The organism is Telluria sp. ZT3P25, from assembly GCF_059685895.1.
The window spans coordinates 2,281,585-2,742,957 of sequence record NZ_JCASIJ010000001.1 but is presented as its reverse complement, the minus strand read 5'-3'; the positions used below and the strand labels follow the sequence as shown (position 1 = coordinate 2,742,957).

385 protein-coding genes, 13 tRNA genes, 4 pseudogenes and 1 riboswitch (2 of these 403 cut by a window edge) are annotated in these 461,373 nt (G+C 63.7%); of the genes and pseudogenes, 232 read left to right on the top strand and 170 right to left on the bottom strand.

Annotated elements, in window-relative coordinates; genetic code table 11:
• The 3 genes in view from AC56LY_RS12180 to AC56LY_RS12170 are tightly spaced (at most 46 nt apart) and all read left to right on the top strand, a layout consistent with a single transcriptional unit that may run on beyond the window.
• Positions 1-2,351 carry the 3' portion of an efflux RND transporter permease subunit gene (locus tag AC56LY_RS12180; RefSeq protein ID WP_499579740.1) on the top strand. 931 nt of this gene lie to the left of the window's left edge, so only the last 2,351 of its 3,282 coding nucleotides appear in the window; the start codon falls outside the window, past its left edge; the stop codon is at positions 2,349-2,351.
• Positions 2,352-2,356: 5 nt separating this feature from the next.
• On the top strand, positions 2,357-3,823 hold the full coding sequence (locus AC56LY_RS12175) for an efflux transporter outer membrane subunit (RefSeq protein WP_499579736.1): 1,467 nt from the start codon (positions 2,357-2,359) through the stop codon (positions 3,821-3,823).
• A 46-nt stretch (positions 3,824-3,869) separates the two neighbouring features.
• Positions 3,870-4,832, top strand: a complete 963-nt coding sequence (locus AC56LY_RS12170; RefSeq protein ID WP_499579733.1) for an HDOD domain-containing protein — start codon at positions 3,870-3,872, stop codon at positions 4,830-4,832.
• 1 nt (position 4,833) lies between these two features.
• Here AC56LY_RS12170 and AC56LY_RS12165 read toward each other — a convergent pair whose 3' ends face one another.
• Positions 4,834-6,141 carry a GGDEF domain-containing protein gene (locus AC56LY_RS12165; protein WP_499579731.1) on the bottom strand — a complete coding sequence of 436 codons (1,308 nt, stop codon included), beginning with the start codon at positions 6,139-6,141 and terminating at the stop codon, positions 4,834-4,836.
• Between the two features lie 176 nt (positions 6,142-6,317).
• On the opposite strand from AC56LY_RS12165, the gene AC56LY_RS12160 reads away from it, so the two are divergent.
• The 4 genes from AC56LY_RS12160 (at position 6,318) to AC56LY_RS12145 (ending at position 10,755) form a co-directional block, all read left to right on the top strand.
• Positions 6,318-8,456, top strand: coding sequence for a S46 family peptidase (locus AC56LY_RS12160; protein ID WP_499579726.1), 2,139 nt, complete (start codon positions 6,318-6,320; stop codon positions 8,454-8,456).
• Between the two features lie 29 nt (positions 8,457-8,485).
• Entirely contained in the window at positions 8,486-9,079 is a 594-nt protein-coding gene (gene pnuC / locus AC56LY_RS12155) for a nicotinamide riboside transporter PnuC (RefSeq protein ID WP_499579724.1), read from the top strand.
• On the top strand, positions 9,076-9,615 hold the full coding sequence (locus AC56LY_RS12150) for an AAA family ATPase (RefSeq protein ID WP_499579721.1): 540 nt from the start codon (positions 9,076-9,078) through the stop codon (positions 9,613-9,615). The genes pnuC and AC56LY_RS12150 overlap by 4 nt, the downstream gene beginning before the upstream one ends.
• 171 nt (positions 9,616-9,786) lie before the next feature.
• The gene (locus tag AC56LY_RS12145; protein WP_499579719.1) at positions 9,787-10,755 is read left to right on the top strand and encodes an HDOD domain-containing protein; all 969 of its coding nucleotides are present in this window, start codon (positions 9,787-9,789) and stop codon (positions 10,753-10,755) included.
• 210 nt (positions 10,756-10,965) lie between these two features.
• On the opposite strand, the gene AC56LY_RS12140 is transcribed toward AC56LY_RS12145, so the two are convergent.
• Complete coding sequence (locus AC56LY_RS12140) at positions 10,966-11,331, bottom strand: MarR family winged helix-turn-helix transcriptional regulator (protein ID WP_499579717.1); 366 nt, start codon at positions 11,329-11,331, stop codon at positions 10,966-10,968.
• A gap of 361 nt (positions 11,332-11,692) precedes the next feature.
• On the opposite strand from AC56LY_RS12140, the gene AC56LY_RS12135 reads away from it, so the two are divergent.
• Genes AC56LY_RS12135 through AC56LY_RS12125 form a run of 3 tightly spaced genes read left to right on the top strand, consistent with a single transcriptional unit; the run spans position 11,693 to position 13,885 of the window.
• Positions 11,693-12,580 (top strand): NAD(P)H-binding protein, encoded by an 888-nt coding sequence (locus AC56LY_RS12135; protein WP_499579714.1) that lies wholly within the window; start codon positions 11,693-11,695, stop codon positions 12,578-12,580.
• Positions 12,581-12,590: 10 nt separating this feature from the next.
• The gene (locus AC56LY_RS12130) at positions 12,591-13,559 is read left to right on the top strand and encodes a quinone oxidoreductase family protein (protein ID WP_499579712.1); all 969 of its coding nucleotides are present in this window, start codon (positions 12,591-12,593) and stop codon (positions 13,557-13,559) included.
• The gene (locus AC56LY_RS12125; protein WP_499503032.1) at positions 13,559-13,885 is read left to right on the top strand and encodes a TfoX/Sxy family protein; all 327 of its coding nucleotides are present in this window, start codon (positions 13,559-13,561) and stop codon (positions 13,883-13,885) included. Before AC56LY_RS12130 ends, AC56LY_RS12125 begins: the two co-directional genes overlap by 1 nt.
• Before the next feature lie 301 nt (positions 13,886-14,186).
• On the opposite strand, the gene AC56LY_RS12120 is transcribed toward AC56LY_RS12125, so the two are convergent.
• Together AC56LY_RS12120 and AC56LY_RS12115 are read right to left on the bottom strand one after the other, a co-directional pair.
• Positions 14,187-16,316, bottom strand: coding sequence for a TonB-dependent siderophore receptor (locus tag AC56LY_RS12120; RefSeq protein ID WP_499579707.1), 2,130 nt, complete (start codon positions 16,314-16,316; stop codon positions 14,187-14,189).
• 82 nt (positions 16,317-16,398) lie between these two features.
• Positions 16,399-16,496, bottom strand: a riboswitch (TPP riboswitch).
• A 55-nt stretch (positions 16,497-16,551) separates the two neighbouring features.
• Positions 16,552-17,325: a DUF535 family protein gene (locus AC56LY_RS12115; RefSeq protein ID WP_499579705.1), complete on the bottom strand. Its 774-nt coding sequence runs from the start codon at positions 17,323-17,325 to the stop codon at positions 16,552-16,554.
• A 307-nt stretch (positions 17,326-17,632) separates the two neighbouring features.
• Between AC56LY_RS12115 and AC56LY_RS12110 the strand changes: the two genes are divergently transcribed.
• Positions 17,633-17,941 carry a hypothetical protein gene (locus tag AC56LY_RS12110; protein ID WP_499579701.1) on the top strand — a complete coding sequence of 103 codons (309 nt, stop codon included), beginning with the start codon at positions 17,633-17,635 and terminating at the stop codon, positions 17,939-17,941.
• A gap of 93 nt (positions 17,942-18,034) precedes the next feature.
• Positions 18,035-18,748, top strand: a complete 714-nt coding sequence (locus AC56LY_RS12105; RefSeq protein ID WP_499579697.1) for a glutathione S-transferase — start codon at positions 18,035-18,037, stop codon at positions 18,746-18,748.
• A gap of 5 nt (positions 18,749-18,753) precedes the next feature.
• Here AC56LY_RS12105 and AC56LY_RS12100 read toward each other — a convergent pair whose 3' ends face one another.
• The gene (locus AC56LY_RS12100; protein ID WP_499579693.1) at positions 18,754-19,959 is read right to left on the bottom strand and encodes an MFS transporter; all 1,206 of its coding nucleotides are present in this window, start codon (positions 19,957-19,959) and stop codon (positions 18,754-18,756) included.
• 98 nt (positions 19,960-20,057) lie between these two features.
• Between AC56LY_RS12100 and AC56LY_RS12095 the strand changes: the two genes are divergently transcribed.
• Positions 20,058-20,954: a LysR family transcriptional regulator gene (locus AC56LY_RS12095; RefSeq protein WP_499579690.1), complete on the top strand. Its 897-nt coding sequence runs from the start codon at positions 20,058-20,060 to the stop codon at positions 20,952-20,954.
• A gap of 1 nt (position 20,955) precedes the next feature.
• Here AC56LY_RS12095 and AC56LY_RS12090 read toward each other — a convergent pair whose 3' ends face one another.
• Positions 20,956-23,448, bottom strand: coding sequence for a TonB-dependent receptor plug domain-containing protein (locus AC56LY_RS12090; RefSeq protein ID WP_499579686.1), 2,493 nt, complete (start codon positions 23,446-23,448; stop codon positions 20,956-20,958).
• Positions 23,449-23,662: 214 nt separating this feature from the next.
• On the opposite strand from AC56LY_RS12090, the gene AC56LY_RS12085 reads away from it, so the two are divergent.
• Together AC56LY_RS12085 and AC56LY_RS12080 are read left to right on the top strand one after the other, a co-directional pair.
• Positions 23,663-24,319, top strand: a complete 657-nt coding sequence (locus AC56LY_RS12085) for a DUF3592 domain-containing protein (protein ID WP_499579682.1) — start codon at positions 23,663-23,665, stop codon at positions 24,317-24,319.
• A 93-nt stretch (positions 24,320-24,412) separates the two neighbouring features.
• Positions 24,413-25,306, top strand: coding sequence for an alpha/beta fold hydrolase (locus AC56LY_RS12080; protein WP_499579679.1), 894 nt, complete (start codon positions 24,413-24,415; stop codon positions 25,304-25,306).
• Positions 25,307-26,132: 826 nt separating this feature from the next.
• Here the strand turns inward: AC56LY_RS12080 and AC56LY_RS12075 are convergent.
• The 4 genes from AC56LY_RS12075 to AC56LY_RS12060 form a co-directional block, all read right to left on the bottom strand.
• Positions 26,133-26,627, bottom strand: coding sequence for a hypothetical protein (locus AC56LY_RS12075; RefSeq protein WP_499579675.1), 495 nt, complete (start codon positions 26,625-26,627; stop codon positions 26,133-26,135).
• A gap of 2 nt (positions 26,628-26,629) precedes the next feature.
• Positions 26,630-26,812, bottom strand: a complete 183-nt coding sequence (locus AC56LY_RS12070; protein ID WP_499579671.1) for a hypothetical protein — start codon at positions 26,810-26,812, stop codon at positions 26,630-26,632.
• Between the two features lie 355 nt (positions 26,813-27,167).
• Positions 27,168-27,638 (bottom strand): GNAT family N-acetyltransferase, encoded by a 471-nt coding sequence (locus tag AC56LY_RS12065; RefSeq protein WP_499579668.1) that lies wholly within the window; start codon positions 27,636-27,638, stop codon positions 27,168-27,170.
• A gap of 131 nt (positions 27,639-27,769) precedes the next feature.
• Entirely contained in the window at positions 27,770-28,465 is a 696-nt protein-coding gene (locus AC56LY_RS12060) for a hypothetical protein (protein WP_499579665.1), read from the bottom strand.
• A 166-nt stretch (positions 28,466-28,631) separates the two neighbouring features.
• Here AC56LY_RS12060 and AC56LY_RS12055 point away from each other — a divergent pair, with 166 nt between their 5' ends.
• The 3 genes from AC56LY_RS12055 (at position 28,632) to AC56LY_RS12045 (ending at position 32,048) form a co-directional block, all read left to right on the top strand.
• Complete coding sequence (locus tag AC56LY_RS12055) at positions 28,632-29,183, top strand: GNAT family N-acetyltransferase (protein WP_499579663.1); 552 nt, start codon at positions 28,632-28,634, stop codon at positions 29,181-29,183.
• Between the two features lie 160 nt (positions 29,184-29,343).
• On the top strand, positions 29,344-30,918 hold the full coding sequence (locus AC56LY_RS12050; protein WP_499579660.1) for a RimK family ATP-grasp domain-containing protein: 1,575 nt from the start codon (positions 29,344-29,346) through the stop codon (positions 30,916-30,918).
• A gap of 149 nt (positions 30,919-31,067) precedes the next feature.
• A complete protein-coding gene (locus tag AC56LY_RS12045) occupies positions 31,068-32,048 on the top strand; it encodes a magnesium and cobalt transport protein CorA (protein ID WP_499579657.1) in 981 nt (326 codons plus the stop codon).
• A gap of 15 nt (positions 32,049-32,063) precedes the next feature.
• Here the strand turns inward: AC56LY_RS12045 and AC56LY_RS12040 are convergent, their stop codons facing one another.
• Together AC56LY_RS12040 and AC56LY_RS12035 are read right to left on the bottom strand one after the other, a co-directional pair.
• Positions 32,064-33,404: an ATP-binding protein gene (locus AC56LY_RS12040; protein WP_499579655.1), complete on the bottom strand. Its 1,341-nt coding sequence runs from the start codon at positions 33,402-33,404 to the stop codon at positions 32,064-32,066.
• A 25-nt stretch (positions 33,405-33,429) separates the two neighbouring features.
• The gene (locus AC56LY_RS12035; protein WP_499579652.1) at positions 33,430-34,092 is read right to left on the bottom strand and encodes a response regulator; all 663 of its coding nucleotides are present in this window, start codon (positions 34,090-34,092) and stop codon (positions 33,430-33,432) included.
• Between the two features lie 160 nt (positions 34,093-34,252).
• Here AC56LY_RS12035 and AC56LY_RS12030 point away from each other — a divergent pair, with 160 nt between their 5' ends.
• The 5 genes from AC56LY_RS12030 to AC56LY_RS12010 all read left to right on the top strand — a co-directional run bounded on the left by AC56LY_RS12030 (position 34,253) and on the right by AC56LY_RS12010 (position 42,485).
• Entirely contained in the window at positions 34,253-36,295 is a 2,043-nt protein-coding gene (locus AC56LY_RS12030) for a glycoside hydrolase family 97 protein (RefSeq protein WP_499579650.1), read from the top strand.
• A gap of 146 nt (positions 36,296-36,441) precedes the next feature.
• Entirely contained in the window at positions 36,442-37,593 is a 1,152-nt protein-coding gene (locus AC56LY_RS12025) for an MFS transporter (protein WP_499582034.1), read from the top strand.
• A 46-nt stretch (positions 37,594-37,639) separates the two neighbouring features.
• Positions 37,640-38,473 (top strand): PhzF family phenazine biosynthesis protein, encoded by an 834-nt coding sequence (locus tag AC56LY_RS12020; protein ID WP_499579648.1) that lies wholly within the window; start codon positions 37,640-37,642, stop codon positions 38,471-38,473.
• 179 nt (positions 38,474-38,652) lie between these two features.
• Positions 38,653-39,411, top strand: coding sequence for an N-acyl amino acid synthase FeeM domain-containing protein (locus AC56LY_RS12015; RefSeq protein WP_499579645.1), 759 nt, complete (start codon positions 38,653-38,655; stop codon positions 39,409-39,411).
• A 134-nt stretch (positions 39,412-39,545) separates the two neighbouring features.
• A complete protein-coding gene (locus tag AC56LY_RS12010; protein WP_499579642.1) occupies positions 39,546-42,485 on the top strand; it encodes a putative bifunctional diguanylate cyclase/phosphodiesterase in 2,940 nt (979 codons plus the stop codon).
• Positions 42,486-42,515: 30 nt separating this feature from the next.
• On the opposite strand, the gene AC56LY_RS12005 is transcribed toward AC56LY_RS12010, so the two are convergent.
• Positions 42,516-43,103 carry a PEP-CTERM sorting domain-containing protein gene (locus tag AC56LY_RS12005; protein ID WP_499582032.1) on the bottom strand — a complete coding sequence of 196 codons (588 nt, stop codon included), beginning with the start codon at positions 43,101-43,103 and terminating at the stop codon, positions 42,516-42,518.
• A gap of 170 nt (positions 43,104-43,273) precedes the next feature.
• Entirely contained in the window at positions 43,274-43,693 is a 420-nt protein-coding gene (locus AC56LY_RS12000) for a DUF4124 domain-containing protein (RefSeq protein ID WP_499579639.1), read from the bottom strand.
• 192 nt (positions 43,694-43,885) lie between these two features.
• On the opposite strand from AC56LY_RS12000, the gene AC56LY_RS11995 reads away from it, so the two are divergent.
• The 3 genes from AC56LY_RS11995 to AC56LY_RS11985 all read left to right on the top strand — a co-directional run bounded on the left by AC56LY_RS11995 (position 43,886) and on the right by AC56LY_RS11985 (position 46,577).
• Positions 43,886-44,878: a 2-hydroxyacid dehydrogenase gene (locus tag AC56LY_RS11995; RefSeq protein WP_499579636.1), complete on the top strand. Its 993-nt coding sequence runs from the start codon at positions 43,886-43,888 to the stop codon at positions 44,876-44,878.
• An 89-nt stretch (positions 44,879-44,967) separates the two neighbouring features.
• Complete coding sequence (locus AC56LY_RS11990; RefSeq protein WP_499579633.1) at positions 44,968-45,459, top strand: hypothetical protein; 492 nt, start codon at positions 44,968-44,970, stop codon at positions 45,457-45,459.
• Between the two features lie 149 nt (positions 45,460-45,608).
• Complete coding sequence (locus AC56LY_RS11985) at positions 45,609-46,577, top strand: threo-3-hydroxy-L-aspartate ammonia-lyase (protein WP_499579629.1); 969 nt, start codon at positions 45,609-45,611, stop codon at positions 46,575-46,577.
• A gap of 13 nt (positions 46,578-46,590) precedes the next feature.
• Here AC56LY_RS11985 and AC56LY_RS11980 read toward each other — a convergent pair whose 3' ends face one another.
• A complete protein-coding gene (locus AC56LY_RS11980) occupies positions 46,591-47,976 on the bottom strand; it encodes a sensor histidine kinase family protein (RefSeq protein WP_499579627.1) in 1,386 nt (461 codons plus the stop codon).
• Positions 47,976-48,743 (bottom strand): osmolarity response regulator transcription factor OmpR, encoded by a 768-nt coding sequence (gene ompR, locus AC56LY_RS11975; RefSeq protein ID WP_482899376.1) that lies wholly within the window; start codon positions 48,741-48,743, stop codon positions 47,976-47,978. The genes AC56LY_RS11980 and ompR overlap by 1 nt, the downstream gene beginning before the upstream one ends.
• 199 nt (positions 48,744-48,942) lie before the next feature.
• Between ompR and AC56LY_RS11970 the strand changes: the two genes are divergently transcribed.
• From AC56LY_RS11970 to AC56LY_RS11960, 3 genes are all read left to right on the top strand, one after another.
• Positions 48,943-49,308, top strand: coding sequence for a hypothetical protein (locus AC56LY_RS11970; protein WP_499579624.1), 366 nt, complete (start codon positions 48,943-48,945; stop codon positions 49,306-49,308).
• Between the two features lie 232 nt (positions 49,309-49,540).
• Positions 49,541-51,418 (top strand): flagellar assembly protein A, encoded by a 1,878-nt coding sequence (locus tag AC56LY_RS11965; protein WP_499579621.1) that lies wholly within the window; start codon positions 49,541-49,543, stop codon positions 51,416-51,418.
• Between the two features lie 100 nt (positions 51,419-51,518).
• Positions 51,519-52,007 (top strand): chemotaxis protein CheW, encoded by a 489-nt coding sequence (locus AC56LY_RS11960; protein WP_499579619.1) that lies wholly within the window; start codon positions 51,519-51,521, stop codon positions 52,005-52,007.
• A gap of 27 nt (positions 52,008-52,034) precedes the next feature.
• Here AC56LY_RS11960 and AC56LY_RS11955 read toward each other — a convergent pair whose 3' ends face one another.
• The 7 genes from AC56LY_RS11955 to dapC all read right to left on the bottom strand — a co-directional run bounded on the left by AC56LY_RS11955 (position 52,035) and on the right by dapC (position 59,866).
• Entirely contained in the window at positions 52,035-54,008 is a 1,974-nt protein-coding gene (locus AC56LY_RS11955) for an ATP-binding cassette domain-containing protein (protein ID WP_499579617.1), read from the bottom strand.
• Positions 54,009-54,093: 85 nt separating this feature from the next.
• Positions 54,094-54,984: a 50S ribosomal protein L3 N(5)-glutamine methyltransferase gene (prmB, locus tag AC56LY_RS11950; protein WP_499579616.1), complete on the bottom strand. Its 891-nt coding sequence runs from the start codon at positions 54,982-54,984 to the stop codon at positions 54,094-54,096.
• A gap of 25 nt (positions 54,985-55,009) precedes the next feature.
• Positions 55,010-56,146, bottom strand: coding sequence for a succinyl-diaminopimelate desuccinylase (gene dapE, locus AC56LY_RS11945; RefSeq protein ID WP_499579615.1), 1,137 nt, complete (start codon positions 56,144-56,146; stop codon positions 55,010-55,012).
• Positions 56,143-56,502 (bottom strand): ArsC family reductase, encoded by a 360-nt coding sequence (locus AC56LY_RS11940; protein WP_499579613.1) that lies wholly within the window; start codon positions 56,500-56,502, stop codon positions 56,143-56,145. The genes dapE and AC56LY_RS11940 overlap by 4 nt, the downstream gene beginning before the upstream one ends.
• A 41-nt stretch (positions 56,503-56,543) precedes the next feature.
• A complete protein-coding gene (locus AC56LY_RS11935; protein WP_499579611.1) occupies positions 56,544-57,689 on the bottom strand; it encodes a PilT/PilU family type 4a pilus ATPase in 1,146 nt (381 codons plus the stop codon).
• A 95-nt stretch (positions 57,690-57,784) separates the two neighbouring features.
• Positions 57,785-58,609 carry a 2,3,4,5-tetrahydropyridine-2,6-dicarboxylate N-succinyltransferase gene (dapD, locus tag AC56LY_RS11930; RefSeq protein WP_343025451.1) on the bottom strand — a complete coding sequence of 275 codons (825 nt, stop codon included), beginning with the start codon at positions 58,607-58,609 and terminating at the stop codon, positions 57,785-57,787.
• A gap of 42 nt (positions 58,610-58,651) precedes the next feature.
• Positions 58,652-59,866, bottom strand: coding sequence for a succinyldiaminopimelate transaminase (gene dapC / locus AC56LY_RS11925; RefSeq protein ID WP_499579607.1), 1,215 nt, complete (start codon positions 59,864-59,866; stop codon positions 58,652-58,654).
• A gap of 141 nt (positions 59,867-60,007) precedes the next feature.
• Here dapC and AC56LY_RS11920 point away from each other — a divergent pair, with 141 nt between their 5' ends.
• Positions 60,008-60,781 carry a YoaK family protein gene (locus tag AC56LY_RS11920; RefSeq protein WP_499579604.1) on the top strand — a complete coding sequence of 258 codons (774 nt, stop codon included), beginning with the start codon at positions 60,008-60,010 and terminating at the stop codon, positions 60,779-60,781.
• A 4-nt stretch (positions 60,782-60,785) separates the two neighbouring features.
• On the opposite strand, the gene AC56LY_RS11915 is transcribed toward AC56LY_RS11920, so the two are convergent.
• Positions 60,786-61,826, bottom strand: a complete 1,041-nt coding sequence (locus AC56LY_RS11915) for an AraC family transcriptional regulator (protein ID WP_499579600.1) — start codon at positions 61,824-61,826, stop codon at positions 60,786-60,788.
• A 131-nt stretch (positions 61,827-61,957) separates the two neighbouring features.
• Between AC56LY_RS11915 and AC56LY_RS11910 the strand changes: the two genes are divergently transcribed.
• A complete protein-coding gene (locus AC56LY_RS11910; protein ID WP_499579598.1) occupies positions 61,958-63,580 on the top strand; it encodes a glycerol-3-phosphate dehydrogenase/oxidase in 1,623 nt (540 codons plus the stop codon).
• Between the two features lie 9 nt (positions 63,581-63,589).
• Here the strand turns inward: AC56LY_RS11910 and AC56LY_RS11905 are convergent, their stop codons facing one another.
• The 4 genes from AC56LY_RS11905 to AC56LY_RS11890 form a co-directional block, all read right to left on the bottom strand.
• Positions 63,590-64,948, bottom strand: a complete 1,359-nt coding sequence (locus tag AC56LY_RS11905; RefSeq protein ID WP_499579596.1) for a diguanylate cyclase — start codon at positions 64,946-64,948, stop codon at positions 63,590-63,592.
• Positions 64,949-65,106: 158 nt separating this feature from the next.
• Positions 65,107-66,300 (bottom strand): aminotransferase-like domain-containing protein, encoded by a 1,194-nt coding sequence (locus AC56LY_RS11900; RefSeq protein WP_499579593.1) that lies wholly within the window; start codon positions 66,298-66,300, stop codon positions 65,107-65,109.
• Positions 66,301-66,463: 163 nt separating this feature from the next.
• Positions 66,464-66,925 (bottom strand): RidA family protein, encoded by a 462-nt coding sequence (locus AC56LY_RS11895; protein WP_482899360.1) that lies wholly within the window; start codon positions 66,923-66,925, stop codon positions 66,464-66,466.
• 98 nt (positions 66,926-67,023) lie between these two features.
• On the bottom strand, positions 67,024-67,944 hold the full coding sequence (locus AC56LY_RS11890) for a DMT family transporter (RefSeq protein WP_499579590.1): 921 nt from the start codon (positions 67,942-67,944) through the stop codon (positions 67,024-67,026).
• Positions 67,945-68,057: 113 nt separating this feature from the next.
• On the opposite strand from AC56LY_RS11890, the gene AC56LY_RS11885 reads away from it, so the two are divergent.
• Positions 68,058-69,461 carry an aminotransferase-like domain-containing protein gene (locus AC56LY_RS11885; RefSeq protein ID WP_499579588.1) on the top strand — a complete coding sequence of 468 codons (1,404 nt, stop codon included), beginning with the start codon at positions 68,058-68,060 and terminating at the stop codon, positions 69,459-69,461.
• A 111-nt stretch (positions 69,462-69,572) separates the two neighbouring features.
• A complete protein-coding gene (gene htpG / locus AC56LY_RS11880) occupies positions 69,573-71,492 on the top strand; it encodes a molecular chaperone HtpG (protein WP_499579585.1) in 1,920 nt (639 codons plus the stop codon).
• 88 nt (positions 71,493-71,580) lie between these two features.
• On the opposite strand, the gene AC56LY_RS11875 is transcribed toward htpG, so the two are convergent.
• Genes AC56LY_RS11875 through AC56LY_RS11860 form a run of 4 tightly spaced genes read right to left on the bottom strand, consistent with a single transcriptional unit; the run spans position 71,581 to position 74,212 of the window.
• Positions 71,581-71,970 carry a GFA family protein gene (locus tag AC56LY_RS11875; protein ID WP_499579583.1) on the bottom strand — a complete coding sequence of 130 codons (390 nt, stop codon included), beginning with the start codon at positions 71,968-71,970 and terminating at the stop codon, positions 71,581-71,583.
• Positions 71,971-72,513: a GNAT family N-acetyltransferase gene (locus AC56LY_RS11870; protein ID WP_499579580.1), complete on the bottom strand. Its 543-nt coding sequence runs from the start codon at positions 72,511-72,513 to the stop codon at positions 71,971-71,973.
• A 3-nt stretch (positions 72,514-72,516) separates the two neighbouring features.
• Positions 72,517-73,062, bottom strand: coding sequence for an RBBP9/YdeN family alpha/beta hydrolase (locus AC56LY_RS11865; RefSeq protein WP_499579577.1), 546 nt, complete (start codon positions 73,060-73,062; stop codon positions 72,517-72,519).
• The gene (locus AC56LY_RS11860; protein WP_499579575.1) at positions 73,052-74,212 is read right to left on the bottom strand and encodes an acyltransferase family protein; all 1,161 of its coding nucleotides are present in this window, start codon (positions 74,210-74,212) and stop codon (positions 73,052-73,054) included. Before AC56LY_RS11860 ends, AC56LY_RS11865 begins: the two co-directional genes overlap by 11 nt.
• Positions 74,213-74,787: 575 nt before the next feature.
• On the opposite strand from AC56LY_RS11860, the gene flhD reads away from it, so the two are divergent.
• From flhD to AC56LY_RS11780, 16 genes are all read left to right on the top strand, one after another.
• Positions 74,788-75,105: a flagellar transcriptional regulator FlhD gene (gene flhD, locus AC56LY_RS11855; protein ID WP_332531140.1), complete on the top strand. Its 318-nt coding sequence runs from the start codon at positions 74,788-74,790 to the stop codon at positions 75,103-75,105.
• Positions 75,106-75,157: 52 nt separating this feature from the next.
• Entirely contained in the window at positions 75,158-75,766 is a 609-nt protein-coding gene (gene flhC / locus AC56LY_RS11850) for a flagellar transcriptional regulator FlhC (protein WP_499579572.1), read from the top strand.
• A gap of 22 nt (positions 75,767-75,788) precedes the next feature.
• Positions 75,789-76,574, top strand: a complete 786-nt coding sequence (locus tag AC56LY_RS11845; RefSeq protein WP_499579570.1) for a class I SAM-dependent methyltransferase — start codon at positions 75,789-75,791, stop codon at positions 76,572-76,574.
• Between the two features lie 147 nt (positions 76,575-76,721).
• The gene (motA, locus tag AC56LY_RS11840) at positions 76,722-77,576 is read left to right on the top strand and encodes a flagellar motor stator protein MotA (protein ID WP_258834778.1); all 855 of its coding nucleotides are present in this window, start codon (positions 76,722-76,724) and stop codon (positions 77,574-77,576) included.
• Positions 77,577-77,628: 52 nt separating this feature from the next.
• The gene (motB, locus tag AC56LY_RS11835) at positions 77,629-78,561 is read left to right on the top strand and encodes a flagellar motor protein MotB (protein WP_499579568.1); all 933 of its coding nucleotides are present in this window, start codon (positions 77,629-77,631) and stop codon (positions 78,559-78,561) included.
• Between the two features lie 37 nt (positions 78,562-78,598).
• Positions 78,599-79,147, top strand: coding sequence for a chemotaxis protein (locus AC56LY_RS11830; RefSeq protein WP_499579564.1), 549 nt, complete (start codon positions 78,599-78,601; stop codon positions 79,145-79,147).
• Positions 79,148-79,226: 79 nt separating this feature from the next.
• The gene (locus AC56LY_RS11825; RefSeq protein ID WP_332531146.1) at positions 79,227-79,592 is read left to right on the top strand and encodes a response regulator; all 366 of its coding nucleotides are present in this window, start codon (positions 79,227-79,229) and stop codon (positions 79,590-79,592) included.
• Positions 79,593-79,633: 41 nt separating this feature from the next.
• Complete coding sequence (cheA, locus tag AC56LY_RS11820) at positions 79,634-81,793, top strand: chemotaxis protein CheA (protein ID WP_499579560.1); 2,160 nt, start codon at positions 79,634-79,636, stop codon at positions 81,791-81,793.
• A 31-nt stretch (positions 81,794-81,824) separates the two neighbouring features.
• Entirely contained in the window at positions 81,825-82,328 is a 504-nt protein-coding gene (locus AC56LY_RS11815) for a chemotaxis protein CheW (protein WP_183558070.1), read from the top strand.
• Between the two features lie 81 nt (positions 82,329-82,409).
• Positions 82,410-83,264 (top strand): CheR family methyltransferase, encoded by an 855-nt coding sequence (locus tag AC56LY_RS11810; RefSeq protein ID WP_499579557.1) that lies wholly within the window; start codon positions 82,410-82,412, stop codon positions 83,262-83,264.
• Between the two features lie 15 nt (positions 83,265-83,279).
• Positions 83,280-83,876 carry a chemoreceptor glutamine deamidase CheD gene (gene cheD / locus AC56LY_RS11805; protein ID WP_183558077.1) on the top strand — a complete coding sequence of 199 codons (597 nt, stop codon included), beginning with the start codon at positions 83,280-83,282 and terminating at the stop codon, positions 83,874-83,876.
• A 17-nt stretch (positions 83,877-83,893) separates the two neighbouring features.
• The gene (locus tag AC56LY_RS11800; RefSeq protein WP_183558080.1) at positions 83,894-84,958 is read left to right on the top strand and encodes a protein-glutamate methylesterase/protein-glutamine glutaminase; all 1,065 of its coding nucleotides are present in this window, start codon (positions 83,894-83,896) and stop codon (positions 84,956-84,958) included.
• Between the two features lie 129 nt (positions 84,959-85,087).
• Positions 85,088-85,486, top strand: a complete 399-nt coding sequence (cheY, locus tag AC56LY_RS11795; RefSeq protein WP_005666673.1) for a chemotaxis response regulator CheY — start codon at positions 85,088-85,090, stop codon at positions 85,484-85,486.
• A gap of 1 nt (position 85,487) precedes the next feature.
• Complete coding sequence (locus AC56LY_RS11790) at positions 85,488-86,138, top strand: protein phosphatase CheZ (RefSeq protein ID WP_499579552.1); 651 nt, start codon at positions 85,488-85,490, stop codon at positions 86,136-86,138.
• 32 nt (positions 86,139-86,170) lie between these two features.
• The gene (locus tag AC56LY_RS11785; RefSeq protein ID WP_499579549.1) at positions 86,171-87,385 is read left to right on the top strand and encodes an EAL and HDOD domain-containing protein; all 1,215 of its coding nucleotides are present in this window, start codon (positions 86,171-86,173) and stop codon (positions 87,383-87,385) included.
• A 67-nt stretch (positions 87,386-87,452) separates the two neighbouring features.
• Positions 87,453-87,839 carry a response regulator gene (locus tag AC56LY_RS11780; RefSeq protein WP_499579546.1) on the top strand — a complete coding sequence of 129 codons (387 nt, stop codon included), beginning with the start codon at positions 87,453-87,455 and terminating at the stop codon, positions 87,837-87,839.
• Positions 87,840-87,862: 23 nt separating this feature from the next.
• On the opposite strand, the gene panC is transcribed toward AC56LY_RS11780, so the two are convergent.
• The 5 genes from panC to metG all read right to left on the bottom strand — a co-directional run bounded on the left by panC (position 87,863) and on the right by metG (position 93,574).
• Positions 87,863-88,702, bottom strand: coding sequence for a pantoate--beta-alanine ligase (panC, locus tag AC56LY_RS11775; RefSeq protein ID WP_499579544.1), 840 nt, complete (start codon positions 88,700-88,702; stop codon positions 87,863-87,865).
• A 27-nt stretch (positions 88,703-88,729) separates the two neighbouring features.
• Positions 88,730-89,596, bottom strand: coding sequence for a segregation and condensation protein A (locus AC56LY_RS11770; protein ID WP_499579540.1), 867 nt, complete (start codon positions 89,594-89,596; stop codon positions 88,730-88,732).
• Positions 89,597-89,610: 14 nt separating this feature from the next.
• Complete coding sequence (locus tag AC56LY_RS11765; protein WP_183558098.1) at positions 89,611-89,820, bottom strand: DUF3460 family protein; 210 nt, start codon at positions 89,818-89,820, stop codon at positions 89,611-89,613.
• A 101-nt stretch (positions 89,821-89,921) separates the two neighbouring features.
• The gene (locus tag AC56LY_RS11760) at positions 89,922-91,238 is read right to left on the bottom strand and encodes an enoyl ACP reductase FabMG family protein (RefSeq protein ID WP_499579536.1); all 1,317 of its coding nucleotides are present in this window, start codon (positions 91,236-91,238) and stop codon (positions 89,922-89,924) included.
• A 164-nt stretch (positions 91,239-91,402) separates the two neighbouring features.
• Positions 91,403-93,574: a methionine--tRNA ligase gene (metG, locus tag AC56LY_RS11755; protein WP_499579534.1), complete on the bottom strand. Its 2,172-nt coding sequence runs from the start codon at positions 93,572-93,574 to the stop codon at positions 91,403-91,405.
• A 161-nt stretch (positions 93,575-93,735) separates the two neighbouring features.
• On the opposite strand from metG, the gene apbC reads away from it, so the two are divergent.
• The 9 genes from apbC (at position 93,736) to AC56LY_RS11710 (ending at position 98,875) form a co-directional block, all read left to right on the top strand.
• Positions 93,736-94,824, top strand: a complete 1,089-nt coding sequence (apbC, locus tag AC56LY_RS11750; RefSeq protein ID WP_343025479.1) for an iron-sulfur cluster carrier protein ApbC — start codon at positions 93,736-93,738, stop codon at positions 94,822-94,824.
• Between the two features lie 281 nt (positions 94,825-95,105).
• The gene (locus AC56LY_RS11745) at positions 95,106-96,299 is read left to right on the top strand and encodes an aminotransferase class I/II-fold pyridoxal phosphate-dependent enzyme (RefSeq protein ID WP_499579531.1); all 1,194 of its coding nucleotides are present in this window, start codon (positions 95,106-95,108) and stop codon (positions 96,297-96,299) included.
• Positions 96,300-96,384: 85 nt separating this feature from the next.
• Complete coding sequence (gltX, locus tag AC56LY_RS11740; protein WP_499579527.1) at positions 96,385-97,776, top strand: glutamate--tRNA ligase; 1,392 nt, start codon at positions 96,385-96,387, stop codon at positions 97,774-97,776.
• A gap of 91 nt (positions 97,777-97,867) precedes the next feature.
• Positions 97,868-97,943: transfer RNA gene (locus AC56LY_RS11735), tRNA-Ala, on the top strand.
• A gap of 91 nt (positions 97,944-98,034) precedes the next feature.
• A tRNA-Glu gene (locus tag AC56LY_RS11730) sits at positions 98,035-98,110 on the top strand.
• 92 nt (positions 98,111-98,202) lie between these two features.
• Positions 98,203-98,278: transfer RNA gene (locus tag AC56LY_RS11725), tRNA-Ala, on the top strand.
• 68 nt (positions 98,279-98,346) lie between these two features.
• Positions 98,347-98,422, top strand: a tRNA-Glu gene (locus tag AC56LY_RS11720).
• Positions 98,423-98,515: 93 nt separating this feature from the next.
• Positions 98,516-98,591: transfer RNA gene (locus AC56LY_RS11715), tRNA-Glu, on the top strand.
• A gap of 208 nt (positions 98,592-98,799) precedes the next feature.
• A tRNA-Glu gene (locus AC56LY_RS11710) sits at positions 98,800-98,875 on the top strand.
• Positions 98,876-98,956: 81 nt separating this feature from the next.
• On the opposite strand, the gene AC56LY_RS11705 is transcribed toward AC56LY_RS11710, so the two are convergent.
• The 3 genes from AC56LY_RS11705 to AC56LY_RS11695 all read right to left on the bottom strand — a co-directional run bounded on the left by AC56LY_RS11705 (position 98,957) and on the right by AC56LY_RS11695 (position 102,182).
• Positions 98,957-100,891: a S8 family serine peptidase gene (locus tag AC56LY_RS11705; RefSeq protein ID WP_499579525.1), complete on the bottom strand. Its 1,935-nt coding sequence runs from the start codon at positions 100,889-100,891 to the stop codon at positions 98,957-98,959.
• Positions 100,892-100,914: 23 nt separating this feature from the next.
• Positions 100,915-101,172 carry a hypothetical protein gene (locus AC56LY_RS11700; protein ID WP_499579523.1) on the bottom strand — a complete coding sequence of 86 codons (258 nt, stop codon included), beginning with the start codon at positions 101,170-101,172 and terminating at the stop codon, positions 100,915-100,917.
• Between the two features lie 86 nt (positions 101,173-101,258).
• On the bottom strand, positions 101,259-102,182 hold the full coding sequence (locus tag AC56LY_RS11695) for a hypothetical protein (protein ID WP_499579522.1): 924 nt from the start codon (positions 102,180-102,182) through the stop codon (positions 101,259-101,261).
• 421 nt (positions 102,183-102,603) lie between these two features.
• Between AC56LY_RS11695 and earP the strand changes: the two genes are divergently transcribed.
• Complete coding sequence (gene earP / locus AC56LY_RS11690; protein ID WP_499579520.1) at positions 102,604-103,779, top strand: elongation factor P maturation arginine rhamnosyltransferase EarP; 1,176 nt, start codon at positions 102,604-102,606, stop codon at positions 103,777-103,779.
• 107 nt (positions 103,780-103,886) lie between these two features.
• Entirely contained in the window at positions 103,887-104,462 is a 576-nt protein-coding gene (locus tag AC56LY_RS11685; RefSeq protein WP_183558142.1) for an elongation factor P, read from the top strand.
• Between the two features lie 62 nt (positions 104,463-104,524).
• Here AC56LY_RS11685 and ilvD read toward each other — a convergent pair whose 3' ends face one another.
• Positions 104,525-106,390: a dihydroxy-acid dehydratase gene (gene ilvD, locus AC56LY_RS11680; RefSeq protein WP_499579516.1), complete on the bottom strand. Its 1,866-nt coding sequence runs from the start codon at positions 106,388-106,390 to the stop codon at positions 104,525-104,527.
• 174 nt (positions 106,391-106,564) lie between these two features.
• On the opposite strand from ilvD, the gene AC56LY_RS11675 reads away from it, so the two are divergent.
• A complete protein-coding gene (locus tag AC56LY_RS11675) occupies positions 106,565-108,157 on the top strand; it encodes an amidase (RefSeq protein WP_499579512.1) in 1,593 nt (530 codons plus the stop codon).
• A 4-nt stretch (positions 108,158-108,161) separates the two neighbouring features.
• Here AC56LY_RS11675 and AC56LY_RS11670 read toward each other — a convergent pair whose 3' ends face one another.
• The 9 genes from AC56LY_RS11670 to AC56LY_RS11630 all read right to left on the bottom strand — a co-directional run bounded on the left by AC56LY_RS11670 (position 108,162) and on the right by AC56LY_RS11630 (position 118,429).
• On the bottom strand, positions 108,162-108,638 hold the full coding sequence (locus AC56LY_RS11670; RefSeq protein ID WP_499579509.1) for a TssQ family T6SS-associated lipoprotein: 477 nt from the start codon (positions 108,636-108,638) through the stop codon (positions 108,162-108,164).
• Positions 108,639-108,649: 11 nt separating this feature from the next.
• On the bottom strand, positions 108,650-109,939 hold the full coding sequence (locus AC56LY_RS11665; RefSeq protein WP_499579507.1) for a PEGA domain-containing protein: 1,290 nt from the start codon (positions 109,937-109,939) through the stop codon (positions 108,650-108,652).
• Positions 109,940-110,090: 151 nt separating this feature from the next.
• On the bottom strand, positions 110,091-111,500 hold the full coding sequence (dbpA, locus tag AC56LY_RS11660) for an ATP-dependent RNA helicase DbpA (RefSeq protein WP_499579504.1): 1,410 nt from the start codon (positions 111,498-111,500) through the stop codon (positions 110,091-110,093).
• 27 nt (positions 111,501-111,527) lie between these two features.
• Positions 111,528-111,761, bottom strand: a complete 234-nt coding sequence (locus AC56LY_RS11655) for a hypothetical protein (protein WP_183558164.1) — start codon at positions 111,759-111,761, stop codon at positions 111,528-111,530.
• A gap of 77 nt (positions 111,762-111,838) precedes the next feature.
• A tRNA-Met gene (locus AC56LY_RS11650) sits at positions 111,839-111,915 on the bottom strand.
• Positions 111,916-111,977: 62 nt separating this feature from the next.
• Entirely contained in the window at positions 111,978-113,120 is a 1,143-nt protein-coding gene (locus AC56LY_RS11645) for a methyltransferase (protein WP_499579501.1), read from the bottom strand.
• A 25-nt stretch (positions 113,121-113,145) separates the two neighbouring features.
• Positions 113,146-113,355, bottom strand: a complete 210-nt coding sequence (locus tag AC56LY_RS11640) for a hypothetical protein (protein ID WP_499579500.1) — start codon at positions 113,353-113,355, stop codon at positions 113,146-113,148.
• 56 nt (positions 113,356-113,411) lie between these two features.
• Complete coding sequence (locus tag AC56LY_RS11635) at positions 113,412-117,161, bottom strand: AAA family ATPase (RefSeq protein ID WP_499579498.1); 3,750 nt, start codon at positions 117,159-117,161, stop codon at positions 113,412-113,414.
• Entirely contained in the window at positions 117,158-118,429 is a 1,272-nt protein-coding gene (locus AC56LY_RS11630) for an exonuclease SbcCD subunit D C-terminal domain-containing protein (RefSeq protein ID WP_499579494.1), read from the bottom strand. Before AC56LY_RS11630 ends, AC56LY_RS11635 begins: the two co-directional genes overlap by 4 nt.
• A 311-nt stretch (positions 118,430-118,740) precedes the next feature.
• Here AC56LY_RS11630 and AC56LY_RS11625 point away from each other — a divergent pair, with 311 nt between their 5' ends.
• From AC56LY_RS11625 to AC56LY_RS11580, 10 genes are all read left to right on the top strand, one after another.
• Positions 118,741-119,325 (top strand): hypothetical protein, encoded by a 585-nt coding sequence (locus AC56LY_RS11625; RefSeq protein ID WP_499579492.1) that lies wholly within the window; start codon positions 118,741-118,743, stop codon positions 119,323-119,325.
• A gap of 77 nt (positions 119,326-119,402) precedes the next feature.
• Complete coding sequence (locus tag AC56LY_RS11620; protein WP_499579489.1) at positions 119,403-122,117, top strand: DUF349 domain-containing protein; 2,715 nt, start codon at positions 119,403-119,405, stop codon at positions 122,115-122,117.
• Positions 122,114-122,572, top strand: a complete 459-nt coding sequence (gene moaE / locus AC56LY_RS11615) for a molybdopterin synthase catalytic subunit MoaE (protein WP_499579487.1) — start codon at positions 122,114-122,116, stop codon at positions 122,570-122,572. Before AC56LY_RS11620 ends, moaE begins: the two co-directional genes overlap by 4 nt.
• Positions 122,557-122,943: a fluoride efflux transporter CrcB gene (gene crcB, locus AC56LY_RS11610; RefSeq protein WP_499579485.1), complete on the top strand. Its 387-nt coding sequence runs from the start codon at positions 122,557-122,559 to the stop codon at positions 122,941-122,943. Before moaE ends, crcB begins: the two co-directional genes overlap by 16 nt.
• Before the next feature lie 95 nt (positions 122,944-123,038).
• Positions 123,039-123,464 (top strand): inner membrane protein YiaA, encoded by a 426-nt coding sequence (gene yiaA / locus AC56LY_RS11605; protein WP_499579482.1) that lies wholly within the window; start codon positions 123,039-123,041, stop codon positions 123,462-123,464.
• A gap of 113 nt (positions 123,465-123,577) precedes the next feature.
• Complete coding sequence (gene clpB, locus AC56LY_RS11600; protein WP_499579479.1) at positions 123,578-126,187, top strand: ATP-dependent chaperone ClpB; 2,610 nt, start codon at positions 123,578-123,580, stop codon at positions 126,185-126,187.
• 328 nt (positions 126,188-126,515) lie between these two features.
• Positions 126,516-127,814 (top strand): isocitrate lyase, encoded by a 1,299-nt coding sequence (aceA, locus tag AC56LY_RS11595; RefSeq protein WP_183558192.1) that lies wholly within the window; start codon positions 126,516-126,518, stop codon positions 127,812-127,814.
• Positions 127,815-128,032: 218 nt separating this feature from the next.
• On the top strand, positions 128,033-128,932 hold the full coding sequence (locus AC56LY_RS11590) for an IS1595 family transposase (RefSeq protein ID WP_499579476.1): 900 nt from the start codon (positions 128,033-128,035) through the stop codon (positions 128,930-128,932).
• 129 nt (positions 128,933-129,061) lie between these two features.
• Positions 129,062-130,375, top strand: a complete 1,314-nt coding sequence (locus AC56LY_RS11585; protein WP_499579474.1) for a 23S rRNA (adenine(2030)-N(6))-methyltransferase RlmJ — start codon at positions 129,062-129,064, stop codon at positions 130,373-130,375.
• A gap of 125 nt (positions 130,376-130,500) precedes the next feature.
• Positions 130,501-131,769, top strand: a complete 1,269-nt coding sequence (locus AC56LY_RS11580; protein ID WP_499579470.1) for an EAL and HDOD domain-containing protein — start codon at positions 130,501-130,503, stop codon at positions 131,767-131,769.
• A gap of 14 nt (positions 131,770-131,783) precedes the next feature.
• Here the strand turns inward: AC56LY_RS11580 and AC56LY_RS11575 are convergent, their stop codons facing one another.
• Positions 131,784-132,533 carry an SAM-dependent methyltransferase gene (locus tag AC56LY_RS11575; protein ID WP_499579467.1) on the bottom strand — a complete coding sequence of 250 codons (750 nt, stop codon included), beginning with the start codon at positions 132,531-132,533 and terminating at the stop codon, positions 131,784-131,786.
• A 20-nt stretch (positions 132,534-132,553) separates the two neighbouring features.
• Positions 132,554-133,168 (bottom strand): Maf-like protein, encoded by a 615-nt coding sequence (locus tag AC56LY_RS11570; protein WP_499579464.1) that lies wholly within the window; start codon positions 133,166-133,168, stop codon positions 132,554-132,556.
• 96 nt (positions 133,169-133,264) lie between these two features.
• On the opposite strand from AC56LY_RS11570, the gene AC56LY_RS11565 reads away from it, so the two are divergent.
• From AC56LY_RS11565 to AC56LY_RS11410, 32 genes and pseudogenes are all read left to right on the top strand, one after another.
• Entirely contained in the window at positions 133,265-133,762 is a 498-nt protein-coding gene (locus AC56LY_RS11565) for a YceD family protein (RefSeq protein WP_183558204.1), read from the top strand.
• A gap of 250 nt (positions 133,763-134,012) precedes the next feature.
• Positions 134,013-134,195 (top strand): 50S ribosomal protein L32, encoded by a 183-nt coding sequence (gene rpmF / locus AC56LY_RS11560; RefSeq protein ID WP_028104096.1) that lies wholly within the window; start codon positions 134,013-134,015, stop codon positions 134,193-134,195.
• Positions 134,196-134,407: 212 nt separating this feature from the next.
• Positions 134,408-135,478, top strand: coding sequence for a phosphate acyltransferase PlsX (plsX, locus tag AC56LY_RS11555; RefSeq protein ID WP_499579462.1), 1,071 nt, complete (start codon positions 134,408-134,410; stop codon positions 135,476-135,478).
• A gap of 19 nt (positions 135,479-135,497) precedes the next feature.
• The gene (locus AC56LY_RS11550; protein ID WP_499502952.1) at positions 135,498-136,484 is read left to right on the top strand and encodes a beta-ketoacyl-ACP synthase III; all 987 of its coding nucleotides are present in this window, start codon (positions 135,498-135,500) and stop codon (positions 136,482-136,484) included.
• A gap of 67 nt (positions 136,485-136,551) precedes the next feature.
• Positions 136,552-137,487, top strand: coding sequence for an ACP S-malonyltransferase (gene fabD, locus AC56LY_RS11545; protein WP_499579456.1), 936 nt, complete (start codon positions 136,552-136,554; stop codon positions 137,485-137,487).
• Positions 137,488-137,526: 39 nt separating this feature from the next.
• Entirely contained in the window at positions 137,527-138,264 is a 738-nt protein-coding gene (gene fabG / locus AC56LY_RS11540) for a 3-oxoacyl-ACP reductase FabG (protein ID WP_499454611.1), read from the top strand.
• A 212-nt stretch (positions 138,265-138,476) separates the two neighbouring features.
• On the top strand, positions 138,477-138,716 hold the full coding sequence (gene acpP, locus AC56LY_RS11535) for an acyl carrier protein (RefSeq protein WP_020653257.1): 240 nt from the start codon (positions 138,477-138,479) through the stop codon (positions 138,714-138,716).
• A 43-nt stretch (positions 138,717-138,759) separates the two neighbouring features.
• The gene (gene fabF, locus AC56LY_RS11530; protein ID WP_499579451.1) at positions 138,760-140,007 is read left to right on the top strand and encodes a beta-ketoacyl-ACP synthase II; all 1,248 of its coding nucleotides are present in this window, start codon (positions 138,760-138,762) and stop codon (positions 140,005-140,007) included.
• 183 nt (positions 140,008-140,190) lie between these two features.
• Positions 140,191-140,754: a hypothetical protein gene (locus tag AC56LY_RS11525; RefSeq protein WP_499579448.1), complete on the top strand. Its 564-nt coding sequence runs from the start codon at positions 140,191-140,193 to the stop codon at positions 140,752-140,754.
• Positions 140,755-140,807: 53 nt separating this feature from the next.
• Positions 140,808-141,410, top strand: a complete 603-nt coding sequence (rpoE, locus tag AC56LY_RS11520; RefSeq protein ID WP_499579447.1) for an RNA polymerase sigma factor RpoE — start codon at positions 140,808-140,810, stop codon at positions 141,408-141,410.
• A gap of 72 nt (positions 141,411-141,482) precedes the next feature.
• Positions 141,483-141,827, top strand: a complete 345-nt coding sequence (locus AC56LY_RS11515; RefSeq protein WP_499579445.1) for an RseA family anti-sigma factor — start codon at positions 141,483-141,485, stop codon at positions 141,825-141,827.
• Between the two features lie 131 nt (positions 141,828-141,958).
• Entirely contained in the window at positions 141,959-143,422 is a 1,464-nt protein-coding gene (locus tag AC56LY_RS11510) for a Do family serine endopeptidase (protein WP_499579443.1), read from the top strand.
• Entirely contained in the window at positions 143,422-143,727 is a 306-nt protein-coding gene (locus tag AC56LY_RS11505) for a glutaredoxin family protein (RefSeq protein ID WP_499579441.1), read from the top strand. Before AC56LY_RS11510 ends, AC56LY_RS11505 begins: the two co-directional genes overlap by 1 nt.
• 181 nt (positions 143,728-143,908) lie before the next feature.
• Positions 143,909-145,702: a translation elongation factor 4 gene (gene lepA, locus AC56LY_RS11500; RefSeq protein ID WP_499579438.1), complete on the top strand. Its 1,794-nt coding sequence runs from the start codon at positions 143,909-143,911 to the stop codon at positions 145,700-145,702.
• Positions 145,702-146,631, top strand: coding sequence for a signal peptidase I (lepB, locus tag AC56LY_RS11495; RefSeq protein WP_499579435.1), 930 nt, complete (start codon positions 145,702-145,704; stop codon positions 146,629-146,631). Before lepA ends, lepB begins: the two co-directional genes overlap by 1 nt.
• Positions 146,632-146,641: 10 nt before the next feature.
• Positions 146,642-147,028 carry a DUF4845 domain-containing protein gene (locus AC56LY_RS11490; protein WP_258834737.1) on the top strand — a complete coding sequence of 129 codons (387 nt, stop codon included), beginning with the start codon at positions 146,642-146,644 and terminating at the stop codon, positions 147,026-147,028.
• 18 nt (positions 147,029-147,046) lie between these two features.
• Complete coding sequence (gene rnc / locus AC56LY_RS11485) at positions 147,047-147,916, top strand: ribonuclease III (RefSeq protein ID WP_499579432.1); 870 nt, start codon at positions 147,047-147,049, stop codon at positions 147,914-147,916.
• The gene (gene era / locus AC56LY_RS11480; RefSeq protein ID WP_258834735.1) at positions 147,913-148,809 is read left to right on the top strand and encodes a GTPase Era; all 897 of its coding nucleotides are present in this window, start codon (positions 147,913-147,915) and stop codon (positions 148,807-148,809) included. Before rnc ends, era begins: the two co-directional genes overlap by 4 nt.
• Positions 148,810-148,832: 23 nt before the next feature.
• The gene (gene recO / locus AC56LY_RS11475; protein ID WP_499579430.1) at positions 148,833-149,663 is read left to right on the top strand and encodes a DNA repair protein RecO; all 831 of its coding nucleotides are present in this window, start codon (positions 148,833-148,835) and stop codon (positions 149,661-149,663) included.
• Between the two features lie 15 nt (positions 149,664-149,678).
• Entirely contained in the window at positions 149,679-150,461 is a 783-nt protein-coding gene (gene pdxJ, locus AC56LY_RS11470; protein WP_499579428.1) for a pyridoxine 5'-phosphate synthase, read from the top strand.
• On the top strand, positions 150,458-150,865 hold the full coding sequence (acpS, locus tag AC56LY_RS11465; protein ID WP_343025526.1) for a holo-ACP synthase: 408 nt from the start codon (positions 150,458-150,460) through the stop codon (positions 150,863-150,865). Before pdxJ ends, acpS begins: the two co-directional genes overlap by 4 nt.
• Before the next feature lie 18 nt (positions 150,866-150,883).
• Complete coding sequence (gene uvrC / locus AC56LY_RS11460; RefSeq protein ID WP_499579424.1) at positions 150,884-152,884, top strand: excinuclease ABC subunit UvrC; 2,001 nt, start codon at positions 150,884-150,886, stop codon at positions 152,882-152,884.
• 201 nt (positions 152,885-153,085) lie between these two features.
• Positions 153,086-153,664, top strand: coding sequence for a CDP-diacylglycerol--glycerol-3-phosphate 3-phosphatidyltransferase (gene pgsA, locus AC56LY_RS11455; protein WP_499579423.1), 579 nt, complete (start codon positions 153,086-153,088; stop codon positions 153,662-153,664).
• Between the two features lie 87 nt (positions 153,665-153,751).
• Positions 153,752-153,827, top strand: a tRNA-Gly gene (locus tag AC56LY_RS11450).
• 67 nt (positions 153,828-153,894) lie between these two features.
• Positions 153,895-153,970: transfer RNA gene (locus AC56LY_RS11445), tRNA-Gly, on the top strand.
• Between the two features lie 76 nt (positions 153,971-154,046).
• Positions 154,047-154,122: transfer RNA gene (locus tag AC56LY_RS11440), tRNA-Gly, on the top strand.
• A gap of 37 nt (positions 154,123-154,159) precedes the next feature.
• Positions 154,160-154,235 (top strand) — tRNA-Gly (locus AC56LY_RS11435).
• A 76-nt stretch (positions 154,236-154,311) separates the two neighbouring features.
• Positions 154,312-154,385 (top strand) — tRNA-Cys (locus tag AC56LY_RS11430).
• Between the two features lie 300 nt (positions 154,386-154,685).
• Positions 154,686-155,093, top strand: a pseudogene (locus AC56LY_RS11425) (IS3 family transposase); the annotation flags it as partial.
• Positions 155,094-155,338: 245 nt separating this feature from the next.
• The gene (locus AC56LY_RS11420; protein ID WP_499582030.1) at positions 155,339-155,620 is read left to right on the top strand and encodes an Rrf2 family transcriptional regulator; all 282 of its coding nucleotides are present in this window, start codon (positions 155,339-155,341) and stop codon (positions 155,618-155,620) included.
• An 839-nt stretch (positions 155,621-156,459) separates the two neighbouring features.
• The gene (locus AC56LY_RS11415; RefSeq protein WP_499579421.1) at positions 156,460-157,335 is read left to right on the top strand and encodes a hypothetical protein; all 876 of its coding nucleotides are present in this window, start codon (positions 156,460-156,462) and stop codon (positions 157,333-157,335) included.
• Between the two features lie 61 nt (positions 157,336-157,396).
• Positions 157,397-168,904 (top strand): calcium-binding protein, encoded by an 11,508-nt coding sequence (locus tag AC56LY_RS11410; RefSeq protein ID WP_499579420.1) that lies wholly within the window; start codon positions 157,397-157,399, stop codon positions 168,902-168,904.
• A gap of 1,498 nt (positions 168,905-170,402) precedes the next feature.
• On the opposite strand, the gene AC56LY_RS11405 is transcribed toward AC56LY_RS11410, so the two are convergent.
• The 6 genes from AC56LY_RS11405 to AC56LY_RS11380 form a co-directional block, all read right to left on the bottom strand.
• The gene (locus tag AC56LY_RS11405; RefSeq protein ID WP_499579418.1) at positions 170,403-171,245 is read right to left on the bottom strand and encodes a universal stress protein; all 843 of its coding nucleotides are present in this window, start codon (positions 171,243-171,245) and stop codon (positions 170,403-170,405) included.
• A gap of 52 nt (positions 171,246-171,297) precedes the next feature.
• Positions 171,298-172,353: an NAD(P)-dependent alcohol dehydrogenase gene (locus AC56LY_RS11400; RefSeq protein ID WP_499579417.1), complete on the bottom strand. Its 1,056-nt coding sequence runs from the start codon at positions 172,351-172,353 to the stop codon at positions 171,298-171,300.
• A gap of 160 nt (positions 172,354-172,513) precedes the next feature.
• Positions 172,514-173,284: a helix-turn-helix domain-containing protein gene (locus AC56LY_RS11395; protein WP_499579415.1), complete on the bottom strand. Its 771-nt coding sequence runs from the start codon at positions 173,282-173,284 to the stop codon at positions 172,514-172,516.
• Positions 173,281-174,252, bottom strand: a complete 972-nt coding sequence (locus AC56LY_RS11390) for a diguanylate cyclase domain-containing protein (protein ID WP_499579412.1) — start codon at positions 174,250-174,252, stop codon at positions 173,281-173,283. Before AC56LY_RS11390 ends, AC56LY_RS11395 begins: the two co-directional genes overlap by 4 nt.
• A 161-nt stretch (positions 174,253-174,413) precedes the next feature.
• The gene (locus tag AC56LY_RS11385) at positions 174,414-176,888 is read right to left on the bottom strand and encodes a cation-translocating P-type ATPase (RefSeq protein WP_499579410.1); all 2,475 of its coding nucleotides are present in this window, start codon (positions 176,886-176,888) and stop codon (positions 174,414-174,416) included.
• Entirely contained in the window at positions 176,888-177,703 is an 816-nt protein-coding gene (locus AC56LY_RS11380) for a universal stress protein (RefSeq protein ID WP_499579408.1), read from the bottom strand. The genes AC56LY_RS11385 and AC56LY_RS11380 overlap by 1 nt, the downstream gene beginning before the upstream one ends.
• A gap of 251 nt (positions 177,704-177,954) precedes the next feature.
• On the opposite strand from AC56LY_RS11380, the gene AC56LY_RS11375 reads away from it, so the two are divergent.
• The 3 genes from AC56LY_RS11375 (at position 177,955) to AC56LY_RS11365 (ending at position 180,452) form a co-directional block, all read left to right on the top strand.
• Positions 177,955-178,362, top strand: a complete 408-nt coding sequence (locus tag AC56LY_RS11375) for a universal stress protein (RefSeq protein WP_499579405.1) — start codon at positions 177,955-177,957, stop codon at positions 178,360-178,362.
• Positions 178,363-178,434: 72 nt separating this feature from the next.
• Positions 178,435-180,132, top strand: a complete 1,698-nt coding sequence (locus AC56LY_RS11370; RefSeq protein ID WP_499579403.1) for a PHA/PHB synthase family protein — start codon at positions 178,435-178,437, stop codon at positions 180,130-180,132.
• A 149-nt stretch (positions 180,133-180,281) separates the two neighbouring features.
• Positions 180,282-180,452, top strand: coding sequence for a hypothetical protein (locus AC56LY_RS11365; protein ID WP_499579400.1), 171 nt, complete (start codon positions 180,282-180,284; stop codon positions 180,450-180,452).
• Between the two features lie 40 nt (positions 180,453-180,492).
• Here AC56LY_RS11365 and AC56LY_RS11360 read toward each other — a convergent pair whose 3' ends face one another.
• The 11 genes from AC56LY_RS11360 to AC56LY_RS11310 form a co-directional block, all read right to left on the bottom strand.
• Positions 180,493-182,115, bottom strand: coding sequence for a L,D-transpeptidase family protein (locus AC56LY_RS11360; RefSeq protein ID WP_499579398.1), 1,623 nt, complete (start codon positions 182,113-182,115; stop codon positions 180,493-180,495).
• Between the two features lie 146 nt (positions 182,116-182,261).
• Positions 182,262-184,370, bottom strand: a complete 2,109-nt coding sequence (locus AC56LY_RS11355) for a TonB-dependent receptor (RefSeq protein ID WP_499579396.1) — start codon at positions 184,368-184,370, stop codon at positions 182,262-182,264.
• A gap of 47 nt (positions 184,371-184,417) precedes the next feature.
• Positions 184,418-185,920: a DUF3526 domain-containing protein gene (locus AC56LY_RS11350; RefSeq protein ID WP_499579393.1), complete on the bottom strand. Its 1,503-nt coding sequence runs from the start codon at positions 185,918-185,920 to the stop codon at positions 184,418-184,420.
• On the bottom strand, positions 185,917-187,407 hold the full coding sequence (locus AC56LY_RS11345; RefSeq protein WP_499579390.1) for a DUF3526 domain-containing protein: 1,491 nt from the start codon (positions 187,405-187,407) through the stop codon (positions 185,917-185,919). Before AC56LY_RS11345 ends, AC56LY_RS11350 begins: the two co-directional genes overlap by 4 nt.
• Positions 187,355-188,059: an ABC transporter ATP-binding protein gene (locus AC56LY_RS11340; protein WP_499579388.1), complete on the bottom strand. Its 705-nt coding sequence runs from the start codon at positions 188,057-188,059 to the stop codon at positions 187,355-187,357. The genes AC56LY_RS11345 and AC56LY_RS11340 overlap by 53 nt, the downstream gene beginning before the upstream one ends.
• A gap of 268 nt (positions 188,060-188,327) precedes the next feature.
• Positions 188,328-188,816, bottom strand: coding sequence for a YehQ C-terminal OB-fold domain-containing protein (locus AC56LY_RS11335; RefSeq protein WP_499579386.1), 489 nt, complete (start codon positions 188,814-188,816; stop codon positions 188,328-188,330).
• On the bottom strand, positions 188,783-190,360 hold the full coding sequence (locus AC56LY_RS11330) for a YehQ family protein (protein WP_499579383.1): 1,578 nt from the start codon (positions 190,358-190,360) through the stop codon (positions 188,783-188,785). The genes AC56LY_RS11335 and AC56LY_RS11330 overlap by 34 nt, the downstream gene beginning before the upstream one ends.
• Positions 190,357-191,481, bottom strand: coding sequence for a VWA domain-containing protein (locus tag AC56LY_RS11325; RefSeq protein ID WP_499579381.1), 1,125 nt, complete (start codon positions 191,479-191,481; stop codon positions 190,357-190,359). Before AC56LY_RS11325 ends, AC56LY_RS11330 begins: the two co-directional genes overlap by 4 nt.
• Complete coding sequence (locus AC56LY_RS11320; RefSeq protein WP_499579378.1) at positions 191,478-193,889, bottom strand: DUF5682 family protein; 2,412 nt, start codon at positions 193,887-193,889, stop codon at positions 191,478-191,480. The genes AC56LY_RS11325 and AC56LY_RS11320 overlap by 4 nt, the downstream gene beginning before the upstream one ends.
• The gene (locus AC56LY_RS11315; RefSeq protein WP_499579376.1) at positions 193,886-195,019 is read right to left on the bottom strand and encodes an ATP-binding protein; all 1,134 of its coding nucleotides are present in this window, start codon (positions 195,017-195,019) and stop codon (positions 193,886-193,888) included. Before AC56LY_RS11315 ends, AC56LY_RS11320 begins: the two co-directional genes overlap by 4 nt.
• Before the next feature lie 8 nt (positions 195,020-195,027).
• A complete protein-coding gene (locus AC56LY_RS11310; protein WP_499579374.1) occupies positions 195,028-198,954 on the bottom strand; it encodes a DUF4132 domain-containing protein in 3,927 nt (1,308 codons plus the stop codon).
• A gap of 324 nt (positions 198,955-199,278) precedes the next feature.
• Between AC56LY_RS11310 and AC56LY_RS11305 the strand changes: the two genes are divergently transcribed.
• From AC56LY_RS11305 to AC56LY_RS11285, 5 genes are all read left to right on the top strand, one after another.
• Positions 199,279-200,640, top strand: a complete 1,362-nt coding sequence (locus AC56LY_RS11305; RefSeq protein ID WP_499579372.1) for an MmgE/PrpD family protein — start codon at positions 199,279-199,281, stop codon at positions 200,638-200,640.
• Between the two features lie 53 nt (positions 200,641-200,693).
• Entirely contained in the window at positions 200,694-201,629 is a 936-nt protein-coding gene (locus AC56LY_RS11300; RefSeq protein ID WP_499579370.1) for a LysR family transcriptional regulator, read from the top strand.
• 75 nt (positions 201,630-201,704) lie between these two features.
• Positions 201,705-202,916 (top strand): CaiB/BaiF CoA transferase family protein, encoded by a 1,212-nt coding sequence (locus tag AC56LY_RS11295; RefSeq protein WP_499579368.1) that lies wholly within the window; start codon positions 201,705-201,707, stop codon positions 202,914-202,916.
• Positions 202,913-203,890, top strand: a complete 978-nt coding sequence (locus AC56LY_RS11290) for a hydroxymethylglutaryl-CoA lyase (RefSeq protein ID WP_499579365.1) — start codon at positions 202,913-202,915, stop codon at positions 203,888-203,890. The genes AC56LY_RS11295 and AC56LY_RS11290 overlap by 4 nt, the downstream gene beginning before the upstream one ends.
• A 53-nt stretch (positions 203,891-203,943) precedes the next feature.
• A complete protein-coding gene (locus tag AC56LY_RS11285; RefSeq protein WP_499570578.1) occupies positions 203,944-204,930 on the top strand; it encodes a Bug family tripartite tricarboxylate transporter substrate binding protein in 987 nt (328 codons plus the stop codon).
• Positions 204,931-205,025: 95 nt separating this feature from the next.
• Here AC56LY_RS11285 and AC56LY_RS11280 read toward each other — a convergent pair whose 3' ends face one another.
• The 18 genes and pseudogenes from AC56LY_RS11280 to tssK all read right to left on the bottom strand — a co-directional run bounded on the left by AC56LY_RS11280 (position 205,026) and on the right by tssK (position 223,330).
• On the bottom strand, positions 205,026-205,631 hold the full coding sequence (locus AC56LY_RS11280; protein WP_499579363.1) for a hypothetical protein: 606 nt from the start codon (positions 205,629-205,631) through the stop codon (positions 205,026-205,028).
• Between the two features lie 341 nt (positions 205,632-205,972).
• On the bottom strand, positions 205,973-206,464 hold the full coding sequence (locus AC56LY_RS11275) for an SMI1/KNR4 family protein (protein ID WP_499579360.1): 492 nt from the start codon (positions 206,462-206,464) through the stop codon (positions 205,973-205,975).
• A 1-nt stretch (position 206,465) separates the two neighbouring features.
• On the bottom strand, positions 206,466-207,413 hold the full coding sequence (locus AC56LY_RS11270) for an HNH endonuclease (RefSeq protein ID WP_499579356.1): 948 nt from the start codon (positions 207,411-207,413) through the stop codon (positions 206,466-206,468).
• A complete protein-coding gene (locus AC56LY_RS11265) occupies positions 207,413-208,327 on the bottom strand; it encodes a DUF4123 domain-containing protein (protein ID WP_499579354.1) in 915 nt (304 codons plus the stop codon). Before AC56LY_RS11265 ends, AC56LY_RS11270 begins: the two co-directional genes overlap by 1 nt.
• A gap of 12 nt (positions 208,328-208,339) precedes the next feature.
• Positions 208,340-209,833, bottom strand: coding sequence for a DUF2345 domain-containing protein (locus tag AC56LY_RS11260; RefSeq protein ID WP_499579352.1), 1,494 nt, complete (start codon positions 209,831-209,833; stop codon positions 208,340-208,342).
• A gap of 245 nt (positions 209,834-210,078) precedes the next feature.
• Positions 210,079-210,258, bottom strand: a pseudogene (locus tag AC56LY_RS11255) (hypothetical protein); the annotation flags it as partial.
• Between the two features lie 407 nt (positions 210,259-210,665).
• On the bottom strand, positions 210,666-211,523 hold the full coding sequence (locus AC56LY_RS11250) for a hypothetical protein (RefSeq protein WP_499579349.1): 858 nt from the start codon (positions 211,521-211,523) through the stop codon (positions 210,666-210,668).
• A 6-nt stretch (positions 211,524-211,529) separates the two neighbouring features.
• The gene (locus AC56LY_RS11245; RefSeq protein WP_499579345.1) at positions 211,530-212,525 is read right to left on the bottom strand and encodes a DUF2515 family protein; all 996 of its coding nucleotides are present in this window, start codon (positions 212,523-212,525) and stop codon (positions 211,530-211,532) included.
• Positions 212,526-212,548: 23 nt separating this feature from the next.
• Positions 212,549-214,786 carry a DUF2345 domain-containing protein gene (locus AC56LY_RS11240; protein WP_499579344.1) on the bottom strand — a complete coding sequence of 746 codons (2,238 nt, stop codon included), beginning with the start codon at positions 214,784-214,786 and terminating at the stop codon, positions 212,549-212,551.
• A gap of 124 nt (positions 214,787-214,910) precedes the next feature.
• A complete protein-coding gene (locus tag AC56LY_RS11235; RefSeq protein ID WP_499579342.1) occupies positions 214,911-215,366 on the bottom strand; it encodes a hypothetical protein in 456 nt (151 codons plus the stop codon).
• A gap of 12 nt (positions 215,367-215,378) precedes the next feature.
• Positions 215,379-215,540 (bottom strand): hypothetical protein, encoded by a 162-nt coding sequence (locus tag AC56LY_RS11230; protein ID WP_499579340.1) that lies wholly within the window; start codon positions 215,538-215,540, stop codon positions 215,379-215,381.
• Positions 215,541-215,603: 63 nt separating this feature from the next.
• Entirely contained in the window at positions 215,604-215,849 is a 246-nt protein-coding gene (locus tag AC56LY_RS11225; RefSeq protein WP_499579339.1) for a hypothetical protein, read from the bottom strand.
• The gene (locus AC56LY_RS11220; protein ID WP_499582028.1) at positions 215,836-216,102 is read right to left on the bottom strand and encodes a DUF2345 domain-containing protein; all 267 of its coding nucleotides are present in this window, start codon (positions 216,100-216,102) and stop codon (positions 215,836-215,838) included. Before AC56LY_RS11220 ends, AC56LY_RS11225 begins: the two co-directional genes overlap by 14 nt.
• Before the next feature lie 294 nt (positions 216,103-216,396).
• Entirely contained in the window at positions 216,397-217,191 is a 795-nt protein-coding gene (locus tag AC56LY_RS11215; RefSeq protein WP_499579337.1) for a hypothetical protein, read from the bottom strand.
• Between the two features lie 81 nt (positions 217,192-217,272).
• On the bottom strand, positions 217,273-218,316 hold the full coding sequence (locus AC56LY_RS11210) for a DUF2515 family protein (RefSeq protein ID WP_499579335.1): 1,044 nt from the start codon (positions 218,314-218,316) through the stop codon (positions 217,273-217,275).
• Between the two features lie 31 nt (positions 218,317-218,347).
• Positions 218,348-221,197: a type VI secretion system Vgr family protein gene (locus AC56LY_RS11205; RefSeq protein ID WP_499579332.1), complete on the bottom strand. Its 2,850-nt coding sequence runs from the start codon at positions 221,195-221,197 to the stop codon at positions 218,348-218,350.
• Complete coding sequence (gene icmH, locus AC56LY_RS11200) at positions 221,194-221,973, bottom strand: type IVB secretion system protein IcmH/DotU (protein WP_499579330.1); 780 nt, start codon at positions 221,971-221,973, stop codon at positions 221,194-221,196. Before icmH ends, AC56LY_RS11205 begins: the two co-directional genes overlap by 4 nt.
• 10 nt (positions 221,974-221,983) lie before the next feature.
• The gene (tssK, locus tag AC56LY_RS11195; protein ID WP_499454559.1) at positions 221,984-223,330 is read right to left on the bottom strand and encodes a type VI secretion system baseplate subunit TssK; all 1,347 of its coding nucleotides are present in this window, start codon (positions 223,328-223,330) and stop codon (positions 221,984-221,986) included.
• A gap of 238 nt (positions 223,331-223,568) precedes the next feature.
• Here tssK and AC56LY_RS11190 point away from each other — a divergent pair, with 238 nt between their 5' ends.
• The 10 genes from AC56LY_RS11190 (at position 223,569) to AC56LY_RS11145 (ending at position 233,873) form a co-directional block, all read left to right on the top strand.
• Entirely contained in the window at positions 223,569-224,144 is a 576-nt protein-coding gene (locus tag AC56LY_RS11190) for a tetratricopeptide repeat protein (RefSeq protein WP_499579326.1), read from the top strand.
• Between the two features lie 66 nt (positions 224,145-224,210).
• Positions 224,211-224,720, top strand: coding sequence for a type VI secretion system contractile sheath small subunit (gene tssB / locus AC56LY_RS11185; protein ID WP_499454557.1), 510 nt, complete (start codon positions 224,211-224,213; stop codon positions 224,718-224,720).
• Positions 224,721-224,723: 3 nt separating this feature from the next.
• The gene (gene tssC, locus AC56LY_RS11180; RefSeq protein ID WP_499579323.1) at positions 224,724-226,208 is read left to right on the top strand and encodes a type VI secretion system contractile sheath large subunit; all 1,485 of its coding nucleotides are present in this window, start codon (positions 224,724-224,726) and stop codon (positions 226,206-226,208) included.
• A 27-nt stretch (positions 226,209-226,235) separates the two neighbouring features.
• The gene (locus tag AC56LY_RS11175; protein WP_183558457.1) at positions 226,236-226,727 is read left to right on the top strand and encodes an Hcp family type VI secretion system effector; all 492 of its coding nucleotides are present in this window, start codon (positions 226,236-226,238) and stop codon (positions 226,725-226,727) included.
• 102 nt (positions 226,728-226,829) lie between these two features.
• Positions 226,830-227,327, top strand: a complete 498-nt coding sequence (gene tssE, locus AC56LY_RS11170) for a type VI secretion system baseplate subunit TssE (RefSeq protein WP_499579321.1) — start codon at positions 226,830-226,832, stop codon at positions 227,325-227,327.
• Position 227,328: 1 nt separating this feature from the next.
• The gene (gene tssF / locus AC56LY_RS11165; RefSeq protein ID WP_499579320.1) at positions 227,329-229,173 is read left to right on the top strand and encodes a type VI secretion system baseplate subunit TssF; all 1,845 of its coding nucleotides are present in this window, start codon (positions 227,329-227,331) and stop codon (positions 229,171-229,173) included.
• Positions 229,137-230,219: a type VI secretion system baseplate subunit TssG gene (tssG, locus tag AC56LY_RS11160; protein WP_499579318.1), complete on the top strand. Its 1,083-nt coding sequence runs from the start codon at positions 229,137-229,139 to the stop codon at positions 230,217-230,219. The genes tssF and tssG overlap by 37 nt, the downstream gene beginning before the upstream one ends.
• A 59-nt stretch (positions 230,220-230,278) precedes the next feature.
• Positions 230,279-232,942 (top strand): type VI secretion system ATPase TssH, encoded by a 2,664-nt coding sequence (gene tssH / locus AC56LY_RS11155; RefSeq protein ID WP_499579317.1) that lies wholly within the window; start codon positions 230,279-230,281, stop codon positions 232,940-232,942.
• A gap of 129 nt (positions 232,943-233,071) precedes the next feature.
• The gene (locus AC56LY_RS11150; protein WP_499579316.1) at positions 233,072-233,299 is read left to right on the top strand and encodes a hypothetical protein; all 228 of its coding nucleotides are present in this window, start codon (positions 233,072-233,074) and stop codon (positions 233,297-233,299) included.
• A 52-nt stretch (positions 233,300-233,351) separates the two neighbouring features.
• Complete coding sequence (locus AC56LY_RS11145; protein WP_499579315.1) at positions 233,352-233,873, top strand: hypothetical protein; 522 nt, start codon at positions 233,352-233,354, stop codon at positions 233,871-233,873.
• 21 nt (positions 233,874-233,894) lie between these two features.
• Here the strand turns inward: AC56LY_RS11145 and tssA (AC56LY_RS11140) are convergent, their stop codons facing one another.
• From tssA (AC56LY_RS11140) to AC56LY_RS11110, 7 genes are read right to left on the bottom strand one after another with little or no spacing between them, the layout of a single operon-like run.
• Positions 233,895-234,959: a type VI secretion system protein TssA gene (gene tssA / locus AC56LY_RS11140; RefSeq protein WP_499579314.1), complete on the bottom strand. Its 1,065-nt coding sequence runs from the start codon at positions 234,957-234,959 to the stop codon at positions 233,895-233,897.
• A gap of 15 nt (positions 234,960-234,974) precedes the next feature.
• The gene (locus AC56LY_RS11135; protein WP_499579313.1) at positions 234,975-235,763 is read right to left on the bottom strand and encodes an OmpA family protein; all 789 of its coding nucleotides are present in this window, start codon (positions 235,761-235,763) and stop codon (positions 234,975-234,977) included.
• A gap of 2 nt (positions 235,764-235,765) precedes the next feature.
• Positions 235,766-236,749: a type VI secretion system-associated protein TagF gene (gene tagF, locus AC56LY_RS11130; protein WP_499579312.1), complete on the bottom strand. Its 984-nt coding sequence runs from the start codon at positions 236,747-236,749 to the stop codon at positions 235,766-235,768.
• Positions 236,746-240,639, bottom strand: a complete 3,894-nt coding sequence (gene tssM / locus AC56LY_RS11125; protein WP_499582026.1) for a type VI secretion system membrane subunit TssM — start codon at positions 240,637-240,639, stop codon at positions 236,746-236,748. The genes tagF and tssM overlap by 4 nt, the downstream gene beginning before the upstream one ends.
• Positions 240,640-240,688: 49 nt before the next feature.
• On the bottom strand, positions 240,689-242,152 hold the full coding sequence (locus AC56LY_RS11120) for a hypothetical protein (RefSeq protein WP_499579310.1): 1,464 nt from the start codon (positions 242,150-242,152) through the stop codon (positions 240,689-240,691).
• Between the two features lie 34 nt (positions 242,153-242,186).
• Positions 242,187-242,456, bottom strand: coding sequence for a PAAR domain-containing protein (locus AC56LY_RS11115; protein ID WP_499579308.1), 270 nt, complete (start codon positions 242,454-242,456; stop codon positions 242,187-242,189).
• A gap of 9 nt (positions 242,457-242,465) precedes the next feature.
• Positions 242,466-243,299, bottom strand: coding sequence for a M15 family metallopeptidase (locus AC56LY_RS11110; RefSeq protein WP_499579305.1), 834 nt, complete (start codon positions 243,297-243,299; stop codon positions 242,466-242,468).
• A 235-nt stretch (positions 243,300-243,534) separates the two neighbouring features.
• On the opposite strand from AC56LY_RS11110, the gene AC56LY_RS11105 reads away from it, so the two are divergent.
• The 14 genes and pseudogenes from AC56LY_RS11105 to AC56LY_RS11040 all read left to right on the top strand — a co-directional run bounded on the left by AC56LY_RS11105 (position 243,535) and on the right by AC56LY_RS11040 (position 260,825).
• A complete protein-coding gene (locus tag AC56LY_RS11105) occupies positions 243,535-244,407 on the top strand; it encodes a hypothetical protein (protein ID WP_499579304.1) in 873 nt (290 codons plus the stop codon).
• Positions 244,404-247,265 (top strand): type VI secretion system Vgr family protein, encoded by a 2,862-nt coding sequence (locus AC56LY_RS11100; RefSeq protein WP_499582024.1) that lies wholly within the window; start codon positions 244,404-244,406, stop codon positions 247,263-247,265. The genes AC56LY_RS11105 and AC56LY_RS11100 overlap by 4 nt, the downstream gene beginning before the upstream one ends.
• A 9-nt stretch (positions 247,266-247,274) precedes the next feature.
• Positions 247,275-247,457, top strand: a complete 183-nt coding sequence (locus AC56LY_RS11095) for a hypothetical protein (protein ID WP_499579303.1) — start codon at positions 247,275-247,277, stop codon at positions 247,455-247,457.
• A gap of 2 nt (positions 247,458-247,459) precedes the next feature.
• Positions 247,460-248,377 (top strand): DUF4123 domain-containing protein, encoded by a 918-nt coding sequence (locus tag AC56LY_RS11090; protein WP_499579302.1) that lies wholly within the window; start codon positions 247,460-247,462, stop codon positions 248,375-248,377.
• Positions 248,364-248,834: a hypothetical protein gene (locus AC56LY_RS11085; RefSeq protein WP_499579301.1), complete on the top strand. Its 471-nt coding sequence runs from the start codon at positions 248,364-248,366 to the stop codon at positions 248,832-248,834. Before AC56LY_RS11090 ends, AC56LY_RS11085 begins: the two co-directional genes overlap by 14 nt.
• On the top strand, positions 248,827-250,815 hold the full coding sequence (locus AC56LY_RS11080; RefSeq protein ID WP_499579299.1) for a T6SS phospholipase effector Tle1-like catalytic domain-containing protein: 1,989 nt from the start codon (positions 248,827-248,829) through the stop codon (positions 250,813-250,815). Before AC56LY_RS11085 ends, AC56LY_RS11080 begins: the two co-directional genes overlap by 8 nt.
• 124 nt (positions 250,816-250,939) lie before the next feature.
• A pseudogene (locus tag AC56LY_RS11075) lies at positions 250,940-252,505 on the top strand (DUF2345 domain-containing protein); the annotation flags it as partial.
• Between the two features lie 3 nt (positions 252,506-252,508).
• Positions 252,509-253,354 (top strand): DUF4123 domain-containing protein, encoded by an 846-nt coding sequence (locus AC56LY_RS11070; protein WP_499579297.1) that lies wholly within the window; start codon positions 252,509-252,511, stop codon positions 253,352-253,354.
• Complete coding sequence (locus tag AC56LY_RS11065; protein WP_499579294.1) at positions 253,329-254,090, top strand: DUF3304 domain-containing protein; 762 nt, start codon at positions 253,329-253,331, stop codon at positions 254,088-254,090. Before AC56LY_RS11070 ends, AC56LY_RS11065 begins: the two co-directional genes overlap by 26 nt.
• A complete protein-coding gene (locus AC56LY_RS11060; RefSeq protein ID WP_499579293.1) occupies positions 254,087-256,237 on the top strand; it encodes a T6SS phospholipase effector Tle1-like catalytic domain-containing protein in 2,151 nt (716 codons plus the stop codon). Before AC56LY_RS11065 ends, AC56LY_RS11060 begins: the two co-directional genes overlap by 4 nt.
• A 55-nt stretch (positions 256,238-256,292) precedes the next feature.
• Positions 256,293-258,536 carry a type VI secretion system Vgr family protein gene (locus tag AC56LY_RS11055; RefSeq protein WP_499579292.1) on the top strand — a complete coding sequence of 748 codons (2,244 nt, stop codon included), beginning with the start codon at positions 256,293-256,295 and terminating at the stop codon, positions 258,534-258,536.
• A gap of 418 nt (positions 258,537-258,954) precedes the next feature.
• Positions 258,955-259,500, top strand: a complete 546-nt coding sequence (locus AC56LY_RS11050) for a hypothetical protein (protein WP_499579291.1) — start codon at positions 258,955-258,957, stop codon at positions 259,498-259,500.
• 280 nt (positions 259,501-259,780) lie between these two features.
• Positions 259,781-260,263: a hypothetical protein gene (locus tag AC56LY_RS11045; RefSeq protein ID WP_499579289.1), complete on the top strand. Its 483-nt coding sequence runs from the start codon at positions 259,781-259,783 to the stop codon at positions 260,261-260,263.
• 91 nt (positions 260,264-260,354) lie between these two features.
• Positions 260,355-260,825 (top strand): hypothetical protein, encoded by a 471-nt coding sequence (locus tag AC56LY_RS11040; protein WP_499579287.1) that lies wholly within the window; start codon positions 260,355-260,357, stop codon positions 260,823-260,825.
• A gap of 660 nt (positions 260,826-261,485) precedes the next feature.
• Here AC56LY_RS11040 and AC56LY_RS11035 read toward each other — a convergent pair.
• The gene (locus tag AC56LY_RS11035) at positions 261,486-261,731 is read right to left on the bottom strand and encodes a hypothetical protein (RefSeq protein ID WP_499579284.1); all 246 of its coding nucleotides are present in this window, start codon (positions 261,729-261,731) and stop codon (positions 261,486-261,488) included.
• A gap of 44 nt (positions 261,732-261,775) precedes the next feature.
• Between AC56LY_RS11035 and AC56LY_RS11030 the strand changes: the two genes are divergently transcribed.
• Both AC56LY_RS11030 and AC56LY_RS11025 read left to right on the top strand, forming a co-directional pair.
• Positions 261,776-262,156 carry a hypothetical protein gene (locus AC56LY_RS11030; protein ID WP_499579282.1) on the top strand — a complete coding sequence of 127 codons (381 nt, stop codon included), beginning with the start codon at positions 261,776-261,778 and terminating at the stop codon, positions 262,154-262,156.
• Between the two features lie 114 nt (positions 262,157-262,270).
• Positions 262,271-262,645, top strand: coding sequence for a hypothetical protein (locus AC56LY_RS11025; protein WP_499579281.1), 375 nt, complete (start codon positions 262,271-262,273; stop codon positions 262,643-262,645).
• Between the two features lie 66 nt (positions 262,646-262,711).
• Here the strand turns inward: AC56LY_RS11025 and AC56LY_RS11020 are convergent, their stop codons facing one another.
• Positions 262,712-264,916, bottom strand: coding sequence for an EAL domain-containing response regulator (locus AC56LY_RS11020; protein WP_499579279.1), 2,205 nt, complete (start codon positions 264,914-264,916; stop codon positions 262,712-262,714).
• A 399-nt stretch (positions 264,917-265,315) separates the two neighbouring features.
• On the opposite strand from AC56LY_RS11020, the gene AC56LY_RS11015 reads away from it, so the two are divergent.
• Positions 265,316-265,633 carry a hypothetical protein gene (locus AC56LY_RS11015; protein WP_499579278.1) on the top strand — a complete coding sequence of 106 codons (318 nt, stop codon included), beginning with the start codon at positions 265,316-265,318 and terminating at the stop codon, positions 265,631-265,633.
• A 33-nt stretch (positions 265,634-265,666) separates the two neighbouring features.
• Here the strand turns inward: AC56LY_RS11015 and AC56LY_RS11010 are convergent, their stop codons facing one another.
• From AC56LY_RS11010 to AC56LY_RS11000, 3 genes are all read right to left on the bottom strand, one after another.
• Positions 265,667-266,263 (bottom strand): PEP-CTERM sorting domain-containing protein, encoded by a 597-nt coding sequence (locus tag AC56LY_RS11010; protein WP_499579276.1) that lies wholly within the window; start codon positions 266,261-266,263, stop codon positions 265,667-265,669.
• 157 nt (positions 266,264-266,420) lie between these two features.
• Positions 266,421-269,162, bottom strand: a complete 2,742-nt coding sequence (locus tag AC56LY_RS11005; protein WP_499579273.1) for a TonB-dependent receptor — start codon at positions 269,160-269,162, stop codon at positions 266,421-266,423.
• A 169-nt stretch (positions 269,163-269,331) separates the two neighbouring features.
• The gene (locus AC56LY_RS11000; RefSeq protein WP_499579271.1) at positions 269,332-269,778 is read right to left on the bottom strand and encodes an RcnB family protein; all 447 of its coding nucleotides are present in this window, start codon (positions 269,776-269,778) and stop codon (positions 269,332-269,334) included.
• A 194-nt stretch (positions 269,779-269,972) separates the two neighbouring features.
• Here AC56LY_RS11000 and AC56LY_RS10995 point away from each other — a divergent pair, with 194 nt between their 5' ends.
• A complete protein-coding gene (locus AC56LY_RS10995; protein ID WP_499579269.1) occupies positions 269,973-270,941 on the top strand; it encodes a hypothetical protein in 969 nt (322 codons plus the stop codon).
• Here AC56LY_RS10995 and AC56LY_RS10990 read toward each other — a convergent pair.
• Positions 270,916-272,112 carry a sugar diacid recognition domain-containing protein gene (locus AC56LY_RS10990; protein WP_499579267.1) on the bottom strand — a complete coding sequence of 399 codons (1,197 nt, stop codon included), beginning with the start codon at positions 272,110-272,112 and terminating at the stop codon, positions 270,916-270,918. The two genes, AC56LY_RS10995 and AC56LY_RS10990, sit on opposite strands and share 26 nt — an antisense overlap.
• Before the next feature lie 244 nt (positions 272,113-272,356).
• Here AC56LY_RS10990 and AC56LY_RS10985 point away from each other — a divergent pair, with 244 nt between their 5' ends.
• The gene (locus AC56LY_RS10985; RefSeq protein ID WP_499579265.1) at positions 272,357-273,670 is read left to right on the top strand and encodes an MFS transporter; all 1,314 of its coding nucleotides are present in this window, start codon (positions 272,357-272,359) and stop codon (positions 273,668-273,670) included.
• A 12-nt stretch (positions 273,671-273,682) separates the two neighbouring features.
• Positions 273,683-274,840, top strand: a complete 1,158-nt coding sequence (locus AC56LY_RS10980) for a glycerate kinase (protein ID WP_499579263.1) — start codon at positions 273,683-273,685, stop codon at positions 274,838-274,840.
• 255 nt (positions 274,841-275,095) lie between these two features.
• Here AC56LY_RS10980 and AC56LY_RS10975 read toward each other — a convergent pair whose 3' ends face one another.
• A complete protein-coding gene (locus AC56LY_RS10975; RefSeq protein WP_499579260.1) occupies positions 275,096-276,025 on the bottom strand; it encodes a LysR family transcriptional regulator in 930 nt (309 codons plus the stop codon).
• A gap of 179 nt (positions 276,026-276,204) precedes the next feature.
• Here AC56LY_RS10975 and AC56LY_RS10970 point away from each other — a divergent pair, with 179 nt between their 5' ends.
• From AC56LY_RS10970 to AC56LY_RS10955, 4 genes are read left to right on the top strand one after another with little or no spacing between them, the layout of a single operon-like run.
• On the top strand, positions 276,205-277,002 hold the full coding sequence (locus tag AC56LY_RS10970; protein WP_499579258.1) for an HpcH/HpaI aldolase/citrate lyase family protein: 798 nt from the start codon (positions 276,205-276,207) through the stop codon (positions 277,000-277,002).
• 26 nt (positions 277,003-277,028) lie between these two features.
• Positions 277,029-277,871 (top strand): HTD2 family dehydratase, encoded by an 843-nt coding sequence (locus AC56LY_RS10965; protein ID WP_499579255.1) that lies wholly within the window; start codon positions 277,029-277,031, stop codon positions 277,869-277,871.
• Positions 277,872-277,899: 28 nt separating this feature from the next.
• Entirely contained in the window at positions 277,900-279,057 is a 1,158-nt protein-coding gene (locus AC56LY_RS10960; RefSeq protein WP_499579252.1) for an acyl-CoA dehydrogenase family protein, read from the top strand.
• Positions 279,058-279,087: 30 nt separating this feature from the next.
• A complete protein-coding gene (locus AC56LY_RS10955) occupies positions 279,088-280,266 on the top strand; it encodes a CaiB/BaiF CoA transferase family protein (RefSeq protein WP_499582022.1) in 1,179 nt (392 codons plus the stop codon).
• Between the two features lie 64 nt (positions 280,267-280,330).
• Here the strand turns inward: AC56LY_RS10955 and AC56LY_RS10950 are convergent, their stop codons facing one another.
• Complete coding sequence (locus AC56LY_RS10950; RefSeq protein WP_499579250.1) at positions 280,331-281,314, bottom strand: tripartite tricarboxylate transporter substrate-binding protein; 984 nt, start codon at positions 281,312-281,314, stop codon at positions 280,331-280,333.
• 253 nt (positions 281,315-281,567) lie between these two features.
• Between AC56LY_RS10950 and AC56LY_RS10945 the strand changes: the two genes are divergently transcribed.
• From AC56LY_RS10945 to AC56LY_RS10935, 3 genes are all read left to right on the top strand, one after another.
• Entirely contained in the window at positions 281,568-283,673 is a 2,106-nt protein-coding gene (locus tag AC56LY_RS10945; protein WP_499579248.1) for a TonB-dependent siderophore receptor, read from the top strand.
• Complete coding sequence (locus tag AC56LY_RS10940) at positions 283,670-286,240, top strand: PepSY domain-containing protein (protein WP_499579245.1); 2,571 nt, start codon at positions 283,670-283,672, stop codon at positions 286,238-286,240. The genes AC56LY_RS10945 and AC56LY_RS10940 overlap by 4 nt, the downstream gene beginning before the upstream one ends.
• A 72-nt stretch (positions 286,241-286,312) precedes the next feature.
• A complete protein-coding gene (locus AC56LY_RS10935) occupies positions 286,313-286,900 on the top strand; it encodes a nitroreductase family protein (RefSeq protein WP_499579243.1) in 588 nt (195 codons plus the stop codon).
• Between the two features lie 116 nt (positions 286,901-287,016).
• Here the strand turns inward: AC56LY_RS10935 and AC56LY_RS10930 are convergent, their stop codons facing one another.
• Both AC56LY_RS10930 and sugE read right to left on the bottom strand, forming a co-directional pair.
• Positions 287,017-287,226 (bottom strand): cold-shock protein, encoded by a 210-nt coding sequence (locus AC56LY_RS10930; protein WP_499579241.1) that lies wholly within the window; start codon positions 287,224-287,226, stop codon positions 287,017-287,019.
• Between the two features lie 214 nt (positions 287,227-287,440).
• A complete protein-coding gene (gene sugE / locus AC56LY_RS10925) occupies positions 287,441-287,761 on the bottom strand; it encodes a quaternary ammonium compound efflux SMR transporter SugE (protein WP_499579239.1) in 321 nt (106 codons plus the stop codon).
• 78 nt (positions 287,762-287,839) lie between these two features.
• On the opposite strand from sugE, the gene AC56LY_RS10920 reads away from it, so the two are divergent.
• Both AC56LY_RS10920 and AC56LY_RS10915 read left to right on the top strand, forming a co-directional pair.
• Positions 287,840-288,730 (top strand): LysR family transcriptional regulator, encoded by an 891-nt coding sequence (locus AC56LY_RS10920; RefSeq protein WP_499579237.1) that lies wholly within the window; start codon positions 287,840-287,842, stop codon positions 288,728-288,730.
• A gap of 141 nt (positions 288,731-288,871) precedes the next feature.
• Entirely contained in the window at positions 288,872-291,073 is a 2,202-nt protein-coding gene (locus AC56LY_RS10915; RefSeq protein ID WP_499579236.1) for an NADP-dependent malic enzyme, read from the top strand.
• Between the two features lie 84 nt (positions 291,074-291,157).
• Here AC56LY_RS10915 and AC56LY_RS10910 read toward each other — a convergent pair whose 3' ends face one another.
• Entirely contained in the window at positions 291,158-292,051 is an 894-nt protein-coding gene (locus tag AC56LY_RS10910) for a LysR family transcriptional regulator (protein ID WP_499579234.1), read from the bottom strand.
• Between the two features lie 96 nt (positions 292,052-292,147).
• On the opposite strand from AC56LY_RS10910, the gene AC56LY_RS10905 reads away from it, so the two are divergent.
• Entirely contained in the window at positions 292,148-293,314 is a 1,167-nt protein-coding gene (locus AC56LY_RS10905) for a mandelate racemase/muconate lactonizing enzyme family protein (protein ID WP_499579232.1), read from the top strand.
• Here AC56LY_RS10905 and AC56LY_RS10900 read toward each other — a convergent pair whose 3' ends face one another.
• Both AC56LY_RS10900 and AC56LY_RS10895 read right to left on the bottom strand, forming a co-directional pair.
• On the bottom strand, positions 293,315-293,797 hold the full coding sequence (locus tag AC56LY_RS10900; RefSeq protein WP_499579230.1) for an RDD family protein: 483 nt from the start codon (positions 293,795-293,797) through the stop codon (positions 293,315-293,317).
• A gap of 63 nt (positions 293,798-293,860) precedes the next feature.
• Complete coding sequence (locus AC56LY_RS10895) at positions 293,861-294,943, bottom strand: tartrate dehydrogenase (RefSeq protein WP_499579228.1); 1,083 nt, start codon at positions 294,941-294,943, stop codon at positions 293,861-293,863.
• A gap of 94 nt (positions 294,944-295,037) precedes the next feature.
• Here AC56LY_RS10895 and AC56LY_RS10890 point away from each other — a divergent pair, with 94 nt between their 5' ends.
• Both AC56LY_RS10890 and AC56LY_RS10885 read left to right on the top strand, forming a co-directional pair.
• Positions 295,038-295,955, top strand: a complete 918-nt coding sequence (locus AC56LY_RS10890; protein ID WP_499579227.1) for a LysR substrate-binding domain-containing protein — start codon at positions 295,038-295,040, stop codon at positions 295,953-295,955.
• A gap of 351 nt (positions 295,956-296,306) precedes the next feature.
• Complete coding sequence (locus tag AC56LY_RS10885; RefSeq protein ID WP_499579225.1) at positions 296,307-296,960, top strand: YitT family protein; 654 nt, start codon at positions 296,307-296,309, stop codon at positions 296,958-296,960.
• A gap of 431 nt (positions 296,961-297,391) precedes the next feature.
• Here AC56LY_RS10885 and tssA (AC56LY_RS10880) read toward each other — a convergent pair whose 3' ends face one another.
• The 12 genes from tssA (AC56LY_RS10880) to AC56LY_RS10825 all read right to left on the bottom strand — a co-directional run bounded on the left by tssA (AC56LY_RS10880) (position 297,392) and on the right by AC56LY_RS10825 (position 318,219).
• Positions 297,392-298,516, bottom strand: coding sequence for a type VI secretion system protein TssA (tssA, locus tag AC56LY_RS10880; RefSeq protein ID WP_499579223.1), 1,125 nt, complete (start codon positions 298,514-298,516; stop codon positions 297,392-297,394).
• Between the two features lie 111 nt (positions 298,517-298,627).
• On the bottom strand, positions 298,628-300,013 hold the full coding sequence (locus tag AC56LY_RS10875; RefSeq protein WP_499579221.1) for a sensor histidine kinase: 1,386 nt from the start codon (positions 300,011-300,013) through the stop codon (positions 298,628-298,630).
• Between the two features lie 14 nt (positions 300,014-300,027).
• Positions 300,028-300,708, bottom strand: a complete 681-nt coding sequence (locus tag AC56LY_RS10870) for a winged helix-turn-helix domain-containing protein (protein ID WP_499579219.1) — start codon at positions 300,706-300,708, stop codon at positions 300,028-300,030.
• Positions 300,709-300,715: 7 nt separating this feature from the next.
• The gene (locus AC56LY_RS10865; protein ID WP_499579218.1) at positions 300,716-303,895 is read right to left on the bottom strand and encodes an efflux RND transporter permease subunit; all 3,180 of its coding nucleotides are present in this window, start codon (positions 303,893-303,895) and stop codon (positions 300,716-300,718) included.
• Positions 303,896-303,901: 6 nt separating this feature from the next.
• Positions 303,902-305,104 carry an efflux RND transporter periplasmic adaptor subunit gene (locus tag AC56LY_RS10860; RefSeq protein ID WP_499579216.1) on the bottom strand — a complete coding sequence of 401 codons (1,203 nt, stop codon included), beginning with the start codon at positions 305,102-305,104 and terminating at the stop codon, positions 303,902-303,904.
• A gap of 208 nt (positions 305,105-305,312) precedes the next feature.
• Positions 305,313-306,902: a sensor histidine kinase gene (locus AC56LY_RS10855; RefSeq protein ID WP_499579215.1), complete on the bottom strand. Its 1,590-nt coding sequence runs from the start codon at positions 306,900-306,902 to the stop codon at positions 305,313-305,315.
• Positions 306,903-307,109: 207 nt separating this feature from the next.
• The gene (locus AC56LY_RS10850; RefSeq protein WP_499579213.1) at positions 307,110-308,720 is read right to left on the bottom strand and encodes a sensor histidine kinase; all 1,611 of its coding nucleotides are present in this window, start codon (positions 308,718-308,720) and stop codon (positions 307,110-307,112) included.
• Positions 308,721-308,733: 13 nt separating this feature from the next.
• Complete coding sequence (locus AC56LY_RS10845; RefSeq protein WP_499579212.1) at positions 308,734-309,393, bottom strand: response regulator; 660 nt, start codon at positions 309,391-309,393, stop codon at positions 308,734-308,736.
• Positions 309,394-309,623: 230 nt separating this feature from the next.
• A complete protein-coding gene (locus AC56LY_RS10840; protein WP_499579210.1) occupies positions 309,624-311,303 on the bottom strand; it encodes a hypothetical protein in 1,680 nt (559 codons plus the stop codon).
• Positions 311,304-311,317: 14 nt separating this feature from the next.
• A complete protein-coding gene (locus AC56LY_RS10835) occupies positions 311,318-316,105 on the bottom strand; it encodes a hypothetical protein (protein WP_499579208.1) in 4,788 nt (1,595 codons plus the stop codon).
• Between the two features lie 118 nt (positions 316,106-316,223).
• Positions 316,224-317,534: an NEW3 domain-containing protein gene (locus AC56LY_RS10830; RefSeq protein WP_499579207.1), complete on the bottom strand. Its 1,311-nt coding sequence runs from the start codon at positions 317,532-317,534 to the stop codon at positions 316,224-316,226.
• 133 nt (positions 317,535-317,667) lie between these two features.
• Positions 317,668-318,219, bottom strand: coding sequence for a hypothetical protein (locus AC56LY_RS10825; RefSeq protein WP_499579205.1), 552 nt, complete (start codon positions 318,217-318,219; stop codon positions 317,668-317,670).
• A gap of 317 nt (positions 318,220-318,536) precedes the next feature.
• On the opposite strand from AC56LY_RS10825, the gene AC56LY_RS10820 reads away from it, so the two are divergent.
• From AC56LY_RS10820 to AC56LY_RS10780, 9 genes and pseudogenes are all read left to right on the top strand, one after another.
• Positions 318,537-320,234, top strand: a complete 1,698-nt coding sequence (locus tag AC56LY_RS10820) for a methyl-accepting chemotaxis protein (protein ID WP_499579203.1) — start codon at positions 318,537-318,539, stop codon at positions 320,232-320,234.
• A gap of 17 nt (positions 320,235-320,251) precedes the next feature.
• Positions 320,252-321,070 carry a CheR family methyltransferase gene (locus AC56LY_RS10815; protein ID WP_499579202.1) on the top strand — a complete coding sequence of 273 codons (819 nt, stop codon included), beginning with the start codon at positions 320,252-320,254 and terminating at the stop codon, positions 321,068-321,070.
• The gene (locus AC56LY_RS10810) at positions 321,067-321,558 is read left to right on the top strand and encodes a chemotaxis protein CheD (RefSeq protein WP_183553253.1); all 492 of its coding nucleotides are present in this window, start codon (positions 321,067-321,069) and stop codon (positions 321,556-321,558) included. Before AC56LY_RS10815 ends, AC56LY_RS10810 begins: the two co-directional genes overlap by 4 nt.
• Positions 321,559-321,575: 17 nt before the next feature.
• Positions 321,576-323,144, top strand: a complete 1,569-nt coding sequence (locus tag AC56LY_RS10805) for a chemotaxis protein CheW (RefSeq protein WP_499579200.1) — start codon at positions 321,576-321,578, stop codon at positions 323,142-323,144.
• A gap of 267 nt (positions 323,145-323,411) precedes the next feature.
• A pseudogene (locus AC56LY_RS10800) lies at positions 323,412-325,232 on the top strand (type VI secretion system Vgr family protein); the annotation flags it as partial.
• A gap of 69 nt (positions 325,233-325,301) precedes the next feature.
• On the top strand, positions 325,302-326,153 hold the full coding sequence (locus AC56LY_RS10795; protein WP_499582020.1) for a DUF2345 domain-containing protein: 852 nt from the start codon (positions 325,302-325,304) through the stop codon (positions 326,151-326,153).
• A gap of 27 nt (positions 326,154-326,180) precedes the next feature.
• Entirely contained in the window at positions 326,181-328,226 is a 2,046-nt protein-coding gene (locus AC56LY_RS10790; RefSeq protein ID WP_499579198.1) for a phospholipase D-like domain-containing protein, read from the top strand.
• The gene (locus AC56LY_RS10785) at positions 328,202-329,866 is read left to right on the top strand and encodes an SEL1-like repeat protein (protein WP_499579195.1); all 1,665 of its coding nucleotides are present in this window, start codon (positions 328,202-328,204) and stop codon (positions 329,864-329,866) included. The genes AC56LY_RS10790 and AC56LY_RS10785 overlap by 25 nt, the downstream gene beginning before the upstream one ends.
• Positions 329,863-330,117 (top strand): PAAR domain-containing protein, encoded by a 255-nt coding sequence (locus AC56LY_RS10780; protein ID WP_499579192.1) that lies wholly within the window; start codon positions 329,863-329,865, stop codon positions 330,115-330,117. Before AC56LY_RS10785 ends, AC56LY_RS10780 begins: the two co-directional genes overlap by 4 nt.
• A gap of 17 nt (positions 330,118-330,134) precedes the next feature.
• Here the strand turns inward: AC56LY_RS10780 and AC56LY_RS10775 are convergent, their stop codons facing one another.
• Positions 330,135-333,332, bottom strand: a complete 3,198-nt coding sequence (locus AC56LY_RS10775; protein WP_499579188.1) for a hybrid sensor histidine kinase/response regulator — start codon at positions 333,330-333,332, stop codon at positions 330,135-330,137.
• Between the two features lie 98 nt (positions 333,333-333,430).
• On the opposite strand from AC56LY_RS10775, the gene AC56LY_RS10770 reads away from it, so the two are divergent.
• Positions 333,431-334,144 (top strand): SOS response-associated peptidase family protein, encoded by a 714-nt coding sequence (locus AC56LY_RS10770; RefSeq protein WP_499579187.1) that lies wholly within the window; start codon positions 333,431-333,433, stop codon positions 334,142-334,144.
• On the opposite strand, the gene gudD is transcribed toward AC56LY_RS10770, so the two are convergent.
• The 6 genes from gudD to AC56LY_RS10740 all read right to left on the bottom strand — a co-directional run bounded on the left by gudD (position 334,145) and on the right by AC56LY_RS10740 (position 341,098).
• Positions 334,145-335,485, bottom strand: a complete 1,341-nt coding sequence (gene gudD, locus AC56LY_RS10765) for a glucarate dehydratase (protein ID WP_499579185.1) — start codon at positions 335,483-335,485, stop codon at positions 334,145-334,147.
• A gap of 38 nt (positions 335,486-335,523) precedes the next feature.
• Positions 335,524-336,492, bottom strand: coding sequence for a Bug family tripartite tricarboxylate transporter substrate binding protein (locus tag AC56LY_RS10760; RefSeq protein WP_499579183.1), 969 nt, complete (start codon positions 336,490-336,492; stop codon positions 335,524-335,526).
• Positions 336,493-336,522: 30 nt separating this feature from the next.
• Complete coding sequence (locus AC56LY_RS10755) at positions 336,523-337,596, bottom strand: porin (protein ID WP_499579181.1); 1,074 nt, start codon at positions 337,594-337,596, stop codon at positions 336,523-336,525.
• Positions 337,597-337,752: 156 nt separating this feature from the next.
• Entirely contained in the window at positions 337,753-338,637 is an 885-nt protein-coding gene (locus AC56LY_RS10750) for a LysR substrate-binding domain-containing protein (protein WP_499579178.1), read from the bottom strand.
• Between the two features lie 60 nt (positions 338,638-338,697).
• A complete protein-coding gene (alr, locus tag AC56LY_RS10745) occupies positions 338,698-339,801 on the bottom strand; it encodes an alanine racemase (RefSeq protein ID WP_499579176.1) in 1,104 nt (367 codons plus the stop codon).
• Between the two features lie 4 nt (positions 339,802-339,805).
• Positions 339,806-341,098 carry a D-amino acid dehydrogenase gene (locus tag AC56LY_RS10740; RefSeq protein ID WP_499579174.1) on the bottom strand — a complete coding sequence of 431 codons (1,293 nt, stop codon included), beginning with the start codon at positions 341,096-341,098 and terminating at the stop codon, positions 339,806-339,808.
• Positions 341,099-341,210: 112 nt separating this feature from the next.
• Here AC56LY_RS10740 and AC56LY_RS10735 point away from each other — a divergent pair, with 112 nt between their 5' ends.
• The 3 genes from AC56LY_RS10735 (at position 341,211) to AC56LY_RS10725 (ending at position 343,375) form a co-directional block, all read left to right on the top strand.
• Positions 341,211-341,696, top strand: a complete 486-nt coding sequence (locus AC56LY_RS10735) for an Lrp/AsnC ligand binding domain-containing protein (protein ID WP_499579172.1) — start codon at positions 341,211-341,213, stop codon at positions 341,694-341,696.
• A gap of 73 nt (positions 341,697-341,769) precedes the next feature.
• On the top strand, positions 341,770-342,831 hold the full coding sequence (locus AC56LY_RS10730; RefSeq protein WP_499579171.1) for an NAD(P)H-dependent flavin oxidoreductase: 1,062 nt from the start codon (positions 341,770-341,772) through the stop codon (positions 342,829-342,831).
• A gap of 1 nt (position 342,832) precedes the next feature.
• Complete coding sequence (locus tag AC56LY_RS10725; protein WP_499579168.1) at positions 342,833-343,375, top strand: flavin reductase family protein; 543 nt, start codon at positions 342,833-342,835, stop codon at positions 343,373-343,375.
• Here the strand turns inward: AC56LY_RS10725 and AC56LY_RS10720 are convergent.
• From AC56LY_RS10720 to AC56LY_RS10705, 4 genes are all read right to left on the bottom strand, one after another.
• Positions 343,354-343,815, bottom strand: a complete 462-nt coding sequence (locus AC56LY_RS10720) for a hypothetical protein (RefSeq protein ID WP_499579166.1) — start codon at positions 343,813-343,815, stop codon at positions 343,354-343,356. The genes AC56LY_RS10725 and AC56LY_RS10720 overlap by 22 nt on opposite strands.
• Positions 343,816-343,822: 7 nt before the next feature.
• Positions 343,823-344,656, bottom strand: a complete 834-nt coding sequence (locus tag AC56LY_RS10715) for a universal stress protein (RefSeq protein WP_499579164.1) — start codon at positions 344,654-344,656, stop codon at positions 343,823-343,825.
• 93 nt (positions 344,657-344,749) lie between these two features.
• On the bottom strand, positions 344,750-345,145 hold the full coding sequence (locus tag AC56LY_RS10710) for an MAPEG family protein (protein ID WP_499579162.1): 396 nt from the start codon (positions 345,143-345,145) through the stop codon (positions 344,750-344,752).
• Between the two features lie 89 nt (positions 345,146-345,234).
• Positions 345,235-346,464: a metal-dependent hydrolase gene (locus AC56LY_RS10705; RefSeq protein WP_499579160.1), complete on the bottom strand. Its 1,230-nt coding sequence runs from the start codon at positions 346,462-346,464 to the stop codon at positions 345,235-345,237.
• Positions 346,465-346,625: 161 nt separating this feature from the next.
• Between AC56LY_RS10705 and AC56LY_RS10700 the strand changes: the two genes are divergently transcribed.
• Together AC56LY_RS10700 and hemN are read left to right on the top strand one after the other, a co-directional pair.
• A complete protein-coding gene (locus AC56LY_RS10700; protein ID WP_499579157.1) occupies positions 346,626-348,260 on the top strand; it encodes a methyl-accepting chemotaxis protein in 1,635 nt (544 codons plus the stop codon).
• Positions 348,261-348,337: 77 nt separating this feature from the next.
• Complete coding sequence (gene hemN / locus AC56LY_RS10695) at positions 348,338-349,771, top strand: oxygen-independent coproporphyrinogen III oxidase (protein ID WP_499579155.1); 1,434 nt, start codon at positions 348,338-348,340, stop codon at positions 349,769-349,771.
• 9 nt (positions 349,772-349,780) lie between these two features.
• Here the strand turns inward: hemN and AC56LY_RS10690 are convergent, their stop codons facing one another.
• A complete protein-coding gene (locus AC56LY_RS10690) occupies positions 349,781-350,263 on the bottom strand; it encodes a hypothetical protein (protein WP_499579153.1) in 483 nt (160 codons plus the stop codon).
• A 115-nt stretch (positions 350,264-350,378) separates the two neighbouring features.
• Entirely contained in the window at positions 350,379-351,344 is a 966-nt protein-coding gene (locus AC56LY_RS10685) for an arsenic resistance protein (RefSeq protein ID WP_499579151.1), read from the bottom strand.
• An 89-nt stretch (positions 351,345-351,433) separates the two neighbouring features.
• Here AC56LY_RS10685 and AC56LY_RS10680 point away from each other — a divergent pair, with 89 nt between their 5' ends.
• Positions 351,434-351,781 (top strand): hypothetical protein, encoded by a 348-nt coding sequence (locus AC56LY_RS10680; RefSeq protein ID WP_499579149.1) that lies wholly within the window; start codon positions 351,434-351,436, stop codon positions 351,779-351,781.
• A 139-nt stretch (positions 351,782-351,920) separates the two neighbouring features.
• Positions 351,921-353,753, top strand: coding sequence for a DUF885 domain-containing protein (locus AC56LY_RS10675; RefSeq protein WP_499579148.1), 1,833 nt, complete (start codon positions 351,921-351,923; stop codon positions 353,751-353,753).
• 262 nt (positions 353,754-354,015) lie between these two features.
• Here the strand turns inward: AC56LY_RS10675 and AC56LY_RS10670 are convergent, their stop codons facing one another.
• On the bottom strand, positions 354,016-355,275 hold the full coding sequence (locus AC56LY_RS10670; protein WP_499579146.1) for a vanadium-dependent haloperoxidase: 1,260 nt from the start codon (positions 355,273-355,275) through the stop codon (positions 354,016-354,018).
• A gap of 337 nt (positions 355,276-355,612) precedes the next feature.
• On the opposite strand from AC56LY_RS10670, the gene AC56LY_RS10665 reads away from it, so the two are divergent.
• Positions 355,613-356,566, top strand: a complete 954-nt coding sequence (locus AC56LY_RS10665) for a MerR family transcriptional regulator (protein ID WP_499579144.1) — start codon at positions 355,613-355,615, stop codon at positions 356,564-356,566.
• A 192-nt stretch (positions 356,567-356,758) separates the two neighbouring features.
• Positions 356,759-358,444 carry a methyl-accepting chemotaxis protein gene (locus tag AC56LY_RS10660; protein WP_499579141.1) on the top strand — a complete coding sequence of 562 codons (1,686 nt, stop codon included), beginning with the start codon at positions 356,759-356,761 and terminating at the stop codon, positions 358,442-358,444.
• Between the two features lie 517 nt (positions 358,445-358,961).
• On the opposite strand, the gene AC56LY_RS10655 is transcribed toward AC56LY_RS10660, so the two are convergent.
• Positions 358,962-359,459, bottom strand: coding sequence for a hypothetical protein (locus AC56LY_RS10655; RefSeq protein WP_499579138.1), 498 nt, complete (start codon positions 359,457-359,459; stop codon positions 358,962-358,964).
• A gap of 174 nt (positions 359,460-359,633) precedes the next feature.
• On the opposite strand from AC56LY_RS10655, the gene AC56LY_RS10650 reads away from it, so the two are divergent.
• The 3 genes from AC56LY_RS10650 (at position 359,634) to AC56LY_RS10640 (ending at position 363,047) form a co-directional block, all read left to right on the top strand.
• Positions 359,634-359,795, top strand: a complete 162-nt coding sequence (locus tag AC56LY_RS10650) for a hypothetical protein (RefSeq protein WP_499579136.1) — start codon at positions 359,634-359,636, stop codon at positions 359,793-359,795.
• Between the two features lie 95 nt (positions 359,796-359,890).
• Positions 359,891-362,158, top strand: coding sequence for a catecholate siderophore receptor Fiu (locus AC56LY_RS10645; RefSeq protein WP_499579134.1), 2,268 nt, complete (start codon positions 359,891-359,893; stop codon positions 362,156-362,158).
• Positions 362,159-362,210: 52 nt separating this feature from the next.
• Positions 362,211-363,047, top strand: a complete 837-nt coding sequence (locus AC56LY_RS10640) for a metallophosphoesterase (protein WP_499579132.1) — start codon at positions 362,211-362,213, stop codon at positions 363,045-363,047.
• Here the strand turns inward: AC56LY_RS10640 and AC56LY_RS10635 are convergent, their stop codons facing one another.
• The 5 genes from AC56LY_RS10635 to AC56LY_RS10615 form a co-directional block, all read right to left on the bottom strand.
• Positions 363,048-365,315 carry a penicillin-binding protein 1A gene (locus AC56LY_RS10635; protein WP_499579130.1) on the bottom strand — a complete coding sequence of 756 codons (2,268 nt, stop codon included), beginning with the start codon at positions 365,313-365,315 and terminating at the stop codon, positions 363,048-363,050.
• A 160-nt stretch (positions 365,316-365,475) separates the two neighbouring features.
• Positions 365,476-366,237, bottom strand: a complete 762-nt coding sequence (gene fnr / locus AC56LY_RS10630; RefSeq protein ID WP_499579125.1) for a fumarate/nitrate reduction transcriptional regulator Fnr — start codon at positions 366,235-366,237, stop codon at positions 365,476-365,478.
• A gap of 43 nt (positions 366,238-366,280) precedes the next feature.
• Positions 366,281-366,475, bottom strand: coding sequence for a type II toxin-antitoxin system antitoxin (locus tag AC56LY_RS10625; RefSeq protein WP_183553196.1), 195 nt, complete (start codon positions 366,473-366,475; stop codon positions 366,281-366,283).
• Between the two features lie 12 nt (positions 366,476-366,487).
• A complete protein-coding gene (locus tag AC56LY_RS10620; protein ID WP_499579120.1) occupies positions 366,488-367,381 on the bottom strand; it encodes an SPFH domain-containing protein in 894 nt (297 codons plus the stop codon).
• A 107-nt stretch (positions 367,382-367,488) separates the two neighbouring features.
• Positions 367,489-367,755 carry a hypothetical protein gene (locus AC56LY_RS10615; protein ID WP_499579118.1) on the bottom strand — a complete coding sequence of 89 codons (267 nt, stop codon included), beginning with the start codon at positions 367,753-367,755 and terminating at the stop codon, positions 367,489-367,491.
• A 158-nt stretch (positions 367,756-367,913) separates the two neighbouring features.
• Between AC56LY_RS10615 and AC56LY_RS10610 the strand changes: the two genes are divergently transcribed.
• The 3 genes from AC56LY_RS10610 to pncB all read left to right on the top strand — a co-directional run bounded on the left by AC56LY_RS10610 (position 367,914) and on the right by pncB (position 371,457).
• On the top strand, positions 367,914-369,605 hold the full coding sequence (locus AC56LY_RS10610) for an AMP-binding protein (RefSeq protein ID WP_499579115.1): 1,692 nt from the start codon (positions 367,914-367,916) through the stop codon (positions 369,603-369,605).
• 74 nt (positions 369,606-369,679) lie between these two features.
• Positions 369,680-370,210, top strand: coding sequence for an SET domain-containing protein (locus AC56LY_RS10605; RefSeq protein ID WP_499579114.1), 531 nt, complete (start codon positions 369,680-369,682; stop codon positions 370,208-370,210).
• Positions 370,211-370,269: 59 nt separating this feature from the next.
• On the top strand, positions 370,270-371,457 hold the full coding sequence (gene pncB, locus AC56LY_RS10600) for a nicotinate phosphoribosyltransferase (protein ID WP_258834633.1): 1,188 nt from the start codon (positions 370,270-370,272) through the stop codon (positions 371,455-371,457).
• 22 nt (positions 371,458-371,479) lie between these two features.
• Here pncB and AC56LY_RS10595 read toward each other — a convergent pair whose 3' ends face one another.
• The 4 genes from AC56LY_RS10595 to AC56LY_RS10580 all read right to left on the bottom strand — a co-directional run bounded on the left by AC56LY_RS10595 (position 371,480) and on the right by AC56LY_RS10580 (position 379,207).
• The gene (locus AC56LY_RS10595) at positions 371,480-372,670 is read right to left on the bottom strand and encodes a DNA topoisomerase IB (protein WP_499579112.1); all 1,191 of its coding nucleotides are present in this window, start codon (positions 372,668-372,670) and stop codon (positions 371,480-371,482) included.
• A gap of 104 nt (positions 372,671-372,774) precedes the next feature.
• Positions 372,775-374,430, bottom strand: a complete 1,656-nt coding sequence (locus tag AC56LY_RS10590) for a Na+/H+ antiporter (protein WP_499579110.1) — start codon at positions 374,428-374,430, stop codon at positions 372,775-372,777.
• Positions 374,431-374,493: 63 nt separating this feature from the next.
• The gene (locus AC56LY_RS10585) at positions 374,494-376,812 is read right to left on the bottom strand and encodes a putative bifunctional diguanylate cyclase/phosphodiesterase (protein WP_499579108.1); all 2,319 of its coding nucleotides are present in this window, start codon (positions 376,810-376,812) and stop codon (positions 374,494-374,496) included.
• Between the two features lie 166 nt (positions 376,813-376,978).
• The gene (locus tag AC56LY_RS10580; RefSeq protein WP_499579106.1) at positions 376,979-379,207 is read right to left on the bottom strand and encodes a hybrid sensor histidine kinase/response regulator; all 2,229 of its coding nucleotides are present in this window, start codon (positions 379,205-379,207) and stop codon (positions 376,979-376,981) included.
• A gap of 249 nt (positions 379,208-379,456) precedes the next feature.
• Here AC56LY_RS10580 and AC56LY_RS10575 point away from each other — a divergent pair, with 249 nt between their 5' ends.
• The 4 genes from AC56LY_RS10575 to AC56LY_RS10560 are packed head-to-tail and all read left to right on the top strand — an operon-like array spanning position 379,457 to position 384,247.
• Positions 379,457-381,787, top strand: a complete 2,331-nt coding sequence (locus AC56LY_RS10575) for a bifunctional salicylyl-CoA 5-hydroxylase/oxidoreductase (RefSeq protein WP_499579103.1) — start codon at positions 379,457-379,459, stop codon at positions 381,785-381,787.
• A gap of 40 nt (positions 381,788-381,827) precedes the next feature.
• A complete protein-coding gene (locus AC56LY_RS10570; RefSeq protein WP_499579101.1) occupies positions 381,828-382,667 on the top strand; it encodes an enoyl-CoA hydratase family protein in 840 nt (279 codons plus the stop codon).
• Positions 382,667-383,833, top strand: a complete 1,167-nt coding sequence (locus AC56LY_RS10565; RefSeq protein ID WP_499579099.1) for an acyl-CoA dehydrogenase family protein — start codon at positions 382,667-382,669, stop codon at positions 383,831-383,833. The genes AC56LY_RS10570 and AC56LY_RS10565 overlap by 1 nt, the downstream gene beginning before the upstream one ends.
• A 21-nt stretch (positions 383,834-383,854) precedes the next feature.
• Positions 383,855-384,247 (top strand): RidA family protein, encoded by a 393-nt coding sequence (locus tag AC56LY_RS10560; protein WP_499579096.1) that lies wholly within the window; start codon positions 383,855-383,857, stop codon positions 384,245-384,247.
• A 96-nt stretch (positions 384,248-384,343) separates the two neighbouring features.
• Here AC56LY_RS10560 and AC56LY_RS10555 read toward each other — a convergent pair whose 3' ends face one another.
• Positions 384,344-385,768, bottom strand: a complete 1,425-nt coding sequence (locus AC56LY_RS10555) for an SRPBCC family protein (RefSeq protein ID WP_499579094.1) — start codon at positions 385,766-385,768, stop codon at positions 384,344-384,346.
• 529 nt (positions 385,769-386,297) lie between these two features.
• Here AC56LY_RS10555 and AC56LY_RS10550 point away from each other — a divergent pair.
• Positions 386,298-386,639 carry a hypothetical protein gene (locus tag AC56LY_RS10550; RefSeq protein ID WP_499579092.1) on the top strand — a complete coding sequence of 114 codons (342 nt, stop codon included), beginning with the start codon at positions 386,298-386,300 and terminating at the stop codon, positions 386,637-386,639.
• A 64-nt stretch (positions 386,640-386,703) separates the two neighbouring features.
• Here the strand turns inward: AC56LY_RS10550 and AC56LY_RS10545 are convergent, their stop codons facing one another.
• From AC56LY_RS10545 to AC56LY_RS10530, 4 genes are read right to left on the bottom strand one after another with little or no spacing between them, the layout of a single operon-like run.
• Positions 386,704-387,507: an ABC transporter substrate-binding protein gene (locus AC56LY_RS10545; protein ID WP_499502821.1), complete on the bottom strand. Its 804-nt coding sequence runs from the start codon at positions 387,505-387,507 to the stop codon at positions 386,704-386,706.
• Between the two features lie 25 nt (positions 387,508-387,532).
• Positions 387,533-388,186 carry an energy-coupling factor ABC transporter ATP-binding protein gene (locus AC56LY_RS10540; protein ID WP_499579089.1) on the bottom strand — a complete coding sequence of 218 codons (654 nt, stop codon included), beginning with the start codon at positions 388,184-388,186 and terminating at the stop codon, positions 387,533-387,535.
• Positions 388,183-388,890: an ABC transporter permease gene (locus AC56LY_RS10535; protein WP_258834620.1), complete on the bottom strand. Its 708-nt coding sequence runs from the start codon at positions 388,888-388,890 to the stop codon at positions 388,183-388,185. Before AC56LY_RS10535 ends, AC56LY_RS10540 begins: the two co-directional genes overlap by 4 nt.
• Entirely contained in the window at positions 388,891-389,757 is an 867-nt protein-coding gene (locus AC56LY_RS10530) for a formate dehydrogenase accessory sulfurtransferase FdhD (RefSeq protein WP_499582018.1), read from the bottom strand. It lies immediately after the preceding gene.
• Between the two features lie 264 nt (positions 389,758-390,021).
• Here AC56LY_RS10530 and AC56LY_RS10525 point away from each other — a divergent pair, with 264 nt between their 5' ends.
• The 12 genes from AC56LY_RS10525 to AC56LY_RS10470 are packed head-to-tail and all read left to right on the top strand — an operon-like array spanning position 390,022 to position 400,603.
• Positions 390,022-390,693 carry a TorD/DmsD family molecular chaperone gene (locus AC56LY_RS10525; protein WP_499579085.1) on the top strand — a complete coding sequence of 224 codons (672 nt, stop codon included), beginning with the start codon at positions 390,022-390,024 and terminating at the stop codon, positions 390,691-390,693.
• Entirely contained in the window at positions 390,683-390,892 is a 210-nt protein-coding gene (locus AC56LY_RS10520; protein ID WP_258834618.1) for a formate dehydrogenase, read from the top strand. Before AC56LY_RS10525 ends, AC56LY_RS10520 begins: the two co-directional genes overlap by 11 nt.
• A gap of 30 nt (positions 390,893-390,922) precedes the next feature.
• On the top strand, positions 390,923-393,742 hold the full coding sequence (locus AC56LY_RS10515) for a formate dehydrogenase subunit alpha (RefSeq protein WP_499579081.1): 2,820 nt from the start codon (positions 390,923-390,925) through the stop codon (positions 393,740-393,742).
• A gap of 34 nt (positions 393,743-393,776) precedes the next feature.
• On the top strand, positions 393,777-394,448 hold the full coding sequence (fdh3B, locus tag AC56LY_RS10510; RefSeq protein ID WP_499579078.1) for a formate dehydrogenase FDH3 subunit beta: 672 nt from the start codon (positions 393,777-393,779) through the stop codon (positions 394,446-394,448).
• Entirely contained in the window at positions 394,445-394,672 is a 228-nt protein-coding gene (locus tag AC56LY_RS10505) for a hypothetical protein (protein ID WP_499579077.1), read from the top strand. Before fdh3B ends, AC56LY_RS10505 begins: the two co-directional genes overlap by 4 nt.
• A gap of 9 nt (positions 394,673-394,681) precedes the next feature.
• A complete protein-coding gene (locus tag AC56LY_RS10500) occupies positions 394,682-395,809 on the top strand; it encodes a formate dehydrogenase subunit gamma (RefSeq protein WP_499579075.1) in 1,128 nt (375 codons plus the stop codon).
• Between the two features lie 8 nt (positions 395,810-395,817).
• Positions 395,818-396,267, top strand: coding sequence for a hypothetical protein (locus AC56LY_RS10495; protein ID WP_499579073.1), 450 nt, complete (start codon positions 395,818-395,820; stop codon positions 396,265-396,267).
• Entirely contained in the window at positions 396,264-396,821 is a 558-nt protein-coding gene (locus AC56LY_RS10490; protein WP_499579071.1) for a hypothetical protein, read from the top strand. The genes AC56LY_RS10495 and AC56LY_RS10490 overlap by 4 nt, the downstream gene beginning before the upstream one ends.
• A gap of 16 nt (positions 396,822-396,837) precedes the next feature.
• Complete coding sequence (locus AC56LY_RS10485; RefSeq protein ID WP_499579068.1) at positions 396,838-397,281, top strand: DUF3305 domain-containing protein; 444 nt, start codon at positions 396,838-396,840, stop codon at positions 397,279-397,281.
• Positions 397,278-397,904: a DUF3306 domain-containing protein gene (locus tag AC56LY_RS10480; RefSeq protein ID WP_499579066.1), complete on the top strand. Its 627-nt coding sequence runs from the start codon at positions 397,278-397,280 to the stop codon at positions 397,902-397,904. Before AC56LY_RS10485 ends, AC56LY_RS10480 begins: the two co-directional genes overlap by 4 nt.
• Positions 397,901-399,580: a 4Fe-4S binding protein gene (locus tag AC56LY_RS10475; protein WP_499579064.1), complete on the top strand. Its 1,680-nt coding sequence runs from the start codon at positions 397,901-397,903 to the stop codon at positions 399,578-399,580. The genes AC56LY_RS10480 and AC56LY_RS10475 overlap by 4 nt, the downstream gene beginning before the upstream one ends.
• A gap of 33 nt (positions 399,581-399,613) precedes the next feature.
• Positions 399,614-400,603 carry an MBL fold metallo-hydrolase gene (locus tag AC56LY_RS10470; RefSeq protein WP_499579063.1) on the top strand — a complete coding sequence of 330 codons (990 nt, stop codon included), beginning with the start codon at positions 399,614-399,616 and terminating at the stop codon, positions 400,601-400,603.
• 61 nt (positions 400,604-400,664) lie between these two features.
• Here AC56LY_RS10470 and AC56LY_RS10465 read toward each other — a convergent pair whose 3' ends face one another.
• The 4 genes from AC56LY_RS10465 to AC56LY_RS10450 all read right to left on the bottom strand — a co-directional run bounded on the left by AC56LY_RS10465 (position 400,665) and on the right by AC56LY_RS10450 (position 404,723).
• On the bottom strand, positions 400,665-402,269 hold the full coding sequence (locus AC56LY_RS10465) for a methyl-accepting chemotaxis protein (protein ID WP_499579061.1): 1,605 nt from the start codon (positions 402,267-402,269) through the stop codon (positions 400,665-400,667).
• 363 nt (positions 402,270-402,632) lie between these two features.
• Positions 402,633-403,475: an S-formylglutathione hydrolase gene (gene fghA / locus AC56LY_RS10460; protein WP_499579058.1), complete on the bottom strand. Its 843-nt coding sequence runs from the start codon at positions 403,473-403,475 to the stop codon at positions 402,633-402,635.
• 61 nt (positions 403,476-403,536) lie between these two features.
• Complete coding sequence (locus tag AC56LY_RS10455; protein ID WP_499579057.1) at positions 403,537-404,118, bottom strand: chromate transporter; 582 nt, start codon at positions 404,116-404,118, stop codon at positions 403,537-403,539.
• Entirely contained in the window at positions 404,115-404,723 is a 609-nt protein-coding gene (locus AC56LY_RS10450) for a chromate transporter (RefSeq protein ID WP_499579055.1), read from the bottom strand. The genes AC56LY_RS10455 and AC56LY_RS10450 overlap by 4 nt, the downstream gene beginning before the upstream one ends.
• 142 nt (positions 404,724-404,865) lie before the next feature.
• On the opposite strand from AC56LY_RS10450, the gene AC56LY_RS10445 reads away from it, so the two are divergent.
• From AC56LY_RS10445 to AC56LY_RS10435, 3 genes are all read left to right on the top strand, one after another.
• On the top strand, positions 404,866-405,084 hold the full coding sequence (locus tag AC56LY_RS10445) for a hypothetical protein (protein WP_499579053.1): 219 nt from the start codon (positions 404,866-404,868) through the stop codon (positions 405,082-405,084).
• A 328-nt stretch (positions 405,085-405,412) separates the two neighbouring features.
• Positions 405,413-407,506: an ATP-dependent helicase gene (locus tag AC56LY_RS10440; RefSeq protein ID WP_499579051.1), complete on the top strand. Its 2,094-nt coding sequence runs from the start codon at positions 405,413-405,415 to the stop codon at positions 407,504-407,506.
• 524 nt (positions 407,507-408,030) lie between these two features.
• Positions 408,031-409,464 carry a sugar porter family MFS transporter gene (locus tag AC56LY_RS10435; RefSeq protein ID WP_499579049.1) on the top strand — a complete coding sequence of 478 codons (1,434 nt, stop codon included), beginning with the start codon at positions 408,031-408,033 and terminating at the stop codon, positions 409,462-409,464.
• Between the two features lie 24 nt (positions 409,465-409,488).
• Here the strand turns inward: AC56LY_RS10435 and AC56LY_RS10430 are convergent, their stop codons facing one another.
• Positions 409,489-410,121, bottom strand: coding sequence for a phosphohydrolase (locus tag AC56LY_RS10430; RefSeq protein ID WP_499579046.1), 633 nt, complete (start codon positions 410,119-410,121; stop codon positions 409,489-409,491).
• Positions 410,122-410,184: 63 nt separating this feature from the next.
• Here AC56LY_RS10430 and AC56LY_RS10425 point away from each other — a divergent pair, with 63 nt between their 5' ends.
• Both AC56LY_RS10425 and AC56LY_RS10420 read left to right on the top strand, forming a co-directional pair.
• Positions 410,185-410,424: a hypothetical protein gene (locus tag AC56LY_RS10425; RefSeq protein WP_499579043.1), complete on the top strand. Its 240-nt coding sequence runs from the start codon at positions 410,185-410,187 to the stop codon at positions 410,422-410,424.
• Positions 410,425-410,600: 176 nt separating this feature from the next.
• The gene (locus tag AC56LY_RS10420; RefSeq protein ID WP_499579040.1) at positions 410,601-411,353 is read left to right on the top strand and encodes a helix-turn-helix transcriptional regulator; all 753 of its coding nucleotides are present in this window, start codon (positions 410,601-410,603) and stop codon (positions 411,351-411,353) included.
• Here the strand turns inward: AC56LY_RS10420 and AC56LY_RS10415 are convergent.
• Positions 411,328-411,543 (bottom strand): helix-turn-helix domain-containing protein, encoded by a 216-nt coding sequence (locus AC56LY_RS10415; RefSeq protein WP_332530918.1) that lies wholly within the window; start codon positions 411,541-411,543, stop codon positions 411,328-411,330. The genes AC56LY_RS10420 and AC56LY_RS10415 overlap by 26 nt on opposite strands.
• Positions 411,544-411,781: 238 nt before the next feature.
• Between AC56LY_RS10415 and AC56LY_RS10410 the strand changes: the two genes are divergently transcribed.
• From AC56LY_RS10410 to recD, 5 genes are all read left to right on the top strand, one after another.
• Positions 411,782-412,363 (top strand): acyl-homoserine-lactone synthase, encoded by a 582-nt coding sequence (locus AC56LY_RS10410; protein ID WP_499579037.1) that lies wholly within the window; start codon positions 411,782-411,784, stop codon positions 412,361-412,363.
• Between the two features lie 165 nt (positions 412,364-412,528).
• Complete coding sequence (locus AC56LY_RS10405) at positions 412,529-415,582, top strand: CHASE domain-containing protein (RefSeq protein ID WP_499579034.1); 3,054 nt, start codon at positions 412,529-412,531, stop codon at positions 415,580-415,582.
• A gap of 72 nt (positions 415,583-415,654) precedes the next feature.
• Positions 415,655-419,056 carry an exodeoxyribonuclease V subunit gamma gene (gene recC / locus AC56LY_RS10400; RefSeq protein ID WP_499579029.1) on the top strand — a complete coding sequence of 1,134 codons (3,402 nt, stop codon included), beginning with the start codon at positions 415,655-415,657 and terminating at the stop codon, positions 419,054-419,056.
• Positions 419,053-422,700, top strand: coding sequence for an exodeoxyribonuclease V subunit beta (gene recB, locus AC56LY_RS10395; RefSeq protein WP_499579026.1), 3,648 nt, complete (start codon positions 419,053-419,055; stop codon positions 422,698-422,700). The genes recC and recB overlap by 4 nt, the downstream gene beginning before the upstream one ends.
• The gene (recD, locus tag AC56LY_RS10390; protein WP_499579022.1) at positions 422,687-424,612 is read left to right on the top strand and encodes an exodeoxyribonuclease V subunit alpha; all 1,926 of its coding nucleotides are present in this window, start codon (positions 422,687-422,689) and stop codon (positions 424,610-424,612) included. Before recB ends, recD begins: the two co-directional genes overlap by 14 nt.
• Here recD and AC56LY_RS10385 read toward each other — a convergent pair.
• A complete protein-coding gene (locus tag AC56LY_RS10385) occupies positions 424,609-425,187 on the bottom strand; it encodes a hypothetical protein (RefSeq protein ID WP_499579018.1) in 579 nt (192 codons plus the stop codon). The genes recD and AC56LY_RS10385 overlap by 4 nt on opposite strands.
• A gap of 115 nt (positions 425,188-425,302) precedes the next feature.
• Between AC56LY_RS10385 and AC56LY_RS10380 the strand changes: the two genes are divergently transcribed.
• The gene (locus AC56LY_RS10380; RefSeq protein WP_499579016.1) at positions 425,303-425,965 is read left to right on the top strand and encodes a thiol:disulfide interchange protein DsbA/DsbL; all 663 of its coding nucleotides are present in this window, start codon (positions 425,303-425,305) and stop codon (positions 425,963-425,965) included.
• 115 nt (positions 425,966-426,080) lie between these two features.
• Here the strand turns inward: AC56LY_RS10380 and AC56LY_RS10375 are convergent, their stop codons facing one another.
• Positions 426,081-427,046 carry a serine hydrolase gene (locus tag AC56LY_RS10375; protein WP_499579012.1) on the bottom strand — a complete coding sequence of 322 codons (966 nt, stop codon included), beginning with the start codon at positions 427,044-427,046 and terminating at the stop codon, positions 426,081-426,083.
• A 288-nt stretch (positions 427,047-427,334) separates the two neighbouring features.
• Entirely contained in the window at positions 427,335-428,354 is a 1,020-nt protein-coding gene (locus AC56LY_RS10370; RefSeq protein ID WP_499579009.1) for a sulfate ABC transporter substrate-binding protein, read from the bottom strand.
• 220 nt (positions 428,355-428,574) lie between these two features.
• On the opposite strand from AC56LY_RS10370, the gene AC56LY_RS10365 reads away from it, so the two are divergent.
• The 5 genes from AC56LY_RS10365 to AC56LY_RS10345 all read left to right on the top strand — a co-directional run bounded on the left by AC56LY_RS10365 (position 428,575) and on the right by AC56LY_RS10345 (position 431,228).
• A complete protein-coding gene (locus tag AC56LY_RS10365) occupies positions 428,575-429,099 on the top strand; it encodes a GNAT family N-acetyltransferase (RefSeq protein WP_499579006.1) in 525 nt (174 codons plus the stop codon).
• A 101-nt stretch (positions 429,100-429,200) separates the two neighbouring features.
• The gene (locus AC56LY_RS10360; protein WP_499579003.1) at positions 429,201-429,818 is read left to right on the top strand and encodes a YcbK family protein; all 618 of its coding nucleotides are present in this window, start codon (positions 429,201-429,203) and stop codon (positions 429,816-429,818) included.
• A gap of 143 nt (positions 429,819-429,961) precedes the next feature.
• Complete coding sequence (locus AC56LY_RS10355; RefSeq protein WP_499570691.1) at positions 429,962-430,252, top strand: DUF378 domain-containing protein; 291 nt, start codon at positions 429,962-429,964, stop codon at positions 430,250-430,252.
• Positions 430,253-430,258: 6 nt separating this feature from the next.
• The gene (locus AC56LY_RS10350; RefSeq protein WP_499582016.1) at positions 430,259-430,720 is read left to right on the top strand and encodes a metallophosphoesterase family protein; all 462 of its coding nucleotides are present in this window, start codon (positions 430,259-430,261) and stop codon (positions 430,718-430,720) included.
• Positions 430,721-430,823: 103 nt separating this feature from the next.
• Entirely contained in the window at positions 430,824-431,228 is a 405-nt protein-coding gene (locus AC56LY_RS10345) for a hypothetical protein (protein WP_332533729.1), read from the top strand.
• 6 nt (positions 431,229-431,234) lie between these two features.
• Here AC56LY_RS10345 and AC56LY_RS10340 read toward each other — a convergent pair whose 3' ends face one another.
• Positions 431,235-432,218: an SMP-30/gluconolactonase/LRE family protein gene (locus AC56LY_RS10340; protein WP_499578999.1), complete on the bottom strand. Its 984-nt coding sequence runs from the start codon at positions 432,216-432,218 to the stop codon at positions 431,235-431,237.
• Positions 432,219-432,344: 126 nt separating this feature from the next.
• Between AC56LY_RS10340 and AC56LY_RS10335 the strand changes: the two genes are divergently transcribed.
• From AC56LY_RS10335 to AC56LY_RS10325, 3 genes are all read left to right on the top strand, one after another.
• Positions 432,345-433,454 carry a Gfo/Idh/MocA family protein gene (locus tag AC56LY_RS10335; RefSeq protein ID WP_499578997.1) on the top strand — a complete coding sequence of 370 codons (1,110 nt, stop codon included), beginning with the start codon at positions 432,345-432,347 and terminating at the stop codon, positions 433,452-433,454.
• A gap of 62 nt (positions 433,455-433,516) precedes the next feature.
• Positions 433,517-434,374 (top strand): transporter substrate-binding domain-containing protein, encoded by an 858-nt coding sequence (locus tag AC56LY_RS10330; RefSeq protein ID WP_499578994.1) that lies wholly within the window; start codon positions 433,517-433,519, stop codon positions 434,372-434,374.
• A 98-nt stretch (positions 434,375-434,472) separates the two neighbouring features.
• Entirely contained in the window at positions 434,473-435,441 is a 969-nt protein-coding gene (locus AC56LY_RS10325; protein WP_499578990.1) for an IS1595 family transposase, read from the top strand.
• A gap of 69 nt (positions 435,442-435,510) precedes the next feature.
• Here the strand turns inward: AC56LY_RS10325 and AC56LY_RS10320 are convergent, their stop codons facing one another.
• Positions 435,511-435,870 (bottom strand): hypothetical protein, encoded by a 360-nt coding sequence (locus tag AC56LY_RS10320; RefSeq protein ID WP_499578988.1) that lies wholly within the window; start codon positions 435,868-435,870, stop codon positions 435,511-435,513.
• Positions 435,871-436,002: 132 nt separating this feature from the next.
• A complete protein-coding gene (locus AC56LY_RS10315) occupies positions 436,003-437,679 on the bottom strand; it encodes an electron transfer flavoprotein-ubiquinone oxidoreductase (protein WP_499578985.1) in 1,677 nt (558 codons plus the stop codon).
• Between the two features lie 135 nt (positions 437,680-437,814).
• Here AC56LY_RS10315 and AC56LY_RS10310 point away from each other — a divergent pair, with 135 nt between their 5' ends.
• From AC56LY_RS10310 to AC56LY_RS10300, 3 genes are read left to right on the top strand one after another with little or no spacing between them, the layout of a single operon-like run.
• Positions 437,815-438,636, top strand: a complete 822-nt coding sequence (locus AC56LY_RS10310) for an SDR family oxidoreductase (protein WP_499578981.1) — start codon at positions 437,815-437,817, stop codon at positions 438,634-438,636.
• A gap of 17 nt (positions 438,637-438,653) precedes the next feature.
• Positions 438,654-439,085: an acyl-CoA thioesterase gene (locus AC56LY_RS10305; RefSeq protein ID WP_499578979.1), complete on the top strand. Its 432-nt coding sequence runs from the start codon at positions 438,654-438,656 to the stop codon at positions 439,083-439,085.
• Positions 439,082-440,617, top strand: coding sequence for an HAL/PAL/TAL family ammonia-lyase (locus AC56LY_RS10300; protein ID WP_499582014.1), 1,536 nt, complete (start codon positions 439,082-439,084; stop codon positions 440,615-440,617). Before AC56LY_RS10305 ends, AC56LY_RS10300 begins: the two co-directional genes overlap by 4 nt.
• A gap of 33 nt (positions 440,618-440,650) precedes the next feature.
• Here AC56LY_RS10300 and AC56LY_RS10295 read toward each other — a convergent pair whose 3' ends face one another.
• Complete coding sequence (locus AC56LY_RS10295; protein ID WP_499578977.1) at positions 440,651-441,208, bottom strand: LuxR C-terminal-related transcriptional regulator; 558 nt, start codon at positions 441,206-441,208, stop codon at positions 440,651-440,653.
• 129 nt (positions 441,209-441,337) lie between these two features.
• On the opposite strand from AC56LY_RS10295, the gene AC56LY_RS10290 reads away from it, so the two are divergent.
• Entirely contained in the window at positions 441,338-442,051 is a 714-nt protein-coding gene (locus AC56LY_RS10290) for a CoA transferase subunit A (protein WP_499578975.1), read from the top strand.
• A 36-nt stretch (positions 442,052-442,087) separates the two neighbouring features.
• Complete coding sequence (locus AC56LY_RS10285) at positions 442,088-442,738, top strand: 3-oxoacid CoA-transferase subunit B (RefSeq protein WP_499454339.1); 651 nt, start codon at positions 442,088-442,090, stop codon at positions 442,736-442,738.
• Between the two features lie 57 nt (positions 442,739-442,795).
• Here AC56LY_RS10285 and AC56LY_RS10280 read toward each other — a convergent pair whose 3' ends face one another.
• The 7 genes from AC56LY_RS10280 to AC56LY_RS10250 all read right to left on the bottom strand — a co-directional run bounded on the left by AC56LY_RS10280 (position 442,796) and on the right by AC56LY_RS10250 (position 448,229).
• Complete coding sequence (locus AC56LY_RS10280) at positions 442,796-443,176, bottom strand: energy transducer TonB (protein WP_499578973.1); 381 nt, start codon at positions 443,174-443,176, stop codon at positions 442,796-442,798.
• Between the two features lie 9 nt (positions 443,177-443,185).
• Entirely contained in the window at positions 443,186-444,457 is a 1,272-nt protein-coding gene (locus AC56LY_RS10275; RefSeq protein WP_499578972.1) for a M56 family metallopeptidase, read from the bottom strand.
• Positions 444,454-444,840: a BlaI/MecI/CopY family transcriptional regulator gene (locus AC56LY_RS10270; protein WP_499578969.1), complete on the bottom strand. Its 387-nt coding sequence runs from the start codon at positions 444,838-444,840 to the stop codon at positions 444,454-444,456. The genes AC56LY_RS10275 and AC56LY_RS10270 overlap by 4 nt, the downstream gene beginning before the upstream one ends.
• Positions 444,841-444,929: 89 nt before the next feature.
• On the bottom strand, positions 444,930-445,340 hold the full coding sequence (locus AC56LY_RS10265; protein ID WP_499578966.1) for a response regulator: 411 nt from the start codon (positions 445,338-445,340) through the stop codon (positions 444,930-444,932).
• Positions 445,333-445,836 carry a GAF domain-containing protein gene (locus AC56LY_RS10260; RefSeq protein ID WP_499578963.1) on the bottom strand — a complete coding sequence of 168 codons (504 nt, stop codon included), beginning with the start codon at positions 445,834-445,836 and terminating at the stop codon, positions 445,333-445,335. The genes AC56LY_RS10265 and AC56LY_RS10260 overlap by 8 nt, the downstream gene beginning before the upstream one ends.
• A gap of 144 nt (positions 445,837-445,980) precedes the next feature.
• Entirely contained in the window at positions 445,981-447,282 is a 1,302-nt protein-coding gene (locus AC56LY_RS10255) for a dicarboxylate/amino acid:cation symporter (RefSeq protein ID WP_499578961.1), read from the bottom strand.
• A gap of 164 nt (positions 447,283-447,446) precedes the next feature.
• Positions 447,447-448,229 (bottom strand): 3-hydroxybutyrate dehydrogenase, encoded by a 783-nt coding sequence (locus AC56LY_RS10250; protein WP_499578957.1) that lies wholly within the window; start codon positions 448,227-448,229, stop codon positions 447,447-447,449.
• A gap of 149 nt (positions 448,230-448,378) precedes the next feature.
• Here AC56LY_RS10250 and AC56LY_RS10245 point away from each other — a divergent pair, with 149 nt between their 5' ends.
• From AC56LY_RS10245 to AC56LY_RS10220, 6 genes are all read left to right on the top strand, one after another.
• Positions 448,379-449,266: an alpha/beta fold hydrolase gene (locus AC56LY_RS10245; protein WP_499578953.1), complete on the top strand. Its 888-nt coding sequence runs from the start codon at positions 448,379-448,381 to the stop codon at positions 449,264-449,266.
• Between the two features lie 41 nt (positions 449,267-449,307).
• Positions 449,308-449,658, top strand: coding sequence for a RidA family protein (locus tag AC56LY_RS10240; RefSeq protein WP_499578949.1), 351 nt, complete (start codon positions 449,308-449,310; stop codon positions 449,656-449,658).
• A 4-nt stretch (positions 449,659-449,662) separates the two neighbouring features.
• Positions 449,663-451,903, top strand: coding sequence for a RelA/SpoT family protein (locus AC56LY_RS10235; protein WP_499578946.1), 2,241 nt, complete (start codon positions 449,663-449,665; stop codon positions 451,901-451,903).
• An 84-nt stretch (positions 451,904-451,987) separates the two neighbouring features.
• The gene (locus AC56LY_RS10230) at positions 451,988-452,794 is read left to right on the top strand and encodes an MlaE family ABC transporter permease (RefSeq protein WP_499578944.1); all 807 of its coding nucleotides are present in this window, start codon (positions 451,988-451,990) and stop codon (positions 452,792-452,794) included.
• 20 nt (positions 452,795-452,814) lie between these two features.
• Positions 452,815-453,762, top strand: coding sequence for an MlaD family protein (locus AC56LY_RS10225; protein ID WP_499454324.1), 948 nt, complete (start codon positions 452,815-452,817; stop codon positions 453,760-453,762).
• The gene (locus AC56LY_RS10220; protein WP_499578938.1) at positions 453,759-454,388 is read left to right on the top strand and encodes a hypothetical protein; all 630 of its coding nucleotides are present in this window, start codon (positions 453,759-453,761) and stop codon (positions 454,386-454,388) included. Before AC56LY_RS10225 ends, AC56LY_RS10220 begins: the two co-directional genes overlap by 4 nt.
• 11 nt (positions 454,389-454,399) lie before the next feature.
• On the opposite strand, the gene AC56LY_RS10215 is transcribed toward AC56LY_RS10220, so the two are convergent.
• Together AC56LY_RS10215 and AC56LY_RS10210 are read right to left on the bottom strand one after the other, a co-directional pair.
• Complete coding sequence (locus AC56LY_RS10215) at positions 454,400-455,329, bottom strand: NAD(P)/FAD-dependent oxidoreductase (RefSeq protein ID WP_499578935.1); 930 nt, start codon at positions 455,327-455,329, stop codon at positions 454,400-454,402.
• Between the two features lie 106 nt (positions 455,330-455,435).
• Positions 455,436-456,359: a cation diffusion facilitator family transporter gene (locus AC56LY_RS10210; RefSeq protein ID WP_499582012.1), complete on the bottom strand. Its 924-nt coding sequence runs from the start codon at positions 456,357-456,359 to the stop codon at positions 455,436-455,438.
• A 132-nt stretch (positions 456,360-456,491) separates the two neighbouring features.
• On the opposite strand from AC56LY_RS10210, the gene AC56LY_RS10205 reads away from it, so the two are divergent.
• The 7 genes from AC56LY_RS10205 to pheT form a co-directional block, all read left to right on the top strand.
• Positions 456,492-456,568 (top strand) — tRNA-Val (locus AC56LY_RS10205).
• A gap of 205 nt (positions 456,569-456,773) precedes the next feature.
• Positions 456,774-458,684 (top strand): threonine--tRNA ligase, encoded by a 1,911-nt coding sequence (thrS, locus tag AC56LY_RS10200; RefSeq protein ID WP_183553081.1) that lies wholly within the window; start codon positions 456,774-456,776, stop codon positions 458,682-458,684.
• A gap of 36 nt (positions 458,685-458,720) precedes the next feature.
• Positions 458,721-459,242 (top strand): translation initiation factor IF-3, encoded by a 522-nt coding sequence (gene infC, locus AC56LY_RS10195; RefSeq protein WP_183553737.1) that lies wholly within the window; start codon positions 458,721-458,723, stop codon positions 459,240-459,242.
• Between the two features lie 289 nt (positions 459,243-459,531).
• Positions 459,532-459,729, top strand: a complete 198-nt coding sequence (gene rpmI, locus AC56LY_RS10190) for a 50S ribosomal protein L35 (protein WP_183553079.1) — start codon at positions 459,532-459,534, stop codon at positions 459,727-459,729.
• Positions 459,730-459,749: 20 nt separating this feature from the next.
• On the top strand, positions 459,750-460,109 hold the full coding sequence (gene rplT / locus AC56LY_RS10185; protein WP_183553077.1) for a 50S ribosomal protein L20: 360 nt from the start codon (positions 459,750-459,752) through the stop codon (positions 460,107-460,109).
• Between the two features lie 137 nt (positions 460,110-460,246).
• Complete coding sequence (pheS, locus tag AC56LY_RS10180) at positions 460,247-461,260, top strand: phenylalanine--tRNA ligase subunit alpha (RefSeq protein WP_499578932.1); 1,014 nt, start codon at positions 460,247-460,249, stop codon at positions 461,258-461,260.
• 23 nt (positions 461,261-461,283) lie between these two features.
• A protein-coding gene (pheT, locus tag AC56LY_RS10175) for a phenylalanine--tRNA ligase subunit beta (protein ID WP_499578930.1) crosses the window boundary here: on the top strand, positions 461,284-461,373 show its 5' portion. The gene runs 2,337 nt beyond the window's last position; 90 of the gene's 2,427 nt are visible here — the first part of the coding sequence; the start codon lies at positions 461,284-461,286; its stop codon lies beyond the right edge, outside the window.

The following is a 461,373-nucleotide window of genomic DNA, read 5'->3' as shown; positions in this document are numbered from 1 at the left end:
AGGCGCAGCTGCCCGGCGACATCCAGCTGGCGATCGCGTCGGACCGCACCAATTCGATCCGCGCCTCGCTGCACGAAATCGAATTCACGCTCGTGCTGTCGATCGTGCTGGTGGTGGCCGTGGTCAGCGTGTTCCTGCGCAGCCTGCGCGCGACCGTGATTCCCGCAGTGGCCACGGTGGTCTCGCTGCTGGGCACTTTCGGCGTCATGTATGCGCTGGGCTTTTCGCTCAACAACCTGTCGCTGATGGCGCTGACGGTGGCCGCCGGCTTTGTCGTCGACGATGCCATCGTGGTGCTGGAAAATACGGCGCGCCATATCGAGAACGGCATGGACCGCATGGCGGCGGCATTGCTCGGTGCGCGCGAAGTGGGCTTCACGGTGCTGTCGATTTCACTGTCGCTGGTGGCCGTGTTCATCCCGCTGCTGTTCATGGGCGGGCAGGTGGGGCGTCTGTTCCGCGAATTCGCCGTCACGCTGTCAGCGGCGGTCATGATTTCGCTCGTGATTTCGCTGACCACCACGCCGATGATGTGCGCCTGGCTGCTGCGTCCCGAAGACAAGGACAAGAAGCCGGGGCGCCTCGCGCGCTGGTCCGAAGGCGGCTTTGCGCGCGTGCTGCGCGTCTACGAGCATGCGCTGGACTGGGCGCTGGCCAGCAAGGTGCTGGTCATGATCATCCTGTTGTTTACGGTTGGTCTCAACATCTACCTGTTTACCAATGCACCGAAGGGCTTCTTCCCGCAACAGGATTCGGGCCAGATGAATGGCGGCATCCGCGCCGACCAGAGCATTTCGTCGCAGGCCATGCAGAAGAAGATTTATCAGCTGGTCGAGATCATCCGCAAGGATCCGGCGGTTGAAACGGTGGTGGCGTTCACGGGCGGCGGGCGCGCCGGCGGCGGCTTCATGTTCGTCAATCTCAAACCGGTGAGCGAGCGCGATGTCGCAGCGCAGGCCGTAATCGCGCGCCTGCGTCCGCAACTGGCCAAGGTCACGGGCATCTCGATCTTCCTGAACCCAGTGCAGGATTTGCGCATGGGCGGGCGTTCGAGCAACTCCACCTACCAGTACACGCTCAAGAGCGACAATGCCGAAGACCTCAAGCTGTGGGCTGCCAGACTGGCCGAGGCCATGAAAGGGCAGCCCGCGCTGGTCGACGTCGACACCGACCAGGCCGAAAACGGCGTGGAAACCTATGTCACCATCGACAAGGAGAGTGCGGCGCGCATGGGCATCACCACGCGCGACGTCACCAATGCGCTGTACAACGCGTTCGGCCAGCGCCAGGTAGCAAACATCTATGATGAGCTGAACCAGTACCACGTCGTGATGGGTGTGGCGCAGAAGTATGCGCAGTCGCCCGAAGCGCTGAAGGACGTGTACGTGCCGGCGCGGGCCGCTGGCGGGAGCCAGAATGTGGTCTCGTCCAGCACCGGCACGGCTGCCGCCGCCGGCGCTGCAGGCGCGGCGACCTCGGCGACAGCGAGCCTGACGGCGGCGCGCGATCCGTCCGGCGGCCAGGCGCTGGCCGACAGCGCCGCGACGATGGTGCCGCTGTCGGCGATCGCCAGCTTCGCCGAAAGCGCGACCGCCACCTCGGTCAGCCACCAGGATGGCGAACTGGCCACCACGGTGTCGTACAACCTGAACGAAGGCTTCACGCTGACCGACGGTGAAGCCGCCGTGCGCCAGGCCGAAGCCGACATCGGCATGCCGACCAATGTGCGCGGCAGTTCCCAGGGCACCGCTGCGGCGGCGCAGGCATCGAGCCAGGAGCAGCCGCTGCTGATTCTGGCTGCCATTATCGTCATCTACATCGTGCTCGGCATCCTGTACGAAAGCCTGATCCATCCGATCACCGTGCTCTCGACGCTGCCGTCGGCGGGTGTGGGCGCGGTGCTGGCGCTGTTGATGTTCAAGATGGAGTTCTCGATCATCGCGCTGATCGGCGTGTTCCTGTTGATCGGCATCGTGAAGAAAAATGCGATCCTGATCATCGACTTCGCGCTGGAGGCCGAGCGCGCACGGGGCCTTACCGCAATGGAAGCGGTGCGCGAAGCCTGCATGCTGCGCTTCCGCCCGATCCTGATGACGACGCTGGCCGCCGCGCTGGGGGCGTTGCCGCTGGCGATCGGCTTCGGCGAAGGCTCCGAGCTGCGCCGGCCGCTGGGCATCGCCATCATCGGCGGCCTGGTCGCCAGCCAGCTCCTGACACTGCTTACCACGCCGGTCGTGTATGTCCTGCTCGACAAGCTGCGCACCCGCAAACCCGATGAACACGCGCTGACCCGCCACCCGCACGACGTCGACCCGACGCCGGGTACCGGTCCATCGCTCGCCAAACCATGATGCCCATGCAAATCTCTGCTTCCCTGCGCCTGACCGTTCTCGCACTGGCCCTCGGCCTTGGCGGCTGCGCCGTCGGGCCGGCCTATGAACGGCCTGCCGCGCTGCCGGCCGGTCCGGTACCGGCAATCTACAAGGGCGTCAACGCGCCCTTGCCGGGCTGGGCGCCTGCCGCACCCGCCGACGCGCTCGAGCGCGGTCCCTGGTGGCAGCTGTTCAACGATCCGGAACTCGATCGCCTCAGCCGTCAGGTCGAGGTGGCCAACCAGAACATCGCCGTGGCCGTGGCCAACTACGCGCAGGCGCGTGCGATCGTCGCGCAGCAGCGCGCGTCACTGTTCCCGGTGGTGTCGCTTGGCGCCGGGGGCGATCGCGCCGGCGGTGGTCGTAGTAGCGGCAGCGGCGACACTAACCGCGGCGCCGCCAGCGCCTACCGCCTGCAGATCGGCGCGAGCTGGGAGCCGGACGTGTTCGGCCGCCTGCGCACGGCGGTCGATGCGGCCGAAGCCAGCGCCCAGGCCAGCGCCGCCGACCTGGCCAGCGTGCGCCTCGCGGCGCTTGGCGAGCTGGCCATCAACTACTTCTCGCTGCGCCAGACGGATGCCCAGATCGGCATGCTCACGGCCACCATCGAGGGCTATGAACGCGTACTCCAGATCACGTCGAACCGCTTCGCGGCCGGTGTCTCTGCGCGTTCGGACGTGCTGCAGGCCCAGACGCAACTGGCCACGGCGCGCAGCGACGCGCTTGGCCTTGCGCGCTCGCGCGCCGAACTCGAACATGCAATTGCGGTGCTGGTCGGCCAGAGCCCGTCGAGCTTCGCGCTGGCCAGCACGCCGTGGCAGGTGGTGGTGCCGGCCGTACCGGTGGGCGTGCCATCCACGCTGCTGCAGCGCCGGCCCGACATCGCCGCCGCCGAGCGCGATGTGGCTGTGGCCAATGCCGACATCGGCATCGCGCGCTCGGCCTACTTCCCGACCTTCGGGCTGTCGGCTTCGTACGGCAACAACACGAGCCGCGTGGGCGACCTGTTCTCGCTGTCGAACGCGGCCTGGTCGTTCGGCCTGTCGGCGGCGCAGACGCTGTTCAATGCCGGCGCCACGCGTGCCAGCGTCGAAGGCGCCGAGGCGCGCCATCAAGCCACCGTCGCCAGCTACCGTCAGGTGGTCCTGACGGCGTTCGCCGATGTCGAGAATGGCCTGGCCGCCACCCGCGTGCTCGAGCAGCAGCAGCAGTTGCGCGTCGAGGCCGCCGAAGCGGCGGGCCTGGTCGAAGAGCAGATCCTGAACCGCTACAAGTCGGGGCAGGTGAGCTATACCGAGGTGGTGCAGGCGCAGGTCACGGCGCTCAATGCGCGGCGCCAGCTGGTGCAGGTGCAGGCCGACCGCCAGACCGCCGCCGTGTCGCTGATCCAGGCGCTGGGCGGCGGCTGGGTCGAGGGCAGCATCGACAACGCACCGGCAATTGTCAATTGAGCCGCGTCTGGGCTTACAATGACGCATCCGAGGCTCGAGCGACTTTATGAAAAAATGGATTGACCGTATGCTGGGCGCCGACAAGACGCCAGCCGTGGACGCGAGCGAATCGCCGGCCGGTGAACCTGCGGCCGATCTGGCCGTGCAGGTCGACGGTGCGTATTACCGCTGGCTGACCGCATCGGCCGGTTACGAAGCCACGCCTGACGTCGAAGAACACCTGCTGGACCTGGTGCGTACGCTGGCGCTCGATCCGAACGCGGCCAGCGGCCTGGTGCCGCGTATCCCCGAACTGATCCCTGAACTGCTGCGCGACCTGGCCGACGACGCTGTATCGCAGGGCGCGCTCGCGCGCTCGGTCGAACGCGACACAGTGCTGGTGGCCGAAGTGATCCGTGAAGCCAACAGCGCGTATTACCGCCCGCTGCAGCCCATCAAGTCGCTCGATGCCGCGCTGTTGATGCTCGGCCAGAACGGCTTGCGCATGTTGCTGGCGCGGATCGCGTTCCGCCCGCTGTTGCGCATGGCCGACACCGGCTTTGCGCGCCACGCTGCGCCGCTAGTCTGGCATCAGGCCGAGAAGTGCGCGCTGGCGTCGAGCCTGATGGCGCCGGGCATGGCTGCCGGCGTGTTTGAAGCTTACCTGGCCGGCCTGATGCAGAACCTGGGCTTGCTGGTGGCGTTTCGCCTGGCCGAGCGCGCAGCCGAAGCGGGCAAGATTCCCGGCTCGAGCGAATTCGGTGCCCGTTTGTTTGCCGTCAGCCGCGGTCTGTCGGCGTCGATCGCAGCGCATTGGGAGTTCCCGCCGGATGTCGTGCATGCCATCGCCAGTACCGGCACGCCGGCTGCATCGGCGCTGGGCCGGGCGCTGGAGCGGGGCGACCAGATCGCCAAGCTGCACGTGCTGATCGATGCCCACGTCGTGGCGGAGGACGACAATCTCGTCACCGATGGCCTGAACAGCTTCGAACGGCGCTGTCTGGGCAAGCTGGCCGACGTCAGAAGCTAACTCAGGGCGCCGGGCAAATCCGGTTGCGCCCACCCTGTTTGGCCGTGTAGAGCATCGCATCGGCCTGCACGAACAGTTCGTTTTCGCTGCGCTGCGCCGGAAACGCCGCCAGGCCGCCGCTGAACGAAAAGTGCCGTTCATCGCCCGGCGCAACCTGGAACGCGATGGCGCCGAAGGCCGCGCGCAGCGCATCGAGGCGGGCCCAGGCCTGCGCCAGCGTGCAATCCCAGAACACCACCACGAATTCTTCGCCACCAAAGCGACTGAGCAGATCGCGCTCGTCCATCTGTGGCGCCAGGCACAGGCATAGCCGCTTGATGACGATGTCGCCGAAATGGTGGCCCCAGGTGTCGTTGATGGTCTTGAACTTGTCAATGTCGATGACGCCGAATGCCAATGGCTTGTCTTCCAGCGTGGCCTGGCGGATCAGGTCCTGTGTTTTACGCCGCAGCCCGATCTTGTTGAGCAGGCCCGTGGCGCGGTCCTTGCCGATCAAATCCTTGTTGACGCGGATCTTGGCTGCGCGGTTGGCCAGTTGCGCTTCGAGCATGCCCGAGCCGGTGTCGGGCAACACCGCATCGAAGCCATCGCCCAGTGCGCGCCGGGCCAGGGCGTCGTCCGGGCGACGCTGCAGCAGTACGATTTCGCGCACCGGATCGGCCTCGATATTCTTTTGGATCACGCGCGCCAGGGCGTCCACCCGCAGATAGTCGCTGTCGGGGATCAAGACCAGATCCGGTTGCAATTCCTTGACGCGCAGGTGCAGTGTCGATGGCTCGGCGTGGTAACTGATGTCGATGCGCTGATCGCGCAGCGCCGCATCATCGAGGCTGCCGGGCAGGCCGAGCGTGACCAGTGTGACGGCATCGCCCCGTTTGCTCTGGACGAACAGGTTGAACAGTTTGTCGACCAGCACATCGTTGGCGATCGGTTTTTCGGCATACGCCAGGCAATGGCTGTCGACCAGCCGCTGCTGCAGCAGGAAGCGGCTGCCCTGGCGGCTCGATTGCAGGTATACGTAGCTGTGACCGGGCGGCAGGCGCGCCAGCAATTCACCCAGCATCAGCGTCTTGCGCGCATCCTGCAGGTCGGCCTGCATATTGTGCAGGGTATCGAGGTCGATCACGAACAGGCTGGCGCCGCGATCGGCGTCGACGGCCGCGACATATTGCGCCAGCTCGCTGAAGAAGCGGATATCGAAATCGTATTTGTGCGCGTGCAGCAGCAACTCTGCCCGGTTGTCCTTGATGAAGAAACTCTGGCACAGATACAGGACAGTATGTCGGTACAGTGGCGACTCGCTTGTCATGTTTGCATGCCTCCCCTGAATGCCTGTCTTGCAAAACGACAATATTACATCCTGCCAGACCAATATGACGCGGTGTTGACGCGGCCGAACCGGCCGTCGCGTGGCCAACATTCCGACACCGTTTTGACACAACGGCGATATACTCCCGCATTGCATTTTTCATCCAGGGTGTTGTCTTGTTCAAATCGATTTTCCTGCCTGTCGCCCTCCTGGGCGCCGCGACCGCCGCCTTTGCCGACGAAGGCCAGTGGCAACCGCACCAGCTGCCGCAGCTCTCGTCCGAACTGAAACGTATCGGTATCACGATGCCGGCCGCGAAGCTGGCCGATCTGCGCAAGCATCCGATGAGCGCGATGGTGTCGCTCGGTGGCTGCTCGGCCTCGTTCGTGTCGCCCGATGGTCTGGTGGTCACGAACCACCACTGCGCCTACGGCGCGATCCAGCGCAATTCGACCCCGGAACAGAACTACATCGTCAATGGCTTCCTGGCTAGGACCCGCGCTGAAGAACTGCCGGGCGGCCCGAACACGCTGATCTACGTGACCGAAAAGGTCGAGAACGTCACCAAGCGCGTTCTGGATGGCCTGAGCCCCACGCTGTCGGGCAGCGAGCGTCATGCGCTGGTTGCCGCGCGCGTGAAGGCCTTGATCGCCGAATGCGAAACCGACAAATCGACGCGCTGCTCGGTGCCGGCGTTTCACCGCGGCCTGGAGTACTACCGCATCAAGCAGCTGATGATCCGCGACGTGCGCCTGGTGCATTCGCCGTCGGACCGCATCGGCAACTTCGGCGGTGACATCGACAACTACGAGTGGCCGCGCCAGACGGGCGATTACTCGTTCCTGCGCGCTTACGTTGGCAAGGACGGCCGCCCGGCCGATCCGTCGCCGGACAACGTGCCATACCGCTCGAAGGACTTCCTGGTGGTGTCGGCCGAAGGCCTGAAGAACGGCGATCCGATCCTGCTGGCCGGCTACCCGGGCCGCACCAGCCGCTACAAGCTGCCAAGCGAGATCCGCTTCGCGCGCGACGTCGATTTCCCGGCCAAGGCAGCCACGATCACGGCCGACCTGGCCACCATCGCCGCCGCAACCAGGGACAATCCCGCCTGGGACGTGCGCTACGCGAGCGTAGCCAAGAGCCTGAACAACGTGCTGAAAAAGACGCAGGGCCTGATGGACGGCTTCGCGCGCAAGGACATCGCCGCCATCAAGGACGTGCAGGACGCCGAGTTCCGCACCTGGCAGCAAAGTCACGCCGGCGCCAACAAGAACCTGCTGACCGAACTCGATGCCGTGATTGCCCGCGACATGGCGCTGCAACGCCAGGAAGCCGCCTGGAACGAAGCGACCCACAGCGACCTGCTCAAGAGCGCGCGCACGCTGTACCGCCTGGCCCTTGAGCGCCAGAAGCCGGACGCAGAGCGCGAGGGCGGCTACCAGGAACGCGACCTGTCGTTCATCAAGGCGCGCCTGACGCGGCTCGAGCAGTCGTTCGTGCCAGGCGTGGACGAAGCGCGCTACAAGGCGGCGCTGGGCCGCTACGCGCGCATCGATGGCGCCGTGCGCCCGCAAGGCATCGACGCGCTGCTGCCAACCGAAGCGGCGCTGCCGGCGCTGTACCGCAGCAGCGAGCTGGCCGACACCGCCAGGCGCCTGGCCTGGATCGGCAAGGACCCGCAGGCCTTCCGCGCCTCGAACGACCCCTTCATCGCGCTGGCCGTGCGCCTGCACGACGCCGGCATGGCGCTGGAAAATCAGCGCAATGAGATCGACGGCAATCTCGAACGCGTGATCCCACAATACATGGCGGCCGTGATCGCATTCAAGACGTCGCAGGGCAAGCCGGTCTACCCGGACGCCAACTCGACGCTGCGCGTGACCTATGGCACGGTGTCGCCATACGCGCCGCGCGATGGCCTGCTGAAAGGGCCATTCACGACCGTCGAAGGCATTCTTGAAAAAGAAACCGACAAGGACCCGTTCATCGTCCCGGCCGCGCTCAAGCAAGCCATCCAGGGGAAGCGCTACGGCGTGTTCAAGGACAAGGCACTGGGCACCGTGCCGGTCAACTTCCTGTCGAGCGCCGATACCACGGGCGGCAATTCGGGTTCGGCCGTGATGAACGGGCGGGGCGAGCTGGTGGGCCTGAATTTCGATTCGACCTATGAATCGATCACCAAGGACTGGTATTTCGACACCGCCATCACGCGCGCGATCCACGTGGATATCCGCTACATGCTGTGGGTGATGAAAGAGGTCGATCATGCCGACAACCTGCTCAAGGAAATGACGATCAAGTATCCGAAGAAATAAGCGAAGAAGTAAGCCGGATACATCCACGCATGAACGAACCCCTTGTCCTCGCCGGCCTGGTGACGTCACCGCTCGAACTGATCTCGTTCCTGCTGGCTGTCATCACGGTCGTGCTCAACATCCGCCAGAAGCACTGGGCCTGGCTGTTCTCGATCGTATCGTCGGCCACTTACGCGGTGGTGTTCTTCGAGGCGCGGCTGTACGGCGACATGGGGCTGCAGTTCGTGTTCATCGGCGCCTCGATCTGGGGCTGGAGCATGTGGCTGCGCGGCGCCGGCAATGCGCCGCTGGTCGTCACGCGACTGCGGCCCGGTACCCGCGCCTGGGTACTCGTCGCGTGGGTCGCCGGCTTCGTGCTGATTTCGACCTTCCTCGATCATTTCACCGACACCGATGTGCCGCACGCCGATGGCTTCCTGACCGCTGGCAGCCTGCTTGGACAACTGCTCCTGGCGCGCAAGAAGCTCGAGAACTGGCACATCTGGATTGCCGTCGACATCCTGTATGTCGGCCTGTATGTCTACAAGGGCCTGATGCTCACGGCCGTGCTGTATGGCGTGTTCGTATTGCTGGCCATCGCTGGCCTGCGCGCCTGGGCGGCGCATGCGGAGAAGCGGGCATGAAGATGCCCGTTGCCGGTGTGGATGATGTAGCCCGGATTGCGATCCTGGGCGCCGAATCGTCGGGCAAGTCCACGCTGTCCGAAGCGCTGGCGCGCCGCTATGACACGGTCTGGGTGCCGGAATACCTGCGCGAATTCGTCGAGGTTCAGGCCCGCGTGCCGCGCGAGCAGGACCAGTTCGGCATCGCGCGCACGCAACTGGCACGCGAGGATGCAGCAGCTCGCGTCGCACGGCGCTACCTGTTCTGCGACACGACAGCCCTGATGACGGCGTTGTACAGCCAGGTGTACTGGGGCAGGGTGGATGCCCAACTCGCGCACCTCGCCGCGCGCCATGCCTACACCGTCACATTGGTGACGGCGCCCGACGGCCCATGGGAGCCGGACGGCCTGCAGCGCGAATCGGAGGAGGTGCGCCAGATGGTGCACCGGATGCTGCTCGAGACGCTCGCCGCGCGCGGCATCGCCTACACCATCCTGGCAGGCGACCTGCCGCAGCGCATGGCGCAAGTGGAACAGCTGCTCGCTGCGCCCTGAATGATGCTTGCGGCACGCGTGCCGTCCCATTGATTCCCGTCATGCTTACGTTCAGCGCTGCGCCGTTATGCAGAGACACGGCCGATCGGCGGCAAATAGTTCGCTCGACCTGACTATTTGTTTCTTTGTGGCATTACAATATGCCACTTTCTGAACACGGGGCGGAACGCGATGAAAAATTGGATTGGTCGCTTGCTGGGCGGCGCGGAGAAAGAAACCGTCGTGCCCGCAGCCATCGGCGCGGCACTGACAGGCGAAGACAGTCAAGCCATGGCGACCGAGGTTCATGCCACTTATTACCGCTGGCTGACGGCCAGCAGCCGCTGCGCGGCGTCGCCCGAACAGGAGGCGCAGATCCTGGACGAAGTGCGCTCGCTCGCCGCCGATCCTGTCTGCGCCTCCGGCTTGGTGCCACGCATCCCCGAACTGATCTCGCAGCTCCTGACTGCGCTATCGGACGAGAACATCTCGACGGGCGCGCTGTCGGCCCAAGTGGGGCGCGACCTGGTGCTGGTTGCCGAAGTGATCCGCGAAGCGAACAGCGCCTATTACCGCCCGGTGACGCCCATCGAAACGCTCGAAGGCGCCGTCACGATGCTGGGCCTGAACGGCTTGCGCATGCTGCTCGCACGCATCGCGTTTCGCCCGCTGCTGCGCGTGACGACGCAGGGCGTGGCGCGCAAGGTGGCCCCCGTCGTCTGGAAGCATGCCGAACGCTGCGCATTCGCTGCCAGCGTCATGGCGCCGGGGCTCTCGGCCGGCGTGTTCGAGTCCTATCTCGCGGGCCTGATGCACAACCTGGGATTGCAGGTGGCGTTCCAGATCGCCGACCGCGTCTGCGAAGGCAAGGTGCCGGGCTCCGGCGAATTTGGCATTGCGTTCTTTGCCGCCAGCCGCGAGCTGTCGGCCGTGATCGCCAGCCACTGGGATTTTCCGCCGGATGTCGTCAAGGCCATCGCGCATGCGCATGAGCCGGAAGGTTCGCATCCGGCGCAGGCGCTGGCGCTGGGGGACCGCATCGCCACGTTGCGCCTGCTGCTGGATGCAGGTGTGATTGGTGATGATGATCCGCTCGTGATGCAGGGGTTGAATGGGTTTGAGCGGCGGTGTTTGGGCAAATTGCAGGAGTTGTCCGATTAAGTGCGCCTGACAAACCATCTAGTTGGTCAGTAAACTACAGCCGAGTAGATTGAGCTCTGCCAACTGCCTGCAACTGGTCATTAAGGTCCTTTAACCTTGGCCGCGGATGGGTGAGTCCTTCATCAAAGTGTACATGGCCTGGTTCGGCCGGGAGCCGACATTAATCCGTCTCCTAAGCCTTCCACAACCGCCCGTGAAGGTAGATAGCAATTATTTAGTTGTCGGATGCCCAAGCTCATCGAGGTCTGCATGCAGGCGCTCGACATCGTCTTCGGTAAGCCGACAGACCGATTCGATCTTATCTGGAATACCACGAACGTCCGATTCAAGGGCACGCCCTGCTACCGTCAAGTCCACCATTACACGACGCTCGTCGTTTACGTCTCTGGTTCTAGTGACGAAACCAGCTAGCTCGATACGTTTGACCAGCGGTGTAATAGTGCTTGTATCCATTCCCAGCCGGTTTCCCAATTCACCAACAGGAACCGGCGCACTATCCAGCAATTCGAGAATTACTAAGTATTGCGAAAATGTAAGACCCAATGGTTCCAGTAGAGGTCTATGCATACGCACCATGCGATTCGCCGCGCTGTACAGGGCGAACGACAGTTGCTTGCGAAGGCGATTTTGTCTCGTAGTCATACTCTCTATTGTACTAGGGCCTAACTCACAAGAAATTTCGTGTGAAGCCGTTTTGCATTCGTGCGCGCCTTGACACATTTTCTAGACTCATTTACCTTGCTAGCAAGAGACTTGCATGTCAGGTAATATGCTTTTATGAGAAATGCCCTCGCAAATGTCTTGGAATCTGCGTTGTCGCCCGTGGTTATTCAGTCTCTCGTCGATGCGCCACTGTTGGCCTTAGCACTCTAAGCAGCGTTCTGAAGTTCTAATTCTCTCCTCACTAGAATCAGCAATCACAGCAAAAGGATGAACCATGAGCCTGAAAATCGTCATCACCGGAGCGAGCGGCCATATCGGTGCGCGAGTCTGTAATCTAATCGCTAACAAAGCGCATGTCATTGCACTAGTTGGCTCGGAGGAAGGCCGAGAAAAAGCGCAGGGCGCGGCTGAGACGCACGTCGTCGACCTCGACCAGCCTGATGGCCTTGCAGACCTGTTCGTCGGCGCGGACGCGGTGTGTGTCATTACCGCTGGGGACGCTAAGCCCGATCGTGAGCGCAATGCGTTGGAGGCCGCCGCAAAGGCCGGTGTCAGCTATGCAGTGAAGCTGTCCAGTGAGTCAGTGCCGCTGACAGAGGGACGACCTGGCGAACCCGATCCAGTCGCCGCGCGCCATACTGCTAACGAGGCGGATGTACGACGCCTGTTCAACTCCTACGCCATCGTGCGACCAACTTGGTGGGCAAGTCTGGACCAGCTGCCCTCAGTCAAGGCGGGGCTGGCGCAACACGTATTCGCTTGGCCACGCCGGGATACGTCGCTCGCGCCGATCGCGCCCGACGACGTTGCGGCGACGATTGCTGCGCTGCTGCTCAATCCGATGCCCGAAAAGCGCATCCTGTCGCTGACTGGACCGGAGACACTGACCATCGACCAAATCGCAAGCCACTATGCCTCCGCCCTTGACTGCCCGGTCGACGTGCCCGACCTGACACCCGAGAGCTATGCTGACTGGCTGACCGAGCACACACCGATGACGAAGATGGAAGCGGAAGTTACCACGGCAACCTTAATGCCTTTCGCTGACCGCCGCGAGGCGCCTGTCAGTGACGCAGTAGAGACCATTACCGGCCGTGCTCCACAGCGTTTTGCCGATTATTTGGCTGCGAACTTTTCTGCTGATAACCTGAAAGAAGAGTGAGAACACGAATATGAAAGCTGCAGCTTATCACCGCAATGGCGAGCCAGACGTGCTGGCCTACCAGGACGTTACGGACCCTGAAATCAGCCCGAGCACCGTATTGATTCGCGTCGTGCACGCAGCGCTCCAGGGCGGCGACCTGCTCAACCGCCGCAACACGCCTCCGCCAGGCGACGCCCCGCATGTCGTCGGCTATCAGGCAGCAGGTGTAATCGAGAAAGTCGGTGCAGAGGTAACCGACCTACGGCCGGGCGACCGTGTAGCGGGCTTTGCCTTTTCTGGGAGTCATGCTGAACTGTTTGCGGTCGAGCGCGACCATGCCTATGCAGTGCCCGATGGGCTGGATCTCTCGATTGCCGCCGCTGTACCGGTCGAGTTCGGGACCGCACATGACGGGCTATTCGAGTATGGCCGGCTGAAGCCGGGCGAAACGGTGCTGGTGCGAGGTGCTGCAGGCGGTGTCGGCGTCGCTGCAGTGCAGCTCGCACATCAAGCCGGCGCCAAGGTGATCGCGGTCGCAGGAACGCGGGAACGATTGGAACGCATCGCAACGATGGGCGCCGACTACCTGATCGACTATCAGGTCGAGGATGTGGTAGAGCGCGTGAAGGCACTGACCAACGGTCGTGGCGTCGATCTCGTGCTCGATATGGCGGGCGGAATTCCACTATTTGGCGCCTGCGCGTTTAAAGGCCGTTACGGCCTTATTGGAGCATCGGGGGGCACGTCTGCCAAGTTCGGCTTCGAGGAATTGCTACCGAAAAGTCTCACCGTGTTCAGCTTCATGTTCGGCAAAGAAATGGGCACGCCACGTGTGCGTGCCCTGATCGCTGACCTGATGACGCGTGCTGCAGCGGATGAGCTGACCATGCCTATCGAACGATCCTTCAAATTGGCGGATGCAGGTGATGCTCACGCCTACGCCGAAAACGAGCGTCCGGTTGGCCGTGTACTGCTTGACGTAGAAGCGGCGGCGTAATGGACGATACACGTATCTCCGACTTCTTCGTCTCGGTTGGCAAAGTATCGATCAAACCCGTTTTTGGCGGGAAGGGCATCTACCTTCATGGCAAGATCATCGCCTTCCAGCGTAAGGACGAGCTGCTGGTGAAAGGCGACAAAAAGGTCGCTGCGAAGATCGAGAAGGCAGGCGGCACGCGCATGTTCTACCGCAGTCGTAGAGGCCACCGCCAGAAGATTTACTTGCCCTACTGGTCGGTTCCCGACAGCGCCTACCACGATGCTGAAGAGATGGCCCGCTGGGTGAAAATCGGAGTGGAAGCGTCGAAACGATCGGCGAAGTAATCGGTGGGCAGCGGTTACTGGCGTCTATTCAGGCGAGCATAATGGTCGAAACCCTACTGATCGCGGCGAACCCGGATGTAAACGCGATTCGCTGGTGGATCAGCATGGGCTTCACCTAGTGGCCCAGACCTTGGGCGTACAGGTAGATGACTATCGTTTCCTCATTCCGGCAGTGGAATCAATCCCGGCCGTAAAAGAGCCCGCAGCAGTATTGCAGCGGGCCCCGTGCTAGCCAAGGCCATGCAGCTGCTTAGAAAGCAACTATGCTGGCATCAAATAAACGGTGATCGATTCTTTACCATTAAAAATCAATCTGCGCCGACACCCTGAACGTCCTCGGCGCCCCCGGCAGCAAATACCCACCCAGCGACTGCGTCACGTCGCGCCAGTAGAACTTGTCGAACGCATTGTCCATCCGCGCCCGGATAATCGTGTTCAAACCACCCGCGCGCAGCAGGTACGACGCACCGAACCCGGCCACGTGGTACCCCGGCACCTTGACCCGGTTGGCCGGATCGAACACCTTGTTGCCCGAGTACTGCCACTGCGCGTCCAGCTTCAGCCCCGCCACCTGCGGCACCGCATACTCGACCCACGCGGCCGTGCGCAGTTCCGGCACATTGGTCACGCGCTTGCCTTCGGTGCTGGCGTCGCCCGTGTCCTTCTGGTCTGTATCGAGCGCCATCAGCGACAGGTTGTAGTTCAGGCCGGGCAGGGCGCGGCCCTGCGCCGACAGTTCGACGCCACGGTGCGTCTGCTCGCCCGCACGCACGAAGACGTTGGCGGCATTCGTGTATTCGAGGCCCTGGGTGATTTCAAATACGGCGCCGGACAATGCCAGCTGCTCGTTCACATTGCGCTTGACGCCAAACTCGAACTGCTTCGAGCGGCTTGGCAAGAGCACCGTGTTTTGATTGACCGTCTCCATCGGCGCGATGCCGCCGTATTGCAGGCCATGGCTGATCGAGCCGTACACGCGCCAGTCCGGCGCCGGCGCATACACCAGCGCCACGTTCGGCAGTGCGAACGAGTCTTTTGACTTCACGCGAGCCTGGTCGATTTCTTCCAGCGCATCGAGCTTGAGCTGGACGTAGCGCACACCGGCGTGCAGCGTCCAGGCCGGGGCCAGGGTCACGACATCCTGCACGAACAGCGAACGCTCTTCGGTTGCGCGGCGTTCCATCACGGGGCCGGTGACGCGGCTGCTGTCGACCGGCGGCACGATCTGGTTCTGCCAGATATTGCTCGAGCCGACGTAGTCGTAGACGTATTCGCCGAAGCTGTCGTGGCGTTCGGCGTAGGCACTGCCGATCGTCAGCGCGTGGCGCACCGCGCCCGTGTCGAAGCGGCCCTGCAGCATCGCTTGCGCGCCCCACGGCGTCTTGCGCTCGCCGGTGCTCTGGAAGTCATACACGTCATAGTCGCCGTTCGAGCAGTAGCCAGGGTAGTAGCCGTCGCCCTCGTTGCTGCAGCCGTACGGGAAGGCGGTGAAGTCGTCGCGCTTGAACCAGTGCCTGTTGGCGTTGACGGTCGCGGTCCAGGTATCGTTGATGCGGTACTCGAAGCGCAGGCCGAGATTGCTGCTGTCGGTGTCGACGGGGCGCGTCCATGGCTGGTCGTTGAGCAGCGTTTTCGCCGAGATCCCGGTAGGCAGGGTTTCATTGCGCAGCAGCTGGTAGCCGGGGGCGGTGATCTGCTCCTTGTGCTGGTGGTCGACGTCGATCTGGAACAGCGCGTCCGGTGACATTTGCCAGTCGAAGGCGGCCGAAATGAACTGGCGCTTGCCGTCGGCGCCGCGCACGTACGACTTCAGGTCTTCGGCAGCGGCATTGATGCGGTAGCCGAAACGGCGGTCGGTGAAGCGGCCACCCAGGTCGACCGCGCCGTACACGGTGCCGCGTTCGCGCACTTCAACTGTGGCCGAACGCAGCGGCGCATTGGTCGGCCGCTTGGTGACGAAGTTGAGCATGCCGCCGGGCGCTGCGACGCCAGCCTGCAGGCCGGCCAGGCCGCGCAGGATTTCGATACGTTCCTTGTTCTCGAGCGGGATCTGCGTGTCGCCCGAAATCGCGATCATGTCCTTGCGGTAGCTGGTCGCGTTGTCGAGCGTGAAGCCGCGTACCGAAAACTGTTCGGCGTAGCCGATGGCGTTGTAGGCGTCGCCGATCGACGCATCGTAGCGGCTCGCATCGGTGACGCTGCGGATCGACAGGTCCTGCATCTGGCCCTGGCCGATCGACGTGATGGATGCCGGCGCGTCGAGCAGCTGCGTTTCGGCGAAGCCGCCGACGCTGGCGCGGTCGAGCGCGATCCATTTGCTGCTGGTGACGACGACCGAGGGAATGGCGTCCTGCGCGACTGCCGCAGGCGTGACAACGAAGGCCTGCACGATGGCGCAGGCAAGGACTGGGTGCTTCAGAGTGAAGGTCATGGTGTGCTCGTGTTTGCGCGCCACGAGGGCGCGCCGCTTAAATTCAAGCCGGAGCCAACGTGGGGGAAGGGCAAACGAACGGGAGGGCTGCTTTGCGCTTTCCTTCGCTGGCATTATCCAGATCAGGTACGAAGGGTATGTCTCACCCGGAACAACGTCCCAGGACCCCTAGCGAAGGCGCGAGTGTAGCACGGCGCTTGACGGCCGTGGTGAATCTGGCAAGCGTCGAGAAGGTTCAGGCTTGTGCGGTGGTGGGCGCTCTGGCCGCGGCAGCGGTCGTGGCGACAGGGGCCATATAGTGCAGTAGCGTCGTGCGCGCTGCCTCGCCAATTGCGCGCCACTGATCGCGGCGCTGGGCGGCGCGCTTGCGGTGCTTCGATGGCATGTCGGCCAGCGGCTTGAGGTAGAACGGCAGCGTGATCTGGTAGTGGCGCGCATCGTATTCGGCGCCGCCGAGAATGCGCCAGAAACCATCGTAGCCGCTCTCGAAGGTCGCGTGCTGGTCTGGCTGGTAGGCCGGATGCGCGGTGGCGCGCAGCGCGAGCACGCGGTCGATGCCCAGCGCCTGCGCTGCGCCCTGCAGGGCGGCAAACGCGAAGAAGCTGGGCGAGTTGTTCGGGAAGGCGCGCTCGAACGCATCGAAGGCCGGACCGGCATTGCGCCACAGGCCGGCGTTGTGGGTCACCAGCGGTACGCTCGCCACCGGAAGCGCCAGCTGCGCACCGTCGGCCCAGGTCCAGGACAGGCGATGCAGCACCGCGTCATTGGCGAGCAGCGTCAAGGTCAACCCATGCTGCGAATCGTCACGCTGCGCCGTGCGCAGTTGCAGCGCAAAGCGCCCATGCTCGCCATCGTGCTGCCACAGGATCAGGCCGGCGCTGCCATGCACCGCATCGCGGTACGCCCGATTGAAGGTCGTCTCCTCGAAGCGGGCGTGGGAATCGGGGGACTGGTGCGCGCGCCAGCGGCGCAGGGCGTGCCAGCGTTGGGTCAATCGCGCGATGATCATGGGCGCTCCATTGGACAAAGAAGTGGCGGGTGAACTTTATTAAATTAGTTCCTCAGTGAAATTATGTTCCCGATTGCCAACGTGTGCTTGGAGAAAGTGTAATGATTCGTCAGGAACCAACACGATCAGGGGCAGTGGCCCTGCTGGCGGGGTTCGGCCCCTTACAAGGCGTTGCTCAATAGCCACAATCGGTCCATGTCTGTGGCGCGCCACGCTAGTCGCGTCACGTTGACGGCCGCGAATGCCCGCTTGCCATCGGGAGCAGGTCATAATGGCGGCACTTATTTATCAGCACGGAAGAACTTTTATGACGCACAACCAGCCGCCGGAAGGCCCCCTCGCGCAGGGCCCTGTGACCGGGCACGAATCTGTGAATGACACGCAGTCCCGCAGCATGCACCGCACGGCGTCCAGTCGCGTCGTGGGCCAGGCATCGCGCGCTGCGACCGCCAAGTCGGCCAAGGGCAAGGACAAGGACAGCACGGGCATTCCGCAAAGGCCGAATGCCAGCCAGGTCTCGGCATGGAAGAAAGAAAACAAGGCCTCGATTGCAGAAACGGCGAAGCATTTCAACCTGCCTCCGACGATCGCCAAACGGTGGTGCGCAGTCGCCTGAATAACAGGGACGGTCTGCAGGCCCGGCGTACCGTGCTTCCCGGCCTTCCTGTTCGGTCTACCATGACTTTTCTCCATCAACAGGAAAACAATCATGGTGCATCCCTACGAACTGTATTACTGGCCGTCGATCCAGGGCCGCGGCGAATTCGTACGACTGGCGCTGGAAGAAGCGGGCGCCGATTACGTCGATGTAGCGCGGCGCGATGGCGGCGTCGACCTGCTGATGGCCGCGCTCGAAGTCGGCGACCATCCTTCCTTTGCCCCGCCGTTCCTGAAAGCCGGTGAGCAGACCATCGGCCAGGTAGCCAACATCCTGCTGTATCTGGGCGAACAGCATGGCCTGGCGCCACGCACCGAACCTGGCCGGCTCTGGGTCCATCAGCTGCAACTGACGATCGCTGACCTGGTCACCGAGGCGCACGACACGCATCACCCGATCGCTGCGATGCTGTACTACGAAGACCAGAAGCCCGAAGCCAAGCGCCGCGCGGCCGATTTTGTCGAGACGCGCATCCCCAAGTTCATGGCCTATTTTGCGCGGCTGCTGGCCAATCCCGAGCCACGCGACTACCTGCTGGGCGAGCGCGTGAGCTACGCCGACCTGTCGCTGTTCCAGGTGATCGAGGGTCTGCGCTACGCATTCCCCAACGCGATGAAGAAGATCGAGCAGGAGCATCCCGAGCTCACCGGCCTGCGCGACCGGGTGGCGGCGCGGCCGAAGATCGCGGCCTACCTGGCATCGCCGCGCCGCATTCCGTTCAACCAGGACGGCATCTTCCGCCGCTATCCCGAACTGGACGCGTAAGCAGGTCAGTGCAGCGCGACCGTTGTGGTGGTCATATCTTTGACCGGCACGCCGTCGCGGCGATCGAGCCACCCGGCCAGCGTGGTGAGTAGCAGGGCGCCCACGACCACCAGCGCACCGATCCATGGCGTGGCCATCAGGCCGAGGTGCGCGACAATCAGGCCACCGCCCCAGGCGCCCAGCGCGATGCCGACATTGAAGGCGGCGATGTTCAGGCCAGAGGCGACATCGACGGCCTGCGGCGCATCGCGTTCGGCGCGCCGCACCACATACACCTGCAGGCCGGGCACGTTGCCGAAAGCGACCGCGCCCCAGGCCAATACCGTCATCAACACCAGCGGTTTGCTCGGCGCCGTGAAGGCCAGCACCAACAGCACCAGCGCCAGCAACGCGAACACGATCTGCAGCGCGCGCACCGGTCCGAGGCGGTCGGCCAGCTTGCCGCCCCAGATATTCCCGGCCGCGACTGACACGCCGTACACCAGCATCACGAGGCTGACGGTCGACGCGGCGAAGCCGGCCACTTGCTGCAGGATCGGCGCCAGGTAGGTGAAGGCGATGAAGCTGCCGCCGTAGCCAAGCGTCGTGATTGCGTATACCAGCAGCAGGCGCGGCTTCTTCAGCACCGCCAGTTGCATCAAGAGCGGCGCTGGCTTGCTGCCGGCAATATCGGATGGCACCAGGATAGCGCTGCCGATGACGGCAATCACGCCCAGCAGCGACACCGCCAGGAACGTCGCCTGCCAGCCGAAGTGCTGGCCGATGAAGGTCCCGAGTGGCACACCGGTGACCAGCGCCACAGTCAGGCCGGTGAACATCAGCGCGATCGCGCTGGCTGCTTTTTCCTTCGGCACCAGGCTCGTGGCGATGGTGGAGCCGATCGAGAAGAACACGCCGTGCGCCAGGCCCGTGAGCACGCGCGCGGCCATCAATGCCGTGTAGTCCGGCGCCATCCAGGCTACCAGATTCCCGATCGTAAACAGGACCATCAGGCCAAGCAGCAGTTGCTTGCGCGGCATGCGGCCCGTCATGGCCGTGAGCAGGGGCGCGCCGATGGCCACGCCCAGCGCGTACAGGCTGACCAGGAGGCCTGCCGAGGGCACCGACACCTGCAGACTGGCGGCGATGGTGGGAATCAGGCCGACGATGACGAATTCGGTCGTCCCGATGGCAAAAGCGCTCAATGCGAGCGCCCAGAGTGCGAGTGGCATGGTGTTCTTTCTCAGAGATGGCAGACGTGCAGTGTGCCGTCTTTGCCAGCCCGGAAAAACAGGTCCGGCTACAATGGACTTTTGATTCGGAGTCATCAATGATCGACGTGGATGCGCTGATTGTGTTTTCGGCAGTCATGGATACGGGCTCGTTTTCGCGCGCTGCCGAGCGCCTGGGACAGACACCGTCGGGCGTCTCACGCACGATCTCGCGCCTCGAGGGCAGCCTGGGCATGACACTGATCCAGCGCACGACGCGGCGCCTGCAACTGACCGAGGAGGGCACCTGGCTGCTGGGCCGGGCACGGACAATTCTGGCCGACCTGGCCAACACCGAAGCCGAAGCGGCTGCGCGCCGCTCGCAGCCGGCGGGCCTGGTGCGCGTGAATGCCGCCACGCCGGCGCTGGGCCACCTGCTCGCGCCACTGGTCGCCGAATTTCTGGATGCGTATCCGCTAATCGGGCTGGAGCTGGTCAGTGGCGAAACCTATGTCGACCTGATCGAAGAGCGGGCCGACCTGGCGATCCGCATCGGCGCGCTGCCCGATTCGACGCTCAATGCACGCCGCCTGGGCGCGGCGCGGCTGCGCGTGCTGGCCTCACCCGCGTATCTCGAACGCCACGGCGCGCCGCGCGACACTGCGGCGCTGGCAGGGCATCGCACGCTGGGCTTCACGGCGCCGGCGCTGTTGAATACCTGGCCACTGCGTCATGGCGGCGGTGAAGGCTGGACGATCACGCCGCAAGTGGTGGCGTCGAGCGGCGAGACGCTGCGGCAGCTGGCGCTGCATGGCGCGGGGATCGCATCGCTGTCGGATTTTCTGACGCGCGCGGATGTCGCGGCGGGGCGGCTGGTACCGGTGCTGGAAGAACACACCCTGCCGTGGACACAGCCCGTTTGGGCTGTGTTCTACAAGCAGGGTGCGCTCGCGCCGCGGGTGGCGGCGCTGGTGGAGTTCCTCGCCCACAGGCTGGGCGAGGTGCTGGAACGCTAGGTCAGAACGCGTAGGTGGCGCGGCCGTAGATATAGCGGCCCGCACGACCGAACGGCGCGTACGACGAGAACGGCGTGTTGCCGGTGGTGTTGATGGATGGCGGCTGCGTCTCGGGATACTGGTCGAACACGTTGTCCGCGCCCAGCGCCAGGGTCAGCTTCGGCGTGACCGCCAGGCGGCCTTCCAGGTCGACCGTGGTCTTGGCGCCCATCTCGAAGTCGAACGCCGCCGTGGTGCCTGGCGAGAGCACTTCGCCGTAGCGCGTGGCGCGCAGCGTCGCGCCCCACTGGCCCAGGCGCCAGTTCACATTGGCGCTGACCTTGTTTTTCGGCTGGCCTTTTTCAAGCGACAGCACATTGAGGCGATCGAACAGCACCGGCGCCGGGCTCAGGTTCGAGAGCTGCGTCGTCGTCGGCGTCTTGGTCACCTTGGTGTCGGTGAAGTTGGCCGCCAGCGTGAAGTCCAGCTTGCCCGCATCGCCGGCGTTGTACGGCATGCTCAGCACGATGTCGACGCCCTTGGTGGTGGTGTCCACGCCATTGATGAAGAAGCGCCCGCCGCCCACGCCGATGAAGCCCTGGCTCGCGATGTAGTTGCGCACGTTCGTCTGCGTCAGGTTCTCGGACAGGATGATACGGTCGTCGATGTCGATGCGGTAGGCGTCCACCGTCAGGCTCACGGCGCCCAGACGCATCACGGCGCCGAGCGACGCGTTGATCGATTTCTCGGCGTCGAGCGGTTTGGCGCCCAGCGCAACGGCGACCGGATCGTCCGGGCGGAAGGTCGTGATCTCGAACGGCACGCCGTTGATGAAGTTGGTCGAGGTCGCGGTGAAGTTCTGCTGCTGCGGCGAGGGCGCGCGGAAGCCGTTCTGGATCGCGCCGCGCACGGCGAAGTTCGGGTTGAAGTCATAGCGCAGCGCGAGCTTGCCGGCCAGGCTGTTGCCGAAGTCCGAATAGCGCTCGCCGCGCACGGCCACCGATGCCAGCAGCTCGGGCGTCAGGTTCGCTTCCAGATCGACAAAGGCGCCAATGGCGTTGCGGTGCGCGTCGACTTCGTTCGATGGCCGGAAGCCGGGGAACACCTGGGCGCCCGGCGCCGTTGGCGTACCGTTGGGCAGCAGCGCGCCGCCGAAGCTGTACGACTGCTCTTCGCCGGCAAACAGCTCATAGCCTTCGCGGCGCGCTTCAATCCCAACCGCCACGTTCAGCGGCGACGAGAACGACGCCATCTCGACGCTGCGCACACCGGTCAGGTTCAGCACCGCCTGGTCGTACGAATAGCCACCCGCATAGAACGCGGTCTTGCTGGTCGGGCCAAGGGAGCGGTTCAGCGTGTTCTCGATGGTGTACTCCATCTTGTTCTTGCCGTAGCCGAGCGAGGCGTCCATGTCCCATGCGCCGGCAACCCAGGTCACGCCGCCGGTGGCCGAAAAGTCCTTCACGGTCGGCGAGATCTGCGGCAGGAAACCGTCCGGGTAGATCGACTGGATGTTGCGCGCGTCCTGCGGGATGCGGGCGTAGCCGGCCGACGTGGCATCGCGGTCCTGGTAGCTCGCCCAGCCATACACCTTGACGCCGCCGCCCATGTCATTGCCCGCATTGGCAAACAGCGTTGACTGCTTCATGTCGGGCTCGCCCGTCCACGCATTGAAACGGTTGATCGTGTTCTCGCGCGGATCGAATGCGCCGTTGACCAGCGCGTACTGCTGGCGCATGTCGTAGCCGGTACGCTCGGTGCGGTTCTGGTCGCGGAATTCGCCGGCGATCGTCAGGTAGCCGGTCTCGCCCAGGGCCAGGCCTTTCCAGATGCTGACCGTGGCAGTCTGGCCATCGGTGCGCTTGCGCGAGGCCGGGGCGGTCCAGGTGCCGCCGGCCGGTGGCGCTGCGTTATACAGGTCGTATTCGGTCTTGTTGGCGCCATAGTTGACGGTCGCTTCGCCGCCCGTGCGGTCGGTGCGCAGGCGCATGTTGACGACGCCCGAGATCGCGTCCGAGCCGTATTGGGCCGCAGCGCCGTCACGCAGCACCTCGACCGTTTTGACGATCGCGGTCGGGATGGTGTTCAGGTCGACCGCTGCCGAACCGCGGCCAATCGAGCCGTTCACGTTCACCAGCGACGACGCATGGCGGCGCTTGGAGTTCACCAGCACCAGGGTCTGGTCGGGCGACATGCCGCGCAGCGTGGCAGGGCGGATGGTGTCGGTGCCGTCGGTCAGCGCCGGCCGCGGGAAGTTCAGCGAAGGCAGGGCCATCGACAGCGCCTGAGTCAGTTCGGTGCTGCCCGAGTTCTTCAGGGTCTCGGCCGAGATCACGTCGACAGGTGCGGTGGTATCGAGCACGGTGCGATTGGCCACCCGGGTGCCGGTGACGACCACGGTCGCGGACGCTGCGGTGGTCTCGGCTTGCGGCGCCTCCTGGGCGTGGGCAAAGCCTGCGCACAGCGCGGCAATGGCAAGGGCAACTGCTGTCTTTTCCGTCTTGGCTCTCTGCATGGTGCAATCCTTTGATATTCAAACGCGGGTGTTCCACTGGGAAGGGCGAGGCCGGGACCTCGATTCCATACTGCTCAGCGCTTGCCATGGTGTCAATTCGTGCTAATCGCGAATGACGTAATTACAACAATGGCGAGATGTCAGGTTCATGTAAGTGCGGTACGCAACGCGCGAGCGAGCACATGCCGATGCCTGCCGCATAAGGTGATGCACCATGATTGCCAGCGCGCCGGATTCACGGCACGATGGCACCACGATCCAGCCCATCCAAGCAATGAGCCAGCCAACGTCAGCGCCTCGGGCCGAGCCCACCTTTCCACCGGACCCCCAGCTTCATTCACTCCTCGGATGGGGGTTTCTGCTCGTCGGCATGGTGATCAGCGTGTTCATGTGCGTGACCCTGTTCGACAAGTACGCGGCCTGGGACTGGCCAAAGGCGCAGGCGCAGATCACCAGCAGCACGCTCTACAAATCCACAGGCCGCTCGACCCGATGGTGCATACAGCTGCGCTATCGCTACACTGTGGGTGGCCGCGAATTTACCGGCAGGCGCCAGGCCACATCCTGGCTGAGCAACGTACCGTGCGATCGCTCGCACGCCGTCATGCAGGCGCGCTTCGCCCACCAGCAGCCGGGTGATCCGATCACGGTCCGCTATCGGCCCGGCCAGCCCGGACGCGCCGTTGTCTACGCGGATGGGATTAGTCCCGCAGAGTGGATTTTTGTGGCGCTGGCGATCCTGCTGGTTGCAGGAGGCATCGGGACGCTGCGCGCCGCGGCCCGGCTGCGACGCGATGCGCTGGCGCGCGCAGCAGAGCGCACGGCAAGGATGCAGCGTGCCGCCGCACTGCAGGGGCATCGGCTTGTATAGTGGTGGCGCTACGAGACCCATCAAGCCTGCATATCGACACGCCGGCAACGAGACGAATAACGAGACGAATAACGAGACCAATCACGAGACACCATGACAGACCTGTTCCCCCATTTCCGCGCCCTGCAAGTCGAGGTCGATCCGACCGTCACCATCAACGCCATCGTCGGTGGCTCCGGCCCGCCGCTCCTGCTGCTGCACGGTCACCCCCAAACGCACACCATCTGGCACCGCGTCGCACCGCGCCTGGCCGAGCACTTCACGGTCGTGGCCTGCGACCTGCGTGGCTACGGCGATTCATCCAAACCGCAGGGCGCGCCGGACCACGCCAACTACAGCAAGCGTGCGATGGCGGCCGACATGGTGGCAGTGATGCAGTCACTGGGATTTGCCACGTTTCGCGTGCTGGCCCATGACCGCGGCGCGCGCGTTTCGCACCGGCTGGCGCTGGACCATCCGCAGGCCGTCGAGCGCATGGCGCTGCTGGACATCGCGCCCACGCTCGCGATGTACGAGCAAACGTCCGACGCGTTCGCGCGCGCTTACTGGCACTGGTTCTTCCTGATCCAGCCGGCGCCGCTGCCCGAGCGCCTGATCGAGGCCGATCCCGCCGCCTATGTACGGGACGTGATGGGAAAACGCAGTGCAGGCCTGGCGCCGTTCGACCCGCGCGCGCTGGCCGAGTACCAGCGCTGCCTGGCGTTACCGGGCGCCGCGCATGGTATCTGCGAAGACTACCGCGCTGCTGCGACGATCGACCTCGAGCACGATCGGCTCGACCGCGATGCCGGGAACCGCTTGGCGCTGCCGCTGATTGTGTTGTGGGGTGAGCAGGGCGTGGTGGGGCGCTGCTTCGATCCGCTCCAGGAGTGGCAACGGGTGGCGGCTGATGTGCAGGGTGGGGCGCTGCCGTGTGGGCACTATATTGCCGAGGAAGCGCCGGATACGCTGCTTGAACGGGTGCTACCGTTCCTCGCGCAACGCTGAACCGGAGGATAAACAGCATCGAGATAGGCAGTCGATATCTGCGCAGTAGTGACTCTCACCGAATGCGAGGCGGAGCGGCTTGTCGGCGAGCACGAAAAACTTGCGCGATCGCCCTGGCATTTCGCGATCACGAATGGTATTCGCGAAAACACGCTTGCTGTCTGCTTGAATAAAAAACGACAGCTAGCATGCGATTCTGTGCGAGCGCCTTGTTGGCCAGTAGATCCGTCGGTGGAAACCTGACCGGCCAGGCCGCCGTCGACCCCTTGCTTTGCGCGCACCAGGTCGACGTGGCTCAGCTCACCGCCAACGATGACGGTAGCGCTGACGACATAGAGGCCTGCTAAAGTGCACCTACGTGTTCTCCCGAGACCGCATAGTCCGGGTCCGGGTTACGTGGGAGATAACGTTGACCATGTCGGCGTTGTTCTAACAGGGCACGCTAGGAATCCCCTTTCCACTGATTAGATCGACACCGACCCAGCACCGATAGCCCATGCCTGTCTCCGAAGCCTTGAGCGCTGTGAAGGTACACTGAACTGCCCCTTTCGCCCGCTCACGGTCGCCGTTCGACGTGCTGCACATATCTTGCGCGCGTGCGTCGGGACCAATCGAGTCAAAAATTTCCTTGGCTGCCTGCCCCCTGATCAGGATGCTCAATTTGCGATCTTTAGCCGTAGGGGCCTCACTGTACACGACAGTTTCACCGGAAAATATTCGATAATTTGCCCCGGGTATCGGAGTCCACCCGCCTAGCGTATCGGACGCCAGCGCAGACAGCGTGGCCAATCCGCATACGGCGATTGCTGAGATAGCGCGTCGCATATCATCCCCTTAGTCCGACATGAAAGTGGTCGTGATGGCCCCGCATAGGGCGAACGAACGGTATCGACATGTCGTTGAACCAGACCACTTGGACTGGTGTGAACGCACGAAACAACTCGATAATTTTGGTGGTTGCTGCTCGGTCATACTCTGGAGAGAAGCAGCTTACCGGACATTCGACGCCGTCTTTGCGAATAGGCCGCAAGTCAACTTGTAGCCCATCCAAATGAGTAGCATGCTCGCCATCGTCGCGCATGTCGGCTCGGCTGATATTGCCAACACCAACGCGGCGCGGATCTATCTTCTGCCATTCGTGCGCTACACGCAGGATGGCGGTCATCATGATCGGGTGGGCGTATTGGTACCCGCCACGATCAGGTCTTTTATCCATCGTGCCGTAGGTGTAATAACCAGCATCACGAGCCGCTCGCGGCAGCATGAAGAACCCGCGCGAATCTTGGGTGGGCCGCAGCGGATCAGGTTTCGGGTCAGTCATGATCACTCCGGGTAAGCACACGATTTGTTGCAGGACAGACCCCATCCATCAGCGGTTTGGCCAACGACGCCGCCGATTCTCTGCTGCGGGTTTTTCCATTTCACTTTGCTAAATTGCAGGGAGACGTGGTCAATCAGAAGCATCCCCTCGGTCCCCTCGATATGCAAATAGACGTCGATCGCCATGTTGAGCTTTCAAGAAATGGGGAGATAGCCAATTTTGAACTCATCCCTTGCAGCGCAATTTGGCGTGCCACAAGGTAGTCCGCGTTGTTGCTCGGACTCCAGTCCGCCGAGATGCGACGCTTGAAGGTCGGTGTACTTCGCCAGAACGTCTGGATAAGGTACAACTTAATTGCTGAGCTACGCGACCAACTCTCGGTTCGGCGACCGTGCAAAGTCCTCGAAGCGCATTTGAAAGGCTTCCATGTCTGGCGGCTAAACCCTGAACGCAAGCGTGATCTCCGCACATTGATCACGAGTTCGAGCTGCACCAGCGGCTCGACAGCCATTGACGCCAGCGCCGGGCCCGGCAAATCGGTTACAGACCCAGCGTCCTGCGCAGCCGCTGCGCATCCATGCCATCGTGGTAATACGCAGCATGGCTTCCGAACGCAACATAGCCGCGCCCGCGGAATAGCGCGAGCGAGGCGGCGTTGTCGGCCCGCACTTCGAGACGCACTTCCACGCAGCCGTGGGCCGCAGCCCAGCGCTCGGCCGCAGTCAGCAGGCGTGCGGCCACGCCGCAGCCCAAATGGGCCGGATGCGTGGCGATGGAATACACCCGCGCACCCCGCCAGCCAGTCCGTAGCAACAGCAGGATATAGCCCCGCACGGCGGCGCCGTCCACGTCGACGAATGTCACGCTGTTGGCTTCTCTGAGCAGGTAGCGAAAGCGGCGCCGGTCGAGCCGGTCGCCGGGAAAGCTGGCGTTTTCAATGGCAACCAGCGCGGCGATGTCGCCCGGTGTTGCTGGCCTGATGCCGCTGTTCGCGAAGGCGTTCGTGGACACCTCTGCTGCGCGTCGCGCGGTTGGACCATCAGGTGTTGCGTGCCGCACGGTCACTCCCTTCGCGTTGCAGTGTTACGTATAAATGAATTGCAAATAGTGGCGCACCGCGCGTAAAAACGGCGTCAGCAGCTTCAGCGCCAGAGCGCATGCCCCGCGCCCATCTGCGCTTCCATCGAATGCGCCATGGTCGGCAGCGCGGCGTACACCTCGTCGTACAGCGCCTGCATCTCGGCGGCGGCGTCCGGGTCACAGGCCGCCGCATCCGACACGCAGCGCCCCAGGCCGTAGTTGAAGGCTGCCGGCGCATGCAGGACGGTCGAGGCCAGCGTGGCGTTCTGCACCCGGCTCACGTGCGCGAGCACGGCGGCGCGCTCGTTGGCGTCCGGCCCGGCCGGTCCACTGACGGCGACGAACAGCACCCGCAGGCCAGGATTCAATACGCGCGCACCGTTCAACCGGGCCAGCAGGCGGTATTGCAGGTCGAGGTCGAGCGCGCCGCCGCGCACTGGCACCACCACCAGGCGGCTGGCTGCCAGCACGCAGCGGCAACCGTCGGTGTCGCGCGCACCGGCGTCGATCAGGATATCGTTGAACAGCGGGCGCAGCGCGGCCAGGCGCGTTTCGACAGCGCGACTGCCCACGTGGCGCGTGTCGATCCAGGGCCGCACGCCTGCGCTGCTGCGGTCATTGCACCAGTCGCTGTCCGCACCTGCGGCGGTGGTCATCAGGCATACGCGTCTGCCGCTGCGTGCGCGCAGAACCGCCAGGTTGCGCGCCACGACGGTGCGTTCCGGGGTGCCGTGCTGGTTGACGATGGCGATGATCATTGAAACCCTTCCGAAGTTGATGCGATGTTCGCCAGCGTAGCGGGGCGCCCGTAAAAACAGGACAAAAGGGACGGGCGCCTCCGTCAATGCCGTGTAAACGCGCCCTGTCGCGGCCTGCGGGGCAGGGCTAAGCTGCGCACTTTTCCACTGCGAAGCGAGCCACGTCATGACCCCGATCGACCCTGTCAGACTGGTGACCCCACGCCTCTACCTGCGCGTGCCAACGGACGCCGACACCCACGGCTTGCTGGCGCTGTATGGTGACCGCGAGGTGATGCGCCACTGGAGTCACCCGGTGTGGACATGTCCCGCGCAGGCGCGCGCAGCGATCGCCGAAGCGCAGACCGACCGTGCACGGGGAAGCGGGCTGCACCTGGTCATTGTCAGCCGCATCGATGGCGGCCTGGCGGGCAGTTGCGCGCTGTTCGATATCCATCCGCAGCATCGTCGCGCCACGCTCGGCTATCTGTTGGCGCGGCCGTACTGGGGGCAGGGCCTGGCCGGCGAAGCCGTGCGCGCGCTGCTAACGTACGGCTTTGATGCGCTCGACCTGGTCCGCATCGAAGCTGAAGTCATTCCCGGCAACGGCGCATCGACGGCGCTCCTGGCTCGTCTCGGATTTCGCTGCGAAGGGTTGCTGCGCGCGCGCTGGCGTGTCGATGAAAAAGCGATCGACGTTCAGTTGTGGGCCTTGCTGCGCCCCGACCGGTCTGCATGAAACCTGCGCGAGGTGATGAGCGCCTCATTTACGCGGGCTTGCCGCGCTGCGCCGTTTTCTTTACGCGGTTTTTACGGACCAGTCGCTAGAGTCTGGACAGCGCCGGCCATCGTGCCGGGCGCCCGTTTCGATCCACCCCCGATCAACTCCGATACCTCCAATGACCACGCTTCGCATGATTTCCCCCGCCGTCACGGCGACCCAGGCAGCGCCTCCCGAACCCGAGCCTCACGCCCCCGCCTTCCTGATCATCGTCGACCGTGCCGGCGACTGGCGCGCCGCGCGCACTGGTTGCACCGTCATCGAAGCCGACGCCTTCCTGGCCAACCCTGTGCCGGACGCAGACACCCTGGTCATCAACCTGTGCCGCAGCTACAAATACCTGTCGGCCGGCTACTACTGCTCGCTGATGGCACAGGCACGCGGCCAGCAGGTGCTGCCGTCGGTGAAGACGATCAATGACTTGTCGCGCAAGGCGATCTATTCACTCGACACGGCCGAACTCGATCGCGCCCTGAATGATGTGCTGGGCGCCGACGGCAGCGCCCCGATGCCGGTCGAGTTTTCGATGGACATCCGGTTCGGCCGCACCGACTACACGCCGTTGGCAGCGGTGGCACGCAGCATTTTCGAGACCTTTCCGGCGCCGCTGATGCGGGTCGAATTTGCACGCGGCGACGAGCGTGGCGAAGAATGGCATATCGCGGCGATCCGCACCCATGGGCTCAAGGCGCTGAGCGAGCATGGCCGCGCGGCCTGCGAGGCGGCCCTCGGTGCCTTCGCGGGCTTGCCACAGCCGGCGCCCGGCGCGCGGCGCTACCGCTACCGCATCGCGGTGCTGCACGATCCCCATGAAGAGCTGGCGCCAAGTAACACCGGGGCGCTGGCGCGCCTTGGCGCGGTGGGGCGCGAACTAGGCCTGACGGTTGAACTGATCGGGCGCCAGGACTTTGCACGCCTGGCCGAGTTCGACGCGCTGTTCATCCGCGAGACCACGGCCGTCAACCATCACACCTACCTGTTCGCCAAGAAGGCCGAGAGCGAAGGGCTGGTGGTCATCGACGACGCCGGCTCGATCCTGCGCTGCACCAACAAGGTGTACCTGGCCGACCTGCTGCGCCTGCACGGCGTGCCGACACCGCGCACCTTCACGCTGCAGCACGCCGACGCCCAAGCGCTGGCCGCGATCAAGGCGCAGATCGATTATCCGATGGTGGTGAAAATCCCGGATGGCGCGTTTTCGCGCGGCGTGATGAAGGTAAAAGATGCGGCCGAGTTCACCCGCGTGGCCGAAGAACTGCTGCAGCAATCTGCGCTGATCCTGGTGCAGGAATACATGTTCACCGAATTCGACTGGCGCATTGGCGTGCTCAATCGCCAGGTGATCTTCGCCAGCAAGTACTGGATGTCCAAGGGCCACTGGCAGGTCGCCAAGCGCGACGCCAATGGCAAGGCCGAGTTCGGCATGGCAAGCGCCGTGCCGCTGCACGAAGCGCCGGCCGACTTGCTGGCCCACGCACTGCACGCGGCGAACCTGATCGGCGACGGCCTGTACGGCGTGGACATGAAGATGACGTCGCGTGGCCCGGTGGTGATCGAAGTGAACGACAACCCGAATATCGATGCCGGCGCCGAAGACAGCGTACTCGGGGACGAGCTGTACCGGATCGTGCTGCGCGAATTCGTGCGCCGGCTGGACCTGCTGCACCGCGCGGCGCCGGGCGCGCCGTGCTGACAGTTTTGCCGCATTTTTGACAAAATTTTTACGCGGCGCTGCGTAGAATCGCGGCCACGATCAATATTGCACGAGACACCGCATGACTATCCGCCGAGACATCGCCAGGGGCCGCAACCCTGGCCAGCACGCATTGAAGGAGCCCATCCGTGAATGAAGTAGCGGCGCGCATCAACTGCACCGTGTACCGGAAGGGCGTCAAGCTGGAAGAGATCCGGATCGAGGACATCAGCGTTGCGCTGGAAGACGAGGACACCTTTGTCTGGCTCGGCCTGTTCGAGCCGGACAAGGAATTGATGGACATGGTGCAGGACGAATTCGACCTGCACGACCTGGCGGTGGAAGACGCGCGCAAGGCGCACCAGCGGCCCAAGATCGAAGAGTATGGCGAGAACCTGTTCGTCGTGCTGCATACGGTGTCGCTGGTCGAGCAGGCGCTGCACTTTGGCGAGACGCACGTGTTCGTCGGGCCGCGCTTCGTGATGACGATCCGGCATGGCAAGTCGAACGGGTACCGCGCGGTACGCGAACGCGCCGAGAGCGTGCCCGCCAAACTCGCGACCGGCCCCGGGTACGTGCTCTACACGATCATCGATTTCATCGTCGACCATTACCAGCCATGCATGGATATGCTGCAGGACCGGTTCCGCGAAGTGGAGAAGGCGCTGTTTCTGCCGAATCCATCGTCGGATAACCTGGAAGAGTTCTACAACCTGAAAAACGAGCTGCTATCGGTGCATGGAGCGGCGGCGCCGTTGATCGACATCTGCAACGAACTGCTGCGTTTTCACAGCGACATCATCCCGGCCGGAAACCGCATCTATTACCGGGACATTCTCGACCATGTCGCGCGCGTGACGCAGACGGCAGACCGGATCGGCGAGATGATCAATGCCGCCATGCAGGTCTCGCTGGCGCAGGTGACGATTCGCCAGAATGACGTCGTCAAGCGCCTCGCCGGCTGGGGCGCGATCCTGGCGGTGCCGACGATGGTGTTCAGCCTGTACGGCATGAACTTCCAGCACATGCCGGAGCTGGCCTGGCGCTGGAGTTATCCGGCGGTGATGTTCGGGATCGTTGCCGGTTGCGCGCTGCTGCACCGGCGGCTGAAGCGCGTCGGCTGGCTGTAGGCACCGCCCGGAAAGCTACCCAACGGCCCCAGTGAACGTGATGGTCGCGCACACGCCGCGCCCATGCTCGCCAGCCTCCAGCGAGATCGTGCCGCCGTTCCTTGCCGCGCCCCGTTCTGCAATCGCCAGCCCCAGGCCTGAACCCAGTTGCTCCTGCCCCGGCACCCTGTAGAACCGCTCGAAGACCTTGTCGCGCAAATCCGGTGCAATGCCCGGTCCCCCATCGCAGATCGCCAGCCGGTAGCCGTGCGAAGCGCGGGTCAGGTGCACCATGATGCGGCCATCCGTCGGTGAATACTTGATTGCATTGCTGATCAGGTTATCGACCGCCGACGCCATGCTTTCCAGATGCAGCGGCAGCGCGCCACCGGCGTCCGGGGAGGCATCGAATTCAATCTCGATATTGCGCTGCACCGCCAGGTGCGCAGCCGTCGCCACGCGCTCGCGCACGAAGTCAGCCACATCCGTCAGCGGACACGCCTGCGCCACCTGCGGTTCGGCCCGGGCACGTTCGAGCGCCAGCAACTGGTGCACCGTGTGCGTGGCGCGCGCGACGCCGCTGCGCAGACCGGCCGCCGGCTCGGCGCAGCGCTCGGCCATCTCGGCGCCGGCGCGGCTCATCAAGACGTGGGCGTTGATCTGGATGGCCGCCAGCGGCGTCTTGAGCTCGTGCGCGGCGTCGGTCAGGAACTCGTGTTCGTGTTCGATGCGCTGAGAGAGGCGATGCATCAGGCCGTTGATCGCCACCACCAGCGGCGAGAGTTCCTTGTACTTCGAGTCGGGCAGCGGCGTCAGGTCGGCATCCGTGCGCTGGGCGATGCTCGACGCGATCGAGCGCAGCGGGCGCAGGCCGATGCCGACGATCAGCCACGCCGGGATCAACAGCAGCGGCAGGCTGAAAAAGGTCGACGACAGCAGGAAGCTCACGCCCCAGATGGTCAGCATCCACTCGTCGTCGACTTCGTGGCGGCGCTCGACGACGATGCGGTTATCGGCGTCGTGCGCCGTCCAGCCCACCCACGCGTAGGCGCCACGCGCGGCCACTTCTGGCAGCACGTCCGGCAGCTGCGGCATCGAGTTGTAGAGCAGGCGGCCATCGAGCCAGACGCGCACGCGCACGCGCGAGTGGTAATCGAGTTCCCTGAACATGCGCTCGCGGTTCACTTCGACCGCGGCAAGGGCCGGCAGCATGCGCTCGGGCCGGGCGCCGGTGTCCACCAGGTGCGACAGGATGTTGAGCGTATGCGCCTTGTTTTCGCTGAAGGTGCGCGTGCGCTGCGTGACCTTGGCCTCATAAAACATCCACAGCACGCCGATGATCGCGACGCTGACGATCACGCCGGCAAAGCTGAACATCAGGCGCCGAAACAGCGAAGACTGTCTAAACGTCACGCTGCACCATGTAGCCGACGCCGCGCACGGTGCGAATCACGCCTTCGCCCACTTTCTTGCGTAGATTGAAGATGTGGACGTCGAGCGTCTGGCTCTGGCCTTCGCCGGAGGGCAGGGCGCGTCGTTCGAGTTCGACGCGCGTGAGTACGCGGTTGGCCTGTTTCATCAAGGTGAGCAGCAGCGCGAATTCGGTTTTTGAGAGCGTGACGCTCTGGCCGGCGCGCGTGACGAGCATGCGGTTTTCATCCAGTTCGATGTCGCCCGCCACCCACAGATTTTCTTCCAGCGCGCCGTGGCTGCGGCGCACGATCGCGCGCAGGCGCACCAGCAGCTCGGGAATCTCGAAGGGCTTGATCAGGTAGTCGTCCGCACCCAGGTCGAACCCTTTCAGGCGGTCCTGCAGGCTGTCGCGCGCGCTGATGATCAACACCGGCAGGCGCACGCCTTCCTCGCGCAGCGCGCGCAGCACGTCGGTGCCGTCGCCGTCGGGCAGGCCCAGGTCGAGCACCACCGCGTCAAACGATTCGCTGCGCATGCGCGCGGCCGCGCCCTGGGCCAGGCGCAGCCAGACTGCCGTGTGGCCTTCGTCCTGGAACACCGACAACAGTGCCTGGCCGATCGCCAGATCGTCTTCGATCATCAGAATTTTCATGCCGCGAGTGTATCAGTGCGCCGCGCTTCGGGCGCCGCAGCGAATCTTCAGATTCGCTTTAGCCATACGTTGACCGCGCATCCCCGATGCCGGACTATCCGGGGCGACCGCTTTCAGGTTGAAAATGCAACAGAAAACAAGACGAGACAGGAGACGTAGGATGCATACCAGTTTATTGAAGATGAGCCTCGTGGCGCTGGGCATGGTGATCAGTACCGGCGCGTTTGCCGCCGAAGACCTGATGGCCAGCGTCGAGTCGCCCGGCAAGGTGCTCAAGGTGTCGCTGCAGGTCGCGCCGGACGGGCGCCTGTCGTACCAGGTCGAGCGCAATGGCCAGCCGGTGATTGCGCCGTCGCGCCTGGGCTTCGTGCTGGCCAGCGACAAGCCGCTCGATGCCGGCTTTGCGATGGAGCGCCATCTCGTCACGGCCCATGACAGCACCTGGGAGCAGCCGTGGGGCGAGCGCCGCACGGTGCGTAATCACTACAGCCAGCTGCGCGTGGATGTGCACCAGAAGAAGGATGGCCGACGCCTCGCGATCGTGTTTCGCGTGTTCGACGATGGCGTGGGCTTCCGCTACGAATTCCCGAAGCAGGCCAACAACCGCGCCGTGCACATCGCCGACGAGCTGACCGAATTCGTCGTGGCGCAGCCGGCCACCGCCTGGTGGCAGCAGGCCGGCGAAGTCTGGGCACTCGAATATCCGATCCAGAAGACGCCACTGCGTGAAGTGGGCATGGCCAATACGCCGATGACGATCAAGATGGAAAACGGCACGCACATCGCGTTCCACGAAGCGGCGCTGGTCGACTACGCGTCGATGTGGCTGCGCCGGGTCGAAGGCCAGCGCCTGCGCGCGCACCTGACGCCGTCCGCCAATGGCGCGCCGGTTGTGCGCACCGGGAGCTTCACGACGCCGTGGCGCACGATGCAGATCGCGGGTGACGCGGCGGGCCTGTACATGTCGGATCTGGTGCTGAACCTGAATGAACCGAACAAACTGGGCGACGTCTCGTGGGTCAAGCCATCGAAGTATGTCGGCGTCTGGTGGGACATGCACCTGGAAACCAAAACCTGGGCCGCGGGCGACCGGCTCGGTGCAACGACCGACTACACCAAGCGCTACATCGACTTCGCGGCAAAGAACGGCTTCCGGGGCGTGCTGGTCGAAGGCTGGAATCCGGGCTGGGACAGCGACTGGGCCGGTAACGGCGCGGACATGGACTTCACCCGCGCCAATCCGCGTTTCGACCTGCCGGCACTGGCGGCGTACGGCAAGCAGCGGGGCGTGCACATCATCGGCCACCACGAAACCGGTGGCAATATCGCGCACTACGAAAAGCAGCTGGATGCGGCGCTGCGCCTGTACGCAAAGAACGGCGTGGACAGCATCAAGACCGGCTACGTGACCGATGGCGGCGCCGCGCAGTTCATGGGCAAGAACGGCAAGGTCCATTTTGGCTACACCGATTCGCAAGAGGGCGTGCGCCACTACCAGAAGGTGGTCGAGGATGCGGCGCGCTACAAGATCGCGATCAACACGCACGAGCCGGTGAAGGACACGGGCCTGCGCCGCACCTATCCGAACTGGATCTCGCGTGAAGGTGCGCGCGGCGTGGAATACAACGCCTGGGGCAATCCGGTCAACAGCGTCGAGCACGAAGCGAATCTGGTGTTTACCCGCATGCTCAGCGGCCCGCTCGATTACACGCCGGGCATCCTGAGCCTGGAGGGCAAGGACAAGAAGCCGTTCAACTCGACCCAGGCCAAGCAGCTGGCCAACTTCGTCGTGATCTACTCGCCAGTGGTGATGGCGGCTGACCTGATCGAGCATTACGACCGCTATCCGGGCGCGTTCAAGTTCATCCGCGACGTGCCGACCGACTGGGACGATACGCGCGTGCTGCATGGCGCCGTGGGTGAATACGCGACGATTGCACGCAAGGACCGCAACTCGAGCGCCTGGTACGTCGGCTCGGTCACCGATGGCAATGCGCGCACGCTGGATCTGCCATTGTCGTTCCTTGATGCAGGCAAATCGTATGTGGCAGAAATCTACCGCGATGGCGACAAAGCGGATTACCGCAGCGAGCGGCGCTTCGACCTGGTGATCGAGAAGCGCACCGTGAAGAGCACCGACACCATCAAGATGGTGCTGGCGCCGGGCGGCGGGCAGGCCATCCGGCTGGTGCCGGCTGGCTGACCGACCATTAGTAAAAGAACCGGCGCCCGTGGGCGCCGGTTTTCGCATATCCTGTCGGACTGTTCTGTCCACACGCGTCGTCCATGTCCACATCTCCCTCGCCGTCCACCACCGCCCCAGTCACCCCGGCCGCCTCCGGCGCCGTGATGCAGATCCTTCTCTCGGTTGCCTTTGTCCACCTGCTTAACGATTGTGTGCAGGCGGTGCTGCCGTCGATCTACCCGCTCCTGAAGCACGAATTCAACCTGACCTTCACCCAGGTCGGCCTGATCACGCTGACGTTCCAGTGCACCGCCTCGCTGCTGCAGCCGTGGATCGGCCTGTACACCGACAAGCGGCCGATTCCGTTCCTACTGCCGGCCGGGATGTGCGTAACGCTGCTCGGCGTGGGGTTACTGGCGTGGGCCAACAGCTATCCGATGCTGCTGGTTGCTGCCGGCATGATCGGCGTGGGCTCGTCGACCTTCCACCCGGAAGCATCGCGCGTGGCGCGCCTGGCGTCGGGCGGGCGCTTCGGGTTTGCACAGTCGGTGTTCCAGGTCGGCGGCAATGCCGGCTCGGCCCTGGGGCCGCTGCTGGCCGCGGCGATCGTCGTCGGGCGCGGGCAGGCCGAGATTGCCTGGTTCATGCTGCTCGTGCTCGTTGCGGTGGCGGTACTGGTGGGCGTGAGCCGCTGGTACAGCCATCACCTGATGAACATGGTCAAAAAGGCCGCGCTGCATGCCGGTCCGGCGCTGCCGCGCAAGAAGGTGATCCAGGCGCTGGCCGTGCTGGCGCTGCTGGTGTTTTCCAAGTACATCTACATGGCGAGCCTGCAGACCTATTACACCTTCTTCCTGATCGAAAAATTCAAGCTGCCGGTGGGCACCGCGCAGATGTACCTGTTCCTGTTCCTGGCATCGGTCGCGCTGGGCACGTTTGCGGGTGGGCCGATCGGCGACAAGATCGGGCGCAAGCGCGTGATCTGGTTCTCGATCCTGGGCGCGGCGCCATTCACCATCGCGCTGCCGTACGCCGACCTGTTCTGGACCGGCGTGCTGTCGGTCATCATCGGGCTGGTGATGTCGTCGGCGTTCTCGGCCATCGTCGTGTTCGCGCAGGAGCTGGTGCCAGGCAAGGTCGGCCTGATCTCGGGCATCTTCTTCGGCCTGATGTTCGGTATCAGCGGCGTGGGCGCGGCTGCGATGGGCAGCATCGCCGACGTGCACGGCATCGCGCAGGTGTACCAGATCGCCTCGTTCCTGCCGCTGCTGGGCATCTTGGCCGTGCTGCTGCCGCGCATCGACACCCGGCTCTAGCGGCCCGGCGCTATGATGGGTGTTTCCAATCACTGAGGAAGCATCCATGCGCCAGGACATTGAACGTATCGCCGCCTTCGACGACCACGGCGAGGGCGGCAATCCGGCCGGCGTCTGGATCGGCGCGGCCTTGCCGCCAGCGGTCGAGATGGCCGCCATCGCACGCGAGGTCGGGTTCTCGGAAACCGTCTTCGCGGCGCCCGAAGGCGAGGGCTGGCGCGTGCGGTATTTTTCCCCCGCCTCGGAAGTGCCGTTCTGCGGCCATGCGACGATCGCCCTCGGCGCCGCGCTGGCGCGCCGGCAGGGTGACGGCCGTTTTGCGCTGACCCTGAACGCCGCCGCGATCACCGTCGAGGGCCGGCACGATGGCGCGCAGATGCAGGCAGCGCTGCAGTCCCCACCCACCCGCAGCAGCCCCGCACCGGACGCGCTGGTCGATGGGGCGCTTGCGCTGTTCGGATACGGGCGCGCTGACCTCGATGTGCGCATGGCTCCTGCATGCATCCATGCCGGCGCCGACCATCTGCTGCTGGCGTTGACCAGTCGCGCCGCGCTGGCACGGATGGATTATGTGCTCGATGCAGGCCGGGCACTGATGCAGGCGCATGGCCTCGTGACGATCGTGCTGGCCTGGGCCGAACATGATCGGCTGTTTCATGCACGCAACGCTTTTGCATCCGGTGGCGTGCTGGAAGATCCGGCCACGGGTGCTGCCACGGCGGCGCTGGCGGGCTACCTGCGCGATATTCACTGGCCGCACGGCGGCCGGATCGACGTCGTACAGGGTGAGGACATGGGCATGCGCTCGCTCATTTCGGCCCAATTCGGCTCTGAAACAGGCGGCCCGGTGCGGGTCTCGGGCAGCGCGCGGATGCTCTGACAGCGGCGGCCAGAATGCAGGGCGCATGGCGCCTGAAATGCGGCCAGTTGACGCGGTTTTCCGCTCATTGAAACTGAAGGTGAAAAGTAGGTCTACTCAGCAATTAGATTGTCCATACGTCGCTTGATAATTGAATCCAGTCAATTTCTGTTTCAATTAATCAATCAAGGAGTTTCGTCATGGAGCAGTTCGCCGCCGCCGTCATCACCCCAGCCACGCTGTCGCGACCACGTCCCGTGCGTCCTCAGGTCGCCGGCAGCGCGACTGAGCGATTGCCGTTCACCATTCGCCGGGTAGAGACCGAGGCCGACCTGCTCAAGGCCGTGCGGATCCGCCATGCCGCCTATGCGCGCCACGTGCCCGATTTCGCACGGAGCCTGTCACAGCCTGAAGCGGCTGATTACGACGCCGACACCATCGTGCTGCTGGCCGAGTCGAAACTCGATGGCACGGCGATCGGCAGTACGCGTATCCGTACCAACCTGCACCGGCCGCTGGGCGTCGAAGAATCGGTGGTGCTGCCCGACTGGCTGCAGGGCAAGCGGCTGGTCGAAGCGACCCGGCTGGCGGTCGATGAAGGGCGCACCGGTCGCATGGTAAAAATTGCATTGGTCAAGGCCTGTTTCATGTATTGCCAGGACAACGCCATCGACTACTCGGTAGCGACGGGGCGCCCGCCGGTCGACCGTCAGTACGAGCAGATGCTGTTCGTCGATGTGTTCCCGGAAGACGGCCTGGTGCCGCTGCGGCATGTCGGAAATATCCCGCACCGCGTGATGGCATTCGAGATCGCGACCTTCCAGCAGCGCTGGACCGAAGCGCGTCATCCGATGCTCGACTTCTTCTTCAACACGGTGCACCCGGACATCGACATCGGCCCGGTCGTGCGCCCGGCCGTAACGGACTGGTCAGCGCGGGAAGAACTGGCCGTCGCCTGAGACCGATTTCACTGCGCGCGATCGACGTTTGTTCAACTACGAAGGGCATGACGGCGCTACGCTAAAGCTGTATCCTTGCGCTTTAGGAGCCGTCGTTGTCCGCACGGTGGTCACGCGCATTACCAAGGCCGCTCATGCCCAAGCTTTCTCATCAGTTCCGTGCGTCGTTACCAGCCGCGTTGCAAGCGGCTGTCGAACTGGTTCTGAAGACGTTTTCGTATTACCTCATCCCGATCGGGATCGCGGTTGTCTCACTGATCGCGCTCGTTTTCTGGCACGACGAATACCGCACCAGCGGCGACGTGCCACTGACAATGCATGTCATGACCGATGCGGCCGGTACGCTCGATCCGGCCAGCGCACTCGGGCCAACGCGCGAGCGTCCGCTGACCAACACCCATGACACCCATCTGTCCGAAGCGCCGGTCTGGTTCATCGTCGAGCCGATGCCGCGCCCGGGCGACCAGGTGCTCGAATTCCCGTCGCGTCATGCACTCGACATCGCCTGCTGGAACGCCGCTTCGCTGGCGCCCATGGGCAGTGCCAGCCGCAGCGACAGCAGTGGCCTGATGCGCGCTGACAAGGCCGGCTTCGCGCTGAGCGTCGCGCCGCTGCCGCGCCAGTTGCTGTGCCGTGGCACGTTCGCGGGCCCGGCGCGCCTGACGGTCGTGCAATGGCCGCTTGAGCAGTACGCGCTATCGGTCAAGCAATACCATCGCAAGTCAGGGCTGCTCGACGGCGGCATGATCGTGCTGGCGCTGTTTATCCTGATCACGGCGCTGATCAACCGCCAGCCCGTGTACGTGATGTTCGCCGGCTGGCTGATCCTGAACCTGCGCGTGGGCGCGCTGTCGGCCGGCTGGGACATCCAGTGGCTCGGCCAGGCGGTGCCGTCCGACTGGCTGCTGCGCAGCCGCGCCGTCACGTTCACCATGTACGGCATCGCGACGCTGACGCTGTACCAGGCGCTGCTCAAGGACCATCTGGCCGAGATGCGCTACGTGGTGCCGATGCGCGTCATGCAGTGGCTGTGCATGCCGATGCTGGCCGCTGCCATCCTGGTCCCGTACGGCATGTACCTGCCGCTGATGTGGGGCATCCTCGCGTGCTGCTTCTCGTTGATGACGATTGGCCTGTTCAAGATCATCGTCGAATCGCGCACGCGCGTCGCAGGCTGGTTTGCGGCGTCGTTCGCCGTCACCTTCATGGCCTCGCTGGCCGAAGTGGCCTCGGCCGCGTTCGGCATGCGCGAGTTGCTGGGCGTGATCAACAGCGTCACCGCCGCGCTCGCCTCGAGCCTGCTGGCGGCGCTGGCCGTGGCCGAACAGATGCGCATGGAAACCGAGAAGCGCCAGGAAGCCCAGGAGGAACTCGAACACGCGTACAAGGCGATGCCCGTCGGCCTGTTCACGCTCGATCTCTACGGACACTTCCTGAGCGTGAATCCGGCGCTGCAAAAAATGCTCGGCATCACGGACTTCGCGGCAGGCCGTACCGCGTGGCGCCAGTTCTTCACCGAGGCGAGCTGGGTCGCGCTACACGAGCAGGTCCATGCGAAGGTCGAGGCCGAGATGGAACTCACGAGCCGCGACGGCACGCAGCGCTTCCAGGTCAGCGCCACGCTGGCCCGATCCCGCATCGAGGGCGTGCTGCAGGACACCACCGAAAAACACAAGGCCACCGAGCAGTTGCGCTTCATGGCCAACAATGACCCACTGACCAAGGTCTTCAACCGGCGCGGCATCGAGCGCGAGTTCAGCAATGCCATTGCGAGCCTGGCTGCCGGTCGGCCGATGGCCATGGCGTATGTCGATCTCGATCGCTTCAAGCTGATCAACGACCTGTTCGGGCATGCCGCCGGCGACGAAGTGCTCAAGCAGGTCTGCGAACGGATGGGCGCAATGCTGGCCGGCGGCCAGCAGCTGGGCCGGGTAGGGGGTGACGAATTCGTGATCGTGATGCCGGAAACCGCCATTCCGCTGGCCTCGATCATCATCCGCGGCATTGTCGACCGGCTGGGCAGCACACCGTACCGCGTGGGTGACAAGGCCTTCCACGTGCGCGCATCGGTCGGCCTGATCGAGGTGGTGCCGGGCATGCCGATGAAGGATGCCGTGTCCACCGCCGACCGTGCCTGCCGCGAAGCCAAGACCGGCACGGGCGATGGCATGGTCGTGTACGAGCGCGGCGCCGATGCATTCCGCCAGCGCGCCGCCGAACTCGACCTGGTCGAGCGCCTGTCGGGCCCGGCCGCCACCGATGGCCTGCTACTTGAGATGCAGCCGATCATGTCGCTGCGCACGCCGTTCGAATCGCTCAATTTCGAGGTGCTGCTGCGCATGCGCGAGCCCGATGGCCGTGTCGTGCCGGCCGGCGCCGTGATCGCCGCTGCTGAAAAAAGCGGGCGCGCGAGCGTGATCGACCGCTGGGTGCTCACGAGCACCCTGGCCTGGATCGCCGAGCACAACGATGAGCTGGTCAATACGCGCTTCGTCTGCATGAACCTGTCGGGCGCGTCGCTGAACGACGAGCGCTTCGTGCAGGACACGTTCGACATCCTGGGCCGCTACGTGCATGTGGCCAGCCGCCTGTGCCTGGAGATCACCGAGAGCGTGGCCTTGCACGACCTTGACAACACGCGCCGCTTCATTGACCAGGTGCGCAGCTTCGGTGTGAAAGTGGCGCTGGACGACTTCGGCGCCGGCTACACATCGTTCTCGTACCTCAAAGAATTGCCGGCCGACGTGCTCAAGATCGATGGCAACTTCATCGTCAATATCAATGCGCACCCGGCCAACGTGGCGATTGTCGAGGCGATCGTCAGCCTGGCGGTCAATCTGGGCATGAAGACGATCGCGGAATGGGCCGAGGATGCGGCCACGGTCCAGACGCTGCAGGAAATAGGCGTCGATTATGTGCAGGGATTCGTCGTGGCGCGCTCGATGCCGCCCGAGCGCCTGCTGGAAGGGCGCTCCAGCGCCAGCTTTACCCAGGACGCCACCTTGCTGGCAATGCTCGGCGAGTGGGACAAGCCGCCAACGTCCCATCTGGCCAGCGTCACGCGCTTGCATTAGCCGGCAACGACTGTGTCGATGCAGGGCCGCTCAGGCTGCGGACTTGACGGCGTTGCGACGGCGGCGGGTCGTATAGCCCATCAGCGCCAGGCCAGCACCGATCAGTAGGCCAGTTGCGGGCTCCGGCACTTCGCCGCCTGGCGGAACGTCCACATCAGCGGTATTGAACGTGATCGTGCCGAAATTCCAGAAGCCGTCCGGCGAAATCGATTCATCATTGAAATCTTCGAAAAACTCGAGGCGCAGGATGCCGTCGGCATCCACGCTGAAGCTCAAGCCTTCGGCAACCAGATCAACCAGGTCCACGAATGTTTCCGTACCCGGCTCGTCGAGATCATCGCTGGGGTTCAGAATGACGCCATCGGTATTCGCAAAATTGGTAAATGCGAAACCAATCTCCGACAACCAGCTGGGCGTGAATGCGGTCACGTTGAAGTTGTAGCTGACGCTGGTGATGGTCGCATTGGCGCCGACATTGATTTCGTAGACGTCGTTACCCGCGTCGCCGATTTCCCCCGTACTCTGGACACCTGCAACGTTGAACGTAAACGGCGTGGCGAACGCAGAGGTGCAGGCGAGAAGCGACAGACCGACCAATAATTGTTTGAATGAGCGCACTGGCAAGATAACCTCCGATAAGTATATGCTTATCAGTTATGCAATTAGCATGCCAATCTTCCAATAATGAATAGGTTATTGATTTAACTGGCTATTTTGAGCATGCTCAAGCCGGTCAATGATTTAGTGTAAATTGTATCGACAGTTTTCATTGAATGGACAGGGCACACTCAATCAAGGCGGGCCAACGCTGTTGTCGACCGTACGTCACTCAACATGAACTGCGCGCGCGCTGCCTTGAGGGTCGCGATGTCACTGGCCAGGGCCCTGGCCGCGACATGCGTCATCGGCACCCGGATGCGCTGCGATATACGCGGAGACTCGCGCTGCGACTCGCGCTGAGATACGCGCGGCAGCGGCAGTACGTTCGCTTCGGCCGCCAATGGGTGGGCATGAACGCGCGTCACACCATCGTTGGCGAGTTCGCCCGCCATGCGCACGGTGGTGGCGCCGGCTTCGCAAGGGCGATCGGTCAGGGTCACGCGGCCCGCGTCATCCACACACTTGACGATGCTGGTCTCGGAAAATGCGACTGGCGCAGCCATCGTGGTGACGGCCAGCAGGGCCAGTTGGCAAATATGACGCTTCATGATCGACTCCTCGGTTCGGGTATAAATTTAACAACTTAATTGTCTTATTTGCATCATTCCGGTTCTGTGCGCCATTTCACATTCATTTGTAGGTCTGCGCGCCGTTCATTTGCAAGCGTGCGACGGTAAGTCTGTGCTTATCGCGGTCAAGGGCGTATAACGGCTTGACCATCACCCAGCCAGGAGAAACGCTTGAAAACAGCCGTATTCAGTGCACGCCGCTATGACAAGACCATGCTGGCGCAGGCCAACGATGGTGTCGGCCATGCGCTGCTGTTCATCGAAGAGCGGCTCAGCGTCGAGACGGCGAGCCAGGCGGCGGGGTGTGTTGCCGTGTGCGTATTCGTCAATGACACCGTCGACGCGGGCGTGCTGGACATCCTGGCGCGCCAAGGAACACGCCTGGTGGCCACGCGCTCGACCGGTTATAACCACATCGATGCCGCGGCCGCACGCCGGCTCGGCATCGAGGTCGTGCGCGTCACCGACTATTCGCCGAATTCGGTCGCTGAATTTGCGGTTGGCCTGTTGCTGGCTGTGAACCGCAAGATTGCGCGCGCCAGCGTGCGCACGCGTGAAGGCAACTTCGATCTCGACGGCCTGATGGGTTTTGACCTGCACGGCAAGACGGTCGGCGTGATCGGCACCGGCAAGATCGGGCTGATCTTTGCCCGCATCATGGCCGGTTTCGGCTGCACGCTGGTGGGCCATGACCTGTATCCGACGCCGGCATTCGAAGCGCTCGGCGGCCGCTATGCCAGCGTGGACGAGCTGCTCGCCTGCAGCGATGTCGTCTCGCTGCATTGCCCGCTGCTGGAGACGACGCACCACATCGTCGATGCGGCCGCCCTGGCGCGCGTCAAGCGTGGCTGCGTGCTGATCAACACCAGCCGCGGTGGCCTGGTCGATACCGACGCCGTGGTGCAGGCGCTCAAGACCGGCCAGCTGGGCGGGCTGGCCATCGACGTCTATGAACAGGAAGCGAGCCTGTTCTTCCAGGACCTGTCGTCGACGATCATCCTGGACGACGTGATCCAGCGTCTGGTGTCGTTCCCGAACGTGATCGTCACCGGCCATCAGGCCTTCTTCACGGTCGAAGCGATCGGCCAGATCATGCGCACGACCATCGACAGCATCAGCGCATTCGAGCGCGGCGAACCGCTCGTCAACCGGATTCCTGGCTGATGCAGGGTGCATGAATCGCTCCGCTTGCTGGACAGGTCGCCGAGCCTGCGCTACGGTGCAGGGATCAGACCAGCCACGGAGCAGAGCACATGCACATCGAGACGGTCCGTTTCGAGCGGATATTCGACGTCCAGTCCGGGGCATTCAGTTTTGAAGCGGATGGCAAGCGCGAGTTCAGCGTGATCTTCGATCACAAGAGCGTGCCTGATGCAGGCTCGACCTTTGCCGTTGTCCTTGACGAACCGGGCAACTGGCAGACGGTGGCCGGCTGGCGCGATCTTTCCATGCTCTCCGTTGGGCTCAAGCGTAGCGCCTGGGCCATTGCAATCGACCTGCTGTTCGATTTTTATTTCGTACTCCTCCCGATTCCCGTGTTGGCGCTGGTGTTGGGCGGCCCGTGGGCGGCACTGGCGGCGTTTGGTCTGATGGTACTGGGCGCCTGCGCCATGGTCGTGGGCGCGGCCAGGCACAACCGCCAGATCGAGCGGGCGCTGCTGGCCGTTTGCCCATCACCGCCCCGCGCAGTGACAGGGACCGACATGCTGGCGCGGCGCGCCGATCCGACGGCGCCTGCACATTGAGCAGTGCTACCCCCTCTGCGCCAGGCGGCGGATCGAGCACGAAGCGCGCAATGCACAGCAACTGTCCTGTCGGGTTTGACGATCCTGCGGGTCGCCGATAGACTGCGCCAACGTCTCCCTTATCCGTTGCTCCTGAAAGGACCACCCGCATGACCATGCTCCAGCTTCCCACGTATGACGACGTCGTCCAGGCCGCCGAACGCATTGCCGGCGCCGCGCACCGCACGCCGGTGCTGACGTCGCGCACCGTCAACGAGGAGTTCGGTGCCGAGGTGTTCTTCAAGTGCGAAAACATGCAGCGCATGGGCGCTTTCAAGTTCCGGGGCGGCTACAACGCGCTGGCCAGGTTCAGTCCGGAACAGCGGCGTGCCGGTGTCGTGGCGTTCTCGTCAGGCAACCACGCGCAGGCGATCGCGCTGTCGGCGCGGCTGCTCGACATACCCGCCACGATCATCATGCCGGAGGATGCGCCGGCCGCGAAGGTCGCCGCCACGCGCGGCTATGGCGCCACCGTCGTCACCTATGACCGCTATACCGAAGACCGCGAGCAGATCGGCCGCGCGCTGGCCGAGCGCGATGGCTTGACCTTGATCCCGCCATACGACCACGCGGACGTGATTGCAGGGCAGGGCACGGCGGCCAAGGAGTTGTTCGACGAGGTCGGCCCGCTCGACGCGTTCTTCGTCTGCCTGGGCGGCGGCGGTCTGCTGTCAGGCTCGGCACTGGCAACGCGCGCATTGTCGCCGGGGTGCCTGCTGTACGGCGTCGAGCCGGAAGCGGGCAACGATGGCCAGCAGTCGTTTCGCAGCGGGCAGATCGTGCACATCGACACGCCGCGCACGATCGCCGATGGCGCGCAGACGCAGCACCTGGGGCAGCTGACGTTCCCGATCATCCAGCGCGATGTGGACGACATCCTGACCGTCAGCGACGACGAACTGGTGGCGTGCATGCAGTTCTTTGCCGAGCGCATGAAGATCGTCGTCGAGCCAACCGGCTGCCTGGGCTTTGCGGCGGCGCGCAAGATGAAGGACAGCCTGCGCGGCAAGCGGATTGGCGTGCTGGTCAGTGGCGGGAATATCGATCTGGCCCGGTTTGCGAGCCTGATCGGGGCGTAATCCCTTTACGCTCTCAGTCCGCCAGCGGCAACGCCACCTGCAGCAGGAACCCGCCACCTTCGCGGTTGCTCACCTCGAGCCCTGCATTGTGGCGCGTGAGTACCCGCTCGACGATTGCCAGGCCCAGCCCGGCGCCATTGGCCTGGCCCCGCGCGCTGTCCAGCCGCGTGAAGGGTTTCATCAATTGCGCAATCTGGTCCGGCGGCACGCCCACGCCATGGTCGCCGATCTCGATCACGGCGCGCCGGCCGTGACCCGTCGCTTTGACGCGCAGCACGATATCGATCTCGGTGTAATCCTGCCCCGGCGTGATGCCATAGCGGCGGCCGTTCTCGATGATATTGTTGATCACGCGCCGCAGGTCGGTCGCGTTGCCCTGCACGTGCACGTCCGGCATCAGGTCGGTCCTGATGCGCAGGCTCGGGATGCGGCCGGCATCGCGGCCGATGTCCGCCAGCAGCTCGGACAGATTCACCGGCACAAAGGTGGCTGCTTCGGTCGGCTTGGCGTAGTCGAGGAACTGGCCGATGATGGCGTCCATCTGCGCGATGTCCGACTGCATGCCGTCGCGCGCTTCCTGTGACAGGTTGGCCATTTCCACTTCAAGACCCATGCGCGCCAGCGGCGTGCGCAGGTCGTGCGAGATGCCGGCCAGGATCACGGCGCGATCTTTCTCGACCTGGGCCAGGTCTTCGACCATCTGGTTGAAGCTGCGATTGGCCTCGATGATCTCTTGCGAACCTTTTTCGGGCAGCGGCGCGGGCCGCTCGCCCTTGGCAATGGCGCGTGCAGCCGACGTCAGGCGCGCCAGCGGGCGATTGACGAGGCTCGAGATCAGCGCTGCGCCCAGCACCGACAGCAGGCCGACGACGACCGCCCAGCCGAGCCACTGCACGCGTGTCAGGCCCGCCAGGCGCTCGCGCTCGAGCATCAGCCAGTATTTGTCGTCTTCGATATCGAAGCTGATGTAAAAGCCTGGCACGCCGTTCACACCGCTGGAAAAACGCGTGTCGGCGCCCAGTCGTTCGCGCACGATGGCGGCGATTTCGGGCATCAGGGGATTGTGCGGCGGCGGGTCGATGACGTCGCTGTCTTCGAGCGTGAAGATGCGGATGCCTTCGTTCGAGGCCAGTTCGAGCAGCAGTTCGAGCCGCAGGTCGGGTGCCGAGTGCGTCAGCGCGGCCTTGGTGATGGTCACCACGGACACCACGGTTTCGGCCGTCTGCTGCACTTGCGGGCCGCGCTGGTAGACGTTGATCATGCCGATCCAGGCGCCCATCGAGACAGCCGTGAGCACCGACATCAAAAAGAACGTGCGCCAGAACAGGCCGCTCTTGAACCAGGCGAAGCGCACGGCGCGGTGCGCCGCCGCGAGCGACGTGAATGCAGGAGGCTTCACTAGCGTGGCTGACCCTCTGGGATGAACACATAGCCCAGGCCCCAGACGGTCTGGATGTACAGCGGGCTGGACGGATCGGGTTCGATCAGCTTGCGCAGGCGCGAGATCTGGACGTCGAGCGAGCGGTCGAACACTTCGTATTCGCGGCCGCGGGCCAGTTCCATCAGCTTCTCGCGCGACAGCGGCTGGCGTGCGTGACGCGCAAACACCTTGAGTACCGAGAATTCGCCGGTGGTCAACGGCACCGTGTCGCCGTTTTTCTTCAGCGTGCGCGTGCCCAGGTCGAGAATGAAGTCGCCAAACTCGAAGGTCTGCGGGGTTTCCGATGGCGCACCCGGGATCTCGTCCGGGCCCTTGCGGCGCAGCACGGCGCCGATACGGGCCACCAGTTCACGCGGGTTGAATGGCTTGGGCAGGTAGTCGTCGGCGCCCATTTCGAGGCCGACAATGCGGTCGACATCTTCGCCCTTGGCGGTGAGCATGATGATCGGGGTCTGGTCGCCGGCGCCGCGCAGGCGGCGGCAGATCGACAGGCCGTCTTCGCCCGGCAGCATCAGGTCGAGCACGAGCAGGTCGTAGCGTTCGCGCAGCCACAGCTTGTTCATGGCCGGCGCGCTTTCAGCGGTCACGACCTGGAAACCCTGTTCGGTGAGATAGCGGCGCAGCAGATCGCGCAGGCGCACGTCGTCGTCCACGACCATGATCTTGGCGGAATGGCCGCCTTGCGTACCGGTACCCACGTTAATGTTCGGAGTCGTTGAAGTCATGGAGCTGTCCAGATTGTCAGATGAATGTCGCTATGGTAACTTCTTATGGCTTGACCGCAGGTATGACTCAGCTCAGCCATTACAATGTGTTACAAACTTTACCCAATTAGTCTTACCCCGTATTCGGTATCAACCTACACTGGCGTCAAGTGATCAACACAGCTTATCCGTTTATCAGGCATCACGGAAGAGGAACACCATGAACCACGCGCTCAACGACAATCCAGCAGCACCCGGTACCGCTTGCGGCCGGTTCGCCCGGCTTGTGCGCCTCGGTGTTCTCGCCTGCGCCCTGGCGGCGACCGGCGCCGGTGCATTGGCCCAGGACCAGGATCGCAACCGTCGCACCGACGACGCTCAGGCACGCGAGCGTTACGAAATGCAGGCGCAGCGCGATGCGAGAGCATTCGAAGTACGCGAGCAGGGGCGCCGCAATGCCGACGTCCAGCAGGATTCGGCACGTGAAGAGCGTCCCCGCGGCCGGCTGTCGCCGGACGAGCGGCGCGATCTGCGGCGCCAGATCAAGGAAGGCGCGGATCTGTATCCCAGTTCGCGCCGCCGCTGACAAGCGGCTGCTTCAGTAAACACAACGGCGCCGATGGCGCCGTTGTCACGTCTGGGGAATGCATGACGACCATTTCCGGGCCTTGCCCCACACCTTCACCAGGACTGTAAATTTTCTTTTTTGCAAACCTCATTGCTATATGTTTATTTAATTTGCGCAACATGCTATGTTCTCGGGCGCCTTACTCTTGGTAGGGCATGTGTCGACAATATAAGCAACCTGGAGCGTGAACGTGCCCTACCTCGCCATCCCCTCTGCCGCGCGTTTTGTCTCTGACGGCCCGGAACACTGCATCGCCCGGCGCGCTGACGGCGTGTATGCCGATCCCGCGTTGCTCGGCACGACGCTGGTGGGGGCGCTCGACAGCATTTTGCGCTCCGGGAACTACCTGGCTGGGCTCGATTATGCCGTTCTGATCAAGGCGCTGTACGGCCACGGCCCGGCACTGCCGCGCGATGCAGCCGGTCAGGTACAGGTGCGCATCGCCGATGACATTCTTCCGTTCACCCCGGCACGGCAGGCGTTGTACCGTTCGGTAAAAATCACGGACGGCCAAGCCGAATACTATTTCGAGCCGGTGCTTGAGCCCGACCCCGATGGCGGCGAGCGGCCAACCGCGCTCGATGCCGATGAATTCGTTGCCGACATGTGGATCAAGGGGATCCGCTTCGGCGCCGAGGTCGATGCCATCCGCGACGCCATCGGCAAGGGCGCGACCGGGCGCTGCATTGTGGCGCGCCGCCTGGCGCCGATCGACGGCGACGCGGCGCGTGTCGAAGAGGTCACGAGCGAACTGCACCGCAGCGATGCGCCGCTCCAGCTGGCCAATGGCAAGCTCGATCTCATGAGCTTCCAGAACCGCTTCCCGCAGGTGCAGATCGGCACGCGCCTCTTGCGCAAGGTGCCACGCACGGTGGGCAGTCCGGGTTTCGAGCTGACCGGCATCCCCATCCTGGCCGAGATCGGCAAGGATCTCGACCTGGGCGTCTACGCCGCCGACGGCACTGGCATCGATATCGTGCCTGCCGGCGAGTTCCTGATTGCGCGCCGCGACGGGTTCCTGAATGTCGACCCCAAGAGCAGCCGCATCGCCATCTCCGACAAGATCGTCAGTCACGACGGCGTCAGCGCCCGGACCACGGGCAACCTGCACCTGAGCGGCGACTACGAAGAGTTCGGCGAGGTGCAGGAGCAACGCATCATCGAAGGCGACAGCATCACCGTGCACGCGGACGTGTATGGCCACGTGCTCTCGCGCGGCGGGGCGGTCCGGCTCGAGCGCAACCTGGTCGGCGGCAGTGCGCGCAACCTGAACGGCGGCGTGCGCGTGCTGGGCGTGGCCTCCAGCGCCACGATCCAGGCCGCCAGGGGCGACGTGATCCTGGGGCGGGCCGAGAACTGCGTGATTTCCGGTGCGCGCATCCGCATCGATACGGCAATCAACTGCGAGATCATGGGCGACGATGTCGAGGTCACGCACGCCGAAGGCAGCGCCATCGCGGGCCGGCGCGTGAAGATCGGCAGCGCCGCCCCCTGGAAACAGGGCGAGATGCTGGTGTATCTGCTGCGGCCCGACTGTGCCCGCATCGACGATGCGATGGCCCAGGTGCGTGAGCGGATCGGGCAGTTCGGTCAGCTCGCGGCGCGTCACCGCGCATCGATCGACACGCTCGCGGCGCAGCCGCACCTGAGCAAGTACCTGAAAATCGCACCGCGCATCCGTAGCGGCGATCTGGTGCTCAAGCCCGAGCAGGTGCCCCAGTTCCAGCGCATGACCGACACCGCCGGGCCGGCGCTCAAGGAGCTTGGCCGCCTGTCGGACGAAGCGAAAAAGCTCGACGCCGAACGGCAGTCGGGGATGGAAGTACTGGGCCGGCTGGAGGCGCAGCGCTACGACCGCGTCGGCGCGGCGCAGATCGCGCTGGAGACCATTGCCGGCGAGGTGCAGGTGCGCGCCTTGCCGTACGAGCCGGATCTGGGCTGCATCTGGGACCAGGGGCCGCGCGACATCCGCCTGCGCCTGCGCGACGCGATGGGCACCGAGCTACTGCACGCCGGGCGCGAGGGCGCCTGGGCCTGGGATTCCGCGTCACCCACACCGCTGGGTTGAGCCACCGCAGCCCCGCAGGCGGGCAGTGCGAATTGATTGCAGTCAAGATCACCGGGTCCGGCAGGCTTACGATGGTGGTCGGACTGATCAAGGATCTGCCATGCACACCACATCGCGCGCGCCACGGTCTGGCGCACCAACGGATTACCTCAGCTTCATGCTCGATGGGCAGGAGTACGGACTCGATTGCGCGCGGGTGCAGGAACTCAAATTGCTCAAGTCCCTCGAACGCTTCGCGGAAGACGGCGACATCATCGGCGGCGTCGCACTGTCGCATGGCGTGATCCTGCCGGTGATCGACATGCGCACCACCGCCACTCAAGGCACAGGTGCAGGCGCGGGTGCGGGTATCGTGCACCCCGATACCGACGTGATCATCCTGCGCCTGTCGAGCGGTCTGGTGGGCATGGTCGTGGAAGGGGTAACGGGCATCGTGCACGTGCGCCCGGAAGCCGTACAGGCCGTCCCGGGCGAGGCCGGTGCGAGTTACCTGATCGGCATTGCCCGCATCGATGGCCGGTGCGTCGTGTTGATCGACATCGATGGCCTCGTGTCGTTGTCGCCGCGGCGGCCGCTCAGGGCCGCCTGACGGCGTCGTACTGCTTATCCAGCTGGTTTACGCCAGCGCTTCCAGCTGTTCCTGCAGCGTCAACCATTCCAACTCGAGCGTTTCCAGATCCCGTGCCACGAACGCCTGGTCGGCCACCAGCGTCTTGAGGCGATCCTTGTTGTGCGCATCGTAGATCGTCGGGTCGAGCAAGGCGGCATCGATCGTGGCCTTCTTTGCCTGCAGCTTGGCCATCTGCTCGTCCAGGCGCTTGACCTTGCTTTCGATCGGCTTGCGCTGCGCGGCGTTGCGCTGGCGCTCTTCGGCGCCCAGGCGCTTTTGTTCCTTGCGCTCGGCCGGCGTGGCGCTCGGCACCGGCGCGACGGGCGCGGCGGCCTTGGCCAATGGCAGGATGTCGGTGCCTTTGCCCAGCTTGGTCTTGAACAGCCAGTCCTTGTAGTCGTCCAGGTCGCCATCGAACGGTTGCAGGCGGCCGTCGGCAACGATGATGAATTCATCGGTCGTCGCGCGCAGCAGGTGGCGATCGTGGGACACCACGATCAGCGTGCCTTCGAACTGCGCCAGCGCCATCGTCAGCGCTTCGCGCGTTTCCAGGTCCAGGTGGTTGGTCGGTTCATCGAGCAGCAGCAGGTTAGGGCGCTGCCAGACGATCAGGGCCAGCGCCAGGCGCGCCTTTTCGCCGCCCGAGAACGGCTTGATCGAGCTGGTCACCATGTCGCCCGGGAAGTTGAAGCTGCCCAGGAAGTTGCGCAGTTCCTGCTCGCGCACCGTCGGCGCGATCTTGGCCAGGTGCCACAGGGGCGACTCGTCATGGCGCAGCATCTCGACCTGGTGCTGGGCGAAGTAGCCGATCGACAGGCCCTTGCCGATCGTCGCTTCGCCGGTCAGCGGCATCAGCTCGCCGGCGATGGTCTTGATCAGCGTCGATTTACCGGCGCCGTTCACGCCCAGCAGGCCAATGCGCTGGCCGATGGTCAGCGAAAAGTCGATGTGGTTGACGATGGTTTTCTTGCCAACCTTGTCGCCATGCTCGTCGAGCAGGAAGTAGCCGGCATCGACCTTGTCCAGCACCAGCAGCGGATTCGGGGCCGACAGCGGCTCGCGGAAGTCGAACGAGAATTCGGCCGCAGCGCGCAGCGGCGCCAGCTCTTCCATCTTGGCCAGGGCCTTCATGCGGCTCTGCGCCTGGCGCGCCTTGGAGGCCTGCGCCTTGAAGCGGTTGACGAACGACTCCAGGTGCGCGCGCTGGCGCTGCTGCTTCTCGAGTGCGCCGGCGGCCAGGATCATCTGGGCGGCGCGCTGGCGCTCGAAACCCGAGTAGTTGGCCGTGTAGCGTTTCAGCTTGCGCTCGTCGATGTGCACGATCACGTTGACCACTTCGTCAAGGAAGTCGCGATCGTGGGAAATGATGATCAGGGTACCCGTGTAGCGCTTGAGCCAGTCTTCGAGCCAGATGATCGCATCCAGATCCAGGTGGTTGGTCGGTTCATCGAGCAGCAGCAGGTCGGACGGGCACATCAGCGCCTGCGCCAGGTTCAGGCGCATGCGCCAGCCACCCGAGAAGCTCGCCACCGGCTGGTTCATCTGCGCCAGCGAAAAGCCCAGGCCCAGCAGCAGCTGTTCGCCGCGCGACTGCACCGTGTAGCCATCGGCATCGGCCAGCATGCCGTGCAGCTCGCCCAGACGCATGCCGTGGGCATCGACGTCCGGGTGCGATTCCAGTTCTTCCAGCTCGGCCTGGAGCTTGCGCAGGCCGACGTCGCCGTCGATGGCGTAATCGAGCGCCGCGCGGTCCAGCGCTGGTGTCTCTTGCGCCACGTACGCCATGCGCCATTTGGCCGGGAAGTCGATCTGGCCCTGGTCCGGGTGCAGCTCGTTACGGAGCATGCCGAACAGGCTCGATTTGCCGGCGCCGTTGGCGCCGATCAGGCCGATCTTGTCGCCCGGGTTGAGGGTCAGGTCGGCATCGACGAGCAGCGGCTTGGTGCCGCGCATCAGGCTGACGTTCTGGATACGGATCATGGTGTGGGACGCTTGAAAGTTGACGTGCAGCGTGGGGTGGGCAACCGAGTCGCCCACCCCACGGATAAAAGAAGGATGCGGATTATTACGTGTTTTGCAGCTGTTCAGCCGTCAGCAGGAACACCGCATCGTCGCCGATGCTCGTGGTCAGCCAGGTCAGGCCCAGGTGGCCGAACGCGGCTTCGGCGTACTCGCGCTCGTTGCCGATTTCAACCACCAGGATGCCTTCCGGCGTCAGGCGCTCGGCGGCGCCGGCGATGATCTTGCGCACCAGGTCCATGCCGTCTTCGCCGCCGGCCAGCGCGATCTGCGGCTCGACCATGTATTCCTGCGGCAGCGTGCGCATCGATTCAGCGTTCACGTACGGCGGGTTGGTGATGATCAGGTCGTATTTCTTGAACGGCACGTTTTCGTACAGGTCGGACTCGATCGGGTTCACGCGTCCTTCGAGTTTGTATTCGCGGATATTCGTTTCGGCCACGGCCAACGCATCCTTCGAGATGTCGATCGCATCGACCACCGCGTTGGCAAACGTATCGGCCATCATGATTGCCAGGCACCCGCTGCCGGTGCACAGCTCGAGCACGTTTTCCACGCCATCCGGGTCCACCAGCCACGGGCTGAACTGCTGCGGGATCAGCTCGGCAATGAACGAGCGCGGCACCAGTACGCGTTCGTCGACATAGAAGCGGTATTCGCCCAGCCAGGCTTCTTTGGTGATGTAGGCGGCCGGCACGCGCTCGGTCACGCGGCGCTCGATCACGGCCAGCACCTGCAGCACTTCGTCGTCCAGCAGCTTGGCGTCGAGGAACGGCTCCAGGCGGTCGAGCGGCAGCTTCAGGGTGTGCAGGATCAGGTAGGCGGCTTCGTCGAAGGCTTCGATGCTACCGTGGCCGAAGAACAGCTTGGCGCCGTTGAAACGGGTGATCGCATAGCGCAGCAGGTCGCGCGGCGTGGAAAATGAGGTGGTGGTCATGGCCTGGATGATGGGTTGTAAGGCTTCAAGCGGCCAGCAGGCGCTGGAGCGTACGGCGATAGATATTCTTCAGGGGATCGATGTAGCGCAGTTCGATGTGCTCGTCGATTTTGTGAATGCTGGCGTTCGGTGGGCCGAATTCTATCACCTGAGGGCAGATGCGGGCGATGAAGCGGCCATCCGAGGTCCCGCCCGAGGTCGATAATTCGGTCTGGACGCCCAGTTCGTCGCTGATCGCGGTGCAGACGGCGTCCGACAGCGTGCCTTTCTCGGTCAGGAAGGGCAGACCCGACAAGGTCCAGTCGAGATCGTAATCCAGGCCATGGCGGTCGAGGATCGCATGCACGCGCGCCTGCAGGCCTTCGGCCGTGCTGGCGGTCGAGAAACGGAAATTGAAGTCCAGGCTCACGCTCCCCGGGATCACGTTGTTGGCGCCGGTTCCGGCGGCGATGTTCGACACCTGCCAGCTGGTGGGCGCGTAGTACTCGTTGCCTTCGTCCCAGACTTCGAGCGTCAGCTCGGCCAGTGCCGGGGCCATCTGGTGGATCGGATTGCGCGCCAGTTGCGGGTAGGCGATGTGGCCCTGGACGCCGTTGACGATCAGGTGGCCCGACAGCGAACCGCGCCGGCCATTCTTGATCGTGTCGCCCAGCACGTGGTTCGAGGTCGGCTCGCCCACCAGGCAATAGTCTGGCGCAACGCCCCGTTCTTCGAGCAGGTCGCAGACGATGGCGGTGCCGTCGACTGCCGGGCCTTCTTCGTCGCTCGTGATCAACAACGCGATCGAGCCCTGGTGGTCAGGATGCGCGCCGATGAACTCTTCGCAGGCGATGACCATCGCCGCGATCGAGGTCTTCATGTCAGAGGCGCCGCGCCCGTACAGCTTGCCGTCGCGCTGCGTCGGCATGAATGGTTCGGATGTCCACTGGTGCAGCGGACCGGCCGGCACCACGTCGGTATGGCCGGCAAACACGAACAGCGGCGCATTCTCGCCCTTGCGCGCCCACAGATTGGTCACGCCATTCGAGACGATCGTCTCGCACACGAAGCCCAGCGGCGCCAGCAGTTCGATCAGGCGCTGCTGGCAGCCCTTGTCCTGGGGCGTGATCGAGTCGAGCGCGATCAGCTCTTCGGTGAGCAGCAGGGTGCGTGATGGTCTCATGCTGCCGCCCCGAATTTTTCTTCAAATGCAGCCGGCGAAAAACCGACCGTCACAGGCCCGGCGCCTTGCACGACCGGGCGCTTGATGACCGACGGATTTTCGAGCATCAGCGCGAGCGCGCTGTCGGCATCGACGATGGCCACCTTGCGTTCGTCCGGCAGGTTGCGCCAGGTGGTGCCCTTGCGGTTGACCAGGGTCGTCCAGTCGAGGTCTTGCAGCCAGGTTGTCACCACTTCAGGGGCAAGTCCTTGCTTCTTGAAATCGTGGAAGGTGAAGTCGATGCCGTGGTCTTGCAGCCAGGTGCGGGCTTTCTTGACGGTGTCGCAATTGGGGATGCCGTAGAGGGTAGTCGTCATGGGATATGCGGGAAAGAGGGCGGCAGCGCCGCCCCGGAAGATCAGGAATTGAGCGTGAACTCGGTAAACGACGCGCCGCCCTTGGGCTCATTGGCCTTGTCGTCCAGCTGCTGCTGGACCTGACTATCGGGCCCGTTGTTGAGCAGCCAGAGCAGGTTGGTAGCCGAGTCGGCGTTGGCCAGGCCTTCGTCCTGCGTCACGTGTCCTTCCTTGATCAGGTGGAACAGGGCGCCTTCGAACGATTGCGAACCGGCCGACAGGCTCTTGTCCATCGCTTCCTTGATCTGGCTGATTTCGCCCTGTTCGATCAGGTCGGCGATGTAGCGGGTGTTGAGCATGACTTCGACTGCCGCGCGGCGCGCGCCGCCGGCAGCGGCCTTGACCAGGCGCTGCGACACGATGGCCTTGATGCTCGACGCCAGGTCCTGCAGCAGTGCGTTGCGGTTTTCCAGCGGGTAGAAGCTGATGATACGGTTCAGTGCGTTGTAGCTGTTGTTGGCGTGCAGCGTGGCCAGCACCAGGTGGCCGGACTGCGCGTAGGCCAGCGCCGCCTGCATCGTTTCGCGGTCGCGGATTTCGCCGATCAGGATGCAGTCGGGCGCCTGGCGCATCGAGTTTTTCAGCGCGATGCCGAAGTCGTGCGTGTCGCTGCCGATCTCGCGCTGGTTGACGATCGATTTCTTGTTTTTGAAAAGATATTCGATCGGGTCTTCCAGCGTCAGGATATGCCCGGTGCGCAGGTCGTTGCGATGGTCGAGCATCGACGCGATGGTGGTCGACTTGCCCGAACCGGTGGCACCCACGACCAGCATCAGGCCGCGCTTTTCCATGATCAGTTCGGCCAGCACGGGCGGCAGGCCCAGTTCGGCCAGCGGCGGGATGGTCGCGGGGATGTAACGGAATACGGCCGAGATCGAGCCGCGCTGGCGGAACGCCGACAGGCGAAACCGGCCTACGTTGGCGACCGACACGCCCATGTTCAATTCGTTGTCGCGCTGGAGTTCGTCGATCTGTTCTGGCGTGGCGATCTCGGACAGCAGCGACAGGATGTTCTCGGGTTCGAGGCGATGCTGGTTGATGGGGATGAGCGCGCCGTTGATCTTGATATGCACCGGGGAGTTCACGGCGAAGAACATGTCGGACGCGTTCTTCTCTTTCATCAGCTGGAACAGGCGGTCCATGGCCATGGCATCGTCTCCGTCAATCGGGGGAGTTACAAGAGCCGGTTGGGCAGGGCAGGCATGCCGCCCCGTTCAACCGGCCGTACTGACTACGTGCGCAATCAGTCGCCGCGCAGCAGATCGTTGATGGCCGTCTTCGAGCGGGTCTGTGCATCGACGCGCTTGACGATGACGGCGCAGTACAGGCTGTACTTGCCGTCGGCGGATGGCAGGCTGCCCGACACGACGACCGAGCCCGACGGCACGCGGCCATACGATACTTCGCCGGTGGCGCGGTCATAGATCTTGGTCGACTGGCCGATGTACACGCCCATCGAGATCACCGAGTTCTCTTCGACGATCACGCCTTCGACGATTTCGGAACGCGCGCCGATGAAGCAGTTGTCTTCGATGATGGTCGGGTTGGCCTGCATCGGTTCGAGCACGCCGCCGATGCCCACGCCGCCCGACAGGTGAACGTTCTTGCCGATCTGCGCGCACGAACCTACCGTGGCCCAGGTGTCGACCATCGTGCCTTCATCGACGTAGGCGCCGATGTTGACGTACGACGGCATCAGGACCACGTTCTTGCCGATGAAGCTGCCACGACGGGCCACTGCCGGCGGCACGACACGGAAACCGCCGCGTGCGAAGTCTTCTGGCGTGTAGTCGGCGAACTTGGTCGGGACCTTGTCGTAGAACTGGATGTCGCCCGAGGCGACCGGCACGTTGTTCTCGAGGCGGAACGACAGCAGCACGGCTTTCTTGATCCACTGGTTCACGACCCAGGTGCCGGTGTCCTTCTGCGCGACGCGCAGGCTGCCGTCGTCGAGGCCCGCGAGCACATGGGCGACTGCGTCACGCAGTTCGGCGCTGGCGCTGTTCGGGCTGATGTCGGCGCGCTGTTCCCAGGCGGTGTCGATGATGTTCTGGAGTTGTTGGGTCATGGTGCTGTTCTTGGTTGGAATGAATTCAAGGGTGCAGAGGCGTCAGGTGAGGCCCTGGCAGAACTGGACGATGCGGTTGGCCGCTTCCAGTCCTTCGTCGACGCTGGCCACGAGGGCCATGCGGATGCGGTCCTGGCCCGGGTTCTGCCCGTGCGCATCGCGCGCCAGGTAGCTGCCCGGAAGGACCGTGACATTATAGTCGGCGTACAGGCGCCGTGCGAAGTCGACATCCGACAGGCCGGTGCGGCGCACGTCGGCCCACAGATAGAAGCCGGCGTCGGGCAGTTCGACGTCCATCACGTTCTTGAGCAGCGGCGTGATGAGATTGAACTTCTCTTTGTACAGCGTGCGGTTGTCCTGCACGTGCTGCTCGTCGTTCCAGGCCGCAATCGACGCCGCCTGCACCGGTGGCGACATCGCGCCGCCGCAGTAAGTGCGGTACAACAGAAAACGCTTCATCGCCACCGGGTCGCCTGCCACGAAGCCCGAGCGCATGCCCGGCACGTTCGAGCGCTTCGACAGGCTCGAGAACACGATCAGGTTGCGGTAAGGCTGCTCGCCGCTGCTGCGGCCAAGCTGGTGCGCCGCTTCGAGCGCCCCCAGCGGCGGGGTGCTGCCCGTGTAGATCTCGGAATAGCATTCGTCGGCCGCGATCAGGAAGCCCCAGCGGTCCGACAGCGCGAACAGGTCGCGCCAGTCGTCCAGCGTCAGCGTGGCGCCGGTCGGGTTGCCGGGCGAGCAGACATACATCAGCTGCACGCGCGGCCACACGTCATCTGGCACGCTGGCATAGTCGGGCGCGAAATTGCGCCCCGGCTCGGAGTTGACAAACCACGGCGCGGCGCCGGCCAGGTAGGCCGCGCCCTCGTAGATCTGGTAGAACGGGTTCGGGCATACCACCAGCGGATCGGGCCTGGACGCGTCGATCACGCACTGCGCGATGGCAAACAGCGCCTCGCGCGAGCCGTTCACTGGCAGCACCATCGTGGCCGCGTCGAGCGCCGGCAAGCCGTAGCGCCGTTCGAGCCAGCCAGCGATCGCGGTGCGCAGCGGCTCGCTGCCGATCGTGCTCGGATAACTGGCCAGGCCCGATACCGCATGCATCAGCGCTTTCTCGATGAACGGGGGCGTCGGATGCTTCGGCTCGCCGATGCCAAGACTGATGGGCGAATAGTCCGGGTTCGGTGTGACGCCGGCAAACAACTGGCGCAGTTTTTCGAACGGGTAGGAATGGAGTTTGTCGAGATGGGGGTTCACGGCGATACCAGTGTGCGCTTTTGGCTAATTTTTCATTATAGCGCCAGGAATCGCCGCCACGGCGCATACGCTTTAAGTGATTTGCGGTAACATCTGACGTCAATACCCACCTTCAATGTTCACGTCGAAAGCCGATTTTCCGTGCCGATCAATTACGCGCGTAGCCTGACCGGACACGCCCGCACGCCGGGCGCCAACCGCCACCTGGGCGTGGCGCTGGCCTTTGTCGCCGGGGCCATCAATGCCGGTGGTTACCTGGCGGTGCGCGAGTACACGTCGCACATGACCGGCATCATCTCGAGCGCGGCCGACCATCTGGTGCTCGGCCAGACCGACCTGGTGCTCGCGGCATTGGGCGCCTTGGTCAGCTTCATGCTGGGCGCGTCCTGCACCGCGATCCTCGTCAATCTCGTGCGGCGCCAGGGCCTTTACAGCGGCTATGCACTGCCGCTGGTGTTCGAAGCGATCCTGCTGCTGGTATTCGGCATCCTGGGCGCACGCCTGAACGACATCGATGCGCTGTTCATCCCGCTGACGGTGATGCTGCTGTGTTTCATGATGGGTTTGCAGAACGCCGTCATCACCAAGGTCTCGCACGCCGAAATCCGCACCACCCACATGACCGGCATCGTGACCGACATCGGCATCGAACTGGGCAAGCTGGCGTACTGGAATATGGATGGCGGCCGGCACCAGCCCAAAGTGACGGCCAACCTGGGGCGCCTGGGCCTGATGATGGCGCTCCTGGCTGCCTTCTGCATCGGAGGCGTGGTCGGAGCCCTGGGCTTCAAGCACCTGGGTTATCTGTCGACGATTCCGTTGGCCGCGTTCCTGTGCGTGCTGGGGATCGTGCCGGTGGTCGACGATGCGCTGCACGTGCTGGGGCGCGGGCGGCGGGCCGGGCACGACGCCTGACCGCTCAGGCGGCCTGTTCGCGCCAGGCCCCCGGATTGATGCCGCTCCACTCACGGAACGCATGGGTGAACGCGCTCTGGTCCTGGAAGCCCAGCAGGAAAGCGATATCGGCCAGCCCCAGCTCGCGCCGCCGCAGATAATCCTGCGCCAGCGCAAAGCGCACCGCATCGAGGACCTGCTGAAAGCTCGATCCGGCGTCGGCCAGCTTGCGCTGCAGCGTGCGCGCCGACAATCCCAGTTCGGCCGCGACCGGTGCCAGGCGGGCCCGGCCGTCGGGCAGGCGCGGGGTGAGGACCGTCGTCACCTGCGCCACGATGCCGTCGGCGGTCATCGTGCGCTGCGCCAGCAGCCGTTCGGCATGCTGGTGCAGCACGGGAAACAGGCTGGTGTCGGCATTCGGCACCGGCATGGCCAGCAGCGCCACGTCAAAAGCGGCGCCATGGCACGGCGCATCGAACGTCGGCACGACGCCCAGCACGCGCCGGTATTCATCGTGGCCAAGGCGGGGATCGGCATGCCTGAAGTGCATCGCCTGCGGCGTCAAGGCTCGCCCCGCCATCCAGCTGCCGAACACGCGAATGCCGGCGTACACACTCTCGGCCAGGTGCCGCGTGGCGTCCGGATAGCGGCTGATCCATTCATACAATGCGTGCGGGCCTTCGATGGCAAGCCGGCTGCGACCCAGGTCGTGCGCCAGCGGTTCATAGCGCTGGGCCAGCGCCAGCGCGTGGCCGAAACTGCTGCTGGCCAGCAGCATCAGGCCATATGCGCTGTACGTGGCAGGGCGCACTTTTTCACCGACATGCAAACCGAAAAACGGATCGTTCGCCAGCCGCGCGCCGGTATCGAGGAGGGCGATGTAGCGTGTTGTCGACAACGTGTCGGGAAGCGGAGAGAGTGCGCCGCCAGCCAGGCCGGTGGCGTTCGCAAGCGCGTGGGGTGTCACGCCGCGTTCGAGGGCAGTATCGAGCAAGGTCTGGAGATAGGGGCCGGTCACGCGGGCGGTATCCGGCAGGCGTGGCGTGATCGAGCAAGGCAGTGTCATGAATGCGCAATACAGTTGGCAAGGCCCTGACTAATCTGGCAAAAAGGGCAACTTGTGCCCAAGTATAACGAAGAAGGCGGTTTGATGCGGTGTTGTAATGGCTGGGGTGACGAGGCAAACGACATGCAACTGTGCCAGCAGAACGCCCGCTGGCGCTGGCCCGGTGGCGCCACCTGTCCGGCCCGGCGGGTGACGCCATGATGACCTTTCCACCACCACGCGACTGGGACGTGCTCGTCATCGGCGGCGGCATCACCGGTGCCGGCATCCTGCTCGAGGCAGCGCGGCGCGGTCTGAAGGCACTGCTGGTCGAGCAGGCCGACTTCGGCTGCGGCACCTCGAGCCGCTCGTCCAAACTGATGCACGACGGCCTGCGCAATGTGGCCGCCGGCAGCCTGCGCCGCACTCGTGACGCGGTGGCCGAGCGCGAAGCGCTGCTGCGCGCCGTTCCCGGCCTGGTCGATGCGCAGCCGTTCGCGTTCGCGAACCATGGCGCCGACCTCACGCGCCGCCTTGGCTTGCTGTCGATGCTGCGCGTGGTCGACCTGCTCACGGGCCGGCGCGAACCGCAATGGCAGCGCCAGGACGCCCTGCGCAAACCGGCCCCGGATGCGCCCGATCCGCGCAGCGCCGGCAGCATCCGCTATACCGACGCCAAGACCGACGATGCGCGCCTCGTGCTGCGCGTGCTGGGCGAGGCGCGTGCCCATGGCGCGGTGGCCTGCAATTACGTCACCGTGCAGTCGCTCGTGCGCGATGGCGGCAAGGTGCATGGCGCCTTGCTGCGCGATGAACGCACCGGCGCCGAGACGGCAGTGCGCGCGCGCGTGGTAATCGACGCCACCGGCGCACCGCCTGCGCTCGCCGGCGCCGGCGTTAACGACGGGCAGCCGCGCCTGCGCTGGCTGCGCGGCAGCCACCTGCTGTTGCCGGCCGACCGCCTGCCACTGACCGACGCCGTCAGCCTGCTGCATCCGGCCGATGGCCGCCCGGTGTTTGCGTTTCCGTGGGAAGGCGTGACGCTGGTCGGTACGGCCGACGTCGACCAGACCGACGACGTCAATGCCCAGCCGAGCATCACGCGGCGCGAATTCGATTACCTGATGGCGGCCGTGCAAGCCCAGTTCGCACCACTGGCGCTGGTCGATGCCGACGTGCTGGCCACCTTTGCCGGTGCGCGCCTGGTATTCGACAGCGGCAGCGACGGCCTGTCAATCAGTGACAAGCGTGAGCACCTGGTGTGGTCCGAACCCGGTCTGGTCTCGGTCGCGGGTGGCACGCTGACAACCTTCCGCCTGGCCGCGCGCGACGTGCTGCGCGAGGCGGCGCGCCAGTTGTCGGGCGCGCCCCTGCGCACCGAGCGCGGGGCCGTGTTTGCACGGGCCAGCGTCCCGGCGCGGCGCGACCTGCCGCCCAACGTGCTGCGCCGGCTCACGGGCCGTTACGGCGCGCACGTCAAGGCACTCCTGTCCGCCGCGCAGGCAGGAGAGCTCGAATGCATTCCGGGCACGCACACGCTGTGGGCCGAGCTGCGCTGGGCGGCACGCGCCGAACAGGTGTACCGGCTCGACGACCTGCTGCTGCGCCGCACGCGCCTGGGCATCCAGCTGACCGATGGTGGCGCGGCGCTGATGGGCCGGGTGCGCGCGATCTGCCAGAAAGAGCTGGGATGGGACGATGCGCAATGGGACGCGCAGGAAAAACGCTATATGGCTGCGTGGCGCCTGCAGCACGCGGTGCCGCCTGCCACGTGACGGGCAGGCTCAGGGCGCGCGTTGGCCGCGCACGGTGTCCAGCATCGTCCCTGCCTGCAGCATGACGACCTGATTGCGCCCGCGCGCCTTGGCTTCGTACATGGCACGGTCGGCCGAGACGAACAGCGAGCGGATATCGTCGAACAATGTCGGCACGATGCAGGCCACGCCCACGCTGGCCGTGACCACGCCGGCGCCGTCAGCACGCGGATTTGGCATGGCCAGCTGCTCGATATGGGCACGGATCGATTCACCCAGGCGGGCCGCGCTCGGGCAGCTGGTATCGGCCAGCAGTACGACGAATTCTTCGCCGCCATAGCGCGCCGCCAGATCGGTCGGGCGCATCGCATGCGTTTGCAGCGCCTCGGCGATCGCCTGCAGGCAGGTGTCGCCGGCGGCGTGGCCCAGGCTGTCGTTGTAGCCCTTGAAGTGGTCGACGTCGATCACGATCAGCGACAGCGGCTGGCTGCTTCTGATCGCGCGCTGCCATTCTTTGTCGAGAAACGCGTCGAAGTGGCGGCGGTTGGCGATGCGCGTGAGCGGGTCGACCAGCGCCGCATGCTGCAGCGCCGTCTCGGATTGCTTGTGGTGCGTGATGTCGTGCAGCAGGATGACGAACAGGCCTTCGTCGCCGGCCATCGGCGACAGGCCCAGGTCGATCGCGCGCAGCGTCCCATCGGGCTGGCGCAGCCGCACTTCACGCGTGCCGCGGCAACGCGCAGCGGCCTGCTCATCGGCCGGGTTGGCGAAGAAGGCAGCGTAGTCCCGGTCTGCCGGCGGCTCGATCAGATCGCACAGCGGCCGGCCGGCAAGCAGGCTGCGCGGCTGCGCCAGGAAGCCTTCGCTGGCCGGGTTGGCGAAGGCGATGCAGCCGTCGGCATCGACGAGCATCAGGCCTTCGTCCATGCCATCGACGATTAGCTGGAGGCGTTCAGCCTGCTGCTTCTGGCTGTCGCTGCTGCTGCGCAGGCGCAGCTGGGCGCGCACGCGCACGCAGACTTCGGCCATGCGCACCGGCTTGGCGATGTAATCCGCTGCACCCGTGTCAAAGCCGGCGACGACGTCTTCGGTCTCGCCGCATTCGCTGACGAAAATGACGGGAATATGGGCGGTGTCGGTCGCGCGCTTGAGGCGGCGGCAGATTTCCAGGCCGTCGAGGTCGGGCATGCGGACGTCGAGCAGGATCAGGTCGGGCTGCACGCGCAGCGCGATGTCGAGCGCGCGTTTTCCGGTACTGGCGACGAAGGTCTGGTAACCCTGCTGTCGCATCATGTCCTGCAACAGGCCGACGCTGTCGGGGGCGTCATCAACGATCAGAATGGCGGATTGGCGCGCCGGGGCTGCAAGCGCTAGAGCAGGGTGCATCATCAGTTGCAGTAAGACCTCATCAATGTGACGAAATCATACCCGCAATCCGAGGCAATCAGACAACTGATCTTGCCAGAAACTCAGCACCTGATGATGTTGTTGCAATAATGCAACCAAATTGTCATGGGCCCGCGCCTTGCACGCGGGCCGATGGGCAATTACAGCATGCCGGCAATGAGCTTACCGAGGATGGCGATGCCTTCGCGGATGCGTTCCGGCGGCACCGTCACGAACGACAGGCGCAGCGTGTTCGACGCCGGATCGTTGGCGTAGAACGGCGCGCCCGGCACGAATGCCACTTTGGCGGCCAGCGACTGCTCGAGCAGTTTCATGGCGTCGATCTGCTGCGGCAGCGTGACCCAGATGAACATGCCGCCTTCCGGTTCGGTCCAGCTGACGCTCGTTGGAAAGTGTTCTTTCATCGCGTCGAGCATGCACTGGCACTGATCGCTGTACAACTGGCGGATGGTCGGGATGTGCTGGTCGAGGAAACCGTCCTTGACGACTTCATGCACGACCATCTGCGTCAGCTGCGCAGTGTGCAGGTCGGCGGCCTGCTTGGCCAGCTCGAGGCGGCGCACCAGCGGCAGCGGGGCGCACACGTAGCCGAGGCGAATGCCTGGCGTGAGCACCTTCGAGAACGAGCCCATGTAGATGACGCCGTCCGGGTTCATCGCGACCATCTTCGGCATCGGCTCGCCGCGGTACGACAGCGAACCGTACGGATCGTCCTCGATCAGCGGGATGGCCAGGCGCGCGCAGGTTTCCACGAGTTCGCGGCGGCGCTCGAGCGACAGGCTGCGGCCGGTCGGGTTCTGGAAGTTCGGCAGCGAGTACAGCATGCGCGCGTCCTTGGCGACGGCATCGATCGACGACGGCACCAGGCCATGTTCGTCGGTGTCGACCGATTTGAATTCGGGGCGGTACACCGAGAACGCCTGCAGCGCGCCCAGGTAGCTCGGGGTTTCGACCAGCACGCGGCTGCCTTCGTCGACCAGCACCTTGCCGAGCAGGTCGAGCGCCTGTTGCGAGCCGGACGTCATCAGGATCTGTTCCGGCAGGATGGTCGAGCCTTCGGTCGACAACGAATTGGCAATCCATTCGCGCAGTGGCGCATAACCGTCGGTCGGGCCGTATTGCAGCGCCACTTTGCCGGCTTCGCTCAGCACCTTGTCATAGGCCGCTTTCATGCGCTCGACCGGGAAGGTCGCAGGCGATGGCAGGCCGCCGGCGAACGAAATGATGTCCGGACGCTGGGTGATCTTCAGGATTTCGCGGATGAACGAGCTTTGCAGCTGCGCGGCGCGTTCCGAGAACTGCCACTGGATAGGATTGGGGTTTTCGATTTTCATACTTGTCTCGCAGGAAGGGGCACGGTCGTGCCGGGCCATTATATAGAACACGCCGGGTAGGCGATCTCTTGTCGGCGGACGGCGCCGGGTCAGCGCCACCCGTAATGACAGTAAAGGAAACACCGGCGAATGTGCGCCGGTTATTGCCACGCAAACGCTGTGTTTATGCCACTTCGACGATCATTTCGATCTCGACGCAGGTACCGCGCGGCAGCGAGGCAACGCCAAAGGCCGAACGCGCGTGCTTGCCGGCGTCGCCGAACACTTCACCGATCAGTTCCGACGCGCCATTCGTGACCAGGTGCTGTTCGTTGTAGTCCGGGGTCGATGCGACCAGGCTCATGAGCTTGACGATGCGCTTGACGCGGGTCAGGTCGCCGCCGACCGCTTCCTGCAGCGTGCCGATCAGGTCGATGGCGACCGAGCGCGCAGCCGCCTGGCCGTCGGCGGTGGTCTTGTCGCGGCCCAGGATGCCGGCATTCGGCGAACCGTCGGCATTCTTGGCGATGTGGCCCGAGATGAACACGAGGTTGCCGGTCTGGACGTACATGACATAGGCCGCGGCCGGGGTGGCTGGCGCTTCCAGCGTGATGTTCAGTTCTTTGAGTTTGTCGTAGACGGTCATGGAATTTCCAGGGTGCGTGAATGAATCCGATATTGTACGTCGAGCGCAGGTAGGCGAGCGAACCATGCTGCCCGTCGTGCGGCCCGTTGTGCGGCCAATCATGAGGCCTGACGGCGTACCTGCAGTCGACGGCCGGCGCATACGACCCCGATCACGGCCAGTGCGAACAGGCAGTTGTTCAGTGCCAGCCGCTCGCCGAGCAGCACCGCCGCGCCGAGCAGGCTCATGAACGGCTGCAGCAGCTGCACCTGGCCGACTCGCGCGATTCCGCCCAACGCCAGGCCGCGATACCAGAAAAAGAAGCCGACGAACATCGAGATCGCCGTGACATACGCCAGCCCGACCCAGGCGGCGGGTCCGACGGCGGCGAAGTCGACCGGGTGGCGCGCAAGATGCCAGGCCAGCGTCGACGCAGCGAATGGTATGGCCAGCAGCAGCGCCCAGCAAATCGTCTCGGGTCCACCCAGCGTGCGAGCCAATTTGCCGCCTTCGGCATAGCCCATCGCGCCGGCGGCAAGCGCCGCAAACATCAGGAGGTCGGCCGGGTGCAGCGCGCCGCCACCCTGGAACAGCGCGAACGCCACCACGATCGCCGCGCCGAGCACGGCCATGAGCCAGAAGGCCAGCGAAGGCCGCTCGTCGCCGCGCAGCGCTGCATAGATCGTTGTCATCAGCGGCAGCAGGCCGGCCAGAACGGCGCCGTGCGCAGCGGGCAGGACGCGCAACGCCATTGAACTGAGCAGGGGAAAGCCGATCACCACGCCCAGCATCACAAGGCCAAGAGGCAACCAGGCGCCCCGTGGCGGCAGCGGGGCCCGGCGCCAGACAAGCCAGCCGGCAGCCAGCGCGGCCGCGCCCAGCGCCCGGGCCAGCGCCGCGAACAGCGGATCGAGATCCATGACTGCCATGCGGGTGAACGGCATGGTCAGGCTGAACATGGCCACGCCTGCCAGCCCGAGCAGCATGCCGCGGGTTTCGTCGTGGCTGGTGGACGACGCGGGGTGGGCGATGGCGGTCATGCGGTTCCTTCGGCAGGGGTTGTGTCATTGAAGTACTTGGGACTATCCTACGACCACTGACCAATACAGTCCCAGTACAGTTGTCCCGATAATTTACCCACTGTGGTGGAGCGATGACCAATACACCCGCGTTTGACTTCACCCGTGCCGAGGGGCCCCTCGCCGAGCAAATCGTGCGCGCGGTGGCCGCGCACGTCGACGAGCGCCTGCTCAGGCCTGGCGCGCGCATGCCGTCGATTCGCCAGTTCGCTGCCAGTCACGGCGTCTCGCCGTTTACCGTGGTGGCAAGCTACGACCGGCTGGTGGCGCAGGGTTATCTGGAATCGCGTCGTGGCGCCGGCTTCTTTGTACGAGAGCGGCAGCCGGTGCCGGCGCGGCTGGCAACGCAACCAGCCGCCGTGCCGGATTCGCTCGACATCGCCTGGCTGGTGCGCAGCATGTTCCGCCAGGCCCCGCTCGGTTTTCAACCCGGTTCCGGGGTGTTGCCGGCCGGCTGGCTGGATGGCCCGGCGGTGGCCAATGCGCTGCGCGCGCTGAGTCGCCAGAATTGTGATGGCCTGCTGGGCTATGGCCCGCCGCACGGCTTTTTGCCGCTGCGCCAGCAACTCCAGCTGAAGCTGGCCGAGATGGAGATCGAGGCCGCGCCGGAGCAACTCGTGACCACGCTCGGCGTGACCCAGGCGCTCGACCTGGTGGCACGCGAATTCTGCCAGCCGGGCGACACGGTGCTGGTCGACGATCCGGCCTGGTTCCTGATGTTCGGATCGTTCGCGGCCCTGGGCCTGAAAGTGGTCGGCGTGCCGCGCCGGGCCGATGGGCCGGATCTGGCGCAGCTCGAGCACCTGGCTGCACTGCACCGGCCGCGCTTGTTCGTCATCAATTCGGTCTTGCACAATCCGACGTCGTCGTCGATATCGGCGGCCAAGGCATTCCAGGTGCTGCGCCTGGCCGAGCAGCACGAGTTTCTGGTCGTCGAAGACGATATCTACTGCGACTTGCACCCGGGTGGCGCCACGCGCCTGGCTGCGCTGGACGGCTTGCAGCGCGTGATCTACCTGGGCGGATTTTCGAAGTCGATGGCGGCCAATCTGCGGGTGGGCTTCATCGCCACCTCGCGCGAGCGCGCGCTGCGATTGTCGGACCGCAAGATGCTCGCCACACTCAGCACGAGCGACCTTGGCGAGCGGATCGTCTACAAGATCCTGAGCGAAGGCCATTACCGCAAGCATCTCGACCGCATCCGGGCGCGCCTGGACGGGGCGCGGCCCGGGGCGCTGCGCCGGCTTGAAACGCTGGGCCTGGCGGTCGAGTCGGCACCGGCTGCCGGCATGTTCGTCTGGGTCGATGCCGGCTGCGACACCAACGCGCTGACGGCGCGCGCACTTGGGTTGGACCTCTTGCTGGCGCCGGGCAGCCTGTTCTCGCCCGATCAGCAGCCGTCGACCCGCATGCGCCTGAACCTGGCGGCGCTGCAGGATCCGGCCGTCTGGCGCTTTTTAGAGACCCGCGGCGCTTGACGTCGGGATGTCTGGATATTGCTTATCAAAAATATCTCTTGAAATCCCCCGGCAGGGCCACATATGCGTCCGGGTCTGACCAACCCCTATTTGTCTTTAACGAGGAACAAGATGGCCCACGCCGAAAAAGAAACCCTTGGATTTCAGGCTGAAGTAAAACAGCTGCTGCAACTGATGATTCACTCCTTGTACTCCAACAAGGAAATCTTCCTGCGCGAATTGATCTCGAACGCGTCGGATGCGTCCGACAAGCTGCGCTTCGAGGCGATCAACAATGACGCCCTGTACGGCAACGACCACGAACTGAAAATCAAGGTGGCGTTCGACGCCGCCGCCAAGACGATCACGATCTCGGACAACGGTATCGGCATGAACCGTGACGAAGTGATCTCGCACCTGGGCACCATCGCCAAGTCGGGCACCAAGGAATTCTTCAGCAAGCTCTCCGGCGACCAGCAGCAGGACGCGGCACTCATCGGCCAGTTCGGCGTGGGCTTCTATTCGGGCTTCATCGTCGCTTCGAAAATCACCGTCGAGACCCGCCGCGCGGGTGCCGATGCATCCGAAGGCGTGCGCTGGGAGTCCGCTGGCGAAGGCGACTACAGCATCGAACAGATCGAAAAGGCCGGTCGCGGCACCGACGTGATCCTGCACCTGCGCGACGGCGAAGAAGAACTGCTGTCGGCATGGAAGCTCAAGTCGATCATCCGTAAATATTCCGACCACATCTCGCTGCCGATCGTGATGCAGAAAGAAGAGTGGGACGAAGAAAAGAAAGAAACCGTCCTGAAGGACGACGTCGAGACCGTGAACCAGGCCAGCGCGCTGTGGGCACGCTCGAAGAACGAGATCACCGAAGAACAGTACAACGAGTTCTACAAGCACGTCTCGCACGACTTCCAGGAACCGCTGACCTACACCCATAACCGGGTCGAGGGCCGCAGCGAATACACGCAGCTGCTGTACGTGCCAGCGCACGCGCCGTTCGACCTGTGGGACCGCAACAAGCGCGGCGGCATCAAGCTGTACGTCAAGCGCGTCTTCATCATGGACGACGCCGAGCAGCTGATGCCGACCTATCTGCGCTTCATCAAGGGCGTGATCGACTCGAGCGACCTGCCACTGAACGTCTCGCGCGAAATCCTGCAAGAGTCGCGCGACGTGCGCGTGATCCGCGAAGGCTCGACCAAGCGCGTGCTGGGCATGCTGGAAGAAATGGCGAACTCGGACGAGCAGGCCGGCAAGGACAAGTACGCGACCTTCTGGAAGGAATTCGGCCAGGTGCTCAAGGAAGGCGTGGGCGAGGATGCGACCAACAAGGACCGCATCGCCAAGCTGCTGCGCTTTGCCTCGACCGCCAATGACTCGGACGCCCAGACGGTCTCGTTCGCCGACTATATCGGCCGCATGAAAGAAGGCCAGGACAAGATCTATTACGTCACAGCCGACAACTACAACGCCGGCAAGAACAGCCCGCACCTGGAAATCTTCCGCAAGAAGGGCGTCGAAGTCATCCTGATGACCGACCGCGTCGACGAGTGGATGCTGTCGTTCTTTACCGAGTTCGAAGGCAAGGAACTGGTATCGGTCGCCAAGGGCGGCCTGGATCTGGGCGCGCTGGAAGACGAGACCGAGAAGAAGGAACATGCCGAGACCGAGGCTGGCTACAAGGAACTGGTCGAGAGCATGAAGGGTGCGCTGGGCGAGAAGGCCAAGGAAGTGCGCGTGACGTTCCGCCTGACCGATTCGCCGGCCTGCCTGGTGGCGGACGACAACGAGCTGTCGGGCAACCTGCTGCGCATGCTCAAGGCCGCAGGCCAGGACGCGCCGGAATCCAAGCCGATCCTCGAGATCAACCCGGACCACCCGCTGGTGCAGCGCCTGAAGTACGAAGACACGACGAGCCCGCGCTTTGCCGACTGGTCGCACATCCTGTTCGACCAGGCGATGCTGGCCGAAGGCGGCAGCCTGAGCGATCCGGCGTCGTTCGTGAAGCGCCTGAACGAGATGCTGCTGTCTGGCGCGAAGTAAGCGCTTGATCCGTTAGTGTGAAAGCCGCCGTTCCCGTTACCGGGAGCGGCGGCTTTTTTATGAGCGCGCATCGGCGCTGCTGGTCCACCTACAGGTGACGCACCTCGGCTGGCGCTGTATGCCAGTTGTCGTTGCGGCCATCGATGTAGCGCACCGGCGCCGCCATCAGCGCATCGACCGGCAGATTGTCCAGGCTGGCGACCGTTACCGCAATGAACGGGCCCGCAGCGACGGTGGTGAAGACATGGACGCCGCACACGCTGCAGAACGCGTGGCCGTCACGTTGCGCGCCGAAGCGGTAGTCGCGCAGCGTCTCGTGGCCCTGCAACAGGCGAAATGTCGTCGGCGCGATCACGCATGCCCAGAACCGCAGCTTGGTGCAGATCGAGCAATTGCACTTGACCGTGCCGGCGGCCAGGTCGATGTCGGCCTCATAGCGAACCAAACCGCAGTGGCAACTGCCGTGAAAGGTGGTCATTCAGGTCGCCATGTCATGGCCATGGCGAAGCGCCCAGGTAGCGCGGTCGATGCCGTACGCCGTGACGGACGTGCCATGCCACGTTTCCACGCCGCGATACGTCATGCCCAATTTGTCCATCACGCGCCGCGAGGCGGCGTTCTCCGGGTCGCAGATCGCGCATAGCAGCGGCACGCCCAGATCGTCGAAGGCGAAGCGTGCCATCCGCTCGGCTGCTTCGATCGCGTAACCTTGGCCCCAGCAATCGGGCCGCAGGCGCCAGCCGATTTCGTGCGGGTTGGATGTGTTGTGCTCAAGATGCTGGATGCAGCCGGCGCCGATCAACTCTCCCGAGTCGCGCTCGATGAGGCTCCACCACGCGTAGCCGAGCGTTTCCCAGCGTGCCTTGACGCGGGCGATCACAGCGTGCGTGTCGTCAGGTGTTTCAGGCTGGCCTGAAATGAAGCGCATAACGAGCGGGTCACTGTTAAGCCGGCGCAGGCCGTCGTAATGCGCATCCTGCATTGGCTCGAAGCGCAGCCGCGCGCTGTCCAGGACAGTCATCGTTTATTTCGTGATGTCAGAGCAAAACGCATCCAGCAAACGCAAGCCTTCGGGCCAGTCGCCATACCCCGCGTCGGTGGTGACGTGGCCGGCGTCGCCGATCTCGACCAGTTTGCTGCCCCAGGCGTCGGCAAACGACTGGGTGCGCTCGATGCTGGCATAGGGATCGTTCGTACTGGCCACGATCATGCTGGGAAACGGCAGCGGCGTGCGGGGGACGGGCGCCCAGTTACCGGCGGGGATCGGGAACGATGGCCGTTCGACGTCGCTGGGCGCTACCAGAAAGGCGCCCGCCACTTTCAGGGGCGAGCCGGACAGCGCCCAATGCGCCACCAGCATGCAGGCCAGGCTGTGCGCGACCAGCACCGGCGCGCCGCTGCAGCCGGCGATGGCTTCTTCCATCTCGGCCACCCACTCGTCACGGTCGGGATTCGTCCAGTCACGATGGGCCGCGCGGCGCCATTGTGGATGACGCTCGTGCCACAGCGATTGCCAGTGCTGGGGACCGGAGTTGAACAGGCCGGGCAAAATCAATACGTCACATGTCATCGTGTTTCTCCTTGATGGGGTTGAACGGCGCCGGCGCCAGTGCTGCCCGTTGCGCAGGGCGCCGGAGCGGGCGCAGCGCGTGCTCGAACAGGCGCTTGAACGCATCCTTGCGCTGCTCGGTCAGCATGCCCAGCAATGCGGTAGCGAGGGCGACGGCGGCCGACAAGGCCAGCACGTCGGTGATGCTGGCGGGATCATGCGGATACAGCTCGGGCCAGCCGATCAGCACCAGCGCATGTGCCAGGTACAGCGTCAGCGTGTAGGCGGCGAACAGCCGGATGGGGCGCGCCACGCGCAGCAGGGCGGTAAATCCGGCGAAGCGGGCGCAGGCAAAGTTGAGGACGACGATCATGCCAAAGGCATAGTCGGCCAGGAAACGATCAGCATTGCCGAGTGCGACGTGCTGGCCGAGCCAGCTGGCGCGGCCCGCAGCGCGCAGCAGTTCCTCGACGCCGTATGCCTCGTACGCGATCAGCAAGACCATGCTCAGCACCCAGCCGGCGCGCGCTGCGGTGCGGCTCAGGGTGTAGCGGGCCTGCCAGTGGTACAGCGCAACGCCGGCCAGCCAGACGGGTAGCAGCAGCCACAGCTTGTAGCCCATGAAGGCCAGCAGCAGGCCGATTGCCGGCAGGCGCCATGGCCGGCGTACATAACAGGCGACGCCAAACAGCACGTAGAACCAGACCTCGTAATTGAGGGACCACCAGGGGCCGAGCCAGGGCGGGTGCTCCGACAGTCGCCACAGGTCGCCCATGAACAGCAGGTGAAACGGAATATAGAACCAGGGTTTGGCCACCTGGTAGCTCGCATCCATGCCGGGCACATGCGGGCCCTGGCTCACCCAGGCGCACAGGAAGCCCAGCAGCAGGACGGGCAGGGCGACCGAATAGATGCGGGCGGCGCGCGCTACGGTGAAGTCGATCGCGTCAGGGCGGCGCATCTGCGTGGTGTAGGCAATGACGAAGCCGGACAGGACAAAGAACGCCATCACGGATTCGCGGCCCAGCAGCGTCCAGTGCTGTGAGCCGGGAATATCGACCAGCCTGAACATGCGCATGTGCATCAGCACCACGGCCAGCGCAGCCAGGAAGCGGACCAGGTCGAGGTACACCGAGAACGGCTGGTTGAGGGGAGTAGGGGTAGTGCGCATTCTGTTAATAGTAAAGCAAAACATCGTTTACACAATTTTTGGTCAGGGTAAGGCCCCTGAAAAAAAGTTCAAATTATTTTGCAGCGAACCTAAAGTTTCTGCGGGGCCGTCCGATAACAGTCCCAGATAGGCAGTAACCCGTCAAAAAAGTTAGTGAAAAATTTTGTCGGATCACCCTAAAGTCGGCAGCAAGGTTGCCGTTAATGGATGGACAGACGGGGGCAGGCAGGTTGTCAGGTCAGAAAAAATGTCGAGAATTTCTTCAAACTGACCCTAAAGTTCCTCCGCCAGCCGCCGTTAAAGAGATAAGTGGCTATTGCCGAGTGGCAAAATTGCGACAAACGCGGTTTGTTGCTGCGAATCATCAAGGCGCTTTCCTGCGCTGTACAGCCCTGGTTTTAGCCAGGGTTTCATAGGGAACCAGATGGGTTTGTAAGACAAACTCCTATGGGTCCGTCTCGTCGTTCACTGACTGAAAATACAGACTTTCTCCAATTTGAGAATAGTTTCCCCACGGTCAGAATCTATCTCATCGGCAACACAACGGCAGCCGACACAACGACCGGAGAGAGAAAATGACGATGAACGACATGATGGCTGAAATTCGCGACGCTAACCTGAGCTACCTGATGCTGGCCCAGCAAATGATCCGTGCCGACAAGGTCACCGCCATTTTCCGCCTGGGCGTCTCGGCCGACATCGCCGACCTGATCGAAGGCATGAGCAATGCGCAGATCCTGAAGCTCGCCGGCGGTAACATGATGCTGGCCCGCTTCCGCTTCGACGACAGCGCGATCCTGTCGATGCTGACCAGCCACACGAAGGAACGCAGCCTGGCCCAGTCACACGCCGCCATCCTGATGGCCGGTCAGCCAGTCGAAGAGATCGTATAATCGCTGCCAGCGGCCTTGCTGTAAGGCCGACAGAGCCGGGAGCCGTATCGCCATGAGTAAAAAGAGCGTTGTCACCGAGGCGCAGGAAATCCAGCTCGCCATTGAACTGATCAACCTTGGCGCACGCCTGCAACTGCTCGAGACCGAAGTCTCGCTGTCGCGCGAACGCCTGCTCAAGCTGTACAAGGAGCTCAAGGGTGTCTCTCCACCCAAGGGCATGCTGCCGTTTTCGACCGACTGGTTCCTGACCTGGCAACCGAATATCCATTCGTCGTTGTTCATCAATATCCACCAGTTCCTGGTGGAGCATGCCGGCGCCACCGGCATCCAGGCCGTCATGAAGGCCTACAAACTCTACCTCGAACAAATGCCGCCGGCACCGAACGAAGAGCCGTTGCTCTCGCTCACGCGCGCCTGGACGCTGGTGCGCTTTTTCAATGGCGGCATGCTGCAACTGGCGCCATGCAGCAAGTGCCAGGGCAAGTTCATCGTCAACGCGCTCGACCTCAACAGCGACTACCTGTGCGGCTTGTGCCACATGCCTTCGCGCGCGGGCAAGACCCGCAAGGCCAAGGAAGCGCTCGACCAGGCGAGGGCCGATGAACAAGCCGAGCAGGCCGGGCAGGCCGAAGGCAAGGCTGCCGGCCTCGACCCGGCCTGATCCAGCGCGCCGGCATATACCCTTGCCAGCATCACCTTCTTCCCCGTCGCCCCGGCGTCTGCTGGGCGCGCCCGCGATCCGGGCGCTGCTGCTCCAGCTCGCCGCCTTTCCCCTCACGCTCGCCATCATCTACCTGCTCGCCACGGGCGGCCTGGTCGTCTCGTACTGGCACGTGGCCCTGGTCCAGGGCCTTGTAGCGGCCGGCCTGACCTGGTGGCGCGGCCTGGCGATCTGGTGGCGCGCGATCCAGTTCGGTTTTCCGCTGGCGCTGCTGGCGACCAGCACGCTGGCGATTCCGCCGCTGGCGTTTTTGTTCGTTTTCTTGTTCCTGCTGCTGCTGTACTGGTCGACCTACCGCACGCAGGTGCCGTATTACCCGTCCGGACGCAAGGTGTGGGAGGCAGTTGACGCCGCGCTGCCACAGGGCAGGGCGGTGCGGGTAATCGATATCGGCAGCGGCATCGGCGGACTGGTGCTGGCACTGCAGCGCCGCCGGCCAGACGCGCGCATCGAAGGCATCGAGCTTGCACCGCTACCGTGGCTGGCAAGCTTTGCGCGTGCCCGGCTGGCACGCAGCCCGGCCGCCTTCATCCGTGGCGACTATGAACGACTCGACCTCGGCGACTACGACGCCGTGTTCGCTTACCTGTCCCCGGCCGCGATGAGCGCGCTGTGGCGCAAGGCAGCGCGCGAGATGCGTCCCGGTTCGATGCTTTTCAGTTACGAATTTATCGTTGTCGGACAAACACCGACACGTGTTGTGCATCCATACACAAATGGGCCCGCATTGTATATATGGGACTTTTAAGAGACAAACGGTGAGTTTCCGGGGTGGTTTTGCTTGCCGGACAGCACTTCTCCAGCTAAAGTAATTCCCTGAATAAACATTTTCTGACATTACCGGTTCCGAGTCGTCATGTCGCGACACGTTACGGGTTTTCTGGAGCGACATCCTTTGCTAGTTATTGTTGGTTACATCATCGTCTGTGCCTGCGTGTTCGGCGGCTTTGCCCTGGCGGGTGGTCACCTTGCGTCGCTGTGGCAGCCGATCGAGCTGTTGATGATTGGCGGCGCCGCGTTCGGCGCTTTGTTCGTCGGTAACAGCGGCAAGGCCATCAAGGCCACGCTCAAGGCGTTTCCCAGCATTTTCAAGGGCTCGAAGTACACGAAGGACATGTACATGGAACTCATGGCGCTGCAATTCGACGTGCTGTCCAAGGTGCGCAAGGAAGGCCTGATGTCGATCGAGGGCGATATCGAAGCCCCGGACGCCTCGCCGCTGTTTTCCAAGTACCCGGCCGTCGTGTCCGACCATCACATCGTCGAATTCATGACCGATTACCTGCGCCTGATGGTGTCCGGGAACATGGACGCGATGCAGATCGAAAACCTGATGGACAACGAGATCGAAACCCACCACCACGAAGGCGCCATTCCGGCCCACGTGATCGCCAAGATCGGTGACGGCCTGCCGGCCTTCGGTATCGTGGCGGCGGTGATGGGCGTGGTCCACACGATGGAATCGGTCGGCTTGCCGCCGGCCGAGCTGGGCATCCTGATCGCCAAGGCGCTGGTCGGTACGTTCCTGGGCATCCTGCTGGCGTATGCGTTCGTCAGCCCGCTGTCCACCGTGCTGGAGCAGAAGCTCGAAGAGTCGACCAAGATGTTCCAGTGCGTGAAGGTGACGCTGCTGGCGAGTCTGAACGGCTATGCGCCGGCGCTGGCCGTGGAATTCGGCCGCAAGGTGCTGTACTCGACCGAGCGCCCGACCTTCGCCGAGCTCGAAGAACACATCAAGAAGAAGAAGTAAGCCGCGATGACCGCATTCGATCTTTCGCCGGCGTACACCAGGGAGCATGAGCGTGGCTGACGACAACGCACGTCCCATTGTCATCAAGCGCATCAAGAAGGTGGCCGCCGGCCACCACGGCGGCGCCTGGAAAATCGCGTACGCCGACTTCGTGACCGCGATGATGGCGTTCTTCCTGCTCATGTGGCTGCTGGGCTCGACCGCCAAGGGCGACCTGGTGGGCATCTCGGAATACTTCAAGACCCCGCTGAAGGTGGCGATGCAGGGCGGCTCGGGCTCGGGCGATTCGTCGTCGGTGATCCAGGGCGGCGGTGAAGACCTGACGCGCACCGCCGGGCAGGTCAAGCGCGGCGACTCGGCGCCGGCCAACAAGAGCTACGACCTGCAGGCGGCCAAGGCGGCGCTGGCGCGCGAAGAGGGCGAGCGCCTGAAGACGTTGAAGGCGCGCATCGAGTCGGCCATCGAAGTCAATCCGATGCTCAAGAAGTACCAGAACCAGCTGCTGCTCGACATCACCAGCGAAGGCTTGCGCATCCAGATCGTCGACGAAAAGAACCGGCCGATGTTCGCGATGGCCAAAGCCGAGCTGCAGCCGTACACGAAGGAAATCCTGCACATCATCGGCATGGTGCTCAACGAGGTGCCGAACAAGCTGGGGATCTCGGGCCACACCGATTCGACGCCGTACCACAGCGACGCCGGTTACAGCAACTGGGAACTCTCGGCCGACCGCGCCAACGCCTCGCGGCGCGAAATGGTGCTGGGCGGCCTGCAGGACGACAAGGTGCTGCGCGTGGTGGGACTGGCCTCGGCCGCGAACCTGGATGCCAAGGACCCGTTCAGCCCGATCAACCGGCGCATCAGCATCATCGTCATGAACAAGCGCACCGAAGACGCAGTGCGGCGCGATGCGTCCACGCTGGACGTGCCGGCCGAAGACGCCGAGGCGGCAGCAACGGCAACACTGAATGCGGTGAAACCGTGATGACCGACGCCGTGCGGGCAGGTTTGGAGAGAACACGATGACAAGAAAAAAGATACTCGGATCGCACGTCAAACGCCTGCTGTCGGGCGTGTCGGTGCATGGCCGGCGCCACCTGACCGAGGTGGAAGCCGACCTGCTCCAGACTGAATTGCTGCTCGAAGAAGCCATCGACAAGCTCACCGGCAGTTTTGTGGCGGTGCACGCCGTCGTCGGTGCGCGCCAGGAAGCGATCGACCGCATGCTCGCCGGGGGCGAACTGTCGCTTGAGGATCGTGCTTTGCTTGGCTCGATGTCGGACGATGTCAGCGAACACGTGAATACGGCGATCACGAGCATGCAGTTCCAGGATCTGACGGCGCAGCTGATCGAACGGACGCTGCGCCGCGTGTCGGGCTTGCGTGACTTTCTGGGCACGCTGAACGATCATGGCGCGGAGATCGCCCCGGATACCGGCAGCGACGAAATCGTCGACCGCCTGGGCCAGGTCAGTGTGGCGCTGGCAATCCAGTCGCTGCAACTGCGCAGCACGCTGCGCAGGTCGGTCGAACAGAAACACCTGGAAAGCGGCGACGTCGAGCTGTTCTGACCGCGCCGCCGCAGCCCCGTAGTCACCTAACAACCAATTCAACCCGGGTCCGCCCGGTGTAAAACAGCAGGAGCACAAGATGGCAAAAACGATTCTCGCAGTCGACGATTCCAGTTCACTACGCCAGATGGTGGCTTTCAGTCTGAAGGCCGCCGGCTACCATGTGGTGGAAGCCGTGGACGGCCAGGATGGCCTCGACAAGGCGAAGCTGCAGGCTGTCGACCTGGTGCTGACCGACCAGAACATGCCGAAGATGGATGGCCTGGCGCTGATCAAGTCGCTGCGCACGCTGCCTGGCTACGCCAAGACGCCGATCCTGATGCTGACCACCGAGTCGTCGGACGAGATGAAATCGAAGGGCCGCGCTGCCGGCGCCAATGGCTGGCTGGTCAAGCCGTTCGATCCGCAGCGCCTGATCGAGGTGGTCAAAAAAGTGATCGGTTAAGCCATGAATTTTGGCTTAGGCAACCACGAGCGGACATCCCCATGAGCATCGACATCAGCCAGTTTTACCAGGTCTTTTTCGACGAAGCAGAAGAACTGCTCGCCGAAATGGAACGCCTGCTGCTGGGCGTCGATCTGGCAGCGCCCGACGCCGAGGACCTGAACGCGATCTTCCGCACCGCGCATTCGGTCAAGGGCGGCGCATCCACGTTTGGCCTGACCGACATGTGCGACGTGACGCACGTGCTCGAGTCGCTGCTCGACCGTATCCGCAAGGGCGAGATGGCGCTGACCTCGAATCACGTGGACGCGTTTTTGGCGGCCAAGGACGCGCTCAAGATGCAGCTGGACGGCCATCGCCATGGCAAGCACGTCGACCAGGAAGTCGTCGCCAACGTGCGCATGGCACTGCATGACCTGGCCGAAGGCGTCGTGCCGGTAGCGCCGGTCGTGGCACCGTCGTATCTGTCGGCGCCGGCGCGCGTCGAACTGCCCACCGAAGGCGCGCACCGCTACAAGATCGAACTGCCGCAAGTAGCGCAGCGCGACATCGATGCGCTGGTCGACGAGCTTGGCCTGATGGGCCGGATCTCGGTCGCGCCGCTCGACGGCGGGCGCACCGCCGTCATCATCACGACGCTGGAAAGCCTGGACGACATCATCGCGATCTGCTCGTTCGTGCTCGATCCCGATGACCTGAAGATCTTCGAGGCGCCGGCGCTCACGCCCGAGCAGCGGCTGATCGAAGCGGCCGAGCGCAAGCGGGTCGAAGACGACCAGGGCTACGGCTTCTTCGGTCCGGACGACGACGTGGCGCCTGCCGCAGGCGAACCGTCCGAAGACGAACTCGGCTACGGTTTCTTCCAGCCGATCGAGCAGATCCGCGCTGCCGCCGGCATCGTCGACAGCACGCCGGAACCGGTCGTGGCGCTCGCCGCGCAGGCCCAGAACGTGGTGGAGCATCTGGCCGAACTGGCGCTGGAAAAGAAAGCTGCGCGCAAGGACGACAAGAACGAATCGTCGTCCATCCGCGTATCGGTCGAGAAGGTCGACCAGCTGATCAACCTGATCGGCGAACTCGTCATCACCAATGCGATGCTCGAGCAGCGCAGCGCCGTGCTCGATCCGATCCTGCATGAGCGCCTGCTGTCGTCGGTCAGCCAGCTCGACCGCAATACGCGCGAGCTGCAAGAGGCGGTGATGTCGATTCGCATGATGCCGATGGACTTCGTGTTTTCGCGCTTCCCGCGCATGGTGCGCGACCTGGCCGGCAAGCTCGGCAAGAAGGTCGACTTCATCACCAATGGCGCGGCCACCGAACTCGATAAAGGACTGATCGAGCGGATCGTCGATCCGCTGACGCACCTGGTGCGCAACTCGATCGACCATGGCGTCGAAATGCCGGCGGCGCGCATTGCTGCGGGCAAGAGCGAAGCCGGGCGCCTGTTCCTGTCGGCCGGGCACCAGGGCGGCCATATCGTCATCGAAGTGGCCGACGACGGCGCCGGCCTGAACCGCGAAAAAATCCTGGCCAAGGCCGCGCAGAACGGGCTGGCAGTATCCGACACGATGACCGACGCCGAAGTCTGGCAACTGATTTTCGCGCCGGGCTTCTCGACCGCCGATACCGTCACCGATGTCTCGGGCCGCGGCGTGGGCATGGACGTGGTCAAGCGCAATATCACCGCGATGGGCGGCACGGTCGACATCCGTTCGGCAGCCGGTTTCGGCACGACGATCTCGATTTCGCTGCCGCTGACGCTGGCGATCCTGGACGGCATGTCGATCCGTAGCGGCGAAGAGATCTACATCCTGCCGCTGTCGTTCGTCGTCGAATCGCTGCAGCCGACGCCACAGGACGTGCGCGAGATCGCCGGCCGCGGGCGCGTGCTGAAAGTGCGCGGCGAATACCTGCCGATGATCCCGCTGTACCAGATGTTCGATATCGAACCGGTGCACCGCGACCCGTCCGATGGCATCGTCGTCATCCTCGAAACCGAGGGCAAGAAGGCCGCGCTGTTCGTCGACGAACTGGTCGGACAGCAGCAGGTGGTGGTCAAGAACCTGGAAGCGAATTACCGCAAAGTCGCCGGCATATCCGGCGCAACCATCATGGGCGACGGTGGTGTCGCCCTGATCCTCGACGTGGCAGCGCTGGTGCGCTCGTCGCGCCAGCTGGCCGACGATCCCGTCGTTCAATAAATTTTATTTTCACTGCAAACAAAGGAATACCATGTCCAACCTGGCAAACACCCTCTCGACCGACGGCACCGCGCACGACGGCGCCGGCAGCGAATTCCTTGCCTTCACCCTGGGTTCGGAAGAATACGGCATCGACATCCTGAAGGTGCAGGAAATTCGCGGCTACGAAGCCGTGACCCGCATTGCCAACGCCCCTGAATTCATCAAGGGCGTGATCAACCTGCGCGGCATCATCATTCCGGTGGTCGACATGCGCATCAAGTTCAAGCTGGGCACCCCGGTGTACGACCAGTTCACGGTCGTGATCATCCTGAACATCGGTGGCCGCATCATGGGCATGGTCGTCGACAGCGTCTCGGACGTCACCACGCTCACGCCAGACCAGATCAAGCCGGCTCCGGAAATGGGCAGCGCCTTCAATTCGGACTACATGATCGGCCTGGGCACCGTCGACGAGCGCATGCTGATCCTGGTCGACATCGACAAGCTGATGTCGTCGAGCGAAATGGGCCTGATCGACAAGCTGGCGGCGTAAGCCACCGTCTGCGTCGGCACCAAGCACAACAATCCGGCCGGCTCTTGGAGCCCGCCATCGTATTCAAGAAAGTCACGCACAGTGCCGCAGCAGAAAACAGAAACCAACAAAGAGTTCGATTTCACACGCCGTGATTTCGAACGCGTGCGCGCGCTGATTCACCAGCGCGCCGGCATTTCCCTGGCCGACAGCAAGCAGGAAATGGTCTACAGCCGCCTGGCCCGGCGCCTGCGCGCGACCGGCATCCAGTCGTTCACGCGCTATCTGGACGACCTGGAAGCAGGGCGCATGGACCGCGAGTGGGAGTCGTTTACCAATGCGCTGACCACCAACCTGACGTCGTTCTTCCGCGAGGCGCATCACTTCCCGCTGCTGCTCGAGCACCTGGTGGCGCTGCACAAGAAGGATCCGCGGCCACTGCGCATCTGGTGCTCGGCCGCGTCCACCGGCGAAGAGCCGTACTCGATCGCGATGACGGCCTGCGAAGCGTTCAACACGCTCACACCGAAAGTCGAGATCATCGCGACCGACATCGACACCAATGTGCTGGCCACGGCGTCCAATGGCGTGTACCCGATGGAGCGCATCGAGAAGGTCTCGCCGGAACGCCTGCGCCGCTTCTTCTTGCGCGGCAAGGGGGCCCATGAGGGCATGGTGCGCATCCGCCCCGAGCTGCGCTCGCTCGTCACGTTCAAACCGCTCAACCTGCTGGCCGATGGCTGGCCGCTGGATGGACAGTTCGATGCGATCTTTTGCCGCAACGTGATGATCTATTTCGACAAGCCGACCCAGCGCACGATCCTGAGCCGCTTCGTGCCGCTGATGAAGGGCCACGGGCTGCTGTTTGCCGGCCATTCCGAGAACTTTTTGTACGTGTCCGATTCCCTGCGCCTGCGCGGCAAGACCGTGTACGAACTCGACGCGCGCACGGCGTAAGAACGAAGGGCGACCATGAACAGCCAATTCGCTACCAATCTCTACCACGATCGCACGTTCGCGATCGATGCCGCCAAGATCCTCCCCGGTGAGTATTTTTACACCAAGGAGAACATGCTGATCTCGACCGTGCTCGGTTCGTGCGTGTCGGCCTGCATCCGTGACCGCGTCACGGGACTGGGCGGCATGAACCACTTCATGCTGCCCGACGGCGCAGCCGAACCCAACAATCCGGTATCGGCCTCGATGCGCTACGGCACCTTCGCCATGGAGATCCTGATCAACGATCTGCTCAAGGCCGGCGCGCGTCGCGAACACCTTGAGGCCAAGGTATTCGGCGGCGGCGCCGTGCTGCGCGGCTTTACCGCGATGAACGTGGGCGAGCGCAATGCCGCGTTCGTCATGCAGTTCCTGAAGACCGAGCGGATTCCGGTGCTGGCCGAAGACCTGAACGACATTTACCCGCGCAAGGTGTTCTTCTTCCCGCGCACGGGCAAGGTCCTGGTCAAGAAGCTGATGCAGACCCATAACGACACGCTGGCCAAGCGCGAACTCGATTACGCCAAACGCCTGAAGGTCGAACCCGTCGGCGGCGCGATCGACCTGTTCTGAGCAACTACGGAGACACCATGAAAATCAAGGTCCTGATCGTCGACGACTCGGCACTGATCCGCAGCGTGATGAGCGAGATCGTCAATTCGCAACCCGATATGGAAGTGGTCGCCACGGCGCCCGATCCCCTTGTCGCGCGCGAGCTGATCAAGAAACACAATCCGGACGTGCTGACGCTCGACGTCGAGATGCCCAAGATGGATGGCCTCGACTTTCTGGAAAAGCTGATGCGTCTGCGCCCGATGCCGGTGCTGATGGTGTCGTCGCTGACCGAGCGCGGCTCGGAAATCACGATGCGCGCCCTCGAGCTTGGCGCGGTCGACTTCGTCACCAAGCCCAAGATATCGATCCAGAGCGGCATGCGCGAGTACGCCGACATGATCGCTGACAAGATCCGCGGCGCCGCGCGCGCACGCATTGCCCCGCGCAGCCGCACGCCCCAGGTGGCCAGTACGCAGCTGTCGGCGCTGAGGAGCCCACTCATTTCGTCCGAAAAACTGATCATCATCGGCGCCTCGACCGGTGGTACCGAAGCGATCCGCGAATTTTTGATGCAGATGCCGTCCGACTGCCCGGGCATCCTGATTGCCCAGCACATGCCGGAAGGCTTCACCACGTCGTTCGCCAAGCGCCTCGATTCGCTGTGCAAGATCAGCGTGGTCGAGTCGGCCGGCAACGAGCGGGTGCTGCCCGGCCACGCCTACATCGCGCCCGGTCACTCGCATCTGTTGCTGGTGCGCTCCGGTGCCAACTACATGACGCGCATCGAGCAGAGTCCGCCTGTCAATCGCCATCGTCCATCGGTCGATGTGTTGTTTCGTTCCGCTGCGCAGGCGGCCGGTAAAAACGCCGTTGGTGTTATCCTGACCGGGATGGGCAAGGACGGCGCGGCGGGCATGCTCGAGATGCGGGAAGCGGGTGCCCACAACTTCGCTCAGGACGAAGCGAGCTGTGTGGTGTTCGGCATGCCGCGTGAAGCCATTGCCATCGGCGCTGCCCACGAAGTCGGTCCATTGCAGGCTTTACCGCGCCTCGTACTCGATCATCTGGCCGCCCAAGGCAGCCGGGCGTTGCGCGTTTGAACTGAATTCATCATCCTTCCATGCTTTGTGGGCTATTTTATCGCCGCAGAGCAACAAAAATGCTATTCTTGCGTCTGTAAAAGTAGCTTACCCAACAAACCAAATTAGTAGATTCAAACGGAGTAATTCATGGCTGATCCAAAGATGCGTTTTCTGGTTGTTGACGATTTCTCGACGATGCGCCGCATCGTCCGGAATCTGTTGAAAGAACTGGGTTATGCCAACGTCGACGAAGCAGAAGATGGCGTCATGGCGCTGGCAAAACTGCGCAGTGAATCGTTCGACTTCGTCGTGTCGGACTGGAATATGCCGAATATGGACGGCTTGACCATGCTGCAGAATATTCGTGCCGACCCGGCACTGGCCAAGCTGCCAGTGCTGATGGTGACCGCCGAAGCGAAGAAAGAAAACATCATCGCAGCAGCACAGGCAGGCGCCAGCGGCTACGTCGTCAAGCCATTCACGGCTGCGACGCTGGACGAAAAGCTGAACAAGATTTTCGAGAAACTGGACAAAGCCGGAGCCTGAAATGGTTGAGCAGAACACCGCGCCTGTTGCAGGCGCGTCCTCGCACGATGAGGTGCTGAGCCGGGTCGGTCATATGACCCGTGCGCTGCACGAGAATCTGCGCGGCCTGGGTCTCGACAAGTTGATCGAGAAAGCCGCGAGCGACATCCCCGATGCGCGCGACCGGCTCGATTACGTGGCGCAGCTGTCCGAACAGGCTGCCAAGAAGGTGCTGGACGCAACTGACGCAGCCGGCCCGCTGCAGGATGCCATCGAAACGCGTTCGACCGACCTCAAGGCCGGTTGGCAGGCGCTTCTGGATGCGCCTGCATCTGAGACAACGGATGCCCAATGGCGCGCGCTGGCGCAGCGCACGATTGCCGGCCTGGACGAGTCACGTGCGGGGGCGGTTGCCACCCGCGGCGAACTGATGAGCATCATGATGGCGCAGGATTTCCAGGACCTCACCGGCCAGGTCATCGGCCGCATCACGGGTATTGCGCAGAATCTTGAAAAGCAGCTGGTCCAGGTCCTGATCGATTTCGCACCAAGCGAGATCAAGCGCGAACTGGACAATGGCCTGATGAACGGTCCACAAATCAAGCCGATTGGCACTGAGGTCGTGGCAAACCAGGGGCAGGTCGACGACCTGCTCGACAGTCTCGGGTTCTGAGCTTGCGCCGAGCAATTTAAAACGGCGCCTCCATGCATCGCACCAACTTCATTGTCCGTGAACCGCTGCTCGATCCCCGGCAGCGCGTTCTCGGTTACGAGCTGTCGTGGCAACAGCACGATGGCCGTATCCCGACCGGCCTCGATCTCGAAGGCCTGGTCGGCTTCGTTGCCGAGCACGTCAACCATGTCGACCAGGGTTGGCTGCTGCGCGACAAGATCCTGTTCCTGGACGCCGTGCCGGCCATGCTGTCGACCGATGCGCTCCATGCGCTGCCACCGGAACACACGGTCCTCGCCTTCGATATCCGCCAGTTGACCGACGTCGACGTGCGCTCGGCCGTGCAGGCGGTGCGCGCCGGTGGCGTGGGCGTGGCCATCCGTGGCTGCGACCTTACTCTGCTGGGGCGCAACCTGGCGCCGTATGCCTCGTATGTCGAGGTGCGTTTTACGGGTAGCGACGTGGCCGACCAGGCCCGGACCTACGCCAGCGCCAAGCATTCGGCGCTGCGCATGGTTGGGCGGCCGGTGGGCACATGGGCCGATTTCGATGCCTGCGCCGCACTTGGCCTGGATGCCTTTGTCGGCAAGCTGCACCTGACGCCCCGGCCGGGTAATCCCGTCAAGGGCATGAACCCGAGCCAGCAAATCATCCTGCAACTGATGCAGATGGTGCAGGCCAATGACGACGTGGGGCGCCTCGAAAGCGTGCTCAAACGCGATCCGGCACTGACCTACAAGCTGCTGCGCTACATCAATACCGCCGGCTTTGGTGCAGGGCGCGAAGTGCAATCGCTGCGTCAGGCCATCTCGCTGCTCGGCTACGCGCCGTTGTACCGCTGGCTGGTGCTGTTGCTGGCCACGGCCAGCGCCAGCGGCTATTCGCCGGTGCTGATGGAAACGGCCGTCGTGCGCGGCCGCCTGGCCGAATTGCTGGGGCAAAAGACCCTGGGCCGGGGCGCGGCCGAACACCTGTTCGTGGCCGGCATGTTCTCGCTGCTCGACCGCCTGCTGGGCCTGTCCATGCAGGAAGTGCTCGATGCAATTCAATTGCCCGACGAAGTCGTCAAGGCATTGACGAAACGCGAAGGCAGTTACGGGCCGTATCTCGCGCTGGCCGAAGCCTGCGAGCTCAATTCGAACCTGGTAGCGTCGCTGGCGGCAGCGGTTTCCCTGAGCCCGGCCGACGTCAACGAAGCGCATCTGTCCGCGCTGGCGTGGGCGCAAAGCGTGGGGCTGGACGGATAGGGCGCCGACCTGCCGCCGCCTGTGCATACGTGGCGGCGTCCGTTTGGCGGCTCTGCTAGCATGTCGGATGAAAAATATTCTGCTGGTCGACGACCTGGGCATCGATGTCATGCTGACGCAGCTGGCCCTGCAAGAGTTCGCGTTCGACCATCAGCTGGTCGTGGCAAGCGATGGCGCACAAGCGTATGAGATCATCCGCCAGCAGCACATCGATCTGTTACTCCTCGATATCAAGATGCCACAGGTCGACGGCTTCGAGCTGCTGGCGCGCCTGCGCGCCGAGGCCCTGGCCGCGATGCCCGTCATCATCGTGTCTGGGTCTGGCCTCGCGGCCGACCGCGCCCGTGCCGAAGCACTCGGTGTCGACGACTATGTGCAGAAAGCCGTCGATTACACCGGTTTCAAGCGCGAGTTACGGGCAGCGCTGGTGCGCCAGGGCTGCCCGGCGGGCTGAGGCACGCGGGGCGGCCCGAACGATCAGATTTCCAGATTGTCGATCAGGCGCGTGTTGCCCAGCTTGGCTGCGGCAAGCACGACCAGCGGTTCGCCATTGGTCAGGTCGGCCGCGTCCGGCGCCTGCAGGTCGCCGCGCTTGCGCACCGAGATGTAGTCGGGCTTCCAGCCGCGCTCGGCCAGCGCCGCCATCGCGCGCGCTTCGACTTGCGCAATATCCCGCTCGCCGCCACGCACGCTGTCAGCCACTGCATTCAGGTTCTGGTACAGCACCGGCGCTTCAGCCCGCTCGGTCTCCGACAGATAGCCATTGCGCGACGACAGCGCCAGACCATCTTCGGCGCGGTAGGTTTCGGCGCCGATGATCTGGGTTGGCATTGCGAACTGGCGCGCCATGTTCCGCACGATCATCAGCTGCTGATAATCCTTCTTGCCGAACACGGCCACGCGCGGCTGCACGCATGAGAACAGCTTGGTGACGACCGTGCAGACACCTTCAAAGAAGCCGGGACGGAATTCGCCTTCCAGCGTGCTGCCCAGGCCATCGGGCGGGCGCACACGGTACTCTTGCGGCTCCGGGTACAGGTCTTTCTCGGTCGGCGCAAACAGCACGTAGACGCCTTCTTTTTCCAGCTTGGCCACGTCTTCGTGGAACGTGCGCGGGTACTTGTCGAAGTCTTCGTTGGGGCCGAATTGCAGGCGGTTGACGAAGATCGAGGCAACCACCGGGTCGCCGTGGCGGCGCGCCAGGCGCATCAGCGACAGGTGGCCTTCGTGCAGATTGCCCATCGTCGGCACGAACGCCGTGCGCAGCTGGCCGCTGAGCTGGTCGCGCAGCTCGTCAATGGAAGAGATGATTTTCATGTTGGATCGGTTCAGGAAAGGCCGGCTTCAAGCCGGTGAATAGGCCAGGCGCACGTAAATCGGTGCGAACGGTTCGGCCTGGGTAATTTCAATCAAGGTTTCTTTGGCAAGTTCGAGCATGGCCACGAAGTGGACGACGACGATCGGCACCGTGTGCTGGCCCGCAAACAGGTCGCCGAATTCTACGAAGCGCTGCGACTGCAGCGTGCGCAGGATGGCCGACATGTGCTCGCGTACCGACAGTTCCTGGCGCCCGATCCGGTGATGCTGGGTCAGCTTGGCGCGGCGCAGTACATCGAGCCACGCGCGCTGCAAGTCCCAGGGATCGACATCCGGCAGCGGCTGGACCAGGCCCTGTTCCACGAACAGCTCGGGCCGGACAAAATCACGGCCTTCTTGCGGCACATTGCCCAGCGCGACAGCAGCGGTCTTGATCTGCTCATAGTCCAGCAAACGGCGCACCAGTTCGGCGCGCGGGTCGCCCGCATCCTCGATCAATTCGTCCTGGCGTTTGGGCAGCAGCATGCGCGACTTGATTTCGATCAGCATTGCCGCCATCAACAGGTACTCCGCGGCCAGCTCGAGATTGCTCTTGCGGATCTGCTCGACATAGACGAGGTATTGCAGGGTGACCTGCGCCATCGGAATATCGAGGATATTGAAGTTTTGCCGCCGGATCAGGTACAGCAGCAGATCGAGCGGTCCTTCAAAGGCGTCAAGAAAGATCTCGAGCGCGTCGGGCGGGATGTACAGGTCGTTCGGCAAGCGCGTGAGCGGTTCGCCGTACAGGCGTGCCAGGGTGGCGTCGACCGGCGCAGGATGCGGTGTGTCGTTGGCGGGCTGGACGGGCTGAGGATGCACCTCGTGCCCGTCAGCCGCCCCTTCGGGCATCATGCGCGCGACCGTCCTCAGACCTTGTTCTGGTACGGATAGGCGCGCTGACGCAGGCGCGACTCTTCAGTGCGTGCCTGTTCGTCGAGCGAGACGGGGGCTTTGTCCCACAGCAGCGCGCGACCGGCCACCTGGCCTGCATCCATCTCGGGATGCTGTTTCTTCAGTTCCGAGATGAACTTGGTGTGCTCGGATTCGTAGTTCACGTGTTTTTTCGAGAAGATCATGATTGGCTTCGTGGGTGCAATGGAACAGCGGCTTGATGACACCTGGGGCGGGGCAGATTCTTGCGTCCCCCCAGGTGTCGTCAAGTATGACGATGTTGCGCTTACTTGTGCAGTGCGTTCAACTGGCGTGCGATGATGTCGTGGTTCAGCCACAGCACCGGCGCGATCTTTTCCGACGCGCCATGGAACATCAGCGGGCCGGCGCCTTCCAGCACGAGGCTGGACAGGTGATCGGTGATCAGCGCTTTCTTGTCCTTGTGCAGTGCCGTGATGGCTTCCGAGGTGCCGATCATCACATCGGCCAGGGCCGGCGTGTTGTCCATCGGCCAGGCCTCGAAATTGCGGAACTCGGCGCTGGTGGCGTCGTTGTTGTAGCCCTCGATGGTATCGAGCAGCTGCTGCAGCGACGTGCCTTCACCCAGCAGTTCTTCGCAGATGCGCCATTGCTCGTCGGCCCAGGCGCCGCCGCCTTCGCGCTTGAGCGCGACCAGGAGCGGGAACAGTGACAGTTCGACGCCGACGAAGATGTCCGACGAATTCGTGCGGATCTCCGGGCAGTTGAACACGGTGGCGGTGATGCCGCTCTTCCACGCTGCTTCGGCCACCGACTCCAGGCGCATCTTGGCGTAGCCCTGCGTGTAGTTGGTGTAGGTCTGCCAGTGGTACTCGCCGCCGATCAAAATCTCGGTGCCGTGGTAACCATAGGCCGTGTAGCGCACTTCGCCGCCGCCTTGCGTGACGCGGTCGCGGATGCTGGCCGAGGCGTCGATCAGGTACTTGAGCGTGTTGGCCGAGACTTCGTCGAAGTTCATCAGGATCAACTTGCCCAGATCGCTCTCGAGCAGGGCGCGCGAGGACATGAAGCGCTCGCCACGGCCTTTGTAGATGCGATTGGCAATGGCCAGGAAGGCCTTGATCTTCGGGATGCCGCCTGCCATCGTGTGGGCGAAGAACACATTCGCGCCCTGTGGCACCAGCTTGTCGATCTCCTGCATGACCTGAGCGGCCGAGGTCGTGAAGCGGCGCACGCCGGCTTCGCGGCAACGCTCGATGTGTTCCCAATCCAGCGTTTCTTCCTGCCAGGTTTTAAGCGTGATCCCGGACAGCATCTCGGTCGGGTTCTTTTCGCCCTCCGGTGCATCCATGTCGAAGCCCGCCATCAGCGGCACATTGATGATGCGGCCGCCCAGTTTTTCTTCGGCTTCAGCCAGTTCGGCCGCGTCCAGCGGACGCAGCGCGCCGGTCTCGTCACGGCGGCCCACGGTGATGCCGACGATCGTCATGCCGGCAGCGCGCGCTTCGTCGATCAGGCCATTCACGTAGCCGCGGCCGAACAGTTCACCGAACAGGACGAACACGTCGCCTTTGCGGAACACGTTGGCGGTCGGAATATGGCGCAGGGGAGTCAAATCGGTCATGGTTCTTGGCTACCTATCAAAAGAGTTTGTAGGGCGTCTTGTCATAGTTTAAACATGGCATTGTACACCCGGTACTGGCCCCGGAAATGGCGTACGGGGCCGTCCGGCGGCTGGCTGGCGGCCACATCATCGTGGCACGCCAGGCCAGGCGCCGGCGTGAAGCATCAGCGGATGCGCATGCCTGGCGTCGCGCCCGGCATCGGGTCGAGCAGGTACAGGCCCGGATTGGTTTTCTCGTCAGCGGCGGAGGCGCACAGCACCATGCCTTCGGACACGCCGAACTTCATCTTGCGCGGGGCCAGATTGGCCACCAGCACCGTCAGCTTGCCGATCAGGTCTTCCGGCTGGTACGCCGACTTGATGCCCGAGAACACATTGCGGTGACGGCCTTCGCCGACGTCGAGCGTCAGGCGCAGCAATTTGGTCGAGCCTTCGACGTGTTCGCAGTTGATGATTTTCGCGACGCGCAGGTCGATCTTGGCGAAATCGTCGATCGTGATGGTCGGGGCCAGGGCTTCGATGTCGCCTTCGCCTTCGCCTTCGACGGCATCGGTCGTCGGCGCTGCCGCCGGGGTAGGAGTAGCCGCGGCGGCGACCGCCGGAGCAGGTGCTGCCAAGACCGGCTTGTCGAACAGGTTCTCGACCATCTTGGCGTCGACGCGCTGCATCAGGTGCGTGTAGGTGCCGATGGTGCGTCCGAGCATCGATTCGTAGACGGCGGCGCCATGGGTGTCGGCCCAGCTCAATTCAGCGTCGCCCAGGAATTCGGCGACGCGCGCGGCCACTTGCGGCAGCACCGGTTGCAGCATGATGGTCAGTTGACGGAACAGGATCAGCGCGGTCGTGCAGACGTCGTGCAGTTCGGCCGTTTTGGTCTCGTCCTTGGCCAGGATCCATGGCTTGTGCTCGTCGACGTACTGGTTGATGACGTCGGCGATTTCCATGATTTCGCGCAGTGCGCGGCCATACTCGCGTGCCTCGAAGCTGGCGGCCACCGATGCCTGGCGCTCTGCGCCGTCGTGCATCAGCGCCTTGCAGATCCAGTCGCGGCCCAGCGGCGAGACGCTGTCGGCCAGCTTGCCATCAAAGCGCTTGGCGATGAAGCCGGCGCAGCGGCTGGCGATATTCACGTACTTGCCGATCAGGTCGCTGTTGACGCGGGCCACGAAGTCGTCGCCGTTGAAGTCCAGGTCTTCCACCCTGGCGTTGAGCTTGAAGGCCAGGTAGTAGCGCAGCCACTCCGGATTCATGCCCAGTTCCAGGTAGCGCAGCGGCGAAATGCCGGTGCCGCGCGACTTGGACATTTTTTCATTGTTCACCGTCAGGTGGCCGTGGACGGCGACCTTCAGGTTGTCGATGATCGGGTGGCCCGAGAAATTGAGCATTGCCGGCCAGAACAGCAAGTGGAACGAGACGATGTCTTTGCCGATGAAGTGCAGCTGCTCGGCGGCCGGGTCGTTCAGGAACGCTTCGACATCCAGGCCCTGCTTGTCGAAATAATTCTTCAGGCTGGCCAGGTAGCCGACCGGCGCATCCAGCCACACATAGAAGAACTTGCCCGGCGCATCCGGAATCGGGATGCCGAAGTAGGGCGCATCGCGCGAGATGTCCCAGTCAGCCAGCTTTTCACCGGCTTCGCCCAGCCACTCGGACACCTTGTTGACCATTTCCGGCTGCAGGCGGCCCGGAGTGTTCAGCCATTCCTTGAGGAAGGCGAAGCAGCGCGGGTCGGACAGCTTGAAGAAGTACTGCTCCGACGGCTTGAGCACGGGCGTGGAGCCGGTAAAGACCGAGAACGGGTTGATCAGTTCGGTCGGCTGGTAGGCGGCGCCGCAGACTTCGCAGTTGTCGCCGTACTGGTCCTTGGCGTGGCACACCGGGCACTCGCCCTTGATGTTGCGGTCGGCCAGGAACATGCCCTTGACCGGATCGTAGAAGCGATCGACGGTCTTGGTGACGATCAGGCCGGCATCGCGCAGCTTGCGGTAGATGCCTTGCGAGAGTTCGACGTTCTCGGGCGAATCGGTGGAGTACCAGTTGTCGAAGGCGATGTGGAAGCCATCGAGATACTGCGCGCGGCCGGCGGCGATCTTGGCCACGAATTCCTGTGGCGTGATGTTTTCTTTTTCGGCCGCGATCATGATCGGCGTGCCGTGGGTATCGTCGGCGCAGACGAAATGCACTTCGCGTTTCTGGCCGCCCTGTGCATTGCCTTCGCGCTGCATTCGCTGGAAGCGGACCCAGATGTCGGCCTGGATGTACTCCATCATGTGGCCGATATGGAAGGCAGCATTGGCGTAGGGCAGTGCGGTGGTGACGAACAGCTTGCGGGTCATGGTTGAAACGCTTCGGTTATATGAAAAGAAGCATTTTAACAGCGGATGGCCCTGTGCGCGCAGGGGGTATTGGCCGTGGTTTACTACCAACAGGCTGGCCGCCCAGCCGTTTTGCGCTACACTTCGCCCCAATATCAATCGGAGAACACCCGGAGAGCACCATGAGCATTACTGAAAGCGATATCAAGACGGCATTGGCGAGCGTGATCGACCCCAATACCACCAAGGATTTCATCACCACCAAGTCGATCAAGAACATCCAGATCGACAACGGTCAGGTCACGTTCGAGCTGGAACTGGGCTACCCGGCCGCCAGTCAGGTCGAGATGCTGCGCCAGATGGCGGCCAGCGCCGTGCTGGCCCTGCCCGGCGTCGAAGGCGTGGCCATCCGCGCCTACAGCAAGATCGTCTCGCACACGGTCCAGCGCGGCATGAAGGTCATGCCGAATGTGAAGAACATCATCGCCGTTGCCTCGGGCAAGGGCGGTGTCGGCAAATCGACGACGGCGGTCAACCTGGCCCTGGCGCTGCATGCCGAGGGCGCCAGCGTCGGTATCCTGGATGCAGACATCTATGGTCCGTCGCAGCCGATGATGCTGGGCGTGAGCGGTCGTCCGCTGACCAACGACGGCAAGAGCATGGAGCCGCTGGAAAACCACGGCATCCAGGTGTCGTCGGTCGGCTTCATGATCGACCCGGATGAGCCGATGGTGTGGCGCGGCCCGATGGCCAGCGGCGCGCTCCAGCAGCTGCTCGAGCAGACCAACTGGCGCGACCTCGATTATCTGATCGTCGACATGCCCCCAGGCACGGGCGACATCCAGCTGACGCTGTCGCAGAAAGTGCCGGTCACGGGCGCCGTGATCGTCACCACGCCGCAGGACATCGCCTTGCTTGATGCACGCAAGGGCCTGAAGATGTTCGAAAAAGTCGGGATCCCGATTCTGGGCGTGGTCGAGAACATGAGCACCCACACCTGCACCAACTGCGGTCACACCGAAGCAATCTTCGGTCACGGCGGTGGTGAAAAGATGTGCGCCGATTTCGGCATCGAGTTCCTGGGCGCGCTGCCGCTGACGATGTCGATCCGCGAGCAGGCCGATGCCGGTCGTCCGACCGTCGTCGCCGATCCGGATGGTGCTGTGGCCGCGGTCTACAAGCAGATTGCACGCAAGGTCGCGATCAAGATCGCCGACAAGGCCAAGGACATGAGCAGCAGGTTCCCGAGCATCGTCGTCAAGAACGACTGACGTCATACGGGCCAGGCACCAGGCCTGGCTGGTTCCCGCAAAGCCCATGCGCAACGCTGTTGTGCATGGGCTTTGTGCATTGTGTGTCCCCATGCCGTGCGGGCAGGTCAGGTTTTTCCTGCTGACAATCTGTTTGAAGATAAACCCTCTCGCAAACTCCCTACCTACACTGCCAGTTCGCGGGGCCCGGCACGCACGTGACCCGCCACGATGCCGGCATGATGCGCCCGGCAACAGACATACCTGCTCTTTTTCGATTGTTGACCCGTCCAGGAGGCGCCGTGCACAACGAATTCATTCCCTTCGATCCAGCGCAGCACGTGGTTGCCGCAGTTGCCGGTCATGGCGGCCAGGAAGCGCACGGCATCGATTTCGCATCGCAGGATTACCTGGCGCTGGCCGCCCATCCGGCCGTGCATGCGGCCGCGCGTCGCGCGTTGTGCGATGCCGGTCTGCACGGCGCCGGTTCGACCGTCCTGGCAGGGCGTGCCCGTTCTGCGCGAGCGCTTGAAGAAGCGTTGGGCGCGCTGGTGGGCCTGGAGCACGTGGCGCTGTTCCCGACGGGCTGGGCAGCCGCTCTCGTGGCCATTGCGGCGCTCGTGCGCGGGGCGGACCATGTCGTGATCGATGCCCAGGCCCACGACTGGCTGCGCCATGGCGTGGCCGGCGCCACCCGTCGGGTCCTGCTGCACCGGCATCTCGATTGTGACCACGTGCGCGAGCTGCTTGACCGGATCCGCGCGGTGGACGCGGTCAACACCATCCTGGTGGTGACCGAAGGGCTGTTTGCCATGGATGCGCACAGTCCCGACCTGCCGCTGTTGCAGCACCTGTGCCGCGAATACCGGGCGACGCTGCTGGTCGATGTCACGCACGATCTGGGCGCGCTGGGTGCGGGCGGCGGGGGCGTTCTGGCCAGCCAGGGCATGACGGGACGGGTCGATATCGTGGCGGGCAGTTTTTCCCCGACCTTCGCCACCGAGGGTGGCTTTGTCGCCTGTGCCGATCGTTCGGCCAGGGATCGCTTGCAGCGGTACGCCGGGCAGCACATGCGCTTCGATGCACTTTCGCCGGTACAGCTGGCGGTGGCCACCGCGAGTCTGGAAATTGCCGTTTCGGCCGAGGGCGAGGCCTTGCGCGCCGCCCTGCTGCGCAACGTCATGGGACTGCGCGCGGCGCTGCAGGCGGCGGGCCAGGATTGCCTGGGTGCGCCAGCGCCGATCGTGCCGGTCTGGACTGGCTCGGAAGCCTCGGCGCGTGTGGCCGCTGCCTGGCTTGCGCATGACGCGGTGCTTGTTCAGCCGGTGGAGTTTCCCGCGGTGCCAGCGGGCGCCGCGCGCCTGTGTCTGCACGTGATGGCGCAGCATGCGCCGGCCCCATTGCAACGCGGCGCGCACCTCGTGGCAAGCGCCTGCGCGCGCGCCGGCGCCGGGCGTGCGCCCCGTACTGTCGGCCAGCAGCGTTATCGTGGCTGAAGGCGTGTTGTGGCCAGGCTCACCGCCGGTGCTGGCCGGGCGGGCATCGGGGTAGAATACGCCTTTTACCTGATTGCTTTCTGCCATGACCGTCCGCACCCGTTTTGCTCCCAGCCCGACCGGCTACCTCCACGTTGGCGGCGCGCGCACCGCGCTGTATTCGTGGGCCTATGCCCGCCATTTTGGCGGCACGTTCATCCTGCGCATCGAAGACACCGACCTCGAACGCTCGACGCCGGAAGCCGTACAGGCCATCCTCGATGGCATGAAGTGGCTGGGGCTGGAGCACGACGAAGGCCCGTTCTACCAGATGCAGCGCATGGACCGCTACCGCGAAGTGGTCGCCGGCATGCTCGACGCCGGCACCGCCTACCTGTGCTACTCGTCGCCCGATGAAGTCGAGGCGATGCGCGAGCGCATGCGCGCAGCAGGCGAGAAGCCGCGCTACGACGGTACCTGGCGTCCGGAAGCCGGCAAGACCCTGCCGGCCGTGCCGGACGGCGTCAAGCCAGTCGTGCGTTTCAAGAATCCGCTCGATGGCGACGTCACATGGACTGACGTGGTCAAGGGCACGATCACGATCGGCAACAAGGAGCTCGACGACCTGGTCATCGCGCGCCCGGACGGCACGCCGACCTATAACTTCTGTGTCGCGGTCGACGACTGGGACATGAAAATCACGCACGTGCTGCGCGGCGACGATCACGTCAACAACACGCCGCGCCAGATCAACATCCTGCGCGCGCTCGGCGCCGAGCTGCCGCTGTACGGCCATCTGCCGATGATTCTGGGTACCGATGGCGCGAAGCTGTCCAAGCGCCATGGCGCCGTGAGCGTCATGGATTATCCGGAGCAGGGCTATCTGCCCGAAGCGATGCTCAATTACCTGGCGCGCCTGGGCTGGAGCCACGGCGACGATGAAGTGTTCACGATGGCGCAGTTCACCGAGTGGTTCAACCTGGAGCACCTGACCGCATCGGCGGCCCAGTTCAATCCTGAAAAACTGAACTGGCTGAACAACCACTACATCAAGGCGGCGGACAACGAACGCCTGGCCACGCTGGCGCTGCCAAAACTCGAGCGCGACGGTGCACGCTTCGATGGCGCGCCGGCGCTGCCAACCGTGCTGGGCCTGATGAAGGAACGCGCAAACACGATCAACGAACTGGCCGATGCCGCCATGCTGTTCTACCGCGATCCGCAACCGGATGCCGAGCAACTGGCGCTGCACCTGACCGAAGCAGTGCGTGGCGCGCTGGCGCTGTTTGCCGAGCGCTGCGCCACGGTGGCGTGGGACAAGGCGTCGCTGGCGGCCATGATCAAGGAAGTGCTGGCGGCACATAGTCTCAAGATGCCGCAACTGGCTATGCCGCTGCGCCTGCTGTTGACGGGGCAGTTGCAGACGCCGGCGATCGATGTGGTGCTCGAGTTGTTTGGCCGCGACGTCGTCCTGGCGCGCGTGCAGAAGGGGCTGTAAAAGCCGCCGGTGGGCACCCCGCTTCAACGTCGCAAAACGTTGTTTGCGAAATGCAAGGGTGTCCTATATAATGCTCGCACTTCAGCGCTGCGGGGGTATAGCTCAGCTGGGAGAGCGCTTGCATGGCATGCAAGAGGTCAGCGGTTCGATCCCGCTTACCTCCACCAACTCTGAAGTGTGGCAGTGGTTTTGCCTTAGTCGTAATGTGATGCTGTGTAGCCAGCAGCAAAGTAGTTCTGCAGTAATCGGTTGTTCACGGTCCCCATCGTCTAGAGGCCTAGGACATCACCCTTTCACGGTGAGTACCGGGGTTCGAATCCCCGTGGGGACGCCAGCGTGCTGGTTAGAATGGCCTGACACAGTATGCGAGCAGCATGCGCTACTGGTCGAAGCAGGTGCAGTGTAGTAAAATGTTGTTTTCCCGTGGGGGGTATAGCTCAGCTGGGAGAGCGCTTGCATGGCATGCAAGAGGTCAGCGGTTCGATCCCGCTTACCTCCACCACGTAAAAGAAAACGACATTCAGGCAGCAGGCAATAACAGCAGTACAAGAGTAATTGAGCAAGTCCAGGGTCCCCATCGTCTAGAGGCCTAGGACATCACCCTTTCACGGTGAGTACCGGGGTTCGAATCCCCGTGGGGACGCCAAGAATTTGGCAGATGTGCCGCGCCAGCGGTGGTACATCGACGTCAGTCGTATCATGCAGTTGCAGTACGCTCGTCAGAGCACAACAGTTTTAGGTCCCCATCGTCTAGAGGCCTAGGACATCACCCTTTCACGGTGAGTACCGGGGTTCGAATCCCCGTGGGGACGCCAGTTTAAAACCGGGGTAGACCAACGCGCTTGCGCGGAGAGGTGCTCCGGTTTTTCTATTGTGGTCGCAGAATTGTGTGCACAATGGTTTGGTAGTAAAGTAGGGTCGCAACATTGTCGTTGTGATGATGTGCGAAAGTTCTTCGCGGTCCGGGTTGCAGTCAGCAATAGCGGGCGACGCACAGCCAGTAGCACGCAGCACCAGTTTTAGGTCCCCATCGTCTAGAGGCCTAGGACATCACCCTTTCACGGTGAGTACCGGGGTTCGAATCCCCGTGGGGACGCCAGACAGAAAGCCGGAGCCGGCCACGATAGTGGGGCTCCGGTTTTTTTTCGTCTGCGACAGCGTCGCGCGGCGCCCCCGCAGTTCACCAACCCGACACCCGCACGGTGCCGAATGGATATGGCAACCCCGGCCCTTGTTGCTGGATGCCCGGATGTTGCATAGCCTGATGCTGCATGCCCTGATATGGCACCCCCTGGTACTGCATCCCGGCCCCGGCCATGCTGGGCCATCCACCGTCATGCGGCGACATCGCATGCATGCCACCCGGTGCACCGTACCCTGCTGCCGTGCTTTGCCATGGCATGGTCTGCTGCGCGGTGGGCAAGCCCAGCGCCACCAGCGCATCGGGCAAGCCGTAGCCGATATGATTGGGATCGTTCAGCGTGACAGGGCGCGCGCTCATCCGCAGAACCTGGAACAGCCGTTCGACCCGCTCCGGTGAACGTGCTTGCACCATCGATCCGAATTCCGGCCTGTGTGCCAGCACGAGCGTAGCCAGGCCCGTCACGTGCGGCGCCGCCATCGAGGTCCCGTCCCATGCGGCGAAATTATTTGGCGGCACCGACGACACGACGGCCACACCTGGCGCGCACACGTCGACCTGCGGCCCGAAGCAGCTGAAGCGCGCCGTGAAGTAGCCATACATGTCGATGTCGGTGCCGATGGTCTCGGCGTGGTAGCTGTCGGGCGGGAACTCACCGAGCTTGCCAATGGCCGCGACGGCCAGTACATGCGGTGACGAGGCCGGGTATTGCACGGCAGCGGCGGAATTGCCGGCAGCGGCGATGCAGGCGATGCCGGCCTGTTTGGCGCGCACGATCTGGCGCTCGAGCGCTTCGGAGGGCGCCGAGCCGCCCAGGCTCATGTTGACAATGTCGATGCCCTGTTCGATGCAGTATTCGAGCGCGTCGATCAATTGGCTGACCTGGCCGCCGGGGAACAGTTTGCAGACGTGGATTTCGGCTTCGGGTGCGAAGCCGCGGATGCCCCAGGCCGGATCGGTGGCGGCAATCACGCCGGTGCAGTGCGAGCCATGGCCAAGTGTGTCGACGTTCCAGGTGCTGCGGTCGGTGCGCTTGTTGATGACGTCGAAGCCGTCGTGGATGGCGTTCAGGTTGCCATGCGTGGTGGCGGCGCCGGAATCGATGACGGCCACCTTGATCCCACGCCCGCGATAATGCTGCGGTACCCCGTCGAGGCGCATGGCCCGTGCGCCCCAGCCCATGGCGTTTTGCTGCGGCAGGCCGCGCAGCGCCGACCAGTCGGCCAGCGGGCGCAGCATGACGACGTTGGCCTCTTGCAGGCTCAGGTCGGGATCGCGCTGGTAGAAGCTCCAGTAATCGGCGCGTGGTTTCACATACAACCCGCTGATCGTGTGCGTATCGTCGCCATACAGGCGCAGGCGCGCCACGCCGTCGGCGCCCGTGACGGCAGTGCTGGGCAGCACGCCGCCGAACAGCGAGACCTCGACCTCGGGCAGGGGCGCGCCGTCGGCGCCCACCACCGCCAGCAGCAGGTCGCACTGCGGGCCCTGGTAGGGCGTGAGCGAGCTGACCAGGTCGGGACGGCGCAGCATGGGGTCGAGCAGTGCGAGGTGCTGATCGCGTTCGACGATCAACTGACCCTGGCCGCGCTGCAGCAGTTCGCCGGCCTTCTGGTCGGTCATGCGCGCAACCATCACGCCTTCTGCGCCGTCGCCCATCGAAGATGGACCGAAGCCGGCCGTCGCCAGCCCGGCGCGGGGCATGATGGTGTCGACCACCTCGATATCGGGCATGGCAGTGAGCGCCTGCTGCACTGTTGACAGGCCCAGTGGCGCCCCCCAGCTGCTGATGCCGAAGCTGCCCAGCACCGCGCGGGGCGCCACCAGGTATTTTTTCTTGCGCTCGGTGACCAGGCGCCCCAGCATCGGGGCGGCGCCGCCAGTGGAATCGGTACCGGTGTCTGCTGCGCCGTCCTGCGACGCCGCTGGTGTGGGCGGCGCATCGGCAGCGCCGCTTTTTACGTGTTTGGCCATAGTGTGTCCTTTGCCGGCGCCGCTCAATCGTATAGCGAGAGCGGTTGGTCGGGTTCGATCGTTAACTGGTCAAGAGTCTGTTGCCGCAGCCGTTCGGCCGTGGGCGCGTCGGTTTCAACGACCGCCGTGTGCGGCGGGCCGGACGATGGGCCGATCAGGTCGACAACCTGCACGCCCGGTTCGGTGCCCAGGGTCGCCAGGAACCTGACGAGTTCGTCATCGTCGCGCGTGGCGCGCACGATGTAGCGATTGATCGGGACAGGGGGTAGGGACGCCGGCATGGCAGGGACTCCTCAATGCCAGGTCATGGCCGGCGTCTGGCGGCAATGACCTGGCGGGTGGGTCGTGGTGTCGTGTGCTTCAGGCTTTAGTGGACGGTCTGCTGGCCGAACTGGCTTGCCTGGCCATACTGCGCTTGCTGACCGGGGAATTGACCACCGAATTGACCACTGAATTGACCGCCGGGTTGGCCGATGGGCTGGCCGCTGATTTGGCCACTAAGTTGGCCACCAAACTGCTGCCCAAACGGGTCAGCCGTCGCCGGCACATAACGGCCTAGCTGTGCGGCCACGCCGCCGATCGCAGTGCCCAGGCCCTGGTTGCCAAAGTGTTCGCCGAGGAAGCTGCCGACCGGCCGCGCATACTGGGTGATTGCATTGCTGAGCCAGCCCTGCGGCGCCAGTTGACCGCCTTGCTGTACGATCTGCTGTTGCAGCATCGCGGCCTGTTGCTGCACTTGCAGCAGCAGTTGCTGCAGTTGTTGTTGCTCGGCCTGCAGTTGCTGCAACTGGACCAGCGGATGTTGCTGTGGTATTTGCGGCTGTGCCTGCTGTTGCGCTTGCGGATCGGCGCCGAGCGGCAGCATCCGGCCATACCCGGAATAGTCGCTGATCATGTTGCCAAGGTGGCGATTGCCGGTGGCGTGCCCGATCAGGGCGCCGGCGGGCTTGCCGATCTTGCTGATCAGATTGCCGAAGAAGCCACCTTGCGGGGTCAGCTGACCCTGCTGTTGCAGCTGCTGCATCTGTTGCAGTTGCTGTTGCTGCTGAAGTTCTTGCAGTTGCTGAAGTTGCTGGAGTTGTTGTAACTGCTGCAGCTGCTGCAGCAGTTGCAGCTGTTGCGGATCGACCTGCTGTTGCATGCCCATGCCGCCGGAGGGATCGGCCGCAAATGGCGACAGGTGGCCGAGGAAGTTGCCGGCTACCTCACCAATGCGCCCGCCCGCGCCGCTGTGGCCGACCCAGCCCCCAATGCCGCGCCCGATGACACCGCCGAGCGCGCCGCCGAACATGCTGCCCAGACCCTGTGGTGCAAACTGTGGTTGCGCAAATGGTTGTTGAAATTCATTCATGATACGAGCCTCCGGTTATTCGGTCGCGCTGAGGCCGGCTGAAACAGCAAGGGCCCGCCTACACGACCGTGTTCATATGATTCGTGCCCCGGTGTGACCGGTAGCGCGAGGGAAGGGCAGGAAGGCCGCCTTTCGAGGCTGCTTTTCCTGCAGGTAGGCGTTCGACCGGTGCCTGGCGGTGAAGTTTTGGCGTAATGGCGATGTCGCCAAGGTTAAAATCGCACCTTGCGCTAGCGCAGACGCGCGTCAGAAAGCCCCGATTTTCTTTGCAAAGCGCACTGGGGCTTGAGAAAAATCACCATATCAATTCGCGGTAGAATGACGGCCCCCGCATTCGCGCGTCACGACGTCGCCCGCCTTCATGTCCCTGTCTTCCTTTACACCGTCGCTGGCAATTTTCTGCAAGGTAATCGATAACTATGGCGATATCGGCATCTGCTGGCGCCTGGCGCGCCAGCTGTGTCACGAGCACGCGGTAGGGGTCACGCTATGGGTCGACGACCTGGTCAGTTTCCGGCGCATCTGCCCCGAGGTCGATCCGGCGGCCGCGCAGCAACTGATTTTTGGCGTGACGGTGCGCCACTGGCAGGATCAGGATGGCCAATTCCACGCGCATGACATTCCTGACGTCGTCATCGAGTTCTTCGGTTGCGAGCTGCCGCCGGATTATCAACGGGCAATGGCCGCGCGCACGCCACGCCCGGTATGGCTGAACTACGAAGGCTTGACGGCCGAGGACTGGGTGGAGGGTTGCCATCGCCTGCCATCGATGCACCCGCGCCTGCGGCTGACCAAGCATTTCTATTTCCCCGGTTTCAATGCGCACACGGGTGGGTTGCTGCACGAAGCGGGGCTCGAGGCGCGCCGTGACGCGTTCCAGGATGACCCGGCCGCAGTGACGGCGTTCCTGGGGCGCCTGGGCGTGACTGTGGCCGAGGCGGCGGGGCGCAAGGTGTCGCTGTTCTGCTACCCGGGCGCGCCGGTCGCCGCACTGTTTGAAACGTGGTGCAGCGGCGCCACGCCCACGCTGTGCCTGGTGCCGGAAGGTGTGGTGCCGGAACAGGTCGCCGCTTTCCTGGGCGCCGCACCGGTGGCTGGCGCGAGCGCGACCCACGGCCAGCTGACCGTGCGGGTGCTGCCATTCCTGCCCCAGGCCGATTATGACCTGCTGCTGTGGGCCTGCGACGTCAATTTCGTGCGTGGCGAAGATTCATGGGTGCGGGCGCAATGGGCCGCTCGCCCGTTCGTCTGGCACATCTATCCGCAGGACGACAACCTGCACCACAAGAAGCTGCGCGCGTTCCTGGCGGTCTATGCGCAACAGGCGCCAGCACTGTCGGCCTACATGCTTGGCTGGAACGGCGCGCAGCTTATGGACGACCATCAAGCCGCCTGGAGCGCACTGGAGACTGCGTTGCCGGACATCGCGGCGCAGGCCGGCGCCTGGCGCGAGTCAGTACTTGCGCAGGGCGATCTGGTCACGCAACTGCTCGATTTCGTGCGCGATCTGCGGTTGGCACAGGAAAACAGCGTATAATGCCCGGTTAGTTTCTAACGGATTCCGACGATCAAATGCAGGTCCGGGGCCTTCGGCCCACCAGCCGGCGATGATTTAATGCAACTATCTTTTTACGTAAAATATCTATGAAACCCGCAAAAGAAATTCGTGTTGGCAACATCATCATGGTTGATGAAAAGCCGTTCATCGTGCTGCGTTCCGACGTCAACGGCTCGAGCCGCACGGGCTTCACCTACAAGTGGAAGATGAAGAATCTTCTGACCAATGCACCACTGGAAAACGTGTTCCGTGGCGATGACAAGTTCGACGTCGTTGTTCTGGACAAGAAGCCAGTGACCTACTCGTACTTCGCCGATCCGCTGTACGTCTTCATGGACGCCGATTACGAACAGTTCGAAATCGAAGAAGAGAACCTGGGCGACGCGCTGCACTACCTGAAAGACGGTATGGAATGCGAAGCCGTGTTCTATGACGGCAAGGCCATCTCGGTCGAACTGCCAACCACGATCGCACGCCAGATCGTGTACTCGGAGCCAGCAGTCAAGGGCAACACGTCGGGCAACGTCCTGAAAGAAGCCAAGATCGAAAACGCCATCGAAGGCAAGCAGCACACCGTGATGGTGCCGTTGTTCGTCAGCGGCGACGACATGATCGAAATCGACACCCGTACCAACGAGTACAAGAAAGTCGTGCGTAACTAAGCACGGGTTTCTCCATAAAAAAACGCTGCCTCGGCAGCGTTTTTTTATGTCCCGGGAGGCTGTTATTTGCGGCGCAACTGCGCCAGATCCCGCACCGCGCCGCGATCGGCCGACGTGGTCAGCGCCGCATAGGCCTGCAGCGCCTGCGACACATAACGTTCGCGTCCCAGCGGCAGCCATGCATCCGCGCCCAGTGCGTCCATTGCTGCGCGGCGGTGCGCCAGTTCCTCGGTCGTCACGCGCAGGTTGATGGTGCGCTCGGGGATGTCGATGTCGACCATGTCGCCTTCCTGCACCAGACCGATCGCGCCGCCTTCGGCCGCTTCCGGCGACGCATGTCCGATCACCAGGCCCGACGAGCCACCCGAGAACCGGCCATCGGTAAACAGGGCGCAGGCTTTGCCCAGGCCCTTGGACTTGATATACGAGGTCGGGTACAGCATCTCCTGCATGCCCGGTCCGCCTTTCGGGCCTTCATAGCGAATGATGACAACGTCGCCCGCTACCACGTTGTCGCCCAAAATCGCTTCGACCGCTGCGTCCTGGCTCTCGAACACGCGCGCCTTGCCCGAGAACTTGAGGATGCTCTCGTCCACGCCGGCCGTTTTGACGATGCAGCCCTTTTCGGCGATGTTGCCGTACAAGACCGCCAGGCCACCATCCTTCGAATACGCGTGTTCGCGGTCGCGGATACAACCCATGGCGCGGTCGAGGTCGTTCTTTTCGTAGCGCTCGGATTGCGAGAACGCCACCTGGGTCGGCACGCCGCCCGGGGCCGCGCGGAACCACTGATGCACGGCTTCGTCGGTACTGACCGCGATGTCGTATTTTTCGATGGCTGCAGCCATGGTCGGGCTGTGAATCGTCGGCAGCGACGTGTCGAACAGGCCGGCGCGCGCCAGTTCGCCCAGGATCGAGAAGATGCCGCCGGCGCGGTGCACGTCTTCGATATGGTATTTGTCGGTCATCGGCGCGACCTTGCACAGGCAGGGCACCAGGCGCGAGATGCGGTCGATGTCGGCCATCGTGAAGTCGACTTCGGCTTCGTGCGCGGCGGCCAGCAGGTGCAGCACGGTGTTGGTCGAGCCGCCCATCGACACGTCGAGCGCCATCGCGTTCTCGAACGCCGTCTTGGTCGCGATCGAGCGCGGCAGCACCGAGTAATCGTCTTCCTCGTAGTGGCGCTTGGCGGTCTCGACGATCAGGCGGCCGGCGCGCAGGAACAGCTCCTTGCGGTCGGCGTGGGTGGCGACGATCGTGCCGTTGCCCGGCAGCGCCAGGCCCAGCGCCTCGGTCAGACAATTCATCGAGTTGGCCGTGAACATGCCCGAGCACGACCCGCAGGTCGGACAGGCCGAGCGCTCGATCTCGACCACATCGGCGTCCGACACGGAGGCGTCGCCGGCCTTGATCATCGCGTCGATCAGGTCGAGCTTGATGACCTTGCGCTCGTTGTTGACGACCTTGATGACCTTGCCCGCTTCCATCGGGCCGCCCGAGACGAATACGGTCGGAATATTCAGGCGCATCGCGGCCATCAGCATGCCGGGCGTGATCTTGTCGCAGTTCGAGATGCAGACCATCGCGTCGGCGCAGTGCGCGTTGACCATGTATTCGACCGAGTCGGCGATCAGGTCGCGTGAGGGCAGCGAGTACAGCATGCCGCCGTGGCCCATCGCGATGCCGTCATCGACGGCGATGGTGTTGAATTCCTTGGCCACGCCGCCGGCCGCTTCGATTTCGCGCGCGACCAGCTGCCCCAGGTCTTTCAGGTGGACGTGGCCCGGCACGAACTGGGTGAACGAGTTGACCACGGCAATGATCGGCTTGTCGAAATCGCCGTCTTTCATGCCGGTGGCGCGCCACAGGGCACGGGCGCCTGCCATATTGCGACCCTGGGTCGTGGTGTGTGAACGGTAAGTCGGCATGGCAATCTCCCAGAATAATGCAAAACAATGATTGGATCAGGGTGACGGCTGGCGCTGGATTTGTCCAATATATGATCGGCCAGTCTGTGAGTCGTTTCGCCTATCACAGCCGGACAGTCGGCCTGGCACGTTGCTGCTATTCTATTGCTTGGCCATTTCACGGAGCACACAGGCATGGAGCGCAGGGATTTTGTACGAATGGGCGTGGCCGGCACGGTGTCCGGCACAGTTGCTGGCACGAGCTTGCTGGCACAGGCCGCACCATCGAAAACGGCGCCAGCCGCCATCCTCGAAGCCGGCGTCCACGCACAGGGGCAGGCCATGCGCGCCGGCAAGCTGACGGCGCACGAGCTGGCCTCGCGTTACCTGGCCCGCATCGCGGCTGTCGACCGCGCCGGCCCGCGCCTGCGCTCGGTTATCGAAATCAATCCCGATGCGCTCGAGATCGCCCGCGAGCGTGACCGCGAACGCAAGGCGGGCAAGCTGCGCGGCCCGCTGCACGGCATTCCGGTCCTGCTCAAGGACAATATCGCCACCGCCGACAAGATGAGCACGACGGCCGGTTCGCTGGCGCTGGACGGCATCAAGGCCCGGCGCGACGCCCACATCGTGGCCCGCCTGCGTAGTGCCGGCGCTGTCATCCTGGGCAAGACCAATCTGTCGGAATGGGCGAACATGCGCTCGACCCGCTCGACCAGCGGCTGGAGCGGGCGCGGTGGACTGACCCGCAATCCGTATGCGCTCGATCGCAACACGAGCGGCTCGAGTTCCGGCTCGGCCTCGGCAATGGCCGCCAGCCTGGCCACACTGGCCGTCGGCACCGAAACCGATGGCTCGATTGTCTCGCCGGCGTCGACCTGCGGCATCGTCGGCATCAAGCCCACCCTGGGCCTCGTTAGTCGCAGCGGCATCATTCCCATCGCGCATTCGCAGGACACAGCCGGCCCGATGACGCGCAGCGTCGCCGACGCGGCGCTGCTGCTGGCGGCGCTGGCCGGCGCCGATCCGCAGGACGGCGCGACGGCGCGCGCACCGGCCGTCAACTATGCGAACGCGCTGAACAAGGATGGCTTGCGCGGCAAGCGCATCGGCGTCGCGCGTGATTTTTTTGGCGGGCACGACGGCGTGAATGCGCTGATCGAGAAGGAGCTGGGCGTGCTCAGGGCGCAGGGGGCGGTGCTGGTGGATGTCACGGTGCCCAATACCGACAAATACGGCGCGTCCGAGCTGACCGTGCTGCTGCACGAATTCCGCCCCGATCTCGAAGCGTGGCTGGCGGCGTACGCGCCGCACGCGCCGGTCAAGAGCATGGCTGACATCATTGCGTTCAACCTGCGCAACGCGGCGCGCGAGATGCCGTTCTTCGGTCAGGAGCATTTGATTGCGGCGCAGGCGGCGGGCGGCCTGCAGGCGCGCGACTATGTGAAGGCGCTGGCCAACAACCAGCGCTATTCACGCGACAAGGGGATCGACCAGGTGCTGCGCGCCTACAAGCTCGACGCGCTGGTGGCGCCGACCGGCGGGCCAGCCTGGCTGACCGACACCGTCAACGGCGACCATTACGGCGCGAGTTTTTCATCGCCTGCGGCGGTGGCCGGCTATCCCCACATCACGGTGCCCGCGGGGTTCATCCACGGTTTGCCGGTCGGGCTGTCGTTCGTCGGTACGGCGTGGAGCGAGCCGGCGCTGATCGGGATGGCATACGCCTACGAGCAGGCCAGCCGGCGCCGTCGCGCGCCGACCTACCGGGCCCGCGTGGGCGCCTGAACCACTAGCGGCGCGCGGCCTGCTTGGCCTGGCTGAAGACCGGGCCCCACAGCGGGTGGCCATGCTCGCCGGGGCTCAGGTCGAAGGCCGGATCGAGACGGAACGCGCCGTCGAACGTCTCGCGGCACAGCGCCTGGCGCCCGCTCACGCAATAGCTGAACGCCGTGTACTTGGCGGCCGACAGACGTTCGCGCGGGGTGCCGCTTCTCATGTCGGCACTGCTCAAGCGCCGGATCGCGCCGTTGTAATCGCCATCGTTGTAGAGCGCAATGCCTTCGCGCAGCGCGACGTCGCTGCGGTCGACCGTGCCCGCTGCGGGGCGGCTCGTGCGGTCGGCACGCTGGGCACGTTCGGCGCGCGGGCGCGCATCGTCGGCGCGGGGATGGGCGCGCGCGGCTTCCTTGCCGCCCAGTGCCGGACCGAATTCGGCGCAGCCAGTTGCCATCACGGCGATCAGCGCCGACGCAGGCAGGTGTTTCATGAAACGGATACTCAAGGCGTTTTCTCCTCGGTGAAATCAAGTTCGATCGTGCCGCTCTGGCCTTCCACGGATTGCACGGTCACGGTGTGCTCCGGAAAGCCCGGGTTGACGATGCGGATCGTGTGCTCGCCCGGCGGCAGCGTGATGTGCTTCAGCGGTGGCGTGGCGCCACGCTCGACGCCATCGACGACGATCGTGCCCCACGGCTGGATCAGCAGTTTGTAGGTGGTGCCGGCGATGGCCGCTTCGGGCGGCGTGCCTTGCGGCGCCAGACGCACTGCTGTGGGTGGCACGGCGACGTCGGGTTTGGCCGGCAGCGGGGTGGTCGTGGCTGCGCGCGGTTCGGTCTCGTCGATGACCGGCGCGTCGAGTTGCGCCGGCTCTTCGGCGAGCGTGACCAGCGGCGCCGGGGCGGCCGCCGGCACGGGTGCCTCGGGCGTTGCCGGCAGCGCGGACATGTCTTTCATGCCGCTCAGGTCGGCCTGGCGCATCAGTGCGAACAAGGCGGCCAGCGCGACCAGGATCAGGATGATGGCGCCGATGATCAGCGGCCAGCGTGTCTTGTTGCGGCGGGCAGCGACCGGCGTTGGCGCGGGCGCCATCGGCGTCGATGCATTGGCGGCGGCGCGCATCGGGAGCGGGCCGGGGGCGGGGGTAGGGGCGGGCGCTGCCGGCGCTGGCTTAGGCGCCGCCACCGGTTCAGGCGCGCGGACAGGTTCGGGCGTCGGCTGAGGGGCTGGCGGCGGTGCTGGTGCTGGCGTTGGCATTGGCAGCGGCACCACTGGCGTCACCGGCTCGTCGTCGATCGGCGGCAGCGACATGGCGGGCTTCGGTGCGATGACGGCAATGCCCAGCAGGCCGCGCATCTGCTCGATGGTTTGCGGACGTACGGCGGGATCGGGTGACAGGCAGCGGTCGAGCGCCGCCAGGAAACCTTCGCTGTAGTCGGGCAGGCCCAGCGTGCGCAATAACGTGACCGGTGCCAGTTCCTGCGAAATCGCGTAATGCATCACGGCGGCCAGGTCGTACAGGTCGCGTGCTTCGTAGTCGGCCGGCACGGCGGTGTCGGGCAACTCGCTGTAGCCCGGCACCAGCATCGGGTCGCCGGCGTCGAGGATGTGCAGGCTGTCGGGCGTGATGCGGCGGTGCGGCACGTTCATGCCGTACTGGACTTCGAGCGATTGCAGCACCTGGCGGATGATGCGGCGGCACCATGGCTCGCTGACCATCTCGTGGTTGTACTCGACGATATCGCGGACCGTGCGGCCGTCGAGTTGCTGCGGGGGTGTGCTGGGGTTCATGGCATCTTGCCGGTCGCCGCTTGCGCGGGCCGAACGAATGTTTATTTATTGCAAATAATGCCAGATTTGTGGGGAAGACGGTACCCCCAACTTAAGCGTGCGCGGCAGATGGGGTGGCAGATGCGCGGCAAACGCGCTGCCGCGCAACCGTTCAGGCGTCGAGAAAACGCATCTTGAACCAGCGGCCCTTGATGACGCCAAAGCCCGGTCCCGGCGCGTCGCCTTCGCCCAGGCGCTTGACCGCGGCCTGCGCCACGCTGCGCTCGAGCGCGACATAGCTGTTGAATTCGCCGATATTGATCTTGCCGACTTGGTCTTTCGTCAGGCCGGCGTCGCCCGTCAGCGCGCCCAGCAGGTCGCCCGGACGCAGCTTGGCTTTTTTGCCGCCAGCGATGACCAGCGTGACCATCGGTGCCGGCGCGGCCGGTTCGGCGTCGTCACCCAGCGCAGCCAGGCTTTCCCAGACGGCCGGCTGGTCCTGGTACTGCTCGATCAGGCCAACCCATTTCTTTTCATTTGGCGCGCACAGGGTGTGCGCCATGCCGCTGCCGCCGGCACGGCCGGTGCGGCCGATGCGGTGCACGTGGACTTCGGGGTCTTTCGACACGTCCACATTGATCACGGTGCCGAGGTCGGCGATATCCAGGCCGCGCGCAGCGACGTCAGTGGCCACCAGTACCGAGCAGCTGCGGTTGGCAAACAGCACCAGGATTTCATCGCGCTCGCTCTGTTCGAGTTCGCCGTACAGCGCGCGCGCCGAAAAGCCTTGCGCCTGCAGGGCATCGGCCAGTTCGCGGCAACGCGCCTTGGTGTTGCAGAAGGCCAGTGCCGACACCGGACGGTGATGCCGCAGCAGGCGGCCGACCGCATCTTCGCGGCCTTCGAAGCCGATCTCATAAAAACGCTGGTCGATCTGCTCGAAGCTGTGCTTGCCTTCGACCTTCACTTCCAGCGGATCGCGCAGGAAGCCTTGCGTGGCAAAGCGGATATCGTCCGGGTAGGTGGCCGAGAACAGCAGCGTCTGGCGATGTTTCGGCGTGGCCGACACGATGCCCGCGATCTCGTCGTAAAAGCCCATGTCGGTCATGCGGTCCGCTTCGTCCAGCACCAGCGTCTGCACGTTGGCCAGGTCGAGCGTCGCGCGGCCCAGGTGGTCGCGAATGCGGCCCGGCGTGCCCACGACAATGTGCGCGCCATGCTCCAGTGAGGCGATCTGCGGGCGCATCGACACGCCACCGGTCAGCGTCAGGATCTTGACGTTGCCCACGCCGCGCGCCAGCCGGCGCAGTTCGCCGGCGACCTGGTCGGCCAGTTCACGCGTCGGGCACAGCACCAGGCCCTGGATCGCGAACCAGGCCGGATTGAGCTTGTGCAGGATGCCGATGCCAAATGCCGCGGTCTTGCCGCTGCCGGTCTTGGCCTGGGCGATCAGGTCGCTGCCAGCCAGGACGGACGGCAGCGTTTCCGCCTGCACCTGCGTCATGTGGTCGTAACCGAGGGTGGTCAGGTTGGCGAGAAATTGCGGCGTGAGGGCCAGCGAGGTAAACGAATCGGATTGCATGGAAGCCTCCAGCCGGCAGGGCCGACGCTATTGGGGATCGGGCGCCCAGACCGGCAGGCCGGTCAGGTCGAGCTTGTCGTCGCGGCGCCAGACAGGCAGGCCGGAGTTGTCGGTTTCGTCGATCAGGCAGAGTTGTTCTTGCTTGAGCGAGCTGCGGCGGGGACGAGGGCCGGTGCGTTTGGGTTCGGTGACCGTATCGAGCGGCGCTGCCGGCTCGAAACCAGGCAGGTCGAACGTTGCGTGGTCTTTCTTGTCTCTCATCCTCTGCCTTCGAGGTTGCATTTTGTTGCCATAGAAAACAAAAGCCCGGCTCTGTGAGTCGGGCTTTTGTATTGAATTGGTTGCGGGGACAGGATTTGAACCTGTGACCTTCGGGTTATGAGCCCGACGAGCTGCCAGACTGCTCCACCCCGCAGCGCAATTATAGCGCGCTGCGCAGCAATATGCAATGCGCGACTTGCATTGGGGGCAAATCCCTCAAATGGGGCTGCTGCGCAGGCGCCACAGCGACGTGACTTCCTGCGAGCGCGCCGCGTGCAGCGGATCGTCGGCATCGGTCGCGCGCGGGTGCACGGGCCGCGTGTCGTGGCGCTCGATCACTTCCAGGCCGCCCGCCGCAATCCATCCAAGCAACTGATCACGGCTGCGCAGGCCCAGGTGCTCGGCGAAGTCCGACATGATCAGCCAGCCTTCGCCACCGGCCTCCAGATGGGCACCGAGGCCCGCCAGGAACGCGCGCAGCATGCGGCTGTCCGGATCGTAGATCGCATATTCGATCGCCGAACTCGGCTTGCCCGGGAGCCATGGTGGATTGCAGACCACCAGCGGCGCGCGGCCTTCCGGGAACAGGTCGGTCTGCGCGATCTCGACCTGCGACGCCAGACCCAGGCGCTCGATGTTTTCTCGCGCGCAGCCCAGCGCCCGCGGATCGACTTCGGTGGCCAGCACCTCCAGGCCCCGCCGCGCCAGCATAGCCGACAGCACGCCGGTGCCGGCGCCGATATCGAATGCGCGCTGTGCACCGGCAGGTAGTGGCGCCTGCGCGACCAGCTCGACGTATTCGCCGCGCACGGGCGAGAACACGCCGTACCACGGATGGATGCGGTCGTTCAGCGCCGGAATCATGACGCCCTTGCTGCGCCATTCGTGGGCGCCGATCACGCCCAGCAACTCGCGCAGCGAGGCGACATACGGCGCGTCGACCGGGCCATACGCTTCCAGGCAGGCCTGCTGCGCATCGGGTGCGCGGTGCAGGGGGATGCTATGGTCGGCCTCAAATGGCAGCACCAGCATCGCCAGCGTGCGGGCACGCTGCAACTGGGACAGGCGATGGCGGTGGAAGGCTTCAAGCGGCGTGGGCGCGGCCTTGCCGGCCTTGGCGCGGCGTGGCCGCTCGCCCTTGTGGTCGATCCGGCGCGCCAGCGCCTGCACCAGCTGGCGCGCGTTCTGGAAGTCGCCGCGCCACAGCAGCGCCGTGCCGTCCAGCGCCAGCCGGTAGGCGGCGTCGGCGCTCATGGTGTCGTCGGCCAGCACCACTTTCTTTGGCGCGGGCCAGCCACTTTCCGAGCGCCAGACGGCCGAGCGTTCGACGCCGTCCTCGATCCATTCGATGCGTGCCATCGCTTGATCCATCTTATTGGTGATATTAATGGTGATGGTTCCAGTTGCCATCGCTCGAGGCGAGGTAGGACGCAACAGCGTCGGCATTGCCGGTGGCGTGGCGCTTGACTTCGCCGCAGCTGCAGATGCCCTGGTAAGGCTGGATATGCGAGCAGGCGGAGACTTTTTGCAGATAGACGGTGACTGGCTTGGCGCATTTCGCGCACTTGAACGTGAGGGTACGGGCTGGTTTCATGATCACGGAGCTGGGAAAGGGAAGGAGGGCGGCATTCTACACCGCCCGGCCCGCACTCATTCGACCACCACGGCGCTGCTGCCACCACCTGCCGGACGCACCAGCACCTTGGTTGCAATGCGCTCGGTCATCTCCTGCACGTGCGAAATCACGCCCACCTTGCGGCCCAGCGATTGCAGCGCATCCAGGGCATCCATCGCCACGCCCAGCGTTTCGCTGTCGAGGCTGCCGAAGCCTTCGTCGATGAACAGCGACTCGACCCGCACCCGGTTCGACGACAGCGAGGCCAGCCCCAACGCCAGCGCGAGCGAGACCAGGAACGATTCGCCACCGGACAGCGAATTGACCGAGCGCACTTCGCCCCCCATGTCCTGGTCGCGCACCATCAGCGCCAGCGACGGCATGCCCTGGTAACTGACGCGCTCGAGGCGATAGCGCTTGGCCAGCTGCGCCAGGTGCGCATTCGCATAGCCAAGCAGCACGTCGAGCGTGAACTGCTGGGCGTAGTTGCGGAATTTCTTGCCGTCGCTCGAACCGATCAGTTCCGACAGCTTGCCCCAGCGCTGTTCCTGCACCTGCTGCTGCTCGATTTCGCGCAGGCTGGATGCGGCGGCCACGCGCCGCTCGTCGTCCTGCATGACGCGCAGGCGCGCCGAGGTCGACGCTTCGATGGCCGCATGGCGCTCGGCCTGGATCGCCTCGAACGCCGCAGTGACGACCTCGACTGCCTGGCCGTCCGGCGGGGCCGACGCCAGATGTGCCAGACGCTGGGCGCGCCGCTCGTTCAGGATTGCCGTGGCCTGGCCGATGGCGGTGTCGATCGCAGTCAAGGCGGTGCGTTCCTGCGCCAGCCAGGCCGCGCCCACTTGCAGCAGGCGGGCCAGTGCATCCAGGCTGGCGATGTCGTCCACGCCGTCGGGGTCCTTGCGGTAGTCCTCCAGCCAGTCGGCCAGCGCAGTGGCTGCTGCCGCGCCGGCGCTGTCGAGTTGCGCCACGCGCTCGACCAGGCCGGCCAGTGCGGTGCGCGCTGTCGTTTCGCCTTGTGCCGCGTGCTGCGCCACCAGCTGGCGGGCTGCGAGCGCTTCGCGCGCGCCGGTGACGGCGGCGTTCAGTTCGCGCTCGACGTCGCGCGCCGGGCGGCCTGCCCACAGCGCGGCGCGCGCCGTGCGCTTCTGCGTGAATTCGGCGTCGATGCGCTCGAAGTCGAGCGCACTGCGCGCGCCGGCGGTGTCGAGTTCCAGAATGCGCGTGGCCAGGGCCGTCGTTTCCACGGCCAGCGTTGCGATTGCCGCGCTGGCGCGGGCCAGTGCGTCGGTCTGCTCGCGCCACGCGGCGGCTTCCTGTGCGCGCGCCCCACGCCAGGTGGCCGGATCGCGGCGCCATGCCGCTTGCCAGCCGTCGCCATGCGCGTCGGCCAGAGGGCCGTCGAGTTCGGCCAGCAGCGCGGCCAGTTGCGTGTCGGCAGCCTCGTGGCGCAGCGCGTGCGTCCTGAGCGCGGCTTGTAACTGGGTAGTCGCCTCGCGTTCGGCCTCCGCCGCCTGGCGCCTGCGCGCCAGCTCGGACTGGGCGGTGTCGACATCGCGCTGGGCCGCGTCGCGGGCGGCAGCAGCGGCGCGCCACTGTTGTTCTTGCAGTGCGAGCCCGTCAAACGCGGCGCGCAGCGCGCTGCGTTGCGCGGCAAACCAGTCGGCGCATTCGTCGGCCGGCGGCGCGCCGGTAGCCAGCGGGTCGGCATGCCAGGTCTGCTCGAGGCTGGCGACGCGCTCGTCCAGCGTGCTGCGCTCGTGCACCAGCGCCGCCAGACGCTCGTGCGCCGCGCCGGCCGCCGCAGCGTGCTGTGCCTGCAGCGTGTTGTTCACGCGCACGCGCAGACGGCAGCCGGCAACCTCGGCGCGCAGGCTGGCTAGCATGGTCTGCAGTGGCGCGGCCTGATGCGCATACGGGTGCTCGTGGGCGCCGCAGACCGGGCACGGCGCGTCGTCCTCCAGGTTTGCGCGCATCTGTTCGACATCGGCCGCGCACGCAAGTTCCGCTGCCGCCAGCGAGCGCTCGGCCTGCGCCATGGCTGCTTCCAGCGCTGCTGCGCCAGCGCGCGCTTCGGCCAGTCCCTGTTCGGCGCCTGAGCGTGCCGTCTCGACGCGGTCGACGTCGCGCGCGAGGCCGGCCAGTGTGGCGCGTGCAGCCGACAGATCGGTCCAGGTGCGCTCGGCCTGCGTCAGGCGTTCGCGTTGCATGTCGAGTGCCTGGCGCCCGGCGCCGATGGCCTCGGCATCGAAGCCGGCCAGCGCCGCCATCGCCGCGCGGCGCGTCGTCTCCAGCGCGTCGAGGCGCTCGGTGCTGGCCGCGAGCGCGCTCGTGGCCTGCGCTTCGCGCTCGGCAGCGCCCAGTGCCTGGGCCTGGATTGTCTCTGCCGCCGCCTTGCTGGCGGCCAGCGTGACAAGCGTATCTTCGCCCTGGCGCAGCAGGCGTTCCCATTGGCTCCAGGCGCCGGCCACCGCGTCCAGCCGCGATTGGGCCGCCAGCCAGGCGGCAGCGCCATCGCGCGCCTGCTGCGCGCGTGCCAGTGCATCGGACCTGGCCTGGCGCTGGTCGCGGATCTGGCTCGCGTGCGTGCGCGCGGCGTCGAGTGCTGACTGCGCCTGCATGTGGTTGGGCGCCAATGCCGCCAGCGCGGCATCGAGCGCCTTGGCGTCATCCAGTTGCGGCGTGGCCGCGCGCAATGCTGCTTCAGCAGCGTCCAGCTGCGCGGTGGCGGCATCGGTCTCGGCCACGCTGGTGCGCCGTACCTCGAGCGCGGCCGCGAGCTGGGCCTGCGTCGTCTCGATGGCTGAATGGGCTTGCCGGCGCTCGGCTTCCAGGCGCTGTACTTCCAGGCTCAAGGGGCGCGCCGCCTGCACCGCGTCGAGCGTGGCCAGACGCTGGCGCCGCTCGCCGGCGTCCGCGCTTTGCGCGTTGGCCGTCGCCAGTACCTGCTCGGCCTGCGCTTCGCCGCGCGTGAGCTTGTCCAGTTCCTGGTGCCAGCGCAGTTGCCCTTCGAGCAGGGCGTGGCGATCGTCCAGCGCCTGCCGGGCCAGGTCGGCGTTCGTGCGCTCGCCCTCCAGCAGCGCGCGGTCCTCTGGCGACAGCGGCGCGGCATTGGCCAGTTTCGATTGCAGGACTTGCGTGCGGACCTGTTCGGCCTTGTAGCGCTCGAACGCCCGGCGCGAGATGTCGCTGTAGATCGTCGTGCCGGTGAGCGTTTCGAGCAGTTCGCCGCGCTCGTTTTCGTCAGTCTTGAGGAACGCCGAGAATTCGTTCTGGGCCAGCAGCACGGCGCGCGTGAACTGTTCGAACGACAGGCCGATGCGTTGCACGATCTCTGCCGCGGCTTCCGTATTGGTGCCGCCCACGGGAATCAGTTCGGGCAGCCGGTTTAGCGAAATCTTGACCGGTTGCAGCGCGCCGTTCGGCTTGTTGCGCGAGCGCCGCACGGCCCAGCGGGCGCGATAACGCCGGTCGTCGCTGCCCACGAAGTCGACTTCGGCCCAGCCTTCGGCCGCGCCCCGGCGCAGCAGCGTGCGGGCATCCTGGGCGGTGACCGTTTCTTCGCCGACATCCGGCAGGCGCGTGCTCGAACGCTTGAGCAGGCGTGGCGTGTCGCCATACAGCGCTAGGCACAGCGCGTCGAGCAGGGTGCTCTTGCCGGCGCCGGTCGGGCCGCTGATGGCAAACAGGCCGGCGGAGGCAAGCGGTTCGGATTCAAAATCGATGGCGAACTCGCCCGCCAGCGAAGCCAGGTTCTTGCCGCTGATACGCAGGATCTTCATCGCGGCTCGCCTTCCACCGCGTGAAACAGTTCGGCAAACGACGCAATCTGCTCGGGCGGTGCTTCGGCGCCGTATTTCTGCAGCCACAGGCGGCGGAACACATCGTCCGGTTGCAGTTGCGCCAACTGGTCCAGGCTCAGCGCGAGTTCCGTATCGTCGGTGGCCACGTGCTTGCGTGTCGGTTCGATCTTGGCCAGGCGCACGGGTTTGCCGGCCAGCACCGCCTCGATGCGCGAACGCAGGCCCGGTTCGGGGCCATCGAGCAGCACCCTGACTTCGAGAAAGGGCCAGGCATGCTGCGGCAGGTCGGGATCGAGTTCAAGTGCCTCCAGGGCCGCGAGTGCTTCGTCGAGCGGCGCGGGTTTGGCCGGCACGCGCAGCAAGGCCACCGCGCGGGGCACGAACAGCGGCGTGATTTCCACGGCATGATCGCCTTCCAGGTCGATCCGCAGCACCTGGTGCTGGTAATTGACTTCGGAAAACGACAGCGGCAGCGGGCTGCCGCTGTAGCGCACGTTCTCGCGCCCGCCGACCTTCTGGGCCAGGTGCAGGTGGCCTAGCGCTGCGTAGGCGATGCCGGGATCGAACATGCTGCTGGGTAGCGCCTCGGTGCCGCCGATGACGATGCGGCGCTCGGAGTCGAGCGACGCCTGGCCATCGACCATATGGCAGTGGCCCATGGCGATGATGGCCTGGCCGTCGGTAGCGCGGGCGCGCGCCAGCGCATACGCCTGGCGGTAGAGCAGGGTCGTGCCCTGCAGATACGGATCGAGCCCTGTCTCGGCGGCGGGTACATCGCCCGCCGCAGCGCGCAGGCGCGGCACATCGCCGGGGCGCAGGAATGGCACGGCCAGGCACCAGGCCACAACATTGCCCGCGCGGTCATGCAGCGGCACCAGCAGACGCTCGAGGTCGACCTCGCCATCGCTGCTGCGCAGCACATTGCCGACGACGATCGTGCCATAGGCTTCGAGCAGCGGTGCAGGCGCTTCCAGGCGGCCGGCGGAATCGTGGTTGCCCGCGATGACCACCACCTGCAGATGGGGCACGCGGCTGCGGGCCTGCTGCAGGAAGCGATACAGCTGGCGGTGGGCGGCCGACGACGGATTGGCGTTGTCGAAAATATCGCCCGCGATCAGCAGCACATCGACGCGCTCTTCGTCCAGCGTTTCGACCAGCCAGTCGAGGAAGCACCCGTGTTCGTGGATCCGGTCGAAATTGTGCAGGGTCTGGCCAAGATGCCAGTCGGAGGTGTGCAGCAGCCGCATGGAGAGTTCTACCGTTGGGAAAGCCGAAATCGGGGCCTACTATAACGCAGCCGGCGACCCGTCGTGGCGCGCTGTGCAATACCATCTCGCAAGCATGTTGTGTACGGAAATTCGTCGTGCCTGACCCCGCTCTTGTTGTCAAATCGCATTTGACGAACATCAAACCTGACCAGGACCTTGTCTCTACACTAGCTAGTTCTTGTCGCCGGCTACTACTACAACATCCAGCGCCGGCTACCCCGATACCCGCACCCCCAGCCAATCCGGCATGGCCTCCCATGCGCGCTGGCGGCGCATTGAGAGGAGACATCATGCTGACTTCCACCTACACGCTGGTGGCGCTGTCCGTCGAACAGGCTCGGGCACGCGTCGAGCTGCAGGCACTGCTCGAGCGCTGGCGGCCCGCCGCCTGGTGGGGCGAACCGCCGACGGCGCACCAGTACGACGCGGCCTGCGAGGCACTGCGCCAGGTCAGCGACGCGTGCCAGTGGCGCAAGCTCGACAAGTTCGTGCTGCCGGCGCTGCGCCGGCGCGGCGTCGATGCGGTCGCGCTGCTGGCCGAGCTCGATGCGCTGAGCCGGCGCGCGCATGCGGCGCGCATGGTGGCCCAGGCCGCCGCCGCCGCCGGCGATCCCGGCTGCCTGGCGGCACTCGAAGAATGCTGCGAACTGCTGCTTGAGCGCCTGGACCGCGAAGAGCGCGAACTGCTGCCACTGGCACGCACGGTGATTCCGGGGGACCACTGGTTCACGATTGCCAACCAGATGCTGGCCCATGACACGGTGCAGAACGAACACCGTGACGCGGGGCGCAGCGCAGTGCGGGCCGTCGCAGCCCCAGAAGTTTCAGTCAGGAAATCGGCGGTCTCGCCGCCCGTCGCGCCCATCGTGAATTAGCCGCAGCAGCGGGCCGTGCGCACCGGTTGACGCCATGTTCTTTGCTATGATGGCAGTTTTAGCGGTGCGAATTTCCTATGTTCGATTTTCTCTTCAAACGGCAGGGCAGCAAGCCGGCCGCGTCCGGCGAGCAGCAGGGCGCCGCCAAGCCGGCCCCGGCGAAATCGGGCGCAGCCCAGCCGGTCGCTGGCAAGGTTGGTAGCAAGGCCAATAACAAGGCCAAGGCAGCAGCGGCTGCCGCTGCAGAGCAGGCCGCAAACCAGGCTGCAGCCCAGGCCGCCGAGGCGCGCGCCGCCGTGGCCAGCGCCCGCGAGCGCCAGTCGGCGCAGCTCAGGGCGCTTGGCAGCGACGAAGCCGCTGCTGCCGAGTTCATCCTGCAATCCCCGTTTTCCGAACTGCGCCTGGCCGCTGCCGAGTTGCTCCAGAGGCGCGAGCACCTCGAGCGCGTGTACGGCGCGATGCGCAATGTCGATCGCCGCGTTGCCAAGCTCGTGCATGGCCGACTCGACGCGATCCGCCATCATGAAGCTGAATTGCGCCGTGGTGAAGACACCCTGGCGCAGGCGCGCGCCATGCTGGCCGATGCGTTGCTCACGCCCAACCACGTTGGCGAACTCGACCGCAAATGGTCGGTCATCCGCGCGCCCGAACTTGCAGCCGACTTCGAGGCCGTGCGCGCCCAGCTTGGCGCGCGTCTCGAAGCGCAGGTGCAGTTGCAGCGCGCCATGATCGATCGCCTGACCGCATTGCGCCAGCTCGACGGGCAGGGGCTTGACGCTGCTGCGCTCGGCGAGGCGCTGGCCCGCCTGCAGCAGGAACAGGCAGCGGCACTGGCCGACCCCGGCCACGCATCGCTGCCGCGCGCACTGGTCGGCGAGGTGAGCAATGAACTGGCACGCCTGACAGCCAGTCTGGCCACCGCCGAGAAGGATGCCGCAGCGCTGGCCGCCCGTGACGCGGCACTCACCGCATGGGAAGCCCAGCCACAGGCAGATTTGACACCGGATGCACTACGCCGCGACTGGCAGCGCCTGCCGGCCATGCCTGCGAACGCTGCTGATGCAACCGCTGCTGAAGCGCTGCAAGTGCGTTTCGACGCCTTGCTCGCGTCGTTCCCGCAAGCGGTTCGCAAGCCGAAAGCAGTCCCGGCTGCAGCGCCAGCCGACAACGGCAGCTCGCCCGTCAACGCCAAGGGTGCCGACCAGGCCTTCCTCGACCAGTTGGAGGCGCTTGAAGCCGCCCTGCAGCAGGGCTCGCTCGGCACCGCCGCCGAAATCGACAAGTCACTGAAGGAAGCCAAGGACAAAGGTGTACGCCTGACGGGCGCCCAGCTCGAGCAGCTGAACCATCTGCGCGCCGACCTGAAGCGCTTGTCGGACTGGGCGCGCTGGGGCGGTAACGTGTCGCGCGAAGAATTGATCAAGACGGTCGAGACGCTGGCCACGCAGAACCTGGCGATGGGCGAGCTGGCCAAGAAGGTCGGCAGCATGCGCGAGCGCTGGAAGGCACTTGATACCTTGTCCGGCCCGGCGCCGCGCAGTCTGTGGGAGCGCTTCGACGCCGCCTGCAGCGCTGCTTACGCGCCGGCCGCCGCGCATTTCCGCCAGCTGGCCGACGAGCGCCACGCGAATGCCGCGCGCGGCCAGGCGCTGGTCGACGAAGCCCAGGCCGAGATCGCAAACTTGCAGCAGGACAATGCCGACTGGAAGCACGTGTCCGCCACCGTGCAACGCCTGCGTACGGCCTGGAGCCATCTGGGCGCGGTCGATCGCAAGGAAAAGAAACGTCTCGACGGCCTGTTCGCCGAGGCGCTGACCACGCTGCAGCGCCCGCTTGAAAACCAGCGCAAGGTCGAAGTGGCCGTGCGCGAGCAACTGATCGAAGAAGTTCACAAGCTCGATCCGAACGAACGGCACGCGGTCGACATGCTGCGCGAGTTGCAGAGCCGCTGGCAAGAGCATGCGCGCGCATTGCCGCTCGAACGCAAGGCCGAGCAGGCGTTGTGGCAACGTTTCCGCGCCGCCTGTGACGCGCTGTTTGCGGCCCGCAAGGAGCACGCGCACGCGGCCGACAGCGAACGCCGTACCCACGAAGCGGCCAAGGAAGCGCTGTGCGCACGTCTCGAAGCGGCGGCGCTTGACGCCACGCCGTCCAACGTCGCCAGAATGCTGCGTGAAGCGGCCGCCGAATGGCAGGCGATCGGCCCGGTACCGCGTGCCCACGAGGCACGCATCGAAGGGCGCTACCAGGCCGCCGTGGCTCAGGTGCAGGCCCAGGTCGCGCAGGTGCGGCGCGCCGCCGACACGGTCCTGGCCGGCGTCGTGCGCGACAAGTTGCGCCTGATCCAGGCGCTCGAAACGGCGTTAGCCGATCCGGACAGCAATGCCGGCACCCACACGCAGGGTGACGACTGGCGTACCCGCTGGGCGGCACTGGCGCCGGTCGACGGCGGTTACGAGCCGATCCTGCAGAAGCGCTTCGATGCGGCGCTGGCGGCGCTCGAAGGCGATCGCGCCGCGTATGCGCGCCAGCTCGAAGAAAACCGGCCGCGCATGCTGAATGATCTGCTGCGCCTGGAGATCGCCGCCGGCATCGACAGCGGCGCCGAATTTGCCCGTGACCGCCTGCGCCTGCAGGTCGAGGTGCTGCAAAGCTCGTTGAAGTCAGGCCAGAAGCCTGGCGGCAACACAACCGAACTGCATGCGTTGCTGGCGCTGCCGGCGCTGGCCGACGTGCGCACCGAAACGCGCATCGAATGCCTGATGCTGCGGCAGCCAAAGGCGGGATCATGAACCACGTGCGTGTACAAACCGGCGACTTCGACCTGGGCCTCGAGGTCGCGCGCCTGCGCGAGGGTGATGCCCGCGTGGGCGCCGTCGTGACGTTCGTCGGCACCGTGCGCGACCTGAACGATGGCGCGCAGGTCGCCGCGATGGAGCTCGAACACTATCCCGGCATGACCGAGAAAGCGCTCGACGACATCGCTGCCCAGGCCGCCGCGCGCTGGCCCCTGTTCGCCACGCTGGTCATCCACCGCGTGGGGCCGCTGCTGCCGCTCGATCAGATCGTGCTCGTGGCGGTTACCGCCGCGCACCGGGGCGATGCGTTCGCGGCCTGCGAATTCATCATGGATTACCTGAAGACGGAAGCGCCGTTCTGGAAGAAGGAAGACACGCCGGACGGCGCGCGCTGGGTCGATGCGCGCGTCACGGACGATACAGCGCGGGCGCGGTGGCAAGCCCGCTGAATTTTCTCGCGGTCGGGCTCGGCGCCGCCATTGGCGCCTGGCTGCGCTGGGGCCTGGGTCTGTGGCTGGGCAGCCTGCACGGCTTTGTCCAGATCGGCACGCTCGCGGCCAATCTGGTCGGCGGCTTTCTGATCGGCTGCGCGCTCGCGTTCTTTGCCGATCAGCCCGGGCTGGCGCCGCACTGGCGCCTGTTCATCATTACCGGCTTTCTCGGTGGCTTGACGACCTTCTCCAGTTTTAGTGGCGAATCGATGACGCTGCTGCAGCGTGGCGAGATCGGCTGGGCGCTCGCCCACACGGCCTTGCACCTGATCGGCGCGCTGCTGTGCTGCATGGCCGGCTTCGCCCTGCTGCGTACCCTGCGCGGGTAAAGTCCGCAGGGCAGGGCGATTTTCCTGACAACGCACGAATAGCCCGGTTGAAGCATGCTAGAGTTTCCGTCCAGTAAATGAACGGGAGATCGAGCATGAACACCAATTACCGGCCAACTGCGGCCTTCGTCGGCGCCTCCTGGGGCGCACTCATCATCGGCATGGCGGCCTATCTCATTGGCCTCTGGAACGCCCAGATGCAGCTGAATGAAAAAGGTTATTACCTCGTGCTGCTGCTGTACGGCCTGTTCGCTGCCATCTCGCTGCAAAAGACCGTGCGCGACCGCTCAGAAGGCTTGCCGGTCACGGGACTGTATTCGTCACTGTGCTGGTTCTCGCTGGCAGCATCCATCGGACTACTGGGCGTTGGCCTGGTCAACGCCACGCTGGCACTAAGCGAAAAAGGCTTTTATGCAATGTCGTTCGCGCTGTCGCTGTTCGCCGTGGTCGCCGTGCAAAAGAACGTGCGCGATCTGCAGGCGGCTGGCCCCTTGCCGGAGTCCAAGTTGTCTGACAGTTAAGCGCTTTCAGTTTTGTAGGTGTTTTTCTTACGCCAGGCGCGACAGCGCGCTTGAAAAGCACCTCGTCATCCCAATCTTGTATCGCAACCAAGAACCAACTCAGGAGTCACACCATGCGACAAGATAAACTGACGACCAAGCTCCAGGAAGCGCTGGCGGATGCCCAGAGCCTGGCGGTCGGCAACGACAACCAATACATTGAAACGGTCCACCTGCTGGTGGCACTGTTGAACCAGGACGACGGCAGTGCGCGCTCGCTGCTGCAGCGCGCCGGCGTGAACGTCGGCGCGCTGTCCAATGCGCTGAAGGCCTCGCTCGAACGCCAGCCGAAGGTCACCGGTACCGGCGGCAACGTCCAGGTCGGGCGCGACCTGATGGGCCTGTTGAACCTGGCCGATCGCGAAGCGCAAAAGCGCGGCGACGGTTTCGTCTCGTCCGAGATGATCCTGCTGGCGCTGCTGGAAGACAAGTCGGACGCCGGCCGCCTGGCACGTGAAAACGGGCTGGCGAAGAAGTCGCTCGAGTCGGCGATCCAGGCTGTGCGCGGTGGCGAAGGCGTCAATTCGCCTGAAGCCGAGGGCCAGCGCGAATCGCTCAAGAAATACACGCTCGACCTGACCGAGCGCGCCCGTGCCGGCAAGCTCGATCCGGTGATCGGCCGCGACGATGAAATCCGCCGCGCGATCCAGGTGCTGCAGCGTCGCAGCAAGAACAATCCGGTGCTGATCGGGGAGCCGGGCGTGGGCAAGACGGCCATCGTCGAAGGCCTGGCCCAGCGCATCGTCAATGGCGAAGTGCCGGATTCGCTCAAGGGCAAGCGCGTGCTGTCGCTCGACATGGCGTCACTGCTGGCCGGCGCGAAGTTCCGCGGTGAATTCGAAGAGCGGCTGAAGAGCGTGCTGAAGGAGCTTGCGCAGGACGAAGGCCAGACGATCGTCTTCATTGACGAGCTGCACACGATGGTTGGCGCCGGCAAGGCCGAAGGCGCGATGGACGCCGGTAATATGCTCAAGCCGGCCCTGGCACGCGGCGAGCTGCACTGCGTTGGCGCGACCACCCTCGATGAGTACCGCAAGTACGTCGAAAAGGATGCCGCGCTCGAGCGCCGCTTCCAGAAGATCATCGTCGACGAGCCCAGTGTCGAGGCGACGATCGCCATCCTGCGCGGGCTGCAGGAGAAATACGAGCTGCACCACCAGGTCGATATCACCGACGCGGCAATCATCGCGGCGGCCGAGCTGTCGCACCGCTACATCACCGACCGCTTCCTGCCCGACAAGGCGATCGACCTGATCGACGAAGCGGCGGCCAAGATCAAGATCGAGATCGATTCCAAGCCCGAAGTCATGGACCGCCTCGAGCGCCGCATGATCCAGCTGAAGATCGAGCGCGAAGCCGTGCGCCGCGAAACCGATGAAGCGTCACAGCGCCGCCTCGAGTTGCTGGGCGACGAGATCACGCGCCTGGAGCGTGAGTACAACGACTTCGAAGAAATCCTGAAGGCCGAGAAGGCCGCAGTGCAGGGCACCACGCACATCAAGGAAGAGATCGAGCGCATCCGCTACCAGATGGAAGAAGCGCGCCGCCAGAGCAACTGGCAGCAGGCCTCCGAACTGCAATATGGCCGCTTGCCGGAACTCGAAGCGCAACTGCGTGACGCCGAAGCGAGTACCGCGCGCGCCGAAGCGGACGGCCAGAAGCCCAAGCTGCTGCGCACGCAGGTCGGGGCCGAGGAAATCGCCGAAGTGGTCTCGCGCGCGACGGGCATTCCTGTCACCCGCATGCTGCAGGGCGAGCGCGACAAGCTGCTGCACATCGAGGACGAGCTGCACAAGCGCGTCGTGGGCCAGAATGAGGCCATCGAAGCGGTGTCGGACGCCATCCGCCGCTCGCGCGCCGGCCTGTCCGACCCCGATCGCCCATATGGTTCGTTCATGTTCCTGGGCCCGACCGGTGTCGGTAAAACCGAGCTGTGCAAGGCGCTGGCCGGCTTCCTGTTCGATACGCAGGACGCGATGATCCGCATCGACATGAGTGAATTCATGGAGAAGCATTCGGTGGCCCGTCTGATCGGTGCGCCGCCAGGTTACGTTGGCTATGAAGAGGGCGGTTACCTGACCGAAGCCGTGCGGCGCAAGCCGTACAGCGTGATCCTGCTCGACGAGATCGAAAAGGCGCACCCGGACGTGTTCAATGTGCTGTTGCAGGTGCTGGACGATGGCCGCATGACCGATGGCCAGGGCCGCACGGTCGACTTCAAGAACACGGTGATCGTGATGACGTCGAACCTCGGTTCGCACCGGATCCAGGCGATGGAAAGCGATGAGCCGGCCGTCGTGAAGATGGCGGTCATGGCCGAGGTGCGCGGCCACTTCCGGCCCGAGTTCATCAACCGTATCGACGAGATCGTCGTGTTCCATGCGCTCGACGAGAAGAACATCGGCGCCATTGCCCGCATTCAGCTGCAGATCCTGGAAGCGCGCCTGGCCAAGATGGACATGACGCTCGACATCGACGAAGAGGCGCTGCAGAAGATTGCCGAAGCAGGATATGACCCGGTGTATGGCGCAAGGCCGCTCAAGCGGGCGATCCAGCAACAGATCGAGAATCCGCTGTCGAAAGCGATCCTGTCGGGCCGCTTCGGACCGAAGGATGTGATTCCAGTCCGGGTGCGGGGTGGCGAGCTGACCTTTGACGAGCAGACGGTCGAGCTGGCGAAGTAAGCCGGTTCGGTCGAAATGAAAAGGGCGCGGCAATTGCCGCGCCCTTTGTCGTTTCTTGACGGGAAATAAGACGCCATATTTCAGGATGCGAAATGATCGTCGTGCAATGCGAAATGCGCAGCATGCCAGCGATGCGATTCCTTACCATCGTGAGAAATTTCATTCCGCATCATGATATGGGAGATACAAGCCATTGATATTGTTGGAAATTATTTTAGTCGTATGTCTTATAGAAGACTGATGGTGCCGTGCACAAACGGCTTTATGATTGTCTCAACGGATTCGCAGGCTTGATCAAACGTCTTACCACCCTTTAGGAGAACACACCATGACTACCCGTGAACAGCAAATCGCCGAACTGCAGCAAGACTGGGACACCAATCCACGCTGGAAAGGCGTTGTGCGCAATTACACCGCCGCTGATGTCGTCCGTCTGCGTGGCTCGGTGCGCATCGAGCACACGCTGGCCAAGCGCGGCGCCGAGAAGCTGTGGAACCTGGTTAATGATGAGCCGTATGTGAACGCCCTGGGCGCGCTGACCGGCAACCAGGCCATGCAGCAGGTGAAAGCGGGCCTGAAGGCGATCTACCTGTCGGGCTGGCAAGTGGCGGGCGATGCCAACGCCGCTGGCGAAATGTACCCGGACCAGTCGCTGTATCCGGCCAACTCGGTGCCGCTGGTCGTGCGCCGCATCAACAACACGTTCCAGCGCGCCGACCAGATCCAATGGTCGGAAGGCAAGGACGACATCGATTACTTCGCACCGATCGTGGCCGACGCCGAAGCCGGGTTCGGCGGCGTGCTCAATGCCTACGAACTGATGAAGTCGATGATCGAAGCCGGCGCATCGGGCGTGCACTTCGAAGATCAATTGGCCTCGGTCAAGAAGTGCGGCCACATGGGCGGCAAGGTGCTGGTGCCGACCCGCGAAGCCATCGAAAAACTCAACGCGGCCCGCCTGGCAGCCGACGTGATGGGCACCACGACGCTCGTGATCGCCCGCACCGACGCCGAAGCGGCCGACCTGCTCACGTCGGATGTCGACGCCAATGACAAGGAATTCTGCACCGGTGAACGCACGGTCGAGGGTTTCTTCCGCGTCCAGCCGGGCGTTGAGCAAGCGATTTCGCGCGGCCTGGCCTATGCGCCGTTTGCCGACCTGGTCTGGTGCGAAACCGGCAAGCCCGACCTCGAGTTTGCGCGTCGCTTTGCCGATGCGATCCACGCCAAGTTCCCGGGCAAGATGCTGGCGTATAACTGCTCGCCGTCCTTCAATTGGAAAAAGAATCTGGACGACGCGACCATCGCCAAGTTCCAGCGTGAGCTGGGCGCTATGGGCTACAAGTTCCAGTTCATCACGCTGGCCGGTTTCCACTCGCTCAATTACGGCATGTTCAACCTGGCCCACGGCTATGCGCGTACCGGTATGTCGGCCTTCGTCGAGCTGCAAGAAGCCGAGTTCGCCGCGGCCGAAAAAGGGTTCACGGCGGTCAAGCACCAGCGCGAAGTGGGCACCGGCTACTTCGACGCCGTGACCCAGGCCATCCAGCAGGGTCAGAGCTCGACCACGGCGCTACATGGCTCGACCGAAGATGAACAGTTCTTCGAAGAAAAGAAAGTCGCCTGACAAGCACATTGATAGGGCGCCGGCCGCAACCTCACGAGGGTTGCGGCCTTTTTTATGTGGCGCAGTCAGCGTTAAATAGAGACTAGCTTTGAACTGACGAGCAGTCCAGTGGTCCAACCCCTGTCGCCAGCGTCAGGAGTCGATCATGAAAGCGCCACGTTTCAAGGGTTGGTTCGCAAAACTGCCTTCGCTGAACGGGCCGCAGGCAGCGGCGGCAAGTGCTCGATGCACTGCATCCTGCCGCCGGGCTCGATCAGGTGGTTGCGCTGATTACCGAGGCCAGAGCGCCAAGCCGCTGCTGCCCCAGATGCGGCAACGATCGCTGCTATCGGCACGGGTTCGCCAACGACTTGCAGCGCTACCGATGCTGCGCTTGTGGGCGCACCTTTAACGACCTCACCGGCACGCCACTGGCGCGGCTCAGGCTCAAGGCCAAATGGCTCGCGTATTCGCAGGCACTGCTCGATTCACTGCCCGTGCGCAAGGCGGCAGACCGCATCGAGGTACACCGCAACACGGCCTTTCGATGGCGCCACCGCTTTCTGCACTGGGTCAAACTCGATCGACCCGCAGCGCTCAACGGCATCGTCGAAGCTGACGAAACATTTCTGCTCGAGTCACAAAAAGGTTCGCGCACGATCGATCGGCCACCGCGCCGCCGGGGCGGCCGCGCTGCCAAGCGGGGCATTTCCAATGAACTTGACTGCATCCTGGTTGCGCGCGACCGCGAGGGGCGCACCATCGATGCCGTGACCGGCCGCGGAGCGCTCACGGCTGCGCAACTCGACCGTGACTTGCTGCCCAGGCTGGATCGGCAGGCCTTGCTGGTCAGTGACGGCCATCCCGCTTACCGCGCCTTTGCCCGCAAGCACAGGATCGCGCACGCGGCGGTCATTGTGCGCGCCGGTGTGCGTGTAAGGCGACTGGGCAGCCTTGCCATCCACGTGCAGAACGTGAACGCCTACCACCAGCGCTTTAAGGCCTGGCTGCAGGGCTTTCATGGCGTGGCGTCGCGCTACCTGTCTAATTACCTGGGCTGGCGCTGGGCGCTGGATGGTGAGCGGCTTACTTCGCCAGAACAATTGCTTAGTATCGCTATCACAGTCATCAACAGATAACGCTGGCTGCGCCTTTTATGTCGACGGCAGATCGCACCGATTCCCAGCCGGGCCCGGTTGTAGTGGATAATGGCGCCTAATATCGCCGCCAGTTTCGCGCGGCAACGTCACTTTTAGGAATTCCAGCTTATGTTGAGCTACCGCCACGCCTTCCACGCGGGTAACCACGCCGATGTCCTCAAGCACTTCATCCAGGTGCAACTGCACCAGTACATGAACCAGAAGGATGCCGCCTATACCTATATCGATACCCACTCGGGCGCCGGCGTGTATGCACTCGACAGTTTCCAGTCGACCAAGACCGCCGAATTCGATACCGGCATCGGCCCGCTGTGGGCGCTCACTGACGTTCCGGCACCGCTGAAGGAATACCTCGATCTGATCAAGGGCATGAACCCGAGCGGCAAGATGCGCTATTACCCGGGCTCGCCGTATGTCGCCGAGCAAATGGCGCGCGAGCAGGACCGCCTGCGCCTGTTCGAGCTGCACCCGGCCGATTGCAAGATCCTGGCCGATAACTTCCGCAAGCTCGACGCCCACAAGGCCGAGCAGGGCGAGCGCTCCCGCGGCCGGCGCGTGATGATCGACCGTGGCGACGGTTTCGACAGCATGAAGGCGTTGCTGCCGCCACCGTCGCGCCGCGCGCTGGTGCTGATCGACCCGCCATACGAAGTCAAGGATGACTACAAGCGTGTGAAAGAAGCACTCGACGATGCGCTGCTGCGCTTCCCGAGCGGCATCTACGCTGTCTGGTATCCGGTACTCCAGCGCATGGAATCGCGCCAGTTTGCCGATCGCCTGAAGCGCGTGCCGGCCAAGGAATGGCTGAACGTCACGCTGACGATCCAGACCCCGACGCCGGACGGTACCGGCCTGCACAGCTCCGGCATGTTCATCCTGAACCCGCCGTACACGCTCGAGCCGATCTTGCGCGAAGTGCTGCCATATCTGGTGCGCGTGCTGGGCAAGGACGCCGGCGCACGCTTCACGATCGAGAAGGGCACCCAGGTCACGGGTACGGCGCTCGGCCGCAGCGCCAGCCGCACCGACGGGGCCGCCGGCATGCCGCGCCAGCCGATCGGCAATGCGCGCCGCGCCAGTCCGCTGTCGGGCAAGGGTAGTCTGCGCCTGCCGGGCCAGGTGATGCCACGCGAAGGCGAGGAGCCGGCAGCACCGGTCAAGCCATCGCGCACCGGTACGGGCACGGTTAAAAGCGCCGGCGCGGGCCGTCCGACGCAGGGCACGGGCCGTCCGACGCAGGATGCGGGCCGACCGGGCGCTGCACCGCGCTCGACGACGCCAAGGAGCGCGGCGCCACGTGCCGCTGCCCCGCGCGACGGGGCGCCAGCCGCCCCGCGTGCGCCCCGCACCGGTGGCGATCGTCCAGCAGCGCCGGGCGCACCGCGCACCGGTCGCACCCGTCAGGGTGGCGGTCGCAGCTAGCATTCGTTTCGATGTCGAAATGCTAAGATTGGCATTTTTGTAGTATAGTCGGTACAGGTGGTGCGCGTGTGCGCGCTGCCGGCGCGCCACTATGCGCCGCGACAGTTTCCAGGAGTAATATTTCAATGCATGCTGATGCAACGGCAGCGGTCTTGGTGCCGTCTGACGATTTTTTCCTCGCACGGCAACCCATTCTCGGGCGTGACCAGCAATTGCTGGCATTCGAGCTGCTGTTTCGCGCCGCCGGCGAGGACGAAGACGCCAAGCTGACCGACGGCGCCGCCGCGACGGCGGCCGTCATTTCGCATGCGTCCCAGCTTGGCATGGAGCAGGTGGTGGGCGATCAGCTCGCTTTTGTGAATGTCGACGCTGTCGTCCTGATGAGCGACTTCGTGCGCTTCCTGCAGCCGCATAAAGTCATTCTCGAAATCCTGGAAACCGTGAAGCCCACGCCCGAGTTGCTGGCGCGGGTGGACGAACTGAAAAACCTCGGCTTCAAGTTCGCCGTCGACGACGTCATCGAGCATTCGCGCGAACTCGATCAGCTGATTTCGCTGATCGACATCATCAAGGTCGATATCAAGGGTGTGGCCCCGGACGCGCTGGGCGATCTGGTCGCGTCGCTGCAGAAAACCGGCAAGCGCCTGCTGGCCGAAAAAGTCGAGACGATCGAAGAGTTCGAGCTGTGCATGGCACTCGGTTTCGAATACTTCCAGGGTTATTACTTTGCGCGGCCCGTGATCCTCAGCGGCCGCAAGATTGCCCCAACCGAAGTGGTGTTGCTGCGCTTGCTGGAGCTGGTTAATTCCAACGCCGATAACCAGACCATCGAGACGGCCGTCAAGCGCGATGCGCTGGTCAGTCTGAACCTGCTGCGCCTGGTCAACAGCCGCGCGGTGCCGGGTCCGCGCATCGAGTCGCTGTCACAGGCACTCGCGGTGCTGGGCCGGCGCCAGCTGGGCCGCTGGCTGCAGATCCTGCTCTACACGGCCGCAGGCGCGCAAGTCTCGCTTCACTCGCCGTTGCTGCAACTGGCCACCACACGCGGCAAGCTGCTCGAATTGATGACGCTGCGCGTGCGCCCCGGCGACACGGCCAGCGCTGACCGTGCCTTTACCGTCGGCATCATGTCGCTGGCGGAAGCGCTGTTTTCAGTGCGGATGGCCGACATCCTCGTGCACGTCGAAATCGCGCATGACGTGCGCGACGCGCTGATCGACCGCGATGGTGACTTTGGCACCATGCTGCGCATCGCCGAGCTGTTGGAGACGGCCGTCGGGGGCCGCAAGCTCAATGCCGAACTCAAGAAGATCGGGCTGACGGTGCCCGAGGTACGGGAGATCGAACTGGCCGCGTTCGACTGGGTCCGCGAGCTGACCCACGACGTGCGCTGAGTCCGACCTTTCCCTTATTGCCCCAGCAGCAGGAATACGGTCGGCTTCTTGTGGAAGTCCGGCCCCTTGTCCGCCCCCAGTGCTGCTTTCCATTTTGCCGCCGTCATGGTGCGCACCGATTCGCTCGGCAGCGACAGGTCGGTCGCCACGCACACCAGCGTGCCCGGCTGGCACCCCGCCACCAGTGCATCGAGCATCGCGCCGTTGCGATACGGCGTCTCGATGAACAACTGCGTCTGGCGTTCGCCGCGGGAACGGGTTTCCAGCTCGCGGATGCGCTTCGTGCGCAGCGCCGCGTCGGTTGGCAGGTAGCCGTTGAAAGCGAAGCTCTGGCCGTTCAAGCCGCTGGCCATGACGGCCAGCAGCAGCGACGACGGGCCCACCAGCGGCCGCACGTCAATCCCGTGCTGATGTGCCAGGCGCACGAGGTCGGCGCCGGGATCGGCAACCGCTGGCACACCTGCCTCTGACACCAGGCCCGCATCGCGCCCCGCCAGCAGTGGCGCCAGCAATTGCGTCAGCGCCGCGGCCGGCGTGTTCACGTTCAGTTCGGCGATCTCGATTTCCTGCAGCGGCTTGGCCAATGGATGGTCGATGGCGATCAGCTTCAGGAACGCACGCGCCGTCTTGGCGTTTTCGGCCACAAAATAATCGAGCGAGCTGGTCAGTGCCTGCACTTGCGTCGGCAGCAGGCCGTTCAGGCAGCCGGACGCAGCATCGAGTGGGCCGAGGGTATTGGGAATCAGGTACAGGGTGCCGGGCATGGGTCGTTTCAGGTAAGTGGTCAGGTGCCGAAGAAGCGCACGCCGGCGCGCCGCAGCATGCCGGTCAGGGCGATGAGCGGCAAGCCGGTGAGGGCGGTCGGATCAAGCGAGTGGATGTGGTCGATCAGGGCAATTCCCAGGCCTTCGTTCTTGGCGCTGCCGGCGCAGTCGTACGGCTGTTCGATGCGCAGATAGGCGTCCAGTTCCGCATCCGGCAGGTCGCGAAAGCGCACGCGGACCTGCACATTGTCGACCTGGACAACGGCGGCGGGGTCGGCAGCGCGCCCGTCCCACAGGCACAAGGCCGTATGGAACACGACTTCACGCCCCCGCATCAATTGCAGCTGCGCCAACGCGCGCGCATGGTCACCCGGCTTGCCGATCTGCAGATCGTCGAGCGTGGCAACCTGATCCGAGCCGATCACGAGCGTGCCCGGATGCAGGCGCGCTACGGCCTCGGCCTTGGCACGCGCCAGGCGCAGCGCGGTCGCCGGCGGTGTTTCACCCGGCAGCGGCGTCTCATCGAGATCGGGTGCGATGGCCTCGAACGGCAGGCCGAGCCGGCCCAGCAATTCGCGCCGGTAGGCGGAGCTCGAGGCAAGGATCAGGCGGGGCGGGGTGGAACTTGGTAGCATGCGGCCCTCGGGATAAATCGGCAGCGAAGCCACAGTTTCATGGCGCTGCGGTGAAAAGCCTGCTATTATCGCAGGTTTTCCGGGACGACTTTCTAAATGAGCGCTTTCATTATTGATGCCTTCGAGTTTTGCAAGAGCGATGGTTTTCGTGAAGGCAGCACGCCCCTGGTCGAGATGACCCGGCTGGCCGCAGAGAGTTCCGAAAAAGGCGGCGACATCCGCTGGACGATGCAAGGTGGTCAAACCCGTCACGGTTATCCGTCGCTGACCCTCGAGGTCGCCGGTCACGTGAAGCTGGAATGTCAGCGTTGCCTGCAACCCATGGACTACGAGATCGATTCGTCGACCATGCTGGTGCTGGGCAAGGATGATGAAGAAGCCGATGCCATCGAGATTGTTCTCGACGACGACAGCATCGATGTGATCGTTGGCAGCCATACGTGCGATATTCGTCAGTTGCTCGAAGACGAAGCGCTGCTGGCGTTGCCGCAGTCGCCAAAGCACGATGTCTGCCCCGAAAACAAGTTGCTGGACAGTCTGAAGAACGAGAAGCCGTCGCCATTTGCCGGCCTCAAGAATCTCAAGACAGAATGATGTAGTACCAAATACAGCAGGATCGGTTTCGCAGTACGGTGGCGGCAGCGTAGAAAGAATGTCGCCCAAAATTTGCAAAGAATGTGTCAGACGCGTGCAGCGCTCGAGTATGGCATTGGTAGTAGAAGTAGACGGAAACGTGTCGGCAATCCCGGGGGACATCCTTGAAGATTGCTGCTGGGATACTCGATGCGCAAATCGTTGCACGTCGAATGTGTTAAAATTTTAGAACTTAGTATTAGGAGTTATCATGGCTGTTCAGCAGAATAAAAAATCCCCATCGAAGCGCGGTATGCACCGTTCGCACGACTTCCTGGTTGCACCAAACCTGGCAGTCGAGCCAACCACCGGCGAAACGCACCTGCGTCACCACATCAGCCCTAACGGTTTCTACCGTGGTCGCAAAGTTCTGAAGACCAAAAACGACGAGTAATCGACGTCCTGGCTTTTAGAACCATGAAAGCGGCGCAACGTATGTTATCTGCGTGGCGCCGCTTTTTCTTTGGCATCTGCTCAGGCATTGTTGGCATCACGGGCATGCATTTCGCCCCGTCATGTTGAGCAGCGCGGATCCTGTGCGCCTCCTGGCGACGAATCGATCCCATCTGGCCGCCAGTCCTGTGTGAGCCGCGGCATTCCCAATACATGACCATAAAAATTTCCATTGACTGCATGGGTGGCGATCACGGCCCGTCAGTAACCATTCCGGCAGCAATCTCGTTCCTCAAGAAGCAGGATGACGCCGAGCTCGTGCTCGTGGGCGTCGAAGAGGTGCTGCGCGCAGAACTCAAGAAACACCACGGCGAAAAATTGCCGCGTCTGACGATCAAGCACGCGTCCGAAGTCGTCGCGATGGACGATCCGATCGAAGTAGCCCTGCGCCGCAAGAAGGATTCGTCGATGCGCGTGGCGATCGAGCTGGTGAAAGACGGCAGCGCCAATGCCTGCGTCTCGGCCGGCAATACCGGCGCCCTGATGGCCGTCTCGCGCTACGTGCTCAAGACGATGCCCGGCGTCGACCGTCCGGCGATCTGCTCGATCATGCCGAACCAGAAGAACGGCCCGACCTACATCCTGGATCTGGGCGCGAACGTCGATTGCGAACCGCATCACCTGCACCAGTTTGCCATCATGGGCTCGGTGCTGTGCTCGGCAATCGAAGGCATTCCCCGTCCGACCATTGGCCTGTTGAACGTGGGCACCGAAGACATCAAGGGCAACGAAGTGGTCAAGGCCACCGGCGTGCTGCTGCGCGACGATGCTGCCCGCGGCAAGCTCAATTTCTACGGCAACGTCGAAGGCAATGACATCTTCAAGGGCACCGTCGACGTCGTCGTCTGCGACGGTTTTGTCGGCAACGTGATGCTCAAGGCGATCGAAGGCCTGTCGCGCTTCATGAAAACGACGTTCAAGTCCGACATCATGTCGATGGTCGGCGCCGTGTTCGCACGCAAGGCCATGAAGAAACTCAATCCCGAGCGCTACAATGGCGCCGGTCTGCTGGGCCTGAAGGGCCTGGTGTTCAAGAGCCACGGCGGCGCCAACGCCTATTCGTTCGAATGGGCGCTCAAGCGGGCCTACGAGGCTGCGCACAATAATGTGCAAGAACAGTTGTCGGCACTAATTACCGAGCTGATGCCGAATTCAACGGGCGCTGCCGAAGCGCCCATGCCGGTGCTCGAGCCCGTGTCCACGATCGAGCGCCAGGCGCAATAACCGAGCGGATGGTGAAGCAATGACCCTGTACAGCAAAATCACCGGCACCGGCAGCTACCTGCCGGCCAACCGTGTCACCAACGAAGCGCTGGCCACGCGGCTGGCTGCGCAAGGTGTCGAAACGTCGCACGAATGGATTGTTACGCGCAGCGGCATCGAGGCCCGTCACTTCGCCGCCGCCGATGAGCTTTCATCCGACCTGGCCGTGCACGCCGCGCGCCGCGCGCTCGAGATGGCCGGCCGCGAGGCGGGCGATATCGACCTCGTCATCGTCGCCAGTTCCACCCCCGACTTCCACGGCAGTTTCCCGAGCACGGCCTGCATCGTCCAGCAAAAGCTGGGGATGGCCAATGGCAGCGCCGCCTTCGACGTGCAGGCGGTCTGCAGCGGCTTCGTCTACGCGCTGTCGACGGCCGACGCGTTCATTCGCGCCGGTAACCACAAGCGCGTGCTCGTGATCGGTTCCGAGATTTTCTCGCGCATCGTCGACTTCAATGACCGCGGCACCTGCGTGCTGTTCGGCGATGGCGCCGGCGCCGTGCTGCTGGAAGTGTCGAACGAGCCGGGCATCCTGGCAACCAAGCTGCACGCCGACGGCAGTCACGCCGACATCCTGTCGATCCCGGGCAACCTGGCGGGCGGCGCCGTTGCCGGCAGCGGTTTCTTGCACATGGACGGCCCGGCCGTGTTCAAGCTGGCCGTGTCGGTGCTCGAAAAAGTTGCGCACGAAGTGCTCGATACCGCCGGCGTCACGCCGGACCAGATCGACTGGCTGGTGCCGCACCAGGCCAATATCCGCATCATGAATGGCACTGCCAAGAAACTTGGCCTGCCGCTCGAAAAAATGGTCGTCACCGTCAATGAGCACGGCAATACCTCGGCCGCCTCGATCCCGCTGGCGCTCGACCAGGCGGTGCGCGATGGCCGCATCAAGCCGGGCCAGAACGTACTGATGGAAGGTGTCGGCGGCGGCTTTACCTGGGGCGCCGTGCTGGCGCGCATGTAACGAGTCGCACACCGCGTCGCACTCACCGACGGCACTCCCAAGAACCAATTACTACGGACATATCACGATGAGCCAATTCGCATTCCTGTTTACCGGACAAGGCGCCCAGGCAGTGGGCATGTTGAACGGTTTCGCCGGCAACCCGGTTGTCGACCAGACCGTGCAGGAAGCCTCCGATGCCCTCGGCTTCGATCTGCAGCGCCTGATCGCCGACGGCCCGAAAGAAGACCTCGACCTCACCACCAACACCCAGCCGGTCATGCTGACCGCCGCCGTGGCCGTGTACCGCGCCTGGATCGCCGCCGGTGGCCCGCTACCGTCCGTCGTTGCCGGTCACAGCCTGGGCGAATACTCGGCGCTGGTCGCCGCTGGCGTGATCCCGTTTGCCGACGCCGTGCCGCTGGTGCGCTTTCGCGCGCAGTCGATGCAGGACGCGGTGCCGGTCGGGCAGGGCGGCATGGCGGTCATCCTCGGCCTGCAAGCCGACGACGTGCGTGCCGTGTGCGCCGAAGCCGCACAGGGCGAGGTCGTCGAAGCGGTCAACTTCAATGAGCCGACCCAGATCGTGATCGCCGGCCACACGGCCGCGGTCGAGCGCGCCTGCGAGATCGCCAAGGCGAAGGGCGCCAAGCGCGCCATGAAGCTGTCGGTGTCGGCGCCGTTCCACTCGTCGCTGCTGAAGCCCGCATCGGATCGTCTGCGCGAGTACATGCGCACGCTGACCTTTGCCGTGCCACAGATCCCCGTCATCAACAACGTCGATGTCGTCGTGTTGAATGATCCGGAGCAGATCAAGGATGCGCTGGTGCGCCAGGCCGCCGGTCCGGTGCGCTGGGTCGAGACGATGCAGAAGATGGCGCAGGACGGCGTCACGCAGGTCATCGAATGCGCACCGAGCAAGACGCTCGTGGGCATGGCCAAACGTATCGATCCGGCGCTGGTCGGCGACGCGCTGGTCGATCAGGCTGCGCTCGAGCGCGTGCTGGCCACGTTCAACGCGTGACGGCTGCGCTGCACCACTAACCCCAACAAGAGGACCACCATGAATCTGGAAAACCAAGTCGCCCTGATCAGCGGCGCATCGCGCGGCATCGGCAAGGCCATCGCTCTCGAACTGGCCCGCCAGGGCGCGAAAGTCGTCGGCACTGCCACCAGCGATGCCGGCGCACAGGCGATCTCGGACTACCTGGCGCCGTTCGGCGGCAAGGGCGTCGTCCTGAACGTGCTCGACAGCGAACGCTGCACGGCCGTCGTGGCGGATGTGCAGAAGGAGTTCGGCAGCCTGTCGATCCTCGTGAACAATGCCGGCATCACCCAGGATAACCTGGCCATGCGCATGAAAGACGAAGAGTGGGACGGCGTGATCGCCACCAATCTGACCGCCGTCGGCCGCCTGTCGCGCCTGGTGCTGCGCGGGATGATGAAGGCCAAGGCGGGCCGCATCATCAACATCACGTCGGTGGTGGGCGCTTCGGGCAACCCGGGCCAGATGAACTACGCGGCGGCCAAGGCCGGCGTGGCCGGCATGACCCGCGCACTGGCGCGCGAGATCGGCAGCCGCAACATCACCGTCAATTGCGTCGCGCCGGGCTTCATCGATACCGACATGACCAAGTCGCTGGGCGACGACCAGCACGCTGCGCTGCTGACCCAGATTCCGCTGGGCCGCCTGGGCCAGCCGGAAGACATCGCGCATGCGGTGGCGTTCCTGGCCGGCCCGCAAGCGGCCTACATCACGGGCACCGAGCTGCACGTGAACGGCGGCATGTACATGAATTAAGTATATTAGGCATCAAGTAAGAATTCAGTAGCAATAAAGGGAAGGATTGCACGGTAATTGGCCCCGTTTGAACAGGACGATATCGGTGCAATCAAGACTTTTAGCAGGACTTTCCGGCGAGTTAGGCGCAGTCGCCGAAAATAGTTTTTCAGGTCGCAAACCTGATAAAATGCGCGCACTTTCCGCAACACATACCTTAATGGAGCTACAACATGTCGGATATCGAACAACGCGTTAAAAAAATCGTCGCTGAGCAACTGGGTGTTGCTGAAGCAGACATCAAAATCGAATCCTCGTTCGTTGACGACCTGGGTGCTGACTCGCTCGACACCGTCGAGCTGGTGATGGCTCTGGAAGATGAGTTCGAAATGGAAATCCCTGACGAACAGGCTGAGAAGATCACCACCGTCAAGCAAGCCATCGACTACGCTACCGCGCACGTCAAAGCCTGAGTCGGGATCGAGGTAGTCGCTTTACAGTTTTTGGGAGAATCGCTTGAGTCGTTCACGCAACCGCCGTGTCGTCGTCACTGGCCTGGGCTGCATTTCACCAATCGGTAACACCGTTACCGAAGCGTGGGATGCAGCGCTGGCTGGCAAGTCGGGGATTGCCGCCATCACCAAGTTTGATGCGTCGCAATTCACGACCCACTTCGCTGGTGAAGTAAAGAACTTCGTCGTCGAGGATTACCTGCCGGGCAAAGAAGGCCGCCATATGGATAGCTTTATCCATTACGGTATGGCAGCCGGTATCCAGGCCCTGCAGGATTCGGGTCTGGTTGTCACCGAAGAAAATGCGGACCGCATTGGCGTGGTGATCGGCTCGGGTATTGGCGGCTTGCCGCTGATCGAAGCCACCAAAGAGGAATACACGAACCGCGGCGCACGCCGTATTTCGCCATTCTTCGTGCCAGCGTCGATCATCAACATGATCTCGGGCGATCTCTCGATCAAGTTCGGCCTGCGTGGTCCGAACCTGGCCATCGTCACCGCTTGCACCACCGGCCTGCACAGCATCGGCGCGGCAGCGCGCCTGATCGAGTACGGCGACGCCGACGTGATGATCGCGGGCGGCGCCGAGTCGACCGTGTCGCCACTGGGCCTGGGCGGCTTCGCCTCGGCACGCGCGCTGTCGACCCGCAACGATGATCCGGCCACGGCCTCGCGTCCATGGGACCGCGACCGCGACGGCTTCGTGCTGGGCGAGGGAGCCGGTGTCATGGTCGTCGAAGAGTATGAACACGCTGTCGCGCGCGGCGCCCGCATCTATGCTGAAGTCATCGGCTTTGGCATGAGCGCGGACGCCAACCACATCACCTCGCCGGTCGAGGATGGTAGTGGCGCGGCACGTTGCATGGTCAATGCCCTCAACAACGCCGGCATCAATGCCGACCAGGTGCAGTACGTGAATGCGCACGGCACCTCGACGCCATTGGGCGATGCCGCAGAAGTGCGCGGCATCAAGCGCGTGTTTGGCGACCATGCCAGGAAGATTGTCGTGAATTCGACCAAGTCGATGACCGGTCACCTGCTCGGTGGCGCCGGCGGCCTGGAATCGGTATTTACGGTACTGGCGATCCATAACCAGATCTCGCCGCCGACGATCAACATCTTCAACCAGGATCCCGAGTGCGACCTGGACTTCTGCGCCAACACGGCGCGTGAGATGAAGATCGATTACGCGGTGAAGAACTCGTTCGGTTTCGGCGGTACCAACGGTACGCTCGTTTTCGCGAAACTCTGAACTTGACCAGCCCCATCCCGGTCCAACGGGATGGGCGCTTTCTGCAGCCCGGTGCATGCCCGCTTGTTGTTCTACAGCGGTGATGCTCCGGTGCTGGCGGCAACTGCCCGCGGCTAGCCCGCCGGGCCAGCTTACTCTGCCTGTTCTGCCGATTTCTGTTTCCCTCGTTGTATGCACTGTGCGGTGTCTGTCATCGTCCGGCCGTCGCGTTGCCTGGTCTGGCTGTGCGCCGGGTTCAGCGGCGCCCTCATCGCGACCGCTCTGGTCGTCGGCCTCGGCACGCCTGAACGCTTCGCATTTGGCCGGCTGACCGCTGTCGCGCCGCTGGTCGGTGCAGCAGCGTTGGCATGGCCTTTGGCCCGCGCGCGCCGTCTGTTCCAGGCTTTCCCAAAGGCCCATTCCCAGGCGCTTTTGCACGGATTTAGAACGGCGCACCGTCTTGATATTTCTGGACTTGGGCAGCTACGCCTGACGGTACAACAAGAGATGGGCGCAGTGGATTCGGCGGGCGCGTCGCTAGCGGCAGGTTCATCCGATCCCCTGTCCGAGGGGGTTGCGGTGACGCTGCTGCCTGGCGCCACGGTCTGTCCTGTCTGCATGCTGCTGCGTCTGCGCACGGCGGCCGGCGACACCATCGCGCTCGCCGTGTTGCCCGACAGCGTGTCGCCAGGTGACTTTCGTGCGCTGTCCGTGGCAGTGCGGTCATTGGCGCAGGGTGCGCGCAACGCAGCGACAAAAATACTTTGAACTTATTGCAGGGGATCAACTCTTAGGAGAGGGTCGCCAATGGGGCATGGTCCGTGACGACAGAACGCGAGAGTGATCAGTTGCTGGTGGAGCGCGTGCAGGCAGGGGACCAGAAGGCGTTCGATCTGCTCGTCTCCAAGTACCAGCGCCGCCTGATGCGTCTGGTGTCGCGTCTTGTTTACGATCCGGCCGAGGCCGAAGACGTCGTGCAGGAAACGTTCATCAAGGCGTACCGGGCACTGCGCCATTTTCGCGGTGATTCCGCATTTTATACATGGCTTTATCGGATAGGCATCAACACGGCCAAGAATTACCTGGTAACCCAGGGCAGGCGTGCGCCGACCTCGACGGAGACCGATGCCGAAGGCGCCGAAGGCTTTGATGAGGCAGATAGTCTGCGTGACATTAATACGCCGGAGTCAATGCTTGCCAGTAAGCAGATTGCCCACACGGTGAATGCGGCCATGGAAGCACTGCCCCTTGAACTACGCACGGCCATTGTCTTGCGTGAAATTGAAGGACTCAGCTACGAAGAAATATCCGAAGTCATGGCCTGTCCCATCGGTACGGTGCGCAGCCGTATTTTTCGGGCGCGCGAAGTCATCGCCGATAAATTGCGGCCCTTGCTTGAATTTCCGGTTGACAAACGACGGTAGGTAGCGGGATCGTACGAACACAGCATTAACATTGAACTCACCGTGAACACACCGACGTCGACGGACACCCCGATGGACACCAACGAAACACTCCGCGCGCATATTTCGGCCCTGGTCGACGGCGAATTGCCGCAGGCCGATGCCGAGCTGGCACTGGCCGCACTGCAAGAGGAGGATGGTAAACAGGCGTGGGACCGGTATCACCTGATCCGGGATACCCTGCGCGCCACGCCGGCGCCCGATCTGTCGCCCGGCTTCGCCGAACGGCTGGCCACAGCGCTGGCGCGGGAACAGGCGCAATTACCGTCCGGTCGTGGCGACATCGCCGAAGGTGGCATCAGTGGCAGTGGCAGCGGCCATGATGTCACCGAGCCGGCCAGCCTGACGGCCAGCCTGGCCAACCCCGCCGCGTCATAAGTCGCTCGCTGCACGGGTGGAGTTGCCAGGCAGTGCAGCCCCGAACGTCCTGCACGCGACGTGGGCCGACGCGACAAAGCGCGCGTTTTGGCTTACCATTTGGTCAATCTTAGCCATTCAACAGCGAATCCATGACCAGTAAAACTGCCAGTCTGCTCTTGTCGGCACTGCTCGTGTCCGGCACCTCCGTACTCTCCCTGTCGCCGGCCCACGCCGCCGGCGCCGCCCCGGTGTCCGCACCCACCGTCACCGGCTTGCCTGACTTCACCGATGTGATCGACAAGGTCGGTCCAGCCGTCGTGAACATCCGTACCACCGAGCGCGTCAGCACACGCGGCGGCGCGCCCGGCGAAGAAGAAATGCAGGAATTCCTGCGCCGCTTCTTCGGTGGCCAGATGCCGCCGCGCGGCGGCCGGCGCGGCCCGCCGCAAGCCGAAGAAGAACGTGAAGTCCAGCGTGGCGTCGGCTCCGGCTTCATCATTTCGGGCGATGGTTACGTACTGACCAATGCCCACGTCGTCGAAGGCGCCGACGAAGTCACGGTCACGCTGACCGACCGCCGCGAATTCAAGGCCAAGGTGCTGGGTGCCGACCGCCGCTCGGACGTGGCTCTCCTCAAGCTGACCGCTACCAACCTGCCGTACCTGCGTACCGGCGACTCGAGCAAGATCCGCGTCGGCGAATGGGTGCTGGCAATTGGCTCGCCATTCGGCCTCGAAAACACGGTCACGGCCGGCATCATTTCGGCCAAGTCGCGCGACACGGGTGAATACTTGCCGCTGATCCAGAGCGACGTGGCCGTCAACCCGGGCAATTCGGGCGGCCCGTTGATCAATATGCGCGGTGAAGTCATCGGCATCAATTCGCAGATCGCCACCTTGTCCGGCGCCTACAACGGTATCTCGTTCGCGGTGCCGATCGATGAAGTCACGCGCGTGTCCGAACAGCTCAAGTCCAGCGGCAAGGTCACACGTGGGCGTATCGGCGTGCAGATCAGCGAAGTCACGCGCGACGTGGCCGAATCGCTGGGTCTGGGCAAGGCGCGCGGCGCCGAAGTGTCGATGGTCGAGGCAGGTGGGCCGGCCGAGAAGGGCGGCATCAAGGTCGGCGACATCATCCTGGCCTTCAACAAGCAGCCGGTCGAGACCACGCGCGACCTCCCACGCCTGGTCGGCGCAGCCAAGGTTGGCAGCCGCGCCAGCGTGACCGTCTGGCGCCGCGGCGCGCAGCTCGAGGTGCCGGTTACGATCGTCGAGCTGCAGGACGAGAAATCCACGCCGGGCAAGCCCGCAGCGAAAAAACCGGCGCAGGGGGCGACCGCCAATGCGCTCGGCTTGACCTTGTCGGCCATTCCGCAGGCTGACCGCCGTCAGCTGGGCGTGGAGGGCGGCGTGCTGGTCGACAGCGCGACGGGCGCTGCGGCCAGCGCCGGCATCGAGCCGGGCGATGTGCTCCTGCAGTGGAACAATACGCCGCTCACGAGCGTCGAACAGTTCGCGGGTTTGCTGGCCAAGCATGACAAGGCGAAGCCGGTGGCGCTGCTGGTGCAGCGCGACGGCGCCACGCAATACCTGACCATCAAGCCACGTCCCTGATGCGCGCAGTGTTCGCCGCGCCGCCCATGCCGTTCACGCTGTACGCGCGCGGGTATTGCCACCTGTGCGACGACATGCTGGCAGCGCTGCGGGCCCTGCAAACCCCGGCGCAGCCGTTCGCGATCACCGTGCTGGACGTCGACGCCGATCCGGCGCTGGTGGCGCGCTTCGATGAACTGGTGCCGGTGCTGTATGGCGCCCTCGACCAGCCCGAGCTGTGCCATTACTTCCTCGACCGCGCTGCGGTGCTCGCCTACCTCGAGGGGCAGGCCGGAAATCCCGTTGGGCGTCCCGAAATCCGGTAAAATGCCGGGTTGGCGTGTTTCAAGACGGCCCTCCCCAGAATTGTTTGCTTTGCCATGGCGCTCGCCTGGGGACCGGCACGGCCCCGGCGCGGCGCTTTTTCTGTTTGCCGCGCGCGGCACGTGCACCCTGATTCAGTCGTATCCGCCGCATCCGCGGTCTATTTGGTTTTGAGCTCTGTTAATGAACAACATACGTAACTTCTCCATCATCGCCCACATCGACCACGGTAAATCGACCCTCGCTGACCGCATCATTCAGCTGTGCGGCGGCTTGTCGGACCGTGAAATGGATGCCCAGGTGCTCGATTCGATGGACCTGGAACGCGAGCGCGGCATCACCATCAAGGCCCAGACCGCGGCCCTGCATTACAAGGCGCGCGATGGCCAGGTCTATAACCTGAACCTGATCGACACCCCGGGCCACGTCGACTTCTCGTACGAAGTGAGCCGTTCGCTGTCCGCCTGCGAAGGCGCGCTGCTGGTGGTCGACGCATCGCAGGGCGTGGAAGCCCAGACGGTCGCCAACTGCTACACCGCGCTCGACCTGGGCGTCGAAGTGGTGCCAATCCTGAACAAGATCGACTTGCCGCACGCCGACCCGGACAACGCGCGCAAGGAAATCGAAGACGTCATCGGCATCGACGCCAGCGACGCGACCATGTGCTCGGCCAAGACCGGCCTGGGCATCGAAGACGTGCTGGAAACGCTGATTGCCCGCGTGCCACCACCGAAGGGCGATGCCGATGCGCCGCTGCAGGCGCTGATCGTCGACTCGTGGTACGACCCGTACGTCGGCGTCGTGATGCTGGTGCGCGTGATCAATGGCACGCTGCGCCCGAAAGACAAGATTCTCCTGATGGCAACCGGTTCGGTGAACCTGGTCGAAAGCATCGGTGTGTTCACGCCGCGCTCGGTCTCGCTGCCGACGCTGTCGGCCGGTCAGGTGGGCTTCATCATCGCCGGCATCAAGGAACTGACTGCAGCGAAGGTCGGCGATACCGTCACCCTGGTCAACAAGCCGGCTGCCGAACCGCTGCCGGGCTTCAAGGAAGTGCAGCCGCAAGTGTTCGCCGGCCTGTTCCCGGTCGAAGCCAACCAGTACGACGCGCTGCGCGATTCCCTCGAAAAGCTCAAGCTCAACGATGCGGCCCTGATGTACGAGCCGGAAGTCTCGCAGGCGCTGGGCTTCGGCTTCCGCTGCGGCTTCCTGGGCCTCTTGCACATGGAAATCGTGCAGGAGCGCCTCGAGCGCGAATTCGACATGGACCTGATCACGACGGCCCCGACCGTGGTGTACGAAGTCGAAATGCGCGACGGCACCATGATCCGCGTCGACAATCCGTCGAAGATGCCGGAGCCGTCAAAGATCAACGAAGTGCGCGAGCCGATCGTCGACGTCAACCTGTACATGCCACAGGAATACGTGGGCGCCGTCATGACGCTGTGTAACGGCAAGCGCGGCATCCAGATGGACATGGCCTACCACGGCCGCCAGGTGAAATTGCACTACGAAATCCCGATGGCCGAGATCGTGCTGGACTTCTTCGATCGCCTGAAGTCGACCTCGCGCGGTTACGCGTCGATGGATTACGAGTTCAAGGAAAACCGCGCCGCCGACGTCGTCAAGGTCGATATGCTGATCAACAGCGAGAAGGTCGATGCGCTGGCGATCATCGTCCACCGCGCCAACGCGCCGTACCGTGGCCGCCAGGTCGCCGCAAAAATGCGCGAACTGATCCCACGCCAGATGTTCGACGTGGCGATTCAGGCGGCGATTGGCGCGACGATCATTTCGCGTGAAAACGTGAAGGCGCTGCGCAAGAACGTGCTGGCCAAGTGCTATGGCGGCGACATTTCCCGTAAAAAGAAACTGCTCGAGAAACAAAAAGCAGGTAAAAAACGCATGAAGCAGGTCGGCTCGGTGGAGATTCCACAAGAAGCATTCCTGGCGATTCTCCAGGTGGAAGACAAATAATGAACCTGCAACCCGTGTTGAGCAATTTTGCCCTGATCCTGTTCGTGCTGATGGTCATCACGGGCATCATCTGGTGCCTGGACCGGTTTGTGTTGGCAAAGCAACGCCGGCGCGCCGCCGATGCTGCATTGCGCGAGTACGATGCGCGCAATGCCAAGCTGGTGGCCGAGGGCATCAAGGTCGACCACAACGGCAACCGCGCCGCCATCGAAGCGGCGCACGTGCGCCAGCCGACCTGGGTCGAGTATTCGGGCAGTTTCTTCCCGGTGATTGCGATGGTGTTCATCCTGCGCTCGTTCCTGTGGGAGCCGTTCAAGATCCCGTCGTCATCGATGGTGCCGACGCTGCTGGTGGGTGACTTCATCCTGGTGAACAAGTACACCTACGGTATTCGCCTGCCGATCATCAACAAGAAAATTATCCAGATCAACGACCCGCAGCGGGGCGACGTGATGGTGTTTAAATATCCGAAGGACATGAGCCAGGATTACATCAAGCGCGTCGTCGGCGTGCCTGGTGATACCATCACCTACGAAGACAAGCGCCTGACCGTCAATGGCAAGGCGGTCGAGTACATGCCGCTGGACGATTACCTGGATGACCAGCATCCGGTCTACCACAAGCAGCTCGAAGAAAAACTGCCGAGCCCGGGCGGCTTCACGCAGCACCGCATTCTGAACACGGCCGATCGCCGCAACTTTGACTTCCCCAGCGTCGAGCAGTTCCCGCTGCGCGAGGCCTGCGACTATACGGAAGACAAATTCACCTGCGTCGTGCCAGCTGGCCAGTATTTCATGATGGGCGATAACCGCGATAACAGCGCCGACAGCCGCTACTGGGGCTTCGTGCCGGATCGTAATATCGTGGGCAAGGCATTCGTCGTCTGGATGAACTTTGGCAACTTCAAGCGCGTTGGCGGCATTCATTAAAGAGGTGCATATGGTCCGGAGCAAACAGCAGGGCGTCACCTTGACCGGCCTGATCGTGGCCCTCGCCGTGATCGGCCTCGTGCTGGTCTTTGCGATGCGCATGATTCCGGCCTATATCGAGTACAACGCGATCAAGACCGCCATCGTCAAGACCAAGGCCGAAGGCGGCACCGTGCGGGCGATGCAGGCGGCGTTTGACCGCAATACCAGCGTCAATGACGTCGAGGCAATTCGCGGCGCTGACCTGGTATTTACACGCGACGACGGCGATCTGGAGATCAGCTTCGCCTACGAAAAACGCCTGCCGCTGGCCGGTAATGTCAGCATCCTGATCGACTTTTCCGGCACCACCGACCCGAGCGGCATCGTCGCAGAGGCCAGCACCGCCGCACCGTAACCGCAGTTTTCACACTTCATGGATTTCTTGGCAGGGCGCCTGACGCCGGCCACGCACACGACACCGACAATGAATCATCAGTTATTGCAGACGCGCTTGGGCTACACATTCCGGGATGCCGGGCTGCTTCAGCAAGCCCTGACCCACCGTAGCCATAGCGCGCTGCATAACGAGCGCCTCGAATTTCTGGGCGACTCGATCCTGAACTGCGTCGTCGCCTCGATCCTGTACGAGCGTTACCGTGGGCTGGACGAGGGCGACCTGTCGCGTCTGCGCGCCAATCTCGTCAAGCAGCAGGCGCTGTTCGAGATCGCCCAGAAACTCGACCTGTCGCAGTTTTTGCGTCTGGGCGAGGGCGAGCTCAAATCGGGGGGCTTCCGCCGACCATCAATCCTGGCCGACACGCTCGAAGCCTTGCTGGGCGCAATTTTCCTCGATGCGGGGTTCGACAGCGCGCGTGACGTGATCCGCGCCTTCTACATCCCGCTGCTCGACACGGTCGACCCCAGCACGCTGGGCAAGGATGCCAAGACGCTGCTGCAGGAATTTTTGCAGGCCAAGCGGATCGCGCTGCCGACGTATAATGTGGTGGCCACGCACGGCGCCGCGCACAGCCAGGAATTCGAAGTCGAATGCCTGGTGCCCAAATTGAGTGTGCAAGTGTTCGGGCGCGGTGGCAGCCGCCGCGCCGCCGAGCAGGCCGCAGCCAGCCTGGCCTTGGGCGCAGCCCAGAAGGCGCTGGCCAAGTCGCCAGTGAGCCGCAAGGCGAAGCCGCGCACGGCCCAGCTCAAGCTGGCCGGCATCGCCACCACCCAGAGTGGCGCCCCAGACCAATCCTTGGCGCCGGCTGCGGCAAAGCCAGAACAACCAGGAATCAAAAAAGCATGAACGCCATCCCCGACAATTTCCGCTGCGGTTATATCGCCATCGTTGGCCGCCCGAACGTCGGCAAGTCGACGCTGATGAACGTCCTGATCGGCGCCAAAGTGTCGATCACGTCGCGCAAGGCGCAGACCACCCGCCACCGGATCACCGGCATCCAGACCCGCGACGACGCCCAGTTCATCTACGTCGACACCCCGGGCTTCCAGACCCGGCACGCCAATGCGCTGAACAAGACGCTCAACAAGACCGTCTCGAACACGCTGATCTCGGCCGACGTGGTTTTGTTTTTGCTCGAAGCCGGCACGTTCGGTCCGGCGGATGAACAGGTCCTCAATCTGTTGCCAAAGAACGTGCCGGTGATTCTGGTGCTGAACAAGTCCGACCACGTCAAGGACAAGGCCGTCCTGATGCCGTTCGCGCAAAAGATCGCCGCGATGCGCGAATTTGCCGCTGTCGTGCCAGTCTCGGCCAAGCTGCGCTTCCAGACCGATGCGCTGGAAAACGAGATCAAGAACCACCTGCCACAGAATGCGCCCGTGTTTGGTCCGGACGACATCACCGACCGCAGCGAGAAATTCCTCGCGGCTGAAATCGTCCGCGAAAAAGTGTTCCGCCTGTCGGGTGACGAATTGCCGTACACCAGCACCGTGCTGATCGAGCAGTTCCTGCAAGAGGGCAATCTGCGCCGGGTGTTCGCCGCCATCCTGGTCGAGCGCGATACCCATAAATCGATGATCATCGGTAATAAGGGTGCGCGCCTGAAAGAAATCTCGACGCAGTCGCGCCTCGATATGGAAAAACTGTTCGGCGGCCCCGTGTACCTGGAAATCTGGGTCAAGGTCAAATCGGGCTGGGCCGACAACGAAATGGGCCTGCGCGCCTACGGTTACGAGTAACTTCCGGAGCGCGCCCACATAGCATGCCGAGCCACGATGACCTGATCGACGACGCGCCCGAGCAGGCGACCCCACCGGCCGCCAAGCGGACCCGCGCGTCGGCCGGCGCATCGGCCAGCGCATCTCCCAGGACCTCGGCGCGTGACGGCCGTGTACTTGGCCAGCCCGGGTTCGTGCTGCACAGCTATCCCTACAAAGAAACCAGCCTCATCATCGACATGTTCACGCGCGACCACGGTCGCGTGGGACTCGTCGCCAAAGGCGCCAAGCGCCCGTTCTCCAAGCTGCGTGGCGTGCTGCAAACCTTCCAGCCGCTGTCCGTCTCATGGAGCGGCAAGTCCGAGCTGCGCACGCTGATCGACGCCGAGTGGGTTGGCGGCATGCTCCCACTGGAACGCACGGCGCTGCTGTGCGGCTTTTACCTCAACGAACTCCTTGTCAAACTGCTGGCGCGCGACGACCGCCATCCGGCCCTGTTCGACCACTATGTCTCGACCTTGAACCAGTTGGCGCACGGCGAACCTGCACAAATTGTCTTGCGAAAATTCGAACGGGCCTTACTTAAGGAGACAGGGGTCGCTGCCGACCTGAGTCGCTGCACGACGACGCGCAGCCGCGTGGAGGCTGGCGGTGACTATGTGGTGGACCCTGAGCGTGGCGCCCGTGAAGCCGGTGCCGGCGAAGTCTGGCCGGTGGTGCTGGGCAAAACGCTGCTGGACATGGAGCGCGAAGACTATACTGACCCGGCTACGCAAGCGCAGAGCAAGCAATTGATGCGCTTCCTGCTGGCGCACCACCTGGGTGGCCAGCCGCTCAATACGCGCCAGATCCTGATCGACTTGATGCAACTGTAAAGCAGACCAAACACCATGAGCTTCCTGAATCCCGTTGGCCAGGTGATCGACCTGGGCGTGAACATCGACCACATCGCCACCGTGCGTAATGCGCGCGGCACGACCTACCCGGACCCGCTGCGCGGCGCGCTGCTGGCCGAGCAGGCCGGCGCCGACCTGATCACGCTGCACCTGCGTGAAGACCGCCGCCACATCCGCGACGCCGACGTGATCGCGCTGCGCCCGCTGCTGGCCACGCGCATGAACCTGGAAGCGGCCGTCACGCGCGAAATGATCGATTTCGCCTGTCGCGTCAAGCCACAGGACGTATGCCTGGTGCCCGAGCGGCGCGAAGAAGTCACGACCGAGGGCGGCCTGGATGTCGTGCGCTACTACAACGAGGTCGAGGCGGCGGTGAAGCAACTGAAGGACGAGGGCATCCGCGTCTCGCTGTTCATCGATGCCGACGCGCGCCAGATCGAAGCGGCCGCCGCTGTCGGCGCAACCGTCATCGAGCTGCACACGGGGCGCTACGCCGAGGCGACGCCGGGTGAGCTCGAGCACGAGCTCGAACGCATCCGTTTCGGCGCGCGCGAAGGCGTCCAGCGCGGCCTGCGCGTGAACGCGGGCCACGGCCTGCATTACACGAATGTCCAGCCGATCGCGGCCATCAAGGACTTGCACGAGCTGAACATCGGCCATGCCATCGTTGGCCACGCCTTGTTTGTTGGCTTTGAAAACGCTGTGCGCGAGATGAAGGCGATCATGGTCGCGGCGCGCCTGGGCACGGCCTACCCGAGCGGGACCGAGCCGGCATGATCTACGGCATCGGCACCGACATCGTCCAGATCTCGCGCGTGGAAGCGGCGCTCGCGCGCAGCGGTCCGCGCTTCGCCGAAAAAGTCCTCGGCCCGCAAGAGCTGGCCAAGTACCACGCCCGCAGCGCCAAGAACGCGGTGCGCGGCCTGCGTTTCCTGGCCACCCGTTTTTCGGCCAAGGAAGCGTTCTCGAAAGCCATCGGTACCGGGATCCGCATGCCGATGACGTGGCGCTCGATGCAGATGCTCAATGCTCCCAGCGGCAAGCCGATGATCGTCTGCAGCGGTGCGCTCGAAGAATTCATGCAACAGAACCGGCTCAGCGCCCAGGTGTCGATCAGCGACGAGGCCGATTACGGCGTCGCATTTGTCATCGTTACCCAGGCCCCCGCGCCAACAGCCTGACCCCTTTTCAAGAGATTCATGTCCGAAGCAAAGCCCGTCGTACCCACCACGCTGACCGACAGCGGTGTCGAACTCACGCCCGAACTGACGGCGCGCCTGGGGCGCGAACGTTTGGCGGAGGCGCGTGATCAGTCCCGCGCCGAGGCCAACCGCGAACTGAGCCCGAAGGTCGAGCCGGACGTGCGCGCGCAGGTGCTCGCGACCGTCAATCGCCTGCCGGGCCTGCCTGGCGTCTACCGTTATTTCGACGCGGCCGAGAACGTCCTGTACGTCGGCAAAGCGCGCAACCTGAAGAACCGCGTCTCGAGCTATTTCCAGAAGAATCTGTCGAGTCCGCGCATTGCGATGATGGTGTCGCAGATCGCGCGCCTGGAAACGACGATCGTCAGCAGCGAGGCCGAAGCGCTGATCCTCGAAAACAACCTGATCAAGTCGCTCAAGCCGCGCTACAACATCCTGTTTCGCGACGATAAATCGTACCCGTACATCAAGATTACGGGTGGCGAGGCGCCGCGCATGGCGTATTACCGCGGCGCGCTCGACAAGCGCAACCAGTACTTCGGCCCGTTCCCGAGCGCCTGGGCCGCAAAGGAATCGATCCAGTTGCTGCAGCGCGTGTTCATGCTGCGCACCTGCGAAGACAGCGTGTACGCCAACCGCACGCGGCCGTGCCTGCTGCACCAGATCGGTCGCTGCAGCGCCCCGTGCGTCAAGCTGATCGAACCGGAGCAATACAAGCTCGACGTCGAGAACGCCGCGCGCTTCCTGCGCGGGCGCCAGAGCGAGGTCATGGCCGACCTGCAGAACAAGATGCAGACCTACGCGATGGACCTGAAGTTCGAGCAGGCGGCCGGCGTGCGCAACCAGATCCAGGCGCTGTCGAAAGTGCTGCACGCGCAAAGCATGGAAACCGTGGGCGACGCCGATGTTGACGTCATCGCGGTCGTGCTGCAGGGCGGACGCGCCTGCGTCAACCTGGCGATGGTGCGGGGCGGACGCCACCTGGGCGACCGCGCCTACTTCCCGAGCCATGTCGGCGAGTCGCTGGGCGAATGTCCGCTCGACGTCGAGGTGCTGTGTGCGTTCCTGGCGCAGCATTACGCGGGCCAGTTCATCCCGGGCACGCTGATCCTGAACGTGGAATTCGACCAGCCCGAGCTGATCCTGGCGCTCAGCGAGCAATGCGGCCACCGCATCAACCTCGTGCTGCAGCCGGGCGGCCAGCGCCGCCAGTGGCTCGAGATGGCGCAGAAGGGCGGCGAGATCGCGCTGGCGCGCCTGCTGTCCGAGCAGGGCTCGCAGCAATTGCGCACGCGCGCGCTGGCCGACACGCTGGGGCTGGAGACAGAAGATCTTGATTCATTAAGGATCGAATGTTTCGACATCAGCCACACGGCGGGCGAGGCGACGCAGGCGTCGTGTGTCGTGTTCCACCACCACGCGATGCAGAACGGCGAGTATCGCCGCTTCAACATCAACGGCATCACGCCGGGCGACGATTATGCAGCGATGCGGCAGGTGCTGATGCGCCGCTACGAAAAAGTGGCGGCCGAGGTGCTGGCCGGCGCCGGCGTGATGCCCGACATCGTGCTGGTCGACGGTGGCAAGGGCCAGGTCGAGATGGCGCGCCAGGTGTTTACCGAGCTGGGCCTGGACCTGTCGATGATCGTCGGCGTGGCCAAGGGGGAAGGGCGCCGCGTGGGCCTGGAAACCCTGATCTTCGCCGACGGCCGCCCGGCCCAGGAACTGGGCAAGGAATCGGCGGCGCTGATGCTGGTCGCGCTGATCCGCGACGAGGCGCACCGCTTCGCCATCACCGGCATGCGTGCCAAGCGCGCCAAGACGCGCCAGGCGTCGCGCCTGGAAGAGATCGAGGGTATCGGCGCCAAACGCCGCCAGCGCCTTCTGGCGCGCTTTGGCGGCCTGCGCGGGGTCATTGACGCGAGTGTCGAAGACCTGATGACGGTCGAGGGTATTTCGAGCGCGCTCGCTGAAGAGATTTACCGGCAATTGCACTGATCGTTGGTAGCACCCCTGCGGCGCCCGGCAGCGTCGCCAATCTCTCTACCCGGTGTCAACCGGCACTGCGTTCAAGCCGTTGAGCTTGCACGCACTGCAGCCCCCGCTGATCGTCCGCCGTACAGACGAGTCAACTGGCCCAAACTCCCTTAGCCATGTAGACTTACGGCCAAGCATTTTTCCACGGTAATCAGCTCCCCCATGCCTTTAAATATCCCGATTCTCCTGACTTGGTTACGCGTCGCCCTGATTCCGCTGGTAGTCGGATTGTTCTATCTTCCCACCCACTGGCTGAGCGAGCCGGACCAAAATCTGGCTGCCACACTGGTCTTCATCGTCGCCGCCATCACCGACTGGTTCGACGGTTTCCTGGCCCGCCGCTGGAACGAAACCTCGGCCTTCGGCGCCTTTCTCGACCCGGTTGCCGACAAGCTGATGGTGGCCGTGGCGCTGCTGATGCTGGTCCAGCTCGACCGCGTCGACGCGATCATCGCCGGCATCATCATCGGCCGTGAGATCACGATCTCGGCGCTGCGCGAATGGATGGCCCAGATTGGCGCGACGCGTTCGGTCGCGGTCAGCTCGATCGGCAAGATCAAGACCGCCGCCCAGATGACGGCCATCCCGATGCTGCTGCTTCATGACACGCTGTTCGGCATCGATTTCCAGTTCTGGGGCGAGTACCTGCTGTGGGTCGCGGGCGTGCTGACCGTGTGGTCGATGTTCTATTACCTGCGCCGCGCCTGGCCCCTGATCAAGGAAAAAGCGGGCCCGATTTAATTAGTTTCCGGGCATCCTTGACGTACGGAATAGAATCTCTATAATGCCTGCCTGTTGCGACAACAACGCGACAGATTGAAAGACGAAGCGGGAGTAGCTCAGTTGGTAGAGCGCAACCTTGCCAAGGTTGAGGTCGAGAGTTCGAGCCTCTTCTCCCGCTCCAAAGATTGCAAAGTTGGCACGCGATCTTGGAAAAACGTCTGAAACCTGTCATAATCGTTGTTCTGTACGCGGGAGTAGCTCAGTTGGTAGAGCGCAACCTTGCCAAGGTTGAGGTCGAGAGTTCGAGCCTCTTCTCCCGCTCCAGTTTCGGCTGGTTGTTGCAGAACGTAGCATTGGCGTAGTAAGGCAGTAGATGTGATCAGTAATTGCATGGCTCTAAGCGGGAGTAGCTCAGTTGGTAGAGCGCAACCTTGCCAAGGTTGAGGTCGAGAGTTCGAGCCTCTTCTCCCGCTCCAGTGTCCTGCAAATGGCGTAGTAACGTAGTACTCCCCAGCGGGAGTAGCTCAGTTGGTAGAGCGCAACCTTGCCAAGGTTGAGGTCGAGAGTTCGAGCCTCTTCTCCCGCTCCAGAATTTCAGGAAGATCCATTCTTCCCTTGTCGATGCGGTGCATAACCGCCCGCATCCCAAGCGCATCAAATCCTCTGGCGAGGTAGCAAAGCGGTTATGCAGCGGCCTGCAAAGCCGTCTAGGTCGGTTCGACTCCGATCCTCGCCTCCAGATCGTCATAGTACGGGCCCCATTGGGGCCCGTTTGCTTTGGGTTCAACACATTCATTTTGAGCGGTGCACCGGACCTGATAACGGCCAAATGGCCGTCACGTGGCCATTTATTTTTCGCCCTCAAATTCTGTGATCTATGCATCATGGTGAACAACATCAAGCGGCCTTCCGGCTATCAACTATGTGTTACCCACAGGTGAACTACCCCAGATATTGTAGAGGCTCCATTGTTTGAGAAAATGGAGTCATGAAGAAGCAACCCAAGTAATTCCCCGAAGTCATTCAGCGCGCTAGGCGCATGGCTAGCGAGGCTGCCAGCGAGTAAGAATCGTAGTGGGCGTCGATCACGTCGATCGCCGTCAAGATCGGAGCACATCTAAAATGCTTCCCCGCGAGGCACGCCGGCAAGAGAGTGATATTGGCCAGCGCCCAGGATCGACGACAGCCGAATAGAAGCGTATCAAGGCGCTGGGGCGATAAGTGCGTGAGTTGCGCAAGGTAAACGGGTTCCTGCGTCTGGCGAGTGCATTTTTCGCCCAGGTGGATCTAGGTCCCACTTCAAGCCTTGAGGGCATTTATCGACCAATACCGCCATGCGTGTGGCGTCGAGCCGAGTGCGTTGGTAATTCGGAGCGCTTCGATCTTGACGCCGCCTGGTGTGCACGCGTTCCCGTCGATTCAACGCCGCTTCAGGCTGGCGCGTATGATCGGCGCATTTTCAGAACACGCATGCGGCATCGATTGAACACATGCGCTTGCGGGCCATGTCTGAACTTGGATCACCTCCTAGCGCTTATTCGTTCGTATCAGTTCATCATGTCCGCTATCAGCGCCGCTGAATACGGACTGAACTGCATGGTGCTGCGCCAACCCCAATTCGCCAGGTAGAGGCACCGGTGCGCGCGACCTCACCGAGCTACAAGGTGTGCCAATCGAGTTACTCGCCAAGCTATTTACCAAGCTGGCCAGGGCAAAGGTGGTGGTCGCGAACGAGGGGTAAAAGGTGGGTTTCACCTCGCCCGGCCGGAAAAGCGCATTTCGGTCCACGACCACGTCGTCTCCATCGATCGCGACAAGTCCCTGTTCGATTGCTTTGAGATCCGCAGCCGCTTTGCATTGTCCGACACGGAGGCGCCGCCAGCGTGGGCAACGCGCCCCGTTTGCTCGATCCATCCCGTGATGCAGCTGGCCGAGACGGCGATGCGCAGAGCTCAAACGCCACACGCTCCGTGATCTCGCCGAACGAATCGCCGACAAGGCGCTGGCTGCCGTTGGTGAGCAGTTGGCCCGGTGGTTTGCAGCTCGGCCCGGCAGCGGCGACGGAAGGGCGCGGGCTGGCGGCCGGCGCGCCTGAGCATCTGCTTTATCGAGATTGGCGCTCGACCTGTTTCTCACTGCCAGCGCCTCACATGTCTGCATTTGACATTGACGCAAATTGAACTGAACCTGTGGCCGGCCTCTACCGGCGATTTTCTTTGGAAGCGCTGACACGACTCGCTCAAGCGGCCCAACTATGCGAGCGGGCTGGTGGGCCGCTGGCCATTCATCCTAGCTCCACTCGGATGGAAGGGAGTGAATGAGCTCATCTACGAATGTCATCAACCCAGCACGCAGCAATGGATTCGGATGGATAAGCGTTGCCCGACATCTCGCCGATCATCAAGAGTCAAACTTGAGCACTAACTGCTTGGGAGTGTGGACCGCGTTCCGATCGGCAATTTTTAGACATCCGCAATGCACGAAAATCATCGAGCTTAAAACGTTGCAATAATAGAACATATCGTTAGTATACTTGAAACTTTGACATTATATAATTTTACCCGATTCATATAAAAATTGTATATATCTGAAAAATAGTTTTTCCAAGTGGAAAACTGTGAGTCTTTAACGGGGAAAGATATAGATAATAAGAGGCACACTGCGGCCGGCATGGTTGAGAGTGAAACAATCGGTTTTTTCTTAACAACATCATTGAATTTTTGTCATTAGCTGACCATGAGGTCGGCCTCAGTTTGTTTTTCTTTCGCAGCATCAACGAGCGGAAATTTCATTGGCCCTCTAGGTGAGCCTATATGTCATTCGACTGTAATACTAAATTTGACAATGACCTCTATGGAGGCATTCGAGAAATCGCGCCAATTAAAAGACTGGTGCTGACCTATGTTCTGTTTTCTGCAGGCATATTTTATTTACTTTCATCTTTTTATGCAAATGCATCCGAGACAAAAATAGCTAGGGCGGAGCGAATGTTTCAGGCGCACTGCAAAAAAGCGGGAGAGAAAATAGTGCGTACTGTAAAGGATGTAGAAGGCATATATCTGATAAAAATTCGGACGACGGAAAACTTCGATGACCAGTTTGCGATGGATGATCCTTATGGTAACGACGCAATCAATAATGGTTATATCCAAACATTTCTCCGTGAGTCATATCAGATTATGGAGCGGCAAAGGTTGCGCTACCCTATGCTTAGAGAAAATGCTATACGGCGCTTGGAAGTTGGTTATGCTTACGTCGATGCTGTGAATCCGGTCGATGGTCTGCGCTACCGTTTTACAGGTCGTATCGAGCAACCGGGACTGACTGAGTCGAATTATTCCAAGGACTATCTCAGATTTGTTCTGAAATCTGAACCAACGTCTAATCCTTTGCCGCGATATGGCGTCACATTCGAGGATATTTCGACACATGAGGATCGCTTGCATTGGATCGCGGGAAGCTCGCTCAAAGTGATTGATATGAAAGAAAATAAAATTATTGCGGAGCGAATTGGCTACATGATGGATCGAGGTCAGGGAAATAAAAGCGGAGGTCGATCTCCGTGGTTGATGGCAGCGAGAACTTCTTGCCCCCAATTCCTGCTTCCTTCAGCGTCGACGCATCAACTCAGCCAGACAGATCGGTTTGTCGAAAAAGTGTTGCGTCCAGCAGGAGTCAAACATCCTTGATGCTGGTTTGGATTTGCGCAGGTTGCACTCATTAATTCTTCTGACGAGATTTGGGTAAAAAATGATCACCATCGCTTCTGAGTATAAGTATGCATCTCTTCAAATGGCTGCCGAGGCCTTTTTTATCGATAAGGCAGGCTCTAAAAATTTTGCTGGCGACTTGCTGGTAAAGGTGCTCGTCCAGGGTAACGGACACTCAAGTAAATTCACGCAAGACGAAGCCGAGAATTTTTCCCAACACTGGGAAGTGATTGCGCACCGAGACAATACTGGTACCGGCTTTTCCGGAACCCTTTTTAAGTGCATCCAGACTGATCCTGCAACCGGAGCAACCAAGGACGAGTACGTCATGTCTTTCCGCAGCACCGAGTTCATCGACGACTCCGTGCGCGACAACATGGCCACGAATACGCTCGAAGTCAAGGAGACTGGTTGGGCGTGGGGCCAGATGCGCGACATGGAGGCTTGGTATGCTGAACTGTCCCAGGCAGGTGCGCCGCTCAATGGTCAGGCCGGAAATTTCAGCCTGACTGGATACAGTCTTGGCGGTCATCTGGCAACCGCATTCAATCTGTTGCATCCAGGCTTGGTCAAAGAAGTCGTGACGTTCAACGGTGCAGGCGTCGGGTTGGCAAAGACCGGCTCGGTGCCCGCGGCAAATCTGGCATTGTTCGCCCAAATGACGGATAAGGAAACCGGCTCAGCAAAGATTGCAAGCCAATTCGGTTCGAAGTTGGGACAAAAAACGTATGAAACGCTGCGTGAAACGCTGAATGCAAATACATGGACGATCGAGCATGCGAAGGATTACTTGAATGCTCAGGAAGAATTAGCTATCAAGATCTTGTCACCTCTCGAATCGATGGTTTTTTTGGCAGATTTCCTTAAACTGAAAAAGTCTCTCGACAATATAAATACCATTTTTGTCGAAGGTATTCGAATCCGAGGATTGGTCGCTGGGGGAGGTGACGATCCTGCAGCGAGTCCGCTCCCCGTTTCGACTGAGCAAGTTGACGCACTAAAGCTGGATTACCAAATGGCAGTCAGATTCGCCTCTCAGGATACAGGAGCGACGAATCTCGCCGGGGATATCTGGCGGACATTCGTGAAGAAGGTTTTTACTGCGGACCAAATGAAGAACCAGTTTGATATACAGGGTGATTCCTACGGATCGGCGGTTGCAAATAGTCAGTGGCATGCTGGTAAAGATATTTCAGTATTCATCGAAGACCAGCCCCTGTTTCGTGGTGGGATCGGATATTCCGTGGTGAAGAACCTGGTCGAATTTGGAATCAAGTTATTGCACGATAATTATCACGTCAAGGACTTCGGTGATACCCACAGCCTGGTCCTCTTGCAAGATTCGTTGCTCGTTCAAAATATGATAGCTAACCTGGTATCCGAGCAAACCAGTGATGCGGAAATTTCCGGTTTTCTCCATGAGGTATTCAGGATTTCATCGAACTTGGTAAAGGCCGATGGCTCCCTATTTATCGGAGACGGACAGGGGAAGGCAGTCGGCGATGTTCTGGAAAATGTTTTAAATTCGCTGGCAGGTATGTTGGGCGTGCACGTCATTGATCCTCTGACCAACGAACCTATTCGTTTGAAGGGTAGTCCATCCAGCAATACTTGGGCATCCATCAAGAATATGGGCAGTTATACCGGTCGCGATTCGTTCTACAAAATCGCTGATGCTATCGTGGTTGCGTATCAAGATTTGCTCGGCAAGACGACCTTGACAGCATCGCCAGGCTCTGCAGACGCTGCTCGCGGGGACTTTGGTATGCTTCTCAGTTTGATCAATCTAAGTCCATTCGCTGTCACTGGCGTCGGAATTTTCAAAGCCGATGTCGAGCAAGCATTGAGCGAACTTCAGAAGAATATTTATAGTGCTTGGAACGCCGACCGTACGACAGGCAAGATCGATGGCGATTATTATTTCACAGACACTTATCTAAATGCTCGAATCAGTCTGGAGCAACGGGTTACGTACTACAACAAGGTTGACTTGCGGTACGACGTAACCGTTGGAGAATTTGTTCCTGATGAAGTGGGCTTGCACCCCTACCAGGACCGGACTGTTTATAGTGACCTGGAAACCGGATTATTAATCCGACGTACATTGCTGAGTGATTTTAGTCCGTATGTGACCTTTGGCGCCAGCAAGGCTGACTCGCTGGTTGGCGGGCGCCTTGACGATACCTTGTTCGGCGGGGCCGGCGACGACATGCTTCGCGGCCTGGACGGCAACGATCATCTGGAAGGCAATGCCGGCACCGATGCTCTTGACGGCGGCGCAGGCGACGATAGCCTGTATGGCGGAGACGGCGACGATGTGCTGGTTGCAGGCAGCGGCAAAGATTTGCTCGTTGGCGGCAAGGGAGCTGACATCATGTACGGCGGTGACGGCGACAATTTGTTGTATGGCGGTTCGGGCAGGGATCAATACCTCCTTTCTGGCAACTTCGGCCACGATATCATTTATGACCAGGACGACCTTGGCGTCATCATGGTCGACAGCGTCGCACTCACGGGTGGCAAGAAGACAGGCGACGATCGCTGGGAAGGCGAGGCTGGCGGCGTTCATTACATCTATGTGCTGGTCGAAAATGCCGGCGGCGATATCGATCTGGTGATCCGGCAGGCCGGAACCGACAACACGATCACGGTGCAGAACTGGCGGCGTGGTAGCACTGAGATCGATCTGCCCGACGCTGCGCCGGAAGAACCAGCCCCATCCACGAGCATCATTCGGGGGGACTTCATCAAGAAGACCGACGCCAACGGCAACTACGTCACCGATGCCAATCACAACTACGTGTCTGCCGGTGCAGCCGTTGACAGCCAGGACCTGCTGCGCGGCACCGGCGCGGCGGACGAGATGTTCGGGCTTGGTGGCAACGACCTGATCGATGGCCACGAAGGCGACGACATTCTCGATGGCGGCGCTGGTGACGACCTGATCACTGGCGGTCACGGCGCTGATACCCTTTTCGGCGGTGACGGCGACGACTACCTGTTCGGCTCTTCGCTCGGCACCCCGAACAGCGGACGCAGCCCCCAGGTCGATCAAAATATCGATCCTGAAGGGAATGAGCTGTCGCGAGGCTTTGGCTGGGTCACTTCAATCATGCCAACGGAAAATGCTTACGGCATCACCGACCTGCACATCTATGGAGACGACGTGCGTACGATCGCCAACGACGGCGCCAGCATCATCGACGGTGGCGCCGGCAACGATCGCATCGACAGCGGCACCGGGGACGACCTGGTCCACGGCGGAACCGGCAAGGACGATATTTCGGGTATGGCGGGGGCCGACGTGCTGTTCGGCGACGATGGCGACGACACGCTCTCCGGAGACGGGCCGGTCGTGCTCGATGCCACAGGCAAGCCGATGTACATCGCGTACACCGCTGCCGAAGACCACGGCGCCGACATCTTGTACGGCGGAAATGGCAATGACTGGCTTTCGGGTAACGGCAACGATGACCAGTTGTACGGCGGCGATGGCAACGACAGCCTGGCCGGCGACCATGACAATCCGTTCATCACGCCTTTCGCGATTGGCGGTAACGATTTCCTGGACGGCGGCGAAGGCGACGACCAGCTAGTCGGGCATGGCGGCGAAGACCGTCTGCTCGGTGGAAATGGCAAGGACAAGCTGTTTGGCGACGCTAACATCGGCAAGCTGCCCGGCGAGTTCCACGGCAGCGACGTGCTCGATGGCGGCACTGACGACGATTATCTCGAGGGTGGCGGCGCCGACGACCGCCTGCTCGGCGGCGACGGCGACGATCATCTGCATGGCGACGCGTCGGAGGCTGGCCTTACCGCCGCCATGCAGGGACGCGATCTGCTCGACGGCGGGGCTGGCAACGACAATATGGCCGGGGGCGGCAACGACGACACGCTGATCGGTGGCGCCGGAAACGACGGCATGCGCGGCGATGCCGACCTGTCGGTCACGCCCGGCAATGAGCACGGCGAGGATCTGCTCGACGGTGGCGCTGGCGACGACATCATGCTGGGCGACGGAGGCAACGACACGCTGTATGGCGGGCTCGGCAACGATGACGTGCAGGGCGACGCGGGCGACGTCGATGGGCAATTCCACGGCGACGACGTGCTGCATGGTGGCGAAGGCGACGACAAGCTCTTCGGCGGTGGCGGGAAAGACGCGCTGTTCGGCGACGCTGGGGACGACGTTCTCAATGGCGATCTCGATTCGCTGGCCACCACGTTCCATGGCGACGACCAGCTCCATGGCGGCGCCGGCAAGGATACACTCATTGGCGGCGGTGGCGACGATTTGCTCTACGGCGATGACGGTATCGATGCGCTCGTAGGTGGCGACGGCGACGACACGCTTTACGGCGGCGCCCACGATGACTACCTTTACGGCGGCAGCGGCGACGATATCCTCTATGGCGGAGAAGGCAATGACATCCTGGAGGGCGGCGGCAACGACATCCTCGACGGTGGCGCTGGCGACGACGTGTACCTCGTTGGCGGTACGCCCGCCAGCGCTGGCGCCCGCGGCGCCTCTACGGCGCCTGCCATCCGTGACAACCAGGGCATCAACACCTATCTGTTCAAGGAAACGATCAAGAATGCCAAGATCACGGTGATCGCGGACGCCGCCAATCCCAACGATCTGGTGGTCCAGTACGGCACCTCCACATTGCGCATCGAGAACGGTTTGCTGCACGACAGCGTTGGCGCCCTCGGCATATCGGGCGGCGCGACCATGACGCGTGCCGCGTTGATGGCGCTTTCGCCGGCACTGAGCATTACAGGCTCGGTCGGCGCCGACGATGTCCTCGGCAGTAACGCTGCGGACACGATCGAGGGTGGAGCAGGCGACGATCTCGTGCATGGGGCCGCCGGCGACGATGTCGTTGCCGGCGACGCCGGCAACGACATCCTGGGTGGCGAGCGCGGTGCGGATATTCTCAGCGGCGGCGAAGGCGACGACAGTTATGTATACAGCCGGGGCGATGGCAACGACACCATCAATAATGGAGCGAGCGACAACGCCACCGCGACCGATCGCATCGTTTTTGCGCAAGACATCAAGACGACGGACGTGAGCTTGGCGCGTGGTGCCGGCAACGATCTGGTAGTGACGGTGGCATCGGGCAAGATCACTGTCACCAACTACTTCGCCGCCGACGCCGATCATCGTATCGACGAGTTGCTGTTTGCCGACGGCACTACGTGGCGGCAAGAGCAGATCGCATCAATGGTCGTCACCCAACGTGGTACCGACGGCAACAACACACTCAGTGGCGGTGCCGGGGCCGATATCCTGTACGGGCTGGGCGGCTCTGATACGCTGTCTGGCAACGATGGCGATGATAGCCTGATCGGCGGTACCGATTCCGACATGCTCGTGGGCGGTCGGGGTAACGATACCTACTGGTTCGCGCGCAAGGACGATTACGACACCATCGACAACCGGGCGGACGACCATATTGGCGCCGTCGACACAATCCGTTTCGCCGACGGCATCGCCGCAGGCGACGTTGCCGTGAGCCGCTCTCAGTCTGGCGACCTGGATTTCATGGTCGGCAACGGCAGGGTGCGGGTGTCGGGTTACTACCTGGAGAACAGCGCGAAAATCGACATGGTCGTGTTTTCCGACGGCAGTGTGTTGCAGCAGAGCGACTTCGATGACCTGATTTACATGGCACCTCCGACCTTCGGCGACGATATCCTGACTGGATCGGAACGTGCAGACACCATGCAAGGCCTGAGTGGGGACGACACGATTTCGGGGCTGGGGGGCGACGACATCCTGTACGGCGGGATGGGTCACGACATCCTGTACGGCGGCGCAGGCAACGACACCCTCATCGGTAGTACCAACGACTTCACCTACGAAGACAATGACACGTTGGTCGGGGGCGAAGGCAGCGACATCTATGTGTTCGGCACTAACTCGCGCCTGGATTCCATCGTCGAGTCCGAGGGCAAGCCGGGCGATGTCGATGTGCTGCAGTTGGGTATCGGCATACTACCTTCGCAAATCGTGCTGGCACGCGAGGGCACGGTACTCAAGGTGCAACTCGGCTGGGAGACCGCCTCCATCGAGAACCAGTTCGCCGGTGCGGACGACAGCCAGCAGGTTGAGGAGATCCGCTTTGCCGACGGCACCGTCTGGACCGCCGATGCGGTCAAACTGATGCTCATCGCCGCATCGGTCAGCGACCGCGGCGACGACGTGCTGGGGTTTGAGACCGCCGACGACATCGATGCCGGCCATGGCGACGACAGCATTGTGGGCCTCGGCGGCACCGATCGCATCAAGGGCGGCGAGGGTGACGATACGCTCGACGGCGGGGCGGGCGACGATATCATGACCGGCGGCGCCGGCGCCGACACATTGGTCGGGGGCGCCGGTGCAGACGTCTATGTGTTCACAAGCGGCGACGGTCGCGACATCGTCCTGGAGTCGGGCGCGGCCACGACGGAAACCGACGTCCTGCGCTTCACCGACGGCATTGCCGCCGACGACGTCAAGCTTTACCGCATGGGCAACGATCTGGTGTTCGTCGTGCGTGGCGGCCCTGATCAGGTGACGGTGCAGTCTTGGTTTGTCACGACGGTCGACGGCAAGGCAGCCGATCATGCGCTCGAACGCGTCGAATTTGCCGATGGCACGCTGTGGGATGTGTCCGCGATTGCTTCCAATATCATTACCGGCGGCAGTCCCAATACCATGACTGGTACCTCGGGAAATGACGTGTTCGGCGTCGACAATCCGCTCGACGTCGTCGTCGAGGGCGCCAATCAGGGAACCGACCGGATCGATGCGTCGGTCAGCTACATCCTTCCAGCCAACGTCGAGAACCTGACCCTGACCGGGACATTGCATATCGATGGCAGTGGCAATAACCTGAATAACGTGATCACCGGTAATGCCAGTGACAATATCCTGAGCGGCGATGCAAGCTCGCGCGACACCCTGATCGGCGGTCTCGGCAACGATACCTATATCCGGTATGGCGGTTTGGGCACGATCCAAGAGGGCGTCAATGCTGGCATCGACAAGGCTATCGAGTATGCCTACACGGCCCGCACCTACACGCTGGCCGCGAATGTCGAACAGCTCGAGTTTCATACCGACGGCTGGCAGCAAACAACCGTCCGCGGAAACGCGCTCGACAACATTATCTGGACCGAGGAGGACAATAACGCAGTTATCTATGATGGCGGTGCGGGCATCGACACCATCATCAGTCGTGGTACTGGCGGATATTTCTATGTCGACAATGCGCAAGACACTATCGTGTTCGCGCCGGGCGTTCCGATGGAAGCGGGGACCATGCAGGTGTTTGCGACGGGCAACTACACGCTTGCCGCGCACCTCGATAACCTGACCATGATGGGAAATGTCGCCACACGTGGCAACGGCAATGATCGCGACAACATCCTCAACGGCAGCGCAGACATGGATCCGTTTTTCAATTTGCAGGTGGAAGGCGATACCGGCAATCGTGTCGCCAACGTACTCGCCGGCGGCAAAGGCGATGACACTTATGTGCTGGGGCTGGGTGACACGATCGTGGAAAATGCGGACGAGGGGCTCGATATGGTGAACCTCAGATGGGAGATCGACCACCTCGCGCCGGTTACCTATGTCATGGATGAAAACGTCGAGGATATCAATATCTACAGCATGAGGGCGACCTGGACTTTGATCGGCAATGCGCGCGACAATACCATGTGGTTGTCTGACGGCGGCGGAAGCTTCTTTGGCGGCGCAGGCAACGACACGATGTATGGTGGAGACGGCGAGGGTCAACTACTCGACGGCGGAGAAGGTGCCGATTACATGTTGGGAGGAGCCGATTCCACCACCTATGTTGTCGATAATACCGGCGACCGCGTTGACGAGCAACGCCAGTGGGAAGGCTGGTCCGATACCGTCCGCAGCAGCATCAGCTATCAGCTCGGCGCCAATCTCGAGCGCCTGGTGTTGACCGGTGCCGACGCCATCGATGGCGTCGGCAATGCGCTGGATAATGTCCTTGACGGCTCCGAGAACACGGCCGCCAATCTGCTAAGCGGCGGCCTTGGCAGCGACAGCTATGTATTCGATGTAGGCGCGGGCCACGACCTGATCGACAATCGCGCCTCCGACAACGCCACGAGCATCGATCAAATCAGCCTGGCGGCAGGGATCACGCAACGTGCCGTCAAGCTCTCGCAGTCCGGCGACGACCTGGTGCTGCGCCTGAACGACACCGACACATTGACCGTCGTCGGCTATTTCGATGCTTCCGAAGACCGCAAGATCGACCGCTTGTGGTTTGGCGACGACAGCAGCTGGAGCAGGGCCGAAATCGAGATTCGGTTGAAGCCGAGCATGGACGGGACGGAGGCAGCCGATGTCTTGACCGGTTCGGCACGCGCCGACGCGCTCAACGGCCTTGGCGGCGCCGACACGATCTCTGGCAGGGCCGGCGACGATCTAATCGAAGGCGGCAACGGCGCCGATCTGCTGTTGGGCGAGGCGGGCAGCGACACCTATGTGTACTGGTCCGGCGACGGCGACGACATCATCGACAATGCTGCGCCCGACAACGCGACGACCACCGACCGCTTGGTGCTCAATGGCATCAGCGCAGCAGGTACTGCAGTGCTTCGCAGCGGCCTGGATCTGATCGTTAGCGTGCCCGGCGGCAGCGTCACCGTGCGCGGCTACTTCAACGAAACCGGCGGGCGCCATCTCGACGAGATTGCGTTCGCAGGCGGCGAAACCTGGGGTACCGATCAGATCGCATCTCGTCTTGTTCTGATTGTGCGCGGGACCGCCGGCGACGACGTACTGCTCGGCACGGCCAACCCTGACATCTTGTACGGCGACGCCGGCAACGACACCCTCGACGGTGGCAGCGATCCGGTCTACGCCGAGATAGGCGATATCCTCCATGGTGGCAGCGGTGACGATGTCTATGTCGTGGACAACGAGTTCGATATGGTGGTGGAAGCCGAGGGCGGTGGCATGGATACGCTGCTTCTGCACGCAAGTCGTCGCGCCAGCTATCAACTCGGCGATCATGTCGAGAATGCCGTCGTCGTGAGCGGTAACGGGTACTACGTGCGCGGCAATGCCATGGCAAACCGTATTACCAGCGGTGCGGGTGACGATTATCTAGAAGGCGGGGCGGGCGCGGACACTTATGTGGCAGGCACCGGCACCGGTCATGATTTCATCGACGACAAGGCCCATGCCGCCAACGAGGTCGATGCCGTGATCCTGCGCGGCGTGGCCCGGGAAATGCTGAAAGTAACCCGCGACCAGGACAATCTGTACTTGGCGAGCGACGACGGCGCCAGCCGGGTAACGCTTGCAAACTGGTTCATTGAGCAGGCCTATCGCAACAAACAGGTGGTATTCGACGACGGCGTGGTATGGAGTGCCGCCGAACTCGCGTCTTGGGTCCGCTTCGCCAGCGCCACTGACGACATGGATGTCTTATACGGTGGCGTCGGTAGCGATATCGTGGACGGACTGGGCGGCGATGACCTGATCTACGGTTATGAAGGCGCAGATACTCTGGGCGGGGGCATGGGCAGCGATAAGATCCTGGGCGGCGATGGCGACGATGTTATCACCGGGGGGGACGGCGACGATCGTCTCGACGGGGATCGCGGCAGCGATACGCTCGTCGGTGGCACTGGGGAAGATTACTACACCGTACGCAGTGGCGATGGCGTCGACACGGTCATCGACGACGCAGGTGACACGCTGAGAGTCTATCTGGCCGAGTCCGCCGCCAGTGCTGCACGCCTGAGTCGCGTGGGCGACGACCTGCTGGTGATGACAGGTAATGATGGCGTGCGCATCGTCAATTACTTCACGCTCGGACTGGCGCTGATCGTGGAATTCCCCAACGACTACTCCTGGTATCCGGAAGATATCGCCGATCACCTGCCGTCTGTCATCAACGGTACGGCCGGCGCCGATACCTTGAGTGGCACGTCGCGCGACGATGCCATGAATGGCCTGGCCGGCAACGACACCTTGAGCGGCAATGCCGGCAACGACACGCTCGATGGCGGCGCAGGCGCCGACCAGTTGCGCGGCGGCGCCGGAAATGACACGTACATCGTGGACAATAGCGGCGACACCGTTGTCGAATCCGCGAACGCCGGCTACGACACTGTGCGCAGCAGTGTCTCGCTGGCGTTGGCGGCAAACGTCGAGGCCCTGGCCCTGACCGGCAATGCAGCGATCAACGGCACCGGCAACGCACTTGCCAATACCATCGACGGCAATAGCGCTGCCAACGTGCTCAATGGCGGCAGTGGCGCGGACATGCTCTCCGGCGGCGCCGGTAACGATACCTATGTCGTCGACAATAGCGGGGACGCGGTCATAGAAAATGTGGGCGAAGGTGTGGACGGCGTCGAGGCCAGCATCACGCACGCATTGGGCGCGAATGTCGAGAACCTGACGCTGACCGGGAACGCCGGCATTAATGGCACTGGCAATGCCCTCGACAATCGACTGGTCGGCAATAGTGCCGGCAATACGCTGCAGGGTGGCGACGGCAATGACTTCCTAGACGGCGGCGCCGGTGCCGACAGGCTCGGTGGCGGCGCCGGCAATGACGTCTACGTCGTCGACAATGCCAGCGATAGCGTGACGGAAAACAGTGGCGAGGGCATCGACCAGGTGCAGTCGAGCCTGACCTACACGCTGGGCACGAACCTGGAGGCATTGCTCTTGACCGGCAGCGGGGCGATCAACGGGACCGGAAATGCGTCTGACAATCTTATCGTCGGAAATTCAGCCATCAACACCCTCGCCGGTGGCGCCGGCAACGATGTGCTGCAAGGCGGCGCCGGCAACGACATCTTGAGCGACACGGCCGGAAAAGCGCTGTTCGACGGCGGCATCGGCGCCGACAGCCTCACCAGCGGTGTGGGCAACGACCTGTTCATCGGGGGCAAAGGCAACGACACCATCACCACGTCGACCGGCGCCGATCTGATTCTGTTCAATCGTGGCGACGGTCAGGATGTCATCGCCGCCAGCACCGGCAAGGACAACACCGTGTCGCTGGGCGGGATCGGCTATGGCAGCCTGGCGCTCCAGAAGAGCGGCAGTGACCTGTTGATGTCGCTCGGCTCGGGCGACCAGATGACGTTCAAGAACTGGTATGCCGATACGGCCAACCGCAGCGTCGCGACGCTGCAAGTGGTTATCGAAGGCACGGCCGACTACAACAGTAACGGCAACGCGCTGCAGAGCCGCAAGATCCAGGAATTCGATTTCAGTGGATTGGTGGGCGCCTTCGACACGGCGCGCGCGGGCAACGGCTCGATCACTACCTGGGCATTGTCGTCTTCGCTGTCGAAGTACCGCCTGGGTGGTAGCGACGAGCTTGCGTACGGGGGCGGCCTGGCTTACCAGTATGCGACCGAGGCCGCGTTGTCGGGTATCGGTCTAACGGATGCCCTGGCCGTCATCGGCGCAGCCGGCTTCGGCACCGCATTGCAAGGGACAGATATGGAGGTGACGCTGATCGGTCAGCCGTTGCTGGTGTAGGCCTGCCTGGCCCGCCGTCGCGCCGGTGGGGGCGCGACGGCATCCCAACAAAAGAGATAGCGCAGCGTCGCCCCCGGCCGTCGCCCGCGGTACCGGCACGACCAGCAAGCTGCCCTCCGTGCGACACGCGATGTCGCTGGCGAACTCGTGCCGCTGTAGCGTGGCGAACAGCGCACTCTGGAATTTACTGAGATCGTAAGTCGCCTTCAGGTTATAGCGCACGAAGGTTGGCATATAGCGTTCGTATAGCGGCGTGACCATGTAATAGCGATTGCCCGAGGTGATGTATACGTCGCCGCTGAGCTTCAGCCGGCCCGGGCTAACAGCGCTGCGGTACAGCGCGCCGTCTTTCCAGCCCGCGTCCGGCTCCGGGTCGTTCAGGCGCGCGCGCAGGATGCGGCCATAGCTCAGGTAGGTACTGAACGCGCTGCCTGGGCCAGCAGGTCGGAGAATCCGGGCAGGGTTCCATCAATAAACGCCCAAGCCGTTTGCCCTGGCGCAGCGGGTGCGCTCGAGAAGGGTCCGGCCTGGGCGTCCATTGCCGGGTCAGCGTGCGGTTCAGATTGCGACGACGCATCCTGTTGGGCATCAATTTTCGGGCGGTTCGCCTGCTTCGTCACTACGCTAATAGCATCCACGACCATGGCCCCGTCCAGCATCATGGGGGCTCAACGGCAATGCGCTGCTTTTCCCGGTAAAAACGCTAGCGATTAAAAAATATTTCGAGAAAGTCGGATTTAAACCACGAAAAACGAAACCAAATGCCGGCATTTTTTCTTTGTATACACGCATTCCTATGCGCGAGATTTGTCCTCGCGATCAGAATTGACCTTGTTTGCCGGCTGGTCGGGAAGGCTCAACAATGTCAGGAAAGCAGCGCTGCTTCGCGCTCGATGCACGTTCGGGCCTCCAGACCGGATCGCGCAGACTCTCTCGGGATTCATGTACATTGGCACAGGCGCTGTTGACGATATTGTCGCAGCCCGGCACTTCAGATGCAGGGCGACGGTCGGTATTGGCGCGGATGCGCTGCGGCGAGGGGCCAGATCCTGGCGCCGCATCGGTGCGATGAGACGATGGCCGCCAGAGTCGACGATACTTTGCGTCCGATGCCGTAGTCGCCTTCATCGACACGGGGCGACACGTGCGGTGCGCTGAGGATGCAGGCATTCTCGGGCCATGCTCTGCGAGCCCGGCATACCGCACCTGCTCCATCACGCGCTCTTCGTCCCGGAATGCTGCCACGCTCCGTGCCACCAGATGCATCCATCCGGCCGCGAAGGTTGCCCCTTCTGCGCTGCCAGCACATTGATCTGACGACACAATTGCATGTGCATGCGCCTTAGGGCGGTACTAAGGGCGTGTGTCGCTTCGGCGACAGTGTGGCTGTGCATGTTGGCTCCCTGGCCGGGTGGGAGTACGAAAAAGCCTGCTGCGGGCGCAAACATCAGCCAGTACCCCGGCTGGCGCCGACGCTGCCGGCGGAAACCCCATGCGCCTAGTGGCTCGTCAGCACCGGCACGACCGTACCGGCCAGCACGGTTTCAGTGACGCCGCCCAGCACCAGCTCGCGAAAGCGCGAATGGCCGAAGTTGCCCATGACGATCAGGTCGTGCGCCCCTGTGGCGGCCAGCCCGAGCAGCGCCTCGCCGATGTTGCCGGTTGGTGCCGGCGCTGGCACCAGAATCTCGACGTCGATGCCGTGACTGGCCAGGTAGGTGGCAAGCTGGTTGCCCGCCTGGACTTGAGAGCCACTGTATTTCTGCGGGTGAAAGCATGCCGCCGTCACGCTGCCCGCGCGGCGCAGCAGCGGCAGGGCGGCGCGTACGGCCCGGCTCGCCTCCATGCTGCCGTCCCAGGCGATCAGGGGCCGGACGGGCACTCTGGTAACGGCGGTCGTGGACGGCACCACCATGACCGGGCAGGGCGAATGGATGAGAATAGTGCGCGCCAGCGAGTAATCGTCTGCCAGGATCGCGTCGGGGTGGGTGACCTGGCCGATCAGCAGCAGGTCGCAGTAGCGCGCTTCCAGCGGCAAGGCGCGGATGGCCGATTCATCGCTGAGCTTACTTTCCAGTGGCACGACGCCGGCAGCGCGCACGGCAGTTTCGAAGTCCGTCAACGTGCGTTTCGCATTGTCGGTCAGGAAGTTGTAGTCGTCCGGGCCGATGGGCGCCACGCCGGCAGCGGCGCTGCAACGGACAATGAATTCGATCGCGCCCGAGAGAGCGATGCCGGTCAGGCGCGTGTCTTCAGCCAGTGCGATGGCCGCTGCCAGACGGTAACGTGCCTGCGCCAGTTCCGGCTGGCAGGCGTGGACGAGAATGGATTGGTAGGACATGGTTTTCCCCTTCGGTGGGTCACGTGGCGAACCTGATTGAGCGAGCCGGCCGTCAGGGCGTGATCGCGACTTTCAGCACGCCGTCGCGCTGATTCGCAAACAGGTCGTACGCTTGTTCGATCTGTTCCAGACGAAAGCGGTGCGTGATCAGCGGTTGCAGGTCGAGCCGGCCGGAGGCGACGATGGCCATCAAACGGCGCATGCGCTCCTTGCCGCCGGGGCACAGCGTGGTGACCAGCGACTGGTCGCCCAGTCCGGCCGCGAAGGCATCGACCGGCAGCGACAGCTTGCCGGAATACACGCCCAGGCTCGACAGGGTGCCGCCCGGCTTGAGCGCGCGCAGGCAATGTTCGAACGTCTGCTGGGTGCCGAGCGCCTCGATCGCAACGTCGACGCCCTGGCCCCCGGTCAGCCGCATGATCTCTTCGACCGGGTTGGTGGCACGGTAATCGACCGTGTGATCCGCGCCGAGTTGGCGGGCCATCTTCAGGCGCTCCGGGACGCTGTCGACGGCGATGATGCAACTGGCGCCGCGCAGCCGTGCGCCAGCGGTGGCGCACAGGCCGATGGGGCCCTGGGCGAAGATGGCGACCGTATCGCCCAGCCGGATGCCCCCATGCTCGGCGCCGCCAAAGCCGGTGCTCATGATGTCGGGGCACATCAGTACCTGTTCATCGGTCAGGCCGTCGGGGATTGGCGCCAGGTTCGCCATCGCGAACGGCACCTTCAGGTACTCGGCCTGGCAACCGTCGATCGTGTTGCCGAAGCGCCAGCCGCCGATGGCGTGGCCGCCGCACTGCGACGGGTGGCCGTCGAGGCAGGTATGGCACTGGCCGCACGGCGTGATGGCGCCCACGACCACCCGCTGGCCGATGTGGTAGCCCGTCACGCCGGGGCCCAGTTCGTGGATCGTGCCTACCGGCTCGTGCCCGATCGTCAGCCCGGCCTTGACCGGATACTCGCCTTTCAGGATGTGCACGTCGGTGCCGCAGATCGTCGTCAGCGTGATCCTGATGACGGCTTCGCCGGGGCCGGCGACCGGAACGGGCTTGCGGTCCAGGATGATGCGGCCGGGCCCGGTGAAGACTGCTGCGTTCATCATGTTCATGAAAACCTCCAAGGTCGTCGTGCTTGCTGTCGCGCTGGCCGCCGTTGGTTGGCGCTGTCTGGCGCTGTTATGGCGTGCTTGGCAACGATGACCGGGAGGGGCCGCAAAATCCATGACGTGCATCAAACCCGCCAGCTTGCCCTGGCGGCCGCACGGCCGGTCAAACCATCGGACTGCAGGGCGAGAAGCCGCTCGCCATCTCGGCAATCCGCTGCGGATCGTTCAGCACGATGGCGCGCTTGTCGACCGTGATCAGTCCCAGCTTGGTAAAGCGGGCCAGCAGGCGGCTGATGCTTTCGATGGTCAGGCCGAGATAGCTGCCGATGTCTTCACGCGACATGCGCAGCTGAAATTGCGTGGGAGAATAGCCGCGCGCCGCGTACGATGCCCCCATGTCGACCAGAAAAGTCGCCATCCGCTGCTCTGCCCGCATATTGCCGAGCATGAGCATCAGATGCTGCTCGCGGTTGATTTCGCCGCTCATGAGCCGGTAAAAGCGGCGGTGCAGGCCGGGAATGTCCTCGAACAGGCGTTCGAGCGCCGCGAACGGCAGTTCGCAGACGATGCTGTCCTCGAGCGCGATCGCGTCGGCCTGGTGGATGCCCGTGCCGATCGCTTCCAGGCCCAGCAGTTCGCCGGCCATCGGGAAAGCGATGATCTGATCCCCCGCGGAACCCCGCCGGCGGATCTTGAAAAAGCCGCAGCGCAGCGCATACAGGCTGCGTAGTGGCTGGCCGGTACGGTACAGGGTGTCGCCGCCCGCGATGCGGCGATGCTGGCCAACCAGACGATCAAAGCGCACCTTGTTGCCAGCGTCCAGGCCGGTGGACAGACAGAGGCCACCGGTGTTGCAGTCGCCACAATGGTTTTTGAGGACCGCCGTCAGATGGGGCGGGGCCGGACCGAAGGGGGCGCGATGCGGAGCATTCATGGCTGCGATACCTCTTGTGGATGACGTTGACCGCCTGCCGCGACAGCTGCGGCATCATGGACGGGGCGCGCGCCGCCGTGCGCGGCGCGCTTGGCGGCATACATGGCGGCGTCGGCATGGGAAATCAGTTGCGCCGTGCTGGTGCCGTCGCGTGGAAACAGTGCCACCCCGATGCTGGCTGACAGGCAGATTGCCTTGCCATCGACGAGGATCGGCGCGCGGGCGGCAGCGGCCACGCGTGCGAGCAACGCGGCCAGTACCGCGTCGTCGTGCATGCCGGGCAGGGCGGCGACAAACTCGTCACCGCCAAAACGTGCCAGCGTGTCCGACCCGCGCAGTGCGGCGCGCAAGCGCTGCGCGATGATGGCCAGCAGGCGGTCGCCGGCCGGATGGCCCAGGTTGTCGTTGACCTGCTTGAACCCGTCGAGGTCGATAAAGGCGAGCGCCACGCCGGATGCCGTGTCGCGCGCGCATGCGAGCAGCTGTTCGAGCCGCTCGCCAAGCAGGACACGGTTGGGCAGGCCGGTCAGCGCATCGTAGTTGGCACGCTCTTCGAGACGCTGGCGCTGGATGCTGGCGCTGGTGACATCGGCGAACATGGCAAGGTAGTGATGTGGCGTGCCATCGGCGCCCGGGACCGCGACGATCGTCAAGCGCTCGGCAAACAGCGTGCCATCCTTGCGCCGGTTCCAGGCTTCGCCCTGCCAGTAGCCCTGGCTGGTGATGGCCTGCCACATGCGTGCATAGAACGCCCGGTCTTGCAGCCCCGATTTGAGGATGCGCGGATTCTTGCCGCGTACGTCGTCTTCGGTGTACCCGGTGATGGCGCAGAATGCCTGGTTGACCGCCAGGATCGCGCCATCCAGGGCCGTGATCATGATCGCGTCGCGGCTGTGATGGAACACGGACGCCGCCAGCTCCCCTGCGGTACTGGCGCAGGCTGCTTGCGTGGCTGGCGTGGGTGTCATGACGGTCTGGCGTGATGTGCTGAATGTATTGACAATAAGCCAGCTGGCGCTCCAGGTCGAGGCCAAGCTATCCGATGAGTCATATCTTGGCGTGCTTTTTGATTTGCATCAAAAAGATACCAACTAGCTATTGACGCTGATCTTTACGCGCAGCGAGCTGTTCAGTGTCGAAATTGCCGCAACAGCAGCGCCGGCAGCAGCGCGCCGGCCAGGCCGATGACGCTTGCACCAGCGACCAGCACCGGTGCAAGCATGTCGAACTGGAACACCGCCGCCAGCCACGGCACGTACAGCGTCAGGGCCAGCAGGCCCAGGGCCGCCGCCACGACCAGCCAGAGGATCCGGTTCGCCTGGCGCAGCGAACCGGACAGGCTGGTGCCCGCTGCGCGGTTGACCAGGATCAGCGACAGGTTGGCAAACACCAGCGTCGTGAATCCAAACGCGCGGGCCTGCTCCGGCGCCAATGCGCCCAGGGCCCAGCCATACGCGCCGGCCACTGCCACCAGAGGACCCAGGCCCATGGCCAGTGTCCGGGCCAGGGCGCCGGGCGTAAACAGCGGCGCGTGCGGATCGCGCGGCGGGCGCTGCATCGCACCGGGCGCCGCCGGCTCGTTCTCGAACACGAGCGTGCAGGCGGGATCGATGATCAATTCCATGAACACGATGTGCATCGGATACAGCAGCGGCGGCCAGCCGGCGAGGATCGGCAGGATGGCCATGCCGGCGATCGGCGCGTGCATCGAAATGACGTAGCGGATCGACTTGCGCAGGTTGTCGTGGATCCGGCGGCCGGCGCCGATGGCATCGACGATCGACGCGAAGCGGTCGTCCAGCAGCACCAGCGCCGCCGCCTCGCGCGCCACGTCGGTACCGCGGCCGCCCATTGCGATGCCCACGTGGGCAGCCTTGAGCGCCGGGGCATCGTTGACCCCATCGCCCGTCATGGCGACCGTGGCGCCACTCCGTGCGAACGCCTGTACCAGGCGCAGTTTCTGCGTCGGGGCAATGCGCGCGCAGATGTCGAGTTCGCGGATGCGTGCGTCCAGCGCAGCCTCATCGAGCGCATCGAGCGCCGCGCCGGTGAGCACTGGCGTGTCGGCAAGCCCCGCCTGTCGTGCGATGGCGCGTGCCGTGTCCGGATGGTCGCCCGTGATCATCACGACCCGGATGCCGGCCCCGGCACAGCGCGTGACGCAAGCGGGGATCTCGGGGCGCAGCGGGTCGGCCAGGGCCAGGAGACCCGCCGGCGTGAACCGGATATCGGCTGGTTGGCCCGGCCAGCTGGCGCCGGGCAGGACGGCCTGCGCCACCGCCAGCATGCGCAGGCCGTCCTGTGCCATGGATGACGCCGCGACCAGCAGTCCGGCGCTGACATCGGCATTGGGATCAAGGTTGCACCATCCCAGCACGGTTTCCGGCGCGCCTTTGGCAGCAGCGATCAGAACACCGTCGGGCCGCCGCCACACCTGCACCAGCGCACGCTGCTGTGCGCTCACGCCGTACTCGTGCACCAGCGACCAGTCCGGATGGTGCTGCGCCGGTGGCAGGCACGCTGCGCCAAGTCGCTGGACGGCCCGGTCGATCGGGTCGGGGCCCGTCGCGGTGCTGGCCAGCACGGCCGCTTCAAGCAGCGGTGCCAGCGCGGCCGGCAGCGCTTCCTCCATCACCGGATAACGCGCGCCGTGCGCGTACAGTGCCACGATGTCCATGCGGTTGGCTGTCAGCGTGCCGGTCTTGTCGACGCACAGGACCGAGATGGCGCCCAGCGTCTCGATCGCTGGCAGGCGCCGCACGAGCACCTGCTGCCGCGCCAGGCGCCAGGCGCCGATCGCGGGAAACACGGTCATCACGATCGCGAGTTCCTCCGGCAGCATCGACATGGCCAGTGCGATGCCGGCCAGCACGGCTTGCAGCCAGTCGCCGCGGATCAAACCATATGCCAGCACCAGGACGGCGCTGAACGTGATGCCCAGCACGGCAAACGCGCGTGCCAGCGCAGCACTCTGGCGTTGCAAGGGCGATGGCGCGGGCCTAAGCCATTGCAGTGACGCGGCAATCCGGCCCAGCTCGCTGCGCGCACCGGTGGCGGCCACGCGGGCAGTCGCGTGGCCCTGCAGCACCAGCGACCCGGCATACAGCATCGTTGTTGCATCCTTGTCGACCGGCATCGATTCGCCTGTCAGCAGCGACTCGTCGGCCTGCAGTCCGGTGCTGCTGATCACATGAGCATCGGCCGGCACGCGGTCCCCTTCATTGACGGCGACGAGATCACCGGCCACGATGCCGGCGCTGTCGATGACGTGCCAGCAGCCGTCGCGCAGGACGTGCGCGCGCGGACTGGCCAGGTCGCGCAGCGCGGCCAGTGCGCGCTCGGTCTTGCCTTCCTGGTACAGGCCCAGGCCGAGGCTGACGGCGACCATCACGCACAGCAGCAGCCCTTCATCGAGCTGCCCCAGGACCAGATACAGCAGGGCCGCGCCCACGAGCAGCAAAAACATCGGCTCGCGCGCCGCATCGGCAACGATGCGGCGCCAGGTGCGGCGTTCGGTCGCGGCCAGCGTGTTCGGCCCGTCCGTGGCAATGCGCTGCGCGGCCTCGGCGGCGCTCAAGCCATCGGCGGTCGGGACGGTGGCCATCAGTGCGCCATCAGTACCGGCACGGTCATCCGGTCAAGAAGCGTTTCCGTGACGCCTCCCAGGACCAGTTCGCGCAGGCGTGGGCGCCCGTACGCGCCCATCACGATCAGGTCGGCATCCAGGCAATCCGTGCAAGCCAGCAAGGCGGCGCCGTCGTCGATCGCCGATGGTTCGACGTGCACCTCGCAGCGCACGCCCTGGCGTGCCAAATACAACGCGAGATCGGTGCCCGGTTCGCGCCCGCTGGCCTCGGACGGCTGGAACATGACGATCGCCACCAGACCGGCATCGCGCAGCAGCGGCAGGGCGCCGGCGACGGCGCGCGTGGCCTGCTGGCTGCCGTCCCATGCCAGCATGATGCGTCCGCCGATCGTCGCGTGCCGGAGGGCATGCGGGAGCACCAGCACCGGACGCGCGCTGCCCTGGACGACATGGGCCGGCACTGGCCCGGCCAGGTGCGCCGCCGCCGGATCGTCGAGGTCGGTCTGGCTGACAATGACGAGATCGGCGTAGCGGCCTTGCAGCGCCAGTCCGCCGGCCGGGTCATCGTCGGCATAGCGCCGCTCATGACTGAGTACGCCCTCGGCAGCGGCAATGGCATCGAAGCGTGCCAGTGCGCTGTCGTGGTCGCCCCGGCGTTCGTGCTGCTGCGCCAGCACCATCGTGATGCCGGCCTCGGCATAGCGCGAAATGCCCGAGAAGGCGCTGCCGACGAGGTGCGCACCGCAGCGCGCGGCCAGTTGCGCCGCGTACCGTATGCGCGCCTCGGCATGCAGGGAATGGTCGACGTGGACGACGATGGTCTTGTAGCACATGCTGCACCTCCGGATGGCCGTGACTGGCCAGCGTACGGCGCGTCGATGCGGTCAGTCCAGCGCGATGTTCGCGGCTGGTGCATCCCGTTTGAACGAATTTGACTTGCATCAAACTTGCCCGCCATGCTGCGCATTCCCGCGATTTTTGATGCATGTCATATCGGTGTTTGCAGCGGGACGATTAGGATCAATCCGATGCTAGAGGATTGCCCGGCGGCAGGCGCTGACACCCTTTTTTCGGAGAATGACCCATGTTCCAGCGCATCCTGTTGCCCGTCGACGGGTCGTTGTCGATGACGCCGCTGGTGGCCACCTGCCTGGCGTTTGCCGCTGGTCTTGGCGCGGCCGTGGTCGCCGTGCACGTCGTCCCGCCTCCCGACGCCGCTGATACCGCGTCGGCGCTGACCACGCCGGCGCACGCCGGGCGCATCCTGCAGCAGGTGGCCGACACCGCGCGCACGCTGGGCGTGCCGTGCGAGTGCAAGGTCTTGACCGGCACCGAGCCGTGGCAGGAAATCGTGCGCGCCGCACTCGAGCATCACACTGACCTGATTTGCATGAGCTCGCACGGCCGTCACGGCGCCAGTGAGCACATTCTTGCGAGCCAGACCGCCCGGGTGATCGAGCACGCGCATCTGCCTGTTTTGCTGTTTCGCTGAGAGGAGGGTAGGCGCATCGCAGATCTGTCATCGCTGCCTGCAACCGGATCCGCCATCCCTGGTGAGGCGCCGGTGCGCGAACTCGACCGTGCACTGCACGCCCAGATCGCCTGGTGGACCCAGGGCCTGTCCCCCGCTTCGCTTGCGGCGGCCGCCACCGACTGGCTGGTGCATCTGGCCGGTTCTCCCGACAAGCAGTGCGAACTGGTCAGCAAGGCGCAGCGCAAGATGCTGCGCCTGGCAGCAAGCGCCGCAGCCGCTGCCGGCCAGAAGTCCGCCCCCTGCATCGTTCCCTTGCCGCAAGACCGCCGCTTCGCTGCGCCCGAGTGGCAGACGTGGCCGTTCAACCTGATCTATCAGACGTTCCTGCTCGAGCAGCAATGGTGGTACAACGCCACCACCGGCGTGCCCGGGGTAACGCGGCATCACGAGCAATTGTGGACCTTTGCCGTGCGCCAGGTCCTGGACATGTTTTCACCATCCAATTTCTTGATGACGAATCCGGTCGTGCTCAATGAAACCTGGCGTTCCGGCGGCATGAATCTGGCCATGGGGTGGCGCAACGCGATCGACGATGCGAGCGGCGCCGCGGCGACGGCGCCAACGGGATTTGAGCCTGGCCGGGGCGTGGCCCTGACGCCGGGCAAGGTCGTGTACCGCAACCGCCTTATCGAACTGATCCAGTACGAGCCGGCGACGTCCACCGTCTGCGCCGAGCCGGTCCTGATGGTGCCGCCATGGATCATGAAGTACTACATTCTCGACCTGTCCCCCGCCAATTCACTGGTGCGTTACCTGGTCGACCGGGGGCATACCGTCTTCATGATGTCATGGAAAAATCCGGACGCGACCGACCGTGATCTCGGGATGGATGATTACCTGCAGCTGGGTGTGATGGCGGCCATCGACCAGGTCGCCGCGCTGCGGCCCGGGCACGCCATCCAGGCGCTCGGCTACTGCCTGGGCGGCACGCTGCTGGCGATTGCCGCCGCCGCCATGGCGCGTGACGGCGACGGGCGTCTGGCCAGCCTGACGCTGCTCGCGGCGCAGGTCGACTTCAGCGAGCCCGGCGAACTGGGCCTGTTCATCGACGAGAGCCAGCTGAACTTTCTCGACAACGTCATGGCCGGTAAAGGCTATCTCGACGGCACGCAGATGGAAGGCGCGTTTGCGCTGCTCAACTCGAAAGACATGGTCTGGTCGCGCATGGTGCAGAATTACCTGCTGGGCAAGGGCCGGCGCGTCACCAGCGACCTGGCGGCCTGGAACGCCGATGCCACCCGGATGCCGTACCGCCAGCAAAGCGAGTACCTGCGCAGCCTGTACCTCGACAACGATCTGGCGCAGGGCCGCTACCGCGTGGGCGGCAGTCCGGTCGCGCTGTCCGACCTGCGGGTGCCGATGTTCGTGCTCGGCACCGTGCGCGACACGGTCGCGCCCTGGCTGTCGGTCTACAAGCTGCACCTGCTGGCCGACGCCGAAATCACGTTCTGCCTGACGGGCGGCGGTCACAATGCCGGTGTCGTCAACCCGCCGCTGGCAAGCGGCGGGCACGGTTACCAGATCGCCACGCGCGCCCACGACGGCCGCTATCTCGATCCCGACGCCTGGTGCGCCGCGGCGCCGCAGCATGCCGGCTCATGGTGGCCGGCCTGGGAGCACTGGTTGCGCAGCCATGCCACCGCGCAGATCGCCGCCACCGCTGTGACGGCGGTCGATCCGCACGTGGTGCCGGACGCTGCGCCGGGCCGCTACGTGCTGGTGCAGTAGGCGTGGCGTCAGCAGCAGGCATATTCCACGGATGGACGACGGTGACGGCAGTCTTTGACTTGCATCATTGAAATTGCGGCCTTGTCTCTGCACACTGCATGCCGTGACTGCCATATGCATGGCGCTCATCCGTCAACCAGGGAGCCCCCATGAACACCAAACAAATGCGCCGCATGAACTCGATCTTCTACGCGCTGCTGGCGCAGGCCGCCGCCGTCCACGGTGCTGCGGCGCAGGCGCCGGCGGACACCACGTCGTCGTCCGTCAAGCAGGAGACCATCGACAGCGAACACGTGAGTAACGCAGTCGCCGTGGCGTGACGCAGGGCGCCGCCGGCGCCGCGCGACGGCGGCATCGCATTCATTCCAGCTGCAGCGCGGCGATCAGCGCAGCGTCGCGCCCGTAGATATCGGGGGCGAACAAGGCCCGGCCGTCACGATCGACCAGGGCCGTTGCATAGAACAGCACCACAGGCACCGGTTCGGCCAGCCTGACAAAACGGTTCTTGCCCGCGCTCATGGCGGCAGCCACCTGCGCACCGCTCCACTGCTGCGGATCGGCCAGCACGAATTGCGCGAGCTCGGCCGGTTGTTCGACGCGGATGCAGCCATGGCTCAGGTCACGGTGCGTGCGCTTGAACAGTTCCCTGGCCGACGTCGAATGCAGGTAGATATTCATCGGGTTGGGCAGCGCGAACTTGACGTCGCCCAGCACATTGCGCGGGCCGGGGCGCTGCCTGACCCTGGCGCCGCCGACCTGCAGGCGGCTTGCCGCATCGCCGGCGCCAACCTGCAGCACGCGTCCGTCCGATCCCACCAGTTCCATGTCATTTTGCTGCAGGTAGGCAGGATTGCGCGCCAGCTTCGGGACGATTTCATTCTTCTGGATGCTGGCAGGAACATTCCAGTAAGGCGCGAATTCGAGGTAGCGCATTTCTCCGATGAACAGGGGCGTGGGCGTGCGACCGCGCGCGCCGACGATCACGCGCATTTCCAGCGCTGGCGCGGCAAAATTGTCCCTGGCATCGAAGGCCCACAAGCGGTAGGTGGGCACGTTCACGACGACGACGCGCCCGTGCACCGGGGGAGGGGGCAGCCAGCGCAGCCGTTCGAGCGTCAGCGCCAGCTGGGCGATACGGTGCGCGGGCGGCACCGACAGCGCCGTGACCGTCGCGGCGCCCAGTACGCCGTCTTCGTCCAGCCCGTGCCGCGCCTGGAAACGCCGCACTGCGCCAGCCAGCGCCGGCGTATAGATGCCGTCGCTGCCCATGGGCGCCTGCGCGTCCAGATCACCCAGCAACTGCAGCCGCGCCTGCAGCATGGCCGCGCCCGCGTACGGCTCGCCGGCGTGGATGGCGGCCCGTGAGACCGCCGGCAGCGCGGGCCAGTCCGGTGTCGCCAGGGACAGGGCGCGGTACTGTGCCAGCGTCGCCTTGACCCGGCCATACAGCGGAATGGCGGGCACGGCTGCATCGATGGCCTGTGCCAGCCCTTGCGCGTCGCGCACGGTGGCCAGGCGCTGGCGCGGATCGAAACCTGTGTCGGGCGCTGCGGACACCCGGCTGGCCCAGGCCGCACGGCCGCCGTGCAGATCGCACAGGTACTGGACCATTGCACGGTCGAGGTCGCGCACGAATGCCGTCGATGCGCCCTCCGGGCCGGCCATTCGCCGGTTCAGCTCGTCGACCTCATAGCGGCGCATGTCGAGGCCGTGCGCGGGTGCCGCGCGCAGCAATTGCAGTGCCAGCGGCGCCAGTCCCTGCGCGCCGGACAGCCAGGATGCCGCAGGTGCGGCGGCAGGCGGCGCATGCGCCGGCGTGTCGCACGAATTGACCATGGGGGGCAGAGCCGGGACGTCGGCGCCCGCGACGGCATCATGGGCGAATGCGGCGGCACTCGTGGCAGCCTGGAGCAGCAACAGCAGAAAGAGATGCGCGGCGCCGCCATGTGCTTTGGCGGGCCAGGTCAGACGGGGAACTACCATGAGGTGTGGTGCATGCGCTGTGATGGAGGGGTAATGTGACAGGCATCAAAATTACACCCTGCGGCGCCTGGCAGTCGTTGATCTGCATCAATCGAATGGGTCGCCGGTGCAAGGGACCGCGCCACGATGGACGCGGTCTCTCCCGATCAGAAGTAGTAACGTAGCGACGCTCCCGCCGTGGCCTGCGGCACGGTCGTTATCAGCAAGCCACCGGCTGTGCCATACGCGATGTCGCTGGCGAACTCATGCGGCTGCAGCGTGGCAAACAGCGAACCCTGGAACTTGCCCAGATCGTAGGTCGCCTTGATGTCGTAGCGTACATAGGTCGGCATGTCGCGCTCGTACAGCGGCGTGCCCATGTAGTAGGGATTGCCGGCCGTGACGTACACGTCGCCGCTCAGTGACAGCCGGCCCGGGCCCATCGCCGTGCGGTACTGGACGCCGGCTTTCCACGTGTGTTCCGGCACCGACAGGCGCGGGCCGGCGCCAGGCGCCGGATTGTCCAGCTGCGCGCGCAGGATGCGGCCGTAGCTCAGGTAGGTGTTCAGCGCGCTGCTGAGCTGGTAGTGCAGATCAAGTTCGAGACCGCGGCGCGTGGTCTGGCCGGACGCCACGAACACGTCCGGCGCCGTGTTGATGATCTCGTCGTCATTCTGGATATAGTAGAACGCACCGGACACGCTCAGGCCGTCCAGTGGCGCCGCCTTGAAACCGAGGTCGTGCGAGCGCACCCGGCTCGGATCGATGCCGGGATTGCTGCGCCCGCCAAGCGCGCCCAGCGGACCCAGACTGCCGCTGGTGCTGATCTGCTCGGCTGCCGGCGAGCGGAAGCCCTGGGCGATGTTCGCGTACAGCTCGACGGTCGGCAGGACATTCCAGATCGCGCCGTATTTTGGCGTGACCACCGAGGCTTCGTAGCCGGTCGATGCGGCGGGCAGCTTGCGGTTGACGAGGTCGTAGTCGAAGCGGTCGTAGCGCGCGCCGCCGTGCAGCTTGAGCGTGGGCAGGATGCGGTACTGGCCCTGGATGAACGCGCCATAGGTCAGCAGGTCGAGGTCCTGGTTGTTGACGTAGCTGGCGGTCGGTTGCCGGTTGCGGTATTGCTGGCGGAACGCATCGCCCTTGTCCTGGCGCGCCTCAAAGCCGGCCGTCAGCACGCCGGCTGAGCCGAAGACCCAGGTATTGCCGCCGCGCGCGCCAAAGATGTCGCGCTCGTCATAGCCATAGGTATGCAGCGTGGTGCTGGTCTGGATCGCGCGGCTGCGCGCAAAGTCTTCCGCATAGGCGGTGGCGAACCAGCCCGCGTCGCCCGATGCCAGACTGCGGTTGAACACGAGCGTCTTGCGGTGTGCATCGCCAAAGCCCGGCAGGTTGAACATGGTGTCGTGCGGATCGACGAGGCCGGCTTCCATGGCCGGCAGCGACAGGTAGCCGGCGCCGGCATAGTCCGACTTGTAATAGGTGGCGCGCAGGCTGTAGACACCGTCACCGATATTGGTCGAGAGTTTCCAGAACAGGTTGTTGCGGTCAAGGCTGGCGCCGTGGCGGAAACCGTCGAGGCTGTAGCGGTCGGCCACCACCAGCGAACGGATGCGCCCGAAGTCATTCGACAGCACGAGCGAGCCGCGCCGCCCGCCATAGCTTTCCACGGTCACCGTGGCGCTTGACGGCGTGGCCGCGCCGCCTTCGCGGGTGCGGATCGCCACCGCGCCGGCGCGGTTCTGGTCGCCGTACAGGGCCGAGACCGGGCCCTTGATGACGTCGAACGTGTCGATCATGTCGCCGGTCATCCATTCGAGGAACGCCGGGCCGTGGCCCGCGCCGCCCTGGCTCGATGGAATGTTCTGCGGCACGCCATCGATATAGATGGCGGTGTCGGCGCCGTGCGTGCCCTGGGTGGCGAAGCCGCGCATGCGAAATCCATTGCCGGTGTCACCCTGGTCGATATTGTTGGCCACCACGCCCGGCACGCGGCGAAACACATTCGAGATGTCGCGCCCGATGTCGAGTGTGGCGAGGTCCTCGGCCGTCACGGTGGTCACGCTGCCCGGCAGCGACCTGGCGCCCAGGCCAGGCGCGAGCCGTTCGTCGTCGCCGCGCTGGCCCCGGACTTCGACGACCTGCGCCGCGGATTCGGCCAGCGGCGCGAGGTCGGGCGTCTCGTCATCAGCCACGGCAACGCCGCCAAACAGGCAGGTGAGCATGACGGCGCGGGGAATCGCACGCAGGCGGGTGAAACGGGTAGCGGATTGCAAGATCAATACTCCAGTGGGTGGCAGGTTCTGTGTGAGGGAAACGGATGTCAGCAGCGCTGCCGGCGGCGCTCGCGCCACAGGGCGATGCAGGCCAGCACGGCGAAGGCGCAGGCCCAGGCCGGCAGCATCCAGGTGCGCGCCGGCATGGGCGCCGGGCGCGCCAGTGCAGGCGACGCGGCGTAGCGGGGCACCGCATCGAAGTCGCGGAACCCATAGCCGCCCAGACAGGTGCGGGCGCACGGCGCCTGTTCGTCGCCCAGTGCTGCGCGCTGAATGGCGGCCTGGAACCAGTCGCGCAAGCGGGCCTGGTGGCGCGCGACGTCCTCGATGAAGCGGCGATGGCGGGCGCGGTCGGTGCCGGCGGCGTCGGTGAAGGCGGCATTGGCAAGACTGACGGGACTGAGCACGCTCATGCGGGTAAAGAACGCAGCGCGCGCATGTTCGGCCAACGCGAACTCGCGTTCGACGCCTGCCATGAGACGTTCGGTTTCCTGGGCCCGGTGCAGGCGTGACACGCTCGAAGCGACCTCGCCCGGCGCGGTGTGCCTGGGTTTCCATTCGGGATGGCTGTCATAGAAACGCGCCAGGCTGCCGGCCTGGTCGGCATTGACCTGATCAAGGGCATCGCGCATGGCTTGCACATAGCGTTCGCGGGGCGGCACCGGTGCCGCGATGCGAGTGACAGCGTCGAGGGCGGCCGGCAGCACGATCGCGAACAGCAGCCACAGGCCGAAGCCGGCAAAGGCGGCGCTCATGCGGTTCGCGCAGCAGGCGCAGACGGCGATGCCGACGCCGCTCCAGAACGCCGAGTACAGCAGCACCAGACCGGCCCACTGGGCAAGCGCGCCTGCCCCGGCGCCATCGAATGGCACGGCGCCGGACAGCAGCGCGGGGCCAGCGACGCCCAGGATCAGCAACGTCGTCGCTAGCAGGACGCGCATGCCGGCCTGGACAAACAGGATGCGCGCCGTGCCGACGCCCTGCAGCAGCAGGCTGCGCAGCCGCAGGCTCTCGCGGTCTTGCGTCAGCACCGACGCCGACAGCGTCAACAGGATCAAAGGCCACAGGTAGACCACGAAGAACATCAGGTCGTAACGGCCCGATGCCAGGCGGGCAGGGTGGTCGATGTCGGTGGCAGTGCGCACCGACGCCATCGATTCGGCCCGCACCCGCACATAGGACGGCTGGATGTCGGCCAGGCCGATCGCCAGCGCCGCACCCGGCAGCGCCGGCATGACGGCAAAGCCCACGTGCTCGCGAAACGCGTAGCCGCGCACGTCCACTGGCGTGCGGTAATACAGCAGGCCGGCAAATTCGGGCGCGTCCGGCTGCGCGAAGTAGCGCGCCGCCAGATCCCTGGCCGCTGCGCGCGCCGTGGCTTCCTGCGCAACTGCCGCCTGGCTCGCGGCCTGCGCGTGCTGCTGGAAGCGGGCGCCTTCAAACAGGCCATACCAGGCCAGCAACAGCGCCGCCGCGAGCAGCAGCAGCGTGCCGCGCTCGCGCAGCAGTGCGCGCAGATCGAAGCGAATCAGTGCCAGGGTGCGGGTCATTTGACTTTCCCAACGCTTCCGACACGCAGGCGCCGCAGCGCGGCCCAAGCAAAGCCAATGCTGGCGACAAGCAGCGTGAAGAGCGGCAACAACCAGCGCACGGCCACTTCACGCAGATCGAGCGCCGCGTAGCCAAACGTGAGCAGGGGAATGCTGCGCCACAGCGCCTCATCGGCCTGGTACTTGACACCATCGCGGTCCGGATGGCGCGCCAGGTCGCTGTTGAGCAGGTTCTGCATCAGGCGGCGGTGGGTTTCGGCAGCGCGGATGAATTCGACGTGGCTGGCGCTGTCGCTGGCGGCCAGCCGGCTCGACAGCCCTGCGATCGCGGCGGCCGGCGAGAACCAGCCCGCCAGCGCCATCGCCCGGTCCTGGCTTGCCAGCGCCGCGAACAGCGGGCCGTAATGGCGGTCGAAGACGACATTGCCATGCGCTTCACTGCGCAGCTGGCTGATGCCAGCCCAGTTGACCGGCAGGTCGGCGACCTTATCGACGCCATACTGCTTGAGCAGTTGCTGCTTGTGGCGTTCCGCCTCCTGCGGATCGTCCGGCATGCCGAGGTCGTCGTCGACGGCTTGCCGGAATGCCTGCGCGGACGGCAGCGGCGCGGCCGATTGCGCCAGCTCGGCGGCGGCGCGCGGCAGCACCAGCGTGAGCGCAGTCCACAGGGTAACGAGCAGGGCCAGGCTGGCGCGCAGCGTGGCCGCATACGCCGACGCGGCCGTGATGATGGCGGCCCAGACAGTCAGGTAGACGAGGTAGCCGCCACCGAAGAGCAGCGCGCGCAGGCCCGGATCGGCAACCGGCTCGCCGCCGCCGGCCTGCCACTTCAAGGCGACGATGGCGACGATGGCGGGCAGCGACAGCGTCATGGCCAGGCACAGCAGGACCGCGCCACGTGCGACCGCGATTGCGCCCAGTGGCGCGCCGTTCAGGCGCAGCGCTGGCAGCATCCCGCGTTCGCGCTCGCCGGCAAACATGCCGAAGCCCAGAAAGATCATCGCCGCCGGCGCCAGCACTTGCAGCACCAGCGCGGGGCTCAGGCGAAACTGGCGGTCGGCGCCCGCGCTGTCGGCGGCGGGGCGGTACACCATGTCGTTCTGCTTGTGCGCTTCGAGCCAGATGCTGGACCCCACATATTGTTCGATGCCGGGATCGATCGCCGCCAGTGTCGGCAGCGGCTTGAACGCGTACACGCCGTAGTGCGCGGCGGAATGGGGATTCTTGCTGCCCTGGTGCACCCAGCGTTCGGCCTCCGCCGCAGCCGCGACGGCGCGCGCGGCGCGGGTGCGCTCCAGGTCGAGCGAGGCCAGCAGCGCCGCGCCTGCGGCCAGCGCCAGCCCGAGGGCCAGCACCAGCGCCACGCGCCAGTCGCGCCGGCGCTCGTGCCAGTCGGCCTGCCAGGCGCCGATGAAGGCTTGTCGCCACACGGCATCAAGCACGGGCAGCGAGACTGTCGAGGTAATTGCGTTCGAGTTCGCCGGCATGCAGTTCTCCAAGTTGCCATTCGCTGACCAGGTGGCCGCCCACCAGGACGCCACAGCGGTCCGCCAGTTCCTGCGCGCGCAGCAGGTCGTGCGTGGCCATGATCACGGCTGCCCCGTCGTCGGCGACGGTGCGGATCAGGTGGCCGAAGGCGACGCTTGCTTCCGGATCCAGGCCCGAGGTTGGCTCGTCGAGCACCAGTACGCGCGCGCCCTTGGCCAGCGCCATGACGATGCCGACCTTCTGGCGCATGCCTTTCGAATAGCCGTGCGCCTGGCGGTGCCAGGCGTGGCGGGGCAGGCCGACCCGCTCCAGCAAGGCTTCGATCTCGGCCGTGGCAAGCCGGCGCCCCAGCAGGCGCATGAAGAAGTCGACATTCTCGACGCCGGTCAGGCGCTCGTAGAGGGCCACGTTTTCGGCGATGTAGGCGGCGTGCCGGATCGCAGCCTCGGCCGGCATCAACGGCGAACCGGCCAGCGTGATCCGGCCGGCGTCGGGTTTGACGAAGCCGAGCAGGCAGCCGATCGTCGTGGATTTGCCGGCGCCATTCGGGCCAAGCAATGCATAGACCTGGCCGGCTTCGACGTGCAGGTTGAGGTCGTTGACGACGACGCGTTCGCCGTAGCGCTTGGTCAGGTGGTCGATTTTGATCATGGGATCTCTTGTAAAACGGGCGCGCGCGGAGAGGCCCGTCGGCTCGACAGTGTATTTTATTATTGAGAATGATATCTCATTACCGATAGAGTGGGAATAGCAAAGAATGTCGCTGCGAGCGGGCGAAGGAGACCGCTGATGCGGCCTCTCGGCTGCCAGCTGGCTCGGCAATGCAGTTGGATGGTGGAGCATGGTCGCTGGAGTGCGTCAGCAACGCCGGTGGCTTGCTGGTCTCGTCAGTGGCGAACGCACATCAGGTGCGCTCGTGTCACGCGCCCTGGTTCAGCAGTGCGCGCAGCAAACTACCCAGTGCCGACAGCGTCGCCAACCGGTCGGCATCGCGCTGGTCGGCCAGCGCGGCGCGCAGCAGGCGGGCCACTTCGGCGTAGCCCGCCTCGTCGAGCTCTGTCGCCTGTGTCAGCGCGCGCCGCTGCAGCGACGGCGGCATATGCCGCAACCCCTGGCGCGCAACCTGCTCCAGTAACGTGAACGTCATGCGCAGCAAGGCCTGGCCGGGATCGGCCCCGACCGGCATTTCGCGCACCGGCATCGGGTGTGGCGCCCTGGGTTCGAGCGCCAGGACGACCGCGCGCTGGTCGGTCAGCACGCCGGTCGGCTGGATGGCCACGCCGCCGCCCTCGCACGACACGGGCCCGGCGATGGCGTGCACGGCGCCCCACTCGCCAGCCAGTGCCCGTGCCAGCGCATCGACGGCGCCCGGGGTCACACTCTGATAACCGAGCCTGGCGCGCAGCACGGGCCATCGGCTTCTTCCCACTGCGCAAACAGCGTCTGCTGCACGCCATCCCAGGCCCAGTGCGCAAGCGTCATGTCGCGTACGTCGATCACATGCCAGTTGCTGCCCGCCTGGCTCGACCGGATGCCAGCCGGCGGGCGGCTGCGCAGGTGCTGCTGCAGGGGGCCCAGACTGGCGAAGCGCAGCGGTGCGCGCAGGTCATCCCACGCCTTTGGCGACAGCGCCAGCACGCTTGTTTGCCGGGCCTGCGAACCCAGTTCGACGCTGGCGTTGGCGCGCCGTTTCGCGGCCCGGGTCACGACTTGGCCAGCGCCAAGCAGCCTGAGCGGATGGCCCGCAATGCGCCGGTTCAGCAGCAGCCCGGCGTCGTCCTGCGCATCGTCGCCACGCGCCCAGGTGCGTTCCAGGGTGCAGGCCGCCTGGGTATCGGGATCGGCGAACACGATACTCGCACCGACGCCCGCGTCATCGCGCCAGCACGTCACGCCCAGCGACACCAGGCGCAGCAGATCGAGCGCCACTTCGCCCTGCTGGCCGATGCCCAGGATCTGGCTGGCCGGCATGCGCGCGCCCGGTGTCGCGTCCGCATGGGCGGCGCCCTGCAGGCGCGCGTGCAGGCCGGTGCTGGCGTCGACCAGGTCGGCCATGCCGAAGCGATTCGAGCGCTGCGCCAGCGCTTGCACGATGCGCCAGACGGCATCGACATCCTCGCGCACCCAGGTCCAGCCCAGCTGCGTCAGCGCGGCCATGATGGCTTCGTAACGTGCTTCCAGGCCCGGCAGGGGCTGGGCCGCACCCTCGCGCCATAGCGACCACAGCCAGTCGAGCACCAGTTCGCGGGCGTGGTGCGCTGCCGCCGTGTCCATGATGCCGCCAGCAACCTCGGGCGACGCCACGCCAGACGGCGCGACCACCAGCGTCACCTCGCTCATGCCGGGATGAGACTGCCGCGCTTGCCGGAAGGCCCAGCAGGCCAGGACGACGTGAGCACAGGCCGTGCCCTGCTGGCAGTCGCAGCGCGCCAGCGCCAGGCTGGTACTGGAAAAGAAGCGCACCTGGCTCATGGGCAGGTGGGCCGCAGGCACGCTCCCGGCAGCGCCGCCCAGCACGACGGTGGCGGCAGGCCGCTCCAGGGCCAGCTTGCGCGCCTGCTCGAGCACCTTGGGCGTGCAGGCGGCGGTGAGCGCTTCGTCGTCGAAGTCGGCCGGATTCCAGTGGTCAGGCTGCGCCTCGGCCGCATCGCCTGCAGCACCCGGGGCACCGGCATGCTCGGCCTGGTAGGCCAGCACCAGCATCACGCGATGCCGGCACATGCCGCTGGCGCTGCAATTGCAGGCGGCATCGCGCAGCGCGACCCCGGGCGGCATGCTGGTCTGCACCGCATCGGCAAACAGCGCGTGCACGGTGCCGTCGGGATCCTGGCGCAGGGCCGGCAATGCGCCGGCGGCGACATCCTTCTGCGCGCGCTTGACAAACCCCGGGTTGGCCAGCGCCGTCAGGGCGTCCGGGCCCAGCTCCATCAGATCGGTGCGCACCATCGTCATGCTTTCAGTTTCTCCGCCAGCCAGGTCGCCAGCTCGCCGGGCGTCATGGCGCCGACCTGGGCGCCGGCATCGACCAGCCGCCCGGCCATCGCCCGGTCGAAGGCAGGATCGGCCCCGCTGTCGAGCGCCGCCAGACCCAGCACCCTGGTGCCGCCCGCAACCAGCGCCTTGACCCGCCGCACCAGATCGAACTCGCTGCCGCCTTCGTAGAAGTCGCTCACCAGCACGACCACGCTGCGGGTCGGATTGCTGATCAGGCCTTGAGCGTAGGCCACGGCATGGGCGATGTCGGTGCCGCCGCCCAGCTGGACCTTCATCAACAGTTCGACCGGGTCGGCGACGCTCGACGTCAGGTCGACCACGGCCGTGTCGAACGCGACCAGGCGTGTGCGCATGCCGGGCAGGTTCCACAGGCAGGCCGCCATCACGGCGCTGTGGATCACCGAGCTCACCATCGAGCCGCTCTGGTCGATCAGCAGGATGATGTCCCACGGCTGCGCGTGACGCCGGCTGCGGCTCATGAACACGGGCCGCTCGACATACAGGCGCTGGCGTGCCGGATCCCAGCGCTGCAGGTTGTCGGCGACGGTGCGCTTGAAGTCGAAGTTGCTGGCGATCTTGAGCTGGCTGCGCTGGCGCCGGTCGCGCGTACCGCTGAATGCCCGGCGCACCTCCGTGTCGAGCTGTTCCATGATGCGGCGCACGACCTCGGCCACGAGCTTGCGCGCTGCGCCAAGCACCTCGGGATTCATCAGGTGCTTGGTGTGCAGGACGGCGCGCAGCAGGGATTCGGAAGGCGTGATGCGGTCCAGCACCTCCAGGTTGGTCACGACCTCGTCGATGCCGAAGCGCTCAACGGCGTCGGTCTCCAGCCGCTCGATCACTTCTTTCGGAAACAGCGTCTGGATGCTGTTGATCCAGTCGGGCGTGCTCAGGCTCGACGGGCCAAGGCCAGCGCCGCGTTCATCGCGCTCGCCGCGAGCGGGATCGCGCCCGTACAACCATTCGAGCGCAGCGTCGGCCTGGGCGGCTTGCGCGCCCAGCGCGCCGCATGCGGATTCGGCCGCTTCGCCCAGTATCAGGCGCCAGCGTTCGAGGGGCAGGGGAATCTGGAGGGTCATGCTGGTGCTCCGGGCGCAAACGCGATGCCCCATGCGGCCAGGGCAGCCAGCGCCTGTTGCTCGGCCAGGCGGTGAGCCGCGACATCCTCGGCGGCCCAGGCGCCATGGCGCGCGGTCAGGTCGTGGCGGGACAGGTGCGACGCGTCGTGCAGGCCGAGCACCTGCGACGCCAGGTCGCCCCGTTCACGCGTGGGCAGCCAGCCGAACGCGGCGCGCAGGGCGGGCAGGGCGCTGACGAATTCGTCGTCGGCCAGGCGCTGGATGCGGGCGTCCAGGCCGGCGACAAAGTGCGTCTCGTGCAGCAGCGCGTCGCGCGCCAGTGCCAGCAAGCCGCTGACAGCGTCACCCAGTTGCGCCGGTGTCAGGCTGTCGAGCACGTTGAGCGCCAGTGCTGCGAGCGGCGCGGCGGTTTCACCGTCGTGGGCGCGCAGGCCGATCACCGCGCCCAGTGCGCCGCCACGGCTGAGCGGGGCGGACGCCACGCTGGCGGCCTTGCGTTCGAACACCGCCAGCATGCGCGGCACGTCGATCGACAGCACGCTGCCTGCCTCTTCGCGCCGGCTGCTGATCACGTCGAGCGCGATCTGGCGTAGCGCCACCAGCGCCGCGATGTGCTCGTCCACCTGGCCCGCGGGCACGGCGGCAGGCGGCTCGAGCAGCCACAGGGCGCGGTCGACCCCGGCCTCGATCACCACCCGCAGCACCGGCGCATCGGCCATGCCGAGCATGTGCCCATGACGCAGCAGCATGAACAGCGTGCCGACGGCCGTGCCCAGCGGCTCGAAGCGCGCTTCCTCGGCCACGGCTGCCTGCAGTTCGGCCAGCACCGCCGTACTCAGCCCGGGCAGGCCGGCAAAGGCGGCGCGGTCGAGCAGGCGCGCCAGTGCATCGATCTGCCGGCCGGCGCTGCGCAGGCGGTCTTCCAGCCTTGCGCGGGCGGCGTCCAGCAGCGTCGCGCCCCAGGCGCCGGCCTCGATCAGCGCGGCCGTCTGCGCGAACGGCTGACTGATGGTCCAGCATTCTGTCGATTGCCCTGCGAGCGCCCAGCCCGGCCCGCTCTTGCGCACGAAGCCCGGCAGGTCGAGCAGGGCGATCCGGTGCAGCACCTGGCTGCGCCGCCGGCCCTCCGGTGTGTGCAGGTCCAGGTCTACGTCGACCGGTTGACGTTGCAGCGGCAAGCCGGCAGCGGCCAGCTCGGCGAGGAACGAGGCAACCAGCGGCGGCTGCGGCGTGCCCGGCGCCAGCGCACCGGCGCCGTCGCCAGCCAGCACATCCATCGTCTGCACGAGCACCGGATCGGTGCCGGCGCGGATGGGCCCGCGGTAGGTCCACGGCAGGGGCACATCGAGGGCATCGGCCACCAGCGTGCCGGCCAGCGCATCGAGCCAGTCGCTCCGCAGCGGGGTGCGGTGGCCGCGCAACATGGCCAGGCCATGGGCGCGCAGGTGCACGGCCATCAGGTCGGCGGTCGACGCCGGCAACTTTTTCGCGCGCAGGCGTTCCAGCACCCGTTGCAGCAACTGGCGTCCCGCGCCTTCGAGGCCGTGCTGCCACACCCAGTCGTAATACGCCGGCGACGGCATGCCCGAGGCGTAGCCCGAAAACGCGTCCAGCCGCTTGAAGGTGTAGGGCACGAGAAACGACCCGTGTCGAACATCAATCGGCGTCGCGCCGCCGGGCGCCGGGGTGCCCGGTTCAGGGTCGCCCGGCCGATAGCCCGCATGCGCCGCCGGCCACAGGCGCGCCAGCGCCGGCGCATGGTAGCCGCCACACACGACCAGCACCGGGCCGTGTCCCTGCGCCATCGCCCAGCCGATCCACTGCGCCATCATCGCTTCGCGCGCGGCGTTGCCGATCGAGCCGGGATCGTCGTTGCGCAGATGCGCGAAATACTGCGTCAGGCTGGCGTCGAGCAGGTCCAGGTCGGCGTGGTCCTCGAACAGCTGGTCCCACAGCGCATCGCGGCCCTCGGTGCCCAGCGCCTCGGCCAGGCCATCGAGGTAGGCGTGCGCGCGCGCTTCCTGGTCGGCGCCGTCGATGTCGGCGTAGCGGTTGAGCGTCTCGGAAAACGCATCGTGCCAGGCCGGCAGGTCGATGAAGCGCACCTGCGCACCCAGTTCGCGGCCGACCGACAGTGCCTGCCATTCGGGCGAGTGTTCCGCAAACGGCGACCACGAGCCATGCTGGGTCTCGCCGTCCGACAGATAGCTGTAGATGGCGATGGGCAGCCGGTGCGGCAGCGCCAGTTCATCGAGCCGCAGGTTGAAGTCGGCCGGGCCCTCGATCAGCACATACGCGGGCCGGACGGCGCGGATGCGCGCCGCCACCAGCCTGGCGCAGGCCGGGCTGTGATGGCGCACGCCGATGATCGACGGTGCGTCGGCTGTGGCGTCGGCTTGCCGGATCACGGCAGGCGGTGCCGGGCGTCGTAGTACGCGCGCCAGTGTTCGCCCGAGCGCTTGGCGACCTTTTGCTCGAAGTAGCGGCGCAGCTTGGCATGGTCGTCGGCATTGTCCTTGACCACCGTGCCGGCAATGCAGTCGACCACGTCGGCCGGGTTGCCCTCGCGCCCCTCGAGATACCAGGCGCGGATGCCCACCGCATGCGCCACATTGACCGCTTCGGCCGTCGACATGACGGCGCTGAGCCGGTCCATCGCCGGTCCGCTGCCTGGCGCCGCGTGGCCATCCTGCGCGCCGCGCAGGTCGCGGAAGGTGCTCACCAGCAGTTCGAGCACCTGCGGCGGCAGCGTCGTGGGGATGCCGCTGCGGGCCAGCAGCAGGGCGGCCGAATCGGCCACCAGGGTCAGCTCGCGCTCGAAGTCGAGGATCGGGAACACGGTCTCGAAATCGAAGCGGCGCTTGAGCGCTGCACTCATTTCATTCACGCCCCGGTCACGCGTATTGGCCGTGGCGATGATGTTGAAGCCCTCGCGGGCGTACAGCATGCCGTCGGCGCCGGCCAGTTCGGGCACCGCCATGACGCGGTCGGACAGCATGCCCAGCAGGCAGTCCTGCACCTCGAGCGGCGCGCGCGTGATCTCTTCGAAGCGCACGATCCGGCCCTGCTGCATGCCGAGGTACAGCGGCGCCGGCACCAGCGCCCGTGGCGACGGCCCTTCGTTGATCAAGAGCGCGTAGTTCCAGCCATACTTGATCTGGTCTTCGGTGATCGACGCGCCGCCCTGGATCGTCAGCGTCGACACGCCGGAGACGGCGCAGGCGAGCAGCTCGGACAGCAGCGATTTGGCCGTGCCCGGTTCGCCCACCAGCATCAGGCCGCGCCCGGTGGCGAGCGTGACGAGCATGCGCTCGATGCTCGAGACGGGCGCGACGATCTTGGCAGGAATGCCGAGCGACGCGTCGCCCAGGATGAAACTGCGGGCCGCGCGCATGCTCAAGCCCCAGCCGGGCGGCTTGACGTCGCCATCGCGCGCGGCCAGTTGCGCGAGCTGGTCCGCGTACAGCAGTTCGGCCGGTGGGCGTTGGAGGAGCGCGCTGGCGCTGGTCTTCGGTTGTTTGGTGTCTTTGATGGTCATCGTGTGTCTCAGGAACGCAGGCGTTCCATATCGCGGATCAATTCGCTGGCGGCGATCGGATCGAGCGTGCCCATGACAGAGAGCGTGTCGTTCTGGCCCCAGCCCCCGCGCCCGGCGCGGCCCAGCGTGATGTCGACCAGCGTCTGCTCGGGATACTCGTCGATCATCCCGACAATGATACCGGGGTCGAGCGTCAGTTCGAGCGTGCGCCCGCCGTCGACCGCCTTGTCGAATGTCCAGATGCACCCGCCGTCCTGGGCCGGGCCGCGGCGCCAGCCGATATTGGCCAGCCCCAGGATCTTGCCAGTCGGGACCACGAGATCCTTCCAGCGCAGCAGCTTGTCGGCGCTGCGCTCCGCGTCACCCAGCGCATACGTGTCGCGGCCCAGTTGCGCAAATGGCTGCAGCAACTCGTAGTCGGCCAGCAGCTGGCCGAACCCGGCCGACTGGTCGGCCGGCAGCTCCAGCGCATGCGGCAGGCCGATCCGGATCTGCGCGCCCTCGGGCAGCGTGAACGGATCGTCGTCAGCGGTGGTGAAGTCGCCATCCTCGGCCACCCGGAAGCAGCCCAGCAGCTCGCCGCCGTAACTTGCCACCTGCTCATGTGCATCCTCGCCCTCGCCGACGGTCTCGAGCGGCATCGCATACACGCCCCACACCAGGCGTCGCACCAAGTGGCGCACCAGCGGATGGCCGGCGATGAACTGCGCGAACACGTCCGCGCTCCAGCGGCGCCGCGCGCACATCGCCAGCTCAAGCCGCAGCACCTGCTGACTGGCGATCGTGCGCGCATCCTTTTTCAGCAGCTTGAAACGCTCGACGGCGTCGGCGGCCATGGCGGCGTCGTCGGTCTTTTTCGGCTTGGGCAAATCGGGCAGGCGCGCGCCCGGCTTGCCATCCTGCCATTCGCGCACATAGGGCTTGAGCGACTCGTCGAATCCGACCTTGTAGGCGCGCGGGCCGAAGTCCAGCAGCATGCTGCCTTGTGCGTCCAGACCCAGGTCGGGTGCGAGGCGGTCTGCCAGTTCTTCCGGGCTCAGGCCCCGCGCTTCGGCGACCTGGTCGATCTTTTCGCGGGCCTTGTCCTGCAAGCCCTTGAACTTGACCTTTTGCGCGATCCCGTTCAACAGCATCAGGGCCACGTCGCTGCCGATCGCGGCCAGCACGTCCAGGCCCATTACGGCGCGGGCATGGGCCGCTTCGCCGGGCCAGGCGCGGATGAACGGGGTGAGCTTGCGCGCCGTGTCGTCCTGGCCAAACAGGCCCAGGTTCGACAGCGCCCAACTGTCCTTCGACGGTGCCGACGCATTGAGCCAGCCCGAAAAACAGTCCCACGCGAAATCGGCCAGGCTCTGCGGCGTGCAGGCAGCTTTTACTTGATGCAAGCCCGCATACACTTCTTCATTGGTCGGGAACATCATCATCGTACCCAGTGCATCGAGCGCGGCGTCGGGCAAGGCTTTGCCGTTGTGCAGAAGCGGACGGTGCCAGCCGCCGGGCTTCCAGAATCCGGGCAGTGCGGCGCGCTTGGCCGGGTAGCGGTCGAGCGGGCTTTCGTCGAGCATGGCGTGCAGGGCGGTGAGCACCTCGGGCAGGTCATAGCGGGCCGCGACTTCTTCGATCAAGGCCAGCTTGCCGATACTGGCGAGGTAGCGCAGGCTGGCCGCGGCGCAATCACGCGCCTCGTTCCGCTTGCCCAGCGCCGGCGCGATCAGCGCGCAGGCCGCATGCTCGGGGAAACGGCGCAGCCATTCGCGGCCGGTACCGCGCAGCGACTTGAGCTTGGCGTAGGCGCGCGCCGCGATGGACGCCAGTTCGACTGCGCCGAAGTGCAGGGCGATGCCGAGGTTCTCGGTCGGCGCGCTGCTGATCCGCGCCAGTAGCCCTGGCAACGCCGGCAAGCCCCAGGTCGCGGCAACCACATCGACGTCCGTGCATGAGGCTTCCGATGCAGCGGCGTTCCAGAACGGGATGCCCAGCGCGGGCGCCATCCGTGCCACCGCACGGCCGTCGAGAAAATAGTAAAACCAGCGCTCTTTTTTCTTTTCGACGAGCAGGGCGCGCCAGGCGGCGAGCAACGCGGATGCGTCGCCCGCGACGACTGCCTGAAGTCCTGCAGCGAGCGCGGCGACTCGACCCGGTGTCTGCTTGTCGTGCTTGAACCCCAACAGGTCGACCATCATCTCGGGCGAGCGGGCGGCGTCTTCGTAGCGGCTTGATTGCCAGGTCATGCGGGTCAGGATCGCATCCTTCTCGCCGTCATCCCAGTGCTCGATCGGGGCGCAGGGCAGGGCAGCCAGTTGCAGCACGCCGATGGTCTTTTTCTTCGCCTGCAGCCACGGCACGCTGGCCAGTACGTCTGGCAGATCGGCGGCGCCGGCAACATCGACCGGGCCCGCCAGGCGCGCCGTGACACGATCGAGCAGCGCATTGGCAGCCGGCTCGAGCCAGGGTTGCAACAGCGCCGGCAATCCAGGCTGATTGCGCACCAGGTCGATCAGCGTCGGCAGCAACAGGCCGCCATCCTTGCTGTTGCCGCCAAGGTGGCGCGCCAGCGCAACCGTCGCAGCGACCGGCCAGCGCCCAGCGGCCAGGACGAAGCGGGCCAGCGCCGGCTTGCTGCTGCTGGCGACGCGAGCCAGTGCATCGAGCGCTTCGGGTGTACCGATGCGCGTGAGCACGTCGCCCGTTTCGTCAAACGCCGCGCCCGGCGCGAGCCAGCGCACAGCGTCGGTGCGATGCTCGAGCAGGAGCGTGCGCACCATGCTGGCATTGCCCCAGAACGTGAAATAGCTGTCGACCTTGATCTTGCGCGCCTGCGCCAGTGCGGCGTCGTCGGTCGCGGTCAGTTGCAGCCAGTGCATGGCCGGCACCGGCTCGACGCCCTTGATGCTCAACTGGTCGAGCACGCCGTGCGTCATGTCCGGCAAGTCGGGAAACAGCAGCGCCAGCACGGCCTGGCATTCGAGGTCCAGCGTCCCCATCACGTCGCGGACCCTGGCGGCGCAGGCGTCGTAGAGCGCCTGCGGCGCGGCCGCCAGATGGGCGCGCAGGCGCCACTGGCCGTCGTGCAGCGGCTCGCAGACCATACTGTGCATGGGTGACGACGCACGGTAGACAATGCTCACGGTGCGCTTTCTGTCATCGCTGTGGGAATATGTCTGGTGCACACGATACTGCATGGCGTCGAGCTGGACGTCGATCGCATACGGCAGGCCATGGCGCGCCACCAGGTAGTCGACCAGCAGTTCGGGGATGATCTCGTGGCTGTATCTGTGCTGGCTGCCGGCCAGCGCCAGCAGGATGGCGTCGGACTGGGGCGAGCCGCCCGGCACTGGATCGGCCATGCCGTTCCACGCTGCCTCGAAATGCGCGCGAAAGCCAGGATCGGCGCCGTCGAAGTCCGGCCTGATCTGCGCGCCGATCAGTTTGCGCACCTTGTCCCAAGTGGCCTGCTGGTCTGGCATGACGACCGGCTGCGGGTTGCGGCGGGTTGCCTTCGCCCGTGAACGGGTGATGTCGTCGGCATCGTCGAGCAGAATCGGTTCGCCATTTGCCAGCCAGGGCGCGACCTGATCCGCCCCTGTGGCAGTCGGGGTAGTCGGGGCGGCCGGGGCGGCCGGGGCCGGCGCGCTCGACGCGGTGTCGTCTTGCAGCGTCGCCGCGTCAACCGCCGCCTCGGCGGGCGCTGCCTTGACCGGGGCAGTGCCAATGACCGCGCCTGGCGTGGCAGCCTGTTCGGCATAGCCCTTGCCCGTTTTTTCCTTGATCAGCTTGAGCATGGCCGCACCGGCGCTGGCGCCATCGGCAAAGGACTTGGTCTGGCTCTGCCCGGCGGTGCCGATGCGACCCCAACGGATATTCAGGTCGAGCCCGGACTGCTCGACTTCCCAGAACTTGGCCGACTTGTCGTCGGTGAACTCAAAACGGCGCATTGGTGATTCCTTCCATGGCACAGAGCGCTGTATTGTGAGTGTGAAGTTTCATGCGCACAAGTGTTCCATGTCGCGAATCAGGTTACTGGCAGTGATCGGATCGAGCGATATGCAGATCGGGTTTGCCCTGTTCTATCTTCCAGGCACGACGGCGTGCTGCATGCCACGTGCCGGATCGCGGGGTACCACCGATCGCATGCAACGACGTGATGCTGGTATCACCTATTTCTATTTCTATCGATGGTTTATTACTGTCTATGATGGCCAGAGCGCGCAGGCGACGTCGCATCGTCGCGACCCATAAAACGAGAAACAAGGAGACCCATGGTCGATCACGCACACCCGAGCCAGTTGCTGGCCACCTTCGCAGCGTCCCTGCGTTATGAGCAGATTCCCGACGCCGTGCGCATGCGCACCGAGGACCTGTTCCTTGACTGGATCGGTTCCGCGCTGGCTGGCCGCACGTCACGCGCCGTGCAAACCATCGATCGCTACGCGCAGACGATGGGGCCAGGGGGCGGCCCCTGCGAGGTGCTGATCTCGCGCCGCACGACCACGCCGATGTTCGCGGCAATGGTCAACGCCGCCGCCTCGCACGTCGCCGAGCAGGACGACGTGCACAACGGCTCAGTCTTCCATCCCGGCGCGGTCGTGTTTCCGGCAGCATTGGCCGTTGCCCAGTCGATCGGCGCCAGCGGGCGCGATCTGCTGACGGCGGCTGTGGCTGGCTACGAGGTCGGCATCCGCGTCGGCGAATTTCTCGGTCGCTCGCATTACCGCATCTTCCATACGACGGGCACCGCCGGTACGCTGGCCGCTGCTGCGGCGGCGGGCCACTTGCTCAAGCTCACGCCCGAGCAGATGCTGCACGCGTTTGGCTCGGCCGGCACGCAGGCGGCGGGGCTGTGGGAATTCCTGCGCGATGCGGCCGACTCGAAGCAGTTGCACACGGCCGCCGCAGCCGCGAACGGCTTGACGTCGGCTTACCTGGCGCAGGATGGCTTTACCGGTGCGCGCCGCATTCTCGAGGGCGCGCAGGGCATGGCAGCGGGCATGTCGAGCGACGCCGATCCGGCCAGATTGACCGACCGCCTGGGCGAACGCTGGGCGCTGGCCGAGACCTCGTTCAAGTTTCATGCTTCGTGCCGACACACGCATCCGGCCGCCGACGCCTTGCAGCAGGTAATGCGAACCCACGGCCTGCAACCCGAGCAGATCGCGCGCGTCGTCGCGCACGTGCACCAGGGCGCAATCGACGTGCTGGGCGCGGTCGTCGATCCGCACACGGTGCACCAGGCCAAATTCTCGATGGGGACGGTGCTGGCGCTGATCGCGCATTACGATGTGGCCGGCCTGAGCCAGTTCGAGGAGAGTTTCAATGCGGCGCCAATCGCGGCGTTTCGTGGCAAGGTGGGCATGGAGTTCGACGACGAAGTCGACACCGCCTATCCGGCGCGCTGGATCGGCAAGGTCACGGTCGAGACCACCGATGGCCGGCGCCTGGCTGGCCGGGTCGACGAACCGAAGGGCGACCCCGGCAACACCTTGTCGCGCGCTGAACTCGAACAGAAAGCACTGCGGCTGGCGCTGTTTGGCGAAGCCGCAAGCGAGGCCGAGATGCACGCACTGGCCGGGCGCGTCTGGAACCTGGCGGACGCCGCAAAGGTTGGAAACTTCTTTGCCTGAGCAGACCTGATACAGTCGTGACACTCTTGTCTCCCGCTGTATCAGCTTTTTCGATGGCACTGAACAATATCCTCAGAAGGCTGGACCTCACCAGCCTGCAGCTTTTCCTGGCAATCCACGAAGAAGGTTCACTCACCCGCGCCGCCGAGCGCGAAGCCATTGCCGTCTCGGCCGCCAGCAAGCGGCTGGCCGACATGGAGGGGGCGCTGGGCGTGGCGCTGATGGTGCGCACCGCGCGCGGCATGACCTTGACACCGGCCGGTGAATCGCTGCTGACCCATGCGCGCCGCATCCTGCTCAGCGTCGACAAGATTGGCCAGGAACTGGCCGAGCACGCCCAGGGCTTGCGCGGCTACGTGCGCATGGTGGCGAACCTGTCGGCCATCGTGGAATTCTTGCCGGAGGATCTGCGCGCGTTCCTGAACCTGCACGAGCAGATCCGGCTCGACCTGGAAGAACGTCCCAGCGGCGATGTCGTCAAGGGCGTCGAAGATGGCTTTGCCGAGATCGGCATCTGCTCGGGCGACACCGATACCCGCGAGCTGCACAGCCGGTTGTACCGGCGCGACCGCATTGTGCTCGTCATGCGCCACGACCATGCGCTGGCCGGGCGTGGCCGCGTGCCGTTCGCCGAGACGCTCGACTTCGATCACGTCGGCCTGCACGCGGACAGTTCGATCAACAAGCGCACGCACCTGGCGTCGCGCGCCTCCGGCCGGCCATTGAAAACCCGCATCCACGTGCCCGGCTTCGACGCCGTGTGCCGCATGGCGCAGGTGGGCATGGGCCTGGGCGTGATTCCCCACGAAGTCTTCACCGCCATCGGCCAGCCGCTGGGGCTGGTAGCTGTCGAGATCGACGAGCCGTGGGCCGAGCGCGAGCTGCGCATCGTTGTCCGGGAAGAAAAGGGCTTGTCGCCGGTGACACGGGCACTGCTGGCGCATCTCGGGGCCGCCGAAGAGCGTTCGCGGTTGACGAAGGCTCGTTGAAAAGAAACGGTTGGACGGGCAGGGCCCGTTGTCTCTATGCTGGGTCGACAAGCTACAACCATCGACGAGACCAGCATGAACCTCAACAGCAGCATTCCCGACGGCGCCCTGCGCGGCGTGCGCGTCATCGAAATGGGCCAACTGATTGCCGGCCCGTTCGCCGGCAAGACCCTGGGCGAATTCGGCGCCGATGTCATCAAGATCGAGGCGCCCGGCAGTGGCGATCCGCTGCGCAACTGGCGCATGATCAAGGAAGGCACGTCGGTCTGGTGGCAGGTGCAGTCGCGTAACAAACGCTCGATCGCGCTCGACCTGCGAAGCGCCGAAGGCCAGGACATCGCCCGCAAACTGATCGCCGAGGCCGATGTGCTGATCGAGAACTTCCGCCCCGGCACGCTCGAAGGCTGGGGCATGGGTTGGGATGCGTTATCCGCCATCAATCCGGGCCTTGTGATGCTGCGCATCTCGGGTTACGGCCAGACCGGTCCGTACCGCGACCTGCCAGGCTTCGGCGCCATCGGCGAAGCGATGGGTGGCCTGCGCCACCTGACGGGCGAACCCGACCGCGTGCCGGTGCGCTGCGGCGTGTCCATTGGCGATACGCTGGCCGCGCTGCACGGCACGATTGGCGTACTGACCGCGCTGTACCACCGCAAGGTCAATGGCGGCAAGGGCCAGGTGATCGACGTCGCTCTGCACGAAGCGGTGTTCAATGTGATGGAAAGCCTGCTGCCCGAATACAGCGCCTTTGGCGCCGTGCGCGAAGCCGCCGGCAGCGCGCTGCCCGGTATCGCGCCTTCCAACGCCTACCGCTGCAACGATGGCTACGTGCTCATCGCTGGCAACGGCGACAGCATCTTCAAGCGCCTGATGGCCGTGATCGGACGCGACGACCTGGCCCACGACCCGGCGCTGGCCGACAATGCCGGCCGCGTCGTGCGCGTGGCCGAAATCGACGCCGCCATCAGCGTCTGGACGGCAACGCGCCCGATCACCGAGGTCCTCGACTTGCTGGGCGGCGCCCGCGTCCCGGCCGGCAAGGTCTATACGGCCAAAGACATCGCGGAGGATCCCCATTACCGGGCGCGCGACATGATCCTGGCCCAGTCCACGCGCGACGGTTACGACCTCGAGGTGCCGGGCGTCGTTCCCAAGTTGCTGGGCACCCCGGGCAGCGTACGCACCTCCGCCCCTGGTCTTGGCGACGATACCGATGGCGTGCTGCGCGAACTGGGCTTGAGTGAGCCGGACATCGCCGCCTTGCGCGACAAGGGAGTGGTCGCATGAACCGGTGGAACGGCGCTGGCCGCCGCATCCACATGCAGGAAGTCGGCACGCGCGATGGCTTGCAGGCCGAGTCGGTGTTCGTGCCGACCGCCGACAAGATCGCCTTGGTCAACAGCCTGTCGCGGGCCGGCATGGCCAAGATCGAAGTGACCGCCTTTGTTTCGCCCAAAGCGATTCCGGCGCTGGCCGATGCGCAGCAGGTGATGCTTGGCATCGAGCGGATGCCGGGCGTGATCTACAGCGCGCTGGTGCCGAACGTGCGTGGCGCCGAGCGTGCAATCGAAAGCCGCACCGACGAACTGAATCTGGTGATGTCGGCCAGCGAAACGCACAATCTGGCCAATCTGCGCATGACGCAGGCGCAATCGTTCCAGGGCTTGTGCGAAGTGGCCGCATTGGCGCGGCAAGCGGCGCTAACCGTCAATATCTCGCTGTCGTGTTCGTTCGGCTGCCCGATGGAAGGCGACGTGCCGGAAGACACGGTGCTAGCCTGGTGCGCGCGCTTCATCGACGAGGCGGGCGCCGGCGGCATCACCCTGTGCGACACGACCGGCATGGCGTATCCGAGCCAGGTCGCGTCGCTGACGGCGCGTTTTCGCGCAGCCTGGCCGGATACCGAACTGAGCCTGCACTTTCACAATACCCGCGGCATGGGGCTGGCCAATGTGCTGGCCGGGATCGATGCGGGCGCCGACCGCTTCGACGCGTCGCTTGGCGGCATTGGCGGCTGCCCCTATGCACCCGGCGCCTCGGGCAATGTCTGCACCGAAGAGGTGGTGCACGCGCTGCAATTGATGGGCTACGACACGGGTGTCGATCTGCGCCGCTTGCTGGACGCATCGACACGGCTGCCGGCACTGATCGGGCACGAGACGCCGAGCCAGATCGTCAAGGCGGGCCGGCGGCTCGATCTGCATCGGCCCCCCGGGGATTTCGACGCGATCAGGGAACGCGCAGAAGCGCGCCCAGCTTGAACCCAGGCCATCGCCGGTTTGTAAAAAACTATTCTAATAATTCAGGAGACACCATGAAATCGATCCACTCCCTGCGCATGCGCGCCAGTATGCTCGCCGTCGGCGCAGCACTTGTCAGCATCGGCGCGCACGCACAGGATAACTATCCAGCGCGCGCCATCACCCTGATGGTCTCGGCCGCGCCGGGTGGCACCACCGACCTGGCCGCGCGCATGATCTCCGATCCGCTGTCCAAGGCATTGGGCAAACCGGTCGTCGTCGAGAACCGGCCGGGCGGGGCGGGCGCGATCGCTGCCTCGGCCGTCAAGCGGGCCAAGCCGGACGGCTATACCTTGCTGGTGCAGTACTCGGGCTTTCACGTCATCACGCCGCACGTGGTCAAGGCCGGGTTCGATCCGATCAAGGATTTCACCCCTGTTGCGAACCTGATCGTGGCGCCGCAAGTGTTCGTTGTGCGGCCTGATCTGCCAATCAAGACGTTGCCCGAGCTGGTCAGCTATGCCAAGGCACACCCCGGCAAACTCAATTACGCGTCGTCCGGCAATGGCTCGTTGCAGCACGTGACGGGCGAAATGCTCAATCAGATGAGCGGCACGAATATCGCTCACGTACCGTACAAAGGTACGGGTCCGGCGATTACCGATCTGCTGGGTGGTAACGTCGAGATGACCTTTACAACAGCGCCGCCGCTGCTGGCTCACATCCGGTCCGGCAAGCTGCGCGCCATTGCTGTGACCGGCAACGTTGCGCTGCCGAGTCTGCCCAACGTGCCGACGACGGCGACGATCAAAGGGTACGAGAAGCTGGACGTGAGCTCGTGGTTTGCCGTGTACGCGCCCGCCAACACGCCCAAGCCGATCGTGGACAAGCTGACTGGCGAAATCAAGAAAATCATGGCGACCGACGCATTCAAGCGCAAGGCGCAGGAGCAGGGTGCGTATGCGGTCTATATGACGCCGCAGGAATTGGCAGCGCATACGAGCAAGGAATATCAGACGTGGGGCAAGTTTGTGAAGGATGCAAAGATCACGGGGGAGTGAGGACCGTCGGCTTTCCACGTTGGGAGAACCATCAGCGCGATTTCCATGATGCTTACATCACAGTCGGGAAATCGCAAGCAACCTGTTTCAGGTAGCTAGTGCGCAACCGTCGGTTCCGAAAACTCGATTTTTTGCTTCCCCTGCTGAAAGGTAAAGATCAGGCGATCAGATTTCTTGTCATATCGCGTGTGAAGCGTTGTTTGATTGGGAGGTGTTCCCATCTTTAGCGGAATTGTTTCTGCAGTGATCATTGCAGCTAACACCGGCACACTGAAAGGCGACCCATCGTCAGGGTTCGAGGATTTTTTTATCAGAGCAGACATGATTGATGTCCATTTGGATTTGTCGCGGACAGGTTCGGCTGCGTATAGGTAAGCATATCCCCGAATACCCTTCATATGCGAACCAAACTCCTCATCCTGGTGATACTTTTTGACTTCCCGCGTGAGATCAAGAAGGGACAGGTTTCTGACTTGATAGCAACATACTGGAATATAAGGCTGTTCCGTTCCGGCCATGCCAGTAAAAACGGTAGGGGCAGTTAACTTCTTGTTTGTAAAGATATAGATGGGCCGTGCTATCACCTTGTAGTCTGCTCCCATCACGGGAATTTGTTCAAGCAACCCCAAAGCAGGAAACTCGGTTGCAAGGCAGCCAAGTGAAAGCGTTGAGCAGAGAAAGCCAGTGAAGAATGTTGTCATGTAACAGCGTTTTTCGTTTGATGGGTCGAATATTTTAAGCCGAGAACTATACAGTCCAGTATTTGCACCTTGGCTGAGATTTCTTCAGCTTTTTACTTCAGTTCAGTTTTTCAGCGCACCATGGATCTGTTCGACGTACATCCAGCGGCACGGTCGAGTGGTAAATGCGTTTCGCGCCACGAGACTTGGAGCAAGATCTTCATCAGAGATGCTGTCGTCAAAAAATGGGTCTTGCGTTAATCTTGGGTCGTTCGCGTGACGTCGGGCAAACTCGAGCATGCGGCTTTTGTTGATCCATAAATCATTCCGTCCGATGGAAGCCAGCGCTTCCAGCCCAAAATTTATGTCTCTTGGTAGTTTTGCTTCAGCCCAGACATAAATTGATTAAACGTCTCAGCTACCGGCTCAATATGTGGATCATCTTCTTCGGAAAATTCTTGTACCCAGAGAACGACAGTGGGAGGAACTCCGTTTTTATAGTCAAAACACAGGAAATCTCCATTCGCTACAGCAGCAAACGGAAGCAAATAGATATTTAATCTGTCAGAGATCAGGGCTAATACGACGTTACCGTTCAGATCTTTTTGCCAGCGCTCTAGTAATAAATCTAGATCCCCGTAGTTCAAAAATCGGTCAATAGGGAGGCACTTCCCGGTCTCGGTTTTAAAAAATTTGTCAATCGGTTTGCCACCGTGAAAATTCTTAATATGTTGGGTATATTCCGGGTCGAATTCGAAGCTCGGTAGGTCTAAACGCAACATTCGCCTCATCGAATCCATTTCATGTTCCGAAAAATTCGGAATGAATGATGTTGATATGTATTTAATATTCATGTCATTCAACCTTATCAAGCCAAAGAGCAAATCCCCTGTGCGGAGTTGTTGCATGTACGCCGCGCTGAACAGCTTGGAACTGTCCGTCCGATGCCATATGATCCCAAAGATATCCTTCAGGCTTCTCAAATAACGAGTCCAAACAGTCAAAGTGTCGACCGTAAGGCATAGTAGTTGTTTCCGGTAAATTTATATTTTTTCCTCGAGAAAATCCGGTGCCTTTCTCCACAATTTCTGCGGTCCAATGGCTAAAGTCGGCTATGCCGTTATCGTCGACCAATGCTTTTGGAACGAGATCCATTTCCTTGGCACGATTGCGAATAGCAGACTGAGTGGCCCTATTGAGCGTAGAGGGATCGACTCCAGCCTGATTCGCGAATCTTTCCCAAGTGAATACTTCTCCACTATTTCTTGCCTGTGCATATCTTGCTGCCAGAGAATCAATTCCCGACGAAACCTGCTTAGAGGTTTTTGTCTCCGACGCCCCACAATCTTCACAGTCTTTCTCTTTTTTCGCAGCGGACTTTTCTTGCTTAATCGCCGCATCCTTGGCTCCATCTGCCTCTCTCGCAAGTTTTACCTCCTTTGCCGCCGCTTCCACCGCCTCCGCTTCTTTTTTCGCCTTCTTCAGATCGGTGACCGTTTTGGTAAGCGCCGCCACTTTCTTCTCGAGGCCGGCAATCGCCTTGGTTGCACGCGCTGCCTTTGCAGGCTTGGCGAGGAGGTCGCCCACGTACGGGACCATGCTTGCCGTGCTGACCGCCGCACCCCAATAGTCACCCCGTGCAATCGAGATGCCGGCGCCAACAATGTCCGAGGCCGGGCTTGGATCGATAATGCCAGCCGCATCCGCAGCAGCACCGGCCATTTCCAGTTTAAGGTCCTTGTCGGCCTTTGCAAGCGCCGTCGTGGCGTCGGTCAGTTTTTTGCCAATGCTTGTCAGATCCATTATGCCAGCCTGCTTTCTTGCGCGGCGAGTAGCTCAAAGAGCGCATCCATGCGCTTGTTTGCCGTGATCTGCTCCCAGGCTTCGCTGGGAAGTTCGCGAATCATTATGCTCAAGCGTTCCGCTGGGGGCACGTCACTCGCAGTGAGGTAGCGCTTGACGTCGAGGTTGTCATCGAAGGATGGTGACACCGTCATCAGGCCGGCGAACAGGTGCTGTGCGGTGGCGTCCGTGAGGCCATAGCTGTTCGCGCGCGCGACTGCCGCGATGGCAACTTCGCGCAACATGTTGGGCCTGATGCCTGCGATGTCAGAGGGGCAGGTTTCGCGCCAGTGCGAAACAATACTGTCGTACAGGTTTTCCTTATCGAAGTACATAAGCTGATCGCGTTGTGCCAATGTGAGACTGATCGGCGTGAAAGCGTAACGACTGATGTCGGATGCATTGGCCGGTTCGATATCGACTGCATAGCGTTCTTGTCGCCGCGGCTCCAAGGCAATCCAACTGCGCACTGGCGCAAAGAAAAACCGCTTTTGCTGCGCGGTGAGCGCCGACGGCAGCCCGAGCAAAATACGTGGGTCGTAGAACCGCAACACGACTTTCTGGCCGTCGTTGATCTCACACTGCATGCGCCGCGTAAGCATTGGCGCGAGTGCCGGCAAGGCGTAAAGGCTGGAGATCCAGCTGACGCTTGGCGACGTCTGTTCCAGCTTCTCGAGCCATTCGAGCAGAGACGTGTGTTCGCGTGATGCCGCAATCAGAATTGGTGCTGCTGACACCAAGTGCGCTTCCGGCGTGCCATCGAATAGCGACCGCCACTGAGTTTCAGCAAAACGGGTGATCAGTTCGTGATGGGCGTGTTCATGTGCAGAGCAATCGAGCAGGGCGTAGGTATAGGTGTTGGTTGGCTGTTCCATATATTGCTTTTGTTAGCGGACCAGGAAGCTGCTGGCCTTGGCTGCTGCATTCTTCAGGCACTCGACGCAAATGGTGCTGCCGGTGGGCAGAGTCGAGAGTGCCGCGGCTTCGTTCCCGCCACCCTGGAAAACATGCTGCCCTCCTTTGACGCTGAAATTGCCCGGGCAAGCAAACGTAATATTCCCGCCCTCCAGCGTCACCGACGACTGCCCCGCCTGCAGCACAATCTTCTCACTGGCCTTGATTTCAATAACATCATTGACCGACACAATCGTGACAGCCTTATCGGCGAGAATTTCCAGCTGATCCGTATGCGCCTGCAGCGACACCGGCCCATTCGCCGCCACCGCCTGAATCCCGCCATCATGCGTAAACAACCCGGTCGCATTCGCCGACACTGAGGCGACCGTGTACGCCGCCGCCATATGCAAATCCGCCTGCGTCGTCCACTGCAACTGCCCACCCGCGAACACCACGGTCGATGCCGGCGTCGCCCAATTGATGCTGCTCGGCGCTTCCATCAGCACAAGAGGCGCACCAAATTTTTCGACCGCCGCATCCGCATCCGCATCACGCGAACCAGCCGCCGCCTTCAGCGCATCCTGCCCACCAACGCCGCCGGCGAACTTGCCTTTCTGCTTCGGATCAACTTGCTCGATCAAGTCAACCTGCGCCTGCAACGCATCTTTGCTCGACAGGGCCTTTTGCCCGTTCGCCGCATCGAGCAGGGTCGTTCCGAGCTCGCCCGCGCCGCCCAGCAAGCTGACCGCCTCATTACTATCCAGCTGCGTCGACGTCACACTGCTGCCTTGCTGCGCGCGCGCTGTCGCCGACATCAACACGCCTTCACCGCCGCGAACAACCGCCCACGCATCGGTGCGCAATTCAAACCCGGTCCCGCGATACGCGCCGCGCTGCGCCGAGCCGGCCGCCTGCTGCACCAAATACCCGAGATTGAGCTGCGTCCCCGCGCTGCTGGTCGCCAGACGCGTGCGTAACTGCCCGCTCGTATCGTCGAGCACCCACTGGTTGAATCCGCCGCCGTCGAAATTATTGCTGTGCATGCCGGAAATCACGCCGGCATGATTGATCCCGGTGTCGACGCCAGCCGAGAAGGGCGGCGTATCCGATCCGGTATACAACTGCGCGACAACCAGCGGCCGGTCCATGTCGCCTTCAATGAAATCGACCAGCACTTCGGTACCAAGGCGCGGCGTGAACTGCGAGCCCCAGTTCGGTCCGGCAAGTGCCTCGGCCACGCGCACCCAGGTACCGGATGCATCGTTGCCCGGTGCATTGCCTTTTTCGTCGGTGTCGTGCGTCAACCCGCCCGAAATCGCGCCTGTCCCACGCTGCCAAGCAAACTGAATGCGCACCTGGTGCTCGCGCGCGGTGGTGATGACGGTCTCGGGCAGTCCAACGACGAGCGCTGTTTGCGGCCCGAGCGATGCCCCCGAAAAACGCGCGGCACTGGCGCGCGGGACGATGGCGACCGTGTCGCGCACGCAGCCGAAGCGGTTGCGGTACGTGCCCGGCTCCAGCGTGTCGTCGAAAAACTGCAGGGAGGTAATAGCGCGAGTTATTCCCGTTTTTCGACAGATACTTTCTTCCAGACCGCATCCAAGTGTCGCTTATATGCGGCTCTTTCCGGCTTCAGCAGTGGCGCGTCATGCGTGTGCTCGCCTCCAAAAGGGGCGACACCCGGATGTTGAATTTGCACCAATGACTCCCCTCGAATGGCCAGTTTTGTCTATCCCTCTCGCAGAACGAATTTGATCGTTGAAGGCTCGATTGCCCCAGCACACAGCAGCCGGTATGGTACGGTGACCTCTCTAGTCCCGTCTTTGTTCAGGTCGGTGAATGTGACATTGGGCATGAAGAAATCGCCATCGACGTCCAAACCTGGGCAGTCGCTTACGTCGCGAATTACCCATTCTTCTTTCTATTGAGCCTTTGTTACACGCAGGTAGTATGCGGCAACCAAATCAATACGCTCGATTCGACCGGACTGTGGGGCAGCTAGCGAAGAGCTCGCCTTGCGAGTAAGCACTAAGATATGCTCTCCATTGCGGTCGGAAATTTGGTGGGCACCGGCTAGCACTCCATTTGTCCGGATATTCTCAGCGGGTAACCGTTTCGCATGGACGGTCGAGGGCTTGCTCACAACATTGTCGGCCTTACATGCTTGGATGGCGGGAGCAAGCAGGATACAAATTCCCAATCCAGTACTGATGCTCTGCGTCCAGACGAGCGCCTGCAGGTGCGCGCTGCCGCGTTCGCGCAGGTCTTTGAGACGGATGAAGAAATTTTCGCCGGCCAGCTGGTCGCTTTCCGTAGCTATTCGGTAAGGTTAGGAATCGGAGGATCTTGATAGGTTTCATCGATTTTTATGCCTCGTGCACGCAACTCTGATTCTTTTTTTGTACGCATTTCAGGCAAATATTCCAAATGTGATGGCAATGCGCTTTTCCACTGCGCTTTCTGCTTCGGTGTTACATAACTACGGTAGTGTTCATTTTCGCTCTCAATCGTGTACGAGATAAGATATGAGCCTGGTTTTTGCGGATCGAGTAATGTCGGTTCGCGAGTGAATGAGATAGTTAAGTATACGTGATTTGCGTAGAAATGCCATGGCCTATTGCTAGGTATATTCATCCACTCTGCAAACGTCGGTTCATAGTCTGCGTCCATACTGCTTACGGGAGATTCGGACAAGACGAAATCCAACATCGCCTTCCCGCGCAATCGTGGATCTCCCTCATTAATGAAAATATTCCAGCCGGTTTTTCGAACATTCTTCAGGATTAATATAAATTCCTTTCGAGCTTGGTCGTGGTCTATTAGGTCTGTTGGTGTGAGGCCAGAATTTATATGAAATTTTGTCAATCCTTCTTCAGACGGGGATGAATTATTCATAGCTGTGATACTAATTACATTGTCTACAGACAGCGTATTATCCTTGTGCTCAAAGATGGCAGTGCCTGATTTTTTTTGGTCCCAACGCGCCGTATAAAATTTTACTCCGGGAGGTCGATTTACAATTTTGATTAGATCTTTGTTTCTTTCAACGTATTCGGCCGCAGGTTCGTTAATTTTTAAAATAACTCTTGAATCCATAGTTACCCCTTCCTCATTTGATTCTCGGCAGCCTGATAACAATACTAGTGCCGCTGTTATTAATAGGATATTTTTCATGCTGCGTTAAATCGGTTGATAATATCGGTAAGGATATGGTTCATGCGAGGAATCGACCCATCCTGAAATAGTTTTGAGTTGATTTTCCATATAGTCCGTTTTATTTTGCATAAGATCGTGAAACTGAATGGCCGCAGTATTGATCCAGTCCATCCGGCTTATATAACTTTCAAGAATTGTCGTATTTTTTGCTATAGATTTGAGTTCCGCCTCCTTTGTATCACAAGCGCTATTAAACACCAATTCCAAATCTGGACTTGCCCAATTCGCATACCAAGCACGTTGGCGACCAACCCATGCAGAAAAATCTGGATCGTCGTAGATCAGCGGCTGGAGAATTACACCTTGCTCATGTTGTGCGATATCAAGCAGATGCAGTAACTGTTGCGCTGCGCGCTGAGTTGGGCGTCCTTCAGCCTCAATTTTTTTTGCGAGAGCAAATCCGCTGACGATATAGCCGTGCTCATGCATGTTTTTTATCTTCAGCAGAGCATCGTCCTTCCACGGGTAATTGGCCACTTGGTCCTTGACCGGCTTGATATACGCTGATGCGTCGCGGCAAGAAACACACTGATCGAAGCTGTCGCGAAAACGTGTGTAATACCAATGCCATCCACTGATATCGTAGAATAACCAGAGGTTTCCTTTCGCCAAACCTTTGAAAACGGTATCTATCATCATGACTCGCGGATCATCTAACGAACATGCGACTGTCTTGCTCGCAAATGCGCCCAAGGCCATCCAGTAGAAGCGGCCTTTCTTCGATACGTCCCCATATTCTTCTGTCTCAAGATAGAAGCGCGCGTAGGTCGCGGCGATGCGTCGCGCTCTGTCGCTATAGGCGGGAATGATCGAGCCTTCATTGCGACCACTTTGTGAACACAATCGCTTTGTGCTCATCTGCTGAATGATGGACCACATCAGATTGCAGTCGCAGTGGATTTCCTTGCGCGAATTTGCAACCGTGTTGGTTGTTGCCTGGACTTTGTTGGATCCGTCCATTGTTTCTCCTTTTGATCGTTACATTATTTCATATTCGTGCCTGGTACAACCTTGAACCAATCTATGGTGAATTCGATGTTTTCACTGGATTCTGTCGATACGCGTTCCGATAAGCCGTCTTTGAGGGTTGAGGAAAACACTTCGCCCGCTGAACTCTTGATTCGATAGGGAATATCTGAGATCGGGTTGCCGTTGGGGTCTTTCACGACAAATGCTTCATTAAAAAATTTGACCTTGGTGTCAGGCAGGGCAGGGAACTCCCGCGCGACGCTGCCACCGCCATCAAACACATGCTGCCCCCCCTTAACCGAAAAATTCCCCGGGCAAGCAAACGTAATATTTCCGCTCTCCAGCGTTACCGACGACTGCCCGGCCTGCAGCACAATCTTCTCGCTGGCCTTAATCTCGATAACATCATTGACCGACACAATGGTGACAGCCTTATCCGCCAGAATCTCCAGTTGATCGGTATGCGCCTGCAACGACACCGGCCCATTCGCCGCCACCGCCTGAATCCCGCCATCATGCGTAAACAACCCGGTCGCATTCGCCGACACTGAGGCCACCGTGTACGCCGCCGCCATATGCAAATCCGCCTGCGTCGTCCATTGCAACTGCCCACCCGCAAACATCACGGTCGATGCCGGCGTCGCCCAATTGATGCTGCTCGGCGCTTCCATCAGCACAAGTGGCGCACCAAATTTTTCCACCGGCGCTGCAGCATCCGCATCACGCGAACCAGCCGCCGCCTTCAGCGCATCCTGCCCACCCACGCCGCCGGCAAACTTGCCTTTCTGCTTCGGATCAACATGCTCGATCAATTCAACCTGCGCCTGCAACGCTTCTTTGCTCGACAGGGCCTTTTGCCCGGTCGCCGCATTGAGCAGTGTGGTCCCCAGCTCGCTCGCACCACGCAGCAAGCCGATCGCCTCACTACTATCCAGCTGCGTCGACGTCACACTGCTGCCTTGCTGCGCGCGTGCCGTCGCCGACATCAACACACCTTCGCCGCCGCGAACAACAGCCCAAGCGTCAGTGCGCAATTCAAACCCGGTCCCACGATACGCGCCGCGCTGCGCCGAGCCGGCCGCCTGCTGCACCAGATACCCGAGATTGAGCTGCGTGCCCGCGCTGCTGGTCGCCAACCGCGTGCGCAACTGTCCGCTCGTATCGTCGAGCACCCACTGGTTGAAACCGCCGCCGTCGAAGTTATTGCTGTGCATGCCGGAGATCACCCCGGCATGATTGATCTCGGTGTCGACGCCAGCCGAGAAGGGTGGCGTATCCGATCCGGTATATAACTGCGCGACCACCAGCGGCCGGTCCATGTCGCCTTCGATGAAATCGACCAGCACTTCGGTACCAAGGCGCGGCGTGAACTGCGAGCCCCAGTTCGGTCCGGCAAGTGCCTCGGCCACGCGCACCCAGGTACCGGATGCATCGTTGCCCGGTGCATTGCCTTTTTCGTCGGTGTCGTGCGTCAACCCACCCGAGATCGCGCCAACCCCGCGCTGCCAGGCAAACTGAATGCGCACCTGGTGCTCGCGCGTGGTCGTATTGATCGTTTCCGGCAACCCGACCACGATGGCCGTCTGCGGCCCGAGCGACGCCCCCGCAAAGCGTGCAGCCGCCGCGCGCGGCACGATTGCAACGGCTTCGCGCACGCACCCGAACCGATTGCGGTAGGTGCCAGGTTCGAGTGCTTCATCGGAGAACTGCAGCAGCGTCGCCGCGCCCGCTTCGGCCAGCCCGGTCAGCCGCGACAAGGCCTCACCCAGCGCTGGCTCCAGATTGTTGCGCGCCTCGTGTTCGACCCACAGTGTCTTGAAGCTGTTGTCGCCGTCGGCATAGCCGTCGTGCTGGGTCAATGTAAAACCGTGTGCAGCTGCCATGCGGCGTACGGCGCCGGCGCCTTCGAACTGTTTGTTGTCCAGCTCCAGCGCCTGCAGCATGACGCGGCTGTGGGCGTCGGCGAAGGCCTTGTTGTCATGACGGCGCTCGGCGCTGCCATCGTAAATCGACAGCGACGGCATCTCGCCGATATCCAGGCTGGTCAACTGCTCGGCTGCGGGCGCCATCAGCTGCGCCGGATCCCAGCTGCTGATGGAGACGGCGTTGGCCGCCACGCGTCGCTGCGCGGCGAACCGGTCGATTGCATCATCGGTATCGCTGGCGCGCACGCCATGAAAGCGCAACGTGTCGCCGCCCGGCGTAGCGGGCAGGGCGGCTTGGCTGTCGAAGAACACGATGCCGTGTTGCATCTACGACTAGCTGCATTCAGCGTTTTAGGCTTCGGGCCAGTCGCGTTCGAATCAATGCCTGATATTTTGGCAACAAACGTGAATGAATTGAGCGCGTTACCCAGATCATTGACCTCGTGCAATATTAGTCCTCGCGCAGATATTCGATGTTGAGCGGAACTGGTGCTACGTCTGCCATAATAATTTGACGCAGAAGTCCTATCCGTTTTCGAATAGATAACGCGCGAATTGCGAAAATCGGAGAGAATTTAAGCCCCTCTACTTGGGTGTGATTCACAATCACAGGCGTATTGTAGTAGATGTTTTTCGGATCATCAGATGATAAGTGCCATTGTCCATTAAAACAGATTCTCACTATTTCACCAATGTACCTTGCAAAAGCTACAATCCACCCATTCTTTTCTTCTTCAGTACAATCATTGATTGCACTTAAGAATGTTTTCTCTAAGTTCTCTAACGAATCCATTACGAGATCTATTGGTGAACCTCTCTTATTGGCCTCATTTTCCACAGCTTCCAGTTGATCATCCATCAAAATAAAAAATTTTTCAAAGTTATCTCTATCTTCAGTTGTGATCATAACTTTCTCAATTTAAAATTTAGGTTTTTTCACATAGTCAATATCGGATTTTCCAAGCGCCTCCAGATAAGGATTTGATCCGCCTTTTTCTAACATGTGCTCGACAGCCCAGCCACGTTTGACTAATTCGGCATCTTTTGAAATTGCAGTTATATTTTCTTTGGATACACTCACTGGGCCAGTTTTGAGTTGGCCAACATGCAAATCTTCCTAGTTAAGAATAGATATACTTATTAGTTAAGATAGTTTCCAGAGTTTCTTCAGTTGCCCCTGATCATGCTCGAAACGGCAGTTGAGGCCTTCAGCCGCCAATGCGCGCTGCAGAAATTCCAGGGCGCTTTCGTGGTAATGGGTCCAGATCGGCCGCATGACAAGGGCCTTTGTCACATCGAACGAACAGTGCAGCTGCGGATAACTCGCAAGCGCGCACAAACCCGAAAGATTCGATAAGAGATCAAGGATGTTCTGACTATTGCCCTGCATGCAGCACGATTTTTTCTTCGGCCTTGATCTCGATAACGTCATTGACCGACACTATGGTCAACGCCTCGTCCGCCAGAATTTCTAGCTGGTCCATATGTGCCTGCAGCGATACCGGCCCATTCGCCGCCACCGCCTGAATCCAGCAATAATGCGTCAACAACCCGGTCGCATTCGCGGACACCGAGGCAACTATGTACGCCGTCATATGTAAATCCGCCTGTGTCGTCCACTGAAATTGCCCAACCGCGAACACCACGGTCGATACCGGCGTCGCCCAATTGATGCTGCTGGCCCTTCCATTAGCACAAGAAACGCAACAAATTTCACTCCCGAATGAATGCTAGACTGAGATATAGAAATCTCTATGTCCACTGTTAGGCGTCTTTATCCTGTAAGTGAGTGTGGCATCATGATCGACATCTATGCCCTCATGTAATAATTCAAACAAGATGAGATTAGGATTGATTTCCAATGCAAGCGAGGGCCTCTCCGATTAATGGAAATACTCCAGCATTTATTCCAGATTTTTCATAGTTAGACAGACAGATCAGTCATCGCCAGAAACTATTGGGGGTTTTGGGTTCGTATATGTCTTGTCAATTTTTATACCGGTTTTTTCTAGCGAATTTTCTAGATGTCTGCGGCGCTCAGCAGAGTTTTTGAGTTCGCCGGGTAGCAGTAATTTCCATGGATCAGTCGCGCCGGGGTCAATAAATTCTTTAAAATATGCAACGTCCGATTTAATTGAGTATCGTACTATATAAGTCATGGATTTTTGGTCTTCTAATTCTGCTGCACTTCTAACAAAACTCACATCAAGAAAAACTTTTCCTTTTTCAAATTCCCATGATGTAAGGTTTTCTATTTTCATCCATTCATCAATATTTAATTCATAATCTGCATCTAGCGTTGTTGGATTTCCGGACTCTAACAGATAGTTCAGCATATCCCTCCCCCTTAATCGAGGGGCAGTAAAAGGAATTATAGGTGACCAACCTGAATTTTTTATTTGCTTGAGTATTGAAAAGAATTCTTTTCTCGCATCCTCGTGAGAAATTTTATCAGCATCAGTAATGCTTGATGTAATAACTATCTGATAGATGCCCAAATTTTCTTCCTCATTGTTTTCGCTTCCGATCAGCCCTAGTACTCTGTCGAACGCGAAACTACTGTCATTCATATCTAGCTTGACTATTCCCTTCGCGTTTGCTTTCCAATTGATTTGATAAAATGTAATGCCAGCAGGTTGTCGCTCAACTCTTACAATTCCCGGATACTGATTTTTAAAATCTGCTCCCGGTTGATTAATTTTAACTGTTATTAGATTTTTTTTATCAACCATGTTTTCTCCGGTAAATTTTTTATCGCAGCTGCAGAGTGCCAAGCAAAATATTGCAACTAAAGTTATACGTTTCATATCGCATTATTTAATCAAATCTTTTGCGAACCTTCCAAGTTCACGTGATTTGTTTTTTATGATTTCCATATTGGTAGGAGTATCTGGTAAGTCTTTCCAATCTGCCATAATTTTCAACTCTGCTTCCATAAAGGACCGCTTGTTTAACATCAGTTGATGAAATTTTTCCGCAGCTAATAAAATCCAACTCATCCTGCTTGCCAAGTTTTCTAACTCTGTTTCATCCGGAGCAACGGATTTTAAGCTAGCCTCGTTACTTGAGCATAAGTGAGTAAAAATCAATTCAACTGTTGGGCTAGCCCAGTTCGCATACCATGCCCTCTGCAGTTTTATCCGATTAGAGAATGAATGATTTTTATAAATTAGCGGTTGTAATATGACGCCTTGTTCATGGTTTGCGATATCAATTAGATGGGCAAGCTGGATCCTTGGACGTTCTCTCGGCATAGCTCGTTCGTACTCTGCCACTTTCTTGAAAGCCGACAACACGTACTTGGACGGTGAAAAATTTTTTATTACCGGCAGTGCCTCTGATTGCCAAGGTAGATTTTTTATTTGCTCTTTTACCGGACCAACATATTTTTTTGCGTCTCTAGATGGTGCGCATTGGTCGAATGTCATGCGATGCATGTTGTGATACCAGTGCCAGCCGCTAATGTCGCAAAATAGCCAAAAATTCCCCTTCCCCAACCCATCCCATACTGTACTGTCAAAAGGAGTCATGCCTCTGACCTGCCACGCATCAAACGTACATGCGACTGTCTTGCTGGCGAAAGCACCTAGTGCCATCCAATAATATCTCCCTTTATATTTTTTGTTTCCGCCGTCTTCATTTTCCAGGTAAAATCTTGCATAGGTGGCAGCTATTCGTCTAGCTCTTACGGAATAGTTGCGAATCAGTTTTCCCTTGTGTTCTCCACTTAGCGTGCATAAGCGTTTATTGCTAAACTGCTGGGCAAATGACCACATAGTATTGCAGTCGCAATTGACGTCGACATATGACTTTGGTGTTGTGTTTGTTGTCGCTGTAATATTAGTGGGGTCGTTCACTGATCACCTAATAAGGGTAAGTTGCTAGTTATCATTCCGGCTCAATTGTGAACCACTTAATAGAGAAATTCAGTTTGTCAATTGCAACGGTGGAAATTCTATCACTATGGCCTTCAGCAGCAGTTTTTGCCATATGCTTGCCATCGCGATTTTCAACGATATAATCGATGTAGGGAATAGGTGCGCCGCTTGGATCTTTTAAAACAAATGCTTCATCAAAAATCTTGATTCGGGTGTCTGGCAGTTTGACGAAGTCGGTATTCCGGTTTGAGCCGCCCTCGAAAACATGCTGCCCCCCCTTGACGCTGAAATTCCCCGGACAAGCAAACGTAATATTCCCGCCCTCCAGCGTCACCGACGATTGCCCCGCCTGCAGCACGATCTTTTCCTTGGCCTTGATCTCAATAACATCATTGACCGACACAATGGTGACAGCCTTGTCGGCGAGAATTTCCAGCTGATCCGTATGCGCCTGCAGCGACACCGGCCCATTCGCCGCCACCGCCTGAATTCCGCCATCATGCGTAAACAAGCCGGTCGCATTCGCCGACACTGAGGCCACCGTGTACGCCGCCGCCATATGCAAATCCGCCTGCGTCGTCCATTGCAACTGCCCACCCGCAAACATCACGGTCGATGCCGGCGTCGCCCAATTGATGCTGCTCGGCGCTTCCATCAGCACAAGTGGCGCACCAAATTTTTCCACCGGCGCTGCGGCATCCGCATCACGCGAACCAGCCGCCGCCTTCAGCGCATCCTGCCCACCCACGCCGCCGGCAAACTTGCCTTTCTGCTTCGGATCAACATGCTCGATCAATTCAACCTGCGCCTGCAACGCTTCTTTGCTCGACAGGGCCTTTTGCCCGGTCGCCGCATTGAGAAGGGTGGTCCCCAATTCGCCCGCACCACGCAGCAACCCGATCGCCTCACTACTATCCAGCTGCGTCGACGTCACACTGCTGCCTTGCTGCGCGCGCGCCGTCGCCGACATCAGCACACCTTCGCCGCCACGAACAACAGCCCACGCATCAGTGCGCAATTCAAACCCGCTCCCACGATACGCGCCGCGCTGCGCCGAGCCGGCCGCCTGCTGCACCAGATACCCGAGATTGAGCTGCGTGCCCGCACTGCTGGTCGCCAGACGCGTGCGTAACTGCCCGCTCGTATCGTCGAGCACCCACTGGTTGAATCCGCCGCCGTCGAAGTTATTGCTGTGCATGCCGGAAATCACACCGGCATGATTGATGTCGGTGTCGACGCCAGCCGAGAAGGGCGGCGTATCCGATCCGGTATACAACTGCGCGACCACCAGGGGCCGGTCCATGTCGCCTTCGATGAAATCGACCAGCACTTCGGTACCAAGGCGCGGCGTGAACTGCGAACCCCAGTTCGGTCCGGCAAGTGCCTCCGCCACGCGCACCCAGGTACCGGATGCATCGTTGCCCGGTGCATTGCCTTTTTCGTCGGTGTCGTGCGTCAACCCGCCCGAGATCGCGCCAACCCCGCGCTGCCAGGCAAACTGAATGCGCACCTGGTGCTCGCGCGTGGTCGTATTGATCGTCTCGGGCAACCCGACCACGATGGCCGTCTGCGGTCCGAGCGACGCCCCGGCAAAGCGTGCAGCCGCCGCGCGCGGCACGATCGCAACGGCTTCGCGCACGCACCCAAAGCGATTACGGTAGGTGCCGGGTTCGAGCGCTTCATCGGAAAACTGCAGCAGGGTTGCCGCGCCGGCTTCGGCCAGCCCGGTCAGCCGCGACAGCGCCTCACCCAGTGCCGGCTCGAGATTGTTGCGCGCCTCGTGCTCGACCCACAGCGTCTTGAAGCTGTTGTCGCCGTCCGCATAGCCATCGTGCTGCGTCAACGTAAAACCGTGCCCGGCTGCCATGCGGCGTACTGCGCCGGCGCCTTCGAACTGTTTGTTGTCCAGCTCCAGCGCCTGCAGCATGACGCGGCTGTGCGCGTCAGCGCCTGCTTTGTTGTCGTGGCGGCGCTCGGCGCTGCCGTCGTAAATCGACAGCGACGGCATCTCGCCGATATCCAGGCTGGTCAACTGCTCGGCTGCGGGCGCCATCAGTTGTGCCGGATCCCAGCTGCTGATGGAGACGGCGTTGGCCGCCACGCGTCGCTGCGCGGCGAACCGGTCGATCGCGTCATCGGTGTCGCTGGCGCGCACACCATGAAAGCGCAGCGTGTCGCCGCCCGGCGTAGCGGGCAGGGCGGCCTGGCTGTCGAAGAACACGATGCGGTGCCGCGCTTGCGCCGCGCCGCCCTCGGGCAGCTCGTCGCCTTCCTGATCGTGCTCGAAACGCCAGCTGAGGCCCTCGGCCGCCAGTACCCGCTGCAGAAATTCCAGGTCGCTTTCGCGGTACTGGGTCCAGATCGGCCGCACGGCCAGGGCCTGCGCCACGTCGAACGAATGGCGCACCTGCGGGTAATCGGCCAGCAGTTCGCCAATCAGGTCGCGCGCATCCTTGTCCTGAAAAATATAGCTGTCGCGCCGCAGTCCGAGCAGGGCCAGCGCCGGTTGCAGATGCAGCCGATAGCGCGCCAGGCCGCCGTCGGCGCCGAGCCAGGCGGCGTCGGTGCACAGGCCGTGCCAGGCGCGGCGGCTGCCATCCGGTTGCAGCAAGGTGATCGTCAGTTCTTCGCCGATGAAGTCGGCCAGATCCAGATCGGTCGACGTCGATAACGCATCGACATCAAAACTGAACAGTTCATTGACCGCCTCGCGCCCCGTGAAGCGCTCGGCCACCAGTGCCTGCGGCAGGGTCGAATCCTGCGCTGAGGCGATTGTGATCAGACGTGCGTGCTGGCTCAGTTTCACGCCAAACAGCGCATCGATCAGCGATGCGCCTGCCAGGTCGGACGGGGAGTTCACGGCAGCGTGATGGTCAGGTTGGCCTGCTTGGGCGCCAGTTTGACGACGTCGTTATAGGCGCTCAAGGTCGTCTCGGTGGTGCTGCCCAGCGTGCCGCGCAGGGCCAGGTAGCCCAGCGCGCAGATCAGCGCAAACACCGAGCACAGCACCCACAACGGCACGTCGTTGCGCAGCTTGTGGATGATCTGGTCGGGGCGCTCGGCGCGCGGCGCGAAGCCGCCCGTGCGGCCTTTCATGTGGGCGATTTCGTCGCCCAGTCGCGAGGTCAGGTAATTGAGCTTTTCTTCGCCCTCGATCATGTAGCGGCCCTGGAATCCCAGCAGCAGGCACATATGGAATACCTCGAGCGCCTGCAGGTGCGCGCTGCCACGGGCGCGCAGGCCCTCGAGGCGGATGAAGAAGTTCTCGCCGGCCAGCTGGTCGCCGAACAGCACCAGTTGCAGCGGGCGCCGGGCCCAGTCGTCGCGGATCGAAAACGGTGAGCGCAGGATGATTTCATCGACCGCCGCGCAGAAAGCGTATTTGGCGTTGTCGATGTCGTCCGGCGTGGCGTTCTGCTTCTTCGCACCGCGCGTGAAATCGTCGAGGAACTGCGTCAGCTTGCTGCGAAAGTCCGCATCGGACTGTGGGCCATGGCCGTTCTTGAGCATGAACAGTGCGTAGAACCCGTCGTACATCAGGTCCATCAGCGTGTGTTCGGTACCGGGGCCGGCGGCCACGCTGGGCGTGAACGAGGGCTGGCCGCCGGGGATAAGGGATGGTGCGCTGGTTGTCATAACGGGGTCTTCATGAGGTAACGGCGACGAGGTCGAGCTTCAGGTCGCGCAGTCCGGATGGGACATAGATCGATATCGATTGCGCCTGCAGCATGCGGTCATACATCTGACCTTTTGCATCCAGGGCGAAGTAATAGGTGTCCGGGCGCACCGGCACGGCGGCCGGCACTTGCGGCGCATGCGCCAGGCGTACGCCGGGCATGGCCGAGAGGACGAATTTTTCCACGTCATCCGGCGCGCCGACCTTGAAGCGCAGCGGGACGATGTCCACCAGTTCCACGCCCGGCAGATCGGCCGAGACACCCAGATAAAAACTGGTCTGGGCGTCGATCTTGCCCGAGTCCAGCATCCCGTGGTGGTACGACGGCTTGACTTCGTTGAGGGCGATCGCGAAGTACTTCGACGAGATCACGGTATCGAGCAGCTCGCGGATGATCGCGTGCAGGCGCGCAAAGCCCGGGCCCGGGTTGACGTGCTCGTAGGGCGGCAGGTCGCTCAGCGACAGGCCTTTCGAGAACGTCATCAGGGCGCCGGCAAGGCTGAGCAGCGCCTCGTACAGGCGCTCCGGGTGCAGTGTCGGATGATGGAAGTAATGACTCAGCGACGCGTGCGCCGAGCTGGCCGTGTGCAGCAGCCAGAACGACGACATGTCGCCCGAGCGAAATTCAATGACGTTCTTGCTTGGCTCACGGTGATGGCCGTACAGCGCGTCGACCTTGGCCTGCAGCGCATCGAGCAGGCGGCGCAGCTGCAGGAACATCAGCGGCGCGCTGCGGATCGACAGGCTTGGCGGGATGAAGGTCGGATCCTGCTCGAAGCCGCCGGTGGACAGGCGGCGCAGGCGCAGCAGCGGGATGCTCACGTACGAGTCGCGCGGTTCGGCTTCCGAGATCAGGCGCAGCGATTTTTTCAGGTAGGCCAGTTGCGCGCTCGCGGCCTGCGTGTACAGGTCCGGCGTGTCGGCATTGTGCTGGGCGAAGCGCGCCGCGTTGCTGGGCTGGCCGTCGGGCGCGAAGTTGGCGCCAAAGTGTTTGAAGGCGGGCAGGGCGGCGTAGAAGGTCAGCTCCTGCTGGTTGCGCGGGATGGCGGCCAGGTCGATCTCGGGCGGCAGGTCGTCGTCACCCGGCGCCGCGTAAATTTCGCCGTCTGGGAAGAACACCGTCAGCTCCAGCAGGCGTAGCGTGTCGTTCTGCAGCGCGTCGCGGTCGACCTGCAAGCCATTTACACCCCAGCAGTACGGATGCAGTGCCCGCACGCTGTCGCGCAGGCGCGCCTCGTGGTAGCGATCCTGCTGCTGAAAGTGCTGGGGACGCAGAAAAAGTCCTTCGCCCCAAAGAAGTTTTCCAGAATTACTCATCGCACATCCTATAGACAAAACCAATGCTCGGTTACAACTGACAGGACAATAACATTGAATATCAGGAAATTGCTATTTCCACTTTGTACCGTGCTGCACCCCCTTTACCTACGGTGCATAAACGGTGTTCCATTTCCTGTTGTGAGCGCCATTTCCATAATTTATGGTATTTTTTTGGAAATGACAGTAGAGCAATTGTTCGATACAACCTGCATTAACCCTTTTTTTTGAGGACCGCATGACATCATCCGTACGCCTTCGCCGCCTGTTGGGCAGCGCCCTTTGTGTCATGGCACTGGGTGCCTGCAGCACCGCGCCAGTCAAGCCAGTCAAGCCATCGCTGGCCGACGTGATGGGCAAGGCCGCTGCCGCCGATGCGGCTGGCCAGAAGGAAGCCGCCATCGCCTTGTGGCGCGAAGCCGCCACCGCATACCCGACTGACAAGACGCCATGGACCCGCATGGCGCAAACGCGCTACGACGCCGGCCGCTATGGCGAAGCCATCGTCAATGCCGAAGAAATCCTGGTGCGCGATCCCAACGACCAGGTCGCCAACAGCATCATCGCCGTCAGCGGGCTGCGCCTGTCGACGCGGGCGCTGGCTGACCTGAGCCGCCAGAACAATCTGTCCGGTTCGCTGCGCACCGAGTCGCAGGATCTGGCCAAGCTGCTGCGCGAAAGCCTGGGCGAGCAAGTGCTCGTGCCGCCTGCACCGCGTGCCCGCGCTGCCGCGCCGGCCACCCGCACACCGGCGCGCAAGGGCGCCAAGCCAACCACGGATACGAGTGCCAATCCGTTCGATGCATTGAAGTAATCCAGCTGTCGTCTCAAGCCATCGGCGCCGCCAACGCGCCGCCGTTCATGTGAAATGGGGAAGGTCATGTCAAAAAAAGAAAGTGTTCAGAAGCGCCTGCAAAAAGTGCGTCCACCACGGGTCCAGATGACGTACGACGTCGAGATCGGTGATGCGATCGAGAACAAGGAACTGCCGTTCGTGATGGGTGTCGTGGGTGACTTTGGCGGCCAGTCCGAGATCGAGCAGAAGCGCCTCAAGGAACGCAAGTTCGTCAACATCGACCGCGATAATTTCGATGAAGTCATGAAGGGTGTCGAGCCGCGCGCAGCCTACCGCGTGTCCGATGAGCTGGGCGACGGCACGGGGCAGTTCTCGGTCGACCTCAAGTTCAAGTCGATGGCCGACTTCCGCCCGGAAGCCGTGGTCGAGCAGGTTGAGCCGCTGCGCAAGCTGCTCGAAGCGCGCACCAAGCTGGCCGATCTGCGCAACAAGATGGCCGGCAACGACAAGCTGGAAGACATCCTCAGCGACGTGCTGAGCAGTACCGAAAAGCTGGCCGAACTGGGCCAGCAAACCCCTGCCAAGAAAGACTGAACCATGTCTCTCCAAACCTCGTCCCAGGCCGCTGGCGCGGCCACCACCGAACTCGCGCTGCTCGACCAGATCGTCGAGCAGAGCAAGGTGGCCAAGTCCAGCACCGAGCATGCGCGCGCCAAGGACATCATTTCCGAGCTGGTGTCCCAGGTCATGGAAGGCACTGTCGTGGTGTCGAACAACCTGGCGGCCACCATCGATGCCCGTGTGGCCGAACTCGACGCGATGATTTCGCGCCAGCTCAGCGCCATCATGCACGCGCCCGAGTTCCAGAAGCTCGAAGGCAGCTGGACCGGCCTGAACTACCTGGTCAAGAACACGGCCACGGGCCAGAACCTCAAGATCAAGATGCTCAACGCGACCAAGAAAGAACTGGTCAAGGATTTCCAGAGTGCGCTTGAATTCGATCAGTCGACGATGTTCAAGAAGGTCTACGAAGAAGAATTCGGCACCTTCGGCGGCGCCCCGTTCGGTGCGCTGCTGGGCGATTATGAAATCACCCGCCAGCCCGAAGACATGTACTTCATCGAGCAGATGTCGCACGTGGCCGCTGCCTCGCATGCACCCTTCATCTCGTCGGCCTCGCCCGAGCTGTTTGGCCTGGAAACCTACAGCGACCTGGGTAAACCACGCGACCTGTCGAAGGTGTTCGACACCGTCGAATACGCCAAATGGAAATCGTTCCGTGAGTCGGAAGACGCACGCTACGTCGGCCTGACGCTGCCGCGCTTCCTGGGCCGCCTGCCGTTCCATCCGGCCGACGGCGCCACTGTCGAAGGCTTCAATTTTGTCGAGGACGTCGACGGTACCGACCACGAAAAGTACCTGTGGTGCAATGCCTCGTACGCGTTCGGTGCACGCCTGACGACGGCGTTCGAGGACTTCGGCTGGTGCGCGGCGATCCGCGGCGTCGAAGGCGGCGGCCTGGTCGAAGACCTGCCGACCCACACCTTCAAGACCGACGAAGGCGAAGTGGCCCTGAAGTGCCCGACCGAAATCGCCATCACCGACCGTCGCGAGAAAGAGCTCAGCGACCTGGGCTTCATCTCGCTCGTGCACTGCAAGAATACCGATTACGCGGCGTTCTTCGGCGCGCAGTCGGCGCAGAAAGCCAAGAAATACAACAGCGACGCGGCCAATGCCAATGCGGTGCTGTCGGCCCAGCTGCAATACATTTTTGCCGTCTCGCGCATCGCCCACTACATGAAGGCGATGATGCGCGACAAGATCGGCAGCTTTGCATCGGCTGCCAATGTCGAAGATTTTCTGAATCGCTGGCTGACCCAGTACGTCCTTCTGGACGACAACGCCAGCCAGGAACAGAAAGCGCAGTTTCCGCTGCGTGAAGCATCGGTGCAGGTATCCGAGGTACCCGGCCGTCCCGGCGTGTACCGCGCGGTGTCGTTCCTGCGCCCGCATTTCCAGCTCGATGAGCTGTCCGTGTCGCTCCGCCTGGTGGCGGAGCTGCCGCAATCGACCAAATCTTAATCACGAACATTCTGCGAAGGAACTAGCATGGCTATTGACGTATACCTGCAAATCGACGGCATCAAAGGCGAATCCACCGACACCTCCCACAAGGACTGGATCGAATGCCGTTCCGTTCAGTGGGAAGTGCTGCAGCCGAAATCGGCGACCGCATCGACCGGCGGCGGCCACACGGCCGAGCGCACCGAGCACAAGGACATCGTGATCGCCAAACTGGCCGATCTGGCGACTCCGCTGCTGCTGCAAAATTGCTCGTCGGGCAAAACGATCCCGAAAGCAAAGATCGAATTCCTGCGCGCCGATGGCCAGGGCGAGCGCATCAAGTATTTCGAGATCGAACTCGAGAACGTCCTGATCAGCAATGTCTCGCCACGCGTTGAAGCCGGCGACATCCTGTCGGAAAACCTGTCGCTGAAATACTCGAAAGTAAAGTGGAAGTACACCCAGCAAAAAGTGGGCGGCGGTTCGGGCGGCAATACCTCGGGCGGTTGGGATCTGTCGGCCAACAAAACGGCTTGATGATCCGGTAGTGCACTTTCGGCGCACCCGCGCGGCAGGCTTGCCGCCCGGGTGCGCCGTGCAGTTGATATCGTCGTCATACCCACGCTATCCAGGAGCCACATGAAGGGTTTTTCGCCGGGACTGTTTGACCGCTTGATGGAAGGCAGCACTCGCAGCGCACCGCAGGGCGCGCCGGCAGCCGTCACCCGCCTGTCGATCGAGGAACTGAAGGACAGCGTTGCCCGCGACCTGGAAGCACTATTGAATACCCGCGCTGCCATCGGCGACGACCGCATCCGCGCCTTTCCGGAATGCGCGCGCTCGATCCTCACCTATGGGCTGAAGGATTTTGCTGGCCTGAGCCTGTCGAGCAGCGACGATCGCGCCTATATCTGCGCCTGTATCGAAAAGACGATCGGCCGCCACGAACCACGGCTGCGTAATGTGCGCGCCGCGCTGGTGGTGCAGGAGGGCACGATCAATCGCCTCAATTTCGCCATCACGGCGCTGCTCGTGCTGCATGCCGAGCAGGAACCGGTCAATTTCGACGCCGTACTGCAGCCATCGAGCCTGCATTACACGATCAGCAAGGCGCGCCGCCTGGCGCAAGGAACCTGAAGTGGAAGAACTATTACCGTATTACGAACGCGAGCTGGGATTCCTGCGCCGCTATTCGCGTGAATTTTCCGAGCGCTATCCGAAGATCGCCGGGAACCTGCTGATGGGCGGCGAGGTCTGCGAAGACCCGCATATCGAGCGCATGATCCAGTCGTTCGCGCTGCTCAATTCGCGCGTGGCCAAACGCCTCGACGACGATTATCCCGAACTGACCGAAGCACTGTTCGAAGTGCTTTATCCGCACTACCTGCGGCCGTTTCCATCGTGCTCGATCGCGCGCATGGATTACAGTGCGAGCGCCGCGCAGCTCACTACCGCCAGCACGATGGCGCGCGGCACCGAGCTCGATACCCGCGCCGTCAAGGGCGTGGCCTGTACCTTCCGCACGGCCTATCCCGTCACCATCGCGCCGCTGGCGCTGAGCCACGCGGCATTTCATCCGATTCTCGACGCGCCGGAAGCCGTGATGCTGCCGCCTGGCGTGAGCGCGAGCATCGCCATCGGCATCGAGACCACGGCGGCCCAGGTGACATTGGGCCAGTTGGGCGTGGGCGCACTGCGCGTGTTCATCGATGGCGAGCCATCGTTCTGCGCCGCGCTGCGCGACACGCTGTTCATGCGCACCGTGAAAGCCTGGGTCGAGCCGGATGGCAGCGGGCGCTGGACGCCGCTTGGCGCGATCCCGCTGGCGCCAGCCGGTTTTCGCGAAGACGAATCGCTGATCCCGTTCTCGGCGCGCTCGCATCCGGCGTACCGCCTGCTGACCGAGTACTTCTGCTTTCCCGAGAAATTCAACTTTTTTGATATCGACCTGGCCGCCATCGTGGCGGCGCTGCCAGCCGGCTGCAAGCGCTTCACGCTGCATCTGGGCCTGTCGGGCCTGCGCACCGATTCGAACACGGCCCGCATGCTGGGCACGATGTCGACGAATAACCTGCTGCTCGGCTGCACGCCGGTCGTGAACCTGTTCCGCCAGCGCGGCGAGCCGATTCGCCTGACGCACGCGAGCGCCAGCTACCCGGTGCTACCCGAAGCGCGCCGCGCGTACGCGTACGAGGTGCAATCGATCGATTCGGTCAAGCTCGTGCGCCAGACGCCGCAGGGCGAGTCGGTCACCGAGTTCCGTCCGTTCTATTCGCTGCGCCACGGCGAATCGCCGAGCAAGCATGGCCACTACTGGGTCATGCGGCGTGACGAACTGGTGGCGCTGAAAAGCCCCGGCTACGAAACCGAGATTTCCATTGTCGACATCGACTTCGATCCGGCCGCCATCGAGACCGACACGCTGAGTCTGGAGCTGACCTGCACCAACCGCGACATCCCGGCGTCACTCAGCTACGGGCTGCCGGGCGGTGACCTGTTCCTGGAGGGCGGATCGAGCGTGCGCAGCATCGCGTTCCTGCGGCGGCCAACGCCGGCGCAGCGCTTCGAGCGCGGGCGCGGCGCCCACTGGCGCCTGGTGTCGCACCTGGCCTTGAACCACCTGTCGCTGGCCGGCGCTGGCGTCGACGCGTTTCGCGAAATGCTGACGCTGTACGACTTGCCGCGCTCGGCGATCTCGCAGCGCCAGATCCGCGGCATCGCCGCCATCGACTCAAAAGCTGCCAACGCCTGGTTGCCGGGCAATCCGTTCGCCAGCCTGGTGCGCGGGATCGAAGTGCGCCTGACGATCGACGAAGAAGCCTTCATTGGCAGCGGCATTCACGCGTTTGCCCACGTCATCGAATGCTTCTTCGGCCTGTATGTGCACGCCAACAGCTTCGTGCAGCTGGCGATCGTTTCCAAGAAAACCGGAGAAGACATTTGGCGATGCGCACCCCGCAGCGGCGATTTGAACCTAGTGTAATCGAGCGCCTGTTCGAGCAACCGTACCGCTTCCAGTTCTTCCAGGCGGTGCGGATGCTCGAGCTTTGGCTCAAGAAGAATGGCCTGCCGCGTGAAGGCGCGGTGGCCAGCTTCTTGCGCTTCCAGAATTCACTGTCGCTTAACTTCCCGGCCAGCCAGCTCGAGGCGATGGACACCGAGCCGCGCGCGCTGGCCAGGGACAGCGCTGCCCTGGGCGAGGCGCTCCGGCGCGGCGAGCTGAAATACATCCGCATCACGCCCGCGTTCATGGGCTTTCTTGGTACCGCCGGCGCCTTGCCCGCGCATTACACCGAACGCATTGCGGCGCACGCGCTGTACGAACGCGACGACGGCCCGCGCGCATTTCTCGACACTTTCTCTAACCGTACGCTGGCGCTGTTCTACGAAGCCTGGCGCAAGTACCGGCTCGAGCTGCAATACGAAATCGACGGCAAGGACCGCTTTTTGCCGCTGCTGCTCTCAATGGCCGGCCTGGGCAACCACGCGCTGCGCCATCGCCTGTCCGATGGCGGCGAGGGCGTGCTGGACGAGTCGGTTGGCTACTTTGCCGCCGCGATGCGTCACCGGCCTGCATCGGCCGCCATGATCGGCAAGGTCTTGAGCGACTATTTCGGCGAGCCGATCAACGTCACGCAATTCATCGGCGCCTGGTACGACGTCCCGCCCACGCAGCAAACGATGCTGGGCGGCACCAATGCGCAGCTGGGCATGAGCGCATTGGTCGGCGGGCGCGTGTGGCAGCGCGACCTGCGCATGCGCCTGACGGTCGGGCCGCTCGATCGCGCCGGCTTCGATGCCTTCTTGCCCGGCGGCCTGGCCGCGCGCGCGCTGGCAAAGATGCTCACCATGTTCACCGGCCTGACGCTGGAGTACGAAGTGCACATCGTGCTGCGCGCGCCGGACGTCGATGGCGTCACGCTCAGCGAAGAACGCCATGGCGGGCGCCTGGGCTGGGACAGTTTTCTCTGCACTGCGCCGGAAACGCGCGATCGCGACGACCTGCGCTACGAACTGGCAACCGTCTAGACACACACCGATTCACTCACCTCAACCACACCATCACATTACAGAAGGACTCGCGCGCAATGAGCATCAACCTGAAGACGCTGATCGGCAAGCTCAATGACACCAGCCGCACTGCCGCCACACGCGCCGCCAGCATCTGCGTGGGCCTTGGCCAGTTCGAGGTGGACCTCGAACACGTGTTCCTGGCGCTGCTGGAGCAGCCGCGCAGCGATTTAGCCGTCATCGCGCGCAAGAGCGGCATCAGCCTGCCGATGCTGGAGGCCGACCTGCACGCCGAAGTCGCGCGTCTGAAAACCGGTAACACGCGCACGCCCGTATTTTCGGCGCGCCTGCCGAAGCTGTTCGAGAACGCATGGCTGATCGCCTCGCTCGACGTGCGCGCCGGCCGCGAGAGCAGCATCCGCAGCGGCCACCTGCTGCAGGCGCTGCTCACCGACAGCGAACTGGCGCAGCTGGCATACCGCAGCTCGGCGCTGTTCAACAAATTCAACGTCGATGAACTCAAGCACAAATTCGATGCGATGACCGAGGGCTCGCAGGAAGCGGTGGGCCCGGCAGCGGACGGCGAAGACGATGCTGCTGCTGGCGCCGATCCGGTCGGCGAACTTGAAGGGCAGGGCGCCGGCAAGACCCCGGCGCTGGACCAGTTCACGACCAACCTGACCGCACGCGCGCGCGATGGCAAGGTCGATCCGGTGATCGGCCGCGATATGGAGATCCGCCAGGCGGTCGACATCCTGATGCGCCGGCGCCAGAACAACCCGATCCTGACGGGTGAAGCAGGCGTCGGTAAAACGGCTGTTGTAGAAGGCCTGGCGCTGCGCATCGTCGAAGGCGATGTGCCCGATGTGCTCAAGGGCGTCGAGATCCACACGCTCGACATGGGTCTGCTGCAGGCCGGTGCCAGCGTGAAAGGGGAATTTGAGAACCGTCTGAAGAACGTGATCGACGAGGTCAAAAAGAGCCCGCACGCGATCATCCTGTTCATCGATGAAGCGCACACGATGATCGGCGCTGGCGGTACGGCCGGCCAGAACGACGCCGCCAACCTGCTCAAACCCGCGCTGGCAAGGGGCGAACTGCGCACGATCGCCGCGACCACCTGGGGCGAATACAAAAAGTATTTTGAAAAAGACCCGGCACTGGCACGGCGCTTCCAGGTGATCAAGGTAGAAGAGCCGAGCGAGGAACTGGCCTGCGCCATGCTGCGCGCGATGGCGCCGCTGATGGAAAAGCACTTCAATGTGCGCGTCTATGATGAGGCGATCACGGAAGCGGTGCGCCTGTCGCACCGTTATATCAGCGGTCGTCAGCTGCCCGACAAGGCGATCAGCGTGCTCGATACCGCCTGCGCCAAGGTGGCGCTGGGCCAGAACGCCACGCCCGCGCTGCTCGACAACCTGGCCAAGCGCCTGGACCGGATCGATGCCGAGATCGCGTCGCTGGCACGCGAAGAGAGCGGCGGCGCCAGTCACACCGCGCGCCTGGCCGAATTGCGCGCAGCGCGCGGCGCGGCCAACGACGAACACGGCACGCTGGCAGCGCGCTGGGAGATCGAAAAAGGGCTGACCGAGAAAATTCAGGCCGCCCGCGGTGAACTGGAAGCGGGTGCGAAGGAAGGTGGCAAACCGGGCGACGCCGCCGGCGTACAGGCTCTGATGACCGAGCTGCGCGCGCTGCAGGGCGAGACGCCGATGGTACCGGTGCAGGTCGACGGCCACGTGGTGGCCGAGATTGTCGCTGGCTGGACCGGTATCCCGCTTGGCAAGATGGTCAAGGATGAAATCAAGACGGTCCTCAAATTGAAGGACTTGCTGGAAGAGCGGGTGCTGGGCCAGTCGCATGCAATCGAAGCAGTGGCGCAGCGCGTGCGCACGTCGCGCGCCAACCTGGATGATCCGGACAAGCCGAAGGGCGTGTTCCTGTTCGTCGGCCCGTCCGGCATCGGCAAGACCGAGACGGCGCTGGCGCTGGCCGACGTGCTGTATGGCGGCGAGCGCAAGCTGGTCACGATCAATATGAGCGAGTACCAGGAAGCGCACAGCGTATCAGGCCTGAAAGGCTCGCCGCCAGGCTACGTGGGGTATGGCGAAGGGGGCGTGCTGACCGAAGCTGTGCGGCGCAACCCGTACAGCGTCGTGCTGCTCGACGAAGTCGAGAAGGCCCACCCGGACGTGCTCGAACTGTTCTTCCAGGTGTTCGACAAGGGGGTGATGGACGACGCCGAGGGCCGCGAAATCGACTTCCGCAACACGATCATCATCCTGACCTCGAACGTGGCGTCGAGCACGATGATGGCCGCGTGCCTGAACAAGACGGAGGAAGAGCTACCGAGCCCCGAAGCGCTGGAACAGCAGATCCGCCCGCAGTTGATGAAGGCCTTCAAGCCTGCCTTCCTGGGGCGCCTGAAGGTCGTGCCGTACTACCCGATCCCCGACGACGTCCTGGTGCGCATCATCGAGCTGAAACTGGCCAAGATCGCGCGCCGCATCGCTGTCAATCACAAGGCCGAGCTGACCTGGGATGCGGCGCTCGTCGAAGCCGTGCTGGCACGCTGCACCGAAGTCGATTCGGGCGCGCGCAACGTCGACAATATCCTGAACGGCAGCCTGCTGCCGGAGGTTGCCGAATCGGTCCTGGCCAATATGGCCGAGGGCAAGACGATCTCGAAGATCAAGGTGGGCGCGGACAAGAAGGGGCAGTTCAAGTACAGCGTGAAGTAACGAAGTAAGCAAGTAAGAAAGTAAGCAAGTAAGCGGGCCGGTGTGAAAGCCGGCCCGACTTGACCCGGATCGGAATTTCCATGACGGTGGCTTCATGACGAATGCTTTCAACCCCTCACAGGCGGCGCAATGGAGCTCTGGTTCTATCTGGTATGCGCCGCATCTTCGTCGATTACTATTTTGTTCTTCACTGTGATCTTGAGTTGGAAAGACTTGATGACGTTTGCCAAGCGTATGACGCAAGTTGCGACGGCACCCGGCATGCAATCGCCTGACAACATCATTCTTGCAACATCGACGAGGGCAGCGCCGAGAGAAAGACGCCTCGAGCTGCCAATGGGCATCTACAATTATTAATCTTTGGCGAACGCCACGCATGTATCTATTTGCGCACTACACTGCAGCCGATGTGATCGACCTCGACGATTTGACAGGCAACTGGGCGCCAATCCTTGACGACGACGATGAGCCGCTCATGGTCGGCCAAATGTCCATGTTGCAGCGCGCCGACTTTTCCGTGCGCGGCAGCTACACCGTCGAATATGAAAAACGGTGTTTTTTTTATTGGACGTATGACAATGAACTGGTATTCAGGACGCCCGACGAGCGGCGTTTTGGGCTGTTCCGGCGCGAGAACGACGGCAAGCTCATCGAACTCATACCGGGCATCTCGGTCGATTTACAGCCAGCGCTAGTCAATGGCTGCCACGCGCTGCCAACCATGAGTACCTTCACACTGACAGGCGCCGACGGGGAAACACTGTTCGCAATCACCTACGACTCGGCGCGTTATCTGCAGGCGTACCAAAGCAATGTTACCTTCACACCCGACGAAGATTTGAGCGACTGGGATTTCTTCGTTGCGGTCAAGCGCGCCGTGGACGAATTGACCGCCATTGCGCGATTGATCCCCACAGAACCCATCCCATAGGCCGGTAAAACCCGACCCTGTTCAATCGTTACGCGGCTGCACGCCCAGCAACTCCTCGATATGCGCCATGGTTGCGCTATCCTTGACCACCGACTTGAGCCAGTCGTGCAGATTCTGCTCGCCCGCATCGGCCGCCTTGTCCGCGTAGTACGACACCGGGCTGTGTGGTTCCGTGTGCCGGAAGAACTGCGCCACCGCGCGTAGTTGCGCCAGCGCCTGCGCGCGGGTCTGGATCGGTCCGGGCGGCCCAGCCGGCGCCACTGGCATGGCGATGCCGCCTGCATGGTCCGCAGCGCCAATCGGCGCATCTGCCAACGCCGCAGCATCTGCGTCGCCCGGCACCGGTGCAGCAGCCCCGCCGGCCGCCGGCACCATCCGCTGCAGATCGACCACGGCATTGCGCGCCGCCGAAAACCCGGGGCTGTCCGGACCCAGCCGCTCATCGGCCACGGCTTCCAGCTCCGTCAACGCATCCAGGCACAGTTGAATGTCCGCGTTAAACGCTGTTACGAACGCCGCCGAGTTGTTGCGCCGCGCCGCTTCCAGGTCGGCCAGCTTGGGTCCGGTCACCGCGCCGCCATTGCTGGCCGCCGCGGCCGCTTTGCGCGCCGTCTCGAAGTCGATCGTCGAATAACTGCCTTGCCGGCCATCGGTCACCGGCACTTCGCGCAGCAGTGCAGGCATGCGTGCCAGGATCCAGCTCAGGTTGCCGATGCGCTGGTCATGGTCATCGCCATCCGATTCCGGATACAGGCCCACGTCCCAGTAGTCCTGGCACAGGCCAGCCAGTGTGCGCAGCGCTTCACCCAGGCCACGCAAGCCATCGGTCTTGACGGCCGCTTCTGCCAGCCAGACTGCCAGGCGCAAGTCTTTGCTCGTGTCCTTCAAGAGGGTAGAGCAGCGGCGCACGACGAATGGCCAGTCGGCTTCCTTCAGGTCGGTGATCCACTCGCCCTGGGCGAGCGACGGGTCGTCGAAGCGGCGCGCCTGCGAGATGGCGTCGAGCTCCGGCGAGAAGGACAAGTCTTCGCCGCTGGGCGATTCGGGGCTGATCGGTTCGAGTAGTTGTTCTGCTGTAAACGTCATGGATGACCCTGTCAATTATTGCGCGATACGGAATTCGATGCGGCGGTTGCGTGCGCGTCCATCGGGCGTCGCGTTGTTGGCCACGGGCCGGTCCGAGCCCTGGCCCAGCGTCGTGAACATGTCGGCGGCCATGCCTTTGCCGGTGAAGTAGGTCTTGACCGCGTCGGCGCGCGCCTGGCTCAGGCTCTGGTTCGCTGCCTTCAGGCCCTGGTTGTCGGTGTGGCCGATGATCTCGATCTTGCGGCCCTGCAGCTTCTGGATGGCGACGGCCATCTGATCCAGAATTGCCTGACCGGCCGGGGTCAGGGTGGCCTTGCCGCTGTCGAATTCGACGATGCGGTTGGCCAGCGCGCCGTCGAGGATGTTCTGTTCGGCCGCGGCCACGCGCAGCCCGTTGTTGACGACATAGGTCGGGTTCAGGCTGGTGGCGAAGTCGCTGGCGATGCGCTGGCGCTGCGCCTCGTTGGCCACTTCGCCGCGCACGCTTACCGTGCTGCCGTCGATCTTGAGCTGGCCGCGCGTGATCTGCTTGAGTTGCGGCGTGATCAGCTTTTGCACGTAGTTGTTCCAGTTGGCCGGCTGCGCCACCTGGCCGACGGCGATCTGGTCGACCACCTTGTCGGCGCCATACACTTCGTACAGGCGCGCCAGCACGGCGGCCTTGGTCGATTCATCCGGCACGGTGCCGCTGGCCAGCACCTGGCCGGGCTGTGGCGTGACGCCTGCGGGCACCGCCGTCTGGGCCGAAGCCGGGTTCAGGAGGGCGGTGCCAAGGACGAACAGGAGGGACGTTACAACACGCATGGTCAGGTTCCGATAAAGGCGGCGTGCAGCGATTCGCCGGCCGATTTGAGTGAGAGGGCGCGTTGCGCCAGATAAGTCGAGACCTTCTTGATCGCATAGTCTGCGCCGACCTGGTCTTCGACCCAGTCGAGCTGGTCGAAGCCGATGTGGTGTTCCAGGCCGACCTGCGGATCCATGATGGCTTGCAGCGTCTGCGCCGAAGCGCCGGAAAACCCCAGCACCAGCACCGGCCGCTCGTCCTGGCGCGTGACGAACACCGACAGTTCGAAGTCGGCGCGCAGCAGGAACGGCGTAATCAGGTGCATCCAGAACGCCGCCACCTGCTGGCGCTGCAGCGCTTCCACGGGCAGCGGCAATACCAGGCTTTTCTCGAGGCGGCTCGAGCTGGTGGCCATCACCGGTTGCAGCAGCAGGCCAAGCGCCAGCAGGATCTGGCGCGTCGAGACGTGAAAGCCGGCGCGCTCCAGCATCGTGTCGAGTGAGCCGACCGTCTGCTGTTCCAGGAACGTGTTCAGTTCGGCGGTACTGGCAGCGCTGTCGGGGTCGAATTCGACCGTGGTCGTCGCGGCGGTCTGCAGCGCAGGTGCCGGTTCCTGGGCGCGCATCACGTCGGCACTGATCGTTTCGAGCCGGTTCCACAGCCGCGCCAGCATGAGCGGGCTGCTGGCCACGAAGGTGGCCGGCGTGGTGATCGCCATGGTGCTCATCAACAGAAACGGAAAGCGCCGGCCCGACTGGTCGGTACTGGCCACCAGATGGCCGGCCACCGCGCGCCCGCGCCGGGGCCCGATGAACGCAAAGTTGATCGGCGCGAGCGCATCGTAGTTGCGCTTCCAGCGCGCGTCGGCGCTGAGCAGGTCGATCGCCTGCGCCAGCCAGGCGTCGAGCATGCTGCTCAGCGCCGCATTCTCGCTCGCCTTGACGAAGTCGGCCCGGGTCGGGATCTTCCCGAAGTACCCGACCGGAATCGCGACCGGACGACTCATGGCTTGCTCCCGCCCGCTGCCGCTACTGCACCGGTGACCGGCGCGCCAACCGGGGCAGCAGCGCTCGTCGGCGCGAGCGGCGCCGAGACCGCGATCGTGTCCGGCAGGCGCATGCGGCGGAAGCCCGCTGCCGCACCAGGTGCTGGCGCTGCCGCCTGGGTGGTGGCGACGATTTTCAGGTTGGCGCGCACAATGACGCCACTGTTTTCCCAGCTCAGCTCGAACACGCCGTTGTCGCGCCGCTGGCGCTTGGCGGCATCGATCATTTTCTTCAGGCCGAAGTGGCCCGGCTCGTTCAGCAGCACGACGGTACGGCCTTCGGGCGTCATGGCCGTGATGCGCGAGCCCGGCACGCCGCGCGGGTTCGGCCACACCATCTGCACGAACGGTTGCGGCTGACCACGCCAGCGCAGCGACTGGCCGTCGATCTCGACCGTGAACTCGGTTGCGCCTGCCGCGCCCAGCGCCTGGACTTCAAAGCGCGTCTGGGCTTCGCCGGCGCCGGCACTGGCAGCCACGCCGCCGGCCGACAGCGGAGCGATCCAGCTCGGGAAGCTGCTCACCACGCCCGGTGCCAGGTTGATGCCCATATTGGCCCAGGTCTTGGCGCTGATCACGTCGCCACGGCGCACGACGAGCGGGCCGATGGTGGTGTTGAAGTACTTGGCGATCGACCCTTCCGGACCGAATACCTGGCCGATTTCAGCATCGCTGGCTTCCACGGCCGCATTCTGCGCGAACGGGTATTTCACGGCCAGCGTGCGGTTGAACGGCTCGAGTACCTGCGCAGCCCAGACCTTGTTGATCTCGGCCTCGGTCGGGCGCACGATCACGGCGAAGGTCTGCATCAGCGGACGCACCAGCAGCGGCCGGATGGCGCTTTTCTGCGCATCCGTCATCCCGATCAGCATCTGCTCATCGACATACTTCAATGCTTCAGCCAGTTCGGAGCCGGAACCATCGAGCGTCTGCTGCATGAATTGCTTGGCGCCAGGGCCGGTGTCGCCCTGGTTCTTGATCTGGTTGAAACGCGCGCGCAGCTTGGACAGCATGTCCATATAGCCCTTCATCAGCGTCGCGCCGTTATCCTTGCTGACCACCAGGCGGGCCACGCCCGAGAACTCGCGACCGACCGGGCCCATCGGGATCGGGGCGGCGCCCGGCTTGCTGCTCGTGTCCAGATTCACGTTGATCGCTGACGGCTTCTGGCGCAGGATCGTTTCCTTGAACCAGCCCATGGCGCCGCGCTGGGCGCGTTGCAGGCCGGCGTCGATCAGCGACGGGTTGTCCCACGACGTTTCGGCATACACCGTCTTGATCAGTTTATCGATCGGCGAGGATTCCGGATCGCCCAGGCGGTTCATGGCGGTCGCAGCCTGGTCGAAGCCATTGAGTTCGCGAATGCTCACGCCCTGGATGAACTTCTGCCACTGCTGCGCATACTCGTTCTTGTACAACGCGAGCAGGGCTTTCTGGATCTGCTCCGGGCTGCCTTCGAGTGTCAGGTCGTCCTTGGCGGCCGTCTTGAGCACCCAGTCGGTGCTTTGCAGTTCGCGGTTGGCGGCGTCGCGGAACGCGCCCTGGATGTAGTTGTCCCAGGCGTCGCGGGTGAAGGTGCCGGGAATCGCATAGCTGCCGACGACCAGTTCCTTGTCGCCGTCGCCGACCACGCGCGCCACCGTCATCGACGGGAAACGGGTCGCGGCGCGGGCCTTGACGTCGGCATACACGCGCTCGCGCGCCGGCATGCCGCGCACCACGCGGCGCAGGTTGTCGCGGGTCTGGTCGACCAGCGCGAGCTTGCCTTCGATGGTCGGCCAGGCCGGATCGTTCAGCTGGCTCAGGTAGAACGAAATCATGCGCTCGGCGCTGCGGATCATCTGTTCGCGCGTCATCGTGCCACGGTTGCTGTCGAGCCAGACGCGCCAGAAGCGGGTCAGCTGGTCGTTCAGGTGGCTGGCTTCGGCGCGCGATTTGTCGCTCAGCATCAGGTAAGTTTTCAATGCGTTGTAGGCATCCTCGACGTTGGCCGGATTAGCATCCTTGAACTGCAGCGCGCCGAAGTTGACAGCGGCGGCGGGGGCCAGCGGCGAACCTGGCAACGCGGCAGGCAGGGCGCCGGGGGCTGCGCCCGTACCAGCCGCGGAGCCGGTCGCTGCGGCTGGCGCAATGCCGCCCACGGCGCCGGACTGCGGCGGCGCCGACATCGGCTGCAACTGCGCCGCGCCGCTGTTGACTTCACCAAGGAAGGCTTCGAGCGACTGGCCCACCGGTTTGAGCATCACTTCCTTCATGCCCGCGAAGTATTCCTGGCGCAGCTTCTGCTCGAGAATCTCGCCCTGATACAAGCCCAGGCTCAGCGCCAGCGGGCGCTGGTCGCGGTAGGCGTCGAGCTGCTCGATGCGGTCCTGCAGGATTTCCAGCGCCTCGAAACGCGACGCCAGATCCAGTCGTTTCTCCTGCACTTTAATGGCCTGGTCCAGGTCGGCCTGGACATTGGCCACCAACTGGCGGTTGGCCAGGTACGACCACGACCAGCCGCCCAGCGCCAGGCCGGACAGTGCGACAACGGCGAAGAACGTCACATAGCGCGCACGGGTCTTGGCCGGGCTGGCGTACTGCGCCACCAGGTCCTTGTCGGCGAAGATCACCTTGCGGAACAGGTTGAGCAGGAAGTAACCGTGCTGTTCCTGCACGTCGGAGCGCGTCGCCGGCATCATCTGCAGGTCGAAGCGATGCGCGACGCGTTCGGATGACGCGGACACGGTTTCGCCTTCCTGCACTGCGCTGGTGAAGTAAAAGCCGCGGAACACGGGTTTGAACTGGAACGGGTTTTCTTCGAACAGCGTGGCGATGAAGGTGCGCAGCGGGCCCTTGATCGAACTGAACTCGAGCGGGAACGTGAACACGCCCGGCGGCATCTGCTCGCGCCATTGCAGGGCCATATTGGCCATGCTCAGCTCTTTCAGGCCGTCATACAGTTCGTCGAAGCGGGCATCGAACTGCTCCAGCACATCGGCTTTCGAGCTCGTCTGGCTGTAGGGCAGGGTGGCGCCCCAGACCTTGTCGCGGTCGCCCCGTTCGGCGTCCTGGAAGAATTCGTTGAAGCCCGTGATCAGGTCGGCCTTGGTAAACATCACGTAGACCGGCGCATGCACTTCGAGCCGCTCGGTCAGTTCCTGCACGCGCTGGCGCAGGTTCTTGGCCAGGTTGATCGCGAACTCGGGCCGGTTGCCGGTCAGCTCGGCGATGCTGACGGCGATGATGATGCCGTTGATCGGCGCGCGCTTGCGGTATTTTTTCAGCAGGTCGAGAAAGCCCATCCACTCGCCGCGGTCTTCTTCATTGACCGAGTAGCGCCCGGCCGTGTCGAGCAGGATGCCGTCGGTCGTGAAGAACCAGTCGCAGTTACGGGTGCCGCCCACGCCCTGCACGATCTTGCTGTCGGCGAACGGGAACTGCAGGCCCGAGCTGGCAATCGCCGTGCTCTTGCCGGCTGCCGGGTTGCCGATCACCATATACCAGGGCAGCTCGTACAGGGCCGCATCGCCCGAGAGCTGGCCCAGCTTCGAGGTCTTGATCGTGCCGATCGCCTCGACCATGCGCTGGCGGATCGCTTCGTTCTCTTCGCGCTGCGCCGCACTGGCCACTGGCGCGGCCGCCTGCTGTTCGAGCATGCCACCGAAGGCCGCGCCGGAGCGCAGGCGCATCTGGCGCTTGTAGAACCAGACGGCGCCGTACAGCAGCAGCGCCGCGAGCAGTGCGGCGCCGACCCAGACGTACGACACGTCGAACACGGCGGCGGCGATCAACAGCGCCAGGGCGAAGGCGGCGAAGCCGATGACGGCCAGGCTGAAGCGAGCGGTAAGGGAATGCCAGAATCGTTGCATCATAGAATGGGCGCGACGGACGTCAGTTGAAGGGAAAGGAAAAATTGGCTCATGCGGCGAGTGCGGCAGATTGCGGCGACAGTTGCGGCGCTGGTTGCGGCCCCAGCAGCGCAACGCTGCGCTGGACCGGGTCGAGGTTGCTGACGCACAGCGCGGCGCCGGCGCCGCTGCGCACGTGATGCTGGGCCAGCACCAGCGCCGCAAGCAGCGTGGCGTCGCCGGCATCGCCGCACGCACCCGCCACGGTCACGACCTGGCTGGCCGGATCGAGGTCGGGCAGCAGGTTGGTTGCCATACCGAGGGTTTCGCCGACGCGGCTGGCGCGGGCGTCGCTGTCGGCGCTGACCAGCGTGACGCTGCTCGCAGCAAGGCCGGCGCTGGCCAGCAGGTCGGTCGCCTGCTGCGTGATCAGGGTGCTGTCGATGCGGCCACGGCCGTCAGCCGAGCTGGCGCGCGCGCCACTGGCGGCCGGGTACAGCAGCGCCGCGTCGGGCGCGTCGAACAGGGCGCCCTGGGCGCGGTCGGCCAGCAGCAGGCCGGCTGCGCCTTCGCCGGGTACGCGCCCGTCCGGGTGGCGGCTGTCGAGCAGGATGAATTGATCGGCCCAGGCCTGCACGCTCCCTTCGCCGATGCGCGACCCGCAGGCCAGCAGCATGCACAGGAACGGTTGTGCGGCCTGCTGCGCGCGTTTGGACAGCGAGTCCACCAGCGCGAGCGACCCCGCTGCGACGTTTGCGCCGGCATCGGCCAGTACGGTTGCCACGTGGGCTTGCGGCCAGCCATGCAGTTCAATGATGTTGCGCAGCCAATCAGCAGCGACGGCGCGTTGTGGTGGGTTCCATTCGGCGGGCAGGAGCAGCACCAGTTGCAGCGTGGGGAGCGGTGGTGTCGCCTTGCCGGCCTGAAGCGCATCGAGATAGGCCGGCAGCGCCGGGTGCGGCCCGAGCCCAAACGCCAGTTCGCTAGCGACGACGGTGCCCAGGGCCAGCGCACGCCACTGTTCGTCGTCCAGCACATGGTCGGGATGGTGCAGTTGCAGCCACTCATCCATGGTTTCTTGCTGCGCCAGGCTATCGACGCTGGCCACGCGGCCACTGAGGATCGGGTAGCCGCGCTCGTCCAGCAGCGACGGATCGAGCTGCAGATTGGCCTGGCGCGACCGTAACGCCTCGCTCAGCGAGTCGACGTTGTCGCCGTGCGGCATGTTCAGTGCACCAGCCAGGACCACCAGCGCGGTCGGCTGCGCGGCGTCGGGTGCAGGCACTGCCGCAACCTGCGACGCCGTCGCGGCGGCCACGGCAGCGGCAGCAGCCGAACGCGCACTGACAGCGGCGATGATCTTGCGGCCTGCCCACAGCACGAGCAGCAGGAACAGCGGCATCAGCACCAGCCAGATGACGATATCCCCGGTGTCCGGCATGCGAGTGGTGGAGCGCCAGTACCACAGGGCGCCGAGCCAGCAGGCGCTGAATGCAGCGGCAACGATCAGGGTTCGGCTCAGCCAGGGACGCATCGGTTCTGCCTTTGCAAGTAATAAGGTGGCATGGTCAGACCTGGTCCACGGTGCTTTGCTGGCTGGCGATCAGCGTCGCACCGCAGCTGGTCAGGTCGCCGTGGCGGGCCACTGGCTTGCCATCGACGATCATGGTCGGATCGCCGCTGACGATCACGCATGGGGTGCTGCCGTGCAGCGGACAGACGACGGTATCGCCGACGCGCGCGATGGGCACGCCACCGCTGTCGCTGACCATCGATGCGGTCGCCACGACCCCGCCATGCGAGGTCTTGTCGCCCAAACGAATTACGGGACCTGCCATCACGTCTCCCTAAGACTTTCGTTTCATCACGCCGGGCACCCGCAACTCCGTGTGCCCGAAATCCATCATCTTCCAGCGGCCGCCCCAGGTAAGGCCAACCGACTCGGCCACCTGACCGTACAACTCGTAGCCACGCATGGCCCACGGATCCTTTTCGGTGATCACCAGCTTGCCGTCGCGCAGAAAGGCGCAGTCGGCGGCCAGGCCATGCTGGTGCCAGCTTTGCCAGGCGCCGGCATTGGTGACACTGGTGCCCATCGACGCCAGTGCATTCTGGCGCTCGGGGCTGCGATAGCCTTCGAGGATCGCCATGTCGTAACCGTGCTGCTCTTTCATGATCTTGAACACCAGCAGCAGGCGCTGCGTGAATTCGGGGTCCAGCAATGCCCAGTTGCGGCTGGCCGTGCGTAGCAGCGGCCGCTCCACGGCCACGTCGGCTGTGGCAAACACGGCTGGCGGCAGGGTCGCCGGCGGCGCCAGTTGTTCGCCCTGCAGCAGCGACGCCACCTGGGTATTGACTTCGCGGGTCGATACCTCGTAGCCGTCCAGCATATGGCTGCCGCCGGACAGGAACACCAGCGCCGGTGGCACGGCCAGCAGCGCCGCAGCCAACAGCCACGGCCAGTATCGAACCGCAGCCCCGGTGGAGCTGCACTGCATGCGGGGCATGGTGTTACCGACGGCGCCGGAGCTAGTCACGCGCGAGCGCCGGATGGCACCGAACCACGCGCCCAAGCGTGATTCCATGCGCGCTGCCGCCTGTACTGCCAGGCTTCTCCCTGCCGGGAAGAACACCAGCCAGCCGATCAGGCAGGCCAGAATGAAAAACAGGGCAATCGCCATTAACAACACATTGACTCCGCGTTTGACACTATTCGGCTACCTGGTGTGAAAAGGGTGCGCCAGATGACCGACGATCGGTATTTCCTTCAAGTACAACTTACTAGTCTGATAAGAACGGCTCATTCTACCCAACTGTGGAGTCTTATGCGCAACTGACTGTCGGCAATTGTGTGGGGTATCGCGCTAGTCAATTTATTAGCGTAAAGTGTTGCAACAACGATCAGGAGCTTGAATTTTGCAACGAAAAGACAAGATTTCCAGCAATGGACCACCTAGTTTGCTGACCCCTGCACAGCAGGCCGAAGCCGAACGTAACCGCATACTGTCGACGCTGGAGGCGTCTGGCGGCAAGCGGACATCGCCGTCCCCGAATGCGGCGCGTGCTTCGCGCGCGCCATGGATCTGGGCATTCTCGGGCGTGCTGGTGGCCGCCGTGGCTGGTGGTGCAGGGCTGTGGTATGGCCAGCAGCGCGAACCGTCGGCACCCCTGATTGTTGCTGCGGCCGCGCCAGAGAATGCCACGCACGCCGACGTGACCGGCACCAGCACCGTCGCGCCGGCGGCGGATGAGCCAGCCACGGCGATCATCGAAGACGACCACCAGGCGCGCTCGGCACCCTTGCCGGACGCGCAACCGAGCCTGAGCGAGATGCTCGCTGCCGAACCATCAGCGCCACCTGCTGCCGGCGCCACCGGCGACGTCCTCAGTCAGGCGCTGGAAGCACCGTCCGGCGCTGCGCTTGCAGCCGCCGCAGCTGCGCCGGTCGCCGCCAAAGCTGCTGCGAACAACACCGAGCGTGCAGGTGCACCGGCCAAGCCGAAGCCACCTGTCAAACGCGTGGCAGCCGTAAAACCTGCGCCGAAACCTGCAGCGAAAGCCGCCCCGAAAGCCGCGCCTGCACCCGCTGCTGACGGCGACGTGATGCTGCTCTCGGCCCTGATCGCGCACGCCCAGGCGTCCGAGCCGGCCGTGCAGTCCAGGACCCGCGCCAGCCTCGAGCAAGAACTTGCCTATTGCAAGAAGCAGCCGAAAGCCGAGCTGGCGGCATGCCGCAAGCGCGCCTGCGATGGTCGCGCCACAGCCGCCGCCTGCAAGGTGAAACGATGAGTGTGGCGGTGGTCGACGATGTGCTCGCCGCACTGGACGGCTTTTCCAGCCGCACCCGCTTATACGCTTTGCAACTGGGTGAAGACGCAAGCCTGATGGTGGAAGCGTTTGCCGCCGATGACGGCGTACAGACAATCGGCATGCGCGACGTGATCGTGCTCGGCACCGATGCCGCGCTCGACCTTGCGTCATTACTGGGCCAGGCCGCCACGCTCGAAACCAGTCTGGCCGACGGCACGCGCACGCGCTTCACGGGCCTGGTCAGCGAGGCAGCGATGCTGGGCAGCTTTGGTGGCCTGGCGCGTTACCGGCTGCGCTTGCAGCCGTGGCTGTGGCGCCTTGGCCAGGTGCGCAACAGCCGCGTTTGGCAAGACAAGACGGTGATGGAAATCGTCGACATCGTGTTCCAGGAACACGCACCGCACGCCGTCTGGCGCTGGAGTGAAGAAACATCGGTCTTCATGGCCGATGCCGGCGCGCGGAGCTATTGCTGCCAGTACCGCGAATCCGACCTCGATTTCGTCACGCGGCTGCTGACCGAAGAAGGCCTGAGCTGGCGGATCGAAGAAACGGACGAGGGCCACGGTGTGGTGCTGTTCGGCGACAGCAGCCAGGCCAGCGCGACGCCCGAAGACGCCAGCAGCAGCGCCTGCGGCGGCATTCGCTTTCATGGCGCGCGCGCCGGCGAAGCGCACGACAGCGTGCAATCGCTGCGTGCGCGGCGCAGCCTGCGCGTGGGTCTCTCCACCGTGCTCAGTTACGACTACAAGGCCAAGAAAGCCGTAGCCGCCAGCATACCGACCGCGGGCGCCGTGGGCGGTCCCAACGCGCCGCTGCTGGAAAGCTTCGACACGCCCGGCCAGTACTTCTACGCCGACGGCGCCCAGGCGCGCCGTTACGCGCTGTTGCAGATGCAGGCCAACGAAGCGCGCCGCCACCTGTGGCAGGCCCACTCGACGGTGCGCACGCTGCGCGCCGGTACCCGTTTCAGCCTGACGCAGGGGCCGCTGCAAGCGGGCGTCGGCGCCGATGCCGATCCGGCGTATGTCGCGCTGCGCGTCGTGAGCGTGGGCGTCAACAATCTGCCCAAGCCGGCCAGCGAGGGACTGGCCGAACTGTTCGGGCCGATCCCGGAGTTGCTCGAACAGACACTGCCCGAGCAGGATCCCGAACTGGCCGCCGTCATCGCCCAGGCCAGCACCAGCGGCTACGCCAACCTGATCGATGCCATCGCGGCCGATACCCCGTGGCGCCCGGTGGTCGGTGAAAACGGCTTGCGCCACCATCCCAAGCCGACCGCCCACGGCAGCCAGAGCGCGATCGTGGTCGGACCAGGGGGCGGCGCGAGCGCGAGTGGCGCCGATGAAATCCATTGCGACCGCCTGGGCCGCGTGCGCATCCGCTTTCACTGGCAGGAAGACGCCAACGCGACCTGCTGGGTACGCGTCGCGCAGCGCTCGACCGGTGGCGGCATGGGCAGCCAGTTCCTGCCGCGCATCGGCCAGGAAGTACTGGTGCAGTTTCTCGAAAACGATATCGACCGGCCGCTGATCGTCGGCGCGCTGTACAACGGCCAGGGTGAAGGCGGCACGCTGCCGACGCCGGGGGGCAAGAGTGAACAAGAGAGCGACACGGCGATCTTCGGCGCCGCGAACGATCACGCCGTCTCAGCGCAGGGCAACCTGGCGGGTGGCAACGGGCCGCTGTGGCACGGTGCAGCCGCGGCCAGCGCCGGTCACCGCAACAGCGCAGCGCAGTGGGGCATTCGCAGCAAGGAATTCGGCGGCAATGGCTACAACCAGCTCGTGTTCGACGACACCGACAGCCAGGGCCGTATCCAGCTCAAGAGCAGTTATGCCGCCAGCGAACTGAATCTGGGCCACCTGATTCACACGGCCGACAATTACCGCGGCAGCCTGCGCGGGCTGGGCGCGGAACTCCGTACGGACGGCTATGGCGCGGTGCGCGCCGCCACGGGCTTGCTGGTGACGAGCTACAAGACCACCCATGGCGCGGACGCACGTGAGCCGGCCGGCGACAATGTGGCCGGGATTGCCATGCTGAAGCAGGCGGTCAAGCTTGGCGAAACCTTCAGCGCGGCGGCGACGACGCATCAGACAGTGGCGTTCGCCAGCCATCTCGGCGCTGCAAAAGCCAATGCCAGCAAGCTCGACAACAAGGAAGCGCCGTTGCCGGCAATGCTGACGGCGGTCTCGGGCATGCTCAGCGGTGAGAGCATTGATGCGGCGCGCGGCGAGATGCCTGCCAAGCCGGTTGCGCCGGACGATGGCAAGCTGCCCAACAGCAGTTCGGCGGTGATTGCGATTGCCGCCAAGGCCGGCCTTGGTGTGGTTGCAGCGAATGATCTGCAACTGGCCAATGGCGAGACCATCACGTTAATGAGCGGGCAGGATACGCAGTTCGTCACCGGGGGCCAATTGCGCATGCATAGCGGGCAGGCGATCGGCATGCTGGGCGGGGCGGTCAAGGCGGGTGCGGAGAATATCGGCCTGCAACTGGTTGCAGCGAAGGGCGCGGTGGATCTTCAGGCGCAGGGTGATGTGCTCAATGTGCAGGCGCGCGATCAGGTCGACATCATCAGCGCCAATGCGCATGTCGACTGGGCGGCGGCCAAGAGCATCAGCCTGTCTACGGCGGGCGGGGCGAATATCACGATCGAAGGCGGCAATATCACGGTGCAGTGTCCGGGGAAGATCACCATTCACGCCGCAAAGAAAAGCTTTATGGCCAGCCAGGAAGTGAACTACAAGCTGCCGTTCCTGCCGCAGGGCGTGTGCGTGGAGTGCCTGGCCAAGCGGGCGGCGCAGCGCACGGCATTCATCAATAAAGGTACATAGGCTTTTGCAATGAAGATATCGTTAAAAAACACCACGCGGATTACCCGGCGCTGGCTGCTGGGCGCGCTGGGCAGCGCGTCCGTGCTGGTCGCCGCAGGCCGTACTTCGGCTGCGCCGGCCAAGCCATTGTGCGTCGAGTGCCTGGCCAAGCGTGCCAAACAGCGCACCGCGTTCATCAGTAAATGGGTCTGACGATGGTCGCGCAACCCACGATCGCCGCGCTGGCAGCGCTGGCTGCGCAGCATCCCGACTGGCGCTGGTACGCGATTGCCGACAGCGCGCAAGACGCCACGCTGCCCGGCGCCATCGATGGCCCCGGCGCCACAGTGCGCTGCCTGCTGGGCGCGACGCAGGGCAGCCCGCTGGCGGCGCAGTCGCCGCACCTCGTGCAACTGGCGCCACCGGGGCAGGGCGGCGTCGCCTGGAAATGGATTGCCCGCTGGCTCGGCCGTCAAGCACCGCTCGAGCCGAGCCTAACCGTCGTCGCCAGTACCTTGTCGTTTGATGCCTTATTCGCACAGCTCAAGCAGTTTACCGAAATCCGCCTGCCGGATAACTACGACATGTTCTTTGGATTCTGGGATCCCGCAATCCTCGGCACGCTGATCGGGCAGCCGGACGACGCCACATTGCACGTCAAGGGACCGGTGCTCAATGCGGGCCAGCGCGCACAGCTGTTTGGCGGACTGGCCGGGTGGTGGTACTGGGACCGTGACGGCCAGCAGCACGCGGTCGATGTCGGTGCCACGCCTCCGGTGCGCTTGCCGGCGCCGCTGCTGCTGACGCAGAATCAGGTCGATCAGCTGGTCGAAGCTGGCGTGCCCGATCATGTGTTGTACTTTGTTGATCTGAACCAGCCCAATCTGCTGCGGAAAATTCCTGTAGCTGCACGCTACGGCTATGTAAAAAATTCACTTGCCGGTGCACGTGGTATTGGGCTCATTTCGATGCAAGATTTGGTGAACTATGTATGCATGACGTTAATATATGGAGACCAGTGGCATGAAGACGCCGACATTGCCGATCTGATGCGCAAAGTAAAAGCAGAAGCTATTGATTTTTCTGATGCAATTGACATGTTGCCGAAAGTTAAAGCCAATGAAAGATTATAAACCTGTTGGAAAGATAGATCGCCGTACCCTGTTAGGTGCAGGGATATGTTTTATTTTTGTTAATGCATGTGAGGCTAAGCCAATGAAAGCCCGATTCGACGTTGTCTTATTCAATTATCTGAATCGTCCAATTTTCGGGTTGCTAATTGATAGGACTATCGACGCCGCTTCGGATAAATATCCTGGTACAGGAAGTGGGATCATGACGGGAATAAGTCTGTCATTGGGCCCGAAAAAAGTGACATGGCGGCTAGACGGGCCACCTGGGATGAAAAATAACGGTGACACGATCACCAGTAAAAACAGTCCAGAACTGGTTTCGATACCGGGCGGGCGTTATTTGGGAATACACGTTTATCCTGACTATACAGTAGAGCTTATCCCAACGGTTGGCCTGCCACAAGTCAGTCAGCGTGGCCAAATGGAAATGGCAGAGGCAGGGCGGGACCGTGGCTAACGACGATGCCGCGACGGCAAGAGCGTGTAATCGCGACGTTTCGAAAAAGGCTCCCACACCTTTTCAAGATTGCCGTGATGTTGTTCATATATCTATTTTCTTTGATGGTACTGGCAATAATCTGGAAGAAGACGCTGCTAGCAAAAGTTGGAGCAACGTTGGCAGGATGTATAGAGCAGCCTTGCAGGACGAGGGCAGGGCAATCATTCCTATTTACGTTTCTGGTGTCGGAACGCCCTACAATGGGAAGGCGGTTAATTGGATCCGATCCGTTGATGTCTGGCGGGAGGACAATATGTGGGGTGCGGGCTTCGGCGGGGGGGGCACGCGGCGGCTTGATCAGGGGCGTGATGCTGTTAATGATAATCTCCGAGATATTTTGGTTGAAAATGCTCGTCGATTAGGGAAGGAAACTGCTGCGTATGCGACGAGCGCAAGTGCTGAAGGTTTTTCGGCAGTCAATAAGGTGCTTGGCAAACACCGGCTAATTAAAATAATAAACATGTCTTTTTTTGGGTTTTCGCGAGGTGCCTCATTAGCTCGCGCGTTTTCCAATAGAGTCATTAGGCGATGCAAGCAAGGTCCTTCAAATCTGGAGTATGAGGGCTATCAGATCCGTTTCCATTTTCTTGGTTTGTTCGACACCGTGGCCTCGTTCGGTGTTCCCTCTATGAACGTTAGACTGCCTTTTGAAGAACGTGAACTGGTTGTGTCGCCTCATGTCGAGCGCTGTGTACACTACGTTGCAGCCAACGAAGTGCGAGTCGCGTTTCCTGTTGATCTAATTAGGAAAAACGGCAAGCTGGCTGGTGATTGGGTTGAAAGCGTTTACCCCGGCGTTCACTCGGATGTTGGAGGCGGCTATGGACCGAACGATCAAGGAATTGATAATAATTTTGCACGTATTCCCATGCATGACATGATGCGACAATCCGTTATTAGCGGTGTAAGGATGGCGTCGTACGAGGAGATCGCAACTACCAGAGAAGCAATTTTTAATGAGTTATTTAAGGTCCAAGATTCAACATGGGATGCATATAAAAAATATTTGTCTGCGTGTGGTGCCGGCGCTGGTTCTGTCGAAAATCAGATCAAGCGGCATATGCAAATATTCTACAGTGCAAATGGAACCATGCATCGGCGAGGTATAGAGACCCCCGGGTCGCGTCGACGAAACGAAGACAAGTATAAATATCTCGGCCCAAAGGGCATGGCTTGGGAAATCAGCAAGTATCGACTGGCTGCAAAAACCGGGCAATGGTTGCGCTATGGTGGTGGCGCTATTAATGGATATGCGCAGTATGTGAAGCCCGAAGATTGGCAGATCTCAGCATGGGATCATAACGCAACTGATGGCGTAATCGAGTTTGTTTCACGGTATATTCACGATTCAAAGGTGGATTTTATTGGAAATCTCATCGAGCCTTTCAGTTATTTTAAGCCGCGCGGTGTACAGGAATCTACCGCAAACATAACAGTGGAGTGGGGAAACTGGATAAGTCACAAGGCTGAGGCGGCGAAACAGGCCACGAGTGATGCTTACGACGTCGGTAAGAAAAAAGTTGACGATGCTGCCGAAGCAACAGCGGTAGCGGCTCGCGAAGCCGCTGAAGCGACGCGGCGCAATGCAGAGGCATTGGCTGCAGCGGCGCGGCGTAAGGCTCATGAAACTGCACTGTTAGCTCAGCAAAAGGCAAGAGAAGCCGCGTCGGCAGCAAAAAGTGCTTACGACACCGCTAGTCAAGCCGCGAGTGACACGGCAGATGCTGCGTACCGTAAAGCACAGGAGACTGCCGCATATGCGCGCCGACAAGCCGACACTGCAACCAAAGCAGTCTCGGACGCATATGATGCGACGGCGAACGCTGGGAAAAGGGCGGTCGCAGAAGGAGGCAAGAAAATTGTTGAAGTTGGAAATGACGCTACCAGGCTTTACGATCGCGGTATCAATTGGATTAAGCACACCATCGGCGACGACTGAGCTCGTGAAAATTCTGGCTATATAGTGTATTCCGCGGCGAATGCAATCTCGAGCCAAATGGCAGTGTGCAGCCCCATACGATTTTAATTTAGCGATCGCAGACTGGATAAACAACCGCTAATTTAAGCCTACTACACCTGACAGCAACAGCGCGATCATAATGGGCACTGATGGTGGGTCGTGCGCGAGCGGCGCCGATGAAATCCACTGCGACCGCCTCGGCCGAGTACGCATTCGCTTCCACTGGCAGGAAGACGCCAACGCGACCTGCTGGGTGCGCGTCGCACAGCGCTCGACCGGCGGCGGCATGGGCAGCCAGTTCCTGCCGCGCATCGGCCAGGAAGTACTGGTGCAGTTTCTCGAAAACGATATCGACCGGCCGCTGATCGTCGGCGCGCTGTACAACGGCCAGGGCGAAGGCGGCACGCTGCCGACGCCGGGGGGCAAGAGTGAACAAGAGAGCGACACGGCGATCTTCGGCGCCGCGAACGATCACGCCATCTCGGCGCAGGGCAACCTGGCGGGTGGCAACGGGCCGCTGTGGCACGGTGCAGCCGCGGCCAGCGCCGGTCATCGCAACAGCGCCGCGCAGTGGGGCATTCGCAGCAAGGAATTCGGCGGCAATGGCTACAACCAGCTCGTGTTCGACGACACCGACAGCCAGGGCCGTATCCAGCTCAAGAGCAGTCATGCCGCCAGCGAACTGAATCTGGGCCACCTGATTCACACGGCCGACAATTACCGCGGCAGCCTGCGCGGGCTGGGCGCGGAACTCCGTACGGACGGCTATGGCGCGGTGCGCGCCGCCACGGGCTTGCTGGTGACGAGCTACAAGACCACCCATGGCGCGGACGCACGTGAGCCGGCCGGCGACAATGTGGCCGGGATCGCCATGCTGAAACAGGCGGTCAAGCTGGGCGAAACCTTCAGCGATGCCGCCATGACGCATCAGACGGTGGCGTTCGCCGGTCATCTCGGCGCTGCGAAAACCAATGCCAGCAAGCTCGACGACAAGGAAGCCCCGCTGCCGGCAATGCTGACGGCGGTCTCGGGCATGCTCAGCAACGAGAGCGTGGACGCGGCGCGCGGTGAGATGCCTGCCAAGCCGGTCGCGCCGGCCGATGGCAAGCTGCCCAACAGCAGTTCGGCGGTGATTGCGATTGCCGCCAAGGCCGGCATGGGTGTGGTTGCAGCGAATGATCTGCAACTGGCCAATGGCGAGACCATCACGTTAATGAGCGGGCAGGATACGCAGTTCGTCACCGGGGGCCAATTGCGCATGCATAGCGGGCAGGCGATCGGCATGCTGGGCGGGGCGGTCAAGGCGGGTGCGGAGAATATCGGCCTGCAACTGGTTGCAGCGAAGGGCGCGGTGGATCTTCAGGCGCAGGGTGATGTGCTCAATGTGCAGGCGCGCGATCAGGTCGACATCATCAGCGTTAATGCGCATGTCGACTGGGCGGCGGCCAAGAGCATCAGCCTGTCGACGGCAGGCGGGGCGAATATCACGATCGAAGGTGGAAATATTACGGTGCAGTGTCCGGGGAAGATTACGATTCACGCCGCGAAAAAAAGCTTCGTGGGTCCGGTTGACCAGCCCTATCCGCTACCGGCCATCCCCGGCACGGTGTGTGTCGAATGTCTGAAAAAATCTTTGGCGGCTGCGCCCGCTTTCACGTTGCTGGAATAACGCATGTTGATCGATCCACACCAGACCAATTGGCATGCTGAACTGCTGGCACAATCTCGGCAACTGCCTGACGGAGCACAGCTTGTACTGTTGATCGACGGCGCGTTCGTACCTGGCCTGTTTCGACACCTGAGCAAAACCAGCGAGCCAGCCTTGTTGTTCGAGCGGCTTCCGGGCTGCAACGACAAAGTGAAAGACGTATCGCCATTCCTGGTGCCTTTCGTTTCGGACAACCAGGCACTACATCGCGTCCTGGAGCGATGCGAAGGACTGCCCATGTTGAGCGCGATTGTTACTAGCGACAGTATCGATGTACTTGCTGAACGACTCGCCGCTTGGTGCACTGTCGCGACCGGGGGAAACTATTTCAATTTCAGGTTTCCCGACACGCGGAGACTGCCTGCTATCTTTGCCGTTCTCATGCCTGAGCAGCAGCGTGAGCTTGCCGGCAATGCCCTAAGCTGGCATTACATGGCCAGGAACGGGGCTTGGGCAGCGCTGCCGATTGATTACTCTGGACCAGCGATCGGGACTACAGTGAATGCAAGGCTAAGTGAAGCGCAGTTTGCAAGGCTGATCGAGGATAGTGAATCGGACGAGATATGGGTTCGGCTGCAGTATGGCGGCGACACTTGGGATGGCTTGCCGTCAGAGCGGCATGATCTGCTCAAGGAAGCGGTGCAGGTTGCCCGCCAACATAATCTCGACCACACTGGAACATTGAGATGGTGTGCTAAGTTAATGGCCACGGTTGCGACGGGAAGTCACGTCAACGTGCCACATGTATTTTTGAATTTTCAGAAAGAGTTTACAGGGCGATTCAATGACGATCTACAAAATACTGTTTAGCACATTTGTGCTTTTGCTATGCGGCTGCAGTGCGCGAGGAGAATCTGGAGCGTCAAGGTCAGGTGATCGAGTTTCAGTAAGTATTCATGGTGTTAACTATACTGCGGACCCATTCGAGTTTTCTGTTGTTGATCCACGCGATGAAAAGAACAATGGTGGTGGAGAACACATTGGGCCATATGCCGCCGGAGGCATCGTTTGCTGTTTCAAGCTCCCCGCCAAGTGGTCGCCAGGAACAGTCATTGAAGTTGAATCCAGACATTGGTTGTCGACAGGGAATGGAGAAGAAATTTCCGCTATCGAAAAGAAGCATACAGTCGAACTACCAGCCTACGCGAATGGAAAAGCTGGAGAATTATGGGTGCTGCGCAGGTCGGATGGTGGCTTTGATATTGTTTCAAGCGACCTGCAACCGGATCACCCCCAATGGCCTGGAAAAATCAAGGGTTGGCCAGTTCCTTCTCGAGATTTTATGCTGAAGCGGTGGGAGTTGGTTAGGGACGATGCCGAGGACGCCGTAAAGAACGGTAAGCATCTTATTGCGGAAGTAGAGAGATCATCAGAATCCTTGTTTCGAAAGGCATGGGCTTTAGACGAAAGCTATTCAAAGGACACGATAGCGAAATTTACCGGCCCTGAAGATCCTGCTTATCATCAGAGCTTAAAGAAGCGCTATACAGACCGATTACGCTTCTCTGAGGCGCGCCTTAAGCAAATCATGGAGGATAAGCCATGAGTGCTCAGCTTTGTACAGTTTTACCTGATAGGTATGGCAGGGCCGCGAATAAGAAAGAATTTTTCGACGATGCTGAACGGGACATACTAGAGGCCTATGAGGAACGCGAATATATACCAAATAACCTCTCTGGTAAATCCTGCAACACCAACCTTTTCTTTGGCTTCTTTTTTGACGGTACGAAAAATAACTATAGGTTGGCTGCAAAAGCGAATGAATACTCCAATGTTGCTCGATTATATGACGCTTTCCCTGGTCAGAGTGTGCCGGGAGTATTGCCGAAGGGAGTAGACTGGAAGCTTCAGAAAGATTCAAGGTTTTTGAATTTCTTTCGAGTTTATGTGCCGGGTGTAGCGTCACCTTTCCCGGACATCAATGATAGCGGTGATGGCTGGACTAAGGTTCTCGGCGGGGCTGTGGGCAGAAAAGTCAATGACCGCATTGTGTGGGCATTAATTCAGGCAGTTAACAATGTTCATCGTTTTTTCTACAAGCAACCTTTGTTATCGTCCGAAGAAGCTATCTCGTTGGTAAGTCGTCTTTATCTTTCTAAAGAGGCACGGGCATTAATGAGCAGGAATGTAGCACGTCCATATCGGGAATATCGGGATGTGGAAACAGTGCGTCCTCGGGCTGAATTTGAAAGTCTTTTGAGACGTTTGCACGCGCGAGTCGCACAGCACTGGTCAATAAATGGATCTCGCCCAAAAAAGATTGACCCTGCAATTGTTCAAACGATTTTTATATCGACATTAGGCTTTTCTCGAGGAGCAACTCAAGCTCGTGCCTTTGCCAACTGGCTAGATTCCTTATGCAGGCTCGATGCGCAGATTTTGGGAAAAAAAGGTACTACTTTAGGCGGCTTCCCTGTAAGCTTCGACTTTTTGGGTCTGTTCGATACTGTAGCATCTGTCGGTCCGGGAAACACGTTCGGGGACTGGATTATTTCACGATTAGTAGATGGACATAGTGGCTGGGCTGATGCCGAAGATAGCTTAAGAATACCCGGCAGTATAAAGCGATGTGTGCATCTCGTCGCCTCACATGAGCAGCGGCGCAGTTTCCCGCTAGATTCAGTTGCATTAGGATTTGCATACCCATCAAACGCAGAAGAGATCGTGTTTCCTGGCGTGCATTCAGACGTTGGCGGCGGTTACGCGCCGATGGATCATGGAAAAGGTGTTAATGCCAGTGGTAATGATATGCTTTCACGCTTGCCATTACTGTATATGTATAAGGTAGCAAGGTTGGCAGGAGTGCCTTTTAAGCTTGAGTTGGCCGATAAGGATGTGCAAAAAAAGTTTGAAGTCGATGCAAAAGTCATTAACGATTTCAATGCTTATTTATCGCAATGCAAGCGATCGAAGGGATCGCTGACTGATATCATGCGCGAACAGCAAATTTTTCAAATGGGATGGAGATATTTTCGGCGTGCCGGTGGTGGTAACGAAATCAATAGAACTAACAGCTTTAAAAGAGCTAGCAACTTTGACAAGAATGACTTGGATTCATCGTCTCGAGAATTTAGCGATGAATTGAATGAGTTCGAAAAGCAACTGCAGAAATGGAAAAAACAAAAACTACCGAAGCAGTCGCCTGGCTTTGGAAACTCTTTCGTTCGTGAGTGGCAAGAAATCGCGCGATATTGGCCTATAACAGTACAGACCCCAGAAATTGTAAATTTTTTTGATGAGTACGTGCACGATTCTCGTGCGGCTTTCAAGTTGAGTGGTGCGGATAATCCTACGGATGCTGTCAATTCGCTTCAAGAATGGTCAAGAATATTAGCTGTTCGTAAGTCTTTGTATTCCAATCCTATGCCAGTAGTGCGAATGTCTCGAGCAGGGCCGCCAGATTACGGTATGGATCGAAATGAGCGTATGGCTGCAGAGGCGTTTGACCGGGAAAGAAAAGCAAATCCCAACGAGCGGGATCTGACAAAGCTAATCCCTCGTTACATTAACGAAGGGCGTGAGCCATCGTTTCTGGCCGAAGCTGGATATTTTCGATTTAGAAAGATTTATGGCGGTTCGGACGATGTACTTCTATCTCAGTCAGATGGTGAACATAGTGGAAAGTCGATCAACAATCTGGCCGATATTAAGGCAGTAGACGACTCGGTAAGTAATGTGCGGCGAAAAGTTTAGGAGATTATCGCGATTTCATGAAAGGTTTACCGATGTGTCACCGCGAGCGGCATAAGTGCCTGGTCCTCAACCGGTGCTGGGCCGGCTGGCTGCACTGGAGACGAGCCTGGCCGACGGCACCTGCACCCGATTTAACGGCCTGGTCAGCGAAGCGGCAATGCTGGGCAGCTTTGGTGGCCTGGCGCGTTACCGGCTGCGCTTGCAGCCTTGGCTGTGGCGCCTTGGCCAGGTGCGCAACAGCCGCGTTTGGCAAGACATTACGGTGATGGAAATCGTCGACATCGTGTTCCAGGAACACGCACCGCACGCCGTCTGGCGCTGGAGTGACGAAACATCGGCATTCATGGCTGATGCCGGCGCGCGCAGCTATTGCTGCCAGTACCGCGAATCCGACCTCGATTTCGTCACGCGACTGCTGACCGAAGAAGGCCTGAGCTGGCGCATCGAAGAGACGGACGAGGGCCACGGTGTGGTGCTGTTCGGCGACAGCAGCCAGGCCAGCGCGACGCCCGAAGACGCCAGCAGCGCCGGCGGCGGCATTCGCTTCCATGGCGCGCGCGCCGGCGAAGTGCACGACAGCGTGCAATCGCTGCGTGCGCGGCGCAGCCTGCGCGTGGGTCTCTCCACCGTGCTCAGTTACGACTACAAGGCCAAGAAAGCCGTGGCCGCCAGCGTACCGACCGCGGGCGCCGTGGGCGGTCCCAACGCGCCGCTGCTGGAAAGCTTCGACACGCCCGGCCAGTACTTCTACGCCGACGGCGCCCAGGCGCGCCGTTACGCGCTGTTGCAGATGCAGGCCAACGAAGCGCGCCGCCACCTGTGGCAGGCCCGCTCGACGGTGCGCACGCTGCGCGCCGGCACCCGTTTCACTCTGACGCAGGGGCCGCTGCAAGCCGGCGCCGGGGCGGGCGACGATGCCGATCCGGCGTATGTCACGCTGCGCGTCGTGAGCGTGGGCGTCAACAATCTGCCCAAGCCGGCCAGTGAGGGATTGGCTGAACTGTTCGGGCCGATCCCGGAATTGCTCGAACAGACACTGCCCGAGCAGGATCCCGAACTGGCCGCCGTCATCGCCCAGGCCAGCACCAGCGGCTACGCCAACCTGATCGATGCCATCGCGGCCGCTACCCCGTGGCGTCCGGTGGTCGGCGAAAACGGCTTGCGCCACCACCCGAAGCCAACCGCCCACGGCAGCCAGAGCGCGATCGTGGTCGGGCCTGGCGGTGGCGCCAGTGAGAGCGGCGCCGATGAAATCCATTGCGACCGTTTGGGGCGCGTGCGCATTCGCTTCCACTGGCAGGAAGACGCCAACGCGACCTGCTGGGTACGCGTCGCACAGCGTTCGACCGGCGGTGGCATGGGTAGCCAGTTCCTGCCGCGCATCGGCCAGGAAGTACTGGTGCAGTTTCTCGAAAACGATATCGACCGGCCGCTGATCGTCGGCGCGCTGTACAACGGCCAGGGCGAAGGCGGCACGCTGCCGACGCCGGGCGGCAAGAGTGAACAAGAGAGCGACACGGCGATCTTCGGCGCCGCGAACGATCACGCCATCTCGGCGCAGGGCAACCTGGCGGGTGGCAACGGGCCGCTGTGGCACGGTGCAGCCGCGGCCAGCGCCGGTCACCGCAACAGCGCAGCGCAGTGGGGCATTCGCAGCAAGGAATTCGGCGGCAATGGCTACAACCAGCTCGTGTTCGACGACACCGACAGTCAGGGCCGTATCCAGCTCAAGAGCAGCCACGCGGCCAGTGAACTGAACCTGGGCCACCTGATTCACACGGCCGACAATTACCGCGGCAGCCTGCGCGGGCTGGGCGCCGAATTGCGCACGGACGGCTATGGCGCGGTGCGCGCCGCCACGGGCTTGCTGGTGACGAGTTACAAGATCACCCATGGTGCCGATGCGCGCGAGCCGGCCGGCGACAACGTGGCCGGGATTGCCATGCTGAAGCAGGCGGTCAAGCTGGGCGAAACGTTCAGCGATGCCGCCACGACGCATCAGACGGTGGCGTTCGCCGGCCATCTCGGCGCTGCGAAAACCAATGCCAGCAAGCTCGACGAAAAGGAAGCGCCGCTGCCGGCAATGCTGACGGCGGTCTCGGGCATGCTCAGCAACGAGAGCGTGGACGCGGCGCGCGGCGAGATGCCTGCCAAGCCGGTCGCGCCGGACGATGGCAAGCTGCCCAACAGCAGTTCGGCGATGATTGCCATTGCCGCCAAGGCCGGCCTTGGTGTGGTTGCAGCGAATGATCTGCAACTGGCCAATGGCGAGACCATCACGTGCGAGATTTTATGCTGAAGGGTGGGAGTTGGTTCGAGACAATGCCGAGCAGGCCGTAAAGAATAGTCAGTATCTTATTGCGGAAGTAGAGAGATCATCAGAATCCTTGTTTCGTGAGGCATGGGATCTAGACGAAAAATATTCAAAGGACACGATAGCGAAATTTACCGGCCCTGAAGATCCTGCTTATCATCAGAACTTAAAGAAGCGCTATACAGACCGATTACGCTTCTCTGAGGCGCGCCTTAAGCAAATCATGAAGGATAAGCCATGAGTGCTCAGCTTTGTACAGTTTTGCCTGATAGGTACGGCAGGGCCGCGAATAAGAAAGAATTTTACAAGATTCGCGCTGTTGCATGCTACGCCTTAGTGAAAAGTTCGTTGCGTGTACACGTAATTTTAGCCCCATGTCGATGCGAGATGTGGTGAACGATGCATGAATGACGTTGATATTGTAAATTTCGTGGTCGATTTTCCGATGCAGTTGAACTTTTGCCAAAAGTTGAAGCCAATGAAAAATTGTGAAGACGTTCCGAGGGTCAACCGCCGAAGATTACTGGGTGCAGGGGTATGTGTTATGTTGACAAACGCATGCGATGCTAAGTTGACGAAACCCAGTTTCAACGTCGTTTTGTTTAATTATTTAAATCGTCCAATTTTTGAATTGCTGATCGATGGAACTGTTGATGCGAGTTCCGATGCATACCCCCGCACCGGAAGCGGTATTATGATCGGAGTCGGAATTTCCTTGGGTCAAAAAAAAGTGACTTGGCGGCTGGATGGGCCGCCTGGAATGAAAAGCAACGGTGAAACTATTACCAGTAAAAACAGTCCTGAACTTGTCTCTATTCCAGATGGACGTTATTTGGGCATACACGTTTATCCTGACTATACAGTAGATCTGATCCCATCAGTTGGTATTCCACGGGTTAGTCAGCGTGGTCAAAAAGAAATGGAAGAGGCAGGAAGAGATCATGATTAACGGTGATGTTGCAACGGAAGAAGTACGTATTCTCAACATCTAAAAAAGCGTATCAAATCGATTGATGAAGCGATGCCATTAGCTACCTGGGTGATGAATCGATGAGAAATTTTATATGTGCATTAGGAGTTATTTTCTTTCTTTCGGGTTGCATTTCAAAGGAAGAGGAAGCGCGTAGACTGGAAAAGCATAATGAGACGACCTTTACTACAACTGCATTAACTACACAAAATATGACATTTTCAGTATTTTATACAAGGAGGCTTCAATCCCTTTCGATGTGGAAAATGCAACTAATGGAGGGTCGGTATTTTTCCGAAATTCTGGTAAGGCACTGCTCGATAATGGCCAGGAGGTAGCTGGTGGTGGCGATACCTGTTGTTTGATTTGGAATAAAGCAACTGACAAGCCATTAAAAATAAAAGTGGTATTGAGCGTGATTTACGATCTTGATTCGTTTGACGGAAAATTGAGTGATCAGCGCGACAAACGTAGCCTTAAAGGGCGCGGGCGTGGTAGTGCTTGGTGCGAAGCTATTGTAGATGTGCAACCTGCCGAAAGTGATCTCAAAGCGGACAGGGTTATATTACATTTTCTTGTTGACGGAACTGTTAAAGCAACGCTTGCAACTTTTCAAACAGAAAAACCGCTTTCATCTAGTCTGGTAGAGCAACATACAGTTGTGCTCCCTGAAGGTCAATTTTGTAAAAATGAAATCGATAATCCATTCTTCGGGATTCCTCGTGCACCTCACAGGGAATGAGCAGTCAGATTGCCGCTATGCTGCACAGAATAAATGCGGAAGCTATCGATTTTTCCAGTGAAGTTAATTTTTTTTTCGAAGGTTACTTCCAATGTTTGATTATAAGGTTCTTTCAAGAATTGATCGTCGCACCTTGATGGGCGCAGGGATATGTTTCGCGTTTGTTAATGCATGCAAAGCTAAATCGATAAAAGCCAGCTTTGACGTTGTTTTATTTAATTATCTGAACCGCCCGATTTTTGAGCTGCTAATCGATGGAACTATCGATGGTAGTTCAGATAAATATCCCGGTACCGGCAGTGGTGTGATGATGGGAATAAGTCTTATGTTGGGTGAGAAAAAGGTGATATGGCGTTTGGGTGGGCCTGCTGGAATGAAAAATAACGGTGACACGGTCGCCAGTAAAAACAGTCCGGAACTTGTTTCCATCCGAGGTGGAAAGTATTTGGGCATACACGTTTATTCCGACTACACAGTCGACCTTATTCCATCAGTTGGTTTTCCTCAGGTTAGCGAGCGTGGCCAATTGGAGATTTCAGAGGCAGGAAGAGATCGTGGCTGACAATATCTTCCCGATGACAGAAGCGTGTTGTCGAACTAACCTAAAAGGCCTGTCGCTGTTTTTCGGCGAAACCAGCAATGTCGCAAAACGGCGAAACTGTGATAAGTAAAAATTAACCTGGCTTAAAAACAGATAATAAAAAAATATTTGGCAATCACATTTACTCTGACGACCTGTAAAGCTCATTCTAACGACTCATAATCCAGGATTTAGCGCACGTGGACAGATCGAAATGGAATAAGCCAAGGGGATATTGACTGGCGATATCATGCATACATTGCCTGTGTTGTTAAATTGAAGAGTGTCAGCAATAATAAACAGTTATAGGGATATAATTCGTGATTTATCGCAACAGAGGAACGCAATGCGAGCACTAGTGAAATCGGTGGCGCTTATAACTGTTTTGATATGTCAAACTGCTCATGCTGAAAATATCAATGGTACATGGCGATACGAGAAGAGCATGGACTATTTTGGTCAGATGACGCCGCCGTCAACGAAAAATCCGATTCTTCAAATTATCAATAATGTGGCGAAAATGTCGCCAAACTGCAATGTCGCATTAACCAAGAGCCGCTATCTCTACTCCAGTCCGTTTCAGTCGCTGCTAAAGGAAGGCGTCACCGAGTAGATGCTTGAGAATATCTTAAGAAGAATTTTTCATTTTCTGTCATGGGCGCCAAGGACTATCTTAAAGCCGACATTGACGAAACCTGCAACGGGCCCGTGCTTGATTTTTTGGTCAGTGGCGATAAACTGCTGACACCGTTTGCAGGCTCGGCTTTCCATAGCTATGCGCGCGTTGACGATGGCGCCTTGCGACGAGTGGAAGCGAAACTCGCTCTGGGTGGCCGAAGGCTGAGTCAACTTCCTTTTGATCCCGCCACTTTCATCAGCATTTGCCACGGGTTGCTTCCGCGTGTGCGCGGGGGGCAACATAAGACCGATCGGTGCGCACCTGTTTACTACCCCTACATTGCCACGCAAAAAATAGCGATCTCCTTGCCAGACTGATCGGCATCCATGACTACAGGAAGGGCGGCGCCAGTTATGCTGACGATTATGCGCCGCCATTCGCGAACGTGCTTCACCCCACGTTTATCCTGCTTCCTCCGCTAAAAGAGGCGCTGGTGGTCCGCGTGGAAGATCTGGAGGGCAGCCCGGAAGATCGCGATATGATGTCAGGTGTCTACCTCGTGATCAAAGAAGGGAAAGTTTCTGATGAGCTCAATGATGGCTTTACGATCGACGAACGCCATGTATGCACAGACGACGATGGGAAGAAGCGCTATCGGTTGCTCGAGTCTGGCAAGTTCAAAAAACTTTTTTGAGAATCAAATGTTGAAATCAGAATCGGCAAACTTCTTGTTGCAGCGATGAATCGGCGCCATCTTCTCAGGGCTATTGCGTTCCTGCCTGTTGCACATATTTGTGAGGCGAAATCAATGAAAGTCGTATTGGATGTTGTGCTGTTCAATTATCTTGACCGGCCCATCTTCGATGTCTACATCGACGGTAAGGTCGGCGAAACCAGCGAGGCGTATCCGGCTACCGGTGGAGGGATCTTCACCGGCATCTCCTTCGCGTTAGGACAGAAAACCGTCACCTGGCGGCTTGATGGTCCGAAGGGCACACCACGCAATGGCGAGACAGTCGCTAATCGGAATACCCTGCGCCTTGACACCGTCGTGCTGGGGGCAAAATTTCTCGGTGTGCATATCTATCCGGATGACAGCGTCGAGTTGACAACCTCGAAGGGGGTACCTGACCGGACGCAGCGCGGTATTGCCATGGCGCGCGATGGTGCGGGTGGTCAATGATCTCTACGGCCAACGTCCCTACAAATCCAGCCAAGAGGGGCAACCACGATGTGCCCCCGCAGCGACTTACGAATTGAGCACGTTGACAAAGCCCCCCAACGGCATCGGCCGGTGAAACAAAAAGCCCTGCATCGTCGAACACCCATGCGCGCGCAGATAGCGCGCCTGCGCTTCCGTTTCGACGCCCTCGGCCACCAGATCCAGATTCAGCCCGCGTGAAATCGAGATAATCGCCAGCACCACCGGGTAATGCCCATCCTCGTCGCTGATCTGCTGTACGAACGACTGGTCGATCTTGATGGTCTGGATCGGAAACCGGTGCAGATACGCGAGCGACGAATAGCCGGTACCGAAATCGTCGATGGCCACCGAGACACCCAGCTGCCCGAGTTTCCTGAGCTGCTCGATCGCGTACTGCGGATTGCGGATGCAGATGTTTTCGGTGATTTCGACGGCGATCCGCCCAGGGCCGATGTCGTAGCGCTCCAGGGCATTGCGCATCGTTTCGAAAAATTTGCTGTGGTCGAGATAATGCGGCGACAGATTCAGCGACAGCGTCAACGGGTTCGCACAGTCCGTGCCCCATTGCGCCATGTCGCGGCACAGGGTGTCGATCATCCACTCCGAGATCGGGACGATCAGGCCGCTTTCTTCGGCGAACGGCAGGAATTCTGCAGGCATGATCAGGCCGCGCACCGGATGGTTCCAGCGCATCAGTGCCTCGGCGCCGATGATGCGGCCACTGGCAGCGTCGATCTGTGGCTGGTAGTACATCTCGAGTTCGTTGCGCTCGAGTGCGCGGCGCAGATGCTGTTCCAGCGCGACGTTCTGGTGCAGCGCGTCGTGCATCGACGGATCGTAGAACGCATGGCCGTTCTTGCCCAGGTCCTTGACGCGGTACATCGCGATGTCGGCATTGCGCAGCAGTTCGTCGATCGACTCACCGTGCTCGGGGTAGATGGCCACGCCGATCGACGCCGAAATATGCACCTCGGTGCCGGCCAGGTCGAATGGCTGATGCAGCTGCTCGATGAACTTGTCGGCAACCACGCGAGCGTCGTCGCGCGAGCGCAGGTCGGGCAGCACGATCGTGAACTCGTCGCCACCCTGGCGTGCCAGCGTGTCACCCTTGCGCAGGCAGTCCTTCAGGCGCTGCGCCACTTGCTGCAGTAACTTGTCGCCGTGGCCGTGGCCGAGTGTGTCGTTGACCAGCTTGAAGCGGTCCAGGTCGATGAACATCACCGCCAGTTCAGCGCGCTTGCGGCGCGCCTGCAGCATCGCCAGGCCGAGCCGGTCCTTGAACAGCACGCGGTTGGGCAGGTCGGTCAGGATGTCGTGGTAGGCCTGGTGATGGATGACTGCCTCGGCACGCTTGCGTGCGCTGACGTCGCGTGCGATGCCGTAGGTGCCGACATAGGTCGGCGTGTGCGGATCGCGTTTTTCGCGGTGCATGCCGATCGCGTTGAGCGAGATCGTCATCACCGATGTGTCGGCGACGGTGGCGTGTCCGTGCATCGGGCTTGCCCGGCACGTCACGCGCAGTTCGACATCGCGCGAGGCCCGCTCGCCGACGCGCCGCTCGTTGAAGACGTAGAGTGCGCGCTCGTGGTCTTCGGGATACAGCAGCGCCGTGTAGTGCTGGCCCAGCAGCTCCTCGCGTTCATAGCCCAGCATCTGGCACGCGCGGTCGTTCACGTAGGTAAAGCGGCCTTCATGACCGAGCATGTAGATCATGTCGGGCGAGGCATCGACCAAATAACGGTATTTTTTTTCGGACAGCGCGAGCGCTGCTACCATGCGACGGTTGATCTGCTGCAGGTCGCGCTGCTTGAGCGCGTTTTCCACCGTGCGCAGCAATTCTTCGCGGCTGAACGGCTTGCGCAGGTAATCGTGGGCACCGCGCTTCAAGGCCCCGATGGCCGAATCGATGCCGACGGTGCCGCTGACAACGATGACGTCGGCCTTGATGTCGTGCTGATTGATAAAGTCCATGACCTGATGCCCATCGACATCCATCATCAAGAGGTCGAGCAGCACCAGGTCGAAGCGCATCTCTGCCAGGCACGCCAGCGCGGCAGTGCCGCTGTCGGCCGTCGTGATGGCGTAGCCGCTGCCTTTAAGCATTTCCTGCAGTGAGGCCAATACTCGCGGCTCGTCGTCGACCAGCAGCAGGCGGGGGCGGTGGAGAGGGGTGGTGGCGGAAGCGTCAAGATGAGTGGGCAACGTGCCCCGGATGCTGGCCGGGAGTCCGGTAGTTCGAAATCGATTCATCGTCATTCTGTCAGAGCCGTGCGATTTTCTGTGCCTGGCGCCCGTGAGGGTTGCAGTCGTTCATGTTTTATCTGCTACATAATGCCAGCTTATCCGTTGCATTTGAGGCATGACAATGCAATCGTGTGCAGAAATGTCGGGTGTCAGAGGCTTTTCGTTCCTGTATGGCGACAGAACAGCTGACGCACGTTCCCATTTTCGTGATGACGACCTGTCAAGCAAGCAGGCTGACCGTGTTCAGGGCGCTGTGGCTCTTCTGGTAAACTGGGGCGCAGGCTGCGCTTTGATCGCAGCGCGCCATTTCTGAGGGAATCGATCGGGGAGGTTATTTTGGGCGGTTTGGACAAGCTATTCTTCGCGCTGCTGCTGACGTCAGCAGGCTATTGCCAGGCGGCTCAGTTGACCACGCAGTCGGATGCGCCCGCGACCACATCGGCGTCCGTTTGTCCGGCGCAGGATATTTCGTTTTTCATCCAGCGATTCTCCAGTGACGAGGCGGTGCAACGCAGCTACACGACGGTCGAGCCGGTTGAATTTCCCGTCATGCCATTGGTGCAAGAGCGCAAGGACAACGCACTTGTCATGCAACTGGAAGACGTCACCGTATCGACGGCGCGCGTCAATCTGGCCAAGGCCGACACCAATTACCTGGTGTCGTATTACTTCAAGATGGACGACTGCTGGAGACTGGTTCGTATCGAGAACCAGTCCCTGTGACGCAGCTGCCAGGCAACTGCGCCAGGTTGCGGCTTAAACCCTGTTGGCGCCGGTGCGACGGCGCTGCGCCGTAAAGCCCATCAAGGCCAGGCCGGCGCCGAGCAGCATGCCGGTTGCCGGCTCAGGAATGTCCGTGCCCGGATCCACAGGACCGCCCACTTCCGTCACACCAAAGGTGATCGTGCCGAAGTTCCAGATGCCGTCTGGCGACACCAATCCATCATCGAAATCCTCGTAGAACTCCAGACGCAGGATGCCATCCGCGCCGACCAGGAAGTCAAATCCGAGGTCGATCAGGCTGGCCGAACCGGCGTAGGTGGCGGTGCCAGGGTCCGGGTTTTCAAAGCCCGGGTTGAAATACACGCCCGTCGACTGCGCTGAATCGCTGAAATACAAGCCGACCTCGGACAGATAGCTCGGTGTGAAAGCGGTAATGTTGACGTTGAAGGCGACACTGGTGATCTGGGACCCTGCGCCCACATTGAACGTGAATACCGTATTGCCTGCTTCTCCCACTTCGCCAAAGCTCTGGGCACCAGCGATATTGACCACCAGCGGTACAGCGAATGCGGACGTGCAAGCCAGTAATGACAACCCGACAAGCAGCTTTTTCAGGATACGCAGGGACATGGTTTTCTCCAGTTAGTGTGAGTCTTGTAACTAGCAGTAACCATGCCATCCGTCATATTGGTTTCAAGTGTCTGATTCCAATAAGAGTTTTAATCAGCGCCGGTCGGGTGTATTTACGTCTGTAAGCTTTCCCGACACGGCGGTATCCCGCCAGGCTTTATCTGAACGAATAATTGGCACTGGCATAGAAACGGCGCCCGCGAGGGTCCGTATAGCTTGGGTCATATCCCGACAAGAAGTAATAGGCCTGGTTCGAATACGGCGGGCTCTTGTCGAACAGATTCTGGATGCCCACGCGCAGCTTCAGGTGCGCATCGATTGCATACGCGCCCGACAAATCCCACAACGAATAGCGCTTGACCCGGTTGGCTGCCACCACGCTGCCGTTGTCGATATTGATCGCCGTATTCTGGTCTTCATAGCCGCTCGAGAACGTGTTTTGCAGGCTGGCCGACAGCGGTCCGCGATCCCAGTCGAAGCTCACCGTGTGACGCCAGCGCTGGACCACGCCATCGGTCACGAAGCGGTTCAGGTTGCTCACGAATTCGTCCCCGGGTGCATTCTGGATGTCCGACGTCAGCACATAGGTGCCGTTCAGGCGCCCGCCAAAGCGGCCGATGGCCGTGTCGACGCCGCGTACCGTGAGCGCCAGGTCGATGCCGCGTGCCAGTTGCGCGCCGCGGTTGTCCTTGCGCAGCTCGATATAGTCGATCAGGCCGTCCTCATCCCGGTACACGAGATCGCCATATTTGGCGAGATTGCCGAGGATGATGTCGTCACCGATTTCGCTGATGAGGTTCGTGCGCTTGATGTTCCAGTAGTCAATCGACGCGCTGACATGCTTGCCGGCGGCGAACACGGCGCCCAGCGAGAACTGGCGGCTGCGCTCTGGTTTCAGGTTCTCGTTGCTGTAGCGGCGCGTGTCCCAGTTGTCGGCGCAGTCCGAGTAATTGTTCTCGACCGTGGCGCAGTAGACCGGATCGGGCAGGGTGGCCGTGCTGCTGTAGACGGTCGGGCGGTACAGCTCCGTCATCGACGGCGCGCGAAAGCCCCGGCCGGCCGAGCCGCGCAGCAGCAGCGCCTCGCTTGGCCGGTAGGTCAGGCCGATTTTCGGACTGGCCGCGCCGCCCACGTTTTCGTAATGGTCGTAGCGCGCCGACAGTTGCGCTTCCCACTGCTTTGCGAACGGTACCAGCACTTCGCCATAGATTGCGGCCACATCGCGGCTGTCGCTGGTGGCGCGGCCACCTTCCGGCGCCGCGTCATTGTTGATGTTGTCGCTCAATAGCAGGGCCGATGGCGTGAAGCGGTTTTTCTCGCGCCGTGCTTCGCCGCCAATCGCCACCGCCAGATCGCCGCCCGCCATCGGCATCAGGGCGCGTGAGAACTTGACGTCGAGGGCGTCGAGCGTGCCGCGCGCGCGGCGCACGACGTCATCGACCTGGATGCTGTCGATCAGCGCCTGGCCTTCGGCGCTCGATGCACCGAACGGGTTGATGCGGCCGTCGGCGATTCCCTCGAGCAGCTCGTTGTAGAGCAGGTAGCCGTGGGTGTCGCGGTCCTTGACCGTGTTGACGCTGTGGTTGAACGCGGTGTCGTAATCCCAGCCGCCCACGGTGCCCGTCACGCCAACGACGAAACGCACGCCTTCGCTGGTGAGCGTGCTGGTGCGCTGGCCTGCTTCGTTCAGGCGCATGCGCAATTCCAGCTCGCCCGGGATGTCGTCATCCAATTGGTCCAGGCCGGTGCCAGCCAGTTGCGGCACCCGCGAATAATCGACGTAGCCGGCCACGCGCGCCGACGAGCCGGTGTAGTCGGTCTTGGCGCGGCTGAGCGCCATTTCGGCGTATGCCTGGTGCGACCCGCCCAGCTTGATCACGGCGCGGCTGAGCAGGCTGGCCTTTTCGGACTTCGGATACAGCTCGGTGTCGCCCATGTAGTTATAGGTGCACGCATCGACGCCGCCCGTGCCGTCCGGCAGGTAGACGTTGGCCGGTGGCGCGCAGCCCGGGACCGACAGGTTGATCAGGCGGTTCGTGATCGGCCGCCCATTGAGTGTGAAGCCGATCTCCTGCAGGTGGTCGCGCTGGGCCGAGCTCAAGCGGATATTGGCCGGACTGGTGTAGCTGGAGAGCAGGTGACCCAGGCGCTGCTCGACCTGCAGGCCGGGAATAAAACTGCGCTGCGATGTATTCAACGGATTGGTGCGCTGGAAGTCGGCCACAGCGAACACGTTGTAACCGTCGCGCTCGAGCACGCCCTTGCCGGCGCTCAGGCTGGCGGTGCGCTTGCCGGCGCCGCCTTCGTCGGTCGTGCCGACGTACAAGTTGGCTTCCAGTCCCTGGAAATCCTTGCGGGTGATGAAGTTGATGACGCCACCGATGGCATCGGTGCCATACAGCGCCGATGCACCGTCGAGCAGCACTTCGACGCGCTCGAGCGCCGCGGCCGGGATATTGTTCAGGTCAACGCCGCTGTCGTCGCCGGGCGACGCGAAGTTGGCCATGCGCCGGCCATTGAGCAGTACCAGCGTGGACGAGGTGCCGATGCCGCGCAGGTTGGCGCTGTTGAAGCCGCGTTGGTCGCCGCCGACATTGATGCTGGCGCCATCGGTCAGGCCGTTGCTGTTGGCCGACACGCGCCCCATCAGTTCGGCGGCGGTGGTCACGCCTGTTTTCTCGATCTCGGCACGTGAAATCGTTTGCACTGGCAGCGCGGTTTCGGACTGCACGCGGCGGATCGCCGAGCCCGTGACTTCGACGCGCGGTAACTCGGTTGCCGACGTCGCTGGCAGCGTTTGCGCGGCGAGGGGCAGGCTGGCCAGGGCAATGGTCGTCCCGGCAATGGCCAGGAAGACGCCGCGCACGGCGCGTGCGCCTGGTTTCAGATTCGTATTCATCAATTCTCCGTTATTACATCAAGCATATTGATTGATATTAAACGTGCACCGGGTTGAATGGATGCAACTATCGGCGAGGGATGAATGGATGTTGTAAATATGGTACGCGTACGCGTAAAAAAACCGCCACGTCGTTCGACGGGCGGTTTATAGAGGCATTCACTGGCGTTTAATTCGCGAACAGTACCTGGGCAATAATCCCGCTGGCGATCGCCGCCAGCACATAATCGTTGCCGGTCTGGACCCAGTGATAACCACGCGGTGGCGCGCTCAGGTGGCGACCACGCCAGTCATTCACCACGTAACGGTTATTGCGGTATTCCTTGTGCAGCTTGCCCCCACGGCGCAGGTCGTGGCGTGGACCGCCGCCGCGCGTATCGTCACGGCGATAATACTGGGCGCTGTCGTTGCGATGCTGGTTGTCGTGGGCACGTGGGCCGCCGTTGTGCCGGCGATCATCGTCGCGACGGTCATCGTCGCGGCGGTCATCGCGCTGCTGTGAATAGCCATTGCGATCGTGATCGCGATCGTTTCCGTGATCACCGCGTTGTGCAAAAGCGCTGCCACTCGCAGTAAAGGTCAATGCAATCAATGCTGCGATGAACTTGGTTTTCATTTTTATTTCTCCTGGTGGCCGATCCGATGAATCGATGCATTCATTAGACTACGGGCACCGCCTAACATGTTAAGAATTCCAGTAAGCAATGCTACAAAGTGTGTCTGCGCCAGCGCTCGTCATAATCTGTGAGAAATAGCGTCCTGGCGCTCGCTATACTCGATGCGGTCGACGCATTCAACAGGGGCGCTGTAATGGAAAGACGTTCGCAACAATGGCTGGCAGGCGCGTTCGTGGTGGCCTGCGTTGCAGGGGCAGGATTCTTGTGGCGCGATGCTGCGAATGAAACGACGGCCCAGGTGGCGGGCGCCCCTCCGCTGGACGTACCACCTCCTGCCGTGCCGGCCTTCAAGCCGCCGCTGCAGGGCGCAGCGGCTGCGTCGATACCGGCGTCCGTGTTGGCGACCGCCGCCGACCAGAGCCTGAGCGCGCATGTGGCCAGCCTCCTGGCCTCGCACGACCCGCACGCTGCCTACGCGGCGTACATGCTCGTCTCGAGCTGCGCGTGGTTCAACCGGCGGCACGATCTCGAGGTCCACGATGGCAAACCGGGCACCACACGTGCATTGAATGCCGATGAGCGACGCAACATGACGCGAATGTGCGGCGCGATGACCGAGCGCGAGCGGCTGGCCCGGCTCGATTACCTGACCACGGCTGTGAAGGCCGGCGTACCCGGCGCGGCCTGGATGTACGCTGCCGAAGGCCCGTTCGGCGACCCGAGTGCGCTGACGACGCGACCGGACGACCCTCTGGTGCGTGAGTGGAAAGCGACGGCGGCCAGCCAGCTCGACGCGGCGGCCGAAACGGGCGACGCGACTGCACTCATGCTGTGGGGGATGCAGAAGCTGGGCGGTTCAAACCTGACGGACAAGCATCCCGTGCAGGGGTACGGCTACCTGCTCGCCGTTGGCCTGATCGAGGCAGACGTCGCGCAGCCTGGCGACCCATCACCGCAGATGTTTGCCGAAGGCAGCGGCTTGCTGACGGCGCTGGGTGGCCAGCTGACGCCGGCGCAGCGCGCGGCCGCCCTGGCCGAAGCGCGCCGTATTGCTGCGGCTGCGAAGGCCCGGCGTGAGCGGGACGACAAGCAGTCGGGCGTGACGCCGGCATCGATGCCGACCGGCGCGTTGTCGGCTACGCCGCCGGGTCGGCGGGGCTGACGGGTGGGCTTACCGTCCTGCTCAACGTCGGACTTAACAGCGACGAGACATACAGCAGCAGCTTGTCTTCGCTCGATCCGAGGTCCAGGCCCGTGAGTTCACCGATGCGGCGCAGCCGGTAGTCGAGCGTGTTGCGGTGGATGCCCAGCGCTTTTGCAGTGGCGGCCGAATTCTCGTTCTGCGCGAACCACGCGGACAGCGTCGCGCGCAGCATGGCGCGGCTCTTGTCGTGCGCGAGCCGCGCGATCGGCATGCGCAGCTGGTGCGCCTGCCAGCCACTGTCCAGCCCGGACAGCAGTACCGGCAAGGCCATCTCGTAATAACTGAAGACCTGCTGCTGCGGATCTCGGGCACGCCCCAACCGGCTGGCGGTGCGCGCGCTGCCATACGAGATGGCAGCGCCGTCGATGCCGGGCAGGGCGATTCCCATCGACAGCGTGAACGGCAGCGGGCATTCTTCGCGCAGCAGCTGGGTCAGGGCGTCGAGGCGGCGCTGCGGCGGCGTCTCGAGCCCCTTGCGTGACGGCTCCCATGCATCGAGCAGCACCAGCTCGGCCGGCCCGACGGTGGCGGTGAGGGCGTCGTCGCGCCGTGCCAGGATCCGCATCTGCAGCAGTTGCACGGCGCTGGGGGAATGGTCGACCGACGCAGGCACGCCCTGCAGCTCGACGAGGAACACGAGTTGCATGCGCTCGACGTCGATCCCGAGGCGCTGCGCCCAGCCTTCGAGTTCGGCGCGTGCGCCCGGCTCGTAGCGGATCAGGTTGAGCACGAAGGCTTCACGGTAGCGCGAATGACTCTGCAGCGCCTGGGTCAGGGCGGCCTGCTCGAGGATCATCTCGGCGCCCAGGCGCACCAGTTCGCCGAACTGGCGCACGGCGTCGGGCGCGCCGGACAGGCCGACCGCCCCGCACACCTGGCCACCGACGCACAGCGGCAGGTTGATGCCCGGCTGGGCGCCATGCAGCTTGTGCGCCGCGGCTGCATCGATTTCCATCGTGAGCTTCTTGGCCAGCGCCAGCAGGGCGCCGGCATGCAGCTCGCCGACCCGCGCCGGGTTGCCGCTGGCGAGGATCACGCCATGGGCGTCCATCACGTTGACATTGAACGGGATGATGCGCATGGTGCGCGAGACGATCTCCTGCGCGAGGCTGGCGTCGAGGATGTGCATGGCGATATCTGGGTGGAAGGAATCGTTTGTGATTATGCACAATTTGTTGGCGTGCCGCCCACGTCGGGCGGGTGTTGACTGGCTTCGACAGCAGGCGGTGTCTTGTTAGGTAGACGCCAACTTGTGCATATGCCTGAAAAAAGGCATGCGCGGGGTACTGATTTTAGTGCGTGTCGCCGACGCTGTGCGCCCCTTGTTTGGTTGATAATCTTGATGATTACATGACCATATATTCGGAGACAGCATGAGTACCATTGCCAGCACCCCCGGCCCGAGCCTGCTCGACGGCGCCTACCGCAAGGCCACGTGGCGCCTGATCCCCTTCATCTTTGTCTGCTACTTCTTCAATTATCTCGACCGGGTCAATGTCGGTTTCGCCAAGCTCGAGATGCTCGATGCGCTGCAACTGAGCGAGACCGTGTATGGCCTGGGGGCCGGCATCTTCTTCATCGGCTACGTGACCTTCGGCGTGCCGAGTAACCTCATCCTGCACAAGCTCGGCGCGCGGCGCTGGATCGCGGTGATGATGATGACCTGGGGCGCGCTGTCGGCCTGCATGCTGTTCGTGAGCACGCCCGTCGAATTCTATGTGCTGCGCTTCTTTACCGGTGTGGCCGAAGCGGGCTTCTTCCCGGGCATGGTCCTGTACTTCACCAAGTGGTTCCCGGCGCACAAGCGCGGCCAGGTGATGGCGCTGTTCATGTCGGCCATTCCCGTCTCGGGTCTGATCGGCGGCCCGCTGTCGGGCTGGATGCTCAGTCACTTCTCGGCCGGCCAGGGCGGCATGGCTGGCTGGCAGTGGCTGTTCCTGCTGCAGGGCATTCCGACCGTGCTGCTGGGCGTCGCGGTGCTGTTCTACCTGAACGACAGCCTGGCGCAGGCGCCTTGGCTGACGGCCGAAGAAAAAACAGCGATGCAGACGGCGCTCGACGAGGACGAAGCGCAGCGCTCGAGCGGCACGCACGCGGTGCATTCGTTCGGCGCCGTGCTGCGCGACTGGCATGTGTGGATGCTCGGCTTCATCTACTTCAGCATCCAGATGGGCGTGTATGCGATCAACTTCTGGCTGCCGTCGATCATCAAGTCGCTCGGCTTCGAGAGCGCCACCACGGTGGGCTGGCTCAGCGCGATTCCTTACCTGTTCGCCGGTGTCTTCATGGTGCTGGTGGGCCGCTCGGCCGACCGCCGCCGCGAGCGTCGCTGGCACCTGTCGGCGCCCTTGCTGATGGCGCTGGCCGGCCTGCTGCTGGCCGCGAATTTCTCGGATAACGTGGTGCTGGTGATGATCGGCCTGAGTCTGGCCACGATGGGTGCGCTGACCGGCTTGCCGATGTTCTGGCCGCTGCCGGCGGCATTCCTGGGCAGCGCGGCGGCCGCCGCGGGTCTGGCGCTGATCAATTCGATGGGCCAGATCGCCGGTTTCCTCAGCCCGTTTCTGGTGGGCTGGATCAAGGACGCCACCGGCAGCACCGACATGGCGCTGTACATCCTGTCGACCGTGCTGTTCATCGGTGCGATGCTGGTGCTGGTGGTGCCTGCGCGCCTCGTCAATCGTTGATCGGAGCGCAGCATGCACATCGTGATCGCACCCGATTCGTTCAAGGAAAGCCTGTCGGCACTGGAAGCAGCCAGCGCCATCGAGGCGGGTTTCCGCGAAATCTTCCCTGACGCCAGCTACGTCAAGATCCCCGTCGCCGATGGCGGCGAAGGCACCGTCGACGCAATGATCGCCGCGACGGCCGGCCGCCGCGTCGACCTGCGCGCCACCGGGCCGCTGGGTACGCCCGTCGACGCCTTCTACGGCCTGACGGGCGGCGACGTCATCGCCGTGATCGAGATGGCGGCCGCCAGCGGCCTGGAACTGGTTCCGCCTGCGCAGCGCGATCCACTGCGCGCGACCAGCCGCGGCACGGGCGAATTGATCCTGGCCGCGCTCGACGCCGGCGCACGCCGCTTCATCCTCGGCGTGGGCGGCAGCGCCACCAACGACGGCGGCGCCGGGATGCTGCAAGCACTGGGCGTACGGCTGCTCGACGCGCAGGATGCACCACTGGCGCCGGGCGGCGCAGCGCTGGCGAACCTGGCGCGGATCGACATCACGCAGCTCGACGCACGCGTGCTCGATTCGGTATTCGAGGTAGCGTGCGACGTCAGCAACCCGCTGGTTGGCGTGAATGGCGCCTCGGCCATCTTCGGCCCGCAAAAGGGCGCCACGCCGGCAATGGTCGCCCAGCTCGACGCCAACCTGCGCCACTACGCCAACGTCATCGGGCGCGACCTGGGCCAGAACGTGGCCGACGTGCCGGGCGCCGGCGCCGGTGGCGGCATCGCCGCTGCAATGCTGGTCTTCCTGAAAGGCCGCCTGCGCCCGGGCAGCGAAATCGTCGCCGACGCGGTCGGACTGGACGCCGCCGTGGAGTTGGCCGACCTGGTCATCACAGGCGAAGGCCGCATCGACAGCCAGACCGTCAACGGCAAAACCCCGATCGGCGTGGCCCGCGTGGCCGCCCGCCACGGCAAACCGGTCATCGCCATCGGCGGCTGCCTGGGCCACGACGCCAGCGCCGTTCACGCGCACGGCATCGACGCGACCTTCAGCACGATCATGAAAGCCGGCACGGTCGCCGAAGCCCTCGCCAACGCCGACTTCAACCTGCGCACCACCGCCCGCAACGTCGCCGCTACGCTCAAACTCGGCCAATCACTCACCACCCCAACTCACAATTAGGGTCAGAGTCGAATTATTGGGCAATTGCTCCGATTTCCCCGCAATGAGGGTCAGAGTCGAATTATTGGGCAATTGCTCGGCACCGCCAACAAATAGGGTCAGAGTCGATTTATTGGGCAATTCCCAAAAGTTGTCAAACAATTCGACTCTGACCCTAATTGTTACATGGCTGCTGAGATTGCCTGACAATTAGGGTCAGAGTCGAATTATTGAGCAATTTCTTTGGCTGCTAGCCAGTGGCTGCTGCAGGTGCAGTTAGCGGCCGATCCAGGCGGCGCCGGGCCAGGCGCCGCTCAGGACCATTTCTTTCATCAGGCCGACCAGTTCGGGGGCGGCAGCCACGCTGACCGGAGACGCGCGGCGGGTCGCGGCGCGGGCCAGCACGATGCGGCGTGACAGGTCGGGGGTGCCGACCGGGGCGCCGGACAGCGTGCCGTCGCGCAGTTCGTCGAGGATCGCGGAGCTGGGCAGGATGCTGTAGCCGAAGCCTTTGTTGACCAGCGATTTTTGCAGGTCGAGCGCGTTGGTTTCGGCCACCACGTCGACACTGATGCCGGCCACCGCCAGCGCGTGCTCGATGATGCTGCGCAGGCCATGCGGGGCGTTCGGCAGGATCATCGGCCGGTCGCGCAGCTGCTTCAACGGGAACGGTTTTGATGCATCGATGTCGCCCGGCCGCCCGATCACATACAGGCGTTCATCGAGCAGCGCTTCGACCTGCATGCCATTCGAGGCGCGCGTGTCGTACAGCAGCGCCAGCTCGACTTCACCGGCTTCCAGCCACTGCACCACATTGCCCGCATACCCGACATTGATGCCGACCGTGACAGCAGGGTGTTTGGCACGCACACGCGCCACCAGCTCGGTTGCCAGCAGATTGCTGGTGCTGGCTAGAAGGCCGATCATCAACCGGCCCGAGATCGCATTGGCGGCCGGGCCGATTTCGGCGCGCGCCTTGTCCAGTTCACGCAATGCGCGCCGGCCGTATTCGGCCAGCGTGCGGCCGGCGTCGGTCAGCACCATGCCATGGCGCTCGCGCTCGAACAGCAGGGCGCCGCATTCTTCTTCCAGCATCCGGATATGGCGCGATACCGCCGGCTGCACCAGGTGCAGCAGTTCCGCGGCCTTCGTGGCGCTTCCCGTTTCGGCAATGGCGATGAGCGTGCGGATCTGCTTGATGTCCATGCTTGTCCTTCAAGTGGTCGTGCCATCAACATAAGCTATTCCTCCTCGGCCTGCAATACCGGATCGTGATCCCTACCAGCCATGCGCTCACGTGATCGTCGAATCACGTTTTTCTATTTCTGAGTCGCCTGCATTCAAATTTATGATGGGCCTCAATCCCACCACGCGACTGGTTCGTCATGGCAGCCATCCCCCGTTCCTATCTGTTCGTCCCCGGTAACCGCCCCGAGCGTTTTGTCCGCGCGTTGGATAGCGGAGCCGACGCCGTTATCGTGGACCTCGAAGATGCTGTCCCGCCCGCAGATAAGGACGCGGCGCGCATGCAGGTGGCGGCGGCGCTCGACCCATCCATGCCCGTCGTCGTGCGCATCAACGCCGAAGACACGCCCTGGTTCGAGGATGACCTGGCGCTGTGCCGCCATGCTGGCGTGGCCGCCATCATGCTGCCGAAGGCTGAGTCGGTAGAAAACCTCCAGCGCGTCGCGCAGCTCGGGTTGCCCGTGCTGCCGCTGATCGAGACCGCCTGCGGCATGGCGGCGATCAATGCGCTGGCGCGTGTCAAGGGCGTCGCGCGCCTGGCGTTCGGCTCGATCGATTTCCAGTTCGACCTGGGCATTGAGGGTGATGACGAGGAACTGCTGCACTTTCGCTCGATGCTGGTGCTGGCCTCGCGTGTGGCGGGTCTTGCGCCCCCGATCGATGGTGTGACCGTGGCCCTGGACGATGAGGCCCAACTGCACGCGGACACCCTGCGCGCCCGTCGCTTCGGCTTCGGCGCCAAGCTGTGCATTCATCCGCGCCAGGTAGCGCCCATCAATGCAGGGTTTCGGCCCACGCACGCCGAGGTGGCATGGGCCACACGCGTGCTGGCCGCAGCGCGCGAGGCCAACGGCGCCGCCGTCGCCGTGGACGGCAAGATGGTCGACCGGCCCGTGATCCTCCGGGCCGAGCGCATCGTCGACGATGCTGCCCATTAGAACAAGACAATGACAGGAGACACCCCATGGAACATCTGACCGACTGGCAGGGCCGCACCGAAGAACGGCTGGACACCATCACTGTGGCGCCGATCGCGGCGATGGCCGCGCTGCTCGACCGCGACGACCCGGCGCCACATCCCGGCAGCGCCGTGCCGCCGCTGTGGCACTGGCTGTACTTTTTGCCCGTGCACCGGCAATCGCAAATCGGTCCGGACGGACACGCGCTGCGCGGGGGCTTTCTGCCGCCAGTGGACCTGCCGCGCCGCATGTGGGCCGGCGGGCGCCTGCGCTTCATCGCGCCGCTGCAGGTCGGTGATCAGGCGCGGCGTGTGTCAACCATCGCCGACATCACGAGCAAGGAAGGCCGCAGTGGCAAGCTGGTGTTCGTGCTGGTGCGCCACGTGATCGAAGGCGCGGCCGGTGTGGCGATCGAGGAAGAACACGACATCGTCTACCGCGCCAATCCGCAGCCGGGCGATCCGGCGCCATCGCCGGTGGCGGCGGACCTTGACCACGACTGGATCCGCGACATCACGCCCGACCCGGTGCTGCTGTTTCGCTATTCGGCGCTGACCTTCAACGGCCACCGCATCCATTACGACCAGCCCTACGTGACGCAGGTCGAAGGCTACCCCGGCCTGATCGTGCATGGCCCGCTGATCGCGAGCCTGCTGCTCGACCTCGTGCGGCGCGAACGGCCGGCCGCTGTCGTCACCGCGTTTTCATTCCGCGCCGTGCAGCCGCTGTTCGACATCCACCGCTTCAGCGTCTGCGGCCGCGTCGAGCCGGACGGCCACACGATCACGCTGTGGGCCAAGACCCACGACGGCCAGCTGGCCATGCGCGCCGAGGCGCTGCTGGTCTAAGCCACCCAGTAAATATTAGGAGACCGCCATGCACACCGACCACGATTTTGAAGACATCCGCGACGCGCTGCGCGCCCTGTGCGCCGAATTCCCGGCCGAGTACTTCCGCAAGGTCGACGACGAGCGGGGCTACCCCGAAGCCTTCGTCAACGCGCTGACGCAAGCGGGCTGGCTCGCTGCGCTGATCCCGCAGGAATACGGCGGCTCGGGCCTGGGCCTGACGGAAGCCTCGGTCATCATGGAAGAGATCAACCGCTCGGGCGGCAACGCCGGCGCCTGCCACGGCCAGATGTACAATATGGGCACGCTGCTGCGCCACGGCTCCGAAGCGCAGAAGCGCCACTACCTGCCGCGCATCGCCAGCGGCGAGCTGCGCCTGCAGTCGATGGCCGTGACCGAACCGACCACCGGCACCGACACCACCAAGATCAAGACGACGGCCGTGCGCAAGGGCGACCGCTACGTGATCAACGGGCAGAAGGTATGGATCTCGCGCGTGCAGCACTCCGACCTGATGATCCTGCTGGCGCGCACCACGCCCCTTGCCGAGGTCACGAAGAAATCCGAGGGCATGTCGATTTTCCTGGTCGACATCAAGGACGCGATTGCGCAGGGCATGGTCGTGCAGCCGATCCAGAACATGGTCAACCACGAGACCAATGAGCTGTTCTTCGAGAACCTCGAAATCCCGGCCGAGAATCTGATCGGCGAAGAAGGCAAGGGCTTCAAGTACATCCTCGATGGCCTGAACGCCGAGCGCACGCTGATCGCCGCCGAATGCATCGGCGATGGCTACTGGTTCATCGACAAGATCAGCAAGTACGTCAATGAGCGCGTCGTGTTCGGGCGGCCCATCGGCCAGAACCAGGGCGTGCAGTTTCCGATTGCGCGCGCTTACATCAACGTCGAAGCGGCGAACCTGATGCGCTTTAAAGCCTGCGCGCTGTTCGATGCGCACAAGCCGTGCGGCGCCGAAGCCAATATGGCCAAGATGCTGGCCGCTGAAGCGTCGTGGGAAGCGGCCAACGCCTGCCTGCAGTTCCACGGCGGCTTCGGCTTCGCGTCCGAGTACGACGTCGAGCGCAAGTTCCGCGAGACGCGCCTGTACCAGGTGGCGCCGATCTCGACGAACCTGATTTTGTCGTACGTCGCCGAGCACGTGCTCGGCCTGCCACGCTCGTTCTGAGGAGGCAGGCACATGACACCCATGAAACCCCTGCGACCTCTCGACGGCATCACCGTCGTCACGCTCGAACACGCGATCGCGGCGCCGTTCTGCACGCGCCAGCTGGCCGACCTGGGCGCGCGCGTCATCAAGGTCGAGCGGCCTGGCAGCGGCGACTTCGCGCGTGGTTACGATGAACGCGTCAATGGCCTGGCCTCACACTTCGTCTGGACCAACCGCTCGAAAGAGAGTCTCACGCTCGACGTCAAGCACGAGCAGGCCGACGCCGTGCTGGCGGGCCTGCTGGAGCGCGCCGATGTGCTGGTGCAGAATCTCGCGCCCGGCGCGGCCGAGCGCCTTGGCTTGTCGTACGAGGCGCTCAAGGAGCGCCATCCGCGCCTGATCGTCTGCGACATTTCGGGCTATGGCAGCGACGGCCCGTACCGCGACCGCAAGGCCTACGACCTGCTGATCCAGAGCGAATCGGGCTTCCTGTCGATCACCGGCACGCCGGACGACCCGTCCAAGGCCGGCTGCTCGATTGCCGATATCGCGGCCGGCATGTACGCGTACACGAACATCCTGGCCGCGCTGCTGCAGCGGGGCCGCACGGGTGAGGGCTGCCGCATCGATGTGTCGATGTTGGAGAGCATGGCCGAGTGGATGAGTTATCCGCTGTACTACGCGTATGACGGCGCGGCGCCGCCAGCGCGCACGGGCGCCTCGCACGCGACCATCTTCCCGTACGGGCCGTTCCTGGCCGGCGATGGCAAATCGGTCATGCTGGGCATTCAGAACGAGCGTGAGTGGGCGGCCTTTTGCGCGATCGTGCTGCAGGCGCCCGACCTGGCGACCGATCCGCGCTTCAATGCCAACGCACGCCGGGTCGCAGCGCGCGACGAACTGGCCGCGCTGATCGTGGCGGCGTTTTCGACGTTGACGGCGCAGCAGGTGCGCGAGCGGCTGGAGCTGGCGCATATCGCCAATGCCCAGGTCAACGACATGCACGAAGTCTGGGACCATCCGCAACTGAAGGCGCGCGGCCGCTGGACTGAGGTGGACACCGCCAACGGCCGCGTGCCCGCGATGCTGCCGCCCGGGTTGCCGCACAACGTCACGCCGCGCATGGACGCCGTGCCGGCGCTGGGCCAGCATACGGATGCAATCCTGGCGGAGCTGGGCTACGACGCAGCGGCCATTGTGGCCATGCACGTACAAGGCGCCGTTTAGCAACCGTCGATGAAAAAAGCCCGCGCCGCCTTGATGGCAGCGCGGGCTTTTTGTGTGGCGCGTATCAGTCGGCGAACGCGCCGTTCTTCTTGTAGATCGGGCCCCACTTGTCGATCTCGGCCTTCAGGTGCGTCCGCAAGCCTTCCGGCGTGGCCTTCGCATCCGACACCGGCTCGGCGCCCAGTTCGGCAAAGCGCGCCTTCACGTTCGGATCGTTAAGCGCCTCGCGCAGCGCGGTGCCGATGCGCGCCACCACCGCTGGCGGCGTGCCTTTCGGCGCGTACATGCCGTGCCACACATACATCTCGAAACCGGCCATGCCCTGTTCGGCCAGCGTCGGCAGGGCCGGCAGCGACGGGATGCGCGTCTTCGTCGTCGCACCGTACACCTTGACGCGGTTGGCGCGGATGTAGGACGTCGTCTGCGTCGTCTGGTCGCACAGCAGGTCGATCTGGCCGCCCAGCATATCGCTCAGTGCCGGCGCCGTGCCCTTGTAGGGAACGGTCGTCAGTGGCACGCCGATCGCGCTCAGGAACAGCATGCCGCACTGGTGCGACACGGCGCCCAGGCCAGCATGGCCCATTGTCATTGCGTCCTTTTTCGACTTGATCATCGCGATCAGCTCGGGCAGCGTATTGGCTGCCAGGTCCTTGCGCGCCATGAGCACCATCGGCACGTCGGCCACCTGGCCGATGTACTCGAAGTCGGTCATGGGGTTGAAGGCGAGCTTGCGGTACAGCGTGGTGCTGGTGGCCATGCCGTTATGGTGCAGCAGCAGCGTGTAGCCATCCGGCGTGGCGCGCGCGATGCGGCCGGCGGCCAGCGTGCCGCCCGCGCCGAGGGCGTTTTCCACGATGATCGATTGCTTGAGCGACTTCGCCATCGTTTGCCCGAGAATCCGGGCCACCACGTCGGTGGGGCCGCCGGCCGAGAACGGGACGACGAGGGTGATGGTCTTTTCCGGATAGTCAGCGGCCAGGGCGGCGCTGGAAGCGAGCAGGGCGATGGCGGCGGTCAGTGCCCGGCGTGTGATTGCGTGTGTCGGCATGCGTGTCTCCTGTTATAGGCTTTTGTGCTCGAAGCTGCCCCGCGCGTGGCGTTTGATGCAGTCAAGTCATCATAGAATTGAATGACATTCACATGTAAATAGCGTTTTCTGATGCCTCCATCAAAAAAGGCGATAGGTACGACCACTACACGGTGTGCATCTGCAGCAAGTCCAGGTGTACCTGCAGCCGTCATTGAAAATGATTCTCATTCACGATAGAATCACGGTTTGCTCCTGATCACTGCTTCTTCTCATGTCCCTGTCCGTTTCCCTGCGTCCGTCGCGTCTCGTTCTTGCGCTGTCCCTGGTGTTTCCCCACGCGTTTCCGGCATCAGCAATGGCGCAGGAAGCCAATGGTGGCGCGATGCCGGCAGTGCGCGTGACGGCTGTGAAGGCGCAGGGCTTCATGCCCAATACGGTGGAAGCCGGGAGCTTTCGCGGCAGCGATGTGATGGACGTGCCGTCGACTGTCAACGTCATCACGCGTGACGTACTTGAGCTGCAGGGTGTCGCCGGCCTGTATGACGCAGTGCGCAATACGGCCGGCGTAACGCGTCAGCAGAACGGTGGCGACACGTGGGACCAGCTGGTCATCCGTGGCATCGCCGTTGAGAACCGCACCAATTACCGCCTCAATGGTTCGCTGCCGATCATGAACTTCGGCCAGGTATCGATGGAGAACAAGGAGCGCGTCGAGGTGCTCAAGGGCGCGACCGCACTGTATTACGGCTTCACGTCGCCGGCCGGCGTCGTGAACTTCGTCACCAAGCGCGCCGGCAGCACGCCGCTGACGACCGTCGGCGCCCAGGTCGACAGCCACGGCACGGTCGTCGCCACGCTCGACGCTGCGCGGCGCTTCGGCGTTGATGATGCAGTCGGCGTGCGCATCAATGCGGCCGGTGGCACGCTCGGTTCGCACCTCGATGGCGTCGGCAATGGCAACCGCGGCTTCGCCTCCGGCGCATTCGACTGGCGCGTCAACGCGCGCGTGCGCCTGCGCGCCGACCTTGAATACGACAAGCGCCGCGTGACCGAGCAGGCCGGGATCAACCTGCCACCGGCAGTGGGCGGCGTGATCACGCTACCGCGCGCGGTCGATCCGCGCCGTCTTGTCGGCCCTGATTGGGCCAGGTTTGAAACGCATTCACGCAACGCGCAGCTTCGCGCAGACATCGCACTGAACGACGCCTGGGCCTTGACGCTCGAAGCGGGGCACGCTGAAACGAAGCGCGACCGCTCGCTGCCGATCTTCCGCTTCAATAATGCGGCGAGCGTCGCGACCGGGGCCGGGCGCATCACCGGCAATCTGCAGCATGCCGACGTCGATTCGCGCATGCTGCGTGCCGAACTGGCCGGCCAGTTGCGCACGGGTTCCCTGACGCACGAGGTGACGATCGGCGCGAGCGATACCGACAAGGGCCAGGCCCCGATCTACCAGGCGAACTACACGATTCCCGCGCAGAACCTGTATGCGCCGCTGCCGATGACGAATTTCTCGATCGGTGCGCGGCCGACGACGCCCACGACCGCGGCCCTCGATTCGCGCGACCAGGGCCTGTACGTGGTCGATCGCGTCAGCCTGGGCGCCTGGCAATTCATTGGCGGCGTGCGCCGCAGCACGCAGGGCGTGAACGACTACGACGCGAGCGAAACGACGCCGATGGCAGCCGTCGTCTACCGCCTGCGTGACGATCTCTCCGTGTATGCGTCAGCCGCCGAAGGCCTGGAAGAGGGCGAGGCTGCGCCGGCCGGCAGTGCGAACGAAGGCACGCGCCTGGCGCCCGGCGTGAGCAAGCAGCGCGAAGTCGGCGCGCGCTGGCGCACGGCCGGCGGCCTGCTGACGCAGGCGGCACTCTTCGAGATCGAGCGGCCCGGTTACTACACCAACGCCGGCAATGTCTTCACCGCCGACGGTGAGCAACGCTATCGCGGGCTGGAGCTGTCGTCGCAGGGCCGCATCCTGCGCAGTGTGGCCTGGCAGGCGTCGGCCCAGTGGCTCGATCCGGCATTTCGCAACATCAACGCGACGTATGACGGCAAGCTGCCCGAGAACGCAGCGCGGCGTACCGCCAGCACGTTCGTGGCGTGGGACCTGGATGCAATGCCCGGCCTGGCGCTGACAGCCGGCGCGTACTACACGGGCCGGCGGCCCGTGAATGACCTGAACCAGGCCTGGCTGGGTGGCACCACCCTGTTCAGCGTGGGCGCACGCTACATCGGCCAGTTCGCGGGCAAGCGCACGACGTGGCAGCTCAACGTCGACAATGCCGCCGACAAGGGGTACTGGGCCGGCGCCGGCACGCGCCTGAGCGCCGGCTTGCCGCGCCTGATCAAGCTGTCGGTGAAGGTCGCGCTGTGAGTCGCTGGCGCCTGCCGTCGCTGCGCGCGGTCTGGTTCCAGCTGCACTGGTTCGTCGGCATCACGGCCGGCACGCTGCTGGCCGTCATCGGCCTGACCGGCGCCATCATAGCGTTCGAGGACGAACTGCTGGACGTGCTCAATCCTGGCGTCATGACGGTCGACGTCGAAGCGCGTCCGCCCCTAGAGCCAGAACAACTGCTGCAGGCGGCGCAGCGCGAACGCCCAGGTGAGCGCGTGGTGAGCATCGTGCTCGAATCCGATCCGGGCAGCACGGCGCTGGTGCGCTTTGCCGCGCCGCCGGGCGAGCGGCGCGGTCCGGACGTGCGGGTTCACCCGTACAGCGGCGCCGTGTTGCCGGCGCTGCGCTTCGAGGCCGCGTTCAACTGGGTCGAGGAGCTGCATCGCTGGCTGCTGCTGCCGCGCGCGCCGGGCCGCCTCGTGCTGGGTATCCTGGCGCTGTGCCTCGTGGGGCTCGCGCTCAGCGGCCTGTATCTGCGCTGGCCGCGCAAACCCGCCAACTGGCGCGCGTGGCTGACCTTCAATACCAGCCTGCGGGGCCGCTCGTTCCTGTGGGCGCTGCACGCGATTGCCGGCACCTGGGCGCTGGTGGCTTACCTGATCGTCGGTGGCACTGGCATCTACTGGAGCTTCGACGTCGTGCGCGACACGGTGCAGGGCTGGGCCGGTAACGAGCGCCGCGCCGCAACCGGGACGATGGCGAAGCCACGCGAACGCAAGCGCGCAGCAACCCCGGATGGCCCGGCCGCACTCGATCCGGCCTGGAACACCTTCCTCGCGCATGCCCCGAACTGGGCCAGCGCGACCATTCGCCTGCCCGAACGCGGCAGCGGCGCCTATCAGCTGACGTGGATTGCGCAGGACGGCCCGCACGAGCGCGCCCGCAACCGCATGTCGCTGCGCGCCAGCGACGGCGCATTGCTCAAGAACGAACCCTACGGCGCGCAAACCCTTGGCCAGCGCGCCCTGACCACGATCCGGCCGCTCCACACGGGCAGCTACTTCGGCCTGCCGGGGCGGGTCATCATGATGCTCGCCAGCCTGGCCTTGCCCGGCTTTGCCATTACCGGCTGGCTGCTGTACCTGGGCCGGCGGCGCCAACAGCGCGCACTGGCGCGCGAACGGGCGCTGGCCATGACGGACAAATCCACCACGCACGGCATCGGTGCGCCGATCCTGCTGGCCTTTGCAAGCCAGGGCGGCCAGGCCGAGCGGATTGCGCTGCACAGTGCCGTCGCGCTGCGCGCCGGTGGCCGCGCGGTCGATCTGCGCGCGGTGTCGGCGCTCAGCCCGGGCGAACTGGCCGGCTACGACCACGCGCTGTTCGTGGCGGCGACCTTCGGCGACGGCGAAGCGCCGGATGCAGCGCGCCGCTTCACGCGCGAGCTGCATGCAGTGCCACTGGCGCTGGCCGGCTGCAAGTACGCGGTGCTGGCGCTGGGCGACCGCAATTACGCCCGCTACTGCGGCTACGGCATCGCGCTTGACGAGCGCCTCGGTGCGCTGGGCGCCACGGCGCTGTTCCCAAGGATCGACGTCGACCAGGGCGACGCCGCGGCGCTGGGCCGCTGGATGCATGCGCTGGGCACACTGGGTGCGGCCTCCGGCACGCCCCCCGCCGCTGCCAATGACGCTGCACCGATGACCGACTGGCGCCTCGTCGCACGTACGCTGTTGAATCCCGGCAGTCTGGGCGCGCCATTGTATGAACTGGTGCTGCAGGCGACGGCAGATCAGCAGTGGCAGGCCGGCGACCTGCTTGACGTCGCGGCGCGCCACACGGTGGCGACCGTCGACGCCTGGCTGGCGGTCAGCGGGCTGGATGGCGCGGCGCGGGTTACCTGGCATGGCGAACCCCAGCCGCTGCGCGACGCGCTGGCCTGGAGCGAACTGCCCGGCGCCGGGCATCCGTTCGCATCGACCCAGGAATGCGCCGATGCACTCAAACCGCTGGCGCCGCGCCGTTATTCGATTGCCGGCATTCCGCAGGACGGCGCGCTGACGCTGCTCGTGCGCCAGCTGCGCCACGAGCAGGGCATGGGTCTGGCATCGGGCTGGCTGACTGCGCATCTCGACGTCGGCGCGATGGTCCGTGCACGGCTGGCGACGAACCCGGGGTTCCACGGTCCGCAGGATGCGCGGCCCTGCATCTATATCGGTAATGGCTCGGGCATGGCCGGCCTGCGTGCGCATTTGCGCAGCCGCGTGCTGGCCGGGCAGTACCGAAACTGGCTGCTGTTCGGCGAGCGCCAGCGCGCCTTCGACAGCCTGTGCGCGGGCGAGATCGCCGCGTGGCGCGATGCCGGTGCGCTGCCGGAATGCGATCTGGTGTTTTCGCGCGACGACGCGCCCGAGTATGTGCAGGACCGCCTGCGTGCCCGCGCTGACACATTGCACGAATGGGTCGAACGCGACGCGGTCATCCATGTCTGCGGCAGCCTGCAGGGCATGGCCGGGGAAGTCGATGCGGCGCTGGCGGCGATTCTCGGCGAGGCCGAACGCGATCGGCTGCTGGACGCGGGGCGCTACCGGCGCGACGTGTACTGAGCATATATTTGCCATACACCGCCAGTTCGCGCCATCCCGGCGGATCGGCGGCGCTCTCGCTATACTGGCGCCATGCATACCGAGTATCCGGCTGGCGCCGACGACTTCCTGACCATCCTGGCCACGCGGCGCAACTACACGCTGCGCCGCCTCATCGCGCCCGGCCCGGACGACGCGGCCCTGCTGCGCATCGTCGAAGCCGGCGCCCAGGCACCCGATCATGGGCTGCTGCGGCCGTGGCGCTTCATCGTGATCCCGCAACCCAAGCGGCATTTGCTGGGCGACGTGTTCGCCGCCGCTGTGCAGGCGCGCGATCCGGCCTGCGGCGACGAGGCGCTCGCCACGGCGCACGACAAGGCGCTGCGCGCGCCATGCCTGCTGGTGGCGGTGCTGCGCGATGAACCGGGCACCATCATCCCGGCGCACGAAAAACTCGTATCGCTCGGCTGCGCGATCCAGAACATGCTGGTGGCAGGTCAGTTGCTGGGCTATGCGAGTGGCCTGGCCAGTGGCGCCGCGATGGATTTTGCGGGCATGCGCACTTTACTGCAGCTCGAGGCGCATGAGCGTGCTATTTGTTTCATTGGCCTTGGTACGGCGTCGACCGTGAAGGCGCCGCGTGCACGGGCGGATGTGAGCCAATTCTTGAGCAGTTTGTAAATTTGCGTTGAACGCCCAGACAGCAAAAAGCCCGCCAACAGGCGGGCTTTCAATGTGCGCTGCGGCTGCGCCCACGCTATCTGCGTGGTGCGCGCTGCGGCGTCACGAGGGCAGCATCAGATCGCGCGGATGTTGCCGGCTTTTTCGCCTTTAGGGCCGGTCGAGCGCTCGAACGACACGCGCTGATTCTCGGCCAGGCTCTTGAAGCCTTCCGATTGAATATCCTGGAAGTGCGCGAACAGATCTTCGCCGCCGCCATCAGGCGTGATGAAGCCGAAGCCTTTTGCGTCGTTGAACCATTTTACGGTGCCGGTTTGGGTAGTCATGTTGAATTCCTTTGCAGTGACATGGGCAAAATCGCCCAATACGCACGTTCAACCAAGAGAAGATAAAAGCGGGGGAATCAAACTGGACTGCCGGAAGAGGCGAGGCGGGAGAGAAAAGCCAACAATAACAACGACTTGATGTGGTGCATCGTTGAAGATACACGGCTTTTCAAGAATGTCCTAGTCATTTCTTGATTGATTCCCCGAATCGATCTCAGTGCGCAGAAACGAGCTTGAGCCCGACGGTGCCCGCCGCGATCATGCCGATGCATGTCAGCCGCGCCGGTGACGCCGATTCACCGAGCACGATGATGCCCACCAGTGCCGTACCGACGGCGCCGATTCCCGTCCAGATCGCGTAGGCAGTGCCGATCGGCAGCGTCTTGAGCACGTGGGCCAGCAGGCCGAAGCTGACGACCATGGCGGCGACCGTGCCCACCGTGGGCCACAGGCGCGTGAAGCCTTCCGTGTATTTCAGGCCAACGGCCCAGACAATTTCAAACAGTCCTGCAAGGACCAGCAGTATCCAGACCATATCGCCTCCGATTGTGTGAGGCCCGATACTATGTCGAATCTGGTGATGAAAAAAGTCAGTACCTGTCAATGGAATTGAATGATGGCGTTTGACCTCGACAATGTAAAAGCCTTGCTGGCAGCGATCGACCACGGCTCGTTTTCCGCGGCCGCGCGCGCGCTTGACCGCGTGCCGTCCGCCATCAGCATGGCGATCGCAAATCTCGAAGCGCAGCTCGATGTGCAGCTGTTCGACCGTACGGGCCGCAATCCGGTACCGACAGCGCAGGCGCTGGCGCTGCTGCCGCAGGCGCGCCTGCTGGCCGAGGGATTGCAGCGCCTGAACGTGCATGCGCTGTCACTGAGCCGGGGCCTGGAAGCGTCGCTGACGCTGGCGCTCGTGCCCGAGCTGCTCGATACCGTGCCGTGGAGCGCCGCGCTGCACGCGCTGGCCGTCGAGCATCCGCTGCTGCAGGTCGAGGTGCTGACCGCGCCACAGGCCGATGCACTGGCCATGGTGCGCAGCGGGCGCGCCGATCTCGCCCTGGTCTTCGAACGGTACGGCGCGGCGCCGTATCAGGCGTTCCAGGAAGTGGCCGAGGAGCGGCTGGTGGCGGTGGCCGCGCGCTCGCATCCGATGTTTAAGGGGACCAGGCAGGTGCGCGACACCGATCTCATGCTGCAGCGGCAGGTCGTCGTGGCGGGCCGTGATACCGACGGTGTCGACCAGCGCATCGCGATGTCGTCGCTCCAGTGGAAGACCGACAGCCCGATCGCCGCGCTGGCGCTGGTCAAGGCGGGGCTGGGCTGGGCGTGGCTGCCAGCGAGCCTGGTGCGCGCGGCAGTGCTGGACGACGATCTGGTCGAGATCCCGACCGCCAATCTGACCAACGTGCTGCGCTTCTTCGTCGACATCGTGTGGACCGAAGAACGGCCGCTGGGTATGGCGGCAACGCGCTTCATCGAACTGCTGAACGCGCAGAAAATGTGAACGATCGTGCGGGAACCGGTCGCGCACGCGATGGTGTCGGTTCGGCTAGAATGTTTGCCCAACAATGGGAGGATCGTTGCGCGCACGCCTTGTGGCGGCCCCGCCTCCCACGCCGCATCACCCAATAAGCATAGGAAGAACATGAGCACCGACAGTACGCTGAACGAAGCACAGAACACCCAGTTGCGGATCGACGCGCTGGAATACCACCGCAGCCCGACCCGCGGCAAGATCGAAGTGATCGCCACCAAACCGCTGTCGAACCAGCGCGATCTGTCGCTCGCGTATTCGCCGGGCGTGGCCTACGCCTGCGAAGAAATCGCCGCCGATCCGGCCACCGCGTTCGATTACACCTCGCGTGGCAACCTGGTGGCTGTGATCACCAACGGTACCGCGGTGCTAGGCCTGGGCAATATCGGTCCGCTGGCCGCCAAGCCGGTCATGGAAGGCAAGGGCTGCCTGTTCAAGAAATTTGCCGGTGTCGACGTGTTCGACCTGGAACTGGACGAACTCGATCCGGACAAGCTGATCGATGCGATCGCGATGCTCGAGCCGACCGTCGGCGGCATCAACCTCGAAGACATCAAGGCGCCGGAATGCTTCTACATCGAGAAGAAGCTGCGCGAGCGCATGAACATCCCGGTCTTCCACGACGACCAGCACGGTACCGCGATCATCTCGACCGCTGCGCTGCTCAATGCGATGAAAGTCGTCGGCAAGGACATTGGTCAGATCAAGCTGGTCGCCTCCGGCGCCGGTGCGGCGGCGATTGCCTGCCTGGACATGATGGTGCTGCTGGGTGTGAAGCAGGAGAACATCTACGTTGTCGACTCGCGCGGCGTGATCTGGCAGGGCCGCGACGCCAATATGGAAGAAAACAAGGCGCGCTATGCGCAGGCGACCGATGCGCGCGTGCTGGCCGATGTGGTCAAGGACGCCGACGTGTTCCTGGGCTGCTCGACCGCCGGCGTGCTGACGGGCGAGATGGTCAAGACGATGGCGGACAAGCCGGTCATCCTGGCGCTGGCCAATCCCGAACCGGAGATCCGTCCTGAAGTGGCCAAGGCCGCGCGCCCGGACGTCATCATCGCCACCGGCCGTTCGGACTACCCGAACCAGGTCAACAACGTGCTGTGCTTCCCGTACATCTTCCGCGGCGCGCTCGATTGCGGCGCCACGCGCATCACGGACGAAATGAAGCTCGCCTGCGTGACGGCGATTGCCGAACTGGCCGAAGCCGAGGCGAGCGACGTCGTGGCGCTGGCCTATGAAGGCCAGGACCTGACTTTTGGGCCCGAGTACATCATTCCGAAGCCGTTCGATCCGCGCCTGCTCGGCGCGATCGCACCGCGCGTGGCCGAAGCCGCCGCCGCATCGGGCGTGGCGACGCGCCCGATCACCGACATGGACGCCTACCGCGACAAGCTGGGCCAGATGATCTATCACACCGGGTTCTTCATGAAGCCGGTGTTCGACAAGGCACGCGCCGATGTGCGCAAGGTAGCGTACGCCGAAGCGACCGAGCCGCGCGTGCTGCGCGCGGTGCAGGCCGTGGTCGACGAGGGCATCGCGCATCCGGTGCTGATCGGCGACACGTCGGTCCTGCAGCGCGCCATCAAGGACGCGGGCCTGCGCCTGCGTGAAGGCACCGATTACACCGTCATTGCGGCCGAAGCCGATACGACGCTGCAGGGCACGCGCCTGCTGGCGGCGGGCACGGTCGACGCGCTGATCTGCGGCATGACCGGCTGCTACGACGACCATCTGGAGCATGTGCGGAGCGAGATCGGCGTGGCGCCGGGCGCCGAAGTGCTGGCCGCGATGAATGCGCTGGTGCTCGACAAGTTCACGCTGTTTATCACCGACACGTATGTGAACGAGCAGCCGAGCGCCCAGGAACTGGCCGCCATCACGCGCCTGGCGGCCGAGACGCTGCAGCACTTCGGCCTCGAGCCGAAGGCCGCGCTGCTGTCGCACTCGTCGCAAGGTTCGTCAGAGCGCCCGTCCGCCAAGCGCATGCGCGAAGCACGCGCGCTGCTGGCCGAGCAGTCGCCTGAACTGGCCGTGGTCGGCGAGATCCATGGCGACGCTGCGCTGTCGGAAGAAATCCGTGACCTGTACAAGATCGACGCCGGCTACTCGGGCAGCGCGAACCTGCTGGTGATGCCGTCGCTGGACGCCGCCAACATCCTGTTCAACGTGCTCAAGGTCGCAGCAGGCAAGGGCGTGACCGTGGGCCCGATCCTGCTGGGCGCGGCCAAGCCGGTGCACATCCTGAGCCCGAGCGCCACCGTGCGCCGCATCGTCAACATGACGGCGCTGGCAGCGGCGGGCGTGAAGTAAGGGCGATCACCGGGACCCGCTCCCGGCGTTTGGTTAGCAAAACGGCCCCGATCGGGGCCGTTTTTGCGTTCGCTCAGCGCGACGTCAGGCGCCGAAGTGCGCCACCAGAAAATCGATGAAGGCGCGTGCCCGCGCCGATTGCCGGCGCTTGTTCGGATAGACGACGAACAGGTCGGCCTCGGGCTGCGCGTACCCGGGCAGCACGATGCGCAGCCGGCCGCTGTCGACGTACTTCGCCAGATCCCACTCCGAGCGCACCAGGATGCCGTGGCCATCGAGCGCCCAGCCCAGCACGATGTCGCCATCGTTGCTCGACAGCGCACCCTGGACCTTGACCGATACGGCGCGGCCTTCATGTTCCAGGCGCCAGACCCCGTGCGCCTCGTCGTTCTGCCGATGCACGATGCAGCGGTGGCTGGCCAGATCGGCCAGGCTGGCCGGCATGCCATGCCGTTCCAGATAGCGCGGCGATGCGCACAGCAGGCGCCGGTTCGACATGATGCGGCGCGCGACCAGGCGCTGGTCGGGCAGGTCGCCGAAGCGGATCGCCAGGTCGATACCGTCCGCGACGAGGTCCACCGGCCGGTCGGTGACGTCGAGCTGCACCTCCACCTGCGGGTAGCGCTGCGCGAACGTGGACACCAGCGGTGCGATCGCCGTGCGCCCGAAGCCGAGCGATGCATTCACCCGCAGCAGGCCACGCGGTACGCCGCGCGTGCTCGATACCGCTTCTTCCATCTCGTGCAGGTCGGCCAGGATGCGGGTCGCGTAGTGCAGATAGGTTTCGCCCTCGGGCGTGAGGCTGCTGGTACGCGTGGTGCGATTCACGAGCCGCACGCCGAGACGCTCTTCGAGCTGCGCCAGGCGCTTGGTGGCAGCCGGCGGGGTGATGTCGAGCGCGCGCGCAGCGGCGCTCAGACTGCCGTGGCGGGCCAGCAGCACAAAGAATTCGAGATGCGAGGCAAGGTCATTGTTCACTTTGGGTGAAGAATCCTGTGAAAGAGATTCAATCATAACCGCCTTCGCAGCGAATAATCTGGTGCCTCGTTCAACCAGCACATGAGAGACACCGCCATGAGAATCGTCGACATCCGCGAGCAGACCGTTCCAATCAGCTCCCCGATCCGTAACGCCTACATTGATTTCAGCAAGATGACGCTGAGCGTGGTCGCCGTGGTGACCGACGTGATCCGCGACGGCAAGCCGGTCATCGGCTACGGCTTCAACTCCAACGGCCGTTATGGCCAGGGCACGCTGATGCGCGAGCGCTTCATCCCGCGCATCCTCGAGGCAGATCCGGCCGCGCTGCAGGACGACACGGGCGCGAACCTCGACCCGCACAAGATCTGGCAGACGATGTTCACCAACGAAAAGCCGGGCGGGCATGGCGAGCGCTCGGTGGCCATCGGCACCATCGACATGGCCGTGTGGGATGCAACGGCCAAGATCGCGGGCGTGCCGCTGTTCCAGCTACTGGCGGACCGCTATGGCAATGGCCAGCCGGAGCGCCGCGTGTTCGTGTATGCGGCCGGTGGTTATTACTATCCAGGACAGGATCACGGCAAGCTGAAAGACGAGATGCGCAGCTATCTCGATCGCGGCTACACGGTGGTCAAGAAGAAGATCGGCGGCGACTCGCTGGACGAAGACCTGCGCCGCATCGACTCGATCCTGAGTGTGCTGGGTGACGGGCAGAAGCTGGCCGTCGATGCCAACGGCCGCTTCGACCTGGATACGGCGATCCGCTACGCCAAGGCGCTGTCGCAATACAATCTGTTCTGGTATGAAGAAGCGGGGGACCCGCTCGACTACGAGCTGCAGGCGACGCTGCGCAACTACTACGCCAATCCGATGGCCACGGGCGAGAACCTGTTTTCGATGCAGGATGCGCGCAACCTGATCCGCCACGGCGGCATGCGCGCCGACCGCGACTGGCTGCAATTCGATTGCGCGCTCAGTTACGGCCTGGTGGAGTATCTGCGCACGCTCGACATGCTGAAGGAGCACGGCTGGTCGGCCAGGCGCTGCATCCCGCACGGCGGGCACCAGATGTCATTGAATATCGCCGCCGGCCTGGGACTGGGCGGGAATGAATCGTATCCCGACCTGTTCCAGCCCTACGGCGGCTTCCCGGATGGCGTGAAGGTCGAGAGTGGGCACATCACGATGCCCGATCTGCCGGGGATCGGCTTCGAAGGCAAGGCCGCTCTGATTGCGCAGATGCGGCGCCTGACTGAATGATCAGGCGCGGTTCGACGCGTCGAATTTGACTGGCTGCGTCGCGTCGCCCTTGCGCCGCACGACGACGGTGCCGGCCATCTTGTCGTGCCAGCCCTGCTTGCGCGCGTCGAAGCCGACCCAGAGAATGCCCAGGAACAGCGGGATCATCGACACGTAGTAGCCAAGATAGCGGATGATGAACTGGCGCGTGCTTGGCTTGCCGCCCGTACGCGCATCGACAATGATGGCGCGGACGGCCATCTTGCCCGGCGTGGCCGAGAGCTTGATCCACAACGCGAGTACGAAAGCGGCCGGCAGGAGCCAGTTGATGACAAAGTCCGCCGGGCCCATGACCATCGCGGAGCTGTCCCAATATGCGGCGCCGTAGATGGCAGTGAGCAGCGGCAGCACGACGATCATCACCAAAATGCTGTCGATGAGCGCTGCGCCGGTGCGTGCCCAGAAGCCAACGTATTCCAGTTCGGTCGATTCGTGCGGCTGCATGGTGGCCCCGGTTGGTTGTGCTGTAAGGACCTTCACAATAGCACTGCCAACCGGCGGCGTGGCTTAAGTCTCGAGGTAGCGCGTGACAGCCTCGCCGACTTCGGTGGTGTTGGCTGTGCCACCCATGTCGGGAGTGCGCGGGCCTTCGACCAGGCAGCGCTCGATCGCGGCCAGCATGGCGTCATGCGCGGCCGTGTAGTTGGCGTCGCCCTGGCCCAGGAACTCGAGCATCATCGCGCCCGACCAGATCATCGCGATCGGGTTGGCGATGTTCTTGCCGTAGATGTCGGGAGCCGAGCCGTGTACGGGCTCGAACAGCGACGGGAAGGTGCGGTCCGGGTTAAGGTTGGCCGACGGTGCGATGCCGATCGTGCCGGTGCAGGCCGGGCCGAGGTCCGACAGGATGTCGCCGAACAGGTTCGACGCCACGACGACGTCGAAGCGTTCGGGCGAAATCACGAAGCGCGCGCACAGGATGTCGATGTGGTACTTGTCCCATTTGACGTCGGCGTACTGTTCGCCCATGGCGGCCACGCGCTCGTCCCAGTACGGCATCGAGATGGAGATGCCGTTCGATTTGGTGGCGGCGGTCAGATGTTTTTTAGGACGGCTCTGGGCCAGGTCGAACGCATACTTGAGGATGCGGTCGGTGCCGTGGCGCGTGAAGACCGATTCCTGCAGCACGAATTCGCGGTCGGTCCCTTCGAACATCTTGCCGCCGACCGACGAGTATTCGCCCTCGGTGTTTTCGCGCACGACGTAGAAGTCGATGTCGCCCGGCTTCTTGTTGGCGAGCGGGCAGGGCACGCCGGGCATCAGGCGCACCGGGCGCAGATTCACGTACTGGTCGAACTCGCGCCGGAACTTGAGCAGGGAGCCCCACAGCGAGATATGGTCGGGGACGATGTCGGGCATGCCGACGGCGCCGAAGAAAATGGCTTCGAAGCCCGAGAGCTGCGCGCGCCAGTCGTCCGGCATCATCTTGCCGTGCTTGACGTAGTAGTCGCAGTCGGCCCATTCAAACGTGGTGAATTCGAGGTGGATGCCGAAGCGTTTGGCGGTGGCGTCCAGGGCGCGCAGGCCTTCGGGCATGACTTCCTTGCCGATGCCGTCGCCGGCGATCACGGCGATCTTGTGGGTTTTCATGGGTGTCTCCTGTTAGCTGATCTGAATGCTCCAAGAATAATGCAAAACGGTATGTTTATAATGCTGGTTCTTGTGGTGTTAAGGAACACGGAGCGTGAATAATCTGTTGGAGAATGCTGATTTGCGGGTGTTCGTGACCGTGGCGCGTCAGGGATCGTTTGCGGGCGCGGCGCAGGCGCTCGGCATGTCGGCCGCGTATGTCAGCAAACGGATCGGGGTGCTCGAGGCCGCGCTGGGCGTGCGGCTGTTCCAGCGCACGACGCGCCGCATCGTCATCACGGAGGATGGCGCGCAGGCGTTCGCGCGTGCGCAGGCCATTCTCGAGAGTCTGGACGATCTGATCGAGGAAGCGTCCGAGCGGCGCCGGGCGCCCAGCGGCCTGCTGCGCGTGTGCAGCAGCTTCGGCTTCGGTCGCCAGGTCGTCGCACCGGCGATTGCCCGGCTTGCGCGCGCGTATCCGGCGCTGCAGATCCGGTTCGAGGTGTTCGACCGGCTGGTCGATCCGGTGGCTGAAGGGTTCGATCTGGACGTGCGGATTGGCGACGAGATCGCGCCACAGCTGATCGCGCGGCGCCTGATGGTCAATCACCGCATCCTGTGCGCGGCGCCCGGATATCTGGCGCAGCACGGGACGCCGCGCACGCTGCAGGATCTGGCGGCGCACCAGTGCCTGGTGATCAAGGAGCGCGATCATCCGTTTGGCGTGTGGCGGCTGCGCGCGAAAGGCGGTGAGGAGACGGTGAAGGTGTCGGGCGCGCTGTCGACCAACCATGGCGAGATCGCGCTGCGCTGGGCGCTGGACGGCGCCGGGATCGTGCTGCGCTCGCGCTGGCACGCGCAGCCGCTGCTGGCGTCCGGGCAGCTGGTGCAGATCCTGCCGGAGTACGCGCAAGAAGCCAATGTGTGGGCCGTGTATCCGCAGCGGCTGGGGAATTCGGCGAAGGTACGGGTGTGCGTTGAATTCCTCGAGCGCGAACTGGCGGTGGGTGGGGCACCGGATGCTGGCACATAGCGCACCGCAGCGGCGCAATGGGCGCTGTTCGTGCACCGGCAAGGTGCAGCGCACCATCCATTCGCTCATTCGCGACATGGCCAGTTCGTGCGGCTCGACACTGCGCCGCAACATGGGCGATAATGGCGGGCTGTAGCGCGCCGTAACTTGCGTGTTTGCGTCTTTTGACCAGACCTGCGCCGCCTGCAGCTTCTCTTACCCATCCGATCATCCGAGGACCATGAACTCTAGCCCGACGCTTGCCGATTCCGTGTGCGCAGCCCAGCGCCGCCACTTTCCCGCTCGCGTGGTGATATCGCTCGCGCCGATGTGCGCATCGCGGTCTGGTTCTGCATGCGCGATGGTGCGCGCGTGAGTCAGTCCGTCATGTATCCAGGCTCTCCCAGCAAGCCATCGCGTCCGATCATCGAGGTCAAGCCGCATTCGACGCTCGATGACGTCTACGGCATCATCGTCGGCGTGCTGTTCGTCGTGATCGGCATCGTGCTGCTGCATGCGGCGGGCCTGCTCACCGGTGGTGTCGCCGGCATCGCCTTGTTGACGTCGTACTCGACCGGCGTGCCGGTCGGTACGCTGTTCATGATGATCAACGTGCCGTTCTTCCTGTTTGGTTACTTCTTCATGGGCGCGCGCTTCACGATCAAGTCGCTGGCCGGCAGCGCGATGATCATGGGCCTGCTCAAGATCATGCCGTTCGTGCTGGTCATCGACCGCGTGCATCCGGCCGTGGCAGCCTTGGGCGGCGGCACCTTCTGTGGCATGGGCATCCTGGCACTCGCGCGCCACGGCGCCGGTGTCGGCGGCACCGGCATCGTCACGCTGTGGCTGCAAAAGCAATACAACATCAACGCCGGCCGCACCCAGATCATGATCGACAGCGTCATCCTGGCGATGGCCTTGCTGCTGGTCGCCCCCCACCTGGTCGCGTGGTCCGCCCTGAGCGCCGTCGCCATGAGCGGCATGGTCATGGCCTGGCACCGCGCCGGCCGGTACTTCGGCAGCTAACCCCCACAATTAGGGTCAGAGTAGAATTGTTGGGTAATAGCCTTTAGCAAACGGCCATATTCGGGCTCTTGCAGATGAGCTCGTCAAACATTGCATAATAATTAGGGTCAGAGTCGAATTGTTTTTCAATTGATTTATAAAAATTGACAAACAATTCGACTCTGACCCTTATTGTTTTTTGCGATTGTTAGCGCTATCTGGTATCCGGCAAATCCGCTTGTGCAATTAATGGTACAAGAGCATCGGCAGACTCCAAAAAATCATTCTGAACAATTAGGGTCAGAGTCGAATTAATGGGCAATTACCCAAAGTTGTCAAACAAATCGACTCCGACCCTAAGCTCGGCAGTTAATCTTGCAAATCAATTGGGGTCAGAGTCGAATTAATAAACAATTGATTTATTGAAGTTGGCAAACAATTCGACTCTGACCCTAATTTTGATTGGGGTTACTGGGGTGGGGTGGGTTTTGCGGGGTGGGGAGCATGTCGGTGCCGACCATGTCGAAGATGCTCAGTTGGCCGCCCAGGCGGATGAAGAGTTCCTGGTAGAGGGCGCCGGTGTTCATATTGCCCCATTCGACGGCGCGCTTGATCAGGTAGGGCGTGGGGCTGTGCGGCTCGAGGTGGGCGAGGTAGGTGGCGGCGGCGGCCAGGCAGGCGTAGGCGTCGGCGCGGTCGCGGAATTGGTGGGGCTCGGTTGTATTTGTCGCGCGCGCGGTGGCTGGTGTTTCAGTCTGTTCTGACGGTGCTTCGGTTGGCACGTCCGCTAGCGCTGGTGCTGGGACTCGTGCGGTGCGTTCGTTGTGGAGCGCCGTGAGGATCGCCTGTACCTGGTTTGCCATGGCCGTCAGACACGGTGCGGTGGCGCTTTGGGGAGTGTTGAAGGTGCCTTGGAGCTGGGCGATGGTGGCGTGCGCGTCTTCCAGTGCGGTGATGCGCTCGGTCAGGATTGCTGGTGGCATGGCTGCCAGTATGCTGCGGGTCGTGGCGTCGCCATCACGCTCGTGCGCGGTTTGTTCGCAGTCGGCCCACGTCGTGGCGCGGCCGTCTTCCGTTGTGAACAGTGGTGACTGGCGCAGGGTCGGGGCCAGCTTCTGGTCCAGCCAGCGCAGGATGTTAGCGCGGGCTTCGGTGTCGTCGTGTTCCAGTTGCGGATGCAGGGCGGTTGTGTAACGCTCGCACAGCGTGTGCGCCAGCAGCAGGCAGGGAGCCAGCGCGCCCAGGCCATGTTCGTGGACCTGGGACTCGCACAGCCACGCGGCCAGTTGCAGGTCCTTGCCCTGGGTGCGCAAGGCGCCGGCGGCCAGGTTGCTGACGTGCGGCCAGTCCGAGCGCTTTGGTTGCCGCTGCCAGACCCCGCGCGGCTGGATATCTTCATCGCCCTGGCGCGCTTCGATGATGGCGCGGTAGACGCTCGTTGCGCGGGCCGGCAGGCCTGTCGGATTGGCGGGATCCACCGGCGCTGCCAGCGCCTCCAGGGTGATGCCGAGGTGGCGCAGGAAGTGGTCGTCGGCGCGCCTTGTCAGGTCGCCGTTGGGTGGAACTGGTTCAGGCATGGGGCTCTCCCGTGAATGCGGCCCGACAGAGTGGGGCGCCAATAAAGGCCACACTGTAGCGCAAATGCGGCCAGCCGGTCAGGCGCCAGGAGCCAAAGCCGAAGCCGAAGCTTAAGTGGAGCTCGATGCCGCCAACGTCATGGCGCCGATGCGCAGCGTGGCCCGCAGGCCCGGATGGTTGTCGTCCAGTGTCAGCGTGCCGCCATGCAGCCGCGCCACCGCCGAGACCACGCTCAGGCCGAGGCCCACGCCCGGCGTGCCGCGGCTCGCGTCCACCCGGTAGAAGCGCTCGATGACGCGCGTGCGTTCGTGCACGGGAATGCCGGGGCCGTTGTCGGCCACGACGATCTGCACCGTGTCGGCATCGATGCGCTGCGCGGAGATCGCGATCGCGCCGCGCACCGGCGCATACTTGAGCGCATTGTCGACCATATTGCCCAGCGCCTGCGCCAGCAGCACGGGGTCGCCCACCACGTGCAGGTCGTCCGGGCCGTCAAAGCCCAGCGCGATGTCCTTCAGTTCGGCGACCGGCGCGTAGAACTCGGTCACTTCGGCGCCCAGCGCCGCCAGGTCGACATCAACGAAACCGGCGCGCCGGCTGCCGCTGTCGATTTCGGCCAGCCGCAGCAAGGCGTTGAAGATGCCCATCACGCGGTCGACATCATCGATCGCCGCGTCAATTTCGACGAAGGTTTCGTCCGGCGCCGGCCGCGCCACTGACAGTTCCTCGAGCCGTGCACGCAGCTCGGACAGCGGCGTGCGCAGGTCGTGCGCGATCGCGTTCGAGACATCCTGTACGCCGGTCACCAGATGCTCGATCTGGTCGAGCATGCGGTTCACGGTGCGCGTCAGTTGCTGCAGCTCGTCGCCATCGCCCGGTTCGACCAGCCGGTGCGACAGCTTGCCCTCGATGATCGAAGCGGTGGTGTCGCTGATGCCCTGCATGCGGCCCAGCAGCGCGCGGCGGATCATGAGACCACCCAGCGCGGCGCTGAGCAGCACAGTGATCGCGCAGCCCAGCAAGCCATACGCGAACAGGCGTTCGAGCTTCTGGAAGCGATTCAGGTTGCTGGCCACGAGCAGCCGGTAGCCGTCTTCCAGCGTCACGCGCACCAGCTCCACGTTGCGCGGCACGTCGTCGACCACGATCGTCACCCGGCACAGGCCATCGCGGTCCGGCACGCCCTCGGGCCACGCCTGCAGATTACCCGCCAGCTTGGCGCCGTCGGGCGCGACGAACAGCATGATCTTGCGCACGCCGTCGTTCACTCCGTGGACCTGGCTGTCGATCGCGGCGGCCAGTGCGGGCGGGCCCTGGCGGATGAACAGGTTGCTCAGGTGCTGGGCATCGGATTTGAGCAGCTGGCTGCGCACCTCGCCAATATTGGTATGCCACGCGTACCACAGCGGACCGGCGAACATGGCCAGCACCAGCAGCGTCACGACGCCATAACCGATGGCGATCGTGCGGGCAGAAAAACTGGGAAGCCTGAGCATCGTGTACGCCTTGTTCAAGGCTGGTCGGTCAGCATGTAGCCGGCATTGCGCACCGTGCGCAGCAGGGCCGTTGGAAAGCCGGCGTCGATCTTCTGCCGCAGCTTGCTGATGTGGACATCGATGACATTGGTCTGCGGGTCGAAGTGGTAATCCCACACGTTCTCGAGCAGCATCGTGCGCGTGACGACCTGGTTCGCATGGCGCAGCAGATAGGTCAGCAGCTTGAATTCGCGCGGCTGCAGCGCCAACGGCTTGCCGGCGCGCGTGACGCGGTGCGCCAGCATATCCACACGCAGGTCGCCCAGCGTCATGACGGTTTCCACGGCCTGGCTTTGCGAGCGGCGCAGCAGCGCGTCCAGGCGTGCGAGCAGTTCGCCGAATGCGAACGGCTTGGTCAGATAGTCGTCGCCGCCGGCGCGCAGGCCGCGGATGCGGTCGTCCACGCCATCCAGGGCACTCAGGATCAGGATCGGCACCCGGTTGCCTTGCTGGCGCAGTGTCTCGATGAGCGCCAGGCCGTCGATCCCGCCGGGCAGCATGCGGTCCATGACGATCGCATCATACGGTTCGCTGACGGCGTAGACCATGCCGTCGCGGCCGTTGTCGGCATGGTCGACCGTGTGCCCGGCTTCGCTCAAGCCCTTGTTGACGAAGCGCGCAACGCGCTCGTTGTCTTCGATGAGGAGCAGTTTCACGGCAACCTCAATGCGCCTGCGGCTGCGGCTGCGGCGTGGTCGTTTCCACCGGCGCCTGCCCGTCGTCCGGCGTGTCATCGACATGGGGCGGCGTTTTCGAGCGCGACGCGATGATCACGTAGAACAGCGGAATCAGGAACGTGGCCAGGAACGTCGCCGTCAGCATGCCGCCAATGACGCCGATGCCCAGCGCATTCTGGCTGCCCGAACCGGCGCCGCTCGACAACGCCAGCGGCAGCACGCCCAGGATGAACGCCATCGACGTCATGATGATCGGGCGCAGTCGCACCTTCGCAGATTCGAGCGCCGCTTCGACAATGCCCATCCCCTGCATCTGCAGTTCGCGCGCGAATTCGACAATCAGGATCGCGTTCTTGGCCGACAGGCCGATGGTCGTCAACAGGCCCACCTGGAAGAACACGTCGTTTTCCATGCCGAAGGCCGTCGCTGCGCTCAGGGCCCCCAGGATACCGATCGGCACCACCATGATGACCGAGATCGGGATCGCCCAGCTTTCATACAGCGCGGCCAGACACAGAAACACGACCAGGATCGACAGCGCGTACAAGAGCGGGGCCTGCGAGCCGGCCTGCGATTCCTGCAGCGAGATGCCGCTCCATTCGAAGCCGATGCCTTGCGGGAGTTCGCCCACCAGGCGCTCCATGATCGCCATCGCTTCGCCGCTGCTGAAGCCTGGCGCCGGCTGGCCCAGGATTTCGGCCGACTCGATGCCGTTGTAGCGCGCCATTGCTGGCGAACCCCAGGCCCAGCGCGCACTGGCAAAGCTCGAAAACGGCACCATCTCGCCAGCGCCGTTACGCGCATAGAGCAGCTTGATGTCGTCCGGATTCATGCGGAACTGGGCATCGGCCTGCACGTACACACGCTTGATGCGGTTGTCCGTGTCGAGGAAGTTGTTGATGTAGCGCGAGCCCCAGGCCGTCGAGAAGGTCTGGTCGACTTCGGTCAGGTTCACGCCCAGCGCGGCGGCCTTTTCGCGGTCGATGTCGATCTTGTAGGTGGCATTGTCGGCCTGGCCCGTGAAGCGCACGCGCTGCAGGTTCGGTTCCTTGCGCGCCAGCTCGAGCAGCTGGTCGCGCGCCTTGGCCAGCGCGTCGTGCCCCAGGCCACCGCGATCCTGCAGCTGCAGCGAGAAGCCGTTGGCCGAGCCCAGGCCGCGGATCGATGGCGGTTCGACCGTGTTGATGGTCGCGCCCTGGAAGTTGGCGTAGCGCGCCGCGATGCGGTTGGCCAGCGCCGACACACCCAGCGCTTCGTCCTTGCGCTCGTCCCAGGTCTTCAGGCGCACGAACAGGCGGCCCTGGTTCTGGCCGCGCTGCGGCTGGCTCGCGCCATTCGTCATGAAGGTGGCTTCGACCACTGCCGATTCTTCCTTCAACAGATACTGGCTGATTTCTTCCAGCACGCGGCCCGTCGTTTCCTGGGTACTGCCGGCCGGCGTCTGCACCTGGACGAACATATAGCCCTGGTCTTCCTTCGGCAGGAAGCCGCCCGGCAGGCGCATGAAGAGGGCAATGACGGCGCCGATCAGCACCAGGTATACCACCATCCACAGCGCGCGCCGGCCCAGGATACGCGTCACGCCGCCCAGGTAGCGGTCGCGGGTCGCATCGAACGAGCGGTTGAACCAGCCGAAGAACCCCTTCTTTTCATGGTGTTCCGGGTCGACCGGCTTGAGCATCGTCGCGCACAGCGCCGGCGTGAGCGTCAGCGCGATGAATGCCGACAGCAGCATCGAGGCCACGACCGTCAGCGAGAATTCGCGGTAGATCGCGCCGACCGTGCCGCTGGAGAAGGCCACCGGCACGAACACGGCCGACAGCACGAGGGCCACGCCGATCAGCGCACTGGTGATCTGGCCCATGGCCTTGATCGTCGCTTCTTTGGGCGGCAAGCCGTCTTCGTGCATCACGCGCTCGACGTTTTCCACCACCACGATCGCATCGTCGACCAGCAGGCCAATGGACAGCACGAGGCCGAACATCGACAGCGTATTGATGGTAAAGCCCAGTGCCGACATGATGCCGAACGTGCCAAGCAACACCACCGGCACCGTGATCGACGGGATCAGGGTGGCGCGGAAGTTTTGCAGGAACAGGTACATCACCAGGAACACCAGCACGATGCCCTCGATCAGCGTGTGGGTCACGCCCTTGATCGACGTTTCGATGAAGGGCGTGACGTCGTTCGGGTACACGGTGCGCAGGCCGGGCGGGAAGAATTCGCCCAGCTCTTTCAAGCGGGCGCGCACCGCTTCTGCGGTGTCAAGGGCATTGGCGTTCGGCGCGAGCTGGATACCCAGGCCAGACGCCGACTTGCCGTTGTAGCGCACGTCGACGTTGTAGTTTTCGGGCCCCAGCGCCACACGCGCGACGTCGCCGATGCGTACCGACGAGCCGTCCGGCTGGACCTTGACCAGGATGCGCTTGAATTCCTCGGGCGTGCGCAACATCGTCGCCTGGTTGATGGTGGCGCTCAGGGTCTGGCCCTGGACCGCCGGCGTGCCGCCCAGCTGGCCGCCCGAGATCTGCACGTTCTGCGCGCGGATCGCATCGGTCACGTCGAGCGGCGTCAGTGCAAAACTCGTCAGCTTGACCGGGTCGAGCCAGATGCGCATCGCGTACTGGGTGCCGAACAGGTTCATGCTGCCCACGCCCGGCATGCGCGAGAGCGGATCCTGGATGTTCGAGGCCACGTAGTTGGCGATGTCGAACTTGGTCATGCTGTCGTCGTCTGACACGAACGCCGCCACCATCAGGAAGTCCGAGGTCGACTTGGTCACGCGCAGGCCCGCTTGCTGGACTTCGCTCGGCAGGCGCGGCACCGCCGCCTGCAGCTTGTTCTGCACCTGGACCTGGGCAATATCGGGGTCGGTCCCGGCGGCAAACGTCAGCGACGTCGTCGACTGGCCCGTGTCGTCGCTGGTCGACTGCATATACAGCAGGTTATCAATCGCCGTCATCTGCTGCTCGATCACCTGGATCACGGTGTTCTGCATGGTCTCGGCCGACGCGCCGGGGAAGCTCGCCTGGATCTGCACCGATGGCGGCGAGACGGGCGGGTATTGCTCGATCGGCATCTTGAGCAGTGCGATGCCGCCGATCAGCATGATCAGCAGCGAAATGACGATCGCGAAGATCGGCCGGTTGATGAAATACTTTGGCATCGTGGATTATTCCTTGCGCGCGGCGGTGGCTGCGGCAGGTGCCGCCGGTGTCGCTGCCGCTGCTGCTGCTGCCGGCCCCGCGGCAACCCTGACCACGGTGCCCGGCCGAAGCTTCTGCACGCCGCTGACGATCACGCGTTCGCCGGTTGTCAAGCCGTCGTCGACGAGCCAGAAACCATCGACCAGCGCGCCGGTGCGCACGGTGCGCAGGGCCGCCTTGTTGTCCTGGCCGACCACCATCACGGTGGCCGTGCCCTGCGGCGTGCGCGTCACGGCGGTCGCGGGCACACGCATGACCGCCTGACGTACACCCTGGCTGACGCTCGCGCGCACGAACATGCCCGGTAACAGCAGCTTGTCGGGGTTCGGGAAGCGCGCGCGCAGCGTGACCGAGCCGGTGGCCTGGTCGACCGTCACGCCCGAGAATGCCAGCGTGCCGCTGCGGGTGTAAGTGCTGCCGTCTTCCAGTTGCAGGCTGACCTTGGCGGCGTCAACGCCTTCCATGCGCACGCGACCGGCGGCGATCTCGCGCCGCAGCGCCAGACCTTCGCTGCTCGATTGCTGCAGGTCGACGTACATCGGGTCGATCTGCTGGATCGTCGTCATCAGGGTGGCGGCGCTGCCTTGCACATACGCGCCCTGGGTCACGGCCGATACACTGCTGCGGCCCGCGATCGGCGCCGTCACTGTGGTGTAGCCAAGGTTGATGCGGGCCACTTCCAGGGCGGCCTTGGCCGCTGCGACATCGGCCGCAGCTTCCAGCTGCGCTGCTTCGGCGGTTTCGAATTCCTGCTTGCTGACCGCGTTTTCCTTCACCAGCACGCGGTTGCGATTCAGTTGCGACACATTGCTGGCCAGCGTGGCCTGCGCCCGTTGCAGCTCGGCTTCGGCGCTCTTGACGGCGGCGCGGTAGGGCGCCGCATCGATCAGGTACAGCGGCTCGCCCTTGCGCACGTCGGCGCCCTCGGTAAAGCGGCGCTCCTGCACGATGCCGTCGACCCGGGCCCGGACCTCGGCCAGCAGGAACGGCGCCGTACGGCCGGGCAGGGCGATGTTCAGCGCCACGTTGGTGGTGGCCATGGTCAGAACGGCGACTTCCGGCACTGCAGGCGCGGCAGGCTTGGGGTCTTTGCCGCAGGCGGACAGCAGCACCGTGGCCGCGATGGCAGTGGCAACGGCGCGGCGCTGCAGGAGAAAGGTCGAAGGCATGGGTATCGAATCCGGAAGGCGAGGTTGAGCGAATGGTGTCCCTAGGCTGCACTATGCCCGGCCCAGGCTCAAGACACGCTTGGCGATTCATTAAATTTAGTTAATGTGGCCAGGTGGACGCGTCAACTGCGGTTCCGGTCCGCAAATGTCTGGCAGTTCCATACTGATTGCAAACGCCACCAGCATCATCCTGCGACCATCGCGCGCCCTATATGGCCACGCCAGTCCCGGCCCCTGCATGCGCAGGCAGCCACAGCGCAACCTCGGTACCATCCCCTGGCGCCGACACGATGTCGATCACGCCGCCATGCGCGCTGACGATCTCGCGCACGATGGTCATGCCCAGGCCGTTGCCCGGCACGTCGGGCAGCGCGTTGGCGCGCCAGAACGCGTCGCAGACCCGCTTGCGCTGTTCCGGCGTCATGCCCACCCCCTGGTCGCGTACCCGCACTGCGGCGCCCGCCTGGCCGGCACGTTCCTGCTGTGAAATGCGCACGTCGACGACGCTGTCTTGCGCCGAGTAGGCCAGCGCATTGTTCACGATATGGCCCAGCGCCTGCTGCACGCGCGCGGCATCGGCCGTCACGGGCGGCAGGTCGGGCGCCGCGCTCAGTGCGATCCGTCCGGCTTGCGCGTCATCGGCAAGCCCGCCCTTGATCTTGCCCATCAGGTCGGCCAGGTCCAGCAAGGTTGGCTGCAGCTGGGCCGCGCCGCCCGCATCGATACGGGCCAGGTCGAGCATCTGGTTGACCAGGGCGATCAGGCGCGTGGCCTGGCGGTGGATGATGTCGATCAGCTCGCGCCCGGTGGCGGGGTCGAACTCGCGCTTGAGGAGCAACTCGGAAAACCCGAGGATGCTGGCCATCGGCGTGCGCAGTTCGTGGCTGGCGGTGCGAAAGTAATCGTGGCGCCGCTGGTTCGCGGCGCGCACCCGTTCGCGTTCCGCGCGCAGGCTGTCCATGTCGCGTACCGTTGCCACCAGATGCACATGGTCGTCGAGCGTCATCGCGGCGATCGAGATCTCGGCGGCAAAACTGCTGCCGTCCACACGCCGCGCATTGCCCTCATGACGCGTGACTACCTGCGGCGCCATGCCGATCAGGACGGCCGACGACTGGCCGGTCAGGACGGCGCAGGGTGAGCCGAACAACGCCTCGGCGGCCGGATTGCACGACTGGATGCGGCCGCCGGCGTCGAGCAGCAGCACGGCGTCGGGCAGGTGTTCGAGCAGCGTGCGCAGCGCGCGTGCGCTGCTGCGTTCACGGTCGCAGGCAGCGCGCAGTTCGAGCGTGGCGATTTCGCCGGCCACCATGCCTGCCAGGTCGCGCAGCATCGCGCGGTCGGCATCCGAAAAGTCGCGCGGCACGCTGTCGATGATGCATAGCGTGCCGATGCGAACGCCGTCGCCGACGTCGATCGGCGAACCTGCATAAAAGCGCGCCGCCGTTTCGCCGCGCACCAGCGGAGTGTCGGCGAAACGCGGATCGGCACTGGCATCCTGCACGACCATCACGTCGTCCTGCAGGATGGCATGGGCGCAGAACGACACCGAGCGGGGTGTTTCGGTCAGCGCCAGGCCGACGCGCGACTTGAACCACTGGCGGTCGGTGTCGATCAGGCTCACGAGCGCGATGGGCACCTTGAACAGGTGCGCCGCCATGCGCGTGATGCGGTCGAACGACGCCTGCGGCGGCGTGTCGAGCAGGTTCAGGTCGAGCAGCACCTCGTGACGGCGGGCTTCGTCCGGCGGCAGGGGCGCGGCGGTATCGTGGGTGCGTTGCGGCGTCTCGTTCATCATGGGGGAAGGGATCGTCTCGGGAGCCGGGGGCTGCCGATGTCACTGCAGCAGGCAGGGCAGCGCCGGCTTGCTCAGGTGCGCCGATGCCTTAATAAGTGGCAATTTTCATGGTTGCTGATTTTACCGGTTAGCATTGGCGTGTCAAGACAAACCGCCGTGTACGCTAACAAGCGGTGACCCCTTGCAACAGATGCGTCACCGGGGCGCCTAGGCTGCGCCGTCCGGCCCACCCGCCACGGGCAGATAGAGCGTGACGTCGGTGCCCACGCCCAGCTCGGATTCGAGCGCGATACGTCCGCCGTGCAGATCGACGATCTCTTTCAGGATCGTCAGCCCCAGGCCACTGCCTGGTGCCGCCGAATCGCCGTCCACCCGATAGAAAGCCTCGAAGACCTGGGCCTGCTGCTGGGGTGTCATCCCGATACCGCGGTCGCGCACGCGGATCGCCACCATCGGCCGCTCGCCCCATTGTTCGGGCGCGGCGCTCAGCAAAATCGGTGTGCCGGGCGCAGAATACTTGATGCTGTTGCTGACGATGTTGGTCAGCGCCTGCTGCATCTTCTGGGCGTCGGCCGCCAGCGGTGGCAGGTCGGGCACGATGTCGGTGCTGACGCGGTGTGCCTGGCCGAGGCCGTCGAGGCACGCCAGCGTCCGCGTCACCAGATCGGCCACCGGGACGGCGTCGATCCGCAGCTCGTCGATGCCGCCCGCTTCGATGCGCGCCAGATCGAGCAGCTGGTTCACCAGGCTGACCAGACGGGCCGATTCGCGGTGGATGATCTCGACCAGTTCGCGGCTGACGACAGGATCGAACTCGCGTTTGAGCAGCAATTCCGAAAAGCCCAGCACGCTCGACATCGGCGTACGCAGTTCGTGGGTGGCAGTGGCGAAGTGGCGCCGGCGCCGCTCGTCGGTGGCGCGGTTGCGCTCTTCGGCGGCGCGCCGCTGCGAAATATCGCGCACCGTCACGGCAAACTTCGGGCGCGCTGCCCACGTCATGCGGCAGTAGGAAAACTCGATCGGGAAGCGGCTGCCATCCAGGCGCCGCGCCAGCGCCTCGTAGCGCGTACCTTCGCGCAACTGGCCCGTGCGGCGCCGGCGCAACAGGTCTTCGTCCATCAGTTCGCGCAGCGGCCGGCCGGTGAGCATCGGGCCGCTGGCGCCGAACAGCGATTCGGCTGCCGGGTTGGCGGCCACGATATTGCCTTGTGCATTGAGCATCAGGACGCCGTCGGGCAGGTGGGCCACCAGCGCTTTTTCCCAGCCTTCCGGCGCCGGGCGACCTGCCGGCCGCGCACGCAGTTCGTCGCCGGCAATGGCGGCCAGGTCGCGCAGCGTGGCCATCTGCTCGTCATCGAAATGGCGGACCTGGGTGTCGATCACGCACAGGGCGCCGACCGGGCTGCCATCCGGCGCAGCCAGCGGAATGCCGGCATAAAAGCGCACGTCGGGTGCACCGGTGACGAACGGGTTGTTGGCAAAACGGGGATCGAGGCGCGCGTCATCGACCACCAGGCCGTCTTCATGGTGGATCGTGTGGGTGCAGAACGAGGTCACGCGCGTGGTTTCGTGCAGGTCGATACCCACGCGTGATTTGAACCACTGGCGGTCGGCGTCGACCAGGGCGATCAGCGAGATGGGCACGCCGAGGAGGCGGCAGGCCAGGCGCGTGATGCGGTCGAAGCGTTCTTCGGGCGGGGTGTCGAGCAGGGCCAGTTCGTGCAGCGCGAGGACACGTGCCTGGTCGGATTGGGGAACGGCATGCAGGGCAGGCGAAGTCGGGGCAACCAGTGGGTGTCGGTCCGGCTTGGTGTGCATGATGTGGGTCCTGTCAGTCCGGCGTCGCCGCCGCGTCCATGTCACTGAAGATGTGTTCGATCCGGGTGCGCAGATCGGCGAAGCGTACCGGCTTGGAAAATACCGGAATGTCATCAGGTAGACCCATCGACGTGATCGTCGCACGATCCAGGCCGCTGATGACGATGATGGCCATGCCGCGGTAGCGCGGGTCGGCGCGCAGCGTACGCACCATTCGGAAGCCATCCATGCCCGGCATGTTCAGGTCGCTGATCAAGAGGTCGGGCCGGGCTTCGCCGATCCGGATCAGCGCGTCGAAACCGTCGCGCGCCTTGATCAGCTGCGCAGCCAGGCCCCAGCCGGAGATTTCCAGCTCGTACAGGCGCAGCAGGGTGGCGTCGTCGTCGGCCATCACGATGCGCCGGCCGGCGGGCGCCGACCTGGCACTGGGCGATGGCGCAGGGTGACCGCCAGTTACTGCATGATTGCGCTGCGCGACCAGACGGTGCACCGATGTCAGCAGAATACGGCGGTGGCCGCCGGCAGTTTTCCAGGCTTGCAGCACGCCGCTTTCGACCCAGAGTTGCACGGTCCGGTGCGACACGCCGAGCAGGCTCGCGGCCTCTTTTGTGGAGCAGACTTCTGCGGAAGCGGGGTCGGTCGGCGCCGGCGCTGGGCTGCTGTGCGATATCATGTAATAGAATTGTGCAGGTGATTAAAAGCCTCCCGACCAGGGGGCTGATCATCGGCCCCGACCCGCATTCTCGTGGTGAGCGCGTGTCGGGAAAAGCCGGATGCAGCCACCTGGATGCGCAACTAATACGCATAGGCAAGTCAACAATCTATCAAATTATCACAAATTACGATAGTGAAACGCGATAACTCGTTTCTTTATTGTAACTTGTGGTGTTGGATGATGGTGCATTATTGCACTTTTACCGTCACCGTGACCGTGCCGCTCGCCCCCGGTGCCAGGGTGCCCGTAATCCCCCATTCGACCTTGCCGTTTGCGCCCACGTCGGGCTTGACCGCCACCGTGCAGGCCAGGCTGGCGGGCAGCGTCCCGCAGCTGCTGTCGGCGTAGGTCGTAAAGGCCGGCGTGGTGTCTTCGATCTTCAGTTGCGTCAGTGTCGTGGTGCCGCTGTTCTGGAACGTGATCGTGTACAGGATCGTGCTGCCGGGCGTGGCGTTACTCTTGTCGACCGCCTTGGTCAGCTTGAAGTCGTCACAGGTCTGGCAAATGCCTTCGACCGTCACCACGATTTCGCCCAGGCCAATGCCCAGCAGCTTGAGCAGCGGATCGGCCACGCCACTCAGCACCGGCGCAATCAGCGGGCTCACCACGTTCTTCACCAGTGTCCTGACGAGCGGTTCGACGGCGCCCTGCACGAGACCCAGGGCCGGCATGCTGCGCACCTGCAGGTTTGTCACCAGGCTGTTGGCTGCGTTCGTGATGAAGGTCGTGCTCGAGGTCACGGTGCGCGTTTGCGGGAACGTGCCCGACATCGTCACGCTCGTCGCGAACGGCGCCTGGCCACGCACGATGCTCTTGATGTCGAGTGCAATATCGACCGGCAACAGCCCCAGCGCGGCGGCCCGCAGCGATCCGATCGTGCCGAAGTCGACGTCCGAGTCCAGAATCGCACGGGTGCGGTTGAAAAACACGCTGTCATCGATCTTGCCGATGAAGATGTCGGACACGCCCGGCGCCACCTGCAGCGTGACGGCCCTGGTGGTGGCGTCCACGGCGGTCAAGCTGCCCTGGCCGCGCGCGACTTCCACGTACACGTCAAGCTTGCCGATGCCGACCGACGCGCTTTGCAGCAGGCCCACGCCCACCAGAGAATTGGTGGCCGGCGCCAGCGACACCAGGTCCATCTTGAGCTTGAGGCGGATCGCGGCCGAATGGAAGGTCGAGCCGGTCGGCCCGCACACGTACACCGGCGGCTCGATCACCTGCGCATACAGTTGCAGGCTGTTGACCACGCCGGTTGCGCCCAGCAGGCCGCCCGAGATGCCGACCGGCTGCGGTGTGGTCAGCACGTTGCGCCGGTTATAAAGCTGGACCAGGCCGGTGAACATGTCGAGCGCATTGACCGTGCTGGTGCCGAGCGACCCGGTGTCGGCCGTAACCTTGAGCAGGTCGTCCAGGCGCACGGTGCCGCCCACGCCATTGAGTTGCGAGGCCAGGCCCGATAACGCCCCTGCCAGCTGGGGCCTGGCCTCGGCCTGCGCCTGGACCGCCAGCGCGTTGGCGACCTGCGCCAGCGTGACGTTGGCGCTCAGCGCCTGCGCCGGGGTCGATACACCCAGATCCGTCTTGAGCACGTTCAGGAAACCGAGCAGGTTCAGGTTGCCGCCGGCCAGCGCATTCCAGTCCACTGCATTGAGCGAGGTACCGGTGCCGAGCATGCCGCCCAGCAGCGGGCCGAGCAGGGCGCTTTTGCCGGTGTCGACGCTGGCCAGGCGCGGGCCGGCGGTAATGCAGGCGCCGGTCACCGTACAGTCGGCCTTGGCCGGCAGGGCGCCGAGCAGGCAGGCGAGGGCAACGAAGACGCGCAGCCAGGCATGGCGAAGGCGGGACGAGAGCAGTGCGAAAGTCATGTCGGTATCCTTGATTACTTGAGCAGGTCGCCCGAGAGCAGGCCTTGCAGCGTGTTCTCGTCGAACTTCATGCGTACCCGGAAGTACACGCCCTTGGCGGTGGCGTCGGCGCCGGCCAGATCGCGTTCCTTGAAGCCGAGCAGGTTGTAGCCGGCCGAGACCCACATATTGCGTTGCAGCTGGTAGCCCGCCTCGATGCCGGCAGCGTACTGGCGGCCGCGCGTGTCGCGGTCCATCAGCATCTGCGCCGTGGCGCCGATGTCCCAGTCGGCATTGATCTCATGGGTCACGCGGCCGGCCACCAGGTGGCTGACCGTGCGGTTCGACAAACCGCTCGACTGGTCCATCGCCATCTTGGCGGCGTAGCGCGCGCTGACGGTGGTATCAAGGCGCAGCTGCCAGTTGGCGCCGACCGAGACGGCGTGCACGGCGCGCTTGAGGTCAGCCAGGCCATCGTCGCGTTCGAGCCTGTACTCGTACTTGGCCAGGCCGTTCACGCCGATCGACTGCAGCGCGCGGTAGGCCACGCCGCTTTGCAGCAGTTCGGTCACGCGCATGGTCTTGCTGGCATTCGAGCGGGTGGCGGCCAGCGTGTTCTTGCCCAGGAAGGTCCAGCTGTCGTCGATCTTGTAGGCCAGGCCCAGCGTCGAGAGCAGACCGTCGCTGTCGGCGCCGTGGCGCAGTTCGAGACGGGCGTTGCCGGTCCAGGTCGGATGGCGGCTCACTTCGATGGCGCCGGTCAGCGCGATCGCTTCGTTGTTGTTGGCGCCCGAGAGCACCTTGACGCGTTCGAAGCTGGTGTTGGCGCGCACGCCGTCGCCCAGCGTCCACAGGTTGCGCAAGCCCAGGGCTGCTTCGGCCTGGCGCTCGCCGGTCACGGTGCCCGCTGGCGAGGTGCCGCCGGCGCGGTATTCCGAGAACACGCGGCCGTCGTGCATGTAGTCGGTGTCGACGCCGAACACGGTGGCGTGGCGCTGCTGGCCCTTGTTCAGCGCATAGGTTGAACCCAGGCTGCTGATCAGTTCGTGACGGCCGTACACGCGGCTGCCGCCGGCGAAGCGGTAGTCGCCGCCCAGCGCCACCATGCGGCGGCCATTGTCGTGGATATCCTGTTCGCCTTCGACGAACACGCCGGCCTGCGGCAGGCCAGGAATCTGCATGCCCAGCTTGGCGCGCACGCTGGTCAGGTCGGGTTGGGCCACGATGACCCCGGCGCCGCCTTCTTCACGTGAATGGCGCATGCCCACTTCCGCTTGCAGGCCATTTTCGAACGCGTAGCCGGCGAAGAGCTGCACGCCGTTGCGGGTGGCGTCGGTGGTCAGGTCGGCCGTGTGCAGGCCTTCCAGGCCGACGCTGGTGCGCTCGCTGAAGCGGTAGCGCGCATTGGCGCCGCCTTCGGTGCGGCCCTTCGGCAGGTTGGCCGATGGATTGTCGAAGTTGGCGTCGGCGCGGCCCAGGAACAGGTGGCTTTCGAGCTTGCCGTCGGTGCGGTTGGCGTCAAAGCGTGCGGCGCGACCCGACAGGCCGGCTTTTTCCATCTGCGCCGCTTCGACGATGACGACGGTTTTTTCGTCCGGCTTGACGCTGGCGTTGACGCTCACCAGGCGGGTCGGGGCGGCCGGATTGCGGTCTTCGACGACGCTGGCGCCGAGGTCGACGTGGCTGCCGATCTGGTACTGGGCGGCGACACCGCCGACCAGGAAGCGCGCGCCGTTCTGATCGACTTCGTACGCCAGGCGCAGGCTGACCGGGTTCAGGTTCTCGTCCAGGCTCGGCACCGGGGCGCGCAGCAGGATGCGGCCGCTGAGCGGATCGATGTCGTAGTCGACGTAGCGCACCAGGGCGCGGCGCGACAGGATCACGCCGGTCTGGTCGCGGTCACGCACGATGATTTCGATGCGCTCGCTGTTGATGACCATCAGGCCGCCGCCGGTGAGGAACGGGCCCGAGGTGCCGTTGGCGGCGAATTCTTCGACCATCTGGCGCGTGCTGTCGTAGCTGAGGAACGAGTCAACCGTCAGACCGTCCAGTTCGGCGTGCTGGCGCAGGCCCGTCAGGTTGCGGTTGTAGGCGCCCAGGTTGCGCGCCGGGGTCACGCCTGGTGGCACGAAGTCGCCGAACATCACGTACGAGCGGTTGCGCTCGGCCTTGACGTACAGGCGGCCGGCCGATTGCGCCTCAAAACCGCGGCGTGCGTCGTCGCCGTAAGTCGGGTAAAACGCAAACGGGTTGATGTCGCGGAACATCTTCGGTTCGGTGTCCTTGTCCGAGTCATACGACATCGTCAGCAGCGTATCGGTGCCGATCTGGCCCTTGGCGAACATCGCGGCGCGGGCGCCGGCGTTGACGGTTTCGCCCCCCGCCACGTGGCGCAGGCGGTCTTCGAAGCCGTCGAAATCGCGCAGCGGGGTCGCGGTATTGCCGCGGCTGCGGTTCAGGCTGAAGGCGCCTTCAACCACGCCGGCCGCCACCATCGGGCGCAGGGCCGGCAGGAAGCGCAGCGTGTTCTTCGCGCGCAGCAGGCCGCTGGTGGCTTGCAGGCGGGCTTCACCGGCGTCAGGCGCCGTGCGCAGCGCGAATTCGGCGCTGCCGCCTTCGACGAAGACCTGGTGGCCAGGCTCGCGCGGATCGAGGTCGGGCTGGTCCCACTGGCCGGCGCTGGCTTCCAGCGTGACCGGGGTACGTTCGGCGATCAGCACGCCATGTGCGTCTTCGAGGCGCACGGCGACCATCGCCAGCGAGCGGCCGTCGGCCGGGGCCGATTCGACAAGCGGGGCCACCGACACGCGTGCCAGGGCGCCCGGCACGACCACGTCCACGACGCTGCTGCCGCGCGGGTTGCCGAAGCTGTCGGTTTCGCGCACTTCGATCAGGTTGTGGCCGGGTTTCAGGGTCACGCCGACATAGTCACGCAGCTCGAGCGCCTGCGCCGCGACCGTGTCCTGCTTGCCGATATGGCTGTCGTCCACGGCCACGCCATTGACGAGCAGCGTGAAGCCCGAACCGGCGCCGCCCTTGACGCGGATCGTGGGCTGGGCGTGCGGCAGCACCGCGCCATCGGTCAGGCCGATGAAGCCCAGACGGTTGGTGACCGTGGCCAGGTCCAGCGCGGGCGCGGCCTTGGCAGCGGCCGGGGGCGGGGCGGTCAGCACGGCGGCCGAGGCCAGCACGGCGCGCAGGCGGGCGGCCCGGGCCTTGATCGCCTCGAGCACGTCGGGATTGCAGCCGCTCAGCGCGAAATCGGCGCGCGCCAGTTCACCGTCCTTCAGGTCGACGAAGCGGCTGCCGGCGTCGCCCGCATTGCGGTTCGACAGAACGGCCAGCCGGCCGGCGAGCATCGTGCTCAGGTCGACCTTCGCCACGTGGGTGCGCGGGGCCACATCGGCAAAGCTGTAGCGGCCATCGGCGTCGGTCTGCGAGAAGCTGCCGTCTTCGAGGTAGATGCGCACGTCGGGAATGCCCGGCTCGCCCAGGTCACGCTGACCGTTGACATTGCAGTCGGCGAATACGTCGCCCAGGATGAAGCCTTTGCTGCTGAAGACGCCGGCTTCGACCTTGACCTTGGCCGCGGCCACCGACGAGACCAGCGCCAGCGGGGCGCCGCTGGTGGCCTGGGCGCGGTTGATGCCGTCGCCCTGCAGCGCGCCGCCGCCGATGCGCACGCGGTAGCGCAGCACGCGGTTCGACCTGGCGGCCAGCGTATCGAGCGGGATGCGCAGCGTCGGGCCGCGGTTTTCGAACCGGTCGGTCACCAGAGCGCCATCGATGCGCAGCGTGCCCGGCACGAACGAAAAGCCGGCTGGCAGGCGGTCTTCGACCATCACGTCCACCAGCGGCTGTTCAGCGGTGTTGTGGACACGCACCGTGTAATCGAGCACGTCGCCCACTTCGACCATGGCGCGCGACGCGTTCTTTTCGACGTACAGCACGCCCGGGATCGGGTCGAGCGGCACGTCGATCGTGACGACGCCCGAGGTCTCGCTGACGGTGAATTCGCCGCCGAACGAACCGTACAGGTTGGTGCTGCGGCCCGCGGGCAGTTCGCCGATGGCGCGCTTCGACGGGAAACCGTAGTTCGACGGCGCGGTCACTTGCAGACGGTACAGGCTTGGTGCCACCAGCGGAAATTGGTACATGCCGCCGCGATCGGTGATGACGGTGCTTGGCGCCGGTGTGACGCCATCCACGCCAAATACCCGGGCCGGCGCGCCTGGCGCGCCGCCATTGCCGGCGCCGCTGACGTCGATCAGGGTTACGCTCACGCCCGGCAGCGGCAGGTTGCTGCGGCTGTCGTAGACAATGCCGATCGGGTCGACCAGGATCGCGGTCTGGATCATGCCGCTGCCGCAGCCTTCGACGCTGGCCAGCAGGGTATCGTTCTTCATGACTTCGATGGTGCCGTCGCCATCGTCGTCCTCGTGGTCGTCGTCTTCGTTGTGGCTCGCGGCGATGGCGCTGAAGCGGTATTCGCCGGTGTCGGCGCCCGTCTCGCGCGCCGGGAACGCTTGCCGGTCGCCCGTCAGGGTGGAGATCAGCGTCACGCTGACCTGCTCGGCAACATTTTTGTCGATGTTGCACTCGGCAGCATCGACCTGGAGGAACAGATTGCCGTTGAGTTCGGTTGCGCGCGCCACGCGGCTGTAGGCGGCCGAGGTGAAATACGTGATCGAATCGGGGCGCACGGCGCGCACGGTATTCGATTCGATGGTGATGCTGGTGCCAGCCGCGCCGACGAAGGTTGCGCTGGCACGGTTGTTGATGGCGGCGCCCGCGTCACAGGACGACCACAGGACAAGGCTCATGCAGAGAAATACGAGGTGTCGGAGGAGGGTCGTCATGGCGCGCGAGAGTCTGGGAATTCGAAGGCAGCGCCGCCGGAGCGGCGCTGCGTTGGTTTTGCTATGGATTACGCCGGTTCACTCAGTCGATCTTCACGCCGAAGGCCATCGTGTTCGACTGACCCGGAAGCAGGATGCCGACATTGGCCGAGACGCTGCCGACCAGGCCGGCGGCCGGCGCAAGGATCGAGCCCAGCAGCGTGTTGGCCGGGGCGCCGGCGTGGTAGGTGGTGTTGGCCGGGATCGTGTCGGTCATGACCATGGAGTTGATGGTGGTCACGCCCTTGTTGGTGCCGACGATCTGGTAGCGGATGCAGGCGCCCGGCACGGCGCCGGACACGATCGGTGCGCTGCTGAACGCGGTATCGGCGGCGCCGTCGCAGTTGGCATCCAGGGCCTGGGTCTTGACCAGCTCGACGAGCGAATCGGCCGCGGCAACCGTGACGGCTTCGTGGATGCGGTCGGCCACGCCGGTGGTGCCCGAGATGGCGCGGAAGTACAGGTCGGTCGTGCCTGGCGCAGTGCCGGCTGGCGGGGTCACTTCGGCGGTCACGCGCACGTTGGCGCCGGCGGCGACGGTGGCGTTGGTGATGACCGCGCCGTTGGCGTCCTTGAAGACCACGGTCCAGCCCGTTGGCAGGATTTGCGTGCCGAACGTGCCGTCGGTGCTGGCCTGCAGATTGAAGGTGTCCGGGCTGCCGCCGGTGTTATTCAGGAAAAGCACGAACGAGGTCATCGTGCCGGCCGTCGTGGTCTTGGTTTCCACGGCAGCGGCTTCGACGCCAGGCCCTGCGCCCGGTGCACCGGCGCCGGCCGAGTTGGCGGTGATGTCGATCACGGCGCCGGCGGCGACCGTGGTGGTGTCGATGCTGGTGGCGGCGATCGCGCCGTTGAAGCCACTGGTGGCGCGGACGGTCAGCACGTTGGTGTTGCCGTTGACGGCGCCGGCCGGCAGGGTGGCGACGGCCACGAAGCGGAAGGTGGTGCCGGCAGCCAGCGCGCCGGTGGTGGCGATCGGGGTTGCATTGTCGGCCACGCCGTCGCCGTTGGCGTCCGCGTAGAACACGACGCCCGTCAGGTTCAGCGCGCCGGTACTGGTTTGCGACAGGGCGAAGGTGTCGCTGCCGTTACCGGTGTTGGTCACGCTGTGGGCGTAGGTGACCGAGGTGCCGGCGCCGGCGCTCTTGGCGGTACCGGCCGGCATGGTCAGGCTGGCGACTTGCTGCACGGTCGTGATCACGGTGTTCGACTGGACCGTCCTGGTGCCGGTGGAATCGTTATAGGTGGCGGTGGCCTGGTTGGTGATCTGGGTGCCGGCCGCAGTGGCGGCGTAGGCGCCGTTGGCGGTTGCCAGCAGCGCTGCTGCGGCGACGAGCTTGAGATGGGTTTTCATGGCTGCTTCCTTGTAAGGAGACGTTGGTGCGTCAGGGTTGAACCGGGTTCTTGCGGTACCAGGTAGTTAATAAAATGACAACTATTTCTGCGGTATTCGAGCGCGACGCCGAAGCGTCAGGCAGGTCAAGGGGTTATGAGCGGGCCAGTCTGGACGACGGCGGCGCAGCGACACGCATGCGCGAGGTCACGGTGGCGGCTTTGCCGGGCGCGAGATCGCCCAGTTCCCAGCGCAAAAAGCGATATTGCTCAGGCGGGACCGGCTCGACGGTCCGGCGACCGTTGCGGATGACCTCACGGGTCAGGGGCAGGGGACTGAACTGTTTGCCATCGAGACTGGCCTGAACGGCTTTCGGCGCTGCGCTGCCGTCGAGGTAGACCATCGCGCCTTCAGGCACCGGCAGCGTCGCTGCGACTGCCTTCGCGGCCAACTTGCCGTTGTTCTGGTAGGTGACCTGGTATTCGATCGTGTCGCCAGGATTGGCTTCAGTTGCAGGGACCAGCTTTTCGCCGCCCTTGTCCTGGGTGACGACCTGGAAGGCTTGCAGGCGCACGTCAACGGTCTGGGAATCGGCAGCAAACGCTTTGGTGCCGGTGAGCAGCACCGTCCAGAACAGCAGGACCGTCAGCCAGCGCATGAACAGCGGGTCGGTGTGGGTCGTACGGTTGTTTGTCGAGTTCGTCATGGTATCGGTTTTACTGGATTGTTGATGCAGCGAATTTTATCGACTTTGCCGACTTTCTCAAGAAAAATATTTCGTTTTGATCGATTTAGTTGTTTCACGTAAACACTGTATTGACCTGATTAGTGGATGAATAAGCCGCACAACGGCCAGCAAGGCCGCTACGAAGGTCATGATGTTGTTTCAAAGCAACAAATATCCATGGGGAATCAATACATTGGATTTGCTGGATTTACTGTGTTTGCCAAATGGTGCATTATTCACGCATGCCTCTGCGTCGTGTGGCCCCGGCGCTCCTCCCCACCTCATTCATTGAATTTATGGAAACGATCTATCTGGAATCGCCTGATGCGCTGCAAGACCTGCGTGCGATCTATTCGGCGCTCGACGGCGCCCAAGCCATTGTCGAGTTCGATTTGAACGGCAACATCCTGCGTGCCAATGACAACTTCCTGAGCGTGACGGGGTACACGGACGCCGAGCTGGCGGGACGTCATCACTCGATGTTCTGCGAGCGCGAGCTGATCGATTCGCCCGCCTATGCGCGTTTCTGGCAAGACCTTGGCCTTGGCAAGTCCGACCGCGCCGAGTACAAGCGCATCGCCAAGGGCGGGCGTGAATTCTGGATCAACGCGTCCTACAATCCGGTCAAGGACAGCTCGGGCCGCGTCTCCAAGATCATCAAGTTCGCCACCGACATCACGGCCGAGAAAATCCGCGCCGCCGAGACGACCGGCCTAGTGTCGGCCATCGGCCGCGCCCAGGCCGTGGTCGAATTCGACATGAGCGGCATCCTGCTCGACGCCAACGCCAATTTCCTCGACCTGCTCGACTACGCGCTGGAAGACGTGCGCGGCGAGCACCACCGTGTGTTCTGCGATGACGAATATGCGTCCAGCGCAGCGTATCGCCGCTTCTGGGGCAAGCTCAACCGCGGTGAATTCGACGCCGGCCGCTACAAGCGCCACGGCAACAACGGCAAGACCGTCTGGATCCAGGCGACCTACAACCCGATCTTCGACGCCAACGGCAAGCCGGTCAAAGTCGTCAAGTTCGCCACCGACATCACCGCCCAGGTCATGCTCGAAGAAGCTGCCGTGCAGCGCGCCGAAGACGAGCGCCGCAAGGTCGGTCTGCTGCTCGAGCAGGTCGCGCGCGCCTCGGCCGGCGACCTGACCGGCACGATCGACACGGGCGGCACCGAACCGCTCGATGAACTGGGCCGCGGCGTCATGAAGATGATCGGCGACCTGCGCGGCGTGATCGGCGACGCCGTCTCGGCCGCCGGCAAGCTCAATGTCTCGTCGCGCAGCATCGCCGACCGCTCCAACACGGTCGCCGCCAGTGCCCAGGCACTGGGCGCGACGGTGGAACAGATGAATGCGTCGGTCGATGGCCTGACCGCGTCGATCAACACGATCGCCCGCAGCACGCAGGAAGCCAACAGCCTGGCCCAGTCGACCCGCGACGAAGCGGAGATCGGCGCCAAGGCGATTGCCCGCTCGATCGAAGCGATGGCGATGATCAACCAGTCGTCCGAAGACATTGGCGAGATCGTCAAGGTCATCGGCGAGATCGCCGGCCAGACCAATATGCTCGCCTTCAACGCCGCCATCGAAGCGGCGCGCGCCGGCGAGCACGGCCTGGGCTTCTCGGTCGTGGCCGACGAAGTGCGCAAGCTGGCCGAGCGTTCGTCGCAGGCGACCAAGGAAATCTCGAAGCTGATCAATGAGTCGGTGCGCCGCGTGGCGCAGGGCAGCGAAATCTCGCGCCAGGCCAGCGAAGCGTTCGACCGCATCACCAGTGGCGTCGGCAAGACCTCGCTGGCGATCGCCGACATCTCCGACAGCGCCAGCGAGCAGTCGCTCACGGCCAAGGAAGTTTCGGCCGCGATCCTCTACATCGCCCAGGAAACCGAGCGGTCGGCCGGTTCGTGCGACAGCATCGCCCGTTCGACCGAAGGCCTGAACGAGCACGCGACCCACCTGAACAACACTGTCGCCCGCTTCGTGGTCTGAAGCACGGGGAAACGGCCATGGAACTGCGCGACGACCATCTCTTTGCCCTGATCGCCCTGGTGCGCCAGCACACGGGCATCGCGATGAACGAGCACAAGCGCGTGCTGCTGCAGGGGCGCCTGCTGCCGCGCCTGCGCGCGCTGGGTATCGCCTCGTGGGCCGGCTATATCGAGCGCCTGGCCAGCGACCGGACCGAGGTCACGTCGTTCATCGACTCGGTCACCACCAACGACACGGTGTTCTTCCGCACGCCGGCCGTCTGGGCCTGGCTGTCGGAGACGTTCCTGCCAGCGTTCGCGGCGCAACACCGCGCGGCGCCGCTGCGCATCTGGTCGGCCGCCGCCGCCACCGGCGAAGAAGCCTATTCGCTGGCCATGAGCTGCCTCGAATACCAGGCGCACGCACCCGGCCTGCGCTTCGAGATCCTCGGCACCGACATCTCGCATGCGGCGCTGGCCACGGCCCGCGCCGGCGCCTACCGCGGCCGCAGCGTGGCACGCTTCGAGGCCGATCGTCCGGCCCTGTTTCGCAAGTACCTGATCGCGCATGGCGATGGCGTGCAAGTCGATCCGGCCGTCGCGCAGCACGTGCGCTTCGACCAGCACAACCTGCTGGGCCGCCCGCCACGGGGCGCCGCGTTCGACCTCGTCATGCTGCGCAATGTGCTGATCTATTTCGACGCCGAGCACCAGCAGCAGGTGCTGGCCGGCGCCCGGGCCGCGATGGGACCAAGCGCCCGCCTGGTCCTGGGCGAACAGGAATCCATCACCCGCCTGCAGACCGCGTTCGCGTTCGAGCAGGCCCATGTTTATCGTATCGGCGGAGAACCATCATGAGTATGCAAAGCCTGAGCCAGATGTCGCATGTCCTGTCCGGCCAGATGCAGATCGGCCACGGCCACCAGGTCCTGACCGCGCTGCTGGGCTCCTGCGTCGGGATCGGCATGATCTGGCGCAAGCAGGGCCGCTGCGGCCTGGCGCACTGCTTCCTGCCCGATGGCGTCGAAGCCGGTGAGGGCTCGGCCCGTTACGTGAGCGCCGCCGTGCCGCGCCTGCTGGCGATGATGGGCGTGCGGCGCGAGCAGTACGACGAAGTCGACGTCGTCATCGCCGGCGGCGCGCGCATGCTGAACCTGCGCCCGGTGGGCGGCGCGGTCGGCACGCGCAATATCGAAGCGGCCCGTTCGCATTTGTCGCTGCGCGGTCTGCAGGTGAGTTTCCAGGACGTGGGCGGCTCGCAGGGCCGGCGCCTGTCGATCGATTGCGATCAGCAGACGTTCAGCGTGGTGCGCATCGCGCGCGAACAGGAGGCGCTGGCGGCATGAACATGGAGACTGCAACGATGACGGATGTTCACGCGGCCGTGACGGCCATCGAACGACAGATGGCCGGTGCCGCGCGCGTGCTGCGCGAAGCAGCCGGCATGGAAGTGATAGGGACGTTCTTCCTGGCCGGCCAGGAGTTTGCACTGCCGGCGTTGAACGTGCGCGAAGTAGTGGGCATGCCGGCGCGGATCACGCCGATCCCATTGTCGCCATGCTGCCTGGAGGGCATCTTTACGCTGCGCGGCACGGCGATCCCGCTGCTGAACCTGGGCCGCATCTTTGACGCGGCCGCACCCGGCGTGACGGGCGAGCAGCGCGTGGTGATCATCGATGTCGACGACATCCAGGTGGGCCTCGTGTTTGACGCCACCGGCGAAGTGCTGCGCGTGCGGCCCGAGCAGCGCGCCGGCCTGTACTGGCAACAGGGCGCTGCGCGCGGCGTCGTCGCCGGCACGATCACGCTGGCCGATGGCGCGCGCGTGCTGCAACTGCTCGACGCCGATGCGCTGGTGCGGATCGACAACGTGCCCCAGGTGCGCGCCCACGCCAGCGTGGCGCGCGACGCCTGGCGCATGCGTTTTTTGCGCCAGGCGCAGGGCCGCAAGTGCATCTCGTTTACCGTTGGCGGCCTGCGCTTCGCGCTGGCGATGGAAGCGATCCAGGAAATCATGCGCGTGCCCGAACTGCTGCCATCGGTGATGGTGGGCCGTCTGTGCAAGGGCTGGCTGAACCTGCGCGGCGTGCCGGTCGGCGTGGTCGATTTCGGCGCGCTGCTCGGTTGCGGCCCGTCGCAGTCGGAGCCGCTTGATGCGCGGGTGCTGATCGTGCGCATCGGCGACGAACAACTGGGCCTGCTGGTCGACGCGGTCGACGATATCCGCCCGTACTTCGACACCGACATCCTGCCCATCCCGCTGCTGGGCACCGCGCGCGGCGCGATGTACCGCGGCTGCCTGCCTAACGGGGAACTGGGCGACAGCCTGTTCCTGGACCATGACCATCTTTTCTCGGAGTCGGAAGTGAGCGACATCTGCGCAGGCCATCGCCGCCTGTATGCACAAGAAGCCGGCGCCGCGTGCGCTGCCCGCAAGATCACCGGCGCGCGCCAGGTGTACCTGGCGTTTTCGCTCGATACCGGCTGGGCCGCCGACATCAGCCAGGTACGCGAAATCGTCGACTTCGACGGTGCCGTCACCCGTCCGCCCGGCATGCCGGCCTGCGTGCACGGCATGCTTCAGGTACGCCAGCAGATGGTGTGCGTGATCGACCTGCGCCTGTTGTACGGCATGGCGCCGCTAGCCGCAGCGCCGGCGGCCGATGCGGCGCGCCGCATCCTGGTGCTCGAGCACGACGGCGAGCGGTTCGGCCTGATCGTCGACCGCGTCGACACCATCCTGTCGCTGCCGGACACCCAGCGCCGCCCATCGCCGCAACTGCTGCGCGTGAACGGCCCGCAAGACATGCGCCAGGACAGCGCCGAAGTGCTCGAAGTACCGGGCATCGACGGGCGCGAGGACGTGCTGACGCTGTTCGACAAGGAGAAGTTCATCGTCACGCTGCGCCAGCAGTTGGGCGCGGTGCATTGAACTGCACGCCCTCCAACGGATTCAATGGCCCTGCGGGGCCTTTTTTTTTGTGCACGCAAAAGCAACCTCGCAGCTTGCCGTGATGCCCAGCGACGCTTTTGGTCAATCAAGTTGATCAATAACGCATTGTGGCGCTGTGGAGCAAACGCAAAACAGCACATTGACGTTGGTCAACTTTGATCTGGCGGCATCAGCGTAGTGTAGCGGCTGAACTTTTTCTGTCGCGTTCGCTGCAGGGAGTTCATTCCTCCTACCCCAGGATCACACATGGCTATCGATCGCCGCGCGTTTCAAGACCTCTTGCACGATCAGCAGCACAATCGAATCCTGCGCCTTTCGTTTCCGAACGACGATGCACCGCGCGCCCAATTCCTGGTGAACCGGATCGATGCAGAGGAATACCTGTCGCGGGATTTCATTTTCACGGTCGAGTTGCTGGCCGATGATCCCAATATCGCGCTCAAGGATATGTTGGCAAAATTGCTGAATATCGAACTCGTGCGCCAGGATGGCAGCCTGCGCTATTTTTCTGGCTACGTGTTCAGCTTCCGTCGTTGCCGATGCGATGGTGGCGTCACTTTCTATGAAGCCATCCTTGGCCCGTGGCTGAAATTCCTGGCATTGCGCAATGACAGTTATCTGTTTCATGGCATGCGCTTGCGAGCGCAGGCCGATGACATCTTTCGCGACTATGGCGTGTTGTCGCGCTGGGAATGGCGCGTGACGGCGCAGGATCCGGTGATGCACGATGCCTGCCAGTTCAACGAAAGCGACTTCAATTACCTGAGCCGGCGCTGGGAAGACGCTGGGTGGTACTACTGGTATGAGCACGACGCTGCTGGTCACACGCTGATCATTGGCTGCAATTCCACATTGGCGTCGCCGATCGACGGTGGTGCCGACGTGCGCTTTCACGGAGAAGGTAATGCACTGGAAGAAGATGCCATCGATTACTGGTCGCAGGTAAGGCATCTTGCGGTATCAAGCGTCGCGCTGAACAGTGTTAATTTCAAAAATGCGAGACCGCGCAGCGTCACGACGCCAACGGTGAGCAAGCAGGGCCTGGTGCCATTGATCGAATCCTATGGATATGCTGGCGCCTACGGTTTCAAGGACTGAAATCACGGAAATGCGCTCAGCCTCGTTCGCATGGAAGAAGTAGAAGCCATCGCCAAGCATATCGATGCCAGGGGCAACAATCGCTTCCTGATGCCGGGTCGCTGGTTCCGTCTGCTGGGCCATTTCAATTACGGTATAACGCGCGAGGCGAGCAGGCCCGGGAAGGACGAGTTTCTGATTATTTCGGTACGCCATACTGCGACGAACAACTATCTGCAAACGGTGGGAGAAAAGGTCTCCTATCGTAACTGGGCGACATGCTCCGCCAGATCCGTCCCCTGGCGACCGGGGCGGCATTTCAACAGCACGGAGACACGGATTCTCGCGCCGCAGACGGCGATCGTCGTGGGTGACCCTGGCCAGGACAGTATCTGCACCGATGAATACGGCAGGGTACGCGTGCAATTTCATTGGGATCGCAAGGGCAGCAACGATGACCGTAGTTCCGCCTGGATCCGTGTGTCAAGCGCCTGGGCGGGCGCAGAGTTTGGCGCGGCAGCGATTCCCAGGGTGGGTACGGAGGTTGTCGTCCAGTGGCTGGACGGTTGTCCGGACCGCCCGATCATCACAGGGGCGGTCTTTAACGGCAGTAACATGCCGCCGTGGGATGTGCCCGGGCAGCGCGCGTTGACGGGCCTGCGCAGCCGCGAGCTGGGATCCGGGGGCAGTTCTGCGGACGGGCGCGGCAATCACCTGATCCTTGACGACACGAGCGGAGAGATCCAGGCGCAGCTCAGAAGCGATCATCAGCATAGCCAGCTTTCACTGGGCCTCATCACGCGCATCGAAGACCATCGTGGTCGCAGGGACAGGCGTGGGGAAGGGTGGGAACTGCGTACCGACGGGCACGGTGTGGCGCGCGCGGCCAAGGGCCTGTTGATCACGACCGAGGTGCGGCAGGCTGCCTGCGGGACTGTCAAGGAAATGGGTGAAACGGTGAGGCAGCTGGATGCCGCACAGGCATTGCACGACGCGCAGGCAACGTCCGCATTGAAGGGATTTGCGCAGGACAATGGACAGCAGCACAGCGTCGCCGATGTGCTCAAAGCGCAAAACGATGCGATACGGGGCGCAGGCGAACAGTTCCCGGAGCTTGCTGAGCCACATCTTGTTTTGTCCAGCCCGGCCGGAATCGAATTGGCCTCGACCAGGTCGGCCCATATTGCCAGCGGCGAGCACATCGCGCTGACGGCCGGCCACAACCTGTCGATCGCAGCTGGTGACAGCCTCTACGCGAGCATAAGGCAGACACTGCGTTTGTTCGTGCATAAAGCGGGCATGAAGTTCATTGCCGCCGCCGGAAAGATCACCGTGCAGGCGCATGACGACGACATTCAGGTGATCGCCGACAAGGTGCTGGCGCTGATCAGCCAATCCGACTGGGTCGATATCCGGGGAAGGAAGGGGGTACGGCTGCACGGCCCCGGCGCCATGGTTGAAATCACCGACCGCATGCAGGTATTCGCGCCGAAGCCGACGCTCTTTCACGGCAACCTGGAAACGCTCGCGCCCCAGAACCGGCCGCAGCCATCGCAGGAGCACAAGATCACCATCGACGAGGCGGCCACGCCCGAAGATCCGAAACAGCTCGTGTTGACGCTGCAAACGCATCGTGACAGCGGCCGCCCAATCGCCAACATGCCGTACAAGCTGTTCAAGAACGGCAGCCGGTTCGACGAAGGCATCACCGATGACCTCGGTCGTATCGCCATCAAGCATACAAAAGGAACGCAGGCTTACTCGGTCGAGCTGGCCAATGGTGATCGCTACGATCTGGCAGCCTCGGAGAAGTTCGATTCGACGAACCACGCTTTGTACACCGAACAGTCCTTGTCGAGTCAGGGCGCACGCGCGCTTGATGGTTCGGCAGATGGCCGCACCCCAACCTGACTTTTCATGAACAGAACAGGAAACGACATGAGCGCCGAAACTTATCTGCGAACCGAGCAGGTGCACATCAACGAAGTCAGCTGCCATGCGAATTCGACCGTTCAGTGGTTCGCGGAAGTCAGGAACAAGAAGGGAAGCGCCACCCATCCGATCACCCACAACAATCGGCTAAGGCTCCTGGTCTGCGGCAAGGAGGGTTTCGCCGCCATCGCCAAAGACATCGCCGAGGCCAAGGAAAGCATCGATCTGGTGTGCTGGGGCTTCGATCCCGGAATGGAGCTGAACCGAAATGGGTACATCTGGCCACGGGCCGACACCTATGGCGATCTGTTGATCGCGGCCGGACGGCGGGGCGTAAGTGTTCGCTTGTTGATCTGGTATAGCTGGGTCGGCGGAAAAAAACAGAAACACATGCCGGGCCATACCCATGGCACTTCACCCTGGTATACGCAGAAAAGCGATCTGGTCGGCCAACAACTGCATGCCAAGGCCAGTCTTGAAATGATTCGTGAGCATGCGCGTGAGCATCGCCATCAAAAAAAATGGAATATTTCGGGCGACGAGTTGGGCGCCATGGCGAAGGAGGAGTACTGCTGCAGCTGGTATCGCGCGGCATTCAAGAATCTGCTCACCGGCATCAGCATTCGCCTGCGCGATGGGGACTGCAACAGCAACGAAAAATCGCTCGGCCATGAGCGGGGGCGACCCGATTTCAGCGAGAGTTATTTGCTGGAGCATCATGGAACCCACCATCAGAAGCCGGTACTGATCGATTTCAACTACAAGCAGGGCGAAAAGGCCGTCGGTTATGTCATGGGACTCAATTCCATGACCGGCTATTGGGATACCGAGGAGCATTGCGTCGACAATTTATTGCGCGAGGAGGGCCAGGCCAGTACGCTGAAAGAGAAAACGCAGGGCGTGGGCGGCCAACACGATTTTGAAACGCTCAAGCCATTGCGCGATTATGCCTGCCGGATCGAGGGTGGCAGGGCGCTCATACCATTGCACGAGAATTTTGAGCGGGCGTGGGCGCGTGCCGGTAACGGAGACAATCCTCACGCCAAGACAGCGTCCTACGTATGCAGTACACCGCCCTCGGCCCTGCTGCGTAAGGCGACCGGCGGCGACTCGACGGTGCAGATTGTCCGCACCCAGCCCGAGGAAGACGATTTCACGATCAAGGAGATTTACTTCAATGCGACCCGCGTCGCGGCTGGCGGGGGCGGCTATCTTTATCTGGAAAACCAGTATTTCCAGTATCAGGAATGGGCCGAGCATTTGCTCGCAATCCGCAAAGAGGTGCTCGCCGGGTGGAATCGTAACTGCGCCAAGATCGGCAAGGGCAGTGAAGATGTGCCCGTGATGCACGTGTTTGTCGTCATCCCGGCGCCGGAGTCGGCAGGGATGATCCCGCGTACCTACGAGACGTTGGCGCCGCTGGGGCAACAGGGCGGCTTGACGCAACAGGTCGACATGATCGACAAGACCAATGAACAAGCCAGGCTTGATCGAACGATGCCGAAGCCTTTTTTCGGGGATGCCGTAGACAGGCGGGCGAGTGCGCCAAGGCCATTGCCGGAAGTCGTCGTGGCTGCTAACAGGATCGACAAGCCGTCCGCCCTCATTCTCGAAGACAAATTCGGTCTGAGGGTCTGCGTAGCCGTGCTCAACGCCTGCGAATTCAACCAGGCACGGCGCGCATGGCGTTACCGCGAAATCTATATTCACTCCAAGTTGCTGCTGGTCGATGACTCCTTTTTCACGCTAGGCAGTGCGAATTTGAATCAGCGCAGCATGGCGGTCGACAGCGAGATTAACCTCGCCACGAATGATCAGCGCCATGCAACCGCGTTGCGAAAGCGGATCTGGTCGACGCTGGCGACTGAAGAAAATAACGGCGGTAACGCGACACCGAAAGAGATTGAAAAGACCTTCAGTGACTGGGTAAAGCTGATGAAAGTCAACAAAGACAGGCAGAAGGCGCGATCAAACAAGCCAGTTGACAAGCAGATGGAAGGGTTCATCGTCCCGCTCGATGATGGGCGATGCTCAATCGTGCGAGTCGCCTGATCATGTGGGCGCGTTCCATCGATCTTCCTCGTGGTCGCCGCAATGCGGCGACCGTGATCATCGTTCTTACTTTCATGACGGGCTGCCATATGGACAAAGCCAAGGTTCCGCCACACATGCAACCGTTGCCGCCGTTCGATCCGCATATCGCATCGTTCGAGTGCCAGACCGAAGCGAGCAAGGTGCCGCCGATCGACGCCCAGGCCGACGACTGGTTCCTTGAGGCACGCGCGCTGGAGGATCGTACGACCTTCATCGATGACCGCGACTACAAGAAAATTGTTCAGCTGACGCGCCAGGCGGCCGAGCGGCATCACTGGAAGGCGATGCTAAACCTGGCCAGCCTGTATGTGGAAGGCCTGGATCCGCCAAATGGCGAGGATGCGGCGATGAGGCTGGTGTCGCAGGCCGTGGAACTGGGCATTCCGGCTGCTTATGACCGGATGGGCACTTATTATCTGAATGGAACGGGTGTGTTCGGAAATACGGACCGTGCTTACGCTTTTTTCCAGAAGGCGGCGCAGATGGGCAACCCGCAGGCGATGGTCTTTCTCGGTGAAAAGATCGATGCGGGAGCCGATGGCCTTGTACCTGGTTATTGGGGCAATATCCCGATTGCGATCAAGATGTTCGAATGCGCGCTGGCTCAGGGATATGGCCCAGGAGCGATAGAGATGCAACCCATGTATATTGTTCCTCGGGCCCTGGACGGCACACAAGTGGGTGAGCGATCCCGAGCAACCTTCGACCGCGTAATGCGGGCGATGCACGAGGGCGTGAAGGGCGGCTGCGAGTTTTGTTCGGACAACATTGGCAGCGAGTTCGACCGTCCGAGCAATCTGGCAACCATGTTCGTGCCCTTCATCGACAAGGCGCGAGGTGAGCGTTACGAGATGCTGGGGAAAGCGCTCCGTTTCAATCCTGACCGCCGCTTCCCGAACCTGGACAAGATCGTGCCCCTGCCGGCGGCCGTGCTTCCGCCCTGGGACGGCACGCGCGAGAGCCTGCTCGCTGCCGCTATGCCCGTCGTGCCTGCCCCGGTAATCCCGTCACCGACAGAAGCCTCGCTGAGGAAAGGTCGGTACTTCCTCGACAGCGCCTACACGTTCCGGCCACTCGCCGAAAATACCGATGCCGTCCAGGCCCCCGTCGCTGGCTACTGGCAACCAAAGGCACCGCAGGAAGCGGGCGAGGTGCGCGCTTTCCTGGCTACGATTCCTCCGGGGCTGTACGGCAAAGCAGAGACGTTCGAGCAGCCGCGCTACACGAACGGCACCGGATCCAGGGCGATCACCGGTCTGCTCTGGCAGCGGGTACTGACGATGCATAACGATGGCGGCGCGGTCGCACCGCGCACGGCGCTCAGGCTGTCGCGACAAGTCCCACGGCTGGATCCTCCAGTAAGCTGTGCGGGTGACAAGGCATGCGCGCGCACGGGCACCTGGCAGCCATGGCTCGCGCCCGGGCATCCGCTGGAATACGAAGTCAATCAAGCGTGGCGCCAGCGCTGGCTGACGGCAGGGCAGTCATTTCCCGATCCGAAGCGCGACTGGATGCTGCCCCTTGATGCGAGCGAACTTGCCTGGCATCTGATCGAAGCTGAACAGGTCGATCGCGGGCATACGAAGGAGGACAAATGAAACACGCAGGCGGCAGTGTCATTCGTCTCAACGACAAGACCGATCATGGCGGCCAGGTCATTCTGGTGTCTTCCGGCACCGTTGTCATGGGCACCGAAGCGGCCCTTGCAGGCGATACCACCTTTTGCCCGAAATGCAAGGGCCGGTTTGCGATCATCCCGGACGGTGAAGGTGCCCGGCATATGGGTCGGGCCTACGCCTACGACAACGACCTCACGGCCTGCGGTGCAAAGCTGATTGCATCGCTTTGACCCGCGGCCGTTTCAAGCTACGCCAGCCGCACCAGCAACGCCTCAAGCTGCTGCGCATCATACGGCTTGCCCAGAATCGCATCGGCAACGCTGGACGCCTGACTGGCCCCGCTGGCAAATGCGATGCGCGTCTGCGGCAGGCGCGCCTTGACCTTCAGGGCCAGTTCATCGCCTTGCATCTTCGGCAGGTGCAGGTCGGTCAGCACGATGTCGGGCGCCCGGTCCAGCAAGTCCAGCGCGGCTTCGGCATCGGCTGCTTCCAGCACCTCGTACCCCAGAAAACGCATCAGTTCGGCCGTATTCTCGCGGATGGCGTCGTCGTCCTCCACCAGCAGCACGCGCGCCTTCGAGGTTGTCGGCACTGACGCCGGTGGCAAGCTTGCCGCCAGCAACGCATTCTTCTGCTGCTGGTTCGACAGCACGTGCCGCACCTTGCGCGCCAGGTTGTCGCGCGTGTACGGCTTGCCGAGCAGTTCGACGCCGGCGTCGAGCCGCCCGCCGTGCACGATCGCATTCTCGGTATAGCCCGATGTGAACAGCACCGCCACGTTCGGCAGGCGTTCGCGCGTCTTTTTGGCCAGCTCGGGGCTGCGCAGCGGCCCGGGCATCACGACGTCGGTAAACAGCAGGTCGATGTGGATGCCGCTGTCGACCACGGTCAGCGCCGCGCTGGCGTCGTTGGCGCGCAGGACGCGGTAACCCAGGTCGGTCAGCATGTCGACCACCGTCAGGCGCACCTGTTCGTCGTCCTCGACCACCAGCACCGTCTCGTGGCCGCCGGTGACGGGTTGCAGCAGCGGCTCGCCCGCATGGTCCTCGACCTGCAGGGAGCGGGGCAGGTAGATCTTGATCGTGGTGCCTTCATCGACCTCGCTGTAGATCTTGACGTGGCCGCCCGATTGCTTGACCAGGCCATACACCATCGACAGCCCCAGGCCCGTGCCTTTGCCTTCGGGTTTGGTCGAGAAGAACGGCTCGAAGGCCTGGTCGATGACGTCCTGCGGCATGCCGCTGCCAGTGTCGCTCACGGCCAGCATCACGTACTGGCCTGGCGTGACCTCCGGGTGCGCCAGGCAATAGGTGGCGTCCAGCGCTGCATTGGTCACTTCGAGCGTCAGGCGCCCGGCGCCTTCCATGGCGTCGCGTGCATTGATCGCCAGGTTCAGGATCGCGTTCTCGAGTTGCGCCGGATCGACCTCGGTGGTCCAGAGGCCGCCCGAGATCACCATCTCGATGTCGATCTCTTCGCCCAGCGCGCGCCGCATCATGTCGTCCATATTGCCCAGCAGGCGCCCGATCTTGACCGCCTTGGGTTCGAGCGGCTGGCGCCGTGCGAACGACAGCAGCGAGCTGGCCAGCTTGGCGCCCCGTTCGACGCCGCTCATCGCGTTCTGGACGCGCTTCTGGATCTCGGGCAGGCCGTCGGCGCGGCGCGCGATCAGTTGCAGGTTGCCGCCGATGACCTGCAACAGGTTGTTGAAGTCGTGTGCCACGCCGCCGGTGAGCTTGCCGATCGTCTCCATCTTCTGCGCCTGCTGCAATGCCGCCTCGGTACGCCGCATGACGTCCATCTGCGCCAGGTCGGCGCTGATGTCGCGGCCCACGGCGTGCACGTACTGCAGGTCGGGCGACGCGGTCCACGACAGGTTGCACCACGAGCCATTCTTGCGCTGCCAGCGGTTCTCGAAGCGGTACACCTGGCCACCGGCCCGCAGCGCCTCCATCTGCTGGGCCGTCACGGCGCGGTCGTCGGGGTGTACGAGCGCCAGCATCGGCGTGCCCAGCACCTCGGCCTCGGTCCAGCCCAGGATGGCCGTGAAGGCCGGATTGACGGCGAACAGCGTGGCATGCAGATCGGCCACCAGCATGATGTCCTTCGACAGGCGCCACATGCGGTCACGTTCGGCGGTGCGGCGTTCGACCCGTTCTTCCAGGCTGGCATTGGACAAGGCCAGCGCCTCGGATGCGCGTTTCTGGTCTTCGATGTCGATGCTGCTGCCGATCCAGAGCGATGCTTCGCCAGCCTCGCCAGGGGAGCGGTGGGCGCGCACCAGATGCCAGCGGTACTGGCCGTCGTGGCGCCGCAGGCGGATTTCGGCGTCGATCGGCGCGCCCGTCGCCACGCTGGACTGCCACACCGCGCGGTAGCGCGCCAGGTCGTCGGGATGCACGATCGCCTGCCAACCCAGGCCAAGCGCCTCGTCGGGGGAGGTGCTGCAGCCGGCGTATTCACGCACACGGTCGTTGATCCACTCGACGCTGACGTCATCGTGCGCAGCCCACACATGGTTGGGCATCGCCTGGGCGAAGGTGCGAAAGCGCGCCTCGCTCGCGCGCAGCGCGCGCTCGGCGTGGACCCGCTCGGTGACGTCGTTGCCGAGCACGAAGGTGGCGAACACGGCGCCATCGGCGTCGCGCAGCGGTTGCAGCACGACATCGATGAAGGTGCGGGTCGGCCCGTCCTGGCCGGGATTGTTCAGTGCCAGCTCGACTCCCTCGGCGCGAAATGCCGTGCCATCGGCGAAACTCCGATCGAGCTGTTCGACGAGGCCATGCGCGGCCAGTTCGGGCAAGGCCTGCGCCACCGGCATGCCGAGCAGGGGCCGCCTGCCCGTCAGCGTGCGGTAGGCGTCGTTGGCCAGCGCGTAGTGATGTTCGGGGCCGTCGAGCAGGCAGATGAACCCTGGCGCCTGCTCGAACATCGTGTGCAGGCGCGCGCGCTCGGCCTGGATATGGCGTTCGGCCTTCACCTTGCTCGAGGTCTCGACCACGACCGCCATGACGCCGGCAATGACGCCATCCTGGTCGCGGATCGGCGAATAGTCGAGGTTCATCCAGACCTGCTCGGGCGCGCCGCTGCGGTGCAGCGTGAGTTCCTGGTCCTGGTAGCTTAGGGTACCGCCCGCCAGCCCGACCCGCATCACGTTGTCGTTGAATTCGGCCACTTCGGGCCAGCCTTCGCGTACTTTCGAGCCCAGCAGTGTCGGGTGGCGCCCGCCCGCGAACACCCGGTAGGCGTCGTTGTAGATCATGTAGCCGTCCGGGCCCCACAGCGTGACGATCGGCGTCGGCGTGGCCATGATCAGTGCGACGGTCGTTTTGAGCACGGTTGGCCAGGCGTCGATCGGGCCGAGAGCGGTGCTCTGCCACGGATAGGCCAGGACCAGGCGCGAGGTTTCGTCGTTTTCGGGCAGGAAGGGCAGACTGACGGGCATCGTGGGTAGAATGCTAAAAAAAGACGCTGGTATTTTACACTTGTACTGCCGAGCAGTGCCGCGCCTTTACCTTCAGGAAATATTTCAGGAGCTGCGTCATGTGCGTGAACTACCATCCCCCGACGCCCGAGATGTTCAATGGCCGCATCGGCGCGTTCAGCCAGTTGCCGCACGACTGGCAGTGGCCCGAAGAAACGTGGAAGGATTACGATGCGCCGATCCTGTGCGCCGCGCCCGGGCTGGCGCCGCAGGCCCGCGTGGCGAGCTATGGCATGGTCCCGCGCCGCCATATCCCGCCCGACGTGAAACCGTTCGACACGATGAACGCGCGCGCCGAATCGCTCGTTGCGCGCCGTTCGTTCGCGTCCGCTTGGCGCCGCCTGCAACTGTGCGCGGTGCCGATGCTGTGGTTTTACGAACCGTGCTACGAAAGCGGCCGCGCTGAACGTACGGCGATCGGCATGCGCGACAAATCGCTGTTCTGGGTGGCGGGGCTGTGGCGCGAATGGCAGGAAATCGACGGCAGCATGACCAGCGCCTTTACCCAGATCACGATCAACGCCGACACGCATCCCTTGATGCGCCGCATGCACCGGCCGGGCGACGAAAAGCGCTCGCTCGTGCTGCTGGGCGACGACGAGGTGCGCGACTGGCTGGGTAGCCGCGACCTCGACGTGGCGCACAGTTTTCTGCGCCATTTTCCGGCCGAGGCGATGACGGCGTGGCCGGCGCCGCTGGCGCCCAGGCGCGCAGCGCCGTCAGCCTCGGCGCCGACCTCGGCGCCGATGCCTGTCAACGGTGAGCTGTTCTGATCAGCGCAGCAGGCAAGGGCGCTTGTTGTCGAACTTCCAGTCGCGGATCAGGTATTGCATCGCCACCGCATCGTCGCGCGCCCCCAGGCCCAGGTTTTTGTAGGCCTGGTGCGCTGCTTCGAGCTTGTCGGCATCGAGCTCGATACCCAGGCCCGGGCGCGCCGGCACCTGCACCATGCCACCTTCGATGCGCAGCGGTTCTTTGGTCAGGTGCTGGCCATCCTGCCAGATCCAGTGGGTGTCGATGGCCGTGACACGCCCCGGCGCGGCGGCGCCCACATGCGTGAACATCGCCAGCGAAATATCGAAGTGGTTGTTCGAATGCGAGCCCCAGGTCAGGCCGAACATCTCGCACAACTGGGCCACCCGCACCGAACCCTGCATGGTCCAGAAATGCGGGTCGGCCAGCGGGATGTCGACCGACTGCAGCTGGATTGCGTGGGCCATCTGGCGCCAGTCGGTCGCGATCATGTTGGTGGCCGTGCGCAGGCCCGTGGCGCGGCGGAATTCGGCCATCACTTCGCGGCCCGAGTACCCGTTCTCGGCGCCGCACGGGTCTTCGGCATAGGCCAGGATGTCGTGCTTGTCGCGGCACACGCGGATGGCGTCGGCCAGCAGCCAGCCGCCATTCGGGTCGAGCGTCACGCGCGCCTGCGGGAAGCGTTCGTGCAGGGCGACGATCGCCTCCATTTCTTCATCGGCGCCCAGCACGCCGCCCTTGAGCTTGAAGTCATTGAAGCCGTAGCGCGCGCGTGCCGCTTCGGCCAGGCGCACGATGGCTTCCGGCGTGAGCGCTTGCTCGTTGCGCAGGCGCAGCCAGGGATCGACCGCATCGGCCTCGCTGCGGTAGCCCAGCGGCGTCTTGCCGCTGTCGCCGACATAGAACAGGTAGCCCAGCATCTCGACCGCCGTGCGCTGCTGGCCTTCACCCAGCAGCGCCGCCACCGGCACGCCCATGAACTGGCCAAGCAGGTCGAGCATCGCCGATTCGACGGCCGTGACGGCGTGAATGGTCGTGCGCAGGTCGAACGTCTGCAGGCCGCGGCCGCCAAGGTCGCGGTCGGCGAACGCGCTGCGCATCGCGTTCAGCACCTTGTTGTAGTCGCCCAGTGTGGCGCCGATGACGAACGGGCTCGCATCCTCGATGGTCTGGCGAATCTTTTCGCCGCCGGGCACTTCGCCCAGGCCGGTATTGCCGGCGCTGTCGGTCAGGATCACGATATTGCGGGTGAACCAGGGGCCGTGCGCGCCGCTCAGGTTCAGGAGCATGCTGTCCTGACCCGCGACGGGGACGACGCGCAGGCTGGTGATGACGGGGGCATTTGCCGAAGTAGGGGACATGATGGGCTGCTTGAAAAAAGTGTTGAACGGGTCTGGCGTCAGTCCAGCGTAATCTTGCCGTTGGTGATCACCTCGCGCCAGCGCGCCAGCTCCTGCGCCTGGAACTTCGCGAATTGCTCGGGCGTCGAGGCGACAATCTCGAAGCCCTGTTCGGTCAGTTTGGCCGCAATCTGCGGATCGTGCAGCGCGCCCGTGATGGTCGCGTGCAGCGTGGCCTTCACATCTTTCGGCAAGCCCTTGGGCGCCGCGATGGCCTGCCACGAATAGACGTCGACTTCCTTGACGCCGGCTTCGCCCAGCGTCGGCACGTTCGGCAGCACCGCCGAGCGCTTGCTGCCCGTGACGGCCAGGGCCTTGAGTTTACCGGCCTTGATATGGCTGAGCACGACGTTGATGTTCTGGAAGGACGCGTTGGCATGGCCGCCCAGCAGGTCGGTGATCGCCGGTGCGCCGCCCTTGTAGGGCACGTGCAGGCCCGAAGTGCCGGTCTTTTGCCAGAACAGCGCCGTCGTCAGGTGGTCGGAGCTGCCAGCGCCGGACGTGGCGAACGTGATCTTGTCGGGATTTTTCTTCAGGTAGGCGACGAAGTCCGCGACCGTGGTGGCCGGCACCGTGGCATTCGTCACCAGCACGTTCGGGGCCTGCACGGCCACGGTCAGCAAATCGAAGTCCTTCGACGGATCGTAGGGCAGTGTCTTTTGCAGCAGCGGATTGACCGAATACACGCCGATGGAGGCGACCATCAGCGTGTAGCCATCGGGCGCCGCGCGCTTGACGTAGCCGCCGCCCAGCGCGCCCGTGGCGCCCGGACGGTTGTCGACCACCCACGGCTGGCCCAGTTTGGCGCTGACCTTCGGACCGATGGCGCGCGCGATGGCGTCGGTGGAGCCGCCCGCCGGGAACGGCACGACGACATTGATTGCCTTGTCAGGAAAACCTGCTGCCTGCACGCCACCTAGAATTGCCAGTCCGATGAACAGGGATGAAACCTTGGTACGGATCGTCATTGTGTCTCCTCGTTGTTATGGTGTCAGGACTCAGAAGCTGTGGCGCACGCCCAGGTTCCAGGCGGTGTCGCCGCTGCCCGATTCGGTATTGTTCGCCACCGTGTAGCCGGCGCCGTTGCGGTTGTCGACCTGGCCATAGGCGGCGTACAGGCCGGTGCGCTTGGACAGCGCGTACAGGTAGCCGATGCCCCAGGCATTGGCGTCCTGGTTGAAACGGGTGCGGTCATCCTTGTGCAGGACCGACGCCAGCAGCGTGCCGCCCATGACCGGCGCCGAGATGCCGAGCAGGTAGCTGCGCCCGTCCGTCGACGGCGTTGGCCGCACGCCGCCGTACGGGTTGTTGGGGTTGATCAGGGGCGCGGCGTTGTCGCCCTTGTCGCTGCTGATCCCCGAGTGCAGCTTGATCCAGCCGGCGTTGTACGAAGCCGCGAGCAGGATGTTGCGGCCGATCGACCGATCCACCGCAGGCGTCGCGCCAGTGGCGGCGACATCGGTGTTCTTGTTGTTGTAGACGAGGCGCACGGCCAGCGGGCCGGCCGCGTAGCCAATCGCGCCGCCGAACTGGCGGCCCGCGGCCGAGCGGCTTTGCTCGCCCACGCTGTAGGCCAGTTCACCGTCGAAGCCGTTCTTCTTTGGCGTGGCGTAGGTGATCGTGTTGCTGGTGCGGATATTGGTGCCGTTGTGGGGGAACAGGCTCTTGGCGCTGCCCGCATAGCCGGTGTTGAACGGATCGACGATCGAGACCATCGCCGTGTGATACGGCGTGTACTGGCGCCCGAGCGCTACCGATCCTAACCTGGTGCGCAAGCCGACGTAGGCCTGGCGATTGAAGATGGTGCCGGCGGCGTCGATTTCGCCGGTGTCGATCTTGGTGCCGCCTTCGAGCGTAAAGAAGGCAGCCATGCCGTCGCCCAGTTCTTCCACGCCGCGCAGCCCGAAACGCGAGGCGGCGGCGGCGCCGCTGGTGACCTTGGTGACGCGGCCGGCGGTACCGCCATCCTCGACGACGATGGCGGCGTCCACAAGGCCGTAGAACGCGACGGACGTTTGGGCATGGGCCGTGCCGGCGCCCAGTAACAGGACAAGCGCTGCTGCTGTTTTCAAGACTGTCTCCTTTGTTATGTGGTCGGACCTTATGCGATCCGTACGCAGCCTTTGGCAGTCGCATGCCTGGGGCTGGGTCCATCATAGAGCGGAGATCAATGCCGAATCAATCCAAAGACTGTCGCCACCAATACAGGAATTGAATCAATGCCGGCGTCAGGAAGGGTGGAACGACGCCAGCACTTGCTGCTTGAGCAGTGCCAGCACGGGATTGTCATTGTCGCGCCGGTAGGTGGCCACCAGGTGGACCGGGTCGGTGGCCACCTTGCGCAGGACAATGCCTTCGAATTTCAGCCGCGCCGCGCCTTCCGCGATCAGCGCCGCGCCCATGCCCGCGCCGACGAGGGCCAGCATCGTGTGCACCTGGCCGATGTGCTCGACGATGTCGGGCATCACCCCGGCTCTGGCAAACCGCTCGCTCAGCATCTGGTAGAACGGCCGCGCCTCGTAGGGCGAGTACATGACGAACGGCTTGCCGTGAACGCAGGCCAGCGTCGGGGCCTCGGGCCACAGGTGGGCGTCGCTTTCCTGGATCGCCAGCATCAGCGACTCGGTCACCATCAGGATGCTTTCCAGTTCGCTGTTGATGGTGTGGGGGCGCATCAGGCCAAGGTCGATTTCACCGGCGTTCAGCGCTTCGACCTGCGCCGTGCTGACCAGCTCCTTGAGATTGAGGGCGACCTGGGGACAGGCCTGGCGGATGCCGCGTACGACCTCCGGGAGCAGGCTGTAGCCGGATGCGGCGCTGAAGCCGATGGTCAGCGAACCCTGTTCGCCGCTGGCGGTACGGCGCGCCTTGACTGCGGCTTCCTGCGCCAGGCGCAGGATCCGTGTCGCTTCGGGCAGGAAGGCCGCGCCGGCAGCGGTCAGCGTGACGGAGCGGCTGGTGCGCTCGAGGAGCGCCACGCCCACGCTGTGTTCGAGCAGCCGGATCTGGCGGCTCAGGGGCGGCTGCGTCATGTTCAGGCGCTCGGCTGCGCGGCTGAAGTGCAGCTCTTCGGCGACCGCAACGAAGCAGCGCAGCTGGCTGATTTCAAACAAGGGTTACCTCTTCACCAGAATACGGCGGGTCGCCGGGCGAATAGTGTAACCGGTGAAGAATTACGCGCCCGCGTAGTTTCGGTGGAAACGGCTGCCCAGGCGCGTGAGCACCTCGTACCCGATCGTGCCGGCCTGCGCCGCGACATCGTCCACCGTCTGCTGCGCGCACAGCAGGTCGACGCTCTGGCCCGGCGCAATGCGCGCTTCCGGCACGCCGGTCACGTCAAGCGTGATGCTGTCCATCGATACGGTGCCGACGAAGGGCACGGCGACGCCGTCGATGTACGCGTACGAGCGGCCGCTCAGCGCGCGCAGCCAGCCGTCGGCATAGCCGATGGCGATCGTGGCGATACGGCGCGGGCCGGGCGCCACGTAGCGCGCGCCGTAGCCGACGATGTCGCCCGCGTCGATGCTGCGCAGCTGCACCACGCGCGCAGCGAGTGACACCGCCTGCGTCAGCGGATTGACGCCACCTGGCTGCGGGTGGATGCCGTACAGCGCCGCGCCCGGGCGCAGCAGGTCGTGATGAAAGGCCGGGCCGAGGAACACGCCGGACGAATTGGCCAGGCTGCCCGGCACGCCGGGAAACAGCGCGCGCACAGCGTCGAAACGCTGGCACTGGTGCGCATTGAGCGGGTGCTTCGCTTCGTCAGCGCAGGCCAGGTGGCTCATGACCAGTTGCGGGCGCAGGCCATCCAGCCAGGCCGGGTCCTGGCGCAGGCGCTCGACATCCGCGCCCGCCAGGCCCATGCGCGCCATGCCCGTGTCGAACTGCAGTGCGGCCGGCAGCACGCGGCCGGTTTCCCGCGCCAGTGCGCGCCACTCGTCGAGCTGGCCCGGATCGTTCAGCACCGGCACCAGGTCGTGCGCCAGGCAATCGCGCGCCGCGCCGGGCATCGCGCCGTGCATCACATAGATGGTGGTCCCGGCCGGCAGGAGCGTGCGCAGGCGGATGCCTTCATCCAGGTGCGCCGTGAAGAACGTGCGGCAGCCCTCGGCCACCAGCGCAGCAGCCACCGGCGCCATGCCCAGGCCATACGCATCGGCCTTGAGCACCGCGCCGCATTCGACGCCGCCGCCAAGGCGACGGAGATGGCGGTAGTTGGCCCGCACCGCGTGCAGGTCGACGGTGAGATACGCGCCAGCGCGCGTTGCGGACGGCATTGCCTCAGTTCCGCGCCAGTTCGGCATCAGGAGAGACGTCGCGCGCGCCGGCATAGCGGAACACGGCCAGGTCGTCGGCGCGGATCGCCGGCGTCTTGCCGCCAACCAGGTCGGCGATGACCGTCGCCGAACCGGCCGCCATTGTCCAGCCCAGCGTGCCGTGGCCCGTGTTCAGGAACAGGTTGCGCAGTGGCGTGGGGCCGACGATCGGCGTGCTGTCCGGCGTCATCGGCCGCAGGCCGGTCCAGAAGCTGGCCTGCGCGGTATCACCCGCGCCGGGGAACAGGTCGTTGACCACCAGTTCGAGCGTTTCGCGGCGGCGCGGGTTGAGGTCGAGGTTAAAGCCCGACAGCTCGGCCATGCCGCCCACGCGGATGCGATCGTCAAAGCGCGTCACGGCGATCTTGTAGGTTTCGTCGAGGATCGTCGAGACGGGCGCGCGCGCCGCATCAACGATCGGCACGGTCAGCGAATAGCCCTTCATCGGATACACGGGAACCGGGAACCAGCGCTGCAACAGGGCGCGCGTATGGCTGCCCGTGGCCAGCACATAGCGGTCGGCCGTCAATACGCCCTTGTCGGTGACGATGCCGGCGATCTCGCCGCCGGCTTGTTCCAGGCGGCGCACGGTGGTGTCGAATTCGAAGCGCACGCCCAGGTCGCGCGCCATCGCGGTCAGGCGGGTCGTAAACAGCTGGCAGTCGCCCGTTTCATCGTTCGGCAGGCGCAGGCCGCCCACCAGCTTGTGGGCGACATTGGCCAGCGCCGGTTCGGCTGCGGCCAGTTGCGCGCCTTGCAGCACTTCATAGGCCACGCCGGCGTCGCGCAGCACGTTGATGTCCTTGGCGGCGCTGTCGAACTGCTGCTGCGTGCGAAACAGCTGCACGGTGCCTTGCTGGCGGCCTTCGTAGGCGATGCCGGTGTCGCGCCGCAGCTGGCGCATGCAATCGCGGCTGTATTCGGCCAGGCGCACCATGCGCTCCTTGTTGACGGCGTAGCGCGCCGGGTCGCAGTTGCGGTACATCTCCCACATCCACTGCAGCTGGAACAGCGTGCCGTCGGGCTTGATCGACAGCGGCGCGTGGCGCTGGAACAGCCACTTGGCCGCTTTCAGCGGAATCCCGGGCGCGGCCCATGGCGAGGCGTAACCGGGCGAGATCTGACCGGCATTGGCGAAACTGGTTTCGAGGGCAGGACCGGGCTGGCGGTCGATCACGGTGACTTCATGCCCGGCCAGGGCCAGGTAATACGCGGTGGTGACGCCGACCACGCCACTGCCCAATACGATGACACGCATAATTTCCTCGAAAAGAATCAGGATTTGGTAAAGCTTGCCATCGTACCGCCAGAAGGCTGATAATTGTTTCTGTTAATACGGAAGTTTTCAGAAAAAATTACGGAGTTTCTCCATGCGCGTACAAAAGGCCTCGAACCGCATCCTCGACCGCATCGACCTGCACATCCTGGCGGTGCTGCAGCAGGATGCGCGGATCGTCATGAAAGACCTGGCCGAGCAGGTCGGGCTGTCGCTGACGCCCTGCATCGAGCGCGTCAAGCGCATGGAACGCGACGGCGTGATCATGGGCTACTACGCGCGCGTCAATCCGCAGGCGCTGGGCATGCAGATCCTGGTGTTCGTCGAGATCAACCTGCACCAGAAATCGGACAAGGCCTTCGAGCGCTTCCGGCGCGCGATGCTGGCCATTCCCGAGGTGCTCGAATGCCACCTCGTGTCGGGCGACTTCGATTATCTGATCAAGGCGCGCATCCCCGAGATGTCCGAGTACCGGCGCCTGCTGGGCGACATCCTGCACGTGGCCGATGCCGGCCAGTCGAAAAGCTATGTGGTGATGGAAGAACTGAAGGAAACGCTGGCGCTGTCGATTCCGCGCTAGCGCAGGGCAGCAGGCGACGCACCGGGTGACGCTCTATACTGGTGGACCAATCTCAACCGCCCATGGAGTGCCCGTGAACACCCTGACTTCGCTGCTCGGCATCCGCCATCCGATCATCCAGGCGCCGATGGCCGGTTTCGGCACGCCGCGGCTGGCTGCGGCCGTGACCGATGCCGGCGGTCTGGGCTCGCTCGCGCTGGGCGCCGGCACGGCCGCGCAGGCCGAAGGCGCGATCACGGCGCTGCAGGCGCTGACGGGCGGCCCGTTCAACGTCAATCTGTTTACGCATGCGCCGGCGCAGCTTGACGCCGCGCGCGAGGCGCGCTGGCTCGATCATCTTGCGCCGCACTTCGCGCGCACGGGCCAGGCGCCACCGACGGCGCTGCGTGAAATCTACCGCAGCTTCCTGGCCGACCCCGACATGCTCGAGGTGCTGGTGCGCACGCGCCCGGCCGTGGTCAGCTTTCATTTTGGCTTGCCGACCGCGCAGCAGATCGACGCGCTGCACGGCGCCGGCTGCGTGCTGATGGCCACCGCCACCAACCCGGCCGAAGCGCGCGCCATCGAGGGGGCCGGCATCGACATCGTCGTCGCGCAAGGCTACGAGGCCGGCGGGCATCGCGGTATCTTCGATCCATCGGTGCCCGATCCGGCGCTCGGCACGTTCGCGCTGGTGCGCCTGCTGGCGCAGGCCGTGCGCATTCCGGTAGTTGCTGCGGGCGGCATCATGGACGGGCAGGGGATTGCCGCCAGCCTGCGCCTGGGCGCGAGTGGCGTGCAGATGGGAACGGCGTTCCTGGCCTGCCCCGAGGCGAATACATCCGAGCACCACCGCGCGCTGCTCGCGCAGCCCGATCTTGGCACGGCGGTGACGGCGACGATTTCAGGCCGGCCGGCGCGCGGCATCGTCAATCGGTTCTTCAGCGAGATCGGTGCGCCCGGCCATCCGCCGGTGCCCGATTATCCGATCGCCTACGACGCCGCCAAGGCGCTGCATGCCGCCGCCAGCAGCCAGGGGCTCGACGACTATTCAGTGAACTGGGCCGGGCAGGCATATGCGCTGGCGCGGCCGATGCCGGCGGCGCAGCTCGTGGCGCTGCTGGTCGAAGAACTGCGCACTGCGCACGAAGCATAAGATGGCGCGCAAACCCGACCTGCCGCTGCACGAAGTGCGCCGTTTCCTGGAGCCGGGACCGGTGGTGCTGGTCACGTCCGCCCACGCTGGTGAGCGCGACGTGATGGTGATGGGCTGGCACACGGTGATGGAATTTAGCCCGTCCCTGATCGGCTGCGTGATCTCGTCCGCCAACCACAGCCACGGCCTGATCCGCGCCAGCGGCGAATGCGTGATCAACCTGCCGACCTGCAGCCAGCTCGAGGCGGTGCTGGGCGTGGGCTCGACGTCCGGCGTGGACACCGACAAGTTCGCCGCGTTCGGCCTGACGCCGGAGCCCAGCGAACTGGTGGCGGCGCCGTCGATCCGCGAATGCCATGCCCAGTTCGAGTGCCGGCTGCATGACGACAGCCTCGTTGAACGCTATGACTTTTTCATCTGGGAAGTTGTGGCGGCGCGCGCGGCGGCGCGGCCGCGGCATCCGGAGACGCTGCATTACAAGGGCGACGGTACGTTCATGGTGGCGGGCAAGGTGATCCGGCGTCAGCGTGACGGTTTGAAGTAGTCGCGGCGCTTCAGTGCGCCAGATAAATGGCTGCTCTGGCGGCCCGGGGGCGCGCCGGGCATCATCACCAGCGCGAGGTCGGTGGAAATGCGATGGAGCGAGAGCAGGTCGAGCAGCGCCGCAACGAGCCGTCGGCCGAGCGCGATGTCGCCTTCTTCGATCAGCGGCAAGGCGCGGTGCAGCGCTGCCAGGATGACGGCGTTGTCAGCCAGGTGATCGTGCAGGCGGTGATAGTCGAGCAATTCCATCACCGTTTCTTCGTGCCGGAATCCCGCTTCGACCCGGGCCACCAGTACGGGAAACTCGCGCACGAAACACGCGTCCGGCGTGCGGACAGGATCGAGTGCACACGCCAGGCGCTCGCACAGGCGGCGCCGGGCATGGCGAATGGCGGCGCCGATGGCGCCCGCCCCGCCGCCCGGATAATGGCGAAAGCCCATGGTGTGATCAGTGCGCGATCAGCAGCGGGCCCGGCGCGCTACCGAGCAGGTCGCGCGTCACGCCGCCCAGGAACCATTCGCGGTAACGGCTGTGGCCAAAGGCACCCGCAACGATCAGGCCTGCGTGGACCTCGCGCGCCATGTCGATCAGCGCGTCGCTCTCCCGTGCACGGGTATGCGCGACGGCGACATTGACCATCACGCCGTGACGCGCCAGGTACAGCGCCATATCCGCACCCGGTTCTTCGCCGTGCAGCCCGGACTGGCGTTCGGGGTTGATCAGCCCGAGCGTGACGCTGCCGGCGCGTGCGAGCAGGGGCAGGGCGGCGCAGATGGCGCGCTGGGCCGGCATCGAGCCATCCCAGCAAACCAGCACGTTACTGCCGATTGGCGCGCCATCGTAGGCGGTGGGCACCACCAGCACGGGACGTGTACCGCCCAGTGCCAGCGTTTGCGGCAGGCCGTGTTCGACGCCGAAACGATCGTTGGGATCCGGCTGACTGACGACGATCAGGTCGGCATAGCGCGACTGCAGCAGCAGGCCGTCGTGCGTGCTGCCCTCGAACAGGCGCGCTTCGGCGCCGACGATGCCGAGGCGCTGCGCCTGCTCGATGAACGCGTCGAGCCGGCTGCGGACGTCGTCGCGCAGCGCCTCGAATGCGCGGTCGGACAGTGGCACGGCCATGCCGCCATTGAGCACCGCATAGTTGGCCAGCGAGATGCCGGTGGCGCCGGCGCCGACGAGGTGGGCGCCGTGCATCTCGGCCAGCACTGCCGCCGCGCGCAACCGGCTGGCCTGGCCCGCACCGCCGTCGATCTGCAGCAGGATAGTCTTGAACATGGTTGACTCCGTTCGTATGGGGCGTGCAACGCTGCACGACACGAAAAGCATACGCCCGGCACGCGCCCATGTCAGGCGCGCGTTTGATGCAGGTCAAGCAGTCAGCACGGCGGCCAGCACCATCACCAGGCCGGCCAGCGACACGAGCCATACCAGCGAGCGCACGTAGGGAATCCCGGCCGCATACAGCGGGATATAGACGATGCGCGCGACCAGATACATCCAGCAACCCCACAGCGTCAGGTCGCCTTCGCTGCCCGACACGTGCGCGATCAGGACTGCGCCGATGAACAGCGGCAGCGTCTCGAACAGGTTGGCCTGGGCGCGTTGCAGGCGCGCCGTGACGGGCCGCGGTGGCGGGGCTTCGCCGTCGCGGGCGCTGGCGTTGTACTGTATGCCGGTCTCGGCGGTGCGCAAGTTGGCCGTCAGCATGATCTGGACCAGCGCCAGCACGAGGGTCCAGGCCAGCAGGGTCAGTTCGGTCGTCATTGTTGTTTCCTTATTATGTGGGTAGACGGGAGCAGTGTCGCGCCTTTCGCGTGTTCAGGCGCGCACTGCTGACCGGCCCGGCTGGAAGCTCAAGGGCGAACCTGCCCCTCGCCGAGCAGGTCGCCCCGTGGACGCCCCCACTGGGGCACGGGCGCCGGACATGGCTGGCCGGCCATTGCCTTATACGGCAGCGTCGAGAAATTGTCTTCGCCGGGTGCCGAGAAGCGGATGTCGGTGGCCTTGCCGCCAACGAGCGACGGCACGCGCGCAAAGCGCAGCCACGCGTCGAACTGGCAATTGTCGCGCTGCAGGCCGCGCAAGCCGGCCAGGCTGCCGTCTTCGCGATACTTCCAGGCGAATTCGGCGGGCGCGCTGCCCGGCATGCCGCCAAAGCGCACGGGGCAGGCCTCCACCCCGGTCACGCCCGGCGCCAGGCTCAGCACGCCAAGGCGGATCGCATAACTGCCGGCGCCGCCATTGTCGGTCACGGTCGCAAACGACCAGCACAGCGGGTTGGACGGGAACGCCGACAGCGGCATGTCAAGCACGCGGCTGCCCGGTTCCACTCCGGCCAGTGCGCTGCGGATCTGTTCGCGTGCCAGATGCCCTGCGACGCCCTGGATGGCGATGAAGCCGAGGCAGGCAACGATCGCCGTGACCAGGCCCGTCACGCCGGCCCGGCGCGAGGCCAGTGCGACTACGCCGGCCAGCAGCATCAGTCCAAGCAGCGAGCCCCATTGCAGGAAGCCCATGCTGAAAAAGAGTACCGGTGCGGCGAGCATCAGGCCGGTGAGCAGCGGGCGCAGCACGCGCCCCGGCACCCGCAGCGCAAGCGCCACGCCCAACGCAGTCCAGAACACGGGTTCGACGATGAACACGACATCGCCAAACAGCCAGCGGGAATCAAGCGGATAGAACGGGTGGACCCCGTACACGTTCAGGAAATCGAATGACAGATGCAGCACCATGCCGAGCGCCGCCGTGGCGAGGATCGCGTTGCGCGCCGTCCGGTCGCCCTGCATGAGCCGCCGCGCACCCGGCCACAGCAGCCACATCAGGCCCAGCAGCAGCGCGATCTGTGGCAGCGCGAACAGCAGCGTGTGCGTGTGGCCCCGGTGGTGCAGCAGATAACCCAGCGGCGGCGCCAGCAGCGGCGTGAGTACCAGGTCGAGGTCGGGAAAATTACTGGCCAGCGCGCCGGTGGCGAGCAGGACGCGGCGACGGGTGCGCCCGCGCTGCGGGTCAGGGTGGGTAGGCAGGGCGCGATCGACGAGTTCGCCGAGGGCCAGGCCGACCAGGGAGTGGGTCAGGTTATCCATGACCAAAGTTTATCCTGAAAAGCAACATGTTGACCCCAGCCAAGTGGCTCGCACGCGCTACCTCGGAGTGACCTGTCCATTTTTGATCCACATCAAATTTTTTTGTGAAAGCTGTCCGTACAATTTAAAAATTGCATCAAGGAAACTTCAAGGAGAGCGCAGTGCGTCACAACCAGCCCGTCACCACGACCGAATACCGGTTGCAACCAGGGCAGTCGATCGTCTCGAAGACTGACACCAAGGGCCGCATCACGTACGTGAACCCCAGCTTCGTCGAGGTCAGCGGTTTTTCCGAAGCCGAGCTCCTGGGCAAGGCCCATAATCTGGTACGCCATCCGGCCATGCCGCCCGAGGCGTTCGCCGACATGTGGCGCACGCTGCAGGGCGGTGAACCATGGACCGGCCTGGTCAAGAACCGCTGCAAGAACGGCGATTTTTACTGGGTGGTGGCCAATGTGGCGCCGATCCGCGAACACGGCCAGGTGACGGGCTATATGTCGGTGCGCACCGCGCCCACGCGCGAACAGGTCGAGACGGCAGACGCGCTGTACCGCAAGTTCACAGACCACGACGCGCGCGGACTGGCCATCGTGCGCGGGCGCGTCGTGCGTACCGGTCTGGGGCCGGATCGCCTGCTGCGCCTGCTGGGCGATGCGCCGCTCGGCCAGCGGCTTGGCTGGCTGATGGGCGGCCAGGCGCTGTTGCTGGCGGTGCTGGGCCTGGCGGCCGGGGACAGCATCTGGCGCGCGGTCGCCGGCGCCGGCGCGCTGGCCACGCTGGCCGCCTGGTACGGACTGCAAAGCAGCATCGTACGGCCGCTGCACGACGCGATCGCCACTGTCCATGCGCTGGCGGGTGGTGACCTGGCGCATCCGGCACCCGCGTCGGCGGCTGGCAGCGGCGAAATGGGCCGGCTGCAACTGGCGCTGCGCCAGTTGACCGTGAATCTGACGGCCGTGATCGGCGACGTGCGCGACAACGTCAGCTCGATCGAGCACGCCACCCGCGCGATCGCCGCCGGCAATGCCGACCTGGCCAGCCGCACCGAAGCGCAGGCCGCGAGCCTGGAGCAGACCGCGGGCAGCCTGGGCACGATTGCCGAGGCGGCAAGCCGCAACACGGACAGCGCCGTGCGCGCCGATGGCATGGTGCTGGCCGCGACCACGGTCGCCGGGCACGGTGGCCAGGCGGTCGAACGGGTCGGGGCGACGATGCAGGAAATCAGCGCGTCGTCGAGCCGGATAGGCGACATCATCGGCCTGATCGATGGCATCGCGTTCCAGACCAATCTGCTGGCGCTGAATGCCGCGGTGGAAGCGGCCCGCGCCGGCGAACAGGGACGGGGCTTCGCGGTCGTGGCGGGCGAGGTGCGCAGCCTGGCCCAGCGCACCGCCGGCGCCGCCCGCGAAATCACAGGGCTGATCGAGGCGTCACGCGCCCACGTCGGCCAGGGTGGCCAACTGGTCGGCGCCGCCGGCCAGACGATGCGCGACGTGGTCGGCAAGGTGGCCGACGCGGCCGCGATCATGAGTGCGATCACGGCGGCGAGCCGCGAGCAGGCGCTGGAAATCGATGGCGTCAATGCCGCCATGGTGGAACTCGACGCGATCACCCGGCGCAACGCGGCGCAGGTCGAGGAATCGGCAGCGGCGTCGGGCAACGTGGCCGATGAAGCGGCGCGCTTGTCGCTGGCACTGTCGGTCTTCAAATTCCGCACTACAACCAGGTCCGCGCCAGCGGGTTTGGCCGCGTTTGATGCACCGCATGGATTCATCCGGCATGGCTCAATAAGCTGACCGCTGTTGGCACCGCGTTGCCTTTTGCAACGCGGTTATTGCCGCAGTTTGCTTTCTTTTTGCTGGAGTTATTCATCATGCCCGGTCACGCCGACATCCCTGCCGCTGTACGTTCAGCGCTGTCCTTTCCCGCCGCCCAGTTTGACGGTGCATTGCTGGCCCGGATGGGCAAGTCCGGGCCGCGCTATACCTCGTATCCCACTGCCGATCGCTTCGATGCCGGGTTCGGCGCCGACGACTATCTGGCCGCGGTGGCAGCACGGCGCCAGCGCGGCGGGCGCCCGCTGTCACTGTACGTGCACATTCCGTTCTGCGACAGCATCTGCTACTACTGCGCCTGCAACAAGATCGTGACGCGCAAGCGCGAGCGGGCGGCCACCTATCTCGACTACCTCAAGCGTGAGATCACGATGCAGAGCCGGCTCTTTGCGGGCATGAACGAGGTGGAGCAACTGCATTTTGGCGGCGGCACGCCGACCTATCTGCTCGACGCGCAGATGGACGACCTGATGGCGCATCTGCAGACCAGCTTCCGGTTTGCGCCCGATGCGATCGGCGAGTACGGGATCGAAGTCGACCCGCGCACCGTATCGCCCGAGCGGGTGCACAGCCTGCGCCAGCAGGGGTTCAATCGCATCAGCCTGGGGGTGCAGGATTTTGATCCGGACGTGCAGCGCGCCGTGAACCGCGTCCAGGCCGAAGCCGAGACGGTGGCCATCATCGATGCCGCGCGCGCCGCGGGCTTTCGCTCGGTGAGCATTGACCTGATCTACGGCTTGCCCAAGCAGACGCTGGCCAGCATGGCGCAGACGCTGCAAAAAGTCATCCAGGCCAGTCCGGACCGCATCTCGGTGTATCACTACGCGCACATGCCGCACCTGTTCAAGCCGCAGCGGCGCATCCTGGAGGTCGACATGCCGGGCGCCGACACCAAGCTCGGCATGCTCCAGCTGTGCATCGAGCGTCTGGGCGCGGCCGGCTACGTGTATATCGGCATGGACCATTTTGCCAAGCCGGGCGACGACCTTGCCGTGGCCCAGCGCCAGGGCCGGCTGCATCGCAACTTCCAGGGTTATTCGACCCATGCCGATGCCGATCTGGTCGCATGTGGCGTGTCGAGCATCGGCGCCGTGGGCGCGACTTACAGCCAGAATGCCAAGACGCTCGACGAGTATTACGCGCTGCTCGACGAGGAAACGCTACCGCTCCAGCGCGGCATCCGGCTCGAGATGGACGACCTGCTGCGGCGCGCGATCATCCAGAAGCTGATGTGCCAGTTCGAGCTGTCGGTCGCCGCCATCGAACAGGCGTTTCCCATCGTGTTCGGCGACTACTTCGCGGCCGAACTGGCAGCCCTGCGCGCGCTGCAGGCCGATGGCCTGGTGCTTGTGGACGACGCGTGGATCAGCGTCACGCCCAAGGGCCGCCTGTTGATCCGCAACCTGTGCATGGTGTTCGATCGCTACCTCGGGCAGCACGCTGACGGGCCACGCTTTTCGCGGACGATCTAGTGCGCTGCATCAGGTCTGAACGACCCGCGCTACGATTGCCACCGCCACGACCATCAGTGCAAGCACACCCAGCGCCGCCAGGATGACGCCGTGCCACGGGCGGCGCGTGTAGGCACCGCCCGTGATGACCGCGACGTAGCGTTCCTGCGCGCGGCCGCCCCAGACATGCCAGCCAGCCAGCAGTCCGATGGTCGCCGAGACGGGCGGGGCCAGATTGCGCCCGATGACGTCGCTCACGCCGAGCAGGACGCCGAACGTGACGAAATAGCCGAGCAACATGCAGCACCAGGCCCGCGCTTCGAGGGACTGGTCGTCTTCGCCCAGCGTATCCCAGTTGCACATGTGGATATAGGCGCTGAAGGCGGGCGAGAGCAGGACGCCCAAATACGTCGCCGCACGCGGATTCCACAGGGGCAGGCTGGCGTCCAGGGTGCAGGCTTTGCTGGGCGTGATCGGGCGCGCGTCCGGTGCGACCTCGAGAAGGGTTTCCACGGCAGTCTCCATTGGTTTCCAAATGGAAACATCATGGCCGTGCACCGATTGGTCACCCTTGATGCCGGGCAGGTCGGGTCAAGACGCCACACCGGCGTCTGCGCTGCGCCAAGCGTCAGTTGTCGTCGCCGGCGCCCAGGCGCGCGATGGTGCGCACGTAGACCAGCTCGGCGAGAAGCTCGACCAGCGTCTGCGTCACGATGATCGCCGGCAGCAGCGGCAGCGCACCGGGCACGGCCAGCGCCAGCGGCAGGACCACCAGCGAATTGCGGGTGGCGCCACTGAAGGCGACTGCGCGCGCGGCCGGCGCCGCCAACCGGCACAGCCGCGCCACAAACCAGCCGGCCAGCGGCGCCAGCAGCGCGAAGGCGACGTAGACGGGGATGACGGCCAGCGCCGCATCACGCGACAGGCCCAGCTGCGGCAGCACGGACGCCGCCACGACGAACAGCACGAACGCCGTGGCCGGCACCGGCAACAGGCCAAGCACTGAGGCGGCCTGTGCACCGGCGTGTGTGCGCGCCGCCCAACATTGCACCGCGCCCGCCAGTACCAGGGGCGCTGCGATCAGCCAGATGAAGGCATCGATGAAGGGCGCCGGCTGGATCAGGGCGGCGGCATCCTCGCCCAGCAGGATGCGCAGGTAGACCGGCAGCAGCGCCATCTGCGCCACCAGCAGCACGGGCGTTGCCGCCAGCAGGGCGCGCGCATCGGCGCGGCCCAGGTGCGAGAACGTGACCACATAGTCGATGCAGGGCGCGAGCAGCACGAGCAGGACGCCGAGCCGGATCATTGGATCGGCCGGCGCCAGCGGCAGCAGGCACGCGACCAGCAGGGGAATGACGAGAAAGTTGGTGACCAGGAGCGCAGCCATAAAACGCAATTGTGTGAACGCGCGGCCCAGCTGGGCCAGTGGCACCTGCAGAAAGGTCACGAACAGCATGAGGGCCAGGGCCGGGTTGACGACCGCGCCCAGGCCCGCCGTTGCCGGCGTCAGGCCGGCCACGATCAGCGCCAGCACGACAGAGGCGAAGTAGATGGCGATCTGCCGGTGTTCAAGCTTGTCGCGCAGTGCCTGCATGGGTGTGTCGCCTCGTCGGATGAATGGTGCGCGTATTGTAAGATGCCGCTGTCGATCGATCAGGAGAGCATGTGCAGTACCGGAACCTCATGTTGTACTGGCTGGGCCTCGGCCTTGGCGGGCTGCTGGCCTTTCGCGTGCCCGGTGTCGGCTTTGCGCTGGGCATCGGCGCGCTGCTGTATTTCGTCTACGCGATTGGCTACTGGCTGATGTTCGTCGTGTTCCTGCACACGCGCCCGCGCAGCCGCCTCGTGTTCGGCATGACCCGGCGCACGTTCGCGATTCGCCTGGCCATCGGCGCGGCCGTCGTGTGCATCGGCAGCCTGCTGCTGGGCTGGAAGGTGCTGGCCTGCATCGCGGCCGCGCTACTGTGTTACTGCGGTGAGAGTGTCTTCAAGGACCGGATGTTCACAGCCGCGCGCGGCTATACGGACTGACCGAGGGTCGTTGTTGGTCGCGCAGTACTTACGCCGCACCGCAACACCCATGTTGTCGATTTGTTTACTTCCATGTTAGATTCTTCACGGCAAAAAGCAGCCACCGCCGCCGACAGACAATCACAAGGAAGCCCACGACATGCCATTGACCCGCCAGCGCAGCACGCGCGCCATCATCGCCGCCCTGTTCGTTCCCGCCATGCTTGCCGGGGTGGCCTTGCCGGCAGCCGCTGCGCCAGCGCCTGTGGCGCAGGCCAGCGCGAGTAAACCAGACGCCGCGTTCAACGTCTGGGCCGACCGCTTCGCCGAAGACTGGGTGCGCCTGTCGCCGCAGTCGGCCACGTCGACCCAGTACTTCAGCGGCGCCGAGCAGGCGCGCCTCGATCGCGAACTGACGCCGCTGACCGCCGCGCATCGCCAGAAGGCCGTAACGCTGGCCCGCGAAGGCCTCAAGCGCCTCGACGGCTTCAAGAATGCCCCGCTGGATGCGACCCAGAAAATCTCGGCATCGGTAATCCGCTGGTCGCTCGACAATGTGATCGCGAACGAGCCGTTCGAGGACTACAACTTCGTGTTCTCGCAGTTCAGCGGCGTGCAGAATGGCCTGGTCAATTTCATGACCAATACGCACCCGATGCGCAACCAGCAGGACGTCGATAGCTATCTGGCGCGTCTGGACCAGGTGGGAACGCGCATGGACGAAGCCCTGGTGCGCGCACGGGGCGCCGCGGCGAAGAAGCTGATCCCGCCGCGCTTCATTCTCGAGCGCGCGCAGTTCCAGGTCGATCACTTCCTGAAGCCCTCGGCGGCCGAGAACGTGTTCGTGACGTCGCTGACCGAGCGCAGCGCCGAGCTGAAAGACCTGACGCCGCAAGCGCGCAGCGCCGCCATTGCCCGCGCCACCAGGATCGTCGAAACGAAGATACGCCCGGCCTATGCGCGCGTGCAGGCCTTCATGGCCGAGATCCATCCGGCGACCACCGACGTGGCCGGCATCTCGCGCCTGCCGAACGGCGCCGCCGCGTATGCGCGCGCACTGGAAAACTTCACCAGCACCAAGCTCACCGCTGACGAAATCCACACGATCGGCTTGCGCGAAGTGGCGCGCATCGAAGCGGAAATGGACAAGCATTTGAAGTCGCTGGGCCTGAGCGAAGGCGGCATAGAAGCGCGCATGAAGCAGCTCGACGCGCGCTTCCAGCCGAAAGGCGAGGGCGATCCGCGCCCGGGCATCATCGCCAGCTACAACGAGATGGTGCGCGACGCCGAGCGTCGTAGCGCGCCGCTGTTCAACCTCAAGCCACGCGCACCGGTGGATGTACGCCGCGTGCCGCCGATGACGGAGCCATCGGCCGCTGCCCACTACAGCATGCCGGCGCCGGATGGCACGCGCCCGGGCATCTTCTGGGTGCCGCTGGTCGGCCCGACCTTCCAGATGATCCGCATGCGCAGCCTGTCGTACCACGAAGCCGTGCCGGGCCACCACTTCCAGCTCGCGATCCAGCAAGAGATGAAGGACCTGCCGAAATTCCGCAGTCAGCGCATCTTCAGCGGCGGCAGCGCGCACTCGGAAGGCTGGGCGCTGTACACCGAGCGCCTGGCGGTCGAGCAGGGCTGGTATGAAGGCGACGTGCCGGGCCTGCTTGGCGCGCTGGGTTCGGAACTGTTCCGCGCCCGCCGCCTCGTGGCCGACACGGGCCTGCACACCAAGAACTGGACGCGCCAGCAGGCGATCGACTACGGCATGGGCGTGCAGGAAACCGAGCGCTACATCGTCTGGCCCGGCCAGGCCAATGCCTACATGATCGGCATGCTGCGCATCCTGGAACTGCGCCAGAAGGCGCAGACCGAACTGGGCGACAAGTTCTCGCTGCCGGCGTTCCATGACCTGGTGCTGGGCGCCGGCTCAGTGCCGCTGGATGTGCTGGGTAATCTGGTGGACAACTGGATTGCGGGGCAGAAGAAGGCGTGAATTTCGATCTGCAATGCTGGACCGGGAGATCATGCGCATCGACTGGGCCAAGCCAGTCGTGAACGCTTGCGACGCTCCAGTGCGAAGGACCCCAGTCTTTTTTTCGTTCGTGTATTGATGAGGCTTGTATGACGCAAGCATGCGACAGCCTGAACTGACCAGAAAATGCGCGTCGCGGCTAGCGCAAGGTGTTTCATGAAGGTGGTATGCGCTGGTCTTGGGATGCTTTTGCGGGTCAGGGGAACTTGTCCCCAACAATCAGTCAATGTGCCGGACGCAGTGATCGCGGCTGGTGCGCATCACCGCGAAGCAAGGTCGTTCCCAGCACATAGGTGCCTACCTTTGTGCCCAGCGCAGTACCGACCTCATTGCTGTTGCGATAGTGGACGCCACCCCATATACGGGCCATGGAAATGTCGTTTTGCATCTGCTGGATACTCGTGTAGTTGCGTTCCACACCGGGCATGGCGGCGAAGGTGACCGTGAAGGGAACAGGTCCGGCGCCATAGACCGATCGGAGAACGATGCCGGCAGCGCCATCGGCTGCGCAGTGCGCGCAAGGGTATTCCGGATGGGGCGGGGTGTCGATCAGGGGCTTCCAGTTCGCGTCGCGTTGCGTCAAAGGGTTATCGTCGAGGTCTCCATTGCGGATCGCAGTGATGGGACGCCAGAAATGGTAGAGATACTTGGCATCGAACACTGCCACATAGCTGTCGAACATCGCCAGGTTCAGCAGCGCGAATCCGCGTGCACTCTCTGCCAGCGACAGGGGCTTGTTCGTCGACAGAGCGCGGGCGACCTGGTTCCACGCTGGCGGCCCGAGCTGTTCCCAGAACCGCGCGGTTTCGGTCTGCACCGCATCGCGGCGTGCGCTGTTTGCCGCGCCCCATTCATTGGTTTCGTTGACATCCCGCGCCCAGAGTGCGCTGTGCAGTGATGGCGGTGGTCCAGGCCGGAACTGGGAATGCTCACGCATCGAAAACGGTTTTCGGATAGCCACATTGCTGGCAACTGGCAGGCCGGTTGGGACATACGTACCGGGCGATGTCGCGGGCCGGTAGGTATCCGTGCTGTCAAAGACGCCATCGTCTTCGCGTTTGGCAAGCATCATGCGGGCAATCTGGATCCCGATCCGGACACCTGACACCTTGGCCACATCATCGGGAAGCGCTGCCAGGGCAGACAGATACAGCGGATCGATCTGGTCAACCTGTCGCGGGTAAAGCGCGACGAGGACAGTCCTGGCAGCGGCGTGCGCCGCTGCCAGGACTGAAGCGTCTGGCTGTTTGGGCAAATCTGCCAGATAGCTGGTCATGGTCGGATCGCATGCATTGATCGCGTCCGACATCGCGACATGCATGATTGTGAGCGTGCGCGCCATGGCAAATGGATTTCCGGCCGCCTTCGGCCCTTCGGCAACCATCGTCGCGTTTGCGCGTACGTTCCAGTCCACGATGACATCGGCGCGCGCTGCCGGAAACCCGATGAGTGCGGCAATATCCAGAATTCTGTGCATGCGCATGATGTACCGGTCTTTTTCCGATGTGCAGACGGCGCGGTCAGCGGCGACATGCGCGCTCTGGGTGCGTATCAGCAGTCTTATTTGCCGAGAAGTTCAACAAAGCGGAGACGGCAGCTTGAAACGGACCTGGCCACGATTGACAGTACACCTGACGGGTTTCTCGTTCCACCGCTTTTTAGACCCGATAAAAAACATTGATAATGTGATTGAACAAACACGTACTTTTAATAAGTTACGTGTTCGCAATTATAAATTGCAAACGTAAATACATGTTGCAAGAGGCCAAGGAATAAATCATACTTTTGTCTAAGACATTTAGATAAAAGCCGAGGCTTCCATGTCGGACGTTTGCACAATTGCAGCAATATCTTTGCATACCGGTATTTCAAAGGAAGTGCTCCGCAAGTGGGAGGAGCGCTATGGGTTTCCCGTGCCAGAGCGGGACGCAAGTGGCCATCGGGTTTATGCGGTGCACCAAATGGTACGCCTCAAGCTGATCAAGCGTCTGATCGACAACGGCATGCGTGTTTCCCTGCTGGCCTCTTTGAGCGAGGACGCATTGCAATCGCTGCTGCATCAACAGAGCATCGGGAACTCAGGATCCGATACGGACTCGCACGTGGTGCACGAGTTGATGGCACTGCTTCAATTGCGCGACCACAGCGCTCTGGACAACCAATTGAAGCAGGGAGTCAAACGCCATGGCTTGGAAAAATTTGTCATGGAAGTAATGTGTCCGCTAAACAGCGCTGTGGGAACCGCCTGGGAGCAGGAGAAAATTGGGATTCGAGATGAGCATGTGTATTCAGAAATAATACAAAGCTTGATCCGAGAGGAAATATCGCGAGTGACCCCGCCCGACGGCCGGCCCCGCATGCTGATAACGACGCCATCCGGCGAGCTGCATACGCTGGGCATCCTCATGGTGACTGCGGTGGCATCGCTACACGGTGCCTCCTGTATTTCGCTGGGCCCTCAGACGCCCATTCAGGAATTACCAATTGCTGCCGCCGACTATCGCGCGGATATCGTCTGTCTATGCTTTAGCGCAGCATTTCCAAAGCGCCGGATTCTTCCCTATTTAAAGGAACTGCGCAGCGTAATACCGCAGGACATGGAAATCTGGATAGGCGGCGCGGGTGCGGCAGGACTCGACCGTTCGCCGAGACGAATCAGGTTACTACTGACCTTGCACGATGTGATTGATGCAGTGCGTAACTATGGCCGGGAAAAATATTCGCAGCGGGCAAGGCAGCCACCAGATGGGCTGTGGTCAGGCGCCGAAAACTGATGCCGGCCGATGTCGACGGGTTGATATTCATGACTGAAATGGCGCGATTAAAAAAGCTGCCACACGACGTCTGTTTCGCTGTTCAAAGACATGCCGTGCTCGATTAACCACGTCGCAGCGGCACGAAAATCGTGCATATAAAAATCTGATCAAGCAAGACCAAATTACAACGTACCATCCGAGGAGACAGCAATGCGAACCAATATGCCGGTAACGAATTCCGAATACATCCTGAAGGAGACGGAAACGGTTGTTTCTAAAACTGATTTGAGCGGAAATATCACCTACGTCAACCATGATTTCTGCAAAATCAGCGGCTTCTCGGAAGAAGAACTCATCGGTTCTCCGCAGAATATCGTGCGGCACCCGGATATGCCGGCTGAAGCGTTCAAGGACTTCTGGAGCACCATCAAAGCCGGAAAAGCATGGACTGGCATGGTAAAAAATCGCTGCAAGAATGGCGATTACTATTGGGTCGAGGCCAACGCCGCGCCCATGCTGGAAAACGGCAAGATGGTCGGGTACACATCGATTCGCGTCAAGCCGAGCCGGGAGCAGGTAGCTGCCGCCGAGAAGGCCTATCGCACGATCAAAAGCGGCAGTAACGAACTCGAAGTGCACGGCGGCTCGATCGTCGCGCGCTCATTCTTCCGGCGCTTTGACTTGCTGGGAATCCTGTCGATCAAATCGAAAATCATGCTGTCGTCCGGCCTGCTGACGCTTCTGTTCATTGCAAACCTGCTCTTCTTGGGGTCTGAAAACAAGCAGTTCAACACATGGTCGATCGCTGCTTCTATCCTCGGTATCCTGCTGGGCCTGACGTCTGGATTCCTGCTGTATCGCGCCGTCGTCGTGCCACTGCAAAACGTCAAGCAAGATATTGAACGGATGAGCGCTGGCGACCTGAGCGCCAGGATTGACGCCAATGGCGACGATGAGCTTGCGCAGATGATGCAAACGCTACGCGTGCTGCAAACGAATGTGAAGCTATTGGTTGGCCAGATCAAGGAAGCGACAGAAGTCGTCAATATCGGCGCTGCCGAAATCGCCACTGGCAATGCAAACCTGTCGGCCCGCACCGAATCGCAGGCGAGCTCACTGGAGGAAACCGCCTCCTCGATGGAAGAACTGACCAGCACCGTCAAACAGAACGCTGACAGTGCACGCGAGGCGAACCGCCTGGTTGCGTCTGCATCCGAAACGGCGATAAAAGGTGGCAAGGCAGTCGGCCAGGTGGTCGGCACGATGGGGTCAATCAGGGAAAGCTCCCGCAGGATCGTCGATATCATCGGCGTCATCGACGGCATCGCATTCCAGACGAACATCCTGGCCTTGAACGCAGCAGTCGAGGCCGCTCGAGCCGGTGAACAGGGCCGCGGCTTCGCCGTGGTGGCCGCCGAAGTGCGCAATCTTGCGCAGCGCTCTGCAGGTGCCGCCAAAGAGATCAAGTCCCTGATCGGCGACTCAGTGGAGAAGGTCGAGGCGGGCAGCAAGCTGGTTGACGATGCTGGCAAGACGATGGATGAGATCGTCACACAGGTGCAGCAGGTGGCCGGCTACATGAGCGACATCACCTTGGCCAGCCAGGAACAAAGCGAAGGCATCGAACAAGTCAATCAGTCGATCACGCAAATGGATGAGGTGACGCAGCAAAATGCGGCGCTGGTCGAGCAAGCGTCAGCAGCTGCCGAGAATATGCAAAGCCAGGCAGGAGAATTGACCAAGCTGGTCGACAGTTTCAAGCTGGTCGCCGGTGCCCAGACAACGCGCAGTGGCAACGCGCAGCCTGTTGCCACACGCTCGCTCGCCCCGGTTGCACGCAAGCGTGTTACTGCGATCCGGACGTCAACGTCGACGGAACCCGTTCTAACCTGCTGAGGGACGAAAATTACGGTGTCTGAAAATTACGGTGTCAGGTCTGGCATTCGGACACATGAAAATTACGGTGTCAGGTCTGGCATTCGGACACAAACTCAACACTACGTTTATTCCAACCGGATAGACCGTGGTTGCTTAATGCAGAGGCCGTGTCTGAATGTCAGACCTGACCCTGATTTTTGCTGTGACCCTGATTTTTGCTGTGTTTCGGGCTAGGCCAATGCCTACATGATCAGATCTCCGCGTAGGGAAGGCCCGCGCGGAGATTTTTTTTTGCAATAGCCGGGGTCAGGTCTGACATTCGGACACGAGCCCGACAGTCGGGTCGTCGGAACTACCTGGGACCGGGCCATGCCGACACTGGACAAGGCACTATGGGAGGTTGCTACGGCTGAGGTCGTGTCCGAATGTCAGATCTGACCCCGGCTGTACCGGCTGTACTGATTGAACGGCACTGGGATGGATGCCGCTCTTCTTCCTCAGGCCGTTACGACGCAGTTCGGTACTGTTTCAGCGATTACTTCGGCTTGTAGTAAACACGACCCGACAAACCAATCGTACCGGCGCCGTTGGACAAGTCTTCGGTGCCGCTCAGCGAGCCGCCGCCGGTTGCGTGAAAGTAGGTGCCGGTGCCGCCAGTGATGGTGAAGGTGCCACCGTTCATGACATAGGCCGTGCCCGCGCCAGTGGGGACGAACTGGCCACCGTAGTTGGCGAAGATCTGGTCGCCGTTCGGGTACAGCAGGATGAACTTGCCATTGCTGAAGGTGAACGTCGTGCCAGACTGGGCGAAGCAATCTCCACCGACGAATGCGACTGGCGTTCCGTCGGCCGTCTCACCGTGGCCGGCAAGCTTGCCGCCGAGGGTGGACGCACATTGCGGCGCAGGACCAATTTTTTCATTGAATACGCCCTTGACTTCAAGCGCTCCGACCACGGTCGGACCGGCCGAGGCCGAGAACGAAGCGGCCATCAGGACCAGGCTGGACAAGAGGCGGACTGAGACAGTATTCATTGCGATATTTCCTTGGCTATTAAAAAAATGTTAATGGTGCATGCTAAAGATACGAGGAGATTTTTGCTGCGCGCACGATTCATTTTTTTTTATGGTGTTGCAAATAACTCACATGCTTCTCGCTTCGCTGAACCTGCCCATCGGGTTGCAATGGTCCTGCGAAGCATCGGGTGAATGATCGCCGAAAACGCGATTGCGCCAGGCAACCAAACTGCCGTCGATGGCGTCACAGGCGATCGCCAACACGCGTGTTCCGACGCCGCGCACCTGTGGCAAAACGCCGGGTTGCAGCCCAGTGTGAGCAGCGTCAAAACGGTGTGGTACGAATGCAAATGATAATGATTATCGTTTACATGTGCTTACATTCCCGGTAGAATCATTGTTTTTCAAGCAGTGTTTCCACCCACTCACACCGAAGAGACCGTCTCGCCATGAAAGCAATAACAAGCCGCAAGCATTCGTCCACCCGCAACCAGGTCATGCGCACCGCGCTGGCTGCTGTCCTGCTGCCGCTCGGCGCGCAGGCTGCCGGCATCGATGCAGCGGCCCCCGTCGACGTCGTTCCTGAAACCAAGGTCGAGATCGTCGGCAAATACGAAAACGCGTTCCGCGCCGAACAGGCGTCGTCACCCAAGTACACCGAGCGTCTGGTCGATACCGCGCAGACGCTCCAGGTCATCAAGAAAGAATTGTTCGAGCAGCAGGGCGCCCTCACGCTCACCGAAGCGCTGCGCAACACGCCAGGCGTGGGCGCGTTCTTCCTGGGCGAGAACGGCAACACCACCACCGGCGACGCGATCTTCATGCGCGGCTTCGACACGTCGAGCTCCATTTTCGTCGACGGCGTGCGCGACATCGGCTCGATCTCGCGCGACGTTTTCAACCTCGAACAGATCGAAGTGCTCAAGGGCCCGGCGGGCACCGACAATGGCCGCGGCTCGCCGACCGGCTCGGTCAACCTGGTGTCGAAAAAAGCCAGCATGACCAACGCGATGTCGACCGCGATCACCGGCGGCAGCGGCTCGCAAAAGCGCGTCACGGCCGACGTCAACCAGGTGCTCGACGAAGAGCGCGGCATTGCGCTGCGTCTGAACGTGCTGGCCCAGGACGCCGGCAGCGCCTCGCGTGACGTGGTCGAAAACAAGCGCTGGGCAATCGCGCCGAGCATCGGTTTTGGCCTGAACGGCGCTACGCGCGTGCATCTGGACTACCTGCACGTCGACCAGAACAACATCCCTGACGGTGGCGTCTATGTCATCGGCCTGCCTGGCTACACGAGCCCGGACCGCACGCGGCCATTCGTCACCGACGGCAAGAAGGTCGATCCGAAGAACTTCTACGGTTCGACCGGCGACTACGATGACGTCAAGGCCGACATGGCCACGGTGCGCATCGAGCATGACTTCTCGCCGACGATGAAGCTGCAGAACACGAGCCGCTACGGCAAGACGTCGCAGGACTACTTGCTCAGTGCATTCCTGACCAGCGCTGCCAACCTGCGCACCCCCAACGCGGCCGACCCGAACACGTGGACGCTGGCGCGCAGCATCCGCACCGGCAAGGACCAGGAAAATAAAATCCTGACCAACGTGACGACGCTGACGTCGCAGTTCGACACCGGCGCGGTCAAGCACACGCTGGTGAGCGGTCTGGAACTGACCAGCGAGCGCCAGACCACCTGGGGCCTGACGGGCCTGGGCACGCTGCCGGCCGCGAACATCTACAACCCGAATCCGAACGACGCGCCGACCGTGCCCGTGAACGTGCACCGCACCGGCGCTTACAACGAAGGCGAGGTCGATACCCAGAGCCTGTACGTGTTCGATACCGCCAAGATTGGCGAGCGCTGGATCATCAATGGTGGCGTGCGGCTCGATCATTTCCGCGCCGATTATTCGACCGTGGCGCTGACCAATAACGTCCTCGTGGCAAACCGCTTCAAGGTCGGCGACAACCTGGTCAACGGCAAGCTGTCGGCCCTGTACAAGCCGACCGCCAACAGCAGCGTGTATGCAATGATCGCCAGCTCGAAGCAGCCACCGGGCGGCAATTTCACCGTCTCGGGCAATGCCAACAGCGCGCAGAATCCGATCTACGATCCGCAAGAGTCGACCACCACCGAATTTGGCGGCAAGCTCGATCTGCTCAAGTCCAAGCTGTCGCTGTCGGGCGCGCTGTTCCGCACCGATGTCAAGAACGAGGTCGAGCAGGATCCGGTCAACCTGCAGTATTACCAGACGGGCGAGAAGCGCGTGCAGGGCATCGAGCTGGGCGCAACGGGCGAACTGGCACCGCACTGGCTCGTCAGCGCCGGTTACGTCTACATGGACACCAGCGTCGAACGTGGCCGCAACGTGACTGCCTCGGGCGAGAACAGCCTGACCTACACCCCGAAGCAATCGTTCACCGCCTGGACCTCGTACGACCTGCCGTGGGGCCTGCGGGTCGGCGGCGGCGCGCGCTTCTCGGACAAGCTCAAACGCGGCACCGACGGCGCCATCGGCACCCCGGCCTATACCGATTCGTACTGGGTGGTCGATGCGATGCTGGGTTACCGCTTGACGAAGAACATCGACCTGCGCCTGAACGTCTACAACCTGACCGACGAAAAATATGTCGTCGCGATCAACAAGAGCGGCTACCGCTACACGCCCGGCGTGGCGCGTTCGGCCAGCCTGACGGCCAATATCGGGTTCTAAAAACCCGTGCGTTGCGGGCCGGCGAGGGGCGCTTGCGCTATACTCGCCGGCCATGCGCATACAGCTTTTTTCCGACCTCCACCTCGAACGGTACCCCGACTTCCAGCCGCAGATCCTGCCGGGCACGGACGTCGTGGTGCTGGCCGGCGACATCGGCTCGTACCAACCCGGCTCGCGCCTGCTCACGCAGGACTTCGGGCTGGAACGTTTTTCACCACTGCTGGTGCCCGCCCTGGCGCAGGCGCAGGTGCTGTTCATCCCCGGTAACCACGAATTCGACGCGCTCGACTACGACGCCACCTACGCGCGCCTGCAAGAGACTTGCACGCGCCTGGGCATCACCTGGCTCGATCGCGAAATCGTCACGATCGATAACGTGCGTTTCATCGGCACCACGCTGTGGAGCGACTTTGACGCACTGGTGGAAGAGGGCGCGCCGCTGACGAAGCAGCTGCAGCAGCGCACCAAGGCCTTCCGCGCCGCAAACTACTACCTGAGCAAGAACACGACCATCAAGGATGGCGAGCCGGTGCTGGCCGAAGGCATCCGCGCGCTGGCGCTCGATTGCCAGGCCTGGCTGCGCGCCGCGCTGGCCACGCCGTTCGAGGGCAAGACGGTCGTCGTCACGCATTTTGCCCCGAGCCTCGAGAGCACCGACCCGCGCTACGGCAAGACGCCCGGCACGGCCGGCTTCTGCAATTCGCTGGACGCGTTGTTCAAGCGCGCGCAGGTGTGGATGCATGGGCACCTGCACTGCGCGAACGATTACGTGGTGGAGGGGCGCGACGGCCCGCTGTCATGGGGCTGCCGCGTCGTGGCCAATCCACTCGGGTATCTGAGCAAGGGCGAGCAGGAAGGGTATCGTCCGGCGCTGGTAATCGAGCTGTAGCTACTGGCGCGGCGGGCGTTCCTGCAACAGGTTCTCCATCAGCGTGTCGATGCTGTCTACCGGCGGCGATGGCGTTTCCAGCTGCTGCTGCTGATCCGCATACTCCGCATACACCCAGTCCCCAGCCACGTTCACGATGCCATCGGGCACCATCGGCGCGCGTTCTGGGGCGTTGGCCAGCGCGACGCGCATGTAGTCGACCCAGATCGGCAGCGCCAGCGTCGCGCCGAATTCGCGTCCGCCCAGCGAGCGCGGTTCGTCATAGCCCATCCACGCCACCGCCACCACCGAACCGCTGTAGCCGGCGAACCAGCCGTCGATTGCATTGCTCGTCGTGCCAGTCTTGCCGGCCAGGTCACTGCGCCCCAGCTGGCGTGACGCGGCTGCCGCCGTACCCACGCGTGCCACGTCGCGCAGCATGCTGTCGGTGATGAACGCGTTGCGCGCATCGAGTACGCGCACCGGCTCCTTGCGGGCGTGTTCGTAGACGACCTTGCCGTCGCCATCCTGGATGCGGGCGATCAGCCAGGGCTCGACCCGGTTGCCGCCGTTCGCCAGCACCGTGTAGGCGCCTGCCATCTGCAGTGGCGTGACGGCGCCGGTGCCCAGCGCCATGGTCAGGTTGCGCGGATGGCGCGCGGGGTCGAAGCCGAATTGCGCCAGATGTGCACGCGTGTCGTCGACGCCGATCGCCTGCAGCATGCGCACGGTGGGCACATTCCTCGAGCGCGTCAGCGCATGGCGCACCGTCACGGGGCCCTCGAACGTATTGTCGTCATTGCGCGGCGACCAGCCGGCAGCGCCGTTGTCGCCGCCAAGGTCGAGTGGCGCGTCGAGGATCGGCGTGCCGGGAAAGAACCCGCGTTCCAGCCCCGCCGAGTAGACGAACGGCTTGATGCTCGATCCCGGCTGGCGCCAGGCTTGCGTCACGTGGTTGAACTTGTTCAGCCCGAAGTCGAAGCCGCCGACCAGCGCGCGGTAGGCCCCCGTCCCGGCATCGACTGCGACGAATGCGGCCGCCACTTCAGGCAGTTGCGTGATCGCCCAGTCGCCTTGCGATTTGCTCAGGCGGATGACGGCGCCGGGGACGAGCTTCACGCCAGCCTTCGCTGCCGGTGCCAGTGCGCCTGCTGCAAAACGCAGGCCAGCGCCGGTGATCTCGATGGTCTCGCCGCTCGTCGTCGCAGCACGTACGCGTTTGGCCGATGCACTCACGATGACGGCGGGCACGAAGCCGTCCACGGCCGGGCGTTTCTGCAGCGCGGCGGCCACCGCATCGTCGCGCGCGTCGCCTGCTGCCGGCAACGCGATGCGCGCTTCCGGGCCGCGGTAGCCGTGGCGCCGGTCGTAGGCGACCACGTTACGGCGTACCGCATCCCAGGCGGCTTCCTGTTCGGCGGCGATGACGGTCGTCGTCACCGTGATCCCCCGTTCGTAGGCCGCTGCGCCGAAGCGGGTATGCACGGCCTGGCGCGCGATCTCGGCGACCCAGGCGGCGCGCCCGCCGTAGCCGGCGCCGTCACGCCTGAGTGTCAACGGCTCGGCCAGCGCGCGCCGGTACTGCGGCTCGGTGATCGCTTTTAATTCGAACATGCGGCGCAGGACCGTCTGCTGGCGCTTCTTTGCCGCCGCCGGGTTCGTGACCGGATTGCTGCTCGACGGATTCTGTGGCAGGCCGGCCAGCATCGCCGTTTCTGCCAGCGTCAGGTCGTTCAGCGATTTGCCGAAGTAGGTGCGCGCCGCGCTGGAAAAGCCGTACGAGCGCTGGCCGAGATAGATCTGGTTCAGGTAGACCTCGAGGATCTGGTCCTTGGTCAGCGCCTTCTCGATCTTGTAGGCCAGCGCGATTTCGGTGAGCTTGCGTGGCAGCGTCTTGTCGCGCGACAGAAAGAAGTTGCGCGCCACCTGCATCGTGATCGTCGAGGCGCCCTGGCTGCCGAAGTCGGTGATGTTGGCCTTGGCCGCGCCCAGTGCCCGGATCCAGTCGATGCCGCCATGCTCGTAGAAACGCGTGTCTTCGATCGCCAGCACGGCGGTCTTCATCAGGGCAGGCACCTTCGCGATCTGCACGAAGTCGCGCCGCTCGGCACCGAATTCGCCGATCAGCACCTTGTCGGCGCTGTAGACGCGCAGCGGAATCTTGGGACGGTAGTCGGTAACGGCGCTGATGTCCGGCACGTCGGGCAGGATCGATGCGGCCGCCGGGGGCGGGGCAGCGAGGATCAGCGCAGACAACAGCAAGGGCAGGTATGGGCGTGCAGGAATCATGGCAAATGGTCAGGTAGGTAGTCAGGGCATCGTCGATGCATCGTCACGACGATTCGATGCCGATCTTACGTCCGCCTGGCTGCGCCTGCTGGCTTTGAAACCGGGTATTACAACTTGCGCTACGAGGGGGCGCCGCGCGCTACCTGCTTCGATCCCCGCATCATTCCATCGGGCTGCACACATCCGTTCCCGCCGCCAGCGCCTTGAGCTTGGCCGGATCGAGCAGCGTGACCTCGCGCTTGTCGACGCCAAGCCAGCCCTGCTTTTTAAAGCGCGACATCAGGCGGCTGATGCTCTCGATGGTCAGGCCCAGGTAATTGCCGATGTCTTCGCGCGACATGCGCAGCTGGAACTGCGTGCTTGAATAGCCGCGCGCCGCGTAGCGTGCCGACAGGTTGACCAGGAAGACGGCGAAGCGCTGCTCGGCGCGCATATTCCCCAGCAGGAGCATGACGTTCTGCTCGCGCGTGATTTCCTGGCTCATGATGCGGTGGAAGTGGCGCAGCAGCGCCGGCACTTCGCCGAACAGTTCTTCGAGCCGCACGAAGGGGATTTCGCAGACTTCGCTGTCCTCGAGCGCGACCGCGTCGCAGTGGTGGGTGCCGCTGATCGCGTCCATGCCCAGTAATTCGCCGGCCATCTGAAAGCCCGTGATCTGCGCTTCGCCGGCGGCGTTGATCTGGAAGGTCTTGAAGTGGCCGAAGCGCACCGCGTACAGGTTGCGAAACGGCTCGCCCACCTGGTACAGGCGCTCGTCGCGCACCAGCCGCCGGCGCCGCCCGATGATCTGGTCGAGGCGCACGATGTCGGCGTCTTCCAGGCCCATCGGAAGGCATAGCTGGTGCATGCTGCAGGCTGCGCACGACTTGAGCGCCTGGATGTTGACGAGTGGTGTGGACGGGGAGGGTGAGGCGGGGATCATGGGATAGGCCGGCAGAGGTTCAGCCCCGATTATAGTCCCGCTGTCAGCTTTCCCCGTCAGTATCGCTCTGGCCCTTTGGCTCGGCCAGTTTCACGCCGCGCCGGGCCAGGCCTTCGCGCAGCAGGAATTCGATTTCCGCGTTCACGCTGCGCAGGTCGCGCGCGGCCAGCCGCTGCAGTTCATCCCACAGCGCCGGGTCGATCCGTAGCGCGAATGCTTTTTTTCCTGGACTTGCCATACTGGTCGGCCGCTAGTTGTACAGCGTGCCCGTGTTGATGATCGGTTGCGTTTCCTTGTCCGAGTACAGTACCACGAGCAGATTGCTGACCATCGCCGCCTTGCGCTCGTCGTCCAGCTCGACGATGCCGCGCTCCGACAACCCTTTCAGCGCCGCTTCGACCATGCTCACGGCGCCATGCACGATCTTGCTGCGGGCGCTGATGATGGCTTCGGCCTGCTGGCGCCGCAGCATGACCTGGGCGATTTCGGCGGCGTAGGCAAGGTGGGTCAGCTTGGCGTCGAGCACCTCCACACCGGCCGCTTCGAAGCGCGCCTGCAGCTCGGTCTTGAGGGCATCGGCAACGACGTCCATGCCGGCGCGCAGCGTGGTCTCGCCCTGCGGCAGATCTTCGCCTTCGTCATACGCGTATTGCGAGGCCAGGTGCCGCAGCGCCGCTTCGGCCTGGATGGCTACGTAACGCTCGAAATCGTCGACTTCAAACACGGCTTGCGCCGTATCGCGCACGCGCCAGACGACGGCCGCGCTGATTTCCACCGGGTTGCCGCGCTTGTCGTTGACCTTCAGCGTGGGCGCATTGAAGTTGCGGGCGCGTAGCGACAGGCGCCGCTTGACGTACAGCGGGAAGGCCCAGCGCAGGCCTTCGCTGCGGTCGGTGCCGATGTACTTGCCGAACAGGGTGAGGATGGCGCTTTCGTTCGGCTGCAGCATGAACAGGCCTGTCAGGCACAGCAGGCCGGCCAGTCCCAGCACGACTGCGCCCAGGAGCGGCAGACCGGCGGGCGTTTCGACGCCGGTCTTGAACAGGTACGCCGCACCCAGCAGGAAAACAATGCCGGCGCAGGCGGCCAGGTAACCATTCGCGGACGAAAATGCCTTTTCGCGGCGGGTGTGCGATGCGTTCATGCTTGAACCTCTTCTGGGTGGGTGTGACATCAAAGTGATATCACTCTAGGATTGCCAGAAAGTATTGTCAAGCGATATTGTGAACGCCCTCAGATGGCGGTTCCTGCTTAGTCGGCCAGGCCTTTTTGCAGCAGCTCGGCCACGAGCGCATTGAGTTCGACGCCGCGCTCCTTGCTCAGCGTTTGCAGCTGCGCTACCAGATCGCCATTGAGCTTGACGGCGAACGGCACCAGTCCCAGCGCGCGGTCGCGTTCGCGCTGTTCGCGGCGATCCGGCACCGCATCTTTTGCTGGCGCGCCGACGACGGCGCCCCGGGCAGCCATCTGGCCTTGAATCTTCTTGGCGTCGCCTTTTGCCATGTCAGTCTTTTTCATCACGTGCCTTTAGTTTGTTGGAGCCGAATTCTACTCTCGAAACGGGCCGCCAACGGGAATTGGCAAGCCGCGCGCATTTGGTGGCATGATGGCGTGGCAGCACGACAGCAGGCGCGCCGTGGCGCAGCCTGCCCCTGCAACCCCATCAGGAGACCACCATGACGCCCACCCAGCGCTTCGTGCAGGCGCGCGACTTCCTCCAGCAGCACCGGCTCGACTACGACACCGCCTGCCGCGACTACCAGCCCCCGCAACTGACCACCTTCAACTGGGCGCTCGACTTTTTCGACCACCAGGCCCGGGACAACCACGGCATCGCGCTGTGGGTCGTCGACGAAGACGGCGCCGAGCACAGGATCACGTTCGCCGACATGGCCGCCCGCTCCAGCCAGGTGGCCGAGTACCTGCGCAACTGCGGCGTGCGGCGCGGTGACCGGGTGCTGCTGATGCTGCCGAACCGGGTCGAACTATGGGAAGTCATGCTCGCCGGGATCAAGCTGGGCGCCGTGCTGGTGCCCACGACGATGCTGCTTTCCGGCGCCGACCTGGCCGACCGGATCGCGCGCGGCGGCATCAAGCACGTGATCACGCAGGCATCCGAGGCGCACAAGTTCGATGCGCTGCCGGGCTGTTTTACCCGGATCGCGGTGGGCGGCGTGCACGAAGGCAGCAATGAAGGCTGGCATGACTACGCCGCCAGCCACGCGGTGGTGAGCGTATTCGTGCCCGAGGGCGAGACGCTGGCCACCGATCCGCTGCTGCTGTACTTCACGTCGGGTACCACGGCGCGGCCGAAACTCGTGCTGCACACGCACCAGAGCTATCCCGTCGGCCACCTGTCGACGATGTACTGGATTGGCCTGCAGGCGGGCGACATCCACTGGAATATCAGCTCGCCCGGCTGGGCCAAGCATGCCTGGAGCTGCTTCTTCGCGCCCTGGAACGCGGGCGCTACCGTGTTCGTCTACAACTACGAACGCTTCGCCGGCGCCGCCGTGCTGAACGTGATCGAGCGCTGCGGCGTGACGTCATTGTGCGCGCCGCCGACCGTCTGGCGCATGCTGATCAAGGAAGACCTGGCGGCCTGCAAACCGGCCCTGCGCGAACTGGTGGGTGCGGGCGAGCCGCTCAATCCCGAAGTCATCGAGCAGGTCGAGCGCGCCTGGGGCATCCGCATCCGCGACGGTTTCGGCCAGTCCGAGACCACCTGCCAGATCGGTAATTCCCCGGGCCAGCCCCTGAAACCCGGCTCGATGGGCCGCGCGCTGCCGGGCTACCGCATCGCGCTGCTCGACATGGACGACGCACCGGCCACCGAAGGCGAGATCGCGGTGGTGCTGGCGGCCAATCCGGTCGGCCTGATGGCGGGCTACGAGGGCGATCCCGGCAAGACGCGCGACGTCATGCGCGCCGGCCACTACCACACGGGCGACACGGCGGCGATCGACAGCGACGGCTATTATTTTTATGTGGGCCGCAACGACGACGTGTTCAAGTCGGCCGATTACCGCATCAGCCCCTTCGAGCTCGAGAGTGTGCTGATCGAACACGAGAGCGTGCTCGAAGCGGCGATCGTACCGAGTCCCGACCCGCTGCGGCTGTCGGTGCCAAAGGCGTTCGTCACGCTGCGCGCCGGCGTTGCACCGAGCCGCGAGATGGCCGCCGCGCTGTTCGCGTTCAGCCGCGCGCGGCTGGCGCCGTACCAGCGGATCCGGCGCATCACGTTCCGCGAGCTGCCCAAGACCATCTCGGGCAAGATCCGGCGCGTCGAGTTGCGGCGCGAAGAAGCAGGGCGACGCGGCGACGCGGGCGATGCGCCCGAATACCGCGAGGAGGATTTCCCCGTCTAGCCGCGAGTGCGTGGGGTTTCGCGCGAATGCGGCCATAATGGACGCTCTCTTTTTTTCGTCCTTGCGCCACCCAGATGACCACCAAGCGAACCCCAGCCACGCCCGCTGACACCAGCACTGCCACGCTAGATAGCGGCCCGTCGTACGAAGTGCGCCAGTCGCCCATCCACGGTAACGGCGTCTTCGCCAGGAAGCCCATCGCCGCGGGCGAGCGCATCATCGAGTACCGCGGTGAGCGCATCAGCTGGGACCTCGCGACCGAGCGCGCCGAAAAGGCCGGCGGCCCGGTCAACCATACCTTCTATTTCAGCCTGGCCGACGGCCGCGTGATCGACGGCGGCCGGCGCGGCAACGAAGCGCGCTGGATCAACCACGCGTGCTCGCCCAACTGCGAAGCGTTCGAAGATGAAGGCAAGGTCTATATCCACGCGATGCACGACATCGACGCCGGTGAAGAGCTGAACTACAATTACGCCCTGATCTACGAAGAGCGCCATACGCCCAAGCTCAAGAAACTGTTCGCCTGCCGCTGCGGTACACCCGGCTGCACAGGCACGATGCTTGCGCCAAAACGCCGCACCCGCACGCCAGCCGCCGGCAAATGAATCAAGCCCCCGGCTGGCCTGGTCAGGCCGGCCCGACCCATCATCGACCTGGAGCAACGATGAAACCAGTAGTTCGCAGCCTGCTTGAAACCGATCTGTACAAATTCACGATGTGGCAAGCCTTGCTGCACAGCCATCCGGGCGCGACGGGCGAGTACGAATTCCGCTGCCGTAACGAGCCGGCTTATCCGCTGGCGGAGCTCAAGGAAGACATCGAACGCGAGCTCGATCACCTGTGCTCGATGATGTTTACCGAGCACGAAGTCGCCTACCTGCGCGGACTGCGCTTCATCAAGGGCGACTTCGCCGATTTCCTCACGCTGTTTCGCTTCCAGCGCAAGTTCATCGAGGTCACGACCGACGGCCCGCACCTGCGCATCCGCGCCAGCGGCCCGCTGGTGCACGTGATGGGCTATGAAATCTTCGTACTGTATATCGTCAACGAGCTGTATTTCCGCCGCTTCGACCAGGCTGAGGCCATGGACGTGGCGCGTGCGCGCCTGCGCCAGAAGATCGACGAGCTGCGCGCCTTTGGCGAAGAAGCCCCGCGCGCCAACCCGTTCGAGTTCTTCGACTTTGGCGTGCGCCGCCGCTTTTCGGGCGAGTGGCACGACGAAGTGGTGCAGACGCTGGCGCGCGAGCTGCCGGTCTACTTCAAGGGCACCTCGAACGTCTACCTGGCCTACAAGTTCAACCTGGTCCCGATCGGCACGATGGCGCATGAATACCTGCAGGCGCACCAGGCCTTCGGCACGCGCCTGGTCGACTTCCAGAGCGCCGCGCTCGAGAACTGGGTGCAGGAATACCGGGGCGATTTGGGCACGGCGCTGACCGATGTCGTCGGCATGGACGCGTTTCTGGCCGACTTCGACCTGTACTTCGCCAAGCTGTTCGACGGCCTGCGCCACGACTCGGGCGATCCGGTCGTGTGGGGCGAAAAGGCGCTGGCCCATTACGCGCGCCTGCGCATCAACGCGCGCACCAAGCGCCTCGTGTTCTCGGATGCGCTGACCATCCCAAAGGCCCTGAACCTGTATCGGCATTTCGCCGACCGGGTAATGACGGGCTTTGGCATCGGCACCAAGCTGACCAACGACACCCCTTTCCCGGCGATCAATATCGTCATGAAGCTCGTGCGCTGCAACGGCCAGCCGGTGGCCAAGCTGTCGGACGAGCCGGGCAAGTCGCAGTGCACCGACGTCACCTACATCGCCTACCTGCGCCAGGTGTTCAACCACCCGGTCTAGCCGGGTCGTTGACCACCTGGTTTTATGCTGCGACCGGCTCGCGACGTCGTGCCGGCTTCTTTGCTGCTGCTTTCGTCGCTGCTTTCGGCGCAGCCTTCTTGCGCGGCGCCGCGCGTGGCTTTTCTTCTTCGTGCCTGAGCCGCTGCTGCAACATTGCCAGCACGGCCGCTTCTTCGGGCTGCAGCGCATGCAGGTCTTCGGCCAGCTTTTCTTCGGTCCGTTCGCGCATCACGTCAAGCGGCGCGCCCTCGAGGTAGGCGTCCAGCACGGCCGGGTGCACGTAGCACTTGCGGCAGATCGTCGGCGTGTTGCCAAGCTTTTCGGCCACCGATTCGATCGCGCGCACGATGTTCTTCTTTGCCTGCGTCTCGGAGTCGAATTTTTCAAATTCCTGCAGAGCCAGCGCTGCCAGCACGGTGCCTGACCAGGTACGGAAATCCTTGGCCGTGTACTCTTCGCCGGTGATGTTGCGCAGGTAGTCGTTGACGTCGCTGGAGTCAACACTGTGCGTCTCGCCATCTTCGTCGATGTACTGGAACAGTTCCTGGCCCGGCAGGTCGCGCGTGCGCTTGACGATGCCGGCCAGGCGCCGGTCGTGCACCTTGACCTTGTGGTACACGCCGCTCTTGCCACGGAAGCTGAACTGCACATCGCTGCCGTCGACTTTCACGTGGCGGTTACGCAGCGTCGTCAGGCCAAACGATTTGTTGGTGCGCGCGTATTCCTCGTTCCCGACCCGCATCATCGTCGCTTCGAGCAGGTAAACAATCGTGGCCAGCACCTTTTCGCGCGGCAGGCCCGGCAGCTTGAGGGCGCGGTCCACTTCGTGCCGGATCGCCGGCAGCGCGTCGCCGAACTTGAGCATGCGTTCGTACTTCACTTCATCGCGCGCCGTGCGCCACTTTGGGTGATAGCGGTATTGCTTGCGCCCGCGCGCATCGCGTCCTGTCGCCTGCAGGTGGCCGTTGGCCTGCGCGCAGATCCAGACGTCCTGCCACGCGGGCGGAATCACCAGGCCCTTGATGCGCGCTAGCGTGGTTTCATCCTCCACCGGCGCGCCGTGCGCGTCCAGGTAGCGAAAGCCGTCCTTGACGGCCTCGCGGTGGATGCCGGCGCGGCCATCGTGCACGTAGCGCAGGCCGGCCGCGCGCGCGGCGCTGGTGGAATCTTTGGTGTCGAGTGCGTCGACGGCATCGGTGTTCTGGCTGGGCATGGCGGTTTCGCGAATGGTGGGTATCGCGTCGATGCTACGCCCGGGCAGGGGCCCGCACTGTACGCAAGATAACGGAGTGCGGGACAGCCTTCAGCAGGCCCGGTTCAGCGATAGCGCGCCTCGACCAGGTCGATCTCGCGCAGCAGCTTGCGCGCGACTTCGTCCGACAGGGTGTTGTTACGCGCCATGCGTAGCAGTACGGCCCGTTCGTGTTCCAGCGCCGCCAGGCGGTAATGACGCTCGGCGTCTTCCGCGGCGCGCGCTTGCGCCGGACCGACGTCGCCCCCGCCGCCGCCAATCCCGCCATCCAGGCGATATTGGTACAGGCTGCGCACCTGGTCGATCGCGCTGGCATGCATCTCGACCGCGCCTTGCGCATCGCAGCCCGAGGTGGGCGGCGGGGGCGGTGCATTCGCGATGGCTTCGAGTGCGGCCAGCGCGGCGGCATGGCGCGCATTTGCTTCTTCGCTGTCATGCGCTGAATCGTGCGGCAGTTCGAGGCCGCGCAGCACGCGTGGCAGCCCGACACTGGCCAGCACGAGCGAGACGACAATCACGGCGCTGGCCAAAAAAATCACGAGGTCGCGCCCCGGGAAGGGCGCGCCGCCCGGCATCGCCAACGGCAACGTGAGCACGCCGGCCAGCGTGATCGCGCCGCGCACGCCGGCCAGCGAAGTGGCCAGGATCAGGCGCGGATTCGGGCGGTATTCCGGCAGCTTCTGGCGCCGGGCATTGAGCAGCGTCAGGCGCAGCGAGACCCAGACCCAGACGAAGCGCAGCAGGATCAGGCCAAAACTGATGGCCAGTGCGTTGGTGACCAGCCACCACACATCGTTCGCACGCGGCAGTTCAGGTGCGACCAGGGCTGCTTCGAGAATATCGGGGAGCTGCTCGCCCAGCAGCACGAACATGATGCCGTTGAGCGCGAACTGTACCGTGTCCCATACCACCGCGCGCCGCACGCGCGTCGTGGCTGCCGCGCGCCCGCTCAATTCAACGTAGCTCATCGTTACGCCGGCCGCGACTGCTGCCAGGATGCCCGAGGCGCCCAGATGTTCGGCTGCCAGATAGGCGCCGAACGGCATCAGCAGGTTGATCAGGATCGGCGAGCCGCTTTCCTCGCCGATACGCGCGGCCAGCTGGCGCTGGGCCCAGCTCACGCCCACCGTGATGCCCACGCCGATGGCCACGCCCGCCAGCGCGACCCACAGAAACGTCAGCGTGGCTTCGCCCAGCGAAAAGGTGCCGGTGAGGGCAGCGGCCACCGCGAAGCGGAAGCACACCAGGCCACTGGCGTCGTTCAGCAGCGATTCGCCCTCGAGGATATGCATCAGGCGCGGCGGGATCGGCACGCGCGCGGCGATGGACGACACCGCGACCGGATCGGTGGGCGCCAGGATCGCGGCGAGGGCGAAGCACACGGCCAGCGGCAGCGACGGAATCAGCCAGTGGATCAGGAAGCCCGCGCCCAGTACGGTAAACAACACCAGGCCCAGGGCCAGTTCGAGGATCGTGGAGCGGTCGCGGAACAGCCCGACCTTGGGGATGCGCCAGCCGTCGAGAAACAGCAGCGGCGGCAGGAACACGAGGAAGAAGATATGCGGTTCGAGCCGCACCCCATGGCCGGTGCTGCCGGCAATGGCCGCGCCAAGCGCGATCTGCATCAGCGGCAGCGGCACCGCGAACGGCAGCATGCGCACCAGGTAGCCGCTGGCCACCACCGCCAGCAGCATGGCCAGCACGATTCCCACTTCATCCATCAACATCTCCCTGTTCGAGACAAGATGATAATGGATCGGCGCCGCCCGTGGCGACGCTGTTGATCAGGCGGCGGACAAACTGGCCTGGGGCGCAGCCTGCAGTTCGGCCAGCAGCGCCTCGAGCGGCATCGGCCGGTGGAACAGATAACCCTGCATGCAGGCGTTGCCGTGCGCGGCCAGGTACTCGGCCTGGGCCGATGTCTCGACGCCTTCGGCCACGACGCGCAGGCCCAGGTGGCCGGCCATCGCCAGGATCGACTGCACGATGGCGGTGCCGTTCTTGTCGTGCGGGGTGTCGCGGATGAAGCTCTTGTCGATCTTCAGTTCGTACAACGGCATCCGGGTCAGGTACGACAGGCTCGAATAGCCGGTGCCGAAATCGTCGATCGAGATGCGGATTCCGAGAGCGGCCAGTGCATGCATCCGCTCGATGGTCTGGTCAAGACGATCGATCAGCAAGCCTTCGGTGATCTCGAAGATCAGCTGCCCGGGCGGCACGCCGGTCTCGTGCAGGATCGCTTCGACGCGCGTGACGAAGTCGTGCTGGCGGAACTGCATCGGGCTGACATTGACCGACAGCGGGAAGCGGTGGCCGGCGCGGTCGAGCACGTGCCAGGCGAGGCAGGCTTCGCGCAGCACCCAGTCACCCAGCGCCACGATCAGGCCACTTGATTCAGCCACCGGGATGAACACGTCGGGCGGCACGCTGCTGCCGTCCTTGCGGCGCCAGCGCATCAGCAGTTCGGCGCCGCTCGGCATGCGCGCGCCATCGACCTGCAGTTGCAGGTGCAGCGACAGCTCGCCGTTGTCGAGCGCCTGGCCCAGGTCGCGCTCGAGCGTCAGGCGGCCTTCGGCGTCAGACAGCATGCCCGGTTCAAACAGCGCCACGCCATTGCGGCCGCGCGACTTTGCGTGGTACATCGCGGTGTCGGCTTCGCGCAGCAGGTCGTGCACCGTGTGCTGCGCATTGTCGGGTGCGGTGAGCGCAACGCCGATGCTGCTGGTGGCGTAGTAGCGCTGGGCGTCGATGACGATCTTGTCGGCGAGCGCTGCCCGGATCCGCTCGGCCACGGCCAGCGCGCGGTCGGTGGCCCGGTCCGCATGCTGGCCCAGCGCGTCGAGCAGGACGACAAATTCATCCCCGCCCAGGCGTGCCACGCAGCCGTCGTCGCCCGTCATCGCCACCAGGCGATCGGCCACGTTCTTGAGCAGCTGGTCGCCGATGGCATGGCCGCGTGCGTCGTTGACGGTCTTGAAGTTGTCGATGTCGACGTACAGCACGGCCGCCATCGATCCGCCCGCGCGGGCGCCGGCCACCGCCACATCGAGCCGCTCCATCAGCAGGCGCCGGTTCGGCAGGCCGGTCAGCACGTCGTAGAACGCAAGGCGGTGGATCGCGTCGGCAGCGTTGCGCCGCTCCGTCACGTCGCGGCTGACAATCAGCCAGTGCGTGATCGCGCCACTGTCGCCGGAGAACGGCACCATCTCGGCCTCTACCCAGTACGGCGTGCCGTGTTTCGTGTACAGGACCATTTCGGCACTGGCGGCTTCCTTGTGCATTACGGCGGTGATGACGCGCCTGACCGTCTCCTGGTCGGTGTCGGGCCCTTCGAGCATGCGCACGCTGCGCCCGATGATTTCTTCGCGCGCGTAACCGGTGTGGCGCAGCAGGGCGTCGTTGGCAAAAATGATCGGCTGTTCGGCGCCGGGCACGTCGACCATGCGCGCGATCATCACCATGTCGTTCAGGCGCGCGACTGCGGCTGCTGTCAGGCGCAGTTCGTCATTGACGGCGTGCAGGCGCAACTGGCCCGCTTCGAGACCTGCGGCAGCCGTGCGGGATTCGAGGAGCGACCGTGCCAGGCCCTTGAGCAGCGTGCCGCTGGTAATCGTGATCAGGACGCCAACGCAGCAGAAGTTGATGACGACCACGATCGCCGATGCCAGACCGTTCTGCTCCAGGCCGGGGACATACAGGTGCACCTTGCCGTTCACGCCAAGCAGCAGCACGCAGGCGGCGCCCAGGGCCAGGATGATGAGGGCCTGGCGCATGCCGAGCAGGATGACTGCCAGCGCGGGCAGGGCCGTCATGTAGACCAGGCCAACTGGGCCCACCGCAAACAGCAGGCCGACGGATACCAGGAACAGCATCGCAATGAAATTGAGAACGCGCGCCGTGTGCGAGAAACGGTCAAGTCGCCAGATCGCCAGCAGCCATGCCATTGCCACCAGATCCATGACGATGACCGGCCAGTTGCCCTTCGCGATGAGCAACGGGATGCTGGGAACAGCCGCAACAAATCCCAGCGCCACCACGATCGGCAGGATGGTCGTAAAGACCTTGGTGCGCCACTGCGCGATGTCATCTGGAGGAATTGGCATGAAGCATCCTTTTAGGCACGCCGCACGGAATTTCTCCGGAGCATATTATATTTTATTGGAGCAAATTCTATGCAGGTGTACTGATGCTTGTCACGCACAATCTGGCGCTTTGTTGCACTAATGAAACGACCCCGCCCGAAAGGGCGGTTCAGTTACGGTACCGGCTTCAGCAGGTGCCTGCCTGCGCCAGGAGATCGCCCAATTGCAGCGTGTTGAGCGGCTTGACCAGATAGTGGTCGAACCCCGCCTGGCGCGCCTGTTCGCGGTCCTGCTGGCGTCCATAGCCGGTCGCCGCGATGAGCGTTGCGCCCTCCATGCCCGGCAACGCGCGCAGGCGCCGCGCCAGTTCGTTGCCGTCGATATCGGGCAGGCCGATGTCGAGCAGGCAGACCTGGGGCTTGAACACGGCAGCGACATCGATCGCGTCCAGCGCGCAATAGACCACTTCGACCGTGTGGCCGCTTGCGCGCAAGAACAGGCTCAGCGTCTGGGCGGCATCCAGATTGTCATCCACCACGAGGATGCGCAGGGGGCCGGTGGCGCTGGCACTGCCGGCCAGCGGCGACGCAACCGGCGCGGCCGGAGCCGCTTGCGCAAAGCACGGCAGGCGCACCGTGAACGTGCTGCCCAGGCCGGGGCCGGCGCTCATCGCGCCGACGCTGCCGCCGTGCAGTTCGACCAGGCTGCGGGCCAGCGCCAGGCCCAGGCCCAGGCCGCCCTGCGAGCGGTCCGGCGTGCGCTCGGCCTGGGTGAACAGATCGAAGACGCGCTCGACGAGGCGCGCATCCATCCCGATGCCATCGTCGGTCACGTCGATGACCCACGCGTCGCCCTGCTGCGCCAGGTGCAGCGTGATGTGGCCGCCCTCGGGCGTGTACTTGGTCGCGTTGCCCAGCAGGTTGGCCACGACCTGCACCAGGCGCTTGTGGTCGCCCTTGACGCTGGCCGGTTCGGGCGGCATGTCCAGCACCACCTTGTGGCGCCGCGCCAGCATCAGGGGCCGGATCTGCTCGGCCGCGTCGTCGACCACCTTGCGCAGGTCGAGGATCTGGGTCGACAGCGTCACCAGCCCGCGCGTCACGCGCGAGACATCCAGCAGGTCATCGACGAGGCTCGTCATGTGCTCGACCTGGCGCGCAATGATGGCGCAGGTCTGCGTGATCTGCGCATTGTCCGAATGGAGCAGCTTGAGCAGATGGGCGCCGGTGCTGATCGGCGCGAGCGGGTTGCGCAGTTCGTGCGCCAGCATCGCCAGGAATTCGTCCTTGCGCTGGTCGGCAGCGCGCAGTTCGCGCTCGGCCAGGCTGCGCTGGGCTTCTTTCTGTTGCAGATGCTCGGCCATCTCGTCCAGGGCCGCGGCCAGCCGGCCGATTTCCTCGCTGTTCGACCCGATGCCGGTGCGGGCATCGAGTTCGCCGGCGGCAATCCGGCGCGCCACCGTCATCAGCTTGCGCACGCGCCGGACAATCAGCTTGTCGCCCGCCAGCCAGGCCGCCAGCAGGGCCAGGATGGTCGTCAGGCCCAGGCCGAGCAGCGACATCAGCTGCGCTTCGCGCGCCACGCGCGTGATGGTCTCGGTCGGCACGCCGATCGTGACCGTATAGTCGGACAGCGTCGGCGGCCCGACGCGCGCGAACGCGTGCAGGCGCTCGACGCCATCCTCGCCCTGGATCACGCGGGCGCTGTCGTGCGGGCCGCGCATCGCCGCAAACAGCGGGGCGGGCACACGCTTGCCGAACCAGCGCTCGGGATCGGGGCGGCGCGAAATCAGCTTGCCCGATGCATCGGCCGTCTCGAGGATCGAACCGGCCGGCAGGCTGATGTCGTTGACGAAGGTGTCCAGGCCCGCCAGGTCCATTGCGGCAAACACGACCGCCACCACCTTACCGTCGCGGTCGGTGACCGGATAGGTCAGGTTGATCGTATGGCGGCGGATCACGCGCCCGAAAATATAGTCGCCGGCGATGAAGCGGCGTTCGGCGACGGCGCGCTTGAAGTGGCTGCGGTCGCCCAGGTTCACCGGGTGCACCATCGGCACCGCGCTGCAACTGACGTCGCCATTGAGCTGGATGAGGCCAAAATTGACATACAGCTCGTTGCGGTCGAGGACATTGGCCAGCAGCGCATTGCAGCCGGCCGTGTCGCCCATCAGGTCCGGCACGCTGGCCAGGTCGACCAGGATCTGGCGCGCGCGGTCGATCGACTGCGCTTCATTGGCGGCGGCCAGCGCTGTCAGGCGTTTGAGGTTGTCTTCCGTCGCGCGGATCGCGGCTTCGCGCTCGCGCAGGCCTCCGAGCACGGTGACGATCGCAATCGGCGTGATGGCCAGCAGCACCAGCAGCATCAGGCGGCTGCGCAGGCTGTTCAGGCGAAAGCGCCCAGGTGACCTGTTCATCGCTGCGGCGCCGGCTGCGGCGTGGTGGTGACGATCAAAGGCGCAATCTGGCGGGCGGTGTAGAACATGTGTGGCGGACGGTTGATCGATCGGACCCGCGACAGATGGCGGGAATACAGGGGTAACGTTTCCTGATTGTACTAAAAATTGGCTTATCCACAGGGAATGAGTCGCGTGTGCGCGACGCCTTGTTGACATGTCAGGCATCGGCGCAGGTAAGATAGGCCCATGCCAGTATCAGGAGAGACCATGAACATCGTCTGCGTCGGTGGCGGGCCGGCCGGTCTCTACGCCGGCCTGCTCATGAAACTGCGCGACCCGCGCCGCACCGTCACGGTCGTCGAGCGCCACCGGGCCGGCGATACGTTCGGCTGGGGCGTCGTGTTTTCGGACCAGACGCTGGGCAATCTGGCGCTGGCCGATGCGCCCAGCGCGCGCGCCATCGAACACGCGTTCAACCGCTGGGATGCGATCGACGTGCAGATCGGGGGCGCCACTGTCACCTCGCACGGCCATGGTTTTTGCGGCATCGCGCGCAAGCGCCTGCTCGGCATCCTGCAGGCGCGCTGCGAAGAAGCCGGCGTGGCGCTCGTGTTCGACACCGACGTGACGGATGAGGTGGCGCTGGCGCGCTGCCATGGCGCTGACCTGGTGGTGGCGGCCGACGGCGTGCACAGCGCGATCCGCATGCGCCATGCCGCTGTGTTCCAGCCCGATTTGCAAGAACAAAATTGCCGCTACGTGTGGCTTGGCACCCGGCGCCGCTTCGCCGCGTTTACGTTCGCGTTCGAGCCGACCGAGCATGGCTGGTTCCAGGCCCACGCCTACCAATACGATGAGCAGAACGCGACCTTCATCGTCGAGACGCTGGAGTCGACCTGGCACGCCAGCGGCCTGGCCGACATGGATGCCGCGGCCACGCTGGCGTTTTGCGAGCGCCTGTTCGCCAGTCTTCTTGGCGGCGCGCCGCTCCTGACCCAGGCCAGCCGTGGCGGCGCCGCCATGTGGCATCGCTTTGCGCGTTTGACCTGCCGCGAGTGGGTGGGTGCGCTCGACGTCGACGGCCGGCGCGTGCCGCTGGTGCTTCTGGGCGACGCCGCGCACACGGCGCATTTCTCCATCGGCTCGGGCACCAAACTGGCGCTGGAAGACGCCATCGCGCTGGCCGCCGAACTGCCGGCCGAGCCGGACGACGGCATCGAGGCCGCGCTGGCGCGCTACCAGGCCGCGCGCGTGACCGAAGTGAGCAAGCTGCAAAGCGCGGCGCGCAATTCGACCGAGTGGTTCGAGAACGTGACGCGTTACAGCGCCATGCCGCCCGACACGTTCGCCTACTCGCTGCTCACGCGCAGCCAGCGCCTGTCGCATGAAAACCTGCGCCTGCGCGACCCCGCCTATATAAAAGGCTTCGAGCGCCGCTTTGCCGTGCAGGCGGCAGCGCTGGCCGGCGTGGCCGCGCCAACGGCGTCCACGCCGCCGATGTTTACGCCATTGCGGGTACGCGACGTGCTGCTCAAGAACCGCGTGGTCGTCTCGCCGATGGCGCAGTACGCGTGCGTTGACGGCGTGGCGGGCGACTATCACCTGGCCCATCTCGGCGCGCGCGCGTTGGGCGGGGCCGGCCTGGTGATCGCCGAGATGACCTGCGTGTCGGCCGACGCGCGCATCACCCCGCGTTGCCCGGGCCTGTACCTCCCCGAACACACGCAGGCCTGGGCCCGCATCGTCGACTTCGTGCATGCGGCGAGCGATGCAAAAATCGGCATCCAGCTGGGGCATGCGGGCGCCAAGGGCTCGACCCGGCCGATGTGGGAAGGCATCGACCAGCCGCTCGCGCACGGGAACTGGCCGCTCGTGGCGGCGTCGCCCCAGCAATACCTGGCCGGCGTGTCGCAGGTGGCGCGCGAGGCGAGTGAGGCCGACATGGCGCAGATCGAAGCCGATTTCGTGCGCGCTACGCTGGCTGCCAGCGAGGCAGGCTTCGACTGGCTCGAACTGCATTGCGCGCACGGCTACCTGCTGTCGAGTTTCATTTCGCCGCTGACCAATCGGCGCCTTGATGCTTACGGCGGCAGTCTTGAGAACCGCTGCCGCTTTCCGCTGCGCGTGTTTGCCGCCGTGCGCGCGGCCTGGCCGGCGCATCTGCCGATCAGCGTGCGCATCTCGAGCCATGACTGGGTCGATGGCGGCATCACCCCGGGTGACGCCGTGGAGATCGCGCGGCTGTTTCGCGCAGCCGGCGCCGACATGATCGACTGTTCGTCGGGGCAGGTCAGCAAGGCCGAACAACCAGTCTACGGCCGCATGTACCAGACGCCGTTTTCGGACCGCATCCGCAACGAGGCCGGCATCCCGACGATCGCCGTCGGTGGCATCAGCGAGGCCGATCACGTCAACAGCATCATCGCTGCCGGTCGCGCCGACCTGTGCGCGGTGGGGCGTCCGCACCTGGCCAATCCCGCGTGGACGCTGAACGAGGCGGCGCGCATCGGCTACACTGGCGCCGCGTGGCCACGCCAGTACGCGCCCGGCAAGCAGCAACTCGAGCGCAATCTGGCGCGCGGGCGGCCGGCTACGTGACCGGTTCGTCCATTTTTCAACGCGTCCTCAGGAGCACTGCATGCATGATCTAGCGGGCAATGGAACGGGCCTGACCGGCTACGCGGCGCAGCACGTCGGCTTGTCGCTGGATCCCGCCACGCGGGTAGCGACCCTGACGCTCGACCGGCCCGAGCGCAAGAATCCGCTGACATTCGCCGCCTACGCCGAGCTGCGCGACCTGTTTCGCGCGCTGGCTTATGCGGACGACGTCAAGGCGGTCGTGCTCACCGGCGCGGGCGAGAACTTCTGTTCGGGCGGCGACGTGCACGAGATCATCGGCCCGCTGACGCAACTGGACATGCCGGGCCTGCTGGCCTTCACGCGCATGACGGGCGACCTCGTAAAAGCGATGCGCGCCTGTCCGCAACCGGTCGTCGCGGCGGTGGACGGCGTGTGCGCCGGCGCCGGTGCGATCCTGGCGCTGGCCTCGGACATCCGCTACGCCACGGCGCGCAGCCGCACCGCCTTCCTGTTCACGCGCGTGGGCCTGGCCGGCTGCGACATGGGCGCCTGCGCCTTGCTGCCGCGCGTGATCGGCCAGGGCCGCGCGGCCGAATTGCTCTACACGGGCCGCTCGATGGATGGCGAAGAGGGCGAGCGCTGGGGCTTCTTCAATCGCCTGTGCGCACCGGGCGATGTAGTCGCACAGGCGCAGGCGTTTGCCGCGCAGCTTGCCGCTGGTCCGACGTTCGCGCACGGCATGACCAAGAAGATGCTGCAGCAGGAGTGGAATATGGGTGTCGATGAAGCCATCGAGGCCGAGGCGCAGGCACAGGCCATCTGCATGATGACGCAGGATTTCCAGCGCGCCTACCAGGCATTCGTGGGCAAACAGCGGCCGCAGTTCGAAGGCAATTGATGGAACCCGATGTCCTCGACTGGCCGTTTTTCGATGCGCACCATGGCGTGCTGGCGCGTGAACTCGACGCCTGGGCCGCGGCGAACCTGGCCGACGCGCGCGGAACCGATGTCGACGCCGTCTGCCGCGCGCTGGTCGCGCGCCTGGGGCAGGGCGGCTGGCTGCGCCACGCCGTGGCTGGCGTCGGGCATGGCGGTGCGCACGCCGCGATCGACACCCGCGCCATTTGCCTGATCCGCGAAACGCTGGCGCGCCATGCCGGCCTGGCCGACTTCGCGTTTGCGATGCAGGGCCTTGGCAGCGGTGCGATCTCGCTGTTCGGCAGCGCTGCGCAGCGCAGCACCTGGCTGCCGCGCGTGGCCGATGGCAGCGCGATTGCCGCCTTTGCGCTGTCCGAGCCCGCGGCTGGCTCCGACGTTGCCGCCTTGCAGTGCGCCGCGCGCCGCGACGGTGATGCCTGGGTGCTCGATGGCGAAAAAACCTGGATCTCCAATGGTGGCATCGCCGATTTCTATGTTGTGTTCGCGCGCACGGGCGAAGCGGTCGAGCGTAGCGCGCTTGGTATTTCCGCCTTCATCGTCGATGCAGCCACGCCTGGCCTGGAAGTCGCCGAGCGCCTCGACGTGATCGCGCCGCATCCGCTGGCGCGCCTCTGCTTCAACGGTTGCCGGGTGCCAGCCGCCTGCCTGGTCGGCGTCGAAGGCGATGGTTTCAAGATCGCGATGGCCACGCTTGACGTGTTTCGCACATCGGTGGCGGCAGCGGCGCTGGGCTTCGCGCGGCGCGCCATGGCAGAAGCACTGGCGCATGTGCAGGCGCGCCCCATGTTCGGCAAGCTGCTGGCCGACTTCCAGCTCACGCAGGCCCGGCTGGCGCAGATGGCGCTGGAGATCGACGCCGCCGCGTTGCTGACCTACCGCGCGGCGTGGCTGCGCGACAGCGGCAAGCGCGTGACAAAAGAAGCGGCGATGGCCAAGCTGGCCGCAACCGAATCGGCGCAGCGCGTGATCGACAGCGCGGTGCAGCTGTTTGGCGGGCAGGGCGTGCAACGGGGTCAGGTCGTCGAAGGCCTGTACCGCGAGATCCGCGCCCTGCGCATCTACGAGGGAGCCAGCGAAGTGCAGCTCCTGATCATCGCGCGCGAACTGCTCGCGCCGCAACACTGAGACCACATGCCTGGAGATTTGATGGAATTCTTGCAACCGCCTGGCTGGCCGCGCCCCAAAGGTTACGCCAATGGCGTTGTTGCGCGTGGCACGCAGGTGCATGTCAGCGGGATGGTTGGGTGGACGCCGGCAGGCCGGTTCGAGACGGACGATTTCGTCGGGCAGTCGCGTCAGGCGCTGGCCAATATCGTGGCTGTGCTGCGCGAAGCTGGCGCCGGTCCGCAGCACATCGTGCGCATGACCTGGTATGTGCTCGACAAGCGCGAATATCTCGATGCGGGGCCGGCGCTGGGCGCAGCCTACCGCGACGTCATCGGGCGCCATTATCCGGCCATGACCGCCGTGCAGGTGACGGGTCTGATGGAAGACCGCGCGCGGGTGGAGATTGAAGTCACGGCGATCATTCCGGATTGAGCGCTGCCCGGACGAACGAATGGCCCCGCTTGGGGGCCATTCATGGTCTTGCGCCGTCGCGCCGCCTACCGTCAGGCGGGGCGACGCAGGAACGGGTTAGCGGCGGCCAGCACCACGCGCACCACCGCGTTCGATGAACGCTTTCATCTCTGCCAGATCGTCATCCATCTGACGCTGTGGATCGACGCCCAGCATACGTGCCACGCCGTGGCCCAGCACGCCCGCTGGTGGCGCATAGCTGATGTGCACCGTTGCGCGCGTGCCGCCATTCACCGACTCGAACGTGACGCTGCCGTCCTGTTCGATTTCCGAACCTGGCTCGCTGCGCCACGACAGGCGATCCGGACGCGACTGCTCCGTCATGACCGCGTTCCATGCGTATTCCATGCCGGCCGGGCCGCGCACGACCCAGTGCGAACGGCGGTGGCCGAGGTCACGTACTTCGGTCACGTGCGACATGAAGCGCGGGAAGTTTTCCACGTCGGCCCAGGCATCGAACACTTCGCGTGGCGACGCATCGATGAAGACGCTGTTCTCGACCTCGACCCGGCTGGCGTCGCCGCGGTGACGCAGCGAATCGACCAGGTTGCGGCCACGGTCGCTGCGCAGCAGCACTGCCAGCGCGCCCAGGCCCAGCAGGGCGACGGCCGGCGAACGGCGCGCCAGGCCGACGATGCTCAGCGCGCTGGTGCCCAGCAGCGCCGAGTTGGTCAGCGTCGGGCCGCGCGAGCCGAAGGCCTGCGTCAGGTGATCGGTCCATTCGCGTACCTGGTTGCCCACCTCGCTGGCGCGGGCACGGGCGCCGTTGCCGGCGCTGTGCGCGGCCTGCGCCAGGTTTTCACGGGCGATATCGGCACGTTCGCGTGCGCGGTCGGCGGCATCATCGGCGCTGTTGCGGGCCTTGTCGGCAGCGTCACTGGCGCTGCTGCGCGCCTTGTCGGCAGCGTAGCTGGCACGGTCACGCGCATCGTTGGCGACGTGGTGCGCACGCGAGCGGACGTCGTCCGCGTAGTCGCGTGCATCGTCAGCCGCGCGGGCGGCGGTGCTGCGCGCCGAGTCGGCGGCGTGCGACACGCGGTCACGCGCGGTGTCGGCGGCGTGCGAAACACGGTCACGGGCATAATCGGCAGCCTGCGCCGCAGCGTGCGAGGCGCGGTCGCGCGCATCGTACGAGGCTTCGGCCAGGCGGCCGCGCGTGCGTTCGAGGCGATCGCGCGTTTCGTGCGAAGCTTCGGCCAGGCGGTCACCGGCAGCGTGGGCGGCGCCAGCCAGGCGCGCGCCGGCGCGCAGGTACACCGATTCGGCACGTTCGCGCGCCGAATCGAAGCGCTCGCCGGCAGTGTGCAGCGCGTGTTCGAGTTTATCGGCGCCGCGGTGACGCGCGTCGCGCAGTGCGCCCTTGGCGCGTGCACGGCGTTTCGGGCCGCGGTCCGGGTCGAATGCATACATCAGCAGGGCGCCAGCCACTGCGGCGCCAATCCATTTACCTGCGTTGTTTCCCTGATCGTTCGATTCGTTCATGTCGACTCCTCTCGGTTAGTTGTACTGTGTTGCGCTGGACCTTGTTGCCAGCCGGGCGGTGCCACGGCATCTCCGGTCCAGCACCGGTCTGTTACTGACGATTCATCGTGCTTTGCAGCGTCGCTTTGCAGCGTCACTTGCACGCATAAAAAAACGCACCGCTTCGCAGTCATGCGTTGCAGTGCGTTCCGGCGAACCATCATGCGATTCGGGCAAGGCCCGTTGCGCAGTAAATGGTCAGACGACGTGCTTTGTCAGCCTGCTTTTTGCAGGGTCAGTAGCAGTACGCCGTTCTCGAGCTTCACCGAGGCGAGAGCGCCTGCGACGCCGTCGGTCTGGTGAAGCCGCGCAGGTATCTGCGTGCATTGCATTGAGCATACACCACGGTTTCGCGTTCCCGGCGTTCGTTTGCCGCGTGGCAATTGACTTGGATTCAGCTTGGCGACGAGCGTGTCACGGACTGTCAGTGGCATGCGCCGTGCACCACGAGATTCTGGTACGGTGGTTGCAAATGAAACAAGGAGATAACATGAATCACCATATCGTTCGCATGCTGCCCAACTTCGAAGCGGCCGAGGCAGCGCGCAATGGCCTGCTGGCCGAGGGTTTCGACGGCGAGGGCATCAATGTCAATGTCACCACCGACGAAGCCGGTCCTGCCGAAAGCAATTTCTATGTGGGCGACTCGCCCGCTGTCAAAGGCGGCACCGACTACGAGGACGTCTTCAAGCCCGCCGTTCGAGGCGATCTGTGCATGATGACGGTGACCGTGGCAGAAGCCTTCCAGCTCGAACGGGCTGCCGCCATCCTGGAACACCACGGCGGGATCGACGTCGATCCGGCCCACGGCGCGGCCAGCAGCACCTTCTGACACCGGCAAGGCCAGTACCGCATGGGAGCTCAAGCGCTTTCATGCGGTACTGGCGACACCGCTGTCAGCGCGCTGGCGGAAAGAACAACTGCTCGCCCGCTGGCTTGAACCCCGTGATCTGACGCTGCCCTTGCGGCGACGTGATCCATTCGATCAGCTGTTGTGCGCCCTTGTAGTTCACGCCCGGGTGCTTCGCAGGGTTGACTGCGATGATCCCGTACGGGTTGTACATCCGCTTGTCGCCTTCGACCACGATCGCCAGGCCCGTCCTGGCCTTGTACGCGCCGTAAGTGGCGCGGTCGGTCAGCGTGTAGGCCCGCATCTCGGCGGCCATATTGAGCACTTCGCCCATGCCCAGCCCGGCCGATACGTAGTTGCTTCCCTGCGGTTTGGTCCCGGCCTGCTGCCAGTAGGCTTTCTCCATCACGTCGGTCCCCGAATTGTCGCCGCGCGAGATGAAGCGCACGTTGGCGGCAGTGATGCGCCTGAAGGCGTCGATCACGTCTTTTGAACCCTTGATGCGCGCCGGATCGGCCTCCGGTCCTACCACGATAAAGTCGTTGTACATGACGTCGCGCCGGTCCACGCCCCAGCCTTCGGCGACAAACTTGTCTTCCAGCGTGCGGGCGTGGACCAGTGCCACGTCGACGTCGCCGTTTTTGGCCAGCTCGAGGGCCTTGCCGGTGCCGACCGCGATGACCTGCACGCGGGCGCCGGTGGCGGCCTCGAAGGCCGGCAGCACCTGCTTGAGCAGGCCCGAGTTTTCGGTGCTGGTAGTGGTCGACAGGCGAATCACGTCCTGCGCCATGGCAGCGGAGCTGGCGAGGGTGGGGATGAGCACGAGGGCAAGGACGACGCGGCGTTTCATGAGGTTCTCCAGGTGGTGGTTGGGATTATCTTGATTCGAGGCACCCGTCGCGCAGCTTGAGGCGCTGCACGCCGGGCAGGTTGATCAGATCGCGGTCATGGCAGGCCACGATCACACTGGCGCCCTGGTCGATCAGGGTCGGGATCAGGGCGATGACCTGTTCGCGCGCCGCGCCATCGAGGTTCGCGGTGGGCTCGTCGAGCAGCAGCAGGCGTGGCTGCAGCACACGGGCGCGCGCCAGCGCCACACGCTGCTTTTCGCCGCCGGACAGGCGCGCCGGATCGTTGTCGCGCAGGTGGGTCACGCCGGCCCAGTCCATCGCTTCGTCGACCAAATCATGCAGCAGACGCCGGTCGCCGCCGCGCGCCAGCAGGCCATAGGCGATATTGTGGGCCACGCTGGTGGAAAACATGATCGGATGCTGGTGCACATAGACGATCGCATGCCGCAATTGGCGGGGGTAAGGGTAGAGCGGCAGATGCAGGCCATCGAACTCGACGCTGCAGGCAGCGCTGCGTTCCAGGCCACCCAGCATGCGCAGCAGCGTGCTCTTGCCCGATCCGTTGGCGCCGGTCAGCACGTAGGCAGCGCCGGCCGCGATGTCGAGGCGCCCGATATCGAACAGCAGGCGCTCGCCATGGCGCTTGTGCAGCGCGTGCACGGACAGGAGCGGCGTCACAGGCGCGCCCCCGGATTGTGCGCGTCGCCCTGCAACAGCACGAGCACGCCGTTCATGCCCAGCGCCAGCGTCACCAGCACGATGCCCAGCGCGATGCCCTGGGCGAAGTCGCCCTTGCTGGTCTCTAGGGCGATGGCAGTCGTGATGGTGCGGGTGTGGCCTTCGATATTGCCGCCTACCATCAGTGCGCAGCCCACTTCCGAGATCACGCGCCCGAAGCCGCTGATCACGGCCGCCATCACGCCATAACGGGCTTCATGCAGGACCGAGAACATCACACGCAGGCGCGAGGCGCCGTGGGCCAGTGCGGTTTCTGCGTAGCGCGGATCGAGCGCCTGCACGGCCGCCAGCGTAAACGCCAGCAGCACCGGCAGGCCGATCAGGCACTGGCCGGCGATGATCCCCGGCTGCGAGAACAGCCATCCCAGATCGCCCAGCGGGCCGCGCCGCGACAGCATCAGGTAGAGCAGCAGGCCGATGAGCACGGTGGGCAGCGACAACGCGGCCTGCGCCAGCCAGACGGCGATGCGCCGCCCCGGAAACCGGTGCATCGCGATCAGGTAACCGAGCACCACCGCCGGGGGCGTTGCCAGGATCAGGCCCGACAACGTGGTCTTGACCGAGACCCACACGATATGCCACAGCGCCGCATCGCCGCGCAGCAGCAACGCGAAGGCGCCGCTCGTCGCCTCGAGCAGGCCCATTCAGGTGACAGGCTCGCCGGCCGGCCGCACTTGTGGCGTATCCAGCAGCTGCGGCTCGAACACCAGCCGCTCGTGGCCCGCCACCAGCAGGAAGTGACGGCCGCTGCAGCGTGTCAGCAGGCTCATGCCGACACGCCCGGCCACCATCTGGCCCATCTGCGTGGTGCCCGAACGCGACAGCAGGAACGGGATCCCCATCTGGGCACCCTTGATCACCATTTCGGACGTCAGGCGGCCGGTGGTATAAAAAATCTTGTCGGCGCCATCCACGCCGTCCAGCCACATCAGGCCGGCGATCGCGTCCACCGCATTGTGGCGGCCCACGTCCTCGACGAAGTACAGCAACTCGCCATCCTGCGTAAACAGTGCGCAGCCGTGCACCGAGCCGGCCTGCTTGTAGACTGACTGCTGGGTGCGGATGGTCTCGACGATGCGGTACACGCTCGACTGGGTCAGGCGGGCATCGGGCGGCAGCACGATGCTGTCGACTTCATCCATCAGGCCGCCGAACACCGAGCCCTGGCCGCAACCGGTCGTGACCACTTTTTTTGCGGTGCGCTGTTCGATGTCGGCAATGCCGCTGCGGGTGACGACGGCCACCGCGTCGACTGACCAGTCGACCTGGATCGAGACGATGTCGGCCAGCTTGCGCACCAGGCGCTGGTTGCGCAGATAGCCGAGCGTGAGCATTTCGGGCGCGCTGCCCAGCGTCATCAGTGTGACGAGTTCGCGCTTGTCGACATATACCGTCAGGGGGCGCTCGGCGGGGATCGCCAGCACCTTGCGGCGCCCGCGTTCATCGATCGACAGTATGTCGCGGGTAAGGACCGCGCGCGCATCGGACAGCGCCGGCCGGCAGCCCGGCATGGGGTGCACGGTGAGGTCATCGATGGTCAAGCAGCGCCTCCTGTGTTGAATATTTTATAAAAGTATAAGCCGACCGGCCCGCGCACGGAAGGAGCGGCTGACTTTTACGGATCTGCCATGTGCTGTGGCCGGCGCATTCTCGCGAACGTAGATCGATATTCTCAATTGTGCGCCCCGATAATTTCCCGACAACTAAACTCCAAGTAACGTTCAGTTACACCTTGTACCGCGACTTACTCGTAATTACAGGCGACCGACCCTGCAATGCATGCCATCCAGCTCCCTGCCAGCCACGCGCTCCACGCGCCGCCCAGCCCAGATGACCAGGCCCGGGCCGATCTGTACGCGCTCCTGGCGCGCCTGTTGCTCGCACCGCCCGACATGGCGCTGCTCGACGCTCTTGCCAGTAGCAACCCGATCGTTGCACAGGGCGGCGACCCCGCACTCGAGCGCTGCTGGGAGCACCTGACGCTGGCGTCGAGCGTGATGGATGCGAGCGCCGTCGCTGCCGAGTTCGACACCCTGTTCATCAGCATCGGCACGCCGCCAGTCGATCCATACGGTTCGCGCTACATCGCCGGCTTCATGAATGACACGCCGCTGGCCGAACTGCGCGCCGACCTGGCGCGTCTGGGTTTGCGCCGTGCGCGTGGCGTCGGCGAGTTCGAAGACCACCTGGGCGCGCTGTGCGAGACCATGCGTGTGCTGATCCTGGGCATGCCGGGCAGCGCGCGTGCATCGATCGAGCAGCAACAACACTTTTTCGAGCGCCATATCGCGCCATGGTGCGAACGCGCACTGGACGATATCGCCGCCGCCGAAGGCGCCAATTATTACCGCCTGGTAGCGCGCCTTGGCGCTGCCTTCCTGGCCATCGAGGCGCAAGCCTTTGAAGTAGGAGAACAAGTCAATGCCCAGAACAATCATGGACGATAAAGAACAGCCTGCCGTGCTGCCCGACCCGGCGCGGCGCAGCTTCCTGAAAGCCGCGCCACTGGGCGCGCTGGTGGTGGCTGGCGCGGCGACCGCGGCCGCGCCCGAGGTCGCCCCGGTTGCAGCCGACCCTGCAGAAAAGCGCGGCTACCACGAGACGGAGCACATCCGTCGCTACTATCAGACGGCTGCCTACTGGTAGCGACGACCCACTATCCAATAGGAACACCCCATGTCCCTGGTTAAGTCAACGCGCGACAGCGCCCTGAAACGGCGCCGCTTCCTCGCTGGTGCCGGCGTCATCGCCGGCGCCGGCGCACTGGGGCGCCATCTGCCCCTGGGCGTCATCGAGCAGGCGCAAGCCGATCCGCTGCCCAATACGCCCGTGCCCACCGAAGTCAAGCGCACGGTGTGCAGCCACTGCTCGGTTGGCTGCTCGGTCGACGCCGTGGTGGCCAATGGCGTCTGGGTACGCCAGGAAGCCGCCTTCGATTCGCCGATCAATATGGGCGCGCATTGCGCCAAGGGCGCCTCAGTCCGCGAGCATGCCTTTGGCGAGCATCGCCTGCGCTATCCGATGAAGCTGGTCAATGGCAAATATGTGCGCATGTCGTGGGACCAGGCGATCAACGAGATCGGCGACAAGCTCCTTAAACTGCGCGAGGAAGCCGGGCCCGATGCGCTGATGCTCATTGGCAGTTCGAAACACAATAACGAGCAAGCCTACCTGCTGCGCAAGTTCATGGCTTTCTGGGGCTCGAACAACTGCGACCACCAGGCGCGCATCTGCCACTCGACGACGGTGGCCGGCGTGGCCCAGACCTTCGGCTACGGGGCAATGACCAACTCGTTCAACGACCTGCACCACAGCAAGGCCGTCCTGTTCATCGGCTCCAATCCGGCCGAGGCGCATCCGATCTCGATGCTGCACTTCCTGCACGCCAAGGAACTGGGCGCCAAGATGATCGTCATCGATCCGCGCTTCACGCGCACGGCGCGCTTTGCCCACCATTACGTGCGGGTGCGGCCGGGCACGGATATCCCGCTGGTCTGGGGCATCCTGTGGCACATTTTCGAAAACGGCTGGGAAGACAAAAAATACATCAGCGAGCGCACCACCGGCATGGACGAGGTGCGCAAGGAAGTGGCTAAATGGACGCCGGACAAGGTGTCCGACGTCACCGGCGTGCCCGAGTCGGCGGTGCGCCTGACGGCTGAAATGCTCGCCCTCAACCGCCCGTCATCGGTGGTCTGGTGCATGGGCATTACCCAGCACCACGTGGGCACCGCCAATGTGCGCGCACTCTCGATCCTGCAACTGGCGCTGGGCAATATTGGTGTCCCGGGTGGCGGCGCCAACATCTATCGCGGCCACGACAATGTGCAGGGCGCTACCGACGTCGGCCCGAACGGCGATTCGCTGCCTGGCTATTACGGCCTGGCCGAGGGCGCCTGGAAGCACTTCGCCGAGGTCTGGGGCGTCGACTACGAGTGGATCAAATCGCGCTTCGGCTCGAAAGAGCTGATGGAAAAGCCCGGCATCACGGTGTCGCGCTGGTTCGACGCCGTCAACGAGCAGAACCAGTTCATTGACCGGCCGAGCAATCTGCGCGCCGTGTTCTACTGGGGCCACGCGCCCAACAGCCAGACCCGCCTGCCCGACATGAAGGCGGCGATGCAAAAGCTCGACATGATGGTCGTCATCGACCCGTACCCGAGCATGACGGCGGCGATGCATGGCCGCACCGATGGCGTCTACCTGCTGCCGGCGGCCTCGCAGTTCGAGACGCAAGGCTCGTGCACGGCGTCGAACCGCTCGATCCAGTGGCGCGAACGCGTGATCATGCCGCTGTTCGAGTGCAAGACCGACCACGAAATCATGTACCTGTTCGCGCGCAAGCTGGGCTTTGCCGACCAGCTATGCAAGACCATCAAGGTGGTGCACAACGAGCCGGTGGTCGAGGACATCCTGCGCGAGATCAACCGCTCGTGCTGGACCATCGGCTATTCGGGCTGTTCGCCCGAGCGGCTCAAGCTGCACATGGAAAACAAGCACACGTTCAACCCGACGACGCTGCGCGCCGATTCCGGACCGTGCAAGGGCGATTACTACGGCCTGCCGTGGCCGTGCTGGGGCACCCCGGAAATGAAGCATCCGGGCACGCCGATCCTGTATGACCTGAGCAAGAGCGTGGCCGAGGGCGGCCTGCCGTTTCGTGCCAACTGGGGCGTCGAGCACAATGGCGAGAGCCTGCTGGCGGCGGACGGCTCGGCCAACAAGGATAGCGAACTCGACGTTGGCTATCCCGAGTTCGACCACGTGTTCCTGAAGAAGCTGGGGTGGTGGGCCGAGCTCACGCCGCAAGAACAGGCCATGGCCGAAGGCAAGAACTGGAAGACCGACCTGTCCGGCGGCATCATCCGCGTCGTCATCGCGCACGGCTGCGCGCCGTACGGCAATGCGCGCGCCCGCTGCAATGTCTGGAACTTCCCCGATCCGGTACCGGTCCACCGCGAGCCGCTGGCCTCGCCGCGGCGCGACCTGGTCGCGCAATACCCGACCTACGACGACAAGGCCAACCACTGGCGCCTGCCGACGCTGTACAAGTCGGTGCAGGCGGTCGACTTTTCCAAGGACTTCCCGTTGATCATGACGTCCGGCCGGCTGGTCGAATACGAGGGCGGGGGTGAAGAGACGCGCTCGAATCCATGGCTGGCCGAACTGCAGCAGAACATGTTCGTCGAGATCAACCCGAGCGATGCGGTCCAGATCGGCGCCAAGATCGGCGAGTACGTCTGGCTCGAAACCCCGACCGGGGCGCGGATGAAGATGATGGCGATGGTGACCGAGCGCGTGCCGGTGGGCCTGGTGTGGGCGCCGTTCCACTTCGGCGGCTGGTGGATGGGCGACGACCTGAAAGACAACTACCCGGAGGGCGGCGCGCCGATCGTTCGCGGCGAGGCAATCAATACCGGCTGGACGTACGGCTACGACGCCGTGACGATGATGCAGGAAACCAAAGTGTCGCTGTGCCGCGTGGTACGGGCCTGACGCGACCATCAGGAGAAATACGATGAGCGCAAGAATGAAATTCATTTGCGACACCGAGCGTTGCATCGACTGCAACGGCTGCGTGACCGCCTGCAAGAATGAGCACGAACTGGCCTGGGGCATCAACCGGCGCCGCGTGGTGACGATCAACGATGGCATTCCGGGCGAGCGTTCGGTGTCGGTCGCCTGCATGCACTGCACCGATGCGCCGTGCCTGGCGGTGTGCCCGACCAACTGCATCTACCACACCGAAGACGGCATCGTGTTGCACAGCAAGGACCAGTGCATCGGTTGCGGCTACTGCTACTACGCCTGCCCGTTCGGCGCGCCGCAGTTTCCCGAAACAGGCCTGTTCAACCACCGCGGCAAGATGGACAAGTGCACGTTCTGCGCGGGCGGTCCCGAGCCCGACACGTCCGAAGCCGAATTCAAGAAGTATGGCCGCAACCGCATCGCCGAAGGCAAGCTGCCCGCCTGCGCCGAACAGTGCGGCACCAAGGCGCTGCTCGGCGGCGAAGCCAACATCATTGCCGACATCTATCGCCAGCGGGTCGAGACGCGCGGCTACGGTCCTGAACTGTGGGGCTGGAAAATCGCTTACGGCAAGCCCAAGCGCGGTGGCCAGATCACGAACAAGGGCAATCTGCCACGCGTGAACCAGAAGACCAACGATTCGCAGAACGATCCGGGGAGGTTCCCGACATGACCCATTGCACCCGCATCCTCAAGGTCTGCGCGCTGACCGCGCCCCTGCTGCTGACCGGCTGCCTCGAAGTGGACCAGCACCCGCACTGGATCGCGGGCGAGTACGCCGGCAAGCCGGACGACCGCCATTTCCAGCGCCGCTTCCACAATGACCGGCTGGCATGGTGGGCCACGGTCGAGAACCGCAACGGCAAGCAGAACGAGTACAACCGCGCCAATCCCTGAGGAGACATCATGCGAGCCACTTCCAATGCGCTGCGCGCCATGCTCTGTCTGGGGCTGCTGGTACTGGGCGTACTGATGGCGCCTGGCGCCTGGGCCCAGGGCAAGAATGAACGCGCCACGCCCGCCTATGCCGAAGAGCAGACCATGCTGCAGATCGAGGCCGACTCACGCGTGCCCGATCCGGGCCTGCTGTCGACCGATTCGGGCCGCGTGCACATGGACCGCCATTACCTGGGCCAGTACGGCACCAAGGAGGGCAATGTGATCGTCCAGCGCGGCGGCAATACCTGGCGCCATCTGCGCAACGGCCCGCTGGCCACCATCGCGGGCTTCATCCTGCTCGGCGTGCCGCTGGCGATCTTCGTGTTCTACAAGACGATCGGTCCGGCCGAACCGCAGCCCGAGTCGGGCCGCAAGCTCCAGCGCTTCAACCGCTGGGAGCGGCAGGTGCACTGGGCCACGGCGTTTGCCTTCGTCGCGCTGGGCGTCACGGGCATCATCATCATGTATGGCAAGAACATCTTCCTGCCGTGGATGGGCCACAACGTGTTCTCCTGGGTCGCGATCCTCTCGAAGTACCTGCACAACTTCGTCGGCCCGCTGTTCGTGATTTGCTCGATCCTGATGTTTGCTACCTTCTTGAAGCGCAATTTCTATAACCGCGCCGACTGGCTGTGGATCAAGAAGGGTGGGGGGCTGATTACCCATGAGCACGTGCCAGCCGGTTTCTTCAATGCCGGCGAGAAGGCCTGGTTCTGGGGCGGTGTGGCCCTGTTGGGACTGATCGTGTCGGTCTCCGGCCTGGTGCTGGATTTTGCGGTCGGCCAGACGCGCTACGTGATGCAGGTGGCAAACGTGCTGCACGTGACAGGCGCGGCGCTGTACATGGCGTTCACGATGGGACACGCATTCATCGGCACGGTCGGCACGCCCGGCGCCTACGAAGGGATGCGCCACGGCACCGTGGACGAGAACTGGGCCAAGGCGCATCACCGGCTGTGGTACGAGCAAATGAAAACCGGCGTGCCGCCCGGCCTGGACAAGGACGGCAACGTGATTCCTGGCGCCGCCGCGCCGGCACAGGAGGGCCGCAGCGCTGGTCCCGGACCCCGTCCGCAACCAGGCCCGGCCCATTAAGGACTGCCATGAACCAACGTTCTAATTTGATACTTGCTGGCGTGGCCGCATGCTGCGCCTTGCTCACCGGTTGCCAGCGCGACCGGCCGGCCGCCTCGGACGGCGTCATCCAGACCGGCTATCCGGGCCAGGTGACTGCGGGCGGCAGCAGCAGCGGCCAGGTGATGGCGCGCACGGCGCGGCCTGAAACCGACGCGACCTACGCCGGCGGCACGCCAGGCATCGCCGGCGGATCGGGCGGCAATACCAGCGGCGCAGAAACGGGCGGCACGACGCAGGAGTCGGGCCAGGGACCATCGAGCGGCACGACCCAGCCCACCAGTGCCGGCCGGGCAGGAGCGAATCTGCAGTCGGGCGACACCGGTGGCGCCACGGCGCCTGCGGCAAACCAGCCGGCGCCCGCTGCCAGCAATGCGGCGCCGCAGGGACCGGCAACCCGCCAGACGGAGGGGAAATGACGAACCATGCCATCCTGAAGCTGATCCTGAAGCTCAAATTTGCGGCCGGCATGGGGCTGGCCGGCACCGCACTGGCCGCACTGCCACCGCCATCGCCAAAGCAGGCGCAAGCGGCTTCTGCCAAGAAAGCCGAGGCCGCCGCCAAGGCGGCCGAAGAGAAAGAACGGCTCGCGGCATCGATGGACAGGGTCAGCAAGCACTGGCGCGAGCGCGCCGCAAGCGAAGGGTTCCGGATCGTGACGCCCACGGCGCTGGCCAGCGCCGCGCCCGTGCCGGCACGGGCAGCGTCGGATGTCACGCCGCCCGGGGCCGGTATCCCGGCGCCAGCGCCGGCCAATGCTGCGCCCGGTACGGCGGCAGCGGCGCCGGCCACCGGTGCAGCGCCACGCAGCGTGTACGCCCTGCGCGCGGCGACGGTGCCGATCAAGAGTGAAAAACTGGGCACGGCGCGGCCAAGCGAGGACGTCAAGCGCGCACCGACGCCGAGCCTGCCGCGTGGCGCCGCGCCCACCGTCAACCGGCCCGGCGTACCGAACGACGCCCACAAACAATGAAAGCCTGGACCCCGTCATGAAAATGGGAAGCATGCCCGTTGCATTCATCATGCAACGCCGCGCCGTGATGCACAAATGGGGCGCGATGGACAGCTGGAGCGCCGTCGGCGTGGTGCCCGACCGCGGCGGCCTGGCCGCGTTGCAGATGCTCAGCGAAAGTGCCGAGCGCGACTATTACCTGGTGTCGGGGATCGAGCTCGAACTCTACACCGACGAAAACGAAGGCTATTACGAAAACATCATGGCGCCCGACTCGAAGGTGTTCGTGCTGTGGCGCATGGTGGACGGGCGCGCCATGCCGGCGCGCGCCTCTGTCAGCTATGTCGAAGGCACGCGCATGTTCGATTCGGGCGAGGACGCCGACGGCGTGACCATGCCGGCCGAGATCTATCAGTGGGTGGCCAGCTACCTGCGTGACAACTTCACGCCGCGCCCGCGCAAGGGCCGGCAGCACGGATGAGCGATACCCCGATGCCCGAAGAAGGCTTTTTGCGCCGCTGGGCGCGCCTGAAAGCGCACCCCGAGCCGGTGCCTGTCGATGCGCCGCAGCCCCAGGCCGCCGCTGTTCCGCCTGCGTCGCAGTCGGTTCAGCACCCCTCTGCGGCGCCGGCCGGTGCGGCCGAACGGCCGGCGCCGACGCTGGAAGACGTGGCACTTCTCACGCCCGAGTCGGATTACGCCGCGTTCGTCGCTGGCGGCGTCGACCCGGCCGTGCGGCGCCTGGCACTCAAAAAACTGTTTGCCGACCCGAACTTCGCCGTCATGGACGGCCTGGATATTTATATCAGCGATTACACCAAGGCTTCGCCGCTTACCGACGCGATGCTCGCTTCGCTCAAGCATGCTCCCAATGTGCTCGACCGCCTGTTCGGGAAGAACGATGAGCCGGATGAGGCCGCAGGCCCCGATACACCGCCAGATGACACGCTTGCCGTACACGACGAGGCGCCTGCGCCATCGTCTGCAGCGATGGACGCCGGCATGCACCAGGCTGCTGAAGCCGATGCCGTGCCCGCGCCCATGCCCGTACAGCTTGCCGACATGCCGCAAGGTGCACCTGCATCACCACAAGGAACGAGATGACAATTCGACTCAGCGACGGTACGCCCGTCGCCCCTGTCCAGCAACAGCATGACGCGCTGGCGCGCCGCGCCGCGCTGCAGGTACTACACGCGTTTCCCGACGTCGAACCGGTCGCCACGGTCGAATACCGCTCGACGGGCCGCATCCTCGTGGTCGGCGCCGCCCGCGATGCATTGCCACTGGCCGAACGCCTGGCGATGGCGCTGCCGGTCACCGTCCTGCTGCTCGATGAACCCGATGGCGTGGCGCGTCTATTTCCGGTGCACGCCGCGCGCACGGTGGCGCTGGCCGGCTGGCTGGGCGCATTCGAGGCGCGCTGGCAGGCGCCGGGCCAGCCGGTGGGCGAGGGCAGGTTCGATCTCGTGCTCGATTTGTGCCCGGTGCGCCTGATCGACAGCCACCAGCGGCCGCACGGCTACCAGGCGCCGGGGCCGGATGGTTCGGCGCGCCTGGCTGCCGTCGAGACACTGCTCGAGATGGTGGGCGACTTCGAGAAACCGACCTACTTCAGCTACAAGGAGCGCATCTGCGCGCACGGGCGCAACGGCATCAAGGCCTGCAGCGCCTGCGTCGACATCTGCTCGGCGCGCGCCATCGTCAGTGCTGGCGACAAGGTCCGGGTCAACCCTTACCTGTGCGCCGGCTGCGGCGCCTGCGGGACCGTGTGCCCAACCGGCGCGATGCGCTACGCGTATCCACCGGTGCCGGCAACCGGCAAGCAGATCCAGGCGCTGCTGCGCGCGTATACCGATGCCGGCGGCGCGCAACCGGTCCTGTTACTGCACGATGCATCGGGCCAGGCCGCGCTCGATGGGCTGGGCGATGCAATCCCGGGCCGGGTGCTCACGTACCCGCTGCACCACGTGGCTTCGACCGGCATCGACGTCTGGCTGGCCGCGCTGGCCTATGGCGCGGCCGGGATCTCGATCCTCTGTACGGGCGACGAGGCGCCGCAGTACGTCGAGGCCTTGAGCCAGCAGATGCAGATCGCCCAGACCGTACTGGATGGCCTGGGTTACGCCGGGCCGCATTTCCAGCTGATCCGTGTCGACGCCGCAAACGGCGACACGGCGCAGGAGCTTGCGCTGGCGCTGCGGCATGCGCCGCGCGGCGATGCACCAAGCGCGCCGGCCCTGTTCCACCTGTCACCGGAAAAGCGCACCACGCTCGATTACGCGCTCGACCACCTTCACCGGCACGCGCCGCTGCAGCCGCAGCATATCGGCCTGCCGGCAGGCGCACCGTTCGGCGCGCTGGCGCTCGACCGCAAGGCGTGCAGCCTGTGCATGTCGTGCGTGGGCGTGTGTCCGTCCGCGGCGTTGCAGGACGGGCAGGGCACGCCGCAACTGCGCTTCATCGAGAAGAACTGTGTCCAGTGCGGGCTGTGCGCCAATACCTGTCCCGAGAATGCAATCACGCTGGCGCCGCGCATGTCGTTCGCGCCGGAGCGCATGCAGGCGGTGGTCATCAACGAGTCGCAGCCGTTTCACTGCATCCGCTGCAGCAAGGCCTTCGGCACGCTGCACATGGTCGAGAACATGCTGGGCCGGCTTGCGGCGCATCCTGCCTTCACGGGCAATCTGGATCGCCTCAAGATGTGCGGCGACTGCCGCGTGGTGGACATGATGACGCCGACCGACGAGATGCAAGTGACGACGCTCAGGCGCACCCTGTAGGTCAATTCGCAACGTAGCCTGTGAAGGAAGGCAATGATGAACTACTGGACGAAGCGCGCGGGCAGCCTGTTGACGATGGTGGCGCTGGCCGTGGCGCCGGCAATGGCGCCGGTCGCCGCGCATGCCGGGGGGCAGCAGCCGACGGCGCTGCCGGCCACCGGGGCCGGCTATTCCCTGACGCTGCCGGCCGCCTCCGCCGCGCCGGTCGCCGAGGAGGACGGCGTCCAGTTTATCGGCACGGCGACGGTGCTGATCCGCTACCGGGGCCTGACGATCCTGACCGATCCGAATTTCCTGCACAAGGGCGAGCACGTCCACCTTGGCTATGGCCTGACGTCCAAGCGCCTGACCAACCCCGCGATCGCGCTCGAGGATTTGCCGCCCATCGATCTGGTGGTGCTGTCGCACATGCACGAAGACCATTTCGACAAGCGGGTGCAGGAAAAGCTCGACAAGAATATCCCGATTGTGACGACGCCCGGCGCGGCCAAGGCGCTCAAGAACCTGGGCTTCGTGCGCACGATCGGCCTGGCGCACTGGGACCGGCTCGACGTCGAGAAAGGCGCCACGCGCGTGCGGATCACGTCAGCGCCGGGCAGGCATGGCAAGCTCGGCGCGCAAGCGCTGCTGCCGAGCGTCATGGGGGCGGTGTATGACTTCGGCGCCGACCCCGCGCAACCGGATTACCGGATGTACGTGACCGGCGATACGCTGATCCATGACGATCTCAAGGACATTCCGCAGCGTTTCCCCGGCATCGACCTGGCCTTGCTGCATCTTGGCGGGACCCGCATCCTGGGCGTGTTCAAGGTGACGATGGACGCACAGGACGGCGTCCAGTTGCTGCAGATCGTGCAGCCGCGCCATGCCATCCCCATCCACTACAACGACTACGACGTCTTCAAGTCGCCACTCGCCGATTTCGCGCGCGAGGTCAAGGCGGCAGGGTGGGGTGACCGCGTCACCTTCCTGGCGCATGGCGAACGCTATCGGTTCGTGCTGCGCAAGCCGCCGGCGAAGTGACGGGGTGCTGATGTGCAGTCACCGCTGTGCACAGGTGCAGGGCGGTGACCGTGGCCGACGATCAGTTCTCGGCGCGTGACGTCAATGCAAGGCGAGGCGCCGTGCCCGGGTGAAGTTGGCCTGCTGTCAGCTTGAACAGGCTGACTGCACCGGTCAGGTTATGTGCCTGCGTGTGCAGCGACGCGGACGCCGATGCCGCTTCCTCGACCAGCGCTGCGTTTTGCTGCATCGTGCTGTCCATGTCGAGAATGGTGTCGTTGATCTGTTTCAGCTCCACCTGCTGCGCTTGCCCGGCATCCGCGATTTCTCCGATGATATCCGTCACGCGCTTGACGCTTGCGACGATGTCATCCATCGTGCTGCCCGCTTCGCCGACCAGTTTGCTGCCTGCTTCGACCGTCGCAACCGAGTCGCTGATCAGCGTCTTGACGTCCCTGGCCGCTGCAGCCGAGCGCTGGGCCAGGTTGCGCACTTCAGCGGCCACGACGGCAAAGCCGCGACCCTGCTCACCCGCCCGCGCTGCTTCGACGGCAGCGTTCAGTGCCAGGATATTGGTCTGGAAGGCGATGCCATCGATGACGCTGATGATGTCGACGATCTTGGTCGATGAAGCATTGATCGACGCCATCGTCGTGACAACTTGAGAAACAATCGTGCCGCCGTGGGTTGCCACATCGGACGCCGACAGCGCCAGCGTGTTGGCCTGGCGCGCATACTCGCCATTCTCGCGTACCGTGCCGGCCAGCGTTTCCATCGATGCGGTGGTCTTGTCGAGCGAAGCGACCTGCTGCTCGGTACGCGCCGACAGATCCAGATTGCCCTGCGCGATCTGCGATGAAGCGGCGGCGATGGCGTCCGTGCCCTGGCGTACTTCGCTCACGACGTTGGCAAGGCCTTGCTGCATTCTGTCAAGCGACGACATCAGTTGCGCGATCTCGTCCTTGCCTTCGATCGTGATGTGATGGGTCAGGTCGCCGCCGGCCACGGCGTCCGCTGCACTGACCGCCTGGCGGATCGAGCGTGTGATATTACGCAGCACCAGCAACACAATCGTGCTCAGGATCACACCGCAAATCGCGAGAAAAGCGACGGCGCGCCACAAGTCGCCAACGAACGCGTCATGCAGGTCATCCATGTAGAGACCCGTCATGAAGGTCCAGTCCCACGGCTTGTAGGTGAGCACATAGGCGCCTTTCGGGAACACCTGCTGCTGGTCCGGGTTGCCTGGCTTGGGCCAGACGTATTCAACCCAGCCTTCTCCGCTGGCTTTGGCAATGGCCGCCACGTTGCGGTACAAGTAGGTGCCGTTGGTATCCTTGAAGTCGCTCAGGTCCTTGCCGATCAGCTCCGCCTTGACCGGGTGCATCAGCATTTTCGGGGCTGAATCGACGACCGTGTAATAGCCATCCTTCCCGTAACGCATGGACTTGAGACGCGTCAGGGCTTGTTGCTGCGCGTCTGCGACGGTCAGTGCGCCGCTTGATGCCAGTTGTGCGTATTCCTTGATCGTGGACATGCCGACATCGGTCGCAAATCGCAATGCGACCTTGCGTTCTTCGAGGCGCTGGGCGCTGCTTTCGTAGACATGGAGAATGGCCATCGCTGACAGGCACAACCAGCTGAGAACGAGTGGCAGGTAAAGTTTGGTGCGGAAGCTGAGTTTCATCGTTTGTTGACGTTTCTACGGACGGAAAGAGGGGGAACGGGCATTACGGGGACCTGCAATGGTTCAACGAAGTGTGAAGCTCGTGAACGTTGCCAGGGGGGCGTGGTGAGAATCGGCCCCATCCTGGCGACAGGACGTGGCGCATGCCTGGCCCGTAATGCACATGGACATTAGAGCAAGCATTGTATCTGCCGAGAAACTTATTGAACAACGCGATTCACGCTTTCTGCATGATCGGTGGATGACTTGCCATGTTTGTTGCGGTTAGCAGACAGCATTCATTGATAAGCGATGCTACTTCTGCAACTGGCGTTTTTCAGGAGTGCCGGAAAACGGCTTCAGCCGCGCTGAAGCCGCCTTGTATCAGCCAAGCTGGCTGGCGTGGAAACGCAGATGGTCTTCGACGAACGTCGAGACGAAATAATAACCGTGGTCATAGCCCGGCTGGCGGCGCAGCGTCAGTGGCTGACCGATGCGGGCGCAGGCGCCTTCGAAGGCTTCCGGCCGCAGCTGCTCGGGCAGGAACTTGTCGGCCAGCCCCTGGTCAATCAGGATGCCGTTCGGGAAGGGCGCCGTCTCCTGCTTGGCCATCAGTGCGCTGGCGTCGTATTGCTGCCAGGTGCTTTCGTCAGGGCCCAGGTAGCCGCCGAAGGCCTTCACGCCCCATGGGCAGCGGCTTGGCGCGGCAATCGGCGCAAACGCCGATACCGAGCGGAACAGTTCAGGGTGACGCAGCGCCATGACCAGCGCGCCGTGGCCGCCCATCGAGTGGCCGAAAATGCCCACGCGCGCCGGATCGGCCGGCAGCAGGTCCAGTACCAGTGCGTGCAGTTCGAGCAGATAGCTGTGCATGCGGTAATGCGTCGACCATGGCGCTTCGGTCGCGTCGAGGTAGAAGCCGGCGCCGACGCCAAAGTCCCAGCTGTCGGTCTCGCCCGGCACGTTGGCGCCGCGCGGGCTGGTATCGGGCGCCACCAGGATGATGCCCAGCTCGCTCGCCACGCGCTGGGCACCTGCCTTGGTCATGAACGTTTCTTCGGTACAGGTCAGGCCTGCCAGATAGAACAGCACGGGCAGTTTCTTGCCGGCGGCCTCGGGCGGCAGATAGACAGAAAACTTCATCGGCAAGCCGATGGCGCTGGAATCGTGCTGGTAAAAACGCTGTTCGCCGCCGAAGCAGGCGTGTTGGTTCAGGAGTTCGGACATCGTCATGTGGTGGGCAGTGAAAGGTGCGGCCAGTATGCCGCGTCCTGCGCCGGCATGCCAACTACACCCATCCAATCGCGCCGAGCAACGCGCCGGCCATTAGCATCCACAATATATGCAGGCGGGTGCGCCAGATGACGAGGCAGCTTGCCACCGACAGCAGCCACAGTGGCCACCGGTCCGGATCGGTGCCCCCGCCGGTGGCCAGCAGCCAGGCGGTCGACAGCAGCATCGCAATGACGAGCGGGGCCATGCCCTGCTTGAAGGCGCGCACGGCCCGTCGTTCACGATTGCGCTGTGCCCATTGCGCCACCTGATAAGTGAAGACTGTCGACGGCAGCATGATGCCAACCATCGCGATGACCACACCGCAGAGCGCGGCCAGTGTGCTGCCGTTGTTCAGGCCGACGTTCCAGCCCAGCAGGGCCACGAACAGCACATTGGGGCCGGGGGACGACTGCGCCAGCGCGACCGAGTCGCCAAACTGCGCCGGCGTCAGCCAGCCCTGGCGCTCCACCAGGTAACGCTGCATTTCGGACGTCGTCGAGATTGCACCGCCCAGCGACATCATCGACAGCGCCAGGAAGTGCGTAAACAGGCTGAGCCAGTCGTGCCAGGTAAATACCAGCTGCGGCGCGCTCATGGCTTGAGCCTGCGCCAGGCCAGTACGCAGCCCAGACCGCCCAGACCGAACACGACGGCCGCCAGCGGCACCCGCACCCAGGCCAGCAGCACGAAGCTGATCGCGGCGATCAGCACGCAGGCCACGAGCGGCAGCACGTTCTTGCCCAGCGCGGCCGACATCTTCAGGCCGGTGGCTGCCACCAGTCCGGCGGCGACGGCCGCCATGCCGCGCAGCGCGCCCTGGACTGCCGGTACATCGGCGAAGCGGGCGTACACCAGGGCCAGCGCCAGCACTACGAGCAGCGGCGCCGCCAGCAAGCCGCCCAGAGCACTCATCGCGCCGGCCAGGCCGAAGTGGCGCTGGCCGATCACCATCGCCAGGTTGCACACGTTCGGCCCGGGCAGGATTTGCGCAACCGACCATTCTTCGATGAATTCTTCATTGGTCAGCCAGCGTTTGCGTTCGACCAGTTCGCGCTGGATCACGGCCAGTACGCCGCCGAAGCCCTGTAGCGCAATGAGTGTGAATGACACGAACAGGTCGGTGCATGAGGCGGGAGCGGGGTGGCTGATGGCAGCCGTGCCCGGCGGCGCGTCCGGGGAGGGAAGGGGCGAAGGACTCATCCCGCCATTATCGCTGTTGCGCCGTATTTTCGCTTACCACGAGCAATGTATTCGTGTGTTGATACAGGTTTGCCATTGACTTTACCTCTGCTTGGCCAATAATCGTGGTGCATGACACATCCACCATCACCGGAGATCAGCGATGAACCTACTGCACACGCAAGACATCCATCCATGCGTTGCCAGCGCATCCGAACTGCGATCCGATGCCGGCCAGCGCGATGTCGTCACGCGCGGCATTGCCACGTTGGGCGAGCTCGGCGTCGTGCCGGCAGTCGAATACCTGAAGTCCAACGGTGTCCGGCCGAAGGTCATCGAGCGCGTTTTGCTTGAACCCGGACGGCGCCGCACGCTGGCGTGATCGGCACAGCAGCAATGGCGCTGTCAAGCGTGCGACCGCCTTTGTTTGCAATCAATTTGCAGTTGTCACCGTCATTGCCTTCCCAATAGGCAAATTGTTGAAAGCCGCCCCGCAGGCCGTGTTCAGCCTGTCAAGCCCCCGCTTTTCCACATAGTTATTCACAGACTTTGTGGATATCCAGAAAAGGTTTTATTTATCCAAGGCTTACCGAAGGCACTTCAGGTCGGGCCTGATGTCATGCGCGCGCAAGCGTGAGCGTCGTGCGATTTAGCGCTTGCGGTGCCATACTGGACAAATGTACAGTATCGCTTTCTCCGTCTGCCCGCCCATGACTACCGCCACCGCCGCGCCCGCTATTGAAGACCCGTTCGCCAGCCTGAATCCGGCGCAGCGCGCTGCGGTGGAGCACGATATCGGCGTGGATGCGCCGCGCCCGCTGCTGGTCGTTGCCGGCGCCGGCTCGGGCAAGACCAATACACTGGCGCATCGCGTGGCGCGCCTGATCGGGGCCGGCGCCGATCCGCAGCGGATCCTGCTGCTGACCTTTTCGCGCCGCGCGGCGGGCGAAATGCGCCAGCGCGCCAGTGGCGTGCTGCACCGCCTGCTCGGTCGCGGCGGGTCGGCGCAGTCCCAGGCGCCGGTGGCGCTGCCGTGGGCCGGCACCTTTCACAGCATCGGCGCACGCCTGCTGCGCGAATTTGCCGGGCGCATCGGTCTCGATCCGCAGTTCACGATCCACGACCGGGGCGATGCCGAAGACCTGATGGGCATGGTGCGCCACGAGATCGGCCTGTCACGCACCGAAAAACGCTTTCCCATGAAAGGCACCTGTCTGTCGATCTATTCGCGCGTGGTCAACAGCCGCGATCCGCTCGATCAGGTTCTACAGGCGTATTTCCCATGGTGCAGCGAATGGGAAGTCCAGCTCAAGACACTGTTCGGTGCGTATGTCGATGCCAAGCAGGCGCAGAACGTGCTCGACTACGACGACCTGCTGCTGTTCTGGGCCGAGATGGCGGCCGATCCGGTACTCGGGCTTGAGCTGGGCAGCTGGTTCGACCATGTGCTGGTCGACGAGTACCAGGACACCAACCGGCTGCAGGCCGCAATCATCACCGGCATGAAGCCCGACGGCACGGGCGTGATGGTGGTCGGCGACGACGCCCAGTCCATCTACAGTTTTCGCGGCGCCACCGTGCGCAACATCCTCGATTTCGCGGGCCAGTTCACGCAGCCGGCGCACCTGATCACGCTCGAGCGCAATTACCGCTCGACGCAGCCGATCCTGGACGCGTCCAACGCCGTCATCGGCGCCGCGCTCGAGCGCCACGCCAAGACACTCTGGACCGACAAGGCATCGACCATCAAGCCGCAGCTGGTCCTGATTCCCGACGAAGCCGAGCAAGCCCGCTGGGTCTGCAGCCGCATCCTCGAGCAGCGTGAAGAAGGCGTGCCGCTCAAGTCGCAGGCAGTGCTGTTTCGCGCGGCCAGCCACAGCGCCGCGCTCGAACTCGAACTCATGCGGCGCAATGTCCCGTTCGTCAAGTTCGGCGGCCTGAAATTCCTCGAGGCTTCGCATATCAAGGATCTGCTGGCGCTGCTGCGGTTTGCCCAGAACCCGAGCGGCCGCCTGGCCGGTTTTCGCGTGCTGCAACTGATTCCCGGAATCGGTCAGGCCACCGCCACGCGCGTGCTCGATGCGGTGGGCGAGAGCACCGATGTCGCCGCCACGCTGGCGGCGTTTCCCGTGCCGGCGCGCTGCAGCGTCGAGTGGCAAACGTTCTGCGCACTGTATGCGCGCCTGCGCACGCCCGGCCTGAGCTGGCCGCAAGACCTCGAGCTGGCGCGCGACTGGTATGCACCGCACCTCGAGCGTCTGCACGACGATTTCCAGGTGCGCGCGCTCGACCTCGACCAGCTGGTCGCGCTGTCGGCTGGCCATGCCAACCGCGAAAGCTTCCTGGCCGACATCACGCTCGACCCGCCCGAGGCGACGAGCGACCGCGCCGGCCCGCCACTGCTCGACGACGATTACGTGGTCCTGTCGACCATCCACTCGAGCAAGGGGCAAGAGTGGAAGTCGGTGCACGTGCTCAATGTGGTCGACGGCTGCATCCCGTCGGATATGTCCACCGGTAATCAGGACGATATCGAGGAAGAGCGGCGCCTGCTGTATGTGGCCATGACACGGGCCCGCGAGAACCTGCACCTGATCGTGCCGAACCGCTTCTTCATCAAGCAGCAATCGAGCATGGGCGATCGCCACGTGTATGCGACGCGCTCGCGCTTCGTCACGCCCGTGATGCTCAAGCATTTCGAAGAATCCGCCTGGCTCAGTGCCGACAAGCGCGAGCTGCGCACGCCGATGCCCGACAGCGTCCGCATGCTCGTGCGCGACCGGGCGCGCAGTGCGTGGAAATGACGTTTGATCGCCGCAAATTGGCAACTTATCCCCCATGTCACGGTTTTGTAGGAGTGCGCCGCACATAAACTTGCTGCCCACATGTGGTGCATGTGCAAGTCCTTGATTTTATTCAAACAAATTTTTGCCTGTCGAACGGGCAGTTTGTTGAAACCCGCATCCCTTCTGGCCTTGTGGCTTGTCAAGAGGCGCTTGTCCACACAGTTATCCACAATTCTTGTGGATAGCGTAAAACCTTGAGCAAAATCAGCAGCTTAGCTCGTTATGATGCTCTCGGGCATGTTCCGCGTGATGCTGGTTCTCGATTCATTCTTGATAACACGGTTGTTTTTTTGTTAGCGATCATGATTCACTAATATGTTTGCTATCGAACAGTCGCTGCGCATGCTTTCCTTTATCCTTTGCCAAGTAATGTAACGATGTCGGCAACGCTTCATGGCGTTGCCGATCTCCGCCGTCGTCCGGACGGTGACGAAATGGATCCGTGGTTTTTCCAGGCCGTCCATTTCCAACAAAGGATCCGTATGTCTTCAGCAGTTCCCCCGGCCGCCGCGCCGGCGCTACCCGATACCAAGGAAAGCCGCTTCGTTTTCAAGACCGCCATTGTCGCGACGATGGGCGCACTGGCGTTTGGCTATGACACCGGCGTGATTTCCGGCGCGCTGCCGTTCATGAGCGCGCCGCCGTCAAGTGGCGGCCTTGGCTTGACACCGCTGACCGAAGGCGTCGTGACGTCCGCACTGGTGTTCGGCGCCGCAGTGGGTTCGCTGATGGCAGGCAGACTGTCGGACCGGTTCGGTCGCCGCATGACGCTGATCTGGCTGGCGCTGGTGTTCATGATCGGTGCGCTTGGCACCACGTTGGCACCATCGGTCGAAGTCATGGTTGCCATGCGCTTCGTGCTCGGCCTGGCGGTCGGTGGCGCGTCGTCCACGGTACCGGTGTTCATCGCCGAAATGGCTGGCCCCAGCAGGCGTGCGAGGCTGGTCACGCAAAACGAACTGATGATTGTTACCGGTCAGTTGATTGCCTATGTGCTCAATGCGGTGCTGGCGCACTATGCGAATTCACCGGATGTCTGGCGTTACATGCTTGCCATCGCCGCCGTGCCGGCGCTGCTGCTGGGTGTCGGCATGATGTTCGTGCCGCCATCGCCGCGCTGGCTGGCCAGCAAGAACCGGATGGAAGAAGCACGCGCCGTGATGCAGCAGATCCGTTCCAGCGACGAGCAGATCGAGCGCGAGATGGCCGAAATGACCAAGCTGAACCAGATCGAGCACGAGCAGGCCGGCTGGTCGGCCGTCATGGGCACGCCGTGGATCAAGAAGTTGCTGTGGCTGGGCATCGGCCTGGGCTTCATGGCCCAGTTCACGGGCGTGAACGCATTCATGTACTTCACCCCGATCATCCTGCAATCGACCGGTCTGGGCACGAATGCCGCGCTGACCGCGACCATCGGTAACGGCGTGGTGGCCGTGATTGCCACCTTCATCGGTATCTGGCTGATCGGCAAGCATGGGCGCCGCTCGATGTTGCTGTCGGGCTTGTCGGGTGTGGTCGTCATGCAGTTCGCACTGGGCGCCGTGCTGCTGTGGATGCCCGATGGCATCACGCGCAGCTATGCCGCGCTGGCCTGCATCCTGTGCTTCCTGCTGTGCATGCAGATGCTGATCGCGCCGGTGTACTGGCTGTTGATGTCCGAGCTGTTCCCGATGCACCTGCGTGGCGTGCTGACCGGCACCGCCGTCGCATGCCAGTGGATCTTCAACGCGATCGTGGCCTTGCTGTTCCCGCTGGCGCTGGCCCAGTTCGGCAGTGCGACGTTCTTCCTGTTCGCCGCCATCAATGTCGGCTCGCTGATCTTCGTTGCGCTGCGCCTGCCGGAAACGCGTGGCCGCTCGCTCGAAAGCCTGGAAAAGTACCTGGAAAAAGAACTGACGCCACGCGCGAAGGCGTAACGCGCAGCGGCGAGGGGGCAGGTGTCAGGGCACCTGTCTGACGGCCCCCTTGAGCCGCTCGAGCTCTTGCAAAAAGCGTTCGCAGGCCAGCTTCGGCGGCCACGGTTCCCATGGCGTGCAGTCGTAATAGTGCGCCAGCGGGTCTTCCGGCAGGATCGCCGCGCGGATCTTGAGCGTGCGCCGGACTTCGTCGGCCGACCAGCCTGCTACATGGACGGCTTCGCTGGCGGCAGCCAGCCGGTCGGCCTTCTTGTGCGCCGCGTGCGACTTTGCATCCCAGGCCGGCAAGCCATAGCGCAGGAACACCACGTGTTCCAGGCGCTGGGTCAGTGCGCGAAAGGCATCGCCCAGAAACGGCTTGATGACCGAAATCGCATCGAATCCCAGCAAGCCTTCTTCGGCATCGTGCAGCAGCTCGCGCAATTCGTCGAGCGGCGACAGCGTCGGGGTGGCCGCGCGCCGCAGCAGCATCACGCTGATCGAATGCTGCGCGACCGACAGCGGCAATGGCCAGGCCGAGTGGCCACCCCAGCGGTAGGTGCGGGCCAGGCCGAGCGCCAGGTCGGCGTCGTCCCAATCGAATGGTGTCGGGTCCAGCAGATCGAGGCGCCGGCCCGATGGCATGCGGACCCAGGCGCGTGTTGTCGTGTCCCCCATGGCGCCAGGCGGGGACGGTAAAGAGCGGTTGTGCATGCGGCGATTTTACACACCGCCTCTGCCATGCTGCGCATCGTTGACCGGGGCAACAGGCAGCGCAATGTCGTGGCGATCTTGCCCGACACGTCCGTCCAGTCCAACGGCTCGTACCGCAAGAAATGGCGTGTGCCGGAACGACGCAGGATGGCGGGATGTGGTGCCATGGCGACAACGTATTTCATTGACCAACGTCAAGACACAAAATTATGTTTTGCTAACAAAGCGGTAGTAGCGAATCAAGACAGCGAAATTTACCTTAATTAACGCGGCGCACGTTGGCGAAAATCATTTCACCATGACGGGGGATGTGAAAATAGTTGTTGTCATTACACGACAACCAATGAAATGGCTGCGTGTAAATATCTTGATTGTTAATTTTCGAGGATTTTGAGGGGGGGTGAACGGACTAGGATAGCGCTGTTGCATATTTTTCCGACCCCATGATTGATACCGCTTTACTACTAGAGTTGATGCAGGCCAGAGACGCGAACCAGTGGAGCGCGTCCCTGTACAAGCTCGCACAGACATTGGGGTTCGATCAGGTGCTGTTCGGGCTGGTCGGTTCGCGCCACGCGCGTTTCGAGTCAGCTTTTTTGCGCAGTAACTATGCGGATAACTGGCGCGAGCGCTATGACCGCAATGGTTTTGCCTACGTGGATCCGACGGTTGCCCATTGCCTGACGAGCACGTTGCCGATGGTATGGGAGCCTGCGCTGTTTGCTTCCGGCACCCGGCAGGCGGGCTTGTACGAAGAAGCCAGCGCGCACGGGATCCGCAGTGGCGTGACGCTGCCGGTGCACGGTCCGCAGGGCGAGTTCGGGGTGATCAGTTTTGCATCCGATGCGCGGCCGGATATCGCCGCCCAGCGCGCCGTGATGGAGGCGCTGCCGATGCTGGCGCTCGTGCGCGATTACGCGTTTGCCTCGTCGCAGCGCTTTCGCGACGAGGGCGTGCGGCCCGAAGAAGGGCGGGGCGGTGCGCCGCGCCTGACCAAACGCGAACTGGAAGTGCTGCAGTGGGTCATGGCGGGCAAGTCGTCATGGGAGATTGCCCGCATTACCAACTGCTCCGAGGCGACCGTGAACTTCCACCTGGCGAATGTGCGTCAGAAGTTCGACGTGAACACCCGCCAGCAGGCGGTGGTCAAGGCCATCGGCCTTGGTTTGATTACCCCTGAAGATCACCATCGCTGAGCTTGCCGTTGACATACATGCGCAGCAGGATCGACACGGGCGTCGGGATAGCCAGGCCGGTCTCGAAGCGGGAGCCGCTCGACTGGGTGACGCCGAAGCGGCCCCAGAACTTTTCCTGGCTCTCGCGCTTGGTGATGCGCAGGCGGCGCAGTTCATGCGGCGCCATGCGCACGGCGCCAGCGGCCTGCATGACCTGGTTGGCGTGGTGGTCGGCGGCCAGGGCGTTGGACATCAGTTCGATTGCCATGATGATTCCTTTCAGGAAGGTGAAGCCAGTACGTCGGAAACTGCATACCCAAAAGTATTGCACCCCCGACATTGCTCGCCACCTATCAGAGCTGATAGTACCCACGCTACCCGAATTGCATGACGGTTCTATGCACAGTGCATTTTCTGATCGACCGCACGTCACTCAAGGGGAGGGGTAAATGAGCATGCATATCAGGATCGCGCCACGCCGCGCCATTCCATCGAACGAATTGTGCGAAATGCATCTGCTGCGCGCGCGGGTATTTCGCGGGCGCCTCGGATGGGAAGTGCCCATCCTGTCGGGCATGGAGATCGATGGCTACGACGCCCTCGAGCCGCGCTACATGCTGATGCGCGACGACGCCACGCTGCGCGGCTGCTGGCGCCTGCTGCCCACCGAAGGGCCGTACATGCTCAAGGATTCGTTTCCCCAGCTGCTCGATGGGCAGGCCGCGCCGAGCGACCCGCAGATCTGGGAGCTGTCACGCTTTGCGCTGGAAACCGATGGCGTGGCCGGCTACGGTTTTTCGGCGATGACGATGGAGTCGATTGCTGCCATCATCGACGACGCCCACGACCTTGGACTGAAGCGCTACATCACCGTCACGACCACGGCGATCGAGCGCATGCTGCGCCGCGCCGGCGTGGTCATCACGCGCATCGGCGCGCCGCAGACGGTCGGGATCGAGCAGGCCGTGGCCCTGTACGTCGAGATCGCGCCGACCTGGGACGCATTGTTTGCGACGCGACTCGTATCGTGACGATGCGGCGCAACCGTCGCCCCCACGGGTTGCCCGCGTGAGCGGCGATGTGTTGCTTGCGTGCCTCATCGGCGCGGTGAACGGGCCTGCGCCGCGCCGGTGCACCGATATACTCACAATGACTCTTACCAACAAGCGGGGCATGCATCGCCCGAAAGAAGAAGCATGAAGCGATCAGCCTTGCGCGGCGCGCGCGCCATCGAACTAGCCGCGGCGCGCGTGGGCCGGCCCATCGTGCTGTGGGGCGGCGGTGTGTTGCTGGCGCTGGCGATCGGCATGCTGCTGCATGCGGTGGCCAGCGCCGCCGTCGAGACCGACGCCCGGCGCCGCTTCGACAATCTGGCGCGCGGCGCCCAGGAGCGTCTTGACAACGCCATCGCCTCGTACGCCCGCGCCGTGCGCGCGATGGCGGCACTGCATGCAGCCGGCGGCGGCAGTGCGGTGCCCGACCGCGCCTCGTTCCACCGTTATGCAGCGGCGCTCGACCTGCCCAATAATTATCCGGCGATCGAAGCGCTGACCTTCGCCACGCGCGTGCCCGATGCCGAGCGCGCCGCCTTCACCGCCGCCATGCGCGCCGACCGCAGCGTCGATGCGCGCGGTTACCCGGATTTCCAGATCTTCCCGGCCGGGCGCCGCCCGTGGTACGAAGTCGTGACATACCAGTACCCGGCCGACAAGCCCACCCGGCGGCTCGGCTTCGACATGGCGTCCCGGCCGCTGGTCGCGCGCGCGCTGTCCCAGGCGCGCGACAGCGGCACGATGGTCGCCTCGGGGCAGCCTGTGTTCCTGCCCGACCCGGTGCCGCACAATGCCCTCGGCATGCGCCTGCCCGTGTACATCGGGGGCGTGCTACCGCTGGGCGTGGCCGAGCGCCGGGCCGCGTATCTGGGCTCGTTCGGCATTTTCTTTTCGGTGCAGGAACTGGTGCGCAATGCGCTCGTCTCGCTCGAGGCGCAGCCGCTGCGCGTGAGCCTGTACGGTACCGGGCGCCGCTACACCGGCCGGCCAGGTGCGCCGGCGGCGGGCGACATCCTGCTGCATGGTGTGGACGTGCGCCGCAACCCGCTCGATCCGGCGCTGCATTTCGTGTCGGTGCTGGGCGTGGATTACGTCGGCAACGGCTGGAAAGCCCACTTCTCGGCGCCCAGGGAAGAAATGCTGGTGGGCGTCGACCGCTTCGTGCCGTTCGGCGCGCTGGTCGCCGGCTTTGTCGGTACGCTGCTGATGTATGGCTTGTTTCTGTCGCAGTACCGCTCGCGCCGCGCCGCCGACGAGCAGCGCCTGCTGCTCGACACGGTGCTCGACAATCTTGACGCCGAGGTCTACCTGAAGGACGGCGCGCGCCGCATCCGCTATCTCAATGCCAAGGGCGCGGCGCGCCTCGGACGCCCGGCAACCGACCTGATTGGCCGGCCCGATACCGAGGCCATGGACGCGGGCCAGGCCGCCGCCGCCTGGGAGCTCGATCGCGCCGTGCTGCGGGCCGACCGCCAGAGCAGTGCGCAAGTCGCCCAGGCCGGCCCGGATGGCATCACGCGCCAGTTGTGGAGCGTGCGCGTGCCGCTGCAGGTCGACGAAGAGCGCGCCGTGCTGTGCGTGTCGACCGACGTCACTGAACTGCATCGCCTGAAGGCGCGCGCCGACGCGGCCAGCAAGGCCAAGAGCGACTTCCTGTCCAACATGAGCCACGAAATCCGCACGCCGATGAACAGCATCATCGGCATGACGCACCTGGCGCTGCAGGCTGCGCCCGACCCGCGCCAGCGCGATTACCTCGAAAAGATCTATCACTCGGGCCAGCACCTGCTGGGCATCATCAACGATATCCTCGACTTTTCCAAGATCGAGGCCGGGATGCTCGAACTGGCCACCGAGCGCTTCATGCCGGACGCCCTGATGCGCAACGTCGAAGCCCAACTGAGCACGGCGGCTGCCGTCAAAGGTCTGGGCTTCGACATCGAGATCGCGCCCGAACTGATGCGGCCCCTGTGCGGCGATTCGCTGCGCCTCGAACAGGTGCTGCTCAACTTTGCCGGCAACGCGGTCAAGTTTGCCGAGCGAGGACGCATCACGATGCGTGCGCGCCTGGCGCATGCGTTTGGTCCTGAAATCCTGGTGCGCTTCGAAGTCGAAGACCGCGGCATCGGCATCACGCCCAACGCGCTGCAGCACTTGTTTGCGCCGTTCCAGCAGGCCGACCAGTCGGCCACACGCCGGCACGGCGGCACCGGCCTGGGCCTGGCAATCAGCCGCCAGCTGGCCGAGCTGATGGGCGGCGAGGTCGGCGTGACCAGTACCCCTGGCGTGGGCAGCATCTTCTGGTTCACGGCGCGCCTGGCGCTGGATGATGGCGCCGGCGCGCGGGTGGGCGCGGGCGCCAGCTCCGGCCTGGGCGCAGCGCCCGCGCCAGCCCAGGCGCGGCTGGACGACTGCGCGGTACTGCTGGTCGAGGACAACCCGTTTAACCAGCAGGTCGCGCGCGAGCTGCTCGAACTGGCCGGCGCCGCCGTGGTCGTCGCGGGCAACGGCGAAGAGGCGCTGGCAGCAATGGCGCAGGCGCGCTTCGACTGCGTACTGATGGACGTGCAGATGCCGGTGATGGATGGTCTCGAGGCGACGCGCCGCATCCGGCGCGATCCGCGCCTGGCGGGCACGCTGGTGGTGGCGATGACGGCCAATGCCGGCGTGGATGACCGCGCGCGCTGCATGGCGGCGGGCATGAACGAATTCCTTGCCAAGCCGGTGGTGCCGGAACTGCTGGCCGCCACCATCGCACGCTGCCTGGGGCGCACCACGGCGCCCGTGTCGGATGTCGCCGCCAACTTGCCTGCGGCGATGGCCCCTGGCAGCGCGGTGCTCGACCTGGCGCTACTGGCTGCCACTGCCGGGGGCGACCCCGAGCGGATGCGCAAATACGTGTTCCTGTTCCTGGACACCACGCGCGAGAACCTGGCCGGCATCGACACGGCACTGTTGTGCGGCGACCTGACCCACACCGCGAGCCTGGCCCACCAGCTCAAATCCGCAGCGCGCGCCGTCGGCGCCACCGCATTTGCCGCCATCTGTGAAGACCTGGAGGCGCAGCCGGTGCGCGAGCTGCGCGCCGGTGGCACGGCGCAGGCAAGGGCATTGACGGCGCGCCTGCGCGCGCTGTTGATCCGCATCGAGCGCGAGGTGTCGGCGCAGTTTGGTGGCCGCGCCAGCGACGGGCGTTAACAGGCCCGTTTGGCCCTACCGCCAGGGGGCCAAACGCGGTATGCTTTGGTCCCGATTGCCCACGCCCAGCGCATGTCTGCCCCGATCACTCCCGGTCTCTTGATCCTCCACGGTAACCAGATGGAGCTGCTGCGCAGCGCCGTCTTCGACTGGCTGCGCAATCATCCTCTGGGGCCACTCGAAGAAGAGATTTTTCTGGTCCAGTCGAACGGCGTGGCCGAGTGGCTCAAGATCGCGCTGGCCGAAGAAAACGGGGTCTGCGCCGCCACCCGCGTGGCGCTGCCGGCGCGCTTCATGTGGGAAGCCTACCGGGGCATGCTGGGGCGCGAGCGCGTGCCGCAGCGCGCGCCGTTCGACAAGGATCCGCTGACCTGGCGCCTGATGCGCCTGTTGCCGACGCTGCTGCAGGACGACGGCTACGCGCCACTGGCGCGCTTTCTCGCCGATGGCGACGCCGAGCGCCGCCTGCAACTGGCCGAACGCGTGGCCGATCTGTACGACCAGTACCAGGTGTATCGCGCCGACTGGCTGGCCGATTGGGCCGCCGGGCGCGACGTGCTGCGCCGCGCGGGCGGCGACATGGTGCCGCTCGCGCCCGAGCAGCGCTGGCAAGCCTGCCTGTGGCGCGCCGTGCACGCGAGCCTGCCCGAGGCGCAGCGCGAGAGCGGCCGCGCCACCATCCACGACCAGTTCCTCGCCGCCGTCGCAGCAGACGTTGCACCGGCCAGCCGCCTGCCGCGCCGCGTCGTGCTGTTCGGGATGTCGACGCTGCCGTACCAGACGCTGCAGGCGATATCGGCTCTGGCACGCCACACGCAGGTGTTGTTCGCCGTGCCGAATCCGTGCCAGTTCTACTGGGGCGACATCATCGAAGGCAGCCAGTTGCTCAAGGCGGCGCGCCGCCGCCAGCCGCAGCGCGAGGGCGTCGACCTGGGCACGATCCCGATCGAGGAAATGCATGTCCACAGCCATCCGCTGCTGGCCAGCTGGGGAAGGCAGGGGCGCGATTTCGTGCGCATGCTCGATGAATTCGACCAGCAGCATGAAGCTGGTGAAAGCGGCGAAGGCCAGCCGGCGCCGCTGCGCGTCGACCTGTTCACCGATGACGATGGCGGCACGCTGCTGTCGCAGGTCCAGGCCGCGGTGCGTGACCTGGTGCCGCTGTCCGAGCACCCGCATGTGCCGCCGATGCTTGATGACCGCTCGATCGAATTCCACGTCACGCACAGTGTGCAGCGCGAAATCGAAGTACTGCACGACCAGTTGCTGTCGTGGTTCGCGCTCGATCCGACGCTGCGCCCGCGCGACGTGGTGGTGATGGTGCCGGACATCGATGCGTTCTCGCCCGCGATCCACGCGGTATTCGACCAGCACCGGCGCCACGACCCACGCCACATCCCGTTCGAGATCGGCGACGTGCGCGACCGCAGCGTCAATCCGCTGCTGGTCTCGCTCGAGTGGCTGCTGCGCCTGCCGCAGCAGCGCTGCCGCCAGAGCGAAGTGCGCGACCTGCTCGACGTGCCTGCCGTCGCGCGTCGCTTTGGCGTGACGAGCGAGGATCTGCCGATCCTGGGCCGCTGGATCGACGGCGCCGGCGTGCGCTGGGGGCTTGACCAGGACCACCGCGCCGGCCTGGGGCTGGGGATGACGGGCGAGCAGAATGCCTGGATCTTCGGCGTGCGCCGCATGTTGCTCGGCTACGCCAGCGGCGCCGGCGCCAGTTTCGGTGACATCGAGCCGTACGCTGAAGTCGGTGGCCTCGATGCCGCGCTGGCCGGTTCGCTCGCGCAACTGGTCGAATGCCTTCTCACCTGGCGCGGCCGCCTCGATGCATCGCTGCGGCCGGCCGAATGGGGCGAGGCGGCGCGCGAGATGCTGTCGTGCTTTTATGCCGCCGGTGACGAAGCCGACCGCCTGACGCTGTCGAACCTGGGCGAGGGCCTGCAATGCTGGCTCGAGACCTGCGCCGGCGCCGGCTTTGACGAACCGGTACCGCTGGCGGTGCTGCGCGAAGCGTGGATGAACGAACTCGATGCGCCCACACTGAATCACCAGTTCGTGTCGGGCGGCGTGACCTTCTGCACCCTGATGCCGATGCGCGCGGTGCCGTTTCGCGCCGTCTGCCTGCTGGGCATGAACGATGGCGACTTCCCGCGCCGCGCGCGCCCGTCCGACTTCGACCTGCTGGCATTGCCCGGCATGGCGCGGCCCGGTGACCGCTCGCGCCGCGACGACGACCGCTACCTGATGCTCGAGGCCCTGCTGGCCGCGCGTGACAAGTTCTACGTGAGCTGGGTGGGACGCAATGTGCGCGACAACAGCGAGCAGCCGCCATCGGTGCTGGTGGCGCAGTTGCGCGACTACCTGAAGGCCGGCTGGGACATGGACGACCTGCACCACATCACGACCGAGCACCCGCTGCAGCCGTTCAGCCGGCGCTACTTCCAGCGCGACGGCCTGCTCACGTACGCGGGCGAGTGGCGCACGGCGCACGGCGCCGACGAGCATCCCGTCGACGATGCCTTGCCGGCCTATGAGCTCGAGCCCGACTTCATTCTCAAACTGGGCGAGCTGGCCAGTTTTCTCCGTCAGCCGGCGCGCTTTTTCTTCCGCCGCCGTCTTGGCGTCGTGTTTGCCGACGCCGCGCACGTGGGCGACGACGAAGAGCCGTTTGGCCTCGATGCGCTGGAGCGCTACCAGATCGAAGACCACCTGCTGGACGATAGCGGCGAGGCCGAGGCCATCGGCGATGTGCGTGCCACGCTCACGGTGCGCGCCCAGCGCCTGGCGCGCGAAGGCGTGCTGCCGATCGGGCTGATGGGCCGCATGTGGCAGGAGCAGCTGGTCGAGAGCCTGGCGCCCGTGCGCACCGAGTGGCTGCGTCTGGGCGCGCGCTTCCCGCAAGCGGCGCCCAAATTCGCCGTCAGCCTGCTGCTGGGTGACATTCACCTTGACGACTGGATCGACCGCCTGCGATCAAACGGCGAGGGCAGTGCGTGGCTGATGCAGATCTCGTCGAAGGTGCTGGACCGGGCCGGCAATCCGCGCGGCGACAAGCTGATCGCGCCATGGCTGCGCCAGCTGGCGGCCGCCGCTGCGGGCAATCCGGTGACGGGCTACCTGGTGGCGCGCGACGCGGTGCTCGAGATGGCGCCGCTGGCCCAGGATGCGGCGCTGGAAACGCTGCGCGACCTGGTGCGCCTGTGGCGGGCCAATCTGGACAGCCCGCTGCCGGTGGCATGCAAGACGGCCCTGAGTCACCTGGCGCAGGGCGATCCGCGCGCGACTTACGACGGCGGCTTCGAGCTGCGCGGCGAAGTCGATGACCTGTGCCTGGCGCGCCTGTGGCCCGACTTTGACGTGTTGAAAAACGCCGGCGGCTGGCCCGATCTGGCCGAGGAACTGTATGGACCGCTGGCACGCTGGATGCAGGACTGCGTCAAGATCAGGCCGTTGCAGGAGTCGCCCACATGAGCACCAAACTTGAGCCAGTCGATTTCCCGCTGCATGGCTCGCGCCTGATCGAGGCCTCGGCCGGCACCGGCAAGACCTGGACCATCGCGGCGCTGTACGTGCGCCTGGTGCTCGGGCACGGCGGTCAGGATGCGTTCGTGCGGCCGCTGCTGCCGTCCGAAATCCTGGTGATGACGTTCACGCGCGCCGCCACGCGCGAACTGGCCAATCGCGTACGTGAGCGGCTGGTGCAGGCAGCTAGCTACTTCCGCGGGGAGCTGGACATCGCCGACCCGTACCTGCACGAGCTGGCCGCCAGCTACACGGCGGGCAGCGAGCGCCAGATCGCCGGGCACCGCCTGTTCATGGCCGCCGAGACGATGGACGAAGCGGCGATCTTCACGATCGACGCCTGGTGCCAGCGCATGCTGCGCGAGCACGCCTTCGACAGCGGCAGCCTGTTCGACGAAGAACTGGTCAGCGACGAGCGCGAACTGTTCGAGGACGCCGCGCACGATTACTGGCGCCAGCAGGTCTATCCGCTGGGCGCCGATTCGCTGGCGATCGTGATGGACAGCTGGCGTGACGTCGAGGCGCTCAAGACGAGCGTGCGCGAGCTGGTGCGGCGCGACGCCTTGCTCGGCGCGCTCGCGACCGAACCACTGAAGCAACTGGTCGCGCGGCTGGCCAGGGCGCAGCGCGAAGAGCTGATGCGCCTGAAGGATGGCTGGTTCGAGCGCGCCCACGAGATGGAGCGCTGGATTGCCGGGCACCGCGAGCGCCAGCCCAAGTGCTTCAACGGCAACAAAATGCGCGCCGATTCGCTCGTCAAGTGGTTCGAAGCGCTGCGCGCGTGGGCCACGGACCCGGCGCGCCACATGCCGGACCTGACCGACACGGCGTGGCGCCGCCTGACGCCGGACGGCATCGCCGATGCGTTCAGCAAGGACTTTTCGACCGAGGTGCCGGACTGTTTCGACGCCACCGCCGCGCTGCAGGCCAGCCTGGCTGCGCTCGACCCGATCGCCCACGCGCTGCTGCGCCACGCCGCCGGCCACATCGGCGCGCGCATGCAGGAGCTCAAGCGGCGCAACCGCCAGTTCGGCTTTGCCGACATGCTCGAACGCCTGAAGGTTGCGCTCGAGGGTGAGAACGGCGCGGCACTGCGCGCGCGTATCGTGGGCCAGTATCCGGTAGCGCTGGTCGATGAATTCCAGGACACGTCGCCCGACCAGTACCGCATCTTCGACCTGCTGTACCGGGTCGACGCGAACGATGCGGAGCATGGGTTGTTTTTGATTGGCGACCCGAAGCAGTCGATCTACGGCTTTCGCGGCGCCGACATCCACAGCTACCTGGCGGCGCGCCGCGCGACGGCGGGCCGCCACTACCAGCTCGACACCAATTACCGCTCGACCGCGCCGCTCGTGAGCGCCGTCAATGGCCTGTTCCTGCATGCCGAGGGCGCGCATCCGGGCGCGGCGTTCCGGTTCCGGCGCGGCGAGGACAACCCGCTGCCGTTCGACGCGGTCAAGGCGCAGGGTCACCGCCGCCATCTCGTGGGCCTGGGCGATGCCACTGGCGCGCTGTCCGTGAACATCGTGGACCGAGATGACCTGAAGGCCGACGACTACCGCGATGTGTTTGCCCATCACTGCGCCGAGCACATTGTCGGGCTGCTCAACGATGCGCGCGTGGGCTTCGACGATGACGCGGGCACAGGTTCCGCGTTTACGCGCCTGATGCCGGCCGATATCGCGATCCTTGTGCGCGACCGGCGCGAAGCCGGCGCCATCCGGCGCGCGCTGATGCGGCGCAAGGTGGCCAGCGTCTACCTGTCCGACAAGGATTCGGTCGTCGAGAGCGACGAAGCGGCCGACGTGCTGCGCTGGTTGTACGCGGTGGCCAATCCGCTCGATGGCGCGCTGGCGCGGGCGGCGTTTGCCACCGCGACTGCGGGCCTGGGCCTGGCGGAACTGGCGCAGTTCTCGCACGATGAGATGGTCTGGGAGGCGCGCGTCGAGCAACTCAAGGCCCTGCACGGTAGCTGGCAGCGCCAGGGCGTGCTGGCAATGCTGCGCCGCTTCATCCACGAACTGGGCTTGCCGGCGCGCCTGCTGCGCGAACCGGGCGGCGAGCGGCGCCTGACCAATCTGCTGCACCTGGCCGAACTGCTGCAGGAGGCCAGCAGCCAGCTTGAGGGCGAGCAGGCCCTGATCCGCTGGTTCGCCGAACAGATCGACGGACTGGGCTCGAGCGGCGACGAGCGCGTGCTGCGCCTGGAGAGCGACGCCGAACTGGTCAAGGTCGTCACCGTGCACAAGTCGAAAGGCCTGGAATACCCGCTGGTGTACCTGCCGTTTGCTGTGACGGCGCGCGCCACCAACCGCCGTAACCGCGCGTTCTTCGAGTACGTGGACGATGCCGGCCTGCGCCATCTCGACCTGGCCCTGACCGATGACGCGCTGGCGGCGGTCGACCGCGCGCGCATCGAGGAAGACCTGCGCCTGCTGTACGTCGCGCTGACGCGCGCGCGCCACTTCCTGTGGCTCGGCGCGGCGGCCGTCTCCGGCACGCGCAAGGGCGAGAACAAGCTGCACGAGTCGGCACTTGGCTATCTGCTGGCCGGCGGCGACGCGATCGCCGCCGAGGCGCTGCGCGCGCATTTCGATGTCGTGGCCGCCGCCGCCGAGGGCATCTCGCTGCATGAACTGGCCGAGCCGGATGTGGTAACGATGCTGTCGCGCCAGGACATCCGCCCCGACCTGCTCGATGCGCCGCGCTACCGCGCCGAATTCGAGCGCGACTGGTCGGTCGGCTCGTTCACGTCGCTCACGCGCCATGCGATCGCGCCGCCCACGCCGATGCGCGCGCAGGACCAGACGCTGATGGAGGACGTGCCCCAGGCGGCCACGCCGCCCCGCATCGAAGACGCGCCGTGGCATCGCTTCCCGCGCGGTTCGGTGCCGGGCAACTTCATGCACGAGCGGCTCGAATGGCTGGCGCGCGAAGGTTTCGCCTGCCTGGACGATCCGACCTGCGAGGCGCGCCTGGTGCAGCATATCGAGCGTGCTGGTTGGGGCCACCGCCTGGCCGATGCGCTGGCCTGGCTGCGCGAGATCGTCGATACGCCATTGCCGCCACTCAATGCGCGCCTGCGCGATCTGCACGGCGTGCTGCCCGAGATGGAGTTCTGGTTCCCGAGCGAGCACCTCGACCTGCAGCGCCTCGACGCGCTGTGCCGCACGCATCTGCTGGGCGGACTTGAGCGGCCCGTGCTGCCCGAGCGTGTGCTGCACGGGATGCTCAAGGGCTTTGCCGACCTGGTGTTCGAGCACGAAGGCCGCTACTGGGTGCTGGACTACAAGTCCAATGCGCTGGGGCCGGGCGACGCGTCGTACAGCCAGGCCGCCATGACTGCCGGGATGGCCGAACACCGCTACGAAATCCAGGGCAGCATCTACCTGCTGGCCCTGCACCGCCTGCTGCGCGCGCGCCTGGGAGACGCCTACGAGCCCGAATACCAGCTGGGTGGCGCCGTCTTCATGTTCCTGCGCGGGATTGCGAACCCGGTCACGCGCGGCTGCTGGGTGCTGGCGCCCGACCTCGACCTGCTGGATGGACTGGAACGCTTGCTGGACAAGGATGCACATGGCGAAGCTTGACGCCGATATCGACGGTCTGTGGCGCGAGATCGGTGCGCTGACCGAAGCGGGCGAGCTGCGTCGCCTGTCGGGCGCGTTCGCGCGCTTCATTGCGCAACTGGGCGACGCGCCGCCCGCGCTGATCCTGGCGGCGGCGGTGCTGTCCGAGCTTGAAGGCCATGGCCACAGCTGCCTGCAACTGGACGATCTGGCCGCCGGGCCGGCGCTGCTGCTGGGCTGGAGCGACGACACTTGGCGCCAGCTGGCGCAGGCGGCCGCGCCGCTGCCGCGCGGCGTGGCCGGCTGGAGCAAGCTGCTGGCGCACTGCCAGCAGGTCTGGATCCGGGGCGAATTCGATCTCGACCAGCCGCTGGTGCTCGATGGCCAGCGCCTGTACCTGCGGCGTTACTGGCGCGACGAGACGCTGGTGGCGCAGGCCGTGCGCGAGCGCGCGGCGGCCACGCATTCGGTGGATACACCGCTCGTGCGCAGCTGGCTCGACAAGCTGTTCGTGGCGCAGCCTGGCGCGCAGGGACCCGACTGGCAAAAGCTCGCCTGCGCCGTGGCGTTGCGCAGTTCGGTGGCGATCATCACGGGCGGTCCCGGCACCGGCAAGACCTACACGGTGGCGCGCCTGCTGGCCCTGTTGTTCGCGACGGCGCCGGAAGCAGGGCGCCAGCGCGTGGCGCTGGCGGCACCAACGGGCAAGGCGGCGGCGCGCCTGAAACAGTCGATTGACAAGGCCCTGAACGAACTGGCCGATCGCGTCGGCGCTGAACTGCCACTACGCGAACTGACGGCGCGCATGGGCGCGGCGCGCACGCTCCACAGCCTGCTCGGGGCACGCCCCGATACGCGCGCATTCGCGCACCACCGGGGCAATCCGCTCGACGTCGATGTGCTGATCGTCGACGAGGCATCGATGGTGCACCTGGAAATGATGGCCAGCCTGCTCGATGCGCTGCCCGTGGGCGCGACGCTGATCCTGCTGGGTGACAAGGACCAGCTGGCGTCGGTGGAGGCGGGCGCGGTGCTGGGTGACCTGTGCCATGCGGCGCACGAAGGCCACTACAGCGCAGCGACGATCGCCTACATCGAGGCGGCGAGCGGCGAAGCCATCCCGGACATCTATCGCGGCGATGGCGGTGCGCTGGCCCAGCAAACGGTGATGCTGCGCTACAGCCGCCGCTTCGGCGGGCCGATCGGCCAGCTGGCGCTGGCCGTCAATGGCGGCGACACCGCGCGCGCCGAACAGGTCCTGCGGGCCGAGGACGAGAGCGTGCGCTGGCTTGAACATGCGCAGCCGGCGCAGCTCCTGCAACTGGCGCATGCCGGGTATGCGCCGTACCTGCAACTACTGCGCGCCGGCGCCAGTGGCGCGCACGAAGACTGGGTACGCCAGATCCTGCTCAGTTTCGAGACCTTCCGCATCCTGTGCGCGGTGCGCGATGGCGAGTGGGGCGTGACGGGGCTGAACGAGGCCATCGAAAAGCGGCTCGCAGCCAGTCACTTGCTGCGCCATGGCGCCGAGTGGTATGTCGGCCGGCCGGTCATGGTCACGCGCAACGACTACTCGACGCGCGTGTTCAACGGCGATATCGGCGTCACGCTGCCCGATCCGGTACGCGCCGGCGCATTGCGCGTCTACTTCCTCGAAGGCGACGCCGTGCGCAGCGTGCTGGCCACGCGCCTGCGCAATGTCGAGACGGCGTTCGCGATGACCGTGCATAAATCGCAGGGCTCGGAGTTTCGCCACACGGTGCTGGCGCTGCCGCGCGAGCGCAACGCGGTGCTCACGCGTGAACTGGTCTACACGGGCATCACGCGCGCCAGCGAGGTGTTCACGCTGGTCACGCCAGGCGGCGACGTGTTGCAGCAGGCGATTGCCAGCCGTACGCACCGTACGAGTGGCTTGCGCGACCTGGTGGCCTAGGGACGGAGCGACGGGCCGGACTGCGCGTCTGACAGCTTTTCCTTCACGTATGACAGCCACTTGTCATCCGGGTCAGGCCGGCCGCGCACCGTCGCAATGTGCTCGAAGCTGCGCCAGGTGGCGGGCTTGCCGCGAAAAATCAGATAGTTTTCTCCAACGATGAAGTCGGGTCGCAGTACGCAGTCTGCATCGTTGTAGAGACGGCCGCCGCCGCGCTCCCAGAACGTGGCGTCGCCATGGTTGCTTGATGACGGTGGGGGCCGGGTCATGCCCTGCGCGCCGCTGATGGTGAAACGTTGCTCCGGCCAACCCAGGATGCGCTGCTGTACTTCAAACGTGTAGTCGACGGACTGGCGACCGCCACCGGAACGTAGCGGCGACGGTATTGCATCGACCACCCTGGCAACAGAGACATCGGTGGCCATCGCAATCTGCTGCTCCGGTGTAACGACTTGTTCGACTGGCGGCACCCTGCAGGCCTGACCTGGCACGCTGACCATGAGGTTGCATGCCAGTGCGAATGCCAGGGTGGTGCCAGTGCGATGTGCCACGGTGGTAGAAATGAATCGTGTCATGTTGCTGCGCCTGTTGCGATTATCCGGGAACCTATCGTATCAGTTGGGAAACACAAGCGGCATTCGCTCGATGGAAGTTCGCTAGAATAGGGCTTTCAAATGTGGAAGGATTGACATGCGCGCCCTGCGACTTGCCCTCATCGCCGCCACCCTGGTGGCCGGTCTTGCCAACGCTTCGCCAACCGCGCCGCGCGATGGTGCAGACTTCACGACACTGGCTGCGCCGCAGCCAACCCAGGCCGAGGGCAAGAAGGTCGAGGTGATCGAATTCTTTGCGTATCACTGCGGCGCCTGCAATGCGTTCGAGCCGACACTGAAGAACTGGGTCAAGCAGCAGGGCGACCGAATCGCGCTGCGCCGCGTGCCGCTGCCGTTCCAGGGCCCGACCGATCCGGAAGCGCGCCTGTTCCTGACGCTCGAGGCGATGGGCAAGCTCGAGGCGTATCACGGGCGCGTGTTCAATGCCGTGCACGTCGAGCGCAAGCGCCTGATGAAGGATGCCGACATCATCGCGTGGGCCGGCGAGAATGGACTCGACAAGGCGGCGTTCGCCGATACGTGGAATTCGTTCGGCGTCCAGACCAGGCTCAAACGCCTGAGCCAGATGGTCGACGCCTACAAGGTGACGGGCACCCCAACCGTCGTGATCGACGGCACCTATCTCGTGTCGCCCTCGCAGGTCCAGCAGGCGAACCGGATCCAGGATGCCGGTGACGTCATGGCGGCGACCGGGCAGGTCATGGATGCGCTGGTGATCAAAGCGGCTGCGGCAAAGTAGGTCCCTGTGAATCAGAGAGGCGGTTGAACGCGTGGACGGGAAACCCGTCCACCTACCTCTGTTGTGAGCATAAAAAAAGGGGCCTTGCGGCCCCTTGATCGTATCAAAGACTTGTTCAGTCACGGCGCTTGCGCGCCGTCTTGACCTTGGCGACCTTGCGGTTCTTGGTCGCCTGGACCTTCGACTTGACGACCTTGGTGCGGGTTTTTGCTTTCACGCCACCGGCGCTGGCCTTGATGCGCGGACCGCCTGTGGCAACGCGTGAGGCGCGCGCAGCACGGGCCACCGGCGCCGCATCGCCGGTCATGAAGCGGCGGATGTTCAATGCGTCGAGCACGCGGGCCGACGAGGCGCCGGCGTTGAGCAGCACCAGCGTTGCCTTCTTGCCGGCTGCCGTGATGTTCATGATCAGGCAACGGCCCGCTTCGTTCGTGTAGCCGGTTTTCGACAGGCCGATGTCCCAGCCCTTGGCGCCGACGAGGCGGTTGGTGTTGTGGTATTCAACACCGCGGCCGTTGATGTCGATCATTTCCCTGGTCTCGGTGGTCATGCGCACGATATCCGGGTACCGGACCGAGGCAACGGCCATCTTGACCAGATCGCCTGCAGTGGAGCGGTTCTGCGGCGACAGGCCGGTCGGCTCTTCGATCGTGGTCTGGGTCATGCCCAGCGCGCGGATCTTGCGGCGCACGGCAGCCTTGAAGGCTTCGTTACCGCCCGGGTAGGTACGGGCCAGCGCGGCGGCGGCGCGGTTGTCCGAGGACATCAGCGCCAGGTGCAGCACGTCGCTGCGCGAGATGCTGGCGCCGACCGGCACGCGCGAGCTGCTGAACTTGACGCGGTCGACGTCATCACGGTCGATCTCGATCTGCTCGTTCATGTCGAGCTTGGCATCGAGCACGACCATCGCCGTCATCAGCTTGGTCAGCGATGCAATCGGGACGACGGTGTCGGCATTTTTTTCAAGGAGGATTTTGCCGGTGTCGTTTTCAACGACGAGCACGGACTGGGAGCCGAACGGCACGGCGAATGCCGCGGCCGACAACGTCATCAGGGCCGTGGCGAACAGGTGTTTGATCATGTCTGTCTGGAATCTGGGTTGAGGTTGATGGAGCTGGGCGCCGGGCGGCGCGGATCAACATCTGTTTCTAGGGCAACTAGAAGGCAGGCAAGATAGCATTCATCGGCTACGCATGTCTATGGTGCACAAGAAAATTCCCCTGTCTAAACCCAATTTTCTATCGAAATAGGGCATTGCAGGTGCATATTATTAATAGGGCATGTCGCACAGAAATGTCGACTGACGTGCTCGGCGTGCTGGAATGCAAACAGCCCTGCGCATGGCAGGGCTGTTGTGAGGTGGTGCGGATTACTTCGCCGTGTAGATCTTGTCGAACTCGCCGCCATCGTCGAAGTGGCGCTTTTGCGCTGCGCGCCAGCCGCCGAAAACTTCGTCGACCGTAAACAGGCTGATCGGCTTGTAGTTGGCCGCGTACTTCTTCATGACGGCTTCCGAGCGAACGCGCATGAAGTGCTTGGCGCCGATTTCCTGGCCCACCGGGCTGTACAGGAAGTTCAGGTAAGCCGTTGCCGGCTGACGCAGCTTCTGGCGATCGACGACCTTGTCGACGACGGCCACTGGCGACTCGGCCAGGATCGAGCTGGTCGGGTAGACGACTTCGAAGTCGTTGCCGAATTCCTTGCGCACCATGCTCACTTCGTTTTCGAACGTCACGAGCACATCGCCGATCTGGCGCTGGGTGAAGGTGGTGGTGGCGGCGCGGCCGCCGCCGTCCAGGATCGGCACGTTCTTGAAGATCTTCGAGACCAGGTCCCGGGCCGCAGCTTCGTTGCCGCCTTTCTTGATCACGGAACCCCATGCGCCCAGATAGGTGTAGCGGCCGTTGCCGGCGGTCTTCGGGTTAGGGATGATCACGGCCACGCCGGGGCGCGCCAGGTCTTGCCAGTCGGCTACCCGCTTCGGGTTGCCCTTGCGGACCAGGAATACCATGGTCGAGTAGTAGGGCGCGGCATTGTTCGGGAACTTCTTCGCCCAGTCTTTTGCCACCAGGCCGCGGTCGGCCAGCATGTCGATGTCATTGGCCTGGTTCATGGTGACGACCGACGCGCCCAGGCCATCGGCCACGGCGCGCGCCTGCTTGCTCGAGCCGCCGTGCGACTGCTTGACTTCGACCGTCTGGCCGCTTTGCTGCTTGTAGGATGCGATGAACGCCGGGTTGATTTCTTTGTACAATTCACGGGCGACGTCGTACGACACGTTCAGCAGCTCGGGCCCGGCAGCGCTGGCGTGCAGCGGCACGGCGCCGCCGGCAGCCAGGACCAGCGCCAGGATCGAGCGGCGCAGCGTGTTCGGAGGGGTGTTGCGCATAGTGGGTCTCGCTTGCTTGAAGTTGGAGTGACAGCGTGCATGTTCCCGCATGCGGCCGTCAAACGGAACAATACTTTCGTCATATGGTTATGCCGATCATGCGCTTGCCCCTGCCGCCAGCAGGGTCGTTGGCTTTCAGTGTATAGTCGAGCCCGTGTTAAGCCGAGGGCGCCAACTGTCGCCACCTCACGTCTTTGTACCGTATTTATGTTGATGATCGATGTCCACGCGTATTGAAATCCGCAAGGCGGTTCCCGCCGATGCTGCGCCAGCCTGCAACCTGCTGCGCCGCTCGATCGAGGAAGGCTGCCGTGCCGACCACCATGGCCAGCCGGCATTACTCGACGCCTGGCTCGGCAACAAGACGCCGGCCACCGTTGCGGCCTGGTTTGCCGCACCGGCCAATTTTGCCGTCGTCGCCGAGAGCGAAGGGCGCATGGTCGGATTGACGCTGTTGACGCCGGCCGGCAAGGTGGCGCTGTGCTACGTGCTGCCCGATGCGCTGCGCTGCGGCGTGGGCCGGGCGCTGCTGGCGGCGGTCGAAGAGCAGGCGCGTGCCTGGAACATCAGCAAGCTTCATCTGCACAGCCCCACTGGCGCCAGCGCGTTCTTCGAGCGTCATGGCTACAGCAATGCGGGCAAGGAAAAATCCTGTTTCGGCCTGGATAGCGACCTGATGTGGAAGCGGCTTGACGGCGCCGGCGAAGGCAGCGCGCGCAAGCGCTTCTGCAACTGCAGCGACTGAGCGCGTGGCGCTGCACGCCCGCAGCACGCCACACAGCGCTATCCATGACGAATACGCTATAGTACGGCCCATCGATATTCACGAGTTACACCAACGCATATATGGCTTCCCGCAGAGACTTCCTCCATCAGGGCGCGCGCCTTGCCGCCATCGGTGTTATCGGCGCGCCGCTGGCCGCCGCCGCGACCGACCTCCAACCACCACCTGACCTGTTCGATTCGCAGGCACTCGACCTTGATTTCTGGGTCAAGCCGCGCACCTTGTCGGTTACGCGCCCGCAAAGCGGCGAGACAGCCAATGTGCTGTACTGGAAAGACGGCGAAGTCATCGAGTCGGCATATCAGGAACTGTGCCATCTGCTGCGCGACGTGAACGGCAAGGCGTCCGCTGCGATCGACCCGAAACTGTTCGAGATGCTGTGGAGTACCCAGGCCTTCATCGCCCGCTTCGGCATCATCAAGCCGCTCGAAATTTTGTCGGGCTACCGCTCGCCGGAATCGAATGCACGCCTGCGCGAGCAGGGCATTCCAGCAGCGCGTCAGTCGCTGCACCTGGTCGGCAAGGCGGCCGATATCCGCATCGCCAACCTGAATGAAGAAGTGCTGGGCGGCCTGATCAAGAGCTTCCGCGGCGGCGGCGTCGGCTACTACTACCGCAGCGGTCCGCGCGGCGGCTGGATCCATGCCGATACCGGCCTGGCGCGTACCTGGAAAGGCTGAGTTCGCGGCCGTGCACCATCGGCGTGGCGGGCATCTGCCTTCGCTGCAACAGTGCGTGCATGTTTGCTAACCTGGGCTAGTATGGACAGCACGTGCCGGGGCGTCGCCCCGGTGGTGCCCACGTCTTTTTCCAGGAGGCTCTAATGTCAACAATCAATACACCAACCATGGATCGCCGTTCGTTGCCCGATCGCCGCGTCACGGCGCGCACGCATGGCCGTCCGGCCATGTCCGCACTGGATTACATCGCGATGGCGCTATTGATTATTGGCGGCCTGAACTGGGGTATGGTCGGCCTGTTCGACGTCGACATGGTCGGCGTCCTGTTCGAGCCGGGCTCGACGCTCACCCGTGTCGTGTACGTGCTCGTCGGCCTGGCGGCACTGTACTCGGTCGTCACGATGGCCAAGATGGCCGGCAGCAAGCGTCCGTAAGTGGTCATTCGCATTGGCCTGATTTCCGATACGCACGGCCTGCTGCGTCCGCAGGCGCTCGACTTCCTGCAGGGCAGCGATGCCATTCTGCATGCCGGCGACATCGTCGACCCGGCCACGCTCAAGCGCCTGGCCGAGATCGCTCCCCTTACGAGTGTGCGGGGCAACAACGACAGCGGCGCCTGGGCTCGGGCATTGCCTGAGACCGTCACCATTACGTTTGGCGGTGTCGCCATCCACATGCTGCACGACCTGAAGGAACTTGCCATCGACCCGGTAGCAAGCGGCGTGCGCGTTGTCGTTACCGGTCACACGCACAAGCCGGCCTGCGTCGAGCGGGACGGCGTGTTGTATGTGAATCCCGGCGCGGCAGGGCGCCGTCGTTTTACGCTGCCTGTCTCGGTTGGCGAACTCATCATCGACGATGGACACGTCAGCGTGCGGCTCGTGACGCTCGACATCCCATAATGCAAGCCTGGACCTGGCAAGCGTCATTCTGGCAAGCGTGGACCTGGCCCGCGGCGATGGAAATTGCCGTAAGATACGCCCCGTCCCCCTTTGCGTGCAGCACATGACCCTCCCGCCCGAACAGCCACCCCGCTTCAAACCCCGCCCCTGGACCGCGCTCGAGACGCCGCAAGACGTCGAGCTCTGGATCGACGAGCACAACGCCGCCATGCAGGAACTGATCACGCCGCAGGAAACGGGCGTCGGCATCTGCTTCGCCATTGCTGAAGGCGGCCTGGTGCACATGCAGACGACCGCCGACGCCATCCTGCTCGACGTCGACAGCGACGCCGCCTGGATCGCGCCCCTGATCATGGCCGCCACCGGCGCCGAACAGCCGCGTGGCCAGATCTGGGTGCTGCCGGACGATAAACTCGTCCAGCTGATCCTGGGCTTGTCGACGCTCGTCCAGAGCACCACACTGGTCACGGGCCACAATTTCGGCCCGGGCTCGCGCCCCAGCTGGTAGCCACGATCAGTAGGGAAGGCCCGATACTTCCAGCGGCAATTGCCAGACGGCGCCTGCGCCGGTGATGTACAGCGTTTTGCCGTCAACCCCGCCAAAGGCGACATTCGTGACATTGGCGTCGACCCGGATCGTTGCCAGTTCGCGGCCCTGCGGTGAGAACACCCGCACGCGCTTGGGTGCATGCTCCGTCACATACAGATTGCCGTGGCAATCGAGCGTCATCCCGTCCCCGTTTTCGATGCCCTTGATCAGGTCGCGTCCGGCCTGCGGCACGCCATTCCTGATCGGGTAGGCGCGCACCGCGCCATCGCTCGCGTTCACGTACAGCATCTTGCCGTCGAGTGACAGGGCAATCCCGTTCGGGTTCTTGCGCGAACCATCGACCAGCGTCACTGCACCGTCCGTTCCTACGCGATAGATGCCGGTGACCGGCTGGCCGCCGGGCGCCGCAGCTTTCTGGTAATCCGGATCGGTGAAGTAGATCGTGCCGTCGGCGGCGATGGCGATATCGTTCGGTGAATTGAAGACCTGCCCCTGAAACTGCGTGGCAATGTTCGTGCGCTTGCCGTCCGCCAGATCGTAGCGCGACAGTGCCTTGTACTTGTGGGTGGCCGCGACCAGCGCGCCTTTGGCATCGACCGCCAGGCCGTTGCTGCCGGCATCCTCGATGGCCGTGGTGACGGCGCCGCCCGGCGTGTACTTGCGTACGCGTGACGGGAAGCCCTCGCTGAAGCTGAAGTCCGAAAAATACAGCGCCCCGTTCATCCATACCGCCCCTTCGTACAGGCCCGGTTCGCCCCGCGATGGCGCGATGGCGGCAATCCGTTCGGCCTTCAATTCACCCGATGGGGCCTTGCCGCTACAGCTGGCAGCCGGGGCAGCCAATACGGCAGGCGACAGGATGGCAGCGACGCTGGCGGCCAGCATCAGGCGGACGAACGGAACGCGACGGATGGCACGACGGGTAGCACGACGGGGTGGTACGGACATGGGCAACTCCTGGCAAAGTGAACGGTGGATAGGCGTGCTGATACCGCTATCATTTCATATGAATCAATTGTATCCTTCTCTCTACAAGACGATAACATTCCCGCAATCTTATTGGAGGAGACAAGCATGATCGATCTACAACGGCGCGGCCTGGTCATGGCGGCAGGTGGCGTCCTGGCAGCAAGTGCAGTGAACCCGGGCTGGGCCAGCACTGGCCGCAAGCTGGGCTACGCGATCGTGGGCCTGGGCGGCTATGGCCTGGGCCGCATCATCCCGCAGTTCCAGAATTGCCAGCACAGCCGCCTGGTGGCGCTGGTCAGCGGCGACCCCGCCAAGGCGAAGAAGGTGGCGCAGGAATACGGCGTGCCCGAACGCGGCATCTATTCGTACAACGACTTCGACCGTATCCGCGATAACCCGGACATCGACATCGTCTATATCTGCCTGCCCGTGTTCATGCATGCCGAGTACACGATCCGCGCCGCCCAGGCCGGCAAGCACGTCATGTGCGAAAAGCCGATGGCGGTCAGCCCGGCCGAGTGCGAGCAGATGATTGCTGCCTGCCGCAAGGCCGGCAAGAAGCTGATGATCGGCTACCGCTCGCGCTTCGAGCCGCACAATGTCGAGGCGATCCGCCTGGCGCGTGCCGGCGCGATCGGCACGATCCGCTACTTCCGCTCCGAGCACGGCTTTGTCGCGGGCGACGCCAACACCTGGCGCATGAAGAAGGCGCAGTCGGGCGGCGGCTCGATGATGGACATCGGTATCTACGCGCTGCAGGCGGCGCGCTACATGACCGGCGAAGAGCCGGTGGCCGTATTCGCGAAAGAAACCACCAATCGCAGCGACCCGCGTTTCCGTGAAGTGGAAGACATGATCGACTTCCAGCTCGAGTTCCCGTCCGGCGCGATCGGCTCGTGCATGTCGATGTACAGCGCGAACCGCAACCAGTTCGTGCTGATGGGCGAGAAGGGGCGGATCGAACTGGAGCCGGCCACTGCCTACAGCGGTCAGCGCATGTGGGTGGGCCAGGAGCGCAGCGACAAGACCGAGATCAAACCGCCGCCCGGACCCTACGCGAACCAGTGGGTGGGGCAGCTCGACCACATGGCGCAGTGCGTGCTGCAGAACCGCGAGCCGCTCGTTCCTGGCGAAGAAGGCCTGCGCGACATTCGCATCATCGAGGCCGTCTATCGCTCGGCGCGCGAACAGAAGCGGATCGTACTGGGGGCCTGAGCCACACTATTCGCGCTGCTTTTCGGTTATAACGTGTCTTTGACCGTGTGGAGACTGAGACGATGGCCGAAGGGATCGCGAACGCAGGGCGGCGCCGGGCGCTGGTGCAATTGCTGGCGCTGCCCGCGTCAGCTGCGCTGTGCACGCCATGGGCAGGTGCGACAGAGCTGCCAGAGCTGCCAGAGTTTGCAGAGCTGGTACGACCCGCAGACACAAGCGCCACAAGGGGCACGCTGCGCATTGCCCTGGAGGGCACCTATCCGCCGTTCAATTTCAGGGACCCGGCCAGCGGGCAGCTGGCTGGTTACGATGTCGATGTGGCGCAGACGGTCGCCATGCGCATGGGCCTCGATCCGCAATTCGTGCTGACCGAGTGGCGCGCGATTCTGCCCGCCCTGCGGGCGGGCAGGGTGGATGTCGCAATCAGCCAGGTCATCATCACGCCGCAGCGCGAGAAGGCGTTCGACTTTTCAGCGCCATACCTGTATTCGCAATCCCAGCTCATCGTGCGCGAGAACGAACGTGCGACTTACCGCACGCTGGTCGATCTCAAGCGCCGCAAACTGGGGGTGCGCCAGGACAGCGTGTTCGAGCAGCAGGCGATGGCTGTGCCGGGCATCGACATCAAGCGCTATCCGGCTGTGCCCGAGAACTTGCAGGACCTGGCGTTTGGCCGCATCGACGCCTTGCTGGACGACAGCCTGCTGGTCGCTTATCTGGTCAAGCAGACGCAACTGCCGCTCAAGGCCGGCGCCCGTATCGGTGCACCCGAGCGCGTTGGCATCGCCATGCGCAAGGGCCGTCCGGCGTTCAGGCTGGCAATCGACAAGGCACTGCGCGAGGCACGCCTGGATGGCACGCTGCGCGCATTGTCGCTCAAGTGGTTTGGTCAGGACGCCAGCAGCGTGGCGCCGGCCTGACAGGCACAAAAGGCGCAGTCAACGTTAAATAGAGACGAGCTGTGAACTGATGAGCAGTGCGGCGGTCCAACCCCTGTCCCCAGTGTCAGGAGTCGATCATGATAGCGCCGCGTTTCAAGAACTGGTTCGCAAAACTGCCGTTGCTGAATCAGCCGCAGCGCCAGCAAGTGCTCGGCGCTTTGCAGCCTCTAGTCGGGCTCGAGCAGGTGGTCGCGCTGATCGCAGAGATCAGAACACCGGGGCGCTGCTGCCCCAGGTGCGGCAACGCGCGATGCTACCGCCACGGCTTTGCCAACGACCTGCAGCGCTACCGATGCTGCGCGTGCGGACGCACGTTCAACGATCTGACCGGCACGCCACTGGCGCGGCTCCGGCTCAAGGCCAAATGGCTCGCGTATTCGCAAGTGCTGCTGGATTCACTTCCAGTGCGCAAGGCGGCAGATCGCGTTGGCGTGCACCGCAACACGGCTTTCCGGTGGCGTCACCGTTTTCTGCACTGGAGCAAACTCGACCGGCCCGCATTATTGAATGGCATCGTTGAGGCCGACGAGACATTCCTGCTCGAATCACAAAAAGGTTCGCGCACACTGGATCGACCAGCACGCCGCCATGGCGGGCATGCGACCAGGCGCGGCATTTCCCGCGAACTGGACTGTATCCTGATCGCGCGTGATCGCGAAGGACGCACGGTCGATGCCGTCACCGGTCGTGGTGCGCTGACGGCAGCGCAACTCGAGCGCGACTTGCTGCCCAGGCTCGATCCCCGAGCGCTGCTGGTGAGCGACAGCCATCGCGCCTACCGGGCGCTTGCACGCAAGCACAACATCGCGCATGCAGCGGTCAATCTGCGCGCAGGCGTGCGGGTAAGGCATCTGGGCAACCACGCCATCCACGTGCAGAACGTGAACGCTTATCACCAGCGGTTCAAGGCCTGGCTGCTGGGCTTTCGTGGCGTGGCATCGCGCTATTTGCCCAATTACCTGGGCTGGCGCTGGGCGCTGGATGGTGCGAGGGTCAGTTCGCCAGAGCACTTGCTTCGCATTGCAATCAGGGTCATCAACAGATAACGCTGACTGCGCCCACAAAAAAAGCGCGGCCCGTTCAAGGCGCCGCGCTTTTGCGTGGACAGTGCCACGTCAGCGTTGTTTGTCCTGCTTGCCGGCCCAGTCGCTCTGCTGGTCCATCTGTCGGGACCCGCTGCCCGGCGAACCCTGGTCGCGGCTGTCGCGGTCGGCGTTCAGGTCGTCCAGCGCCGGGGTGCCACCTGATGCATGCTGGCCACCGTGTTGCTGGTTCTGCTGTTGGCCACCGGCACCTTGCCGGCTGCCGCTGTCATGCTGCTTGCCCTCCTGCGTGCGGCCACCTTGCTGCCCGGTGGCATGCTTGTCGCCAGCAATTTCCTGATTGCCGCTTTGCAGATTGCCGCTGTGCAGATTGCTGTTTTGCCCCATGCCGGGGTTGTGCTGCTTGCCCATATTGTCTGTGGAATCACCCATCGCTGTCTCCTGCCACTGGTGTATGAGCAACCGATGCTACGCCGTTCGCGTTCACCGCCAATCAGCAGATTGGCGGTGATCTTGCAGGATCATTCTTACAAAGTCAGCAGTAAAAACGGAACCTACGGGCAATCACATATTCGGATAATTCGGCCCGCCGCCGCCTTCTGGCGTCACCCAGACGATGTTCTGGGTCGGGTCCTTGATATCGCAGGTCTTGCAGTGCACGCAGTTCTGGGCATTGATCTGCAGGCGGTCGCCGCCGTCTTCACGCTTGACGTATTCGTACACGCCGGCCGGACAGTAACGCTGTTCCGGACCCGCATACTTGGCCAGGTTCACGTCCACCGGCACGCTCGGGTTCTTCAGCGTCAGGTGGATCGGCTCGTCTTCGCGGTGGTTGGTGTTCGAGATGAACACCGACGACAGCTTATCGAAGGTCAGCTTGCCATCCGGCTTCGGATAAACGATCGGCTTGAAATGCGAGGCGGGCTTGAGGCATTCATGGTCGGCGTGCTTGTGGTGCAGCGTCCAGGGCGCCTTGCCACGGAAGACGATCTGGTCGATGCCCGTCATGATCGTGCCCAGCACCAGTCCCTTGCTCATCCATGGTTTGAAGTTGCGCGCCACGTGCAGCTCTTCGTGCAGCCACGATTGTTCGAACGCCACAGGGAAGCTCGTCAGCTCGTCGCCCGTGCGGCCTTCGCCCAGCGCGGCAAACGCTGCTTCGGCCGCCAGCATACCGGTCTTGATCGCGGCGTGGCTGCCCTTGATGCGGCTGGTATTCAAAAAGCCCGCATCGCAGCCGATCAGGGCGCCGCCCGGGAACACGGTCTTGGGCAAGGATTGCAACCCCCCTGCGGTAATCGAACGCGCGCCGTACGAGATGCGCTTGCCGCCTTCGAAGAAGCCACGGATGGCCGGATGCGTTTTATAGCGCTGGAACTCTTCGTACGGCGACAGGTACGGATTCTGGTACGAAAGCCCGACGACATAGCCGACCGCGACCTGGTTGTTTTCCAGGTGGTACAGGAACGAGCCACCATACGTGTCGTTCGGCAGCGGCCAGCCGGCCGTGTGGATCACCAGGCCCGGCTGATGCTTGGCCGGATCGATTTCCCACAGCTCCTTGATACCGATACCGTAAGTCTGCGGATCCTTGCCCTTGTTGAGCTCGTATTTGGCCATCAGCTGGCGGCCCAGGTTACCGCGCGAGCCTTCGGCAAAGAACGTGTACTTCGCATGCAGCTCCATGCCAAGCTGGAATTCCGGGCCCGGCTCGCCATCGCGTTTCATGCCCATGTTACCGGTCGCGACGCCCTTGACCGAGCCATCCTCGTTGTACAGGATTTCGGCGGCCGGAAAGCCGGGGAAGATTTCCACGCCAAGCGCTTCGGCTTGCTGGCCCAGCCAGCGCACCACGTTGGCCAGCGAAATCACGTAATTGCCGTGATTGGCCAGCGCTGGCGGAATGGCGAACGCCGGTGTGGCAAACGACTTGGTCTCGGTCAGGAACAGGACGCGGTCTTCGGTGACGGCCGTATTGAGCGGCGCACCTTTTTCTTTCCAGTCGGGGATCAGCTCGTTGATCGCGCGCGGGTCCATCACCGCGCCGGACAGGATATGTGCGCCCAGCTCGCCGCCTTTTTCCAGCACGCAGACCGTGACTTCCTGGCCCTTTTCAGCAGCCAGCTGTTTCAGGCGGATCGCCGCCGACAGGCCGGCAGGGCCGCCGCCGACGACCACGACGTCGTATTCCATCGCTTCGCGTGGGCCGTATTGTTCGAGAAGGTTCGTTGTCTCTGTCATGGTTTTTTTGGGATAGGGATGACGGGAATCAGAAAATAGCACGAGTGTGCGGGTTTTTGCTGTTCATTGCAATATCGCGGCCATTGTAAAGGCAATATTAGAAGGGGCAATCGAATACCGGACATTTGTGGGATCATGGTGCTTTCGCAACGCGGGATCGTACTTACATCGGGGGCGGACGTGGGCATTGAAGTCAATTTTGAAGGAAAGATCGCCATGGTTACCGGCGCATCGAGCGGTCTGGGCGCGCGTTTCGCCAAGGCCCTGGCCGGCGCCGGCGCGCAGGTTGTGCTGGCATCGCGCCGCGTCGAGCGGCTCAAGGAGCTGCGCGCCGAGATCGAAGCCGACGGCGGCGCCGCGCACGTGGTGCGGCTCGACGTGACCGATCTTGGCAGCATCAAGGCGGCCATCGCCCATGCCGAAACCGAGGCGGGGCCGATCGATATCCTGATCAACAACTCGTCCGTGTCGTCGACCCAGCGTCTGATCGACGTGAGCGAGGATGACTACAACTACATCATGGACACCAATTTGCGCGGCGCGTTCTTCGTGGCCCAGCAAACCGCCAAGCGCATGATCGCGCGCGCCAAGGGCGACCCGCGCAAGCAGCATCGCATTGTCAATATCGCCTCGGTGGCAGGCCTGCGGGTGCTGCCGCAGATCGGCGTGTACTGCATGAGCAAGGCCGGCGTGGTGCAGATGACCAAGGCGATGGCGGTGGAGTGGGGCAAGTACGGCATCAACGTCAATGCCATCTGCCCCGGCTATATCGCTACCGACGCGAACGAAGATTATTTCGAGACCGAGCAGGGCCGCAAACTTGTCGAGATGTTGCCGCGCAAGCGCGCCGGCCGGCCCGAAGACCTCGACGGCCTGCTGCTGCTGCTGGCCGCCGAAGAAGCCCATTTCATCAACGGCGCCATCATCACGGCCGACGACGGCATGATGGCGCACTAAACGCCAGGAACCACAGAATGAGTAGTGAGATTACCGCACCGATACTGGTGCACACCATGCGCATGCCGATCCGCTGGGGCGATATGGACGCCATGGGGCACGTCAACAATACCAATTATTTCCGTTACATCGAGTCGGCCCGCATTGCCTGGCTCGAGCAGGTCGGCGGCTTGCCCGACTCGCGCGACCAGGGCCCCGTCATCGTCAACGCGTCGATGAACTTCCTCAAGCAACTGACCTATCCGGGCGAGATCGAGGTGCGTACCTTCATCGCGCCGCCGGGGCGATCGAGCATCGAGGTCTCGCACGAGATCCGTTTGCTGGACGCCAATGGCGAATCGGGCGAGTTGCACGCCAATGGCATGGCCAAGGTGGTGTGGGTCGATTTCAAGGTGGGCAAGTCGGCCCCGTTACCGGCTGCACTGCGCAGCGTCTTTCCGGCAGCGTGATCGCCGTGGTCTGTTTCGACCGCAACCGCCTCGCGCTGGACGACATCGTCGCCATCGCGCGTGGCGCAGCGCGGCCGATCCTCTCGTCCGACCCCGCCTTTCGCGCTTTTATTCAGCGTGGCGCCGACTTTCTCGACCGGCTGCTGCTTGAAGACGGCGCCATCTACGGCGTGACCACCGGTTATGGCGATTCATGCACGGTGCCCGTACCTCTGGCGCTCGTGACCGAACTGCCGCACCACCTGTACACCTACCACGGGTGCGGCCTGGGCAGTTTTCTGGATCCTGCCGAGACGCGCGCCGTGATGGCCACGCGCCTCGCGTCGCTGGCGAAAGGCTTTTCGGGGGTCAGCATTGACCTGCTCGAGCAGATCGTGCGACTGTTCGACGCCGACCTGTTGCCGCTGATCCCGAGCGAAGGCTCGGTCGGCGCCAGCGGCGACCTGACCCCGCTGTCCTATCTCGCGGCCGTACTGTGCGGCGAACGCGAAGTGCTGCGCCACGGCGTGCAGATGCCGGCTGCCGATGCGCTGCGCGAGGCCGGCATCGCGCCGCTGCGCCTGCGGCCGAAAGAGGGGCTGGCGATCATGAACGGTACCGCCGTCATGACGGGCCTGGCCTGCCTGGCCTGGGACCGCGCCCACTACCTGACGCGCCTGACCACGCGCATCACGGCAATGGCGTCGTTTGCGCTCGATGGCAACGCCCATCACTTCGATCAAACGCTGTTCTCGGTCAAGCCGCATGCGGGCATGCAGGACGTGGCTGCCTGGCTGCGCGCCGATCTGGCGTACACCGGCCAGCAGGAGCGCAATGGCACGCGCCTGCAGGACCGCTATTCGATCCGCTGCGCGCCGCATGTGATCGGCGTGCTGGCTGACGCGTTGCCGTTCTTTCGTACCACCATCGAGAACGAACTCAATAGCGCCAACGACAATCCGATCATCGACGCCGAGGGCGAGCGCGTACTGCATGGCGGGCATTTCTACGGCGGCCATATCGCCTTCGCAATGGACAGCATGAAGAATGCCGTCGCCAACCTGGCCGACCTGCTCGACCGGCAACTGGCGCTGCTGGTCGACCCGCGCTACAACGCCGGACTGCCCGCCAACCTGTCGGGCATGGAGGGCGAGCGCGCCGCCATCAACCACGGTCTCAAGGCACTGCAAATCAGCGCCTCGGCCTGGACCGCCGAAGCACTCAAGCTGACGATGCCGGCCTCGGTTTTTTCGCGTTCGACCGAATGCCATAACCAGGACAAGGTCAGCATGGGCACGATCGCCGCGCGTGACTGCCTGCGCGTGCTGGAACTGACCGAGCAGGTGGCTGCGGCGCTCTTGATCGCGGTGCGCCAGGGCGTGTGGCTGCGCTGCCGGCTCGAGCCGGAGCGCGTACTGCCGGCGCCGCTGGCGCAGATGCTGGCGCAGTTGGGCCGGGATATTGCGCCGGTGCTTGAAGACCGCCGGCTTGATGGGGATTTGCGCCTGATGATCGGGCGCATGCGCGCACAGCACTGGGAGCTGTACCTGTAATCGCGGGAAGGTGCAGCGGGGCGCTGGTGCCCCTCAGCCCGCGCCCACCAGCTTGTGCACCAGCTCCACCGACGTCGATGCCGCGAACTTGCGCATCAGGCTGGCGCGGTGCATTTCGACCGTGCGCGGACTGAGGTCGGTTTCGCGCGCGATCACCTTGCTGGTCTTGCCCTCGACCAGCAGCGCGGCGATCTCGCGCTCGCGCGGCGTCAGTTGCGCCGTCACGGGCCGCTTCTCGCTGACATCCTCGAAGATCCAGACGCCGGCGCCCAGGGGTTCGAGCGGGGACAGCGCACGGCCCGTCACGTGGCACCAGAACAGCTCGCCATTGGCGCGGCGCATGATGCGCTCGTCCGAGTAGCGCCCCTTCGCGTTCATGATCGGGATGATGCGGTCGCCTGTGCGCAGAAATTCGTCCATCGTCGGATACAGCACCGAGAACGACGAGCCGGTCAGGTGGCCGGCCGGATGGCCGAACATCGCTGCCAGTGCGCCATTGCAGGCCTGGATCACCCGGTCGCGCGAGATGCACATGCCCACTGGCGCGTGCTGGAAAATCATCTCGTAGTCAATCGTGTGCGGCAGGTTCATGTGAGGCGGATCAGGGCGTTGTTCGTTGGGATGCAGGTGGCGCGGCATGGCGGTAGTTCTACGGTATTGTGCACGGGCTGCCGGTATTCTATGCTGAGACGGGTTCTCAAACTTATAAAAGGGACAGGTATGAATAAAGTGTATCCAGACGCGCGCTCGGCACTTGCAGGCGTCGTGCAGGACGGCCAGACGATCGCCGTGGGCGGGTTTGGCCTGTGCGGTATTCCGGAAGCCCTGATCGCGGCATTGCGCGACTCGGGTGTCAAGCAACTCACCGCCATCTCCAACAACGCGGGCGTCGATGGCTTCGGCCTGGGCCAGTTGCTCGAGACACGCCAGATCAAGAAAATGATCGCGTCGTACGTCGGCGAAAACAAGGAATTTGCGCGCCAGTTCCTGGCCGGCGAACTCGAACTCGAATTCACGCCACAAGGCACGCTGGCCGAAAAGCTGCGCGCTGGCGGCGCCGGCATCCCGGCCTTCTTTACCAAGACCGGCTACGGCACCATCGTCGCCGAGGGCAAGGAAACGCGCGAATTCAACGGCGAGCATTATGTGATGGAACATGCGCTGTTCCCCGATGTGTCGCTGGTCAAGGCCTATATGGCCGACCGCTCGGGCAACCTCGTGTTTCGCAAGACGGCCCGCAACTTCAACCCCAACGTGGCCACGGCCGGCAAGATCTGCATCGTCGAAGTCGAGAAGCTGGTAGAGGTCGGCGAGATCGATCCCGACCACGTGCATACCCCGGGCATCTTCGTGCACCGCATCGTCCACAACGCGTCGCCCGAAAAGCGCATCGAGCAGCGTACCGTGCGCACGGTGAGCAACATCGGCAACTAAGCGCTTTAACCCGACGACAGAAACGGAGATAACAACATGGCATGGACTCGTGATGAAATGGCCGCGCGTGCGGCGCTGGAGCTGCAAGACGGCTTCTACGTGAACCTGGGCATTGGATTACCAACCCTGGTGGCAAACTATGTGCCGAAGGATATCGAGGTCTCGCTACAGTCCGAAAACGGTCTGCTCGGCATCGGCCCGTTCCCGACAGAGGATGCGGTCGACGCCGACCTGATCAACGCCGGCAAGCAGACCGTGACGGCGCTGCCGGGCTCGGCCTACTTCAGCTCGGCCGATTCGTTTGGCATGATTCGCGGTGGCAAAATCAACCTGGCGATTCTGGGCGCGATGCAAGTCTCGGAAGAAGGCGACCTGGCCAACTGGATGATCCCGGGGAAAATGGTCAAGGGCATGGGCGGTGCGATGGACTTGGTGGCCGGCGTCAAGCGCGTGGTCGTGGTGATGGAACATGTCGCCACCGCCAAGGATGGCTCTACCAGCCACAAGCTGCTGAAAAAGTGCGATCTGCCCTTGACGGGTGTCGGCGTGGTCGACCGTATCATCACCGATCTCGGCGTGCTCGACGTGACGGCCACCGGTTTGAAGCTGGTCGAACTGGCGCCAGGCGTGGGTGTGGATGAGATCGTCGCCGCCACCGGTTGCGAGCTCGATACGTCGGCCGTCTGAGACGCAACCAGCAAGAAATGAAGGGCGCCGCAGGTCGGCGCCCTTGTCATTCTGCGCCTATGGCAGCGTCCACACGTACTGTACCGGTACCCAGGCCGCTACCGGCTTGCCCTTGGCCATTGCCGGCTTGAAGATGCACAACGCCAGGGCAGCCCGCGCTGCCTCGTCAAGCGACGCGTCGCCGCTCGACTGGTACAGGCGGGTATTCTGCACCTTGCCGTCGGGCCCGATCAGAAAACCGATGGTCGAGGTCCCCGTGATCTTGTTTGCCAGCGCCTGCGGCGGGTAAACCGGCCGGCTGCACGACGTGGCGTCAGGCCCGCCCTTCGTGGCCGGGACGGCCGTGAATTCCGTGGGGGCAGGCGGCGTCTGCGCGCAACCGCCAAGTGCGCCCATCAGGCTCAGGGCGACGATCGACGTACGGGGATGTTTCCACATGGCGTGTCCTTAGCTCGTCGTCCACACGTACTTCACTTCGGTCCACTGTTCCTTCGCCGCGCCATTCACCGTGCCCGGCTGGAAGCTGCATTTGGCAATCGCGGCGCGCGCTGCTTCGTCGAGCGACCCATTGCCGCTGGTCTGGCGCACGACAGCTTCGCGCACCTTCCCATCGGCCTTCACCAGCATCCCCAGCGTTACCGTGCCTTCGACCTTGGCTGCCAGCGCATCGGCCGGGTACACAGGCTTCGCGCACGAATTGAATTTCGCGACCGGCGACGTGGTGTCGTTGTCGGGCATGGCGGCGAACGGATTGACGGGCGCCGTGCTCGTGCAGCCGGCCAGGGCAGCCAAAGCCAGGCCGAGCACCGGAAGCGCGGCTTTCCAGTTCAGTGCCTGCGTGTCGGGACGAACGAGTTGTTTGATGCGTTGCATGAGATTGCCTCCATTGGCCGCCTGGGCCAGATGCTGGGTTGAAAACTGGAGTCGTTCCAGTTCGGATAGCGCAAGAGCCAGGCGCCGCGGTTCGCCCAGTTGTCTTGCTGCGATGGTGTCGGCAACCAGTTCCCGTTCGGCGCGGATGCGTCCCGAGATCCACCAGATTGCCGGGTGATAAAACAGCAGTGCCTCGACCACGTTCTGCAGCAGGTTGACGAGGTAATCGTGACGCCGGATATGGGCCAGTTCGTGCGCCAGCAGCGCTTCGAGCAAGTGGGGCGGCATACCGGATACGAGCGATGCCGGCACCAGCACCACCGGGCGCCACCAGCCGAAGGTGACCGGGCTGGCCAGGCCCGCGACGATGCGCAGCCGCACCGTGCGCGCAATGCCGGCGGCCTTCGCCATCCGGTTGAGCCGGGCTTGCCAGGCCGGTTCGCCCGCCTCGACCGTTGCAGCGCGGTGCAGCCACAGCAGGCCTGCGACCATCCGCAATGCAAGCACGAGCGCGCAGACGCCCCACGTGCCGACAATCCAGCCCAGGCTGCGCTCGAAGATGGCGCGCCAGCTGTCGTCGAGCCCACTGGCCAGCAGGCCGCTGGCAAAGGTCTCCATCGGCTGGGCTGCCAGATCCTGGGTGCCGGCCAGGCGCGCCGCCAGTTCGGCAGCCGGCCAGAGCAGGCACAGCAACAGCCCGGTGCAGGCGACCGCATACCGGTGCTCGGCGCGCGCATTGCGCAGCAGGCTCATGGCCAGCGCTACGGCGCAGCCGATCAGCGCGCCTTGCCAGAGGAATTCGACGAGTGTCCAGCCGATGCTGGCGACCAGATGGGCGGCGGTCATTGGCCGTCCCCGTCCTTCAGCAGTTGTTCGATCTCGGCCCGTTCCTTCTTCGAGATGCCGCTCTTGAGCGCCGCCAGCACGAGCGCCTTGGCCGAGCCGGCAAATGCCCGCTGCATCAGGTCGTTCAGTAAATTGCCCTGCAGCGCATCGCGCGCGTGGACGGGACTGTAGACGTGCGAGCGTTCGCTTTCGTCCCGCGCCAGCAAGCCTTTGGCATGCATCACCTGCATCAGCCGCAGCACCGTGGCGTAGGTCACATCTGGCCGTTGTGGCAGCATCGCCTCATGGACCTGCTTGGCGGTGGCAGCACCCAACGGCCACAGCACTTGTAGCAGGTCGAGCTCGGCGGGCGTGGGCTTGGGCGCGTCAGGGGAGAGCGGCATGACATCCTCGGATAGGCAGGTTGATCCTAGATTATCTTGTCTAGATCGAGTTGTCTACGAAGATTTGTGCTTCCTGTGGCGAGAGGGGTTCACGTTTTGCCTGAGCGGCACATCGTCTCGATCGTGTCGAGCACGACCCTGGCGCGAAACGGCTTGAGGATCACGCGGCTGATCCGGCGTTCGCGCAGGTCGCTCAGGAGTTCGGGCGTGGCGGTCTCGGTCATGATCGCGATCGACAAGCCTTGCTTGTTGGCGGCCGCATCGGCGCGCAGGCGGTCGATCAGGCCCAGGTCGTAGCGGCTGTCCTTGCCGCTGCCCACGCAGTCGACGGCGATGACCGCGCCCTGGAAGGTGCGCACGCTCAACAGGCGCAGGGCGGCCGCACTGGTTGCCGCTTCATGGACCTGGCCCAGATTCAGGCTGCGCGCCGTCATCGCGACGGTACGGCGCAGCATGGGTTCCGGTTCGACCAAAAGAATGTTCTTGGTTGCGTCAGGCATCGGCCACCTCACTGATATTGCGCAGTTCCATCACGACCAGATCGCGCAGCGTGCGCAGGATGCCCAGTTCCATCGCGTCCAGCGTGCGTGGGATGCGGTCGATCAGGCACAAGGTGCCCAGGCTCAGGTTTAAGGGCAAGGTCAATGGCGCGCCGGCATAGAAGCGGATGTGCGGCGGGCCTGTGACGAGAGGGTTGTCGGCAAAGCGCGGGTCGAGCAGCGTGTCGCCCACGACCAGGATGTCTTGCTCGAGGATCGCATGAGAGCACAGCGAGATGTCGCGGCCGGTTTCGCACAGCTCGGTGCCGGTGCGGGCCTTGAACCATTGGCGGTCGGTGTCGACCAGCGTGATGGTAACGATGGGCACATCGAACTCGCTGGCGGCAAAGGCCACGATCCGGTCATAGCGTTCCTCTGCGGGCGTATCGAGGATCAGCAGGTCGTACAGGGCCGCCAGGCGCGCGGCTTCGTTGTCGGGGGTGGCGGCAATCAGCATCGTGGAAGCACCGGCGCGGCCGGTCGTCAGTCGGGATGTTCGGAATATACCAGACGCTACCAGGCGGCCTCCACACGACCAGGCAAGCCAAAAAAAGCCGCACCCCAAAGGGTGCGGCTCTCATGGACGGGCAATGGCAGAAGATTACGCCGCTTCGCGCACGGCCTTCATCGTGGTCTGATCTTCGACGATCACGCGGCCATGCAACACGTCGTCCATGCGCTTGACGTCGAGTTCGTTTTCCCATTTCGACACGACGACCGTGGCCACACCGTTGCCGATGAAGTTGGTCAGCGCGCGCGCTTCGCTCATGAAGCGGTCGATGCCCAGGATCAGCGCCATGCCGGCCACCGGAATCGTCGGCACGACGGCCAGCGTTGCGGCCAGCGTGATGAAGCCGGCGCCGGTGATGCCCGACGCGCCTTTCGAGGTCAGCATCGCCACCAGCAGGATGGTCAGTTCCTGGGTCAGCGTCAGGTCGGTGTTGGTCGCTTGCGCCACGAACAGGGCCGCCATCGTCATGTAGATATTGGTGCCGTCCAGGTTGAACGAGTAACCGGTTGGCACCACCAGGCCGACGACCGGCTTGGCGCAGCCCAGGCTTTCCAGCTTGCGCATCAGGCTTGGCAGCGCGCTTTCCGACGACGACGTACCCAGCACGATCAGCAGTTCTTCCTTGATGTAGCGGATGAACTTGAAGATCGAGAAGCCGGTGAAGCGGGCGATCGTGCCCAGCACGATGAAGATGAACAGGGCGCAAGTCAGGTAGAACGAGCCCATCAGCTTGGCCAGCGGCAGCAGCGACGCGATGCCGTACTTGCCGATCGTGAACGCCATCGCGCCGAATGCGCCCAGTGGCGCGACCTTCATGATGATGTTGACGATGCCAAAGATCACGTGCGAGACGTCATCGATGAGTTTGGTTACTGGACGGCCGCGCTCGCCCATCATCGACAGTGCGAAACCGAACAGGATTGCGACCAGCAGCACCTGCAGGATGTTACCCGTAGCAAACGCATCCACGAACGTCGTCGGGATGATGTGCATGATGAACTCGGTCGTGGTCTGGGCATGCGCATTGGTCGTGTATTGCGCAATCGCGCTCGAATCGAGCGTGGCCGGATCGACGTTGAAGCCGGCGCCCGGCTTGGCGACGTTGGCCACGACCAGGCCGATGGCCAGCGCAAAGGTCGAGACGACCTCGAAGTACAGCAATGCCTTGCCGCCAACGCGGCCGATCTTCTTCATGTCCTGCATGCCCGCGATACCTGCGACGACGGTACAGAAGATCACGGGGGCGATGATCATCTTGATCAGTTTGATGAAGCCGTCTCCCAAAGGCTTCATCGCAGTGCCTACCTCTGGGTAAAATACGCCCAGCAACACGCCAAGAACAATGGCGAACAATACCTGGACGTACAGGATTTTATAAAACGGCTTCTTCATGGCAACTCTTCAACGAGGTTGGTAGTAATGCCATGGTGGCGCATTCAGCCGGTGCGGGCTATTGTGGAAATCCGCATGCTGCACTGCAGCAGTGCAGCGTGGAAATTTTCGCACCCGGAGTGTGCATGACCGGGCGGCAAAGCCCGGCCGCGACGGGAGAATTGTTACTGGGCGGCCCAGCCGCCGTCCATATTCCATGCCACGCCGCGCACCTGGTTTGCCGCCGGACTGCAGAAGAACACGGCCAGCGCGCCCAGTTCGTCGGGCGTGACGAATTCACCGGACGGCTGCTTCTCGAGCAGCAGCGCCTTGCGCGCGGCGTCGTTGTCGATGCCTTCGCGCGCGGCGCGGTCGTCGACCTGTTTCTGGACCAGAGGCGTCAGCACAAAGCCCGGGCAGATCGCATTGCAGGTCACGCCCGTCTGCGCCGTTTCCAGCGCGGTGACCTTGGTCAGGCCGACCAGCCCGTGCTTGGCCGCGACATACGCCGACTTCTGGCTCGAGCCCACCAGGCCATGGACCGAGGCCAGATTGATGATGCGGCCCCAGTTCTTTTGCTTCATGCCGGGCAAGGCCAGGCGCGTCGTGTGGAAGGCCGAACTCAGGTTGATGGCGATGATTGCGTCCCAGCGCTCAGTCGGAAAATCCTCAAGCGCGGCCACGTGCTGGATCCCCGCATTGTTGACCAGGATGTCGACGCCGCCGAATTTGTCGCTGGCATACTGCATCAGCGCGGCGATCTCAGCCGGCTTGGACATGTCGGCATTGTGGTACGCCGTTTGCACACCGAATTCGGCGCCGATATCGGTGTAAAGTTTTTCGATCTGCTGCGCGTCGCCGAAGCCGTTGAACACGATATTGGCCCCCTGTTCGGCCAGCGAGCGTGCGATGCCCAGGCCGATGCCCGAGGTCGATCCGGTGACGAGAGCCGTTTTACCGTTTAGCATGGTCGATGTCATTGTGTCCTCATGGGTAAATGCCCGTTGGCGAGCGGATGGGGGGAACTCCCTCAGAATTGGTAGAATTCTAACCGTAACGCCTCCCGCGTGCGAAAGCAGCCAGGCGCCTTTCATGATTTTCTTATTCCGGAGTCGCGATGTCCGAGCCCAGATTCAAGAGCGTCCAGTGCATCTCGCCTGCCGGGTTGCACCGCGTCGCCTACAAGGAATGGGGCGCTGCGGACAATCCGAAGGTGCTCGTGTGCGTGCATGGCGTGACCCGCGTCGGGGATGATTTCGACCATCTGGCGCGCGCGCTGTGCGATACCTGGCGCGTCGTATGCCCCGATATCGTCGGGCGCGGGCGCTCCGACCGGCTGCGCGATCCGGCCGGCTACCAGGTGTCGCAATACGTGGCCGATATGGTCACGCTGATCGCCCGCGTGACTGCCGGCGCCGACAGCGGGGATGTCGCCTGGTTCGGTACCTCGATGGGGGGGCTGATCGGCATGACGCTGGCCGCCCTGGAAGGCTCGCCGATCTCGCGGCTCGTGATCAATGATATCGGCCCGGCACTGGGCGGCGAGGCGCTGCAGCGCATCGGCGAATATATCGGCCAGGATGTGCGCTTCCCGAGCTTTGCCGCCGGCGCCGACTACATCAAGACCGTCTCGGCGCCATTCGGCCCGCACGCCGACGACGAATGGCACAAGCTGGCCAGCGATGTGCTGCGCCAGGATGACAACGGGCAGTGGCGCCGCCATTACGACCTGAATCTGGCGCAGCCGTTTCGCGCCATGACGGTCGAACGTGCGGCCGACGACGAAGCGGCGCTGTGGGCGGCGTGGGATGCGATCAGGTGCCCGACGCTGCTGGTACGTGGCGAACAGTCCGACCTGCTCTCGCGCGTTACGGCGCAGCAGATGACGACGCGCGGGCCGCATGCGCGCCTGATCGAAATCCCCGGCGTCGGCCATGCGCCGACCTTCGTGCACGCCGACCAGATCGCGCTTGCCCGCGCATTTTTAACCGGTACAGGATCATGACGATCCGGCCTGAATCAACCATCATCGAACAGAAAGACATCATGGAAATCAAACGACTGTACGTAGGCAAACGACTGTCCGAAGTCGCCATCCACAACGAGACCGTGTACCTGGCCGGCCAGATCGCCGAAGACACCGCCCAGGGCATCGATGGCCAGATGCGCGAAGTGCTGGGCCACGTCGACCGCCTGTTGGGCGAAGCGGGCAGCGACAAGTCATGCATCCTGTCGTGCAATATCTTCATCTCGGACATGGACAACTTCCCTGGCATGAACGACGTCTGGGACGAGTGGGTCGCCCAGGGCCACACGCCGCCGCGCGCCACCGTCGAAGCCAGGCTGGCCAACCCGGCCTGCCTGGTCGAGGTGTGCGTCATCGCCGCGCTGCGCTGAGCGCATGGTCTCCACCGCACTGTTAGGCGATGCCAAGACCGGCCTGGTACAGGGGCTGAGCCCTGAGGACTGCGTGCGCGTACACGCTGCGCTCGACTACGCGTTCGGCGCCTACGGCACGCGCCTGGCCGGCTCGGGCCAGAGCGCGTTCGAATTCTCGCTCGGCGCTGCCGGCACGCTGGCGTACCTGAATACCGATGCCGAAACCCGCATCGCCGGCCTGGTGTTCGAGCTGGCGCTGATGGACCCGGCCGTGTTCACCGACCTCGAGGAGCGCTTCGGCGCCGGCGTCGTCGCGCTCGTGCAGGGCGTGCATCAGCTGATCCGGCTGCGCGACCTGACGGCAGGTGGGGCGCCCGTCGGCAGTGGCAAGAACGCCGCGCAGCAGGCGGCGGCGCAAAACGAGACACTGCGCAAGATGCTGCTGGCGATGGCCACCGACATGCGCGTGGTGCTGATGCGTCTTGCCTCGTGCGCGGCCACGCTGCGCCACTTTGCCGAACACAAACGCTTTGACGATGTCACGCGCGCGTACGGGCGCGAGGTGCTGGACTTCTATGCGCCGCTGGCCAACCGTCTCGGCATCTGGCAACTGAAGTGGGAACTCGAAGACCTGGCGTTTCGCTTCATCGAACCCGATACCTACAAGCGCATCGCCAAGATGCTCGAAGAAAAGCGCATGTCGCGCGAAAGCTTCGTCGCCTCGTCGATCGAGCGCCTGCAACGCGAGCTGGCATCGGCCTCGATTCCGGCCGATGTGTCTGGCCGGCCCAAGCACATCTACAGCATCTGGAGCAAGATGCGCGGCAAGGAGCTCGATTTCACCGAGCTGTACGATGTGCGCGCGTTTCGCGTGATCGTCCCCGACATCAAGACCTGCTACACGGTGCTGGGTGTGATTCACAATATCTGGACGCCGGTGCCCAAGGAATTCGACGACTATATCTCGCGCCCGAAGCCCAATGGCTACCGCTCGCTGCACACGGTGGTCATGGCCGAAGACGGCCGGCCGCTCGAAGTGCAGATTCGCACGCAGGAGATGCACAACTTTGCCGAATACGGCATCGCCGCGCACTGGCGCTATAAAGAAGAAGGCGGTTCCAACTTCAAGAGCCAGCAATACGACGAAAAGATCGCCTGGCTGCGCCAGCTGCTGGCGTGGAAGACCGACGTGTCCGATGCAGTGTCGGGCCAGGAAGAACTGCAGCGCGAATGGGTTGAAAAGCTCAAGGCCACGACGCTCAACGACCGCATCTTCGTGTTGACGCCGCAGGCGCGGGTACTCGAACTGCCGGTGGGCGCCACGCCGATCGACTTCGCGTACCACCTGCACAGCGATGTCGGCCACCGCTGCCGCGGCGCGCGCATCGATGGCGTGATGGTGCCGCTCAATACGCAACTGAAAAACGGCCAGACCTGCGAAATCATCACGGCCAAGGGCTCCAGCGGCAACCAGGGTCCGTCGCGCGACTGGCTCAGTCCCGGCTACGCGGTCAGCAGCCGCACGCGCTCGAAAATCCGCGCCTGGTTCCACGCGCTGGACCAGGCCGAAACGCTGGCCCATGGCCGCGCGCTTGTCGAAAAGTCGCTCCAGCGTGAAGGCAAGACGGCCGTCAACCTGGAGCTGCTCGCGCAGAAACTGGGCTTTGCCAAGGTCGATGAACTGTTCATCGAAGTGGGCAAGGACAAGTTCAGCCTGCGCCACGTCGAAGCCGCGCTGCACGATGGCGACGAGCCGCCACCGGTCGAGGAACCGAAGTTCGACAACAAGAGCCGCGCTTCAAGCGTGGAGCAGGGCGCCAAGTCGGGCGTGCTGGTGCTGGGGACCGAGGGGTTGATGACCTTGCTCGCCAAGTGCTGCAAGCCGGCCCCGCCCGATCCGATCATCGGCTTCGTCACGCGCGGCAAGGGCGTCTCGATTCACCGCCTCACCTGCAAGAACTTTTCCGAGATGCAGACCAAGTCGCCGGAAAGGGTCATTCAAACTGAATGGGGTTCAGCGGGGAACGAGACCGTCTACCCGATCGACCTGTTCATCCTGGCGCAGGACCGGCAAGGGCTGTTGCGCGATATCTCCGAAGTCTTCTCGCGCGAGAAGATCAATGTAATCGGGGTGAACACGCAAAGTGCCAAGGGCCAGGCGCGCATGATCTTCACGGCCGAAATCGGGTCGACGGCGCAGGCGCAGAAAGCGCTGGCGGCGATCATGGAAGTGGGCGGCGTGATGGAGGCAAAGCGGCAGTAGGGCGATGCCCCGTGCGCGGCGGCGTGACGTAATCATTTGTCACCGGGCCGCGCAGCCTGCCGCAACCGCAGTATCATTCAGCCCATGCCGCGCTCGCTCCCTTCCACCGCCCATCCCGAACTCTGGTTCGCGCACGCCAAACGCTACCTGCGCAGCTGGTGGTACATGATCCATCTGGGCGCGGTCGCCATCGTGCTGGCGTTCTCGCCATCCACCTGGCAGCGCGAGCGCTTCCACGCCACCGCGCGTCACATCCACGCCAGCACCTGGCAAGTGCTGCCCTGGTTCACGCTGGCTGCGTGCCTGGTGAGCCTGGTCATCATTCGCATCGTGCTGGTCACGGCCAAGAGCTACGGCTTGTCCGGCTTTGCGCTCGAGATGGTGGTGCGGGTGCTGGTGCTCGAACTGATTCCGCTGTGCGCGGCGCTGTTCGTCGCGCTGCGCGCCAGCATGGCGTTCGACGCGTCGGCGCTGGGCCTTGCGCGCCGCGCGCTGCCTGCGCGGGGCGCCAGCGACGATGCGCTGCGCCGCATGCGCAGCGACCTGGTGCCCCAGTTGATCGCGAATGCAGTGTCGGTGCTGACCCTCGCTCTGGTCACGTCCATCGTCGTGCTGCTGCTGGCCTACCTGAACGTGTACGGCGTCTCGCCGTGGGGCCTGGGCGACTATACCCGCACGGTCGGGCGCGTGTTCGCACCAACCGTCACGGCCGGCTTCGTGCTCAAGACGGTGCTGTTCGGCCTGGCCGTGGCGCTGATCCCCACGGCGGCCATTCTCGAATTGCAGCGCTATCCACGGCGCCTGGTCTCGACCGTGCAGCCGGGCGCACTGCGCCTGCTGTTCGTGCTGATCGTGATCGAAGCGGCCTCGCTTGCACTGAAATACATCTGATTGACAGGACCAATACCCACATGACGGACCAGATTCCCGATACCGCGCTGCCCGACGAACCGAAGCACGTGGAAACCAAGGCCGTGATCCTCCTCGTTTTTCTGGGGCTGATGATCTGTGGCTTCGTGTTCTACGTGATGTACGCGCGCGGCGTGTTCGAGCCGACCCAGCGCCTGACGCTCGTGGCGGACGATTCGACCGGCGTCATACCCGGCATGGACATGACGTTTGCCGGCTTTCCGATCGGGCGCGTGCGCCAGGTCGAGCTGGCCGATACCGGCAAGGTGAATATCCTGGTCGACGTCCAGAGCAAGGACGCCAAGTGGCTGCGCGCCTCGAGCGTCTTCACGCTGGAGTCGAGCATCGTCGGTGAAACGCGCCTGCGCGCCTACACGGGCGTGCTGACCGATGCGCCGCTGCCGGCCGGCTCGACCCGCACCGTGCTGCGCGGCGACGCCACCGCGGAAATCCCGCGCATCGTCGCCACCGCCAGGGGGCTGCTGGAAAACCTGGAAACGATGACGTCGTCCGGCTCGGACGTGAACACCAGCCTGTCGAACCTGTCGGCCGTGACGGGCCGCATGTCGGGGCGCTACGGCGTGCTCGGTGGCGCGCTGGGTGGCGACGAAGAAGCGAAGAAGCTGATGGAAGCGCTCGACCGCGTCAACCTGATCCTGGCCAAGGCCGATCAGCGCGTGTTCGGCCAGGCCGGCGTCATGGACGACGCCCAGGCGGCCGTGCGCCAGCTGGATGTCGTGCTCAAGGACGCGAGCGCCACCTTGAAGAAAGTCGACGCGGTGCTGGTCGAAGCGCAGGCCGTTGGCGCCAACACGCGCGAAGCGACCGAAGACCTGAGCGCACTGCGCGGCGATGTCGACGCCAGTCTGCGCAAGGTGAATCGCCTGGTCGAGGAAATCAACCGCAAATGGCCGTTCGCACGCACCAATCCGGAGATCAAGCTGCCATGAAGACCATTCCATTGTTGATGGCTGCCTTGCTGGCCGGCTGCGCGAGCAAGCCGTTGCCACCCGACTGGCAGGCGAACGCCAAGGGCGCGCTCGACGCGTCGGTCGACGATTACCTGAAAGGGCACACGGCCGCGTCGAACGCCGAGTTCCGCGAAGCGCGCGCCGAGACCACTGCCACCGGTCGCGCTGACCATGTAGCCCAGGTCGAGCTGGTGCGCTGCGCGGCGCAGGTGGCCAGTCTCGTGTTTGAGGATTGCCCGGGTTATGCGGCGCTGGCGCCTGATGCCACGCCGGCGCAGCGTGCCTACGCCGCCTATCTGGCGGGGCAGTGGGATGGACTGGACGTGGCGCTGCTGCCCGAACAGCATCGGGCTGTTGTCAGTGGCGGCGCATTGGAGACTGTTGCCGATCCCCTGGCGCGGCTGGTTGCGGCTGGTGCGCAGTTCAAGGCGAGCCGCATCACGCCGGCAGGAATCACGCTGGCGGTCGACACGGCCTCAAACCAGGGCTGGCGCCGGCCGCTGCTGGCATGGCTGGGGGTACAGGCGCAGCGCGCCGAAGCGGCGGGCGACACGGCCGCGCAGGCGGCCATTGAGCGGCGCCGCAAGCTGGCCGGCGGCCAGTAGACCTTAAAGCCCTAGCGCAGTGCCCACGGCAGCATGTTGTGGATCGTCGTTGCGGCAATCGCCGCCTGGCCGGTGGCCACCGTGATCTGGTTCAGCCCGCGCGTGACGTCCCCGATGGCGTACAGCCCCGGCACCGCCGTGCGGCAATGGTCGTCCACCGTCAGCGTGTCGCATTCGACCGTTTCGGCGCCCAGGTTGGCCGCCAGGGCAGAGCGAGCATTCTCGCCCAGCATCGGGTAGAACACATCGCATTCGTAGGATTGCCCGTCGCGTGTGTGCAGCACGGGTTTCAGGTCGTCGGTCAGCGTGACCCCGGCCAGCGGTGAGGCGATGTGCCGCACGTTCGCCGCCTGCAGCTGCGCATGCTGGTCGGCGTCGACCACCGACTCGTCGGCCCGCTCGAACAGCAGCACATCGCGGCTGAAGCTGCGCATGAACAGGGCGTGGCCGACCGGATTGACTTCGGCCGTGGCCACGGCGATGCGCTTGTCGATCACATCGTAGCCGTCGCACACGGGGCACAGGCGCACCGCGCCGCTGGCCACGGCCTCGTCCCAGCGTTCGACCGGCATGCCCACGTCAGCCACGCCTGTGGCCAGCAGCACCGTGTAGGCGCGCATTTCTGTGACGTCGCCCTCCGGGCTCGTGCAGTCGGCGATGAACAGGCCGTCGTCGATGCGCAGATTGCTGATTTCGCCGGGAATCACATGGCCGCCGTACTTGCCGAGCTGGCAGCGTAGCTGGTCGAGCAGCAGCTTCCCATTGATCCCGTCCGGGAAGCCGGGGTAGTTGTGCGAGACGGGAATCCAGGCCAGGCGGCTGTTGCCCTTGTCGACCAGGGCGACATTGCGGGTGAACCGGCGCAGGTAGATGGCGGCGGTCAGGCCACCTGGCCCGCCGCCGATGATGAGGGTATCGAATACGTTTGGTGTAAGGTCCATGGCAGCATTATGTCGCCGAATGCAGGATGGGGTATCGGCGCGCGCGCTCACGCTGAGTCGGCCTGCGCTTACACGATTGGTTGGCTGCCGTTTGCCACGGCCGGTTTCACAGCGATTTGCCGCCGGCCGCTTCCGGTTGCAGCGTGACGTGGTCGATGCCATGGCGCGCGCGCAGCATTGCGCGCACGGCTTCCAGCACGGCGGGCCACTGTTCCAGGCTGCGTATCTCGATGTGGCCGATCAGCGCCGGGTGGCCGGGCGACATGTCCCAGACATGCATGTCGTGCACGGCCAGGACGCCTTCAACGGCAGCCATGTCGGCGCCGACCTGCACGAAGTCGATCGCGTGCGGCACGGCTTCCATCAGAAAGTGGTACGACTCGCGCAGGATGCCGCTGGTCGAGCGCAGGATCAGCAGCGCGACGAAGATCGACAGGATTGGATCGGCCCGCAACCAGCCGGTGAAATAGATGATGGCGCCGGATGCGATCGCGGCCAGCGAGCCGAGCAGGTCGCCCATCACATTGACGAGCGCAGCGCGGGTATTGATGCTGTCGTTGTTGCGCGACAGGATCCATGCGACGAGCAGATTGATCGAGGCGCCCAGCGCGGCCACGACCAGCACGATGCCGCCCTTGACGGGCTCCGGATGGATCAGGCGCTGGATGGCTTCCCAGCCGATCCATCCGACCAGGGCCAGCATCACCAGGCAATTGACGAACGCGGCCAGGGCCTCGGCGCGCACGAAGCCGAATGAGTGGCGCGCCGATGGCGGGCGCTTGGCGATCATCTGCGCGAGCAGGGCCAGGCCCAGGGCGGCGGCGTCGGTCACCATATGGCCGGCGTCCGAGATCAGGGCCAGCGAGTTCGACAGGAAGCCGGTAATCACCTCGATCAGCGCGAACAGCAACGTCAGGCCCATCGCGAACGCCAGTGCCTTCTGGCTGCGCGCTTCAATGGAATGGGAATGGCTTGCGTCACCGTCGAGGTGGGCATGCAGGTGGGAGGGGTCGTGCGGCTTGTACGTCATCGCCATGCAATCAATATTCGGATGGGGCACCAGTGTAAATCATCGGCGCCCGTGCAGCATGGTGAGCTGGTCAGCAATAAATTTTGTGCGAGGGTTGCAGTTCCCGCATCGGGTCCCTATAATGGCGGCATCGGGCGGTTAGTTCAGCTGGTTAGAATACTTGGTCGACATCCAAGGGGTCGCAGATTCGAATTCTGCACCGCCCACCAGAACATTAGTAAGAGCGAGAAAGGCACCACGGTTATGACACCGCGAACTACAACGACGTTGTGGGGGAATCGCTAGACGCGAAGGGGTGTGCTTTTGCTTAACACAACGAATCAACGCGGCTAGCCCGCGTTTTTTTTCGTCCAGATTTTACTATCCTTGATTCTTGTTATTTAACGGCGCGCGGCGCCACGATTGGAGTACAGCATGTTGAACGTCCGACTTCCCGATGGTTCCAGCCGCCAGTTTGACGGTCCCGTGACGGTGGCGCAGGTAGCGCAGAGCATTGCCCCGAGCCTGGGCAAGGCGGCGTTGGCCGGCAAGGTCAACGGTAAAGTGGTCGACACGTCGTTTCTGATTGATGCCGACGCCGATCTCGCGATCGTCACCGACCGCGATCCGGAAGGGCTGGACGTGATCCGTCACTCGACCGCCCACCTGCTCGCGCACGCGGTCAAGGAGCTGTTCCCTGAAGCGCAAGTGACGATTGGCCCGGTCATCGAAAACGGTTTCTATTACGATTTCTCGTACAAGCGCCCGTTCACCCCGGACGACCTGACCGCCATCGAAAAGAAGATGACCGAGCTGGCCAAGAAGGATGAGCCGGTCACCCGCAAGGTGCTGCCACGTGACGAAGCCGTCGATTACTTCAAATCGATCGGCGAGCACTACAAGGCGGAAATCATTGCCTCGATCCCGGCGAACGAGGATGTCTCGCTGTACACCGAAGGCAGCTTCACCGACCTGTGCCGCGGCCCGCACGTGCCATCGTCCGGCAAGCTGAAAGTCTTCAAGCTGATGAAGCTGGCAGGCGCCTACTGGCGCGGCGACTCCAAGAACGAGATGCTGCAGCGCGTGTACGGTACCGCCTGGACCAAGAAGGAAGACCAGGAGCAGTACCTGCACATGCTCGAAGAAGCCGAAAAGCGCGATCACCGCAAACTCGGCAAGTCGCTGGACCTGTTCCACTTCCAGGAAGAAGCCCCGGGCCTCGTGTTCTGGCATCCGAAAGGCTGGACGATCTGGCAGCAGGTTGAGCAGTACATGCGCCACAAGTACCAGGTCGCCGGCTACAGCGAAGTCAAGGCGCCGCAGATTCTGGACCGCACGCTGTGGGAAAAGACCGGTCACTGGGAAAACTACCGCGACAATATGTTTACGACCGAGTCGGAGAACCGTTCGTACGCATTGAAGCCGATGAATTGCCCGGGTCACGTGCAGATCTACAATTCGGGCATGCGCTCATACCGCGACCTGCCGCTGCGCTTCGGCGAATTCGGTCAGTGCCACCGCAACGAGCCGTCCGGCGCGCTGCATGGCCTGATGCGCGTGCGCGGCTTTACCCAGGATGACGGCCACATCTTCTGTACCGAAGAGCAGGTCGAGCGCGAAGTCACTTCGTTCCATGCTCAGGCGATGGCCGTGTATGACGATTTCGGCTTTGCCAATATCGACGTCAAGCTGGCGCTGCGTCCCGACAGCCGTATCGGTTCGGACGAGGTCTGGGACCAGGCCGAGGAATCGCTGCGCTCGGCGCTGCGTGCCTGCGGCGTGACCTGGACCGAATTGCCGGGTGAGGGCGCGTTCTATGGTCCGAAGATCGAGTACCACCTGAAGGATAGCCTCGGCCGTCCATGGCAGGTCGGTACCGTGCAGGTCGACTTCTCGATGCCGGGCCGCCTTGGTTCCGAGTATGTCGCAGAAGACAACACTCGCCGCGTGCCGGTGATGCTGCACCGTGCGATCGTGGGTTCGATGGAACGTTTCATCGGCATCCTGATCGAAAACTATGCCGGCGCGCTGCCGCTCTGGCTGGCGCCGGTGCAAGTTGCGGTGCTCAACATCTCGGATGCGCAGGGCGATTACGTGAAAGAAGTCGAGGCCAAGCTGCGCGCCGCAGGCCTGCGTGTTCACGCTGATTTGCGCAATGAGAAGATCACCTATAAAATACGTGAACATTCCGTCCAAAAACTGCCGTACATCCTCGTTGTTGGGGATAAAGAAAAAGACGCGAATACCGTGGCTGTGCGAGCCCGAGGCAATGTCGATCTGGGCGTGATGTCCGTCGATGCACTCGTGGAACGTCTGGTGGGTGAAGTCGCCGCCAAGACCAAGTAATCCCGGCCAAATTTCAATACGTTCAAAGGAAACAACATAGCTACTGACAAGAATAATCGCATCAATGGCGAGATCACCCATCCCGAAATGCGTTTGAACGGCGTAGAGAACGAGCCATTGGGCATCGTTAGTCTCGCCGACGCGTTCCGTATGGCCGAAGAACTGAACGTCGACCTGGTCGAGATCGCGCCAAACGCGGTCCCGCCGGTCTGCCGCCTGATGGACTACGGCAAGTTCAAGTATTCGGAGCAAAAAAAGGCGCATGAGGCGAAGCTCAAGCAGAAGATCATCCAGGTCAAGGAAGTCAAATTCCGTCCGGGTACCGATGATGGCGACTACAACATCAAGTTGCGTAACCTCATCAAGTTCCTGGAAGAAGGCGACAAAGCCAAGATCACGCTGCGCTTCCGCGGTCGTGAAATGGCCCACCAGGATATCGGTATGCGTGTGCTCGAGCGCCTGCGCACGGATCTCGATGCAGTCGGTCAGGTGGAGCAGTTCCCGAAACTCGAAGGTCGCCAGATGATCATGGTGGTCGCGCCGAGGAAGAAGAAGTAATTCTTCGCCGGGAACATCCAGAGCCGGGTCCGCGTTGCAGACATTGTCTGCGGCCCGGTCCGGCTTTATTGCGTCCGTACGCCCGGTGTCGCTGGCTGGCAGTGTTTCTTGCTGTCGGCTATCGCAGCGCGTAGAAGCTGTGCTACAATCTTCGATTCCTGTTTGCGACAAGCAGGTTGTAGCAGGCTCTGAGTCGGCTGCAAAACAAGTGAAAGTAGGCATCTAAGAGCAGCGTCGCTGCCACCTGCAATCCTGTTACATATGAGACTGTCCGCGAGGGCAGATGACTATGCCAAAAATGAAAACCAAAAGCAGCGCGAAGAAACGTTTTCGCGTGCGTCCAGGTGGTACTGTGAAATCGGGTATGGCGTTCAAGCGTCACATCCTGACCAAGAAGACCACCAAGAACAAGCGCCAACTGCGCGGCACCCGCAACATCAATGCAGCAGACGTCACGTCCGTCTACCGCATGATGCCATCTGCTTAATCTCACACTAAGGAGCTACTATGCCTAGAGTTAAACGTGGGGTTACAGCACGTGCCCGTCATAAGAAGGTTCTTGACCTTGCCAAAGGTTACCGCGGTCGTCGCAGCAAGGTATATCGTGTTGCCAAGCAAGCAGTCATGCGCGCTGGCCAATACGCATACCGTGACCGTCGCAACAAGAAGCGCGTCTTCCGCGCACTGTGGATCACCCGTATCAACGCGGCATCGCGTTCGCACGGCATGACCTACAGCGTGTTCATGAACGGCCTGAAGAAGTCCGCAATTGAACTGGACCGTAAAGTCCTGGCCGACATGGCTGTGCATGACAAGCCGGCATTCGCCGCGATTGTCAGCGCCGTCAAGGCCAAGCTGGCTGCTTGATTCGTTAAGCTGCTAAGCAAGTTGGTGCCGCGCCCCTCACCGGGTGTGGCGCACAAAGAAGCGGGGCAAGGTTCACACCTGTGCCCCGTTTTTGATTCTGGCGTCTCCCGCCAACGAAAAACAGGAAAAGAACAAGCATGAACCTGGAAGAACTCGTCGTCGCGGCCCGTGCCGATTTCGCGGAGGCGCCAGACGCCGCCGCGCTTGAAAATGCGAAAGCCAAGTACCTGGGCAAGACCGGCCAGGTCACCGACCTGATGAAGGGTCTCGGCAAGCTCGATCCCGATGCGCGCAAGGCGCAGGGCGCCCTGATCAATGCCGCCAAAGAACAAATCGAACAGGCATTGACCGCGCGCCGCGATGCGCTCGCCGAGGCGCAGCTGCAGGCCCGTCTTTCCATGGAAGCCATCGACGTGACGCTGCCCGGCCGTGGTCGCTCGAAGGGTGGCATCCACCCGGTGATGCGCACCTGGGAGCGCGTCGAGCAGATCTTCCGCTCGATCGGTTTCGACGTGGCCGACGGCCCCGAGATCGAAAATGACTGGACCAACTTTACTGCACTGAACAGCCCCGAGAACCATCCGGCGCGTTCGATGCAGGACACTTTCTACATCGACGGCAACGACAGCACCGGCAAGCCGCTGCTGCTGCGCACGCACACGAGCCCGATGCAGGTGCGCTATGCACGCACGCACACGCCGCCGATCAAGGTCATCGCACCGGGGCGCACCTACCGCGTCGACAGCGACGCGACCCACTCGCCGATGTTCCACCAGGTCGAAGGCCTGTGGATCGGCGAAAACATCAGCTTTGCTGATCTGAAGGGCGTGTACCTGAACTTCGTCCAGGCCTTTTTCGAGACCGACGACCTGCAAGTGCGCTTCCGCCCGTCGTATTTCCCGTTTACCGAACCGTCGGCCGAGATCGACATCGCGTTCGGCTCCGGGCCGCTCAAGGGCCGCTGGCTCGAAGTCTCGGGCGCCGGCCAGGTGCACCCGACAGTGGTGCGCAACTTCGGGCTCGACCCGGAAAAATTCATCGGCTTCGCGTTCGGCTCCGGCCTCGAGCGCCTGACGATGCTGCGTTATGGAATCAGCGATTTGCGCCTGTTCTACGAAGGCGACCTGCGCTTCCTGAAGCAGTTCAATTAATTCGACGCTGAGGCACAAAGATTATGCAATTCTCTGAAAACTGGCTCCGCTCGATCGTCAATCCGCAGATCGACTCCGGCGCGCTGTCGCACCTGCTCACCATGTCGGGCCTC

What these genes read in the sequence shown, in the direction of transcription:
- AC56LY_RS12175 (WP_499579736.1), top strand. Translation starts at nt 2,357, where the DNA reads ATGCAAATCTCTGCTTCCCTGCGCCTGACCGTTCTCGCACTGGCCCTC.
- AC56LY_RS12170 (WP_499579733.1), top strand. Translation starts at nt 3,870, where the DNA reads ATGAAAAAATGGATTGACCGTATGCTGGGCGCCGACAAGACGCCAGCC.
- AC56LY_RS12165 (WP_499579731.1), bottom strand. Translation starts at nt 6,141, where the DNA reads ATGACAAGCGAGTCGCCACTGTACCGACATACTGTCCTGTATCTGTGC.
- pnuC (WP_499579724.1), top strand. Translation starts at nt 8,486, where the DNA reads ATGAACGAACCCCTTGTCCTCGCCGGCCTGGTGACGTCACCGCTCGAA.
- AC56LY_RS12150 (WP_499579721.1), top strand. Translation starts at nt 9,076, where the DNA reads ATGAAGATGCCCGTTGCCGGTGTGGATGATGTAGCCCGGATTGCGATC.
- AC56LY_RS12145 (WP_499579719.1), top strand. Translation starts at nt 9,787, where the DNA reads ATGAAAAATTGGATTGGTCGCTTGCTGGGCGGCGCGGAGAAAGAAACC.
- AC56LY_RS12140 (WP_499579717.1), bottom strand. Translation starts at nt 11,331, where the DNA reads ATGGTGCGTATGCATAGACCTCTACTGGAACCATTGGGTCTTACATTT.
- AC56LY_RS12135 (WP_499579714.1), top strand. Translation starts at nt 11,693, where the DNA reads ATGAGCCTGAAAATCGTCATCACCGGAGCGAGCGGCCATATCGGTGCG.
- AC56LY_RS12130 (WP_499579712.1), top strand. Translation starts at nt 12,591, where the DNA reads ATGAAAGCTGCAGCTTATCACCGCAATGGCGAGCCAGACGTGCTGGCC.
- AC56LY_RS12125 (WP_499503032.1), top strand. Translation starts at nt 13,559, where the DNA reads ATGGACGATACACGTATCTCCGACTTCTTCGTCTCGGTTGGCAAAGTA.
- AC56LY_RS12120 (WP_499579707.1), bottom strand. Translation starts at nt 16,316, where the DNA reads ATGACCTTCACTCTGAAGCACCCAGTCCTTGCCTGCGCCATCGTGCAG.
- AC56LY_RS12115 (WP_499579705.1), bottom strand. Translation starts at nt 17,325, where the DNA reads ATGATCATCGCGCGATTGACCCAACGCTGGCACGCCCTGCGCCGCTGG.
- AC56LY_RS12110 (WP_499579701.1), top strand. Translation starts at nt 17,633, where the DNA reads ATGACGCACAACCAGCCGCCGGAAGGCCCCCTCGCGCAGGGCCCTGTG.
- AC56LY_RS12105 (WP_499579697.1), top strand. Translation starts at nt 18,035, where the DNA reads ATGGTGCATCCCTACGAACTGTATTACTGGCCGTCGATCCAGGGCCGC.
- AC56LY_RS12100 (WP_499579693.1), bottom strand. Translation starts at nt 19,959, where the DNA reads ATGCCACTCGCACTCTGGGCGCTCGCATTGAGCGCTTTTGCCATCGGG.
- AC56LY_RS12095 (WP_499579690.1), top strand. Translation starts at nt 20,058, where the DNA reads ATGATCGACGTGGATGCGCTGATTGTGTTTTCGGCAGTCATGGATACG.
- AC56LY_RS12090 (WP_499579686.1), bottom strand. Translation starts at nt 23,448, where the DNA reads ATGCAGAGAGCCAAGACGGAAAAGACAGCAGTTGCCCTTGCCATTGCC.
- AC56LY_RS12085 (WP_499579682.1), top strand. Translation starts at nt 23,663, where the DNA reads ATGATTGCCAGCGCGCCGGATTCACGGCACGATGGCACCACGATCCAG.
- AC56LY_RS12080 (WP_499579679.1), top strand. Translation starts at nt 24,413, where the DNA reads ATGACAGACCTGTTCCCCCATTTCCGCGCCCTGCAAGTCGAGGTCGAT.
- AC56LY_RS12075 (WP_499579675.1), bottom strand. Translation starts at nt 26,627, where the DNA reads ATGACTGACCCGAAACCTGATCCGCTGCGGCCCACCCAAGATTCGCGC.
- AC56LY_RS12070 (WP_499579671.1), bottom strand. Translation starts at nt 26,812, where the DNA reads ATGGCGATCGACGTCTATTTGCATATCGAGGGGACCGAGGGGATGCTT.
- AC56LY_RS12060 (WP_499579665.1), bottom strand. Translation starts at nt 28,465, where the DNA reads ATGATCATCGCCATCGTCAACCAGCACGGCACCCCGGAACGCACCGTC.
- AC56LY_RS12055 (WP_499579663.1), top strand. Translation starts at nt 28,632, where the DNA reads ATGACCCCGATCGACCCTGTCAGACTGGTGACCCCACGCCTCTACCTG.
- AC56LY_RS12050 (WP_499579660.1), top strand. Translation starts at nt 29,344, where the DNA reads ATGACCACGCTTCGCATGATTTCCCCCGCCGTCACGGCGACCCAGGCA.
- AC56LY_RS12040 (WP_499579655.1), bottom strand. Translation starts at nt 33,404, where the DNA reads ATGTTCAGCTTTGCCGGCGTGATCGTCAGCGTCGCGATCATCGGCGTG.
- AC56LY_RS12035 (WP_499579652.1), bottom strand. Translation starts at nt 34,092, where the DNA reads ATGAAAATTCTGATGATCGAAGACGATCTGGCGATCGGCCAGGCACTG.
- AC56LY_RS12030 (WP_499579650.1), top strand. Translation starts at nt 34,253, where the DNA reads ATGCATACCAGTTTATTGAAGATGAGCCTCGTGGCGCTGGGCATGGTG.
- AC56LY_RS12025 (WP_499582034.1), top strand. Translation starts at nt 36,442, where the DNA reads ATGCAGATCCTTCTCTCGGTTGCCTTTGTCCACCTGCTTAACGATTGT.
- AC56LY_RS12020 (WP_499579648.1), top strand. Translation starts at nt 37,640, where the DNA reads ATGCGCCAGGACATTGAACGTATCGCCGCCTTCGACGACCACGGCGAG.
- AC56LY_RS12015 (WP_499579645.1), top strand. Translation starts at nt 38,653, where the DNA reads ATGGAGCAGTTCGCCGCCGCCGTCATCACCCCAGCCACGCTGTCGCGA.
- AC56LY_RS12010 (WP_499579642.1), top strand. Translation starts at nt 39,546, where the DNA reads ATGCCCAAGCTTTCTCATCAGTTCCGTGCGTCGTTACCAGCCGCGTTG.
- AC56LY_RS12000 (WP_499579639.1), bottom strand. Translation starts at nt 43,693, where the DNA reads ATGAAGCGTCATATTTGCCAACTGGCCCTGCTGGCCGTCACCACGATG.
- AC56LY_RS11990 (WP_499579633.1), top strand. Translation starts at nt 44,968, where the DNA reads ATGCACATCGAGACGGTCCGTTTCGAGCGGATATTCGACGTCCAGTCC.
- AC56LY_RS11985 (WP_499579629.1), top strand. Translation starts at nt 45,609, where the DNA reads ATGACCATGCTCCAGCTTCCCACGTATGACGACGTCGTCCAGGCCGCC.
- ompR (WP_482899376.1), bottom strand. Translation starts at nt 48,743, where the DNA reads ATGACTTCAACGACTCCGAACATTAACGTGGGTACCGGTACGCAAGGC.
- AC56LY_RS11970 (WP_499579624.1), top strand. Translation starts at nt 48,943, where the DNA reads ATGAACCACGCGCTCAACGACAATCCAGCAGCACCCGGTACCGCTTGC.
- AC56LY_RS11960 (WP_499579619.1), top strand. Translation starts at nt 51,519, where the DNA reads ATGCACACCACATCGCGCGCGCCACGGTCTGGCGCACCAACGGATTAC.
- AC56LY_RS11955 (WP_499579617.1), bottom strand. Translation starts at nt 54,008, where the DNA reads ATGATCCGTATCCAGAACGTCAGCCTGATGCGCGGCACCAAGCCGCTG.
- prmB (WP_499579616.1), bottom strand. Translation starts at nt 54,984, where the DNA reads ATGACCACCACCTCATTTTCCACGCCGCGCGACCTGCTGCGCTATGCG.
- dapE (WP_499579615.1), bottom strand. Translation starts at nt 56,146, where the DNA reads ATGAGACCATCACGCACCCTGCTGCTCACCGAAGAGCTGATCGCGCTC.
- AC56LY_RS11940 (WP_499579613.1), bottom strand. Translation starts at nt 56,502, where the DNA reads ATGACGACTACCCTCTACGGCATCCCCAATTGCGACACCGTCAAGAAA.
- AC56LY_RS11935 (WP_499579611.1), bottom strand. Translation starts at nt 57,689, where the DNA reads ATGGCCATGGACCGCCTGTTCCAGCTGATGAAAGAGAAGAACGCGTCC.
- dapD (WP_343025451.1), bottom strand. Translation starts at nt 58,609, where the DNA reads ATGACCCAACAACTCCAGAACATCATCGACACCGCCTGGGAACAGCGC.
- AC56LY_RS11915 (WP_499579600.1), bottom strand. Translation starts at nt 61,826, where the DNA reads ATGACACTGCCTTGCTCGATCACGCCACGCCTGCCGGATACCGCCCGC.
- AC56LY_RS11905 (WP_499579596.1), bottom strand. Translation starts at nt 64,948, where the DNA reads ATGATGCACCCTGCTCTAGCGCTTGCAGCCCCGGCGCGCCAATCCGCC.
- AC56LY_RS11900 (WP_499579593.1), bottom strand. Translation starts at nt 66,300, where the DNA reads ATGAAAATCGAAAACCCCAATCCTATCCAGTGGCAGTTCTCGGAACGC.
- AC56LY_RS11895 (WP_482899360.1), bottom strand. Translation starts at nt 66,925, where the DNA reads ATGACCGTCTACGACAAACTCAAAGAACTGAACATCACGCTGGAAGCG.
- AC56LY_RS11890 (WP_499579590.1), bottom strand. Translation starts at nt 67,944, where the DNA reads ATGACCGCCATCGCCCACCCCGCGTCGTCCACCAGCCACGACGAAACC.
- AC56LY_RS11885 (WP_499579588.1), top strand. Translation starts at nt 68,058, where the DNA reads ATGACCAATACACCCGCGTTTGACTTCACCCGTGCCGAGGGGCCCCTC.
- htpG (WP_499579585.1), top strand. Translation starts at nt 69,573, where the DNA reads ATGGCCCACGCCGAAAAAGAAACCCTTGGATTTCAGGCTGAAGTAAAA.
- AC56LY_RS11875 (WP_499579583.1), bottom strand. Translation starts at nt 71,970, where the DNA reads ATGACCACCTTTCACGGCAGTTGCCACTGCGGTTTGGTTCGCTATGAG.
- AC56LY_RS11870 (WP_499579580.1), bottom strand. Translation starts at nt 72,513, where the DNA reads ATGACTGTCCTGGACAGCGCGCGGCTGCGCTTCGAGCCAATGCAGGAT.
- AC56LY_RS11865 (WP_499579577.1), bottom strand. Translation starts at nt 73,062, where the DNA reads ATGACATGTGACGTATTGATTTTGCCCGGCCTGTTCAACTCCGGTCCC.
- AC56LY_RS11860 (WP_499579575.1), bottom strand. Translation starts at nt 74,212, where the DNA reads ATGCGCACTACCCCTACTCCCCTCAACCAGCCGTTCTCGGTGTACCTC.
- flhD (WP_332531140.1), top strand. Translation starts at nt 74,788, where the DNA reads ATGACGATGAACGACATGATGGCTGAAATTCGCGACGCTAACCTGAGC.
- flhC (WP_499579572.1), top strand. Translation starts at nt 75,158, where the DNA reads ATGAGTAAAAAGAGCGTTGTCACCGAGGCGCAGGAAATCCAGCTCGCC.
- AC56LY_RS11830 (WP_499579564.1), top strand. Translation starts at nt 78,599, where the DNA reads ATGACAAGAAAAAAGATACTCGGATCGCACGTCAAACGCCTGCTGTCG.
- AC56LY_RS11825 (WP_332531146.1), top strand. Translation starts at nt 79,227, where the DNA reads ATGGCAAAAACGATTCTCGCAGTCGACGATTCCAGTTCACTACGCCAG.
- cheA (WP_499579560.1), top strand. Translation starts at nt 79,634, where the DNA reads ATGAGCATCGACATCAGCCAGTTTTACCAGGTCTTTTTCGACGAAGCA.
- AC56LY_RS11815 (WP_183558070.1), top strand. Translation starts at nt 81,825, where the DNA reads ATGTCCAACCTGGCAAACACCCTCTCGACCGACGGCACCGCGCACGAC.
- cheD (WP_183558077.1), top strand. Translation starts at nt 83,280, where the DNA reads ATGAACAGCCAATTCGCTACCAATCTCTACCACGATCGCACGTTCGCG.
- AC56LY_RS11800 (WP_183558080.1), top strand. Translation starts at nt 83,894, where the DNA reads ATGAAAATCAAGGTCCTGATCGTCGACGACTCGGCACTGATCCGCAGC.
- cheY (WP_005666673.1), top strand. Translation starts at nt 85,088, where the DNA reads ATGGCTGATCCAAAGATGCGTTTTCTGGTTGTTGACGATTTCTCGACG.
- AC56LY_RS11790 (WP_499579552.1), top strand. Translation starts at nt 85,488, where the DNA reads ATGGTTGAGCAGAACACCGCGCCTGTTGCAGGCGCGTCCTCGCACGAT.
- AC56LY_RS11785 (WP_499579549.1), top strand. Translation starts at nt 86,171, where the DNA reads ATGCATCGCACCAACTTCATTGTCCGTGAACCGCTGCTCGATCCCCGG.
- AC56LY_RS11780 (WP_499579546.1), top strand. Translation starts at nt 87,453, where the DNA reads ATGAAAAATATTCTGCTGGTCGACGACCTGGGCATCGATGTCATGCTG.
- panC (WP_499579544.1), bottom strand. Translation starts at nt 88,702, where the DNA reads ATGAAAATCATCTCTTCCATTGACGAGCTGCGCGACCAGCTCAGCGGC.
- AC56LY_RS11770 (WP_499579540.1), bottom strand. Translation starts at nt 89,596, where the DNA reads ATGATGCCCGAAGGGGCGGCTGACGGGCACGAGGTGCATCCTCAGCCC.
- AC56LY_RS11765 (WP_183558098.1), bottom strand. Translation starts at nt 89,820, where the DNA reads ATGATCTTCTCGAAAAAACACGTGAACTACGAATCCGAGCACACCAAG.
- AC56LY_RS11760 (WP_499579536.1), bottom strand. Translation starts at nt 91,238, where the DNA reads ATGACCGATTTGACTCCCCTGCGCCATATTCCGACCGCCAACGTGTTC.
- metG (WP_499579534.1), bottom strand. Translation starts at nt 93,574, where the DNA reads ATGACCCGCAAGCTGTTCGTCACCACCGCACTGCCCTACGCCAATGCT.
- apbC (WP_343025479.1), top strand. Translation starts at nt 93,736, where the DNA reads ATGAGCATTACTGAAAGCGATATCAAGACGGCATTGGCGAGCGTGATC.
- gltX (WP_499579527.1), top strand. Translation starts at nt 96,385, where the DNA reads ATGACCGTCCGCACCCGTTTTGCTCCCAGCCCGACCGGCTACCTCCAC.
- AC56LY_RS11705 (WP_499579525.1), bottom strand. Translation starts at nt 100,891, where the DNA reads ATGGCCAAACACGTAAAAAGCGGCGCTGCCGATGCGCCGCCCACACCA.
- AC56LY_RS11700 (WP_499579523.1), bottom strand. Translation starts at nt 101,172, where the DNA reads ATGCCGGCGTCCCTACCCCCTGTCCCGATCAATCGCTACATCGTGCGC.
- AC56LY_RS11695 (WP_499579522.1), bottom strand. Translation starts at nt 102,182, where the DNA reads ATGTTCGGCGGCGCGCTCGGCGGTGTCATCGGGCGCGGCATTGGGGGC.
- earP (WP_499579520.1), top strand. Translation starts at nt 102,604, where the DNA reads ATGTCCCTGTCTTCCTTTACACCGTCGCTGGCAATTTTCTGCAAGGTA.
- AC56LY_RS11685 (WP_183558142.1), top strand. Translation starts at nt 103,887, where the DNA reads ATGAAACCCGCAAAAGAAATTCGTGTTGGCAACATCATCATGGTTGAT.
- ilvD (WP_499579516.1), bottom strand. Translation starts at nt 106,390, where the DNA reads ATGCCGACTTACCGTTCACACACCACGACCCAGGGTCGCAATATGGCA.
- AC56LY_RS11675 (WP_499579512.1), top strand. Translation starts at nt 106,565, where the DNA reads ATGGAGCGCAGGGATTTTGTACGAATGGGCGTGGCCGGCACGGTGTCC.
- AC56LY_RS11670 (WP_499579509.1), bottom strand. Translation starts at nt 108,638, where the DNA reads ATGAAACACCTGCCTGCGTCGGCGCTGATCGCCGTGATGGCAACTGGC.
- AC56LY_RS11665 (WP_499579507.1), bottom strand. Translation starts at nt 109,939, where the DNA reads ATGAACCCCAGCACACCCCCGCAGCAACTCGACGGCCGCACGGTCCGC.
- dbpA (WP_499579504.1), bottom strand. Translation starts at nt 111,500, where the DNA reads ATGCAATCCGATTCGTTTACCTCGCTGGCCCTCACGCCGCAATTTCTC.
- AC56LY_RS11655 (WP_183558164.1), bottom strand. Translation starts at nt 111,761, where the DNA reads ATGAGAGACAAGAAAGACCACGCAACGTTCGACCTGCCTGGTTTCGAG.
- AC56LY_RS11645 (WP_499579501.1), bottom strand. Translation starts at nt 113,120, where the DNA reads ATGGCACGCATCGAATGGATCGAGGACGGCGTCGAACGCTCGGCCGTC.
- AC56LY_RS11640 (WP_499579500.1), bottom strand. Translation starts at nt 113,355, where the DNA reads ATGAAACCAGCCCGTACCCTCACGTTCAAGTGCGCGAAATGCGCCAAG.
- AC56LY_RS11635 (WP_499579498.1), bottom strand. Translation starts at nt 117,161, where the DNA reads ATGAAGATCCTGCGTATCAGCGGCAAGAACCTGGCTTCGCTGGCGGGC.
- AC56LY_RS11630 (WP_499579494.1), bottom strand. Translation starts at nt 118,429, where the DNA reads ATGCGGCTGCTGCACACCTCCGACTGGCATCTTGGCCAGACCCTGCAC.
- AC56LY_RS11625 (WP_499579492.1), top strand. Translation starts at nt 118,741, where the DNA reads ATGCTGACTTCCACCTACACGCTGGTGGCGCTGTCCGTCGAACAGGCT.
- AC56LY_RS11620 (WP_499579489.1), top strand. Translation starts at nt 119,403, where the DNA reads ATGTTCGATTTTCTCTTCAAACGGCAGGGCAGCAAGCCGGCCGCGTCC.
- moaE (WP_499579487.1), top strand. Translation starts at nt 122,114, where the DNA reads ATGAACCACGTGCGTGTACAAACCGGCGACTTCGACCTGGGCCTCGAG.
- yiaA (WP_499579482.1), top strand. Translation starts at nt 123,039, where the DNA reads ATGAACACCAATTACCGGCCAACTGCGGCCTTCGTCGGCGCCTCCTGG.
- clpB (WP_499579479.1), top strand. Translation starts at nt 123,578, where the DNA reads ATGCGACAAGATAAACTGACGACCAAGCTCCAGGAAGCGCTGGCGGAT.
- aceA (WP_183558192.1), top strand. Translation starts at nt 126,516, where the DNA reads ATGACTACCCGTGAACAGCAAATCGCCGAACTGCAGCAAGACTGGGAC.
- AC56LY_RS11585 (WP_499579474.1), top strand. Translation starts at nt 129,062, where the DNA reads ATGTTGAGCTACCGCCACGCCTTCCACGCGGGTAACCACGCCGATGTC.
- AC56LY_RS11580 (WP_499579470.1), top strand. Translation starts at nt 130,501, where the DNA reads ATGCATGCTGATGCAACGGCAGCGGTCTTGGTGCCGTCTGACGATTTT.
- AC56LY_RS11575 (WP_499579467.1), bottom strand. Translation starts at nt 132,533, where the DNA reads ATGCCCGGCACCCTGTACCTGATTCCCAATACCCTCGGCCCACTCGAT.
- AC56LY_RS11570 (WP_499579464.1), bottom strand. Translation starts at nt 133,168, where the DNA reads ATGCTACCAAGTTCCACCCCGCCCCGCCTGATCCTTGCCTCGAGCTCC.
- AC56LY_RS11565 (WP_183558204.1), top strand. Translation starts at nt 133,265, where the DNA reads ATGAGCGCTTTCATTATTGATGCCTTCGAGTTTTGCAAGAGCGATGGT.
- rpmF (WP_028104096.1), top strand. Translation starts at nt 134,013, where the DNA reads ATGGCTGTTCAGCAGAATAAAAAATCCCCATCGAAGCGCGGTATGCAC.
- plsX (WP_499579462.1), top strand. Translation starts at nt 134,408, where the DNA reads ATGACCATAAAAATTTCCATTGACTGCATGGGTGGCGATCACGGCCCG.
- AC56LY_RS11550 (WP_499502952.1), top strand. Translation starts at nt 135,498, where the DNA reads ATGACCCTGTACAGCAAAATCACCGGCACCGGCAGCTACCTGCCGGCC.
- fabD (WP_499579456.1), top strand. Translation starts at nt 136,552, where the DNA reads ATGAGCCAATTCGCATTCCTGTTTACCGGACAAGGCGCCCAGGCAGTG.
- fabG (WP_499454611.1), top strand. Translation starts at nt 137,527, where the DNA reads ATGAATCTGGAAAACCAAGTCGCCCTGATCAGCGGCGCATCGCGCGGC.
- acpP (WP_020653257.1), top strand. Translation starts at nt 138,477, where the DNA reads ATGTCGGATATCGAACAACGCGTTAAAAAAATCGTCGCTGAGCAACTG.
- AC56LY_RS11515 (WP_499579445.1), top strand. Translation starts at nt 141,483, where the DNA reads ATGGACACCAACGAAACACTCCGCGCGCATATTTCGGCCCTGGTCGAC.
- AC56LY_RS11510 (WP_499579443.1), top strand. Translation starts at nt 141,959, where the DNA reads ATGACCAGTAAAACTGCCAGTCTGCTCTTGTCGGCACTGCTCGTGTCC.
- AC56LY_RS11505 (WP_499579441.1), top strand. Translation starts at nt 143,422, where the DNA reads ATGCGCGCAGTGTTCGCCGCGCCGCCCATGCCGTTCACGCTGTACGCG.
- lepA (WP_499579438.1), top strand. Translation starts at nt 143,909, where the DNA reads ATGAACAACATACGTAACTTCTCCATCATCGCCCACATCGACCACGGT.
- lepB (WP_499579435.1), top strand. Translation starts at nt 145,702, where the DNA reads ATGAACCTGCAACCCGTGTTGAGCAATTTTGCCCTGATCCTGTTCGTG.
- AC56LY_RS11490 (WP_258834737.1), top strand. Translation starts at nt 146,642, where the DNA reads ATGGTCCGGAGCAAACAGCAGGGCGTCACCTTGACCGGCCTGATCGTG.
- rnc (WP_499579432.1), top strand. Translation starts at nt 147,047, where the DNA reads ATGGATTTCTTGGCAGGGCGCCTGACGCCGGCCACGCACACGACACCG.
- era (WP_258834735.1), top strand. Translation starts at nt 147,913, where the DNA reads ATGAACGCCATCCCCGACAATTTCCGCTGCGGTTATATCGCCATCGTT.
- recO (WP_499579430.1), top strand. Translation starts at nt 148,833, where the DNA reads ATGCCGAGCCACGATGACCTGATCGACGACGCGCCCGAGCAGGCGACC.
- pdxJ (WP_499579428.1), top strand. Translation starts at nt 149,679, where the DNA reads ATGAGCTTCCTGAATCCCGTTGGCCAGGTGATCGACCTGGGCGTGAAC.
- acpS (WP_343025526.1), top strand. Translation starts at nt 150,458, where the DNA reads ATGATCTACGGCATCGGCACCGACATCGTCCAGATCTCGCGCGTGGAA.
- uvrC (WP_499579424.1), top strand. Translation starts at nt 150,884, where the DNA reads ATGTCCGAAGCAAAGCCCGTCGTACCCACCACGCTGACCGACAGCGGT.
- pgsA (WP_499579423.1), top strand. Translation starts at nt 153,086, where the DNA reads ATGCCTTTAAATATCCCGATTCTCCTGACTTGGTTACGCGTCGCCCTG.
- AC56LY_RS11415 (WP_499579421.1), top strand. Translation starts at nt 156,460, where the DNA reads ATGTCATTCGACTGTAATACTAAATTTGACAATGACCTCTATGGAGGC.
- AC56LY_RS11410 (WP_499579420.1), top strand. Translation starts at nt 157,397, where the DNA reads ATGATCACCATCGCTTCTGAGTATAAGTATGCATCTCTTCAAATGGCT.
- AC56LY_RS11405 (WP_499579418.1), bottom strand. Translation starts at nt 171,245, where the DNA reads ATGTCCTACCAATCCATTCTCGTCCACGCCTGCCAGCCGGAACTGGCG.
- AC56LY_RS11400 (WP_499579417.1), bottom strand. Translation starts at nt 172,353, where the DNA reads ATGAACATGATGAACGCAGCAGTCTTCACCGGGCCCGGCCGCATCATC.
- AC56LY_RS11395 (WP_499579415.1), bottom strand. Translation starts at nt 173,284, where the DNA reads ATGAATGCTCCGCATCGCGCCCCCTTCGGTCCGGCCCCGCCCCATCTG.
- AC56LY_RS11390 (WP_499579412.1), bottom strand. Translation starts at nt 174,252, where the DNA reads ATGACACCCACGCCAGCCACGCAAGCAGCCTGCGCCAGTACCGCAGGG.
- AC56LY_RS11385 (WP_499579410.1), bottom strand. Translation starts at nt 176,888, where the DNA reads ATGGCCACCGTCCCGACCGCCGATGGCTTGAGCGCCGCCGAGGCCGCG.
- AC56LY_RS11380 (WP_499579408.1), bottom strand. Translation starts at nt 177,703, where the DNA reads ATGTGCTACAAGACCATCGTCGTCCACGTCGACCATTCCCTGCATGCC.
- AC56LY_RS11375 (WP_499579405.1), top strand. Translation starts at nt 177,955, where the DNA reads ATGTTCCAGCGCATCCTGTTGCCCGTCGACGGGTCGTTGTCGATGACG.
- AC56LY_RS11365 (WP_499579400.1), top strand. Translation starts at nt 180,282, where the DNA reads ATGAACACCAAACAAATGCGCCGCATGAACTCGATCTTCTACGCGCTG.
- AC56LY_RS11360 (WP_499579398.1), bottom strand. Translation starts at nt 182,115, where the DNA reads ATGGTAGTTCCCCGTCTGACCTGGCCCGCCAAAGCACATGGCGGCGCC.
- AC56LY_RS11350 (WP_499579393.1), bottom strand. Translation starts at nt 185,920, where the DNA reads ATGACCCGCACCCTGGCACTGATTCGCTTCGATCTGCGCGCACTGCTG.
- AC56LY_RS11345 (WP_499579390.1), bottom strand. Translation starts at nt 187,407, where the DNA reads ATGCCGGCGAACTCGAACGCAATTACCTCGACAGTCTCGCTGCCCGTG.
- AC56LY_RS11340 (WP_499579388.1), bottom strand. Translation starts at nt 188,059, where the DNA reads ATGATCAAAATCGACCACCTGACCAAGCGCTACGGCGAACGCGTCGTC.
- AC56LY_RS11330 (WP_499579383.1), bottom strand. Translation starts at nt 190,360, where the DNA reads ATGACGATGGTGCGCACCGATCTGATGGAGCTGGGCCCGGACGCCCTG.
- AC56LY_RS11325 (WP_499579381.1), bottom strand. Translation starts at nt 191,481, where the DNA reads ATGACCCTCCAGATTCCCCTGCCCCTCGAACGCTGGCGCCTGATACTG.
- AC56LY_RS11315 (WP_499579376.1), bottom strand. Translation starts at nt 195,019, where the DNA reads ATGACCATCAAAGACACCAAACAACCGAAGACCAGCGCCAGCGCGCTC.
- AC56LY_RS11310 (WP_499579374.1), bottom strand. Translation starts at nt 198,954, where the DNA reads ATGCGCCGTTTTGAGTTCACCGACGACAAGTCGGCCAAGTTCTGGGAA.
- AC56LY_RS11305 (WP_499579372.1), top strand. Translation starts at nt 199,279, where the DNA reads ATGGTCGATCACGCACACCCGAGCCAGTTGCTGGCCACCTTCGCAGCG.
- AC56LY_RS11300 (WP_499579370.1), top strand. Translation starts at nt 200,694, where the DNA reads ATGGCACTGAACAATATCCTCAGAAGGCTGGACCTCACCAGCCTGCAG.
- AC56LY_RS11295 (WP_499579368.1), top strand. Translation starts at nt 201,705, where the DNA reads ATGAACCTCAACAGCAGCATTCCCGACGGCGCCCTGCGCGGCGTGCGC.
- AC56LY_RS11290 (WP_499579365.1), top strand. Translation starts at nt 202,913, where the DNA reads ATGAACCGGTGGAACGGCGCTGGCCGCCGCATCCACATGCAGGAAGTC.
- AC56LY_RS11285 (WP_499570578.1), top strand. Translation starts at nt 203,944, where the DNA reads ATGAAATCGATCCACTCCCTGCGCATGCGCGCCAGTATGCTCGCCGTC.
- AC56LY_RS11280 (WP_499579363.1), bottom strand. Translation starts at nt 205,631, where the DNA reads ATGACAACATTCTTCACTGGCTTTCTCTGCTCAACGCTTTCACTTGGC.
- AC56LY_RS11275 (WP_499579360.1), bottom strand. Translation starts at nt 206,464, where the DNA reads ATGAATATTAAATACATATCAACATCATTCATTCCGAATTTTTCGGAA.
- AC56LY_RS11270 (WP_499579356.1), bottom strand. Translation starts at nt 207,413, where the DNA reads ATGGATCTGACAAGCATTGGCAAAAAACTGACCGACGCCACGACGGCG.
- AC56LY_RS11265 (WP_499579354.1), bottom strand. Translation starts at nt 208,327, where the DNA reads ATGGAACAGCCAACCAACACCTATACCTACGCCCTGCTCGATTGCTCT.
- AC56LY_RS11250 (WP_499579349.1), bottom strand. Translation starts at nt 211,523, where the DNA reads ATGAAAAATATCCTATTAATAACAGCGGCACTAGTATTGTTATCAGGC.
- AC56LY_RS11245 (WP_499579345.1), bottom strand. Translation starts at nt 212,525, where the DNA reads ATGGACGGATCCAACAAAGTCCAGGCAACAACCAACACGGTTGCAAAT.
- AC56LY_RS11240 (WP_499579344.1), bottom strand. Translation starts at nt 214,786, where the DNA reads ATGCAACACGGCATCGTGTTCTTCGACAGCCAAGCCGCCCTGCCCGCT.
- AC56LY_RS11235 (WP_499579342.1), bottom strand. Translation starts at nt 215,366, where the DNA reads ATGATCACAACTGAAGATAGAGATAACTTTGAAAAATTTTTTATTTTG.
- AC56LY_RS11225 (WP_499579339.1), bottom strand. Translation starts at nt 215,849, where the DNA reads ATGCAGGGCAATAGTCAGAACATCCTTGATCTCTTATCGAATCTTTCG.
- AC56LY_RS11215 (WP_499579337.1), bottom strand. Translation starts at nt 217,191, where the DNA reads ATGGTTGATAAAAAAAATCTAATAACAGTTAAAATTAATCAACCGGGA.
- icmH (WP_499579330.1), bottom strand. Translation starts at nt 221,973, where the DNA reads ATGACAACCAGCGCACCATCCCTTATCCCCGGCGGCCAGCCCTCGTTC.
- tssK (WP_499454559.1), bottom strand. Translation starts at nt 223,330, where the DNA reads ATGAGTAATTCTGGAAAACTTCTTTGGGGCGAAGGACTTTTTCTGCGT.
- AC56LY_RS11190 (WP_499579326.1), top strand. Translation starts at nt 223,569, where the DNA reads ATGACATCATCCGTACGCCTTCGCCGCCTGTTGGGCAGCGCCCTTTGT.
- tssB (WP_499454557.1), top strand. Translation starts at nt 224,211, where the DNA reads ATGTCAAAAAAAGAAAGTGTTCAGAAGCGCCTGCAAAAAGTGCGTCCA.
- tssC (WP_499579323.1), top strand. Translation starts at nt 224,724, where the DNA reads ATGTCTCTCCAAACCTCGTCCCAGGCCGCTGGCGCGGCCACCACCGAA.
- AC56LY_RS11175 (WP_183558457.1), top strand. Translation starts at nt 226,236, where the DNA reads ATGGCTATTGACGTATACCTGCAAATCGACGGCATCAAAGGCGAATCC.
- tssE (WP_499579321.1), top strand. Translation starts at nt 226,830, where the DNA reads ATGAAGGGTTTTTCGCCGGGACTGTTTGACCGCTTGATGGAAGGCAGC.
- tssG (WP_499579318.1), top strand. Translation starts at nt 229,137, where the DNA reads ATGCGCACCCCGCAGCGGCGATTTGAACCTAGTGTAATCGAGCGCCTG.
- tssH (WP_499579317.1), top strand. Translation starts at nt 230,279, where the DNA reads ATGAGCATCAACCTGAAGACGCTGATCGGCAAGCTCAATGACACCAGC.
- AC56LY_RS11150 (WP_499579316.1), top strand. Translation starts at nt 233,072, where the DNA reads ATGGAGCTCTGGTTCTATCTGGTATGCGCCGCATCTTCGTCGATTACT.
- tssA (WP_499579314.1), bottom strand. Translation starts at nt 234,959, where the DNA reads ATGACGTTTACAGCAGAACAACTACTCGAACCGATCAGCCCCGAATCG.
- AC56LY_RS11135 (WP_499579313.1), bottom strand. Translation starts at nt 235,763, where the DNA reads ATGCGTGTTGTAACGTCCCTCCTGTTCGTCCTTGGCACCGCCCTCCTG.
- tagF (WP_499579312.1), bottom strand. Translation starts at nt 236,749, where the DNA reads ATGAGTCGTCCGGTCGCGATTCCGGTCGGGTACTTCGGGAAGATCCCG.
- tssM (WP_499582026.1), bottom strand. Translation starts at nt 240,639, where the DNA reads ATGCAACGATTCTGGCATTCCCTTACCGCTCGCTTCAGCCTGGCCGTC.
- AC56LY_RS11120 (WP_499579310.1), bottom strand. Translation starts at nt 242,152, where the DNA reads ATGCGTCCCTGGCTGAGCCGAACCCTGATCGTTGCCGCTGCATTCAGC.
- AC56LY_RS11115 (WP_499579308.1), bottom strand. Translation starts at nt 242,456, where the DNA reads ATGGCAGGTCCCGTAATTCGTTTGGGCGACAAGACCTCGCATGGCGGG.
- AC56LY_RS11110 (WP_499579305.1), bottom strand. Translation starts at nt 243,299, where the DNA reads ATGGCGATTGCCCTGTTTTTCATTCTGGCCTGCCTGATCGGCTGGCTG.
- AC56LY_RS11100 (WP_499582024.1), top strand. Translation starts at nt 244,404, where the DNA reads ATGAGTGTGGCGGTGGTCGACGATGTGCTCGCCGCACTGGACGGCTTT.
- AC56LY_RS11095 (WP_499579303.1), top strand. Translation starts at nt 247,275, where the DNA reads ATGAAGATATCGTTAAAAAACACCACGCGGATTACCCGGCGCTGGCTG.
- AC56LY_RS11090 (WP_499579302.1), top strand. Translation starts at nt 247,460, where the DNA reads ATGGTCGCGCAACCCACGATCGCCGCGCTGGCAGCGCTGGCTGCGCAG.
- AC56LY_RS11085 (WP_499579301.1), top strand. Translation starts at nt 248,364, where the DNA reads ATGAAAGATTATAAACCTGTTGGAAAGATAGATCGCCGTACCCTGTTA.
- AC56LY_RS11070 (WP_499579297.1), top strand. Translation starts at nt 252,509, where the DNA reads ATGTTGATCGATCCACACCAGACCAATTGGCATGCTGAACTGCTGGCA.
- AC56LY_RS11065 (WP_499579294.1), top strand. Translation starts at nt 253,329, where the DNA reads ATGACGATCTACAAAATACTGTTTAGCACATTTGTGCTTTTGCTATGC.
- AC56LY_RS11060 (WP_499579293.1), top strand. Translation starts at nt 254,087, where the DNA reads ATGAGTGCTCAGCTTTGTACAGTTTTACCTGATAGGTATGGCAGGGCC.
- AC56LY_RS11050 (WP_499579291.1), top strand. Translation starts at nt 258,955, where the DNA reads ATGAATGACGTTGATATTGTAAATTTCGTGGTCGATTTTCCGATGCAG.
- AC56LY_RS11040 (WP_499579287.1), top strand. Translation starts at nt 260,355, where the DNA reads ATGTTTGATTATAAGGTTCTTTCAAGAATTGATCGTCGCACCTTGATG.
- AC56LY_RS11025 (WP_499579281.1), top strand. Translation starts at nt 262,271, where the DNA reads ATGAAAGTCGTATTGGATGTTGTGCTGTTCAATTATCTTGACCGGCCC.
- AC56LY_RS11020 (WP_499579279.1), bottom strand. Translation starts at nt 264,916, where the DNA reads ATGAATCGATTTCGAACTACCGGACTCCCGGCCAGCATCCGGGGCACG.
- AC56LY_RS11010 (WP_499579276.1), bottom strand. Translation starts at nt 266,263, where the DNA reads ATGTCCCTGCGTATCCTGAAAAAGCTGCTTGTCGGGTTGTCATTACTG.
- AC56LY_RS11005 (WP_499579273.1), bottom strand. Translation starts at nt 269,162, where the DNA reads ATGAATACGAATCTGAAACCAGGCGCACGCGCCGTGCGCGGCGTCTTC.
- AC56LY_RS11000 (WP_499579271.1), bottom strand. Translation starts at nt 269,778, where the DNA reads ATGAAAACCAAGTTCATCGCAGCATTGATTGCATTGACCTTTACTGCG.
- AC56LY_RS10995 (WP_499579269.1), top strand. Translation starts at nt 269,973, where the DNA reads ATGGAAAGACGTTCGCAACAATGGCTGGCAGGCGCGTTCGTGGTGGCC.
- AC56LY_RS10990 (WP_499579267.1), bottom strand. Translation starts at nt 272,112, where the DNA reads ATGCACATCCTCGACGCCAGCCTCGCGCAGGAGATCGTCTCGCGCACC.
- AC56LY_RS10985 (WP_499579265.1), top strand. Translation starts at nt 272,357, where the DNA reads ATGAGTACCATTGCCAGCACCCCCGGCCCGAGCCTGCTCGACGGCGCC.
- AC56LY_RS10980 (WP_499579263.1), top strand. Translation starts at nt 273,683, where the DNA reads ATGCACATCGTGATCGCACCCGATTCGTTCAAGGAAAGCCTGTCGGCA.
- AC56LY_RS10975 (WP_499579260.1), bottom strand. Translation starts at nt 276,025, where the DNA reads ATGGACATCAAGCAGATCCGCACGCTCATCGCCATTGCCGAAACGGGA.
- AC56LY_RS10970 (WP_499579258.1), top strand. Translation starts at nt 276,205, where the DNA reads ATGGCAGCCATCCCCCGTTCCTATCTGTTCGTCCCCGGTAACCGCCCC.
- AC56LY_RS10965 (WP_499579255.1), top strand. Translation starts at nt 277,029, where the DNA reads ATGGAACATCTGACCGACTGGCAGGGCCGCACCGAAGAACGGCTGGAC.
- AC56LY_RS10960 (WP_499579252.1), top strand. Translation starts at nt 277,900, where the DNA reads ATGCACACCGACCACGATTTTGAAGACATCCGCGACGCGCTGCGCGCC.
- AC56LY_RS10950 (WP_499579250.1), bottom strand. Translation starts at nt 281,314, where the DNA reads ATGCCGACACACGCAATCACACGCCGGGCACTGACCGCCGCCATCGCC.
- AC56LY_RS10945 (WP_499579248.1), top strand. Translation starts at nt 281,568, where the DNA reads ATGTCCCTGTCCGTTTCCCTGCGTCCGTCGCGTCTCGTTCTTGCGCTG.
- AC56LY_RS10935 (WP_499579243.1), top strand. Translation starts at nt 286,313, where the DNA reads ATGCATACCGAGTATCCGGCTGGCGCCGACGACTTCCTGACCATCCTG.
- AC56LY_RS10930 (WP_499579241.1), bottom strand. Translation starts at nt 287,226, where the DNA reads ATGACTACCCAAACCGGCACCGTAAAATGGTTCAACGACGCAAAAGGC.
- sugE (WP_499579239.1), bottom strand. Translation starts at nt 287,761, where the DNA reads ATGGTCTGGATACTGCTGGTCCTTGCAGGACTGTTTGAAATTGTCTGG.
- AC56LY_RS10920 (WP_499579237.1), top strand. Translation starts at nt 287,840, where the DNA reads ATGATGGCGTTTGACCTCGACAATGTAAAAGCCTTGCTGGCAGCGATC.
- AC56LY_RS10915 (WP_499579236.1), top strand. Translation starts at nt 288,872, where the DNA reads ATGAGCACCGACAGTACGCTGAACGAAGCACAGAACACCCAGTTGCGG.
- AC56LY_RS10905 (WP_499579232.1), top strand. Translation starts at nt 292,148, where the DNA reads ATGAGAATCGTCGACATCCGCGAGCAGACCGTTCCAATCAGCTCCCCG.
- AC56LY_RS10900 (WP_499579230.1), bottom strand. Translation starts at nt 293,797, where the DNA reads ATGCAGCCGCACGAATCGACCGAACTGGAATACGTTGGCTTCTGGGCA.
- AC56LY_RS10895 (WP_499579228.1), bottom strand. Translation starts at nt 294,943, where the DNA reads ATGAAAACCCACAAGATCGCCGTGATCGCCGGCGACGGCATCGGCAAG.
- tssA (WP_499579223.1), bottom strand. Translation starts at nt 298,516, where the DNA reads ATGCCTGAACCAGTTCCACCCAACGGCGACCTGACAAGGCGCGCCGAC.
- AC56LY_RS10875 (WP_499579221.1), bottom strand. Translation starts at nt 300,013, where the DNA reads ATGCTCAGGCTTCCCAGTTTTTCTGCCCGCACGATCGCCATCGGTTAT.
- AC56LY_RS10865 (WP_499579218.1), bottom strand. Translation starts at nt 303,895, where the DNA reads ATGCCAAAGTATTTCATCAACCGGCCGATCTTCGCGATCGTCATTTCG.
- AC56LY_RS10860 (WP_499579216.1), bottom strand. Translation starts at nt 305,104, where the DNA reads ATGCCTTCGACCTTTCTCCTGCAGCGCCGCGCCGTTGCCACTGCCATC.
- AC56LY_RS10855 (WP_499579215.1), bottom strand. Translation starts at nt 306,902, where the DNA reads ATGATGAACGAGACGCCGCAACGCACCCACGATACCGCCGCGCCCCTG.
- AC56LY_RS10850 (WP_499579213.1), bottom strand. Translation starts at nt 308,720, where the DNA reads ATGCACACCAAGCCGGACCGACACCCACTGGTTGCCCCGACTTCGCCT.
- AC56LY_RS10845 (WP_499579212.1), bottom strand. Translation starts at nt 309,393, where the DNA reads ATGATATCGCACAGCAGCCCAGCGCCGGCGCCGACCGACCCCGCTTCC.
- AC56LY_RS10840 (WP_499579210.1), bottom strand. Translation starts at nt 311,303, where the DNA reads ATGACTTTCGCACTGCTCTCGTCCCGCCTTCGCCATGCCTGGCTGCGC.
- AC56LY_RS10835 (WP_499579208.1), bottom strand. Translation starts at nt 316,105, where the DNA reads ATGAGCCTTGTCCTGTGGTCGTCCTGTGACGCGGGCGCCGCCATCAAC.
- AC56LY_RS10830 (WP_499579207.1), bottom strand. Translation starts at nt 317,534, where the DNA reads ATGAAAACCCATCTCAAGCTCGTCGCCGCAGCAGCGCTGCTGGCAACC.
- AC56LY_RS10825 (WP_499579205.1), bottom strand. Translation starts at nt 318,219, where the DNA reads ATGACGAACTCGACAAACAACCGTACGACCCACACCGACCCGCTGTTC.
- AC56LY_RS10820 (WP_499579203.1), top strand. Translation starts at nt 318,537, where the DNA reads ATGGAAACGATCTATCTGGAATCGCCTGATGCGCTGCAAGACCTGCGT.
- AC56LY_RS10815 (WP_499579202.1), top strand. Translation starts at nt 320,252, where the DNA reads ATGGAACTGCGCGACGACCATCTCTTTGCCCTGATCGCCCTGGTGCGC.
- AC56LY_RS10810 (WP_183553253.1), top strand. Translation starts at nt 321,067, where the DNA reads ATGAGTATGCAAAGCCTGAGCCAGATGTCGCATGTCCTGTCCGGCCAG.
- AC56LY_RS10805 (WP_499579200.1), top strand. Translation starts at nt 321,576, where the DNA reads ATGACGGATGTTCACGCGGCCGTGACGGCCATCGAACGACAGATGGCC.
- AC56LY_RS10790 (WP_499579198.1), top strand. Translation starts at nt 326,181, where the DNA reads ATGAGCGCCGAAACTTATCTGCGAACCGAGCAGGTGCACATCAACGAA.
- AC56LY_RS10785 (WP_499579195.1), top strand. Translation starts at nt 328,202, where the DNA reads ATGCTCAATCGTGCGAGTCGCCTGATCATGTGGGCGCGTTCCATCGAT.
- AC56LY_RS10780 (WP_499579192.1), top strand. Translation starts at nt 329,863, where the DNA reads ATGAAACACGCAGGCGGCAGTGTCATTCGTCTCAACGACAAGACCGAT.
- AC56LY_RS10775 (WP_499579188.1), bottom strand. Translation starts at nt 333,332, where the DNA reads ATGCCCGTCAGTCTGCCCTTCCTGCCCGAAAACGACGAAACCTCGCGC.
- AC56LY_RS10770 (WP_499579187.1), top strand. Translation starts at nt 333,431, where the DNA reads ATGTGCGTGAACTACCATCCCCCGACGCCCGAGATGTTCAATGGCCGC.
- gudD (WP_499579185.1), bottom strand. Translation starts at nt 335,485, where the DNA reads ATGTCCCCTACTTCGGCAAATGCCCCCGTCATCACCAGCCTGCGCGTC.
- AC56LY_RS10760 (WP_499579183.1), bottom strand. Translation starts at nt 336,492, where the DNA reads ATGACGATCCGTACCAAGGTTTCATCCCTGTTCATCGGACTGGCAATT.
- alr (WP_499579176.1), bottom strand. Translation starts at nt 339,801, where the DNA reads ATGCCGTCCGCAACGCGCGCTGGCGCGTATCTCACCGTCGACCTGCAC.
- AC56LY_RS10740 (WP_499579174.1), bottom strand. Translation starts at nt 341,098, where the DNA reads ATGCGTGTCATCGTATTGGGCAGTGGCGTGGTCGGCGTCACCACCGCG.
- AC56LY_RS10735 (WP_499579172.1), top strand. Translation starts at nt 341,211, where the DNA reads ATGCGCGTACAAAAGGCCTCGAACCGCATCCTCGACCGCATCGACCTG.
- AC56LY_RS10725 (WP_499579168.1), top strand. Translation starts at nt 342,833, where the DNA reads ATGGCGCGCAAACCCGACCTGCCGCTGCACGAAGTGCGCCGTTTCCTG.
- AC56LY_RS10720 (WP_499579166.1), bottom strand. Translation starts at nt 343,815, where the DNA reads ATGGGCTTTCGCCATTATCCGGGCGGCGGGGCGGGCGCCATCGGCGCC.
- AC56LY_RS10715 (WP_499579164.1), bottom strand. Translation starts at nt 344,656, where the DNA reads ATGTTCAAGACTATCCTGCTGCAGATCGACGGCGGTGCGGGCCAGGCC.
- AC56LY_RS10710 (WP_499579162.1), bottom strand. Translation starts at nt 345,145, where the DNA reads ATGACGACCGAACTGACCCTGCTGGCCTGGACCCTCGTGCTGGCGCTG.
- AC56LY_RS10705 (WP_499579160.1), bottom strand. Translation starts at nt 346,464, where the DNA reads ATGGATAACCTGACCCACTCCCTGGTCGGCCTGGCCCTCGGCGAACTC.
- hemN (WP_499579155.1), top strand. Translation starts at nt 348,338, where the DNA reads ATGCCCGGTCACGCCGACATCCCTGCCGCTGTACGTTCAGCGCTGTCC.
- AC56LY_RS10685 (WP_499579151.1), bottom strand. Translation starts at nt 351,344, where the DNA reads ATGCAGGCACTGCGCGACAAGCTTGAACACCGGCAGATCGCCATCTAC.
- AC56LY_RS10680 (WP_499579149.1), top strand. Translation starts at nt 351,434, where the DNA reads ATGTTGTACTGGCTGGGCCTCGGCCTTGGCGGGCTGCTGGCCTTTCGC.
- AC56LY_RS10675 (WP_499579148.1), top strand. Translation starts at nt 351,921, where the DNA reads ATGCCATTGACCCGCCAGCGCAGCACGCGCGCCATCATCGCCGCCCTG.
- AC56LY_RS10670 (WP_499579146.1), bottom strand. Translation starts at nt 355,275, where the DNA reads ATGCGCATGCACAGAATTCTGGATATTGCCGCACTCATCGGGTTTCCG.
- AC56LY_RS10665 (WP_499579144.1), top strand. Translation starts at nt 355,613, where the DNA reads ATGTCGGACGTTTGCACAATTGCAGCAATATCTTTGCATACCGGTATT.
- AC56LY_RS10660 (WP_499579141.1), top strand. Translation starts at nt 356,759, where the DNA reads ATGCGAACCAATATGCCGGTAACGAATTCCGAATACATCCTGAAGGAG.
- AC56LY_RS10655 (WP_499579138.1), bottom strand. Translation starts at nt 359,459, where the DNA reads ATGAATACTGTCTCAGTCCGCCTCTTGTCCAGCCTGGTCCTGATGGCC.
- AC56LY_RS10650 (WP_499579136.1), top strand. Translation starts at nt 359,634, where the DNA reads ATGATCGCCGAAAACGCGATTGCGCCAGGCAACCAAACTGCCGTCGAT.
- AC56LY_RS10645 (WP_499579134.1), top strand. Translation starts at nt 359,891, where the DNA reads ATGAAAGCAATAACAAGCCGCAAGCATTCGTCCACCCGCAACCAGGTC.
- AC56LY_RS10640 (WP_499579132.1), top strand. Translation starts at nt 362,211, where the DNA reads ATGCGCATACAGCTTTTTTCCGACCTCCACCTCGAACGGTACCCCGAC.
- AC56LY_RS10635 (WP_499579130.1), bottom strand. Translation starts at nt 365,315, where the DNA reads ATGATTCCTGCACGCCCATACCTGCCCTTGCTGTTGTCTGCGCTGATC.
- fnr (WP_499579125.1), bottom strand. Translation starts at nt 366,237, where the DNA reads ATGATCCCCGCCTCACCCTCCCCGTCCACACCACTCGTCAACATCCAG.
- AC56LY_RS10625 (WP_183553196.1), bottom strand. Translation starts at nt 366,475, where the DNA reads ATGGCAAGTCCAGGAAAAAAAGCATTCGCGCTACGGATCGACCCGGCG.
- AC56LY_RS10620 (WP_499579120.1), bottom strand. Translation starts at nt 367,381, where the DNA reads ATGAACGCATCGCACACCCGCCGCGAAAAGGCATTTTCGTCCGCGAAT.
- AC56LY_RS10615 (WP_499579118.1), bottom strand. Translation starts at nt 367,755, where the DNA reads ATGAAAAAGACTGACATGGCAAAAGGCGACGCCAAGAAGATTCAAGGC.
- AC56LY_RS10610 (WP_499579115.1), top strand. Translation starts at nt 367,914, where the DNA reads ATGACGCCCACCCAGCGCTTCGTGCAGGCGCGCGACTTCCTCCAGCAG.
- AC56LY_RS10605 (WP_499579114.1), top strand. Translation starts at nt 369,680, where the DNA reads ATGACCACCAAGCGAACCCCAGCCACGCCCGCTGACACCAGCACTGCC.
- pncB (WP_258834633.1), top strand. Translation starts at nt 370,270, where the DNA reads ATGAAACCAGTAGTTCGCAGCCTGCTTGAAACCGATCTGTACAAATTC.
- AC56LY_RS10595 (WP_499579112.1), bottom strand. Translation starts at nt 372,670, where the DNA reads ATGCCCAGCCAGAACACCGATGCCGTCGACGCACTCGACACCAAAGAT.
- AC56LY_RS10590 (WP_499579110.1), bottom strand. Translation starts at nt 374,430, where the DNA reads ATGGATGAAGTGGGAATCGTGCTGGCCATGCTGCTGGCGGTGGTGGCC.
- AC56LY_RS10585 (WP_499579108.1), bottom strand. Translation starts at nt 376,812, where the DNA reads ATGCCAATTCCTCCAGATGACATCGCGCAGTGGCGCACCAAGGTCTTT.
- AC56LY_RS10580 (WP_499579106.1), bottom strand. Translation starts at nt 379,207, where the DNA reads ATGAACAGGTCACCTGGGCGCTTTCGCCTGAACAGCCTGCGCAGCCGC.
- AC56LY_RS10575 (WP_499579103.1), top strand. Translation starts at nt 379,457, where the DNA reads ATGAACATCGTCTGCGTCGGTGGCGGGCCGGCCGGTCTCTACGCCGGC.
- AC56LY_RS10570 (WP_499579101.1), top strand. Translation starts at nt 381,828, where the DNA reads ATGCATGATCTAGCGGGCAATGGAACGGGCCTGACCGGCTACGCGGCG.
- AC56LY_RS10565 (WP_499579099.1), top strand. Translation starts at nt 382,667, where the DNA reads ATGGAACCCGATGTCCTCGACTGGCCGTTTTTCGATGCGCACCATGGC.
- AC56LY_RS10560 (WP_499579096.1), top strand. Translation starts at nt 383,855, where the DNA reads ATGGAATTCTTGCAACCGCCTGGCTGGCCGCGCCCCAAAGGTTACGCC.
- AC56LY_RS10555 (WP_499579094.1), bottom strand. Translation starts at nt 385,768, where the DNA reads ATGAACGAATCGAACGATCAGGGAAACAACGCAGGTAAATGGATTGGC.
- AC56LY_RS10550 (WP_499579092.1), top strand. Translation starts at nt 386,298, where the DNA reads ATGAATCACCATATCGTTCGCATGCTGCCCAACTTCGAAGCGGCCGAG.
- AC56LY_RS10545 (WP_499502821.1), bottom strand. Translation starts at nt 387,507, where the DNA reads ATGAAACGCCGCGTCGTCCTTGCCCTCGTGCTCATCCCCACCCTCGCC.
- AC56LY_RS10535 (WP_258834620.1), bottom strand. Translation starts at nt 388,890, where the DNA reads ATGGGCCTGCTCGAGGCGACGAGCGGCGCCTTCGCGTTGCTGCTGCGC.
- AC56LY_RS10530 (WP_499582018.1), bottom strand. Translation starts at nt 389,757, where the DNA reads ATGCCGGGCTGCCGGCCGGCGCTGTCCGATGCGCGCGCGGTCCTTACC.
- AC56LY_RS10525 (WP_499579085.1), top strand. Translation starts at nt 390,022, where the DNA reads ATGCATGCCATCCAGCTCCCTGCCAGCCACGCGCTCCACGCGCCGCCC.
- AC56LY_RS10520 (WP_258834618.1), top strand. Translation starts at nt 390,683, where the DNA reads ATGGACGATAAAGAACAGCCTGCCGTGCTGCCCGACCCGGCGCGGCGC.
- AC56LY_RS10515 (WP_499579081.1), top strand. Translation starts at nt 390,923, where the DNA reads ATGTCCCTGGTTAAGTCAACGCGCGACAGCGCCCTGAAACGGCGCCGC.
- fdh3B (WP_499579078.1), top strand. Translation starts at nt 393,777, where the DNA reads ATGAAATTCATTTGCGACACCGAGCGTTGCATCGACTGCAACGGCTGC.
- AC56LY_RS10505 (WP_499579077.1), top strand. Translation starts at nt 394,445, where the DNA reads ATGACCCATTGCACCCGCATCCTCAAGGTCTGCGCGCTGACCGCGCCC.
- AC56LY_RS10500 (WP_499579075.1), top strand. Translation starts at nt 394,682, where the DNA reads ATGCGAGCCACTTCCAATGCGCTGCGCGCCATGCTCTGTCTGGGGCTG.
- AC56LY_RS10495 (WP_499579073.1), top strand. Translation starts at nt 395,818, where the DNA reads ATGAACCAACGTTCTAATTTGATACTTGCTGGCGTGGCCGCATGCTGC.
- AC56LY_RS10490 (WP_499579071.1), top strand. Translation starts at nt 396,264, where the DNA reads ATGACGAACCATGCCATCCTGAAGCTGATCCTGAAGCTCAAATTTGCG.
- AC56LY_RS10485 (WP_499579068.1), top strand. Translation starts at nt 396,838, where the DNA reads ATGAAAATGGGAAGCATGCCCGTTGCATTCATCATGCAACGCCGCGCC.
- AC56LY_RS10480 (WP_499579066.1), top strand. Translation starts at nt 397,278, where the DNA reads ATGAGCGATACCCCGATGCCCGAAGAAGGCTTTTTGCGCCGCTGGGCG.
- AC56LY_RS10475 (WP_499579064.1), top strand. Translation starts at nt 397,901, where the DNA reads ATGACAATTCGACTCAGCGACGGTACGCCCGTCGCCCCTGTCCAGCAA.
- AC56LY_RS10470 (WP_499579063.1), top strand. Translation starts at nt 399,614, where the DNA reads ATGATGAACTACTGGACGAAGCGCGCGGGCAGCCTGTTGACGATGGTG.
- AC56LY_RS10465 (WP_499579061.1), bottom strand. Translation starts at nt 402,269, where the DNA reads ATGAAACTCAGCTTCCGCACCAAACTTTACCTGCCACTCGTTCTCAGC.
- fghA (WP_499579058.1), bottom strand. Translation starts at nt 403,475, where the DNA reads ATGTCCGAACTCCTGAACCAACACGCCTGCTTCGGCGGCGAACAGCGT.
- AC56LY_RS10455 (WP_499579057.1), bottom strand. Translation starts at nt 404,118, where the DNA reads ATGAGCGCGCCGCAGCTGGTATTTACCTGGCACGACTGGCTCAGCCTG.
- AC56LY_RS10450 (WP_499579055.1), bottom strand. Translation starts at nt 404,723, where the DNA reads ATGAGTCCTTCGCCCCTTCCCTCCCCGGACGCGCCGCCGGGCACGGCT.
- AC56LY_RS10445 (WP_499579053.1), top strand. Translation starts at nt 404,866, where the DNA reads ATGAACCTACTGCACACGCAAGACATCCATCCATGCGTTGCCAGCGCA.
- AC56LY_RS10440 (WP_499579051.1), top strand. Translation starts at nt 405,413, where the DNA reads ATGACTACCGCCACCGCCGCGCCCGCTATTGAAGACCCGTTCGCCAGC.
- AC56LY_RS10435 (WP_499579049.1), top strand. Translation starts at nt 408,031, where the DNA reads ATGTCTTCAGCAGTTCCCCCGGCCGCCGCGCCGGCGCTACCCGATACC.
- AC56LY_RS10430 (WP_499579046.1), bottom strand. Translation starts at nt 410,121, where the DNA reads ATGGGGGACACGACAACACGCGCCTGGGTCCGCATGCCATCGGGCCGG.
- AC56LY_RS10425 (WP_499579043.1), top strand. Translation starts at nt 410,185, where the DNA reads ATGCTGCGCATCGTTGACCGGGGCAACAGGCAGCGCAATGTCGTGGCG.
- AC56LY_RS10420 (WP_499579040.1), top strand. Translation starts at nt 410,601, where the DNA reads ATGATTGATACCGCTTTACTACTAGAGTTGATGCAGGCCAGAGACGCG.
- AC56LY_RS10415 (WP_332530918.1), bottom strand. Translation starts at nt 411,543, where the DNA reads ATGCAGGCCGCTGGCGCCGTGCGCATGGCGCCGCATGAACTGCGCCGC.
- AC56LY_RS10410 (WP_499579037.1), top strand. Translation starts at nt 411,782, where the DNA reads ATGAGCATGCATATCAGGATCGCGCCACGCCGCGCCATTCCATCGAAC.
- AC56LY_RS10405 (WP_499579034.1), top strand. Translation starts at nt 412,529, where the DNA reads ATGAAGCGATCAGCCTTGCGCGGCGCGCGCGCCATCGAACTAGCCGCG.
- recC (WP_499579029.1), top strand. Translation starts at nt 415,655, where the DNA reads ATGTCTGCCCCGATCACTCCCGGTCTCTTGATCCTCCACGGTAACCAG.
- recB (WP_499579026.1), top strand. Translation starts at nt 419,053, where the DNA reads ATGAGCACCAAACTTGAGCCAGTCGATTTCCCGCTGCATGGCTCGCGC.
- recD (WP_499579022.1), top strand. Translation starts at nt 422,687, where the DNA reads ATGGCGAAGCTTGACGCCGATATCGACGGTCTGTGGCGCGAGATCGGT.
- AC56LY_RS10385 (WP_499579018.1), bottom strand. Translation starts at nt 425,187, where the DNA reads ATGACACGATTCATTTCTACCACCGTGGCACATCGCACTGGCACCACC.
- AC56LY_RS10380 (WP_499579016.1), top strand. Translation starts at nt 425,303, where the DNA reads ATGCGCGCCCTGCGACTTGCCCTCATCGCCGCCACCCTGGTGGCCGGT.
- AC56LY_RS10375 (WP_499579012.1), bottom strand. Translation starts at nt 427,046, where the DNA reads ATGATCAAACACCTGTTCGCCACGGCCCTGATGACGTTGTCGGCCGCG.
- AC56LY_RS10370 (WP_499579009.1), bottom strand. Translation starts at nt 428,354, where the DNA reads ATGCGCAACACCCCTCCGAACACGCTGCGCCGCTCGATCCTGGCGCTG.
- AC56LY_RS10365 (WP_499579006.1), top strand. Translation starts at nt 428,575, where the DNA reads ATGTCCACGCGTATTGAAATCCGCAAGGCGGTTCCCGCCGATGCTGCG.
- AC56LY_RS10360 (WP_499579003.1), top strand. Translation starts at nt 429,201, where the DNA reads ATGGCTTCCCGCAGAGACTTCCTCCATCAGGGCGCGCGCCTTGCCGCC.
- AC56LY_RS10355 (WP_499570691.1), top strand. Translation starts at nt 429,962, where the DNA reads ATGTCAACAATCAATACACCAACCATGGATCGCCGTTCGTTGCCCGAT.
- AC56LY_RS10345 (WP_332533729.1), top strand. Translation starts at nt 430,824, where the DNA reads ATGACCCTCCCGCCCGAACAGCCACCCCGCTTCAAACCCCGCCCCTGG.
- AC56LY_RS10340 (WP_499578999.1), bottom strand. Translation starts at nt 432,218, where the DNA reads ATGTCCGTACCACCCCGTCGTGCTACCCGTCGTGCCATCCGTCGCGTT.
- AC56LY_RS10335 (WP_499578997.1), top strand. Translation starts at nt 432,345, where the DNA reads ATGATCGATCTACAACGGCGCGGCCTGGTCATGGCGGCAGGTGGCGTC.
- AC56LY_RS10330 (WP_499578994.1), top strand. Translation starts at nt 433,517, where the DNA reads ATGGCCGAAGGGATCGCGAACGCAGGGCGGCGCCGGGCGCTGGTGCAA.
- AC56LY_RS10325 (WP_499578990.1), top strand. Translation starts at nt 434,473, where the DNA reads ATGATAGCGCCGCGTTTCAAGAACTGGTTCGCAAAACTGCCGTTGCTG.
- AC56LY_RS10320 (WP_499578988.1), bottom strand. Translation starts at nt 435,870, where the DNA reads ATGGGTGATTCCACAGACAATATGGGCAAGCAGCACAACCCCGGCATG.
- AC56LY_RS10315 (WP_499578985.1), bottom strand. Translation starts at nt 437,679, where the DNA reads ATGACAGAGACAACGAACCTTCTCGAACAATACGGCCCACGCGAAGCG.
- AC56LY_RS10310 (WP_499578981.1), top strand. Translation starts at nt 437,815, where the DNA reads ATGGTGCTTTCGCAACGCGGGATCGTACTTACATCGGGGGCGGACGTG.
- AC56LY_RS10305 (WP_499578979.1), top strand. Translation starts at nt 438,654, where the DNA reads ATGAGTAGTGAGATTACCGCACCGATACTGGTGCACACCATGCGCATG.
- AC56LY_RS10295 (WP_499578977.1), bottom strand. Translation starts at nt 441,208, where the DNA reads ATGAACCTGCCGCACACGATTGACTACGAGATGATTTTCCAGCACGCG.
- AC56LY_RS10290 (WP_499578975.1), top strand. Translation starts at nt 441,338, where the DNA reads ATGAATAAAGTGTATCCAGACGCGCGCTCGGCACTTGCAGGCGTCGTG.
- AC56LY_RS10285 (WP_499454339.1), top strand. Translation starts at nt 442,088, where the DNA reads ATGGCATGGACTCGTGATGAAATGGCCGCGCGTGCGGCGCTGGAGCTG.
- AC56LY_RS10280 (WP_499578973.1), bottom strand. Translation starts at nt 443,176, where the DNA reads ATGTGGAAACATCCCCGTACGTCGATCGTCGCCCTGAGCCTGATGGGC.
- AC56LY_RS10275 (WP_499578972.1), bottom strand. Translation starts at nt 444,457, where the DNA reads ATGACCGCCGCCCATCTGGTCGCCAGCATCGGCTGGACACTCGTCGAA.
- AC56LY_RS10270 (WP_499578969.1), bottom strand. Translation starts at nt 444,840, where the DNA reads ATGCCGCTCTCCCCTGACGCGCCCAAGCCCACGCCCGCCGAGCTCGAC.
- AC56LY_RS10265 (WP_499578966.1), bottom strand. Translation starts at nt 445,340, where the DNA reads ATGCCTGACGCAACCAAGAACATTCTTTTGGTCGAACCGGAACCCATG.
- AC56LY_RS10260 (WP_499578963.1), bottom strand. Translation starts at nt 445,836, where the DNA reads ATGCTGATTGCCGCCACCCCCGACAACGAAGCCGCGCGCCTGGCGGCC.
- AC56LY_RS10255 (WP_499578961.1), bottom strand. Translation starts at nt 447,282, where the DNA reads ATGAAGAAGCCGTTTTATAAAATCCTGTACGTCCAGGTATTGTTCGCC.
- AC56LY_RS10250 (WP_499578957.1), bottom strand. Translation starts at nt 448,229, where the DNA reads ATGCTAAACGGTAAAACGGCTCTCGTCACCGGATCGACCTCGGGCATC.
- AC56LY_RS10245 (WP_499578953.1), top strand. Translation starts at nt 448,379, where the DNA reads ATGTCCGAGCCCAGATTCAAGAGCGTCCAGTGCATCTCGCCTGCCGGG.
- AC56LY_RS10240 (WP_499578949.1), top strand. Translation starts at nt 449,308, where the DNA reads ATGGAAATCAAACGACTGTACGTAGGCAAACGACTGTCCGAAGTCGCC.
- AC56LY_RS10235 (WP_499578946.1), top strand. Translation starts at nt 449,663, where the DNA reads ATGGTCTCCACCGCACTGTTAGGCGATGCCAAGACCGGCCTGGTACAG.
- AC56LY_RS10230 (WP_499578944.1), top strand. Translation starts at nt 451,988, where the DNA reads ATGCCGCGCTCGCTCCCTTCCACCGCCCATCCCGAACTCTGGTTCGCG.
- AC56LY_RS10225 (WP_499454324.1), top strand. Translation starts at nt 452,815, where the DNA reads ATGACGGACCAGATTCCCGATACCGCGCTGCCCGACGAACCGAAGCAC.
- AC56LY_RS10220 (WP_499578938.1), top strand. Translation starts at nt 453,759, where the DNA reads ATGAAGACCATTCCATTGTTGATGGCTGCCTTGCTGGCCGGCTGCGCG.
- AC56LY_RS10215 (WP_499578935.1), bottom strand. Translation starts at nt 455,329, where the DNA reads ATGGACCTTACACCAAACGTATTCGATACCCTCATCATCGGCGGCGGG.
- AC56LY_RS10210 (WP_499582012.1), bottom strand. Translation starts at nt 456,359, where the DNA reads ATGACGTACAAGCCGCACGACCCCTCCCACCTGCATGCCCACCTCGAC.
- thrS (WP_183553081.1), top strand. Translation starts at nt 456,774, where the DNA reads ATGTTGAACGTCCGACTTCCCGATGGTTCCAGCCGCCAGTTTGACGGT.
- rpmI (WP_183553079.1), top strand. Translation starts at nt 459,532, where the DNA reads ATGCCAAAAATGAAAACCAAAAGCAGCGCGAAGAAACGTTTTCGCGTG.
- rplT (WP_183553077.1), top strand. Translation starts at nt 459,750, where the DNA reads ATGCCTAGAGTTAAACGTGGGGTTACAGCACGTGCCCGTCATAAGAAG.
- pheS (WP_499578932.1), top strand. Translation starts at nt 460,247, where the DNA reads ATGAACCTGGAAGAACTCGTCGTCGCGGCCCGTGCCGATTTCGCGGAG.